This window comes from Terriglobus albidus, from assembly GCF_008000815.1.
Taxonomy (GTDB): domain Bacteria; phylum Acidobacteriota; class Terriglobia; order Terriglobales; family Acidobacteriaceae; genus Terriglobus; species Terriglobus albidus_A.
On record NZ_CP042806.1, the window covers coordinates 1,093,427 to 1,554,799 of the forward strand.

336 protein-coding genes and 4 tRNA genes (2 of these 340 only partly in view) are annotated in these 461,373 nt (G+C 58.5%); 182 read left to right on the forward strand and 158 right to left on the reverse strand.

Features of this window, described 5'->3' with window-relative positions; translation table 11 throughout:
* The 3 genes from rpoC to FTW19_RS04505 all read left to right on the forward strand — a co-directional run.
* A protein-coding gene (gene rpoC / locus FTW19_RS04495) for a DNA-directed RNA polymerase subunit beta' (RefSeq protein ID WP_147646529.1) crosses the window boundary here: on the forward strand, positions 1-3,820 show its 3' portion. Its footprint begins 371 nt before the window's first position; only the last 3,820 of its 4,191 coding nucleotides appear in the window; the start codon falls outside the window, past its left edge; its stop codon occupies positions 3,818-3,820.
* Between the two features lie 158 nt (positions 3,821-3,978).
* A complete protein-coding gene (locus FTW19_RS04500) occupies positions 3,979-4,473 on the forward strand; it encodes an REP-associated tyrosine transposase (RefSeq protein ID WP_246153562.1) in 495 nt (164 codons plus the stop codon).
* A gap of 169 nt (positions 4,474-4,642) precedes the next feature.
* The gene (locus tag FTW19_RS04505) at positions 4,643-6,865 is read left to right on the forward strand and encodes a DUF4139 domain-containing protein (RefSeq protein WP_147646530.1); all 2,223 of its coding nucleotides are present in this window, start codon (positions 4,643-4,645) and stop codon (positions 6,863-6,865) included.
* 328 nt (positions 6,866-7,193) lie between these two features.
* Here FTW19_RS04505 and FTW19_RS04510 read toward each other — a convergent pair whose 3' ends face one another.
* Positions 7,194-7,550, reverse strand: a complete 357-nt coding sequence (locus FTW19_RS04510; protein WP_147646531.1) for a four-helix bundle copper-binding protein — start codon at positions 7,548-7,550, stop codon at positions 7,194-7,196.
* Positions 7,551-7,875: 325 nt separating this feature from the next.
* Positions 7,876-8,244 (reverse strand): VOC family protein, encoded by a 369-nt coding sequence (locus tag FTW19_RS04515; RefSeq protein WP_147646532.1) that lies wholly within the window; start codon positions 8,242-8,244, stop codon positions 7,876-7,878.
* An 86-nt stretch (positions 8,245-8,330) separates the two neighbouring features.
* Here FTW19_RS04515 and FTW19_RS04520 point away from each other — a divergent pair, with 86 nt between their 5' ends.
* From FTW19_RS04520 to FTW19_RS04530, 3 genes are all read left to right on the forward strand, one after another.
* Positions 8,331-8,624 (forward strand): helix-turn-helix domain-containing protein, encoded by a 294-nt coding sequence (locus tag FTW19_RS04520; protein WP_147646533.1) that lies wholly within the window; start codon positions 8,331-8,333, stop codon positions 8,622-8,624.
* A gap of 341 nt (positions 8,625-8,965) precedes the next feature.
* Positions 8,966-11,635 (forward strand): DNA gyrase subunit A, encoded by a 2,670-nt coding sequence (gene gyrA, locus FTW19_RS04525; RefSeq protein ID WP_147646534.1) that lies wholly within the window; start codon positions 8,966-8,968, stop codon positions 11,633-11,635.
* 381 nt (positions 11,636-12,016) lie between these two features.
* Positions 12,017-12,577: a hypothetical protein gene (locus tag FTW19_RS04530; protein WP_147646535.1), complete on the forward strand. Its 561-nt coding sequence runs from the start codon at positions 12,017-12,019 to the stop codon at positions 12,575-12,577.
* A gap of 20 nt (positions 12,578-12,597) precedes the next feature.
* Here FTW19_RS04530 and FTW19_RS04535 read toward each other — a convergent pair whose 3' ends face one another.
* Complete coding sequence (locus FTW19_RS04535) at positions 12,598-14,184, reverse strand: orc1/cdc6 family replication initiation protein (RefSeq protein WP_147646536.1); 1,587 nt, start codon at positions 14,182-14,184, stop codon at positions 12,598-12,600.
* 168 nt (positions 14,185-14,352) lie between these two features.
* Between FTW19_RS04535 and FTW19_RS04540 the strand changes: the two genes are divergently transcribed.
* Complete coding sequence (locus tag FTW19_RS04540; protein ID WP_147646537.1) at positions 14,353-15,096, forward strand: TIGR03435 family protein; 744 nt, start codon at positions 14,353-14,355, stop codon at positions 15,094-15,096.
* 272 nt (positions 15,097-15,368) lie between these two features.
* Here the strand turns inward: FTW19_RS04540 and FTW19_RS04545 are convergent, their stop codons facing one another.
* The 4 genes from FTW19_RS04545 to FTW19_RS04560 all read right to left on the reverse strand — a co-directional run bounded on the left by FTW19_RS04545 (position 15,369) and on the right by FTW19_RS04560 (position 17,984).
* Positions 15,369-15,827: an REP-associated tyrosine transposase gene (locus FTW19_RS04545; RefSeq protein ID WP_147646538.1), complete on the reverse strand. Its 459-nt coding sequence runs from the start codon at positions 15,825-15,827 to the stop codon at positions 15,369-15,371.
* A 215-nt stretch (positions 15,828-16,042) separates the two neighbouring features.
* Positions 16,043-16,381 (reverse strand): hypothetical protein, encoded by a 339-nt coding sequence (locus tag FTW19_RS04550; RefSeq protein ID WP_147646539.1) that lies wholly within the window; start codon positions 16,379-16,381, stop codon positions 16,043-16,045.
* Between the two features lie 411 nt (positions 16,382-16,792).
* A complete protein-coding gene (locus FTW19_RS04555; protein WP_147646540.1) occupies positions 16,793-17,014 on the reverse strand; it encodes a hypothetical protein in 222 nt (73 codons plus the stop codon).
* 319 nt (positions 17,015-17,333) lie between these two features.
* Entirely contained in the window at positions 17,334-17,984 is a 651-nt protein-coding gene (locus FTW19_RS04560; protein WP_147646541.1) for an NAD(P)-dependent oxidoreductase, read from the reverse strand.
* 140 nt (positions 17,985-18,124) lie between these two features.
* Here FTW19_RS04560 and FTW19_RS04565 point away from each other — a divergent pair, with 140 nt between their 5' ends.
* Positions 18,125-19,009, forward strand: a complete 885-nt coding sequence (locus FTW19_RS04565; protein ID WP_147646542.1) for an ROK family protein — start codon at positions 18,125-18,127, stop codon at positions 19,007-19,009.
* Positions 19,010-19,462: 453 nt separating this feature from the next.
* The gene (locus tag FTW19_RS04570; RefSeq protein ID WP_246153538.1) at positions 19,463-20,551 is read left to right on the forward strand and encodes an IS110 family transposase; all 1,089 of its coding nucleotides are present in this window, start codon (positions 19,463-19,465) and stop codon (positions 20,549-20,551) included.
* Between the two features lie 467 nt (positions 20,552-21,018).
* Here FTW19_RS04570 and FTW19_RS04575 read toward each other — a convergent pair whose 3' ends face one another.
* On the reverse strand, positions 21,019-22,095 hold the full coding sequence (locus FTW19_RS04575; RefSeq protein WP_147645881.1) for an IS5 family transposase: 1,077 nt from the start codon (positions 22,093-22,095) through the stop codon (positions 21,019-21,021).
* Between the two features lie 182 nt (positions 22,096-22,277).
* On the reverse strand, positions 22,278-23,444 hold the full coding sequence (locus FTW19_RS04580; protein WP_187143277.1) for a D-alanine--D-alanine ligase family protein: 1,167 nt from the start codon (positions 23,442-23,444) through the stop codon (positions 22,278-22,280).
* Between the two features lie 411 nt (positions 23,445-23,855).
* Here FTW19_RS04580 and FTW19_RS04585 point away from each other — a divergent pair, with 411 nt between their 5' ends.
* A complete protein-coding gene (locus FTW19_RS04585) occupies positions 23,856-25,331 on the forward strand; it encodes a hypothetical protein (protein ID WP_147646544.1) in 1,476 nt (491 codons plus the stop codon).
* Positions 25,332-25,373: 42 nt separating this feature from the next.
* Here the strand turns inward: FTW19_RS04585 and FTW19_RS04590 are convergent, their stop codons facing one another.
* The 3 genes from FTW19_RS04590 to FTW19_RS04600 form a co-directional block, all read right to left on the reverse strand.
* A complete protein-coding gene (locus FTW19_RS04590) occupies positions 25,374-25,796 on the reverse strand; it encodes a cupin domain-containing protein (RefSeq protein ID WP_147646545.1) in 423 nt (140 codons plus the stop codon).
* Positions 25,797-25,813: 17 nt separating this feature from the next.
* Complete coding sequence (gene asnS, locus FTW19_RS04595; RefSeq protein WP_147646546.1) at positions 25,814-27,160, reverse strand: asparagine--tRNA ligase; 1,347 nt, start codon at positions 27,158-27,160, stop codon at positions 25,814-25,816.
* A 105-nt stretch (positions 27,161-27,265) separates the two neighbouring features.
* Positions 27,266-28,090 (reverse strand): sugar phosphate isomerase/epimerase family protein, encoded by an 825-nt coding sequence (locus tag FTW19_RS04600; protein WP_147646547.1) that lies wholly within the window; start codon positions 28,088-28,090, stop codon positions 27,266-27,268.
* 126 nt (positions 28,091-28,216) lie between these two features.
* Between FTW19_RS04600 and FTW19_RS04605 the strand changes: the two genes are divergently transcribed.
* Positions 28,217-29,059, forward strand: a complete 843-nt coding sequence (locus FTW19_RS04605; protein WP_246153563.1) for an SGNH/GDSL hydrolase family protein — start codon at positions 28,217-28,219, stop codon at positions 29,057-29,059.
* Positions 29,060-29,251: 192 nt separating this feature from the next.
* Here FTW19_RS04605 and FTW19_RS04610 read toward each other — a convergent pair whose 3' ends face one another.
* Positions 29,252-30,025: an alpha/beta fold hydrolase gene (locus FTW19_RS04610; protein WP_147646548.1), complete on the reverse strand. Its 774-nt coding sequence runs from the start codon at positions 30,023-30,025 to the stop codon at positions 29,252-29,254.
* 137 nt (positions 30,026-30,162) lie between these two features.
* Here FTW19_RS04610 and FTW19_RS04615 point away from each other — a divergent pair, with 137 nt between their 5' ends.
* From FTW19_RS04615 to FTW19_RS04625, 3 genes are all read left to right on the forward strand, one after another.
* Complete coding sequence (locus tag FTW19_RS04615; protein WP_187143279.1) at positions 30,163-31,032, forward strand: LysR family transcriptional regulator; 870 nt, start codon at positions 30,163-30,165, stop codon at positions 31,030-31,032.
* A gap of 170 nt (positions 31,033-31,202) precedes the next feature.
* Complete coding sequence (locus tag FTW19_RS04620; protein ID WP_147646550.1) at positions 31,203-31,790, forward strand: TetR/AcrR family transcriptional regulator; 588 nt, start codon at positions 31,203-31,205, stop codon at positions 31,788-31,790.
* Entirely contained in the window at positions 31,787-32,665 is an 879-nt protein-coding gene (locus FTW19_RS04625) for a haloalkane dehalogenase (protein ID WP_147646551.1), read from the forward strand. The genes FTW19_RS04620 and FTW19_RS04625 overlap by 4 nt, the downstream gene beginning before the upstream one ends.
* Before the next feature lie 190 nt (positions 32,666-32,855).
* Here the strand turns inward: FTW19_RS04625 and ggt are convergent, their stop codons facing one another.
* The gene (ggt, locus tag FTW19_RS04630) at positions 32,856-34,625 is read right to left on the reverse strand and encodes a gamma-glutamyltransferase (RefSeq protein ID WP_432445166.1); all 1,770 of its coding nucleotides are present in this window, start codon (positions 34,623-34,625) and stop codon (positions 32,856-32,858) included.
* A 171-nt stretch (positions 34,626-34,796) separates the two neighbouring features.
* Between ggt and FTW19_RS04635 the strand changes: the two genes are divergently transcribed.
* The gene (locus FTW19_RS04635; RefSeq protein ID WP_147646552.1) at positions 34,797-36,110 is read left to right on the forward strand and encodes an MFS transporter; all 1,314 of its coding nucleotides are present in this window, start codon (positions 34,797-34,799) and stop codon (positions 36,108-36,110) included.
* 23 nt (positions 36,111-36,133) lie between these two features.
* Positions 36,134-36,874: a hypothetical protein gene (locus tag FTW19_RS04640; protein WP_147646553.1), complete on the forward strand. Its 741-nt coding sequence runs from the start codon at positions 36,134-36,136 to the stop codon at positions 36,872-36,874.
* A gap of 295 nt (positions 36,875-37,169) precedes the next feature.
* Here the strand turns inward: FTW19_RS04640 and FTW19_RS04645 are convergent, their stop codons facing one another.
* Entirely contained in the window at positions 37,170-38,657 is a 1,488-nt protein-coding gene (locus FTW19_RS04645) for a TolC family protein (RefSeq protein ID WP_147646554.1), read from the reverse strand.
* A gap of 131 nt (positions 38,658-38,788) precedes the next feature.
* On the opposite strand from FTW19_RS04645, the gene FTW19_RS04650 reads away from it, so the two are divergent.
* Entirely contained in the window at positions 38,789-39,463 is a 675-nt protein-coding gene (locus tag FTW19_RS04650; RefSeq protein ID WP_246153564.1) for a DsbA family protein, read from the forward strand.
* Between the two features lie 233 nt (positions 39,464-39,696).
* Positions 39,697-41,775 carry a right-handed parallel beta-helix repeat-containing protein gene (locus tag FTW19_RS04655; protein WP_147646555.1) on the forward strand — a complete coding sequence of 693 codons (2,079 nt, stop codon included), beginning with the start codon at positions 39,697-39,699 and terminating at the stop codon, positions 41,773-41,775.
* Between the two features lie 112 nt (positions 41,776-41,887).
* On the opposite strand, the gene FTW19_RS04660 is transcribed toward FTW19_RS04655, so the two are convergent.
* From FTW19_RS04660 to FTW19_RS04675, 4 genes are all read right to left on the reverse strand, one after another.
* A complete protein-coding gene (locus FTW19_RS04660) occupies positions 41,888-43,837 on the reverse strand; it encodes an APC family permease (protein ID WP_147646556.1) in 1,950 nt (649 codons plus the stop codon).
* Between the two features lie 30 nt (positions 43,838-43,867).
* On the reverse strand, positions 43,868-44,056 hold the full coding sequence (locus FTW19_RS04665) for a hypothetical protein (protein WP_147646557.1): 189 nt from the start codon (positions 44,054-44,056) through the stop codon (positions 43,868-43,870).
* Positions 44,057-44,308: 252 nt separating this feature from the next.
* Positions 44,309-47,200 carry a ligand-binding sensor domain-containing diguanylate cyclase gene (locus FTW19_RS04670; RefSeq protein WP_147646558.1) on the reverse strand — a complete coding sequence of 964 codons (2,892 nt, stop codon included), beginning with the start codon at positions 47,198-47,200 and terminating at the stop codon, positions 44,309-44,311.
* A 215-nt stretch (positions 47,201-47,415) separates the two neighbouring features.
* Positions 47,416-48,318, reverse strand: coding sequence for an amidohydrolase family protein (locus tag FTW19_RS04675; protein ID WP_246153565.1), 903 nt, complete (start codon positions 48,316-48,318; stop codon positions 47,416-47,418).
* Between the two features lie 121 nt (positions 48,319-48,439).
* On the opposite strand from FTW19_RS04675, the gene FTW19_RS04680 reads away from it, so the two are divergent.
* A complete protein-coding gene (locus FTW19_RS04680) occupies positions 48,440-49,087 on the forward strand; it encodes a dihydrofolate reductase family protein (RefSeq protein WP_147646559.1) in 648 nt (215 codons plus the stop codon).
* Between the two features lie 225 nt (positions 49,088-49,312).
* Here the strand turns inward: FTW19_RS04680 and FTW19_RS25695 are convergent, their stop codons facing one another.
* Positions 49,313-49,462 (reverse strand): hypothetical protein, encoded by a 150-nt coding sequence (locus FTW19_RS25695; protein WP_187143281.1) that lies wholly within the window; start codon positions 49,460-49,462, stop codon positions 49,313-49,315.
* Positions 49,463-49,568: 106 nt separating this feature from the next.
* Positions 49,569-50,582: a radical SAM protein gene (locus FTW19_RS04685; RefSeq protein ID WP_432445171.1), complete on the reverse strand. Its 1,014-nt coding sequence runs from the start codon at positions 50,580-50,582 to the stop codon at positions 49,569-49,571.
* A gap of 183 nt (positions 50,583-50,765) precedes the next feature.
* Between FTW19_RS04685 and FTW19_RS04690 the strand changes: the two genes are divergently transcribed.
* The gene (locus tag FTW19_RS04690) at positions 50,766-52,322 is read left to right on the forward strand and encodes a hypothetical protein (protein WP_147646561.1); all 1,557 of its coding nucleotides are present in this window, start codon (positions 50,766-50,768) and stop codon (positions 52,320-52,322) included.
* Between the two features lie 337 nt (positions 52,323-52,659).
* On the opposite strand, the gene FTW19_RS04695 is transcribed toward FTW19_RS04690, so the two are convergent.
* The 3 genes from FTW19_RS04695 to FTW19_RS04705 form a co-directional block, all read right to left on the reverse strand.
* A complete protein-coding gene (locus FTW19_RS04695; RefSeq protein WP_147646562.1) occupies positions 52,660-53,592 on the reverse strand; it encodes a PDZ domain-containing protein in 933 nt (310 codons plus the stop codon).
* Positions 53,593-53,657: 65 nt separating this feature from the next.
* Complete coding sequence (locus FTW19_RS04700) at positions 53,658-54,638, reverse strand: HEAT repeat domain-containing protein (RefSeq protein WP_147646563.1); 981 nt, start codon at positions 54,636-54,638, stop codon at positions 53,658-53,660.
* 114 nt (positions 54,639-54,752) lie between these two features.
* Positions 54,753-55,469, reverse strand: a complete 717-nt coding sequence (locus tag FTW19_RS04705; RefSeq protein WP_246153729.1) for an RNA polymerase sigma factor — start codon at positions 55,467-55,469, stop codon at positions 54,753-54,755.
* A 516-nt stretch (positions 55,470-55,985) separates the two neighbouring features.
* On the opposite strand from FTW19_RS04705, the gene FTW19_RS04710 reads away from it, so the two are divergent.
* On the forward strand, positions 55,986-57,074 hold the full coding sequence (locus FTW19_RS04710; RefSeq protein ID WP_246153518.1) for an IS110 family transposase: 1,089 nt from the start codon (positions 55,986-55,988) through the stop codon (positions 57,072-57,074).
* Between the two features lie 368 nt (positions 57,075-57,442).
* On the opposite strand, the gene FTW19_RS04715 is transcribed toward FTW19_RS04710, so the two are convergent.
* Positions 57,443-59,677 (reverse strand): sensor domain-containing phosphodiesterase, encoded by a 2,235-nt coding sequence (locus FTW19_RS04715; RefSeq protein WP_187143282.1) that lies wholly within the window; start codon positions 59,675-59,677, stop codon positions 57,443-57,445.
* A 157-nt stretch (positions 59,678-59,834) separates the two neighbouring features.
* On the opposite strand from FTW19_RS04715, the gene FTW19_RS04720 reads away from it, so the two are divergent.
* Positions 59,835-61,124, forward strand: a complete 1,290-nt coding sequence (locus FTW19_RS04720) for an MFS transporter (protein WP_147646565.1) — start codon at positions 59,835-59,837, stop codon at positions 61,122-61,124.
* Positions 61,125-61,433: 309 nt separating this feature from the next.
* Here the strand turns inward: FTW19_RS04720 and FTW19_RS04725 are convergent, their stop codons facing one another.
* Positions 61,434-62,522, reverse strand: a complete 1,089-nt coding sequence (locus FTW19_RS04725; protein ID WP_246153538.1) for an IS110 family transposase — start codon at positions 62,520-62,522, stop codon at positions 61,434-61,436.
* A 300-nt stretch (positions 62,523-62,822) separates the two neighbouring features.
* Here FTW19_RS04725 and FTW19_RS04730 point away from each other — a divergent pair, with 300 nt between their 5' ends.
* Positions 62,823-63,149 carry a cupin domain-containing protein gene (locus FTW19_RS04730; protein ID WP_147646566.1) on the forward strand — a complete coding sequence of 109 codons (327 nt, stop codon included), beginning with the start codon at positions 62,823-62,825 and terminating at the stop codon, positions 63,147-63,149.
* Here FTW19_RS04730 and FTW19_RS04735 read toward each other — a convergent pair.
* The gene (locus FTW19_RS04735; RefSeq protein ID WP_147646567.1) at positions 63,140-63,751 is read right to left on the reverse strand and encodes a TetR/AcrR family transcriptional regulator; all 612 of its coding nucleotides are present in this window, start codon (positions 63,749-63,751) and stop codon (positions 63,140-63,142) included. The two genes, FTW19_RS04730 and FTW19_RS04735, sit on opposite strands and share 10 nt — an antisense overlap.
* 67 nt (positions 63,752-63,818) lie before the next feature.
* On the opposite strand from FTW19_RS04735, the gene FTW19_RS04740 reads away from it, so the two are divergent.
* Positions 63,819-65,492, forward strand: coding sequence for a DHA2 family efflux MFS transporter permease subunit (locus FTW19_RS04740; RefSeq protein ID WP_147646568.1), 1,674 nt, complete (start codon positions 63,819-63,821; stop codon positions 65,490-65,492).
* 346 nt (positions 65,493-65,838) lie between these two features.
* On the opposite strand, the gene ligA is transcribed toward FTW19_RS04740, so the two are convergent.
* On the reverse strand, positions 65,839-67,950 hold the full coding sequence (gene ligA / locus FTW19_RS04745) for an NAD-dependent DNA ligase LigA (protein ID WP_147646569.1): 2,112 nt from the start codon (positions 67,948-67,950) through the stop codon (positions 65,839-65,841).
* Positions 67,951-68,043: 93 nt separating this feature from the next.
* Here ligA and FTW19_RS04750 point away from each other — a divergent pair, with 93 nt between their 5' ends.
* Positions 68,044-68,790 (forward strand): YIP1 family protein, encoded by a 747-nt coding sequence (locus tag FTW19_RS04750; protein WP_187143284.1) that lies wholly within the window; start codon positions 68,044-68,046, stop codon positions 68,788-68,790.
* 207 nt (positions 68,791-68,997) lie between these two features.
* Here the strand turns inward: FTW19_RS04750 and fabF are convergent, their stop codons facing one another.
* The 3 genes from fabF to rmuC form a co-directional block, all read right to left on the reverse strand.
* Positions 68,998-70,248: a beta-ketoacyl-ACP synthase II gene (fabF, locus tag FTW19_RS04755; protein WP_147646571.1), complete on the reverse strand. Its 1,251-nt coding sequence runs from the start codon at positions 70,246-70,248 to the stop codon at positions 68,998-69,000.
* Between the two features lie 13 nt (positions 70,249-70,261).
* A complete protein-coding gene (locus tag FTW19_RS04760) occupies positions 70,262-70,501 on the reverse strand; it encodes an acyl carrier protein (protein ID WP_147646572.1) in 240 nt (79 codons plus the stop codon).
* 154 nt (positions 70,502-70,655) lie between these two features.
* On the reverse strand, positions 70,656-72,092 hold the full coding sequence (gene rmuC, locus FTW19_RS04765) for a DNA recombination protein RmuC (RefSeq protein ID WP_147646573.1): 1,437 nt from the start codon (positions 72,090-72,092) through the stop codon (positions 70,656-70,658).
* Positions 72,093-72,239: 147 nt separating this feature from the next.
* On the opposite strand from rmuC, the gene FTW19_RS04770 reads away from it, so the two are divergent.
* Positions 72,240-72,965 (forward strand): zinc ribbon domain-containing protein, encoded by a 726-nt coding sequence (locus FTW19_RS04770; protein WP_147646574.1) that lies wholly within the window; start codon positions 72,240-72,242, stop codon positions 72,963-72,965.
* On the forward strand, positions 72,965-73,513 hold the full coding sequence (locus FTW19_RS04775; protein WP_147646575.1) for a DNA-3-methyladenine glycosylase I: 549 nt from the start codon (positions 72,965-72,967) through the stop codon (positions 73,511-73,513). Before FTW19_RS04770 ends, FTW19_RS04775 begins: the two co-directional genes overlap by 1 nt.
* A gap of 223 nt (positions 73,514-73,736) precedes the next feature.
* Here the strand turns inward: FTW19_RS04775 and folP are convergent, their stop codons facing one another.
* The gene (folP, locus tag FTW19_RS04780) at positions 73,737-74,513 is read right to left on the reverse strand and encodes a dihydropteroate synthase (protein WP_246153567.1); all 777 of its coding nucleotides are present in this window, start codon (positions 74,511-74,513) and stop codon (positions 73,737-73,739) included.
* A 75-nt stretch (positions 74,514-74,588) separates the two neighbouring features.
* Here folP and dacB point away from each other — a divergent pair, with 75 nt between their 5' ends.
* On the forward strand, positions 74,589-76,190 hold the full coding sequence (dacB, locus tag FTW19_RS04785) for a D-alanyl-D-alanine carboxypeptidase/D-alanyl-D-alanine endopeptidase (RefSeq protein WP_147646577.1): 1,602 nt from the start codon (positions 74,589-74,591) through the stop codon (positions 76,188-76,190).
* A 108-nt stretch (positions 76,191-76,298) separates the two neighbouring features.
* Here the strand turns inward: dacB and FTW19_RS04790 are convergent, their stop codons facing one another.
* Both FTW19_RS04790 and FTW19_RS04795 read right to left on the reverse strand, forming a co-directional pair.
* Positions 76,299-77,042 carry an SDR family oxidoreductase gene (locus tag FTW19_RS04790; RefSeq protein ID WP_147646578.1) on the reverse strand — a complete coding sequence of 248 codons (744 nt, stop codon included), beginning with the start codon at positions 77,040-77,042 and terminating at the stop codon, positions 76,299-76,301.
* A 37-nt stretch (positions 77,043-77,079) separates the two neighbouring features.
* On the reverse strand, positions 77,080-77,964 hold the full coding sequence (locus FTW19_RS04795) for an RNA polymerase sigma-70 factor (RefSeq protein WP_147646579.1): 885 nt from the start codon (positions 77,962-77,964) through the stop codon (positions 77,080-77,082).
* A 48-nt stretch (positions 77,965-78,012) separates the two neighbouring features.
* On the opposite strand from FTW19_RS04795, the gene FTW19_RS04800 reads away from it, so the two are divergent.
* Positions 78,013-79,674: a M28 family peptidase gene (locus FTW19_RS04800; RefSeq protein ID WP_147646580.1), complete on the forward strand. Its 1,662-nt coding sequence runs from the start codon at positions 78,013-78,015 to the stop codon at positions 79,672-79,674.
* Positions 79,675-79,957: 283 nt separating this feature from the next.
* Here FTW19_RS04800 and pheS read toward each other — a convergent pair whose 3' ends face one another.
* Both pheS and FTW19_RS04810 read right to left on the reverse strand, forming a co-directional pair.
* The gene (gene pheS, locus FTW19_RS04805) at positions 79,958-81,037 is read right to left on the reverse strand and encodes a phenylalanine--tRNA ligase subunit alpha (protein WP_147646581.1); all 1,080 of its coding nucleotides are present in this window, start codon (positions 81,035-81,037) and stop codon (positions 79,958-79,960) included.
* Between the two features lie 117 nt (positions 81,038-81,154).
* Entirely contained in the window at positions 81,155-82,621 is a 1,467-nt protein-coding gene (locus FTW19_RS04810) for a UbiA family prenyltransferase (protein WP_246153568.1), read from the reverse strand.
* Positions 82,622-82,852: 231 nt separating this feature from the next.
* Between FTW19_RS04810 and FTW19_RS04815 the strand changes: the two genes are divergently transcribed.
* The 3 genes from FTW19_RS04815 to FTW19_RS04825 are packed head-to-tail and all read left to right on the forward strand — an operon-like array spanning position 82,853 to position 90,903.
* Positions 82,853-84,469, forward strand: a complete 1,617-nt coding sequence (locus FTW19_RS04815) for an efflux RND transporter periplasmic adaptor subunit (RefSeq protein WP_147646582.1) — start codon at positions 82,853-82,855, stop codon at positions 84,467-84,469.
* Complete coding sequence (locus FTW19_RS04820; RefSeq protein WP_147646583.1) at positions 84,466-87,588, forward strand: multidrug efflux RND transporter permease subunit; 3,123 nt, start codon at positions 84,466-84,468, stop codon at positions 87,586-87,588. Before FTW19_RS04815 ends, FTW19_RS04820 begins: the two co-directional genes overlap by 4 nt.
* 12 nt (positions 87,589-87,600) lie before the next feature.
* Positions 87,601-90,903: an efflux RND transporter permease subunit gene (locus FTW19_RS04825; protein WP_147646584.1), complete on the forward strand. Its 3,303-nt coding sequence runs from the start codon at positions 87,601-87,603 to the stop codon at positions 90,901-90,903.
* Positions 90,904-91,083: 180 nt separating this feature from the next.
* On the opposite strand, the gene FTW19_RS04830 is transcribed toward FTW19_RS04825, so the two are convergent.
* Complete coding sequence (locus tag FTW19_RS04830; RefSeq protein WP_147646585.1) at positions 91,084-93,051, reverse strand: CocE/NonD family hydrolase; 1,968 nt, start codon at positions 93,049-93,051, stop codon at positions 91,084-91,086.
* A 35-nt stretch (positions 93,052-93,086) separates the two neighbouring features.
* Complete coding sequence (locus FTW19_RS04835) at positions 93,087-93,665, reverse strand: thiamine phosphate synthase (protein WP_147646586.1); 579 nt, start codon at positions 93,663-93,665, stop codon at positions 93,087-93,089.
* Positions 93,666-93,773: 108 nt separating this feature from the next.
* On the opposite strand from FTW19_RS04835, the gene sthA reads away from it, so the two are divergent.
* The gene (gene sthA, locus FTW19_RS04840) at positions 93,774-95,171 is read left to right on the forward strand and encodes a Si-specific NAD(P)(+) transhydrogenase (protein ID WP_147646587.1); all 1,398 of its coding nucleotides are present in this window, start codon (positions 93,774-93,776) and stop codon (positions 95,169-95,171) included.
* A 206-nt stretch (positions 95,172-95,377) separates the two neighbouring features.
* Here the strand turns inward: sthA and FTW19_RS04845 are convergent, their stop codons facing one another.
* Together FTW19_RS04845 and FTW19_RS04850 are read right to left on the reverse strand one after the other, a co-directional pair.
* The gene (locus FTW19_RS04845; RefSeq protein ID WP_147646588.1) at positions 95,378-96,016 is read right to left on the reverse strand and encodes a ribonuclease HI family protein; all 639 of its coding nucleotides are present in this window, start codon (positions 96,014-96,016) and stop codon (positions 95,378-95,380) included.
* Complete coding sequence (locus FTW19_RS04850) at positions 96,017-96,484, reverse strand: GatB/YqeY domain-containing protein (RefSeq protein WP_147646589.1); 468 nt, start codon at positions 96,482-96,484, stop codon at positions 96,017-96,019.
* A gap of 203 nt (positions 96,485-96,687) precedes the next feature.
* Here FTW19_RS04850 and FTW19_RS04855 point away from each other — a divergent pair, with 203 nt between their 5' ends.
* The 4 genes from FTW19_RS04855 (at position 96,688) to bla (ending at position 100,618) form a co-directional block, all read left to right on the forward strand.
* Entirely contained in the window at positions 96,688-97,869 is a 1,182-nt protein-coding gene (locus FTW19_RS04855; protein WP_147646590.1) for a pyridoxal-phosphate-dependent aminotransferase family protein, read from the forward strand.
* 241 nt (positions 97,870-98,110) lie between these two features.
* A complete protein-coding gene (locus FTW19_RS04860; protein WP_147646591.1) occupies positions 98,111-98,440 on the forward strand; it encodes a hypothetical protein in 330 nt (109 codons plus the stop codon).
* Positions 98,437-99,579: a glutathionylspermidine synthase family protein gene (locus FTW19_RS04865; RefSeq protein ID WP_147646592.1), complete on the forward strand. Its 1,143-nt coding sequence runs from the start codon at positions 98,437-98,439 to the stop codon at positions 99,577-99,579. Before FTW19_RS04860 ends, FTW19_RS04865 begins: the two co-directional genes overlap by 4 nt.
* Before the next feature lie 187 nt (positions 99,580-99,766).
* Complete coding sequence (bla, locus tag FTW19_RS04870) at positions 99,767-100,618, forward strand: subclass B3 metallo-beta-lactamase (RefSeq protein ID WP_147646593.1); 852 nt, start codon at positions 99,767-99,769, stop codon at positions 100,616-100,618.
* A gap of 370 nt (positions 100,619-100,988) precedes the next feature.
* Here the strand turns inward: bla and galU are convergent, their stop codons facing one another.
* The 4 genes from galU to mfd all read right to left on the reverse strand — a co-directional run bounded on the left by galU (position 100,989) and on the right by mfd (position 108,477).
* A complete protein-coding gene (gene galU, locus FTW19_RS04875; protein ID WP_147646594.1) occupies positions 100,989-101,867 on the reverse strand; it encodes a UTP--glucose-1-phosphate uridylyltransferase GalU in 879 nt (292 codons plus the stop codon).
* Positions 101,868-102,002: 135 nt separating this feature from the next.
* Positions 102,003-102,533, reverse strand: coding sequence for an AAA family ATPase (locus FTW19_RS04880; protein ID WP_147646595.1), 531 nt, complete (start codon positions 102,531-102,533; stop codon positions 102,003-102,005).
* A gap of 261 nt (positions 102,534-102,794) precedes the next feature.
* The gene (locus tag FTW19_RS04885) at positions 102,795-104,552 is read right to left on the reverse strand and encodes a DUF885 domain-containing protein (RefSeq protein WP_147646596.1); all 1,758 of its coding nucleotides are present in this window, start codon (positions 104,550-104,552) and stop codon (positions 102,795-102,797) included.
* Positions 104,553-104,856: 304 nt separating this feature from the next.
* Positions 104,857-108,477 carry a transcription-repair coupling factor gene (gene mfd / locus FTW19_RS04890; protein WP_147650467.1) on the reverse strand — a complete coding sequence of 1,207 codons (3,621 nt, stop codon included), beginning with the start codon at positions 108,475-108,477 and terminating at the stop codon, positions 104,857-104,859.
* A 103-nt stretch (positions 108,478-108,580) separates the two neighbouring features.
* On the opposite strand from mfd, the gene gatB reads away from it, so the two are divergent.
* From gatB to FTW19_RS04905, 3 genes are read left to right on the forward strand one after another with little or no spacing between them, the layout of a single operon-like run.
* Complete coding sequence (gatB, locus tag FTW19_RS04895) at positions 108,581-110,059, forward strand: Asp-tRNA(Asn)/Glu-tRNA(Gln) amidotransferase subunit GatB (RefSeq protein ID WP_147646597.1); 1,479 nt, start codon at positions 108,581-108,583, stop codon at positions 110,057-110,059.
* 19 nt (positions 110,060-110,078) lie between these two features.
* Complete coding sequence (locus FTW19_RS04900; RefSeq protein WP_147646598.1) at positions 110,079-111,566, forward strand: hypothetical protein; 1,488 nt, start codon at positions 110,079-110,081, stop codon at positions 111,564-111,566.
* A 56-nt stretch (positions 111,567-111,622) separates the two neighbouring features.
* Positions 111,623-111,949 carry a DUF6496 domain-containing protein gene (locus FTW19_RS04905; RefSeq protein ID WP_147646599.1) on the forward strand — a complete coding sequence of 109 codons (327 nt, stop codon included), beginning with the start codon at positions 111,623-111,625 and terminating at the stop codon, positions 111,947-111,949.
* A gap of 44 nt (positions 111,950-111,993) precedes the next feature.
* Here the strand turns inward: FTW19_RS04905 and FTW19_RS04910 are convergent, their stop codons facing one another.
* Positions 111,994-112,281, reverse strand: a complete 288-nt coding sequence (locus FTW19_RS04910) for an FmdB family zinc ribbon protein (RefSeq protein ID WP_147646600.1) — start codon at positions 112,279-112,281, stop codon at positions 111,994-111,996.
* A 2-nt stretch (positions 112,282-112,283) separates the two neighbouring features.
* On the reverse strand, positions 112,284-113,891 hold the full coding sequence (gene serA, locus FTW19_RS04915) for a phosphoglycerate dehydrogenase (protein ID WP_147646601.1): 1,608 nt from the start codon (positions 113,889-113,891) through the stop codon (positions 112,284-112,286).
* A gap of 48 nt (positions 113,892-113,939) precedes the next feature.
* On the opposite strand from serA, the gene FTW19_RS04920 reads away from it, so the two are divergent.
* Positions 113,940-115,973 (forward strand): fused MFS/spermidine synthase, encoded by a 2,034-nt coding sequence (locus FTW19_RS04920; protein WP_246153569.1) that lies wholly within the window; start codon positions 113,940-113,942, stop codon positions 115,971-115,973.
* Between the two features lie 225 nt (positions 115,974-116,198).
* Here the strand turns inward: FTW19_RS04920 and purN are convergent, their stop codons facing one another.
* From purN to FTW19_RS04935, 3 genes are all read right to left on the reverse strand, one after another.
* Complete coding sequence (gene purN / locus FTW19_RS04925; protein ID WP_147646602.1) at positions 116,199-116,801, reverse strand: phosphoribosylglycinamide formyltransferase; 603 nt, start codon at positions 116,799-116,801, stop codon at positions 116,199-116,201.
* Between the two features lie 16 nt (positions 116,802-116,817).
* Positions 116,818-117,873: a phosphoribosylformylglycinamidine cyclo-ligase gene (purM, locus tag FTW19_RS04930; protein ID WP_246153570.1), complete on the reverse strand. Its 1,056-nt coding sequence runs from the start codon at positions 117,871-117,873 to the stop codon at positions 116,818-116,820.
* A 139-nt stretch (positions 117,874-118,012) separates the two neighbouring features.
* Complete coding sequence (locus FTW19_RS04935; protein WP_147646604.1) at positions 118,013-118,465, reverse strand: thiol-disulfide oxidoreductase DCC family protein; 453 nt, start codon at positions 118,463-118,465, stop codon at positions 118,013-118,015.
* 37 nt (positions 118,466-118,502) lie between these two features.
* Here FTW19_RS04935 and hemL point away from each other — a divergent pair, with 37 nt between their 5' ends.
* Positions 118,503-119,792, forward strand: coding sequence for a glutamate-1-semialdehyde 2,1-aminomutase (gene hemL, locus FTW19_RS04940; RefSeq protein ID WP_147646605.1), 1,290 nt, complete (start codon positions 118,503-118,505; stop codon positions 119,790-119,792).
* 358 nt (positions 119,793-120,150) lie between these two features.
* Positions 120,151-121,203, forward strand: coding sequence for an IS110 family transposase (locus FTW19_RS04945; RefSeq protein WP_147645765.1), 1,053 nt, complete (start codon positions 120,151-120,153; stop codon positions 121,201-121,203).
* A gap of 257 nt (positions 121,204-121,460) precedes the next feature.
* Here the strand turns inward: FTW19_RS04945 and FTW19_RS04950 are convergent, their stop codons facing one another.
* Together FTW19_RS04950 and FTW19_RS04955 are read right to left on the reverse strand one after the other, a co-directional pair.
* Positions 121,461-122,738 (reverse strand): MFS transporter, encoded by a 1,278-nt coding sequence (locus FTW19_RS04950; protein ID WP_147646606.1) that lies wholly within the window; start codon positions 122,736-122,738, stop codon positions 121,461-121,463.
* A gap of 77 nt (positions 122,739-122,815) precedes the next feature.
* Positions 122,816-123,529, reverse strand: coding sequence for a polysaccharide deacetylase family protein (locus FTW19_RS04955; protein WP_147646607.1), 714 nt, complete (start codon positions 123,527-123,529; stop codon positions 122,816-122,818).
* Positions 123,530-123,692: 163 nt separating this feature from the next.
* On the opposite strand from FTW19_RS04955, the gene FTW19_RS04960 reads away from it, so the two are divergent.
* On the forward strand, positions 123,693-124,340 hold the full coding sequence (locus tag FTW19_RS04960) for a deoxynucleoside kinase (RefSeq protein WP_147646608.1): 648 nt from the start codon (positions 123,693-123,695) through the stop codon (positions 124,338-124,340).
* 138 nt (positions 124,341-124,478) lie between these two features.
* A complete protein-coding gene (locus FTW19_RS04965) occupies positions 124,479-125,027 on the forward strand; it encodes a hypothetical protein (RefSeq protein ID WP_147646609.1) in 549 nt (182 codons plus the stop codon).
* A 158-nt stretch (positions 125,028-125,185) separates the two neighbouring features.
* Here the strand turns inward: FTW19_RS04965 and bcp are convergent, their stop codons facing one another.
* Positions 125,186-125,653 (reverse strand): thioredoxin-dependent thiol peroxidase, encoded by a 468-nt coding sequence (bcp, locus tag FTW19_RS04970; protein ID WP_147646610.1) that lies wholly within the window; start codon positions 125,651-125,653, stop codon positions 125,186-125,188.
* A gap of 88 nt (positions 125,654-125,741) precedes the next feature.
* Here bcp and FTW19_RS04975 point away from each other — a divergent pair, with 88 nt between their 5' ends.
* Complete coding sequence (locus FTW19_RS04975; protein WP_147646611.1) at positions 125,742-127,094, forward strand: hypothetical protein; 1,353 nt, start codon at positions 125,742-125,744, stop codon at positions 127,092-127,094.
* A gap of 185 nt (positions 127,095-127,279) precedes the next feature.
* Here the strand turns inward: FTW19_RS04975 and FTW19_RS04980 are convergent, their stop codons facing one another.
* Genes FTW19_RS04980 through FTW19_RS04990 form a run of 3 tightly spaced genes read right to left on the reverse strand, consistent with a single transcriptional unit; the run spans position 127,280 to position 130,058 of the window.
* Entirely contained in the window at positions 127,280-128,470 is a 1,191-nt protein-coding gene (locus tag FTW19_RS04980) for a S1C family serine protease (protein ID WP_147646612.1), read from the reverse strand.
* 34 nt (positions 128,471-128,504) lie between these two features.
* On the reverse strand, positions 128,505-129,140 hold the full coding sequence (coaE, locus tag FTW19_RS04985; protein ID WP_147646613.1) for a dephospho-CoA kinase: 636 nt from the start codon (positions 129,138-129,140) through the stop codon (positions 128,505-128,507).
* A gap of 3 nt (positions 129,141-129,143) precedes the next feature.
* Positions 129,144-130,058, reverse strand: a complete 915-nt coding sequence (locus tag FTW19_RS04990) for a bifunctional 5,10-methylenetetrahydrofolate dehydrogenase/5,10-methenyltetrahydrofolate cyclohydrolase (RefSeq protein ID WP_147646614.1) — start codon at positions 130,056-130,058, stop codon at positions 129,144-129,146.
* Between the two features lie 170 nt (positions 130,059-130,228).
* Here FTW19_RS04990 and FTW19_RS04995 point away from each other — a divergent pair, with 170 nt between their 5' ends.
* The gene (locus FTW19_RS04995) at positions 130,229-130,477 is read left to right on the forward strand and encodes a hypothetical protein (RefSeq protein WP_147646615.1); all 249 of its coding nucleotides are present in this window, start codon (positions 130,229-130,231) and stop codon (positions 130,475-130,477) included.
* 72 nt (positions 130,478-130,549) lie between these two features.
* Here FTW19_RS04995 and FTW19_RS05000 read toward each other — a convergent pair whose 3' ends face one another.
* Positions 130,550-131,842, reverse strand: a complete 1,293-nt coding sequence (locus FTW19_RS05000) for an ABC transporter permease (protein WP_147646616.1) — start codon at positions 131,840-131,842, stop codon at positions 130,550-130,552.
* A gap of 113 nt (positions 131,843-131,955) precedes the next feature.
* Between FTW19_RS05000 and FTW19_RS05005 the strand changes: the two genes are divergently transcribed.
* The 3 genes from FTW19_RS05005 (at position 131,956) to FTW19_RS05015 (ending at position 134,021) form a co-directional block, all read left to right on the forward strand.
* Positions 131,956-132,045, forward strand: a tRNA-Ser gene (locus FTW19_RS05005).
* 77 nt (positions 132,046-132,122) lie between these two features.
* The gene (locus tag FTW19_RS05010; RefSeq protein ID WP_147646617.1) at positions 132,123-133,214 is read left to right on the forward strand and encodes a 3-deoxy-7-phosphoheptulonate synthase; all 1,092 of its coding nucleotides are present in this window, start codon (positions 132,123-132,125) and stop codon (positions 133,212-133,214) included.
* A gap of 375 nt (positions 133,215-133,589) precedes the next feature.
* Positions 133,590-134,021, forward strand: coding sequence for a RidA family protein (locus tag FTW19_RS05015; protein ID WP_246153572.1), 432 nt, complete (start codon positions 133,590-133,592; stop codon positions 134,019-134,021).
* 66 nt (positions 134,022-134,087) lie between these two features.
* Here the strand turns inward: FTW19_RS05015 and FTW19_RS05020 are convergent, their stop codons facing one another.
* Genes FTW19_RS05020 through FTW19_RS05030 form a run of 3 tightly spaced genes read right to left on the reverse strand, consistent with a single transcriptional unit; the run spans position 134,088 to position 139,905 of the window.
* Positions 134,088-135,503 carry an efflux transporter outer membrane subunit gene (locus tag FTW19_RS05020; protein WP_147646618.1) on the reverse strand — a complete coding sequence of 472 codons (1,416 nt, stop codon included), beginning with the start codon at positions 135,501-135,503 and terminating at the stop codon, positions 134,088-134,090.
* Positions 135,500-138,715 (reverse strand): efflux RND transporter permease subunit, encoded by a 3,216-nt coding sequence (locus FTW19_RS05025; protein ID WP_147646619.1) that lies wholly within the window; start codon positions 138,713-138,715, stop codon positions 135,500-135,502. The genes FTW19_RS05020 and FTW19_RS05025 overlap by 4 nt, the downstream gene beginning before the upstream one ends.
* Before the next feature lie 2 nt (positions 138,716-138,717).
* The gene (locus tag FTW19_RS05030; RefSeq protein WP_147646620.1) at positions 138,718-139,905 is read right to left on the reverse strand and encodes an efflux RND transporter periplasmic adaptor subunit; all 1,188 of its coding nucleotides are present in this window, start codon (positions 139,903-139,905) and stop codon (positions 138,718-138,720) included.
* A 114-nt stretch (positions 139,906-140,019) separates the two neighbouring features.
* Between FTW19_RS05030 and FTW19_RS05035 the strand changes: the two genes are divergently transcribed.
* Positions 140,020-140,637 (forward strand): TetR/AcrR family transcriptional regulator, encoded by a 618-nt coding sequence (locus FTW19_RS05035; protein WP_147646621.1) that lies wholly within the window; start codon positions 140,020-140,022, stop codon positions 140,635-140,637.
* A 171-nt stretch (positions 140,638-140,808) separates the two neighbouring features.
* Here FTW19_RS05035 and FTW19_RS05040 read toward each other — a convergent pair whose 3' ends face one another.
* On the reverse strand, positions 140,809-142,323 hold the full coding sequence (locus FTW19_RS05040) for a protein adenylyltransferase SelO (RefSeq protein WP_147646622.1): 1,515 nt from the start codon (positions 142,321-142,323) through the stop codon (positions 140,809-140,811).
* A 45-nt stretch (positions 142,324-142,368) separates the two neighbouring features.
* On the opposite strand from FTW19_RS05040, the gene FTW19_RS05045 reads away from it, so the two are divergent.
* From FTW19_RS05045 to FTW19_RS05055, 3 genes are all read left to right on the forward strand, one after another.
* The gene (locus FTW19_RS05045) at positions 142,369-143,601 is read left to right on the forward strand and encodes a DNA-binding transcriptional regulator (protein ID WP_147646623.1); all 1,233 of its coding nucleotides are present in this window, start codon (positions 142,369-142,371) and stop codon (positions 143,599-143,601) included.
* A 308-nt stretch (positions 143,602-143,909) separates the two neighbouring features.
* Positions 143,910-147,395 carry a carboxypeptidase regulatory-like domain-containing protein gene (locus tag FTW19_RS05050; protein ID WP_147646624.1) on the forward strand — a complete coding sequence of 1,162 codons (3,486 nt, stop codon included), beginning with the start codon at positions 143,910-143,912 and terminating at the stop codon, positions 147,393-147,395.
* Between the two features lie 130 nt (positions 147,396-147,525).
* Positions 147,526-147,765: an alkaline phosphatase family protein gene (locus tag FTW19_RS05055; protein WP_147646625.1), complete on the forward strand. Its 240-nt coding sequence runs from the start codon at positions 147,526-147,528 to the stop codon at positions 147,763-147,765.
* 120 nt (positions 147,766-147,885) lie between these two features.
* Here FTW19_RS05055 and FTW19_RS05060 read toward each other — a convergent pair whose 3' ends face one another.
* From FTW19_RS05060 to FTW19_RS05070, 3 genes are read right to left on the reverse strand one after another with little or no spacing between them, the layout of a single operon-like run.
* Positions 147,886-148,509 carry a response regulator gene (locus tag FTW19_RS05060; protein ID WP_147646626.1) on the reverse strand — a complete coding sequence of 208 codons (624 nt, stop codon included), beginning with the start codon at positions 148,507-148,509 and terminating at the stop codon, positions 147,886-147,888.
* The gene (locus FTW19_RS05065) at positions 148,506-151,529 is read right to left on the reverse strand and encodes a sensor histidine kinase (protein ID WP_147646627.1); all 3,024 of its coding nucleotides are present in this window, start codon (positions 151,527-151,529) and stop codon (positions 148,506-148,508) included. The genes FTW19_RS05060 and FTW19_RS05065 overlap by 4 nt, the downstream gene beginning before the upstream one ends.
* A 55-nt stretch (positions 151,530-151,584) precedes the next feature.
* Entirely contained in the window at positions 151,585-152,943 is a 1,359-nt protein-coding gene (locus tag FTW19_RS05070) for an MFS transporter (protein WP_246153573.1), read from the reverse strand.
* Positions 152,944-153,037: 94 nt separating this feature from the next.
* Between FTW19_RS05070 and FTW19_RS05075 the strand changes: the two genes are divergently transcribed.
* The 6 genes from FTW19_RS05075 (at position 153,038) to FTW19_RS05100 (ending at position 162,290) form a co-directional block, all read left to right on the forward strand.
* Complete coding sequence (locus tag FTW19_RS05075; protein ID WP_246153574.1) at positions 153,038-154,378, forward strand: amidohydrolase/deacetylase family metallohydrolase; 1,341 nt, start codon at positions 153,038-153,040, stop codon at positions 154,376-154,378.
* A 213-nt stretch (positions 154,379-154,591) separates the two neighbouring features.
* Positions 154,592-157,873, forward strand: coding sequence for a TonB-dependent receptor (locus tag FTW19_RS05080; protein WP_147646628.1), 3,282 nt, complete (start codon positions 154,592-154,594; stop codon positions 157,871-157,873).
* A gap of 87 nt (positions 157,874-157,960) precedes the next feature.
* Positions 157,961-158,722: an RraA family protein gene (locus FTW19_RS05085; RefSeq protein ID WP_246153575.1), complete on the forward strand. Its 762-nt coding sequence runs from the start codon at positions 157,961-157,963 to the stop codon at positions 158,720-158,722.
* Positions 158,723-158,833: 111 nt separating this feature from the next.
* Entirely contained in the window at positions 158,834-160,102 is a 1,269-nt protein-coding gene (locus tag FTW19_RS05090; protein ID WP_147646629.1) for an aminotransferase class V-fold PLP-dependent enzyme, read from the forward strand.
* Positions 160,103-160,127: 25 nt separating this feature from the next.
* Entirely contained in the window at positions 160,128-160,604 is a 477-nt protein-coding gene (locus FTW19_RS05095; RefSeq protein WP_147646630.1) for a RidA family protein, read from the forward strand.
* 72 nt (positions 160,605-160,676) lie between these two features.
* Entirely contained in the window at positions 160,677-162,290 is a 1,614-nt protein-coding gene (locus tag FTW19_RS05100) for a PLP-dependent transferase (RefSeq protein ID WP_147646631.1), read from the forward strand.
* Positions 162,291-162,400: 110 nt separating this feature from the next.
* On the opposite strand, the gene FTW19_RS05105 is transcribed toward FTW19_RS05100, so the two are convergent.
* From FTW19_RS05105 to FTW19_RS05130, 6 genes are all read right to left on the reverse strand, one after another.
* Entirely contained in the window at positions 162,401-162,799 is a 399-nt protein-coding gene (locus tag FTW19_RS05105; RefSeq protein ID WP_147646632.1) for a DUF4259 domain-containing protein, read from the reverse strand.
* A gap of 281 nt (positions 162,800-163,080) precedes the next feature.
* Positions 163,081-164,433 (reverse strand): alpha-L-fucosidase, encoded by a 1,353-nt coding sequence (locus FTW19_RS05110; protein WP_246153576.1) that lies wholly within the window; start codon positions 164,431-164,433, stop codon positions 163,081-163,083.
* 3 nt (positions 164,434-164,436) lie between these two features.
* Positions 164,437-165,036 carry a beta-propeller fold lactonase family protein gene (locus FTW19_RS05115; RefSeq protein ID WP_147646633.1) on the reverse strand — a complete coding sequence of 200 codons (600 nt, stop codon included), beginning with the start codon at positions 165,034-165,036 and terminating at the stop codon, positions 164,437-164,439.
* Positions 165,033-166,589: an FAD-dependent oxidoreductase gene (locus FTW19_RS05120; protein ID WP_147646634.1), complete on the reverse strand. Its 1,557-nt coding sequence runs from the start codon at positions 166,587-166,589 to the stop codon at positions 165,033-165,035. Before FTW19_RS05120 ends, FTW19_RS05115 begins: the two co-directional genes overlap by 4 nt.
* A 7-nt stretch (positions 166,590-166,596) precedes the next feature.
* Positions 166,597-167,760 carry a lactonase family protein gene (locus FTW19_RS05125; RefSeq protein ID WP_147646635.1) on the reverse strand — a complete coding sequence of 388 codons (1,164 nt, stop codon included), beginning with the start codon at positions 167,758-167,760 and terminating at the stop codon, positions 166,597-166,599.
* 376 nt (positions 167,761-168,136) lie between these two features.
* On the reverse strand, positions 168,137-169,774 hold the full coding sequence (locus FTW19_RS05130) for a uroporphyrinogen-III synthase (RefSeq protein WP_246153577.1): 1,638 nt from the start codon (positions 169,772-169,774) through the stop codon (positions 168,137-168,139).
* A gap of 607 nt (positions 169,775-170,381) precedes the next feature.
* Here FTW19_RS05130 and FTW19_RS05135 point away from each other — a divergent pair.
* From FTW19_RS05135 to FTW19_RS05160, 6 genes are all read left to right on the forward strand, one after another.
* A complete protein-coding gene (locus tag FTW19_RS05135; protein WP_147646637.1) occupies positions 170,382-172,175 on the forward strand; it encodes a NirA family protein in 1,794 nt (597 codons plus the stop codon).
* Positions 172,172-173,950 (forward strand): diflavin oxidoreductase, encoded by a 1,779-nt coding sequence (locus FTW19_RS05140; RefSeq protein WP_147646638.1) that lies wholly within the window; start codon positions 172,172-172,174, stop codon positions 173,948-173,950. Before FTW19_RS05135 ends, FTW19_RS05140 begins: the two co-directional genes overlap by 4 nt.
* A gap of 24 nt (positions 173,951-173,974) precedes the next feature.
* On the forward strand, positions 173,975-175,573 hold the full coding sequence (locus FTW19_RS05145; RefSeq protein WP_147646639.1) for a DmsC/YnfH family molybdoenzyme membrane anchor subunit: 1,599 nt from the start codon (positions 173,975-173,977) through the stop codon (positions 175,571-175,573).
* Positions 175,570-177,807: a molybdopterin oxidoreductase family protein gene (locus FTW19_RS05150; RefSeq protein ID WP_246153578.1), complete on the forward strand. Its 2,238-nt coding sequence runs from the start codon at positions 175,570-175,572 to the stop codon at positions 177,805-177,807. The genes FTW19_RS05145 and FTW19_RS05150 overlap by 4 nt, the downstream gene beginning before the upstream one ends.
* A gap of 139 nt (positions 177,808-177,946) precedes the next feature.
* The gene (locus tag FTW19_RS05155; RefSeq protein WP_147646640.1) at positions 177,947-179,206 is read left to right on the forward strand and encodes a nitrate/nitrite transporter; all 1,260 of its coding nucleotides are present in this window, start codon (positions 177,947-177,949) and stop codon (positions 179,204-179,206) included.
* Positions 179,207-179,307: 101 nt separating this feature from the next.
* A complete protein-coding gene (locus FTW19_RS05160; protein WP_147646641.1) occupies positions 179,308-180,780 on the forward strand; it encodes an alginate export family protein in 1,473 nt (490 codons plus the stop codon).
* 94 nt (positions 180,781-180,874) lie between these two features.
* Here the strand turns inward: FTW19_RS05160 and FTW19_RS05165 are convergent, their stop codons facing one another.
* Genes FTW19_RS05165 through FTW19_RS05175 form a run of 3 tightly spaced genes read right to left on the reverse strand, consistent with a single transcriptional unit; the run spans position 180,875 to position 184,645 of the window.
* Complete coding sequence (locus FTW19_RS05165; RefSeq protein WP_147646642.1) at positions 180,875-181,540, reverse strand: response regulator; 666 nt, start codon at positions 181,538-181,540, stop codon at positions 180,875-180,877.
* A 7-nt stretch (positions 181,541-181,547) separates the two neighbouring features.
* Positions 181,548-183,680, reverse strand: a complete 2,133-nt coding sequence (locus tag FTW19_RS05170; RefSeq protein ID WP_147646643.1) for a sensor histidine kinase — start codon at positions 183,678-183,680, stop codon at positions 181,548-181,550.
* Complete coding sequence (locus FTW19_RS05175) at positions 183,677-184,645, reverse strand: substrate-binding domain-containing protein (RefSeq protein WP_147646644.1); 969 nt, start codon at positions 184,643-184,645, stop codon at positions 183,677-183,679. The genes FTW19_RS05170 and FTW19_RS05175 overlap by 4 nt, the downstream gene beginning before the upstream one ends.
* A gap of 259 nt (positions 184,646-184,904) precedes the next feature.
* On the opposite strand from FTW19_RS05175, the gene FTW19_RS05180 reads away from it, so the two are divergent.
* The 7 genes from FTW19_RS05180 to manD all read left to right on the forward strand — a co-directional run bounded on the left by FTW19_RS05180 (position 184,905) and on the right by manD (position 198,674).
* Positions 184,905-188,405: a TonB-dependent receptor gene (locus tag FTW19_RS05180; RefSeq protein WP_187143285.1), complete on the forward strand. Its 3,501-nt coding sequence runs from the start codon at positions 184,905-184,907 to the stop codon at positions 188,403-188,405.
* Between the two features lie 72 nt (positions 188,406-188,477).
* Complete coding sequence (locus FTW19_RS05185) at positions 188,478-190,106, forward strand: DUF5597 domain-containing protein (RefSeq protein WP_147646646.1); 1,629 nt, start codon at positions 188,478-188,480, stop codon at positions 190,104-190,106.
* Positions 190,096-191,319, forward strand: a complete 1,224-nt coding sequence (locus FTW19_RS05190) for an SGNH/GDSL hydrolase family protein (RefSeq protein WP_222705531.1) — start codon at positions 190,096-190,098, stop codon at positions 191,317-191,319. Before FTW19_RS05185 ends, FTW19_RS05190 begins: the two co-directional genes overlap by 11 nt.
* Positions 191,320-191,340: 21 nt before the next feature.
* The gene (locus FTW19_RS05195) at positions 191,341-194,013 is read left to right on the forward strand and encodes a glycoside hydrolase family 3 C-terminal domain-containing protein (RefSeq protein ID WP_147646648.1); all 2,673 of its coding nucleotides are present in this window, start codon (positions 191,341-191,343) and stop codon (positions 194,011-194,013) included.
* 24 nt (positions 194,014-194,037) lie between these two features.
* On the forward strand, positions 194,038-196,638 hold the full coding sequence (locus FTW19_RS05200; RefSeq protein WP_147646649.1) for an alpha-glucuronidase family glycosyl hydrolase: 2,601 nt from the start codon (positions 194,038-194,040) through the stop codon (positions 196,636-196,638).
* 38 nt (positions 196,639-196,676) lie between these two features.
* Positions 196,677-197,435: an SDR family NAD(P)-dependent oxidoreductase gene (locus tag FTW19_RS05205; RefSeq protein ID WP_147646650.1), complete on the forward strand. Its 759-nt coding sequence runs from the start codon at positions 196,677-196,679 to the stop codon at positions 197,433-197,435.
* Between the two features lie 30 nt (positions 197,436-197,465).
* The gene (gene manD / locus FTW19_RS05210) at positions 197,466-198,674 is read left to right on the forward strand and encodes a D-mannonate dehydratase ManD (protein WP_147646651.1); all 1,209 of its coding nucleotides are present in this window, start codon (positions 197,466-197,468) and stop codon (positions 198,672-198,674) included.
* Positions 198,675-199,148: 474 nt separating this feature from the next.
* On the opposite strand, the gene FTW19_RS05215 is transcribed toward manD, so the two are convergent.
* Positions 199,149-201,557 (reverse strand): TIM-barrel domain-containing protein, encoded by a 2,409-nt coding sequence (locus FTW19_RS05215; protein ID WP_147646652.1) that lies wholly within the window; start codon positions 201,555-201,557, stop codon positions 199,149-199,151.
* 121 nt (positions 201,558-201,678) lie between these two features.
* Positions 201,679-203,859 (reverse strand): winged helix-turn-helix domain-containing protein, encoded by a 2,181-nt coding sequence (locus tag FTW19_RS05220; RefSeq protein WP_147646653.1) that lies wholly within the window; start codon positions 203,857-203,859, stop codon positions 201,679-201,681.
* Between the two features lie 260 nt (positions 203,860-204,119).
* On the opposite strand from FTW19_RS05220, the gene FTW19_RS05225 reads away from it, so the two are divergent.
* The 4 genes from FTW19_RS05225 (at position 204,120) to FTW19_RS05240 (ending at position 211,894) form a co-directional block, all read left to right on the forward strand.
* Complete coding sequence (locus FTW19_RS05225) at positions 204,120-207,527, forward strand: TonB-dependent receptor (protein WP_147646654.1); 3,408 nt, start codon at positions 204,120-204,122, stop codon at positions 207,525-207,527.
* A gap of 77 nt (positions 207,528-207,604) precedes the next feature.
* Complete coding sequence (locus tag FTW19_RS05230; RefSeq protein WP_246153579.1) at positions 207,605-209,437, forward strand: alpha-amylase family glycosyl hydrolase; 1,833 nt, start codon at positions 207,605-207,607, stop codon at positions 209,435-209,437.
* Positions 209,438-209,526: 89 nt separating this feature from the next.
* On the forward strand, positions 209,527-210,393 hold the full coding sequence (locus tag FTW19_RS05235) for a glycoside hydrolase family 16 protein (protein ID WP_147646655.1): 867 nt from the start codon (positions 209,527-209,529) through the stop codon (positions 210,391-210,393).
* A gap of 40 nt (positions 210,394-210,433) precedes the next feature.
* Positions 210,434-211,894 (forward strand): GH1 family beta-glucosidase, encoded by a 1,461-nt coding sequence (locus FTW19_RS05240; RefSeq protein ID WP_147646656.1) that lies wholly within the window; start codon positions 210,434-210,436, stop codon positions 211,892-211,894.
* Between the two features lie 323 nt (positions 211,895-212,217).
* Here FTW19_RS05240 and FTW19_RS05245 read toward each other — a convergent pair whose 3' ends face one another.
* The gene (locus tag FTW19_RS05245) at positions 212,218-214,506 is read right to left on the reverse strand and encodes a GH92 family glycosyl hydrolase (RefSeq protein ID WP_147646657.1); all 2,289 of its coding nucleotides are present in this window, start codon (positions 214,504-214,506) and stop codon (positions 212,218-212,220) included.
* A gap of 93 nt (positions 214,507-214,599) precedes the next feature.
* Positions 214,600-215,919, reverse strand: coding sequence for an aminotransferase class V-fold PLP-dependent enzyme (locus FTW19_RS05250; RefSeq protein WP_246153580.1), 1,320 nt, complete (start codon positions 215,917-215,919; stop codon positions 214,600-214,602).
* Positions 215,920-216,239: 320 nt separating this feature from the next.
* Here FTW19_RS05250 and FTW19_RS05255 point away from each other — a divergent pair, with 320 nt between their 5' ends.
* Positions 216,240-217,631, forward strand: a complete 1,392-nt coding sequence (locus FTW19_RS05255) for a Gfo/Idh/MocA family oxidoreductase (protein ID WP_147646658.1) — start codon at positions 216,240-216,242, stop codon at positions 217,629-217,631.
* Between the two features lie 237 nt (positions 217,632-217,868).
* Here FTW19_RS05255 and FTW19_RS05260 read toward each other — a convergent pair whose 3' ends face one another.
* Entirely contained in the window at positions 217,869-219,053 is a 1,185-nt protein-coding gene (locus tag FTW19_RS05260) for an ROK family transcriptional regulator (protein WP_147646659.1), read from the reverse strand.
* Between the two features lie 242 nt (positions 219,054-219,295).
* On the opposite strand from FTW19_RS05260, the gene FTW19_RS05265 reads away from it, so the two are divergent.
* From FTW19_RS05265 to FTW19_RS05285, 5 genes are all read left to right on the forward strand, one after another.
* Positions 219,296-222,697: a TonB-dependent receptor gene (locus FTW19_RS05265; RefSeq protein ID WP_147646660.1), complete on the forward strand. Its 3,402-nt coding sequence runs from the start codon at positions 219,296-219,298 to the stop codon at positions 222,695-222,697.
* Positions 222,698-222,773: 76 nt separating this feature from the next.
* Positions 222,774-223,445 carry an SGNH/GDSL hydrolase family protein gene (locus FTW19_RS05270; RefSeq protein ID WP_147646661.1) on the forward strand — a complete coding sequence of 224 codons (672 nt, stop codon included), beginning with the start codon at positions 222,774-222,776 and terminating at the stop codon, positions 223,443-223,445.
* Between the two features lie 36 nt (positions 223,446-223,481).
* Positions 223,482-224,765 (forward strand): helix-turn-helix domain-containing protein, encoded by a 1,284-nt coding sequence (locus tag FTW19_RS05275; RefSeq protein ID WP_187143287.1) that lies wholly within the window; start codon positions 223,482-223,484, stop codon positions 224,763-224,765.
* 62 nt (positions 224,766-224,827) lie between these two features.
* Positions 224,828-226,444: an FAD-dependent oxidoreductase gene (locus tag FTW19_RS05280; RefSeq protein WP_147646663.1), complete on the forward strand. Its 1,617-nt coding sequence runs from the start codon at positions 224,828-224,830 to the stop codon at positions 226,442-226,444.
* A gap of 179 nt (positions 226,445-226,623) precedes the next feature.
* Complete coding sequence (locus FTW19_RS05285) at positions 226,624-230,187, forward strand: TonB-dependent receptor (protein WP_147646664.1); 3,564 nt, start codon at positions 226,624-226,626, stop codon at positions 230,185-230,187.
* A gap of 102 nt (positions 230,188-230,289) precedes the next feature.
* On the opposite strand, the gene FTW19_RS05290 is transcribed toward FTW19_RS05285, so the two are convergent.
* The 7 genes from FTW19_RS05290 to FTW19_RS05320 form a co-directional block, all read right to left on the reverse strand.
* Positions 230,290-232,410, reverse strand: a complete 2,121-nt coding sequence (locus tag FTW19_RS05290; RefSeq protein ID WP_147646665.1) for a VWA domain-containing protein — start codon at positions 232,408-232,410, stop codon at positions 230,290-230,292.
* A complete protein-coding gene (locus FTW19_RS05295; RefSeq protein ID WP_147646666.1) occupies positions 232,410-235,460 on the reverse strand; it encodes a carboxypeptidase regulatory-like domain-containing protein in 3,051 nt (1,016 codons plus the stop codon). Before FTW19_RS05295 ends, FTW19_RS05290 begins: the two co-directional genes overlap by 1 nt.
* Before the next feature lie 33 nt (positions 235,461-235,493).
* Entirely contained in the window at positions 235,494-236,318 is an 825-nt protein-coding gene (locus FTW19_RS05300) for a TIGR03435 family protein (protein ID WP_147646667.1), read from the reverse strand.
* A gap of 2 nt (positions 236,319-236,320) precedes the next feature.
* Positions 236,321-237,118 (reverse strand): TIGR03435 family protein, encoded by a 798-nt coding sequence (locus FTW19_RS05305; RefSeq protein ID WP_147646668.1) that lies wholly within the window; start codon positions 237,116-237,118, stop codon positions 236,321-236,323.
* A 5-nt stretch (positions 237,119-237,123) separates the two neighbouring features.
* The gene (locus tag FTW19_RS05310) at positions 237,124-237,990 is read right to left on the reverse strand and encodes a TIGR03435 family protein (protein WP_147646669.1); all 867 of its coding nucleotides are present in this window, start codon (positions 237,988-237,990) and stop codon (positions 237,124-237,126) included.
* Positions 237,991-238,017: 27 nt separating this feature from the next.
* Complete coding sequence (locus tag FTW19_RS05315; protein ID WP_147646670.1) at positions 238,018-238,920, reverse strand: TIGR03435 family protein; 903 nt, start codon at positions 238,918-238,920, stop codon at positions 238,018-238,020.
* 75 nt (positions 238,921-238,995) lie between these two features.
* On the reverse strand, positions 238,996-239,895 hold the full coding sequence (locus tag FTW19_RS05320) for an Fpg/Nei family DNA glycosylase (protein ID WP_147646671.1): 900 nt from the start codon (positions 239,893-239,895) through the stop codon (positions 238,996-238,998).
* 201 nt (positions 239,896-240,096) lie between these two features.
* On the opposite strand from FTW19_RS05320, the gene FTW19_RS05325 reads away from it, so the two are divergent.
* The 15 genes from FTW19_RS05325 to FTW19_RS05395 all read left to right on the forward strand — a co-directional run bounded on the left by FTW19_RS05325 (position 240,097) and on the right by FTW19_RS05395 (position 255,004).
* A complete protein-coding gene (locus tag FTW19_RS05325) occupies positions 240,097-240,855 on the forward strand; it encodes a TIGR00266 family protein (protein ID WP_147646672.1) in 759 nt (252 codons plus the stop codon).
* Between the two features lie 367 nt (positions 240,856-241,222).
* Positions 241,223-244,042, forward strand: coding sequence for a PIG-L family deacetylase (locus tag FTW19_RS05330; protein WP_147646673.1), 2,820 nt, complete (start codon positions 241,223-241,225; stop codon positions 244,040-244,042).
* Positions 244,043-244,077: 35 nt separating this feature from the next.
* Complete coding sequence (locus tag FTW19_RS05335; RefSeq protein WP_147646674.1) at positions 244,078-245,025, forward strand: hypothetical protein; 948 nt, start codon at positions 244,078-244,080, stop codon at positions 245,023-245,025.
* Between the two features lie 285 nt (positions 245,026-245,310).
* Positions 245,311-247,794: a right-handed parallel beta-helix repeat-containing protein gene (locus FTW19_RS05340; RefSeq protein WP_187143289.1), complete on the forward strand. Its 2,484-nt coding sequence runs from the start codon at positions 245,311-245,313 to the stop codon at positions 247,792-247,794.
* A gap of 81 nt (positions 247,795-247,875) precedes the next feature.
* A complete protein-coding gene (gene ispE, locus FTW19_RS05345) occupies positions 247,876-248,820 on the forward strand; it encodes a 4-(cytidine 5'-diphospho)-2-C-methyl-D-erythritol kinase (RefSeq protein WP_147646676.1) in 945 nt (314 codons plus the stop codon).
* 11 nt (positions 248,821-248,831) lie between these two features.
* Positions 248,832-248,905, forward strand: a tRNA-Gln gene (locus FTW19_RS05350).
* 162 nt (positions 248,906-249,067) lie between these two features.
* Entirely contained in the window at positions 249,068-250,066 is a 999-nt protein-coding gene (locus FTW19_RS05355; RefSeq protein WP_246153730.1) for a ribose-phosphate diphosphokinase, read from the forward strand.
* 92 nt (positions 250,067-250,158) lie between these two features.
* Entirely contained in the window at positions 250,159-250,812 is a 654-nt protein-coding gene (locus tag FTW19_RS05360; protein WP_147646678.1) for a 50S ribosomal protein L25, read from the forward strand.
* A gap of 68 nt (positions 250,813-250,880) precedes the next feature.
* On the forward strand, positions 250,881-251,471 hold the full coding sequence (gene pth / locus FTW19_RS05365) for an aminoacyl-tRNA hydrolase (RefSeq protein ID WP_147646679.1): 591 nt from the start codon (positions 250,881-250,883) through the stop codon (positions 251,469-251,471).
* 101 nt (positions 251,472-251,572) lie between these two features.
* Positions 251,573-252,004 carry a 30S ribosomal protein S6 gene (gene rpsF / locus FTW19_RS05370; protein WP_147646680.1) on the forward strand — a complete coding sequence of 144 codons (432 nt, stop codon included), beginning with the start codon at positions 251,573-251,575 and terminating at the stop codon, positions 252,002-252,004.
* A 125-nt stretch (positions 252,005-252,129) separates the two neighbouring features.
* Positions 252,130-252,480 carry a 30S ribosomal protein S18 gene (gene rpsR / locus FTW19_RS05375; RefSeq protein WP_147646681.1) on the forward strand — a complete coding sequence of 117 codons (351 nt, stop codon included), beginning with the start codon at positions 252,130-252,132 and terminating at the stop codon, positions 252,478-252,480.
* Between the two features lie 24 nt (positions 252,481-252,504).
* Positions 252,505-253,011: a 50S ribosomal protein L9 gene (gene rplI / locus FTW19_RS05380; RefSeq protein WP_147646682.1), complete on the forward strand. Its 507-nt coding sequence runs from the start codon at positions 252,505-252,507 to the stop codon at positions 253,009-253,011.
* A 348-nt stretch (positions 253,012-253,359) separates the two neighbouring features.
* A complete protein-coding gene (locus tag FTW19_RS05385) occupies positions 253,360-253,917 on the forward strand; it encodes an RNA polymerase sigma factor (protein WP_246153581.1) in 558 nt (185 codons plus the stop codon).
* The gene (locus FTW19_RS05390) at positions 253,917-254,441 is read left to right on the forward strand and encodes a hypothetical protein (protein WP_147646683.1); all 525 of its coding nucleotides are present in this window, start codon (positions 253,917-253,919) and stop codon (positions 254,439-254,441) included. Before FTW19_RS05385 ends, FTW19_RS05390 begins: the two co-directional genes overlap by 1 nt.
* Positions 254,438-255,004 carry a type II and III secretion system protein gene (locus FTW19_RS05395; protein ID WP_147646684.1) on the forward strand — a complete coding sequence of 189 codons (567 nt, stop codon included), beginning with the start codon at positions 254,438-254,440 and terminating at the stop codon, positions 255,002-255,004. The genes FTW19_RS05390 and FTW19_RS05395 overlap by 4 nt, the downstream gene beginning before the upstream one ends.
* Before the next feature lie 52 nt (positions 255,005-255,056).
* Here the strand turns inward: FTW19_RS05395 and FTW19_RS05400 are convergent, their stop codons facing one another.
* A complete protein-coding gene (locus FTW19_RS05400) occupies positions 255,057-258,485 on the reverse strand; it encodes a TonB-dependent receptor (protein ID WP_187143291.1) in 3,429 nt (1,142 codons plus the stop codon).
* A 202-nt stretch (positions 258,486-258,687) separates the two neighbouring features.
* On the opposite strand from FTW19_RS05400, the gene FTW19_RS05405 reads away from it, so the two are divergent.
* A complete protein-coding gene (locus FTW19_RS05405; RefSeq protein WP_147646686.1) occupies positions 258,688-261,102 on the forward strand; it encodes a hypothetical protein in 2,415 nt (804 codons plus the stop codon).
* Between the two features lie 50 nt (positions 261,103-261,152).
* Here FTW19_RS05405 and FTW19_RS05410 read toward each other — a convergent pair whose 3' ends face one another.
* The gene (locus FTW19_RS05410; RefSeq protein ID WP_147646687.1) at positions 261,153-261,359 is read right to left on the reverse strand and encodes a hypothetical protein; all 207 of its coding nucleotides are present in this window, start codon (positions 261,357-261,359) and stop codon (positions 261,153-261,155) included.
* Between the two features lie 48 nt (positions 261,360-261,407).
* Positions 261,408-264,149, reverse strand: a complete 2,742-nt coding sequence (locus FTW19_RS05415; RefSeq protein ID WP_147646688.1) for a valine--tRNA ligase — start codon at positions 264,147-264,149, stop codon at positions 261,408-261,410.
* A 121-nt stretch (positions 264,150-264,270) separates the two neighbouring features.
* Between FTW19_RS05415 and FTW19_RS05420 the strand changes: the two genes are divergently transcribed.
* Positions 264,271-264,771, forward strand: coding sequence for a polymer-forming cytoskeletal protein (locus tag FTW19_RS05420; protein WP_147646689.1), 501 nt, complete (start codon positions 264,271-264,273; stop codon positions 264,769-264,771).
* Here the strand turns inward: FTW19_RS05420 and hslU are convergent.
* From hslU to hslV, 3 genes are all read right to left on the reverse strand, one after another.
* The gene (gene hslU / locus FTW19_RS05425) at positions 264,759-266,249 is read right to left on the reverse strand and encodes an ATP-dependent protease ATPase subunit HslU (protein ID WP_147646690.1); all 1,491 of its coding nucleotides are present in this window, start codon (positions 266,247-266,249) and stop codon (positions 264,759-264,761) included. The genes FTW19_RS05420 and hslU overlap by 13 nt on opposite strands.
* Positions 266,250-266,254: 5 nt before the next feature.
* Positions 266,255-266,725, reverse strand: a complete 471-nt coding sequence (locus FTW19_RS05430) for a DUF6036 family nucleotidyltransferase (RefSeq protein ID WP_147646691.1) — start codon at positions 266,723-266,725, stop codon at positions 266,255-266,257.
* A gap of 157 nt (positions 266,726-266,882) precedes the next feature.
* A complete protein-coding gene (gene hslV / locus FTW19_RS05435; protein WP_432445167.1) occupies positions 266,883-267,497 on the reverse strand; it encodes an ATP-dependent protease subunit HslV in 615 nt (204 codons plus the stop codon).
* 173 nt (positions 267,498-267,670) lie between these two features.
* Between hslV and FTW19_RS05440 the strand changes: the two genes are divergently transcribed.
* Together FTW19_RS05440 and FTW19_RS05445 are read left to right on the forward strand one after the other, a co-directional pair.
* Entirely contained in the window at positions 267,671-268,072 is a 402-nt protein-coding gene (locus FTW19_RS05440) for a hypothetical protein (protein WP_187143293.1), read from the forward strand.
* A 3-nt stretch (positions 268,073-268,075) separates the two neighbouring features.
* A complete protein-coding gene (locus tag FTW19_RS05445; RefSeq protein ID WP_147646693.1) occupies positions 268,076-269,014 on the forward strand; it encodes a cation diffusion facilitator family transporter in 939 nt (312 codons plus the stop codon).
* 219 nt (positions 269,015-269,233) lie between these two features.
* Here FTW19_RS05445 and FTW19_RS05450 read toward each other — a convergent pair whose 3' ends face one another.
* Positions 269,234-269,845 carry an FmdE family protein gene (locus FTW19_RS05450; RefSeq protein ID WP_147646694.1) on the reverse strand — a complete coding sequence of 204 codons (612 nt, stop codon included), beginning with the start codon at positions 269,843-269,845 and terminating at the stop codon, positions 269,234-269,236.
* Between the two features lie 237 nt (positions 269,846-270,082).
* Between FTW19_RS05450 and FTW19_RS05455 the strand changes: the two genes are divergently transcribed.
* A complete protein-coding gene (locus FTW19_RS05455) occupies positions 270,083-270,610 on the forward strand; it encodes a bactofilin family protein (protein WP_147646695.1) in 528 nt (175 codons plus the stop codon).
* Positions 270,611-270,731: 121 nt separating this feature from the next.
* Here the strand turns inward: FTW19_RS05455 and FTW19_RS05460 are convergent, their stop codons facing one another.
* The 3 genes from FTW19_RS05460 to pheT form a co-directional block, all read right to left on the reverse strand.
* The gene (locus FTW19_RS05460) at positions 270,732-271,055 is read right to left on the reverse strand and encodes a cell division protein ZapA (protein WP_147646696.1); all 324 of its coding nucleotides are present in this window, start codon (positions 271,053-271,055) and stop codon (positions 270,732-270,734) included.
* An 8-nt stretch (positions 271,056-271,063) separates the two neighbouring features.
* The gene (locus FTW19_RS05465) at positions 271,064-271,345 is read right to left on the reverse strand and encodes a hypothetical protein (RefSeq protein ID WP_147646697.1); all 282 of its coding nucleotides are present in this window, start codon (positions 271,343-271,345) and stop codon (positions 271,064-271,066) included.
* A 141-nt stretch (positions 271,346-271,486) separates the two neighbouring features.
* Positions 271,487-273,559 (reverse strand): phenylalanine--tRNA ligase subunit beta, encoded by a 2,073-nt coding sequence (gene pheT / locus FTW19_RS05470; protein ID WP_147646698.1) that lies wholly within the window; start codon positions 273,557-273,559, stop codon positions 271,487-271,489.
* Between the two features lie 525 nt (positions 273,560-274,084).
* On the opposite strand from pheT, the gene FTW19_RS05475 reads away from it, so the two are divergent.
* Complete coding sequence (locus tag FTW19_RS05475) at positions 274,085-274,519, forward strand: OsmC family protein (protein ID WP_147646699.1); 435 nt, start codon at positions 274,085-274,087, stop codon at positions 274,517-274,519.
* Positions 274,520-274,575: 56 nt separating this feature from the next.
* On the opposite strand, the gene FTW19_RS05480 is transcribed toward FTW19_RS05475, so the two are convergent.
* From FTW19_RS05480 to FTW19_RS05490, 3 genes are all read right to left on the reverse strand, one after another.
* The gene (locus FTW19_RS05480) at positions 274,576-274,896 is read right to left on the reverse strand and encodes a hypothetical protein (protein ID WP_147646700.1); all 321 of its coding nucleotides are present in this window, start codon (positions 274,894-274,896) and stop codon (positions 274,576-274,578) included.
* 161 nt (positions 274,897-275,057) lie between these two features.
* Positions 275,058-275,414, reverse strand: a complete 357-nt coding sequence (locus FTW19_RS05485) for a hypothetical protein (RefSeq protein WP_147646701.1) — start codon at positions 275,412-275,414, stop codon at positions 275,058-275,060.
* A gap of 159 nt (positions 275,415-275,573) precedes the next feature.
* Positions 275,574-279,113, reverse strand: a complete 3,540-nt coding sequence (locus FTW19_RS05490) for a TonB-dependent receptor (protein ID WP_147646702.1) — start codon at positions 279,111-279,113, stop codon at positions 275,574-275,576.
* Between the two features lie 223 nt (positions 279,114-279,336).
* On the opposite strand from FTW19_RS05490, the gene FTW19_RS05495 reads away from it, so the two are divergent.
* Together FTW19_RS05495 and FTW19_RS05500 are read left to right on the forward strand one after the other, a co-directional pair.
* Positions 279,337-280,581 carry a hypothetical protein gene (locus FTW19_RS05495; protein ID WP_246153582.1) on the forward strand — a complete coding sequence of 415 codons (1,245 nt, stop codon included), beginning with the start codon at positions 279,337-279,339 and terminating at the stop codon, positions 280,579-280,581.
* Between the two features lie 41 nt (positions 280,582-280,622).
* On the forward strand, positions 280,623-282,773 hold the full coding sequence (locus FTW19_RS05500; RefSeq protein ID WP_246153583.1) for a S9 family peptidase: 2,151 nt from the start codon (positions 280,623-280,625) through the stop codon (positions 282,771-282,773).
* Positions 282,774-282,842: 69 nt separating this feature from the next.
* Here the strand turns inward: FTW19_RS05500 and FTW19_RS05505 are convergent, their stop codons facing one another.
* From FTW19_RS05505 to FTW19_RS05530, 6 genes are all read right to left on the reverse strand, one after another.
* Entirely contained in the window at positions 282,843-288,929 is a 6,087-nt protein-coding gene (locus tag FTW19_RS05505) for an FG-GAP-like repeat-containing protein (protein ID WP_147646703.1), read from the reverse strand.
* Between the two features lie 87 nt (positions 288,930-289,016).
* Positions 289,017-289,805 carry a signal peptidase I gene (lepB, locus tag FTW19_RS05510; protein WP_246153584.1) on the reverse strand — a complete coding sequence of 263 codons (789 nt, stop codon included), beginning with the start codon at positions 289,803-289,805 and terminating at the stop codon, positions 289,017-289,019.
* The gene (gene rnc, locus FTW19_RS05515; RefSeq protein WP_147646705.1) at positions 289,798-290,559 is read right to left on the reverse strand and encodes a ribonuclease III; all 762 of its coding nucleotides are present in this window, start codon (positions 290,557-290,559) and stop codon (positions 289,798-289,800) included. The genes lepB and rnc overlap by 8 nt, the downstream gene beginning before the upstream one ends.
* Before the next feature lie 27 nt (positions 290,560-290,586).
* Positions 290,587-292,347: a tetratricopeptide repeat protein gene (locus FTW19_RS05520; protein WP_246153585.1), complete on the reverse strand. Its 1,761-nt coding sequence runs from the start codon at positions 292,345-292,347 to the stop codon at positions 290,587-290,589.
* A 60-nt stretch (positions 292,348-292,407) separates the two neighbouring features.
* Positions 292,408-293,088, reverse strand: a complete 681-nt coding sequence (locus tag FTW19_RS05525) for an anti-sigma factor (RefSeq protein WP_147646706.1) — start codon at positions 293,086-293,088, stop codon at positions 292,408-292,410.
* Positions 293,085-293,786, reverse strand: a complete 702-nt coding sequence (locus tag FTW19_RS05530) for an RNA polymerase sigma factor (RefSeq protein ID WP_147646707.1) — start codon at positions 293,784-293,786, stop codon at positions 293,085-293,087. The genes FTW19_RS05525 and FTW19_RS05530 overlap by 4 nt, the downstream gene beginning before the upstream one ends.
* A 318-nt stretch (positions 293,787-294,104) precedes the next feature.
* Here FTW19_RS05530 and FTW19_RS05535 point away from each other — a divergent pair, with 318 nt between their 5' ends.
* Both FTW19_RS05535 and FTW19_RS05540 read left to right on the forward strand, forming a co-directional pair.
* On the forward strand, positions 294,105-294,407 hold the full coding sequence (locus FTW19_RS05535) for a YXWGXW repeat-containing protein (RefSeq protein WP_147646708.1): 303 nt from the start codon (positions 294,105-294,107) through the stop codon (positions 294,405-294,407).
* Between the two features lie 114 nt (positions 294,408-294,521).
* Positions 294,522-294,597: transfer RNA gene (locus tag FTW19_RS05540), tRNA-Ala, on the forward strand.
* Positions 294,598-294,828: 231 nt separating this feature from the next.
* On the opposite strand, the gene FTW19_RS25700 is transcribed toward FTW19_RS05540, so the two are convergent.
* Positions 294,829-295,002 (reverse strand): hypothetical protein, encoded by a 174-nt coding sequence (locus FTW19_RS25700; protein WP_187143294.1) that lies wholly within the window; start codon positions 295,000-295,002, stop codon positions 294,829-294,831.
* Between the two features lie 220 nt (positions 295,003-295,222).
* Positions 295,223-295,495 carry a metal/formaldehyde-sensitive transcriptional repressor gene (locus FTW19_RS05545; protein ID WP_147646709.1) on the reverse strand — a complete coding sequence of 91 codons (273 nt, stop codon included), beginning with the start codon at positions 295,493-295,495 and terminating at the stop codon, positions 295,223-295,225.
* A gap of 296 nt (positions 295,496-295,791) precedes the next feature.
* On the opposite strand from FTW19_RS05545, the gene FTW19_RS05550 reads away from it, so the two are divergent.
* Genes FTW19_RS05550 through FTW19_RS05565 form a run of 4 tightly spaced genes read left to right on the forward strand, consistent with a single transcriptional unit; the run spans position 295,792 to position 301,618 of the window.
* Positions 295,792-297,009 (forward strand): TolC family protein, encoded by a 1,218-nt coding sequence (locus tag FTW19_RS05550; RefSeq protein WP_187143296.1) that lies wholly within the window; start codon positions 295,792-295,794, stop codon positions 297,007-297,009.
* Complete coding sequence (locus tag FTW19_RS05555) at positions 297,006-298,157, forward strand: efflux RND transporter periplasmic adaptor subunit (RefSeq protein WP_147646711.1); 1,152 nt, start codon at positions 297,006-297,008, stop codon at positions 298,155-298,157. The genes FTW19_RS05550 and FTW19_RS05555 overlap by 4 nt, the downstream gene beginning before the upstream one ends.
* A 9-nt stretch (positions 298,158-298,166) precedes the next feature.
* Positions 298,167-301,244, forward strand: a complete 3,078-nt coding sequence (locus FTW19_RS05560; RefSeq protein ID WP_147646712.1) for an efflux RND transporter permease subunit — start codon at positions 298,167-298,169, stop codon at positions 301,242-301,244.
* Positions 301,241-301,618, forward strand: a complete 378-nt coding sequence (locus FTW19_RS05565; protein WP_147646713.1) for a DUF190 domain-containing protein — start codon at positions 301,241-301,243, stop codon at positions 301,616-301,618. Before FTW19_RS05560 ends, FTW19_RS05565 begins: the two co-directional genes overlap by 4 nt.
* A 16-nt stretch (positions 301,619-301,634) precedes the next feature.
* Here the strand turns inward: FTW19_RS05565 and FTW19_RS25705 are convergent, their stop codons facing one another.
* Positions 301,635-301,799, reverse strand: coding sequence for a hypothetical protein (locus FTW19_RS25705; RefSeq protein ID WP_187143298.1), 165 nt, complete (start codon positions 301,797-301,799; stop codon positions 301,635-301,637).
* A 142-nt stretch (positions 301,800-301,941) separates the two neighbouring features.
* On the reverse strand, positions 301,942-302,556 hold the full coding sequence (locus tag FTW19_RS05570; RefSeq protein WP_147646714.1) for a TetR/AcrR family transcriptional regulator: 615 nt from the start codon (positions 302,554-302,556) through the stop codon (positions 301,942-301,944).
* A 162-nt stretch (positions 302,557-302,718) separates the two neighbouring features.
* Here FTW19_RS05570 and FTW19_RS05575 point away from each other — a divergent pair, with 162 nt between their 5' ends.
* The 3 genes from FTW19_RS05575 to FTW19_RS05585 are packed head-to-tail and all read left to right on the forward strand — an operon-like array spanning position 302,719 to position 308,545.
* Positions 302,719-303,921, forward strand: a complete 1,203-nt coding sequence (locus tag FTW19_RS05575; protein ID WP_147646715.1) for an efflux RND transporter periplasmic adaptor subunit — start codon at positions 302,719-302,721, stop codon at positions 303,919-303,921.
* 12 nt (positions 303,922-303,933) lie between these two features.
* Entirely contained in the window at positions 303,934-307,113 is a 3,180-nt protein-coding gene (locus FTW19_RS05580; RefSeq protein ID WP_147646716.1) for an efflux RND transporter permease subunit, read from the forward strand.
* A complete protein-coding gene (locus FTW19_RS05585) occupies positions 307,106-308,545 on the forward strand; it encodes an efflux transporter outer membrane subunit (protein WP_147646717.1) in 1,440 nt (479 codons plus the stop codon). The genes FTW19_RS05580 and FTW19_RS05585 overlap by 8 nt, the downstream gene beginning before the upstream one ends.
* A gap of 149 nt (positions 308,546-308,694) precedes the next feature.
* Here FTW19_RS05585 and FTW19_RS05590 read toward each other — a convergent pair whose 3' ends face one another.
* The 4 genes from FTW19_RS05590 to FTW19_RS05605 form a co-directional block, all read right to left on the reverse strand.
* Positions 308,695-308,958, reverse strand: coding sequence for a hypothetical protein (locus FTW19_RS05590; RefSeq protein ID WP_147646718.1), 264 nt, complete (start codon positions 308,956-308,958; stop codon positions 308,695-308,697).
* A gap of 312 nt (positions 308,959-309,270) precedes the next feature.
* Entirely contained in the window at positions 309,271-310,449 is a 1,179-nt protein-coding gene (locus FTW19_RS05595; protein WP_147646719.1) for an acetyl-CoA C-acetyltransferase, read from the reverse strand.
* A gap of 47 nt (positions 310,450-310,496) precedes the next feature.
* On the reverse strand, positions 310,497-311,135 hold the full coding sequence (locus FTW19_RS05600; RefSeq protein WP_147646720.1) for a CoA transferase subunit B: 639 nt from the start codon (positions 311,133-311,135) through the stop codon (positions 310,497-310,499).
* 2 nt (positions 311,136-311,137) lie between these two features.
* Complete coding sequence (locus tag FTW19_RS05605; protein WP_147646721.1) at positions 311,138-311,836, reverse strand: CoA transferase subunit A; 699 nt, start codon at positions 311,834-311,836, stop codon at positions 311,138-311,140.
* A 465-nt stretch (positions 311,837-312,301) separates the two neighbouring features.
* On the opposite strand from FTW19_RS05605, the gene FTW19_RS05610 reads away from it, so the two are divergent.
* The 9 genes from FTW19_RS05610 (at position 312,302) to fahA (ending at position 322,518) form a co-directional block, all read left to right on the forward strand.
* Complete coding sequence (locus FTW19_RS05610) at positions 312,302-313,468, forward strand: acyl-CoA dehydrogenase (RefSeq protein ID WP_147646722.1); 1,167 nt, start codon at positions 312,302-312,304, stop codon at positions 313,466-313,468.
* A gap of 32 nt (positions 313,469-313,500) precedes the next feature.
* The gene (locus tag FTW19_RS05615; protein WP_147646723.1) at positions 313,501-315,210 is read left to right on the forward strand and encodes an acyl-CoA carboxylase subunit beta; all 1,710 of its coding nucleotides are present in this window, start codon (positions 313,501-313,503) and stop codon (positions 315,208-315,210) included.
* Between the two features lie 14 nt (positions 315,211-315,224).
* Positions 315,225-316,115, forward strand: a complete 891-nt coding sequence (locus FTW19_RS05620; protein ID WP_147646724.1) for a hydroxymethylglutaryl-CoA lyase — start codon at positions 315,225-315,227, stop codon at positions 316,113-316,115.
* Positions 316,112-316,885: an enoyl-CoA hydratase/isomerase family protein gene (locus FTW19_RS05625; protein ID WP_147646725.1), complete on the forward strand. Its 774-nt coding sequence runs from the start codon at positions 316,112-316,114 to the stop codon at positions 316,883-316,885. Before FTW19_RS05620 ends, FTW19_RS05625 begins: the two co-directional genes overlap by 4 nt.
* A 228-nt stretch (positions 316,886-317,113) precedes the next feature.
* Positions 317,114-318,259, forward strand: coding sequence for a 4-hydroxyphenylpyruvate dioxygenase (gene hppD, locus FTW19_RS05630; RefSeq protein WP_147646726.1), 1,146 nt, complete (start codon positions 317,114-317,116; stop codon positions 318,257-318,259).
* Positions 318,260-318,272: 13 nt separating this feature from the next.
* Positions 318,273-319,025: a phenylalanine 4-monooxygenase gene (locus tag FTW19_RS05635; RefSeq protein WP_147646727.1), complete on the forward strand. Its 753-nt coding sequence runs from the start codon at positions 318,273-318,275 to the stop codon at positions 319,023-319,025.
* A 12-nt stretch (positions 319,026-319,037) separates the two neighbouring features.
* Positions 319,038-320,390, forward strand: coding sequence for a homogentisate 1,2-dioxygenase (gene hmgA, locus FTW19_RS05640; RefSeq protein ID WP_147646728.1), 1,353 nt, complete (start codon positions 319,038-319,040; stop codon positions 320,388-320,390).
* Complete coding sequence (locus FTW19_RS05645; protein ID WP_147646729.1) at positions 320,387-321,241, forward strand: hypothetical protein; 855 nt, start codon at positions 320,387-320,389, stop codon at positions 321,239-321,241. The genes hmgA and FTW19_RS05645 overlap by 4 nt, the downstream gene beginning before the upstream one ends.
* A complete protein-coding gene (gene fahA / locus FTW19_RS05650) occupies positions 321,232-322,518 on the forward strand; it encodes a fumarylacetoacetase (protein WP_147646730.1) in 1,287 nt (428 codons plus the stop codon). Before FTW19_RS05645 ends, fahA begins: the two co-directional genes overlap by 10 nt.
* Positions 322,519-322,551: 33 nt before the next feature.
* Here fahA and FTW19_RS26395 read toward each other — a convergent pair whose 3' ends face one another.
* Positions 322,552-323,079, reverse strand: coding sequence for a DUF1697 domain-containing protein (locus FTW19_RS26395; RefSeq protein ID WP_187143300.1), 528 nt, complete (start codon positions 323,077-323,079; stop codon positions 322,552-322,554).
* 322 nt (positions 323,080-323,401) lie between these two features.
* Here FTW19_RS26395 and FTW19_RS05660 point away from each other — a divergent pair, with 322 nt between their 5' ends.
* The 12 genes from FTW19_RS05660 to FTW19_RS05715 all read left to right on the forward strand — a co-directional run bounded on the left by FTW19_RS05660 (position 323,402) and on the right by FTW19_RS05715 (position 344,802).
* A complete protein-coding gene (locus FTW19_RS05660) occupies positions 323,402-323,710 on the forward strand; it encodes an antibiotic biosynthesis monooxygenase family protein (RefSeq protein ID WP_147646731.1) in 309 nt (102 codons plus the stop codon).
* Positions 323,711-324,098: 388 nt separating this feature from the next.
* Positions 324,099-326,273, forward strand: a complete 2,175-nt coding sequence (locus FTW19_RS05665) for a PAS domain S-box protein (RefSeq protein ID WP_147646732.1) — start codon at positions 324,099-324,101, stop codon at positions 326,271-326,273.
* On the forward strand, positions 326,245-326,898 hold the full coding sequence (locus FTW19_RS05670; RefSeq protein ID WP_187143302.1) for a response regulator: 654 nt from the start codon (positions 326,245-326,247) through the stop codon (positions 326,896-326,898). Before FTW19_RS05665 ends, FTW19_RS05670 begins: the two co-directional genes overlap by 29 nt.
* 224 nt (positions 326,899-327,122) lie before the next feature.
* The gene (locus tag FTW19_RS05675; RefSeq protein WP_187143303.1) at positions 327,123-328,130 is read left to right on the forward strand and encodes a sugar phosphate nucleotidyltransferase; all 1,008 of its coding nucleotides are present in this window, start codon (positions 327,123-327,125) and stop codon (positions 328,128-328,130) included.
* A 232-nt stretch (positions 328,131-328,362) separates the two neighbouring features.
* Positions 328,363-328,764 (forward strand): winged helix-turn-helix domain-containing protein, encoded by a 402-nt coding sequence (locus tag FTW19_RS26400; RefSeq protein ID WP_147646735.1) that lies wholly within the window; start codon positions 328,363-328,365, stop codon positions 328,762-328,764.
* A gap of 487 nt (positions 328,765-329,251) precedes the next feature.
* Positions 329,252-331,138: an IPT/TIG domain-containing protein gene (locus FTW19_RS05685; protein WP_187143305.1), complete on the forward strand. Its 1,887-nt coding sequence runs from the start codon at positions 329,252-329,254 to the stop codon at positions 331,136-331,138.
* 155 nt (positions 331,139-331,293) lie between these two features.
* On the forward strand, positions 331,294-333,684 hold the full coding sequence (locus tag FTW19_RS05690) for a glycoside hydrolase family 127 protein (protein WP_222705532.1): 2,391 nt from the start codon (positions 331,294-331,296) through the stop codon (positions 333,682-333,684).
* 176 nt (positions 333,685-333,860) lie between these two features.
* Entirely contained in the window at positions 333,861-335,501 is a 1,641-nt protein-coding gene (locus FTW19_RS05695; RefSeq protein ID WP_147646736.1) for a DUF885 family protein, read from the forward strand.
* A gap of 33 nt (positions 335,502-335,534) precedes the next feature.
* The gene (locus FTW19_RS05700; protein ID WP_147646737.1) at positions 335,535-337,796 is read left to right on the forward strand and encodes a S9 family peptidase; all 2,262 of its coding nucleotides are present in this window, start codon (positions 335,535-335,537) and stop codon (positions 337,794-337,796) included.
* A 228-nt stretch (positions 337,797-338,024) separates the two neighbouring features.
* The gene (locus tag FTW19_RS05705; protein ID WP_147646738.1) at positions 338,025-341,861 is read left to right on the forward strand and encodes a TonB-dependent receptor; all 3,837 of its coding nucleotides are present in this window, start codon (positions 338,025-338,027) and stop codon (positions 341,859-341,861) included.
* Positions 341,862-342,013: 152 nt separating this feature from the next.
* Positions 342,014-343,522, forward strand: a complete 1,509-nt coding sequence (locus FTW19_RS05710) for an APC family permease (RefSeq protein ID WP_147646739.1) — start codon at positions 342,014-342,016, stop codon at positions 343,520-343,522.
* Positions 343,523-343,599: 77 nt separating this feature from the next.
* Positions 343,600-344,802 (forward strand): transposase, encoded by a 1,203-nt coding sequence (locus FTW19_RS05715; RefSeq protein ID WP_147646740.1) that lies wholly within the window; start codon positions 343,600-343,602, stop codon positions 344,800-344,802.
* 351 nt (positions 344,803-345,153) lie between these two features.
* Here FTW19_RS05715 and FTW19_RS05720 read toward each other — a convergent pair whose 3' ends face one another.
* The 6 genes from FTW19_RS05720 to FTW19_RS05745 all read right to left on the reverse strand — a co-directional run bounded on the left by FTW19_RS05720 (position 345,154) and on the right by FTW19_RS05745 (position 352,551).
* A complete protein-coding gene (locus tag FTW19_RS05720; RefSeq protein ID WP_147646741.1) occupies positions 345,154-347,886 on the reverse strand; it encodes a DUF5695 domain-containing protein in 2,733 nt (910 codons plus the stop codon).
* A gap of 88 nt (positions 347,887-347,974) precedes the next feature.
* Positions 347,975-348,904 (reverse strand): dihydrodipicolinate synthase family protein, encoded by a 930-nt coding sequence (locus tag FTW19_RS05725; protein ID WP_147646742.1) that lies wholly within the window; start codon positions 348,902-348,904, stop codon positions 347,975-347,977.
* 9 nt (positions 348,905-348,913) lie between these two features.
* Positions 348,914-350,194, reverse strand: a complete 1,281-nt coding sequence (locus FTW19_RS05730) for an NAD(P)/FAD-dependent oxidoreductase (protein WP_147646743.1) — start codon at positions 350,192-350,194, stop codon at positions 348,914-348,916.
* Positions 350,191-350,439, reverse strand: a complete 249-nt coding sequence (locus FTW19_RS05735) for a (2Fe-2S)-binding protein (protein WP_147646744.1) — start codon at positions 350,437-350,439, stop codon at positions 350,191-350,193. Before FTW19_RS05735 ends, FTW19_RS05730 begins: the two co-directional genes overlap by 4 nt.
* A complete protein-coding gene (locus tag FTW19_RS05740; protein WP_147646745.1) occupies positions 350,432-351,550 on the reverse strand; it encodes an NAD(P)/FAD-dependent oxidoreductase in 1,119 nt (372 codons plus the stop codon). The genes FTW19_RS05735 and FTW19_RS05740 overlap by 8 nt, the downstream gene beginning before the upstream one ends.
* A complete protein-coding gene (locus FTW19_RS05745; protein ID WP_246153586.1) occupies positions 351,550-352,551 on the reverse strand; it encodes a proline racemase family protein in 1,002 nt (333 codons plus the stop codon). The genes FTW19_RS05740 and FTW19_RS05745 overlap by 1 nt, the downstream gene beginning before the upstream one ends.
* A gap of 51 nt (positions 352,552-352,602) precedes the next feature.
* Here FTW19_RS05745 and FTW19_RS05750 point away from each other — a divergent pair, with 51 nt between their 5' ends.
* Positions 352,603-353,367 (forward strand): GntR family transcriptional regulator, encoded by a 765-nt coding sequence (locus tag FTW19_RS05750; RefSeq protein ID WP_246153587.1) that lies wholly within the window; start codon positions 352,603-352,605, stop codon positions 353,365-353,367.
* A 117-nt stretch (positions 353,368-353,484) separates the two neighbouring features.
* On the opposite strand, the gene FTW19_RS05755 is transcribed toward FTW19_RS05750, so the two are convergent.
* Positions 353,485-354,483 carry an Ldh family oxidoreductase gene (locus tag FTW19_RS05755; RefSeq protein WP_147650486.1) on the reverse strand — a complete coding sequence of 333 codons (999 nt, stop codon included), beginning with the start codon at positions 354,481-354,483 and terminating at the stop codon, positions 353,485-353,487.
* An 83-nt stretch (positions 354,484-354,566) separates the two neighbouring features.
* Between FTW19_RS05755 and FTW19_RS05760 the strand changes: the two genes are divergently transcribed.
* Positions 354,567-356,135: a family 43 glycosylhydrolase gene (locus FTW19_RS05760; protein WP_147646746.1), complete on the forward strand. Its 1,569-nt coding sequence runs from the start codon at positions 354,567-354,569 to the stop codon at positions 356,133-356,135.
* A gap of 9 nt (positions 356,136-356,144) precedes the next feature.
* On the opposite strand, the gene FTW19_RS05765 is transcribed toward FTW19_RS05760, so the two are convergent.
* From FTW19_RS05765 to FTW19_RS05775, 4 genes are read right to left on the reverse strand one after another with little or no spacing between them, the layout of a single operon-like run.
* Positions 356,145-357,650 (reverse strand): sulfatase-like hydrolase/transferase, encoded by a 1,506-nt coding sequence (locus FTW19_RS05765; RefSeq protein ID WP_147646747.1) that lies wholly within the window; start codon positions 357,648-357,650, stop codon positions 356,145-356,147.
* Positions 357,651-357,685: 35 nt separating this feature from the next.
* Entirely contained in the window at positions 357,686-357,811 is a 126-nt protein-coding gene (locus tag FTW19_RS26245) for a hypothetical protein (RefSeq protein ID WP_281292431.1), read from the reverse strand.
* A 48-nt stretch (positions 357,812-357,859) separates the two neighbouring features.
* Positions 357,860-358,858 (reverse strand): formylglycine-generating enzyme family protein, encoded by a 999-nt coding sequence (locus FTW19_RS05770; RefSeq protein ID WP_147646748.1) that lies wholly within the window; start codon positions 358,856-358,858, stop codon positions 357,860-357,862.
* Between the two features lie 55 nt (positions 358,859-358,913).
* The gene (locus FTW19_RS05775; protein WP_222705534.1) at positions 358,914-359,396 is read right to left on the reverse strand and encodes a MarR family winged helix-turn-helix transcriptional regulator; all 483 of its coding nucleotides are present in this window, start codon (positions 359,394-359,396) and stop codon (positions 358,914-358,916) included.
* A 161-nt stretch (positions 359,397-359,557) separates the two neighbouring features.
* Between FTW19_RS05775 and gtdA the strand changes: the two genes are divergently transcribed.
* From gtdA to FTW19_RS05800, 5 genes are all read left to right on the forward strand, one after another.
* On the forward strand, positions 359,558-360,646 hold the full coding sequence (gene gtdA / locus FTW19_RS05780) for a gentisate 1,2-dioxygenase (RefSeq protein WP_147646749.1): 1,089 nt from the start codon (positions 359,558-359,560) through the stop codon (positions 360,644-360,646).
* Positions 360,643-362,037, forward strand: coding sequence for an MFS transporter (locus tag FTW19_RS05785; protein WP_147646750.1), 1,395 nt, complete (start codon positions 360,643-360,645; stop codon positions 362,035-362,037). Before gtdA ends, FTW19_RS05785 begins: the two co-directional genes overlap by 4 nt.
* Before the next feature lie 6 nt (positions 362,038-362,043).
* Entirely contained in the window at positions 362,044-362,550 is a 507-nt protein-coding gene (locus FTW19_RS05790) for a DinB family protein (protein ID WP_147646751.1), read from the forward strand.
* Positions 362,547-363,395: a fumarylacetoacetate hydrolase family protein gene (locus FTW19_RS05795; RefSeq protein ID WP_147646752.1), complete on the forward strand. Its 849-nt coding sequence runs from the start codon at positions 362,547-362,549 to the stop codon at positions 363,393-363,395. The genes FTW19_RS05790 and FTW19_RS05795 overlap by 4 nt, the downstream gene beginning before the upstream one ends.
* 237 nt (positions 363,396-363,632) lie before the next feature.
* On the forward strand, positions 363,633-364,487 hold the full coding sequence (locus tag FTW19_RS05800) for a hypothetical protein (protein ID WP_147646753.1): 855 nt from the start codon (positions 363,633-363,635) through the stop codon (positions 364,485-364,487).
* Positions 364,488-364,764: 277 nt separating this feature from the next.
* On the opposite strand, the gene FTW19_RS05805 is transcribed toward FTW19_RS05800, so the two are convergent.
* From FTW19_RS05805 to FTW19_RS05835, 8 genes are all read right to left on the reverse strand, one after another.
* A complete protein-coding gene (locus FTW19_RS05805) occupies positions 364,765-366,435 on the reverse strand; it encodes a glycosyl hydrolase family 95 catalytic domain-containing protein (RefSeq protein ID WP_222705535.1) in 1,671 nt (556 codons plus the stop codon).
* Between the two features lie 23 nt (positions 366,436-366,458).
* Positions 366,459-367,262 (reverse strand): glycoside hydrolase family 95 protein, encoded by an 804-nt coding sequence (locus FTW19_RS26015; RefSeq protein ID WP_222705536.1) that lies wholly within the window; start codon positions 367,260-367,262, stop codon positions 366,459-366,461.
* Between the two features lie 143 nt (positions 367,263-367,405).
* Complete coding sequence (locus FTW19_RS05810) at positions 367,406-368,431, reverse strand: LacI family DNA-binding transcriptional regulator (protein ID WP_147646754.1); 1,026 nt, start codon at positions 368,429-368,431, stop codon at positions 367,406-367,408.
* A gap of 34 nt (positions 368,432-368,465) precedes the next feature.
* Complete coding sequence (locus FTW19_RS05815) at positions 368,466-370,838, reverse strand: sulfatase-like hydrolase/transferase (RefSeq protein ID WP_246153588.1); 2,373 nt, start codon at positions 370,836-370,838, stop codon at positions 368,466-368,468.
* Positions 370,839-370,907: 69 nt separating this feature from the next.
* Positions 370,908-372,512, reverse strand: coding sequence for a sulfatase-like hydrolase/transferase (locus FTW19_RS05820; RefSeq protein WP_222705537.1), 1,605 nt, complete (start codon positions 372,510-372,512; stop codon positions 370,908-370,910).
* 146 nt (positions 372,513-372,658) lie between these two features.
* Complete coding sequence (gene bglX, locus FTW19_RS05825; protein WP_147646755.1) at positions 372,659-374,935, reverse strand: beta-glucosidase BglX; 2,277 nt, start codon at positions 374,933-374,935, stop codon at positions 372,659-372,661.
* Between the two features lie 21 nt (positions 374,936-374,956).
* Positions 374,957-376,642 carry an arylsulfatase gene (locus FTW19_RS05830; protein ID WP_187143307.1) on the reverse strand — a complete coding sequence of 562 codons (1,686 nt, stop codon included), beginning with the start codon at positions 376,640-376,642 and terminating at the stop codon, positions 374,957-374,959.
* A gap of 125 nt (positions 376,643-376,767) precedes the next feature.
* Entirely contained in the window at positions 376,768-380,025 is a 3,258-nt protein-coding gene (locus tag FTW19_RS05835) for a TonB-dependent receptor (RefSeq protein ID WP_147646757.1), read from the reverse strand.
* 228 nt (positions 380,026-380,253) lie between these two features.
* Between FTW19_RS05835 and FTW19_RS05840 the strand changes: the two genes are divergently transcribed.
* Positions 380,254-381,627, forward strand: coding sequence for a hypothetical protein (locus tag FTW19_RS05840; RefSeq protein ID WP_147646758.1), 1,374 nt, complete (start codon positions 380,254-380,256; stop codon positions 381,625-381,627).
* 137 nt (positions 381,628-381,764) lie between these two features.
* Here FTW19_RS05840 and FTW19_RS05845 read toward each other — a convergent pair whose 3' ends face one another.
* A complete protein-coding gene (locus FTW19_RS05845; protein WP_147646759.1) occupies positions 381,765-382,391 on the reverse strand; it encodes an NAD(P)-dependent oxidoreductase in 627 nt (208 codons plus the stop codon).
* 91 nt (positions 382,392-382,482) lie between these two features.
* Positions 382,483-383,409 (reverse strand): RNA polymerase sigma-70 factor, encoded by a 927-nt coding sequence (locus tag FTW19_RS05850; RefSeq protein ID WP_187143309.1) that lies wholly within the window; start codon positions 383,407-383,409, stop codon positions 382,483-382,485.
* A 205-nt stretch (positions 383,410-383,614) separates the two neighbouring features.
* Here FTW19_RS05850 and FTW19_RS05855 point away from each other — a divergent pair, with 205 nt between their 5' ends.
* Positions 383,615-383,983, forward strand: a complete 369-nt coding sequence (locus tag FTW19_RS05855) for a hypothetical protein (RefSeq protein ID WP_147646760.1) — start codon at positions 383,615-383,617, stop codon at positions 383,981-383,983.
* Between the two features lie 303 nt (positions 383,984-384,286).
* On the forward strand, positions 384,287-386,860 hold the full coding sequence (locus FTW19_RS05860) for a hybrid sensor histidine kinase/response regulator (protein ID WP_147646761.1): 2,574 nt from the start codon (positions 384,287-384,289) through the stop codon (positions 386,858-386,860).
* A 231-nt stretch (positions 386,861-387,091) separates the two neighbouring features.
* Here the strand turns inward: FTW19_RS05860 and FTW19_RS05865 are convergent, their stop codons facing one another.
* A complete protein-coding gene (locus FTW19_RS05865) occupies positions 387,092-388,675 on the reverse strand; it encodes a putative bifunctional diguanylate cyclase/phosphodiesterase (protein ID WP_187143310.1) in 1,584 nt (527 codons plus the stop codon).
* Between the two features lie 277 nt (positions 388,676-388,952).
* On the opposite strand from FTW19_RS05865, the gene FTW19_RS05870 reads away from it, so the two are divergent.
* The 3 genes from FTW19_RS05870 to FTW19_RS05880 all read left to right on the forward strand — a co-directional run bounded on the left by FTW19_RS05870 (position 388,953) and on the right by FTW19_RS05880 (position 391,090).
* On the forward strand, positions 388,953-389,804 hold the full coding sequence (locus FTW19_RS05870) for a DoxX family protein (protein WP_187143312.1): 852 nt from the start codon (positions 388,953-388,955) through the stop codon (positions 389,802-389,804).
* Positions 389,779-390,582, forward strand: coding sequence for an alpha/beta fold hydrolase (locus tag FTW19_RS05875; RefSeq protein WP_147646763.1), 804 nt, complete (start codon positions 389,779-389,781; stop codon positions 390,580-390,582). Before FTW19_RS05870 ends, FTW19_RS05875 begins: the two co-directional genes overlap by 26 nt.
* A gap of 133 nt (positions 390,583-390,715) precedes the next feature.
* Positions 390,716-391,090, forward strand: a complete 375-nt coding sequence (locus tag FTW19_RS05880) for a VOC family protein (RefSeq protein WP_147646764.1) — start codon at positions 390,716-390,718, stop codon at positions 391,088-391,090.
* Between the two features lie 77 nt (positions 391,091-391,167).
* On the opposite strand, the gene FTW19_RS05885 is transcribed toward FTW19_RS05880, so the two are convergent.
* Together FTW19_RS05885 and FTW19_RS05890 are read right to left on the reverse strand one after the other, a co-directional pair.
* Complete coding sequence (locus FTW19_RS05885) at positions 391,168-391,935, reverse strand: LytR/AlgR family response regulator transcription factor (RefSeq protein ID WP_147646765.1); 768 nt, start codon at positions 391,933-391,935, stop codon at positions 391,168-391,170.
* Entirely contained in the window at positions 391,926-393,059 is a 1,134-nt protein-coding gene (locus tag FTW19_RS05890) for a sensor histidine kinase (protein WP_187143314.1), read from the reverse strand. The genes FTW19_RS05885 and FTW19_RS05890 overlap by 10 nt, the downstream gene beginning before the upstream one ends.
* Positions 393,060-393,303: 244 nt before the next feature.
* Between FTW19_RS05890 and FTW19_RS05895 the strand changes: the two genes are divergently transcribed.
* Positions 393,304-393,855, forward strand: coding sequence for a hypothetical protein (locus FTW19_RS05895; RefSeq protein WP_147646767.1), 552 nt, complete (start codon positions 393,304-393,306; stop codon positions 393,853-393,855).
* A gap of 374 nt (positions 393,856-394,229) precedes the next feature.
* On the forward strand, positions 394,230-397,721 hold the full coding sequence (locus tag FTW19_RS05900; protein WP_147646768.1) for a TonB-dependent receptor: 3,492 nt from the start codon (positions 394,230-394,232) through the stop codon (positions 397,719-397,721).
* Between the two features lie 429 nt (positions 397,722-398,150).
* Here the strand turns inward: FTW19_RS05900 and coaBC are convergent, their stop codons facing one another.
* Genes coaBC through panB form a run of 3 tightly spaced genes read right to left on the reverse strand, consistent with a single transcriptional unit; the run spans position 398,151 to position 401,179 of the window.
* A complete protein-coding gene (gene coaBC, locus FTW19_RS05905) occupies positions 398,151-399,395 on the reverse strand; it encodes a bifunctional phosphopantothenoylcysteine decarboxylase/phosphopantothenate--cysteine ligase CoaBC (protein ID WP_147646769.1) in 1,245 nt (414 codons plus the stop codon).
* Positions 399,396-399,397: 2 nt separating this feature from the next.
* Positions 399,398-400,246, reverse strand: a complete 849-nt coding sequence (gene panC, locus FTW19_RS05910; RefSeq protein ID WP_147650491.1) for a pantoate--beta-alanine ligase — start codon at positions 400,244-400,246, stop codon at positions 399,398-399,400.
* Positions 400,247-400,270: 24 nt separating this feature from the next.
* A complete protein-coding gene (panB, locus tag FTW19_RS05915; RefSeq protein ID WP_147646770.1) occupies positions 400,271-401,179 on the reverse strand; it encodes a 3-methyl-2-oxobutanoate hydroxymethyltransferase in 909 nt (302 codons plus the stop codon).
* 121 nt (positions 401,180-401,300) lie between these two features.
* Here panB and FTW19_RS05920 point away from each other — a divergent pair, with 121 nt between their 5' ends.
* Both FTW19_RS05920 and FTW19_RS05925 read left to right on the forward strand, forming a co-directional pair.
* A complete protein-coding gene (locus tag FTW19_RS05920; protein WP_147646771.1) occupies positions 401,301-402,953 on the forward strand; it encodes a rhamnogalacturonidase in 1,653 nt (550 codons plus the stop codon).
* 30 nt (positions 402,954-402,983) lie between these two features.
* Positions 402,984-404,075: an FUSC family protein gene (locus tag FTW19_RS05925; RefSeq protein WP_147646772.1), complete on the forward strand. Its 1,092-nt coding sequence runs from the start codon at positions 402,984-402,986 to the stop codon at positions 404,073-404,075.
* A 277-nt stretch (positions 404,076-404,352) separates the two neighbouring features.
* Here the strand turns inward: FTW19_RS05925 and FTW19_RS05930 are convergent, their stop codons facing one another.
* Positions 404,353-404,946 carry a KdsC family phosphatase gene (locus FTW19_RS05930; RefSeq protein ID WP_147646773.1) on the reverse strand — a complete coding sequence of 198 codons (594 nt, stop codon included), beginning with the start codon at positions 404,944-404,946 and terminating at the stop codon, positions 404,353-404,355.
* 113 nt (positions 404,947-405,059) lie between these two features.
* On the opposite strand from FTW19_RS05930, the gene FTW19_RS05935 reads away from it, so the two are divergent.
* Both FTW19_RS05935 and FTW19_RS25710 read left to right on the forward strand, forming a co-directional pair.
* Complete coding sequence (locus tag FTW19_RS05935) at positions 405,060-409,445, forward strand: DEAD/DEAH box helicase (RefSeq protein ID WP_147646774.1); 4,386 nt, start codon at positions 405,060-405,062, stop codon at positions 409,443-409,445.
* Positions 409,446-409,661: 216 nt separating this feature from the next.
* Positions 409,662-409,826, forward strand: a complete 165-nt coding sequence (locus FTW19_RS25710; RefSeq protein ID WP_187143316.1) for a DUF5522 domain-containing protein — start codon at positions 409,662-409,664, stop codon at positions 409,824-409,826.
* A 118-nt stretch (positions 409,827-409,944) separates the two neighbouring features.
* Here the strand turns inward: FTW19_RS25710 and FTW19_RS05940 are convergent, their stop codons facing one another.
* Positions 409,945-410,844: a tetratricopeptide repeat protein gene (locus FTW19_RS05940; RefSeq protein WP_147646775.1), complete on the reverse strand. Its 900-nt coding sequence runs from the start codon at positions 410,842-410,844 to the stop codon at positions 409,945-409,947.
* 280 nt (positions 410,845-411,124) lie between these two features.
* Entirely contained in the window at positions 411,125-411,583 is a 459-nt protein-coding gene (locus FTW19_RS05945; protein WP_147646776.1) for a MarR family winged helix-turn-helix transcriptional regulator, read from the reverse strand.
* Between the two features lie 47 nt (positions 411,584-411,630).
* On the opposite strand from FTW19_RS05945, the gene FTW19_RS05950 reads away from it, so the two are divergent.
* Both FTW19_RS05950 and FTW19_RS05955 read left to right on the forward strand, forming a co-directional pair.
* Positions 411,631-412,368 (forward strand): DUF899 domain-containing protein, encoded by a 738-nt coding sequence (locus tag FTW19_RS05950; RefSeq protein WP_147646777.1) that lies wholly within the window; start codon positions 411,631-411,633, stop codon positions 412,366-412,368.
* A 5-nt stretch (positions 412,369-412,373) separates the two neighbouring features.
* Entirely contained in the window at positions 412,374-412,781 is a 408-nt protein-coding gene (locus FTW19_RS05955) for a VOC family protein (protein WP_187143317.1), read from the forward strand.
* A gap of 167 nt (positions 412,782-412,948) precedes the next feature.
* Here FTW19_RS05955 and FTW19_RS05960 read toward each other — a convergent pair whose 3' ends face one another.
* The 3 genes from FTW19_RS05960 to FTW19_RS05970 all read right to left on the reverse strand — a co-directional run bounded on the left by FTW19_RS05960 (position 412,949) and on the right by FTW19_RS05970 (position 419,640).
* Complete coding sequence (locus tag FTW19_RS05960) at positions 412,949-415,165, reverse strand: VWA domain-containing protein (protein WP_246153589.1); 2,217 nt, start codon at positions 415,163-415,165, stop codon at positions 412,949-412,951.
* A gap of 12 nt (positions 415,166-415,177) precedes the next feature.
* Positions 415,178-418,705, reverse strand: coding sequence for a TonB-dependent receptor (locus FTW19_RS05965; RefSeq protein WP_246153590.1), 3,528 nt, complete (start codon positions 418,703-418,705; stop codon positions 415,178-415,180).
* Between the two features lie 98 nt (positions 418,706-418,803).
* Positions 418,804-419,640, reverse strand: coding sequence for a DUF5666 domain-containing protein (locus FTW19_RS05970; protein WP_147646779.1), 837 nt, complete (start codon positions 419,638-419,640; stop codon positions 418,804-418,806).
* Between the two features lie 96 nt (positions 419,641-419,736).
* Between FTW19_RS05970 and FTW19_RS05975 the strand changes: the two genes are divergently transcribed.
* The 4 genes from FTW19_RS05975 to FTW19_RS05990 all read left to right on the forward strand — a co-directional run bounded on the left by FTW19_RS05975 (position 419,737) and on the right by FTW19_RS05990 (position 424,144).
* On the forward strand, positions 419,737-420,438 hold the full coding sequence (locus FTW19_RS05975) for a VIT1/CCC1 transporter family protein (protein ID WP_147646780.1): 702 nt from the start codon (positions 419,737-419,739) through the stop codon (positions 420,436-420,438).
* Between the two features lie 87 nt (positions 420,439-420,525).
* Entirely contained in the window at positions 420,526-421,812 is a 1,287-nt protein-coding gene (egtB, locus tag FTW19_RS05980) for an ergothioneine biosynthesis protein EgtB (protein WP_147646781.1), read from the forward strand.
* The gene (gene egtD, locus FTW19_RS05985; RefSeq protein WP_246153591.1) at positions 421,809-422,801 is read left to right on the forward strand and encodes an L-histidine N(alpha)-methyltransferase; all 993 of its coding nucleotides are present in this window, start codon (positions 421,809-421,811) and stop codon (positions 422,799-422,801) included. Before egtB ends, egtD begins: the two co-directional genes overlap by 4 nt.
* Before the next feature lie 254 nt (positions 422,802-423,055).
* Positions 423,056-424,144, forward strand: coding sequence for an IS110 family transposase (locus tag FTW19_RS05990; RefSeq protein WP_246153518.1), 1,089 nt, complete (start codon positions 423,056-423,058; stop codon positions 424,142-424,144).
* 421 nt (positions 424,145-424,565) lie between these two features.
* On the opposite strand, the gene FTW19_RS05995 is transcribed toward FTW19_RS05990, so the two are convergent.
* On the reverse strand, positions 424,566-425,738 hold the full coding sequence (locus FTW19_RS05995) for a glycoside hydrolase family 27 protein (RefSeq protein ID WP_147646782.1): 1,173 nt from the start codon (positions 425,736-425,738) through the stop codon (positions 424,566-424,568).
* 304 nt (positions 425,739-426,042) lie between these two features.
* Here FTW19_RS05995 and FTW19_RS06000 point away from each other — a divergent pair, with 304 nt between their 5' ends.
* Positions 426,043-426,384: a VOC family protein gene (locus FTW19_RS06000; RefSeq protein ID WP_147646783.1), complete on the forward strand. Its 342-nt coding sequence runs from the start codon at positions 426,043-426,045 to the stop codon at positions 426,382-426,384.
* A gap of 213 nt (positions 426,385-426,597) precedes the next feature.
* A complete protein-coding gene (locus FTW19_RS06005; RefSeq protein ID WP_187143319.1) occupies positions 426,598-427,749 on the forward strand; it encodes a ComEC/Rec2 family competence protein in 1,152 nt (383 codons plus the stop codon).
* Between the two features lie 509 nt (positions 427,750-428,258).
* On the opposite strand, the gene FTW19_RS06010 is transcribed toward FTW19_RS06005, so the two are convergent.
* Positions 428,259-431,828: an SIR2 family NAD-dependent protein deacylase gene (locus FTW19_RS06010; protein ID WP_187143321.1), complete on the reverse strand. Its 3,570-nt coding sequence runs from the start codon at positions 431,826-431,828 to the stop codon at positions 428,259-428,261.
* A gap of 229 nt (positions 431,829-432,057) precedes the next feature.
* Positions 432,058-432,134: transfer RNA gene (locus FTW19_RS06015), tRNA-Pro, on the reverse strand.
* Between the two features lie 176 nt (positions 432,135-432,310).
* Between FTW19_RS06015 and FTW19_RS06020 the strand changes: the two genes are divergently transcribed.
* Together FTW19_RS06020 and FTW19_RS06025 are read left to right on the forward strand one after the other, a co-directional pair.
* The gene (locus FTW19_RS06020) at positions 432,311-432,895 is read left to right on the forward strand and encodes a TetR/AcrR family transcriptional regulator (RefSeq protein ID WP_147646786.1); all 585 of its coding nucleotides are present in this window, start codon (positions 432,311-432,313) and stop codon (positions 432,893-432,895) included.
* Between the two features lie 186 nt (positions 432,896-433,081).
* Entirely contained in the window at positions 433,082-433,873 is a 792-nt protein-coding gene (locus FTW19_RS06025) for an SDR family NAD(P)-dependent oxidoreductase (RefSeq protein ID WP_147646787.1), read from the forward strand.
* An 86-nt stretch (positions 433,874-433,959) separates the two neighbouring features.
* Here FTW19_RS06025 and FTW19_RS06030 read toward each other — a convergent pair whose 3' ends face one another.
* From FTW19_RS06030 to FTW19_RS06050, 5 genes are read right to left on the reverse strand one after another with little or no spacing between them, the layout of a single operon-like run.
* Complete coding sequence (locus FTW19_RS06030; protein WP_246153592.1) at positions 433,960-434,763, reverse strand: DUF3108 domain-containing protein; 804 nt, start codon at positions 434,761-434,763, stop codon at positions 433,960-433,962.
* Positions 434,764-434,794: 31 nt separating this feature from the next.
* Complete coding sequence (locus FTW19_RS06035) at positions 434,795-435,358, reverse strand: methyltransferase family protein (RefSeq protein WP_147646789.1); 564 nt, start codon at positions 435,356-435,358, stop codon at positions 434,795-434,797.
* The gene (locus FTW19_RS06040; protein ID WP_246153593.1) at positions 435,355-436,434 is read right to left on the reverse strand and encodes a glycosyltransferase family 9 protein; all 1,080 of its coding nucleotides are present in this window, start codon (positions 436,432-436,434) and stop codon (positions 435,355-435,357) included. Before FTW19_RS06040 ends, FTW19_RS06035 begins: the two co-directional genes overlap by 4 nt.
* Before the next feature lie 22 nt (positions 436,435-436,456).
* Positions 436,457-437,407 carry a tetraacyldisaccharide 4'-kinase gene (gene lpxK / locus FTW19_RS06045; protein ID WP_147646790.1) on the reverse strand — a complete coding sequence of 317 codons (951 nt, stop codon included), beginning with the start codon at positions 437,405-437,407 and terminating at the stop codon, positions 436,457-436,459.
* Positions 437,407-438,678 (reverse strand): 3-deoxy-D-manno-octulosonic acid transferase, encoded by a 1,272-nt coding sequence (locus FTW19_RS06050; protein ID WP_147646791.1) that lies wholly within the window; start codon positions 438,676-438,678, stop codon positions 437,407-437,409. The genes lpxK and FTW19_RS06050 overlap by 1 nt, the downstream gene beginning before the upstream one ends.
* A 50-nt stretch (positions 438,679-438,728) precedes the next feature.
* On the opposite strand from FTW19_RS06050, the gene FTW19_RS06055 reads away from it, so the two are divergent.
* The 6 genes from FTW19_RS06055 to FTW19_RS06080 are packed head-to-tail and all read left to right on the forward strand — an operon-like array spanning position 438,729 to position 444,116.
* Complete coding sequence (locus FTW19_RS06055; protein ID WP_147646792.1) at positions 438,729-439,394, forward strand: hypothetical protein; 666 nt, start codon at positions 438,729-438,731, stop codon at positions 439,392-439,394.
* A 34-nt stretch (positions 439,395-439,428) separates the two neighbouring features.
* Positions 439,429-440,037, forward strand: a complete 609-nt coding sequence (locus FTW19_RS06060) for a hypothetical protein (RefSeq protein WP_147646793.1) — start codon at positions 439,429-439,431, stop codon at positions 440,035-440,037.
* A gap of 17 nt (positions 440,038-440,054) precedes the next feature.
* The gene (locus tag FTW19_RS06065; protein WP_147646794.1) at positions 440,055-440,537 is read left to right on the forward strand and encodes a GNAT family N-acetyltransferase; all 483 of its coding nucleotides are present in this window, start codon (positions 440,055-440,057) and stop codon (positions 440,535-440,537) included.
* Positions 440,534-441,874: a methylenetetrahydrofolate--tRNA-(uracil(54)-C(5))-methyltransferase (FADH(2)-oxidizing) TrmFO gene (gene trmFO, locus FTW19_RS06070; protein WP_147646795.1), complete on the forward strand. Its 1,341-nt coding sequence runs from the start codon at positions 440,534-440,536 to the stop codon at positions 441,872-441,874. Before FTW19_RS06065 ends, trmFO begins: the two co-directional genes overlap by 4 nt.
* A 47-nt stretch (positions 441,875-441,921) precedes the next feature.
* On the forward strand, positions 441,922-442,995 hold the full coding sequence (locus FTW19_RS06075) for a DUF7544 domain-containing protein (protein ID WP_147646796.1): 1,074 nt from the start codon (positions 441,922-441,924) through the stop codon (positions 442,993-442,995).
* Positions 442,996-443,015: 20 nt separating this feature from the next.
* Positions 443,016-444,116 (forward strand): DUF7544 domain-containing protein, encoded by a 1,101-nt coding sequence (locus FTW19_RS06080; RefSeq protein ID WP_147646797.1) that lies wholly within the window; start codon positions 443,016-443,018, stop codon positions 444,114-444,116.
* Between the two features lie 261 nt (positions 444,117-444,377).
* Here FTW19_RS06080 and FTW19_RS06085 read toward each other — a convergent pair whose 3' ends face one another.
* Positions 444,378-444,983, reverse strand: a complete 606-nt coding sequence (locus tag FTW19_RS06085; RefSeq protein ID WP_147646798.1) for a hypothetical protein — start codon at positions 444,981-444,983, stop codon at positions 444,378-444,380.
* A 57-nt stretch (positions 444,984-445,040) separates the two neighbouring features.
* Positions 445,041-446,834: a ribosome biogenesis GTPase Der gene (der, locus tag FTW19_RS06090; protein ID WP_147646799.1), complete on the reverse strand. Its 1,794-nt coding sequence runs from the start codon at positions 446,832-446,834 to the stop codon at positions 445,041-445,043.
* Between the two features lie 38 nt (positions 446,835-446,872).
* Here der and FTW19_RS06095 point away from each other — a divergent pair, with 38 nt between their 5' ends.
* The 11 genes from FTW19_RS06095 (at position 446,873) to moaC (ending at position 456,054) form a co-directional block, all read left to right on the forward strand.
* Positions 446,873-447,298 (forward strand): hypothetical protein, encoded by a 426-nt coding sequence (locus tag FTW19_RS06095; RefSeq protein WP_147646800.1) that lies wholly within the window; start codon positions 446,873-446,875, stop codon positions 447,296-447,298.
* 15 nt (positions 447,299-447,313) lie between these two features.
* Positions 447,314-449,320, forward strand: a complete 2,007-nt coding sequence (locus FTW19_RS06100; RefSeq protein ID WP_246153595.1) for an ATP-dependent DNA helicase — start codon at positions 447,314-447,316, stop codon at positions 449,318-449,320.
* A gap of 134 nt (positions 449,321-449,454) precedes the next feature.
* Complete coding sequence (locus FTW19_RS06105) at positions 449,455-450,348, forward strand: GDSL-type esterase/lipase family protein (protein ID WP_147646801.1); 894 nt, start codon at positions 449,455-449,457, stop codon at positions 450,346-450,348.
* A 24-nt stretch (positions 450,349-450,372) separates the two neighbouring features.
* Complete coding sequence (locus FTW19_RS06110) at positions 450,373-450,618, forward strand: hypothetical protein (protein ID WP_147646802.1); 246 nt, start codon at positions 450,373-450,375, stop codon at positions 450,616-450,618.
* Between the two features lie 133 nt (positions 450,619-450,751).
* Positions 450,752-451,129 (forward strand): 6-carboxytetrahydropterin synthase QueD, encoded by a 378-nt coding sequence (gene queD, locus FTW19_RS06115; RefSeq protein ID WP_147646803.1) that lies wholly within the window; start codon positions 450,752-450,754, stop codon positions 451,127-451,129.
* A 4-nt stretch (positions 451,130-451,133) separates the two neighbouring features.
* On the forward strand, positions 451,134-451,817 hold the full coding sequence (locus FTW19_RS06120; protein WP_147646804.1) for a 7-carboxy-7-deazaguanine synthase QueE: 684 nt from the start codon (positions 451,134-451,136) through the stop codon (positions 451,815-451,817).
* Between the two features lie 113 nt (positions 451,818-451,930).
* Positions 451,931-452,200, forward strand: coding sequence for a DUF2007 domain-containing protein (locus tag FTW19_RS06125; RefSeq protein WP_147646805.1), 270 nt, complete (start codon positions 451,931-451,933; stop codon positions 452,198-452,200).
* Complete coding sequence (gene queC, locus FTW19_RS06130) at positions 452,184-452,879, forward strand: 7-cyano-7-deazaguanine synthase QueC (protein ID WP_147646806.1); 696 nt, start codon at positions 452,184-452,186, stop codon at positions 452,877-452,879. Before FTW19_RS06125 ends, queC begins: the two co-directional genes overlap by 17 nt.
* 107 nt (positions 452,880-452,986) lie before the next feature.
* Positions 452,987-454,165 carry a tetratricopeptide repeat protein gene (locus FTW19_RS06135; protein ID WP_246153596.1) on the forward strand — a complete coding sequence of 393 codons (1,179 nt, stop codon included), beginning with the start codon at positions 452,987-452,989 and terminating at the stop codon, positions 454,163-454,165.
* 211 nt (positions 454,166-454,376) lie between these two features.
* Positions 454,377-455,582 carry a molybdopterin molybdotransferase MoeA gene (locus FTW19_RS06140; RefSeq protein ID WP_246153597.1) on the forward strand — a complete coding sequence of 402 codons (1,206 nt, stop codon included), beginning with the start codon at positions 454,377-454,379 and terminating at the stop codon, positions 455,580-455,582.
* Between the two features lie 7 nt (positions 455,583-455,589).
* A complete protein-coding gene (moaC, locus tag FTW19_RS06145; RefSeq protein WP_147646807.1) occupies positions 455,590-456,054 on the forward strand; it encodes a cyclic pyranopterin monophosphate synthase MoaC in 465 nt (154 codons plus the stop codon).
* A gap of 169 nt (positions 456,055-456,223) precedes the next feature.
* Here the strand turns inward: moaC and FTW19_RS06150 are convergent, their stop codons facing one another.
* The 3 genes from FTW19_RS06150 to FTW19_RS06160 all read right to left on the reverse strand — a co-directional run.
* Positions 456,224-459,370, reverse strand: coding sequence for an efflux RND transporter permease subunit (locus tag FTW19_RS06150; protein WP_147646808.1), 3,147 nt, complete (start codon positions 459,368-459,370; stop codon positions 456,224-456,226).
* A 2-nt stretch (positions 459,371-459,372) separates the two neighbouring features.
* Positions 459,373-460,569 carry an efflux RND transporter periplasmic adaptor subunit gene (locus tag FTW19_RS06155; protein WP_246153598.1) on the reverse strand — a complete coding sequence of 399 codons (1,197 nt, stop codon included), beginning with the start codon at positions 460,567-460,569 and terminating at the stop codon, positions 459,373-459,375.
* 68 nt (positions 460,570-460,637) lie between these two features.
* A protein-coding gene (locus FTW19_RS06160; protein WP_246153599.1) for a TolC family protein crosses the window boundary here: on the reverse strand, positions 460,638-461,373 show its 3' portion. Its footprint extends 575 nt past the window's final position; only the last 736 of its 1,311 coding nucleotides appear in the window; the start codon falls outside the window, past its right edge; the stop codon is at positions 460,638-460,640.

The following is a 461,373-nucleotide window of genomic DNA, read 5'->3' on the forward strand; positions in this document are numbered from 1 at the left end:
CCACCTGCTCGACATCTCGCTGCGCGAGCTCGAAGCCGTGCTGTACTTCGAGTCGTATGTCGTCATAGATCCAGGCGACGCTCCGGTGAAGGAGCGCGAGATCATCAAGGACGAAGCCAAGTTCCGCGAGCTCGATCAGCAGTATCGTCCGAGCGGCTTCAAGGCCATGATGGGCGCCGAGGCGATCAAGGAGCTGCTCAAGCGCGTTGAAGTCAACGAGCTCGGCATCGAGCTGCGTGAGCGCATGAAGCAGGAGCAGTCGCTCCAGAAGAAGCTGAAGTACGCCAAGCGCCTGAAGGTGGTTGAGGCTTTCCGCAAGAGCGACAACAAGCCGCAGTGGATGATCCTGGACGTGATTCCGGTGATCCCGCCCGAGCTTCGTCCTCTGGTGCCGCTGGACGGCGGACGCTTTGCGACCTCAGATCTGAACGATCTGTATCGCCGCGTGATCAACCGTAACAACCGTCTGAAGAAGCTGATGGACCTGCACGCTCCTGAGGTCATCGTGCGCAACGAAAAGCGCATGCTGCAGGAAGCGGTAGACGCGCTGTTCGACAACGGCCGCCGCGGCCGCGTGCTGCGTGGCGCGAACAACCGTCCGCTGAAGTCGCTCTCTGACACCCTGAAGGGCAAGCAGGGCCGCTTCCGTCAGAACCTGCTCGGTAAGCGTGTGGACTACTCCGGCCGTTCCGTAATCGTGGTCGGCCCTGAGCTGAAGCTGCACCAGTGCGGTCTGCCGAAGAAGATGGCGCTTGAGCTCTTCAAGCCCTTCATCTATCACCGTCTGGAGCAGACCGGTCACTGCACCACCATCAAGCAGGCCAAGGAGATGGTTGAGCTGCAGGAGCCCATCGTTTGGGACATCCTGGAAGAGGTCATCAAGGACCATCCGGTGCTGCTGAACCGCGCTCCAACGCTGCACCGCCTCGGCATTCAGGCCTTCGAGCCCGTGCTGGTGGAAGGTAAGGCCATCAAGATCCACCCGCTGGTCTGCACCGCCTTCAACGCGGACTTCGACGGCGACCAGATGGCCGTGCACATTCCGCTCTCGCCTGAAGCTCAGGTCGAAGCCAGCGTGCTGATGCTCGCGTCGCACAACATCCTTTCGCCCGCCAGCGGCGCACCGATCACGGTGCCCACGCAGGACATGGTGCTTGGTCTGTACTACCTGACCAAGTCCAAGGTCGGCGCCAGGGGCGAAGGCCGCACCTTCGGCAACATCGAAGAGGTGCTGATGGCCCTGCACGCCGGCGAAGTGGAGACGCTCTCGCCGATCCGTCTGCGCTACTCCGGTACTGTGCTCGACATGACGACCGCGTACGACGATCAGGACCTGCTGCACACCGAGCCGGTGGAGTACAACAAGCAGTACATCTCCACCACCGTGGGCCGCGCCATCCTGAACGACGCTCTGCCTGACGGCATGCCGTACGTAAACGGCCTGCTGAAGAAGAAGGGCATCGGCCAGCTGGTGAACTACAGCTACCTGAACCTCGGTCTCGAGACCACGGTGAAGGCGCTGGACCGCATCAAGGAGCTGGGCTTCCAGTACGCCACGCGTTCTGGTCTGTCGGTTGGTCTGGACGACATGGTCATCCCGGACTCGAAGTACACCGTTGTGCACGACGCTGAAAAGCAGGTCATCGCGCTGCAGCAGCAGTATCTGGACGGCGCTATCACCAACGGCGAGCGTAACAACAAGGTCATCCAGCTGTGGTCGGGAATCACCGAAAAGGTGGCCGATGAGATGTTCGGCAACATGAAGCGCGCCGATAAGGAAGGCGCCATGAACCCGATCTACATCATGGCCGACTCGGGCGCTCGTGGTTCGAAGCAGCAGATCCGTCAGCTGTCGGGTATGCGCGGTCTGATGGCCAAGCCCTCGGGCGAAATCATCGAAACCCCCATCACGGCGAACTTCCGTGAAGGTCTGACCGTGTTGCAGTACTTCATCTCGACGCACGGCGCACGTAAGGGTTTGGCCGATACCGCTCTGAAGACCGCTGACTCGGGTTACCTGACCCGCCGTCTGGTCGACGTGGCGCAGGACGTGATCATCAGTGAGAACGACTGCGGCACTGTTGAGGGTATCTACGTCACCCCGATCATCGAAGCCGGTGAGACCATCGAGCCGCTGCGTGACCGTATCATCGGCCGCGTCTCGCTCGAGAAGCTCAAGGACTTCGAGGGCAACGTCATTGTCGAAGTGAACCAGGAGATCGACGAGGACAAGGCTTCCGCAATCCAGGCCGCCGGCGTGGAGCGCGTGAAGATCCGCTCGGTGCTCACCTGCGAGTCGCGCCGCGGCGCCTGCCAGCTCTGCTATGGCCGTAACCTCGGCTCCGGCAAGATGGTTGAGATGGGCGAGGCCGTCGGTGTTATCGCGGCACAGTCCATCGGTGAGCCTGGAACGCAGCTCACGATGCGTACCTTCCACGTCGGTGGAACGGCATCGCGCGTCAACGAGCAGTCGCACCTCGACGCCAAGAATCCCGGTTCCGTGCGCTTCATCAACCTGAACACGGTCCGCTCCAAGGACGGTGGCCTGGTTGCCATGAATCGCTCCGGTTCGATCGCCATCCTCGACGAGAAGGGCCGCGAGAAGGAGCGTTACGCGATCCTCTACGGTGCGAAGCTGCGCGTTGAGGACGGCCAGCAGGTCGAGCTCGGCGCCACCCTCGGCGAGTGGGATCCGTATACCTTCTCCATCGTCACCGAGGTTGGTGGTACGGTGCAGTTCAAGGACCTGCAGGAAGGCATCACGCTCAACGAAGAAGTGGACGAAGTCACCGGCCTCTCGCGCCTGGTGGTTACGGACGCTCCCGACGAAAAGCGTCAGCCCACGCTGCTCATCAAGTCCGACAAGGCCAACAAGCGCTACCTCATGCCTTCGCGCTCGCACCTTATGGTTGCCGATGGCGATGAGGTCTTCCCGGGCGATGTGCTCGCGAAGATTCCGCGTGAGTCGACCCGTACGAAGGACATCACCGGCGGTCTGCCGCGTGTTGTGGAACTCTTCGAGGCCCGTAAGCCGCGCGAAACGGCCACCATCAGCGAGATCGATGGCGTGGTCCGGTTCGGCGACGTCACCAAGGGTCAGCGTAAGATCTACGTCACCGGCGACAACGGCGAGGAGCGCGAGTACTCCATCCCGCGCGGTATCCACGTCAACGTGCAGGAAGGCGAGCGCCTTCGTGCCGGCGACCAGCTGATGGACGGTCCTCTCAATCCGCACGACATTCTTGCCGTGCTGGGCGAGCGCGAACTGCAGATCTACCTGGTGAACGAGATCCAGGAAGTCTACCGGTTGCAGGGTGTGGCTATCTCCGATAAGCACATCGAGACCATCGTTCGTCAGATGCTGCGCTGGGTGAAGATCGAGGATGTGGGCGATACCAACTTCCTGCTGGAACAGCAGGTGGACAAGTTCCGCTTCCGCGAGGAGAACGACAAGGCCATCGCCAACGGTGGACGTCCGGCAATCGGCCGCCCGCTGCTGCTCGGTATCACCAAGGCGTCGCTGTCGACGGAGAGCTTCATCTCCGCAGCCAGCTTCCAGGAGACCACGCGCGTACTTACCGAGGCTTCTATCAACGGAGCCATCGACAACCTGCGCGGTCTGAAGGAGAACGTCATCGTCGGCCGCCTGATCCCGGCCGGTACGGGCATGGAGTACTACCGCAACGTCCAGCTCTCTCCGGAGCTGGAAGAAGCAGCTGCCCGTATCCAGCAGGAAGTCCAGGAAGCGCACGACGCCGAAGAGCGCGAGCTCGAGGCAATGCGCATGGAAGGCGAACAGGAAGAACTCGCCGCCGAATAGGACTACGCGTCCAGCGAGACGCACCTGCGGTGCAAAACAGAAGGGCCGGCGAAAGCCGGCCCTTTCTTCGTGTGCACATAGATTCTCCTTAACCCATGCACCGGGTGCCCCAGGTCCCTCGGGGACCTGGGCCCGGCCTTTCACAGAAACATCCTTTCGTGAGATATCCTTGGCGCGTGACGCTCGGGATGTTGCGGATCCAAGACGAAGGGGACAAGCACTTCGTGACGGTCAGTTGTTACGAACGAAAGCCTTACTTCAATAAATCCGAACACTGTGAATTGTTTGAAGACGCGCTCGAACGGATGCGGGAGAGATATCAATTCGAGATCTTCGCGTATGTCATCATGCCAGAGCATGTACATCTTCTGGTGTCAGAACCAAAGGTGGGTCTGCTATCCGATGCTATGAAGGCGATCAAGCTTTCGGTAACGCAGCGGAGTATGTGGACCCGGTTCTGGATGCCGCGATATTACGACTTCAATGTGTACTCGGGACCGAAGTACAAGGAGAAAGTGAAGTATATCCACCGCAATCCTGTGACTCGGGGTCTCGTTTACGAGCCCGAAGAGTGGAAGTGGTCTAGTTATCGTCACTATCTGACCGGAGAGATCGGCCGTGTGGAAATAGCCTCGGAATGGGCAAGACGGTGAAAGGCCGGGCCCAGGTCCCCGAGGGACCTGGGGCACCCAGTGCATGGGGGCCATGATGTATCCGGGAACCTTTCTACATCCGGGGGTGTCTATCTCTGGCAGTTAGACTCACTAAACCCAACCTCCACGGTCTAAACTGCCGTAGTTGTTGTGCCCTCGGAGGCCTGCATTGAGATCGTCTGCTGCCGCGCTGGTTGCTTCACTCCTCTCATCTTCACTTCTCAACCCTGCCAACATTGCAGCCCAGCAGGCTGCCGCGCCTACGACGCCGCGTGTGCTGCGTGCTGCGAAGGAAGCCACGGCGCAGAGCCTACCCGTGCGAAGTGTTGCACTCTATAAGAACGGTGTCGGCTTCTTCGAACACGCAGGTGAGGTCACCGGCAATCAGCAGGTGACGATCGACTTCACCAGCGAGCAGCTCAACGATGTGCTGCAGACACTGACCGCGATCGACCTGAACGGCGGCAAGATTAACGGCGCAGGTTACAACTCCACGACACCGCTGGACCAGCAGTTGAAGAGCCTGCCGCTGGCGCTGAGTCAGAACCCTACCGAAGCCGATCTCTACCAGGCGATTCGTGGCGCACGCATTGAGGTCACGGGCAATGGTGCGGCTGTTACTGGGCGGTTGTTGAATGTGGAGTCGCGTGATCTTCCTGCAGGCAACACCGGCAGCGGAGACGATAAGCCGCGGCCAATGGCACAGTTCCTGACCGTGGTCTCCGATGGTGGAGGCGTGCGGACCATCCAACTCAACTCGCAGACACAGGTACGTCTGCTCGATGGTGCTCTGCATCAGGATCTCTCGCATTACCTGGAGCTGTTGGCTGCAAATCGCGGAGGCGGTCTGCGTCACCTGACTCTTAGTGCGACCGGTACCGGTGCACGGCAGATCCGCGTGAGTTACATCTCTGAGGTGCCGGTGTGGAAGTCGACCTATCGGTTGATCTTCTCGGATGGTGGACAGAAGCAGCAGGCGACGCTGCAGTCGTGGGCAGTGATTGATAACACTGTCGGCACGGATTGGAATAACGTCCAGCTCTCGTTGATTGCAGGTTCTCCGCAGAGCTTTGTCCAGCCGATCTCGCAACCGTATTACACGCGTCGGCCTGAGATTGGATTGCCTCAGGAGGCACAGCTGGCGCCGCAGACACACGATGCTGCGATCAATGGAAGGGAGCTCAAAAAGGAAGTGTTAGGCGGCTATGCTCCTGCCCCCCTCAGTGTTGGAAATGGCACTGGCATTGGCTCCGGAAATGCCTCCGGACTTGGACCAGGCTCTGGCGGCAACTATGGCGGGGGCGCCATGAGAGTTGGTCAGGGAGTTGCTATGAATTCGTTGGTGGCTGCGTCTCCGGCTCCTCCGACCGCTTATGAAGACTCCGCTGCGGCATCCATCACTCCGAATGCTGCAGCAAATGCCTACGACGATTATTTTGAGTACAAGCTGAATCAACCCATTACGATTCGCAAGAACGAATCGGCAATGGTGCCGGTGCTGCAGTCGAAGGTCGATGTCGAGCGAGTTACACTGTGGTCGTCGACGCAGCCGCGCCCGCTGCGTGCGTTGTGGCTTACCAACTCGACTGGAGCAACACTCGATCGTGGCAGCTTCTCCGTCATCGAGAACGGAAGCTTCGGTGGTGAAGGTCTGGTCGATCCCATCCATCCCAGCGAGCGACGTTTGCTTTCGTATGCGGCGGATGATGCGGTGCGGGTTTCAACCGAGTCGAGGCTGGACTCGCGTCATCTGCAGCAGGCAACGATGCATCAGGGTGTGCTGAAGATGAGCAGCCGCGAGATTGCAGAGATTACCTACGTCGTCCGCAACTCCGGTACCTCGGCGCGCATGGTGATCGTGGAACATGCCCGCCGTAACGGATGGGAGCTCGACTCCGATACCGCACCTGCAGAGACTACGCCGAATGCCTATCGTTATCGCGTTGCCGCAGCGCCCGGTGAGACAGTTCGCCTGCACGTCGGTGAGCGCCACACCATCGCGCAGAGCTGGCGTCTGGCGACGATGAATGAGCAAACGTTCGATGTGATTATCCTTACTAACGGTAACGATCCTAAGTTGCGGCAGGAGCTTCAGCCCATTCTGGAAGCACGTCGTCAGCTTACGGAGATCGACAACCAGATCAAGGACAAGCAGACTCAGATCGATAGCATCAGTAAAGATCAGGATCGTCTGCGTAACAATCTCTCGGCGTTGAAGAACTCAGCCGAGGAGCGGGACTTGATTCGTCGCTATACGCGTGAGTTGAACGAACAGGAAGATCAGTTTGCCGCGCTGCGCAAAGAACAGGATGCGCTGAAGCAGAAGCGTACACAGGCGCAGGCTGATCTGGATGCAAAGGTCGGATCATTGGAGACGGATCAGAGTTTTTGAAGGGTCGATATTTGCAGGTGGTATGGGTGCTACCAATACTCTTCAAACAAACCTATGCACTGGGTGCCCAACAAACTTTGTTCGTTGGGATGAAAAGCGATGGGTGGGACGTTCGAGCGAAGCTCGAATCTGGTGGGAGGCGAGGGCTTTAGCCTTCGCTTTATCGGGCTTGTATAAATTGGGCTTTAGCCCTGGGCTGTTTGTTCAGTTGAGAAGAAAGCCCAGGGCTAAAGCCCAATTTTTCAGAGACTCTAAATCAGCGGGCTGAAGCCCGCTGCTCCCACCCATAAAGCCCGCTGCTCTTACTCATTACCTTCGCAAAATATTCCTACGCAGCCCGTCTCCGCTTCCCGGAAATCGCTTCACAGCTCTCGGCGCAGTGCTCGCACACATCCGCGCAGCGTTGCATGAACTCTCCATCAGCGGCCAGTTCGCGGCAGCTTTCGCTGCAACGGCGGCAGATCTCGGCGCACAGACCGCACAGCTCTGATCCAAACTCTGAGCTGCGGCTCATGAAGCCTGCAGCCAGATCGCAGATCTCGGCACAGTCGTGCATCGTGGTCAGGTGTCCGGGGTCGGCGTGTTTGCCGCCCATCTCCAGACACATGGCAGAGGTCTCGGTACAGACCTGGTAGCACTGGAGACAGTCCTCGATACATTGGCGAACGTTCTGTGGGATGGTCATGGAATTCACCTCAAATAACTCCGCTGGGTGCGGTGCTGGCTGCGATGCCCCATGTCCATGAGGGCGTTGCCAGATGAATTCCGATTCATCGTTTTGTTATCCCGCACGAACGAAAGAAGCCCGAAACCTGGGGCGTTGCCCCAGGCTGATATAGAACGCGCCTTCAGCGCTTTGATCGATGGCTGCCCTTTGTTTGTCATTTCGCAGTGACCGGAGGGAACGGAGAAATCTGCTTTTCTACCGATAACTGCAACGATGAGTTCAATGCGAGAAGCAGATTCCTCCGCGTTGCTACGGAATGACAAAGGATAGGACCGTGTTCCACTCAGCGGCTGCTCAGCACGAACTTATTCCCATCCACATCCTCGAAGATGGCGGCGGTTCCCCAGTCCTCCTTCTTCGGATCTTTGAAGAAGCTCACGCCCTTTCGTTTCAGCTGGTCAGTGGTGGCGAAGACGTCGTCGCACCACATGCTGATGGGCTGGAAGGTGCCGATACGGTCTTCGTGGCCTTCGGGCGTGAAGAGGGCGAGGCCTGTGTCGGCGCCGGGAATGGCGAGTTCGATCCAGCGCTGTCCGCCGGGGACGAACTCCTGGTCGGTCTTGACCTTGAAGCCGAGCGTCTCGGTATAGAACTTCAGCGACGCGTCCTGGTCCTTGACCGGAACGCTGATGAACTTGATGCCGCGAATCATAGTGAGTATCTCCGAGGGAGAGGCTACCCCTGTGTTCTGCGGAACTCAATGTGCCATTCGTTGCTATACCATTCACAGGTATAGCTATGAAACCGGTCTCACTTGACGCTTACATTCCGCAGACGTTGCTCCGTGATCTGGTTGGGCATGACCGGAAGCCGGCGGCGTTTCTGATCTATCTGTGGCTGTATGCGGAGCAGCAGCGGAACGGTGAGTCGGTTGCCATCAGTTATGCAGCTTTAGCCGAGGAGACGGGGCTTTCGCGTTCGGCGGCGCAGACAGCAGTGGGCTGGCTGCGGAAGCGGAAGTTGCTGGCGGTGAAGCAGGAGAGCGTGACGGCGACTCCGGTGTATACGGTGCAGATGCCTTGGAGACGGTAGGAGAGCCGAGGGATTGTTTGTTTGTCATTTCGGAGTGATCGGAGGGAACGGAGAAATCTGCTTCTCTACCCAATCCCTCGGCCCAAAAAGAGAAAAAGCAGATCCCTTCGGGATGACAAAGAAAGGCGGTTCGCGCGTAGCGCGAATACCCAGGTCCCCAAGGGACCTGGGGCACCCGGTGTATGGGTTTTGCCCTCATTTCCGGGGGCGAAGAACAGGCGTATTTCCACCGCTCCTGACGACGGTTTGAAATGCGCAAAAATACCAATAAAATCAATCACTTTCGTGCGCTCGCCAGCCTGTCAAAACCACCCGTAAAACGGTATACTTAAACCATCCACATGGCAGACGATCAGAACAATCTCCCGCTCAACTCAGGCAACAGCGGCGACGGCAATTCCCCCGCCGGCACTTCTATCATTCCGATCAATATCGAAGATGAGATGCGCCGCAGCTATCTCGACTACTCCATGTCGGTGATCATCGGCCGCGCGTTGCCCGATGTTCGCGACGGGTTGAAGCCTGTGCATCGCCGCATCCTCTACACCATGTCGGAGATGGGGCTGACGGCCAATAAGAAGTACACCAAGTCGGCCAAGATCGTCGGCCAGGCCATGGGTCAGTACCATCCGCACGGCGACTCCGCCATCTATGACGCGTTGGTGCGTCTGGCGCAGCCTTTCAGCATGCGTTATCCCATGGTCGACGGTCAGGGTAACTTCGGTTCGGTCGACGGCGATCCGCCGGCCGCCATGCGTTACACCGAGTCGCGTATGACCAAGATCGCCGGCGAGATGCTGGCCGATATCGACATGGATACTGTCGACTTCACGCCGAACTACGACGAATCGGTGCTGGAGCCCACGGTGCTGCCCACGCGCGTGCCGAACCTCATCATCAACGGGGCGGAAGGTATTGCTGTGGGCATGGCCACCAAGATTCCGCCGCACAACCTCACCGAGGTGGTGAATGCGGCCATCGATATGGTCAACAACCCCAGCATCGGGGTGAAAGAAGTGCTTCGCCATGTGCAGGGACCGGACTTCCCCACCGGCGGCATCATCTACGGCAAGAGCGGCATCGAGAAAGCCTACTCCACCGGCCGTGGACGCTTCCTGGTCCGCGCCAAGGTTGCGACCGAGGCTATCTCCGGAGGACGCCAGTCCATCGTCGTCACCGAGCTTCCCTTCCAGGTCAACAAGTCCAACCTCATCAAGCGCATCGCCGAGCTGGTCAATGACAAGGTCATCGACGAGATCTCCGGCGTGGACGACTTCTCCGACCGCGAGGGTATGCGCATCGTCATCGAACTGAAGCGCGGAGCTCAGCCCGAGATTGTGCTCAACCAGCTCTTCAAGCACACGCAGATGCAGGAGAGCTTCTCCATGATCTTCCTGGCCGTGCACAACGGCCAGCCGCGCGAGCTTCCGCTGCCCGACGCGATCCGCGCCTTCATCGAGCACCGTATCGATGTGGTGCGCCGCCGCACCGCCTTCCTGCTGGGCAAGGCCCGCGACCGCGAACACATCCTGGTCGGCTACCAGATTGCGTTGGATCACCTGGACCAGGTCATCCGCACCATCCGCAACAGCTCCAGCCGCGCCGATGCCCGCGAGAATCTGTTCCGCTACTTCTCCGGCCGCGCTATCTCGCTCAACGGCACTGAGATTGCCGGCATCACGCTCGACCCGGTCAAGTACGGCATCACGGCGGAGACACTGCCCGCCAACGGCAGCCTGATCCTCAGCTACCGCCAGATCGACGCCATCCTGGAACTGCAGCTCTACAGACTGACTCAGCTCTCGATCGACGAGATCCTGAAGGAACTGGGCGAGGTTCGCGACAACATTGCCGAGTACGAGTCGATCCTGGCCTCAGACAAGAAGCTGCGCAGGGTTATCGTCAAGGAGCTCGAAGAGGTCCGTGACAAGTACGGCAACGAGCGCCGCACGCAGATCGTCGATGAAGGCGCCGAGCTTACGCTCGAAGACCTGATCGCCGACGAGCAGGTTGCCGTGACGGTCTCGAACACCGGCTACCTGAAGCGCACGCCGATCTCGACCTATCGTCAGCAGCGCCGCGGCGGCACCGGCCGCCTGGGCATGAAGACGCGTGAGGAGGACTTCGTCGCACAGTTGATCGTCGAGTCCACGCACTCGTACCTGTTGTGCTTCACCAACACCGGCCGTGTCTTCTGGGTGAAGATCTACGAGATTCCCGACGTCGGCGCCGCCGGCAAGGGCAAGCACATCGCCAACCTGCTGGCGCTGCAGCCGGGCGAGAAGGTCGTGACCTACCTCGGCATCCGCGACCTGACGGAAGAGGGCAAGTTCATCTTCTTCGCGACGCAGCAGGGCACGGTCAAGAAGACCCCGCTGACTGACTTCTCCAACGTCATGACCCGCGGCATCATTGCCATCGGGATCGGCAAGGACGACGAGCTGGTCGGCACCCGCGTCACCGACGGCAACCAGGTCATCTTCCTCGCTACTCGTGAGGGTATGGCCATTCGCTTCCCGGAGACGGACGTCCGCAGCATGGGCCGCCCGGCCGCTGGTGTGAAGGGCATCACGCTGAAAAAGGATGACTACGTCATCGCTCTGGCGACGACGCCGAGCGAAGAGTCCCGTCAGAAGCGTGCGGCAGAGGGCGCAACCATTACGCCGTGCCTCATCCTCTCGGTTTCGGAGAACGGCTTCGGTAAGCGTACCGATGCTGAGGAGTACCGCCTGCAGACCCGCGGCGGCTCGGGCGTCATCAACATGAAGGCGACAGCCAAGACCGGCAAGGTTTCGTCCATCAACTTGGTCGACGAGACCAGCGAACTGATGGCGATCAGCCAGTTCGGCAAGATGATCCGCATCGACACCAAGACAATTCGAGCCGCCGGCCGCAGCACCCAGGGGGTCAAACTCCTCAGCTTGGATGAAGCGGACAAGGTCGCAGCAGCCGTGGTGATTCCGCCGGATGAATCAAACCATAAGGAACCGGAACAGGGATTGTTGCAGTAGGTAAGGCAGTTTCGTGCACAGGGACACGACTGAGACATGATGAAACATTAGGAGACAGGGGAGACAGGTCAAACCTCTCCCCTCTCCTATCCCCTTGAAAACTTGAAAATTGGAGCCTTAAATGGGCTGTTTCACGAAAGGTGCGCGAAAACTCGCACCTTTTTCTATTTATCAGCGAATTCTCGCGGGAAAATCACTTGCGGGGTATGAACCCAAGCTCCGTGTATCTCGGAGGGTTCGAATCTAAGTTCTTTACTGTTAGGTATTTACGGGGATACTCTCTAACCATCGATTGGGAGTGGATCCTTTGTGACGATCGACACCAGGACGAAGGCTAGCAATCCGCGGTAGCTAGCCGATTGAATTTGGAGCGATAGATAGATGGCGAGCAAGCGGCAACGGCTTCGTAAGGAATTGTGGTCAGAAGATGAGGACGTTTGGACTGGGGAAGAGGTCGGGTGGTTTAAAATCCCGCGTACCTTCCCGCTTTGCTTGGCGCTCTTGAAGAAGGACATCCGCGGACCTGAAGATCCTACGGCGGTTTATCTTGAACTACTTTCCCATCATTACGGGGAAGGTTTCATAGAGCTAAAGCAAGAATCAGACCACGCGTTCGCATGTGGATTCTCTGTCGGTCGTCTAAGGTCATGGCATGAGCGGATGGCCAAATTAGAGGAGTTAGGTTTTATCAAAACAAAGAGCGCAGGGGCCTCGAAATATAAGTATGTTTTACTGATGCATCCGACGACGGTGATCCAAAACCTGCGGGATCAAGGGAAAATAGAAGACAGATGGTGGAATATGTACATCGCCCGAAAGGCGGAAACTCGAGAACTGACATACGAGCAGAGGGATCAACAAAAGAAGCAAGCCGCAAACACGCGAAAGAGATCTGGCAAAACTATTCGTATAGGGAAATCATTAAGTAAAAAGTCGCCATAGTGCCTGCAAGAGAGATCGGACTAATCAACGATCCCTGCATCATCAAGAATTTCTTTTCCTAGGATGATTCGCCTGATGCTTCTCTTGTCATCGAATGGGACAACATAATCCTTGTTATCCGCTTCTGCAGGATATTCGATGAACCCTAGTTCGGGACGTCGGCTTGTATTCATAAGATCTACATATGTTCCGTAATCTAGTGAATAGATGTTATATCGTACTCCGGGTTTGTCCTTGTCGGCATAGCCTCTTTGAACTAGGTGAAGTACTCGTAGGTCGAACAGCTCGTGAATCACTGGGTGATTCGCTAGTTCACGCGGCAGAAGAAAAGAACGAGCGCGTTTATTGCCGATCACATTATCTGTGATGGTGCGCAACACGATCCTTAGTCGCTCGCTCAGATTTCTTTCTTTATCTTGCTCGAACCATTGGCGAGCTGCTTCAAGAACGGCATCCCGTTCAATCTTATCCTTGCCCTTTCTATGCGCGAAGAAATAGGCCTTCGAGAAGATATTGATGAGGTCGCGAATAACCCCTTCCGAGGCCCGCACAAGCTCTTGAAAGACCTTTCGTTCGGTAAAGAGCTTGCTTGCAAGCTTCGCGCCTGTTTCTATGCCAATGCCCTCCAAATAGTTTTCGGGAAGTTCATTTCTAAGATGTCTCACGAGCATGTCCGCGAAGGCATCCGTAATGCGCTCGGGATTGCGATCATAAACATAGTAATCATCGATGTCCAGAAACGCAGATATGTCTGCCCCCATTTCAAGGCCAATAAATCCTCTCTCTGTATTGATCGCAAAGTCGGAGCGGTATTCCAGAGAACCAATTTTGACTGCGACGTTTGTGAGAGGAATCACCGAGCGTTTTAGGAATTCCGCGAAGTACGGCTGGATATCGATGGGAATAGAGGACCACTCATCCAGCAAAATGTAGAAGGTGGCATTGCAGAGCAACGTGAGGTTCTTGATAGGGGTACTTATCGCAGGGAAGATGACTTTATCGATGTATTCGAATCGGTAAGTGGAAGAAGTGCTTTGTTCGGTTGATGTAGTTCTCCCAGCCTTGCCTTCGAGGCTAAACAGCTTAGATGGTTCCGATTTGATTATTCCCCCGGTTTCGGAGGTCCCTTTTTTAGAATCATTTGCTGTAGCGGAGTCTTGCTTTGTGAGCTGTATCGGCTGGGTCGCGGACTCTGCGAGATTATTGATTTCGTCGAGTGCAAGATCAACGTTTTTGCCGCCTTCTGCAACCACAAATTCCAAGAAGCCGTTATAAAGCTCTGCAAGAAAATCTCTGAACAAGGCTGTGCATCGTGCGGACAACCCAATAGATACGTCAGAGAATTGGCTAGTGCTACCAAATGTTCGGGCGTCAATATATATGACGCAGCATCTCGGCGCGGCTGTCAGTTGGCTCTGCAGAACTTTAAGCACATGAGTCTTACCAGTCCCTCGTCGTCCGTAAATTATCTGGCTGTTAATATTGTTGATCTGGGGAAGGATCCCAAGGTCAACAAAAGCTCCCATTAGCTTTTGGCTGTCGCTTTGTTTCTCCGAGCGCTGTGGGATGGAAGCGACTGCTTTAGCTAACTCTGGCGTCTGGACCACAATATTCCTCTTCTGCTCTGTAGTTGTTAGGCAGCAGAACAGTTTATTTGGCCGTTGTCAATGATGGATACCCTATTCAATATTCGGTAGGAGTCGACGAGTCAATTTTTCCCCATAGACGCCTATGGTGGCAGCGGAACTTTCGATAGCTAGTTGCGTAGCATCATTATGCTTCGTGTATCAACTCTCCTCCTTTTCTGCTCGCTCGCCGCGTATGCGCAGGATGGCTTCGAGGCGGCCAGCATTCATCCCACCAAAGAGTCTGTTCCTAACGAGCGTGATGGCGCCATCTCGGCTGCTCATGGGACGCTTCGGCTGCATGATGTCACGCTGAAGTCCTGCATTCACTATGCCTACGGCATCTCCACCGCGCAGATTGTGGGTGGTACGAATCTCTCCGGAGAGCGGTATGACATTCTGGCCACTGCCGGGCGGGATCTTGGAGATGCGGAGCTGCGGCGTATGCTGCAGGGGCTGCTGGCGGAGCGGTTTCATCTCACTCTGCACCACGAGCAGCGCGAGATGCGGGGCTATGTGCTCTCCGCCGCTCCAGGGGGCGTGAAGGACTCCGCCGCGATGCATACCGCAGCCGCCGAGGGCGAGCCGACCCACCAGAACTCCGAGATCGGATTTACCGCCCGCAGCTTCACCATGAAGGATCTGGCGGCGTATCTCGCCAGTCCTCTCGATGGCCCGGTGGCGGATGAGACCGGTCTTAGCGGACGGTATGACATCGCAGTCGACTTCCGCCGCTATGTGAATACCGGTCCTACGACACAGGAAGAACGTCCGAGTGTCATGTCTGTGCTGAGTGCTGCGCTCAAAGGTGAGCTCGGCTTGCAGCTCGCGGCGAAGAAGGGGATGTATGACGTTGTGGTCGTCGACCACGTTGAGGCTCCGTCGGGGAATTGAGGGGTTCGAGCACCCATGCACCGGGTGCCCCACATACGCGAAGCGGGGTCCCCGGCCAGCTTCGCTGGCTGGGGTGCAAGCTTATGTGGGTATCGGGGTCCCCTCTGGGGTGATCTATCGAGCGTTAGCTCGACCGGCTTTTAGGCGCTCTACCTGAGGACGAAGGAAAAACGGTTCGCGCGAAGCGCGAATCTCCCACATAAGCTTGCACCCCAACGAACAAGTTCGTTGAGGCCCCGCGGCGCGTATGTGGGGCACCCGGTATCCAGCCTCTAGCTGATCTTCACGGGAAGTTCTGTCCGGATGGTGTAGAAGTCGTAACTCGACCACTTCCACAACTCCGCAAGTGGAACCAGGCCACGTTCGACAGGGTTCTGATGCATGTAGTGGAGCTTTTCCTTGACCTTCACAGTTGTGAGGACATTGAAGTCGTAGTAACGATGCTGCCAGAACGGCCTCTCCTGGGATTGTTTTGAGACCGATAACTTGAGGGCTTTAATGGCAATCGATAGGGGATGTTCCGGCGGTTCTCCGAGGAGAAGATGAACATGCTCGGGCATGACGACATAACCATGCACTGGGAGCAGATACCGTTGACGGGTCTGTTCCAGAGTCCTAACGAAAAGGTCACGTGATTGGGATGTACTGAGATAGGGCCGGCGTTGATAACAACTGAACGTAACGAAATGAATATGCCCGAAGTTTTGGAATCGCTTGAGACCTTTGGGCATGGTGGGATTTTAGACGGATCGAGCTTTGCTCGATAGATCACCCCAGAGAACAAGTTCTCCGGGGACCCCGATAGATCACCCCAGAGAACAGGTTCTCCGGGGACCCCGATGGACCCACATAAGCTTGCACCCCAACGAACAAGTTCGTTGAGGCCCCGCGGCGCGTATGTGGCACCCTTCCTCGGCTCCCGCCGGAAAGCTTCACCATCTGACTTCTACCGAAGCCGCACTGTAAGCCGTTCAATTCGCTCTCCTCTGCGAATCCGTTTGGCCTGCTTCCGCAGATGTGCCGTCGGGTCGTCGGGGCCGGCTTCGTCATCGTCTTCAGCGGGCTCGTCTAACTTCTCCTCCAGCACATACTGCACCTGTGGCTGCGCCATGGTCTGCAGCTCCTGCAGCGCATTCCCGACTGCAGCGGTGGAGGGATAGAAGCCCCAGCGGGATTTGCCTCGGCGCTTGTTCCACCGGTAGCGGAAACGTCGATAGAAGAAGAGACACAGAAACACAACCGCGAGCTCGTCCAGGCCTCGCATCAGCAATAAATCAAGATCCATGAAATCGCCTCGCATGAGCTGGCAAACAACCACGCAGCCGCAGGCCGTCAGGACTGCGGAGGGAGATGTGCTCTAAACGGAAGGCGAGGGAGGCGGGCGCTGGAAGCGTGTGGGGCGTACTGGAGTAAGTCGCCGTCTATGGGGTGAAACCGCGGCCAGCCGAACCTGTTTCTCTTTGGGGATGCCGAAGACAAAGACGGTTAGCAGGATGAGGCAGCACGCGAACCCTGCATCATGAGGGACTGCCAGCAGGAGCAGAAGCGCGATTGCCAGAACGGCAAGAACGACACTTCTGAATCCGGATTGGCGCAGGCGCGCGTTCACATGCCGAGTGTATCAAGAAGATCGAAAATGCAAATGGGGCGCCGCTCTCGCAGAGCGGCGCCCCATTCGCGTTCGCGATGACGATCGCTAGAAGGTGATGATATCCAGCGCCGGGGTCGGCTTGATCGCGACCGGTTCGAAGACGTTGCCGTGTTTGCCCTTGCTGATGTCTCCCAGAACGTTGTTTACGGTATCTTCGGTGCGGGTCTGCGGCATGTGCGTTACACGGGTGACGCGAGCAGTGGCCTGGCAGAGACGGAAACGGTTCGGGATGCGGGTCAATGCCCGGTATACGTGTTCAGATCGCATAAAGAAAACTCCAGTCGGAAAAGCCTTGAACGTTCGCGAAATGCGGGCTCGTCTCGTGACAAGAGCTTCAATCAGAAGGAAGCGAGCAGGAAGGGCTACTCCAAGTCTATGCCCAAACGGGCGTAGAAAGCGGCGGGGAGAAAAAGAAAGCAGAGAAGTTCATTTAGAAACGGTTCGCGCACAGCGCGAATACCCACGTCCCAGAATCGGGACATGGGTCACCCGGTGTATGAGTTGTTATAGATATTCGCGGCGGGTAATACAAAGGCCGCGCTTACGCGCGGCCCTTATTCAATCCTTCACTCATTCCATCCTTCAATTAGTAAGCAGCCGTAAACCGCTGACCACGGAACTGCGGTTTCTCCAGCTCATCGGCGACTGCGATTGCGTAGTCGGCATACGAGATCTCGCTCTTGCCGTTTTCGCCGACGATCAGGTCGTCCTTGCCCAGGCGGAAGCTGCCCTTGCGGGGGCCGACTTCGAAGAAGCCTGCGGGGGAGAAATAAGTCCAGTCGACGGTCTGGTTCTTCTTGAGGTTGTCGAGGACCTTGATATGCGAGTCGACGATCGGCAGCCACTCCGCCGGAAGATAGCCGCTGTCGCGCAGCGTGACACGTTTGCCGTCCTGCCCGGTGACGTAGAGGCTGCCGGCTCCGCCTACCACCAGCAGGCGAGGTCCGCTGTTCTTACCGCCCGCTAGCGAGACGCCTTCGACCACGCGATCGGTCAGGCCGACGATCTGGTCGGTATCCGTCATCGGCGGCGCCAGGGCGCTTACTACGGCGTCAGCGCCGCGTACGACGGCTGCAATCTTGTCCGGGTGGCCGGCGTCATCCACCGTGCTGGTGGCTCCCGGTGCGCTGTAGTCTGCGTGACGGGTCACCGCCACCACCTGATGTCCGCGCGACACCAATTCCTTCACAATTTCAACGCCCGACTTACCCTTAGCTCCATACACAACAACCTTCATGACGACCCTCCATTTATTTCGATATCGAAATATCGACTCGTATCACTAGATGACCCTCGTACCTTCTCGGATGCAGGAAAAGTGACACCGAGGCCGGGCACAGGTTAGAGTGGCGGTGAAAACGGAGCAAGGAAAGGGCCATGGCGAAGACGATAGGCATCATGCTCACTGAAGGAATTGAAGCCGGCGTGGTGGAAGACAACGCGCTGGTGGGTGCGACCACTCATTTTCCGGAGAACCGGTCGGAGACGAATGCACTGGTCGAGAAGCCTCATGAAGACCTGGTAGAGCTGTTGTGCGACCGTATCCTCGACATTGCACAGGGCCACAGCGACATTACTGCCGTGGGGCTTGGCCTGCCCGGCCTGGTCCGACAAGGCGTCGTGGAAGAGGCTCCGAACCTGCCCCAACTGAAGGGCGCGAAGATTCAGCAGGCGGTAAGCTTTGCCCTGCACGAGCGCGGATTCGATACGAACGTAAAGACCATCAACGATGCCGATGCCATGGCTGCCGGTCTGGCGGCGCAGTTTGGCAAGCTCGACCGCATGATTCGCGTCTGGACGCTCGGACGAGGTATCGGCTACGGGCGGTATCCGTTCATCGACGGAGTGTGGGAGGGTGGCCATATGGTGGTCACGCTCGATGACAAGGAACGCTACTGCGGCTGCGGCGGGCGTGGACACCTGGAAGGCATCATGGGCCATCGTGCCATGCGCATGCGCTTTTTGGACCTGGAGCCGGAAGAGGTCTTCGAAATGGCGAAGAAGGGCGACGAGCGCTGCCTGCAGTTCAAGAAGCTGTGGCACAAGGCGCTGGCGGCGGCCACGGCGAGCAGTATTCACATGACCGGGCCCGGCAAGTTCTATCTGACGGGCACGAACACGCGTTATATCGATCTGCCGATGCTGGAAAACTATGTGCACCAGATGGTGACGATGAGTCCGCTGCAGAGCTTCTCGATTGAGGTGGTGAAGGACTCGACCGGTACCGCGGTCCGCGGCGCCGGGATTGTTGCTGGGATGTAGCGCGCCTCTGGCGAGGCGGGTTGAATGGTTGGATTGTTGAATGGTCAAAGGCCGCGCGTGAAGCGCGGCCTTTGTGTTTGTTCCATTGTTTTGGTGGGTATTCGTTTACCCATGGAATTGCCCTCAGTGGCTGAAGCCGCTTCCTTTTGCAGCCGGTACGGGACGGCTGAAGCCGTCCCCTTAAGCAAGACCAAAGCGCCTTTGGCGCTTTATTTGTCCAGCGTTGCTGGCCAGATAGAAACCGATTTTTCCGGTTCATTTGGAGGAGGCCAGGTGAATCACTAACTGCGTAGCTGGTTCGCACCTCAGGTGCGAATGCCTTTCTTAAGGACACGGCTTCAGCCGTGTCGTACAGGCGCCGAAAGGAAGCGGCTTCAGATGGGATGAGACGGCTGGCCTCGCGAAGCAGCTAAGCTGTTCGCACGCACTCGGGGTGCTCAAGGAGACCAGCCGATGAAGAAGGTTAGCAAAGCGCAGTGGTTAAAGGAAATGGGGAGTGACAGGCCAGCGCTGACGGTAGGGCTTGATTTAGGGGACCGTTACAGCCACTACTGTCTGTTGAACGCAGCGAAGGAAGTGATGGAGGAAGGTCGTATCCAGAGTACGGAGGCGGCGTTCCGACGTCATTTCGAGGGCGAGGAGCGGCAGCGAATAGCACTGGAGTGCGGCACGCACTCTCCGTGGGTAAGCCGTTTGCTCAAGTCTTTAGGTCATCAGGTGATCGTGGCCAATGCGCGCAAGATCGCGGCGATCAGCTCGAGTGAATCGAAGAACGATCGCAACGATGCCGAGCAGCTGGCTCGCTTCGCGGCGTCTGATCCTAAGTTGCTGGCGCCGCTGCTTCACCGCAGCATGGAGCGGCAGCAGGACCTGAACCTGATCCAGGCGCGGGCTACGCTAGTACGTGCGCGGACGATGCTGGTCAACGCGTTGCGTGGCCTGGTCAAAAGCGCCGGTGGCCGTCTGCCGGCCTGTTCCACCGAGTCGTTTCCTGTGCGGGTGCGGGCATCGATTCCGTCTGTGCTGACGACGGTAGCGGTTCCGTTGTTGGAGCAGATCGCGACGTTGAACCGTCAGATCGACAGTATGGAAGAACAGATCGAAAAGCTGGGTACCAGGTATCCGGAGATCGGTGTGCTGCGTACGGTTCCAGGCGTGGGTCCTGTGGTGGCGGCCACGTATGTACTCACGCTGGACCGGCCCAATATAGCAAGCAACCGTTCCGCAGGTGCGTGGCTCGGTCTGCGACCCGGACAAAGTCAGTCGGGGGACTCGGATCCGGAGTTAGGCATCTCCAAGACCGGCAACCGATATTTACGAAGTCTGCTGGTGCAGTCGGCGCAATACATCCTGGGTCGCTTCGGTCCTGACTCAGCCTTGCGTCGCTGGGGCCTCAAGCTGGCATCCAGTGGAGGCAAGAGAGCAAAAAAGCGAGCTATCGTGGCGGTGGCCCGTAAACTGGCGGTCCTGTTGCACAGCATGTGGCGCAGCGGACAGAGCTTCCAACACTTCCCTCAACCTGCAATGGCCACCGTAGCCTGAACCGCGGATCGGCCAAAGCAGAACAATCTCGTGTCCGGGTGACTGCGCTCAGCGGCTGGGCCATACAGGTCGTGCTTCAGATAGCAGCCCCAATTCATCACCATCGGGTCCCAACAGGCACCGAGTCCCTTAGCGGCTCACTGCGAGTGCGGATAGAAGCCCCGAGATGAATCCAAAACACAACCGCAACTGCAAATACAAAAACTCTATGAAGGAAAAAACTTGACCCATACAGCCGTCTCATAGAAGCCGCTGAGGTACGGTTGTATGCTGATTGCCCTCAGGGGCTGAAGCCCCATTGTCGAGTGTGTCTTTGACGGGACGGCTGAACAGTTTGCGGAAAAACGCGTCTTTTCGCCTGCGGGTCAGTCTGTTGTGAGGGATCGGTGAGTTGTTTTGGTTCTCTATGGCACGTTGTTATGCGGTTTGGGTGGGTTTAGAGGGTGTTTAGACACACTACGGCCGTGTCATGACTGTGCTGGGATGGGAGGTATCAGCTTCACCAGCCGCAGCAGATTATGGGCTGCGGCCATGAGCTGTACCATCCAGTCCACCTTGCGTAGCCCACGCAGCTTGGTCTGTCGCATCGAACGGTCCAGCTTCATCCAACCGAAGACCTTCTCAACCAGTTTGCGTTTCCTCTGACTGATCGCATATCCCGGCTCGCTGCGTTCCTTGCTGTTGAGCCAGTTGGGCCATTTGGGGTTCGGCTCATACTCGGCCACGTGCGGCCTGACCTTGCGACGGCGCAGGGCCTTGATGAACTTCTCGTACTGATAGCCCTTGTCGGCTCCCAGCGTGATCCGCTTTTTACGCTTGATCCGCTTCAACATCTTCAGAGCCGCTGCACGTTCCTCTGTCGTCCCGGCCTGTGTGGCCATGGCCGCCACCACCAGACCGTTGCGGTTCTCGGTGATCACATGGCCCAGATAGCTGGGAACCGATGCTCCGCTGGAGCTCTTGCGATACAGCCGCGCTTCCGGATCGGTAGAGGACTCATGAGTATCACGCAGTAGCTTTTTACCACCCGCTCCCGTCCCACGGTCCGGAGGATCGGCCTTCTCATGGAAGCTGCGCCGGTTGGCCCATGCCTGGATCAGCGTGCCGTCCACCGTGAAGTGTTCTTCGCTGAGCAGCTTGTGCTGGCTAGCTTCCTCCAGCACCGCCAGCAGAAGCTTCTGGCTGGCTTCGCCGGCGATCAGACGCTCCCGGTTCTTGGTAAATACCGTCACGTCCCACACCGGATCGTCAATCTCCATGCCCACGAACCAGCGGAACAACAGGTTATAGTTCAGCTGCTCCATCAACTGCCGTTCCGAGCGAATCGAGTACAGCACCATCAGCAACTGCGCACGCAGCAGACGTTCCGGCGCGATCGATGGTCGCCCTGTCGCCGCGTAAAGCTGCGACAACTCACCATCCATCCGCTTCAGTGCCGCATCCACCATAGTCCGGATCCTCCGCACCGGATGATCCGATGCGATCCGCTGCTCCATCGTTACGTAACTGAACATCCCGCTCTGCTTCGCTTCTTCTCCCCGCATACCTCTCTCTTACGACAATCCCCGAAAAACGAAAAGAGTTTTTCCGCAAACTGTGAAGCCGTCCCCTTAAGCAAGGCAATCGCGCTTTGCGCGATACCCCACCCTTTCTCCTGCGACGAAAGAGCGGGGCAACAAATGTATTCATCGCCAACTCGAGCCACAACCACTCCAAGTATGCTCGCTTACCGGCTGAAGTTCGTCTGCTTCTTCTCTTGCTCGCGTTCCAGTGCGAGTTGGATCAGGCGATCGATCAGCTGAGGATACGTAAGTCCAGTCGCCTCCCACAGCTTGGGATACATACTGATCGAGGTGAAGCCCGGCATGGTGTTGATCTCGTTCAACACGATCTTCGGGTTCTTGATCTTCTTTCCTTTGGTGTTGACCGCAGGCTCCATCAGGAAGTCCACGCGCGCCAGGCCCGCGCAGTCGCAAGCACGGAAAGCAGCAATCGCCATCTCACGGATCGTCTTCGCTTCGCTCTTCGTGAGCTTCGCCGGGATCACCGGCTCGGAGGTGCTGGTGGAATCGTACTTCGACTCATAGTCATAGAATTCACGGTCAGGAACGATCTCGCCGATGACCGAAGCCTCCGGAAAATCATTGCCCAGGACTGCAACCTCAAGCTCGCGCGGCTTCACACCCGCTCCGCCAACACCTTCCTCGATGACGATCTTGCGGTCATACGAAGCTGCAAGGTCCATGGCTGCTGCAAGCTCATTACGATCATGCACCTTGCTGATGCCGACCGAAGAACCCAGATTCGCCGGCTTCACAAAGACGGGGTACTGCAGCTTCTTCTCAATCCTGCGAGTGACACGCTTCGCATCGGAGCTCCACTCACCGCGCAGCACCGTGACGTGCGGCGTGATGGGAAGGCCCTCGGCGAGGAACATGCGCTTCATCGCGTCTTTGTCCATGCCGGTCGACGATCCCAGGACACCGGAGCCAACGTAAGCAATATCCGCGAGCTCAAAGAGACCCTGGATGGTTCCGTCCTCGCCGAAGGTGCCGTGCAGGACCGGGAAGATTACATCAAGTCCGTGCGCGTCAGCTGCAGCAGCAGCCGCCGGAGCAAGCCCTTTGGCAGACTTCTTTGCCGGCTTCACCTTTGGTGCGGGCGGAATGATGGTGACACCAGCATCGGACTCCTGCACCGCCGTCTCACCTTCCAGCAGCGCCTGAGCTCCTCCACCATTGAGCCACTGGCCTTGCTTGGTGATGCCAATGGGCACGACCTCGTACTTCTTGGGGTCCATAGCCTTCAGGATGGAAGCGGCAGAACGCAGGGAGACCTCATGCTCACCACTGCGGCCACCGAACAAAACGCCGACGCGAAGCTTCTTTTTCATCACTTACGAGGGTACGGCCTGACGGCGGGCGAAGGAAGTGTCGCGAGAGGTTAACCGTTGGGATACCACCGCCAGGTGCTGCAACTGCAGTGCACAACCATCAGCGAAGGACGTTTTCAATCTGCATTCACGATCCGTCGGCAACCCGACGAAACCTTACACCCCTCCAATTCAAGACATGGTCCGACTTGCTGCTCTCCCCCTGCTCGCTGCCGCGTCCGCCATCGCTCTTGCGCAAAACCCTGATGCGCTTGTCGACCAGATCATCAAAGCGGCGGATTCGCTGAGACGATCACCACCTTCTGCACACAGAAGAATGCGCGCAGCGCACAGCAGTATCAGGCGGCGCTCAGCGAGTGGAAGCAGCGCAATCACTGGGAGGCCATCTCCACCAGGGCGGAGCCAGGAAAGATGGACGAGGCGTCAGCCAGCGCGACACAGGCTCTCCGCAAACAGGGGAACAAAGCGATTGTGCTGTGCCTGGACCTGCGGAAGACCCTCTCCACCCCGACCTTCGATCCATCGCAGCAGCACGCGCAGGAGCTGGCTCAACTGGCTGGAGGAGGTACAACATCGCCTGCTCCTGCAGCCCCGCAGACGGCCCAGCCAGAGCAGACGCCGCCCGCCACAACGGCAGATGCGGCTCCGTCGCCACTACCGCCCACCGCTGGAAACACTCCGCCAGCCGCGCCGCCCACGATGGCCACAGCACCGGGCGGCCCCGGCCAGGTCGGTGATGCCAGTTTTACCGTGCCTGCCACCTGGCGTGCCGGCAAAGCAACGGCCACGGAGGCTCTCTATCAGAGACCCACGAAAGACCGCGGCGAGGTGCAGATCATCGTCTTCGAACAGAAGCCGATGCAGGGCGACTTCAAGACCAGCTTCGCAGCCACCGTACGCGGCCTGTTTCCCGGCAAACCACCCGAACTGAAATACATCTACCCGGCTATGACACGCACCGGTCTGCCTGCCTTTCACGTCAGAGATGGCAGCCAACTCCGCTCCGGGAAATCTGCCGCGTTGCGTGCAGTTGGCATGCAACTGCCGGGGAACCAGATCTTCGTCATCATGCTGCTCTCGACAGACCACTACGGCGGCCTGTACGACGCCGAGAAGGAGCTGACCTCGGTAGTTTCATCGCTCACCTTCCGCACGCAGAACGGTGTCCGCCCATGGGATCCGCTGGTGAACCACGGCAGTGGCAGTGCCACCGGTGTCTACTGGTACTCGACCATCACGAATATGCCTAACGCCTTCGGAGGCATGGATACCCGCGCAGAACGCAAGTACGTTGTGCTGCTGCCAGGAGGCCGCGCCTATCGTGATCTTCCCTCTGGCGGCCATGTGCTGGACATGGACTTCGCCGGGCTCTGCCATGACCCCAAGAAGGCGAATGACTGCGGTAGCTACGATCTGCAGGGCGGCGCGGTGACGTTCCGCTGGCCCGACGATTTCGGCCTGATGGCGGAGAGCACAGGAAGTTACATCGCCGGCCGCTCTCTGGAGAGCGAAGGCAGCAAATACAACTACGTCGGGCCGGTGAACGGCGACCTCAAGTTGAACGGACGATACCGCAGCTTCTTTGCCTCAGTAGGGCAAACGGCCTTCAGTTCCAATGCTGTCTCATCAGAAAAATTCATCACCTTCACCCCGGACGGTCGCTATCAGAAGCAGGGCTTCACCGGAGCCAGCTTCTCCAATACGGGCGCACAGGGCACCGTCGGCGGAAAACATGCTCCGTCACAAGGTACGTACCGGATCAGCGGATACACGATGGTGCTGCAGCCGATGAACGGTCCACCGGAAAGCTATACCGTTGTCTTCGAAGAGCAGGGCCAGCACCCGGGAGCGGTGTTTATTGATGATGAGGCTTATCTGTCGAAGTAAGAACGGTTGAATAGTTGAATCGTTGAATGGTTGAATCGGGCCTTAGTAGCCGTCTTTGTTCTGAATGAAGCTCTGCGGAGTACCGTCTTCGGGATTCACGAAGTGAATATCGGTGGGCTCGCGGCGGGGTGTGTCGATGGCCAGAAAGACGACCGGGCCTTCGAAGATCTCGGGCATGGCATGCACCGTTTCCTTCTTGAAGACAAGAAAGGTTCCGGGACCGAACTCACTGATGTGTTCCGGACTTTCCATCCAGAAGGTGCCGCGGCCTGAGATCACGTAGAGATGCTCGTTGCTCAGCTTATGAAAGTGAGGTGGGGTTGGACGGTAGACGCGGAAGATGCGTGTACTCGCCTCTGGTTCATCGGTCATGTAGTGATCGAGGAGAAGAGACGTTGCCTGATCTGGAAAGGAATGGGCAATCGCAGTCGTGTCAAACCGACCAGACTTACTCTTCTCTGACATCTCTTCTCCTCGACCGATTACGGATAGATCCGGTTCAGCGTGCGCGCGAACGGAATGGTCTCGCGGACGTGGTCGAGGCCGCAGACCCAGGCCACCACGCGCTCAATGCCCATACCGTAGCCGGAGTGCGGCACGGAGCCGTACTTACGGAGATCCAGATACCACTGGAAGGCCTCGAGCGGCAGGTTGTGCGCTTCGATGCGGCTCTTCAGAAGCTCGTAGCTCGAAACACGCTGGCTGCCGCCGATGATCTCGCCGTAGCCTTCAGGCGCCAGCACATCGAGGCACAAGGCCTTGGTCGGATCCTTCGGGTCGGGCTCCATGTAGAAGGCCTTCACCGCCGCCGGATAACGATGCACCATTACCGGGCGATCGAACTGGCTGGAGATGTAGGTCTCATCCGGAGAGCCGAAATCATCACCGTAGGTATGTGGATGCTCGATGGCGCCCTGCTTGTAGGCCTCTTCCAGCATGGCGTGGGCTTCGTCGTAGCTGATCTTCGGAAAGGGAGCCTGGATGGCCTCGAGCTTCGCGACGTCGCGCTGCAACACCTTCAGATCTGCCTGGTGGCCTTCGAGCACGCGCTTCACGATGTGCGAGACGAAGTTCTCGGCGAGCTCCATCAGACCGTCGAGATCGAGATACGCCACCTCCGGCTCGATCATCCAGAACTCGGTCAGGTGGCGGCGGGTCTTCGACTTCTCCGCGCGGAAGGTCGGGCCGAAGCTGTAAACCTTGCCCAGCGCCAGCGCCGTGGCCTCGATGTAGAGCTGGCCGCTCTGCGTCAGGTAGGCCTTCTCCTGGTCGAAGTAGTCCATCTCGAAGAGCTCCGAGGTTCCTTCGCAGGCGTTCGGCGTCAGGATAGGCGGATCGGTGCGGATGAAGCCGTTGGTGTCGAAGTACTCCTGCGCCGCGCGCATGATGGTGGCGCGGATACGCAGAATCGCCGACTGCCGTGGTGTGCGAATCCAGAGATGACGATGCTCCATCAGGAAGTCGACGCCATGCTCCTTCAGCGAGATGGGGAAGGGCGTCTCCTCGGGGATACGATGGATAACCTCGATATTTTCGACATCGAGCTCGAAGCCCGAAGGAGCGCGCTTGTCCGCCCGCACCTTGCCGGTGACAACAACCGACGACTCCTGCGTCAGGTTCTTGATGGTCGTGAAGACCTCTTCCGGCACGGCCGCCTTGGGCACAATGCCCTGGATGGTGCCGGTACCGTCGCGGAAGATGGGAAAGAGGAGCTTGCCGCTCTCGCGAAGGTTATAGAGCCACCCACGCAAGGTGACGGTCTGGCCTTCGTGCTGGGCAAGCGAGGCGATGGTGGCAAGGGGGGCTGCGGAGACTGCGGAATCACTCATTGCGGATTCCATTCTAGCCCCGGGGTCGCGGGTTACCGCTCAACCTGACCTCAGAACTCGGACTGGCCTCGAAACTGGGTGCGCCATCCATGGGCTCCGCGCGCCCTAAACTCCCAGAAGCTTCCAGGCCTCTACGGCCTTCTGCGACGCAGTCTCAGCGGTCTCGTGCAGCTCGTGGGTGATCTCCAGGACACCGAGGGGTGTCTGCGGAAGGGCGGTAATCAGCTCGGCTGTCTTCTTCCAGTCGATGCCACCGCTGCCGGGCCACAGGTGTTCATCCTTCACGCCCTGGTTGTCGTGCAGATGCAGTTCGCGGATACGCGTCGCCAACAGGGTCAGAGCCTCTTCCACGCCGTTGGGACGCAGATGACAGTGCCCCAGGTCTACACAGATGTTCACCGTGTCGAAATGGCCGACGTGCAGAATCTCCAGCAGATGCTCAGGCGAGGTGACATCGTTGTCCAGCGTCTCGACCAGCGTCTTGATGCCGAGGGGACCGGCGAAGGCCTTGATGTGTTCGATAGCCGACAGAGAGTTCTCCAGCGCGCGCGGCGACCAGGTGTCACCCTTCTGCCCCAGGTGCAGCACAATCGACTCAAACGGAATGAAATCGGCCGACTCCAGCGAGCGCTTGATCTCGTCCATCGCGTGAATGCGCTTTGATTTGTCCGGATCGATCAGGTTGACCGTCTGGGACAGGTCGCGGGACCAGTGGGCGCGGTCGTGCAACGGCTGGTGCAAAGTAGCCAGCACATTGTTCGAGCGGAACCAGTTCGCCAGCTCGCGGGTGGCGGAACGGTCTGTGTAATCAAAGTGATGGCGCGCGGCGAAGATCTCAATAGCCTCTGCTCCCCCGGACGCAAGGGCGTCGAGGAGGCCAGGATGGAGCCGCTGCTCCAGAAAAACGTGTGTGGAAATGGCCCGTATCATCCGAACATTTGACGATATAGCCTACCCAAGGTTGCGCAAAAGTGGTTTGTTTGGTTCATGATTCACCCGGGCAGAACCATAGCGCCTGCGCAACATGATTGAATGGTGAATCGTGGAGGGAATGGGATGCGCCGCTTTGCTGTAATCGCCCTTGGACTGAGTGTAGGTGTGGCCTGGTGCCAGGCTCCGGCAAGTGAACAGAACCCCGTACCGGAGCAGCAGGTGGTGAAACCTGCCGAAGCCGCCGCCCCGGCGACCCCGGTCTCGGTACCAGTACAGAAGCCGCCGGTGCCGGACCAGATCTCCATGCCGACCGACAAGACCATCGCCGGCCTGCAGGGCCGCGTTCTGGACTTCGCCCAGCTCAGCCGTTACCGCGAGGATAACGCCAAGCTCGCGCCTCCGGCTCCGGGCGAAAAGCGGGTGGTCTTCTATGGCGACTCCATTACCGATGCCTGGGGACGCCGCAGCGGAAAGTTCTTCCCCGGCAAACCCTGGATCAACCGCGGCATCAGCGGACAGACGACCCAGCAGATGCTCATTCGCTTTGAGCAGGACGTCGTCCACCTGAAGCCCGTCGCCGTGGTCATTCTTGCAGGAACCAACGACGTCGCCGGCAACACCGGCCCGGAAAACCTGCAGATGATCCAGGACAACATCACCAGCATGGTGGCCATCGCCAAAGCGAACAACATCCGTGTGGTGCTGGCCAGCGTGCTACCGGCAAAGAAGTTCGGCTGGAACCCTGACGTCCAGCCGGCCGAAACCATCCGCACGCTGAACCAGTGGATCGAACAGTACTGCACGAAAGAAAAGCTCACCTTCCTGAACTACTATCCCGCGCTGGTCGACAACGAGGGTGGCATGAAGGAAGACCTCGCCGCGGACAAGACCGTACATCCGAATGACGCCGGATATGCGGTGATGGAACCGCTGGCACAAGCCGCGGTGGAGAAAGCCTTGAAATAAGAGTTGAAAGTTAAAAACGTACGGCATGGGCTTGTTACGTACTCTCGGCCCATCGTGAAAGAGGAAGCAGCAAAAAGCGTGGGGAAGAAATGTTCTTCCGAACTACGCTTTTGCTGTTTTATCTGTAAGGACGAAAATGATCGCCCGCCCTGTATGTTGCGAATCATGTTGATGGAGCCCGTGTTTGCCCGATCAGTCCAAACGAGCGATGAATTGCTCAAGTAACGAATTGAATCGTAGAGGCTGTTCGAGATTGGGCAAGTGCCCAACGCGAGACAAGACTTCAAGCCTGCACCTGGGAATCAGAGCCTTCATGGTTTGCCCCTGCGCTTCCGACGAATAAGAGTCTTCATCTCCAACCACAATCAGACAAGGAAAGGTGAAGCCGCGTAGGGCATCGCGGTAGTCACGTCGCATCGCGCGGCCTCTCACCGCCGCAGCCGCGGACTGTGGGCGAGTGGCGCAGATCATCCGGTACACCGAGGCAGCAAGGTGAGGCATTGCGGTGATGGAGCTCTTGCCGATCAGTCTTGGCAATACCTCACAGCCCACGAGTGCCATCCCGTCTCGTTCCATTCTTTCCGCTGTTCGAAACCGGTCGGCGACGCCTTCTTGTGTCTCTGCTTCTGCAAAGGTGGCCGCCAACACCATCCCCTCCACACGATCGGGAAATCGCCGTCCGAACTCCATGGCAATCTGTCCCCCCATCGACAACCCGACAACAATCGTCTTGCGAATTTTCCGTTCGTCGAGGATCTCTGCCAGATCGGAGGCGAATTGTTCCTGAGTGACCGGCCCGTCCGGTAAGACCGGAGAATCGCCGTAGCCCCTTAGATCGGGGACCACCAGCCGGTGGCGACCGCGCAACGCATCAACCTGGGGTTGCCACATCGAGCGGTTGAATGGATGCCCATGAATGAAGAGTATGCTGCGCGCGCCCGCGCCGATATCGTCGACCCAGGTCATGCCCAGCTCCCATCAAAAGCGCGAATGAAGCCGATAGATTCGTTCATGAGGCAAAGGTAGCGTTACCCATTCCGCAGTGCCTAATCCTGGGGATCATGCTTCACTCCCATTCCATGAGTGATACTCATGGAATGGGAGTGATTCACAAGAAGATCAGCACGGCCGAGATCGAATTGCTCGCGGCGCTCGGCGGTAGAACGAGTTTCACCAGCGTGGCAGCCGATCTTGGTATTACTCAGTCGGCCATCTCCAAGGCAATCGTTGCGTTGGAGGAGCGATATGGCGTCGAGTTGGTCGTTCGTGGCCGGAGCGGTTGTGTTCCGACCACAGAGCTGCAGCGCCTGCGTCCTTTGCTCCGACAGGCCCACCAGGCCCTTGGTGCAGTCGAGGCGGAGCTGGCAGGCCGAGGTGCGTCAATCTCCGGCAGCATTCGCATCGCAGGTTTCCGGAGCGCAATCAGCCAATTGCTGCCGCCGGCCCTCAACGGATTGTTGTCACGGAATCCTGATCTCGATGTCTCCATTCAGCTTGTGCGTGAAGTTGGCGGCGGCGTTGGGGAGCAGGTAGTCCAGGGGAACGCGGACCTTGGTATCACAACCAGCAGACCACCCGCCTCTCTACGGTCATGCAGACTGGGCTTCGACTACTACCTTTTGATACGTCCGGAGAAGGGCAGACAGGCAGCGATGGACCGGATCATCTTGTGGAATGAGAACTGTTCGTCGTGTGTTCCCGAAATTCTTTCTGCCCTGGGATACCGGCCTAAGCACAAAGTATCTGTACAGGATGATTCGACGGTCGTTGGGATGGTTGGGCAAGGCGGAGGCTTCACCGTCATGCCCCGGCTAGCTGCCCACCCGCTACCAGCGGGGTTGAAGGCAGATGTGCTGACGACCTACAAAAGGACGATGTGGCTTTGCGGAAATTCGATCGCGTGGTCCTCGATGGCTGGGCGAGCCATTCGGCGTGCCATTAACAAGGCAGCGAAAGACATACTCGATAGCTGATTGAGCTTAAGCACGTCGGTTTCGTCCGATAGGTCACAAGCACGATCTACTTTCGGGCTTCCCGGATTGACAGGTGAACCATTCCACATGCCAGAGGGGCGGGAAAACGTAAATGGCAATTGCGACTTTCAACATTGACAATTCAATACGCACAAGCGTATTGAATTGTCATGCGACCTTCTCTACGCGAAGACATTCTCAAGGCCGGCCTGAAGGTGATGTTCGAGTCCGGCTATCAGGGCGCTTCGGTCCGCGATATCTGTGAAGCGGCCGGGGCTCCGCATGGATCGTTCACGAATCACTTCCGTTCGAAGGAAGCCTTCGCCCAGGAGGTCCTCGACCGCTACTTCGAGAACCTGCAGGGACATATCCAGCGATCGCTCGGAGACCAGACACTTTCACCGCGCCAGCGGCTGGAGCGTTATCTGGAGATCATCAGCGACGTGCTGGCCGCGGATAAGTGGGGCCGCGGGTGCCTGATTGGCGATTTCAGCCTGGAGACGGTGTCGCACAGCAAGCGCCTGCGCCAGCGGCTGGAGGAGATCTTCGAGGAGTGGCGAGCCCCCTTCGCCGCCTGCATCGCCGAAGCACAGGCGACCGGAGAGATCGACAACACCTTTGATCCGGTGGACCTGGCTGAGTTTCTTCTCTCCTCGTGGGAGGGAGCCATTCTCCGCATGAAGGTAGAACGTGGACCGGCGGCGCTGGACCGCTTTCGCAAGATCATCTTTCAAACCGTATTCAAGGAGCAACGATGAGCGTACTGAGTGATGTAATGCTGTCTCAGGTCGAGGTTCTGGACTCGACCATGGCCTACCGCGAAGCAGGAACCCCTGGAGCTCCAGTGGCTCTGTTCCTACATGGCAACCCGACATCGTCGTATATCTGGCGCAATATTCTTCCGCTCGTGGCTCCAGTCGCGCATTGCATTGCGCCGGACCTGATTGGCTTCGGGCAATCTGGCAAGCCAGCCATCGAGTATCGGTTTGCAGATCATGTCCGCTACCTCGATGCCTTTCTCGAACGGATGAAGATCACATCGGCATATCTCGTTGCGCAGGACTGGGGCACCGCGTTCGCCTTTCATCTGGCGGCACGCAGGCCAGAGCTCGTGCGTGGACTTGCATTCATGGAGTTCATCCGCCCCATGCCCACCTGGAACGACTTCCACCCGGATCAGATCGAGACCTTCCAGCGTTTCAGAACACCCGGTATCGGCGAAGAGATGATCCTCGAGAACAATGTCTTCATTGAAGGCGTGTTGCCTGCCGCGACCGTGCGGAAGTTCACCGAGGAAGAGATGGAGGTCTACCGCGCTCCATTCCCGACGCCGGAGTCGCGCCGTCCCACCTGGCGCTTTCCCAATGAGCTGCCCATCGCAGGAGCTCCCAGCGATGTCTACGCCACGTTGGAAGAGGCTCACCGCGCACTAACCGCATCCACTTATCCGAAGCTGTTGTTTGTGGGCAATCCAGGAGCGTTGGTCTCACCCTCATTTGCAGATAGCTTCACGAAGAACCTGAAGAACTGCGAAGTCGTCCAGCTTCGTTCAGGCCTCCACTATCTGCAGGAAGATCATCCGGATGTGATTGGAGCCAACATCAAGGAATGGATAAAAGCAGTTGCCAGTTAACAGTTTCCGGTTGACGAGGTACGGCACGGGTTGACGAAGCACCTTCAACACACCTAGATAAAGGCGCTTCAGGCAACCCGCCTCAGTGCCTTCATCCAACTGCCAACTGCCAACTGCCAACTGCCAACTGCCAACTGCCAACTGCCAACTGCCAACTGCCAACTGCCAACTGCCAACTGCCAACTGCTTTTCAATATCCCGCAGCCTTCCCAAACTTCCTTCGTCCATCATGTCCGCCCAAAAGCTCTCCCGTCTTTGGATCAACAGCAATCAACTCGCTGTCGCCCCAGACGCCTGGATTCTTCTCATCGAATTCGCCGGAGCGCTTGATGGTATAGCCCATCGCCTTCAACTGCTCCACCACATCGAGCGGAAACTTCTTCTCCACACTTAGCTCATCAGGAAGGTACTGGTGGTGGAAGCGCGGCGCGTCTGCTGCCTGCTGCACGTTCAGATGATTGTCGAGGATGGAGATGATGTTGTTGGCCACCGTCGAGATGATGGTGGGCCCGCCGGGCGAGCCAAGCACGAAACGCACCTTGCCCTTGCGGTACCAGTGATTCTTCGTCGTGACGATGGTAGGTGTCATCGCCGAGAGCGGCCGCTTGCCGGGAGCAATCGCGTTTGCCGGTCCTTGAATCAGCCCGAAGCCATTGGGCACGCCCATCTTGGAGGCGAAGTCGTCCATCTCGTCGTTGAGCAGGAAACCGAGACCATCGACAGTGACGGACGAACCGAAGAGAAAGTTCAGCGTGTAGGTGTTGGCTACGGCCATGCCGTCGGCATCCATCACAGAAAAATGCGTTGTCTCGGTTGACTCCTTTGCCGGAGGAACCGTGGGCGCCGGAGGCATGAAGCCTGCAGGACGGACCAGATCCTTCGATGGTGTGGGCTTACCGACCGTAATGGTCTTGCGCCAGGCCTCGTGATACTTCGGATTGGCCATCTCTTTCAGAGGCATCTTCATGAAGTCGGGATCGCCGAGATAGTCACCGCGGTCCATAAAGGCGCGACGATATGCCTCTGTAATCAAGTTGACCTGTGCGGCGCTGCGGTCCGCCCCTAACTTCAGCAGGTCATAGCCGGTAAGAATGCCCAGCGACTCCAGCAGCACAATGCCGCCCGAGCTCGGCGGAGGCGAGGTGATGATGTGATAGCCGTGATAGTTACCCTCGATCGGCTTGCGATCTTTCACCTCATACGCGGCCAGATCGGCAGCGGTGATCAGGCCACCGTTCTTCGCTTCGAAGTCGGCGATCTGCTGCGCCATCTTGCCCTTGTAGAACTCAGTGGGGTCAGCAACGATGCGGCGCAGCGTTGCCGCCAGCTCCGGCTGTTTGAATACTTCGCCGGGTGTATAGAAGTTGCCGTCGCGCTGGTAGATGCGGTGCGACGTGGGGAACTTCGCCAGGTTGGCGCTATGCAGCGTGCCAACCTCCTCTTCACTGAAGGTGAAGCCCTCCTCCGCCAGACGGATAGCCGGTGCCATAACCTTCGCCAGGCCGAGCTTGCCGAAGTGCTGTTCCGCATAGGTAAGCCCAGCGACTGTTCCCGGCACGCCGCTGGCCTTGTAGCCGGTGATCGACATGCGCGGAATGACATTGCCCTTCTCGTCGAGATACATGTTGTCCCAGGCGGCCGCCGGAGCCTTCTCGCGATAGTCCAGAAAGTGCGTCTTGCCATGCTTGTCCCGGATGAGCATGAAGCCGCCGCCACCGATGTTTCCTGCCTGCGGGAAAACAACCGCCAGAGCGAAGCCGACAGCGACAGCCGCATCGACGGCATTTCCGCCCTGTTTCAACATCTCCAAACCGGCATCGGAGGCATCGTGGTGAATACTGACGACCATGCCATGGCGGGCACGCACCGGCTCCGGCGACTGCGCCTGCATTGCGACAACTTCAAAGGGAAGAGCGAGCGAAAACAGAGATACGGCGGCAGCGATCGACCTGCAAGTCAACGGGCATTGCTCCTTATTAGCGGTACGGATGCCTCCAGCATAAATCTTCTATTCATAAAGCGGGCGGCGGACACGGTGCGTACTATTTCCTCGGTTCGTCCGTCCTATGACATATCGCAAAACATCACAGCATGACGGCCATAGGGCCGATGTGAAAGCATTAGGACTGTAATGTCAGACTCTTCCCAACGGCTGGGATCGGCAGCCAGCGCCTTTCGTTCGCGCAATTTCCGCTTTTATCAGTCAGCCCGCCTGCTGGGCATTCTGGGCGCCGAAGCGCAGACCATCGCCGTAGCCTGGCAGGTCTACCAGATCACGCACCGAGCCATCGATCTCGGCTATACCGGCCTGGCGCTCTTCCTCCCCGGCATCTTCTTCGCTCTCTTTGCAGGCCACGTCGCCGACCGCTACGACCGCCGCAATATCATCCGCATCTGCTACATCCTGCAGGCGGTCTGCACCGCGGCACTGCTATGGATCGCGCTCTCCGGCACAAGGAATGTCCTGTTTATCTACACCATTCTCTTTTTGATCGGTACCGGCCGCGCCTTCAGCGGCCCCGCAAGCTCCGCCCTGGTGCCGCAACTGGTACCCAGGGATGACTTCTTCAATGCCGTGACCTGGGGTGCGACCTTCTTCCAGATCGCCAATGTCGCCGGCCCGGCGCTCGGCGGCATTCTGTTCACTCTGCCCCTCAGCGGCCCACTCGCCTTTTTGCATGGGGCGCCAATTGTCTACTGTTTCACCATCGCGGGACTTACCTCCTTCGTCATCCTGATCAGCATGGTGAAGCCGCAGGGTGCGCCTGCCAGACGGGAGAATGTGAGCCTCAAGACGGTGCTGGCTGGGCTGCACTATCTTTGGTACAAGAAGCTGCTGCTCGGCTCCATCTCTCTGGATCTCTTTGCCGTGTTGCTCGGCGGTGCTGTCTCGCTGATGCCGATCTTCGCGGAAGAGATTCTGCACGCGGGTCCAGCAGGTCTGGGCATGCTGCGCGCCGCACCGTCAGTAGGCGCTCTCACGGTCTCGCTTCTGCTGACCATAAAGCCGATCCGCCACAACGCCGGGAAGAAGATGCTCACCTGCGTCGGCATCTATGGCTTGGCCACGATTCTCTTCGGCCTGTCGAAGTCGCTGTGGCTCTCGCTGGCAGCCCTTGCGATTGTAGGAGCGAGCGATATGGTCAGCGTCGTCGTTCGCTCGTCACTGCTGCAGATGGCCACACCCCCGGAGATGCGCGGCCGCGTCAGTGCCGTGAACTGGCTCTTTCTGGGAGCGTCGAATGAGTTCGGCGAGTTCGAATCGGGTCTGACGGCGCAGTGGCTGGGAGCCGTGCGTGCTGTAGTCGTCGGCGGCGTTCTGTCGGTTACGGTCACAGCGCTGTGGAGCATCCTTTTCAAGCCGCTCCGCAATGTCGACCAGTTGACGACCGAGTCGCTGCTTTCCGCCAACGAGATGCAGGCGGTGGCCGAGCCGGTGGAGTAGAGCCTTCTAGTAAGCTTCTCTGCATGGAGACCGGGAAGAAGATTGCTATCGGCTGTACCGCTGCCGTTGTCCTCGCCGTCGGAGGACGTCTGGGCATGATCGCCTATCAGCGCCATCAGGCCGCAACCGCAGTGGTGGAGAAGCCCACCTTTGAGTGGAAGCTGACCGACGATGACATGGTGCATCTGAAGCACCTCTACCCCAGCACCATGAAAGACGCGAAGGACCTGGTCGGCAAGCGCGCCTGGATCTCTGCCGGTGGCCAGATGGAGTACTTCCCCTACGCCGGCAAACAGGTGCAATGGGGCAAGAAGGCCGGCACGCTGCTGGGCGCGCAGCCGATGGACATCAAGGACATGATCACGCAGCGTCCGCCGAAGAGCGTGATCGCGACGCAGCGCATCCCTGCCGACAGCACAGCCATCATGGCAGTCTTCACCAACCCGGATGAGAAGGCCACCTACGCCGCCACCGTCGGCTATATCGAAAATGGCCAGTACACGTTCTACCTGGATGAGATGTTCTTCTACGACGATCCGCATACGCTCTACAAACACTGGGGAGCGGAGAACTGGGCGGCGATCGACAAACACGAGGCCAGGCTCGGCATGAGCGAGAACATGATGATGATGGCTTTAGGCCAGGTGAGCCAGAGCGGAAGCCAGAAGAAGGGCGACCGCACCGTCCACTACTACAACCTGGGCAAGCCCTATGACGTAACCTTCGTCAGCGACAAAGCGACGAAGATCGAGCCTTCGAAATAGCCTTTTTGTTTGTCATTTCGTAGCGCCGGGGTCCCCGACCAGCTTGCTGGTTGGGGTGGTCGACCGAAGGGAGTGGAGAAATCTGCTTCTCTACCGATGCACCTCGAAGAAGCAGATTTCTCCGCTTCGCTACGAAATGACAAAAAGAGGCGAATCGACAAATTCCGGATGGCCTATGCACTGGGTGCCCCATCCATTGCATCGCAATGGGTGGGATATTCGGGGTCCCCGGCGAACTCCATTCGCTGGGGTGAACTATTCGAGCTATGCTCGAACGCACCAATCAACAATTCAACTAGTTCCTACCCAGATAGCTCTTGTACTGCGTCTCCACCACACCCGTATTGCGGGCGAGCTGGAGCTTGGCCTGGTTGTACTGGAAGTTCGCCGACACATACTGGGACTGGGCAGCCGCAAGCTGCGCCTCAGCCTGCACCACCGGCAGATTGTCGTCCACACCGGCCTGGTAGCGGTCAATCGTGTCTCTCAGCGCCTGGCCGGCCAACTCAACGTTCGATCCCGCGACCTTCACCCGCTCCGAGGTGGAGGTCACATCCAGCATCGCGGACCGAAGCTGCTGGTCAATGCCGACGCGAAGATCGGCGATCTGGTTGCGCAATGACTCCAACTGGGCATCGGCCACCTGACGGTCGCCCCGGAAGCGGGACTCGGCAAAGATCGGCACATCCAGCTTTGCCATGGCGCTGAAGGTGCCGTGGTACAGACCGCTGGTGGCCGCATTGGGAATATAGCCGCCGGTGACGCCGTAGTTGCCCTCGAAGCTCAGGGCGGGAAGGCGCTCATAGGCGATGGCGCGACGCTGGCGCTCGTAGACGCGAATCTGGGCCTGCAGGCGAAGGAAATCCTTCCGCCGCTGATAGGCAAGGTTTTTGGCGTCTGGAAGGGCCATCTGCGCCAGCTCGGAGTAGGGAACGATATCGGTCAGCTCAATCGGCTGATTTGCCGGCAGGCCGATCAGGCGGTTCAGCGAGATTTTGTCCTTGGCCAGCGCATTCTCGGCGCTGATCAGCGCCTGTTGCTGCTGTTGATACTGTGACCGCGCCCGCAGAACGTCGAGGTTCGTCCCTACACCGGCATCATGCTGTGCCTGCGACTGCCGCAAAACCTCTTCTTCCTGCTTTAACAGGGCCTGGTTGTTGGCGACGTTTGCCGCATCCGCCAGGATGCTGAGATAGGTGGTACCTACCTGGAGCACCACATCGCCGCGGACCGTGGCCGTATTGAGGTCGGCGACCTGCTGCTGAGACTTAGCCGCACGGTAGACCTCGATGGCAGGCATATTGAACAGGTACTGCTGCAGATTGACCTGCGCCGTCACCGTATCGACCTTCACGATGCTGGGGATCGCCGATGCCGGAATTCCGAAGGCGTTGAGCAGGTTCCCAGCCTTGCTGGGGCTGAAGCCCAGGGCAGCCAGGCTGATCTCAGCCCGGTTGGCCGTGCCCTGAACTGACATATTTGGCGTAATCGCCTGCAGGGCCGTGCCCACCTGCCCATGGAGCGAGCGCTGCTGCTGCCGCGCCACGATGAGCTGCACATTGTGCTCCATACCGAGCTGGATCGCTTCGTCCAGCGTCAGCCGCCGGACCTCAGAGGTGGCTACACCGATCGGGACACCGTCAAATTTCGTCTGAGAAGCGGAGGGAGCGTCCGGAAGGTTCGAGATCGGCGGAATGGTGGTCGTGTCCTGCGCCAGAACGAGCGAAGCGGCGAGGGGCAGAACAGCAGAAACCGATCGAATGGCGCGTGTAAGTCGTGTCATCTTCAGGCGTTCGTCTGTTGTTAGATTGTCTCCACCCGGGGACGGTTGCGCAAAATTCTCCGGGACGGAAAAACGAGTAAAATCAGCTTGCTCGCCCTGGCTGCCCGGCGACGTCCTTTAATCAACCCATTATGATGCGTACACCCAAGCTCCTGCTCGCCCTTGCCCTCACCGCCACCGCCGCCTCGGTACCGGCAGTTGCCCAGTTTGTCAGCGGCCAGGCGCCCTCGACGACCTTCAAAGACACCTCCATGCTGAAGCCCCCGGCCGGCGCCAAAGTGGCGATCTGGGAGTTTGTCGACCTGGAGTGCCCGGCCTGCTCCCGCGCCTACCCCCTCGTGCACGAGCTGAGCATGAAGTACGGCGTCCCTGTCGTCATGAAGGACTTTCCCCTGGGCGGAGCCCATATCTGGAGCTTTGACGCCGCCGTCTACGCCCGCTACATGCAGGACAAGCTGCCCAACGGCAAGAACATCGCCGACCAGTACCGCCTGGCCATCTTCCAGAACCAGAACATGATCGCCAGCAAAGACGACCTGTTGCGGGCCACCCAGAAGTTCCTGGCCGATCGCAAACAGCAACTTCCGTTTGTCGTCGACCCGCAGGGTGAGCTGGCAAACGAGGTCAAGACCGACCGCGCTCTCGGTGACCGCATCGGCATCAACCAGACCCCGACCATCTGGGTAGTGACCGACAAGGCCTTCCAGCAGATCTCCGACTTCGAACAGATCGAGCCCGCCATCCAGAACGCCAAGGCGCAGGCCGGCAGCAGCGCGGCCGAGACCAAGAAGGTCGCGAAGAAGTAATCTTCACACCGTATCGAGAGAAAGGCCGCCTGATGGGCGGCCTTTTCTTATGCATGCCACAAACACTCATACATCCCACTCTGGTACCCGCCCCCCATATCTAACGCGATCCACACGCCGGTGCCGAACAAGCCAAGCTCAGTATTCATATTCGCTGATGGCGATACCGTATGCTTTGGCAAGCTGCAACTAGCTTTCAACTGTCGAGCAAATTCCAATTGTTGAGGGTTTATATGCGAAATACATTTTCTTTCTTGTTTTCCGTCCTACTTCTTTTTGCTGCGGTATTCCTCGATGTTCCGATGACTCGGGGGCAGTCTCTTGCTGCCGCGGTCGCAAGTACCCCCTCAGGTGGAACACTCGTTCTGTCGCCTGGGACATATACAGTAACGTCAAACATCTCACGCACAACCCCTATCACTATTACCTGTCAGGGAGGAGCGATCATTCAATCGGATATAAATTTCCTTTCCCTTACTGGAGGCGCAGGGGGATCCGCAATTTCCGGGTGCGACTTCGAGCCGGTATCAACCTTCCATGTATGTACGGTCTCTCAAATAACATCCGGGGCATGCAGCTCCTACCCTGTCATCGCTCTTACTCGATTCCCAGGGGACGTCATTGGATATGAGCCCACGTCGAATGATGGCGACATTTGGCCGTATCTCACGGCAACACAAAAAAGCAACAACGGTCTTGGCCCACATATCAATGCGTTCGTCCCAAACTTCACCTTTTCAGGTAACACCGGCAAACGATTATATGTACAGGTTGCTGGAGCGAGCTTCCAGGCATACAACAATAACTTTGTCGGGGGCCCTTCAACTTTCGGTTGCTTGGAAGACTCAGATAATAGTGGGCAGCAAGACATTACCGGGGTAAAGATTCACGACAATACAATTATTGATTGCCAGTATGCGGGCATCGCCGTTGGAAATACTTACGCGGCTGACATCTACAACAACCACATTGATTACAACGGCGGACCGGCAATTTTAACAATCCAGAGCTTTGCACAATTCGGAAATGTCTACTTCAACATTCACGACAATGAAGGAAGCTACAACTATCAGGGCGGCTTGGATGCGCAGGCCGACTTTCCCGCCACAGGAACCGAACCCACACATGGAATCATCCATCACAATAACTTCTCTAACAATGGGACAACTGCAACAAACGCACAGGGGATTGCGACCCTCGGCGACTACATACAGGTAACAGATAATGTTCTCGAACATAATGCTTGCGGAGGATTTTCGCACTATGGCGGCAATTACCTTGTGTTTACGGGCAACATCATCTTCTCGAATTATCCCAGTGGCCCATCCGGGTGCGGCATCAATAACGATGTCAATATCAACGCGATAGCCAACTCCTCTGGCAATAGCTATGGCCAGTCGCCTATCATTGCCCATAACCAGATATCGGCTGCTGGGAACTATGCAATTGATATAGAGCCAAGCATTACGAACCCTGTTCTAGTTGGAAATATAGCAACAGGGAAAACCATCCGCGTTCTGACACCCACACTCACTGAGTCCGGAGATTTTGATTCGAACGGCCCCATGGGAACTTTCCAGAAAAATTACCTCATGCCTGGCGAGTTCAGTAACCAAGGCTGGTACCACCTCGGCACCATAGATCTGAATAGCGATCTCAATGTAACCATTTTCTTTGCCTCGGGCCACGGAGCAAATGTCGGATCGAACCAACATGGATTCGGTATCTTTGAAGCACGCTCCGCAGGTGGCGCTGGAACTCCTAATATTTCGGGAGCCACATTGTGGAACTTCGGATCAAACGCCAACACCGCAATGCAACTGGTAGCGACCGGCGCTAGCACATCCGCCTCCAACACGAAATGGGAAGTCTGGATCCAGGCACAGAGCGGATCAAGCTGCTGCTCCTTTGCCAGCGGTGACTTCCGTGTCATGACGGGAGGAAATTCGACGTGGACGCCTGACCCGAGTCTCACCTATTCCTCATCAACTCCCGGAGTAACCCCAAATACTTATGTCAATGTCGGTATTCAAAACTTTATCGATGCTTCCGGGACCATCTATCCTGCAAAGCTAAACCAAAGCCAGGGGAACGCGTTTGCTGGCACATGCAGCATGAGTGGCAGTAGCTCGTGTTCATTCAGTATCAACTTCCCATATGCCAACAACCCTATCGGCATCGCCTCGCCCCAAGGAGCAATTTATACGGGCGGCGCAGCCTCCTGCTCAGTATCTGGGACAACCGCAACCATCAACGTTCCAACCGCAAATTCACTCGTGTGGGGATGCGTGCTTGTTGGAAATCCCAACTAGCGCCTGGAAGGCCTGCCTGAATAAGTGTTCCGCACTCTTCTATAAACAAAGTTGGTTCGTGTTTCATCAAGAAAAGGTCGCCCGATGGCGGCCTTTTCGTTATCTACTCGTTTTAGTCCGTGGAAGCGGCCAACACTCCTGGTCGCCGTGGCCCCCTCGTCGCCTGACTCCGTTCCGCAGCCGCCAGCGCTTCCTGATCGCCCCTCTCGACATACCAGGGCACGTTGATCACCATCATGCGTTTGGTGCCTCTCAGGAAAAGCGTGGCTTTGATTATCGCCGACCGCTGGTTATGCAGCAGATGGTGATACCAGCGGCGCTCGACCAACTCTGGAATCACGACGGCAATCAGGCTGTCGGGATTCTGCCGTTCGACCTCGAAGACGAACTTTAACACCGGATGCACCACGAAGCGATACGGCGAATGCAGCGTCGTGAGCGTCGGTGCGGGCACTCCGGCCACCCGCGCCGGCTCTTCCACCACCTCAGGCCATTGCGACTCCAGCATGGTGTGGCTGCCGCATCCATCCACATGTACTGCACGCACATCGGAAGAGATACGCATCGCGAATGAAAGCGCCTTGCGCGAGACCCGGCTCCAGCGATCGATCGGCAGAATGACGATGGGTTCTTCCTTCGATCGCACCGTCAGCGGAGCACACGTGGTGATGTTCTTCGCCACACGATGATAGTGAAGGCGGATAGAAACCATCAGGGCATATAGAACAGGAATGAGGATGAGCGTGATCCAGGCGCCGTCTCTGAACTTGGCCACCATCACGATCAGAACAGTCATGCCAGTAGCAGCAGCGCCAATGGCATTGACGCTCGCCATCGCAAACTTCTTACGCCGCCACCAGTGCACCACCATACCCGCTTGCGAGAGAGTAAAAGCCAGGAACGCGCCGACGGCAAAGAGCGGAATCAATCGATCGGTAATGCCGCCAAAGCCAATCAGCAGAGCTCCGGCGAAGACGGTAAGGGCCACGATGCCGTGGGTATAGACCAGCCGGCGGCCACGCACGCGAAAGACCGAGGGAAGAAAACTATCGAGCGCCATTACCCGGCACAGACGCGGAAAGTCAGCGTACGAGGTATTGGCCGAAAGGCACAGCACCAGCGTGATTCCAATCATCGCGAAGTAGTAGAAGGTGCCGCGCCCCGCAACCGCGCCCAACAGGATGGAGAGCACGCTCTGGTATCCCGGGGCCGTTGGATCAGTGGCCGTCACACCATAGGCGTGAACCAGCCATGCCAGCCCTGCAAGCAGTGCGATGAGCACACCGATGATGATGGTGAGTGAGCGTTTCGCAAGGTTCGATGCCGGCTGCTGAAAGGCCGTGACGCCGTTGCTTACCGCTTCGACTCCTGTCATTGCGGTACATCCACTGGCGAATGCCTTAAGCACCAACCAGAGACCAGGCACTGCAAGTGTGGCGGCGCTCGGAAGCGGAAGAGCGACAACAGGAACCACGTGACCATGCGACGAAAGGATCTTCCATCCGCCAGCCACAATCAACGCAACCAGGGCGAAGACAAACCAGTATGTGGGAAGAACGAAGGCGACACCGGTATCTTTCACGCCGCGGAGGTTGAGAAACGCCAGCAGCAACAGGATGCCGACACAAAGCGCCACCATGTGAGACTGCAGCGCGGGTACAGCCGAGACGATCGCACCGACACCGGCGGCAATGCCTACGGCGACGTTGAGGATGTAATCAATCATCAGCGCTGCGCCGGCCAGCAGGCCGAAGGTTGTACCCAGATTGGCTCCGGCCACGGAATACGATCCACCGCCATTGGGATAAGCATCGATGGTCTGCCGGTAGGAGAAGAAGACGATGGTCAACAGTAGGATGACAACGGCAGTAATGGGAAGCAGATAGGAACTGCCCAGAAACCCTAGTGGGATAAGAAGGGTCAACGCAGCTTCAGGACCATACGCCGCGGAGCTAAGGGCATCGAGCCCGAAGACCGCTACGCCTGTCTTTGCTGAGATTCGTTGTCCGTGTTCTTCTTCCGTTGCAAGGGCTGAACCTACCACCTTATCGAGAATCGACATTATGAACCATGCTCTCTGGCAGTCGCTCTTCTATCGGAGGGTGTGTCGGAAAAAACTCAGAAGGGTGAAGAAGATAACGCCGGCGCCGAAGACAAACAGAGCTGCGATAACAATAGGCCACACGGCCCCTTCTTTCGCCGGAAATGCCTCTTCGTCGAACTTATGCCGCCTGCCAGCAAACATAAGAAAGATGCGATTGCCGTAACCCGTCTTCAACATCGGCGACTTCATAGGCGCCCCCGACCGAATGCGTCGATTCTCATTCTCGGACGGAAAGTATAAGAAGTGCGTAAAGATGAGTGCAAATCGCGCCCGGAAACCAGAGCGATTCTCCTAAAGGTGTAGAGCGGAGTATCGGGGTCCCCAGCGAACTTGTTCGCTGGGGTGAAGTCTTGGCTGTTTGGGCCGTTTTCCCGCGAAGAAAACGGCATTCGCAGATTTATCCAGAGCTACAGTATTAGGAGAATTGCTCTAAACGCCGACTTCGGCGAACCGGATGCAGTCGCGGCCGTCGGCCTTGGCCTGATACAGCGCTTCGTCGGCTGCGTGAATCGCCTGCTCCCGCGTCATATCGGGATAGACCTCTGCTACGCCAAAGCTGCAGGTAACCCAGATACTTCCACCGGTGATGGCATATGGATCCTGGTTGATGATCTTGCGCAGCACTTCCAGGCGCTCGCCGGCCTGCTCCAGGCTGAGACCGGGAAAGACCATCAACAACTCTTCGCCGCCGAAGCGGCCGATGAAGTCATAGGACCGCACCCAGCTCTCGATCCTTGCGGTAACCGTACGCAATACCTCATCGCCGGCAAGATGACCGTAGTTGTCATTGATGCGCTTGAAGTAATCGAGATCCGCAAGAACGATGATCAGCGGCTCGCCACTCCGATCCGCACGCTCCCGCTCGCGATCCAGAATATCCAGGATGGTGTGACGGTTCCACAGCCGCGTCAGTCCATCACGCTCAGCCCTCTCTCGCAGCTCTTCGCGAGCCGCGAGAAGCTCGTTCTTTTCGTTGCGCAGCTCTTCTGTACGAAGAGCAACAACGTGCTCGAGTTCATGCTGCCTACGCCGCAGATGCGTTGTACGCCACAGCCAGAGCGCAATGGCGATCAGCACAGCAAGCATCAGCGCGGCTGCATACGCCCAAGCGCTACGCCACCATGGTGGGCGGATAACCAGATCGAAGCTGACCGGAGCTGAGCGCACACCGTGCCCCAGGTTTTCGGCATAGAACTCGAAGTGATACTGCCCCGGAGGCAGCGCGGCAAACCTCACCGTGCGCTCATGCGTTGTCTGCCAGTCGTCTTCGTGCCCGGCGAGGCGATAAGTGAATCGCAGGTTATAAGGCGCTGGATCTTCTGCAACCTGAAAGCTGACGTCGAGCGCTCCACGCTCCCACGCGAGACTCGCAGCGTGCGATGGATCGATGGCTTTGCCGGCAAAGTTGGCAGACCGTATCTGCGCGTGCAGCGACTCTTCCTGGAAGAGCTTTTCCGGGTGCAGAAAATGCGTGATGCCGCGGCTGGTGCCAATCCATACACCACCATCGGGATCAGCCAGGAACGCATATGCGTCCGTATCGTCCGCAATCAGGCCATCATCTTCGGTAATGTGCAGCCAGGTGCGGCCATTGAAGATATCGAGCCCCTGGTCCGTGCCGAACCACACCCATCCTCGGCTATCTGTCGCCAGGATGTAGTGCGTTCGCAGATGGCTCGACGGCGTAATCACAGGCTCCTCGGAAACAATCTCTCCATCTTTGATCTGAAAACGCCGTAGATAGCCGTTGGTGGAATTTGCCCATAGCCGCTGCTGCCTGTCGATGGTGGAGACGAAGGAGCTCTCCAGCACTGACTTGCCATCCCGTTGTGGCAGGCTCCATGTGCCGTCGACTGCGCGCCGGATAAGCTGCCCAGGAGAGATAAACCAGAGATTGCCGTTAGCGTCTTCGTTTCCTCCGGGAGTACTGTCTGAGTCCCGCACCAGAAGAGCATCCGGCTGCACCTTGCCCGTTGCAACATCGACACGGTAGATCCCCTCCCAGGTGCAGAGCCACAGATGGCCTTTGCTGTCAGGCAGCATGCTGGTGATGTGTGGAAGGTCATGAGCCTGCAGCACCGGCTCGCCTCCATTGCGGAATCGCAACAGGCCGCCAACAGAGGTCCCCGCCCAGACGGTGCCATCAGCGGTTGTTACGAGGGACCGCGTCTGCTGTGCATCGCTGTTGCGGTAGCTCTTTACCACCAGGCCGTCCTGCAATACGTCAATGCCGGCAACGCCGCCGATCCAGACGCGACCCTGATGGTCGCGGGTCACCGCATAGATCAGGTTGCTGGCCAGCCCTGTGGTGCGCGTCCAGTGCTCCGTCTGTCCGTAGCCCACCCAGCGCATGACGCCGATCGCCGCACGTCCGATCCAGACAGAACCGTTACGATCAGTACGAACAAACGAGATGGGATAACCGGTGTATTGCCCTGGCCGATAGTTGGTCCATCGGTTGCCATCCCAGCTGGCGACCTCGTCTCCCAGAAAGGTGAGGATTCGGCCGTCTTTATCTTCGGCCAGCGAGGCGAGATCGGCATCCTGCCTCAGACGGAGAGAGTCCGGGTTGTCGCGAAGGATAAACCGTTCCCCATGCATCACGGAGGTGTGTTGCCGGCCACGAGCCCATACCGCGCCCTGCCGATCTTTCAGAAAAGCCGTCCAATCATCGGGCGGCAGATCGTCCCATACGGTGACCTTGCCGTTCTCGATGCGGCAGATCTTCTGTTCGCAACCCGTCCAGATCGCACCATCGCGATCCATGCTGAGATGTTCAAGCTTCCTCAGCTCCGGATGCGCCCGTATCTCCGCCTCTGGCAGGTACGGCGTTCTTTCCCATCCTTCTGCTTTCTGCCGGATTCTCTCGATTCGCCCCTCAACAATAAGGAGGGCTTCCCCCTTGCGGATGGGCACGACCTCATCGACCGCCACCTTTGCAACTTCAGCAAGGGCGCCGGGGCGGCCGTAGCGCAAAGAGGAGTTCGTAGCGACCCACATCCCGTCTGCCGCGTCGATCTTCAGATGCCCCAGTGCTTCCTTCTCGGGCACCAGCTCGGTATGTTCCTCAAGACTGTGGCCGTTAAAGCGGTACAGTGCATGCCGTGTGCAGAACCATAGGGAGCCGTCCGCATCCTGCTCCATGCAGAAGATGGCGCGGTCTTTGAAGCCTGACGACTGGTCGTAGACCTGAAACGAATACTCCTGCGCGCAGGCCGCCGCACACAGCACGGCCATCGGCGCCAGCCTGCTCGACCAACGCAGAACAGATTGCAGCAACTTGATCACGGCGTTGAGGAAAGGTGAATCAACCTGCATCATCGCATGCAGAGCCGCGATTTTGACCCACTGTCATTGGTAACCCCTACCCATTGGTAACCTTCATGACATACACGAATGGCTTAGATGCATTGCCTTTGTTTGTCATTTCGTAGCGACCACAGGGAACGGAGAAATCTGCTTTCTCCCCCGCATCTTTCAGGGGACGAAATAAAAGCAGATCCCTGCGGGATGACAAAAAAAGCGATACGCCCTGGCTAACGGCTCGACGGCCACACTCGCTGCGCGGTGCGATAGAGGACATCCTTCCTCTCTTCCGCATTGAAAAACGGGATCTCTTCGCGATAGAGCGCCAGCCGTTGTTCGTAACTTGCGAGCTCTGTCTTAATAGGCCAGTCGGTGCCGCCCATAATGCGCTGGGATCCGAAAGCATCGCGAATCCGCGCCACCATCTCATAGCTGTCGCGGAACGGATAACCCTGCTTCGAGAGCGACCAAAGATGTGTGATCTTGACGAAAACCCGCGGATAACGAGCCAGATCCAACAACCTAGCAAGCGAAGCTGTATCTCCGATGGAACAGTCGGCCATGTGGTCGATCACGACCGTAAGTCCCTGATTTTTGTCGATTAGGGGACGCACGTCCGGCAACCGCGAAGCCGGCAGCAGCAGCGTCATAGGTACGTGCAACCGCTCACACTGAGCCCACAACGAATACATGCGCGGTCTGCGAATCCAATCACCGGAGGCATCGGCAGCGGGGCTCAAGCGCACGCCGTCGCATCCCTGTGACACCCAGTAGATCAACTGGTCCGCAGCATCCGGGGTCTCTGGATTGACGCGACACACCCCGGCGAACTTTCCGGGAAACCGCTTGAGGCAATCCACCAGATAGCGGTTGTCCCACTTGTAATGGATCACCTGAATCAGGACGGTGCGCGCAACCTGGTTGGCCTCCATGCGCCGCAGCAGCGTCTCGACTGAAGCGTCCACGCCCTCCGGCACGTTGGCTCCTTCTGCAAACGGGAAGCGTGGATCTTTGATCCAGACATGTACATGGGAATCGATAGTCTGCGGCGCGGCCTCTGCCATCGCAGGCAGAGCAGCACCTGCCATGAGCACCCCTGTGCTTGCGAGAAAGGCCCGGCGGCTGTGAATCATGCTTCCTCCCGGCACAGCCACGATACCGTGTGCCGATTACACCCGCAACGGCTGCATCTCACCTTCCGGCAGCCGCATCGGATAGCATGGTGCCGCACCATACGCCGTATCAGGAGGGCTGATGTCGAAGGTTCGTGTCGCAGGGTTTGGAGTATCCATCGATGGTTTCAGTGCAGGGTTGGAGCAGAGTCTTAACGATCCAATAGGTAAAGGCGGTTTTGAGATCTTTCAGTGGTTCTTTCACACCAGGACCTTCAAGGCCATGCATAGTGATGATGGCGGCGGCTCCACGGATGTGGACGACAGCTTCGCCCATCGCGGCATGGACAACTTCGGCGCCTTTATCCTGGGCCGCAATATGTTTGGCCCGGTCCGTGGACCGTGGCCGGATGACTCCTGGAAAGGCTGGTGGGGATCGAACCCGCCGTATCATGCTCCTACTTTTGTTCTGACACACTATGAGCGTCCACCGCTTGTGATGGAAGGCGGCACAACCTTCTTCTTCGTTACCGGCGGCATTGAAGAAGCGCTGCAACGCGCCAAGGCTGCCGCAAAAGATAAGGACGTAAAGATCGGCGGAGGCGTTTCGACAGTGCGCGAATACGTGCGCGCCGGACACGTCGACTCGATTCATCTGGCAGTATCGCCCGTCTTCCTCGGGAAAGGCGAACCACTCTTCCACGGCATCGACCTGCCGGCACTGGGCTTCTCTGTAACGGAGAAGGTTGTCACCGAGAAGGCAACGCACATCGTCCTGGACAAACAGTAGAGATTATTGGAGCGAATGCACCGGGTGCCCAGGTCCGGGGTCCCCAGCGAATTCATTCGCTGGGGTAGTGTCCCTCGGGGACCAGGGCGTTCGAGCGAAGCTCGAATCGCTTTTTTGTCGAAGACAAAGAAGAGAAAAGCAGGTCCTTCGCTACCTCACCCCAGCCAGCAGAGCCGGCAGGGGACCCCATACGCTCAGGATGACAACCTAGGAACTTCGCTTCCTCTAATGATGCTTAAAAAACTGGATCGCGCGTTCATGCTTCTCCGCCGCTTCACGGCTTGAGAAGGTACCCAGATTTTTACGCTTGCCCGTCTTCTTATCGGCGTGGCGGCTGTAGATACGAAATTCGCCGGACTTGAGTTTACGGATCATGGCGATTTTGGATGCAGCTTGCCCTCGTAAAAGAAGCTTCCCCCGAAGAGCGCAAAAATAAAGAACGCTCCCCGAAAGGAGCGTTCTCGCAATACTGCTTGAGCTGCTACTGAATCTGCACCAGCTCGCCATGACCTGCCGGAGCTCCGGGGCTGGTCTGGCTGGTCTGCGGAGCGCGCCAGTGGTCGATGTAGCTGACCTGATGCACGCAGCTGATGGTGCAGCTCGGGCTGCAGGTCTTCTCCGTCAGGAACTCGCGCTTTACATCCGCCGTGGTGTACTGCGACAACGGCGTTGCAGGGAAGCCGCGCTGCTGGCTGCAATAGTGCACCAGGCCGTTCTCGCAGACGTAGAGATAGCGTCCGCCGGCGCGGCAGCGCCAGTCGTTGGTCTTGCCGTTCGCAATCGCTTCCTGGAAATGGTTGAAGCGCGAGTAGCTGCGGCGCGTCAGCTTACGGACCGCATCCCACACCGTGCGCTCTTCGCCGCCCAGCGGCTTCAACTGTCCGTCACCATCGTGGATGATGCCGATGGTCGAGCTGAAACCAAGTCCCAGGGCACGCTGCGAGATGGTGTAAGCATCCTGCGGATTCTGGATGCCGCCGCCGACCACGGAGTTGATGTTCACGTGGAAGTCGGCATGCTCCGCCAGCCACACCAGGCGCTGGTCCAGCACCTTGAGCGACTTCTTCGAGACCTCGTCCGGCATGACGTTGTCGATCGAGATCTGCATGTGATCCAGCCCGGCCTTGTTCAGGCGCTGGATACGTTCGGCGTTCAGCAGATAACCGTTGGTGATCATGCCGGCGATGGCGCCGGTCTTGCGGATACGCGCAATGATCTGGTCCAGCTCCGGATGCAACAGCGGCTCACCGCCGGAGATCGTAATCACCGAGGTGCCCAGGCGGCCCAGGTCGTCGATACGGCGCAGCATCTCGTCCAGCGGCACCGGCTTCGAGTGGTCGTCATACTCGTTGCAGTAGGCACAGGCCAGGTTGCAGCGGCGCATGGGCACAATCTGCGCCATGTAGGGATGGCCGGTGGAGAGCAACGCATGGGCAATTGAGCCCAGCTCGCGCATACGGCGCATAGCGCCCCTTACGCGGCGGCGGAGCGGCATCGGCCGCGGATTCTTCTGGGTAGCGGATTGCGTCATGGTGACCTCCTCTATTTTACCCTTTGGTCTCCCAAGGAGGCTCTTTCGTGCTTCCCGGAGGCAAATCCGGTGTCATACTGAAACCACCCATTCACAATCTGTACCGGGTCATCTGTGCTGATCTCTCCTTAGCCGAGGAATCGCTTTATGAAGAAGACCTTCAAGCATTTTCTCTGTAGGTGTGGAGTAGGGCTTCCGCATCTATGGGCGTTTTCCGCAAAGAAAACGCCACTGCACTCCTCTTCCGGGATACCCAGCAACAGGGGAAATGCTATCGTCCGCCGGATCCGCAACCGGGCCATTCTGGTCGCGGCAGCCGTCGCCGTTCCCGTCGTTGCTCTGCTGGCCCAGGGCTATGGCGGCTCGCCTATCTGGTGGGAGGCCAATACCGGAGAAAAGATGCCGCTGGCGGCCCTGTTTCGCGACTCCTCCGGCGACATCCTGGTCTACAACACCGGCGGCACGATGGGTACCCGCGACCACGCTTTCTTCTCCAAACTCGGGAGCAACGACCGCGCCTGCATCACCTGCCACCAGCCCTCGGCCGCGATGAGCGTCAACCTGGAGCGGCTGAACGAACGCTGGCAGCAGACCCACGGTACAGACGCCGTCTTTGCCGCGGTCGACGGCTCCAACTGCCCCAGCCTGCCGCAGAAGGAGAAGAGCTCGCACTCGCTGCTGCTCGAGCATGGTCTCTTCCGCATCTATGAGTCCTGGCCCGCGGCAGGCGTGAAGCCGGAGTTCTCCATCGAAGTCCTGCGCGACCCCACCGGATGCAACACCGACGCGGTCTATGGCCTGAAGTCGGCGCGGCCGACCATCTCCGTCTATCGCCGCCCCCGCATTGTGGGCAACTTCCGCTTCCTGACCGGCGGAGCCTTCACCGCCGACAGCCGTGCAGCCACTCTGGAACAGCAGGCCATCGACGCCGTCCGCATGCACGAGCAGGGCAGCGGCAATCTCTCTCCGGACGACCTGCGCCAGATCGTCGAGTTTGAAGAACAGCTCTTTGTCGCCCAGAGCCGGGACGAGACCGGCGGTGACCTCACCGAGGTCGGCTCCGCCGATGTCCTGGGCCCGTGGACGATGAGCCGCACCCGCCCAGACGACCTGCACGCGATCGCCGACCGCAACCTCACCCGTTTTCTCGCCGTCGACGATTGGCCTTACCGGCGCCCCGAGAGCGCAGCTCCGCGGGATGTCTTCCGCGAGTCAGTCCTGCGCGGCAGCCGCATCTTCTCCACACGCACCTTCCACATCGGTGAGACCGCCAACCTGGAACGCGTAGGCGGACACAAGGCGATGGACGGCACCTGCGCCACCTGCCACAGCGAGCGCTTTACCGGAGTCAGCAATCAGGCAGCATGGGCCGACATCGGCACCAGCATCAAGGGATGGATCGGTGACCGCCCGGAGCTGCCGCTCTTCAAGATCACCTGCAACACCGATGCTATGCCGCATCCGTACCTGGGCCGCGTGATCTACACCAACGATCCCGGCCGCGCGCTGGTCACCGGTAAGTGTGCCGACGTGGGCTCCTTCGTCATGCAGCAGCTTCGCGGCCTGCCCGCGCGGGCTCCGTACTTCACCGCGGGCACAGCAAAGAATCTGCACGAGGTCGTCGACTTCTACGACAAGCGATTCAGCGCCCACTTCACCGAGCAGGAGAAGCAGGACCTGGTGAACTTTATGTCCGTGCTTTAAAACCAGTTGCTGGTTGCTGGTTCCTGGTTTCTAGTTGGATCGAGAGGTAACCCACGCACTGGGTGCCCCACCATCCGGGAAACAATGGATGGGATATTCGGGGTCCCCGGCGAACTTACATTCGCTGCGGAGAACTATTCGAGCGAAGCTCGAACCGGTGGGAGCCGTGGCCTTCAGGCCACGGTCAATCAGCATCCAGAAAAGTGGGCTTTAGCCCTGGGCCTTTTCTTGTGGATTGAAAACAGCCCAGGGCTAAAGCCCTTTTCCTTTTATCCCTTTATCAGCGGGCTGAAGCCCGCTGCTCCCACCAGGAAGATCTGATGCTGTAGCGAGCCGTCTACAGAACAAACTGAAAGAGCATGGCGTGCCGGCGGTCCTGATCGTCGTCCATCTCGCCCTTCTTCTTATCCTCGAGATTGACCGTCAGGGTCTGCTCCCGCTTCTCGCGCAGGATAGTCACCGCGACCGGCTTGGACTTGCCATCGTGCAGCGCGCGCAGCCAGTCATTGCGGGTGGCTACGGCAACGCCGTTGACCTTCAGCACCACGTCTCCCGCCCTCATACCGGCGCGTTCGGCGGCGCTGTTGGGCTCGACATTACGTACCAGCAAGCCCTTGCCATTGGGCGATCCGAAGAACTCGGCAAGCTGCGGCTCCATGGGATCAAGGGTGACACCGATCCGCGGCAGGCCAAAGATCACCGAGGGGCTGGGAAGCAGCTTGTCGCCGAGGCGGGCGATGGAGCTCTCCTCCCGGCGTGACGAGCCGGTGGCATCAATCGCAGGGTCCGGAACCACGAAGTGCTGGCTCCAGGCCTTGCGCTCGATTTCGCTGCGATTCGCCAGCGTTACCTGGTAGGTCTGCTGCTGGCCGTCGCGGCTGACCACGAGAGCAATCCTGCGGCCCGGTGACGACTCGTGCAGGATACGGCGCAACTGATCTTCGTTCTCGATCGGCTGACCGTCCATCTGCAGAATCACATCGTGCTCCCGCAGGCCGGCCTTACAAGCTGGGCCGTCATGGTCAATCATGACCACCTCGACGCCACGCCCATCTTTCAGCTTCAAAGATGAGATCTGGTCCTGCGAAAGATCACGGAAGTCCACGCCGAGATAGCCCTGCGCGGAGCGGTTTCCCGCAACCAGCACCAGGCGCCATGGGGCCTGGTCGCTCCACTCCTGCGCGTGGGCTGCGGCTGTGCAGAGGCCGGTTGCCAGGGCAACGGCAACGATCGTCAGGCGAGAGATGCTATGCGCCGGAAAGTACTTCATGGCAGTACAAACTTCTTCCTCACACCAGTTCGACGAGACGACCAGCCTGCTCGTCACCGCGGTGATTACTGGATCTGACTGACGCTCTCAAGAGCGTTCATGGATGCGTTCCGTATATACGGATTGTCGTCCGTAGTAGATACCGTATGCAAGACCTGTCGTACGGAGGAATCTGCCTGCACCGGCTCCAGCATATTGATGGCCTGCATGCGGACGTCGGGGTCGTGGTCGTTCATGATCGACTCCAGCACGGCATCGCGGACCCGCTGGTCGGTGGCCAGGTAACGCTGCAGCCCGTGCAGGGCGTTCATGCGGACCTTGCTGTCCTGGTCATACCGCAGGCTGACCAGCAGGGTGTCGCGGACAGTCGATCCCTGCTTACCGGATTTCTGATCACTATCTTCGTCGCAGATGTGCCCGGCCTTGCATCCCTCGGCCAGCAGCGCTACGGAGGAGTCACGAACGTCGTTGCTGATGCCGTTCTTCGCCCCCAGCAGAAGCAGCTGCTTGATCTGCGGATCATCCAGCGTTCCCTGCGCCGTCTCCGGCACAACGCGGTTGTAGTTAACCTGCACCTGCTTGGAGTCGGGCGTCTGCACGATCGAACTGATATTGGCGATGGTGGAGTCGGCCGAATGCTGCATCAATACCGGCGGTGCCGCCTTGGGAGCGTGCGCGGCCTGGTAGCTGCTGATGGCTGAGCCACCGACAAACCCTACACCGACCAGCAAGACAGCCAACGCCGGAGCGGCCTGCACGTGATGCAGGCTGCCCATCACCAGAATGCGCAGACGTGCCAGAAGGCCCGGGGCGGGTTCTGCGTCCAGGGCCTCATCCAGCTTTACGCGTGCCTGTGCCAGCAGGTTAGGCGAGGGCTCGGCAAGCTCGAAGGCGGCCAGCGTATCCTGCATCGCCGTCAACGACTCAAGCTCCTGCCTACAGACCTCACAGCCTGCGAGATGCTCATCCAGTTCCGGGATTCTGTCGTCTGCCAACTCGCCGTATGCGAGCAGGACGACCTCGAGTTGTACCGATTCGCACTTCATTGCGTTCTACCTCTACCAGCCTCAAAAAATCTTTACTGCTCAACTGCTTTTCTGCGGATCGTCTCTATGGCTCAACCGTGCGTCCGCTTGTGTACCGCAAACTTCCCGTTCTATCTAAGTCCGAAGCTCGGCCAGATTCGACCGCAGCTTTCGGGTAGCACGGAAGAGCGTATTCTTTGCTGTCTCTTCCGTGGTATTCAACATCTCTCCGATCGTCCGGAGCTTCAAACCCTGGTAATGCTTCAACTCAAAAACCATGCGCTCGCGGGGCGTCAGCTTGGTCAGCGCGGCCATAATCCGCTCGCCCATATCCTTGCGCTCCAACTCACGTGCCGGGTTCGCCATCGCGCGTTCGTCGGAGACATTCGCCATCAGGTCCATCTCCTCCCCGGCGGCATCCAGCACCGTTGCCGGATCTTCCCGGCGGCTCTTCCGCCGGCGCAAAGCGTCCAGGCAGAGATTCGTCGCGATGCGGTACAGCCAGGTGTAGAACGAGCTGTCGAAGCGGAAATTGTGGATATGCCGGTAGGCCTTCAAAAACGCCTCCTGATGCACATCCTGCGCATCCTGCTCGTTCCCAAGCATATGCAACGCCAGCCGCAACACCGCCTGGTCGTACCGGCGAACCAGCTGATCGAAGCTGGCGCGGTCACCCCTCTGCGCTGCCCGAATCAGGTCGTCGTCTTCAGCGCGTTGCTGCGCGCGGGCATCCATCTGGGCCTGCGTCAGCCGACCGCTATTCCGTGCCGCCCGGGTTGCAGCCGCTTTTGCCATGGCTGCGGATGATTCTACCCGGCGGAGCCCAATACTGGCTCCCATACCGCTTCCCATCGGAGAAACGACGTTTGCACCCAACACTTCAGTTCGCATCTATCTCTGACTCCGGAGTCAGGAAATCAATCTCATTCAGATAGACCGTGGTGTGCGGGAAACGTAAGCAGAGGAGCGAACGGATGGGCGATCACAGGACGAGATGAGGCTTAGATCGTTGATAACGATTATCAAATTCATCTGGGCTTCAAGGGGAAAACCGTACCTCAGCGGCTGAAGCCGCTTATCTTCCGGCTTTGATTCGGCACGGCTGAAAGCCGTGCCCTTAAGCAAAACGTAGCGCCTTCGGCGCTTTATCCAAGTCCTCTTTGCCTGTCTGCCTGCAAGTGCGCCACTGAGCCACGACCGCGTAAGCCGGTCCGCACCGGCAGGTGCGGATGTCTTGCTTAAGGACACGGCTTCAGCCGTGTCGTAGGGGAGGCGAAAGGTAGGCGGCTTCAGATGGGATGAGACGGCTGGCCTCGCGAAGCAGCTAAGCTGTTCGCACGCACTCGGGGTGCTCAAGGAGACCAGCCGATGAAGAAGGTTAGCAAAGCGCAGTGGTTAGAGGAAATGGGGAGTGACAGGCCAGCGCTGACGGTAGGGCTTGATTTAGGGGACCGTTACAGCCACTACTGTCTGTTGAACGCAGGGAAGGAAGTGATGGAGGAAGGTCGTATCCAGAGTACGGAGGCGGCGTTCCGACGTCATTTCGAGGGCGAGGAGCGGCAGCGAATAGCACTGGAGTGCGGCACGCACTCTCCGTGGGTAAGCCGTTTGCTCAAGTCTTTAGGTCATCAGGTGATCGTGGCCAATGCGCGCAAGATCGCGGCGATCAGCTCGAGTGAATCGAAGAACGATCGCAACGATGCCGAGCAGCTGGCTCGCTTCGCGGCGTCTGATCCTAAGTTGCTGGCGCCGCTGCTTCACCGCAGCATGGAGCGGCAGCAGGACCTGAACCTGATCCAGGCGCGGGCTACGCTAGTACGTGCGCGGACGATGCTGGTCAACGCGTTGCGTGGCCTGGTCAAAAGCGCCGGTGGCCGTCTGCCGGCCTGTTCCACCGAGTCGTTTCCTGTGCGGGTGCGGGCATCGATTCCGTCTGTGCTGACGACGGTAGCGGTTCCGTTGTTGGAGCAGATCGCGACGTTGAACCGTCAGATCGACAGTATGGAAGAACAGATCGAAAAGCTGGGTACCAGGTATCCGGAGATCGGTGTGCTGCGTACGGTTCCAGGCGTGGGTCCTGTGGTGGCGGCCACGTATGTACTCACGCTGGACCGGCCCAATATAGCAAGCAACCGTTCCGCAGGTGCGTGGCTCGGTCTGCGACCCGGACAAAGTCAGTCGGGGGACTCGGATCCGGAGTTAGGCATCTCCAAGACCGGCAACCGATATTTACGAAGTCTGCTGGTGCAGTCGGCGCAATACATCCTGGGTCGCTTCGGTCCTGACTCAGCCTTGCGTCGCTGGGGCCTCAAGCTGGCATCCAGTGGAGGCAAGAGAGCAAAAAAGCGAGCTATCGTGGCGGTGGCCCGTAAACTGGCGGTCCTGTTGCACAGCATGTGGCGCAGCGGACAGAGCTTCCAACACTTCCCTCAACCTGCAATGGCCACCGTAGCCTGAACCGCGGATCGGCCAAAGCAGAACAATCTCGTGTCCGGGTGACTGCGCTCAGCGGCTGGGCCATACAGGTCGTGCTTCAGATAGCAGCCCCAATTCATCACCATCGGGTCCCAACAGGCACCGAGTCCCTTAGCGGCTCACTGCGAGTGCGGATAGAAGCCCCGAGATGAATCCAAAACACAACCGCAACTGCAAATACAAAAACTCTATGAAGGAAAAAACTTGACCCATACAGCCGTCTCATAGAAGCCGCTGAGGTACGGTACGATACACACGTTGCCGACCCATCTTAGGTGCCAGAACGAGAAGGCCGCGCTTGTGCGCGGCCCTTATTCAATCCTTCACTTATTCCATTATTCAATTCGCCCCTACGAAGCCATCAGCTCCGTACGCATCTTGCTATCGAGATGCCGCATCATCTCCGGCACTTCTTCCGCTGGAACCGGCTTCGAGAAGAGATAGCCCTGCCCGTATCCGCACTCAATACGGATGAGCTGCGTCAGCTGCTCCATGTTCTCGATACCCTCGGCGAGCACACGCATCCCCAGCGCCTTTCCCAGAGCCACAATCGATCGTGGAAGGCTCAAACTCTCTTCCGTCTGGTCGATGCGCTGCACGAATGAGCGATCCACCTTCAGGGCATCGAAGGGGAAGCGGTGGAGATAGCTCAGCGAGGAGTAGCCGGTGCCGAAATCGTCCATATCGATACCAATACCCAGCGCCTTGATCTCGCGGAAGAACTCGCCGGTGGTGGTATCGCTATTGATCAGAAGGCTCTCCGTCACTTCCAGCCGCAGGCTATGCGGCGGAAGTCCGCTCTCCTGCAACTGATCGCGAATGAAGCCCACCAGGCCCTTATCACCAATCTGCCGTCCGGAGATATTGACGGCGACGTTCATCTCATCGGTCAGGATTCCATCCCTGCGCCACTGCTCCGCCTGCCGGATCGCCTGCCGCAGCGTGAGCATGCCAAGATCGCGGATCAGGCCCGTCTCCTCGGCCACGGGAATAAACTCCGCCGGCGAGATCATCTCTCCATCGGGATGCTTCCAGCGCACCAGCGCCTCAAAGCCAATCACTTGCCCGCTACGCAATGCCACCTTCGGCTGGTAGTAGAGGACAATCTCGTCACGCTCCAGCGCCCTCCGCAGATCCAGCTCCAGCTGCACCCGTTTTGCCGCATCCTCGCGCATGTGCGGAGCAAAGGCCACGTGGGCCGAGCGGCCGGAGTTCTTGGCGTGATACATGGCAAGATCGGCGTTCTCCAGCATGCTCTGCGCATCGCGCACCAAGGCATCCGCGGTAGCAATTCCGATACTGGCCGAGAGGAAGAGTGTCTGTTCCCGGCTCATCACCGGAGCCTGCAGCATCTCCTGCAATCGCTGCACGTAGGCAGCAATGTCCTCCTCGCCGGGAGCATGCGCCAGCAGAATGGCGAACTCATCACTGCTGAGACGCGCCGCACAGCTATGCGGCCGGTCCGCAAGACTCTTACGGATACGCGCTGCAATCTCAAGCAGCACGATATCGCCCTCTGCATGCCCCAGGCTGTCATTGATGCGCTTGAAGTGATCGATGTCGACATAGATCACGGCATACATCTCGTCCTCGCTGGAAGACTTGTCGATGCGGCTCTGGATTCGGTCAATGAACGATGCCCGGTTATGAAGATGGGTCAGCGGATCCATGGCACGGATGCGGTTACGGTCGCTCAACGCACCCACCATGCGTTGCGGCTCACCGGCCGCGCCACTCAACAGCAGCCCGCTACACTCGACCCAGCGCCACTCACCATCGCCGTGCAGATAACGGAACTCGCAGCTAAAGTTCTGCTGGCCGTGCAACGCGTGTGCGATCTCTTCATGAATCCGCTTACGGTCGCCCCGATGGATATGCCGGTAGCATCCGCGCAGGCTGGTAATACGTTCCTGCCCGCCATAACCAAGCAGCGCGCTGCAGCGGGCTGAGAGATAGATCTGACCGGAGCGGAGATCCCAGTCCCAGATACCGTCGGAGGTCGCGCTGGTAGCCAGCCGGTAACGTTCGCTGGCGAGATCGATCTGTTGCTTCGCCTGTTCAAGCTGCAATGCAGTGGTGCGCTGGTCGATCAGATAGGAAGCTGCACTGGCCAGGTGGCGCAATAGCTCCGTCTCCCGCTCATTCAGCGTGCGCGGCTCGCGGTCGATGATGCAGAAGCTGCCGAGCCGTATGCCGTTGGGCGTGATGATGGGAGAGCTGGCATAGAAGCGGACATACGGCTCTTCCACCACAAAGGGATTGGTCGCGAAGCGAGGATCAAGACGCGCATCGGGAATGATAGTCTCGCCTTCCGTCAGCAGCGAGTGCGCACAGAAGGAGAGATCGCGCGGCGTCTCGCGGATAGGAGTTCCCTGGACCGACTTGAAGAACTGGCGATCCTTATCGACCAGTGAGATCAATGCGATAGGGACAGCAAAGATCTTGACCGCCATCGCTGTCAGCTGGTCAAAAGCCGGCTCGGAGGGCGTGTCCATGATGCAGAGGCTACGCAAGACTGCAAGACGTTCATCCTCGTTCGGGGGAAGCGCAGCCGGTACTGCTCCGGTAGGGGGATGCGTTACCATACAGCTCCACATTCGTCAGAGTCCGACACGAAAAGCGGGCCCGCTCGGTAACCTGCAAGGTACATCGTTCCCCCTGGATTGTCCATGTAGTTTCGTACAAGTGCCCTCGAGGAAACAGTCGGCTTCTGTTTTTTTGCACCCACGGTAACATGACTGCGTGACCTCCAAAATAGACGCAGTGGTTCACAAGGTTGCGTGGCGCATCCTTCCGCTCACGCTCGTACTGTATTTCATCGCCTATCTGGATCGCGTCAATATCGGCTTTGCCGCCGCGGCCATGCGGCGTGATCTCGGCTACTCCGGCACCCTCTTCGGGACGGCCAGCGGCGTCTTCTTCGCCGGCTATCTGTGTGCTCAGCTACCGTCAAACCTGGCGCTGCGCCGCTTCGGCGCACGCAAGTGGATCGCCATCATCATGGCGGTGTGGGGCGTGCTCTCGGGCCTTGTCGCCTTCACCCACACACCCACTGAGTTTCTGGTGCTGCGCTTTCTGCTGGGTGTCGCAGAGGCGGGTTTCTATCCCGGCATCATCTACTACCTCAGCATCTGGCTTCCGCGAAGCCAGCGTACACAGTTGATCGCGTGGTTCATCTTCGCTATTCCGCTGGCAAATATCTTCGGCGGCCCGCTCTCCAGCGCCATCCTGCATCACGGAGCAGTCGCAGGCCTGCGCGACTGGCAGATACTGCTGATCGCGGAGTGCCTGCCCGCCCTCTTCTTCTCCGTCATTGTTCCCTTCTGCATGACCGATCGTCCGCAGCAGGCGCAGTGGCTGAGCGAAGACGAACGCATAGCGCTGCGTACGGCAATCGCTGCCGGAGAACAGAAGGCCAGTGAGATCGGATACACCGGCACCGAAGCTTCGCTCTATGCCAGCCCGGCGATCTATCTCTTTGCACTGGTGTACTTCACCACCCAGATCGGCCTCTATGGCCTGGTCTTCTGGCTTCCGCAGATGCTCAGCGGCCTCGGCCTCCCGCAGCTTCAGGTGGGCTGGACAGTCGCGGCTGTCTTTCTTCTGGCTGCCATCATCATGTTCGCGTGGTCACGGCTTTCAGACAGCAAGGGCCAGCCCTCATGGGGACTCTCAGCTCCCATCGCGATCTCGGCAATTGGCTTTCTGCTCTCGATTCCCGCAACGCATGTCTCCGGAACCATCGGCATCGCCATGCTGGTGGCGAGCTTCGCTCTGGCCGAAGGCGGTGGACTCGCGGCAACACCGGCACTGTGGTCAGCTGTAACACTGCAGTTCCCAGGCGAACTCGGAGCACCGGCAATCGCACTGGTAAACGCCCTGGGCAACCTCGGCGGCTTCGTCGGCCCCTTCCTGCTGGGCTGGCTCTCAGACAGAGGACATGGGTATGGCAGCGGCCTGGTAACAGTAGCACTGCTGCTCTTAATCGGAGCCGGCCTGGCGGTGATTGTGCAGCGCCGGGCTTCTTCCTAAGCCACAATGCTGAACGATTGAGGTTCGACCATACTGGACACGGAACATTGCCCTCAGCGGCTTCTATGAGACGGCTGTATGGGTCAAGTTTTTTCCTTCATAGAGTTTTTGTATTTGCAGTTGCGGTTGTGTTTTGGATTCATCTCGGGGCTTCTATCCGCACTCGCAGTGAGCCGCTAAGGGACTCGGTGCCTGTTGGGACCCGATGGTGATGAATTGGGGCTGCTATCTGAAGCACGACCTGTATGGCCCAGCCGCTGAGCGCAGTCACCCGGACACGAGATTGTTCTGCTTTGGCCGATCCGCGGTTCAGGCTACGGTGGCCATTGCAGGTTGAGGGAAGTGTTGGAAGCTCTGTCCGCTGCGCCACATGCTGTGCAACAGGACCGCCAGTTTACGGGCCACCGCCACGATAGCTCGCTTTTTTGCTCTCTTGCCTCCACTGGATGCCAGCTTGAGGCCCCAGCGACGCAAGGCTGAGTCAGGACCGAAGCGACCCAGGATGTATTGCGCCGACTGCACCAGCAGACTTCGTAAATATCGGTTGCCGGTCTTGGAGATGCCTAACTCCGGATCCGAGTCCCCCGACTGACTTTGTCCGGGTCGCAGACCGAGCCACGCACCTGCGGAACGGTTGCTTGCTATATTGGGCCGGTCCAGCGTGAGTACATACGTGGCCGCCACCACAGGACCCACGCCTGGAACCGTACGCAGCACACCGATCTCCGGATACCTGGTACCCAGCTTTTCGATCTGTTCTTCCATACTGTCGATCTGACGGTTCAACGTCGCGATCTGCTCCAACAACGGAACCGCTACCGTCGTCAGCACAGACGGAATCGATGCCCGCACCCGCACAGGAAACGACTCGGTGGAACAGGCCGGCAGACGGCCACCGGCGCTTTTGACCAGGCCACGCAACGCGTTGACCAGCATCGTCCGCGCACGTACTAGCGTAGCCCGCGCCTGGATCAGGTTCAGGTCCTGCTGCCGCTCCATGCTGCGGTGAAGCAGCGGCGCCAGCAACTTAGGATCAGACGCCGCGAAGCGAGCCAGCTGCTCGGCATCGTTGCGATCGTTCTTCGATTCACTCGAGCTGATCGCCGCGATCTTGCGCGCATTGGCCACGATCACCTGATGACCTAAAGACTTGAGCAAACGGCTTACCCACGGAGAGTGCGTGCCGCACTCCAGTGCTATTCGCTGCCGCTCCTCGCCCTCGAAATGACGTCGGAACGCCGCCTCCGTACTCTGGATACGACCTTCCTCCATCACTTCCTTCGCTGCGTTCAACAGACAGTAGTGGCTGTAACGGTCCCCTAAATCAAGCCCTACCGTCAGCGCTGGCCTGTCACTCCCCATTTCCTTTAACCACTGCGCTTTGCTAACCTTCTTCATCGGCTGGTCTCCTTGAGCACCCCGAGTGCGTGCGAACAGCTTAGCTGCTTCGCGAGGCCAGCCGTCTCATCCCATCTGAAGCCGCGTATCTTCTCACGTCGGTACGGCATGGCTAAAGCCATGCCCTTAAGCAAGACGGAACACCATTGGCGTTTCCAGGTCTGGGGAGAGATAGTAGCGGGCCGAAGGTCCGCTCTATCGCGGAAGCAGATTTCTCCGCTTTCGCTGCGAAATGACAAACAAAGATGCATCGTTCAAATCGGTGCCGCTGCTCCTACCGGCATCACGTATGCTGAAGCCATGAGCGATGTGGTGCACCGCAATAACGAACAGATGACCAATCCAGAGCCCGGCCTGAAGCGCCAGGTGATGAGCTATACGCCGGAGATGATGCTCGTCCGGCACACCATGGAGCCCGGATGGGTCGGTGCGGCGCACTCGCATCCGCATCAGCAACTGGTCTTTGTCGTCAGCGGACACATCGTGCTCACCACACCCGACGGCGATCACACGCTGCGTGCCGGTGACAGCATCATCGTGCCTGGGGACGCCGTGCATCAGGCGCGTGCGTTTGAGGCCAGTGAGGTATTGGACGTCTTCACGCCCTATCGCGAAGACTACGCCTGAGTGCGAAGGCCGATAGCAGGCAGCACCAGCGAAAGTAGAATTGCTGTGTCCTGTTCCGGAGTGCTGTCGGCCTCGCCGTAGAGACGGCGTTCATTCATGCCGCGCAGCATGTCCATCACAGCCCATCCGATCGGCTCGAAGTCGCGTGCTGGAATCTCACCGGCGTTGACGCCGTCTTCGAAGATCCCCACCAGCTCCCGCACGGTGGCCTGCAGCAGAGTGTGGGTCTGTTTCCGGTGGCTGCGTTCGCGGCCGAGTGTCACCAGCATGCGGTAGACATTGGGCTGCGTCTCCCAGAAACTCATACGGATCTGCAGCAGGACACGCAGGCGGTTCGCAGTTCCGGTCACGCCTTCAAGTGCCTCGCGAATGCGCTCGCGCTGCTCCTCGATGGCCTGCAGGACGGCGGCCTCGTAGATCTCTTCCTTGGAGGAGAAGTAGAGATAGAGCGTCCCTTTGGCGACCTTGGCTTTTTCGGCAACGTCGTCCATGCGGGTCTCCGCAAACCCCTTCTTGCCAAAGAGTTTCAGGGCAGCATCCAGGATCTCGGAACGGCGAAAATCCGTTAGAACCTGGCGACGGGATTTCGGTCGGACGGACACTCAAGCCAAGCTAACATAATGAATCCCGGCCGGGTTTTACCTCTCTAATGACTAGCCAGTCATTTTTATGACCAACCAGTCTGCGATTCTCGAAGCCGAAGAAGAGCTCAGCCAATCGGCGCAGGGGTCCGAGCCGGGCGTTCCGCTGGAGACTCAAGCAGAGAAGCCGGCTGCGGCTATTCCGCATTTCAATCCATGGATTATTGCGCTGGTTGTAACCATGGGCACCTTCATGGAGGTGCTCGATACCTCCATCGCCAACGTTGCCCTGCCGCACATCGCTGGCTCGCTCTCGGCTTCACAGGACGAGAGCACCTGGGTGCTGACGACCTATCTCGTTGCCAACGCCATCATCCTGCCCATCAGCGGCTGGATCTCGTCTGTGCTTGGCCGGCGGAATTTTTATCTCGGCTCTGTGATTCTGTTTACTGCGTTCTCTGCAGCCTGCGGATTAGCGCCTACGCTGGGGATGCTGGTGATCTTCCGCGTTCTGCAGGGACTGGCCGGTGGTGGCCTGCAGCCCTCCGTGCAGGCCATCCTGGCCGATACCTTTCCGGGTAACAAACGTGGCATGGCGATGGCCGTCTATACCGTCGCCATCCTGTGCGCTCCCGTGCTCGGTCCGACACTCGGTGGATGGATTACCGACAACTACTCCTGGCGCTGGATCTTCTACATCAACATTCCTGTCGGCATCGCCTGCGCCTTCTTTACCCGCATCGTGCTGCACGATCCACCGCATCTCACGGCGGCACGCAAGGCGCAGAAGGGCAAGCCGCTGCAGGTCGACTTCGGCGGCCTGGCACTGATCTCTATCGGCCTGGGTGCGCTTGAGATCGTCCTCGATAAGGGACAGGAACTCGACTGGTTCGGTTCCACCTTCATCACCTGGAGCAGCATCATCGCCGTTGGCTGCCTGTTGGGCGCCATCGTATGGGAGCTGCGTGTCGATAAGCCGGTGGTGAACCTGCGCCTGCTGCGCGAGCGCAACTTCGCCATCTGCTGCACCATCGTGCTGGCGCTTTATACCGCTCTGTATGCAACGACATTTCTTCTGCCGCAGTTCATGCAGCAACTGCTTGGCTATGACGCGACGACGGCCGGTATCGCCGTGTCGCCCGCAGGTCTGGTGACGATGGCGGAGGTCCCGCTCGTTGGCTGGCTGCTTAGCCGTGGCGCCGATGCGAGACGGATGATCGCGATGGGCATTGCGATGATCACGCTGGGCACATGGTGGCTCTCACACGGAAACCTGGATGTGGCCATGAGCGACATGATCTGGCCGCGCATCGTGCAGGTGATGGGTGTGGGCCTTACGACTGTGCCGCTCAGTACCATCATGTTCCGCTTCCTGCCTGGAGACCAGACCAGCAACGCCGCAGGTATCTATGCCTTGGTGCGCAACGAAGGCGGAAGCATCGGCATCGCGATCTCAAGTACATTCCTGCAACGTATGGCGCAGACACACCAGGCGTATTTGTCCTCGAACATCACCGCCAGCAACGTGGCTGCGATGCAGGCGGCGCATGCGTTGGGTGGAGCGGTGGGCGGTGCTACGCCGGATGCGAGTTACGCAGGACTGGCGCTGGTCTATCACCAGTTACAACGGCAGGCGGAGCTGCTGGCGTATATGGATCAGTACAAGCTGTTTGCGTATGTGCTGCTTGGTGTGTTGCCGCTGGTGCTGTTGTTGAAACGTCCGCCGAAGCATATTGGCAAGGTGGAGTTGGACGCTCACTAGGGTGTGGGGATAGAGAAATCTGCTTTTGCTATCGAGCCTTCGCGGGCTTTCCGCCCAAGCGCCATTGTTTTGCTTAAGGGCACGGCTTCAGCTGTGCCAAAACAGTGCTTGAAGGATTTGCGGCTTTAGCCGCTGAGGTACTTGAGCGGAATGATTGACCTCAGCGGCTAAAGCCTCGGTCCTTACCGATGCCACTATGGGACGGCTGAAGCCGTCCCCTTAAGCAAGGCATTCGCGCGTTGCGCGAACCGGAAACGCGCTGGTTCATGCCTTATATCTTCTCGAAGCAGGTCCTTCGCTAAGGCTCAGGGTGACAACCTAAAACAAGACGGGTCGAGCTGGACGCTCATTGACCAAACATGGCGAGAAGGGCGGCTTCATCAATCACCTTCACACCGAGCTCGTTGGCCTTGTCCAGTTTCGACCCCGCCTCATCTCCTGCGACGACATAAGTTGTTTTCTTGCTGACCGAGCCTGAGACTTTTCCTCCGGCTGCTTCAATCATCGTCTTCGCATCCTCGCGCTTGAGTGTAGGCAGCGTTCCAGTGAGTACGAAGGTCATGCCTTCAAGCTGGGAGGTCTTCTGACGCTTTTCCGCGGTAAAGCTGAAGCCAAGCTTGTGCAGACGCTCTACGAGCTGCCGGTTCTTGTGGCCCGCGAAGAACTCATGAATGGCCTCCGCGACTTTAGGACCGATCTCAGGCACGCGCTGCAGCTCTTCTTCGGTGGCATCCATCAATGCCTGCATGGCCTCGTAGTCTTGCCCGCGTGAGGCAAACTCTTCGGCCAGCAGTTGTGCGGTGCGTTCGCCGACATGACGAATACCCAGACCCAGAAGGACACGCCACAGCGGATTCTTCTTCGAGCGCTCGATCTCATCCAGCAGTGTCTGCGCCGACTTCTGACCGATTCGCTCCAGCGTGAGCAACTGATCCATCGTCAGGGTGTACAGATCGGCGACGGAATGGATCAGCGCCTTGCGAGCGACCGGTTCCGCGGCCTCTTCCTCCCCTTCGGCGGGGGCCATCTCTGCCTGCCCGAGTAGCTGCGCGACAAGCGCATCTCCCAGACCTTCGATATTCATTACACCGCGCGATGCGAAGTGCAGCAGCTCTTCGCGCAGGCGTGCCGGGCAACTGGCATTGACGCAGCGCCAGTCCACCTCGCCTTCCTCACGAACGACGGGCTCGTCGCAGACCGGGCAGTGTGTCGGGAACTCAATCTCTTCGGTTCCGCGTGGATGGCTCTCGTCCACCTTCACGATCTTCGGAATCACATCGCCGCCGCGTTCGACCTGCACCCAGTCGCCGATGCGCACACCCAGACGCTGGATCTCGTCGGCATTGTGCAGTGTTGCATTGCTGACGGTGGTGCCGCCAATGAAGACAGGTGTCAGACGCGCTACAGGAGTCAGCTTGCCGGTGCGTCCTACCTGGAAGCCAACGCCCTTCAATTGCGTCACGCCTGCACGGGCTGCAAATTTATAGGCGATCGCCCATCGTGGAGCTTTGCCGGTAAATCCCAGCCGCGCCTGCTGTGCCGTTGAATTGACTTTTACGACGACACCATCGATCTCGTAACCGAGATCGTCACGCTGGGCCTCGGCCTTTTCAATGAACTTCAAGACTGTATCGATGGTCTTCGCGGAGGAGCCATGCATGTTCACGCGGAAGCCCGCCGTCTTCAAGGCATCGAGCGTTTCCTGCTGGCCCGGCAGAAGTGTCTCGCCTTCGCGCAACAGGAAGTAGGCGTAGAAGTCGAGCCGACGCTGGGCGACGATGTTTGGTTCCAGTGTCCGGATTGTGCCGGCGGCGGCATTGCGTGGGTTCGCCTTTACCGGCAGACCCGCCGCGACTGCCTCTTCGTTCATCCTCTGGAAGGCGGCCTGCGGCATCACCACTTCACCGCGGACCTCGAACTGCTGCGGCATGCCGGCCTTCTTCAGCTTCGCGGCAGAGACCGCAAGGGGCACGCTACGGATGGTACGGACATTGGTCGTAACGTCTTCGCCTGTCGTACCGTCGCCACGTGTGAGGCCGCGTTGCAGTACGGAGGCTCCATTCGCTGAAGCTCCGTAATGCAGCGCCAGCGAGAGGCCATCCAGCTTCAACTCGCAGACGAACTCGACTGTCTCACCTGCAGGCAGTGCGGCATGTACACGGTCGGCCCAGGCGCGCAGCTCCGCCTCGTTGTAGGCGTTATCGAGTGAGAGCATGGGGCGCGAGTGCGCCACCTTGGCAAAACCTTCTTTCGGGCGCCCGCCGACGCGCTGCGTTGGCGAGTCGGGTGTGATCAGCTCTGGATGCTCCGCCTCCAGAGCTTTCAACTGGTTCATCAGAGTGTCGTACTCAGCGTCCAAGATCTCGGGAGAGTCCTCGACGTAGTACAGGTACTCGTGGTGACGCAGGGCTTCGCGCAGCGATTCGATTCGGGCTTCGATCTTGGATTCAACACTCATGCCATTCGCATGATAGAACGGCCGCTTGTCCATTTTCATGATGGCCGGACGGGCGTTTCGGCCTACAATCGCTTCGCACAGAGAAAGGCGCCTATGACTGAAGCCACAGTTCCCACCGCAGAGCCAGGACTCTCGCAGATTCAGCGGGTCATTTACACCTTTACCGCTCCGTCAAAGACCTTTACCGACATTCTTTATCGCAGCCGTAACGTGCTGTTGCCCATTCTGCTCATCATCGTGGGCTCCTACATCTTTACCTTCAGTGCGGCTACGCGTGTCGGATATGACGCTCTGGCCGACAGCGCCATCAAAGCCAATCCGAAGATGGAAGAACGGGTGCAGGGTATGACGGCCGAACAGGTGGCAACGGTCCAGAAGCAGCAGGTGATCGGTATGAAATTCACCGTCTATGCCTTCCCGGCGGTATTTGTCATCTTCGGTGCGCTGTTTACGCTTTTCTTCTGGGGGACGGTGAACTTCGGTTTCGGCGGCGAAGCAACCTATGGCCGGCTCTTCGCCGTGATGATGTATGGTTCCCTGATCGCTGTTACGAAACTTCTGCTGGCCACACTCATGTTGTGGGTGACGGACCCGCCGGAGATTTTCACCTTTCAGGATCCGGTGGGTACAAATCTCGGGTATTACCTCGATCATCACAGCGGGCCGCTGTATGCATTGCTGACCTCAATCGACATCTTCGAGATCTGGGAGTACATCGTGCTCGGAATCGGCTGCGCGATCGTTGCAAAGCTGCCGATCCGCAAAGGGATCATCGCCGTCTTTATCTGGTGGACGCTGGTCGTGCTTATGAAAGTCGGCTTCGCGGCTGCGTTTAGTTGAGGCAGTATCTTTAGAGCTGTCATCCTGAGCGTAGCGAAGGACCTGCTTTTATGAGTTACGCAAGAAAGCAGATCCTTCGCTTCGTCACCCCAGCGAACAAAGTTCGCCGGGGACCCCGTACGCTCAGGATGACAAGTTGAAGTTGTATGCGACACCAAAAAGCCGCGAGATTACTCTCGCGGCTTTTGCTTTTGTATCGTATGAAAATTACTCAGACCACTTTTTGAAGACCAGCGAACCGTTGGTTCCGCCGAATCCGAAAGAGTTCGACAGAGCGTAGTCGATCTCCACGGACTGCGACTTTCCGGGAACGTAGTTCAGCTTGCACTCCGGATCTACGTTCTCAAGATTCATCGTCGGCGGAGCGATACTCTTCTGCATCGCCATGATCGTGATGCCCGCCTCCAGGCCGCCGGCGCCGCCCAGGAGGTGGCCCGTCATCGACTTGGTGGAGCTAACCAGCAGCTTGTGGCTCAGCGCGTGTTCGCCGAAGAGGTTCTCAATACCCTTGGACTCCAGGGCATCGCCCAGCGGCGTGCTGGTAGCGTGTGCGTTCAGGTAGGCAACCTGCTCCGGCTTGATGCCTGCCCACTTCAGCGCATTGGCCATGGCGCGGTAGCAGCCTTCGCCCTCGGGAGCCATACCGGTCATATGGTAGGCATCCGAGCTCATGCCGTAGCCGACGACCTCGGCCAGGATGGTGGCGCCGCGTTTCTTGGCGAACTCCAGCTCTTCGAGGATCAGGATGCCCGCGCCTTCGCCCACCACGAAGCCGTCGCGGTCCTTGTCCCAGGGCCGGCAGGCGTGTGTCGGGTCGTCGTTGCGGGTGGAGAGCGCCTTCATCGCGGCAAAGCCACCCACGCCCATGGGCGTAATAGCTGCCTCGGCGCCGCCGGCGATCATCGCGTCGGCATCGCCGCGCTCGATGATGCGGTATGCGTCGCCGATGGAGTGCGCGCTGGTAGTGCAGGCCGTGGCTGTGGCCTCATTCGGTCCCTTGGCTCCAAAACGAATGGAGACATGGCCCGCAGCCAGGTTCACGATGGAAGCCGGAATGAAGAAGGGTGAGATCTTGCGTGGACCGCCCTGCATCAGGTTGGTGTGCTCACGTTCGATGACATCGAAACCGCCGATGCCCGAGCCGATGTGCACGCCCACCATCTCGGCGTTTTCGGGGGTGACCTTCAATCCACTCTGTTGCATCGCTTCCTCGGCTGCGGCGATGGCGAAGTGGATGAAGCGGCCCATCTTGCGGGCCTCTTTTTTATCGATGAACTTGTATGGATCGAAGTCCTTGACCTCGGCGGCAAAGCGGACGGGGTGGCCTTCCAGAGGGAAGGCCGTAATCTCCGCCATACCGCTCTTGCCGGCCATCAGTCCATCCCAAACCTCCACGGCCGTGTTACCGACACCGCAGATCAGGCCCAGGCCTGTTACAACGACGCGACGCTTTTCCACGTGATTCCTTTGGTTACTTCTTCGAGTGCGACTCGATGTACTCGATCGCGTCCTTTACGGTCTTGATCTTCTCGGCGTCTTCATCCGGAATCTGGATGTCGAAGGCTTCCTCAAACTGCATGACCAGCTCGACGACGTCCAGGGAGTCGGCGCCCAGGTCTTCCTGGAAGCTGGCACCGGGGGTCACCTCGGCCTCGTCCACCTGAAGCTGCTCCACAATGATTGATTTCACCTTTTCTGAAACATCTGCCATGAGTTGAGTCTCCTGTCTCTTTCCCTCTATGAATCTCGGTACTGCAAAAACCTGATGCGTCTGCGACCGTACGCGGCCAATTTCCGCGAAATCTTAGGATACGAAACGCCCTGTTGAGTGTAAAACAACCGGGTGCAAAGGAAAACGAACCGGGTTAAAACGGTTCCTCTTCCGATGCGGCCAGCAGGGGGGCCATGTTCCCCAATTCCGGGAACGGAATCTCGTCTCCATCGCCCGGATTGCCTGCATCCATCTCGACTTCCCGCAGGGTCCGGTTGATGGCCCGGGTGCGGACATTCAGGCTCTCGATGGTGTTCTGCACCGTGCTGACCTGCTTTTCCATCTTCGACATCAGGTCGCCGAACTTGCTGAATTCACTGCGTGTCTTCGAGAGCACCTTCCAGACGTCGTCGCCCTTTTCCTGGATGGCGAGCATGCGGAAGCCCATCTGGAAGCTGGTCAGAATGGCTGATAATGTGCTCGGACCGGCGATGGTGACGTTGCACCTGGACTGAATCTCCGCCTGCAGGCCGTCGCGGCGCATCACCTCAGCGTACAGGCCCTCCGTCGGCAGGAACATGATGGCGTGCGGCGTGGTCACCGGCGGCTGGATGTACTTGTCGCAGATGCGCTTCCCTTCGGTCCGGATGGCGGCCTCGAAGGCCCTGCCTGCGGTGTGAACCTCTTCCGGATTGCCGCGCTCGTAGGCCGCTTCCAGACGTTCCCAGTCTTCGCGCGGGAACTTGGCGTCGATGGGCAGCAGGGTTTCGCCCTGGGGGCTGGGGAAGCGGACAGCGTACTCCACGACCTCCAGGCTGTTTGCCTTGACCCGGGCATTTTGCAGGTACTGGCTGGGCGCCAGCATCTGCTCCAGCAGCATGCCGAGCTGGACTTCGGCGAAACCGCCGCGCGACTTCACGTTGGTGAAGATGCGGCTCAGGTCGTCGACACCTTCGGAGAGCTTGGACATCTCGCCCAGTCCGGCGTGCACCTTGGTCAACTGGTCCGTTACCTGCCCGAAGCTCTCGGTCAGACGGGTCTGCAGTGTGGCATGCAGCTTCTCATCGACGGTCTGCCGCATCTCTTCCAGCTTGGCGGCGTTGTCGCGGTTCAGCTTGTCCAGGTGCTGGGTGTTGCTCGTGCTCAGATCGTTCAGCTTGGAGTTCAGGCTCTCGCGCAGGGTGGTCGCCTGCTGGTGCTGCGCCTCAGCGAACTGGCCAAGACGGTTCTGCAGGAAGTCCATCTGCAGGTTCATAGCCTTCTGCAGGTCCACGGCGGAGCTCTTGTTGTCAGCGCGGAAGCTGTCCAGGCCGCCGGTAAGGACGGTGCTGAGCTTGGAGATGCTGTCGGTCACCTCGGTCCGCAGCTCGCTGGCGGCTTTGGCATTGGCCTCCAGGGTGCGTAAGGTCGTTTCCTGGGCCTCTCGCCGGGCATCGCTGAAGCCATTGCGCAGGGCGGTCTCCAGGGCGTCAGTCTTCGTCTCCAGCCGGAGCATCTGCCCGGGGTCGACAGCGGGAGCCTGCTTGCGCAGCAACAGCGCCAGTACCAGTAACAACGTCAAGCCTTCCAGCGCCGCCAGAGCAATCAGCATTTCGTTTTTCCTTCGCCTTCAGGCTACCATTATTCTGCGGTAAATCCTGATGAGGAAATCAGGTACGAAACCCGGAAAATACCTCCCTCTCGCGGTACATTAAGTGGGCGAAGCAACAATCACTTACAGCGCAACGGAGCCCCGCCGATGGCGATGATCGAGTTCGTCCGCAACTATTCCGACCACTCAACCGACCGTGGTTATCAGTTCGAGTTCCGCTGCGATCACTGTAGCTCCGGCTATATGTCGAGCTACAAGCCCTCCGCCCTGGGGGCGGCGGGCTCGATTCTGGAGGCAGCCAGCAGTATCTTCGGAGGCTTTCTGGGTGGAGCCCGCGACTCGGCGTACGACATTCAGCGGGCCATCGGTGGTAAGGCGCACGACTCGGCGCTGCAGGAGGCGGTCGCCGAGGTAAAGCAGAAGTTCTCCCGCTGCCAGCGTTGCGGCAAGTGGGTCTGCAACGAGATCTGCTGGAATGCCCGGGCACAGCAGTGCACCGGCTGCACTCCGAAGTACGAGCAGGAGATCATCTCGCAGCGCACCCATGCCCAGTTGCGCGCCTCGCAGCAGCAATTGGAGGACAAGGCTGCGACGACCGACTATGTCTCCGGCATCGACGTACGCCCGGATGTGCAGGTGGAGTTCAATCACGGCAACGCCGAGATCGAAGGCCATGACGTCCGGCAGCTGCCTGCGTCTGCCAATCCGGCAACGGCTGCGGCAGCGGCGGTCTGCGATGCCTGTAAGGCTCCGCTGACCGGTGGAAAGTTCTGCGGTGAGTGTGGAGCGCCGGTCGCGCGCGCTTGTCCTTCGTGCGGTACAAGTGCGTCGCCGACAGCTAAGTTTTGTAACGACTGCGGGACGAAGCTCTGATGGCTGAAAAAGTACGTTGTACCTGGGCAGGTTCCGACCCGTTGATGCGGGAGTATCACGACAAGGAGTGGGGCCGTCCGGAGCGCGACAGCCGCGCCATGTGGGAGTGCCTGATGCTGGAAGGCTTTCAGGCCGGCCTCTCCTGGCAGACGATTCTTCGCCGCCGCGAAGGCTTCCGCCGTGCTTTCAAGGACTTCGATCCGGCGAAGGTGGCGAAGTTTACGGAAAAGGACATCGAGCGCCTGATGCAGGATGAAGGCATCATCCGCGCCCGCGCCAAGATTGTGGCCACCATTGAGGGCGCGAAGATCTTCCTCGCGATGGAAAAGAACGGAGAGGATTTCGGAAAGTACTACTGGAAGCTCGCCGGCGGAAAACCGACAGTCAACCGCACCGGTCATGTTCCCGCGCAGACACCGGCATCGGAGTTGATCTCAAAGGACCTGCGCAAGCGGGGATTCAAATTTGTGGGGCCTGTGATTGTGTATGCGTGGATGCAAGCGATCGGTATGGTCGACGACCACGCGGCCCATTGTTTTAGAGCCTAGAAATTTTGAATCAGAAGAATTGGGTGCCCCACGGGCCGGGGTCCCCGACGAACTTGTTCGTTGGGGTGGTGTCCCTCGGGGACCTGGGTATTCGAGCGGAGCTCGAACCGGTTCTTTCGATCAGAGCTTTGCCACGGTTTTTGAGATCTTCGGTATGGAAAGTAAAGGCCGGGCCCATGTCCCCGAGGGACATGGGACACCCGGTGTATGGGTGACTTGGTATTTAGAGGCCCAGCAGAATTGCGTCAGCGATGAGGGCTCCTTGTACTGCTGCCTTGACGTTATGAACACGAATGACGTGTGCTCCAGAAAGTATCGCTGCCGTGTGCATTGCCACCGTGGCAAACTCCCGGTCTCGCACTTCGCCGCCGAGAAAGCCCTTCCGTGACGCGCCGGCCATGATCGGTAGGCCAATCTCCTTCAGGCCTTCCAGGCCCGCCATCAGCGTGAAGTTCTCTTCCCCGCGCTTGCCGAAGCCGAAGCCGGGATCCACGATCAAGCGGTCGCGTGCAATGCCACTCTCTGCGATGCGCTGTTGCAGCTCACGAACAACGGTTGGCACGATCGCTGTCATCGGTGGGAGCGTAGCCCACTCTGACGGCTTGCCGCGTGTGTGCATCACGACGACGCCGCAGCCCAATGCGCGGCAGGTCGACGCCATCTCGGGATCCCACAGCAGACCGGAGACGTCGTTCACAATCTCCGCTCCGGCTTCGATGGCCAACCGTGCGGTGGAAGCACGATAGGTATCCACGCTGACAACCGCCCCGGCTTTTGCGAGGGCTTTAATCACCGGGAGAACACGGCTTTGCTCTTCTTCTCCGCTGACCTCGCCCGCGCCACCCGGACGCGTCGATTCACCGCCAAGATCGAGGATGTCCGCGCCCTCTTCGAGCAGCCGCAGGCCATGAGCTACGGGATCGTAGTGGCCTCCGTCGCTGAAGGAGTCGGGTGTGGCGTTCACGATACCCATCACCAGCGTGCGCTCACCGAGCGACAATCTCCGTGATCGCAATTGCCAGGGAAAACGCTCTCTTCGTGCAAAGCCCATCGATGCCGATGCTACACTCCGCCCATGCCATTGAGTGGAAAGAAGGCCCTGCGGCAGCTTTGTGCCGTCGTGACATTGACTGCTATCAGCCTGCCTGGAATTGCTGCTGACAAGAAAGCATCGCGCAAGCCAACGCTGGCGCAGCAGGTCACTGCCATCCTTGCAGATCCGGCAGTCAGTCGCGCGCATTGGGGCGTCTATGTCTCCACCCTCGATGGCAAGCCTGTCTATGCGCTGAATGATGGCCAATACTTCGTTCCCGCTTCGAACAACAAGGTCTTCACGACTGCCGCCGCGATGGCATTGCTGGGGCCGCAGAAGAGCTTCACGACACGCATTACCGCCGAAGGAATCTATGCGACGCCCGCGGCACTGGCCGGCAACCTGGTGCTGGTCGGCGGCGGCGACCCAAACCTTTCCGGCCGCAGCTTCCCATATCTTTCCCCTTCACAGCGTCCCAAGCCCGCTCCGCCCGCAGCCGATCCATTGCAATATCTGGCGCAGATGGCTGATCAGGTCGCCGCGAGCGGGTTGAAGGTGATCAATGGCGATATCGTCGGCGACGACACGCTCTTCCCCTGGGATCCTTACCCGGAGGACTGGGCGATCGATGACACCGTCGGCGACGACGGCTCGCCGGTCAGCGCGCTCACTATCAACGACAACCGCATCGATGTCACCATCACGCCCGCGGCTGATCCCGGCAAGCCGGCGACGGCAAGCTTTCTTCCTGCGGTGCCGTACTACTCTCTGGAACTGCACATCGCTACCGGTGCTCCCGGCTCTGCGACGCGGATCGCCTCCGAGCGCGATCTTGGCTCAAAGACGGTGCGGCTGAGTGGAACAATTCCCTCTGACGCAAAACCCTATATTGAGTCACTGGCGATTCATGATCCTGCGGAGTTCGCCGCTCAGGCTCTGAAGCAGCTTCTCGAAGCTCGCGGCATTGAGGTGACGGGCAAGGCTGTAGCGCGTCATCGGTTGCCCGTCTCACCTGCGCCGAAGAACTTCCTCGCTGCCTCGCATGAGCCGTTAGCCCTCGGTGCGTCAAAGCCAGATGTAGAGCCGGCGGGAAAGGTACTGGCGACCCACACTTCGGTGCCATTGATCGACGCTTTGCTGTGGACGAACAAGATCTCGCAGAACCTCCACGCCGAGCTCTTCCTGCATCATCTCGGTGTGGCGTATGGCGAGGAAGGCTCCACGGTTGAGGGCGCACGCGTTATCCGGAGCTTCGTGACGACGCGTGCCGGCGTCGATCCGGATGATTTCGTTCTCTTCGACGGCAGCGGACTCTCCGGCCACGATCTCATTACGCCGCGGGCGCTCGGCAAATTGCTGAGCTATGCGGCTACGCAGCCGTGGTTTGCTGATTGGAAGAGGACACTGCCGATTGGTGGAGAAGACGGTACGCTGGCTGCACGTTTCCCGAATGCGCCGATGAAGGATCATCTCTACGCCAAGACAGGGACTTTGTCTGAGGCACGTGCGCTGTCGGGATATGTCGATACAGCCAGCGGCAAGACACTGATCTTCTCGGTCATGGTCAGCACGCATTACCCGCGAACGAATGCCGACCGGGACGCGATGGATAAGATCGTTACGGCGATTGCTGCTGCGAATTGAGGATCGAAACCCTGGGCTGCTCCCTTCTTCGCTGAAAAGCGAAGAAGGGAACAGCAAAGCAGGTCCTTCGCGTTGTTCAGGATGACAGCCAAAGGGGTCCTACTCGTTTTATGCGCTCTTCAGCCAGTCCCCATACTTCGTCATACCCAAAATGGCATCGCCGATCGGCACCAGGCTCTGGTTGTCGACCTTTGCTCCGAAGTAAAGTGATTCCTCGCGTGTGACCACTTTACGGTCAACTTTCTTGGCGTTGAACAGGCGGCGAGCCAGCTCGTCCATCGCAATCTTCTCGGGGCCTGCAAGATCGATCGTCGTATTCCGTGGCGCTGCGGTCACGATCTTTGCGAGAGCCGCTGCAACATCGTCGGCGGCGATGGGTTGCATGGTCGTAGATGAGAGATTCACTACACCGTCCTCAGTCGACGCTCCTGCGATCATCTCCACGAACTCGAAGAACTGTGTTGCCCGCACGATGGTGTACGGTATCCCGCTCGTTTTGATGGCGTCTTCCTGAGCAACCTTGCCGGGCATATAGCCGCTTCCGGGCATCCTGTCGGCGCCCACTACGGATAATGCGACGTGATGCTTCACCCCGGCTGCCTTCTCGGCCTTGGTGATGTTTGCCGCCGTGGTCGTGAAGAACTCCATGACCTGCTTCGGATCGAAGGTTGGGGGATTCGTAAGTTCCACCACGACATCGGCGCCTTGGAGTGCCTGCGCCAGGCCTTCTCCGGTCAGAGCATTCACGCCGGTGCTGGGTGAGGCCGGAACGGCCTGGTGACCTTCCTGGTTGAGAATTGCAATCAGCTTTTTGCCGATCAGTCCGCTGCCGCCAATGACTACGATCTTCATCTCTGTCTCTCCTCTGCCAGCCATGACTGGCGAGGGGTCAGTTTTGTGACAGGGTGGATGAAATTCTTTCCAGCTTGGCCGGGTTCATGACCCACATCACCTGGTGAACGCCCTCCGCCGAGGCTTCGAGGCGGATAACAGCGTACGGATCTTGCCCGCGAAGCAGGAGCGCGGCGGGTTCTCCGTTGACTTCCAGGCGTTTGACGGTAATTCCCGGCCAGAGCTTCTGACCGAAGAAGGCGATGACCTGTGCGACACGTTCGCGGCCGAGGACTGGCACCCTGGCTGCCGTCACTACGCCGCCGCCGTCGGCGAAAGAGATGATGTCCGCGGTGAAGAGCCTTTCCAGCGCGGCGGTGTCTCCGTTCTCGGCGGCGACGAGGAAGGATTCCAGCAACTGTTCCTGCTGTTCGCGGGAGACGAGCTGATGCCGCTCGGTGGCGAGGTGTTTCCGGGCGCGGGTGACCAGTTGGCGGCAGTTGGCCTCGCTGGTTTCGAGCACCTGGGCGATCTGCTCATAGCCGTAGTCGAAGGCCTCGCGCAGGACATAGGCGGCGCGTTCAGCGGGCTTCAGCTTTTCCAGCAGAAGCAGCACAGCCATCTCCAGGGCCTCGCCGCGCTCTGCCCCCAGGTAGGGATCCTGCGAGGTGTCCACGGGCTCCGGGAGCCACGGCCCGATGTAGGTTTCGCGTTGCATGCGTGCCGAGTTCAGGGCGTCGATGGCAAGGCGGGTGACGGTAGTTGCGAGAAAAGCTGCGGGCTCGCGAACCTGGGAGTGGTCGACCGACTGCCAGCGCAGCCAGGCGTCCTGGACTACGTCTTCGGCTTCAGCCGCTGAGCCCAGCATGCGATAGGCAATGCCGAACAGGCGCGGCCGTGAGGCCTCAAAGGCTGCGAGATCTCCGGTCGGCGCAAACTGCATGCAAGGGCATTGTATAAACTCAAATTCTCACGGAGAAACCTCTGCCCCATGAAGCAAGCGCTCGCTCTCTCTCTTCTTGCCGGAACGCTGGCTGCCCAAACCGCAACCACCAAGCCATTGCCGCCTGCGGTCGAAGCAGCGGAGAACACTGTCTCGGCTGACTCGATTCGTGCCTTCGATCAGTTCCTTGCCGATGATCTGTTAGAGGGCCGCTATCCCGGCCAACGCGGCGGCGAGCTTGCGGCGAAGTTTATTGCGACACAGTTCGCCAGCTATGGTCTGCGTCCCGGCGGCGACAACGGCACCTACTTCCAGCAGGTGGACTTCACCAGTGTTAAGTCCGATCCGGCGAAGACGACCTTTACGCTTGTTCCAAAATCCGGTGCTCCGATGCCGCTGCGTTTTGCGGAGGACTTCGTCGTCTTCAACTCGAAGCTCGAGCCGCAGGCAGCCATCGATGCACCTATCGTCTGGGTGGGCTATGGTGTCACCGCGCCTGAGTACAAGTGGGACGACTATAAGGGCGTGGACGTAAAGGGGAAGGTGATTCTCTGCATCGTCAACGATCCCCCGTCGGACGATCCGAAGTTCTTCGGCGGCAAGGGCATGACCTACTACGGCCGCTGGACCTATAAGTTTGAGCACGCCGCGGAGATGGGCGCTGTTGGAGCGTTGATCATTCATCGGACCGATCTGGCAAGCTACGGCTGGGATGTTGTCCGCAACTCCAATACCTCCGAAAAGACTTTCCTGACGCAGGACAAAGATCCGAAGCTTTCGGCGGCGTCGTGGATCCAGCTCGATATCGCGAAGAAGCTTTTTGAGTCAGCCGGCACAACGCTGGATGCAGAGTTTGCCGCCGCAGCCAAGCCGGGTTTCCAGGCGCGCGAGCTGCCGGTTTCGCTGAAGGCGACGGTTGTAAGCTCCGTGCGCCACTTCCAGTCGCCAAATGTGATCGGCGTCTATCCCGGAGTGCTACGCACCGCCCAGGACCAGGCAGTGGTCTACTCCGCGCATTATGACCATCTTGGTGTTAAAGCTGACGCAAAACCCGGTGAGGACGCGATCTTTAATGGCGCTGCGGATAACGGCACGGGGACGGCCATGCTACTGGAGATCGCGCGTGCGGTTACGTCCTCGAAGGTGCTGCCGCCGCACTCCATGGTCTTCGCGGCAGTTACGGCGGAGGAGCAGGGCCTGCTGGGATCGCTCTACCTGGCACAGCATCCCCCTATGCCGCTGGGGCAGATCAACCTGAATCTGAACTTCGATGAGATTCTGCCGCTGGGGATGGGCTCAGAGCTTCATGCAGGGGGTGTGCAGCGCACCAGCTTCTATCCCACGATGGAGGCGGCCGGAAAGAAGTTCGGATATGCGATCCCGGCGCCGCGGCCTGATGTAAGCGGCGGCTACTACCGCTCCGATCACTTCTCTTTCGCGCATGCGGGCGTACCGGCCTTTTCGCTCGGCCAGGGCGGGACCTACAAGGGGCATGACAAGGATTGGGGACGCAAGCAGGCTGAGGTTTTCAATCAGAACGACTATCACAACGTGACTGACAACTTTCGTCCCGAGTGGGACTTCAGTGGCTTGGCGAACTTGTGCCGGCTGGGGATTGAGTTGGGGTATGTGTCACTGACGCAGCCACCGATTACGTGGAATCCGGGAGATGAGTTTGAGGCGGCGCGGAAGCAAAGCTTCGGGAAGTGAATGGTTGAAGAAGGTTCCTCGATTGTTCTAACTGCATTTCGGGATTCAGGTGTAGGTGGTGGAGAAGCAGAGTTCTCCGCTTCCTTCGTCGCTACGAAATGACAAAAAGGAAAACAGTTCGAGCTGACGCTCAAACGTCCCAGAGTGATGGAGGATTGAAAGCGGGTCCTTCGCGATGCTCAGGATGACACATCAAAGCGTTTGACAAAGGAAGAAAGGCCCCGGGTTTCCGGGGCCTTTCCACTATTCAACCATTCAGCAAATCAATCATTCAACCAGTTCGCTATGCGAACTGCTCCAAAAAGCGCATGTCGCCGGAGTAGAACTGGCCGATGTCGCCTACGCCGTAGAGCATCATGGCGATGCGCTCTACGCCCATGCCGAAGGCGAAGCCGGAGAGCTTCTTTGCGTCGTAGTTGACGAAGCCGAAGACGGCGGGGTCGACCATGCCGCAGCCCAGCAGCTCGATCCAGCCGGAGTACTTGCACTTGCGGCAGCCCTTCTGGCCGCAGAACGGGCAGCTGATCTGCACGTCGGCGCTGGGCTCCGTGAACGGGAAGAACGAGGGGAAGAAGCGTGTCTTCACATCCGAACCGAAGAGCGCCTTCATCGCGTGGTCCAGCGTTCCCTTCAGGTCGCTGAAGGTGATGTTGGTATCGACACAAAGTCCTTCGACCTGATGGAAGACCGGCGAGTGGGTGGCATCGGCGGCGTCGTTCCGGTGCACCTTGCCTGGGATCACGATGCGGAGTGGCGGCGGCTGCTTTTCCATGGTGCGAATCTGCACCGGCGAGGTGTGTGTCCGCATGAGCAGGCGCTCGCGCAGCGGCTTGCCTTCCTGGTCGGCGATCACCAGGGTGTCCTGGGTATCGCGCGCCGGGTGGTCCGGAGGGAAGTTGAGGCTTTCGAAGTTGTAGAAGTCGGTCTCGACCTCCGGGCCGGTGCCGACGGAGTAGCCCATTGCCTTGAAGACGCCGACGACCTGCTGCATGGTCTTGACCAGGGGATGCTCCACACCGACGCGAGGGGCGATGCCGGGCAAAGAAATATCGAGGGAAGCCGCTTTCTTGTCACTGCCGGCGGCCGCGCCGCCTTCAAGAGCGGCCCCGATCTCCTGCTTCAACTGGTTGAAGCGCATTCCCAGGGCCTTCTTGGCCTCGACGGGAGCGGTCTTCAGCCATGCATCGCTGACCAGCTTCAGCCGGCCCTGTTTACGGCCCAGCCACTCGAGGCGGAAGTTCTCCACGGCTTCGGGGGAGGCAAGGGTGGCCGCTCCGCGGCGCACCTCGTCCAGCAGGCCGGTGAAGGCCTGGTCCAGCGCAGCTTCGCTGTAGTCGTTCAGTTGCGGAATCAAATCACTCATACGCCGTGTATCAGGATAAATGGCTCCGTTGGGGCGAATGGAAGAATCGAATGATTCAGGTTCCTTCGCTCTCCAGTCAGCCAGGCTGAGTGGAGATTCTGTTCATTCAGCCGCGCCCTAAAGCGGGATGATTGCCGAGAGGATAACGATCAGCATCATGCCGCCAAGGATCAGGCTGCGCCTGTCTTCCAGGGCGTAGACCACGGGATCTTCGTCCAGATCGCCGCGTGAGGCGACCATCCAAAGTCTGCTGACCCACAGGATGATGATCGGGATCAGCAGCCACAGGCGGGTGATGTGCGGATACAGGTTCTGCGCGGTCAGTGAGTTGAGATAGAGCGCCAATACGACGACGGCCGCGTATCCGCTGGCCGCGCCGAAGGTACGCAACTGCTCCAGATCGCTGACTCGGTAACCGCGTCCGGCGGCGTTGTCCTTTTCGCGGGCGCGCAGATTTTCCAGCTCTGCAAACCGTTTGGCAAAAGCCAGCGAGAGGAAGAAGAAGATGCTGAAAGCGCCCAGCCAGGTGGTGACCGTAATCCCCGTAGACACTGAGCCAACGACGATGCGTACGGTGTAAAGCATAGAAAGAACGATGACATCCACCAGCATCATGCGCTTCAGCCGGAAGCTGTAGCTGAGTGTCATGGCGGCGTAAATGGCAAGCCATAAAAGGAACTTATGGGGCTGCGGCAACGAGGTAAAGTTCGGAACCGCATGGCAGAGATAGGGGAGTGCAATGGCAAAAAGGACCGAGATCGCCAGGAAACTGGCAATGATGGCGAAACCGGCGCCAACGCTCAGGTCGGCGGCTGCAAAGGGGCGCAGGCGCTTGCGCGGATGCCTACGGTCGACCTCTAAGTCCAATAGATCGTTGATGATGTAGGTCGCCGACGCGCAGAAGCTGAAGCTCAGAAAGGCGACGGTGGCGCCGACAACGGTATTCCAGCGGATCTGGTGCGCCAGCAGCAGGGGCAGGAAGATCAGGACGTTCTTGGCCCACTGGTGGATACGGATGGCCTTGAGGAAGGCCTTCAGCGCCGGTTTCTTGTCCTCGAAGACCCGCACTGGGACGGTGCCGGAGCGCTTCATGGCCACCTTCAAGCGCCCGTGGGGATTGGCGACCATTGGCGTTTCGCATGCGGCCAGCAATTTGGCGTCGGGCAGCGCGTTGCCGATGTAACAGAAACCATCGGGGAACATTTGCTGGAAGGCTGCGAGTTTATTTTTTCCGGCCAGATTTACCTTGCCGTCGCTGGCCAGAACGCCATCAAAGATACCCAAGTGGGCGGCCACGCGGTCGGCTAAAGCCTTTTCGGCGGCGGTCGCCAGATAGATCTGCCGTCCGCGGGCTTTTTCTTCTCGCAGGTACTGGAGAAGGGCATGGTTGTATGGCAGGTGCGCGGCATCGAGCATCACGACGGAGGTGACATTCCGTTTGAATGCGGCTTTGCCCTGGCGCAGCCAGCCGAAGGCCTTCAGAATGCTGCCTGGCGAATGCCGCAGCATGACCATCAGAGCATCATGCAGCGTATCGCTTTTTACGAGAGTTCCATCCAAATCGACACAAAGTGGTACGTCCACTCGCTGGGCTGGAGCGTCTATCGTTTGAAGTTCTACTGGCAAGATCACCGCCTTAGGCTATGGCTCGATTATAAATTCGGGTCAGTTTTGAGAAACCTTCTGCGGGGGTTGTCCGTATTTTGAAGTACGCTTGCACTAGCCCCCAGGACAAATTTCGTATCTCTGTCCGGGGAGATTACCACCCCAACGTTTCAAAGACATCTACATCATCCGGAATAGATTTTAAAGGTCATGACGACTGTACAGAAGCCCGAGCACGAATCGACGCCGGCGCGGCCCGCGCCCGGACACCATGATGCACCGCCTGCGCACGAGGGCCCCAAAAAGGGCAGCGTTCTCCGCAAGATCATCATCGTCCTGGTGATTGCCGCCTTCGTAGGTTTCTGTGTCTGGAAGATCGTGGATAACCGCAAGAATGCGGCGGCCCAGGGGGCTGGCCAAGGTGGACCGGGGGGCGGTCGAGGGGGCTTTGGCGGCCCTGTTGCTGTGGCGGCTGCACGAGTACAGCAGCGCACCATGCCGATCTATTACACGGCGCTGGGAACGGTTACCGCCTATAACACGGTGACCATCCGCTCGCGTGTCGATGGGCAGTTGCTTCGGGTAAATGTGACTGAAGGTCAGCAGGTCAAGCAGGGCCAGCCGCTGATGCTGATCGATCCCGCCCCGTATGAGGCTGCACTGGCTGTGGCCGAGGGCAACCTGGCGCGTGACCAGGCGACGGCAACAAATGCCCGCCAGCAGGCAACACGGTATGACCAGTTGTATGCCGCCGGCGTTGTCAGCCGTGAGCAGGCCCAGGCGCAGGAGGCTGCCGCCGGTCAGGCCGATGGAGCTGTCAAGGCTGACCAGGCCCAGATTCAGACCGCTAAGGTCAACCTGAGCTACACCCGGATCAACTCGCCGATCAATGGCGTGGTTGGTCTGCGACAGGTGGATCCCGGCAATATCGTCTCGGCTGCTTCGACGACCGGGCTGATTGTCATCACTCAGATGCATCCCATCAGCGTGATTTTCACGCTGCCTGAAGATCAGTTGCCTGAGGTATTGAAGCGCACGCGCTCCGGGCAGAAGCTGCAGGTAGAAGCCTACGACCGTTCCAACACGACGTTGCTGTCAAAGGGCTCCCTGCTGACCACTGACAATCAGATCGACACCACTACGGGAACGGCCAAGCTGAAGGCTGTCTTCGATAACAACGACAACGCCCTTTTCCCGAACCAGTTCGTGAATATCCGTCTGGTGCTTGAGAACCGCCCGAACGCGATCGTCATTCCTACCGCAGCGGTACAGAGCGGAACGCAAGGCACCTTTGTGTATGTCGTCAAGGATGGCAATCCTCCGGCTAATGCAGATGGACCGGCTACTCCCGGCGGCGCAGGCCAGGCTGGAGGCCAGCGTCAGGGATCCGGCGGCGGCCGTCGCAGCCAGGGCGGCGGACAGGGTCAGGGAGCACAAGGTCAAGCCACTCAAGGCCAGGGTGGGCAAGGCCAGGGAGCGCAGCAGGGGCCACCTCACTACGTCGAGATGCGGCCGATCAAAATTGAGGCAACCGAAGGAACGCTGGATATCATCTCCAGCGGCTTACAGCCGGACGAGTTGGTTGTCACTGACGGTGCTGAGCGTTTGCGCACCAACGCGCGCGTCACAGTGCGTCCGGCGAATCCGATGACCGGCAGCGCCATCATGGGCGATGGCCAGGGTGGCGGCGGCCGCCGCAGCCAGGGCGGAGCTACTGGTGCGGGAGCTCCCGGCTCGACGGCGCCGGCGGGCAATAACTCGGGACAGGGCCGGGGCGACAGTAGCCGTCCGCGTGGGCAGCGTCCCCAGGGAGGCGAACAACCATGAGTCCGTCAAGGCCGTTTATCCTCCGGCCAGTGGCCACCTCGCTGTTGATGGTGGCCATTCTTCTTGCCGGAGCGGTTGCCTACCTGCAGTTGCCGGTCTCGGCCCTGCCGCAGGTGGACTACCCCACCATCCAGACGCTGACCTTCTATCCGGGAGCGAGTCCCGAGGTGATGACGCAGTCCGTCACCGGGCCTCTGGAGCGCCAGTTCGGCCAGATTCCCGGCCTGACGCAGATGACCTCTATCTCCTCAGGCGGTGGGTCGGTCATCACGCTGCAGTTCAACCTGAATGAGTCGATCGATATCGCGCAGCAGGATGTTCAGGCGGCGATTAATGCAGCCACCTCCTACCTGCCGAAAGACCTCCCCAATCCTCCGATCTACTCCAAGGTCAATCCGGCGGATGCGCCGATTCTGACTCTCGCGCTCAGCTCCAGCTCCCTTCCTTTGTCAAAGGTGGAAGATCTGGCAGACACGATCATGGCGCAAAAGATCTCGCAGCTTTCGGGTGTGGGTCTTGTCAGCATCGCCGGCGGCCAGAAGCCGGCGGTTCGGGTCCAGGCCAATCCAACGGCGCTGGCCAGCTACGGCCTCTCACTGGAAGATATCCGTACGGCGCTGGCATCGGCGAATGTCGACCAGCCCAAGGGCGGCATCTCGGGAGCACGCCAGGCCTTTACCATCGGCGCGAACGATCAACTTACGGCCGCGGCTGACTACAACAACGTGATCGTTGCCTATCGCAACGGATCTCCGGTCCGGTTGTCGGATGTCGCAAATGCAGTGGACTCGTCAGAGAACCTGTACCAGGCGGCGTGGTGGAATGAAGACCCGGCGGTTATCGTCAACATTCAGCGCCAGCCGGGCGCGAATATTATCTCGGTCGTGGACTCCGTAAAGGCGCTGTTACCGCGTCTGCGCGAGACACTGCCGAACACGATTCGCATCGACGTACTTACAGACCGGACGAATACCATCCGCGCTTCGGTCAAGGATGTGCAGTTCGAGCTGATGCTGACCATTGCGCTGGTCGTTCTGGTCATCTTCCTCTTCCTGCGGTCGTGGCGCGCCACCATCATTCCGTCGGTGGCGGTGCCGCTTTCGATTGTGGGCACCTTCGGCGTGATGTACCTGTTGGGCTACTCGCTCAACAACCTTTCGCTGATGGCGCTGACCATTTCCACGGGCTTCGTGGTTGACGACGCCATCGTGATGGTGGAGAACATCGATCGCTATCTGGAGATGGGCGACTCGCCGCTGGATGCGGCGCTGAAGGGCTCAGAACAGATCGGCTTCACCATTGTGTCGCTGACCATCTCGCTGATTGCGGTACTGATCCCGCTGCTCTTCATGGGCGACATCGTCGGCCGGCTCTTCCGCGAGTTCGCGGTCACGTTGGCTGTGACGATTCTGGTTTCAGCGGTCATCTCTCTGACGCTGACGCCGATGATGGCAGCGAAGCTGTTGAAACATATTCCGGAGTCGGAGAAGGGCTGGTTCTACCGCAAGAGCGAAGAGTTCTTCAACTACGTCATCGAAAAGTATGCCGTGGGCGTGCGCTGGGTGCTGCGTCACCAGACCCTGACGCTGCTGGTGACGGTTGCTACCTTTGTCACCACCGTCCTGCTGTATATGTACATTCCAAAGGGCTTCTTCCCGGTGCAGGACACCGGTGTGATTCTGGGCATTACACAGGGTCAGGAAGACACCAGCTTTACCGCCATGGCCGCGAAGCAGAAGGCGCTGGCGTCGGTGGTGCTGAAGAACCCGAACGTGGAGAACGTCTCCTCTTTTATCGGAATCGATGGCACCAATATGACCATCAATTCCGGCCGTATCCAGATCACGCTGAAGGATCGCGACGAGCGCAGGAGGACTGCCAGCGAGATCATTCAGGATCTGGAGCCGGAGCTGGCCAAGGTAGAAGGCATCAAGACCTATCTGCAACCTTCGCAGGACCTTACGGTGGAGGATCGAGTCAGCGCGCTGCAGTATCAGTTGTCGGTCGAAGATGCGGACCCGGTCGAGCTGCTGAGCTGGGTGAATCAGATCATGGACAAGATGGGCAGCCTGCCTGAGGTCACGGCGGTGACCAGCGATCAGCATCCCAATGGACTTGGCGCGCACCTGGTGATCGATCGTGACACGGCATCGCGTCTTGGCATTACGCCGCAGAACATCGATGACACGCTGGACGATGCTTTTGGCCAGCGGCAGGTCTCAACCATCTATACGCAGATCAATCAGTACCACGTGGTGCTGGAGGCAGGACCCAGGTTCCAGCGGACTCCGGATTCGCTTGACCATATCTACGTGAAGAGCTCGAACGGAACCCAGGTGCCTCTGTCGACGTTCACGCACTTCGAGCAGACGAAAACCGCGCTCTCCATCAATCATCAGAGCCAGTTCCCATCGGCAACGATCTCGTTCAATATCCGGCCTGATAAGAGCATCGGCGATGCAGTGGACTCGATCTCGAAGTCGCTGAAGGATATGAACATTCCTCTCAGCGTGAACACAGAGTTTCAGGGAACGGCGCGCAGCTTCCAGGCCTCGCTCGCGAATGAGCCGATTTTGATTCTGGCCGCGCTGATCGTGGTGTACATCGTTCTGGGGGTGCTGTACGAGAGCTACATCCACCCCATCACGATTCTCTCGACGCTGCCCTCAGCGGGTGTGGGCGCTATTCTGGCGTTGATTATTGTCCGGGATTCTCTGAACGTGATTGCCTTGATCGGCATCATCCTGCTGATTGGCATCGTGAAGAAGAACGCCATCATGATGATCGACTTCGCCCTGGAGGCCGAACGTGAGCACGGCAAAACTCCGGAAGAGGCGATCTACCAGGCATGCCTGCTGCGCTTCCGTCCCATCATGATGACAACGATGGCGGCACTGCTCGGCGGCGTTCCGCTGGCCATGGGTACGGGGACGGGCTCCGAACTGCGCCGTCCGCTGGGTATCACGATCATCGGCGGCCTGATCGTCTCGCAGGTGCTCACGCTCTACACCACGCCGGTGGTCTATCTGTTCTTTGACCGTATCGGACGCAGGTACTTCAAGACGGAGGATGCCGACCGCAGGCTGCGCGAGCATGAGCATGCGGTTTCGGCGGACTGAGGTACTTCGCCTATGCATATCTCCGCACCATTCATCAAACGGCCGGTAGCCACTTTCCTGCTCTCGATCGCTGTTCTTATGGCGGGAGCGGTGGCGTATACCTTCCTGCCGGTGGCTGCCCTGCCTCAGGTGGAGTTTCCGACGATCTCGGTCAATGCCGGCATTCCCGGATCTGATCCTGAAACGACTGCTTCGGCGATCACGACTCCACTTGAGCGTCAGTTCTCGCGCATTGCGGGTATTACGCAGATGACCTCCGTCTCCGGTACAGGAACGGCGAGCATCATTCTGCAGTTCGATCTCTCTCGCGACATCAACGGAGCCGCGCGCGACGTGCAGGCAGCCATCAATGCAGCGCGCGCCCAGCTTCCGGCAAATCTTCCGCAGAACCCCAGCTATCGCAAGATCAATCCGGCAGATGCGCCGATCGTGATGCTGGCGCTGACATCGGAGTCGATGACGCCGGCGCAGCTCTATGACGTTGCCGATTCGATCCTGTCGCAGAAGATTGCGCAGGTAGAAGGTGTCGGCCAGGTCTTCGCCGGGGGCTCGGCGAAGCCTGCTGTCCGTATCGAGGCAAACCCCCGTCAGCTTTCGGCCTATGGTATCGGCCTGGAAGCGTTACGTACAGCCATCAGCCAGATCAATGTATTGCAGCCAACGGGCTATCTGCAGGATGACAAGCATCGCTGGGCGGTCTCGACCTCAGACCAGCTCTTTGGAGCCGCGGCGTATGCCCCGCTGATTATTGCGACCGATCGTGGCAATGTATCGAGCGCGACGGCATCGACCGGTCTGCCATCGTCCGTGGCCGCCGTCAGTTCGACGACGAGCACAACCACCAACACGGCAAACGGTCCGGCGAACAACGCCAACCGCACGCCGATGGCGGCATCGAACCAGTCCACCAGTGCCGCTGCAAATGCGCATGGCATCGTGCGTATTCAGGATGTCGCGACTGTTTACGACGGCATTGAGAACATCCAGACCGGCGGATTTATCGATGGCAAGCCTGCCATTCTGATGCAGGTCTTCAAGTCGCCGGGGGCGAACGTCATTGAGACGGTGGATCGTGTTCTGGCGCTGCTGCCAACGCTGCGCGCCACCATTCCGCCGGCGGTGACATTGGACGTGGCGCTCGACCGCACCACAACGATCCGCGCCTCGGTCAACGATATTACCCGCACGCTGATGCTGACGATCGGTCTGGTAGTGCTGGTCGTCTTCTTCTTCCTGCGCGAGGTGCGATCGACGCTGATTCCGTCAGTGTCTGTGCCGTTGTCGCTGATGGGCACCTTCGGCGTGATGTATCTGTTGGGATATTCACTCGATAATCTCTCCCTGATGGCGTTGACGATCTCGACCGGGTTCGTCGTCGACGATGCCATCGTGGTGATCGAGAACATCTCGCGTCATCTGGAGGAGGGCATGCAGCCCTTCGAGGCTGCGATGCTGGGGTCGGAGGAGATCGGCTTTACCGTGCTCTCCATGAGCATCTCGCTGATTGCCGTGTTTATCCCCATCCTGCTGATGGGCGGTATTGTCGGACGCCTGTTCCGCGAGTTTGCGGTGACGCTCTCGGTGGCGATCATGGTCTCCCTGGTGGTTTCGCTGACGACGACGCCGATGCTTTCGGCAAAGTTCCTGAAGGCTCATGACCAGCAGAAGCACGGGCGCTTCTATCTGTGGGGCGAGAAGTTCTTCAACTGGATGCTGAAGGAGTACGACCGCGGCCTGCGCTGGGTGATCCGGCACTGGATTCTTACTTTCATGATTACGGTTGGCACCTTCATCCTGAACATCTATCTGTTCACGCTGGTGCCGAAGGGCTTCTTCCCGCAACAGGACACAGGCCGTATCGGCGGCCAGATTCGCGGTCAGCAGGATACCTCGTTCGAATCGATGCGGCAGAAGATGATCTCGCTTTCGGCCATCGTGCAGCGCGATCCTGCGGTGGAGCATGTGATGTCCTTCGTCGGTGGCGGCGGTCCCGGCGGTGGTGCCACCAATACGGCCAATCTCTTCATGGCGTTGAAGCCCTACGAAGAACGCATCAAGAATGGTGACACGGCGGATGCCGTCATCAACCGTCTGCGTCCGCGGCTGCAGGGCACGCCGGGAGCGCAGCTCTTTCTGCAGTCGCAGCAGGAGCTGAACATCGGTGGCCGGCAGTCGGCGGCTCAGTTCCAGTACACGGTCACGGCCGATACGGTAGCCGAGCTGAAAGAGTGGGGTCCCAAGCTGCAGCTGGCGATGTCGCGTATTCCGGAGCTTCGTGACATCAATACCGATCAGCAGGACAACGGTCTGCGGTACCAGTTGGTGATCGATCGCGATAGCGCATCGCGCCTTGGAATTACGCCGTTGATGATCGACTCGACTCTATCCGACGCTTTTGGCCAGCGCCAGGTTTCTACGACCTATCGCACGCTGAATCAGTATCACGTGGTGATGGAGGTCGCGCCGGAGTTCCAGACCGATGTCGATTCGCTGCGCCACATCTTTGTGAAGAGCACGAACGGAACGCAGGTCCCGCTCTCAGCTTTTTCTCACTTCGAGATGACTCGTGTTCCGCTGCAGGTCAATCACCAGTCGCAGCGTCCGGCGTCGACCATCTCGTTCAACCTGGGACCGGGCGTCTCGCTCTCCGATGCTACGAATGCCATCGAGCGGGTGAAGAACCAGATCGGCCTGCCATCAACGGTGGTGGGCGGCTTCCAGGGCTCGGCGCAGGCCTTCCAGTCGTCGCTCTCTTCGGAGCCGATCCTTATCCTGCTTGCCATGATCACGGTGTACATCGTGCTGGGCATGCTGTACGAGAGTTTCATCCATCCGCTGACGATTCTCTCCACGCTGCCTTCGGCGGGCGTGGGTGCACTGCTGGCGCTGCTGATCACGAACCTGGAGCTCTCAGTAATCGCCATGATCGGTATGGTGCTGCTGATCGGCATCGTGAAGAAGAACGCCATCATGATGATCGACTTTGCGATTGCGGCGGAGCGCGAACACGGCAAGGATTCGGAAGGTGCTATCTACGAGGCGTGTCTGTTGCGCTTCCGGCCGATCATGATGACGACCTTCGCGGCATTGCTTGGCGGTCTGCCTCTGGCGCTTGGGACCGGGACGGGCTCCGAGCTGCGCAAGCCATTGGGTGTCACTATCGTGGGTGGCCTGCTGGTCTCGCAGTGCCTGACGCTGTTTACGACTCCGGCGGTGTATCTCTTCTTCGACAAGCTGCGGAAGCGCCTTGCAAAGTTCTTCCCGAAGAAAGCCGCAGCTCCGGCGCATGTGCCGCATCCGGCCCCGGGTGATTGAATCATTGAAGGATTGAATTATTGAATAAGGAAGGCCGGTCATATGACCGGCCTTCGTCGTGCCCTGAGCAAGGCATATCGGACTTCACTTGATTTCCTCATCTTCAAGATCACACAGAGCAAGGGGTCAGGCATGCACCTGACCCTTTGTTGCTGTTTCAATTGGAAACTGGCATCCGCCCTACTTCACCACTGGCAATTCGATAAAGCTGGCCTTGCCAGGCTGGTGCCAGATGCGTTGTTCGGCTTTCTTATAGTCTTCGGGTTTGGCGTCGAAGATGTTGGGGACGAAGGTCTGGGGGTTGCGGTCGTAGAGTGGGAAGAGTGTCGACTGGACCTGCACCATGATGCGGTGACCGGGCTCGAAGGTGTGATTGACCTGCGGCAGGTCGAACTTCACCAGCTCGGGCTCGTTGGGCTTGAAGGCTTCCGGCTTCTCGAAGCTCTTGCGGTAGCGGGCACGGAAGATGTCCAGCGAGATCGGTAGCTCATAGCCTTTCCAGTCGTCAGCCACGTTCTCGGGATAGACATCGATGAGCTTCACAACGAAGTCGGAATCGCTTCCAGACGTTGAAGCCATCAGGTTCACAACTGGTGTTCCACTGAGGCGCAGAGGCTCCTTGAGCGGCTCGGTGATGAAGGTCAGGACGTCGGGGCGGCCATCGACGAAGCGCTGGTCGGTGACCAGCCAGGTGCGCCAGTGTTCGCCGGTAACCGGACGCGGGAGGTAGGGCACAGGCTTTGCCGGATCAGAGGTATAAGCGCTGTACTGCTCGCCGGCTTTAGGAGCACTCCAGCTTAGGCTTCCATTGGCTGTGAGGTATAGCGGTTTGGCGCTATTCTCGCAGCCGGTATCGCAGCTCAGCGGCCACTTATCGAAGCGATCCCAATGGTTGGCGCTGGTGTTGTAGATCAGCACGGGAGGCGTTGCGGCCTTGGGCGCACCGTCGACGAGGTACTGCGAGAAGAACGGCATCATGACCTCGCGGCGGAAGTATTGGGTGGTATCGCCGTCCCAGACCAGTGGGCCGAGGGCGCGCCCTTCGCGATTGACCTGGGAATGGAACCACGGTCCCATCACCAAATAATTCAACGTATTGCTCTTGTCCTTCGGTTCGGCGGCTCGATAGCTGTGGATGGCGCCCCACATGTCTTCCTGATCCCACAGACCCTGCAGCCACATGGTCGGAACCGAGAGAGGCTTGTCGCCGGCAAGCTTGTCCAGCGCCTGCGCCTGCCAGAAGCCGTCATAGGCCGGATGCGATTCAACGGTCTTCCAGTAAGGAAGCTGCTCTTCGCCGAGGTAGCGGGCCATATCGCCTGCGGAGCCGCGCTGCAGGTAGGCGGTGTAGTCGTCCTCAGCTCCATGATTGCCGCGCTTGCCTGCGCCGCGAGCCGTGGTCTGCGAGAGGAAGTAGTCGAGATTAGTCTGGCGGAAGGCGCCGTAGTGGAACCAGTCGTCACCCATCCAGCCGTCGGTCATCGGGCTTTCGGGAAGGGCGACCTTGAGGGCCGGATGCGGGTTCAGCAGGGCCATCTGCACGGTGTAGCCCTCATAGGAGGAGCCGAGCATACCGACGCGACCATTGGACTCGGGCACGTGCTTCACCAGCCAGTCGATGGTGTCATAGGCGTCCATGGTGTCGTCGGCGCCGGTGGCGTTGTAGGGACCGACCTGCGGAGGAGTCATCAGGTATGGACCTTCAGAGCCGTACTTGCCACGGACGTCCTGATAGATGCGAATCCAGCCGGCGTGGACAAAGACCTCGTCCGCGAGACCAAGCTCGTCGATCATGTGGGATGAATCCTGCTTCCCTGCACCGCGCTCGGGCGAGGCGGCGTTGCCGGTTGCGATGGGGGTGCGGGCTGCAGCTGCGCGCGAGGCAGCGTTGTAGGGTGTGCGCGTCAGGATCATGGGCACGTTCATCGCGCCTTTGGGGATCACGATGACGGTGTAGAGCCTGGTGCCGTCGCGCATCGGCACCATCTCGACGCGTTTGGTGTAATCCCACTCGGGCTTGGTCACGGTCTCGGCCTGCTGTTTGGGCGGCGTGAACGAGGCAGGAATATCGTTGTGGATCTCAGTTGTCTGCGCAAACGCGCAGCCTGCGGCAAAGATGGCGGCTACGGCCAGGCCGTGAAGCTTCATCGGCAAGTTTCTCCTGTGTGAAATATCAGAATATGTCAGAGGAAGAGCCGGATGCCTGCAATTCCTGCGGCCCCGGCTTCCAGGCAGGCGCTGGTGTTCTCAGCGGTGATGCCGCCAAGGGCAAGGACGGGCACATGGCCGGCGGTAAGGCATGCCTCACGGAGCAGCTCGAGGCCTGAACCTTTGCTGATCCGTTCGCCGGCGACGGACTTCTCAAAGACCGGACCGAAGAGGAGAAAGTCTGCGTCAAGGGAGCGCCAGATGTCGTCGAGGGTGTGGCAGGAGACGCTGACGATGGCTTCGGGGAAGATGGACCGCACCTGCGCCGGGGTCAGTTCCCCCTCCCGGGAGGTCAAGTGAACGCCATGCGCTCCAGCGGCCAAGGCGACGTCCAGGCGGCCGTTGATCAGCAGCCTGGTCTGGCTGCCGGAGAGTTCGGTGAGTATCCGGCGGGCGAGGGAAACCATCTCCGCGGCCCCTAAGTCCTTTTCTCTCAATTGCAAATAGTCGATGCCGGTTTGGGCACAACGGCGCGCAAGATCGAGGAGGGCCAGCCGGGCGGCTTGTTCCTCTGATGAAACTATCTTTCGATTGGTGATCGCACACCGGGTCATCAAGGTGACAGTCTAACCCCTGTGTTAGCTTAGGGTTTGACAACGTAGAGAAGCGAAACCCGTCAACGTCAACCAAACGAGCAACCGGGGAATCATCCTTAAGAGCGCATGAGCAGTGTTTACGATCTGATCGTTATCGGTTCCGGCCCGGCGGGTCAGCGTGCCGCCATCCACGGCGCGAAACTTGGCAAAAGGGTCGCCCTGGTGGAGAACCGCGAGGTCGTGGGTGGCGCCTGTATCAATACCGGCACCATTCCGTCGAAGACGATGCGCGAAGCCGTACTGCATCTCTCCGGCTATAACTACCGTTCCATCTACGGCATGAACTACCGGGTGAAAGAGCGCATCACGATGGCCGACCTGGCCTTCCGTGTGCAACACGTCATCAAGACTGAGATCGACGTTACTCAGGCACAGCTCTCTCGTAACAACATCGAAGTTCTGACCGGTTCCGCCAGCTTTGAAGACCCGACACATGTCCGCGTAAGCAACTCCCGTGGAACGACGGTCTATGAGGCGGCGGCAACGCTGATCGCCACCGGAACCAAGCCGGCGACCTCGCCGAAGGTGCCGATCAACGGCACAACCATCATCAATTCAGACCTGGTGCTCGATCTGAAGACTCTGCCCAAGACGATGATCATCGTCGGCGGCGGTGTGATCGGTGTGGAGTACACCTGCATGTTCGCCGCTCTGGGTGTGCGCTGCACGCTGATTGAGCGCCGTCCACGGCTGCTGGAGTTTGCCGATCAGGAGATCGTCGAATCGCTCAGCTATCACCTCCGCGACTCGCGCGTGACCATGCGCCTGAACGAAGAGGTGGAGTCGGTGGAATCGATGGATGACGGCACGGTGGTCGCCAACCTCGAGTCGAAAAAGAAGGTGACGGGCGATACGTTGCTGTATGCCGTCGGACGCCAGGGCAATGTCGATGAGCTGAATCTTCCGGCGATCGGCGTTGAGGCCGATAACCGCGGACGTATTCCGGTCGACAAGGACTTCCGCACCAAGTGTCCGAACATCTTTGCCGCAGGTGATGTCATCGGTTTTCCCTCGCTGGCTTCGGTCAGCATGGAGCAGGGCCGTGTGGCTTCGGCTCGTGCGTTTGGGGACGAGACGATTTTGTCGAACCCGAGCTACTACCCATACGGCATCTACACCATTCCAGAGATCAGCTTCATCGGCAAGACCGAGGAGCAGCTTACGGAAGAGGATGTGCCGTATGAAGTCGGTGTGGCCTACTATCGTGAGATTGCGCGTGGACAGATTCGCGGCGATACGACGGGACGTTTGAAGCTGATCTTCCATCGCGAGAACCACTCTCTGCTGGGTGTGCACATCATCGGTGAAGGCGCTTCGGAGCTGCTGCACATTGGCCAGGCGGTGATGGCGCTGGGTGGAACGATTGAGTACTTTGTGGACACGGTCTTCAACTATCCCACGCTGGCTGAGTGCTACAAGGTGGCGGCGTTCAATGGATTGAACCGTGTGAGTAAGCTGGATTAGGGTGTTGGAGTTGTGAAAATGCCTGCCTCGTAGAGGCAGGCATTTTTGTTGTACGAAACGAAAAACGGATCGAGCTTGCGCTCGATACACCCACATAAGCTTCGCGTATGTGGGGCACCCGGCTCTTCTTTCGCTTTGCGAAAGAAGAGGATAAAAGCAGGTCCTTCGCTTTGCTCAGGATGACAAATAGAGAGCATGGGCGACGTTTATTCCTTGATCACTTTCACGAAGGCGCCTTCGGGCAGGGTTGCGCCGCCGAGAAGGTGGACTACGCCGTCGCGGACGAAGCCGCGGAGCATAGGGTTGCCGTTGGGATTGGGCGGGGCTGTGGATTTAGTTGGATAGGGTGTGGCCTTCAGCGGAGCTGGTGGAGGGCCGCCGGGCTTATTCTCGCGTTTCATGCCGCGGTCCATGGCCTCGTTGGCCAGGCGGTCCGCGACTTTGTTCTTATTGCGCAGGGCGTGGCCGATCTCGAAGCGATCGAGTTGGCGGATGCGGCGTTTGGCTTCCTCCCACATAGGCTTCAGATCAGGCGAGCTGACCTTGTACTTGCCCTGGATCTGCTTGACCATCAGCTCGGAGTCTGACGTGACTTTGAGCCGCGGGATCTTGTGCTCGATGGCATAGGCAAGCACGGCCAGCAGGCCAGAGTACTCCGCGTAGTTGTTGGTGCGGAAGCCGAGGAACTCGCTCAGCTCCGCGAGGACGGTGCCGTCGGGAGCGTAGAGCACCGCTCCGAAGCCGGCGGGGCCGGGGTTGCCGCGAGCTCCGCCGTCGCAGAAGGCTGAGACCCAGCCTGCGTCCTTCGTGGCTTCTTCTGTAAATAAACCCTGTGTCTCGCGCATCTATTTCGCCAGTTCCGCCTTCACCATCTCGGAGACACGCTTGTTGTCGGCGTGCAGGCCGCTGGCAGCGATACGCTGCTGAATGATCTTCATGGCTGCGCCCATGTCCTTCGGTCCGGGCTTGGTGCCGGACTCCGCCAGGGTGACGATGGCGCCCTGCACAACAGCCAGAATCTCTTCGTCGCTCGACTGCTTGGGCAGATAGGCCTCGATGATGACGATCTCGGCCTGTTCCTTTTCGGCGAGCTCCGGGCGGCCTCCCTTGGCGAACTGCTCGGCGGCGTCTTTGCGCTGCTTGATCAGCGTGGTGAGAATCTGCTGCTCTTCGGCGTCGGTGAGTGGCTGGCGCTTGTCGATCTCCTTGTTTTTGAGCGCGGCTTTTGCCATGCGCAACGTGGTGAGCCGCAGCTCCTCTTTGGCCTTCATCGCGGTGATGATGTCTTTGCCGATCTGTTCTGTGATGGCCATATGCCTATCCTTCCGGTTTCTTATCGTTACTGATTGTAAGACGCGGCCTAGAGCATTTTCCCTGTTGCTAGGTATCCCGGAAGGGGCGTGCAGCGGCGTTTTCATTACAGAAAACGCCCATAGATGCAGAGACCCTAGACTACACCTACAGGGAAATGCTCCACCTGTTCGCTAATCGACACGGAGACTACAATCAAGGCATCATGATCCGTAAAACACGCCTTTTTACGCCCGGTCCGACACCCCTGCTTCCGGCAGCACAGTTCGCCATGGCAGCGGCGGACATTCACCATCGCACCCCCGAGTTCCGCGCTCTGTTTACCAAGGTGCTCTCGCAGTTGAAGGACTTCGTTGGTACCTCCAACGACGTGATCCTGCTCTCTTCGTCCGGTTCGGGCGCGATGGAGGCCGCGGTCTCCAATCTGACTTCGCCTGGCGACCGCGTGCTGGTGGTAACCGCCGGTAAGTTTGGCGAGCGCTGGGTAGGCCTGGGCAAGGCCTTCGGATGTCATGTGGATGTTGTCAGCGCCCCCTACGGCCAGACCGTCTCGCTGGACGAGGTGAAGGCCGCGCTGAAGCCGGATACAACCGCTGTCTTCGTGCAGGCGACCGAGAGCTCCACCGGCGTGCGTCACGATGTGAAGGGAATCGCCGAGCTACTGAAGGCGGAGAAGTCTGGGGCCCTGCTGATCGTCGATGCGATCACCGGTCTTGGCACCACGCACCTCGACATGGATGCATGGGGAGTCGACGTTCTGATCGGCGGTTCGCAGAAGGCCGTGATGATGCCTCCGGGGCTGAGCTACCTGGCGGTGAGCCAGCGTGCGTGGGACCGCATGGAGACCTCTAAGAATCCGCGTTACTACTTCGACCTGCGTAAGGAGCGCAAGAACGCGGCCAAGGGCGAGTCTGCCTACACGCCGCCGGTATCGCTGATTGCTGCTCTGGGTGCTTCGCTGGACTACATCGCGGGCCAGGCTGATGGCGACCTGAAGGCCGGCCGTACCAAGCTGGTGGACAATGCCGAGACCTGCGCCGCGATGACGCGTGCCGCGGCTGAGGCTCTGGGTCTGAAGCTTTTCGCTCCCAAAGGTTACGAGGCTGCCGCCGCCACCGCGATTCTGCCTCCCGAGGGTGTTGATTCGGGTGTGATCGTGAAGGGCCTGAAGTCGAAGTTCGCGGCCATTGTGACCGACGGTCAGGGCGAGATGAAGGGGTCCCTCTTCCGCATTGCGCACATCGGCTTCTTCGACTATCTGGACACCATCGCCATCATCGGCGCTCTGGAGCAGGTTGCCGTTGCGGCGAAGCTGCCGCTGCCAGCGCTTGAGTTCGGAAAGGGACTCATCGCTGCGCAGAAGGTCTTTGCTGAGCGGGTGAAGTAGTATGGTGACCTGCGAGCCTGATTCGGGCTCGCAGGTCGCTTGATATGTACTTCGTGATGGCTCCCTGGACTTCTATAGAGCGGGCCTTCAGCCCTTGGTTTTGTTTGTCGCTTGAACCTGGGGCGTTGCCCCAGGCTGGTGTAGAGCGCGCCTTCAGCGCTTCACCCAGTACGGCGCGACTTGCGTAAGCTGATTGCAGTTGTTCCGATGGCCGCTTTGGGGAAGCGGACGTAAACAAACCATGAAACGCTCTGCGCACGTTACTGCTCCACTTCTCGCTGCTACCGCGCTTGCTCTGCTCACTGCCTGCAAACAGAAAGAGATGCAGCGCTGCGTCGATGAGAATGGCGTGGTTGTGGACAACAGCCTCTGTGGTCTGCCGCAGCAGCCGGTCTCCAATCAGCCCGGATATATCCCTCACATCTATCGCTACTACTACGGCGGCTGGGGCAACTACGCTCTCGGCACGCGCGTCGGCGGTGGAAGCTATGTTCCGCTTGCGGGGCACAGCTATGGCACCGTCAGCCGCGGTGGTTTCGGCAGCTCCTTTGGCCACGGAGGTGGCGAATGAAGCGTTCCAGCATCTCTCTCCGCAGTGACTGGCAGCGGATCGTTGAAGAGCAGGGCCTCACCTTTCACACGCTCGAAGATGGCTCTCCGTACTGGGATGAGTCGGCGTGCTACGAGTTCTCGTCTGCCGAGGTGGACATGCTGGAGGCCGCGGCCAATGAGATGCAGCAGATGTGTCTTGCCGCTGCGCAGCATGTCATCGACAACGAGCGGTATGACGAGCTGGAGATCGATCCCGAAGCTGTGCCGATGATCGAGTGGGCGTGGGAGCAGGAGCCGCCCGCGATCTATGGCCGTTTCGATTTCAGCTATGACGGCGTGACGCCGCCGAAGCTGCTGGAGTACAACGCCGATACCCCCACGGCACTGTTGGAGGCGGCTGTCATTCAGTGGACATGGATGGAGCAGGTGCATCCGGGGACGGATCAGTTCAATTCGATCCATGATCGTCTGATTGCAAAGTGGAAGGACGTTGCTCCCTATCTTTCGAAGCCGGTGTACTTCGCAAGTGTCAATGCTCCTGAAGACCTGCTGACGGTGACGTATCTGCGCGACACGGCGGAGCAGGCAGGTATTCCCACAGGACAGTTGTTGATGGAAGAGATTGGATGGGACAGCGAGCGGCGCACCTTTGTCGATCTGGAGAACCGGCGCATCGACTCCATCTTCAAGCTCTATCCGTGGGAGACGATGGTGGAGGAAGAGTTCGGTGCTTCGGCGCTGGAGACCTACCAGGATGTGAAGTGGATCGAGCCCATCTGGAAGATGCTGCTCTCGAACAAAGGCATTCTGCCGATTCTATGGGAGCTGTATCCGGATCATCCCAATCTATTGCCGGCATACTTTGCGGACCTGAGTGTGCCTCCTGCACCAGGAACGGTGCGTAAGCCGATGCACTCGCGTGAGGGTGCGAATATCACCCTGGTGCGTGCGGATGGAACGGTCTACGCCACCGAGGGCGACTATACGGACCGGCTCTGTATCGATCAGGTGCTGGCGCCGCCTGCGGTTTTTGATGGGCAGTATCCGGTGTTGGGGCTGTGGATGATTGATCAGGAGTGCGGCGGCATGGGGATTCGCGAGTCTTCTGAGCCGGTTACGGGGAATTTCAGCCGCTTCGTTCCACATTTTTTCCGCTGAAGCATTTCCCTGTGGGCGTAGTGTAGGGATTCCGCATCTATGGGCGTTTTCCGCAATGAAAACGCCGCTGCACACCCCTTTCGGGATACCCCGTAGCAGGGAAATGCTTTAAATCCACAGATGTTATCCACCGGAGCATCCGCCGGGTTAATACAACCTTTGCTTGAAGCGGGCGTACGCTAGGCGCATGATCCGTCGCCTCGTCCTTTTTGCAGCCCTGTTTGTGTGCTCGTTGTACGCACACGCCGCTGTGTATCCGAACTTTCCTCCGCACAAGATTGCGGGAAATCTCTATTACGTCGGCGACAGCTTTGAGGCGGCGTTTCTTATCGTGACGCCGCAGGGCAACATTCTGTTGAATGTGGGCGATCAGGACGAAATCAAGCTCGTGAAAGAGAACGTCGCCGCGCTGGGCTTCAAGTGGGCGGACACGAAGCTGCTGCTCTCAAGCCAGGCGCACTTTGATCATGTTGGAGCGGCGGCGCAGGTAGTGAAGGAGACGGGAGCGAAGTTCCTGGTGATGGATGGCGATGTGGATTTGGCGGAGTCGGGCGGCAAGAAGGACTTTGCCTACTCCGCGCCGAAGTACCAGTTTCCGCCGGCGCATGTGGACAAGGTGCTGCATGACGGTGAGGTGGTGCAGTTGGGCGGAGTGAAGCTGGTCGCCCACAAGACTCCGGGACATACGCGCGGTTGCACTACCTTCACGATGCAGGTGAGCGAGGGCGGCAAGACCTACAACGTGGTGATTGTGGGCGCGGGTGGCGCCAACTTCGGCGATGCCGGGTATGAGCTGGTGGGTAACAAAGTGTATCCGCAGATCGTGAGCGATCTGCGTAAAAGCTATGCTGTGCTGCATTCGCTGCCCTGCGACATCTTTCTCGGAGCCCATGGCGTGTACTACGGGTTGAAAGAAAAGTATCCGCGTTCGAAGACCGAAGGTGTGAACGCGTGGGTCGATCCGGCTGGGTATAAGGCGTATGTGGATGGGAAAGAGAAAGAGTTTGAAGCGGAGTTGAAGAAGGAAGAGAAGAAATAATTCTTTTGTTGAATGGTTGAAAAGTTGAATAGTTGAATGGTCTTCAGCAACGCAGTGAATTGCTGTATTTGAAGACAAGGTAAATCGGGTGGGAGCAGCGGGCTTCAGCCCGCTGATAACGCGTTAAAAAATCGATGGGCTTTAGCCCTGGGCCTTTCTATCCGCTAGGAGGAAGGCCCAGGGCTAAAGCCCAATTCCTTTATAGAGTCGATAAACCTCGGGCTGAAGCCCGAGGCTCCCACCCGGTTCGAGCTTTCGCTCGAATGAAAGAAATATCGACGTACTCTTGGAAGAAGGCGATTGTCGTTGGATGGTGCTGACGCTTCGCTACATCAGCACCATTCCACTATTCAACCATTCCACTATTCAACTAAATCGGGAACGTCTTCAGCCACTCGCGGAACTTGGGTCCGAGGTCGTCGTGCTTGAGGGCGAACTCGACCGTAGCCTTTAGGAAGCCGAGCTTGTCGCCGGCATCGTGACGCTTGCCTTCGTAGGTGAAGCCATAGACCTTCTCGTACTGCAGCAGGGCCTTGATGCCGTCGGTGAGCTGCAGCTCACCGCCCGCGCCGGGAGTGATGGTCTCGAGCATCTCGAAGATGCGTGGTGTCAGGATGTAGCGGCCGATGATGGCGTTCTGGCTCGGCTGGGTGCCGGGCTTGGGCTTTTCGACCATGTCCTTTACAGCGAGCAGCTTCGGGTTGTTTGCGTCGGGGGTGCAGTCCAGGCAGCCATAGGCGGAGATAGCATCCCCCTCTACGATTTCGGAGCCCAGGATGGAGGACTGCGTTTCGTTGAAGGCATCCACCATTTGCTTCATGCAGGCGACGTTGGCATCGACGATATCGTCGGGCAGGATGACCGCGAAGGGCTCATCGCCGACCAGCGCCTTGGCCTGAAGGACAGCATGACCGAGGCCCAGGGCTTCAGCCTGACGAGTGTAGGTGATCTTTGCCAGCTTCGAAACGGAGCGGGCGACTTCGAGCAGAGCAGTCTTGCCGCGAGCTTCGAGCGAGGCTTCCAACTCGGCGGATTTATCGAAGTGGTCTTCCATGGTGGTTTTGCCACGGCCGGTGACGATGATGATCTCTTCACAACCGGCGGCGACGGCTTCTTCAACGCCGTACTGAATCAGTGGCTTGTCGACGAGCGGCAGCATCTCTTTGGGAGTGGCTTTGGTTGCAGGAAGGAAACGGGTGCCCATACCTGCGGCTGGAAAAACTGCTTTACGGACTTTCATGAATGCCATGAGCGAAAAAGTGTCCTTATCGTTACTTGAGTACCGTCATCGTACCAAATCAATTAGGCGGAGACGTTTATTGCAGGTACGATGCCTCCCAGTAGCCCTTCTGTTTGTCCACAGATCAAGGATTTTCCTGGTTTTTTAGCTGCCTTGGAGCGTCTCAAGTATGAAATCGGCACGTTCGCGGATGCCGATCTTCGGCAGCAGAATGACCTCATAACCCAGGATTGGGTAAGTCTTAAGTAATCTGTCATATTCGGCCATCGCTTCGTCGAAGCTGTGGCGGCGCTCCGCGTCGGTTCCGTAGATCTCCGGCCAGGGAGGTGTAAGAAACACCTGTGGATAGTAACGGTGCTTTCGCCCGAGTTCTTCCAGTACGGATTCGCCGGTGACATGCTGCAGGGCTGAGGCAGCGTCGATCAGTCCGCGATCGAAGAAGACCCAGCCCTGCGATGGGGCGACGTCGAGGTCAGCGAGAGAGACAGTGATCGCGCGTCGGAGGAACGCTGCCACATCGATCCATGGCAGCGCCGATCCTCCCTGTTCTGGCTCTTCCCGTACGATCCGGCGGCCAGGCTCTTCGACAACGCGATAGCCTCTGCGAGCAAGCTCTTCGAGGAGCGACGACTTTCCTCCTCCTGAGCAGCCGGAGAGGATTACGAACGGTCGCATAGGATGTATCGGCATATCCGGAAACAGCACAGTCTCGTTGCCCTATTTTTCGCGGTTCTATCGCGAAAGGTCGGATCTCCGGCGAACTCGTTAGCTGGGAATTAGCGTGGGGTATCGCGCTTCGCGCGACCGTCTTTTCTTTTACTTCAACGGATCGTTCAGAAAGATCTATAAGTGCTTGGGAGAGTGAAGGCCGGGCCCATGTCCCTAAGGGGACATGGGCACCCGGTGCATGGGTTATCTCGAGTGTGTCGATGCAGCCTATAGCACCGGAGAGTTGTCGTGCAGCATGCTCTTGCGGATGATCTTGATGGGAACCGGTCCCTGGCGCATCAGGTCGTCATGGAACTTCTCCAGGCTGAAGGCAGCTCCCTGCTTCTTCTTCACATCGTCGCGCAGCTTCAGAATCTCCAGTTTGCCCAGGGTGTAGTACATGTAGAGCGCATCGGCGGTGCCGCGCTTGGTCTCGACGGTGGCTGAGGCGCGGGACTGGTAGCCCTCCTTCACGAAGAAGTCGACGCCTTCATCGAAGGTCATCTGGCCGGTGTGCATCTTCAGGCCAACGATAAAGCGGGCGTTGCGCAGCAGGGCATCCTGCAACTGGCCGAGGCGGATGAGCTTGGCTTCGCGGTCATCTTTCGCGCCGGAACCGGGCTGACCGTAGCCTTCGTCCAGCATCATCTGTTCGGTGTAGTGGGCCCAGCCTTCGACGTTGCTGGCGGACATGGTGAGCTTGCGGACCTTGGACGGGAACTGTGACTGCCACAGGAACTGCACATAGTGGCCTGGGTAAGCTTCATGCACAGCGGTGGAGATGATGGTGCCGATGTTGAAGCTCGCCATGTGTTCGGCGACGTGCGCGGCTGTCCAGTCTTTTTCAGGCAGGGTGACGTTGAAGTAGGCCTTAGTTGAGTTCTTCTCGTAGGCGCCCGGCGGGTCCATGCTGGCGAAGGTAGTAGCGCGCATGAAAGGCGGCGTCTCTTCCAGGGTGGGCTGTACGTCGCTGGGAATGGTGATGATCTTCTTGGCGCGGACGAAGCTGATCAGTGAGTTGAAGGTGTCCTGGAAGGCGTTCAGCAGCTTGTCCGGAGCCGGATGAATATTACCCAGCTCGGCCAAAACCTGCTCGGGTGTCTTAGCGGGGTCGAGCTCTTTGGCGATGCGTGCGAATTCGGCCTGGTTGGCGCGCATGTTAGCCATATCTATCTCGACCAGCTTGTCCAGCGGGAGATCGACCATTTCATCCAGGGCCAGCTTCTTGCGGAATGTCGCTTCACCGAAGCGGAAGTCGCCGTTGGAGCGAGGCAGAAGGTCGCTCTTCAGCCAGTCGCCGTAGCTCTTCAGGGCGTCGATGACAGCCTTGTTGGATTTGGCGAAGTCTGCCTTGGTCTCCGCACTGGTGGCTTTGCTGAATGCCAGTGGAACGTCGTTCTCGAAGAATGAAACGATACCGGGAATCTGCTCGATAGCGATCTGGGTGTAGATCTTCGGAGGGTTCTTCAGGTTCTTGCGCGCTTCCAGAAAGACCTGGGGCATCAGCTTCTCGCGCTCTACGGCAGCGCGGAGGCGTGTGTCCACAGGTGCGAAGTCACGGCTCATCAGCACGAAGATGCTGTTGGTGATGCCGGAGGAGTAGTTGTCCGGGTTCTTCTCCCACATGCGGATGGTCTCGAGCGAGAGCAGGTTGGACTCGATGTTATTCAGCAGCACCTGGCGATCATCAGCAACAGAGCCATCGAGGCCTTCGGCGGGAACTGCCTCAAACTTTTTCTGCCACTCGCGCATGGACTTGATCTGCGTCTGTACAGCGGCGGCGGAGTAGTCTTCGAGGCGGCCGTCGTACTGGTGGAAGCCGGCCTGGGTGCCGTAGGTCGGCGAGAAGTTGAAGACATCATCGAAGTACTGGTCGACGTAGAAACGGAAGGTCTGCTGCGCTCCGTCGGCGGAGATCTTCTGCGCGGGTGCGGTGGCGGCGGTCATAGCGGCTCCGAGGGCGAGGATAGCGGCGAGTTTCTTCATCGGTGGAGATCGTCCTGAGGGGATGGTTCCTTGCTGCTTTGCAGTGTACTGCGAGAGAAGCAGTTGCTGGTTGCTGGTTGCTAGTTCCTGGTTGCTGGTTGGGATCGCGCTGTGCGCGATCGGTTTTTATCCTTGCTGCACAAGGAAAAGTAAGGGTAGAGAAGCAGATTTCTCCGCTCCCGTTGGTCGCTACGAAATGACAAACAGAAAGACGGATCGAGCTAACGCTCGATACTCCCACATAAGCTTCGCGTATGTGGGGCACCCAGTGCATGGGTTAGACAGAGATGAGGTGCCGCGAACGCTATGCGGGGCGGAGTACGAGTTGCTCCAGCAGGGAGCGGGTTTCGGCTAGTACATCTTCTGCCTTGGCTGAGCCCAGCGGCCAGCGCAGGACGCCTTGTGGGGAGAACTGGGCTCCGCGTTTGGCGTAGCGAGCAACCAGCTTCATCAGCTCGTTTGGGTCGATCATGCTCTTCGGATCGAAGCGGACGTGCAGCATCTCCACGTTCTCTTTCTTTTTGTGGAGCTCGATCTGGGTGCGTTTGCGGTCGATCTGGGAGACGCAGAGGCGTTCCGCTGTCAGGCGCAGCTCTGCGGCAGAGAGCAGGTTGAGCACGGAGTCGGGCAGAGTGCCGTAGCGGTCGATCAGTTCGGCGCGGACGTCGGCGAGTTCGGCATCGTTGGCGGCTCCGGCGATGCGTTTGTACATCCGCAGGCGCTGGTTCTCCTCTTCGATGTAGTCGTTGTCGATGCGCAGCGAGATGCCGAGGTTAAGCTGGACGGGCGGGCGTTCCTGCTTCTCCTCGCCCTTCATCTTGGCGACGGCTTCTTCGAGCATGGAGGTATACATCTCGAAGCCGATGGCTTCGATGTGTCCGCTCTGCTCGCCGCCGAGCATGTTGCCGGCGCCGCGCAGCTCCAGGTCGAGTGCTGCGATCTTGAAACCGGCGCCGAGGTCGGAGAACTCTTTTAGTGCGGCCAAGCGGCGGCGCGCCACTTCGGTCAGCTCGGTCTCCGGCGGAATCAGGAGATAGGAATACGCGCGGCGATTTGACCGGCCTACGCGGCCGCGGAGCTGGTAGAGCTCGCTGAGGCCATGGCGGTCGGCGCGATTGATCAGGATGGTGTTCGCCAGCGGGATATCGAGACCGTTCTCGATGATGCTGGTGGCTACCAGCACGTCGTACTCGTGATGCATGAAGGCCAGCATCACACGTTCGAGCTCGGCCTCGCCCATCTGTCCGTGACCGACGACCACGCGTGCCTGTGGCGCCAGCTCGCGGATTCGCGAAGCGATGTCGTAGATGGTCTCGACGCGGTTATGGACGAAGTAGATCTGGCCGCCGCGCTCGAGCTCCATCTCGATCGCCGTGCGGACGATCTTCTCGTCGAACTTGGCGACGATGGTCTGGATGGCCATGCGGTCTTTGGGAGGGGTTTCGATGACGCTCATATCGCGCAGGCCGACGAGCGACATGTGCAGCGTGCGAGGAATGGGCGTGGCCGACATGGAGAGCACGTCGAGGTGCGCGCGGAACTGCTTCATGCGCTCCTTGTGGCGTACGCCGAAGCGTTGTTCCTCGTCGACGATCAGCAGGCCGAGATCCTGGAAGGTCAGGTCTTTGGAGAGCAGGCGATGGGTTCCGATGAGGATGTCGATCTTGCCGGCAGCGGCGTCCTCCGCGATCTTCTTCTGTTCCTTTGCGGTGCGGAAGCGCGAGATCATCTCGACGGTGACGGGGAACTTGGCGAAGCGCTTCTTGAAGCTCTCGTAGTGCTGGAAGCTGAGCACGGTAGTGGGCGTCAGCACGGCCACCTGTTTGGAGTCCTGCACAGCCTTGAAGGCGGCGCGCATGGCGACTTCGGTCTTGCCGTAGCCGACGTCGCCGCAGAGCAGGCGGTCCATGGGCTGGGTTGTCTCCATGTCGCGCTTGATGTCGGCGATGGCGGTGAGCTGGTCTTCGGTCTCGTTGTAGTCGAAGGCGTCTTCGAACTCGCGCATCAGGTTGCTGTCCTGCGAGAAGGCGAAGCCCTGCGCGGCTTTGCGCTGCGCGTAGAGCTTCAGCAGCTCGTCGGTCATGTCCTGCATGGCCTTCTTAACGCGCGCTTTGGTCTTGGCCCACTGCTGGCTGCCCAGGCGGTTCAGCTCCGGAGCCGGACCGGTGTCGGTGGAGCGGTACTTCTGGATCAGGTCGAGACGTGTGAGGGGGACGTAGAGCTTCGCGCCTTCGGCGAACTCCAGGATCATCAGCTCGAGCGGAATGCCTTCCTGGTCGATGGTGCGCAGGCCCTGGTACTGGGCGATGCCGTGTTCGACGTGCACGACATAGTCGCCCATGGCGAGGTCGCGGAAATCAGAGACGAAGGCGGAGGTCTTGGACTTCTTGAAGGTGCGCCGCGGAGCGATGTCGGCTTCGTCCTGCAGGTCCTGCGCTCCGTAGACGACGAGCTGGCGGGCAGTGGCCTGATCGAGGTCGAGGACATGAACGCCGTTCAGGATCGCCGCGCGAACGATGACCGGCGTGTTTGCGCTGCCAGACAGGTAGGTGGTCTCGTCGTAGACGGTCGCCGAGCCGCTGCTGGTTTGAAGTCGTGAGCCGATGCGGTACGGGACTTTGTACTCCTGCAGCAGGCCGGCGAGGCGCTCGACCTCGCCCTGGTTGGGCGCGGTGAGGACAATGCGCGAGTCCTGGTTCATCAGGGAGCGAAGCTGCTCCACCAGTGCGGGAATAGAACCGTGGAAGCGTGTTGTGGGCCGGGTGGGAATCTCGATGCCGCTGAGAGCGTCGACCTGCGTGTCCAGTACATCGACGGCGCCGAGCTGATCGAGCTCGATGCCGGGCATGCGGCGGACGCGGTCTTCCAGGTCCCAGGGCGAGAGATAGATATCTTCCGCACGGACCAGGGAGCCGATAGCGGCACGGTCATGCGCCTGTTCCAGCTTGTTCCACCAACGCTCGCCCTGGTTTTTGACCATGGCGGGCTCTTCGACGAACACGCGTGTGCTGGGGCCGAGCAGTGCCAGGAGATCGCTGTTGGCTCCGGCGGCCGGGGCGTAGAACTCCCATCCGGGGAAGACAGTGGCTTCGCCGTAGGTGGTGCGGATCTCGCGGGGCTGCTCGCTGCCTTCGAGGGCCGCCCCGGCTTCGCCCGTGCGCGTGAGGCGGTTGTTGATGGCGGTGAGGAGCTTCTCGGTGACCGGGGTCTCGGTGAGAGGCAGCAGGAGGGCTTCTTCCAGGGGCGTGGAGCTGCGCTGCGTCTCCGGATCGAACTTGCGGATGGTTTCGATCTCGTCGCCGAAGAAGTCGATGCGGACGGGGCGGTCCTGCTCGGGCGAGTAGACGTCGATGATGCCGCCGCGATGCGTGACCTGGCCGGGCATCTCGACGACGTCGACGCGGGTATAGCCGACGGAGAGCAGGTGTTCGAGCAGCATCTCCGGGATGTGCTCTTCGCCGCGGCGCAGATGCAGGGCGAGGCCGGCATAGTGCTCGCGGGAGAAGAGGCGCATGCAGGCCGACTCCATGGGCGCGATGACCAGCTTTGCAGTGCCGGTAGCGATCTTCCAGAGGGTGGCGGCGCGCTGCTCCTGGATTTCGGCGTGCGGCGAGAGGTTTTCGAAGGGCAGCACGTCGTGCGAGGGCAGGCGGAGAACGGTCTTGGGGTCGAGTGTGCCGGTGAGTTCGCAGGTCTCGATCAGGGCGCCGTGCAGGGCTTCGGCGGCCTTGTTGTCGGGAACGATGACGAGGCAAGCGGTGTGGCTGGCCCGGACAAAGTAGGGCAGATAGAGAGCGCGAGCGGTAAAGGTGAGCCCGGAGACACGACGACGCCCCACACCGGCACTCAGGTGGCGGCGCACACGTTCGTACGGCTCAGTATGTTCCAGTTCCGCAAACAGCTCGCGGACAAATGGAAGAATCATCTCTTCCTCCAGTGTAATTGGCCCGGAGGGAGTGTGCAGGCCGGCCATGTCCTATCTCTTTCCAGACCGTTGGGAGGCTCAAGATTGATAAAATTTGGTTCTGATGTCCACAGCTAGCGCGCTTTCGCCCGAGGTTCTCGCCAAGTACCAGCCCGTGATCGGGCTTGAGGTCCACGTCCAGCTTCTTACCAAGACGAAGGCATTCTGCGGCTGCGTCAATCTCTACGGCGGTGAGCCTAATACTCACGTCTGTCCGGTCTGCCTCGGTCTGCCCGGAGCTTTGCCTGTACTGAATGAGCAGGCGGTGGAGTTTGCTGTCCTGACCGGCGCGGCGCTGAACTGCACGATCAACCCGGTGAGCATCTTCGCGCGGAAGAACTACTTCTATCCGGACTCGCCCAAGGGCTACCAGATCTCGCAGTACGATAAGCCAACCTGCGAGCATGGCTATCTCGATATTCCCGATGGCAACGGTGGCTTGAAGCGCATCGGCATCACCCGCGCGCACATGGAAGAGGACGCGGGCAAGAGCATCCACGATGGCTTCCCGGATTCGGTGACGCGAAGCTACATCGACCTGAACCGCTGCGGCACGCCGCTGATCGAGATCGTCTCGGAGCCGGATCTCCGTTCGCCGCAGGAAGCTTTCGATTACCTCACCAAGCTGAAGGAGATTCTGCTGTACGCCGGCGTCTCCGACTGCAACATGGAAGAGGGTTCGCTGCGCTGCGATGCCAATGTCTCGATCATGCTGAAGGGGGCGGATAAGTTCGGCACCAAGGCTGAGGTGAAAAACGTCAATTCGTTCCGCTTTATCCGTTCGGCACTGGAGTATGAGATCGAGCGCCAGGTGGAGATTCTGGAGTCGGGCGGCAAGGTGGCGCAGGAGACGCGCCTCTATAACTCTGCCGAAGGCGTGACCTACTCGATGAGGTCGAAGGAGCAGGCGCATGATTACCGCTACTTCCCGGAGCCGGATCTGCCGCCCTTACTCATCAGCGAAGAATGGAAGAACGAGATTCTGAAGGGCCTGCCGGAGCTGCCTGAGGCGAAGCGTACGCGTTTGATCGCGGAGTATGGCATCACCGAGAAGGATGCGGAGACGCTGACTGCTTCGGCTTCGTTTGCCGATCAGTTCGAGGCTGCAGCGAAGGCGTCGAAGAGTCCCAAGCGTGTTGCCGCGTTGATTACCAGCGAGCTGACCGGCCGTCTGAATGCCTCCGGTCTGGAGCTGGAGCAGTCGCCGGTGAGCATGAAGGGCCTGGCGATGGCTGCTGACCTGGCGGAGAGTGGCGAGCTTTCGAGCAAGATGCTCAAGCAGTTGCTCGACATCAGCTTTGAAAAGGGTGAGGACTTCCCGGTCGTCTACGAGCGTGAGAAGCCGCAGCAGATCTCCGATACGTCGGTCATCGAGAAGATGATCGATGAGGTAATTGCTGCTAACCCGAAGCAGGTGGAGCAGTTCAAAGGCGGAAAGACGACTGTGTCGGCGTTCTTCGTCGGGCAGGTGATGCGTCTGTCGAAGGGGCAGGCGAATCCTGCGTTGCTGAATGAGCTGGTGATTAAGAAGCTCAACCAGTAGACGTGCATCCAAAGCAGGTATGCGGCGTATCTTTCGTGATGTGGCTGTCGCAGGCAGAGTGTCTTTCGCGCGCAGTGCAGCTTTTGCGGTTGTCTGGTGTACGCTGATGGCGGCTCAGACCATGGCTGCTCCTACGTTGCCGAATACGGTGCCGCTCTCGCAGATGTTGCGGGAGCTCTCCGCGCAGCCGGGCTTCACGGAGAAGCTGCTGGCTGCGATCAACGGCGGAGAGAAAGCCGGCGCTGTCCTGACGCCGAAGCTCTTCGATCTGCTACGCAGCCTGATCCTTGGAAAAGACTGGAGCGGTCTCGATCGCTTTCCCGGATGGACGATTGGCCGTGTCAACGGCACCGTCGATCTGGGAACACGGATCTTCGGCGAGAAGCTGAAGCCTGCCACGCGAGCCCTTGCGCAATGGGTGACGCTGGGACCGTACACCCTTGAGGCGGCGGAGACGGAAGACCTCGACAAGCCTTCCAATCGCGGTGAGCTGAAGGCGGAGATCACCGATCTGGGAGCTGAGGTATCGCGGGGAGACGGTCCTGATCCAAAGCTCGCCCCCTTGCATGCTGAGAGCCAGCGTCTCGCCGAGGTACTGAATCGCCTCTCATTGAACCGATTGGACGACGCGCAGAGCTTCCGCGCTACCTTCGGTGGACGTACGGCGCATACGCCGGAAGAATTGATCGATGCGTTGTCAGCGAACGGGTACCGGATCACCGTCTCTGACGTCCGTTACTTCGCCAACTTCGGACACTTCCATTACAAGGGCCAGGATGTCATGATGCCCTTTTTCCTGGACTCGCAGCTCATGGTGCCTGCCGATCACTGGTGGCAGCGAAGGCGACATCTCCTGGTTCCGGTCGCGCATGCTGAGTATGAGTTGATGGTGGAAGGGCCGCGTCTGCATGCGGATGTGACTTTCTACTTCGGTATCGATGGCCGCGCGGAGTTTCGTACCAACGATCTGTTGAACCAGCCATGGGTGATGGGCCGGCATGCGCATGAGTATGAGGGTGCACAGGCGCGCGAGGTAATCCGTCTGCTGGGCGGTTTCACGGCGGCGTATGCGCGGCTGCATCTGGCGAATCCGCAGATTCCCTTCGGCGGGTATTACACGCTGGGTGTCTGCCAGGATGCTGTTTCGGCGATTGAGTTGAAGATGACAGGAAAGACGACACTCTTTCCTAATACAGCGCAGACGGAGTTCTTCAGCGATGCGAAGGATGCAGAGGTGAATGCGTTGATGGCAGCGATCCCGAAGGATCGCGATGGCGTGGCGCCTGCACCGGAACGTGTCTTTGGATCGTTGCCAACCGCAGACTTCAGCACCATCACTGTTCCGGGTTTGCGGGAAGATGTGCAGCGCAGTTATGCAGCGCATCAGCGTGGTGAGCTCGCGCGATCACCCGGTGTATGGCAGTGGGTTCTTGAAGGCCTTGCCTTCATCGCGTCGATCATCCTGTCGCTGTGGGGATACCGAAGGTATCAGAAGATGCAAGACTGAGAGACAACTCTCTTTCAGGTTGCCTGACTCTTATAGCGCGGGAGGATAGTTTCCTTATGGCAACCAAAAAGGCAAGCAAGAAGGCAACAAAGAAAGCAGCCAGGAAAGCAACGAAGAAGAGCGTGAAGAAGGCCGCGAAGAAAAGCACGACACGGAAGAGCGCGGCGAAGAAGGCAACGAAGAAGGCTGCAAAGAAGTCTTCTACGCGGAAGTACTCTCCTTCGGCAGGTAAGAATGTCGAGACTGAGATGCGCGCTATGAAGGCGGGTAAGCTGAAGAGCGGCCGCAGCGGCAAGAAGGTCACGAGCCGGAAGCAAGCCATTGCGATCGGGCTTTCAAAGGCCCGCAAAGCAGGCAAGAAGGTACCGAAGAAGCGTTCCTGAGTTCTGTCTTGCAAGAGAAAGCCCGCCGGTAAGGCGGGCTTTTCTTATTTCTTATCGGAGGTTGCTGTGGCAGCAGGCGCCGGCGTGGAAGAGGTTGAGTCGCTGCTGCTGGTGCTGCTCGACTCAGACTTCGCTGTGCCGCCACTCTTCTTGGAGGAAGAGTAGAGATCCGCATACCATCCGCCGCCCTTGAACTGCACCGCGGGGGCTGTGATGGTCTTCTCCAGACGGCCACCGCAGTGCGAGCACTCGGTCAACGGCGGGTCAGAGAACTTCTGGATCTTTTCAACGTACCGGCGGCATTGCTGGCACTCGTATTCGTAAAGCGGCATAGTTAGATTTTACCCAGCTCCACCAGGCGAACGCTGACGATGGCCTCAACCTTGCGCAGAGCGGCCAGTGCGTCATTGGCCGCTGCGGCGGAGGGTACATCGATCTGTACGACGGCCAGAGCCTGACCCTGCGGTACGCTCTGCGAGCGGACGTTGCGGCCCAGGGCGAAGTTCGCGATGTTGATGCGGTGTTCGCCGAGAATGGTGCCGATACGGCCGATCACGCCGGGGACGTCGTGATTGCGGATGACGACCAGCGTGCCGGTGAGCGGAGCCTCGATATCGATGCCATCAAAGCTCAGCAGGCGCGGCGAGCTGCCATGCAGCACAGTTGCGGAACCGGAGGAGACTCCACTGGCTGAGTGCAGCGTTAGTTTCAGCACTGAGCCGGCGCCGCCGGAGGCGAACTCCTTCTTCTCTTCCTGCAGGCGGATGCCCCGTTCCTGCGCGACCGCGGCCGCGTTGATGCGGTTCACATTATCGCTATCGGCGAGAATGCCGCTGATCGAGGCGTTGCGAACCAACTCAGTCTTGCCCTGTGCCAGACGGCCGGCGTAGTTGATTTGAATGTTTTCGAGGTTCCCCGGGGTGGCGTGCGAGAGGAAAGCTCCCAGGCGCTCGGCCATCTCCACATAGGGAGCGACCTGCTGGTACTCCTCGTGCGTGAGCGAGGGGAAGTTGACTGCGTTCTGCACGACGCCAAGCTTCAGATAATCGCGTACCTGCTGCGCAAGCTGGATGCCGATGGCTTCCTGGGCTTCGTCGGTCGATCCGCCGATGTGAGGCGAGAGGATGACGTTTTCCAGGCCGTGATACGGAGATTCCTTCAACGGCTCCTGCGAGAAGACGTCGAGGGCGGCGCCGCCGATCTTGCCGGACTGAATGGCCTCAGCAAGAGCGGCATCGTTGATCAGCTCGCCGCGGGCGCAGTTCACGATGCGAACGCCCTTCTTCATGGTGGCCAGTGAGGTGGCGTTGATCAGGCCCTCGGTCTGCGGTGTGAGACCTACGTGCAGCGTCAGGTAGTCGGCCTTGCGGAAGACTTCGTCCAGAGGAGCGAGGCCGACGCCGTTCTCGCGTGCGATGACGGGAGCGACGAAGGGATCATAGCCGATCAGCTCCATGCCGAAGGAGCGAGCGCGGCGCGCTACTTCCTGGCCGATGCGGCCCAGGCCGATGATGCCGAGGGTCTTGCCACGCAGTTCCTGCCCCTGCAGACTCTTTTTGTCCCACTTGCCGGCGTGCATGGTGGCGTTCGCGCGGGGGATGAAGCGCGCCATCGTAATCATCAAGCCGATCGTAAGCTCTGCCACGGCGATAGCGTTGGCGCCGGGCGTGTTCATTACCACGATGCCGCGATGGGTGGCGGCATCGGCGTCGATGTTGTCGACGCCCACACCGGCACGGCCGATGATGCGCAGCTTCGGAGCGGACTCCAGCAGCTTGGCGTCTGCCTGTACAGCGCTGCGGACGATGAGAGCATCAGCATCGGCGAGCTCGGCGGCGAGGCCATTCTTGATCTGGTCCGGCGTTACGATCTGCCAGTTGGGCTCTTCTTGAAAAACAGCGAGGGTAGCAGGCGAGACTTTTTCGGCGAGGACTATCTTCATGACGTCTCTATTTTACTTGGCAGTCCGCCCGGACCCCGGATGATAGCCTTGGACACGCCATTTGCGCGTCCCATGACCAAGCGTCCGCTCTTTGCCCTGACCATCTTTCTCGGCGCCTTTCTGCTGTTTCTGGTAGAACCTCTGGCTGCCCGACAACTGCTTCCTGCCCTCGGCGGAAGCTCGGCCGTCTGGATCACTTGCCTGGTCGTCTTTCAGCTTCTCCTTCTGTTCGGCTACACGTATGCGCACTGGCTGACGCGGCTGCGGATGCAGCGTGGCGTGCATCTTGGCCTGTTGGCAGCGGCGGTGTTGCTCGCCTTTGTCTCGACGACTCCAGGTTCGCCGGCAGCCTTCGAGCGCCCCATCACGACTATCTTCCTCGCGCTCGGCAGCAGTATCGGTCTGCCGTTTCTGCTGCTTTCGGCAACCAGCCCGCTGCTGCAGGTATGGTTGGCCAGAAGCGAAGGGGAAGGGGTGCGGTACCGGCTATTTGCGCTTTCAAATGTCGGCAGCCTGCTGGCGTTGCTGGCGTATCCGGTCCTGATTGAGCCGCATATGTCGCTGCACACGCAGCGTATTGCCTGGGCTGCCGGATTCGTGGTCTATGCCGCGCTCTGCGCGATGCTGGTTCCGGCGAGTAGCAGTGGCGTGGTTACGGAGGAGGCGGCCCAGCCGGTAACCCGTCCGGCTACCGGGAAGCTTGTGCTCTGGTTCCTGCTGCCATTTGCAGCTTCCATGCAGCTTGCGGCGGTAACGGCGCACCTCTCACAGAACATTGCACCGATTCCGTTGCTTTGGATTCTGCCGCTCTCGGCGTATCTGCTTAGCTTTATTACTGCGTTTGAGTTCGGGCGTTTCTATCAACGCGGTCTGGTGATCCGTTTCCTGGTCGTCTTTCTTGCAGCACTGGCTTATACGCTCACGAAAGAGGGAGCTACGTTTCCCATCTGGCTCAGTATCAGCTTCTACCTGATCGAGCTGTTTCTGGCCTGCTACTTCTGCCATGCGGAGCTTTATCTGCATCGTCCGGAAGACCCGCAGCAGTCAACGCTGTTTTACCTGACGCTCTCAGCCGGCGGCGCCGCGGGAACCTTCTTCATCGGCATTGTGAGTCCGCTGGTCTTTTCGGCAAACTACGATCTGGCAATCTCCTTCTTTGTCACCGCGGTGGTCGCCTGCGTTGCGCTGTGGCAGGAGGGCTGGGCGCAGCGTCTTCTGTGGGCAACGGCCTCAGTGCTGCTGCTTTTTCTCATCGGCAAGGAGTACCAGGCGTTTCAGGCAGGCAGCATGGCGCAGGTCCGCAACTTCTACGGTCCGCTGCGCGTGACGCAGGGAGGGTTTCCGCCGTCCAGTGTGCTCCGCACGCTCTACAACGGAACGATTAAGCATGGGACACAGATTTTTACTCCCGATCATGCCCGCGTTCCGGTTAGCTACTACTCGCCCGATTCCGGCATCGGCCTGGCGATGCGCTACTGCTGCAAAGGGCGGCCGAAGTCGGTCGGAGTGATTGGACTGGGTTCAGGATCTCTGGCAGTGTATGCGCAACCGGGCGATCGCTTTCGCTTCTATGAGATCAATCCGGCGGTCGAGCCGATTACGCGTAATCTCTTTACCTATCTCCGCGATGCGCCGATTCAGATCCCGATCATTGCCGGCGATGCGCGGATCTCATTGCAGCATGAAGCGCCGAACAACTTCGACATCCTGGTGATCGATGCGTTTTCCGGCGATGCGATCCCGTTGCATCTGATCACGACCCAGGCGCTTGAGCTTTACCGGAAGCATATGGCTCCGGGTGGCATTATCGCGTTTCATGTTTCGAACCAGTATCTGCATCTCGCACCGGAAGTTGCCGCGCTGGCGAAGACTGCTGGTCTGGATGCGGTGTTGATCAGTAGTCCGAACGATGAGAAGAAGGGGTACTACAGTGCGACGTGGGTACTGCTGACGAATCGTAAAGACTTTCAGCAGGAGACGGATGTGGTGATTGCGCGGTCGAGTTTTCCGGAGATTAAGGCGCCTGCGTGGACGGATGATTATTCGAGCATTTTGCCGTTGATGAATTGGGGGAAGCGGTAAGAGTGCCCATGCCCTGGGTGCCCCGTATCTGCGAAGCAGATGTGGGCAATCGCGCCATGCGCGAACCGTTTTCCGATAACGGTTGAGCGATCCACTAAAACAAAATGGATCGAGCTTCGCTCGATAAATCACCCCCCAGCGAACTTGTTCGCTGGGAACTTCGAAACTCCCACATCTGCTTCGCAGATATGGGGCACCCAGAGTTTGGGCGCGTTTGAAGCCTGCTTACTTGCGGATGTAGCGGCGGCCTTCGATGCGGTATTCGCCGGAGAGGACTCGCTGCAAGCCTTCCGCGTAGGCCTGGTGTTCCTGTTCCAGGATCCGAGCTGCCAGTGTGTCGTGCGTGTCGTTGTCGAGCACCGGGACGGTGCGCTGCACGATGATGGTGCCGTGGTCGACCTGCTCATCCACGAAGTGGACGGTGCAGCCTGCGATTTTGGCTCCGTACTCCAGCGCCTGTCCCTGTGCGTCCAGGCCGGGGAAGGAGGGTAGCAGCGAGGGATGGATGTTCAGAATGCGGTTAGGGAAGGCTGCGATGAACTCGGGCGAGATGATGCGCATGTAGCCTGCCAGGCAGATCAAGTCGACCCTGGCGTCCTGCAGAGCCGCGATCATCTGGCGGTCATGCTCCTGGCGCGGAATGCCTTTCGAGGGAATGGCACGCGCTTCCAGGCCCAGTTGCCGGGCCGCATCGATTCCGGGCGCGTCTGCTTTGTTCGAGAGCACAAGCACGATCTCGCAACCGCGTAGAGAGCCATTGTTGATGGCTTCGGCGATTGCGAGGAAGTTCGATCCCCGTCCGGAGAGAAGAACACCGAGTCTGGTCATCGAGGACGTACGGCTCTTACGCGTAGCTAACCTTGCGGTCACCGCGAACGACGCGGCCGATCACATGGAAGCGCTCATTGGCGCGGTTCAGAATGGCCTTGGCCTTCTTGACCTTGTCGGCGGGAACCACGCAGATCAGGCCGATACCCATGTTGAAAGTGCGGAACATCTCATCCTGTTCGACCTGACCCAGTTCCTGCAGATGCGTAAACAGCGGGGGTACCTGCCATGAGGTGAGGTCGATGTGCGCTCCCATTCCCTTGGGCAATACACGCGGAAGGTTTTCGCTAATGCCACCGCCGGTGATGTGTGCCATGCCGGCAACGCAGTCGCCGGCGTGCAGCTTTCTGATAATGCCGAGGTAGCTGCGGTGTGTCTTCATCAGGGCAGCTCCGGTCTTTTCCTTGATGGCGCCGACGTACTGGTCAGCGGTGTATCCCGCGACTTCGAACAGCAGCTTGCGGGCCAGTGAGTAGCCGTTGGTGTGCAGACCGGTCGAGGGCAGGCCGAAGAGTACGTCGCCTACCTGCGTCTTCTCCCCGGTGATGATGCGGTCTTTGCTGACGGCGCCGACGATAAAACCGGCAAGATCGTAATCGCCCGGCTGATAGAAGCCCGGCATCTGCGCGGTCTCGCCGCCGATCAGGGCACATCCGTTGGCCTTGCAGGCGTCGGAGAGACCGGTGACGATCTTCTCAACGACATTGCCTTCCAGCTTGCCCATCGCCAGGTAGTCCAGGAAGAACAGCGGTGTCGCGCCCTGTACAGCGATATCGTTTACGCAGTGGTTGACGAGGTCGCCACCTACGGTGTGGTGAATTCCGAGCTCGAAGGCGACCTTCAGCTTGGTGCCAACGCCGTCGGCGGAGGAGACCAGCACCGGATCCGGAAACTTGCTCAGGTCCAGGCCAAACAGGCCACCAAACGAACCAATCTCTGACAGGACGTTCTTGTTGAAGGTCCGGCGCGCTAACAGTTTGATTTTGTCTTTGGAGCGGTCTGCTGCGGAGATATCCACACCGGCATCGGCGTATGAGATGGGGCCTGAGGACTTCACGGGAATTGGAGCCAAAGATGCGCCTTCCAAAGGGAAAATAAAACAGCAGGAAGTCTAGAGTTTATCAGGATTGATGGGGGAACGGCGGCTGCTCGGCCATTCCTGTTCCGGCCGGTGCTGTCCTGTTTTGCAACAGTCTCGTGATTGTGCGGTCTCAACTGTCCAGCCCGATGAAACGTTCGCGGAGCCGCGGCTCCGGAAGCGGGCAGATTTCGTATCGCCCTGCGAGATGGTAACGAATTCGGGCGACCAGCCGGTAGACAGGATCGCCCAGCCAGGACGGAATCGCCATCAGAATCCGACCCAGTACCCTCCAGGGTCGCGTCAGCCGCACCATGACTTGTGCAACCGCCCTGGTGCGCAGGGAGATCCGCTCTTGCGGGGTGAGGGCATGTTCCAGCACGACGACGGAGTTGAGGGTCGCGGCAGTGAGGCCATACCGCTGGAGCAATTCTCCTCCCAGGCGGGAGCCGAGCGGTAGAAACAGGAGACGGCCTGTGGGGTCGCGTTGCGCGGCAAAACGCACGACGCCGTTACAGAGGGCGCAGACGCCGTCGTAGAGCAGGATGTCCCTGCCTGCGAGCCGTTGCTGTTCTTGTGCAGTCATCGTCCGGGCCTCCTTCCGTCTTTCTATACTGAATTGGATGACACGAGTGCTGGAAATGTCCCGTTCGCTGCAGCGTCGCGCCGAAGGTCTCTTTCCCGGGGGTGTGAACTCCCCGGTGCGCGCCTTCCGTTCCGTGGGTGGCGATGCTCCCTTCCTGGAACGCGCCCAGGGCGCCTATCTGTATGACGCCGATGGCAATCGCTACATCGACTATTTCGGCTCCTGGGGACCGATGGTTCTGGGACATGCCGTGCCCGAGGTTGTGGATGCCATTCGTTACGCCGCCGGCCGCAGCGCCAGCTTTGGCGCCTCGCATGCCGGTGAGGCCGAACTGGGTGAACTTATTCGCACGGCGGTTCCGTCGATGGAGCGGATGCGCTTTGTCAGCTCCGGGACAGAAGCGACGATGTCCGCCATTCGCGTCGCCCGGGGCTTCACACGGCGCCGCTACGTCATCAAGTTCGAGGGCTGCTACCACGGTCACGCCGATGGTCTGCTGGTGAAGGCGGGTTCCGGCGTTGCGACTTTCGGCATTCCTGGAAGCGCCGGCGTTCCGGATGAGGTCGCACACTTCACGCTGGCTTTGCCGTACAACGACATCGCTGCTGTTGAGGCGGCATTTGCCAAACATAAGGGAGATATCGCGGCCATCATCCTGGAGCCGGTTGTGGGTAATGCAGGCACGCTGATTCCAAAGGCCGGATATCTGGAAGCACTGCGGTCGCTCACCGAGGCAGAGGGCGCGCTGCTGATCTTTGATGAGGTGATGACTGGCTTCCGCCTGGCGCTCGGCGGAGCGCAGCAGCGCTTCGGTATCAAGCCGGATCTCACCACGATGGGCAAGATCGTCGGTGGCGGTCTGCCGGTCGGTGTCTTCGGCGGACGGGAGGATGTGATGAACATGCTTGCCCCGCTTGGCCCTGTCTATCAGGCGGGAACGCTGAGCGGCAATCCGCTGGCGATGGCGGCGGGATCTGCTACGGTGGGCCGTCTGATCCGTGAGGCGGGAACGATCTATCCGCAGATCGACGAGACGACACGACAGGTGGCCGAAGGTGTGGCGCAGGTGGCTGCGGATACCGGTGTCCGGTTGACGACGAATCGTTTAGGAAGCATGTGGACCTGGTTCTTCACTCCGGATGCGGTGGAGAACTTTGAGGATGCGGCGAAGAGCGATACGGCCGCGTTTGGCAGGTTCCATCGCGCCATGATGGAGGAAGGTGTGTGGCTGCCGCCTTCGCAGTTTGAGGCTGCGTTTATTGGGCTGGCGCATGGTAAGGATGAGGTGGAGAAGACGATTGCGGCGGCGCGGAAGGCGTTTGTTTAAGGGTAGGTAAGAACTCGTTGCCCCATTCTTCGCGGTTTCATCGCGAAGGGTGGGGTATCGAGCGAAGCGAGACCGCTTTTATCTATCTTTGCGGACAACCGATACTCAAGCGAAGTTTTGAAAAACAATCGCGCGGAGCGCGACACCCCACCCTTTGTCTTCGACAAAGAATGGGGCAACGAGCGTATCCCTACCGTTTGCTACGGAATGATCAAGAGAGAAAGACGGGTTCGCGCGTAGCGCGAATACCCAGGTCCCCGAGGGACCTTGATGGGATAAGGAAGAAGGCTTCAGCGAAGATCGAGATAGGTAAGGGTTAGAGGACTGACCTATCGGGAAGATCAGGAGAAGCCTTCTTATGCAGATTGTAGGTTGTGATTTCCATCCGCAGTGGCAGCAGGTTTCATTTTTAGATCAGGAGACTGGCGAGTACCGGGAAGCGAAGCTGGTCAACGGGGACGGGGAGGCGGAGCGGTTCTACCGGTCGTTGTCTCCAGGAGCGCTTGTAGGGATCGAGTCGTGCGGCAACGCGCAGTGGTTTATTGATCTGCTAGGCAGTCTGGGTCACACGGTGTGGGTCGGAGATGCGGCGAAGATCCGAGCCAGCTATGTACGGAAGCAGAAGACGGACCGCCGGGATGCGGACCATATCCTGAAGCTGCTGGTGGAGGACCGGTTTCCGCGGTTGTGGACGCCTTCAGCCAAGCAGCGGGATCTTCGTCAGCTGCTGATCCACCGACACAAGCTGGTGGAGATCCGGACCCGGGTGAAGAACGGGCTGCAGCACCTGGCGATGAACCGTGGCGTACAGAAGCAGTCGCGGCTGTGGAGCGTTCGGGGGAGGGCTGAGTTGGAAAAGCTTCCTCTGGAGGGCTGGAGTGCCCGGCGACGGGAGGATCTGCTGGAGCTGATGAAGGGTCTGGATCAGCAGATCAAGGAGCTGGATGAGGCAGTCGTGCAGGCGGCCAGGGAGGATGCGAAGGCGGAGCTGTTGATGAGCCAGCCGGGAGTCGGTCCGATCACGGCGATGGCCTTCGTACTGACGATCGGCGATGTGAGCCGGTTCGAGTACAGCGGGAAGGTCGCCAGCTATCTGGGCCTGATCCCCAGCGAATACACCTCGGGCGGCAAGCGCAAACTGGGAGCCATCAGCAAGCAGGGCAACCGGTTCATGCGCCAGTTGCTGGTCGAAGCAGCTCAGACGGCCTGCCGGCTGGATGAAGGATTTCGAAAGCAGTATCAGGCTCGCTGCCACCACAAGCCGAAAGCAGTGGCCAAGGTGGCGGCAGCAAGGAGGTTAGCAGTGCGGCTCTACTGGATGCTCAGGCTGAACAAACGCTATCCAGAGATCGCCCATATCGAGAGCAGCTCGGGGGTGCCCCTGGCCATCCATGGTCGTGACGTTGAGTGAGCGCTTTCGCATCCAGCACAGGCTGGATGTCCGCATAGAAGCATCATGGCCTGTTGTATATGGTCGAATCGATGGTTGGTGGGGCTAGGCCCCACAGAGATGTGATGCAGCGTTGAGTTACCCCAGAAGACACCGGTCCTCTAACCCCTTGCCTCTGGACTCTCAAACGGTGCTCCCGCATCGAATAATGACGTACGCTCTTTTTACCCCTTGACACAGTCTTCTTCCTTATCGAGGGGCACCCAGGTGTAGGCTCTCTAGGCGGTTGCGGGTGTCTTTGGCTCCATGAAGAGTTTGCCGACTGCCATCAGGATCAGCAGAAGTACGGCGCAGAGAGTGAAGACCTGGCGGGTGCCGGTGTGTTGTGCCAGTACGCCTGACAGGATCAAGCCCAGGATCTGTGCGGTGAAGATCATCGACATCAGCGTGGAGCCGACGCGGCCCATCAGGTGATGCGGCGTCTCCTGCTGAATCATTGTTTGTGCCGGGATGATGATGCCCGCGACTGAGAGGCCGATCACCAGGTTGCCGAGGATGCATGTGGCCAGATAGGGAATACCGGCAAGGATCACCAGGCCGATAGCAATTCCACTCAGGCCGGCGTAGACCAGCACCGTATTCTTCATCTTCTTGCCGAAGGTATTCAGCAGGTTCATGCCCAGCAGAATGCCGGCTCCGATGGAGGCTGAGGCTGCGCCGAAAGAGCGTGGTGTGGTGGCATGCAGCACATCGCGCACGTAGACAGCGATGAGCGGACCGAAGCATCCCAGCACGAACATGCCAGAGGCCAACGCGAGGATCACGAACAGCAGCGCCGCATGATGCAGTATGAACTGGATGCCCTGCTGCATGTCATGCAGCACGCGCGCTACACCGGTCTTGGTGGTCTGGTGTTCCGCGGCTACCGGCGGACGCGTGATGGTGATGCTGGCGATAAAACTGGCGGAGGCCACGAAGCTGATCGCGTCCACGATGTAGCAGGCCTTCGCTCCCAAAGCTGTTACCAATACGCCTGCAGCCGCCGGACCGACGATGCGCATGACGAACATGACCTGCTGCATCAGAGCATTGGCGGAGCGCAGGCCGTGCATCGGCACCGCCGAGCGGAGGGTGACTCCCTGTGCCGGATTGAAGAAGCTGGAGACGATAGAGATGGCCGCGAGAATCAGGTAAAACTGCATCGTCGCCCCAGCCCAGATCAGCAACAGACATAGAACCGCGCGTGAAAGGTCGCTGGCGATCAGCGTTCCCTTCAACGACCAGCGGTCGACGAAGACACCGGCCACGATACCCAGAAGGGCAATCGGCAACTGATAGGCGATCTGCACACCCGTCACTTGTTGTGCCGTGGCATGCAGGTTGAAGGTCAGCACGCTGATGACGGCGAACAGCGCCAGGAAGTCGCCGAAGTTCGAGACCACCTGTGCGTACCAGAGCCGGCGCATGGTGGTGATCTTCAACACCTCACGCATCGACATCGGTTCCTGGTGAACGTGCGGAGGCGCCTGGGTTTGCGTTTGGGTTTGCGTGCTCATACGGGTCTTTCCTCCGAAACGCTAAAACGCGCCTCTAAAACGCTAGGACGTGGGTGCGGTGAGGAAATTGTAGGAGCTTAAGCCCAGATTTCGGGAGTGACAAATGTAAGGTTCCTGATATTTCTTTCCAGAAGCAGAGCTGTAGCTTCTACGGTCGGCATCCGCTTTGCTCCCAGCCCCAGATGACTGCCGTCATGCAGCAGAAGATTGGAGGCCTGGCCCTTCTGGCGATTTTTCGCGATACCGCGCTCCAGCCGCTCCAGAAGCTGCTGCGGCGATGCTGGGTTCCAATCCTGCGCGGCGACATTCCACTGCACGGGGATCAAGCCGAGCTCGCGTGCAATGCGTAGGGTGGCGGGGCGGCGGGCTCCGAAGGGAGGACGGAAGAAGCGGATCTTCTGTCCGAGGGTCTGTTCCAGGATGTCGTTGGTCTGGGTAAGCTGACGCCGTGTCTCTCGCGATGAGGTGATAGCGAGGTTGGGATGGGTCAGAGTGTGATTGCCGATCAGGTGGCCTGCAGCGGCGACCCGCCGCGCCAGCACCGCTTCCGCTTTCACAAAGTTGCCCACCATGAAGAAAGTCGCATGGACCTGGTGCTGCGCCAGGATGTCGAGCAGCCGCGGTGTTGCATCAGGATTGGGGCCATCATCATAGGTGAGTGCGACCTGTCCTGGGTCAGACCCGGCAATGAGAGTGGCGCCGTAGATCTGGGATTCCGGTCGATAAGCTGCGTAAACGGAAACACCGACGCCGGCGGCCACGGCCGCTCCGGCAAGTACAGAGGAAAGCATGCCTCTTAATAATGCCTTCTGCACGGTGCTTGTTAGAAAGTCATTGCGCGAGATATCGGTATATCGGAATGGCAAGTCTTTGCCACGTGCTCTGTTCGCTACTTGGCGAGTCATGAAGTGGGTGATATTTTGCTTTTTATTCGCCTTTTCGGAGGATTTCGTCATGCTGTTCGATCTACCCAGTTACATCGCCATTGAAGGTCCTATCCGCGTGGGGAAATCGACCCTGGCAGGCATGCTGGCCGAGAAGATGGAGGCGTATCGCGTTACGGAGCCCGAAGATAATCCCTTTCTCGACCGCTTTTACCGGCAGGAACCGGGCATGGCCTTCGCCACCCAGATGTGGTTTCTTGAGGCTCGATACGCCCAGTTACAGGTTGCGGAACGGATGGCCGGCGGTGATGTTGTGCGCCAGAGCGTTGTTTCCGACTACATGTTTGAGAAGGACAAGCTCTTCGCCTGCCTGAACCTGGGGGACGATGAACTGAAGCTTTATAACCGCCTCTATGAGCCCATGCGCAATGATCTGTCGACACCTGACCTGGTGATCTACCTGAAAGCGACTCCCGACGTGCTGCGTACGCGCCTGAAACGAAAGGGCGTGCCCGGGGAACGTGCTGTCAGCGAAGAGTATTTGGAGACGGTGATCGAGGCGTATGAACATTTCTTCTCCCGCTACACGGCCAGCGACCTGCTGGTGATCGATACCTCGCAGATCGATTTCGTGCACAATAATCGGGATCTGCAGGCTCTTTTTCGGCGACTGGATGCTCCGGTAAAAGGGACGCAGCATTTCCTGATGGTGGGGTAGGGGTGCTTCTGTTGGGCAACTTCCACCCGGGCACGGTGGTTCCAAGAGAGTAGGACTCAGCACTCCTTCAGGAGTTTGTTCCCATCAGGAGCTTGTTCCCGTCAGGAGTTTGTTCCCGCCAGGAGTTTGTTCAAAGACATGTTCGATCGGGTTTTGATCTTTCTGATGGGGATGCTTCTGCTCCTCGGCTCGGGTGCGGCACAGCAATCATCGACAGCCGACACCCCAGGCGCGAATGAAAGTTCTGGAACGCTGCTGAAGGTTCAGATGCAGGAGCGTGTCAGTTCCGCGGATGCCCGGAACGGCCAGACCTTGCGCGGTCAGCTTACCGAGGCCGTTACCCTCGAGGGTCGTGCTTTCGCTGTGGGAGCTCCGGTGACGGTTACTGTGGTTGCCGTCGCCAAGGCGGGCGAGATCAACAGTGCCGGAGAGCTTTCGCTGCAGGTAGAGGCGGTTGGGCAAGAGGAAGTGCTGAGCGACGTCATCGTGATCCTGGGCAAGGAAGGCACGCGAGAGCTGGGGGATAGTGCGCCGGCCAAGGGGACTGAGGCTGTGGTGGAGGCGAAGTCCGTGCTGACGTTCCATGTTGTTCCGCTGGGGTTGGCGAATCGGGAGCGTCGGCTGGGGCAGGAGAAAAGGTTGGAGGCGGCCGGTGCGGTGGGTGCAGGTCTGTTGTCCGTGGAATAGATTTGGATCTCGCTACGCGAGATATCCCACCCATCGCCTTATCACCCAACGAAGTTCGTCCGGGACCCGAATATCCCATATCTCGGCAGAGCCGAGATATGGGATATTCGGATTTGTGGAGCTCTAAAAGCAGGTCCTTCGCCGACGCTCAGTCATTCCTACTTATCGGCTTTTACGTAGGCCAGGACCTCTTCGGCGTGGCCTTCCGGCTTTACTTTGGGGAAGATGTGCAGCAGCTTGCGGCCGGGGCCGATCAGGTAGGTGGTGCGCTCGATTCCAGTGACCGGTTTGCCGTACATCGTCTTCTGCTTGATGACGTCGAAGTAGTTGCAGATCTTCTGGTCGTGGTCGGCCAGGAGGGGGTAGTTCAGGTCGTATTTTTCCGCGAATTTCTTCTGCGCCTTTACGGTGTCGCGGGAGATGCCGAGAACGACAACGCCCGCCTTTTTCAGCTTGTCGATGGCGTCCCGGAAGCCGCAGGCCTCGATGGTGCAGCCAGGGGTATCTGCTTTGGGGTAAAAGAACAAAACGACAGGTTTGGGGTCAAAGCTGGAGAGGGTGACCGGGTTGCCGTCCTGATCGTTGAGAGTAAAGTCTTCGATAATGTCGCCTGCTTGTGGTGGCATGGATGCAAAGGTACAGCGCCTGCGGGTTGAGCCGCAAGGCAGGGCTGCAAGGTAGCGGAACCGCGAGATTGGCCGTCTTATGAGTGTGATGAGAGTTTCCAGAGGAATCGGATTCGCCGCCGTTGCGGCGATGGTGGCCGCAGCGCCGGCCCAGATGCATCGTGTTGCCAAGAAAGACAATGTCACCCGTGCGATCGGCGTATACGAGTGGACCGGCGACGATATCAAGAAACCGCTGGCGAGCCGGCTGGTCCCTGTCTCGCTCTTCGTCGACGGAGATTACCAGGATGCCGGTCTCTACCTGGCGCGGCCTGTCCCCCTGGCGCTGAGCACGGACGTTGTGTATGAGCTGCAGGACTCCGGTGAGCCCAAGGGATTGCTCGACCTGGACTTTGCCCGCAACCTGAAGCCGGACGCTGCCGTCAGCAGCGTGTACGACCAGGGATGGATGGGGTATGGCAAGTGGCAACCTTTGCCGGTGGATAAGCCCAAGCCTCCGCAAAAGGTCGTCCTGGAGTCCACCGACAAGGATGACAGCCGTCCCAAGCTTGGCCGCAAAGATAAAGATAAGAAGGACAAGTCGAACTCGAAGGATTCAAAGGACAGCAAGAACGGCAAAGACAAAGATCAGAGCGGCGTCACCGGCGTCGGGGACGATCCATCGGATGACGCCGATCGCCCCACGCTGAAGAAGCGCACGGAGAAGGAGAAGCGCGACGCCATCAAGAACGATACCGCCAACGTGCAGACGCTGGGGGATCTGAATGACGACCCTGATCGCCCGAAGATCATGCGCGGTAAGCCGGCGAAGCTGGCGGAGGCTCCGCAACTGAGCGGCATGCCGGCCAACCTGCATCAGATCGTTGCCGTCAGCGATGCCGCTTCGCGCGAGATCCACGACTTCACCTATCGTTTCCGCGATCCTTCGGAGAAGACGGAGATTCAGGCCAAGCTGGAGAAGGTGGCGATGTCGCTGGTCGCTCCATCGCCGACTGCTACACCCGCGCCGATCAAGACTGGTGGTGTGAGCCGTTCCACGGGAGCACGCAGCAAGCTGAAGGCTGCTCCGGTGACGGAGACTCCGGCGGTGAAGCTGGCTGATGAGAAGTTTTCCGCTTTCGAGCTCAGCTACAACAGCGCCCCGGTTTTTGTGCTGGAGGCCCATACAAGTGGTGAGGGAGGGGCGCCGGTGAAATATGTCACGGTGGTTGCGCAGAATGACAGCTTCGGCGAGCCGCAGGTGGCGGTGAAGACAGTGACCGATGCCATCCACATGGATACAACGCCGCGGATGCATCTGGTGGGTGTTGTGGACGCGGAGGCATCCAATCGTGCCAGTCTGGTGATGGAACTGCGCGGAGAACAGGCGCGATCATTTGCGATGTATCGCGTGATCGGCGGGCAGGCGACGAAGTTCTTTGAGACTGGGGCTACACAGTAGGGTTGCGGGTTAATGTGAAACGCTCCGCAGAGATGCGGAGCGTTTTTTGTTTGGGGGCTGAAGATGTCTCGGGTGATCGCCGCCAACGTGGTCCTATAGAGCGGGCTTTCAGCCCTTCTCTCCCCCTGTTGCGCCGATACCGGGCGTTGCCCCAGGCTGGTATCGAGCGCGCCTTCAGCGCTTCTTTATGTCTGGCGTTCGCTGGCTTCGCTCAGAGTAACGCGCAACTCGATTTTCTTGCGAGCGCGGAAGATTGTGACAGTCACCGTGTCGCCTGCCTTGTGGGAGTTCATCACGTCAGAGACGTCCTGCTGGGTGGTGATGTCCTGTCCGTCGATGGAGACGATAAGGTCTCCGCCGATCATCACCGGTGTGTTGCCCATGTAGGCGCGTTGTGAGCCGCCCTTCAGACCGGCCCGTTCTGCCGCACCGCCGGGGAGTACTCGTTCTACAAGGACGCCATAGTCAGCCGCGAGGCCAAGCTGATCGGCGATGTCCGGGCCGATCGGCAGCGTGACGACATCGAGAGCAGGCCTACGAACGTGGCCATAGCGAGCCAGGTCATCAACGAAGGCGCGAGCGGTGTTGATGGGAATAGCGAAGCCGATGCCGGCGCTCTGGTCGCTGCCGTTGGAGGCGATCATCGTGTTGATGCCGATGACCTCGCCACGCGAGTTCAGCAGCGGTCCGCCGGAGTTACCGGGGTTGATCGCGGCATCGGTCTGGATGGCATTGTCGATGGCCGCTCCCGTCGGTCCGCGGACGGAACGAAGGGCGGAGATGATGCCGCGGGTCATGGTTCCGTTCAGACCGAAAGGATTGCCGATAGCGTAGACCTTCTGTCCAACGACAATGTTCTTGGAGTCGGCCAGGGTGACTGGCGTAAGGTTTGGCGCATTGATCTGCAGCAGGGCCAGGTCATGGCTTTTGTCTACCTGCACAACCTTGGCGGTGTACTTGTGCTTATCGTTCAGCGTGACTTCGATGCGCTGGCCATCCTGAATGACGTGGTTATTCGTCAGGATGTGTCCCTCTTTGTCGATAATGAAGCCGGTACCCATGCCCTGCTGGGGAACGGGGCCGTAGAAGAAGTCGAAGGCCACGGTGGTGGAAGTAACGTTCACCACGCTGGGCAGAGTCCGCTTATAGACGTTGATATTGTTCTGCTCTTCGCTATCGAACTCCGGCGCGGCATTGGCGACGGTCATATGGAAGTTGCCCAGAGGGCCGTTGACCGCAGTTGTTCCATTTACCGGTAGCGACGGGAAGGCGCTCTTGACCCAGTTACCGATGGCTCCCGACGGCACCATGTAGTTGGTCAGCAGGTAGAAGCCGCCCACCAAAAGGAGCACGAGCAGTACGCGACGCATCTTCATATAACTTCCTTTACGTTTCCTTCGCCTGTGAAGTTCAGGCTCTAGACGATTCTAGGCTCCCTGAGGCTGCTTTGAGCGCTTCCCACACCTGGACGACCTGGCGGCGCAGATCCTCCAGAGTTCCGTCGTTGCGGATCAGGAAGTGAGAGCGCTGCATCTTTTCAAAGTCTGACATCTGCGCTTCCATGCGGCGGCGCGCATCGTCCACCGTCGCTCCCGGCTGCCGTGCCAGAAAGCGTTCGATGCGGAGCTGTTCCGGCGCATAGACCAGCACAATCCTGTCGAAGCGATCGCGCAGGTTGCCGTGTTTCGTCTCGAAGAGCAATGCGGTTTCGACGACGCAGACGGCTTCAGGTTCTCGCTCGCCGATCTCTGCCATCCATGCGGCCTGGGCTTCGATGGTTGCGGGATGGACGATGGCGTTCAGCTCCTCGACGCGGCCGTCGGCAAAGGCGATCTTTGCCAGCCGAGTGCGGTCCAGCGTGCCGTCGGCCGCGAGCACCTCTGCGCCGAAGTGCGCCACAATGCGATCGAAGACGTTCTGACCAGGCTGCATCAGCCGGCGGCCGACCTCATCGGCCTGGGTGACGTGTGCCCCGAGTTCGACAAGCATGGCGGCCACGGTGGATTTGCCACTACCGAGGCCGCCTGTAAGTCCGACACGCAGCATCGGCTACACGCCCCGGCGCTGCCGGGCTGCGCGGACGGTGTTCTTCATCAGCATGGCGATGGTCAGCGCTCCTACGCCTCCGGGAACCGGAGTGTAGGCTCCGCTCACGGCAAAGGCGCGAGGATCGACGTCCCCGACGACGGTATATCCGCGCCTGGCAAAGCCTTCAGCACGAGCTGTGTCATTGGGGAAGAACTTTTCCATCTCGCTGAGATCGTTCACGCGATTGATGCCTACATCGATGACGGTGGCGCCGGGCTTGACCATCTCTTCCGTGATGAAACCGGGGCGACCGATAGCGGCAACCAGAATGTCAGCGTGGCGGGTGTAATTCACCAGGTTGGCAGTCTTCGAGTGGCAGACGCTGACTGTTGCGCTTGCGTTCAGCAGCATCATGGCCGCGGGCTTGCCGACGATATCGCTGCGTCCCACGACGACTGCATTGGCTCCAGCGATTGCGATCTTGCTGCGTTGAAGAATCTCGATGATGCCTGCGGGGGTGCAGGGAGCAAGCGCGGGTTGGCCCGTCTGCAGACGGCCTGCGTTGACTGGATGAAATCCGTCGACGTCTTTCTGTGGATCGATCGCTTCAAGCAACCGCTTGGTGTCGACCTGCTTCGGTAGTGGAAGCTGAATCAGGATGCCGTCGACATCCGGACGTCCGTTGAGTTCCGCGACCAGAGTGAGCATCTCTTCGGTGGTGATGGTCTCAGGCGGCGTAATCATCTCGCTGCCGATACCAAGTTCGCCGCAGGTCTTTACCTTGCTGCGGACGTAGATCTCAGAGGCGGCAACATGGCCGACCAGCACGACGACCAGTTTGGGGGTAATGCCGCGTGCAGCCAGTTCTTTGGCTTCAGCGGCAACTTCGTTCTTGATTTCGCCGGCAATGGCGACTCCATCTAACAGCTTGGCCACGTCTTTTTTGTCTCCATAACAATCGTACCGGGAACCGGGGTTGCCTGTTGTGCGTAAGAAAATGTCACAAAAGGGTTACAACTGGTTACTTCAAATGCTGCAACTCGATGGCCACAAAAGCGTCTAATCAAACAGGTGGTAGGAAGATCACGAAAGGAGCGGAGAGGCAGATGGCACAGGAGATAGAAAAGGGCATCGAGAAGTTCACTGAACAGGACCTCGCAGGCCTGCGGAACGACCTGTTGCAATCAGGGCTGGATAGCTGGCAGGCAGGGGAGCTGATTTCCAACTTCCTAATGGGTCGCGGCTATGGCGTATCGAATCAGGCGGCAAGGAATGCTGCCACACGCATTGAGTCCGCTTCCTGTTCGTTGGAGACCATGCAGCGCGAGTTGGAGCGCGTTGCTCTGGTGATGTAGTTCAAGATTGATGTTATGAAGTAAAAGCCCGCGACTTCGCGGGCTTTTCTTCGTTTTGAGAACAGATCTTTTTTATTCGTACTTCAGCGTGGTAACCGGGTCGAGTTCCGCGGCGCGACGCGCAGGTAACGTGCCGAAGATTACGCCAACGATGACCGATGTCAGCAGCGCAACCACGGCCGACATCCAGGAATGAGGGACCTTGACGGGTGTCAGGAAGGTGACAGTGAATGGAATTGCCAGGCCGATGACGGTGCCGACGACGCCGCCAGAGAGTGAGAGAAAGATACTCTCGGTGAGGAACTGCATCAGTATCTCGCGCCTGGTGGCGCCCAGGGCTTTTCGAATACCGATCTCCCGGATACGCGCCTGCACATTGGCCAGCATGGAGTTCATGATGCCCACACCACTCACGATGAGTGTGATGGCAGCAGCTAATGTGAGTACAATCGTCAGCATCGTGGCGATCTGAGCCATTACGTGTAGCACCTGCGTCAGGGTAAAGGCGGTATAGACGCTGGTGGGACGATGGCGCGACTTGATGATCTCAAGAATGCGCTTGGCGGCCGGCTCAACCTGGGAGCTGTTGGCTACGGTGAAGAAGATCTGCTTTACGCTGTCTGTGCCCTGGAAGTAGCGGGCGACTTGATAGGGGATCAGGATGGTCTGATCGCTGATCTCTGACTGACCGAATGTTTCGACACTTTCTTCAAAGACGCCGACGATCAGGAAGGGAATTCCGCTGACGGTCAGTGTGTTGCCGATGGCGCCTTCCGAGCCGCCGAAGAGAGAGCGCGCCAGAGACTTGACGATGACGGCCACCTTGGCGTGCGAGATGGCATCCTGATCGTCAAAGAAGCGGCCGCTCAGCACCTTCAGGTTGCGGACCTGTTTATATTGCGGCGAGACACCCAGAAGCATGGCGTCTTTGGTGAGGCCGCTTCCCATGCTGATGCGGTCATGGAACTCCAGCATCGGCGAGGAGGCGATGATGCCGGGCACGGCGGACTTAACCGCCTCCATATCGGCATTGGTCATAAAATCAGGGGTCGAGGTATTGTCAGGCCCGGCGACGCTGCCACCGTTGAACTGCATCTCGATCATGTTGGGGCCGATCGAGGAGATCAGGTTCAGGGCGTAGTCCTTGCCGGTAAGGCCCAGGGTGACGACCAGGATGATGGAGGCGGACCCGATCACCATGCCCAGCATAGTGAGCAGAAAGCGGGCTTTGCTGGCCTTAAAGCTATCAATGGCGAGGTTTATGGTCTCCGAGAACATCAAGGAGGTCTTGGCAGACTTCAGGGTGCTCTCAAAGGTCCTCGCCCGTTGCGCCGGGCGCGCCGGAGATGAAGCTACGGTGGCCATATCCTCTTCTCATTAGAGCACTTCTACCTGAAAAAGGAGCACGAAAAACGGGCGAAAATCGCACCCGGAGGGGTGGGCTTGGTATGCTAACCCTCAGCGCACCTGCCTCAAGCGGAGGGATGTGTGAGTGGTTGAAACAGGCGGTCTTGAAAACCGCTTTGGGCGAAAGTCCAACGGGGGTTCGAATCCCTCTCCCTCCGCCATAAGAAGCTTAAGTGCGTCCTGAGTTGCCCCGGGATTTTCGGGATTCTGCTCAGAAACCACCTTTCCGGCGCCCGCTTTGCTTTACACGACCAACAATCTAAGGATCAAGTCGACCCGAGTTGTTCTGCCTCCGGTCTTTCTGGAAGAAGAGATGCCCGTCACCGAGCGGGCCTCAGCTACCGTTTTTGACGCGCGTCGCCAGGTCGTCGAGGTTCTCGACGGCATCGACGATCGTCTTGTCGTGGTGGTCGGCCCCTGCTCGATTCACGACCCCGATGCCGCCCGTGAGTATGCCGGGCTGCTGCGCGAGGCGATTACGGAGCTCTCGGACGAGCTGATGATCGTGATGCGGCTCTACTTCGAGAAGCCGCGGACCACGGTCGGCTGGAAGGGTCTGATCAATGACCCGTATCTCGATGAGTCATTCCGCATCAATGACGGGCTTCGCATCGCTCGCCGCCTGCTGCTCGATCTGGCGGAGATGGGCGTGCCGGCAGGCACGGAGTTCCTGGATATGATCTCGCCGCAGTACGTGGCGGATCTTGTCAGCTGGGGCGCGATCGGAGCGCGTACGACGGAGAGCCAGGTGCATCGCCAGCTTGCCTCCGGACTCTCCTGCCCGGTTGGCTTCAAGAACGGCACCTCGGGCAATGTGCAGATCGCGATCGATGCGATTCTTTCGGCGAACCATCCACATACGTTCCTGGGAACCTCGGACACGGGCCAATCGGCGATTCTGCTGACATCGGGCAATCCGGACTGCCACATCATCCTGCGCGGCGGCCGGCAGACGACGAACTTCGATGCGGCCTCGGTTGCTTCTACGGCGGAGCAGATGGAAAAGGCCTGGGTCAAGCCGCGCATCATGATCGACTGCAGCCATGCGAACAGCGGTAAGGATCATCGCAAGCAGGGCGCTGTCTGCCGCGATGTTGCCGGGCAGATTGCAGCGGGCGACAGCCGCATCATGGGTGTGATGATCGAGAGCAATCTCGTCGCCGGGACGCAGCCGCTGGTGAATGGCAAGGCGCAGGTCTACGGGCAGAGCATCACGGACGCGTGTATCGACTGGGCCGAGACGCAGGTTCTGCTGCGTGATCTAGCGGTCGCTGTGCGTGAGCGCAGAGTGAAGAAGGGCGCGGCTCAGGCGGTAGCGGCTGCTGAGTAGGTTGCGAGCCCACTGGCTTGGGCTTCAGATCGTATCGTCAATTGACCGTGAAACTGGGTGACTCATCCATTGCATATCGGGGTCCCCGGCGAACTTGTTCGCTGGGGTGACTAGCAATGGGTGAGATATTTGAGCGTAGCCGAACCCGCTTGATCATTGCTCTATAGAGCGGGCCTTCAGCCCTGGTTATTCATATTTCGGCCAAGACCTGGGGCGTTGCCCCAGGCTGATATAGGACGCGCCTTCAGCGCTATAAACGGGGACTTCGTTGGTTGAAAGAGCAGGCTTCCCGTCCGCATAGGTCTCTTTGCCTAGCTTGGTCCTGTGAATGAAGTGAAAGAATACCTCCATCTCATTTCGGAGGCATTCGAACCCGTGACCAAGAACCTTATGCGCGTCGCACTGGCACTCCTGCTGGCTGCACCCTTCACCGCTCACGCCCAGAACAAGGCGGTCGACTTCAATCCGAAGATGCCATTCTCTGATGGCTACATCGCAGGGAACACGCTGTATGTCGCCGGGCAGCAGGGACCGGATGATCATGGCAAGGTAACCGGCACCACCATTGAGTTCCAGACGGAACGCACGATCGCTGCCATCCAGCGCGTTGTCGAGAAGGCCGGTTTCAAGATGACCGACCTGGTCAGTGTGACGGTATATGTGACCGACCTCAACGATGTGCCCAAGATGAACGAGGTCTATAAGCGCCTGATGCCCAACCCCAAGCCCGCTCGCGCGACGGTAAAGGTTGCCGGGCTGATCGGCGATGCCAAGATTGAGATCTCGGCGATTGCTGTGAAGCAGTAGACGAAATCGAGTTAAAAACGAACGGCAGCCCATCACGTGACGTGTGGGCTGCCGAAGTTATTGGGGTTACTTCCAGCCGCCGCCGAGTGCGGCGTAGAGCTGTACCAGCGTGAGTGCTTCGTTCTGCTGTGCGGTTACAAGATTGAGTTGAGCGTTGTAGAGATTGGTGTCGTTGGTTAGTACTTCCAGGTAGGCTGTGGAGCCGCCCTGGTAGCGCATGCGCGCGAGGCGGACGGCGTCTTCGGCCGAGGCTACCAGCTTCTGCTGCTGTTCGCGTGTAGCCTTCGTCTTGTTCATCGCGATGAGGGCGTTGGAGACGTCGCGCAGGGCTCCGGCGATGGTCTGCTGGTAGCTGATGACGAGCTCTTTCTGCTGCTCTTGCGAGAGCTGCAGTTGGCCGCGCAGTTTGCCACCCATGAAGAGCGGTTGTGAGAGTTGGCCGATGCCGTAGATGGTGCGGCTGTCGGTGCTGAAGATGTTGCTCAGGCTGTCGCCGCCCACACCGGCGGAGCCGGTGATGGTGAGCGTTGGGAAGAACTGCGCGCGAGCGATGCCGATCTGTGCGTTGGCTGCGATCAACTGTGTCTCAGCCTCCTGGATGTCCGGACGGCGCTCGAGGAGTTGCGAGGGCATGCCCACGGGAACGTCCTGCGGCGGCGGAGCCAGTATGTTGTCCGCGTGGCGGGCGACGGGACCGGGGTTGCGGCCCAGGAGAATGCTCAACGAGTTCTCCTGTTGCGCAATCTGTTGTTCGAGCTGCGGGATCTGTGCCGTTGCAGTGTAAAGAAGCTGTTCGGCCTGGCGCTGGTCAGAGAGCGGAGCAGAACCGGCATTGGTCAGCGTCGAGGTGAGCTTTAACGACTCTTCGCGCGCCTTGACGGTCTGCCTCGTGATCTCGAGCTCGTGGTCAAGAGCTCGCAACTGCAGATACGAGGTGGTGATCTGTTGCACGAGGGTGACGCGCACAGCACGCTCTGCCCAGACCTGATTCAGCAACTTCGCACGCTGCACGTCGGTTTGTTTGCGGTAGAGTCCCCAGAAGTCCGGAACCCAGCTAATGCCGAGGTTCAGACCGCCAAAAGCCAGTGGGCTGGAGATGTTGCCGATCGACGATGGGATATCGGCGCCGATGCCGTTGCCGCCCGCGGTGATCTGCGGGAACTGTCCGGCGCGGGTGATCTTTACCTGTGCCTGCTGCTCCAGGATGCGTTGCGCGGCGATGCGGACGTCGAAGCTGTTGCCCATGGCTTCTTTGATCAGGGTCTGCAGCTCCGGCTCCTGGAAGACCTCGGGCCATGTCTTATCGCCCAGCGATGCCTGCGTGTTGGTGGCGACCTGCGACTCATCAGCTCCGCGGAATGCTTCCGGAGCCTGATAGGCAGGGCGCTTGTACTTTGGCCCGACGTTGCAGCCAGTCAGCAGTGTAAGTGCGATGGCGCCTGCGAGCAGGGGTGCGATTACCTTCTGACGAGTGGATCTCATGCGTGCTCTCCCTCGGCCGGAAGGCCAGGTGCAGCGGAGCCCTCGGTATCGTGCGGCTCTACCGGATGTGTGCTGTCCATGGTGGTGTCTTTTCGGCCCTTGATGAAGCGGAGCGAGAGATACTCCACGACACTGAAGGTGGTTGGAATCATCAGCACGCCGATAACGGTCGAGAGCAGCGTTCCGCCGATGACGACGGTGCCCAGAATGCGGCGCGATGCCGCGCCCGAGCCGGTCGCGATCCAGAGCGGAGCGCAACCGAAGACGAAGGCGAGTGCTGTCATCACGATGGGGCGGAAGCGCAGCCGGGCTGCATTCAATGCGGCTTCGGCGATGCTCTGTCCCTTCTCGTAGTTCGCCTTGGCGAACTCGACGATAAGGATGGCGTTCTTCGCAGAGAGACCGATCAACATGATCAGACCGATAGTCGCGAAGATGTCGTTCTCGAATGAACGCATATTCAGGGCAAGATAGGCGCCTAGAATTGCGACCGGTGTGCTGAGCAGCACGCTGAAGGGAAGCGTCCAGCTCTCATACAGCGCTGCAAGAATAAGGAAGACGAAGAGGATCGAGAGCGAGAAGACGGCCCACGACGGAACGCCCTGTTCGGCCTGACGCTCCTGGAAGGTCATGCCCTGGTAGTCGTAACCCATGCCTTCGGGCATCGATTCTTTGAAGGCTTCTTCCAATGCATGCCGTACCTGCGCGGAGCTGTAGCCAGGTTTGCCGGCTACGTTCAACTGTGCTGCTCCGTATTCGTTGAAGCGCAGAATGAACTCCGGTCCGGTAATCTGCTTGGTCTTCACCAGGGCAGATAGCGGTACCTGGCTGCCATTCACACTGCGGACGTAGAACTGGCTGATGTTCTGGATCCGCGTGCGCGATTCGCCTTCGGCTTCCACGTAGGTCTGCCATTGGCGGCCGAAGCGATTGAAGTAGTTCACCAGGTAGCCGCCCATGAAGGTCTGCATGGTGGAGTAGACATCGCCCAGATTGACCTGCTGCTGCAACACACGCTCGCGGTCGACGTCGACATAGAGCTGAGGCACCGCGGGCAGATACGACGGAATCACCGCGGCGATCTCAGGCCGCTTCTGCGCGGCTCCGAGGAAGGCGACGAGGTTTTTCGTCAGGAACATAGGATCGTCTTTGCCGGAGCGATCCTGCAGGATCATGGTGACGCCGCCCGATGTACCGATACCAGGAATGGCCGGCGGTGGGAAGGAGAAGGCGATGCCATCGCTCAGGCCGCCGATGGCCTTCTGGATGTTGGCCTGAATGCCGGCAACCTGCTCCTCCTTGCTCTTGCGCTCTTCCCACGGCTTCAGGGAGACGAAGAAGAAGGCGGTGTTGGTGCTTTGTGTCTGCGTCAGCAGGCTGAAGCCGTTGACGCCGATCACGCCCTTGATGCCGGGGATCTTCATCAGCGAGTCGGTGATCTGCTGCGCTGCGGCGTCCGTGCGTTGCAGCGAAGAAGCATCGGGCAACTGCAGGGCCATGTAGAGGTAGCCCTGGTCTTCTTCCGGAATGAAGCCGCCAGGCAGGCGAGCCCCGATCAGCATGGCTGCGCCCGCAACCACAACCAGCAGGACCATGGTGAAGGCTGACTTGTGCAGCATCAGGCTTGACGTGGAGACGTACTTCTCCGTGGTGCGTCCGAATAGGCGATTGAAGCCATCGAAGAAGCGGCGCAGCGGTCCACGTGCACCTTCCTTCTTCGGCTTGAGCAGCAGAGACGCAAGGGCGGGGCTGAGCGTCAGTGCGTTGAAGGCCGAGATCAGTACTGAGATCGCAATGGTGATAGCGAATTGTTGATACAGCCGGCCGGTGATACCGGGGATGGCTGCGGTGGGGATGAAGACGGCGGCAAGAATCAGAGCGATGGCGACGACCGGGCCGGAGACCTCTTCCATGGCGCGATAGGTCGCTTCCTTGGGAGAGAGGCCCTGGTCCATCAGGTGCTCGACGGCTTCCACAACGATGATGGCGTCGTCGACGACCAGACCGATCGCAAGCACCAGACCGAAGAGGGAGAGTGTGTTGATAGAAAAGCCGAGCAGCGGAAAGATGATGAAGGTACCGATCAGCGAGACAGGTACGGCCATCAGCGGGATGAGGGTTGCTCGCCATCCCTGCAGGAAGATGAAGGTCACGATGATGACCAGCACCAGGGCTTCTACCAGGGTTTCGGTGATCTCGTGGATGCCGGCGGTGACCGCCAGCGTGGTATCCAGCGGGACATCGTAGGTGAGTCCCTGCGGGAAGTTCTTCGACAGCTCATCCATGCGCTTGCGGACACCGGCGGCGACTTCGACCGCGTTCGATCCGGGAAGCTGATAGATGGCCATAACGCCTGAGGGCGCGTTGTTGTAGCGGGCAGTCAGGTTGTAGATCTGAGTGCCGAGCTCGATGCGGGCGACATCCTTCAGATGAAGGATCGACCCATCGGCATTGGCGCGGACAACGATGTTCCCGAACTCGTCTGCCGTGGTGAGACGGCCCTGCGAGCGTACGGTGTAGGTGAACTGCTGTCCGTTCGGAACAGGTTCTCCGCCGATCTGGCCGGCAGGATGCACGCTGTTCTGTGTCTGCAGTGCGTTGATGACCTCAGGGACGGTGACACCGAGTTTGGCCAACTGGTCCGGCTTCACCCATACGCGCATGGCGTATTGTCCGCCGAAGATCTGCACACGCGAGACACCTTTGACGCGCGCGATCTCATCCTGCAGGTTGATGATGCCGTAGTTGGTGAGGAACTGCGCGTCGTACTTATTCGTAGGAGAGTTGAGGCTGACCAGCATCAGCGGTGAGGTCAGCGCCTTCTGCACGGTGACGCCCGAGGTATTCACCTCACTGGGCAATTGCGACTGTGCCTGAGAGACGCGGAGCTGAGAGAGAATCTGGTCGGTGTCGGCGTTTGTCTTGACGTCGAAGTCAACGTATAGCGAGGTCTGCCCGTTGTTCGCGTTGACTGAGGACATGTAGATCATGTTGTCGACGCCGTTCATCTGCTGTTCGAGCGGCGTGGCAACGGCTTGTTGCAGTGTTTTGGCGTCGGCGCCGGGATAGGTGGCCTGCACCAGGATCTCGGGCGGAACAATGTTGGGATATTGCGATGTCGGCAGGGTGAACATTGACACCAGTCCGATCACCACGGTGATGATGGCGATTACGATAGCCACGATGGGCCGGCGGATGAAGAACTTTGACACGGTTACCTCCCGGCCGGCTGAATCGAAGCGGATGTTTGCAGTTCAGTGACGTGAGGAGCAACGGGTGCGCCCTCGCGGAGCTTCTGCAGGTTGTCGGTAATCACCTTCGCTCCTGCAGGAATGCCACTCTCGACCACCCAGTTGTTGCCGTACTGCGGTCCGAGTTTCACCGCCGCAGCGTGGACCTTGCCGTCGTCTCCAGCGAGATAGACCTGCTGGATGCCCTGAATCTCAGCGACTGCCGTTTGAGGAATCAGGATGGCGTTGTGCTGAATCTGCGTTTCGGCGTGCACGCGGCCAAACTGACCAGGGCGAAGCACATTGCCGGGGTTGGCGAAGGAAGCGGCGACGCGAATCGCGCCAGTCTGTGCGTTCATTTGGCGATCGACGAAGACGATGTGTCCCTTCTCGGTATAGGTCTCACCGTTGGAGAGCACTAGTGTCAGGGGAATCTTCGAGGTGCCATTCAGAAGGTCGCTGCTACCGTTGGCGCTGTGATGCGTAAGTGCCAGGTACTCGGCGTCGCTGATGGCGAAGTAGACCTTGATGGGATTGAGCTGTGAGACCGAGGTCAGCACTGAGGTGGGGCCTACCAGGTTGCCTACCTGCGTGGTGGCCTGTCCGGCAACACCGGAGATCAGCGAGCGCACCTGCGTCCATCCCAGGTTCAATTTGGCGGTTTCGACCGAGGCCTCCGCAGACTTTACGGAGGCTTGTGCCTGTGCCATCTGCTGCAGCTCGTTGTCGAGCTGGCTCTGCGCGATTGCCTTGGCCTCGGCTAGCGGCGTGTCACGTTTTACATTGATCTGGGAAAGTTGTAACTGCGCCTTGGCCTGTCCCAGGTTTCCTTCTGCCTGATCGAGTGAGGCCTGGAAGGGACGAGGGTCTATCTCGAAGAGGACCTGTCCCTGTGCCACCGGGGCGCCTTCGCGATAGTTCTGCTTGATTAGATATCCACTCACCTGGGGCTGGATCTGGGTATTCACATAGCCGTCCAGAGTGCCGACCCACTCGCCGGTAAGAGGAACGTCTGCGCCGCGGGCGATGATAGCCGAAACCGGCAGCGGGCCTATTGAGGTCTGGGGTGTTGCTTCGCTCTTTTTCGCACAGCCGGAGAGCAGTACCGCACCCAATAGAGCAGCCGCGGGAAGTGCCCCATGCTGCATTCGTTTTCTAGTAGTCTCGTTCATCCACTTTCACCTTTTGAGGGATCGCCGTTCCAAATCCGGGCTCGGTTCTTTGAATTTCCGATGTACGAAAAATTCATACATGGATGTATCATTTGAGTAGATTGGCCGGAAGCGATGAAAGATGCAGGAAAAAAGCAGGCAGCCTCACGGGTGGTGCAACGGCAGGCACGGGCGCTGAAAACCAGGGCCGATCTGATGCAGGCGGCGCGCAAGGTATTTGCGAAATCAGGTTTTGAGCAGGCCCGGCTCGAAGACATTGCACGTCTCGCAGGGAAGACGCGTGGGGCTTTTTACGCGAATTTCAAAGACAAGGAAGAGGTCTTTTTCGCCCTCTTCGAAGGAAGTCTTGAAGAAGACCGTGGTGTGCTGCATGAGGCCCTGAAGCGCTGCACCTCTATGAAGCAGCGGTTGCAAGTGTTCAGTAAGCATCTTGTGGAGGTGATCCACGACAGGGAACTCATCCTGCTGCATATTGAGTTCAAGACGTATGCGATCCGCAATCCGAAGCGGAAGCGTTTGGCGGAGCTGCTTACGAAGATGGTTGATCAATATGTGGCGCGCGAGGTGGGATCATTGATTCCCGCCCTTCAGAATGCGGATGCGCGCAGTGTTGTTTCTGGTGTGATCGATGGGCTGGCGTTGAATGTACTGTTCGATCCCGAACCGCCGTCTGATGCGGTGTTGGAGCAGGTTATCTTTGCGGTGCTGCAGCAGGTTGTGGGGAAAGCGTGATCGCACCTAGGGTGGGAGCAGCGGGCTTCAGCCCGCTGATAAGTATCCTCTAAACAAATGGGCTTTAGCCCTGGGCCTTCCTTCAAATCAGAAAAAGGCCCAGGGCTAAAGCCCATTTCTTACAAAGCGGATAAACCGTGGGCTGAAAGCCCACGGCTCCCACCTACTACCCTACGTGCCGCAGAAGGTTTTGCTGACGTACTCTTCGGGGCGGGCGGGAGTTGCGTAGGGTTCGAGACCTGGCCGTTCGTCGTAGGGTTGCGCTAGAACTTGCAGCAGATCTTCGAAGGGTTGGAAGTCCTGCTTCTCGGTTGCTGCTTCCAGCGCTGCCTCCACCAGGTGATTGCGCGGGATGTAGATGGGGTTGGTGCGGCGCATCAGCGCAGCGCGCTCTTCAGGTGAGAGATTCTCCTGCGCCAGGCGTTGGCGCCAGCGTGGCTCCCACTCGTCGAATGCGGCCGGGCTGGTGAACATGGAACGGACGCCGGCATTGCCTTCCGCGCCGGCGGCTGCATCGCAGAGACGCCGGAAGGTCAGCGTGTAGTCCGCCCGTTGTTCCATCATGCGATTGAGCAAATCCTCGATCAGGCTTGTGTCGCTCTCCTGCTCTGTTGTCAGGCCCAACTTCCGCCGCATGCCTGTGTTCAGCGCGGCTTCATAGTGTTTGCCGAACTGCTCCAGCGATTCGTAGGCGGAGGCGAGGCCGGCTTCATCGCCGCCTTCTTCTTCCACCAGGAGGGGAAGGATCGTCTCTGCGAGACGCGCCAGGTTCCAGTGCATCGCGTTTGGCTGGTTGCTGTAGGAATAGCGGCCCTGATGGTCGATCGAACTGAAGACCGTGCGCGGATGGTAGGCCTCCATGAAGGCGCATGGACCGTAGTCGATAGTCTCTCCGGAGATCGACGTATTGTCCGTATTCATCACGCCGTGAATGAAGCCGAGCAGCATCCACTGGGCTACAAGTTTTGCCTGGCGGGTGACGACTCCGTCCAGGAAGGCCCGGTAGCGGCGGGTTGCGGTAGCCGCCTCCGAATAATGCCGTTCGATGGCATAGTCGGCGAGTCGGCGGAGGGCGGCAACATCTCCCTGTGCGAAGAAGTACTGAAAGGTTCCAACACGGAGATGGCTTGCCGCGACGCGCGTCAGTACGGCTCCGGGGAGCACAGTCTCACGAAAGACAGCCTGGCCAGTGGTGACTGCGGCGAGCGATCGCGTTGTCGGCACACCTAATGTGGCCATAGCTTCGCTGACGATGTATTCCCGCAGGACCGGTCCGATTGCCGCGCGTCCATCGCCATTGCGCGAGAAGGGCGTGCGGCCCGAGCCTTTGAGCTGAATGTCATAGCGAATACCGTCCCGTCCCACAACCTCGCCGAGTAGGTTTGTCCTGCCATCGCCGAGCTGCCGCACAAAGTATCCGAACTGGTGGCCGGCATAGGCCATCGCGAGAGGCTCTGAGCCCTCAGCGACACGACTGCCTGCAAGTACAGCGACGCCCTCCGGGCTGGCCAGGGCTTCGGCATCCAATCCCAGCAGGTCGGCGAGTTGGAGGTTCAGCTTCACCAGCCGCGGAGTGGTGACTGGCGTGGGTGCAACCCGTGCGTAGAAGTTCTCCGGCAGCCGGGCATAGCTGTTCGCAAAGGGAATGCGAAGTGGCTTCAGGTCGCGATCCTCGGTCAGGCTCATCGTTCTATTTTCCCCGATCTGTGGCGAACGTGTTTTCATCGGAGTATGGTGCAACGCCGGGCAGGCAAGTTAAGCAGGCAGGGAGGTCCGGATGCGCCGCTCTATCGGGTTGCTCTTGTCATTGAAACCTCTACGCAGTTTGGCCGCACGCTGCTTGGCGGGATTGCGCAGTATATCCGCGAGACCGGGCCGTGGTCAGTGCTGTTTACGGACAGAGCCGTGAATGATGCTCCGCCAGCGTGGCTGTGCGATGCCAGGGTGGACGGCATTATCACCCGCGTTCCATCGCCGGCTATTCGCGAGATTGTGACCCGTAAGGGCGTTCCGGTGGTCGATCTGAACGAACAGACCGCCGATCTGGGTATTCCGCAGATCTCCAACGACCACTCCGCCGTCTCCCGCATGGCCGCGGATCATCTGTTGAAACGCGGCTACCAGAACTTCGCTTTCATTGGCCACTCCGGACATTCCTGGTCTGATGAGCGTGAACGTACCTTCGCCCGCATCCTGCGTACGAAAGGCTACCGCTGTTCCACATACGCGGACAGCAGACTGCAGGTCTCGGAGCTGCGGGAAGGTGTATGGAACACGGAACTGGATGCCCTGGTGCAGTGGGTGGCAAATCTGCCCAAACCGATTGGCATCATGGCCAGTACTGACTTTCGCGGATTGCAGGTGCTTACGGCCTGCCGCGTGGCAGGCATTGCTGTCCCAGAGACAGCCGCGGTTGTCGGTGTTGGAGCGGATGATATTGCCTGTGCCTTGTCGGACCCTCCGCTTTCGAGTGTCGTGCTGGATGCGTGGCGCATGGGGTATGAGGCCGCACATCTGCTTGACAGAATGATGCGTGGGGCGAAGATCCATCCGGGGTTTCAGAAGAGAATTCCACCGGTCGAGGTCTCGGTGCGGCGCTCGACCGACGGTATCGCCATCTCCGATCCGCTGGTGGCAAAGGCTGCCCGCTTTATTCAGGATCGCGTCACCTATGCAACACAGGTGAATGATGTGGTGCGATACGTCGGTGTTTCCGGGACGACGCTGCAGACGCGCTTTCGCAAAGAGCTGGGTAAATCCATTCACGATGTGATTCTGGAAACGCGGCTTCGCAGAGTGAGAGAGTTGCTGACGGAAACCGACCTGCCCTTAGCTGAAGTGGCATCGCGCTGTGGGTTCCGGCACATGGAATACCTTACCCAGATGATGAAGCTGCGCACCGGCTGGACTCCGGGACAGTACCGTAAACAGCACACCGTAGTGGGGCGCAAAGGGCATTCCTGAGCGTTGAAAATCTTATCTCGATAAGAAAACGAGTAGTTTTCGACAGGCGGATATCGCGCATAAAACCAAAGAATGAATGGGATTAGAGGCGTGTTACCGGTTGTTTTGGGATTCCTTTGTAAACCTTAAAAATAATCTCGCATTCACAAACGCTGGAAGCCGGTTGGATAGTCTGCGCTCATCGCCGCTACAGGAAGCGCTTTTGAGCATCGTTCGCATGCTCCGGCAGTGTGCCTTGTCTGGGATCGCAAGGCGCGCGCACGTATCAGAGAAAAGCTCCGGATGGCAGGCAGACAAGGAAAAGACCTATGCCACGGAAATGGAATGTACTGGTTGTTTTGTTGCTCCTGGGATTTGCTGTGTATGGCCATCGCGCGATGGCGCAGTTGAGCGGAGGCATTGTTACCGGAAGTGCGCACGATCCAAGCGGCGCTGCGATTACCGGAGCAAAGGTCACGATCCGCAACAACGAGAGCGGGGAATCGATCGAGCTGAGTACGAACGGCTCCGGCGACTTCACCAGCGCCACCTTGCGGCCCGGGCAGTATGCCGTCAGCATTACGGCTGCTGGTTTTGAGAGCGTTCGCCAGGACAATCTGATTGTGCAGGTGGGCAGCAAGAGCTCGGCCAACCTGGTATTGCCGGTGGGCGCTGCAACTGCCACAGTCGACGTAATGGCGCAGGCGCCCGCGATGGAGACCAGTGTCGGCAGCGTTGGTACTGTGGTTGAGTCGCGGCCGGTGCAGGAGCTTCCTCTCAACGGGCGTAATGCTCTGGCGCTGACGCTGGAGACGCCTGCTGTCCGTTCCAACTCCGCGAACAATCCTCAGGGCTTCGCAGATCGCGGTACGTCGCTCTCGGCGATCGTCATCAACAACGGTCCGACGGCGATGAATGCCAACCTGCTCGATGGTGCGAATAACCTGAACAACTTTTCGGGCGAGATCGCGATTAATCCGCAGGTCGACGCCGTACAGGAGTTCCGTGTGCAGACAGGCTACATGTCGGCTGAGTTCGGACTCACGGGTGGCGGTGTGATCACGCTGGCTTCCAAGGCGGGCGGCAACAAGTATCACGGCGATGTCTATGAGTTCCTGCGCAATGACTATCTCGATGCGCGGCCGTACTTCCTCGAGACGACGGCTCAGAAGCCGCCTCTTCGCTACAACCAGTTCGGCGGAGCTGTTGGCGGTCCGATTCTGCGCGAGAAGCTCTTCTTCTTCGCGAACTATGAGCAGTTCAAGTACGTGACCAGCGCGGTGTATATCGCCAGTGTCCCCACGCTGAATCAGCGTAAGGGTGACTTCAGCGACCTGCAGACGTGCTCGTACAACGCGAGCGGTGCACCGGTAGTGACGCTGACGCGCATCTACGATCCCAATACGACGGTTGCCGCCGGCAACAGCTTTATCCGCACGCAATTCCCTGGTAACAAGATCAACCGCGCGCTCGATCCGGTTGCACTGAATATTCAGAATGCGATTTACCCGGAGCCGAACCGTACCGCCAGCGATACCTGCCAGCGCCTCTCCAACACGAACAACTTCCAGAGCGTGAAGCAGAACATCCGTTCGATGTACCAGTCGCTCGGGCGCTTTGACTATCGTCTGACCAATCGCCAAAGCATCTTTGGCCGGTATGCCTATTACGTCAACAACACGGATAACGGAAGCACGAACGGTTCTTATCTGCCCTCTCCGATTGTCGCTAAGCGCAACGACGCCTTCGGCAGCCAGAGCTTCGTTCTCTCGCACACCTTTACGATCTCTTCATCGACGATCAATGAAGCCAGGGTAGCGCTGACACGGACAACGTTCCCGTTTACGGTCGCGAACTATAACCAGAACTGGCCGTCAAAGCTTGGCTTGCCATCGAATGTGCCGTCGTTTGTCTTCCCAACGATCACCGGCACCGGTCAGCCGGCGGTGAATGGGCAGGTGGGGCAGCGCAATACGGCGAATCCGCAGATCAGCGACACGGTCACGATGATTCGCGGCAAGCACTCGCTTCGCTTCGGTGTGGTGCTTGCGCACAGCCAGGCGAACAACTCGCAGATGACAACTCCTTCGGGCAACTTCAGCTTCTCCAGCGCGCTGACCAATCAGCCGAACGCGACGGCGGGAACCGGCAATGCCTATGCCAGCTTCCTTCTGGGAGCGGTGCAGAGTGCGACGCTCACGGTCTATCGCGAGCCTGGATACTGGAACTTCCTGACCTCCGGCTTTGTGCAGGACGACATCAAGGTGACGCCGCGCTTCACGCTCAATGTCGGTCTGCGGTACGACTTCCAGCAGACTCCGCGCGAGCATCATGACGGTCTGAGCAACTTCGATCCGAACGCTGTTAGTCCGTCGGTCGGAAAGCCCGGGACCACGGCGTATGCAACCAAGGGCGGTTATGGCCGCACGTTTACCGGCGATGATTACAAGAACTTCGGTCCACGTCTCGGCTTTGCGTGGGATCTCTTTGGTGATGGCCACACATCGGTTCGCGGCGGTGTCGGTATCTACTACATCAGCCTGAACAATCAGCTTTTCAATCAGCCGACGGCGGGCTTCTCTTCTACGACAACAAACTACACTTCGACTAACGCCGGTATTGTGCCAGCGTTCCTGCTCTCAGCAGGTTTCCCGTATGCACCGTTGCAGCCGCAAGGTGCGGCAGGCGGTTCTGACTTCCTGCTGGGACAGTCCATCGCCTATATCCGTCCCAAGGCCAGTACGCCGTCATCACAGCAGTGGAATCTGAATCTGCAGCATGAGTTCCGCGGAGGCTTTGTTGCCGAGATCGGCTATCTCGGCAACCATGGTGTGCACATGATCTCCGGTGACTACAACATGAACGTTCTGCCGAACCAGTATCTTTCACTGGGAGATTCACTGCGCCAGAACGTTGCCAATCCGTACGCCGGCAAGGTGCCGGGATCGCTTGGCGCCTCGACGATCACGCGGCGGCAGAGCCTGTTGCCGTATCCGTACTACAACGCAGTCACGGTCACCAGTCCGCGTGACGGTAACTTCCATGGCGACGCCATGATGCTTGCCGTGCAGCGCCGCGCTGCCCGTGGCCTGACGCTGCTGACGAGCTATACCTTCAGCAAGCTGTTGGATAACGGCATCGCCAATCCGCTGGATGGATACATCGGCATCTCCAGTTCCGGTGGCGTGATTACGCCGCAGGATTCAAACAACCGTCAGCTCGAGTACAGTCTCGATCCGACGGATATCAAGCACCGGTTTGTTTCCAGTGCGCTCTATGAACTTCCGTTTGGACATGGTCGCCGCTGGCTGGCCAATACAGGCGGTTTGATGGATCGCCTGGTGAGCGGATGGCAGATGAATGGTGTCGTTACCGCACAGAGCGGCCTGCCGCTTACGATCTCCGGAGCCAACAACAACCTGGCGACGCGGCCGAGTTTCGTTCCCGGCAAGTCGGCGAAGGATGTGAACAAGTCGAGCCGCAGCGTTACTTCGTGGTTCGATGGCACCGTCTTCCAGAATCCTGACAACTGGACCTACGGCAATGTGCCTCGCGTGCTGCCCAATGCCCGTGGACCGAAGTATGTGAATCTGGACGCCTCGATCTTCAAGACGACCAGCATTACGGAGTCAGTGAAGCTGCAGCTTCGTCTGGAATCGTTCAACGCGTTGAACCATCCGAACTTCCGTCTGCCGAATACGAGTTTTGTTCCGGCGTCCGGGAGTAACGGTCTGAACACAAGCGCGAGCTTTGGTCAGATTACGAGTGATATTCAGCCTCGTAATGTGCAGATCGCGGCGAAGATTTTGTTCTAGGAACGTTTGCTCTCACGCACATGGGATTGATGCATCGGACAGTAAAGGCCGGGCCCATGTCCCTCAGGGACATGGGACACCAGGTGCATGGATTATCTGGAATGTCCTGGCACAGTTCATAACAGAGGAAATGATGAAAAAGAGTTGGATCGTCACGGCGCTTGTCTGTGCTTGCCTTTGTTCGCATGTTGTTGCGCAGCAGCAGAAAAAGCGGCACGTCCTTGTGATCTCTCTTGATGGCATGGGGGCTGACTATGTGGTGCATGCAGATCGGTACGGTCTGAAGATTCCGACGCTGCGGCGGTTTATGAAGGAAGGTGTGTATGCGGAGGGAGTGACCGGCGTCAATCCCGTTGCACTTGCACCTTGAATCCAAGCTGCTTTTCTACCGATCCTTCTTGCCCCGGCAAAAGGCTGAAAAGCAGATCCCTACGGGATGACAAACAAAAAGAGTGTTCGCTTGTTGGCTTCATCGACCCTGCTAAGGAGGCTATTGCAGGTCGACCAAACCGCGCTGCAGGGCGTAGATGGTGGCCTGGGTGCGGTCGCGGGCGCCCATCTTTTCCAGGATCGAGCTGACGTGGATACGGACGGTCTTTTCGGCGATTCCCAGTTCTTCGGCGATCTCGCGGTTGGAGAAGCCTTGTGTGATGCAGGTCAGCACTTCGCCTTCGCGGGGCGTGAGATCGACCGAGGGCATGCGCTCGGCCAGGCGGTGAAGGATCTCTTTGGGGATGTACCGAAGGCCGCGGCTTACGGTCAGCACGGCGTTGGTGACCTCTTCTCCGGAGGCGTCTTTGGTGAGGTAGCCCATGGCTCCGCCACGTACGGCGCGGTAGATATCCTCGCTGCCGCGATAGGCGGAGAGCACGATACATCGGGCGGTGGGGAAGTCCTTACGGATATGCTGCAGCACCTCGAAACCGCTCATGCGTGGCATTCGCAGATCGAGCAGAACGACATCCGGCGTGAGCTGGTGGTAGAGGTCGATCCCCTGCTGGCCATCGCTAGCCTCGCCCACCACCTTGATCTGGGGATGGGTTGAGAGCACAGAGTGCAGCGCCATCCGGGCGAGGAAGTGATCTTCAATCAGGATGACGCGAATGGGATTCATAGGCCTATCCACCGGATTACATCTGTGTCCGACAAGCGCCGCGATGGGTCGGGCGAGTCATATGGCAACACGACAGAGACTTCGGTGCCTCGATTGAGCGCGCTCTCTACATTGAAGCGCCCGCCGATCTTGCGCGCGCGCTCCTCCATTACCAGCAGGCCGAAATGCCCGCGCCGGGTCCCGGTGCGATCCTGGGAGAAACCAACGCCATCGTCGTGAATCACCATTTTTAGTGCGGATTCATCATACCGTAAATGCACAAGGATAGACTTCGGCTGCCCGTGCCTCAGCGCATTGGAGACGGCTTCCTGCCCGATGCAGACAAGGTGATGGACCGACGCAGGCGGAAGCAGAATCTCGCGTCCTTCGACGGCCATGCGGGTCTCCACATCCTCCTGCTTATAGTGCGAGCTGATGGCCTTCGACAGCGCCTGGGAGAGAACTCCAGTGACTTCATCGGTATCCCGCAGGTCCCAGATGATGCGCCGTGCCTCTGCCTGGCAGTGCGAGACCATGCTGCGCGCCATGTCGCAGGCGTTCTTCGCGTCAGTGAGTTCATGGGCATCCTTATCGAGGGTGCGCGATGCGGTTTCGAGTTGCCATGAGATGGCGGCGAAGCCCGCCATCAGAGTGTCGTGACACTCGCGGGCGATGCGGTTGCGTTCCTGCAGCACGATGCCCATGTTTCCTTTCACGCGGCGGATCCGGCGCGTGTACAGGTGCGCTCCGAGGAAGAAGACGAGCATGCCTACCAGCAGATAGAAGGTGTAGGTGGCGTAGAAGTGTGGCCGCTGCCGCACACTGATGGAGGCGACCGGGGTCATCCATGGATCGCCGCCGACGCGCGCCTGCACCTCAAAAGTGTAGGTGCCCGCCGGAATGCGGCGATAACGTGCATAGCGGGAGTGAGTGGTCACCCAGCCCGAGTCATAGCCTGTCAGGCGATAGCGGAACTCTGTCTGCGATGGGTTTGAGAGCCGGCTGGCGTCGAAGCGGAAGTTGATCTCGCCCTCTGAGGGGTCGATAACAACACGGTCGCCCGTCAACAGCGATTCAGCGCGTGTGTCGTTGCCGAAGGTCCAGCCGGTGATGCGGGCGGTCGGCGGGGCCATGGTGGCGGTCTCGGCAAACGGCGTTGTGCGTGCGAAGCCCTTGCTGGTGGCGAAGTACATCACGCCGTTGGGGAGGCGGGTTGCAGAGGGACGCGAGGGGCCACTGCAGTCGGAGGAGGGCATGCCGTCCTGCTTGATGAACAGTGTCGAGGAGATGCGCTGCAGTTTTCCGGTCGACAGATCGTTCAGGTCAGAGGCAAGAATTCTGACGATGCCCTGCGATGTGCCCAGCCAGAGATGTCCGTGCGCATCTTCCAGCATGTTGTAGATGGGCATGGATGGCAGCCCGGCGTCGTTGGGCAACGGGAATGCCCGGTCGCCGGTGATGCGGGAGAGACCGCCGGTGCGTGAGCCCGCCCAGACGTTTCCGTACGAGTCCAATGACAGGGAGAGCACATAAGGGTGGGGCATCTCGCGAATCGTCATTACCTGGCCGTTGAGGATGCGGAACAGGCCAGTGCTGGTCGCCGCCAGGATGGAGCCATCGGTATCTTCCAGAAGATCGGTGACGAGCTTCGAGGGAAGGTAGGTCTCGCCACCGGTTGTCGCCGGAATACCGCTGCGGAAGTAGTGAAGGCCGGTGTAGGTTCCGACCCATAAGCCTCCCTGCCGGTCAGAGTGCAGGACACTTACGGCATTGACGGGAGACTCGATCCCCAGCTGGTGGTGGCTCCACGTCTCTCCGTTGAAGGAGTAGATGCCATCGAACCATGTTCCCACCCAGATGCGGCCGTGTTTGTCTTCCGTAATGGTCCGGATCGGGGTCCTGGCTGGCATTCCTGGAATATGAACGGGGGTAATGACGCCGTTGTGCTGACGGAATACGCCTTGTCCCCAGGTGCCGAGCCACAGGTCTCCCTTGCTGTCGCCGAAGGCTACGGCGGAGTAGGAGGGCTTGAAGTCCGGCGCCTGCAGCATGGCAAAGGGGGCGCGACGCCAGCGGCTAAGGCCTCCGGTCAGGCCGCCAATCCAGAGGTTGTCTTCGTCATCAATAAAGAGTGTGCGTACAGTGTCGTCCGGCAGACCATCGGTTGTGGACCATCCGGAGGAACCCTCGCTATTCAAGCGAAAGAGGCCGCTGTTTTTGGTGCCGATCCAGAGGTTGTGCTGGCGGTCGCTCACCAGGATGGTGACCTGGGTGGCAACCTGCATGCGCTGCATGAACGCCGGTTCCTGCCCGGAGCGTTCATTCGCCTCAAGAACCGCGTGCATGGTGCCGAGCCACAGATGAGAGGAACGATCGCGATAAACGGACGTCGGCTCGCCGAACTGCGCGGGAACAGAAACATGCGTTACACCATGGCTGGTCCAGTGAAAGAGTCCCGACGAGGTGACAAAGTACATGCCGCCGTGCAGGTCTTCGGCGAAGACCGTTGTGATGTCGCCGCCGATGATGCCGACGTTGGGAACGGTCTCGAGCTGGTTATTGCGGTAGCGCAGAATGCCATGCTGGGTCGCGATCCAGAGAGTGCCATCGTGATCAAAGACCATTGTCCGGATGCGCTCGTTCTCGTGGCCGGCTGCGCTGCTGATGTTTACGGCGCCTGTCGCCGTCTGATGAATCACGCCGGCGCCATCGGTGCCGATCCAGAGATCGTCTGCCAGACCGGGAAGTACAGCGTTGACGGCGTCGATATTCATCGTTGCCGCGTTTGGCATCGCGAGGCGCTGGAAGGTCTGGCCGTCGAAGGTAGAGACGCCGGAGAAGGTCGCTAGCAGCAGGGTGCCATCGGCTCGCTGCGCGATCATGCGCACGTTGCTTTCAGGCAGGCCGTCCTCTACCTGCCATTCCTGTTTCTGGTACTCAGCAAGGTCAATCGGCGCAGGTGTGGGCGTCGCCTGTGGAAAGGCGCGGGCAGACAGGAGAGCGAGGGTCAGAAGCAACCCAGAGGTACATCGACGAAACATGAATGATGCCTGTTACTACGGCAACATATCTTCGATCAGATCGCAAAACAAATCTTTACGCGACGTTGACCCGAACTTCCTCCTGCGGCAGCAGCAGGGGAACCTCGGGGTGGACAAAGAGCCAGCAGACGCCGCCAATCACGGCGAAGCAGGCGGCGACGGCAAAGGAGACGGTCCAGCCGAAGTTCTGGGCGATCCACGGTGTCAGGGAGGCGGTGACGGCTCCGCCTAACTGGCCGCCCATGTTCACGATCGAAGAGAAGACAGCCGACCGGCGGCCGGCGATGTCATTGGAGGCCGACCAGAACGAGCTCTGCGAGATATAGAGAGCGCCGGCGCCGAAGGCAAGGATGATGCCAGCAACCAGGGGGCTCTTTGCCCGCGAGCCCAGCAGAAGGAAGACGCCGGTCAGGAACAGAGCTCCGGTAGCCAGGTAGCAGCGGCCGATGCGGAGTCCTTTGGTTCCCGAGAGCCAGTCGCTCGCTGCTCCGCCTGCGAGGCAGCAGAGCGTCATCGACAGGAACGGAAGCATGGAGATCTGAGCGCTCGCCTTCAGGTCGACTCCGCGGACCTTCGCCATATAGAGGAAAAACCAGCTGAAGTAGATCCAGGAGACGTAGCCGAAGCAGAAGTATCCCATCATCAGCGCCGGAAGGTCGCGGCGGCCGAAGAGCTGACGCCAGGAGAAGGAGATCGGCTGGCTATTGCTGCCGTTTCCATTGCCGTTGCGAAGATCGCGGTCGAGGCGTGCCGAGAGGCCGACTTCGATCTCCTGCAACTCGGTCATGGAGAGCGAGGGATGTTCATTCGGTGTGTCGCGCGAGACAAACCACCAGACCAGGCCGATGCCTGTGCCGAGGAGGGCGCTGAAGTAGAAGGCCGCGCGCCAGCCGTCATGGGCGATGATCCAGTTAAGGAGCGGGGGAGTGAGGCCGCTGCCCGCGCCTACTCCGGCGAAGATCAGGCCGTTGATGATGCCGCGCTCGCTGACCGGGATCCACTGGGCGACGAACTGGTTAGCTGCCGGATAGACCACGGCTTCTCCGGCGCCGAGGATCAGGCGGATGGCGATCAGGAAGAAGACGGCACCGGGAAGTCCGGTAGGCAGTACGGCCACCATTAGCGTAGCGACGCCCCACCATAAGGTGCCCAGAGTCAGAACGCGGCGCGGCCCAAAGCGGGCGGCCAGCCATCCCGCGGGGATTTGAAATCCTGCATAGCCGATCAGAAAAGCGCTGAAAATGAGTCCTAGCCGCTGGTAACCGAGTCCGAACTCCTCGCTGATCTGAAGTCCGGCGATCGAGATATTGGTGCGGTCAAGGAAGGCAATCGCGCTCAGAGCGAACAGCAGAACTGCAAGAAAAAAGCGAAGCTTATAGACCTTCCCAAAACTGACCATGTGGAGTAACAGCATACGAGCCTCGTGCAATGAACGAAATAGGTCCAATGTCTTACGTTAATGCGGGGCAAACCACCCATGACAATCACATGAAACGGAGAGAACAATCGTGGAATTCCATATACAGGCGGTAAAGGCTTTGCGGAACAAGTTTCTGGTTCAATCGGTGCTTCTGCTGGCGTCCTGCGTTGCGGTGGCAAACGCTCAGCACTACGACCTCATTGTGCAGCACGGTCATGTCATCGATCCGAAGAACGGCATCGACGGAGTGATGGACGTTGCGGTGCTGGATGGAAAGATTGCCAAGGTAGCCAAATCCATCGCTGCCTCTGAAGCGGTGAAGGCCGTGGATGCGACGGGCCTTTACGTTACGCCCGGTCTGATCGATATCCACGCGCACGTGTATGCGGGGACCGGTGAGCGCAACTCGTATGCAGGCGACAACAGTCTTTATCCTGACGGCTATACCTTCCGCGTCGGCGTTACGACCGTGGTGGATGCGGGCAGTTCCGGATGGCGATCTTTTGAGGACTTCAAAGATCGCGTTATTGACCGCTCCCACACCCGCATCCTGGCCATGCTGAATATCGTCGGCGCCGGCATGCGTGGCGCCAAGTACGAGCAGAATCTTGACGACATGGACGGCGAGGCTACCGGAAAGATGGCGCTGAAGTATCCGGGTCTGATCGTCGGTATCAAGAGCGCTCACTTTGAAGGACCTGAGTGGAAGCCATATGAACAGGCAGTCATTGCCGGCAATATTGCGAAGGTTCCCGTGATGATCGATTACGGTTCCAACCGCAAGGAGCGGCCGCTGTACGACCTGCTCTCGAAGGTGCTACGTCCGGGCGATATCTATACCCATATGTACTCCGGCCTGCGCGGTGAGCAGGATGCCACGACCGGCAAGACGAGCGAAGCCCTCAAGATCGGCCGTAAGCGTGGCATCTACTTCGATGTGGGTCACGGTGGCGGAAGCTTCAACTGGACGGTTGCAGCGCCGCTCGTGAAGGAAGGGTTCATTCCGGACTCCATCTCGACGGACATTCACATCACCAGCATGAATGCCGGCATGAAAGACCAGTTGAACGTTGCCAGCAAGATGATGACGCTGGGCCTCTCGCTGCAGGAGGTCGTCAAAGAGATGACCTCAAATCCGGCCAAGGAGATTCAGCATCCTGAGCTTGGCAATCTCACAGAAGGCTCGCCTGCTGATATTGCAGTGCTGCGCCTGGAGACTGGGAAGTTCGGCTTTGTCGATATGAACAATACGGTCTATCCGGGCACGAAAAAACTTGCCTGCGAGCTTACCGTTCATGACGGCAAGGTCGTGTATGACCTGAACGGCCTGTCGGCCGATCCATGGGATGGAAAAGTTGTTACTCCGGCGCAGGCGAAGCGCTTTACCACGATGCACGTTCGTCCGGAGAAGCCTTCCGTAGCCCATTGAGTATGTACGGGCAGTAGGTCAAACGTCCTAGTTATAGCCCTGTCATCAGGCTGATGACAGGGCTATAGCAAAAGGCACATTGTTGTTGTCACAAATCTCTAAAAAGTAAGTAAAACCTGTCGGCAAGAGACGGGGACAAGAGAAATACCAGAAGGACCGATTTTTCGGGATTTGGTTTTTTGGATATGAAATTTAGCTTTCAGGAGGCACTGCGTGAGGAAGTCACTGTTGTTGCTTGTTGTTTTGCTGTTCGTGGGAAGTTTTGCGTCTGCACAGGTATCTAACAACACTCAACTTGTTGGTACCATTACCGATCCGAGCGGCGGAGTTGTTTCCGGCGCGAAGATCACTGCGACCAATACTGGCACCCAGGTTCAGTATGAGGGAACCACCAACGCGGAGGGTTACTACACCATTCCGTTCGTCGCTCCTGGAACCTACGACATCACCGTAGAGCAATCGGGCTTTGCGAAGACGGTCAGCAAGGGTGCGATTGTCATCCTGAACCAGTCGGCTCGTACGGACATTACGCTGAAGGTCGGCGATGTCGCGAGCGTGGTCCAGGTCACCGCCGATACTCCGGCGCTTTCCACCGACGATGCGCTGATCGGTGACACCGTGGAGCGGGCGAAGGTAGAGAACCTGCCGATGAACACCCGCCGCGTCATGGACCTGGCGACGACAGCTTCGAACGTAATCATCGGACCCAAGACATCGTTCACCGGCGTGCCTCCGGGCGCGAACTACATCGGCGCCGGTACCCGTGAGGTGGCCAACTCGCTGACGCTCGACGGTATCACGATCATGAACTCGCTGATCTCGTCGTCTCCTGTGACACCAAATCCTGACGCTATCTCGGCGGTTCAGGTACAGAGCGGTAACTATACCGCCCAGTACGGCGCCTACATGGGTATCCACATCAACTCGGATACGAAGTCCGGTACAAATTCGATTCACGGCACGGTGTACGACTACATCCAGAACGACTACTTCAACGCCAAGCCCTGGCTTGCTGCCAAGGGATTGCGTACGCCTTTCATGCGTTTCAATCAGTTCGGTGGCGTGGTCAGCGGACCTGTGGTGATTCCGTTCCTCTATAACGGCCGCGATAAGACCTTCTTCATGGGGTCATACGAAGGCCTGCGTCAGTATCAGCAGATCTCCAGCGTTACAACGGTTCCCACGCTGAAGATGCGCACGGGAGATTTTTCTGAGCTGCTGCCCAGCCTGCAGCTCTATAACCCGACGAACCGTACGACGCCCTATGCGAACAATCAGCTTCCTGTGTCTGCCGTTGCGGCAAAGCTGATGCAGTATTATCCGAATCCTACGAATTCGGCGCTCACCAACAACTTCAATAGCTATGTGCCTCTCACCATTGAGCAGAACCAGACACTCAACCGTGTGGATCACAATATCGGCCAGAACGTGCGTCTGTTTGGCCGCTTCCTCTGGCAGAAGTTGACCTATGTCAATGGCAACGCCGTCGCCACTTCGTCAGCCTACTCGCCGACGTCGGACCGCAATGGCGTGATCGGTTACACGCACATCATTACGCCGACATTTATCAACGATCTGCGTGTCGGTTTCAACACGCTGACCAGCGATGTAAACAACCAGTTCGCACAGAACGGACAGACGAGCGCCGGCTCAGCGCTTGGAATCCCCGGTTTCACGGCCGACGTCGATAACAATAACCCCGGTATTCCTACGATGACGGTGACCGGCTACGCCGGTCTCGGTTCTTCCGGTTCCAACTGGAAGCAGGACGACCGCACCGTTCATGCCTACGACCAGATCAGCTGGACCAAGGGGCGGCACACCATTATGGCGGGCGCCGATATCCGTCGCATGACGATCGGCCGCGCGGCGCAGAATGATCCTCGCGGAAACTTCACGTTCAGCGGTCGTTACAGCACGCAGTGTGTGGCGACAACAGATCCGACGAAGCCGTGCGCGAACGCAGTTTCGGGCAATGGTCTGGCTGACATGGTGTTAGGCTACGCGGCGAGCATCGTTACACCCACGTTCCAGCTGAAGGGTTCGGTCGGTAGCTGGCGCAACGGCTACTTCGTTCAGGACAACTGGCAGGTCACCCCGAAGCTGACATTGCTCTACGGTATGCGTTATGAGCAGCCAACCATCCCGTACTCGCTGAATGGTTATGCCCGTATCCTGAACTCCACCTATACCGCGTTGATTCCGTCTAGCACCGCAACCACCGGTACGGCCTTTACGCCGACGCCAGGCTTCCAGTTCACCGGCGCCAACAACAACCTGTGGGCACCGCGCCTCGGGTTTGCCTATCGCGCGACCGACAAGATTGTGGTGCGTGGTGGCGGCGGTATCTACTACAACCCGAATCACTTGAATGCGTTTACGCTGGCCAGCGGTAACTATCCTTTGGCGAATAGCACTACCTATACGGCGGATACGTACTTCTCAAATAAGACCTTCTCAAATCCGAGCGGCGGAGCTGCCGGTGCGGGTGGCTGTAATCCCAACGTCGCGGCAACCTACTGCAACGCGTTTACCGACGCCGCCAGCCTGCCGACACCTCGTATGTATCAGTGGAACCTCGACTCCGGCGTCGAGCTCTGGAAGGATGCAGCTTTCGAGCTGCAGTATCTCGGCTCTCGTTCGATTCACCTGGACTTCTCGTGGCAGCCGAATACGCCGACACCTGGACCAGGCACGATCAACTCATCACGCCGTCCGTACCAGGGCTTCGGTACTATTCGCCAGATCACCAACGGCGGATGGTCGACTTACAACGGTCTTACGTCGATCTTCCGTCAGCGTCTGAATCACGGGCTAACGGCGAATCTGTCGTATACCTGGGCTCACAATCTGGATACCTCCAACGACGCGAACGGTGGCGGCTACCTGATGAACCCGTACAACATCAAGGCTGACTACGGCAATTCGAACTGGGATATCCGCCACCGCTTCGTCGGTACGCTGCTGTACCAGTTCCCGAACTTCGCCGGCCACAACTACGCGGTTCGTACGGCTCTTGGCGGATGGCAGGCAAACGCTATTGTTACCCTGCAGACCGGCATGCCGTTCAACGTCGGTCTGTCGTCTGACGTTGCGAATACCGGGACGAGCGGTATTCAGCGTCCGAACTTTGTGAAGCGTGTCGCGAACAGCTGCTCCGGTGACTTCGTGGTCAAGAACGGTACCAGCGCCAGCTGCCTCGATGCCACTGCTTACGCGACTCCGGCATCCTTCACCTACGGCAATCTGCACCGCAATGACGCGAAGGGAGCGGGACGCGAGCTTGTGAACTTCTCGATGTTCAAGAACTTCCAGGTCTATGAGCGTCTGCAGTTCCAGTTCCGTGCGGAAGCCTTCAACGTATTGAACCACGCAAATCCCAGCAATCCGAACAGCTCGGGCAATCCGCAGCTTGGCACTGCGAGCTTCGGAACCATCACCAGCACACAGACCGATCCGCGCGTGCTGCAACTGGTGGGCAAGATCAACTTCTAAATGTTGGAACTCCCTCTTCGAGGCCGCTGGTGCAAGCCCAGCGGCCTCATTTTTTCGTTTAGTGTTGTCGAACAGGAGTAAATCGGCATGCGTATGCGTAGAACGTTGTTGTGGGCAGGAAATGCATTTGTAGTGGTGGCGGCGGTTGCGCTGCTGGCCATGAAGCAGGAGACGGTCGCTTCTCCAGAAGAGCTGCAGAAGAACCCTGAGGCAGTTCTGGAGGGCTACCGGCATGTGGAGGCAGCTTCCGTCTCTGACGCGGCAGAGCAGGTGCTGCATGAGAAGCGCTACATGTCGCACAAGATGCAGGCGATCTTTCCGACCAAGTTTGTGGGTACGGCGTTGACGGTGCAGCTCCTCAAGCAGGAGAACAACGATCCGAATGCTTTGCAGGGCATGCTGCAGGCGATCGACAGCGGCGGCAAGGACAGCGTCTATGTCATGCAGGTGCAGGATGGTGCAGATATCGCCGGCATGGGCGGCCTGATGGGTACGGCCATGTGGTCGCGCGGATTCTCCGGAGCCGTGATCGACGGCGGTGTACGCGATCTGCCGCAGTTGAAGCGCATCGGCTTTCCCGTCTACGCAACCGGCGTGGTGCCTTCGACCTCGGTCAGCCATTATCGCTTCGGAGGGATGAACGTCCCGGTCGTCTGCGATGGCGTGAAGGTCAATCCAGGGGACATTATTTCCGCTGACCAGGATGGCGTGGTGGTGATTCCCAAGGACAAGGCGGTCGAGGTGCTGATCCGCGCGCAGAAGCTCGATCAGACCGAGCATGCCATGTATCCCTATATTGAAAAGTTGCACTCAATCGTGGCCGCGGTGAAGGAGTTCGGACGCATCTAAACAAGCGTCCGTATCCCTAGGTCATCTGCCCGATGACATGATTTCCACTTGCCGTTTCAAATAGTTCCACCGAAGGTTACATGCCTGTTCGTGCTGGAAAGGGGACTTCCTTTGCCTCGCCGTGCTGATGATCGTTCGATAAGCCGCCGCCGCCTGTTGGGCGCTGCCGGCGCCACTGTGGCTGCCTCACTGCTTCCACCCTCTGCTGTGGCTGCTGCTGCCGCGGAACCTGCGGTGGACTACTACGACAAGCTGGGCGTTGCGAAGATCATCAACGCTGCCGGCACCTATACCTATCTGACGGCCGCGGTGATGGCGCCGCCGGTGCAGCGGGCTGTGGCCATGGCGGCGCATCATCCTGTCCGTCTGAAGGATCTTCAGCGCGCCTCCGGCGAGTACATCGCCAAGCGCCTGAAGTGCGAGGGCGCAGTAGTGAGCTCCGGAGCGTCAGCGGCGCTTACGCTGGGCACGGCTGCGTGTGTAGCGGCTAAAGGAAATCTGAAATCGAATGAGATTCCTCTGCAGGCACGCGAGCGTGGGTATGAGGTCATTGTGCAGAAGAAGCATCGCTACGAATATGATCACGCGATGCTGATCTGCGGTGTGACCATCCGCGAGGTTGGAAGCCTGGAAGAGTACAAGAGTGCGTTCAACGAGCGCACGGTGATGACCAACTACTTCAACTCCGCCGGGCCGGAGTCGGAACCGGGAATCATCGACCGTGAGACCTGGCTGAAGGTTGCGCATGAGCATGGTGTGCCCTGCCACCTGGATGCCGCCGCTGATGTCCCGCCGATCTCGAATCTGTGGAAGTACACGGAGATGGGTTTTGACCTGGTGTGCTTCTCCGGCGGCAAGGGATTGCGCGGTCCTCAGAACGCAGGCTTGCTGCTCGGTAAGAAACGCTTGACCGATCTTGCTCTTGAGAATGACAGTCCTAACAGCGACGCTGTCGGCCGCGGTATGAAGGTTGCCAAGGAACAGATGGTTGGCATGGTTGCGGCTGTGGATTGGATTCTGGAGCAGAATGATGAGGCCATCCAGGCGGAGAGCATGAGACGCATCCGCACGATTGAAGCCGCCCTCAAAGGAATTCCCACGGTGACTACCACCGTGAACGTCCCGCCGGTCGCCAATCATGTGCCGCATTTGCTCATCAAGTACGATCCTGCGACGGTCGGTATCAAGCCGCTTGAGGTGGCAGCAAAGCTGCGTTCCCAGAAACAGTCGATCGAGCTTAGCCCGGCTACTGGCGTGCGTGGACGCATCGAGGGAGCGGATGAGAATACGATTGTCGTTGGTGTATGGATGCTGCAGCCAGGCGAAGCCGAGATCGTAGCCAGCAGCCTTAGACAGGTCCTGAAGCCCGCGAAAGCCTGAGTTATCCCCAAGGAGAAAAACTGTTATGTCGACGAAGACCAGCCGCAGAAACCTATTGAAGAATGCAGCCGCTGCCGCCGGAGCGATTGGCGGGGCCGCAGTTCTGACTGAGAGCGCGAGTGCTGCGACCCCTGAGGCTCCGCAGAAGAAGTCGTATGGCCAGCCGCCGAAGAATGGGGAGGCTCCGCTGTTCAGCAGTGTTGTCTCCTACGGCAACCTGGTCTTTCTCGCCGGTGTAGGCGCTCACTTCCAGGGAACGATTGAAGAGCACACAAAGCATGTTCTCGATGAGCTGGAGAAGAACCTCGCCAGCGCAGGCTCTTCCATGGAGAAGGTGTTGAAGGTGAACGTCTATCTGAACGACATCAAGGACTGGGAGCGCATGAATACGGTGTACAAGGGCCGTTGGGGCAAGATTCCTCCGGTGCGCACTACCATTGCTCCGGCCGGCGGCATCCCTGGCAACTCGCTGGTCGAGATTGACCTCATCGCTTATATCTAGAGCGTTTCCCGGTTGCTGTGTATCCCGCTCTAACCGACACCAAACGATAACCATCAGGAGAGGAAAAACCTTATGTGTGCGCTGCCGAAACTGCGTCCTACGCGACGCGATCTACTCAAGCAGACCGGAGCTCTTTCAGCCCTTGCCGCGGTATCGCCGCTGGCTGCCGCTGGAAGCGCCGAGGCTCAGGTAGCGCACTCCGCTCCTTCTCACGCTGTCACTTTCCAGCCCGGAACCCTGCAGGACAATGTCTTTACGAAATTGGGTGTGCGCCCCATCATCAACGCGCATGGCACCTTCACCATCATCACCGGCTCACGCTCGTTGCCCGAAGTGAAGCAGGCCATGTTTGAGGCCTCGCACTACTACGTGCATCTGGATGAGCTGATGCCGAAGGTCGGCGCTGAGATCGCGAAGCTGGTCGGCGCGGAGCATGCGGTGGTGACCACGGGCTGTGAAGCGGCGATTGCGCTGGCTACTGTGGCATGCTCCTGCGGGACCGATCCGGAGCTCTCGCAGGCCTTCCCGTACAAGCGCAAGAAGAGCCAGGTCATCATTCCCAAGCACTCCCGCAATCCATACGACTTCGGCGTCCGCATGACCGGCGCGGAGATTGTGGAAGTGGACTCGGCAGAGGAACTGCAGGCAAAGCTCACCGATCAGGTTGCGATGATCTACATTCTCTCGGGCCCGGCAGCGGAGAAGGGACCTCTTTCGATTCCTTCCATCTGCGCGATGGCGAAGGCGAAGAACGTTCCCGTCTTTGTCGATGCCGCGGCGGAAGAGCCGCTGGTTCCCAATATCCACCTGCAGCATGGCGCGACGCTGGTTGGCTACTCCGGCGGCAAGTGCATGCGCGGGCCGCAGGCTGCCGGCATGATGATTGGCCAGGCTGACTTGATTAAGGCTGCGTGGTTCCAGGCTTCGCCGCACCACAACTATGGCCGCGCCTACAAGGTTGGCAAGGAAGAGATCATGGGCCTGCTGGCCGCGGTGCGCCAGTGGTACAAGCGTGACCACGATGCCGAGCAGAAGGCGTGGAAGAGCTGGCTCGATCAGATCGCGGACAAGATCAAGGGGCTTCCGTCGGTCCGCGTTGAGTATCTTGATCCGGAAGATCTTTCCAACCGTTCGCCTCGCCTGCGGGTTCACTGGGACGCGAACCAGGTGAAGATTACCGGTACCGAACTGTTCAAGCGTCTTGACGAAGGGACGCCGCGCATCATGCTGGACGGCGGCACTGGCGTCCGTCCGGACAAGATGGAGAGCTCGTTCACCATCATGCCGTACATGCTGGAAGCCTGGGAGATTCCGATCATCGCTGATGCCATCCATGAAGCGATGACCAAGCCTGGTCACTATGAGAACCCGGTGGTCCCCACCGGAGCAGCGAAGGTTGACGGGAAGTGGGCTGTTTCGCTGAAGTACACCCGCGGAACCGCGGAGCAGACGTTTGAGCTGCAGCAGAGTGGGAGCGATCTCAAGGGCAAGCAGGTTGGCGCGATCTATCAGGCTGATCTGAAGGGCAGCATTCACGGCAACGATCTGAAGCTCTTTGCCCGCATGCCTGTGAGTGGCCATGAGGTGACCTGGGATTTCGTCGGAACGGTGCAGGGAAATACCGCTTCAGGAACGGTGGCCCTCGGTGAGTACGGTATGGCGGAGTGGAAGGCTGTGCGCGCTTAGGAAGGTATGGTCGGTGGGAGCCGTGGGCTTTTAGCCCACGGTTTAGACCCTTCGTCTGGCTCGCCGATCCCGATAAAGTCATCGCTGCGGTTAGACGCGGGCGCTAAGCCTTAGAGGCGAGCTAAAAGCTCTTCGACGCTCTGCTTCCAGCCATCGAAATCATCAGATTCCGTCCAAAGTTCTACGATCTCAGAGGGCTCAGAGAGAACTCGAGCGATCGCCCGCTTAGCCTTATCAGTAAAATCTCCAGAGACTGAAATGTGAGCGCCTCTGATCTCGACCGACGTAGTGGAGGTCGTCTCGTGCCAGGAGCTTCCCGTCATTCTCGCGATGATCTCGGCAGCTGCGAGGCACTCCTCTGCTTCCGGTGCTTCAAGATAATTATCCCCGCAAGCCAATACTCGATCCAAGGCCTGTTCCAAGAGCGGCATGCCCCCGCCATCCGATACAGCCGCTGCAAAGTCGCAAGCGGTATCATTCTCGAAAATTCCGAATCCCCAAGCGCCCATCGTCACCTCTCTATCGCTATCTGCTGAAGGTACCAAATGTCAGATGGGCGTATCGACACGCCATCATTGCGGAGTTATAGAGCGGGCCTTCAGCCCTTCGTTTTTCTATGGGGCAGCAAACCTGGGGCGTTGCCCCAGGCTGGTATAGAACGCGCCTTCAGCGCTTTTTCTGCCGGGTGGCAATCCTCGGGATTCCCCACGAACTTTGTTCGTTGGGGGAACGCTCGCCACGCTAGGGTGGGCAAAGAACACCCATAAGTTCCTAACAAACAGAGAATGCTCTAATTCTCTGTGGCGAAGAGTTGGAACTCGCGGATGCGGGCGGTGCCGGCGGTGGAGAGCAGGTTCAGGCGGAAGCGGCTTGCGGTGATGGCTGGGAAGCGATCGATCTTCTTATGACCGATTGCGTGTCCTGTCATTACCGGTTTCCAGGCGCCGTTAATCCAGGCTTCGATGCGGTAGGTCTGCACCATCTGGCCGTCGGTCAGCCACTCCATTGTTAAAGCGCGGTCAACGCTTGTGGGCTTTGCCAGCCGGACTTCGAGGGTTGCGCTGTGTGAGCCCGCGGGAGCGCTCCAGAAGGTATCGGTGTCGTTGTCGAGAGCCTTGTGCGTCTCGGTATCAGGGATAACGGCGTTTGCCGCCAGATTCTTCTCCGCACCGTAGTGCTTCTGGATGGCTTCGCCGAGTTCTTTCAAGCGGGCAACGTCGCTGTCTGGTAGAAGGCCACGATTGTCTGGGGCTACACCCAGCATCCACTGGCCTCCTTTGCCGATGGAGTACTCGTAGCTGTCCATCAGATCGTCGACGGACTTCAGCGAAGCTTCGTCGTTCGGATGCCAGAACCAGTGCAGCTTGCGGAGAGGCGTGTCGACTTCAATCGGACGCCAGCGCAGATATCCATGGCGGTCGACGACATTCCAGTTTTCGTACTCGACCTTTCCGCTCTCGTCGCCCGCCCAACGCGCATCGCCATACTCGAAGAGGCCGGTGTCAGCAAAGACGATGGTGTTCGGCTGGTAGGTGCGCAGCGTTTCAATGATCTTCTTGAAGTCGTAGACGTGTCCGCCGCTGCCGGCTCCGTCGAGCCAGAATTCCACCAGGTCGCCGTAGTGCGAGGCTAGTTCTTCCAACTCCGCGCGGTAGTAGGCGTCGTACGCTGCGTTGTCTTTGTACTTCGGCTCGTGGCGATCCCAGGGAGAGAGATAGACGCCGAAGCGGAGACCCTCGGCGCGTGCGGCCTGTGCGGCTTCACGGACGAGATCTCCCTTGCCGTCTTTCCATGGGCTTGCCTTGATGCTGTAGTCCGTCTGTCCCGTCGGCCACAGGCAGAAGCCATCGTGATGCTTGGCTACGAGAACGACGTACTTCGCGCCGGAGGCTTTGATCGCCTTCATCCATTGGTGTGTATCGAGCGATGTCGGGTTGAAGGTGGAAGGCGATGCGGTGCCGTCACCCCATTCGCGATCGAGAAACGTGTTGGTGCTGAAGTGAAGAATGACGCCGAACTCGAGGTCTTGCCATGCTGTTTGTTGCGGCGTGGGTTTGATCTCGGTGAAGTTCTGGGGCCAGGTGGTCGCGGGCAGAAGGAGCGTCAGGCCAAGGGCCATCTGGCGAAGCGAGAATCGGTACAAGCGTCAGCCTCCAATGCGTGCAAGTCTTCCTTCGAGCATCGCATATCGATGGCTATCGACGCACAGCGCGCCATCCCGATCGAAGAAAAACTCCTGTGGGATGCTTCCGCGTAGCTTGCGATGTACGGCGATCACCTCACCGGCGGCGTTCTCTTCAGTGACGGAGAGCATGTTCAGCACCCGTCCTCCGGCGGCGGCAACGGCAAGTGAGCGGCCGTCGGGAGAGACGGCGATGTGATGCGGAGACATTGCGGTAAGCGAGAGACCCTGCGTCGTCAGGCGCTGCAGACGGCCACTCGGTTCTACACGATAACTGGAGATAGCTCCCGCGGGCAGACCGAGATAGCTCGTGTATCCGTGCGTGACGTGCAGTATCTGATGGTCACTGGAGTAGACCATGGCGGAGGGCAGGTCAGCCTTTTCGCTGTGTCTCCGTTGTCCGCGGACGACGCTATGAATCCAGCCGCCTTCGCGATCGAGTTCGAAGGTGATGCCGTCACCGATCGCGGCGAAAGCTCGTGTCATGGGAGCGGCACAGATGGCAGCCCCCGCGATTCCCTGCAGTACAGCGCGACGTGTTGGTTTGTACTCTCGCATCATCATGCCTTCGGTCGGATTGACATCGAGTGATGGAACAGATTGTGGGGATCGTATTCCTTCTTCACTTGTTGAAGCAGGGAATAGAGATCGCCGGTGCCGTAGTAGAGCGTGGTCCACTCCGGGCTCTCCAGCATATCGGCATCCGCATAGTTGATGTAGCAGCCCTCGAAGTTCTCGTTCGGGTAAGGGTAGCCGGGATACTTTGGGTCCGCCGAAGGAGTGGAGTACATGGCTTTGTAGCACTGACGAATTCCGTTCAGACGGAATGCATCATCTGCTTCGTTCAGCCAGTAGCTCTGGTACTGCAGCTTCAGGATGGAGCTACGCTGGGGTATCGCGGTATCGGCGATGCGAGCAGGGTTGTTCACCATTCCGCCGTAGGAGTCGATAGCCAGGATGAGGCCGCGGGTTGCATCGTTTGTCATCTGGTCGTAGAGCACATTGGCTTCCGCCACGGTAAAGCCCTTCTTCATGTAGCAGGACTTGTACTTGGAGCGGCGACGGTTTGAGCCGTAAAGGCCGCTGCCTCCCTGTCCGCTGACTGTCGCTTCTACCCAGTTCAACGCGCGTACGGGATGCGTTCCGTAGCAAACGGTGTCACCGACCTGTGGTCTCTGCTGTTGCTGCTGGCTAAACTCCTGTTGTTGCAGATAATCGGGTGGAGCCTCTGCAGCAGGCCGGCAGGTCTGGAAGAGATTCAGATACTCCTGCACCCACTCTCTGCCTTCGTTGTCATCGCCTGTCTGGGCGTAATGGAGACCGAGGCCGACGCGGCCGGATTTGCTGTTGCCCACAACGAGGTTCGTGAAGACGGGATAGGTTGCTGGGTTCTTGTCGTTCTTGGCCCAGTAATCGCCGTAGGTGGTGACGATACGAACGAACTTCTCGCGCGTCATCTCCTTCCAGTCCCAGGAGATATTGGCGGTCAGCACCTGCTTGGGCATTGGAGGAAGCTTGGCGAAGTGGAAGGCGGTGATGACACCGAAGTTCGAGCCTTGTCCGCCGCGTAGCGCGCGAAAGAGCGTGGGATGATGTTGCGCGTCGGCGTAGATGAGTTCTGCTTTGCCGGCCTGATTGACGATGACGATCTCAACACCGGTCAGCCAGTCCACGGTGATGCCATACATGCGCGCCAGGGTCCCATAGCCGCCGCCGGAGACGTGACCGCCCGCCGTGACGGTATAGCAGGTGCCCCCGGGGATAACAACGCCGCCCAGCTTATAGAGCCGTTCGTAGACCACACCGAGCTTGGCTCCTGGCTGAATGATGTAACTGCCCTGAGTTTCGCCGGCTGAGACACGGTCCATCATGCTGACATCCAGCAATACACCGCCTGGATTGTTGACGACCCAGTCTTCGTAACAATGGCCTGAAGAACGCACGGTTGGCCGCTGTCCGCGATCGATTGCCTGTTGCAGCGTGCGGACTACATCTTCTGCGCTGGTACAGTACTCGACCTGAGCAACACGTTGGCTGTCAGAGGCAGGGAAACGTGCATTATTGCCGCGGCTGCAAACGTCAAAACGAACATCATTGCGATCAACAACGGAAGCCATGCTCCTCCTAGATCCAGGTGGCAAACATCGGTGTATCCAGCGGATACCGGTGGACAGGGGCGGAAAGTTCGCCGGTAGCGAGATTGCGTTGCAAGACGACCACTTCACCGCTGTCCTGGTTGCTGGCGATCATCCATTTACCGGTGCGGTCCAGGGCGATGTGACGGGTGGTTTTGCCGCCGTTGGGTGCAAGCTGTTTGAGCTTCAGTTTGCCCGAGGTACGGTCGATATCGAAGACCGCGATGGTCTGGTCGGCGATGCGGTTGCCGACATACACATTTCGTCCATCGGCGGATGCGAGAATCTCGCCGGCAAAGGCGGTATGCGGAGGAAAGTCCGGCTTTAGGGTCGAGACGCGGTCGATGGCCGTGATGCGGCCGCGCGCTGCATCCCACGCAAGAATATCGATGGTCGAGTCGAGCTCGTTTACGCTATACAGCCACTTGCCGTTCGGATGAAACGAGATGTGGCGGGGGCCGCTCGCGGGCTTTGCCTGCCAGACTGGAGGATCGTTGGGCTTGAGAGCGGCGGTTGCCGCATCGATGCGATAGATGCAGATCCGGTCGAGACCGAGATCGTTTACCAGGAGGAAGCGGCCGTCAGGGGAGACCTGCGCCGAGTGGGCATGCGACTTCGTCTGCCGTGAAGGATCAGGTCCGCTGCCTTCGTACTGAAAGTGTGAGACAGCTTCGCTCAGGCTGCCGTCCGGCTTGATGTGGTAAGAGGCGATGCTGCCTCCGCCATAGTTGGCGATAAAGATCGAACGGCCGTCCGGCGAGAGGGAGAGATGCGTGGGGCCGTTGCCGAAGGAAGAGACTTTATTCAGCAGGCGAAGCTCGCGAGAGCCGGGGATAGTCTCCAGCGCGTTGACGCCGGAGTCGTCTTTGCCATCTTCACTGACGGCATAGATCCGTGTGAGAGAGCCGACGCGCCGGGTGACGAGGAAACTCGGTGATACCAGAGGCGCGGCTAAGGTGATGGAGCCGAGCTCGCCAGTGGTTGCGTTCCAGTCAGCGGTGTAGATCCCTTTGCTGACCTTACCGGTGGTTCCCAGCAGTACGCGGGTTGGAGTAACCGTGCCGGCGGCAAATGCGGAACGGATAGTGAACGCGGTCGCAAGACCGCCCCAGGCAAACTCTCTACGGGACAGTCGGGGGGCATTGACGGGCATCACGTCGTCCTTAAATTCGGTTTTTCGATGCGCCAAGGGTAATTTGTGAGAACAGGAGATGAAATCGGGCAAAAGTCCTATTTGCTGAGCCGTTCTCTTCGCTGCCCCAGCGCAACTGTTGTTGAGTATGCCGGAAGCCCTGTATCCCTGTCAGTTGCAAGGATGGTTTTGCTTGAGGGCACGGTTTCAGCCAATGAGGCCGATGTGGTGGAGAAGCAGATTTCTCCGCTCAGCTTCACCCCAACGAACGAAGTTCGTTGGGGACCCCGAACGCTACGAAATGACGAGTAAATCGGACGGGCTGTCGTCCTCGGCTTGAAGGACGTGACCTCAGCGGCTATTAGATATTGATCCGAGTGGCTTCAGGCGCGCCAGACTAACGGTTTTCTGCGGTCTTCGATCCTAACCGCATACTTTCAGAGAGCAGAATCGCGTCGGCGACTTCACGCATCGACTTCCGCCGTTGCCGGCTCTCTTTCTGCATCATGCGGTATGCCTCGTCTTCGGAGATCTTCAGGTCGCGTTGCAGAATGCCCTTGGCGCGATCGATCACCTTGCGCGATTCAAGCCGGTCCGCAAGCTGAAGGTTCTCGGTCTCCAGGCGTGCCCGCTCAATTTCAGCGCCTACCAGAACGCCGATGGTTGCCAGCAGGCGGCGTTCAAGATCGGTATGGAAGTAGGGCTGCTTGTGCTGCAGGTTCAGCACGCCCACCACGCGCCCTGCACACAGCACCGGAATGCAGAGCATGGCCTCGAAGGTATCTTCCGGAAGATTCCGGAAGGCGCTGAAGCGTGGGTCTTCGCTGGCACGCTCCGGGATAGAGACGGGCTCGCGATGTTCGGCGACCCATCCCGTGACTCCTTGTCCGACGGAGACCTTCAGTTGATCGATTTCGGCAGCGTGTGGGTTCCGTGAGGCGCGAAGGACGAGCTTGTCCTCTTCCAGCGTGTAAATGAAGCAGGAGTCGCACGGCACCATCGCGCAGACGCAGGCAACGATGCGCGAAAGTACAACATGCAGCGGGTCGGTTGAGGTGAGGCTGCTGCTGACCTGCTGCAGAATGTCCAGCGGCGCCAGGCCATCACGAAAGCCGGCCATCGTTGAGGTAGAGGGAGCGACCTGTTGCACCGGCCATGCGGGTGGCTTCGAGGCGACCGTCGCCGCCTCATCTTCCGGCTTGGCGCCGGAAAAGGAATCGGACGAACGCTTCTCTGCAAGCACTTTGCGGGCGTACTGCGCCGCTTCATTCACCATGAAGCCCATGCGCGGCCGCGATGGCTCGAAGTCGGGCTTCAGACCGTAGTGCAGAATCTCTTCGGTTGTCGTCGGTCCCACCGAGATGATGGCGATGGACTCGAGAGCTCTCCGCATCTCATCGGCAACCCCCATATCGCTGGCCACGTGGAAGAGATGAATCACCTGCACTGCGGTCATGAACAGGACTACATCGATGGAGCCATCGATGATCTCGCGTATCGCTCCCTGCAGCGGTGCAATGTCGAGCGGTAGTCCCCACTGATAGACCGGGACTTTGGTGACAGAGGCGCAGCGATGAACCAGCTCGGCAATCAGCTCGGGATTCGTGGCGCCATATTCCTGGACGGCGATGTCATAGCGCGCGAGTGTATCGCCGTACTTCTTGTCCATCTGCGCCAGTACTTCACGCCATGTGCTGGGTTCGGCGGTGGTGACTGCGACTGGAATCTGTAACTCACGCAATGCGGCGACTGGCTTTACACCCCTGGCTACGATCTGTCGCTTGCACAGTTGCTGCAGTATTTTTTCGCGATCGAAGGAGGCGCTTAGTACTTCCATCATCTTCGCTACGCCGACACCGGTCATGAAGACGATGAGATCGATCTCCCCTGCGAGCAGGCGGTGGCCGAACTCCACGCAGTCGGTATTCGAGCTGAGCGGAATCTCGCGCATGGATGGAACCACGAGCGGGTCACCGTTATAAGTGCGAATGAGCTTCTCCACCTCGCGCTCGCGGCGGGTCTCTAGAGATAACACTCGCAATCCTTCAAAGCTGGCGTGGGGCATGACTCTCCGAAGCGGGTTGAGCTGCGTTGATGCCGGGGGAAATTGATTAAAAGATAATCAATCTCATTCTAGAACTGTACGGTCATCAGGTGCGAAAACGCCAATTGATCGTTCTTAGAGCATTTTCCCTGTTGCTGGGTATCCCGGAAGAGGAGTGCAGCGGCGCTTTCATTGCGGAAAACGCCCATAGATGAGGAAGCCCTACTCTACACCTACAGGGAATGCTCTATGGTGAATGCGCAGAATTCCTTTTCTGTCAGAGGAATGGGAGGAAATCGCGAATCCTCGATGAAAAACAGCTTGCGTCCATACAGACATCGCCCTATACTCCAAGCATTGCACCCTTCGGCTATGGCAGCCTGAAGGTGTTGTCTGAAGGTGCGGCCCCTTGATGCGTCCGCCTTCGCCAGTTCTGAGCATTTCAAGATTAGTAAGCTGCTCCGCGACGAGCCTGAATTCACCGCCGATGTGTGCGTGTGGGATTGCTGCGTTCGTTCCGGAGTTTTTCGCATCGCCGCACAGGTGATTCAGGCCGTCGTACATCATCCACCGATTGTTTTGCCGCGTGAGGATGTTTATGTCGACGATGCCACACAATCTCGTCTCACCGCAGTCGGGCTTCTCCGACGAGCAGGCACAGTATCTCCGTGGTTTTTTTGCGGGTGTGTTGCAACGCCCGTTTGTTGGGCACTCCGCATCCGGGCAGATCACTTCTCAGCCTTCTGCCGGCAGCGCGAATCTTGCCGAGCCCGCCAAGGAAGAGACTTTCTTCGGTACGCCAGTCTCCGATCTCTGCGCTGAAGAGCTCTGGAAGTACGAGCGCAATCCGCTGGATCTGTGGGATGAGCTGCTGCAGACTGCCGCCTCAAACGAGGCCCCTGACGCGGAGCGCCGCTATCGTTTCAAATTCCACGGTCTGTTTCATGTAGCCCCCGCGCAGGATTCCTTCATGCTTCGGATGCGCGTCCCCGGCGGCGTCATGAGCTCCGCGCAGATGCGTGGCATCGCCACGATTGCTGAAAAGTTCGGCAACAGCCGCATCGATCTCACCACCCGCGCCAATATTCAGCTCCGCGAGTTTGCACCGAAGGATGTCGTCAACGTGCTGAACAGCGTTCGCACGCTCGGCATGAGTTCGATGGGTTCCGGCGCAGACAACATCCGCAATATCACCGCATCGCCGATTTCCGGCTACGATCCGCAGGAACTGATCGACGTGCAGCCCTACGCCGATGCGCTGCAGAACTACATCACCAACTCGCGCGATATGTTCGGGCTGCCGCGCAAGTTCAATATCGCCTTCGACAATGGCGGCGCCATCAGCACCCTGGCCGACACCAACGACATCGGCTTTGTAGCCTTCTCTGTTGGTGAAGGAAAGAGCGTGCCTGCGGGCGTCTACTTCCGCGTTCTGCTCTGCGGTATCACCGGGCATAAGCAGTTCGCTTCGGACTGCGGTTTGCTGTTGCGCCCTGACCAGCTTGTTGCTGTGGCTGCGGCGATGGTCCGCGTCTTTGCTGAAAACGGCGATCGTACCGATCGCAAGAAGGCCCGCCTGAAGTATCTCGTTGATCGCTGGGGCGTCGAGAAATTCCTGGAAGAGACAGAGAAGAAGCTTGCGTTCCCGATCCTGCGCGTCGATGCCTCGGAGTGCGAAGCACGTGGTCCGATCAATCGCGCTGGACACCTTGGTGTGCATGCTCAGTCGCAGCCCGGCTTCTCCTACATTGGTGTGTGTGTTCCCGTGGGTTGGCTGCCTATCGCGCAGGCCCGCGTCATTGCGGATGTTGCCGAGCGATTCGGAAGCGGCGAGCTCCGTCTGACGGTCTGGCAGAACCTGCTTATTCCGAACGTGCCGGAAGATCGTGTTGCTGAGGCATGCCGTGTCCTGCATCAGGCTGGGCTTGAGACCGCCGCAGGCCGCGTGCAGAGCGGTACCGTTGCCTGTACCGGCAATCGTGGGTGCAAGTTCGCTGCCGCGGACACCAAGGGCCACGCTCTGGAGATTGCGCGCTCGCTGGACAGCATGTTCGTCATTCACCAGCCAGTTAACCTGCATGTGACCGGCTGCCCACACTCCTGCGCGCAGCACTACATCGGCGATATCGGCCTGATGGGCGTGAAGGTCGGTGGCGAAGAAGGCTACCAGGTGAACCTCGGCGGCGGAGCCGACAACGACCAAGCCATGGCGCGGCAGCTTTTTCCGGCGATGAAGTACAGCCAGGTACTGCCTGCGCTGCAGGCGATCTTTACGGTTTACACCACACAGTGCATGGAAGGTGAGAGCTTCCTCGCCTTTACCAACAGACACAGCATTGAGGATCTGCGCAGTATGTGTACCAGCAACGCCCCGGCGGAGGTGATGGCGTGAGCTCGCAGCCTGTTCCTTTTATTCCGCACGACGCTCCGTTCAACGCCGACCAGCGCGCGTGGCTCAATGGGTTTCTTGCGGGCCTCTACTCCAGTGCTCCCGCGCCGGAGATTTCCCCCGCGTCTGCGACGGCTTCGGAGAATGTGGCTGTTTACTTCGCCACGCAGAGCGGAACGGCTGAGCGGCTGGCGAAGAAGTTCGCCAAGGAGCTGAAGACCGCCGGCCACAACGCGACGGTTACCTCGCTCACGGATGTGACGCCATCCCATCTCGCAGAGCAGAGCAATGCCGTCTTCTTCGTCAGCACCTACGGCGATGGTGAGGCTCCGGATCATGCCAAGGCATTTCGCGATGCTCTGATGGGCGCGGACTCTCTCCGCCTGGCTTCGCTGCGGTACTCCGTATTCGGTCTCGGGGATAAGACGTACGAGCAGTTCTGCCGCTTTGGCGTAGAGCTGGATGACCGCCTGGCTGAACTCGGGGCGCTGCGGATCACGCCGCGCGTCGAGAGCGACGTTGATGTCGATGAACCCTTCGCTGCCTGGAAGGGAACGTGCGTTACACAGATCGGCACGAAGTCGAACGGTGCGAATGGGACGAAGCACGCCGAGGTGGCTACGGCCGCTGCCGCGGCTCAGCCGGTAAAGCAGTCGCTGTATTCGCGTGAGAATCCACTTCATGCAGCCGTGGTGGATCGCCGCGCGCTGACCTCGAATATTTCGAGCAAGCTGACCATTCACCTGGGAATCCAACTGAACGAAGACCTTCCCTACCAGGCAGGGGATGCCTGCGGTGTTTTGGCGCAGAATGATCCCACCTTGGTGGATGAGACGCTGTCGCTGCTGCCGTTCGGTGCAGAGACTATGGTGGAGGTTCCCAAGGCAGGCGCCTGCAGCCTGCGTGAGGCTCTGCTGTATCACTATCAGCACACCCGTTTGAGCCGCAAGATGGTACAAGCCTTTGCGGAGAAGACGAAGTGCAAAACTCTCTCCGCCCTCCTACCGGCCGAACAGGCCGCTCACCTGGACACGTTTCTGTATGACCGCGGCCTGATCGATCTGCTGCACGAGTATCCCGGCGCCATCGAGACACCGGAAGAGCTGCTTGCGATGCTGCCGCGCCTGGCGCCCCGGCTCTACTCCATCTCTTCGAGTCCGGCAAAGCACGGTTTGGAGCTTCATTGCACCATCGGCGTCGTGCGCTATCGCTCGCACAACCGTGAGCGCGGCGGTGTCGCTTCCACCATGCTCGCCGAGCGGGTTGGTGTGGGAGAAACAGTTCCGGTCTACATTCAGCCGAACAAGAAGTTCCGCCTTCCGGTCGACAGCAATACTCCGATCATCATGATCGGGCCAGGTACGGGCATCGCGCCCTTCCGCGCGTTCCTGCATGAGCGCGAAGCGCTTGGACAGAAGGGCCGCAACTGGCTCTTCTTCGGTGAGCGTAGCGCGCAGACCGACTTTCTCTACAGCGAAGAGCTGCGCTCCATGTCGGAGAGCGGTCATCTTACGCGGCTCGATACGGCCTTCTCGCGCGATCAGGCGCACAAGATCTACGTGCAGGACCGCATGATCGAGTACGGCGCGACCTTCTGGCAGTGGCTGCAGGAAGACGCTCGCGTCTATGTCTGCGGCGACGCCTCGCGTATGGCCAAAGATGTGGACTCGGCGCTGCACACACTGATTGAGAAGCACGGCGGTATGAGCACCGAAGCCGCCCGCGAGTACGTTTCGCAGATGCATGACGACGGCCGGTATCACCGGGACGTGTACTAAGCAAGGGATCAGGAGCAAACGAACGTGGCATTGCCGCTTCAAGAACGAGCGATGGAGACCGACAGCGCTGAGCTGGTACGGCTCACCCTGGTTGAGGGTGGAGCCGCACCCTCGCTGGTAAATGCGCTGATTCCATCGCGGCCGCTCGAGGCTGGAGAGCAGTACCGCTTCCACTTCGATATGACGAAGTGCATCGGCTGCCGCTCGTGTGAGATTGCCTGCAATGAGCAGAATGGCAATCCGGCCGACATCAAGTGGCGCCGCGTTGGCGAGCTGGAAGGCGGTATCTATCCCAATGTGATGCGCACCTATCTCTCGATGGGTTGCAACCACTGTCTCACCGCCGATTGCCTGCGCGGATGTCCTGTCGATGCCTACAGTAAAGATCCGATTACGGGGATCGTGCTGCACTCTGCCGAAGCCTGCATCGGCTGCCAGTACTGTGTGTGGAACTGCCCTTACAGCGTGCCGCAGTTCAATCCGGAGCGCGGCGTCGTTGGTAAATGCGACATGTGCCGCGAGCGCCTGCTCGATAATCGCGAGCCTGCATGCGTCAATGCATGTCCGGAGAACGCGATCCAGATCGAGATCGTGAACAAGAACGAGTGGACGGCGGACCACTCCCTCGCCGATTCGCCGGGTATGCCTCCTTCCGGCCAGACAGTCTCCACCACGCGCATCACCCTGCCTGAGAAGAGCTCCGTTACCTGGCTGGATCGTGTCGATACCGGTTCTATCGCGCTCGAACATGCGCATCCTTCTCTTGTTGTGATGACCTCTGCCATGCAGGCAGCGTTTGGTCTGCTCTGCGGTCTATTGCTGGACCGCAACCTCGGAGCGGTAAGTCTGTCGCTGCTGTTACTGGTTACCGTCATCGCGATCAATATCTCCATCTTCCATCTCGGACGGCCTGCCTATGCCTGGCGCGCTCTGAAGATGTGGAGGCGTTCGTGGCTGAGCCGTGAGGTTCTCTGCTTCACGCTCTTCCTGGTGGCGCTGACGGTATCCACCGGTGTTGCATGGGCATCGCTGCTGCGACCTGCGCTGGAACGCGCGGTAACTCCGCTGGCGCTTGTAGCAGCCGTGATCGGACTTGCAGGCACGCTCGCCAGTGCCCGTATCTACCTGGTGAAGGCGCGCCCGGCCTGGAACATGCTGCACACGCCACTCGACTTCGTACTTTCGGCCTTCCTGATGGCTGGGCCGGTGATGGCGGTGATGCAGGCGCCTGCGGTTTGGCTGGCAACGCGGCTGCACGCAGTTGGTATGGCGGTAGCTCTTCCTCATGTTGCGCCGCATCCCCGGGCTGTGGCGTTGGCTGCCATCCTCTGGATTGCGAACCAGATTGTTCGCATTGCCAGGCTGCGTGGTTCCACAAACTTTGAACGCCACGCCAGCTACAACCATCTGCGCGGCGAACAGCTCTGGTGGAAGGTAGCGCTCTCCTGGATCTGCGCTATCCAGGCCGTGCTCTTCCTTCTGGCGCCGATGCCCTGGCTCTCGCTCGCCGCGGCTTCTGCGGCCGTGCTTCTCAACCGCTATCTCTTCTTCGTCTCGGTGGTTCCGCTCAGCATGGGATTGACCTTCCTCAACAATGGGTCTCATGGAAGGGCGACGACATGAAGAAGCGGGTGACACAATACGCCAATGCAGTCGCAGAAGACCGTGTCAGGATGCAGCCGCTCACGTTTTTCCAGCGGATGCAGCGCTGGCTGGGTTTCGATATCGCGCGCACGCAGTATCGCTATGGCAAAGATGCACGCTTCGGCTACATCTCTGAGTCGCGCATTGCGGATACCTGGACGAAGACGACCTGCGGCTACTGCTCCGTTGGTTGCGGCATGCTGGTCGGCACGCGCAACGGACGTCCCGTTGCCGCGCGCGGAAACCCTGACCATCCCGTCAATCTGGGTAAGCTCTGCCCCAAGGGGCTCAGTGAGCACCTGATGATCGAGGCTGCCGGCCGCGCCACTACGCCGATGCTGCGCCGCGGTGGGCGCGGCACTCCGCTGGAGCCGATCTCCTGGGACAAAGCCCTTGAGGTGATGGTGACGCGTATCGGGTCGATCCAGGAGCGTTTCGGCAATGACTCGCTGGGTGTGATCAGCACCGGCCAGCTGGTGACAGAGGAGTTTTATACCCTAGGCAAGCTGGTGCAGCTCGGCTTCCGCAGCCGCAACTACGACGGCAACACCACGCTGTGCATGGCCAGTGCGGTTTCAGGCTACAAGCTGAGCTTCGGTTCGGATGGACCTCCAGGGTCCTATGCCGATATGGAGACGGCGGATGTCGTGCTGCTGATTGGCGCGAACATTGCGGACAATCATCCTATCCTGTGCAACCGCCTGCGCAAGAAGCCCGGCCAGATGTTGATTGTTGTGGATCCGCGTGTCACCAAGACTGCGATGATGGCCGATCTTCATCTGCCGGTGAAGCCGCGTTCCGACATCGCGCTGGTCAACGGTATTGCGCATATCCTGCTGCGCGATGGCCTGGTCGACCGCGAGTACATCCGCGAGCACGTGGAAGGTCTGGATGAGTTCGTCAGCTTCGTCGCCGACTACACGCCGGAGGCGGTCAGCGCGACCACAGGGCTCACGATCGAGACCATCGAGAAGGTGGCTCGTCTGTACGGCGAGGCGAAGTCGGCTTTCATCGGCTGGACGATGGGTGTGAACCACTCCACTCAGGGCGCGCATACCGTCGCGGCGATCAACAACCTCGCGATGATTACCGGCAACATCGGCCGCACGGGCAGCGCTCCGTTTTCCATCACCGGCCAGTGCAATGCGATGGGGTCGCGCGAGAGCAGTTTCACCTCGGCTCTGCCCGGCTACCGGAAGTTCGATAACCCTGAAGATCGTAAGGCGCTCGCTGCTCTCTGGAAGATCGAGGAAGAGGAGCTGCCCACGGCGCGCGGGCTCGCGTATCCGGACATCATCGAGGCGGCCGTCAAAGAGCAGGTCAAAGCGATCTGGATCATTGCTACGAATCCCGTGGTCTCGTTCCCGAATCTGAATCTGCTCAAGCACGCCTTTGAGACCACGGAGTTCGTCGTGGTGCAGGATGGTTTCTATCCAACACCGACGATGGATTATGCCGACCTTGTTCTTCCCGCGGCCATCTGGGGTGAGAAGGAAGGGACGTATACCAACTCCGAGCGCCGGATAAGCAAAGTGAATGCCTTTGCCGTGCCGCCGGGCGAGGCGCGGTCTGACTTCGATATCTTCCTCGGGCTCGCCGAGCGGCTGGGTGTGAAGGACAGGCTCTTCCCGGGATGGAGCAGCACGCACGACGCATGGCTCGAGTGGCAGAAGGTCTCCGCCGGGCGCATGTGCGACTACAGCCAGTTCACCTGGCAGCAGATCGAAGACGAAGGCGGCAAGCAGTGGGGCGGCGAGCGGCTCTACGGTGATGGCCAGTTCCCTCGCGAGAACGGCCGCGCTCTACTGCACTGTGTTCCGTGCCTACCCTTCGTGGAGCAGCCGAACACCGAATTCGATTTGATTCTGAACACCGGACGCACCGTTGAGCACTGGCACACGCGCACCAAAACCGGCGCTGTTGCCATGCTCGACGCCATGTCTCCCAATGCATGGCTTGAGATGAATCCGGCCGATGCTGAGCGGCTTTCGCTGCGCCAGCATGATCGTGTCACGGTGCGCTCCAGGCGTGCCTATGTTCGCGACGTTGAGTTGCGCATTACCGGGATTGTCGCTCCCGGACAGGTCTTCATGCCGTTCCACTTTGCTGAGCAGAATTCCAACCTCGTGACTCTGGGAGCTTTTGACCCTATCAGCCGCGAGCCCAACTTCAAGCAGTGCGCCGTCTGTGTTGAGCGTTCCGCTCTGAAATAACACTGTTCTGTAAGACTTTCTCGCGCCCATGGCCGCCGCGAGTGTTGTACCGAGCCGAACCTGGATGTTCGCTCCTGCCGTAGCAGTACTCCGTGCCGCAGTTACATTTCGACATTTCAGATCTCAGGAGCCTTTCAAAATGGCCAACGTAAAGCACTTTCTCAAATCCGGTCATCCAGCGACGCTTTTCGCATCGTTCCTCTACTTCGACTTCACCTTTGCTGTCTGGGTGTTGAACGGAGCAATGGGACCTTTCATCACCGAGCAGTTCCACCTCTCGCCGGCGCAGGTCGGCCTGATGGTCTCGCTTCCTACCATGGCAGGCGCTCTCATGCGCTTTCCACTCGGCGTACTGAGCCAGTACATCGGCCGTAAGAGCGCGGCGATCGTCGAGATGAGCTGCATTATCCTGGCGCTGCTCTACGGCTACTTCTTCGTGCACACGTTCTCCAACGTGCTGGCCATGGGCGTTCTGCTGGGCACGGCTGGCGCAAGCTTCGGCGTGGCGCTCTCACTCGGCGCGGGCTGGTTCCCCAAACAGTACAAGGGGCTGGCGATGGGAATCGCGGGCGCCGGTAACAGTGGCACGGCCGTCGCAGCCTTCTTCGCTCCGCGCCTGGCGAAGGCCTTCGGCTGGTCGCACGTCTACGGCTTCGCGGCGCTGTTCATGCTGCTTCCGCTGATCGTGATGATCATCTTCGCCAAGGAACCGCCTGACAGCGAACATCAGACACTGCGCCAGCACCTCAAGTGCCTGGTGGAGCGTGATGGCTGGTACTTCAATCTCATCTACATCATTACCTTCGGCGGCTTCCTCGGTCTCGCAACCTTCCTGCCCTCGCTCTTCGTCGCGCAGTTCCACATTCCTAAGACGCAGGCCGGAACGCTGACCATGTGTGCCACGCTACTGGGCAGCATGACCCGTGTTGTGGGTGGATGGTTTGCTGACCGTGTCGGCGGCGTTACAACGCTGAGCGTCGTCTTCCTGGTCGCTATTGCCGGTATCTTCGGTCTGGTGACCTCGCCATCCCTGGTCGTGACGACGGTGCTCTTCATGCTCTGCTTCGCCGCGCTTGGCGCCGGTAACGGAGCGACCTTCCAGCTTGTTCCACTGCGCTGGCCTCTGGCGACTGCTGTCGCCGGCAGCATGGTGGGAGAGATCGGCGCACTGGGCGGCTCCATTCTGCCCAACGTGCTTGGACAGTCCAAACAGCACACCGGCTCGTTCGCAGCAGGCTTCGCGGCTTACGCCGTCTTTGCACTCTTCGTGCTGGTGATGCTGCGCATCGTTTCACGGAAGTGGACGCGTACCTGGGTCGGAGAAGGCGGCAGGGCCCTTGCGCCTGCCGCAGCTACTTCCCTCGACGCGGAAAGCCAGGAGGAAGCGCTCGCCGTATAGTGCGGCACCCTCTTCGCTCGATCGTCCATTGCTGTTTTCCATCGCGTCGCATGCTTTGCCGCGATAACACCCGTGCTTTGTCGTAATAAGGAGATTCTTCCGTGAAATCCGCTCTCTTCGCCTTCATTTCGGTGGCATCTGTTGCGGCTTCGTTTGCGCAGTCCCCAGCCGCTCCTCCATCGTCTGCCGTGAATGTCACCGCTATCCTGCGTGAGCGTAGCAACGTCACGCAGTGGTTTGCCGCGACACCAACCTCGGAACGCTACGCCCACCAGGACTCATTGCTGCGGCTTGGCATCACGCAGCGCATTCGCCAGTGGGACTATCAACTCGAGATCGGTCAAAGCGCTGAGCTGGCGCTGCCAACCGATGCGGTTTCTCCAGTCGCCGCGCAGGGCCAGCTTGGCCTGGGCGGCACCTACTATGCCGCGAACAACAACAATAGCAATCCGGCCGCCGCTTCGCTCCGGCAGGGCTTCCTGCGTTATCACTTCCAGAAAGAGCCGGACACCTTGCGCGTAGGCCGCTTCGAGTTCTTTGACGGACAGGAGATCGTTCCCAAGAACAACACGCTGCTCTGGATACAGACCAACCGTGTCGGCCATCGCCTGATAGGCAACTTCGGCTTCTCGAATGGACAGCGCTCCTTCGATGGTATTGAAGGGAAGCTCGGCGGCAAGAGCTGGAACCTGACCGCAATGGGCGGCCGCGCGACGCAGGGTGTCTTCAACATGAATGCCAACCCCGAGTTGAACGTTGATGTGCAGTACCTGGCTTATACGCATGTGCTGGCGAAGCAGCGCGTGATCGTTCGCGCTTTCGGTCTCGGCTATCATGACGGCCGTACCGGGCTGACCAAGACGGATAATCGCAGCGCTGCAGCACGCGCGCTCGATCACAAGAACATCCGCATTGGAACCTTCGGCGGCAATCTGCTGGCAGCGGTGCCTGCGGGCCATACCACAGTCGACTTCCTGCTGTGGGGCGCCGGCCAGGTCGGTTCCTGGGGAGTGCAGGATCACTCCGCAGGAGCGATCGCAGTAGAGGGCGGCGTGCGCTTCGATAAGGTCAAGACGACACCGTGGGTTCGTGGCGGCTATCTGCGCTCCACCGGTGACAACAATGCGACGGATAACAAGCACAACACCTTCTTCCAGGTCTTGCCCACGCCGCGTATCTATGCGCGCTTCCCGTTCTACAACTCGATGAACTCCACCGATTCCTTCGTGCAGCTTGTCGATAAGCCCAGCAAGAGAGTGGATCTACGTTCCGATCTTCACTTCCTCAAGCTCACCTCGGCCTCGGATTTCTGGTACCAGGGGGGCGGGGCCTTCGATAACAAGGTCTTCGGTTATACGGGACGGCCGGCGAATAACCACAATAGCTTCAGCTCGCTGTATGACATCAGTGCCGACATTACGCTGACTAAGCAGTTGTCGCTGGGAACGTATTACGCGCATGCCTTCGGGAAGTCGGTTGTCAGTGCGATCTATCCGACGGAAGGCGGCGCGAACTACGGATACTTTGAGCTGAACTATCGCTTGCAGAAGGTCCTGGGCGGTCATAGCCACTAGGGCGTATCGAGCGAAGCGAGAGAAGGCGGTTCGAGCTTCGCTCGAATACCCAGGTCCCTATGGGGACCTGGGGCACCCGGTGTCCGGGAAGGTTCTACGGGACCTTGATCAGGCCGGTTTGAATGGCGACGAAGATCGCTTCGGTACGATCGCTGACTTCGAGCTTGGCAGCGATGTGATTCAGATGGTTTCTTACTGTGAACTGGCTGATGCGGAGCGCGTTGGCAACTTCTTTGTTTGTAAGGCCTTTTGCGACGAGTTCCAGAATCTCCCGTTCCCGGGAGCTGAGTCCTGCGGTCATCTGCCGGTTCGACAAGCGCTCCGCAATCCGCCGGGGAAAGGCCTGGTGGCCTGTATGGACCTGGCGAATCGCACGCAGAATCTCTTCGGCCGGCGCGTCCTTGTGCAGGTATCCAAAGGCGCCGGCATTGACTGCTTCATAGATCTCTTCGTCGTACTCAAAGCTGGAAAGAATGATTGGCCGGGCTTGTGGCGAGGTCTGGTGTATCTTGCGAATGGTCTCAATGCCTGAGAGGCCAGGCATACGCAGATCTACCAGGACGATATCGACGGGTATCGCCTGCAGCACCGCAAGTGCGGCGTCTCCATCAGGGCAGCAATCTATAACCTCCAGGTCCGGTTGCAGTCCAAGCAGCGCGGCAAGGCCGAAGCGAACGACTGGATGATCGTCCACCATCAGCAGACGGATCTTGTCTGCGGCTTCTTCTGTCGACTTGATACGTGTAGCAAACTCACTCATGTAACTCTTAAGACTCCGGATAGGGGCGGAGCGTAGCGCGCAGCCGGTACAAAAGACTTCCGGCAAGTCGGAGCTGCGCTTTCACCAGGATGGTTGTGCCCTTACCGGGTAGGGAATGAATCTCGAGCGTTGCCTTGATGCGGTCTGCGCGGGCGCGCATGCCAGACAGGCCGAGCGTCCCGGTGCTCTCTTTCGGTGTAAAGCCACGCCCGTTGTCGCGGACAGAAAATTCAACATCGCGGTTTGTAAGACTCAGCCCGATCTCCAGACATTTCGCTTCGGCATGTTGCATTGCGTTGCTGATAGCTTCCTGTCCGATGCGGTACAGTGCGTCGGCGATCTGGATCGGAAGGTGGCGGTTCTTGCCGCGGAGCTGTGTCGTTACCTCGAGCGTTCCACCATCACTCATCCGGAGGGCGGAGGCGCGCAGCGCCGCGAGAATCGCCGCCGCATCGCGGAACTGGGGGCGCAGGGCAGCGATCGTCCGGCTGGCTTCACGATGGCTCAGGTGCACCATGCGCAGCGCGTTCTGAATGTGCTGGCGGATATGGGATTCACCGCGCCGCTCCAGGTTCGCGGCTTCAAGCTGATAGGCAATGCCGGTAAAGCTTTGCGAGAGCGTATCGTGCATCTCGTAGGCGAGCTGCTCCCGTTCTTTCAGGATGGCGCGCAGATGCCATTGCTGCATGCGATGCAGCAGGAACTGCGCTGCCAGAAAGAGAGCGACGACCGCGGCGATGGCGAGAGCGATATGTTCGGGCGACCACCACGGCGGAGGCGCAATCACATCGATACGGTTTACGACTACGATGAAGGGATAGAGGTCGTGGGTGAACTCAGAGAGCGAGGTCGCCGTTCCCTGCAGCCGCAACCTGCTGCCCGGTCGCAGGCTGTTTGCCTCCAGATGAAAATTATTGCTGCCCACCGCGCTGAAGGTGGTCTCGCGATCGCGTAGCAACAGTTGATAGCCTTCGCTGGTCGTATTGGCTGAGATGAGGGTCCCTTCCAGCTCGATGAATCGTCCACGGTAAGTGCCGCCGGTTAACTCGTCCGCGTTTACTGCCAGAGGCGGGATGGGAACATCCGACCACAGAACGCGGACCTTGGCATCGTTCAGATGAATGCGGAATCGCTCCGAGACCAGGGTGCCCTCGGCCCGGATGACATCGCCTAGTTTCACATTCACCGGAGAGTCGGGATTCACGACGAGGGTTCCAGTGTCGTCCTGCACATCAAGCAGGGGCAGCGTCGCGATGACCGTTCCCTGAATGGTTGTGTTCGGGTAGACACCAGGAGACATCAGGGTGCTCTGAATCGGGCTGGCGCCGGGAGGGAAGGCGTGCCGGTTGGCCTCTGCCGCAAATGCCGCGGTTGTACTGGCGACATCGCGCGTAAGAGGCGGCGCCGGAATAGAAAGCGCTTCATCGTCCGGCTGGCCGTTGAGGGGAGTTGTCGCAATCAGGTCCTTGGTTGATGCATGCCTAACACGGATGTTCTTCCATTGTGCGCTGGTGTGTTGCGATCGCAGGCCGAAGTGTCCTTTGGTCAGACAGCCCGGTTGATCAATGATCGCTGAGGATGTGACAGGAACAGGTGTTGAGGTCGGCCCGGAAAAAGGGGCTTGCGGAAAGGTTACCGAGATCGCATAGCGGCAGCCCACGGCAACGATCTGTAGATGAAACCATCCGGCAGCGGTTTGCGCCCGCGGAACTGCTTTACGGATAAGCGGCCGCCAGCCGAAGTCGGCGCGGCCAAACTCCCACGTCGCATCCACCGGGCGCACACTGAGGTAATAGCCATGATAGGCATCCACTCCCTCTTCTTCATCGCTGGTGCGGAGCAGCAGGCCGGCATCTCCGAAGGGCTCGGCGATTTGCACGTCGGCTTCCAGCTTGATATCGGCAAAGGGTCCGGCGCGGCTGATCAGTTTGGCGCCGCGCTCTTCCGAGGTATTTACGACGGGGTTCCCACCGGACCATGTTCCACCGCGGGGCCTCCACGCATCCGCGCGCGAAAGCTCGTTCTCACCGGGAAGATATTTCGACTGTGGATCGGTCTGCACGAAGAAAGCAGCGCTTATAAGAAGCACAGCTGCCGTTGCCAACAGCAGCCACACCGCGTGCCTGCGACGGAGCTTCATTGCGAGCTCCAGTCGTAGGCCTCATACGCGAGCAGGCTGGTGATGGTTGGGCTGGTGAGGGTTTCACGGGTGAGTAGAAACGGAGCAACCAGCGTGTGTCCCTCTGGAGTTTTTCCGGCCAGTTCCTGCTGCATGCGCTCAAAGGCGATGCGGCCGATCTCGCGTGTGTTCTGTACGACGACGGAATCGATATCGCCAGTCTGCACGGGGAAGAGGATGTCCTGATCGAATCCGACGACCGGCACCTGCGACCTGGGTGTGCTTGCCAGCTTCGCGTAGTAGGCGCCGCGCGTTGCAAACGGGGTGAGCGCGACGATCAGGTCAACCGCAGGAGTGCGCTTCAGAACCTCAGCGGCGATCTGCTGCTGATGTGGAATGTTGGCGTCACCGAAGACGCGCACGGCGACTTTGATCTCAGGTGCAATCTGCGCCAGGTCTTCTTCCAGGTACTGCTGACGTCGCAGGCCGTTCTCAGAACGTGGGCTGACGCCGATCAGTGCGATGGAGCCGCGACCGTGCAGCAATTGCGCGATGCGCTTTGCTGCAAGCGATGCACCTGCGCGTTCATCGGTGGAGACATAGGAGAGAAGCGGACCAGCAGGAGGGCCGACCTCATCGTCCACGATGACCAGAGGCATGTTTGTCTTGATCGCGTCGAGGACCACACTGCGGCTGGCAAGTGTCTCTTCCGGTGCGAAGATGATGCCGCGGAGCTGATCCCTTTGCATGCGGGAGAAGAGATTGAGCTGGGTTTCTACGTTACTTAGGTCTGCCGGTCCGTTCCACTCGATATGCAGGCCGCTGTTGTGTGCCGTCTCCGCGATGCCGAGATGCAGCGGCTCCCAGAGTAATGTTCCCGTTGTTCGCGGCACCACACCGATTACGGGCTGCGGACGATTGCAGCCTGCGAGCAGCGCGGTCAGGGTGACCAGCGCCAGGAGGCAGGAGATGCGGCGAACGTTCATTCGGAACGGGGCCCAGCCTCTGTAAAAGAGCGTGTTCGGGCCAACAAATAAGTATAACGATTCCGTATGAATGTTTGTCGAGAGCTTCCAGGAAAATCCGCGTAGTACATCTGTACCATGCCAATCGTCCTCTCTAACCGATATTTTTCGGGTCGCGCAATAAATCGGAATTCGGATGTCGTTTACAGCCGCCCCCGGCCTCGCAACATCGATTCCAGCTTGTCACGGAAGCAACCGAAGCAATCTACGGAGAAGACGTATGACGCAATGCAAATACAACGAGGGGAGCCATCCGGCATGCCCCGGTAACCCGGTTTCGACTGGCCAACTGGAGATTCTGAAAAAGGGCCAGACCAGATTTCGCAGCGTGCTGATGCTGGCACTGCTGGTGCTCGCGGGGGCGGGCTTCACACAAGCACAGGTTCTGTACGGAACGCTGACGGGCAGTGTAACTGACGCAAGCGGCGCAGTTGTTCCAGGAGCGTCGGTCACCGCGACCAATGTAGCAACCTCGGTCGCGCGTTCCGCGACCAGCACTGAGGATGGAAGCTACCTGTTGAGTGACCTCCTGCCCGGCACCTATCGTGTGACTGTGAAGGCGAACGGCTTTACCACCTTCCATCAGGAAAACGTTGCTGTGCTGCCGAATACAACACAGCGTGTGGGTGTGCAGCTTCAGGTCGGCTCCTCGACCGAGGAAGTGACCGTGAGCTCCGCGCCACCGGCGATGCAGACCGAGTCTGCCGAGACCAGCTACAACATCTCGCAGCAGCAGATCGCAGAGCTCCCTACAACCTCCAGCACGGGCCGCAACTTCCAGAGTCTGTATAAGTTTGTCCCCGGCTCGACGCCGCCCGCGGAGCAGAACTCTGCCGGCGCCAATCCGCAGCGTGCCCAGGCGGTGAACGTCAACGGCGTCTCTAACGCCACGAACACAACGCGTATCGACGGCGCGGTGAATGCCTATCCATGGCTGCCGTACCTGGTGGCGTATCTGCCTCCGACGGACGGCATCGAGAACATCAACGTTGTGACCGGAAGCTTCAACGCCGAGCAGGGCGCCGCCGGCGGATCGGCTATCAACGTCACCATCAAGAGCGGTACGAACAACTTCCACGGCAGCGCATGGGGATTCAATTCCGTCGCGCAGTTCAACGCGCAGAGCTGGCAGAACCGCACCGGCATCCGCCAGAAGAACATCTACAACGAGGTCGGGGGATCAATTGGCGGCCCTGTCATTCGCGACCGTCTCTTCTTCTTCTTCGACTACAACCGCGTCTCGGTGAACAAGGCCGTGAACGGAACGCTTTCGGTCCCGACGCTCGCGATGCGTTCCGGTGATTTCTCGGCGTTCCAGACGGCGATCTCGGGTGTTCGAGCCGCTACGCGTCTCTATGATCCGGCGACCGGCACCGCGACCGGCGCGAACAAGAGCGCCTTCTCCGGCAACATCATTCCGTCTTCACGTATCGCACCTGCCGCCGCAACGCTGCTGCAGAATCTTCCGGCGCCGAACATGGCCGGCACTGATCCGGCAACCAACAACTTCTTCGGATCGGCAACCAACGCCTTTCTGCGTGAAAACTACGACACGAAGATCACCTACGTTCCTTCGCAGAACACCAGCTACTTCGGCCACTACAGCATTTCGCCGAACTCCATTCGTGACCCGCAGACCTTCGGCGCCAACCCTGGCGGCGGCACCTACGACGGCGGTCAGCCGGGCAATGCAACGGGACGTACGCAGAACGTCGGTCTCGGACTGACGCACGCCTTCACCCCGAACTTCGCGATGGATGCGAATGCGGGCTATACACGCCAGCGCCTTGGCGCGCAGTCTGACGATGTCGCTCTCGGTGACTACGGCACCAGCACGCTGAATATTCCCGGTAGCAACTACAACGGCCAGACGCTCTATGGCGGCCTGCCGGCCTTCTACTTCACCACCTACGCCTCGCTTGGCAATGCGAATACCGGCAGCCCCTTCCTCTTCCGCGACAACCAGTACACTGGCAACGCGAATGCAACCTGGGTAAAGGGTAAGCATGCCATCCGTTTCGGCGGAGAGTATCTGCATGCCGCCATCAATCACTTCCAGCCGGGAACGGGATCGTTCTCCACGCCGCGCGGCTCGTTCATCTTCTCGGGAGGTGCGGTGACTGGCACGGATGCATTGGCCACCAGCACGACCAACGTCAGCTCCTTTGCCAGCTTCCTGCTTGGCCAGGCAGAGCAGGTCCAGAAGACGATTCAGACCTTCAACCCAGAACCGTTGCGCTACTCCACCTTCTCGTTCTACGTGCAGGACACCTTCAAGGCCACGCCGAAGCTGACGCTGACCTACGGCCTGCGCTACGAGTATTATCCGCTGCCGGTCGGCGACCACTTCGGAACTGTGCGGTATGATCCCAGCCTCCGCAGCACCGTCACGGACAGCAACGGTACGCATACGGTCGGCACAGTGATCGTCGGCGGTAAGGGCGGCAACGATCAGCATGCCGGAACCTCCAATGGCTGGGGCATGATCGTTCCACGCTTCGGCTTCTCCTACAGCATCAACAACAAGACTGTCCTTCGTTCGGGCTTCGGTATCACGACCGATCCGGATACGCTGCGAGGCCTGCTGCAGTCATACCCGGCTGCTGTCGGCCTGGCACTGAATGGAGCCAATTCGCTGGTAGCGGCCAGCAGCATCAACCCTGGATTGCAGACCACCGCGACGCAGGTTGGTATCCCGACGCTTTCAACACCGGATATAAGCTCCGGTTTCCTTCCGTTGGCATCCAATCTGTCCACCGTCACCGTTCCCAAGAACTTCCGCCGCGGTTATATCGAGAGCTATAACCTCTCGGTGCAGCGGGAACTCGCCTGGGGCATGACCACGAATCTGGCATATGTCGGTACGCAAGCCATCCGTCAGCAGAACAGCGTGAACATCAATGCTGCTCCGATCAACGGAGGCACCGCCGGACGGCTGTTGAACGCCACCTATGGCGCCAACACCAACAACACCGACATCAACTCGCTGCAGCCGTTCCGCGGATCCTCCTACAACGGTCTGCAGGCGCAGCTTACCAAGGCTAGCGCCAAGCATCTTTCCACGGGACTCATCTACACCTTCTCCAAGGCGATGAACGCCTCTGACAATGCAGCGGCCTCCGGCCTTACCTTTGCATATCCCACCTATTGGGATCGCAACTGGGCTGTGGCCGGCTATGACCGCAAGCACAACTTCCAGTGGTGGACGGTTTACTGGCTGCCCTTCGGCAAAGGTCAGTACTTCCTCAATCAGGGTCTTGTCGGCAACGTAATCGGCGGCTGGCGTTTGAGCACAGCTCTCAGCCGCGTGAGCGGAACTCCGTTCAACGTCACGGCGTCCAGCACTTCGCTGAATGCGCCCGGCAACACGCAGCTCGCCGATCGCAATTACTCAGTCAATCCGATCCTCAGCAGCAACACCAATGGCGCGCGGCAGTATCTGAGCTCCGCGGCTTTCAGCGATGTCACTGCTGTCCGGTTCGGTACCTCGGGCCGCAACAGCGTCCGCGGTCCGGGCCTGTTCAACCTCGATGCCAGCCTGAAGCGCACCTTCCCGATCTATGAGTCTATCGCCCTCGATCTGATGGGTGAGAGCTTCAACATCACCAATACACCCCAGTTCGCTAACCCATCGGCTAATATTGCCTCCGGCGGCTTCGGTGTCCTTACGACTTCGAACTCGAACCGTACGCTCCGCGTAAGCGCACGGCTCAGCTTCTAGGTTGCCCTTGGCGGGCGGGACGTCAATCGAGTGTCCCGCCCGTCTTTCTTGTCCCTGGAGGAGAGTTTGAAGATGGTTACGCCCCTGGCATTGTCTGCTGTTCTGCTCGCGTCTTCGGCCGCGCACTCCTTTGCGGAGCCGCCCAGGATCGTCCACACAGAAGCAGGCAATCAGATTGTGCTTCACGGGAAGCCGTACCTGCTGCTCGGCGGAGAGCTCGGCAACTCCTCTGCCGGAACCGCGGAACAGGCCGACAGCATTCTGCCCAGGCTAGCCTCCATCCATGTCAACACCGTCCTGATGCCTGTGGCCTGGGAGCAGATCGAGCCGCAGGAGGGCAAGTTTGATTTTTCGATCCTCGATCACTGGATCGAGGTAGCTCGCAGCCGGCAGATGCACCTGGTGCCGCTATGGTTCGGAAGCTGGAAGAATGCTTTTTCCAACTACGCTCCGCTATGGGTGAAGCAGGATAAAAAGCGTTTCCCGCGTGCGATGTCGGCGGATGGGACAGAGCTCGAGATTCTTTCTACGTTTGGCGAAGAGACGCTTCGGAGCGATCAGCGTGCCTTTCGCGCTCTGATGCAGCACATTCGCCAGGTCGACGAGAGTGAGCAGACTGTTCTCATGGTGCAGGTAGAGAACGAGGTTGGCTATCTGGGCCGGGGTGGGCGCGACCGTTCGACGCAGGCCGATGCCAGCTTCCAGTCTGCTGTACCGCGCGCCTTGGTCGAGAAGCTGCGTTCGCGTCGCGAGATGCTCTCGCCGGAACTGGCAAGCCAGTTCCATCCCGACGGCAAGACCTGGGCGGAGGTCTTTGGCGATGGCGCCGATGAGGTCTTCATGGCATGGCGGTATGCCACGTTCATGGAAACGGTCGCCGGCGGCGGAAAACAGGCATACGCTCTGCCGATGTACGTGAATGCGCAGCTTCCGGCTGCGGCGGAGCGTGCAGGGGAGTACCCCAGTGGCGCACCGCATCCGTACTATCTGGAGGTGTATCGGGCGCTGGCACCGTCACTTGATTTCTTTTCTCCCGATATCTACTGGCCCAACTTCGAGTATTGGGTGCAGCGCTATAACGTTCCGGGAAATGCGTTGTTTGTTCCGGAGGCGCGTCTTGAGGCCGGGCCCTTTAACGCTCTGTACGCCTATGGCGAAGCGCGGGCGTTCGGCTTCTGCCCGTTCGGAATCGACGGTGTGATGCCGTCCAAGGATCCAGCTGCTCCGGTGCCTGATATCGCGCAGACCTATGGCGCGCTGGAGGATCTCGGCGACCTGGTGCTGGATGCGCAACGCACCGGCCGGTCCCGTGGCCTGGTATTGCATGCCAGCAGCCCGCGGGCGACACAGACGGTCGCGCTCGGAGGATATCTCTTTGAGGCGACACTCTCGCGTTCGTGGCCGGCGAAGACACTTCTGACCGACGATGGCGCCATGATCATTCTTGAAAAGAATGAGGGGGAGTTCTACATCGCGGGCCGCGGCCTGACGGTGAACTTCTATCGCGATCCGGATGTCGACAAGAAGATCGGCGGCATTGGAAGCATCGAAGAGGTGAAGCGTGAGGAAGGGAAGTGGATCACGCAGCGCCGTCTGAATGGAGACCAGAGCAATCAGGGGCGGCAGCTCAGCATGGCGGCCAACCAGATGCATATCTACAAGGTTGTTCTCTATGCTTCGGAGCGGCATCGTGCAGAATAGGCTGCAATGTTTTGTCGCTATCGTTGCGGTGTCGTTTTGCGGGATTTGTTCCGCTGCGCAGGCTGCCACGCCGCACTGGGTGGCAAGCTGGGGATCGTCACAGATGCGGGCCACGGGCGACGCACTTCCGTCGCAGGAGCTGACAGGCACTACCCTGCGGCAGATTGTTCATCTCTCCGTCGGTGGAGACAAGATAAGGCTGCATCTTTCCAATGCCTTCGGTGAAAGCCCACTCGTCCTGGACCGCGTTTCCGTAGCCAGGCGCGATACAGGCGGGAGAGACGTGATCCAGCCGGCGACAAAGATTGCCGTGCGCTTCGGTGGGCGGATATCCGTCTCAATCCCTATGGGAGCGGAGTATCTCTCCGATGAGATTGCCCTCCCAGCCGTTCCTCTCAGCGACCTTGTGATCACAGTGCTGGTGCGTCAGGCTCCGGCAACAGTGACCTTTCATGCCGGCGCACGTGCTACTTCGTATGTGCTGCACGGGGATCATGTTGCAGATGCGCGCCTCGATAGTGCGAAGACTGTCACCCAGTGGTACTTTCTCGCGGGTGTTGAAGTGGCCAATCCACAGGCGGCAGGAGCCGTGGTTGCGCTTGGCGACTCCATCACTGACGGCCGCGGTGTTACCACCGATGCGAATGAACGCTGGACGGACGTATTGGCACAGCGCAGCGCGCGCAACAGCATTGGCGTCGTTAATCAGGGGATAGGCGGTAACCGTATCCTCGAAGACGGCCTCGGGCCGAATGCGTTGTCACGGTTCGTTCGCGATGTGCTCGCGATTCCTGGCGCCCACTGCCTGATTGTGCTGGAAGGCGTCAACGATCTAGGCGTGCTTGACCGCCTGGCCGCGCATCCGACAGCGGCACATGAAGATCTGGTGAATGGGCTTGAAAACGCGCTGCGGCAGATGGTGGAGCTTGCTCATGCTCATGGACTGCGCGTTTTGGGAGGAACGGTGATGCCGTTTCAAGGGTCCGAGTACTATCACCCCAGCGAACAGACTGAGGCGGATCGCCAGCAACTGAACCAGTGGATCCGTACCTCAGGTATCTTTGATGGCATCGTGGATTTCGATCAGATCATGCGCGATCCGTCGCGGCCCGGCTATCTTGCCGCCGAGGTTGACTCTGGTGATCATCTGCATCCAAACCCCGCGGGCTACAAGCGGATGGGTGAGGCCATCCCCTTGAATCTGCTGCAATAGATTTTTGAAAGGCCTTCTGCCATGCGACTAATACACGTTTTCACCCTGTTCGCCGGCCTGCTGCCGGCCGCCGCTCTTGCGCAGGCAAAGCTTCCATATCAGGACACCTCGCTCACCCCGGAACAGCGTGCGCACGACCTGGTTTCGCGGTTGACGCTGGAGGAGAAGGCCGCACAGAGTGTCAACACTGCGCCTGCCATTCCTCGCCTGGGAGTACCGGCATATGACTACTGGAACGAAGGTCTGCACGGCATTGCGCGGTCCGGCCATTCGACGCTGTTTCCGCAAGCCATCGGCATGGCTGCGACCTGGGACGCGCCGCTACTGCAGCAGATCGGGGACGTTGTCTCGACCGAGGCCCGCGCCAAGTACAACGATGCCGTTCGTAAAGACATTCACAGCATCTACTTCGGCCTGACCATCTGGTCGCCAAATATCAACATCTTCCGCGATCCGCGTTGGGGACGCGGGCAGGAGACCTACGGGGAAGACCCGTATCTGACTGGAAGCCTCGGCCTGTCGTTTGTGCGCGGCCTGCAAGGGCCTGATCCGCAGCATCCCCGCGCCATTGCTACGCCAAAGCACTTTGCCGTGCACAGCGGTCCGGAGAATACGCGCCACAGCGCCAACATCGATCCTTCCGCGCATGATCTGTGGGAGACCTATCTTCCGCAGTTCCGGCGCACCATCGTCGAAGGTCAGGCCGGATCGATCATGTGCGCCTATAACGCCATCTATGGCAAGCCCGCATGCGCCAGTGATCTGCTGCTGAAGGAGATCCTGCGCGATGACTGGAAGTTCAAGGGGTTTGTCACTTCTGACTGCGGCGCCATCGATGACTTCTACCAGAAGACGGCACATCGCTACTCGCCGGATAAGGAGCATGCTTCGGCAGCGGGTGTCCTTGCCGGGACTGATACGAACTGCGGCCGTACCTACCAGGTGCTGCCGGCCTCGGTCCAGGCGGGACTGCTGAAGGAGAGCGATCTCGACACAACGCTGGAACGTCTGTTCACCGCGCGCATGCGGCTGGGTTTGTTCGATCCTCCATCGAGCTCACCCTATGCGCAGATTCCGTACAGTCAGGATCGCGCTCCGGCACATCTGGCTCTCTCCGAGCGGGCTGCGAAAGAGTCGATGGTGCTGTTGAAGAACGATGGCATTCTGCCGTTGCAGCCGGCGAAGTATAAGAGGGTTGCCGTTATCGGTCCCAATGCGGCGTCTCTTGCCGCGTTGGAGGGCAACTACAACGCCGTTCCGAAGGATCCGGAGATGCCGGTTGATACGTTGCGCAAGGCGCTTCGCGGTGCGCAGGTCGTCTACGCCGAGGGTGCTCCCTATGCAGACGGAGCTCCGCTGCCGGTTCCGTCGACGATGTTTCGCACAGCGGCTACCGGCGGGCGTAATGGGCTGAAGGCTGAGTACTTCAATGGATCGGATGGGGATATCTTCGCAGGCAAGCCGGCCATGGTGCGGCAGGACGCGCAGATCGATTTTGATTGGAACTCAGCCGCTCCTGTCGATGCGGTAAAGCAGGAGTTCTTCGGTGTTCGCTGGACTGGATATATTGCAGCTCCGCAGGCCGGTGACTTCGAGTTCAATATGCGGCTGGCGCACTGCTATCCATGCGGTGACGAAGAACGTTACCGCGTGACTGTCGATGGTCACGAGGTGGCAAACTTCTCAACCCCCGCGAAGGACTTCCGCGAGAGCACGACGCCGCGCTTCCATATTCGTTTTGAAGATACCAAGCCGCATGCCATCGAAGTGACCTATGTGCACAAGGCTCCGCTCTTTGGCGGAGGTTTGACGATGGAGTGGGTGCCTCCCGCTGGTTTGCTACAGCAGCAGGCGGCAGAGGCAGCGCGTGATGCGGACCTGGTAATCGCCATGATTGGTCTTTCGCCAGAGCTTGAAGGCGAGGAGATGAAGATCAAGGTGGAGGGCTTCGATGGCGGCGACCGCACCGACATCAAGCTGCCTGCGAGCCAGCAGCAGATGCTGGAGGCGGTTGCGCAGTCGGGCAAGCCAATGGCGGTCGTGCTGATGAACGGTTCCGCACTCGCCGCACCGTGGGCGCAGGAGCATGCGAATGCGGTTCTCGAGGCGTGGTATCCCGGTGAATTCGGCGGCAAAGCTATTGCCGATACGTTGCTCGGCGCTTATAACCCCGCGGGTCGTCTGCCGGTGACCTTTTATCGGTCGGTCAGCGACCTGCCTGCCTTCGACGATTATGGAATGAAGAACCGTACCTATCGCTACTTCCAGGGCACGCCGCTCTATGGCTTTGGATACGGTCTCAGCTATACGACCTTTACATACTCCGGAGCGAAGGCTGCGATCAATGAGTTGCACGCCGGCGATCCGCTGAAGGTCGAGGTGACGGTCACGAACAGCGGCAAACGAGCCGGAGAAGAGGTAGCGCAGCTCTATTTGCTTCCGCCGGCTTCCGGCAACGGCGGTCTGTCGCCGAAGTTGCAGCTTGAGGGCTTCCAGCGGATTACGCTCAAGCCGGGCGAAGCACGCAAGCTTGCGTTCGAGCTCTCGGCGCGTGATCTCTCGCAGGTCGACGGGGACGGCAATCGTGCTGTTCTTCCGGGTGAGTACTCTATTGCCGTCGGTGGATCGCAGCCGGGCACGCAATCGCAGACCGTGAGCTTCCGTATCAGTGGAAGCTACGCTGTTACTCGGTAAGCCCAGGACAGGAAAAGAGAATCGATGATTCCGAAAAGACACTATCTCCGGCCTGTTTCACTCTTCGCAACTATCATTGCGCTCTCGTCACTGCAGTTGGCGCATGCCGAAGATGGCTCTGCCGCGTGGCTGCGCTATGCGCCGGTGGCAACGGCGCAGTACCGTGCTGTCCCGACGCGTATCGTTCCTTCGTCTGATGCGCCAATGGAACGGGCAGCTGCTGAAGAGCTGCAACGTGGTCTCAACAGCATGCTCGGCGCTCACACTGAGATCGCTGCACAAAGTGCATCGGCGCGCGGCGCCGCAGTCCGTCTGGTGCTGACACCGGGAACGAGCCCGGAGGCGCTCGACAGCTACACCATCGATACCTCGGCCAGCGGTATCCGGATTGCGGCGAACACGCCACAGGCGGAGCTCTACGGTGTCTTTCACCTGTTGGAGCTGATCGGCGCGGAACAGCCGTTGCCGAAGCATGAGCAGCAGACTGCGGCAGCCGGCATTCGCTGGACCGACGAGTGGGACAACATGAACGGCACCATCGAACGCGGCTATGCCGGACCCTCGATCTTTTTTGAGAATGGCCACGTCCGCCAGGACCTGGCCCGAGCCGGGCAATATGCCCGGTTGCTGGCCTCCATCGGCATCAACGGCTGCAACGTCAACAACGTGAATGCAGATCTCGATCTGCTGACGCCGGCTCACATCCGCGAGTTTGCTCGCCTCGCTGAGGTCTTTCGTCCCTGGGGTGTCAGGCTTGCGATGAGTATCGATCTCACCTCGCCGCAGACCGTGGGAGGTATGTCGACCTTCGATCCGCTCGATCCTGCGGTTGCCGCGTGGTGGAAAGACAAGGTGGATGAGATCTACCGCGCCATCCCTGATTTTGGTGGCTTCACCGTCAAAGCTGATTCAGAAGGACGCAAGGGGCCATCGCAGTACGGCCGTTCCCCTGCCGATGCGGCCAATGTACTGGCGCGTGCCCTGGCGCCGCATCATGGCGTGGTGCTCTATCGCGGTTTCGTCTACAACAATCATCTCGACTGGAACGATCACAAGGCTGACCGCGCACGTGCCGGCGTGGATAACTTCGCGCGCTACGATGGCACGTTTGAAGACAACGTCATCATCCAGATCAAGGAAGGCCCCATCGACTTCCAGGCGCGCGAGCCCGTCAGTCCGCTCTTCGCCGCGCTGCGACGGACGAACGTCGCTATCGAGCTGCAGACCGCGCAGGAGTACACCGGCCAGCAGCGGCACATGGTCTGGCTGCCAAGTATGTGGCACTGGGTGCTCGATACCGATCTGCATGCGGACGATCGCAGCACGCCAGTTGAGCAGATTGTGACCGGTCACAGCTTTCCTCTTGCGAATGGGAAGCCGCGCCGGGGCGGTTTCGTCTCCGTCACCAATGTCGGCATGGAGGCCAACTGGCTGCATCATCCGATGGCGATGGCTAACCTGTACGGCTTCGGCAAACTGGCATGGAACCCGGATCAGCCGCTCGCACAGATCATCGATCGCTGGACGCGTTTGACGTGGGGAAATCGTCCTGAGGTGGTGAAGCTTATTACGACGCTGCAGCTTGAAAGCTGGCAGGTCTATGAAGGCTACACCGGCCCGAATGGCATAGGGACGCTCACCAATATCCTTGGCTATCACTTCGGCCCGGGCATCGAGTCGGCAGAGCGCAATGGATGGGGTCAGTGGTTCCGTGGTGAGAAGGACGGCATCGGCATGGATCGTACCGCCAACGGCACCGGCTATATCCAGCAGTACCCGTCACAGCTCGCGGCGAAGTATGAGTCGCTTGCTACCTGTCCGGAAGACCTGCTGCTCTTCTTCCACCACGTCCCTTACGACTACAAGCTGCGTAATGGAAAGACGTTGGTGCAGTCCATCTATGACACGCACTACAGCGCCGCAGCGCAGGCTGGAAGCTATGTCACTCGCTGGCAACAGCTTCATGGCGTAGTGGATGACGAGCGTTATGAGCAGGTACTGCGCCTCTTCCGCTTCCAGGCCGGACACGCCATTGTTTGGAGTGATGCCATCAATAACTGGTTCCAGCGCATCTCGCAGATTCCTGATGCACAGGGCAGGGTCGGCCATGAAGCCGGACGCGTTGAGGCTGAGGCGATCATCGGGTCCGGATATGAACCGGTGGACGTCACTCCATGGGAGACGGCATCGGGTGGCAAGGCCGTGGTTTGCCACAAGGCCGAGGGCTGCACGCTTGCGTATACCTTCTCGCAGAGTTCAGGGACATATGACATCGCAGTGCAGTACTTCGATATCTGGCGCGGTGTCTCACGGTACGAGCTGCGCCGCAATGGGGAAGTCGTTGCCTCATGGCAGGCGGACGACACGCTGCCTCCGGCACAGTTCGACGCCAATCCTGACGGGCAGACCTCGACCCGGTTCACTGCGAACGGCATCACCCTGCATCAGGGCGACAAGCTGGAGCTGCATGCGATTCCCGATCTGCGTTCAGAGCTGCAACCTGGGGTACCCCATAAGGCGGCACCGGGCGAGTTGGAATCGCAGTCCCGCACTCCGCGCGATTATCGCGAATATGCACCAGTGGATTACATCGAAGTTACCCCCTCGGTGCACAACGTGAAGTAGTTGACTATGATCGAAGTCCTGGAATCGAAAGAGTAATCATGAATCTCTCTGGAATGACCGCCGTTGTCGTCGGCGGGACCTCGGGTATCGGTAAGGCGCTTGCGCTCGGGCTCGCACGTCATGGAGCCAACATTGTGGCTACCTCGCGCTCGCAGCAGTCCGTCAACGAAATTGCACACGAGCTGCAGGCTCTTGGAGCCAGGCATCTCGCCATTGCCAGCGACGTTGCCAGCCGCGACTCCCTGGGGGCGCTTCGTGATGCCGTGCTTGCGGAGTTCGGTTCTGTGGAGATCCTGGTGAACTCTGCTGGTATGACCAAACGACTCCCAACGCTAGAGGTTGATGACGAGCTCTGGAATCAGATCCTCGACGTGAACCTCACCGGTACGCTTCGAGCCTGCCAGGTCTTTGGGAAGGTCATGCTGGAACAGCGCTTCGGCCGCATCATCAATATCGCATCTCTGGCCAGCTTCGCTGCTTTTCTCGAGGTTGCACCGTATGGAGCCAGCAAAGCGGCTGTGGCGGCACTCACGCAGTCTCTGGCGGTAGAGTGGTCGCGTTCCGGCGTGACGGTCAACGCCATTGCTCCCGGCATCTTTCCCACGGCGCTCAATCGCAAGATTATCGACAGCCCGCGCGGACAGGAGCTGCTGATGCGTACGCCCATGGCGCGCTTTGGTGAAGCGGAGGAGCTTGTCTCAACCGCTGTCTATCTGGCAGCGCGCGAGACTACGTTCACCACCGGACAGATCATCGCAGTGGACGGCGGTTTTCTGGCAAGCGGCGTTAACCAGTAGCCACGGCGCGGAGAAATTTAGAGAAGGTTTATGAAGATTGAATCGGCAAAGCTTATCGTCTGCTCCCCGGACCGCAACTTCGTCACGCTGAAGATCGTGACGGACGAAGGCATCTATGGTCTTGGCGATGCCACGCTCAACGGCCGCGAACTCGCGGTCGCGTCATATCTCACCGAGCATGTTCTTCCGTGCCTTATAGGCCGCGATCCTTTCCAGATTGAGGACATCTGGCAGTATCTCTATCGCGGAGCCTACTGGCGCCGCGGCCCGGTAACGATGAGCGCGATCGCTGCCGTTGATATGGCGCTATGGGATATCAAGGGCAAGGCGCTGAATACGCCCGTCTATAACCTGCTGGGCGGAAAGAGCAGGGAGGGCGTGCTGGTGTACACCCATGCCAATGGCGCCGATATCGCCGAGGCTGTTGACTCCGTGCAGCGTCATGCTGCCGAAGGCTATCTTGCCGTGCGCGCTCAGTCCGGCGTTCCAGGTGTTGCTTCCAGCTACGGCGTTCCCAAGTCGGGCAAGCCCTATGAGCCGGCGGAGCGCGGTCTTCCCAGTGAAAGCCTGTGGTCGACGGAGAAGTATCTCAACTTCGTTCCGAAGCTGTTCGATGCGGTGCGCAAGGCATGCGGAGAAGATCTGCATCTACTGCATGATGTCCATCACCGCCTTACGCCTATCGAAGCAGCGCGTTTGGGCAAAGCGCTTGAGCCTTATCATCTGTATTGGATGGAAGATCCGACTCCAGCTGAAAACCAGGATGCCTTCCGTCTGATCCGCGAACATACGGTAACGCCCATAGCCACCGGCGAGGTCTTCAACTCCTTCTGGGATGCGCATGACCTGATTCGCAACCAGTGGATCGATTATCTGCGTATGACCATCGTGCATGGCGGTGGCATCACGGCGCTGAAGAAGGCTGCTGATTTTGCCGCGGTGTATCAGGTGCGTACGGGCTTCCATGGAGCGACGGATCTGTCTCCGGTGACGATGGCGGCGGCTTTGCACTTCGGCCTGGCGATTCACAACTTTGGTATCCAGGAGCACATGCCGCATACGAAGCTTACGGATGAGGTCTTCCCTCATGCCTATACCTTCAATGCCGGTTATATGTATCCCGGCGATGCTCCGGGGCTTGGTGTGGAGATTGATGAAGCGTTGGCGGCGAAGTATCCGTACCAGCGCGCGTATCTTCCGATTGCGCGGAAGCTGGATGGGACGTTGACGGATTGGTAGTAATTTCACCTCCGGGAAATGGGTGGGAACCGTGGGCTTCAGCCTAATGTCACTTACTTTCCCAACCAAGAGTGGAACAACGGGCTTCTTGAAGCAAATGGAGAGAAATTAGGTTGCCAAACCCTACAGCAGGAACCAAGGCCGGTACCGCTTTCTCAGTGAAAACTAAACTCACATTCATTTCCAGCTCACCCCCTAAGAGTTCCGTAGTGCAATCGGAACGCATTGGAGGCCTCTACTCCTATGGAAACTGAAAAGTAAGTGACATTAGGCTTCAGCCCACGGTTTACGAGCTCAAAAAGAATTGGGCTTTAGCCCTTGGCCTCTATGACTGGAAGAAAGGCCCAGGGCTAAAGCCCGTGTATTTAATCACCAGAATCAGCGGGCTGAAGCCCGCTGCTCCCACCCGGTTCGAGCTTCGCTCGAATACCCAGGTCCCTAGGGGACCCGGGGCACCCAGTATGGTGGCTACCGCTACTGCAGCGCCACATCCATGCCGCGGCCGGCGTCTTCGATGGTGCGTGTCTTGGCTGGGGTTGTGCCGTCGTTCACTTCAACGCGGATCTCATGCCACCAGGGGCGGTAGTCTCCTTCGTGAGCGCCGATGTGAACGCGTACCTGGCCGTTACTCTGTTGCTCGCAGGTGAAGCTCATGCGCAGGGAGTGCCCGTTGCGATAGGCGAAGCTGGTGCCGTCGTCCTGGTAGATGGACCCGTTACAGTGCTCGCCGGGATAAACGCGGAGTGTCAATGGTCCCTGTGGTTTCTCTTCCGTGCTTTGGGTAAGGGGAGCCAGTGGAAGGATCGAGCCTTCGCGGACGTACACCGGCAGCTCTTCCAGCTTGGGCGTGATCATGATTGGCTTCGTCGCTGCGGCGGCATCGCGAATCTCCAGATCGCGCGCTGCGGTCTTGGTGCGGCGGTCGAGCTTCTCGCCGGTCCAGTAGTCGTACCAGATGCCGGAAGGCAGATGCAGCTCATAGGGGGCGACTTCTTCCGGAGAAGGCGATGGAGCGATGAGAAGGTTTGCTCCGAACATGTACTCTCCGCCGCCTGCGTCCAGGTCCATCGGATGTCCATCGGTGGTTGCGTGAGGAAACTCGAGGAAGAGCGGACGCATAATCGGCATGCCATCGTGCGAAGTCTCCTCTGCTGCGGTGTAGAGATAGGGCAGCAGGCGGTACCGCTCTTCGATGTAGCGGCGGCGAATGGTCTCGTGCTGCGGGCCGTCGACCCATGGCTCGTGATCGCGTGTGCCCTTGGCGGCATGGTCACGGTCGATGGGCTGGAAGGCCGCAAGTTGCAGCCAGCGTGTGAGCAGGTCGGGTGACGGCGAACCGGCGAAGCCGCCTACATCGGCTCCACTCAGGGAGAATCCGCTGAGTCCCAGGTTCAGCAGTTGCGGCACAGTCTGGCGAAGATGATTCCAGGTAGAGCTGTTGTCTCCGGTCCAGGTAGCGGCGTAGCGTTGTCCGCCGGCATAGCTTGCGCGGGTAAGCACGAATGGACGCTGATTCGGCTGCAGCTTCAGCAGACCCTCATAGGTTGCTCGCGAGTTCTCCAGGCCGTAGATGTTATGGATCTCGAGATGCGTCGCGGTCCGCTTCTGGAAGCCGGGCTCATCGATGCGATGTTGCACATCGTCGGGCATCGTCTTGGTCGGATAGGTGAAGACCGCGGGCTCATTCATGTCGTTCCAGAAGCCGGCGACCTTCTGCGATGCAAACTCCTTGTACAGTCCACCCCACCACTCGCGTGTGGCCTTTTGTGTGAACTCCGGAAAGACTGAAGGTCCCGGCCATACCGGTCCAACATAGGTCGAGCCATCCGGATTCTTCACAAAATGATCGCCTGCAGTGCCGCTGTCGTAGGGCGCATATCCTTCGTTCGGAACCTTGGCGATGTGCAGGTCGGTGATAACCACCAAGTGAAACTGCTTGCGTGCCAGTTCGCTGACCATGGAGCTGAAGTTCGGGAACTTGATCTGGTCTACGGTGAAGGGCCGATTCTTCTGTTGGAAGTCGATATCCAGGTAAAGAGCGTCAGCGGGGATGTGGTCGGCGCGAAGGCGGTCGGCAACTTCCGTCAGCCGCGATTCCGGCTCGTAGGTGTAGCGCGACTGCTGGAAGCCGAGGCTCCATAGCGGTGGCAGCGGTGTCGGGCCGGTGAGCCAGGCATAGGTTTCAATGACCTTCTTCGGATCGGGACCGTAGATCAGGTAGTAGTCGATCGGACCGTTCGGCGCTCCGAAGGAGTATGCATCCGGCATCTCGCGCCCGAAGTCGAAGAAGCTTCGCCAGGTGTTGTCGAACAACACTCCGAGGGCTGTGCCAGACGTGAAGCTGATGAAGAAGGGGATGCTCTTGTAGATGGGGTCGGTCGATTCCTGCCAGCCGAAGTTGTCGGTGTTCCACATGGTGAACGCCTGGCCGGCGCGGTCCAGGGGGCCGGGTTTGTCTCCCAGGCCGAAGAAGTGCTCATTGGGCCACTTCCGTTTGTAGATGCGGAACCGGTCTCCCTGCCATTGCACTGGCTCGATGTCCTGCTGCAGGAGATGTCCCGCACGATCAGTCACGGCCAAACGCAGCTTGTCGTCGACGGTGACTTCGAGAGTGGCGGTCTCGAAACCACCTGTCGTCGGAGTGACATTGACCTGTGCCGTTCGTGCTTCGGGAAGTACCGCCCATGAGGCATCCTCGGGGGCATGTCCACGTCGCCACATCCGCACCCGCAAGACATCGTCGCGCAGGGCGGTGACGCGCAGCATGCTGTCCCCAGCCGAGAACTCTCCTCCGTTCGGCAGAGGTCGACTCTGCGCGGGTTGGGAGAGCACCGGCAGACAGGAGAGAAGCAGGGCAGCCAGGGACAGAAGACGCGTGCGCATAGTGGCAAGAAGACGGAAATCTCACACTTCGTCGCAATGCTTCGCGAGCCAACTATCCTTCATTTCTGCTTCACTCGCTAAGCCTTCTGGAATCAATAGAAAGCGCGAGCAGGTGAACAGGTTATTTGCCGTCGAGATCGAGCATGTAAAGGTTTCCGGTAGCTGTGCGGGCACGCACCAGAGGTACGCTATCCGGGGTTATGCCGGAGAAGAAGTAGTCTGCGATGTCGCCGGTGCGGAAGCTGGTCAGGCTGGCTACCTCTTCCAGCTTTCCATCGGGGATGGAGACGCGATAGATCGGCTGAGTGTTTGCCATGAAGGCGTGAAGGTAGATTGTCCGGCTGTCTGCCGACCAGACGGGGTCTGCCACGGAGGTCGTGGCCAGCGCCTTCCAGGTCTTCGCTGCTACGTCATAGAGCACCAGCCTGCGCTGGTCCAGGCTGATGGCGGCGATGTAGCGGCCGTCCGGTGACCAGCGTGGGCTGAAGTAGCCCTCCGAGTTCGGAATCGCTTCGGTCTTATGGGTCTCCAGATTCAGCAACTGCAGGTTGCGGGTGGTGCTTTCCATGCCCATCAGGTCGGTGACGCGCCCGAAGACCAGAGTCTTTCCATCGGCAGACCAGGAAGGGTCGCCGGCATTGCGATTTTCCTGAAGGAGGGCAGTCGGGCTTCCACCGTCTGCCTGGATCGCATAAAGTTGCCACGCCTTCCCGGGTTGGCGTGCCATCAGGGCGAGCTGTTGGCCATCGGGGGACCACTGGGCCAGAAAGACCTGCATCGACTCCGGGGTGAGCTGGATCTTCTCCGTTCCGTCTACACGTGCCCGCCATAGCCGTCCCTGCGGATCGGTCCATGCTACCCACTGGGCATCTCGCGAGTAGGTGACCCGGCTGGCGTTGGCCAGGAAGGCTCGTTCAGGTAGAAACTCTCTGCGTGTGGCGTCGAACCGCTGCAGCTCAGACCGCGAATCAAGGCCAAGGAAGAAGATGCGATGTCCATTGCGGGCAGCGACCGGAGCCTGGAAATCCAGCGGGCCATTCGTAATCTTCGTAGGCGCAGAGCTTCCGTTGTACTGCCAAAGGTCGGTGTTGCCGTCATGCGAGGACTGGAAGATGTAGTACTTGCCGTCTGAGGTCCAGGTGCCGCAGCACTCAGTCGCCGGCTTTGACCAGTTAACGAGGAGAGGCTTAGCTTTGCGTGACTTGGCGTCCATCTCCCATAAGGACTGAGTATGGGCGATGGGGTCCAGGATGGTGAAACGAAGCACCTTGCCATCGGGGGACCAGCGCAGCCAGAACGCCCGTCCGAACGGAAGCGTGGCGAACGGGACGGAGGCGCCGTCCTGCAGATGGGTGACGGAGAGCTGTGATCCGGCGGCGTACAGAATGCCGGAGCCATCCGACATCCAGGTCGCGTCGTGGGCGTTAATATTGGCTACCCGCAGCGCCGATCCTCCACCGGTCGGAACAACCCAGAGCGGCTGTTCGGATTCCGGGGACAAATGGCTGCGCAGCAATAACTTGGATCCATCTGGCGAGAGGTCGCCGAGCGATGGAGCTGCGATTTCGCTGGGTACCGGCAGAGGCATGGTCTCTCCGGTGTTCACGAAGACCTGCGACAGAATGGTGCGTCCGTTTTCGATCTGCCCGGTGAAGATGCGTACTCCATCAGTGGCTGCGGAGGGAAAGCTCTCCATCGCCGGGGCTCCGGGTGAGATACGTCCGTGATGGGTCAATTGGGTGATGCGGTCGGGCTCTCCTCGTCCCTGGGACTGCCCCAGATAGAAGCCCACGCCCGCAGCTGCAAGAACAGCCATCAACCCCACGCCGGAGAGCACGAAGCGGATGGTCGATGGAGAAAAGGATGCCCGGCTCTTGGGAATGCTCTCCGCACGTGCGGTAGTAGTCTGTGGTTCGGTGGGAACGGTAACCGGCGCCGCGGAGGCCTGCGCTACCGCCTGGACAGGATAGGTAACCGGAGCGATAAACCGGTAGCCGCGGCGGGCCAGGGTCTCTACAAATCTTGGGTTGTCGGCGGAGTCGCTCAGGGCCTCACGGATCTTATTAATAGCTGTGCCCAGCGAGTGGTCGAAGTCGACGATCGTGTCCTTGCCCCACAGGCGCTGCTGCAACTCTTCCCGGGACACAACCTCACCCGGGCGCTCGAGCAAAATGCTCAGCACTTTGAAGGGCTGACTCTGGATTTTGATTCGGTGGCCAGCCTTCCAGAGCTCGCCCGATTGGAGATCGGCCTCATAGAGCCCGAAGGATACCCGGGATGGGCTCTGGACCGTGGATGACATCGTACTTAACCTCGCGCCAATGACTGTATCACCGATGTGAAACCGGTGCGGTTCGAACCCCGACAGTCGTTGATTGCATCCATATAAACAGCTCAGAAATAAAGAGTTATCTGGTGAAGAAGAATTGAACGAAAAAAGGCGGGGCGTGGATTGCGATGAGTAGGGCAAAGGCGACATGGTTCGCATCGCAGCCTGAATTCCCCCTATTTTTGCGGACTCCGATCCGTAGAGGAACAGGCGGCCTTTTGGAGGCACGTTTTATGAAGACTACAAACAGCCCTGAGACAAGAAGAGGGTTTGCCGGAGTTTGGTTTGCTATGGCTCTCTGCCTGGCAATGCTGTTCCCCGGTTTGCTTCTGGCACAGTCCGACACAGGACGTGTGACCGGAACGGTAACCGACGCAACCGGAGCTGTGATTCCTGGTGCGACCGTAACCCTGGTCAACACCGACACCGGCGCCACCCAGACGGCGACCACGAATGGAGAGGGCTTCTATAACTTCTCGGCTGTGGTTCGTGGCAACTATCGAGTCGATGCCACCATGGCCGGTTTCGCCAAGAACACACAGACCCTCGTACTGCAGGTCTCTCAGGTTGTGGCCGCCGACTTCCATCTCCCTCCCGGAGCGCAGAGCACCACGATCGATGTCACCTCGGCTGCTCCTGTCGTGAATCTTTCTACTTCCTCCACTGGAGCCGTAGTCGAAGGCCGCCAGGTGACAGAGCTTCCCATCAACGGACGCAACTTTACCCAGCTGGCCACTCTGGTCCCGGGTGTGACACGCGGTGCATTCTCGAGTGATGCCTCCGGACGTAATGGCAACTCTGAGACCTTCCGTTACAGTGACAGCGGCGGCGCTGCGATCTCCGCCAACGGCATGCGCCAGCAGGCGAACAACTTCCTGCTCGACGGTACAGACAACAATGAGTCACTTGTTAATGGCATAGTATTCTTCACTCCGCCTGAGGCGATTCAGGAGTTCCGCGTTGATACTTCGGTGGCTCCCGCGGAGTTCGGCCGTGCCGGTGGCGCGATCATCAACACTTCGGTGAAGTCGGGCACCAATGCGATTCATGGATCGCTCTTCGGCTACTACCGCAGCGCTGCCTTCGACGCCAACCCGAATTACTTCAATCCGACCGCGGTGAAGCCTTCCTTCCAGCGGAAGCAGCTCGGCTTTGCTGCGGGTGGGCCGATCTGGAAGGACAAGATCTTCCTGTTCGGCGATTATCAGGCACTGCGTTTGAGACAGCCGCAGGACACCGGCTATCACACGGTGCCGACGGCGCGTATACGCACCGGCGATTTCGGCGAACTACTGGGGCAGGATGTCACGACGGTTCCGGATGCAACGTTGACCGGTTGTACCGCGGTAAAGGTTATCGGCGCGATCTATGACCCCACTACCTGCCTCCCGTTCACGAATAATGTCATTCCGACGTCGCGTCAGACGAAGGCTGCCATCAACTATTTCAATGCGTATCCGCTACCCTCGCGTGGTGGCCTGATCAACAACTACTATGTCGTGCGCAACCAGATTCGTAATTTCAACGACTTTGATGGCCGCATCGACTTCCGCATCTCGCAGAAGGACTCGGTCTTTGCCCGCTATAGCTATGGGCAGGACAACTTCGACGTAAACAGCGAGTTCACGAATCTGCCCGCCGGTTTTGCATCAGGCGCAAACGTCAGCCATCCGCGCGGCGTCGCTGCGGGTTATACGCGCATCTTCACGGCGAACCTGGTAAATGAGTTCCGCTTCGGTTATGTTCGTCCGCAGTTCGGTTACATTCCTCCGATGTTCGGAACGCCGGTATCGCAGAACCTCGGTATTGTGAATGCGAACCGCAACGCTCTACTGGGTGGCGGAGCTCTGATCGGCGGCAGCAATACGCAGATTGAGTACACCGGTGACGGTGGACCGTATAACGTCCCTGAGAAGACCTACCAGTACGCCGATTCGCTGAGCTGGACCCACGGCAACCACGCCTTCAAGTTTGGTGCGAACGTCATTCGCCGTCGGGTGGACTTCTTCCAGGGCAACAACGCCAAGGGTTACTTCATCATCGGTGGTGTGAACTATCCGGGAACGGGTCGTTTCACCGGTTATGAGACCAGCGAACTGGTCGCCGGCTTTACCGACTACCGCATCGGTTCTGCCAGCACCTACTTCAAGAACTTCAGTTGGGAGACTGGCTACTTTGCCCAGGACGACTGGAAGGTAACTCGCCGCCTCACGCTGAATCTTGGTCTTCGCTACGATCTGTATACCTATCCGTACGAGCAGGACAACAACCAGTCCAACTACGACGTTGCGGCAGGAATTCTGCGTGTGGCCGGAACCAACGGCAATTCGCGCAGCCTGATCGATACGGACAAGAACAACTTTGCTCCGCGCTTCGGCTTTGCCTATGATCTCTTCGGCAATGGCCGCGCTTCGCTGCGTGGCGGTTACGGTATCTTCTACTTCGTCGATCGTGGCGGAGTCGGCAACCAGCTGAGCAACAATCCCGGTTACAACGGCTTCAGCGAATATCGTGCCACGGATGGATATCGCATCACGCTGATGGGACAGGGAGCATTGCGGGATAACAACAGCACGCACGCGACCAGCGTTCTGCCTCTGCCGCAGTTCGGTCCGGGGTCGGTGAATCTGAATAACCCAACCAACGTCGGTCTGATTGCACAGCCCAAGAACAGCCAGAACAGCATGGCGCAGAGCTGGAACCTGCAGATCCAGCAGCAGCTCGACCATGCCACCAGCATCAACCTGGCATATGTCGGAACCAAGAGCGATCATCTGATGACGTGGTTCAACCTGAACGCACCTGTGATTGGCGGTACTGGAAGTGGGCTATATCCGAACCGCGGCACCATTACCTACGGTCTGGCGGGAGGTTCAGGGAACTACCACGGTATGCAGATCTTCGTGAATCGGCAGATGTCGGCCGGGCTGCTGGCGACGGTCGCTTATACCTGGTCGCATACGATGGATAACTCGAACGGCGCCTTCAACACCGGTACCTCGGGTGCTGGATCTCGTGTCTTCATAACGTCGGGTGGTCCGAACCTGCGGGCTAACTACGGCAGCAGCGACCAGGACCAGCGCCATGTCTTCACTGCAAGCGCCTTGTATCAGCTTCCGTTTGGGCGTGGCCGCACCTTCGGCCACAATATGAACCGTGCCCTCGATGAGGTGATTGGCGGATGGCAGACGAACACCATCATGTCCTTTGCCAGCGGCACTCCGATCGACCTCAACTTAAATGGCGGAACAATTGATATCCGTCCTGACCTGATTTCATTCCAGAAGGTGGGCCGTTCGCGGATTACCAGCGCCACCAACAACGGTAACCAGACGTTCTTCAATGCCGTTGTGAAGGCTCCTCCGATCAATTCCTTCAGCATGTACACCCGTATCGGCACTCTGAGCCGTAATAAGTTCACCGGCCCTGGCTACAACAAGGTGGACTTTTCGGTCTTCAAGAACTTCTCTATTACCGAGCGTGTAAAGGCGGAGTTTCGCGCACAGGCTTACAACGTCTTCAACCATCCACAGTTCAGCAATCCGCAGACAAATGCTGCGCAGGCGGACTTCGGAACCATCAACAGTATTCGTCAGTACTCCGAGCGCCAGATCGAGCTCGCGGGACACATCAACTTCTAATCAACCCTGATGCAACTGGAATGGCACCGCGAGAGGGCGGTGCCATTCGTTTCTCATACGAGATGTTGGAGGCGGAAGTGAACTGGAAGATACATGCATGGGTTGCGGGCATCGTGTGGTGTGCGGCTGCGACATGGGCGCAGGACGCACCTAAGATCGAAAAGATCGATCCACCAAACTGGTGGGTGAATATGCCCAAAGCCATGCTGCTGGTGAAGGGGGAGAATCTCAGCCACGCGACATTCACGCTGAGCGATGCACACCTACGCATTGCGCAAGTTAAGAGTTCGCCCAATGGTCACTGGGCGGAGTTGTGGCTGAATGCTTCACCACAGAAAGCAGAAGAGGTCACTATTTCGGCTCGCAATACGGCTGGAAAGGGAAGTGCTACATACAAGTTTCTTACGCGGCGCAGTACGACGGACGGCTTCGCCGGATTCTCGTCGAAAGACGTGATGTACCTGATCATGACTGACCGCTTCGCCGATGGGGATGTGTCGAACGACACGGTGGGAAATCGCGAGAAGATCCGCGGATGGCATGGCGGCGATCTGCGCGGCGTGATGCAGCATCTTGACTACCTGCAGGAGCTCGGCATCACGACGCTGTGGCTAACCCCCGTCTATCAGAACCACGAGGCCGACAGCTATCACGGCTACGGCGGGACCGATATGTATGCGGTCGATGAGCACTATGGCTCGATGGACGATCTCAAGGAGCTCAGCGCGGCGCTGCATCAGCGTGGTATGAAGCTGGTGCTCGATACGGTACCCAATCATGTGGGGCCGAAGCATCCATGGGTTGAGGATGAACCCGAGCCGGACTGGTTCCATGGCAACCGTGCAAAGCACAGTGTGGCGCAGGGAGACTTCAAGCCGCTGACTGATCCGCATGCCTCCTGGCGCGACCAGAAGAATGTCACCGAGGGATGGTTTGCAGATATTCTTCCTGACATGAACCAGGAGAATTCTGCGGTCGCGCAGTACCTGACGCAGAATGCTGTCTGGTGGACGGAAATGACCGGAGCGGATGGTCTTCGCATCGATACCTTCCCGTATGTCGGCCGCAGTTTCTGGCAGGGCTTTCACGCACAGCTGCACGGCTTGTATCCGAAGCTGACGACCGTGGGTGAGGTCTTCAATCCCGATGCAACGATCGTCTCGTCGTTTGCCGGAGGAGTGACGCGGAACAGCCTCGACACCGGCCTTGATACGCCCTTCGACTTTCCCAGCTACTTCGCGCTGCGGGATGTCTTTGTGAAGGGTGAACCCATGACGAAGCTGGCGGAGACGCTGCGTATGGATGCTCTCTATCCACATCCTGAGCGTCTGACTCCCTTCCTTGGCAATCACGATACGACCCGGTTCCTCTGGGAGAAGGGCGCCACGCTGCCGCGGCTCAAGCTTGCCTTTGCTGTGTTGTTGACCATGCGTGGCATGCCGCAGATCTACTCCGGCGATGAGATTGCGATGACCGGCGGCGAAGATCCTGATAACCGCAGAGATTTTCCCGGTGGCTGGGCCGGCGATCCCCAGAATGCCTTTACCTCTGGCGGCCGGAGTACGCAGCAGGCAGAGATGTATGACTGGGTTCGTGAGTTGGCAATACTTCGCAGCAGATGCGACGAGCTGCAACGCGGGGAAGAGCAGGTCCTGCTCGCCGACAAAGACACGATGGTCTACGTCCGTGGCGACGCTCTCAATCTTGCAGCGAATGGGAAGCGCAGAGTCATCGTCGCGATCAACCGGTCACAGGAGAGCCGTTCGATACAGCTCGCCACGTCTGACACCAGCCTTGCCGGTGGTAAGACGATCGAGATGTTGCTTGGGAGCGGCACAATTGATTCGTCTGCCGAGTACCTTGAGCTCAAGCTCCTAGGAGAGTCGGTTACGGTCTTCAGTATCCACTAATCACTGTTGTATCCCTCCCTTGTATCCATCCCCTTTGGGAACGCTACCGCGTTCCCCATCTTTTTGAAACCAGCTATAGTCAGGTACGAATGTCTGGTATCGGATCAGCCTTTGTTGCCGGCCTGCTGTTGCTGTGCTCTGTCCGGCAGGCAGTGCCCGCCTCTGTTCACGCCCACTGGAAGCTCACCTGGAGCGACGAGTTCAATGGTGCTGACCGTGCGGCGCCGGATCCGGCAAAGTGGTCAATCGTTACCGGTGGCCGCGGCTTTGGCAACCATGAACTGGAGCAGTACACCGATCGCAGTGAGAATGTTCGCCAGGAGCATGGCCACTTGGTGATCACAGCCCTCAAGGAGGCATTCACCGGAACGGACGGCATTGCGCGTGAGTACACCTCGGCTCGTCTGCAGACGAAAGGGAAGTTTGCACAGAAGTACGGCCGCTTTGAAGCTCGTATCCGTATTTCGAAGGGACAGGGGATGTGGCCGGCGTTCTGGCTTCTGGGTTCTGATATTGACGCCGTGGGTTGGCCGGCGTGCGGCGAGATCGATGTCATGGAGAATGTCGGCTTCGAACCCGCCAAGGTGCATGGCACGTTGCACGGTCCGCGCTACTCCGGCGATAGCCCGCTGACCGGGGCTTATACGCTGCCGCACGGAGCGTCCACCACCCCAGCCAGCAAAGCCGGCCGGGGACCCCGGGCGTTCAGCGACGACTTCCATGTGTATGCGGTCGAATGGAATGAACACGAGATCCGCTTCTTTGTCGACAACCATCTCTACGAGACCCAGACGACGGACAGCATCCCGGGCAATAAACGTTGGGTCTTCGATCATCCCTTCTATTTGTTGTTGAATCTCGCGGTCGGTGGAGACTGGCCGAAGAATCCGGATGAGACGACACAGTTTCCGCAACAGATGCTTGTGGACTACGTTCGCGTCTATCAACGGCGGTAAGTCATACTGTTGTTCGTAGCCACTAAAGGAGTTTGCTGAGATGTTGCTTTCTTTTTCCAGACGCAGATTTGCGCAACTCTTCGGCGCCGCCGCTGCGGCGCTTCCGTTCCGTGGGTTCGATGCACTTGCAGCAGCTCCTGGTGACGCTGCTGCCACTCGGCCACTGGCCTTTCCAAAGGGATTCCTCTGGGGCTCTGCAACCGCCTCTTACCAGGTAGAAGGGGCAGCTAAGGAAGACGGGAGGGGACACTCGATCTGGGACACTTTCTCGCATACGCAGGGAAAGACGCATAACGGCGATACCGGCGACGTGGCCGACGACTACTACCATCGTTATCGCGATGACATCCGCCTGATGAAGGATCTCGGGCTTACCGTCTGCAGGTTTTCGGTGTCGTGGTCACGCATCTTCCCCAATGGCACGGGTTCGATAAACCAGCAGGGCGTTGATTTCTATAAGAAGATGGTCGATGCCATGCTGGAGGCTGGGATTCAGCCCTATTGCACGTTGTATCACTGGGATCTGCCGCAGGCGTTGCAGGATAAGGGGGGATGGGAGAACCGTGATACGGCGCAGGCATTTGCAGATTACGCTGGGTATGTCGCTTCCAAGCTGTCTGACCGCGTAAAGCATTTCATGACGACCAACGAGATCCGTAGCTTTGTGGAGCTCGGTTATCGCGAGGGGATTCACGCTCCGGGATTGCGCCTGGACCGCGCAAAGGTCGCGCAGATCGCGCACCATGCGGTGCTGGGACATGGGCTGGCCGTACAGGCCATCCGCGCGAAGGCCGCGAGCGGTACACGTGTGGGTCTGGCGGAAAATCCTACCGTTACGAATCCCGCGATCGAGACCCCAGAGCATATCGCGGCGGCGCATAAGGCCTTCCGCGAGGAGAATGCGATGTATCTCTCAGTGATCATGGAAGGCCGCTACACAGACTTGTACTTGAAGCAGCTCGGCGCTGATGCCCCGAAGTTTACGCCGGAGGAACTGCGTACGATTGCGAGTCCGTTGGACTTTGTCGGGATCAACGTCTACGCGCCCACGTATGTCCGAGCCGATGCCGGTGAGCGGGGATATGTGATGATCACGCCGCCAACCTCGTTTCCTAAGATGGCGAGCCCATGGCTGACCGTAGGGCCAGAGAGTCTGTACTGGGCGCCGAAGCTGATTCACGATCTCTGGAAAGTGAAGGAGATGTACATCACGGAGAACGGTGCGTCTTCGGATGATGTGGTCGCTGCGGATGGTCACGTTTACGATACTGACCGCGTGATGTATCTACGCAACTATCTGACTCATCTGCAGCGCGCTATCAGCCAGGGTGTTCCGGTGAAGGGTTATTTTCTCTGGAGTCTGCTGGATAACTTTGAGTGGGCTGATGGATACAGCAAGCGCTTCGGCATTGTGTACGTGGACTTTGCTACGCAGAAGAGGATTCCGAAGCTGAGTTCGCAGTTTTATGCGGATGTGATTCGGCGGAATGGGCTTGGATAGGGTCGACGGGTGACTATTCTTTTTGATCTGTCATCCTGAGCGTGAGCGAAGGACCCGTTTTGTTTCCTCGTCACTGAAGACGGCGGGTGGGAAGCAGATTTCTCCGCCTCGCTACGAAATGACAAAACAAAAAACGGTAGATGGGTGGGAGCAGCGGGCTTCAGCCCGCTGGTACATCTCGCAAAAGAGATCGGGCTTTAGCCCTGGGCTCCTATCACAAATGCCCAGGGCTAAAGCCCAACTCTTGATGACTGCTTGACCGAGGGCTTCAGCCGGCTTCAGCCCTCGGCTCCCACCGGAAATACTACAACGACGAGCCGCGCTTACTGCGCAAGCTCGAAGCGTAATGTTCCGCCCTGCTTCAGCGCGTCGTGTGTGAGTTGAGAGTCAGTGATCTTCTTCCCATTCCAGGTAACCTCGCGGACGGTGAACTTTCCGGCTTCGGCGCCTTTCGCGATGACGTGCAGCTTCTGCCCATTGGGTAAGGAGATAGTCGCGTCGTCAAAGCGTGGAACACCCAAGGTGTAGACCGGTACGCCGGGGCATACCTGGTAGAGGCCGAGTGCGCTGAGCACATACCATGCGCTCATCTGCCCGGCATCGTCGTTGCCTGCAAGACCGTCGGGACCATCTTTGTATTGGCTGTCCAGAATGGAGCGCACGTGTTGTTGTGTCTTCTCCGGAGCGCCTGCCACTGCGTATAGATAGGCGATGTGATGGCTGGGCTCATTGCCGTGCTCGTAGTAGCTCTTCGCGAAGAGCTCGTCGAGTTTCGCGACGAACTTTTCCCGGCCGCCGAGATACTCCATCAGTCCGGGAACATTCTGCGGAACGAAGAAGGTGTACTGCCATGGCAGGCCTTCCGTGATCCACGAGGCGTGCGCTGTTGGATCGAAGGGGGCGGCCCATGAGCCATCGCTGTTACGTCCACGCGCGAAACCTGTCTTCGGGTCGATTACGTTCCGCCAGTTCTCTCCGTGCTTTGCGAAGAGGGCGGCATCTTCGGTGTGTCCCAGAGCCTTGGCAAAGCGGGCCAGCATGGCGTCGTCGTAGGCGTACTCCAGCGTGCGCGAGACCTGCTCGTTCCGATGGAAGGCGTCGTCGATGTGGTCTTCCAGTGGGATGTAGCCGTACTTCAGATACGAGTCCAGGCCGCGACGGCCCTTACCGTCGAGATATTCGGCGCGATTCTGCGGAATGGTCAGCGCATTTTTGCGCATCAGTGTGTAGGCGCTCTCGGTGTCAAAGCCGCGAATGCCCTTCTCCCATGCATCGATGATCATGGAGACCGAATGATCGCCGACCATCTCGGAGGTGTAGCTGTTCCATGCCGGGAAGATGGGAAGATAGCCGCCCTGCTCTCCCTTGGTGATGATCGACTGCAGCATTGAAGCTTCAAGCTTCGGATCGAGGATCATCATCAATGGCGCCTGGGCGCGGAAGATATCCCATACCGAGAAGTCATCGAATTGCGTCTGTCCAGCAGCCACGTGTTCCGGTGTGCCGTGATCGTGGAAGCGTGGATAGGTGCCGCTCACGTCGCTGTAGGTGCGGGGCTGCAGCATGGCGTGATACAGCGAGGTATAGAAGACGGTCTTAGCCGGATCGTTGCCGGCGATCTGGATGCGGCCCAGTGCATCGTGCCATGCTTTGTGAGCGGAGGCCTCGATACGCTTCGCATCCCAGTCAGCAATCTCTGCGTGAAGGTTGCGCCGCGCCTCCGCTTCGGAGACGAATGAGCTGCCCACGCGCACCGTGATGGTCTCTCCCTTGTGAACAGCGCCGAAATGGAGATATGCACCGAAGCCGGGCCGGGGAGCCGAGACCGGATTCGTGGCGGCAGCCGCCGACGCTCCACCGGTGGAGGTCATCATCTTCGGGACAACAACGACGCCCGCGGGCTTGCCGTCACCGACCTGCTTCGTGACCCCGTCATGTGCCGCCGCGCCAATGTAGGTTCCGACCGAGGTGACAGGATGGTCGAACTCGGCAACATACCAGGCGCTGTATCCCGCGGGTTTGCCGGAGCCGGCGTACTCGCGGCGGATCGGCACCTCCGCGGTTACTTCTTTGACCGCAGCGCTGACATTCACCCAGCCCTCTCCGGCACGGGCGTTGTTCTCGAAGACGATCCATCCGTCCGCGGAATCTTCCGTGAAGGTAAAGCGAAGAATGCCTGCGCGTGAGGTGGCGGTGACGTAGGCGGTTGCATGGGCATCGGGAAGATCGACCGTATAGGAGTACGGTGTTGCGTGCTCGCTGGTGCGGTCAAAACTGGAAGAGCGCTCGACGGCGTCTGTTTTCAGGGTGTCGGTACCGGGCATTAGAGTTACGCTGCCGTAGTCAGGGACACAGCTCCCACTCAGAAAGTGAGTCGCGCGAAGTCCCTGGATCCGTGTGTCGGGGAAGTAGTACGGCGCGACGCATTTGATCTCTCCCGCGCGTGTCTGCGGTGTCCAGTGCGTCATCGCGAAAGGGACGCCGACGGCAGGATAAGTCTGGCCCTCGTTCTGCGTTCCGGTGAGCGGATGCACCAGGTCTTCCGGTGTGGTCTGGCTGAGAGAGGGAAGGCTAAGCAGAGAGGCAACAACGATTGGGATCAGTCGGGACATAGGTATCACAATGGCTTCAGGATCGTGGAGCGGTGAGAGATGGTGCATGACAAGGCGGGCAGGTTACGAACCTGCCCACCCGGACGGGAAAATCTAAGCTTTCTTGCCTGCGGCGAGCTCGCCGATGGCATTGACGAAGCGGTCCAGGTCCGCGAGCGTCGTGTAAACGTGAGGCGTGACGCGGATGCAGCGCACTCCCTCATAGTCGATGCCGACCGTATGGATCTTGTAGCGGTCGAACAATGTGTTCATTAACTCTGTGGGCGTATATCCCTCGACACTGACTCCGCAGATGGCGCAGGAGAAGCGAGGATCGAGCGAGGTATGGAGCGTTACGCCCTTAATCTCACGTACTCGAGTTGCCCAGTAGCTCTTCAGGTAATGGATACGCTCCTGCTTGCGGCGGGATCCGATAGCCTCATGAAAGTTGATGGCCTCGCCGATACCCTGCTCGATGGGGAAGCTGCGTGTTCCAAGGGCTTCGAACTTGCGGATGTTGGGGCTGTGCGGATCACCGTAGCAGGTCAGCGGCCATAGCTTCGCGATCTTTTCCTGCTTCACCCACATCATGCCTGACCCGATGGGGGCGGACAGGAACTTGTGCAGGCTGGTGCCGAAGTAGTCGCAGTGCAGGTCGGGAATCCTGAAGTCCAGCAGCCCGAAGGAATGTGCGCCGTCGACAATGACTTCGGCCCCGTGGGCATGCGCCATATCGGCGATCTGCTGCACCGGCATGATCTGGCCTACCCAGTTGACGACGTGGGTGATGTGCACCAGCTTCGTGCGCGGCGTCATCGCCTGCTCGTAGGTCTTTACGATGGCGTCTACGTCTTCTACCGGGAACTTGAAGGTGACCTGTTTGTAAACGATGCCGTCGCGCTCTGCCCGCTGGCGGTAGGCATTCATCATGTTGGGGTAGTCGAACTTGCAGCCGACTACCTCGTCGCCTGTCTTGAGGGGCAGGCCGTAGATGATGGTGTTCAGCGCCTCGGTCGCATTCCGGTTGATAGCGATCTCTTCAGCGGAGGCGCCTGCCAGCCGCGCAAGTTTTTGACGGAGCGGCTCGCGGCCCTGATCCAGGATCTGCCACATGAAGTACGAAGGCCCCTCGTTCGTCATCTGGTTATAGCGGGCGACTGCCTCCTGCACGACAATCGGGGCGGGGGAGACGCCGCCATTATTAAGGTTCAAGATAAGCGGGCTCACCGAATAGCCACGCTGGATCACGCTCCAGAAGTCCTCGTTCTGCGCCACCGTCGCCGCATCGTGATGATGGACAGCGCTGGCCGCCGCCTGCCACTCCTCCGCATGCGCCTGCTGGAAAAAGCTGTTCGATGAAAATGCGCCGGCTAGGGCGGTCAGCTTCAGGAAGGAGCGACGATCGTGCTGGGCCATACCAGCAATGTAGGGCATGCTGTTCTGTTACGTAAACAACGCTTCACCGTGAAGACTTTGGCGTTCACGGTGAAAACCCTGTTGGCATCAGTGGTTTGCGGTGGGAAGTAGTGCTTGCAGCGGATTTAGTTCAAATCGCCATCATAATTTCGTCAAACCATTGTTCCGTGACGGAAATGGGATGCGAGATGCCGAATTTCACCGGAAGTGTGTAAGATTGTCGCGCTTCTCAAGTCGTTCAGAATTCGTCGGCTTGAGATCGGCTGATCGGCGATTGTTTCTTCCGCAAACGAATCAGGCGCCGCTGGCACAGCCGCAACTAACAAGAGGGATGAGTCATGGAAGCAGAGAAGAGCACGAAGAACACGACCTACTCGCGCCGGCGGTTTCTGAAGACCTCGGCCACTGCCGCGGTCGCTGCCGGATTTCCGGCGATTGTTCCAAGTTCGGTTTTCGGACAGAACGCCCCCTCGAACCGCATCAACATCGGAGCCATTGGCGTCGGCCGTATCTCCCGCACGCACGATCTGCCTAATCTCTGGAAGTACGACCAGGCGCGCATCCTCGCCGTCTGCGATCTGGATGCCGGCCGCGTTCAGGCGGGCAGGGAATTGATTGACGGTGTCTATGCCAAAAAGACCGGCAAGCCCTATCAGGGGACGTTGGGCTACAGCAATTATCACGAGCTGCTGGCTAACAAGGATATCGATGCGGTTGTGATCTCCACGCCGGATCACCAGCACGCCATTCTTGCTGTCTATGCGGTTCGTGCCGGCAAGGATGTGTATCTACAAAAACCGGCTTCGCTCACCATCGAGGAGGGCAGGCGCATGGCGGACGAGGTCAAGAAGTCAGGCCGCATCCTGCAGATCGGTTCGCAGCAGCGGTCGTGGAAGCAATTCCGTCGCGCCTGTGAGCTGGTACGGAATGGACGCATCGGAGACATCAAGCACGTCGAGATCGGCCTGCCAGGCGATCCTTCGGGCGGTAACCCGGCGCCGATGCCGGTGCCGGCGGGCTTCAACTACGACGCCTGGCTTGGCTCTACGCCCGAGGTGCCGTATACGCTGGATCGCGTTATGCCCACCCATGGTTTCGATCGTCCCGGCTGGTTGCGCTGTGAACAATTCGGCGCCGGCATGATTACGGGATGGGGTGCCCACCACGTCGATACCGCGCACTGGGGCATGAATACGGAGCTTACAGGTCCGGTCGAGATCTGGGGGACGGCGGAGTTCCCGACCTCCGGATTGTGGGATGTCCATGGACCCTTCAAGACCAACGCCGTCTATGCGAATGGCGTGACGATGACGATCAGCGGAGAGTTCCAGAACGGCATCAAGTTCTATGGCACCAAGGGATGGATCTTCGTTTGCCGTGATGAACAGGCATCGCCTACGGCTGCCGCGGGCGAGAAGGCAAAGATCGAGCCGCTGGTGGCAAGTGATCCGAAGATCCTCGACAGTGTTATCGGACCGAACGAGACCCATCTCTACTACAGCGAAGATCAGCATGGAAACTGGCTCGACTGTATCCGCTCGCGCAAGGAGCCTATTGCTCCGGCAGAGATTGGACACCGGGCTTGCTCCACCTGTCTGCTGCATCACATTGCGATGAAGACCAAGCGTCGCTTGCATTGGGATCCGATGAAAGAGCGCTTTGTGAAGGATGACGATGCGAACCGGTATCTCAGCCGTACGCAGCGTGCGCCGTATACGTTGCCGGTTTAGCAGGTTGAAGAGTAGTCCAGAACTGGGTGCCCCACATACGCGCCGCGGGTCCCAGCTAGCTTTGCTAGCTGGGTGCAAGCTTATGTGGGTGTATCGAGCGAAGCTCGATCCGCTTTTGTTTGTCATTTCGTAGCGATCTGTTTTCTATTGCTTTACAGAAGGCTAAGACGGTCGAGCTCCGCTCGAATGTCCCACATAAGCTTCGCGTATGTGGGGCACCCGGTGCATGGAGTTTCGCTAACGAAGGGCCGTCAACCGTTTGAAACCCGTATGGCGTTGCAGTACGACTGCTGCGGCGCCACGAAGCCGCGCTGCTTCGCCGTCCGCTAATGCGATCAGCTTTGGCGGAGCCCCGGTCAACATGCGCGTAGAGAGTTCTGAGGCGACGATGGGGCCTACCGTATCCCAGCGCAGGGTGATGTCGCCGGCAAACAGAATCACCTCAGGATCGAAGGTTGCCGTCACGATTCGCAGGCCTCGGCCGATTCCCCTGGCCTGCTTCTCCAGTGCGATTCGGGCTTTCTCATTGCCGCTCGCTTCCATATTGAGAAGCTGTTGAATCGTCGGCGTCTCGCTGGAACCGGTGCCTTCGTGGAAGTAGCGTAGTGCTGCCCGTGAGGAGGCAAACATCTCCCAGCAGCCCACCTGGCCGCATGCGCACTGCGGGCCGGAGTCGGCGATGGGGATATGCCCCAGTTCTCCTGCCATGCCGGTTGCACCTTCGACGAGATTGCCGTTCACCAGTAACGCGGCGCCGACACCTTCCGAGATCGTGACCAGCACGGCATTGCGGATTCCCTGGAGTCGTCCGAACCACTGTTCTGACAACATGCAGGCATTGGCTGCGTTCTCCAACTCTACCTGGAGTCCAAGGCGTTTCTGCAGGGCGCCGCGGATATCGAAGCCAACCCAGGGAAGGTTCGGCGCCAGCGCCAGTCGGTGCGATCGTTTGTCGACACGGCCGGGAAGGCTGATGCCGACTCCCTCGCAGGTCTTGTCGGCAAACTGTGTCTGTAGACGCTTCATCCCTTCGGCAATGGCATCGACGCCTTGTTTGGCATTGGCGATCACCGGTACCAGGGTGCGGTCGAGAAATCTTCCATTCAGATCGACAACGGCGAGAATCGTCTGCGTCGGGCGCACATCCGCGACCAGAATGACGAGATCGTCATTCATGGTCAGCATGGTCGGCCTGCGGCCGCGTGCTGTCTTCAGTATCTGTCCTTCACGGATCCAGCGCTCTTCGATCAGGCCGTCCACGATGGCGGAGACGGTGGAGCGCTGCAGGCCCGACCGTCGCGCGATATCGACACGGGAGATGGGTTGGTTGCAGCGCAAGACTTCCAGTACGAGATCACGGTTGTGATCTCGTATCGGCGCGGCAGTACGGGGAGTGGGAGCGGGAGACGGAGGTCGTTTCATTCGAGCTGGAAAAGGTACCTCAAAAGAGCGCGTGTATTTATTTCACAAATCTCCCATAAATCACAAATTATGGCTGATTTAGCACGCAGCTCGGACCAAAGTTATTTCTACGAACCAAATCGGGATTGCTTCAATTTTCTTTGGTTGCCGTACAAAACACCCTCGATCAAATGCCTTGACACTCATTCGAAAGCAACCATATAGTTCGGTCCGCTTCCAAAAGATGCACTGGAGATGCACTGATGTCAAAAAAACGTAGCTTTCTTCTCTTGCAGTTCTTGTTGTTGGTCGGGTGTTTTTTGGGGTACAACGCTTTCGGGCAGACACTCTACGGAACATTGACCGGTGTTGTCAGCGATGCGACCGGTTCCGTTCTTTCCAACGCACAGATCACCGCAACCAACCCATCCACCGGTCTTAGCCGCACCACAACGACGGACGCCTCCGGCAACTATCAGTTCACCGATCTTCCGCCAGGCACGTACGACGTAACCTTCTCGGCGCCGAACTTCACGCAGAGCATCAGCAAGGGTGTTGCCGTCAGCGCCAACCAGACCCGCCGTATCGACACGACGATGTCGCTTGGCGCGGTCTCCGACAAGATTGAAGTCACCACGGCTCCGCCGGCACTGCAGACCGATCGTGCCGACGTGAACTACGAGATCACCAGCACCCAGGTGCAGGAGCTGCCGACGACGTCTACGGCTGGCCGTAACTTCCAGGGACTCTACCGTCTGATCCCCGGTGTGCCTCCGCCGACAGAGAACAACTCTCAGGCAGGTAACCCGGGCCGTACTCAGGCCGTGACGGCAAACGGAATTGCGAACACGATCAACTCCACCAAGATTGACGGCGCAGCCGTGGGATACCCGTGGCTTCAGTCGATCGTTGCGTATATTCCGCCGACCGACTCGATCGAGTCAGCCAACATTGTGACCAACAGCTTCAACGCCGAGCAGGGCGCTGCCGGTGGTATCGCAGCGAACCTGATCGTCAAGAGCGGTACGAACAACTTCCACGGCGGCGCCTGGGAGTACAACTCGATCACGCAGTTCAATGCACGTCAGTACTTCACGCGTGTTTCGACGACTCCGGTAACGCCGAAGAACATTCTGAATGAGTACGGCGCGAACATCGGCGGCCCGATCATCAAAGACAAGCTCTTCTTCTTCTTTGGCTATAACAAAGTTTCCTTGCGCCAGTTCAAGACAGGCAATGCAATGAACGTGCCGCTTGCTGCCGTGCGTGGAGGCAACTTCGCCGGTACCGGGGTTACGATTTACGATCCCACGACAGGCAATGCCGACGGTTCCGGCCGTACGGCGTTCGCGGGGAATGTGATTCCGAGTTCGCGTCTCAGCTCGGCTTCGCAGAAGATTCTTGCCCTGCTGCCCACGGAGAAGCTCAACGCCACCTCGAATAACTATCCAGGCGGTGCGATTCTGTCATTTGACCGCGCAGCCTATGACACCAAGGTGACTTACAACCCAACGACGAAGATGACGGTCTTCGGCCGTTACTCCGTGCAGCGCTCACAGATCACTGATCCTCCGGCGCTTGGTAATGCCATCGGCAATACCTGGGATGGTGGCCAGCCTGGTTCCGCACCTGGAACGATCCAGAACATCGGTATCGGTGCTTCGTATGTCGTTACACCGAACTTCGTGATCGACGGCAACGTCGGTTTTGTCCGCATCAATCTCGCCGCACGCGCTCCGGACTATGGAACGAATGTAGGTCTCGATACGCTGGGGATCTCTGGAACCAACGGGTCTACGCCGTTCCAGTCTGGTACGCCTGGCTTCATCGTCGCCAATAACTCAAGCTTCGGAAATTACATCCAGTCCAATCCGTTCCAGTTCCGCGATATGCAGTATGTCAGCAACCTCAATGCTTCCTGGATTCGCGGACGCCACACGATGCGTTTCGGCGGTGAGTATGTACACTCCGCCATCAATCACCTTCAGGCCAACAACGCCGGTCCCCGCGGACAGTTCACGTTCTCCGGCGGTGTGACCGGCAATAACAGCGGCGCAACTGCGGACGCTCCGACCTACTATCGTGCGGTTGCCGATCTTCTTCTCGGTATGCCGCAGGCCATCGGCAAGACGGTGCAGTCTTTCCAGCCAAACGGTCCGCGCTTTTCGAGCTTCAGCTTCTTCGCGCAGGATACCTGGAAGGCTACCGCAAACCTTACCATCAACTATGGCGTTCGCTATGAGTACTATCCCTTCGCGAACCGCGACCACACTGGCGTCTTCCGCTTCGACCCCTCAACCAGCAATGTGTTGATCGGCGGTCGCGGCAATGTACCGACTAACACTGGCGAAGACGTCGGTCACGGCATGCTGGTCCCGCGTCTCGGACTCAACTATCGCATCAATGACAAGACCGTAATCCGCACCGGCTCGGGGCTCACAGTCGATCCGGAAAACTTCCGTTTCTTCCGTGACTCCTATCCGGCACTGATTACGCTGAACAATACCGGCACGAATAACTACGTTCCCGCGGGTGCGCTCACGGCTCCGAACTCGTCAGCACCAAACATGAACACACTGCCGAGCGGTACTTTGACAGCAGGTGTTCCGACTGTAGGCGTGCCGGATATCTCGTCCGGTATTGTGCCGCTCCCGTACAACTACACGACACAGACCGCTCCGCAGAAGTGGCGTCGCGGTTATATCGAAACATGGAACCTGTTCGTCGATCGCGACCTGTTCAAGGGCATGGTCCTGAACATCGGCTACGTTGGCACCCATCACGTGCGCCAGGTCGTCGGTATCGACATCAATGCAGGTGGCGTCAGTACATTGGGCGCCAACAGCCGTCCACTCTTTGCCAATGCAAATGCCCCAGGTGGCGCGAGGCGCTATACCGGAACCATCCTGAACGTCCTTCCGTGGGCAGATGAAAAATATTCCGGCATGCAACTGCAGTTGAGCAATCGTAGTTCTGCGCAGTTGCAGTATGGCTATTCCTATACCTGGTCGCACTACATGAATAACTACGACGCGGACAGTACTCTCGGAGCGGTCGCCTTCAATACTCCGGCGCTGCAGAAGCGTAACTTTGCCAACTCGCAGTTCGATCGCAAGCACCTCAACGTACTGTGGACTGTGTGGCAGATGCCGGTCGGTCGTGGACGTCGCTTCCTGAACCAGGGGATTGTCGGCAACCTCGTCGGTGGATGGGATATGAACACCATCATGACCTACTACAGCGGACGTCCGTTCCAGATTACGGATAACTCGCAGGCTGGTAACGGCGACACGGTTGTTCCCAACCAGGTGAGCCCCCTGCAACTGAGTGGAACGAAGTACACGAGCGGTTCCACCACGTATCCGTATTACTTCGTCAATAACGGCAATATCACCAAACTGCCGAATGCAAGCTCCAACGGCAACATGGGCCGTAACTCTGTCCGTGGCCCTGGCTACTTCAATCTGGATGTGGGACTCACGCGTAATATCCCCATCTGGAGGGAGATTGCCGTGGTGCTGAAGGCGGAGTCGTTCGACGTCACCAACACGCCGCAGTGGAGCAACCCCACCGCTAATGTGAATGACGCCGGCTTCGGCCAGATCACCAGCGTTCTTTCAACCAGCAACCGGACGCTGCGGTTCAGCGGACGTATCAAGTTCTAACGAACACCTACCGAAGCGGGCCTCGTTCCTTTAGGGATGAGGCCCGCTTCGCATTTGTGTAAGAATCGGCTTCGCGATGCGAGGCCTTTCTTTTTTACTCACTCTCTTGATGGCGGTTGCAATGCATGGGCAGATACATGTGGTGAACGCCGGCTTTGGCGGCAGAAATACTGCCGAGCTCGAAAAACGTTTCGCGCATGAGTTGGCGGAGGCCAAGCCTGCCTATGTCGTGCTCTTTGCCGGTACCAACGATGCATTGAACGATACCAAGTTTCTTACTCCATCGCAGACGAGAGAGAATCTCACCGCGATGGTCCAGCAGGCCCAGGCTGCAGGAGCGTCTGTGGTTCTGGTGACCGTGCACGATCCGGATCTCACGCGCCTGCTGAAACGCCACCGGCCCGAGGCATACGGTAGTGTGCCGCCTGTGGAGCGGGTTGCCCAGGTGAATGCCGTGATCGAGGAAGTGGCTCGGACCCACCATGCCGTCGTTGTCCCGTTTCATGAGATCCTCCAGCAGGCCGGCGGGGCGAACGCCGAACTAAGCACCGACGGAGTTCATCTGACTGCGAAGGGCTATGGCATGCTGGCCGCAGCAGTGCGCTCAAGGCTGCCGCTGCAGATTCCTCCAAACGTTTCGGTTTTGTGCATGGGAGACAGCTTGACCTACGGCATCGGCGTCCGTCCTGATGGGGCGCCGGAGACCGCCGAAACCTACCCCGCACAGTTAAGCGCTCTTCTTCGGTGACGACAAAGCAGCCCGGGCGTCGGTAGAATGCCCTGCATGGCAACGACTCTCCCGCCGCCGGTTCAGGAATCTTCGGAGACCTCCGGCGTCATCGAAGCGCATGTGCAGCGGGTGCTGCACAGTCCGCACTTCGCCCGGGCTGAAACGCAACGCAAGTTGCTGCAATACCTATGGGAACATCGCTTTGGGAATGTGAGCGAGTATGCCATCGCCACGGATGCGCTTGGCCGTCACAGCAACTTCGATTCCACGACGGATGCCTCGGTTCGCGTTCACATCTCCCGCCTGCGCCGCAAGCTGAAGGACTACTACCAGCAGGAGACCGACGAGCTTGAGCTCCTGGTTATCCCCACCGGTACCCATCAACTGATGGTGCTCGACCATCCCGCGCCTTCCGTGGCTGAGCCGCTGCCGGCTCCGGATCTCGATCCCGTCGCCGTGCCAGAGGTGACCCGGTCGGCAGTTCCGTTCCTGTGTGGAGCTATTGTTCTTCTGGTCATGGCCGTCGTATGGCTGGCCTGGAGCAACCATGTCTTGCGCGCGACGAATGATCGACGGGCGCCAAATGCCTTCTGGGCCTCGTTCCTGGAGGGTTCAGCCCCGATCCGCATCATTCTGCCGACGCCGATCCTGTTTTCGTTTTCGAATGCCCCGACCTTCCGTTTCCGTTCCACTCAAGTTAACGATTACAACGACATCCCCAAGGACCCCCAGTTCGAGGCATTGACGAAGGATCTGGGGAAGCCGTCGTTGGAGCAACCCTACACTGTATCCTGGGACACGCTTGCCGCCATCGATATGGCGCGCTACCTGGACTCGGTCGGGGCCAAACAGCGCGTCTCGTTCGATGTGACTCGGGATCTGTCTCCGATGGTCCTGGAACAGGCGAATGTGATTGCCCTCGGGACTCATCAGACGCTGCAGCCGCTCCATGACTATCTGCAGGCGATGAACTTTTCGCTGTCGCAGTCGGAGCTCCGGGTTACCAACGCCCATCCCTCCAAGGGAGAGCAGGGGACCTACGAGATCATCCATAAGTCGAGGGATCATGAGGTGCGCCCCTCCATTATTTCCATCCTTCCAGGCCGTGCACCGGGACTTAAAGTCCTGCTGATGCAATCTCGGGATACAGGAGCCTTGGTTGCGTTGATCTCGTCTTCGGCCGGCTCCAACTCGATTGAAGAGATGTGGAGGAAAAACGGTTCACCGAAATACTTCGAAATGGTGACCTATACCGAGGTGGAGAGCAATCGGGCACTGGGCACCTGGCCGGTGGCAATGCACGTCTTCACCTCGCAAGCCCCTGCAAATTCAATGTAACAGCGCGTAACATACGGCTCGAAACGTGTCAGCCATGTCGTCGGGATGGCAGTATCCTTTCCATGACTGGATTGCTGCATCGCATATTCCCTCTTACTGCTGCTCTTCTTCTTTTCGCCCCGTCAGCCATTTCGCAAAGTGCTCCGCCCGATGACCTGGTGGTCTACGGCGGCACGGCCTCGGGAGTCATGACCGCTTATGCCGCGGCAAAGGAAGGGCTGCATGTCGTGCTGCTCGAGCCTGGTACGCACCTCGGTGGCATGGTGACCGGTGGGCTGTCGGCGACAGATGTCGCGCACTATCAGATCATCGGTGGCTATGCCCGCGAGTTCTACCGGCAGGCTGCAGCTCACTACGGCGTGCACACCCTGAACAAGCATGACGACTGGCTGTCGGAGCCGAAGGTGGGAGAGGCGATCTTCCAGCAGTGGCTCAAGCAAGCAGGCGTCGAGGTTAAGTTTCATGAGCGCCTGAAGGAACACGGCGGTGTCTCGAAATCGGGAACGACCGTTCTTTCTATCACGACAGAAGACGGCAAGGTGTGGAAGGCGAAGACCTTTGCCGACTGCTCCTATGAAGGCGACCTGATGGCGCAGGCGGGCGTGCACTATACCGTCGGCCGTGAGGGCATGGAGGTCTATCACGAAGATCTCGCGGGGGTTCGCGTCGACACGCCCAAACACCAGTTCCTGTGGAAGATCTCGCCCCTCGACGAGAAGGGAAAGCTGATGCCCGAGGTTGATCCCGGGCCGATGGGGGCAAACGGTGCGGGGGATAAGAAGGTACAGGCCTATAACTTCCGCATGATTCTGACCGACTCTCCGGGCAACAAGCTTCCGTGGACGAAGCCTGAGGGATATGACGCCTCCAACTTCGCGCTGCTGGCGAAGTACCTGGGCGAATGGAAGGAGCACATGCATCGTGAACCAACCTTCCGCGACGTCATGAACCCGGTCATGATCCCCAACCATGAAGCGGACTTCAACAACAACGGCGCCTTCTCCAGCGACTACATCGGCAAGAGCTGGACCTACCCCGACGCCGGCTATGCCGAGCGGCAGAAGATCTGGGACGACCATCTGCTCTATACCAAGTCGTTCCTGTGGTTCCTTGCCTCTGACTCGCGGGTACCAAAGCAACTGCAGGCGGAGGTCAACAGCTGGGGCCGGGCGAAGGACGAATTTCTCGATACGGAGGGTTGGCCCAACCAGCTCTACATCCGCGAAGGGCGCCGCATGATTGGCGTGTACGTCATGAAGCAGGCTGACCTGCAGACCGATCGCACCAAGCCTGACTCCATTGCCATGGGTTCCTACAACAGCGACTCCCACAACATTCAGCGCGTCGCTACGCCCGACGGCGGCGTCCGGAATGAAGGTGATGTGCAGGTTTCGGTTAAGCCCTATGAGATCGCCTTCGGCACCATCCTTCCCAAAAAGGAGGAGACGGTGAACCTGCTCGTCCCGGTCTGTCTTTCGGCATCGCATGTCGCCTACTCCTCCGTTCGTATGGAGCCGCAGTACATGATGCTCGGTCAGGCTGCGGGGGTGACGGCTGCGATGGCGGTCCGGGGTAAGACGGCTGTTCAGGAGATCGATGTGAAGTCTCTCCAAAAGCGTCTGCGCGAGCAGAAGGCCATCCTCCATATTGACCAGGAAGAGTCCGGGGATAGCCTCTAATTCTCCGTAATCCTATGAAAACAAAGATGCTGTTACGTAACGTAACAGCTTGGAACTTCACCGGCATCGATCCGGGAACGAATAGTTAGCTGCCATAAGGGACAACTGGCGATTCCTTTTCTTTGGGAATCGCCTCCCTTGGACCCAGGACAAACTGCAGTGCTTATGAGGCCCAACCTATGAAGCAAATTCTCAAGACGCAAGGCCGTTGCTTTGGCCTTCTCCTCGTTCTTCTCCTCGTTTCGTCTATGTTGCCGGCGCAGGTTGCGAACGGGGTCATCACCGGACGTCTGACCGACAGCACCGGCGCAGTGATTCCCAACGCCCAACTCACCCTTACCAAGACTGACACCGGACTGAAGCTGGCGACCCAGAGCAACAGCGACGGTATCTACAACTTCTTCTCACTTCAGACCGGACCCTACAAAATTCAGGTCTCGCAGAGCGGTTTCAAGTCGGCAGAGACGACGCTGACGCTCACCGTAGGGCAGACGGCGACGATCGATCTCTCGCTTGAGATCGGCTCCAGTACCGAGACCATCAATGTCGAGTCGGCCGGTATGGCCGATCTCGAGACCAGCGATTCCACCATCAGTTACACGGTCGGGACCCGCCAGGTGAGCGACCTTCCGTTGAATGGACGCAACCCCTACGGCCTGGCAGCACTGTCGCCCGGCATCGCGCCTGGTGGCGGCTTCGGACAGGGGGTAAGCCAGACACGCGGCGCTGTTGTGGCTGCGGGTACCAACAATTTCGAATCCAATGGCGGAGCGGCGGGTTCGAACGAGATCTTCTTCGACGGCGTGCCGGTAACAGTTTGCTGCCAGGGCCAACCGGCGCTAACACCTTCGGTTGAGGTTGTCGATCAGTTCAAGGTCATCACCGCGGTTCCTTCGGCGCAGTTCGGACGTTCTTCCGGCGGCATTCTGAACATTGTGTCGAAGACCGGTACGAACCAGATCCACGGTTCCGCCTACGACTACCTGCGCAACGAAAAGCTCGACGGCGCGAACTACTTCCTGAAGTACAACAACACGCCGCCGATCCGCGGACGCAACGACTTTCGCGCACCGCACAAGTTCAATCAGTATGGCTTCTTCCTGAACGGTCCTGTGTGGTTGCCGAAGATCTACAACGGCCGTGAGAAGACCTTCTTCACCTTCGGGTGGGAGGCCTCGCGCAACGTACTGTATAACGCGGTGACGGCGACTGTGCCGACGGCTTTACAGCGTCAGGGTGTGTTTACTGAAGCTCCCGGAATGATTTATGACCCCTACAGCACCAGCGGCAATACCCGTCAGCCATTGGCTGCCGGCTGCAACTCAACGGGATGCTATGGCGCCGGCAAGCTGGTGCAGAATATCAATCCCGTCTCGCAGAAGCTGTTACAGTTCCTGCCGCTTCCCAACATCTCCGGCACGTCGAATAACTACGTCTACGCCAATCGCACCAGCGATCAGGTAGACCAGTTCAACTTCCGCGTCGATCACAACTTCTCGCCATCGCAGCGTGTCTTCGTACGCGGCACCCGCGACACCAATACGCATCACGAGAACGATCTCTTCAATCAGGCCAACGGTCCCAGCGGCATCAACCAGACCCTGCGCGCCTATCTGTTTGCGGTTGGCGATACCTGGACGATTACGCCGAACTTTCTGCTGCAGACCAACTACGGCTTCGCTTACCAGAAGAACTTTCAGATTCCCCAGAACTACACCGGCTACAAAGCATCCGACTACGGATTTACCAACCTTGACTCACAACAGCAGCTTCCTGGCCTGCCATATATCGGCATTAGTGGCTACGCCAATATGTCAAACGCCACTAATACCAACCGCTGGGAGCACTACAGCCACTTCCTCGAATCGACGGCGGTGTGGCAGCACGGCAAGCATACTCTGACTTTTGGTTATGACGGCCGTCTCATCCAGGAGCACCAGCAAAGCGCCGGCAACGGCCCGGGCTCCCTCACCTTCGACACCACACTGACCAACGGTCCGATTGTCACCAGCGCGGCGCCATCCAGCCAGGCGCAGTTCGACTCCTTCGCGGCATTTCTGATGGGGACCTTCACCAATGCTGCGATCGTTCGCCAGGTGAAGCCGGCGTATGACTCCTGGTATCACGCCCTGTATGTGCAGGAGGACTGGCGGGCGAATTCGAAGCTGACCATGAACTTCGGTCTGCGTTATGACATCGAGACCGGATATCGTGAGCGGCATAACCAGTGGGCCGATCTGGACCTGTCAGCATCGAATCCGCTTTCGAGCTCAGCGTTGCCCTTTACCGGCGGAGCGCGTTATCTCGGCAGCAACTTTCCCAATCGCACGTGGAAGACCTATTACAACAAGTTCGCTCCACGTATTGGCCTGGCCTTCCAGGTAACGGATAAAACCGTACTTCGTGCCGGATATGGCCTGCTGTATCTGCCGACGTCGCAGCGGTTCTACAGTACAGGAACGCTCGGTTATTCGCAGCAGACGCAGACAACCTTTACCAGCACCAGTGTTCCGACGACCACGATTGCGAATCCATTTCCATCGGGTGTGTTATTGCCGGCAGGCCCGAGTGCCGGTGTGACTGCTGGTACAGGTACCTCTGTCAGCGGCGCGATTTATAACAATCCAGTGCCTTACTTTCAGCAGTACAACGCCGGCGTTGAGCGGCAGATCGCTAATGGCGTCGTTGTCCACTTCAACTACGTCGGCACCCACGGTGTCCACCTGCCCATCAACTATCGTCCGAATGACCTTCGCGATCAGTACTGGGGTGCGCCGGGAAGCCAGTCTCAAATCGACTACCTCAACACGCAGGTTGCGAATCCGTTCTACGGAAATTCACAGGCTGGTCCGCTGGCCACACCGACTACCGTGCAGCGGGTGCAATTGCTCTCGCTTTATCCGCAATACACGCCGAACACCGGTATGGCAAACAATTCCATTACCGTCGCCCAGATGGGGATCGGCGCCTCCATCTTCAACGCAGCGCAGGCCTTCATTACCATCCAGCGCTCGAAGAATCTTTCGGCAACCGTCAGTTATACCTTTTCCAAGTTGATGGGCAATGGCACGCCTTCGCTGACCGCCTTCCTCAACGCTAACTACTCCAACGGAAGCCCCGGCATCCAGAACAGCTATCACATTCAGGATAAGGAGTGGTCTGTGCTCTCGACGGATATTCCTCATCGCATCGTTGCAAACGCCAATTACACGCTGCCTTTCGGCCGCGGCCAATCATTCGGAAGCAACGTGAGTGGATGGATGAACCAGGTCATCGGCGGATGGAAGCTCAACAGCATTGTCTCCGTTCAGTCTGGCTACACGCTGGGCATTACACAGACCGGCGGTCAGGCTTACTCCGGTGGGCGTCCCTTCTTTGTCTCCGGTGTCGATCCTCTTACCTCGGGTGATGTTCATCAACGCCTCGGCGGTAACGGCCAGACACAGGGCTATCTCAACCCCAACGCCTTCCGCAAAGCGACCGCCTTCGAACTTGGGGATACGCCTCGCTTCTCTGGCCGGATGCGCAGCCCGGTTGGCTTCCAGGATGACGTGTCTCTGCTGAAGGACTTCGCCATTCACGAGCGTCTCGGATTGCAGTTCCGTCTTGAAGCCTTCAACTTCCTCAACAAGGTGCAGTTCGGTGTGCCAAACACTCAGTTTGGGTCCGCGACGTTCGGCGCCATCACAACGCAGGCAAACCTTCCACGCAACATTCAGACTGCGCTCAAGCTGACGTTCTAGGTCGCCCGCGTATTCGTTGCCCCACCCTTTTGCTCCGCAAAGGAATGGGGCAACGAGACCGTCGGTTTCCAAATGGGAGTATCGATTTTCGATGATTTTCAGTTACTGCACTTCAACCTTGGCTGACCAGAAGAAGCTCTTCTGGTCGGTCGCGCCCAGGACGGTTACCTGGCACTGGTATTCGCCGGGCTCAAGCTGGTCCAGCGGAATCGTCATGGCGATTGGGGTAATGTGCAGTTGTGTGCTGCCGGCGTTCGATGCAATGACCGTCGGTGTCTGCATGGCGACCTCCTGCTTCCCATCGTGAGTACGGAAGAAGGTGGCATATGCCAGCAGGGGCTCTGGTGGAGTGGTGCCCTGCTGGTAAGCCTGCAGAAAGATGGTCGCCGGCCGCGCGTGATGGAAGACGCGTGTCACCGAGGGGATCAGCTTCTCTCCGCCCAGCATCAGCGGATTGACGGCATCGTTCTTCGCCTGCTGCTTCTGCTTCTCTACATTGAACAGAGCCTGTGAGGCTGCAACACGCTGGCTGCTCAGAACCACGGAGCTTATGGCAAGGCGCTCGATTTGCTTGTTGAGGTTCGGGACGATGAAGTTGGCCTGGTAGGTCCCGATGCGTCCGGTCTCATTATCGCGTGCGAGGAACTTGATCAGGTACTTGCCGGGCAGCAGCGTGAAACCTGCGTCGTATTGGATCGGGCGGCGAGCCAGTTCCTGAGCGGTGGAGTCGGAGAGCTTGATGTCGACCGAATCGCGCAGGTTCTGCACAGTAGAGCCGTAGCTGTCCTTCACTTCGCCGATGAAGTCGATCAGCGTATGCTGCGAGCCGCGTTTCTTGGCCAGCGCCAGCTCGCGTCCCGGAATCTTTACGGCGATGGGGACGAAGTACTCCGCACGGTTGAGCTGGAAGTAATTCACCTCCATCGCGATGGTGAGATCGGTGACCGGATCGGGCTGCATCAGCGCATCTTCAAGCTGACGCTCTTTGTCTGCGGTGTTGAACTTGGAGTAGTCTTTGCCGGCGTAGTAACCCTGACGGTACTCGAGCGTTGCTTCCTGCCCATTGTTCAGCGTGATCTTGATGCGGCGGAACTTGCCGTCCTTGTCTCCGTTGGTTGTGTAGTAGCCGAGGAGGTAGTAGCTGGACATCGACTCCTGCGCATTGCGAATGCCGCGGGTGAGGTCGTTGTTATCCAGCAGTGCCTTTCCACCGGTATCTGAGGCCAACGCATAGAGAGTGTCCTGCGACTGGGCGCGCGCATTTGTGACTGAGGTAGCAGATGCACCGGTGTACATAGCCAGTCCGCCGGGCGAGCTCTGCGTGGCATCACCCATCGGCGGTGTAGCCACCAGACCACGTGCATCGATCGGCCAGAACGAGACGCCGGCCCGGATAGCCGCGTTGGTGGTGGCATGCATCTGCGCCTGGTTGTTCAGGCCATTCAGGTTTAAGCCAGAGCCGAAGTAGAGCAGCGACTTCTTCTCACTCAACCGGCCCAGCATGTCGGCGGCAGTTTGCAGCGCCGCGAGCTGACGGTCGGTGTTGAAGATGTTGAACTCCGCATCGTCCTGTCCGAAGGCCGCTCCGGGATCAGAGGTGTCGTCGCCGGAGTTATCGCCTGCCATGCCCTGACCTTCACCGACGATCATGGTGCTCAGGATAGACAGCAAACGGTTGCGGTCAGCAGAGAAGTCCTGCAGCACATCCACGGAGCCGCCGCCATAGCGCAGAAGCGCGACGAGATCTTCCGGAAGCATCTGTGTGCGAATGAATTTTTCGGCAGCCTGCAAGGCACGCAACTGATCCGGTGGAGGCATCGATGTCATATCGAAGTACATCGCCAGCAGGCGATGATCGCGATACTTCGGCGTTGCGGCGGACTCGCCGGCGATCTGCGTGCGGCTGAGCTTGTCGTAGATCTTTATCTTCTCGTCGTTCTTCGCCGGTTCTACCGGTACGGCCGCGGACGGGGCAGAGAGCTTCTGGAACTCGAAGAGCTTGATGTTCTGCTCTGCGCCATTCTCCGTAATGGTGAAGTCCTTCGCCGTCAGGCCAGGGATCGTATTGCCCTTCTTGTCTTTCACGGTCAGGGTCTCGACGACAAGATTCGACGTTACCTTCATGGTGAAGACTTGGTCTTGTCCATCGCCCTGTGGCTTGTTGGTGCCGGTCTGTTGGGCGGTGAGCGTCGTTGCGAGCAGCAGTGGCAGAAGTTTGCGCATTAGAAACGAAGCCTCGAGACGAATTGCACGGTACGCATGCCGTTCCAGGTTGCGGGAAGGCCGAACTGGGTAGAAGTGAGCGTTGTGTTCCAGCGGGTAAAGGCGACGTGATTCAGTGCATTGGTTACATCAGCACGGATATCCAGGTTCATGTCGCTCTTCAGGCGGAAGGTGCGTGCGAGCGATGCATTCAGGCGGAACTGACCGGGGCCGGTAATGGAGTTGCGGCCTGCGTTGCCGAAGGTGCCGGCGGCGGGCGTGGTAAATGCTGCGGGATTCAGATGCAGCCCTGCAGGCGCGGCGTAGACATCTGCACCTGTCAGTTGCGCGCGCAGGTTGTTACTAACCCCGGTGCCGGGTGTCGCTACGGGATAGATCGGTGTCTGCGGCTCTCCGCTATTGAGCATAATCTGACCGAGTACCGTCCATTCTTTGAACGCCGTGCCTGCTTTGCCGTTCATGAGGGTGCCGCCACCAACGCCCATCCCAGTGGTGTACTGGGCCGTCAGCGAGAGCGTGTGACGCTGATTGAAGGCTGAGCGTCCGCGTTCTGCCTGCAGGTCGCGCCAGTTCTGCGCAACAGTCGTGTCGTTCTTGGTGGTGGGTGCAGGTACGGCAAAGGGATTCTGCGAGGTGGCGCCTGTGCCGGACGATGCATTCTGTCCGCCGAGGAAGGATGCATTGTCGATAGCGTTGGCGTAGGTGTAGTCCAGCGATGCGGTAAATCCGTTATGCAGGCGGCGGCGAAGTTGTACCTGTCCCGCGTGACGCGTGGAGTTCCCGCCCGAGGTCAGATAGGTGAAGCCGTTCGGGCATGAAGGGCACAGGTCCGCGCCGCCATAGGCATAAGTGTTTGGCAGGATCTGCTGGGCCGCGTGTGTGCCTTTCAGGCCGTTGTAGGTGGCGGTCAACTGCAGCGAGAACGGGAGATCACGTTGAATGGCGAGTTGCCAATCCTGTACATAGCCCGCACGGAATCTCGGATCGACGGCGAAGGTGTTTGATGTGATACCGGCGCAGTTCTGAAAGCCGTTGGCCAGGGTGATGGGGCAAGTGCTCGAACGCTGTACGGACAAGGAACGCGAGAGTGGCGCCTGCTGCGCCAGCTTCAGGGCCGTGGTCTGGTAGACAGAACTATCGAAGTAAATGCCATAGCCCGCCCGCACGACAACAGAGGATGCAGGGATAGGCCGCCATGCGACGCCGATACGCGGCTGGAAGGCCTTGCGGAAGGGACGGATGAGCGAGTCGGGATAGTGTTGTCCGGTCAGGCTGCCGGTCGGGGAAGAGGCCAGCACTTGCGAGACAGCCGAGAAGTCCGGCAGGATATCGAGATTCACCATGCGATCTTTCAGTTCGGTGATGGGCGCACCGTACTCCCAGCTGACGCCGGCCTTGACAGTGAAGGTCGGTGTCATGCGGAAGTCGTCGTCGATATAGGCCCTGAAGACGTTCTGGCGGAAGTACTTGTCGGGGTTGCCGGTAGCAAGGGTGCTGGTATCGGGCACGCCGAGCAGAAAGCCCGCGAGATCGTTACCGGTAGCCGTACCGGTAAAGCCGAACGAGCCGCGCGGATTCTCCTGGGTGAAGTAGTTGAACTGCTGGCGCCGGTACTCACCGCCGAAGGTAAGGTTGTGGCGCCCGCGGTTCCACTGCACGGCTCCAGTGGCTGTCTGCGTCTGGTTCCGGTTGTACGCTGGAATTCCATCAGTCAGGGGCGTAATGCCGCTGGCGAAGGAAAGCGTCGGCGGACCGTAGTTGAACGGGTCCTGGTTATTGCCGGAGATGCCGGCATTGCCGGAGACGTTGGTGCGGCCCTGAAAGTAGGCAGTGGTGCGCTGCGTCTGCCGCGCAAATTTATAGCCGACGTTGAACGACCAGCGCCCATTGATGCGGTGCGACCAGTTCACGCCACCGGCGAGGCCGAAGTTTTTCTGGCGGTCAGTGAACTGGAAGACCGTGTTCGACGAACTGCGGATGGACTGGAAGTTGAGGTTTCCGTAGACCTGGTTCTTTCGATTGACGGTCTTATCAACACGCGTTTGCAGCGCATCCTTGTGCGAGCTGTTTAGCAGTGTTGTCTGATAGTTGTAGCGCGTGCTTCCGGATAGATTCGGCAGTGGATAGAACTGCAGCAGCGATGCCGCCTGCGATGACACCGGGACCTGGTTGTTGGCGTACGGAAGTCCGGTTGCCGGATTGATGATGGATGTAGCGACCGAAGAGAGATCGCCGTTGCGCTGCGCCTGCGTTGGCACCAGTGCTGAGGAAGAGTTGGCATTGCTGTCCCGTGTCCATTGATACGCGAGAAAGAACGTAGGTGCGTTGTTGCGGTTCGTCAGATGCGGAATACGCAATGGTCCGCCGAGTGTGGCCAGGCCGGTGAAGTTGTAGTACGAGGGTTTGGGAACATCAAGGCCTGTGAGCGAGTACGGCTTTGCATCGAAGATCGCATTGCCGAAGCTCATGATGCCGATACCGCCGTTGTAGAGCGAGCGGCGGTTATTACGACGATTGCCGATGGCGGCAAACTGCGCAAAGGGTGAAGACGCTCCATTGTTCACGCTGCCATTGATCAGCAGGCCATCGTTGTTACGCGCTTCCTGTGTCGCCGGAGGTGGAGGTGCGGCCGCGGCCTCGTCTTTGCTGTCAGAGCCTTTCTTTGCGGGTGCAGGCAGAGCGGCAGTAATCACCGGGGCAATCGGCTGATCTGCGGGCTGCGCATGAATCTCCGCCAGGGGCATCAGCTTCATTTCGAACTTAGTTGCATCAGTAGCCGTGGAAGTGACGTTTACCTCCTGCGTCATGGTGGTAAAGGCCGGCTTGCTGATACGGATCGCCCACGCGCCGTCGGCGATGTTTGAGAGCGTGTAGAAACCCTGTTCGTCCGTTACGGCTGTAACGGTAGTGCCCGCGTGAGTCGCGGTGATAACAGCGCCCGGAACGGGGAAGCCGCCATAGAGAACCTGTCCCCGTTGTTCAGCGGCGAAGGCGGCGCAGGGGAAGAGAACGTATGCGCAGAGCGAGCGGAGTGTACGTATCAGAGTCATCCAATGGCTTTCTTGTGCTGCGGAACGTCAGGTTTAGTTTTCTGTAGGACGTTCGATATGGTTGATGGCAACCGCCGGGACAGTATCTTTTTGTGATTCCAGTTTCAGGCCAAGTTGCTCCTGCAATGCCGTGAACAGCGTCGGACCTGCTTCGGCGGCAGGAGCGCTGCTTGCATCTGTCGCAGCGTTGGACTGTGGTGTCCAGTGGAGCTTCCAGTCATACTCTCCGGACATATTGGTTTTGTTTATGACGACGCGTCCGTCCGCCTCCGGCATGTTGGAGATGACCCTGGCAACCAGGTCCATGGTGATCGCGCTACCCTCGGCGTTGCCAGGACCTCGCCCCTGCCATCCATGGTTCCGTTGTTCTCCGGGGGTGGGTGGAGGTGTGGGTGTTACCTTCGCTCCGCCCTTCGCGACCACCAGCGCATAGATCGGTACCTCGGCACTCTGTGGCGTGGTTTCGAGATGGAAGCGCTCGACCAGCATCTGCCGCACGATCTCCCGTACTGCTGTAAAACGGCCTTCGAACCCCATCTTCATCAGCTCTGCACTCAGAGCCTCATCTTCCTTGGCATCGATCTCATACCGGTCCGTGTTTACCCAGACCGGAGCGTTCAAGAGTTGCGAGTCAGACTTCAGGTCGTAGGCAAACTTGATCACGTCTTTGAGTGGCATGTTATGTACGGTCATCTTGCCCTGGCCAAACAGGAGTGAGTTGCCTGTAGAGCCGGGCGGGGTGGGCTTAATGACGACGACCTCAAACTTCGCATCGGCTATCGGTTGCGATGTCTGTCCAATGCAAAGAGGAGCCGCGAGAGCGAGCATGCTTACTAGAAGAGACGGGACGCGTGTCATATTCAGTTCTCCGTCGGCCGTTCCAGATGGTCAATGACAACGATGTCGATGGGAGCCTTGTCCTGTTCCAGCTTCAGGCCCAGCTGCTCCTGTACGGCGGTAAAGAGAGAAGGTTTTGATGTGTCTTGTGCCGCGTCGGGTGACCAGCTCAGCTCCCAGTCATAATGTTTTGTCAGGCCAGTCTTGTCGACGACGACTCGTTCATCGACATCTTCAAGGTGTGACAGCATGGCGGCGAATATCGCCATCGTGACATTTGTGGCCGTGATGTGCGTAGAAGTGAATGAGAGGCTACCCTCGGTTTCACTCGATGAATCGGAAGAATCCTCGATCTGCGGTTTCGGAGCCGATTCCTTCAGTTTTGGTCCGCCTTTTGCAACGGTGAGGGCGTAGACCGGACGTTCGCGGTGGATGTGCGTGACCTTGAGATGGAAGCGATCTTCCAGAAGGTGTTGCATCTCAGCTCTACAGAGTTCCTCTGATTTCTGATCGGATAAGGTTTTCGACATCGCGATGGTCGCGTCGTCGGCCTTTGCCTCGATGGTGTAGTGGGTTGACCGAGCCCATTCAGGGAGATTCTCGAGTTGCGATTCGGAACGGATATCGAATGCGATCTTGATGATGTCGCGGAGGCTCGCATTTACTAGCCGAAGTCCCTCCGCTCCAATCTTCCAGTTTGCATTGGAATCTTCAATCGTCGGGGGCCGTATCGACGCTACCTCGTAGGCATAGCGCGCCTGCCCATAACCGGCTATAGAGGCAAACAGCAGGCAACCCATCAGAATGTGGCGTCGACTCATGGTGCTCAGTTCTCCGTCGGACGTTCCAGATCATCAATCACCAGCAGGTCTACCGGAGCTTTGTCCTGCTCCACTTTCAGACCTAGCTGTTCCTGCAGTGCGGTAAAGAGGTTTGGTTTTGAGGTATCGGCTGTTGGAACCAGCGCTGGATTGCCATCGGCTCCACGAAAGCTATTTTGCTGTCTCTCAGGCGACCAGTCCAGTGTCCAGTCGAATCTTCCGGGAAGATTTGTCCGGTCCAGCACGACACGGCCATCCGTCTCGGTCATGTGCGAGAGCTGGTTGGCAAACATCTCCATGCTGCCGTTGGTGACAACCATGTGCCCGTTGCTTGTGCTGGCGCTGGTTCCGCGGTCCCGGGGTTTGGCGTTGGGGTCGGTGTCCGGGGGGGGCGGGGGAGGGATGGTTGCCTTCAGCTTGCTGCCGCTTTTGGCAACCGTAAGGCTATAGACCGGCAGCTCTTTCTTTGCCCAATGGAACTTCAGGTGGAAGCGGTCTTCGAGCAGCGACTGCATCATCTCCTGCTGCCACTTCTGGCGCTCGTCGCGGGAGAGGCCTTTCATCGTGACGGCGGTTTCTTCATCCACCTTGGCATCGATATTGAACCGCTCCGATTTTGCCCAGTCGGGCATACTCTCGATCTGTGATTCAGACCGGATGGTGAAGCCCATCATGAGAAGTTGCCGCAACAGGACGTTTTCGCAGCGAATGCGATACGGTGTAGTGCTAACGCTCGTACTATCGTTGGCCGCAGCCGACGGCTTTACCGAGACGACTTCAAAGCTGTGTTTCTGTTGGCCGGTCTGAGACGGGCTCTGGGCACAGGCGGCTAATGCGCCGCCCAGCACGGCAGTTGCAAGAAGTCGACGCATGGCGATGGATACGCAGGCGGCCACGGTTTAGTTCGCTGTCGGGTGGTCCAGACTCTCAACATGGTAGCTCGTCACCAGATCTTTGGCCGTCTCCAGCTTGAGACCGAGTTGCTCCTCCAGGGCGGTGAAAAGGGTCGGCCCGTTATTGTCCGACGCTGGGGGTGGAGGCGCTCCGCTGTCGGCTCCTCGGAAGGCGGGCGCAGGCATCTCCGGAGTCCACTTCAGGGTGAAGTCATAGTGTCCGGTCAGGCCGGTCTTATCGACGACGACGCGTTCGCTTGCTTCAGGCATGTGAGAGATCACATTCGCAATCATGCCTGTGGTCGAGTCAGTACCGGTTAGCTGACCGCGGCCATCCATCATCATGCCCCGCCGCATACGTTGAGGCCCCCCGGCTCCCGGCCCTGCATCCGGTCTGGCGCCAGGGCCGGCCTTCTCGTCTGCGGGTGGAGCCGCTGACGGCTTCATCTTCACGCCACTCTTTGCCACGACCAGCGCGTAGACGGGCTGCTCTTTCTGTTCCTTGGTGAGCTTCAGGTGAAGTCTCTCTTCCAGCATCTTCTGCACCATGCGCCGCGTGGCATAACCGCGTTCTTCCTCGGGCAGTTTTCGCAGAGCCCGGGCCTCTTCCTCATCCTGTTTGGCCTCGACATCATAGTGCTCCTGCTTTGCCCACTCCGGCAGGCCGCTCAATAAGGAGGAGGACTTGATCTCGTAGGCGAAGTTGATCAGCTCCACCAGTGGCATGTTCTTCGCATGCAGGACTCCCTCGGACATCTGCATCATCATGCGCCGTTCTGCCGGATCGCTGGGTTTGATGGTGGCGACTTCAAAGGCCGGCTCGGGCCTGGCGGTCTGTTGTGCCGCACCGATGCGCGTAACCGCGATGCACGTAACCGTGCAGAGGAAGAGAGCAGGAAGACGGTTCATGAGATTTCCTCGATGTGTTTCCTTGGACAGCGCCACCGACGCATGGTTAGGTGCAAGGCCAAAATTTTCTCCAACTTACCGGCGTTTTAGTGCATCCAGCTCGTCCAGGGTCCGCGGCCAGTCCTTGCCGAGAAGGCGGGAAAGACTACGGTCGGCCAGTACCCGGCCTTCGGTCTGACAGGTCGCGCAGTAGTTGGTTTCGTTATCTGCATAGCGGATGCGCTGCACCGGCGACCCGCACCGCGGGCACGGCTTGCCGAAGCGTCCATGCACAGCCATCTCCGGGCGGAAGGCGGTGACCTTCTCCGGGAACTTCTCCTCGGCCTCTGCTTGCAGCCGGTCGATCCATTGCTGCAAGGCTGTGCCGGTTCCGTCATAGAGCCGGTGCCACTCGTCTTCGCTCAGCTTGCCGGTCTGGAGGATGGGTGAAAGCCGGGCCGTCCATAGAATCTCGTCTGAGTAGGCATTGCCGATTCCGCTGACGATGCGCGGGTCGGTCAAGGCACGCTTGAGCGTCCGGTTCTCAGCACGCAGGGCGGCGCGGAACTGCTCCGGTGTCGCGGTCATGACGTCGATGCCGCCGGGGTCCATCTCCAGCAGCGCGGCCTCGCCCCGCACCAGGTGCAGCGAGGCTCGCCGTTTGGTTCCGGCCTCCGTTAACAGGAGTGATCCATCCTCGAAGTCGAAGGCGGCAAGGTTGATCCTGCCGCTGAGTTTGGCTCCCGCGGGCTTCCAGTGCAGTCGGCCGGCGATCATCAGGTGCAGCACCAGGAAGAGATCGTCCTCCAGAACGAAGACGATGCGTTTGCCCACGCGCCGCAGCGCGAGGACGGCCTTGCCTTCGGCTTTATAGATGGGTGGGTCGGCTGTCCGCAGAAGGGATGGTCCCTGAATCCGTACCTGCAGCAGGCGCTTGCCAACGACCCGGGGAGCGAGGGCGTGGAGATAGGCGGCGATATCAGGCAGCTCCGGCATGGCACCAATATCTTATGGAAACCGGAATTAGGGCGTTTTCCCTGTTGCTGGGTGTCCCGGAGGAGCCGTGCGGCGGCGTTTTCATCGCGGAAAACGCCCATAGACGCGGAAGCCCTGCATTACACCCACAGGGAAAGCGCTCTAGGGAACCGGCTTGAAGGCTCCAGCGTAGAATCCATTCGAAGGAGGCGCCCCATCGCCATGCAAAGCCGTATTACCGGAACCACCATGCCCGTTCTCGAGTTCCTGCTCGAGCCCGGCGAAACCATCATCTCTGAAGCTGGAGAACTCTCCTGGATGTCGCAGAGCATTCAGATGCAGACTCACACGCAGTTCGGGGGCGGAGGTGGTTTCTTCGGCGCGATCAAGCGTATGGCCGGCGGCGGATCGCTCTTCATGACCGAGTACCGGGCCTTCAATTATCCGGGCGAGGTCGCCTTCGCGACCAAGGTCCCAGGACACATTGTTCCGGTGGAGGTCTCTCCCGGTCACGAGTACCTTATTCATCGCCACGGTTTCCTCTGTGCGACCTCGCAGATACAGCTCGGCGTCGGCTTCCAGCAGTCGCTTGGAGCCGGTATCTTTGGCGGCAGCGGCTTCATCCTCCAACGTGTGAGCGGTCAGGGCACGGCCTGGCTGGAGCTTTCGGGCGAGCTAGTCATCAAAGACCTTCAGCCTGGAGAGGTCCTGCGCGTTCACCCCGGTCATGTCGGCGCCTTCCACACGAATGTGAACTTCCAGATCACGACAGTCCCGGGCATCAAGAATATGCTCTTCGGCGGCGACGGCATCTTCCTGGCGCAACTTACCGGCCCGGGGCGCGTATGGCTGCAGACGCTGCCGCTTCCGCGTCTGGCGCATGCGCTGCAGGAATACATCACGGTCGAACGAGTGCGAGAAAGCGGTGAAGCCGGCGCGATTGGAGCGATTGTCGGATCGGTATTGAGAGATCGTTTTTAAGGGCGATGAAAGGAAAGCAGGGGGAGTTCCCATGCTTTTTGTTTGTCATTTCGTAGCGTAGCGGAGAAATCTGCTTTTCTGCCCGAGAGTTAGGGGGAATCGGGCGAAAAGCAGATCCCTGCAGGATGACAAGCAAAAGAAATCGTGCGACACGCCCGGGGGTGGAATCGGGAATCGAGGGTTGCGCTTGGTGGCTCCGCTCAGTAAGACTCAGGTATAAAGCATTTCTCCTAAAACGGTAGCTTTGGAAAAATCTGCGAATGCCGTTTTCTTCGCGGAAAACGGCGCAGACAGCCAAAACTCCGCTCTACACCCTTAGGAGAAATGCTTTAGCTCAAGCGCTCTACCTGAAAGGCCTTCATCACTGATGCAACCGAACGCCATGCTGCACCCTGCTTTGTCTTTGCTTCTCACCGCCACCCTGGTGGCGCAGAGTGCGCCGCCACCGCTGGCAGGCACATCGTTGCCTCCGGCTTCGGCGATGCCGTTGCCCTATGACCGCGGCTCGGCAGCCGTCTGGCAGGGGCTGCAGAAGCTCAGGACTCGCGCCAGCCTGCTGACCGTCAACGCCCATCCCGATGACGAGGACGGCGCCATGATGGCTTATGAGGCGCGCGGCAAGGGAGTCGATGCCTCGCTGTTTGTCCTGACGCGTGGTGAGGGCGGCCAGAACGTGATGTCCGGCGACTATTGGGATCAGCTCGGTCTTGTCCGCACGCAGGAGTTGCTTGCCAGCACCGGCTACGAGGGCATTCATCTTTACTTTGGACGCTTTGCTGATTATGGCTTCTCCAAGACACTGGAAGAGGCGCATAAGCAGTGGGGGCATGAAACCGTGCTGCGCGACGCCGTGCGTATCGTGCGTATTCTGCGGCCGATGGTGGTGACGTCGAGCTTCAACGGCAACTTCGCCGACGGCCATGGACAGCACCAGGTCTCCGGAGAGATGGCGCAGGAGGTTTTCAACGCGGCTGCCGATCCCAACATGTTCCCGGAGCAGATCAAGGAAGGCCTTCTGCCCTGGAAGGTGCAGAAGGTCTATGCGCGTGTGCCGTTTGCGCGCGTAACCGAAAAGGGCATCTTCGACTACGCCACCACCCGCTGGGAGCCGGTGGTCTTCCATAACTACGTCAACATTACGGATATCAAGACGCTGCCTTCGGTCACGGTGCAGATCCCTGTTGGCGACTACAGCTATGTGCTGGCCAACAACTACTCGGCGATCGCCCGTGAGGGATTGGCGCAGCAGCGCTCACAAAACGGCGGTATCGGTCCTGCCCTGCCGGCTCCACAGAACTCGGCTTACCATCTGTGGGCTACGCGCGCTACGGCTGCCGTGCCGGAGAAAGAGAGCGACTTCTTCGAAGGCATCGATACCACGTTGCCGGCCATTGCCGATTATCTTCCGGCGGCGGAGCGCAACCCCTGGCAGCAGCAACTGATCCGGCTTGCCACGACGATCGCGGACGCAGGTACGCACTTCGATCCGGCTGATCCCGGCAAGGTAGTGCCGATGCTTGCCAAGGGACTGGAGCAGACCAACAAGCTGCTCGCCGATCTCGATGCGGCGAAGCTTCCCGAAGAAGCCGCATACAACATGAAGCACGAGCTGCGGGTGAAGCAGCAGCAGTTCCAGACCACGCTGGCAGCAGCACTCGGTATCTCGCTTACGGCCTTCACCGGCCGTCCGCCGGCGACTGGCCCCGGAGGTCCGAGTGGCCCTGTTGGTCCGGCAGACTTCTCGCAGACAGCGCTGCCGGGGCAGACGGTGCAGGTGAATTTGCATGTCGCCAACATGGGTTCGCAGGAGGTTTCGGTGCATGTTGCTGCGCTCAACCTCTATGACGGCAAGACGGTGAACGAGATTGGCGAAGGCGCTGCCGATCTCGAGAAGCTCGCTGGTGGTAAGGTGATCGACCGTCCCATCAGTATTCAAGTGCCGGAGACGCAGCCGTACACCAAGCCATACTTCTCACGGAGCAGCCTGGAGCAGACTGTCTACGATGTACAGAATCCAGCCGCACTCGGTATGCCGATTGAGCCGTATCCACTCAGCGCCGTGATTCATGTGCAGTACGACGGCGTCACCTTCCCCGTCACCGCGACGGTGCAGACACAGCATCGCTATCTCGGCTTTGGCATTGTCTATGAGCCGCTGTTGATTGCTCCTGCGATCTCGGTTACGGTCTCGCCGCATGCGGGTATTGTTCCTATGACAGCGACGAGCTTTACGTTGAACGTGAACGTGCGTTCGAACGTGAAGGGAGCAGCGAAGGGAGAGCTTATGCTCAACCTGCCTGCGGGATGGACTTCCTCACCGGCGAAGGCCACCTTCAGCGCTATGCGCGACGGCGATGAGCAGAGCATCAGCTTCCAGGTGACACCGAAGTCGGTTGAAGCAAAGGCGTACACGCTTACGGCGGTCGCAACCTATAACGGCAAGCAATATACGGATGGCTACGTCACAACCGGCTATACGGGGCTTCGCCCGTATCCGTCGTATCGTGATGCGGCGTATCGCACGACGGGCACGGATGTGAAGATCGCGCCGGGTCTCAAGGTGGCCTATGTGACCGGCACCGGCGATGAGGTGCCGCAGACCTTGGCGGACTTCGGTATCCATCCCACATTTCTTTCCCCGCAGGACATCGCCAAGGCCGATCTCTCGGCCTATGACGTCATTCTGCTGGGCATCCGCTCCTATGCGGCTCGGCCGGAGCTGCGGACCTTCAACAATCGCCTGCTCGAATACGTGCAGCAGGGCGGCGTGGTGATCTCGCAGTACCAGAGCAACGAGTACGACCACAACTTCGGCCCATACCCCATCACGCTGGGTGGGGAAGGGGAGCGCGTCGTGGAAGAGGACTGCAAGGTTACGATCCTCGATGACAAAGACCCTGTTCTTAGCTGGCCCAACAAGATCACGACGGCAGACTTTGATGGGTGGGTAGAAGAGCGTGGCCACGGCTTCCTGCAGAGCTGGGATGCGAAGTACACGGCTCCGACCGAGATGCACGACACCCAGATGGATCCGCAGAAAGGCGGCCTGATCTATGCCCGCTACGGCAAAGGTGTTTATGTCTACATGGCGTATGCGTTCTTCCGCCAGATGCCGGATGGTGTGCCGGGAAGTTTCCGCATCATGGCGAACCTGTTGAGTGTGGGGAAGAATAAGAGTTTGAAGTAACGCATATTGCGTGTTTCTTTTGGTGGTGGAAATCTATGAGCCTTGTGACAAGAAGTATTTCAAAAGACGGCACGCTTGCTCCTTCGGCTCTAAATATTTTGGACCACATTCCCGAGGAGGCATTGTTTCATACCGCGCATCGGCTTCGGCATCCTGCTTCGATATACGAGTTATCACTCAAGAAGCTTGCTGAAGCATTTTGCCAGGTAGGTAATGAATATTTGCTTGAAACAGAGCGTTGCCTCCATGATCCTGATGCTTCACTCAAGATGTCTCAACTTCTAAAGTTTCAAGTGAACTTTCTTCGTGCGTTGCAGGAGCACGTGGACGAGTTGTGGCTGATCTTAAAAACGCTCGTCGATCCGGTTTCAGCCGTAAAACATGGAGATTACAGCGAGAGTTACGTGGTCGACAACAAGCTCCCAGGCGCAAAATCTTTTCGTGAGGCCATTGCGGACTATAAGAGAGCACTACGCATTGCGAATAAATTGAAGCACCAGCAATGCCATCTGCGAGGAGTTGGGGTCCGCCTAGAGAATAGTATTCATCTCGGTTATTGCCTCGAAGAGCCGCATCCTGACGGAGCAATGGGGCCGTCATTGGATATCCATCCCGATCAAGGGGCATTTTCGTTTGCCCGCGACCTCACGTGGCATCTTGCGAATGTGTATCTTTGTTCTGAAAAGCTGGTAAAGGCAATTACGAAGGCATTGGGAGCTCGTGGGATTTCCATTCAGTACCGGAAGGCATCAGTCAGTGAAGAGTGGAAAGCCGTCGTGTCTTTAGTGGACAAAATCCCCATGGCGTACTTCCCTAAAGAACTTCGGCTGCCCCTCGCTCGATTTAGCCTTAATAGCAATTTCGACGTGTTGAGCCTAAAGATTCCAAGTCGGATAGATTTGGAGTTTCCTAGTTCTTTGAAAGTCACATATTCGTTTGCGGTAGATCGCCATAGTCCAAGATGTCGGGTGCCAGTTCCATAGGAGTTGGACTTATTTGCGGTGTCTGCACTTCTCGGAAATGTGAGGCTAGATGCGATATTGTCGTTGGTTTATCGCCAATAAATATAAATTTCAGCCAATGAAAAATTAACTTGCACGGTCTCTGCGTGCATGTATAGAGTGGCTGGCGGCCGATCTCACGCCGATAGAGACACACATCAGAGAGCGGCTCGGACATCGCGCACATTCGCGCGAATGTATACGTGTACATTTTGCATCCGCAATGTTCCTCTCCCCTCCCCGGTCGCACCCCAAACGGAGACATGCATGCAAACCTCATCGCTGTATCGTTCTACACACAGAGCTAAACCTGGACTGAAAGCTCTGGCCGTTCTTTTGTTTTCTCCAACCGTTCTTTTGTTTTCCCCAACCCTGATGCTTGCGCAGGGACCGCGTCATCCTGGTCTTTATCTTCCGCCGGTCTCCAGTTACGTCGTAGCCCCAACGGAGACCGCCGTGCAGCTTCAGTTCGGTACCGTGCCACTGGCGACCGTGCAGACACAGCTTAATGCTGCGCGCGTGGCCAATCCTGATTCACCCATCGTGCTTACGCTTACCGGAACGTATTGGGTGCGCTCGGCTCCGCTGGTTCTGCCATCGAAGACCTCCGTTGTTCTTTACGGCACGATTGCCGCGTTTCCCGGCGCGACGGCGAGCAGCCTGATCTCCATCTCCGGTCAGAGTAAGGTTGCGATCGCGGGTGGTGTGCTCGAAGGGAACTTCGCGAATCTCTCCGGCATCGATGCTGAGGCTTCCACCAAGATCAATATCGACTCCGTCACCATCCGCAACACTGGGCGCGACGCCATCGTGCTCTCCGGCAATGGCAATACGGTATTTGACAGCGGGTCGGCCATCACCCGCTGCGATATCGCCGGATCAGCGGCCAACGGCATTACGGTTGAGAACATCACCCAGGCGCTCCTGCTGGACAACTTCGTTCATGCCAACAGAGGAACCGGTGTGCAGTTGAGTGCGGCTCACTCGTCCGTGACCAACAATGAGATCAGCGGAAACAGGATTGGTGTCTTTGCCGATGCCAATAACAATCTCATCTCGGATAACGATCTGAGTGATAACTCTCAGTCGGGTGTGCAACTGGCATCCATCAGCTCCGTGACCTCGATCATGCGCAATGTGATTCGCCACAACGGGGTTAGCGGGATTGATTTCGACGGTACTGGAAACTTCATCTTTGATAACGTGCTAGCCAATCAGAACGATCTCGCCGACCGCTCCTCGGCGAACTATGTTGTTGCTCATGGAACTCCGCTGAACGCGCCGGCGAGCACCTACTTCTATCCGCCCACCATCGACAACCAGCACAACGACCCCATTCTCAATGGCGTCAGTCGTGCTGACGTTACGGTCAACGGGGGCAACCTCAACGATGTGCAGACAGCCTACAACGCGGCGCTTGCGGCGAATCCAGGAAGCTATATCGTCCTGCACATGAATGGGACATTCACCATGGACGGGACCTCGCCTCTCACGCTCAGCTCTAATACGGCGGTTCTGCTTAACGGCACGATCAGTGTGACCTCGAAACCCGCTCAGGTCATCACGGCCACCAACCCTGCGTCGTTCGTCTCAATCTCCGGAGGCACGATCGATATGAACGGCCAGGGGAAGATTACGGGAATCTTGTTTCCTTCAAGCACGAATGCAAACATCGATCACGTTACGGTGATCAACGGCGGCATCCCGACGGTTCGCACCAGTGGCGGCATGATCCAGTTGCAGCGCGGAGGAGGCTACAGCATCCTGTATCGCAATACGGTCAACATGAGCGGTGGACGCTGCATCTGGACCGAACATTCGAATGCTCACTACGTGGTGATGGAAAACAAGGTGAGCAACTGCAATATGGATGGAGTCGATCTGGATGCTGCCACCTCCAACAGCTTCGCGATCGACAACAGCAACATCGACAACGTCCGCTATGGCGTCTTTATCGAGCAGTCTGATTCCTTTAACAAGATCTACGGCAACTACACGACGACCCGCGACTATGCTTCGCCGACCGGTCACGGAATCGGGGTCTACAACAATGCCACCGCCAGCTCGACACGCGCAGTGACGGATGGCAATGTTGCCTTCAGCAATGTGAACGATGTTGTCAGCAACGGTCTGCGCATCGGCTCCATTGCGACGGCGAGTGGAGGCGTTGCAGAGTCGGCGCACACCTTCTTCTTCAACAACGTCGCCACCAACAATGGCGGAAACGCCATTCTGTTCGACACGCAGTTCCCGGGAAGTGTCGAGAACTATCTCTCGCAGACGGTTCTGGCGGGGAACAAGAACAACATTAGCCAGCAGAACACCAATGGAGCGGCGCCGCCGGACTTCTTCAATCCGATGTCCGCGATCGATCTGGCGCTCAGCCGGCCGGTAACGGTCTCTTCGACGGCGACGGGCTCTGACCCGGCAAATGCCGTCGATAGCCTGGCCTTTACCGGCTGGAAGGCAGGCGGCAGTTCAGAGGAATGGCTGACGGTGGACCTGGGCAGCTCAACCAGTTTCCAACGGGTTGTCGTAAATCCATCAACGCTGTTGGGGCTCCTTCAGCCTATCCAGCTCCAGTCTTCGGATGACGGGGTGAACTTCTCCGATATCCGGAGCGTCGGGCTCCCCGGTTCTGTACGCACCTTCCTCTTCAAGGCTGTCTCCGCACGTTATCTGCGGGTGAACGTACGGAGTATTCCTGGCGTCGAGATCAATCTGCGTGAGGTCGGGGTCTATCCGCAGTAATTAATTAGGAGTGAGCGCCGGCGAGGGAAGGCGCAACCCTTCCCCCGCGGCGTTTGCGGCCACGTACAATCGAACCCGGGCATGACCACCGTTCGCTCTTACTCCAAGATCAATCTCGGCCTGCATATCGGTCCGCCTCGCCCGGACGGCTACCACCACCTGGCAACCATCTACCAGACCATCGAGCTCCACGATCTGGTGACGGTCACGGCGACTGTATCCGGAGAGACCAGCATCACCCTTCGTTGCCAACATCCTGGCGTTCCTTGTGATGAACGGAACACGGCCTATAAAGCAGTGGCCATGGCGTTGGACGCGCTGGAGACAAAGGCCGCGGTCGAGATCGCGATCGACAAGCGGCTGCCGGTACAGGGAGGCATCGGCGCCGGGTCGGCAAATGCCGCTGCCGCGATTCTGGCTCTTGAGGCCGAACTCGGCCGCCAGCTGACTGCCAACGCCCGGCTGGCTCTGGCGGGCGGGGTGGGTTCGGACGTCCCGATGTTCCTTATCGGCGGGACGATGCTCGGCATCGAACGCGGCGAGGAGACTTTTCCCTTACCGGATCTTCCTTCGTTTCATATAGTTACGGCATTTCCCGAAGTGGGCGTCTCAACGCCGCAGGCCTTCCGTGACTGGGACGCCACATTGACCCAAAATGCTGAAAACGATAGACTAATTGAGTTTCGTCGGCGTGTTGCCATGGCATTCGCCGGCCAACCTGGTGTCTCCGGCAAGGCTGGAGACCTGGCCGAGGAACCTCTTCTCGCGCTTGTCCGCACCGGGCTTGAGAACGACTTTGAAACGGTCGTCTTTCCCCAGCAGCCATCGCTGCGTGCGCTCAAATCTGCGTTAGAAGAAGGTTCTCTGTACTCGGCCCTGTCCGGCTCCGGTTCTTCTCTGTTTGGTTTGTACTGCACAGAAGAGGCCGCACAAGCCGCACAGCAGAGAGTTCGTTCGCTTGGATGTGAGGCGCGACAAACACGCACCTTGCCTCGGAGCGAGTACTGGGCCACGATGTTTATATAGGCCGCAGTAGATGGGCGATCGACTAATGGTAGGTCAAGTGCCTTTGGAGCACTTTGTCTAGGTTCGAATCCTAGTCGCCCAGCCAAAATATGCCGTATGCCAACGGGCATGCGGGAAGCGCAGTGTGCCGAACATGGCTCGCTGCATGACCAGATCGGACGGACGCAGCACCTCAAAGGGCAAACCTGCCCGGAAGGAAGCACGAAGCATGACCGACGCCACCCTCTCGCAGAGCGAACTGAACAGCATGCCATCCCCCGCGGTAAAACCCGCGGAGCGCAAGCGGGCCTCCCGCATCGCCGACGACAAGCGTTTCAAGATTTTCTGTGGTTCCGCCAACAAACCGTTGTGTGAAGAGGTATGCAAATTCCTGGGAGTCGCCATGGGCGAGACGCGCTTACAGCGCTTCTCTGATGGTGAGATTCACTTCCAGCTTCTTGAGAATGTGCGCGGCGCCGATGTCTTCCTGGTACAGCCCACCAGCTTCCCCGTCGATCAGCACCTGGTCGAGCTGCTTATCATGATCGATGCTCTGAAGCGCGCCTCTGCCGGCCGGATCACTGTGGTGATTCCGTACTACGGTTATGCCCGGCAGGACCGCAAGGATCGTCCGCGTGTGGCCATCAGCTCCAAGCTGGTTGCCGACCTGCTGCAGACCGCGGGAGCGAACCGCGCTCTGCTGGTCGACTTGCATGCGGCGCAGATTCAGGGCTTCTTCAATATCCCGGTCGATCATCTGTTCGCTTCGCCGGTTCTGGTCTCGCACTTCCGCGAGATGAACCTGCCGAACCTGACGGTGGTTTCGCCCGATGCAGGCGGCGTGGAGCGCGCCCGTTTCTTCGCGCAGAAGATCAATGCTCCGCTGGCCATCGTCGACAAGCGCCGTACCGATATCAACGTCACCGAGGTGATGAACGTGATCGGCGACGTGAAGGGCCGTACCTGCCTGGTCCTCGATGACATCATCGACACCGCCGGAACGCTGGTAAAGACGGCTGAAGCTCTTCTGGAGCAGGGGGCGGCCGAGGTCTATGCCTGCGCTTCGCATGCTGTCCTCTCGGGTCCTGCCTCTGAGCGTATCGCGGCCAGTCGTTTGAAGCAGGTGGTCGTCACCAACACCATCCCGCTGAATGAGGACGCGCAAAAGCTGGGAGACAAAATTAAGGTTCTTTCGATCGCCGGTCTGCTGGGACGCGCCATCGAGAGTATTCACATGGAGACCAGCGTCAGCTCGCTGTTCTCTTAGCAGTTTGCAGTTGCAGTTCAACTCAACCGCGGCGATGAGCCGCAAAGGGAGCGATCGGTCAGTAAGCCGACCGTGCCCGAAAGGAAAACATAATGTCAGAAGCAGTTCTCGCATCTGTTCGCGAAGGCAAGTTCAACAAGAATGCGGCTCGCCGTGTACGCGTCGCCGGTCAGATTCCGGCTGTCGTGTACGGTGCCGGACAGGAGTCGCAGGCGATTGCCGTCGATCCGAAGGTCATCACCCGCATTCTGCACTCTGAGTCCGGTCACAACACGATCTTCGATCTCACCGTCGGATCGGCTGCTCCTATCAAGGCCATGATTGTTGACTGGCAGTATGAGCCCATCAAGGGCAAGCTGCTGCACATCGACCTGAAGCGTATTGCCATGGACAAGGCTATCCGCGTCAGCGTTCCGGTCATGCTGATTGGTACGGCTACCGGCGTGAAGAACCAGGGCGGCATTCTGGACCATATCCTGCGTGAGGTCGAGGTCGAGTGCCTTCCGGGCGACATCCCCTCGCACATCGATGTGGACGTCAGCAACCTCTCACTGCACCAGGTGATCCACGTCTCCGATCTGCCGCACGCCGGCAAGGTCAAGTTCCTGGAGGACGAGGGCGCTGTTGTGGCTCACGTCACCATCGTGAAGGAAGAGGCTCCAGTGGAAGCTGTTGCCGCAGCCGAACCGGAAGTAGCCAAGAAGGGCAAGGAAGCTGCTCCTGCAGCTGACTCTGCCAAGAAGTAACTGCCTGACGGCGGCTGCCGGAGTGCATAGCCTGGCAGCCGCTGCAGGATCTGTAAGGGATTTGGAACGTGAAGCTGATTGTCGGACTTGGAAATCCAGGAATCGAATATCAGTTCACGCCGCATAATGCGGGGTTTCTGGCCATTGACCGCATCGCGGACGACGCGGGAGCGGTGGTGGCCAACCGGAGAGGAAAGGCGCTCACCGGCAGGGCGATTCTGGCAGGGCAGGAAGTTCTGCTGGCAAAGCCTGAGACCTTTATGAATCTGAGCGGGCTTTCCGTAGCTGCTCTGGTTCAGGAGCTCGGCATCGATCCGTCGAAGGACGTGATTGTGTTGTATGACGAGCTGGCGCTTCCGCTGGGCACCATCCGCATTCGCGAACGGGGCAGCGCCAACGGGCACAACGGTGTGAAGTCCATCACCGGAGTGCTTGGAACAGAAGATTGGATCCGCATCCGGATCGGGGTAGGTAAACCGCCTGCCGCCGACGGCCGCGAGATCAGGGCCGGTGGTTCGAACTACCTGCTCGCGCCCATGAAAAAGGCCGAGCTCACCGCGCTGGATGAAGTACTCGATCGCGTGAAGCTGGCGGTTGAGGCGGTGCTGACAGAAGGTGTCGGTCCCGCGATGAGCAAGTTCAATGCACCACCTAAGTAAGACAGGCAGCGGCGACGCGGTCTGGCAGTAAACGAAGCACCTAACTTCCATACCGCCTTAAACGGCGGTGCCCGGCAAAACCGGGCAGAAAGAAGAACCGAATGAATCGCACTTACGAAGTCATGTTTATCGTCCGTCCTGACGTGCAGGAAGAGGACCTGGACAAGCTGATCGAAGGCTTCTCCGGCACCGTCACCAGCAACGCTGGCGAAGTGAAGTCCGTGGAGAAGATGGGCCGCCGCCGTCTGGCGTATGTCGTCCGCAAGTTCCAGGATGGCCAGTACATTCTGATGAACGTCGCCGCCGACGGAAAGCTGATCGCCGAGCTGGAGCGCCGTCTCCGCGTTACTGAGCAGGTTATCAAGTTCATCACCGTCCGTACGGACGAGGAAGACAAGCGCCTCGCCAAGATCAAGGCGATCCGCGACACCAAGGTCAAGCGCTCGGCGCAGAGCTCTGAGGCTCCGGCGGTCGTTGCCGCTGCTGCTACTACTGCCGCCCCTGCTGCTGAGCCTGAGGCTGCTACCGCCTAAGCCAGTTTTTTGAGTACTACCGACGAAGAATGCGGTCCTGATCGCTTCCCGGCATAGCCGGTCCGGAGGTCTCCTCGCAGACCTGGGGCGACAAGCCGCCATAACCATCGAAAGGATAATCAGCAATGGCTGACGAGATTACGACAACACAAGCAGCAGCTCCCTCCGAACGTTCTTCCGAACGTCCCTCCGGCCCTCGTGGCCCACGTCCTGGCGGCCCCGGCGGCCCTGGTGGACCGGGTGGCCCTGGCGGCCGCAAGTTTTTCCGCCGCAAGAAGGTCTGCAAGTTCTGCACCGAGAAGATCGATGCCATCAGCTACCGCGATGTGCGTCTGCTGCAGGGCTTCGTTGCCGAGCGCGGAAAGATTGTTCCCCGCCGCCTGACGGGCGTGTGCACCACTCACCAGCGCAAGCTCAGCGCGGCCATCAAGCAGGCTCGTAACATCGCCCTGCTGCCGTTCGCGGCTCGCTACTAAGCAAAGAGATCAGGAGAGATTCAAATGGAAGTCATTCTGAAGGAAGATATCCTCAAGCTCGGCCACCGTGGCGACGTCGTGAAGGTTGCCGACGGCTATGGCCGTAACTATCTGCTGCCGCAGAAGCTCGCGATCGAAGCAACCGCGGCGAACAAGGCCGTCATCGAGCAGATGAAGGGCTCCGCTCTGCGCAAGTCCGCGCGTGAGAAGGGCGATGCCGAGACGCAGGCCGCCAGCCTCAACAACGCCGAGCTCGTCTTCGAGCGCAAAGTTGGCGAGGGCGACCACCTCTTCGGTTCGGTTACCTCCTCTGACATTGCACACGCTCTCGAAGCGCAGGGCTTTACCGTTGACCGCCGCAAGATCGCTCTGGACGAGCCGCTGAAGACCATCGGCGAGTTCCACGTGCCGATCAAGCTGCACCGTGAGGTTTCGGCCCACGTCAAGGTAGTCATCAAGAGCGACAAGCCGGAAGAAGTTATCTCCAGCGCCGCTCCCGCGGAAGAGCCGGAGGCGGTTGAGGCTGAGTAAGCCCTTCCCGCACAGGCAAGACACGAAGGCCGCCCGACAGGGCGGCCTTTCTGCTTGTGTTGGTGAAATAGAGCATTTTCCCTGTAGGTGTAATGTAGGGTTTCCGCATCTAGAGCATTTCTCCTAATACGGTAGCCTTGGAAAAAATCTGCGAATGCCGTTTTCTTCGCGGAAAACGGCGCAAACAGCGAAAACTCCTCTACACCATTAGGAGAAATGCTCTATGGGCGTTTTCCGCAATGAAAACGCCGCTGCACTCCTCTACCGGGATACCCAGCAACAGGGAAAATGCTTTAATCCGAACACTTCTTCCGCTTTCACGGTCTATTAGTGCAGAAGGGACAACGAATGGGTTCGCCTGCCCTGCAACTCGGAATGCACCGCGAACTTATTGCCGACTTGGTTCTGGTGCGCAAGAACGAATGGGATGCGGTCTTCTCCGGGCTTGTCCAGGAACATGCGCGGCTGCTATATCGCATCGCCTATGCGGTGGTGAGAAATCAGCAGGATGCGGAAGACGCCGTGCAGGATGTCTTTCTCAAGGCCTATCGAGCCCAGCCCAATCCGCAGGATGCACGTGCATATCTGGCGCGGGCGGCGTATCGGTCGGCTCTTGATAGGCTGCCGCGCAAGGACACCCGGGCCTTTGCTGAGCATGAGGACTTTCCCGCAGGAATGGCATCCCAGGAGGATCTCGCCGCCGGATGGAGTGAGCAGCGACGGCTACATCGCCTGATCGATGCGTTGCCTGGAGAGCTGCGTCAGCCCCTGCTGCTGACAGCGATTGAAGGCCTCACCTCGCGTGAGGTTGCTGCCATATTAGGTATTCCCGAGGGCACGGTGAGAACGCGTGCACAGCGGGCAAGGGAAGAGCTTCGGAAACGATTGGAAAGGAGGAAGGTGTGATGGAAGAACTGGACGATCTGCTTCGCCGTGAAGCGAACGCAGAGCCGCTGCATGGATTCGAAGAACGCATCCTGCATCGTGTTGCCTCGCAACGGGACCGCCGATCCTTGTGGGTGTGGGCAGTTGGAGCGGCTGCGATCTGTGCCGCGGGCATTGTGATCTGGACGGCGCGGTCTCCCAAACCGCTCGAGCAAAAGCCTGCTATCACAATCGTTCAATCGCCGGCGGAAGGCACTCTTGTGTCTTTGCCGATGAAGCCGTTGCCATCGCCATCAGCGCCTTCCCGTCATGTTCGGAAAGACCGTCCCGCGCTTGGCCCAGTTATCACCACTGCCACCGAAGAGAAGCTTCCCAAGCTCGATGTCTTTCCTTCACCTGTAGAAGACACGCCGGAACGTCGCATGCTTGCCGCCTTGTCCGATCCCCGTGTGGCCGAGGCGGCCGCCGATCTTAAACAACGGCAGGAAGAGCCGATCGAGATTGCTGAAATTCACATTGCACCATTACCCGAGGAGCCCCGATGATTCGCCGACTCAAATCTTGCACTCTTCTTCTAGTTGTTGTTCTTATGCTCTCCAGCGCCGCTTCCGCACAGGAGACAGCGGCCAAAGACGCTGCTCCATCCGGACCATCGGTGCGCCATCTGCTGAAGTTTGTCGTGAAAGAACTTGAGGGTGGGAAGGTGATCAACAGCCGTGAGTATTCGACTTATCTGGCGGGCGGTTCGAAGGAAACGGCAGGAACGTCCTCGATTCGCACCGGCAGTAAGGTGCCGATTCCTGTCAGCTACGAGCCGAAGCAGCCAAACTTTGCGCAGATAACGTACATCGATATCGGTGTGAATATCGATATCCGCGGAGACCGCGTCGAAGACGGCAAGCTTTACTGTTTCATCAAGGCTGAGATCACCAGTATCGACACCAGCGCTAGCGCTGAAAGCAGCACCTTTCCCAAGGTCGTCCGGCAGAACGTCTGGAACTCTCCTGTCTTTGCGCCGCTCGGCAAGCCAATCACACTCTTCTCGTCCGACGATGTCGCCTCGAAGCGCACCATGCAACTGGAGCTGACTGCAACCGAGGTCAAATAGCAAAAAAATGGCGGCTGCTTAATCGCAGCCGCCGTCAGGAGACCACCTCAGTTTAGAAGCGGTATTTCAATGCGAATTGAAGCTGCCGTTGCTGCGACCGGGTGCTCTGGATGAAACCGAACGATGCCGGTGAAGAAGCGCTGCGGCCCGGGTTGTTGTAGCTGGAGATATTGCCGACGTTATACGCGTCGACACGGAACTGCAGCTCGTGCGACTCGTAGATTGGGAAGGTCTTGAAGCCCGCCGCATCGATTCCGCGGAAGCCGGGCGAACGCTCCGATCCGATGCCGGCGTTACCGTAGGTTCCCAGTGCAGGTACGCCGTAGGCGCAGACGCCGTTATCAACACCCGGCGTGGTGCAGGGCGTTGCCGATGGATCATTACCCCACCAGCCGTAGAAGCCGGCGCCGGTGTTCGGAGGAAGGAAGCGTGCATTCGTCCGCTTCAGTGCGCGGTAGTGGTTGGCGCGTCCGGTCGACTGGTTCGTGCCTGCCATGTTGTTTGCCTGAATCGTGATCGGGAAGCCGGAGTACAGCGTGGCGTTGCCCGCGACCTTCCATCCGCCCACGGCCAGATCCAGCAGGCGGTTCATGTTGCGGCCGAAGTGCTGTCCGCGGCCGAAGGGCATTTCGACGACCCAGGTAGAGGTCAGGTTGTTCCGGATGTCGAATCCCGCCGGACCGTACTCCGCACGCAGGTCATAGGCATTCTGCGGATAGTTTGCTCCGCCCGAGATATTGGACGGTGCGGCATACCCCTGTGCATTGGTCAGGTTCTTCGAGTAGGTGTAGTTCAGGGTGAAGGTAACCCCGCGGCTGGCACGCTTACGGTAGATCGCTTCAGCGGCGTTGTAGTTCTGCATGCCCTCGTGATCGAACAGCGTGACCGTGCCGGTCTGTCCTGCCAGCGAGAAGTAAGGCGCTACTTCTGTCGTCGTGCCCGTGTTGGTCTGCTTCAACTGGTTGATGTTGCGCAGATTCAACAAGCGGTTTCCGATGTTGCCGACGTAGGCGAACATGACGGTCTGCGTGTTGCTGATCTGGTACTCCACGGCGAGGTCGAACGACGGCACGAATGAGGGCCGCAGGTCGTCACGCCAGATGTTGTAGTTGGTGGCAGTGTTGACTGCCGATGCATTCGCAAAGCCACTTGCGGGGTTGACGATGGTGCCTCCCGAGGTTGTTGTCGGGACGGTTGCTGTTGCTGCAGCAGTATTCACATAAGGGCGATTGGTGAGGTGGTTCACGAACTGGTTGAAGTCCATGAACGTGGTGCTGGCGAACCCTCCACGTATGACGGTGCGGTTGTTGACCTGCCAGGCAAAGCCGAAGCGCGGATCGAACTGTCCATAGAACGGGTTGTAGAGAGCACGGTTATTTCCGTTCTGACCTGCAAGACGCAATTGGCCGGTGGCGACGTCAACCTTCGCCATGCGGTTCTGCACCTCATAGAACGGAGTGTCGTACTCGTACCGCAGACCCAGGTTGAGGGTCAGCTTGTCGGTGATGCGCCAGTCGTCCTGGAAAAAGTAGGCAGAGCGCCACTGGCGTCCGCCGCGGCGTCCAAGGCTACCAACGCTGATCGAAGATCCAGAGCTGTAGCCGAGTACGAAGTCGGCATAGTCATATCCGTTCGGTTTGCCGATGCGTGGATTTCCCGTGTAGAGACCGTTGTAGTTGAAGTTGCCCAGAGCTCCGGCGGGATTTGCCTGGAAGTTGTTCTGGTACCACACCCACTGCAAGCCCGCTTTGAACAGATGCCGTCCGTGCTGGATGGACAGCGTGTCGTCGTACTCGTAGTTGTTATTCAGTGCCAGGCGTCCGCTGCCGGTCGTTCCCAGCGAGGTTGTCGGGCTGGATGCTGACTGCGTTCCGGTAAACGACTGCTGTGTGAAACCGGGGATGGTCTGCACGAATGAGGTCGCAATGCCGACCAGGCTGTCGCCTTTCGTACCGAACACGCCGGTGTAGTCGATGTTGTAGCTGTTATAGGCCATCCGCGTGAAGCCGCCGCGGAACTCATTCACGATCGCCGGGGAAAAGGTATGAGTATAGCTTGCGGCGTAGCTGGCAAACGGAAACTCTGAGATCAGCGGAAGCACTACACCCATGCCCTGGTTGTTGCTTCCAGAGCGTGCGCGGCCATAGGAGATGCGAGCAAAGACTGCGTCGTTCTCGCCGATCTTGTAATCGACCTTCAGATCGCCCTGGTCGTTACGATCGAGCGCCTTGATCGCGGTTCCGGAGTAGTTCTGATACACGCCATCAGGAGCGGTGGAGGCGCGGTTCGGCAGCGGATACAGCTCAGGATGAGCAAAGAGGTAGGCTGCTACAGGATTGTTGATCGGCAGCTTGTTGTTGGTAAACGCAGCGTAGTTGTTCTGCGAGTCGTAGAGCTGGCCGTAGGAGGTTCCGAGCAGTGAAGAGAAATCACCGCTCCTGAAGGCGGCTGGAGCCACGCTGTAGATTGGAATCGAAGAACTGGGTTTGCGGTATCCGGCATAGTCGCCGAAGAAGAACAGCCGGTCGCGTACGATGCGTCCGCCAAGAGAGGCGCCGAAGGTCTGCTGCGTGTACTTCGTTCGAGCCGTGGGTGCGCTGCCCGGCGTGACACGCTTGTTGCTCCAGGTGTTGGCGTCCTGGTTCCAGTTCTGCAGGTAGTCATAGACGCTGCCGTGGAAGCGATTGCTGCCGCTCTTCAACACCGTCAGAATCTGGCCGCCGGTGCCGAAGCCGAACTCGGCAGCGGGGCTGGTGCTCACTACAGTGACCTGTTGAATTGCGTCAGGGCTCGGGTTGTAGCCGGGCAGGCCGAAAGCGTTGGAGAAGTTGGCGCCGCTGTCGAAGAACTGAATTCCGTCCAGCGTGTAGTTGTTGGTGATCATGCGATTGCCGTTGATACTCGGCGCTGTAGCGACACTCTGCTGGCGGACACCGGAGTTGTTCGGGCTACCTGTCGCGCCATTCCACTGGTTCTGGTTGGTCAGCGCGATGCCGGGCATGAACTGCGTCAACTGGGTAAAGTTACGCCCGTTTACCGGAATGTTGTCGACTGTGGTGGCGTCCACCACGGCGTTGATGGTTCCGTTCTCCGCGTTCAGTAGCGGCACCTCGGTCGTCACCTGCACCTGCAGGGTGTCTCCAACGGTCAGACGGCCATCTACTTTGAGCTGCTGATTGGTTTCCAGAGTGAATGGACCAACCTGGTAGCGATTAAAACCCTGTGCTTCAACAACGACCTGGTACGAACCGATCTGCAGGAAGCGGATCGAGTAAACGCCTTCCTGGTTCGTGGTCGATTTGGTGGCGACATTGGTGTCGCGGTTGATGGCAGTCACTGAGGCGTTCGGAATCACGGCGCCTGACGCATCAGTCACTGTGCCTCCAATTGCACCCGAAGAAGACTGCGCAAGAGCAGTAGCGCCGGCCAGGCTGCAGCACAGCGCCAGGAAGATCAGCTTCATGCGATTCAGTAGTTGCATTCGACCCCCATAGATAAAGCCGCGCATTCCGGTGATCGATATCATCCGGCTCAGCGAAATAAACACTAAAAGTGATCGATTTCCGTTGAAGTGTGCAGCATAGACGCACGGTAACCCGTCGTTTAGTCACAAAGCAATAATTATTTGTCGACAATTTGCATTTTTTATATCGACAATTGTTTATGGGATACTCCAAAGGCCTATGAGACGAATCACTTTCCTTGCCGCATGTCTTTCGGTGTGCACCGGCTGCGCATTGGCGTACGCGACGGCCGCCGTTCCTGTCCGTTCTACGGTTGTCGCCCGCCCGCAGACACCAGTCGAGGCAAAGGCGATTGAGATGCTGCGTGAGGAGTCGGGCAGGCATAGCCGGACGTCTCTGGAGTTCGCAGAGAAACTACCTTCACGTTCCAGCAATCCCGTACTGCTCATCGCCACGCGGCAACAGGTCTCCACACTTCTTCCCGCCGATTTGCAGACCTCATGGCAACAAACTCTCTCCCGGCTTGACCCCTCATCGGCCTCGGAAGGTTATCTGGTGGCGCCGCTTCGTTGGAAGAGCATGCCATTTCTGGTGATTGCCGGGAACGATGCACGCGGCGAGCTGTTCGGTATTGGCTGGCTACTGCGTCAGCTGGCAGGCAGCGATGTGGCTGCGATCTTCACGACGAAAGCCTTCTTCACCGCACCGGAGAAGCCTGTTCGCGGCTATCAGATCGGCTATCGGATGAAGAACAACACCTACGATGCCTGGACGCTGCCGCAGTTTGAACAGCAACTGCGCGATCTGGCTGTCTTCGGCATGAACACCATGCAAGTGGTGGCTCCGGTTTCGGACGATGCCCTCACCAGTCCTCTCTATCCTGCTCCGGCACTGGAGACTGTAATCGGCCTTTCGCGTATGAGCGCGGCATACGGCCTGCGTTTCGACCTCTACTATCCTGAGCTCAGAAGAGACTACGGCCGTGCGCAGGATCAGGACGATGAGCTGAAAGACTTTGAAGCACTGGTGCGTCAACTTCCCCAGGTCGATTCGCTCCACATTCCCGGTGGTGACCCGGGCCGTACGCCTCCCGAGCTTCTCTTTCCTCTCGTAGAGCGGGAGGCCGGGATCCTTCATCGCTATCATCCTGGCGCAACCATCTGGATCTCCGGGCAAGGTTTCGATGCTCAACGTTATGAGACCTTCTATCGCCTGCTGCAGCAGAAGCCTTCATGGCTGACCGGCGTCTTCTTCGGGCCGCAGTCGCGTGACGGTCTGCCGATACAGCGCCAACGGATTCCTCGTGAGATCGCACTCGAGTTCTATCCCGATATTGCACATACGATGCACGCACAGTTTCCCGTGCCGCAGTGGGACCCGATCTTTGCACTCACCGAAGGCCGTGAGCCTATCTGTCCGCGCCCTGCGGGCTTCACAGCTATCTACCGCCACTTCGCTCCATTGCACTCCGGTTTCATGCTGTATTCCGAGGGAGTCAATGACGATGTGAACAAGTTTCTGTGGGCGCAGTGGGGCTGGTCTTCTGCGTCTTCCGCTCATCAGACACTGACGCAGTACGCTCACTACTTCCTGCATGCATCGAGTGCTCAGATGGCAGAACAGACCGCTTCTGCCATCGAAGATCTGGAACGGAACTGGAGCGGTCCACTCCTCGCCAACACGCATATTCCCGATACACTTGCGGAGCTTCGCCGCATACAGCAGCCTATGGAGAGCGGGTGGCGCTGGAAGTCGCTACTCTATCGTGCTGTCTACGATGCGTACGTCCAGCAGAAGCGCAAGCGAGAGGTGAGCGCGGAGCAAGAAGCCTATGCGGCGCTTGCGGGTTCGGGCAGCAGTGAAGAGATTGCCAACCGCGCGCGCACAGCGCTTGCGTCCAGCACACCTTCGGCGACGGAAGTTGAGCTGCACCGGGAGCTCTTCCAGCTTGCAGACGAGCTCTTTCATGAAGCAGGGTTGCAGCTCAGCGTCTCCCGTTATCAGGCATCCAACTGGGAGCGCGGCGCGAACCTCGATCGTGCTGATACACCGCTCAACGATCGTGTCTGGATCGAGTCCGAGATCGGCAAAGCGATGCAGCAGGCATCTGAACAAGAACGTATCCAGCGCCTGCATCAACTCGCGCACGCCACAAGCGTGCAGGCCGGAACACTGTATGACGACCTCGGCAATCCCTCCGCGGAACCCCATTTAGTGCGCGGTAGGGGATGGCGACAGGACCCGGAGCTCTATGAAACCGCGATCGACGGCATCGCCGACCAGACCCTGGAGCATGGATGGAAGTTCTCCTGGCTGAGCTATGCAGAGACTCTCTATGAGACGCCACTGCGGATGCACTACGATCACCTGCAAACCGGTTGCCCTTATCGTCTCCGCGTCGTCTACGCCGGCGAGGAGTATCACCTGCCCATGCGACTCATCGCAAACGGAAGTACTGAGCTGCAGCCATACCGTCTGCGCGCTACGAACCCCGAAGTTGTCGAGTACGAGCTCAACCCCGCGATTACGGCTCGCGGAAACCTGGACCTCGCATGGAATCGTCCTGGTGGAGCCGGAGGAGGCGGTCGAGGAGGCCAGATCGCTGAGGTGTGGTTGATTCCATGTGCGCAATAAATGAAAGGGCCGCCTGAGTGCGGCCCTTCGTTGCTCGTGCTGCGCCATGATCAGGCGGTCTTGCGGAGCCGATTCACCGATGCTTTGGAATCCTCACGGCGGTCTTCGCTAATCTCTTCTGCATGATGGGTAACGAAGCGCCGTTCTTCCTCGGCGCTCAGGCCAAGGTCTTCGATTGCCTGCTCTTCATCCAGATCGCTCTCCGCAACATCGACATTCGGCTGTGTCGGGATGTGGAGCGTTCTATGAATTGCCATTGCGTCCTCCTTGGGCGATATAGGACGCCCAAGGAGGACAATACGTTGTCAGATATTTGAGAGAGCTTCCAGAGCCGTTTTGGCCTTGTCGTAAAGCAACTGAGTCTCCGCCTGCTGCTTCTTTAAGCCTTCCACCACATGTGCCGGCGCTTTGCCTACAAAAGCTTCGTTGCCGAGCTGCCGGGCTGCAGCTTCCAACCCCTTGCTCAACTTTGCGATCTCTTTGGTCAGGCGTTCGGTTTCGGCGGCGACGTCGATCTGACGCTCGTAGACTACCGCTACGTCGAACTTCGGTGTGTTACGGACGTTGGCGCCGCTTAGCGCGCCTTCCATGAAATCGACCGCGTCAACACGCGCGAGGCGCGACAGCATCTCGCGGTTGGCGTCGACGAGGGCAACGACATGGTTATTGGCGAAGATGCGAATCGGTGCGAACTCCTTCTCCGGTACAGCAGCATCTTTGCGCAGGCCGCGGATGGAGACGATGAGATCCTGCAGCAGCGCCATGTTCTCTTCCGCGTCCTTATAGGAAGGGAAGTCACTCGCCTGCGGATAACGCGTCAACGCAATCGATTTGGCGTACGGCTCGTTGTCATACAACGCATGCCATACCTCTTCCGTGAGAAAGGGCATGAAAGGCGACAGTAGCCGTAGTGCCGCTTCGAAGACACCGACCAGCGAGGCCAGCGTAATCGCCGTCTCGGCATTGCCCGGGCGGTCGAAGTTCAGACGCAGCTTTACCAACTCCAGATACCAGTCGCAGAACTCGCCCCAGAAGAACTGATAGACGGCCGCTGAAGCCTCATCGAAGCGGTAGCTGTTCAGCGCTGCCTCCACTTCGGCGCTTACGACGGAGAGGCGGGCAAAGATCCAGCGTGTCTCCAGCGGAGTCTCCGCCGGAAGCACGGTCACGGGCAGGTTCTCGCCCAGACGGATCTTGTAGCCGGACTCCTTTGCTTTCTCAATCTGCATGAAGAGGAAGCGGGCCGCATTCCAGATCTTGTTGGCGAAGGCGCGATATCCCTCGGTGCGCTGCTCGTTGAAGGCGATGTCGGTTCCGGGCGAGGCCTGGCTGGCGAGCGTGTAACGCACTGCATCGGTGCCGAAGCGCTCGATGATCTCGATCGGGTTGATCACGTTGCCCTTGGTCTTCGACATCTTCTGGCGGTCGGCATCGCGCACCAGGCCGTGGATGTAGACCTCTTTGAACGGCACCGCATCTTTCAGCGTGCGCTTGCTGCCGTCGGCCATGGGGACGTCAAGCATGAAGTGGCATCCCAGCATGATCATGCGGGCGACCCAGAAGAACAGGATGTCGAAGCCGGTGACCAGCAGCTCAGTGGGATAGAAGGCTTCCAGCGCCGCACCCGCTTCAGGCCAGCCGAAGACGGTGAAGGGCAGCAGGCCTGCGGAGAACCATGTGTCCAGCACATCGGTCTCCTGCTCCAGCTCGTCGTTGCCGCAGGCCGTGCAGGCAACCGGAGTCTCTCGCGCCACCGTAATGCCGGAGCACTTCGGGCAGTGCCATGCGGGAATGCGATGTCCCCACCAGAGCTGACGCGAGATGCACCAGTCATGGATGTTGCGCATCCACTCGAAGTAGGTCTTCGCATACATTTCCGGCGTAAACCGGATGTGGCCTTCTTCCACGGCGGCAATCGCCTTGTCCGCGAGCGGCTGAATCTTGACGAACCACTGCTTCGAGAGGCGCGGTTCCACGATCGCCTTGCAGCGGTCGCAGCGGCCGATGGAGTTGGTGTGGTCCTTGATGGCGACCAGGTTCCCCTGGACTTCCAGATCGGCAACGACCTTCTCGCGCGCGGCGTAGCGGTCGAGGCCGTTGTAGGGCGAATCCGGCAGCAGGATGTGTGCGGTCTCGTCCATGATGTTCAGGTTCGGCAGATTGTGACGTTTGCCGATCTCGAAGTCATTGGGATCGTGCGCCGGCGTCACCTTTACCGCGCCGGTGCCAAACTCCGGATTCGCCCAGTCATCGGCGACCACCGGAATCTCACGGCCCACCAGCGGCAGCACCAGCATCTTGCCGATCATTGCCTTGTAGCGTTCGTCGTTCGGATTCACGGCAACGGCAACGTCGCCGAGCATCGTCTCCGGACGAGTCGTAGCAACGGTGATTGAGCCAGAGCCGTCAGCCAGGTCATAGCGGATGTGATAGATCTTGCCGGCCTGCTCCTCGTGCACCACTTCCAGGTCAGAGACGGCGGTCTGCTGCTGCGGGCACCAGTTCACGATGTACGATCCGCGATAGATCAGGCCCTGCTCGTAGAGCCGAACGAAGGCCTCTCGCACCGCGGTGGAGAGGTGTTCGTCCATGGTGAAATACTCACGCGACCAGTCGACGGAAGCGCCGAGGCGACGCATCTGTCCGGTAATGGCGCCGCCGTACTCCTGCTTCCACTGCCAGACCCGCTTCTCGAAGGCTTCGCGGCCGAGCTGTTGGCGAGTGGTGTTCTCTGACGCAAGCTGGCGTTCCACCATCATCTGGGTGGCGATGCCGGCGTGATCGGTGCCTGGAACCCAGAGAGAGCGCTCGCCCTTCATGCGGTGCCAGCGGGCCAGGATGTCCATCTCCGTCTGGTTCAGCATGTGGCCCATATGCAGGCGGCCGGTGACGTTGGGCGGCGGCAGAAGCTGGACGAACTTTTTCTCGCCCGCAGACGTACCGGAAGGAGGGGTTGGTACGTCGAACAGACGTTCTTCAATCCAGTACCGGGCCCAGCGTTCTTCAATGGATGTCGGATCGTAAGCTTTTGCGAGTTCCTGCGGCATGTCTATTTCCGGCGTGGCGCATGTTTGTGTGCACCATGAAGCGCACAGGGCCAAAGTTCAATTTTAGTACGAGCCGCCGGTGCTCACGGTAGAATCGGGTGCACCGCCAGGAGTGGATCTCATGCGTCGTCTACCGATTCTTGCTGCCGTTTCGCTACTATCCATCTCCGCTGCCGTGGCACATGCCCGCAGCTCTGAAGATCGTGCGGGAGTTGGAAACCAGATTGTTGTGGAAGAAGACCAGACCGTTGGCGATATTGCCTGTGCTTTCTGCGACGTTGTTGTGCACGGACGCGTCACCGGGGATGTCGCGATTGCCTTCGGCAAGCTGCAGGTCGATGGCGGCAAATCCATCTCAGGCGATGTGGCCGCGTTTGCTACCCCCATTACGCTGGAGGAGGGGTCCAGCATCGGGGGCGATCTTGCGACGATTGGCGGGAACTACACGGAAAAAGGCGCAACGGTCCACGGAGACCGCCTTATCTCGTCCAGCCCGCTCTGGATCCTGATTCCGCTGGCGCCGATCCTCTTCTTCGCTGGCCTGATCTGGCTGTTGATCAGCACCATTCGTAATCGGACTCCGATGCCGCCGCCTTATCCAGGGCGTTATCAGAGGATGTAGCGGCTCAGGTCTTCGTTCTTCACGATGCTGGCGACCTGCGTCTTCACGTACTCCGGTCCAATGACAATCACCTTCTCCACCGGACCGGCCTTGGTCTGACGATCCTCAACGGGAATCGCCGGCTGACCGTCTTCGATCTTCGGGCTCTTGAAGAGATCGGGAGCCTGGAAGCTGACCTCGTCCAGTACTCGCTCCATGATGGTATGCAGACGACGAGCGCCGATGTTCTCCGTCGTCTCATTGACGCGGAAGGCAAACTCCGCCATCTCGCGGAGCGACTCCGTAGTGAACTCCAGCTTTACGCCTTCGGTTTCCAGCAGTGCGGTGTATTGCTTGGTCAGTGAGGACTTGGGCTCGGTCAGGATCTTGATGAAGTCTTCCACGGTGAGCGATTGCAGCTCCACCCGGATGGGGAAGCGGCCCTGCAGCTCTGGAATCAGGTCGGAAGGCTTCGAAACATGGAAGGCGCCGGCGGCGATGAACAGGATATGGTCGGTTGAGACCATGCCGTACTTGGTGCTTACGGTGGTGCCTTCGACGATCGGCAGAATGTCGCGCTGTACGCCCTCGCGTGAGACATCAGGGCCGTGACCGCCCTCGCGTCCGGCGATCTTGTCGATCTCATCCAGAAAGACGATGCCGGAGTCTTCCACACGTTCCACTGCCTGACGGGTCACCTGGTCCAGGTCAATCAGCCGCTGCTCTTCTTCCTGCACGAGGTAATCGAAAGCTTCGGGCACCTTCATCTTGCGCTTCTTGGTGCGCGGAGCGAAGAGGCCGGGAAGCATGTCCTTCAGGTTGACGTCCATCTCTTCCTGGCCCTGGCTGGTGATGATCTCGAACGAGGGGCCATTCTTGTCGCGGACATCCAGTTCTACGGTGCGGTCATCCAGCTTGCCCTCGCGGAACTGCTGGCGGAGCTTCTCGCGCGTCTTGTGCTCGCTGGCCTGCGCCGTCTCAGCGTTGCCTTCGAGCAGCGGCTTGCCATCCTGGGTTGCCACTGGCGGTACGACGGGTGTGGGAGGAAGCAGGAGATCGAGCAGACGCTCCTCGGCATTCAGCTCGGCCTTGTCTTCGATCTCATCCAGCTTCTCCTCGCGCACCATGTCGATGGAGATCTCGACGAGATCGCGAACGATCGATTCGACGTCGCGGCCCACATAGCCGACCTCGGTGAATTTGCTGGCCTCAACCTTCAGGAAGGGCGAGTTGGTCAGCTTGGCCAGCCGGCGGGCGATCTCGGTTTTGCCTACGCCGGTGGGCCCGATCATGATGATGTTCTTAGGCATGATCTCGTCGGCAAGCTCGGGGGAGAGCTTCTGACGGCGCATGCGGTTGCGCAGGGCAATGGCGACGGCGCGCTTGGCTGCCTTCTGGCCGACGACATATTTGTCGAGTTCGGCGACGATCTCGCGGGGCGTCAGCTCGTCGAGCGCGAGAGCCTGGTCTTCGGCGGTGCCGGGGAGGTAGATGGCCATGGGAATTAGTCCTTCTTCTGGGCTTGCTTGGCGGCTTGTAGATCTTCAACGTCTGCCAGATCGCGGAGTCTGCCGCTCGCTGTCTTATTTCGTATCAAATCGTCGATCGACATATAGTTGACCATCATCGGGTCGTCTGGATCCGTCTGTCCTGGGATGCGGCTCTTCCACGCGTCGTCAAACGCCACCCCGTCGATTTGCTGGATAATGTCCACTCTGTACGGTGCTACCCCGATCTGAAATGTCGTGGTCCCGTCCTCAAATACTTCTTTCGGAATCTCTGCCATTGGAGCGCCAAACGCGCAGAGCGCTTGATAGATCGCAGTCGCATTCTGAGGTGTGGACTCTATAAAGATATCCAAATCCTTCGTGGCTCGAGGCTCCGCATGAAAGGAAATGGCATATCCTCCGACAACGAGATAACGAACGCTATGGGCGTTGAGTACGGACAAGAGTTCTCTGAAGTCTTTGTCCATCGTTGGCCAGCCCTTTCAGCCTGTAGAAACGCAAACTCAGTTCCCATGTGGCGCGCATCCGTTCCCCGCTGGAGACACTCTGCCAATAGCGATAGGTATCAGCCTTTTGTTCTTCTGGATTCGCGGCTCGAACGAGCGTCTTATCCATAGACATATTTTAAGCCTTCAGCTCTTCAATCGTGAATGTCTGGTTGGTATAGATGCAGATGTCGCCGGCGATCTTCATCGCCTTCTCGGCGATCTCGCGTGGGCCCATTTCCGTGTTCTGGTACAGCGCGCGGGCTGCGGCGAGGGCAAAGCTGCCGCCGGAGCCGATGGCACAGATGCCTTCGTCCGGATCGATCACATCGCCGGTTCCGGAGAGCAGGAAGGTCTGGTTCAGGTCCGCTACGACGAGCAGGGCTTCCAACTGGCGCAGCATCTTGTCCGTGCGCCAGTCCTTCGCCAGCTCCACCGCCGCGCGGCCGAGGTTTCCGGCGTACTGTTCCAGCTTCGACTCGAACCGGCCAAAGAGCGAAAAGGCGTCGGCGGTCGAGCCTGCAAACCCTGCCAGCACCTTGTCCTGGTACAGCCGGCGGATCTTCTTGGCCGAGTGCTTCAGCACGCTGGACCCCAGGGTGACCTGCCCGTCGGCGGCCATGACCACCTGGTTATTGCGCCGTACGCAGATGACCGTCGTCGACCGAATGCGGCCGGCGGAGAGGTCGATCGGATGCCCGATCTGGTGTCCGGTTTGGACGGAATTTCCTTTGCTTGCAGCGGTTTTGCTCACACCTTATTGTACGCCGCCGGGCAGCGCTTCCCGTCCGCCCGCCCGGGCATCAAATAAGTGTCGGGTAGTGGGAAATCCGCCAGGGCTGCACCGCCGCGATGGCATACTAGCGGCAGCAAGTCTGAGGTACTTTCGCAATGCGTTTTGCTGGGCTTCCTTTGGTTCAAACCGTGATGCACCATCCGCGGGTGGTCATCGCTATCGGCGCCGGATTCGTCGTCGCCGTGGCGGTCGCCGGATGGCTGGCGCTTCGGCGCAAGCCTTCCCCGGAGGAGTTGGAACGCCGTCGCCGACAGCTGCTGGCCGAGTCCGGGAGGCTGATCGACGGTACCATCGTGGAAGCTACCGGCCCCGAGGAGATTCCGGATGTGTTGGTTTACAAATACGAGCTTGCCGGCGTCGAATACGAAGCCGCACAGGACGTTACACCACTCCGGGACCGTATTGTCAAAGTCCGCTGGGACTTGCCCGTGAGCATTAAGTACGATCCCCGCAACCCGGGAAATAGCATCGTGCTCGCCGAAAGCTGGAGCGGCCTGCGCGGCAGCGAACGTAACTCCGCAGGAGCTCTCTGATCGATGCATGTCCACGGCAGTCCGACTGGTAAAACGCAGCGTGTGCTGCAGCTTTCTCTGCTGCTGACGGCGCTCTACGTGATCGCGACTCTGTGGTTCGGCATCCGCGCTCGATCTCTGGCGCTGGTCGGTGAGGCCGGTCACAATGCCAGCGACTTCTTCGCCATCCTGCTCAGCTTTGTGGCCGTCTACTTTCAGGCGAAGCCGGCCACGGACGAAAAGACCTTCGGTTACCAGCGCGCCGGAGTTCTGGCTGCCTTCGTCAATGGCCTCACCCTGATCGTGATTGCCATCTGGATCGGCCTTGCCGCCGTCGGACGGCTCTACCGGCCAGTCGATGTACAGCCGGGAATCATGATGACGGTCGCCGCCTTCGGCGTGGTGATGAATGGCGTCATCGCGCTGCTGTTGTGGCGCGTGGGCCGTGATCTGAATCTGCGCTCGGTCTTCCTGCATATGATGGGCGACGCTCTGTCGACGGCCGCTGTGATCGTCGGAGGTGCGGCCATTGCCTGGACCGGTCTGCGCTGGATCGATCCTGTCCTGTCGATTGGTATTGCCGCCATGATCCTGTGGTCGAGTATCGGCATTGTGCGCGAGACCCTGAACATCCTGTTGGAAGGCACGCCGCGCAATCTCTGCCTGGCCGATGTCCGCGAGGCGATGCGTGATATCCCGGGAGTACGCGATGTGCATGATCTGCACGTCTGGAGCCTGGGCTCGCAGAGTTATGCCCTGGCCAGCCACGTTACGGTTGGCGATGTACCGATGCAGGACCAGGCCGGCATCCTCGATGGCATTCGGGGCGCCTTACGCCGCAACTTCCACATCACCCATACGACGATTCAGTTCGAGATGGAGTGCTGCCCGCGCGCGGAAGAGAATTGCTGCGCACCTCCGGAAGAAGCGCACCACGAGTGCGATCATACCCACGCGCACTAGGTCGATCCGGAATCAGTAGTTTTTACGTTGTGATCCTGAACGCAGTGAAGGACCTGCTTTGTCATTTCGTAGTAGCGGAGAAATCTGCTTCTCCACGCAGACTTTTTGGTGCCGAAAGTAGTATCGCGCGTAGCGCGATGTCCATTCCTCGCTTTCAGCGAGGAATGGAAGAACAAGCAGATCCTTCGCTACGCTCAGGATGACAAAAAAAGAGGGTACCTAAATCGGCTGATAATACCGCTCTTTCGGTGCGGCGCAGGCTCGGCATAAGATCTCGCCTTCGCCTTCTCCAACTACGAAGCGGTCATAGTTGATACCTTCTCCGCATTGCGCACAAGCGACGCGCTCTCCCTTGTACCCGGGAAACTCCTTCGGCGGCAGGTACACCGAGACCCACTCCTCGCTGAACAGCTCTGCTTCCGGCATCTCGCGATAGGCCAGCATCTGCTGCGCGTTCTTCGGCTCGACGTCGGGATAGAGTTCCTTTGCCCGCTGCTTGCTGCTCTCCAGCGCGCAGACGCGAATCGCTTTGTAGCGGTCTTCACCCAAAGGCAGGGAGAGATCGGCAAAGGTTGCGGCCATCTTGCCGTAGTCCACTGGTTTGAGGGCTCGCTTGCCCAACCGGCAACCGGTGACGACACCGATCGCGTCAGTGGCGCAGCGATCGATCTCGACCCAGGTCACCAGCCGCTTGCGATCTTTGCCGCGTGGCTCGTCGATACCCAGACGGGCACAGGCCAGCATTGCCATACGCACACCGAGAATCTGCCCGGCACAAAGATGCCCGTGCGCGACCTCAGCCTCCTTGAGCAACTCATCTAGGGTCAACATGGCTTAATGGTGCCGGGTTCCACTGGCAAAATACAAGGTGGTCCTTCTGGGAGCGAGAAGTCCTTTTTTCTCCGTATCTTCGCTGGTAACAAGATAGGTCCCCTGTGGAAACCGTCCCCAGTTTTCCGCAAACTTTGCGACTAGGGGATTAACCACGGAGTAATATCAACCCTATAAGGGCAGCGGACGCGAGCCGCAGTCAAACACGCGTACGAACGAAAGGAAACAGGATTCACCATGTGGAAACCGAACCAGCCCGGCAACGTGCCCACCTCAACCCCCGAACCAATTCGTCCGACCACGCCAGCGACCGGCTATGAACCGGCAGCGGCGCGGACACCCGCTGCTTCTTCTTCTTCTCCTGCTGCCGCCAATACCGGCGAGCAGGCTACGATCGGCAAATCCCTCGTCGTCAAGGGCGAAGTCTCCGGCTCGGAGAGCTTGTTCATCGACGGCAAGGTGGAAGGTGCCATCAATCTGCCGGGGAACCGTGTAACGATTGGCCGTAACGGTCAGGTAGCCGCAAACATCAGCGCGCGCGAAATCGTCGTGCTGGGTAAGGTGCGGGGCAATTGCCAGGCCAGTGATCGCGTGGAAATCCGCAGCGAAGGTTCGCTGACCGGCGATGTGATCGCCGCCCGCATCAGCATCGAGGACGGCGCCTTCTTCAAAGGCGGCATCGACATCCGCAAGCCCGGTGGCCAGGATGCCAAGGGCAGCCCGGCGATCGTCGAGAAGGCCGAACCGGTTGCGGCAGAAGCCTAACCCGGATCGTTTCCCAGATCACTCCTCAGATCTGCACGGTTGCAATACACAAGAAAGCCCCGCTCTCAGCGGGGCTTTTTCGTGTCTGTTCGCTCTATTGATTCGGGGGTCGGAAACCTCGTCAGCCGACGCGGCGTTCTTCCAGAATCGAATCGAGCAGACCGGCCAGCGAATCGGCGCGGTTGCGTACTGTTGTCGAGGTCTCTTCCACGCTGCCCTCAAGCTCTGAGTAACGGCCGCGTGCCTGTTCCAATTCATCGGCGATATTCAGTGCGGCCAGAACAGCGACACGCAGAGAATCTACGGTTGCGCCATGCGAGGCAACGGCGCGCATCTTCGCATCGACCAATGCAGCCAGGCGCTCGATGTACTGCGGATCGGTACCGCGCAGATTGTAGATCTGCCCATAGATATCAACACTGACGGCCTGGGGGACTTCTGCCATCGTTCCTCCTACAGTGTCTCGAGCTGCTCGAGCAGCTTCTCCATGCGTCCGCGCACGTTCTCGCGCTCACCCTTCAGGCTCTCGACCTGCGTCTGAACGTCCTGGGTCTCCATCTGCTGCAGCTCGAGCTGTTCGCGCAACGACTGCAGTTGCTGCGTGAGTTGCGCGACCTTCGCCTCGGCGGCGGCGCGCTCTTCGCGCTCCTTGCGGACAATCTCAACGGCACGGAGCACCTTCTGTTCGAGTGCCTGCAGTTCATCAACGGTTACGGTGGTTGCGGTGGTGCTCATAGCTGAAAATCTACCTCTTCTGGGCGAAGTATAGCCTTCGCGCGGGTGAATATGCGGCTGGAAATCCACAACCTGGGGAATCTGGCTTGGCACCCCAGGCTGTCACTCAACTCCGGACTGACAGGAATTGGATGACACGCGCTATGCACGCAGTTTTCCGCCAAGCCCTTCCAGCGTTTTGATGATCTCGGCTGACCAGCCCGTCAGCTCTTCGTCGCGCAACGTGCGCTCCTGCGACTGGAAGACAACACGGGTCAGCAGGGAATAGTGCCCGGCAGCGACAGCCTTGCCCTTCGCATCGCGGAAGATCTCCTCCGGGGCCACTCGCAACAGTTCGGTGTTGTCGAGCCCGTAGATCGCCGATTCTACTGTTGCCCATGTCACGGCATCCGGGAAGACAAACGAGAAGTCGCGTTCGACCGCCTGATAACGCGAGATTTCATGCGCTACCGGCGTGCGCAATGGGAAAGCGAAGAGCTTCGCCAGATTCACCTCGGCCAGCCACACCGGCTGCCGCAGCTTGCGCTTGCCGGCTTCTGCAGAAGAGAGTTCTCCCAACACGGCCACAATCTGGCCTTCGATGGAGATGGTGGCCCCGCGGCCTGGCTCGACCCACGATGGCAGGTTCGCCTGCGCATACACATGCGCCGGAATGCGGAAGCGAGCAAACAGCTTCTCGATCGCGCCCTTCAGCTCGTAGAAGAGAGCATCGGCCTCGCTTACAACTGCGGTGGCACGGGCTCCGCCGGTTGCTCCCAGAGAGAGTGACGGCTCTTCGACGACCGTTGTCGTGGATCCGGTGAAGCGTGTGCCCATCTCATAAAGCCGCACGTCGTTCACATCGCGATTCAGGTTCGTCGCCAGCATGGTCACCATGCCTGGCAGCAGCGAGGGACGCAGGTTACCGGCCTCTTCATTCAGCGGATTGCCCATCGGCACGCCGCCACCGGCGAAGGTTTGCGAATCGGCATCAGAGGCAAAGGTACTGGAGATCGCTTCTGTGAAACCCGCTGCAAGCAATGTTGACCGGACTGCGCGCTCCGGAGCCTCGTAGGGCAGCTCTACCACTCCACCGGAGAACGACGGCAGCGTGTTTTCGAAACGGTTGTAGCCATACACGCGAGCGACCTCTTCGATCAGGTCGATCTCGCGCTCAAGATCAAGCCGCCACGAGGGAAGCGTTACCGCATAAGCGCTATCGCCGGCAGGAGCCAGGACGCAGCCGAGGGCACGCAGATACTGCTCCACGACACAGGCGGTAATGCCTTGGCCATCGGTTGTTGAGCCAAGCAGGCGCTGTACTTCGCTTGCCGCCAACGCAATGGGAGGGCGTTTCGCCGTCTTTGCCTCGATCTCCGGAATCAAAACGTCGGTCATGGCTCCGGTCAGGGTGCCGCCGCAGAACTGTACAAGGAGCTTCGAGACCAGGGCATTGGCCGCCGGAGCAGCTGCGATATCCGCACCGCGCTCGAAACGATGCGAGGCATCCGTATGCAGACCGTGACGGCGAGAGCTGCGGCGGATGCTCGACGGATCGAACCACGCAGCCTCTACCAGAATGTTCTTCGTCTCTTCCGTGACGCGCGAGTCCCAGCCGCCCATTACGCCGGCCAGACCAAGGGCCTTCTTCTCGTCGGCGACGACCAGGTCATCGGCTTCCAGCACCTTATCGGTTCCGTCCAGCAGCTTGATGGTCTCGCCTTTGCGGGCAGTACGCACCACAATGGCGCCCTCGATCTTGTCGAGGTCGAAGACGTGGGTCGGGTGGCCCATCGCCAGCCAGGTGTAGTTGGTAATGTCGACCGCGTTCGAGATCGGCTTCTGCCCCAGCGCCGCAAAACGCGAGGCGATGTCGCCATCGGTCGCCTTGACGGTGACGCCGCGAATTACCTGGGCTGTAAAGCGTCCGCACAGGTCTTTGGCCTCAATGCGGACCGGGTGAGACTCACCGGCAGCTGGTGCAGGCAGCGCCAGATCCAGAGGCAACAGCGGAACGTCATAGATAGCTGCTGCTTCACGGGCTACGCCGTAATGGTTCATCGCATCCACACGGTTGGTGGTGATGTCCATCTCGAACAGAGAGCCATTGTCGTCGTTCAGTTCGAAGACACCCTCGACGGCGATGCCGCGCAGGGTCAGGTCATCGGCCAGTTGACGGTCAGAGACAGTGAGCGCAGGAAGGTAGGAGCGGAGCCAGTTGGAGAGGATCTTCATTGCCAGGGTACTGGCAATAGTCTATCGAACCTAAGGCCTGTGACCGTCTGAGAACGGGGCGTATCGGCAAATTCGGTTAAGCCACTACCTTCGTTGCCCTATTCGTCGCAGTTTTATCGCGAAGGGCGGGTATCGCCCTGGGAGCGACCGCTTTTTGTGATCCCAAAGGGATCTGCTTTTCGGAGTCTGCCCGGGTGAGAGGCCTCGGTAGAAAAGCAGATTTCTCCGCTAACGCTCCGAAATGACAAACAAAAAAATGTCTAGCTCTAGACTCGTCTCAGTAATAGTCCGCGCACGACATGTAATACCCGCACTGGTCGCAGATCAGCTTGCACCGCCGGCTGGTAAGGCGCGCCGAGCACGTTGGACAGTACACTTGGTGGTGTTCGCCGGGCAGCGGGCAGCTCTCCGTATCCTCGGCGGCCGTCTCAACCGTTTGTTCAGGTTGCGTCTGCATGGCAGGAGCATACACCTGCAACGCGAAAAAAATCGCAGCATCTAACCCGGTACAAGGAGAAAGAATCGATGGCTATCGCAGATCGCACCGCAACCGCGGTATGGAAGGGTGGATTGAAGGACGGCAGCGGCGTTATCTCGACGCAGAGCGGCGTTCTCAAGGATCAGGAGTACTCGTTCGTTACGCGCTTTGAGAACAAGCCCGGCACCAACCCTGAGGAGCTGATCGCCGCCTCCCATGCCGGCTGTTACTCCATGGCTCTCTCGGCTGAGTTGACCAAGAACAACACCCCGCCGGCCTCAATCGACACCACCGCGAAGGTTACCCTCGACATGGTGAATGGCGCACCTACGGTCAACAAGATCCTGCTCACCGTCAAGGCCAGTGTCCCCGGTCTTGATGCCGCGAAGTTTCACGAGATCGCAGACGGCGCTAAGAAGAACTGCCCCATCTCGCGGCTTCTTGCCGCTGCCGAAATCACCCTCGACGCCACTCTTCTGTAAACCAGGTTTAAACAAAAATCCCCGCTCCGTGGGGCGGGGATTTTTAATGCTTTCCGTTACCGGACGCGGACTCCGAAACTGACGCCCGGGCGGTAGTAGTAGGGCGGAGGTACCGGCCGCACATACACCGGACGCGGAGCGTAGTAGACAGGTCTCGGACCGTAGTAGCCATAAGGCCGGTAGCCATAGGGGCGGTAATAACCGCCATAGTAAGGCCGGTAATAAGGCGGCGGAACCGGACGAGCCACAACTACGGGCCCGCCAATTTGAACACCAACCGCAACCTGGGCTTCACTCTTCTGCGGGGCCGCCACGAATATCGCACCGGCCACCGCCGCACCGGCAATCCACCTGGAAACTGTCTTCAGAGCACTCATCGCATTTACCTCCTGCGTACATCGGGTTGAACGGCGAACTTCGCTTTGTGTTGCGCGCAACCTTTCAAAAAATCCCGGGTCGCTACTGTAAGTTGCTGATTTAAAAGAAGAAAAATACGGGGCGGGAAACGTACGCCCGCCCCGGGTGGAAGATCTTTCAACTAGCGGCGTCCGTAGCCGTATCCGTAGCCGTGGTCACGGTCGAAGCCGCGTCCACGATCATGGTCATAGTCCCGACGGTAGTCACGGTCGTAGTGGCGTTCGCGCTCCCAACGCTCATGCTCCCAATGCTGGCGACGGCGCCAGTCGTCGCGGTAGTAGCCGTTATAGCCGTTGTAGTAGCCACCGTTGTAGGCATACGCATACGGATACGCAGGCTCCGCGACTACGACGGGACCTCCGACCTGCACACCGAACGAGACATGCTGCGCCTCAGCCTTGTGTGAGAGACCGAAGAACATCACGGCAGCCATTGCCGCTCCGCCAATCCACTTCGTTGCCGACTTGATCGTATTCATATGCGGTAACCTCCGCCTTACGTTCTGCTCAAACGCGCTTTGTCGCGCCTTGTTTCGCGCAACAAACATGGTGGCCACGGGTTGCGGGCAAGCTGCGTCGGATAGGCAACAGAAAAGGGAGCCCGAAGGCTCCCTTTTCCGTTGCTGGCTTGTGTTCCGTTAGAAGAGGACACGTCCGCCGATCTGGATGACGCGGACGCCGCCACCGCTGCCGGTGATCTGGCCGAAGTTCGATGCCGACATTGACGCCGAAGGTCCACCCAGATTGACCAGGTTGAAGACATTCTGGAACTCGCCGCGAAGCTGGAACTTCACTTCTTCGTAGACATTGAAGCTGCGGAAGAGCGAAGCATCGACATTGCGATAGCCAGGGACGTCGAGCGTTGCAGGACGCGTATTGCCCAGCAGACCTCCCGGACCGACGCCCGGGCAGCCGGCATCCGTACCCGGACGGCAGTAGACCGAGGTATCGAACCACTGCTTCATCTCAGCCACACGCGAGCCCTGCGGCAGCGTGTGGGCAACGGCGCCAGGCTTCAGGCTCGGGCGGTTGTTGCCCAGGCCGGAGAAGTAGTTGTCATTACCGGTGGTGACGGTGAACGGTTGACCGCTGTTCGCAGTCCAGATACCCGTGACGGTCCAGCCATTCAGCGCTGTGCGCACAAGACGGTTGTACTGCGTGAAGTAGTCAGGCTTCCAGACGAAGGACATCGTCATCATGTGACGGCGGTCCTGGTCAGAACGCTGACGGTATTCCAGTTGTGGATAGTTGGCGTCGACGAACGTGCCATTCAGGCCGCCGGTTGAGTCGAGTGTGTTGCTCTGCAGCGTCTTGCTCCAGGTGTAGTAACCGCTGGCGCTGAAGTGGTGTGACAGGCGCTTCTCGAGCTTGATCTGCAGGGCGTTGTAGTTCGAGTTCTGGTTCGAGCGGATGATCCACACGTTGCTGTAGATCGGGTTTGCCGCCGAGGAACCGAACTGCGAGTTCAGAGGACGCCGATTGTTGATCGTGGCGCTCGTATTCGCGTAGCCGCAGGCCTTGGTGGTATCCGGTATCTTGTGAGCCGTATCCGTAAAGCAGGAAGGGCCGGAGAGTCCGGTGTCCGGATTGATGTTAAAGATCGGTCCGTTGATGTCGTTGTACAGCGGCGTCTTGCGATTGAGCGAGCCCACATAGTTCGCGCTCAGCGCCAGGCCGTTACCGAATTGCTGCTGGAAGCCGAAGTTGATCTGGACAGAGTACGGCCAGCGGTAGTTCGGATCCATTGCAACGAGCTGGTTGAACGGTAGGAAGGCTGCTGTACCCGACTTGTAGTCGAACTGGAGAGAGGGATAAGGGTTCGTGCCCGTTGGAAACTCGGTCGGGTCGCCCTGGTACGGATGCGTCATGGAAACTACTTTGGTGTAGCCGCTATTACGTACGGCATACGGAGCGTAGTTCGACGGGAACTCCCACTGGTTGCCGGAGATGCCGCCGAAGAACAGCCCGGCCGCTCCGTGGAACACCGTCTTACCCTTGCCATTCGGGTCCCAGTTGAAGCCGAAGCGAGGCGAAACGTGGTTAAGCGGAGTGAAAGCGCCACCGTTCGGAACTCCCGGGTCACCCGGAAACTGCATACCGAGCGGAGCCAGTTTTTGTGTCGTTCCCACAATCGATACGTTCTGGAATGCGTGCGACTGCGCACCCGGGACGAAGTTCGAGTTCATGTGGCGGTTGTCGGTCGGCGCCAATTGGATGTCGTAGCGCAGACCCGCATTCAGCGTCAGATTCGGAAGAATGCGCCAGTCGTCCTGGGCAAACATGCCATAGGTGAACCAGTTCGCGTTCGCATACAAGCCGGTGTCCTGGCCCATGCCCGAAGGCCGTCCAGACATAAAGTCAGCCAGGGCGTTCGTGGTGCGCGCAAAGGTGCTGCCGGTCGTGCTCGAGAAGTTGAACGTTCCGTAGTTGTTGAGTGACGTTAGCTGGAAATCCTTCTCCAACCCAGCCTCACCGCCGAAGTACAGCGAGTGATTGCCGCGCATTGTTGAAAGAACGTCGCGGACACCATACACGTTCGCTCCGGCCTTCGGTCCGGTGATGGCCTGCGTCAGTGTGAAGCCTTCCACACCGCCAATCGAGATCTGCGCCAGCGAGGGAGTGCCTACAACACCCAGGTCGGAACCGAAGTCCGCCAGAGTCTTCTTGGACGGATCTCCAGAAATCGCATTACGTCCGCCGTTCTGCCGCGTGTAGCTTAGCCAGAACTGGTTGACGGTGCGGCCGCTGATCGTCCAGATATCGCTGACGTTCGCATTCTGCTGCTTGTTCTTATAGTCAGAGGACGACCACTGCTGCGTGAAGCCGCCCAGGTTGACGTGCAGCTTATAGTTCAGCAGGAAGTAGTTCAGGGTCACCCGGTGTGCCGGCGTGATCTGGTGATCGGTCTTGATCAGATACTCTTCGTTCTGCTCCGGTGCGGGTTCGCGTACACGGTAGGTGTACTGCGTATCTCCTGTCTGAAACGGCAGCTTCGGCATCTTCGAGACCGCGCTGCGAATGTAGGTCAGCACGTTAACGGCTGTCGGGTCGAGATACTTCAGCTTATTACCCGGCAGCGGCAGCTTATAGGTTGGGCTATTAGGGTCAGGATCGCAGACCAGGAACTTCTGGTTCGCGTTGTCGAACGATGTGGGGGTGTCGCTGCACTTGGTGATGTCCGAGGGCAGGTTTTCGGAGAAGTCGCCGTTGAGCTGCGCAGCGCTCGGCAGGCTGCCGCTGTTTGTCGCTGTTGTACGAAAACGGTACACGCCGAAGCTGCCGAAGAAGAAGTCCTTGTTCTTCCGGATCGGCCCGCCAAACGTCGCGCCAAAGCGATGCTGGTTGTAGTCGCCCTTTGTGGTCGAGTTATGCGCGACCGAGTTGAAGTTCTTGTCGCGGAAGAATTCGAAGACCGAACCGTGAAAGCTGTTTGTACCGCTCTTGGTCACAATACTGACCACGGCAGACGAGTAACGGCCCAGTTGTGCGGCGTAGTTGTTGGTTACGACGTTGAACTGGTTGATCGCATCGGGGTTCGGTACCTGGTTGCCCGAGTTGCGGAGACCGGTCATGTTCAGCCCGCCGTCCAGATAATAAGAGACCTGGCCGACGAAGCCGTCCGTCGATCCGTTCACCAGGACCTTGATCTCCTGGTAACCGAGGTTGTTGATGGTACTCACCGACTGCACGCCGGGTACAAGCTGCAGCAAGCGGTCGACGTTGCGGTTAACCAGCGGTAGATTATCGATCTGCTGGTTGTCCACCGTAGCACCCAGTGTCGCGGAGCCCAGGTTGACCAGCGGGACATCGGCTGTGACGTTGATGGTTTCGGTCGTGGTTCCTACCTCCATCGTCAGGGGCAGGCTCGCATTCTGCATGACGGTCAGCTCGATACCGGAGCGCTCCAGCGTCTTGAAGCCATCAGCTGTCACCGTAATCTTGTACGAGCCAATCGGAAGGAATTCCTCGCGGAAGGAACCATCCTCCTTGGTTTTGCCAACGCGGACGAAGTTGGTTTGCGTTTGCGTGAAGGTAATGGTGGCATTTGGGACCACCAATCCGGTTTGATCAGTCACCGTTCCGAACATCGTCGCCGTGCTTAACTGGGCGAAGGCGGTCGGCAATCCGGTGCAAAGTAATAGCGCGAGGATAATCGCGCAACTACGAACTATTCGCATCTCTAGCTCCCCCTATGAAAGGTGATCCAGGTCGTTCCTGGAAACACCCGCAACGCCTCAGGAGCTCTTTTGGGGCTTCCTTAAGGCCAAAAGCCACGCTCGTCTCTCTGATCACGCGTTGGCAAGTGACTCACTGTTTGAAACGGAGTATTTGCTCCAGCTTTGAAGAAAAACGTTTGTCTCAAACATGGGACAAACAATTGGTGGATGACCGGAAGCATTGATGTGCGCTATGATTTCGGCTTATCAGCACATGTCAACGGTTGGTCTAGAGCGGATCTTATGGACGCCTGTCACAGAGGCGGACCGGGAAGAGGTGCGCGCCTCGCTGCAAAAGGTGCTAAGCAGCCCGCAGTTCTCCAGCAGCAAGCGCTACCCGGCCTTGCTGAAGTATCTGGTGGAGAAGACGCTCGAAGGTCAGGCTGATCAGCTCAAGGAACGGACCATCGGTGTCGAAGTTTTTGGGCGCCCGGCGGACTACGATACCAATACCGACACTGCTGTCCGTTATTCCGCGGGCGAGGTGCGAAAAAGGCTTGCTCTTTACTATCACGCCCGCGAAGCTGACCCGATTCATATCGGGTTATCCACGCGATCGTACGTGCCCGAGTTTCAGCGGCTTGAGGCGACAGAGAGTGGAGTTGCGCAGGCAAGCCCGGCTCCTGTGGACGATCGGGCCTTTGCTGGACTGATAGCGGAGTTGCGATCTGCCGAAAAGTGGAAGCGGACCGCGCTGGCATCGATCTCTTTGCTGTGCCTCCTTATATTAGGAGCGGGCTTTTTATGGGTACGGGGCGTTCTACACAGGGATGCGTTGGCGGGTTTCTGGCGTCCCGTGCTCGAAACAAAGCAGCCGGCTTTGATCTGTCCTGGCGGTGTCGTGTTCTCCGCAGTTTCGCCGTCGGGGACAAAGGTAGCCGATCAGTCCATCCCTGATCCGTTTCTCTCCTTCGGAAGCACGCTGGCCGTGGGGCGGGTGGCGGTAGTGCTGAACGGTCATGCAGGCCAGTATCGAATCGAATCGGCCGCAACGACGACGCTAGCCCAGATCTCAGAGGGCCCCGTCATCTTCATTGGCGCCTACAACAACCAGTGGGCACAACGCTTTCTTATGCCACTTCGTTTCCACTTCCAGGCGAAACCCGACCAAGCGATTCTTGATAACGCAAATCCTGGAAGAATCTGGAGACGGGATCCGTCAAAACCTTTCGACCAGAAGCCGGACTATGCCATCGTCGCGCGCTTTCGGGAGGCGTCAACCGCGAACACGATCGTGGTGATTGCGGGACTGCAGCGATTTGGGACGGATGCCGCATCGCAGTTCGCTGTGAATCCGGGCCTGCTGGCCCAGTTGGATCGTCGCTTAGGTCCGGACTGGATCCATAAGAACATCGAGGTCGTTCTGAAGGTGGACGTCGTTGATGGACGAATCGGCGCGCCACAGATCGAGGATGCCGCCATCATCTAAGCGGATGATGGGTCGTGAGGAGGGCGTAGACTGGTCTCCTCATGCGATCCCTCGTTCTCTTCAGTGCAATTACCTTCAGTGCTGTCGTAGCAGCTTCGGGGCAGGCAAAACGCCCGATGACCTTTGAAGACCTGCAACAGATCAGGCGCGTTACCGACCCGCAGGTCTCGCCCTCAGGCAAGTGGGTAATGTTCTCGGCCACTTCTGTGGATCTGGCGACCAACAAAAAGACCATGCACCTCTATACCGTTCCCGTCGACGGCAGCGCGAAGGAAAAGGCCGTCACCGCCGGCAAAGACGGCGAGACTGCAGGCCGCTTCTCGCCTGATGGCAAACAGGTGCTCTTCCTATCAAGCAACGAAGGGAACCAGCAGATCTATCTCGCTCCCTGGGATGAGCAGCAGGGAATCGTTGGCCCATCGCACAAGCTCACAAGTATCTCGACTGAAGCTGATGGAGCCACCTGGTCTCCGAAGGGTGACTGGATCGCGTTCGTCAGCGAGGTCTATCCGGAGTGCGCGACTGAAGGTGCTGTAGACGATGCCTGCAACAAGGCAAAGGACGATGCCGCAACAAAGAGTCCAGTAAAGGCTCAGATCTGGGATGGTCTTCTCTATCGCCATTGGGATCATTACCAGGGCTCGAAGCGGAGCCACATTCTGCTGGTCAGTGTTGATGGCAAGCAGATGCGCGATGTGACCCCCACACGCGATATCAAAGACCACATCGCTCCTACCTTTTCGCTCGGCGGTCCTGTGGGCTATGCGTTCTCGCCCGATGAGAAGGAACTGGCCTATGTGGTGAACATGGACGAGGTTCCGGCGGCCAGCACCAACAATGACATCTATACCGTAGATCTCGCTACGCCGGGTGCAAAACCGGTCAAGATTACGACCTCACCCGGTAGCGACGACGGCCCGGCTTATTCTCCGGACGGGAAGTATCTTGCCTTCCGTTCGCAGGCGCGAGCGGGATATGAGTCGGACCGCTTCCGGTTGATGTTGTACGACCGGGAAAAGAAGACAACCAAAGAGGCAGTCAGGAAATTTGACAACTGGGTTGACGAATTTACCTGGTCGCCGGATTCGAAGCGAATCTATTTCGCGTCTGCCTCCGAGGGGCAGGAGCCTGTACTTGCCGTTGATATTGATGGTCAGGCAGCCGGAGAAGCAAAAGACATCGTTCATGGAGCGGAGTTCAGTTCTCTAGCTCTGACGTCGGATGGCAAGACATTGATCGCGACTGCGATGAAAGTAGATGGTCCCGCCGGCATTGTCTCGGTAGCGACAGCAGGCTCGTCGGATCATTACACGGAGTTGTCAAAGGGGAACGATGACCTGATCCATTCGCTTGAACTTCCGGCGATGGAGTCCTTCAAGTTCCCAGGCGCCGGTGGCACTTCGGTCCAGGGTTTCATCATTCGTCCGCCGAACCTCGATCCACAGAAGAAGTACCCGCTGAAGTTTCTTATCCACGGCGGCCCGCAGGGCGCCTGGGGAGACGCATGGAGCTACCGCTGGAACCCTGAACTCTTTGCTGCCAACGGCTATGTCGTTGTCATGATCAACCCACGCGGATCTACTGGTTATGGTCAGGCCTTCATCGATGGTGTGAATGGAGACTGGGGCGGTAAACCGTACCTCGATCTGATGAAGGGGCTTGATTACGCTGAAGCGCATTATCCCTTCATCGACAAAGAACGTGAGTGCGCTCTCGGAGCGAGTTATGGCGGTTTCATGGCCAACTGGATTCTGACGCATAGCAACCGCTTCAAGTGCATTGTGACGCACGACGGCATGTACAACCCCCAGTCGGCTTACGGCTCTACGGAAGAGATGTGGTTCAACGAGTGGGAGTTTCGCCGCGCGGGCGACAAGGAGCCGGGGCAGCCCTGGCGTTACGCGTCGCTACCCGTCGCGCAGGATCCCTTCCGCAAATGGTCGCCGATGCTGAACATCAAAAATGCAAAAACACCCACGCTGGTTGTTCATAGCCAGAGAGATTACCGTCTCGATGTGAGCGAGGGCTTCCAGATCTTTACCGCACTGCAGCGGCTTAAGGTGCCAAGCAAGATGCTGTACTTCCCGGATGAAGGCCACTGGGTATTGAAGCCGCAGAACTCGCGGCTGTGGTATCAGACGGTCAATGACTGGTGTGACCGCTGGACCCACAGCAACGCCTACGCAAAGTAAGGCAGTAAAAGCAAAGCGGGATTCAGCAAGAGCTGAATCCCGCTTTTGCGTGGATGTTGTCGGCCAAGCCTACGGCTCGATGACGATGGAGAAGTTGAAGGACTGTGTTGACCCTCCATTGGCGGTTGTCTGAGCGTTGATGGTGACGGTCTGCTGTCCTGTCGCCGCAGAGTTGGAGGTGGTGGGGCTACCGCCGCATCCGCTTGTTGGCAGCAGAAGCATTGCGGCGAACAGCACCAGCAATCCACGCAGTAGCATGCGGCGTCGACGTAAGCCGAAGGCGAGCAGGGGCAGCGCGAGGATCGAAGCCAGGCGCAGGTTCGAAGTGCTCATAAGGGTGGCTGAGGTCGTGCGTGTGCTCACCGTAATGGTGGTGGTCTGCGGCTGGTTGTCTCCGTTGAAGGTCAGCGTTGCAGGGGCGAAGCTGCAGGAGACACTGGAGGGCAGGTTGCCGCAGGAGAAGGTTAATGCGCCGGTGTAGTTGCCGGTCGGTGTGGCCGTGATTGTTGCTGTGCCGCTCTGCCCCTGCTTGATCGTCAGCGTGGTCGGATTGGCCGCAAGGCCAACGCCGAAGAGTACGACAGCCTCATTGAAGGCAGCGGATGTAACGGTATTGAAATTCGCATCGCCGGTGTACAGCGCCGTGATCGTATGGATTCCAGTGGTGGAGAAAGTGGTGGTAACGCTGGCCGCACCGCTGACCAGGGGGGCACTCCCCAGCAGAGTTGTGCCTTCATAGAAGCCCACGCTGCCCGTCGGTGTTCCGTAGGACGCGGCGAGCGCTGCACGGAAGGTCGTTGCCACGCCGGTGCCAACACCGATCGTAATTGGTGAGGATTGGGTTACGGTGATCGAAGGCGTCGCCTTATTGACCACTAGTGTTGTCGAGCCGGTGGCACTGCTGTAGTTTGCCGTATCGGTCGGAGTGAAGGTGGTGGAAAGCGCTTGTGATCCGGTGCCCGGAATCGTGCCTGCGGCCGGAGAGTAGGTGAAGGCTCCGGCGACCGGGCTGGTTGCATTCAACTGGGCTGCTGACAATGCTGTTCCATAGGTGATTGCTGTCGGCGTCGACCATGTGATCGAAGGCGTCGTTTTGTTCACGACCAAAGTCGTTGTAGCCGTGGTGCTGTTATAAGACGTAGCGTCGGTAGGGGTAAATGTTACTGAGAGCGTTTGGGTGCCAACCCCAAGGACTGCACCTGCCGCGGGTGAATAAACAAAGGTCCCTGCCACAGAGCCGGTTGCATTCAACTGCGTTGCAGAGAGCGCCGTTCCGTAGGTAATGGCGGCCGGTGTCGCCCATGTAATCGAAGGCGTTGACTTGTTCACCACCAAAGTCGTTGTAGCCATGACGCTGTTATACGAGGTTGCGTCGGTAGGGGTAAATGTTACTGAGAGCGTTTGGGTGCCAACGCCCGGCACTGCGCCTGCCGCAGGTGAATAAACGAAGGTCCCAGCCACGGTGCTGGTCGCGTTCAATTGTGTTGCCGACAATGTCGCGCCGTAGGTGATGGCGGCTGGCGTTGCCCATGCGATCGACGGCGTTGCTTTGTTTACTACCAAAGTTGTCGTTGCCGTCGCGCCGTCATACGAGGTCGCGTCGGTTGGAGTAAATGTCACTGAGAGTGTTTGTGGGCCGACGCCCAGGACTGTACCTGCCGCGGGTGAATAAACAAAGGTTCCAGCCACGTTGCTGCTTGCATTCAACTGCGTTGCAGACAGTGCTGTCCCATAGGTGATAGCGGTCGGAGCTGCCCACGTGATTGCAGGAGTTGACTTGTTCACGACCAAAATCGTTGTGGCACTGGCGCTGTTATACGAAGTCGTATCGGTAGGGGTAAATGTCACTGAGAGCGTTTGTGAGCCAACGCCCAGGACAGTACCTGCCGCAGGCGAGTAAACGAAGGTTCCGGCGGTGGAGCTGGTCGCATTCAACTGTGCTGCCGAGAGTGCGGTTCCATAGCTGATCGCGGCGGGTGTTGCCCACGTAATCGAGGGGGTTGCTTTGTTGACTGTCAGGGTCACGGTTGCCGTTGCGTTGCTGTAGGTCGTCGTGTCCGTAGGAATAAATGTTACCGAAAGCGTCTGCGCCCCCCCTGCCAGGACCACTCCTGCGGCAGGGGAATAAACGAAGGCTCCTGCCACGGAGCTGGTTGCATTCAGCTGAGTTGCAGAGAGCGCCGCTCCGTATGTAATAGCTGCGGGTGTGGCCCAGGTAATGGCGGGCGTGAGCTTCGAGACAACTTCGCTGAAGCCTGCCGACGTAACGGTATTGAAGTTGGTATTGCCCGAGTACACCGCGGTGATTGTGTGGGAACCCGCCGTGGTAAATGTTGTTGTGATGCTGACCGTGTTGCCACTCAGTGTTCCTGCACCGATCGAGGTGGCGCCGTCATAAAACGTAACGGTGCCGGTAGGTGTCCCGTAGGCTGCGGCGAGTGTGGCCAGTAACGTTGTGGCTGTGCCCACGTTGGTACCCGTCGTCGCGGGTGAGGTCTGCGTCACCGCGATTGTGGGTGTGGCTTTATTTACAACCAGTGTTACCGTTGCGGTGGTAGTGCTGTACGTTACCGTATCGGTTGGCGTGAAGGTTGCCGACAATGTTTGAGTTCCGGGCGCAAGCACCGTTCCTGCCACGGGCGAATAGGCAAAGCTGCCTGCAATCGCTGTACTCGCATTGAGCTGCGTTGAAGAAAGAGCCGTGCCGTAGGTGATCGCGGCTGGCGGAGGCCAGATGATGTTCACGGCCGTGGGGCCGACTTGCATCGAGAGGGGCGTGCTGGAGGCTTGCCCGAAGAAACCACTGCCAGGAAATTGCGCGACGATGCTATGCGATCCTGCGGAGAGCGATGACGTCGTAAACTGCGCTACACCATTGTTTAAAGTGCCGGTGCCAAGGATCGTCGATCCCTCCGAAAAGTTGATCGTTCCACCTGCCGTTTGATTCCCTTCGTTGAACGGAGACAGTGTTGCGGTAAATGTCACCTGCTGGCCGGTATTAATGGGATTGCGGTTCACCGCCAGCGTTACTGTGACCGGAATCGGCGCGATAATCGTGGCGGTGTTGGAAGTCTCATCCAGATAGTTGGTATCTCCTGGATACGTGGCCTGAATGGAATGGTAGCCATACGGAGGGCCGTTCACTGTAATCCCTGTCGCGGTGGCAGTGTAGACCGTAGGCGCGGTGTACAGGGTTATCGCGATACTTAGGGGGGGCCCAATATATGCCTGGGTATATACGGGGATGTCGGAGGTGGTATCTCCATTGAAATCCGGCAGATAGGTCGGTATAGCAGGTAATTCAAAATCCTGGTTCGAGAATCCGCGAGTTGATGTTTTGTTCCCGAAAGCGCCTGTGCCATCGCCAAAGGTTACGGACACGAAGTAATAGCCCGGCACGTGGTAACCCCCGGCGTAAGCCGTGGCCATCCCGAGATCGGCTTTGCCGTCTCCATTGAAGTCACCTGTGAAATAGATTCCGTTCGAATACCCATACGGGTCAGAAAGATCGACAGCAATGGGAGCCTGGAAGGTGCCGTCTCCGTTGCCCAGGACCACGGCGTCACCCGTAAAAAGATCCGGATTGCCATCGTGGTTGAAGTCGGCGATGAGTGCTGTGTAATAAGTCGGAGCAGGTATGGCTGTAAATGTTCCATCCGACTGTCCCAGATAAAGGGTCCCGTGAGCAAACAGATCCGTCCGCCCATCATGGTTGAAATCGGCAGCTAATTGTCCGGAAACTCCAGTGGCAATTACCCTCTGGAAGGTCCCGTCGCCATTGCCGAGGAAGAGGGTTTCGCGGTTGTAAATATCTTGTTTGCCATCACCATTGAAATCACCTACGAAAACACTGGAATATGATGTGTCGCCACTGCCGATGGTAGTAGCGGTCGCGAAGGTCCCATCCCCGTTTCCCCGCAGCAGAGATAGACCGGAGGTTCCTGTCAAAACGACATCCAGCTTGCCGTCATGATCGAAGTCGGCGACTGCGAAAGATGGGCTCAATCCATCGGCAGTTGGCGTTCCTGAAAATGTCCCGTCGCCGTTTCCGTGCAGAAAAGCTATGGAATTCCCTCCCACCGGATACACCGGATAAATGAGGTCAGCCTTGCCGTCGTTGTCAAAGTCTGCGGCATAGAGAGCGCCAGGCAAGTGGGTCATGCTGGTGTACTTCGTCGGTTGCAATACTGGTGTTGGAGGACCAAACGTAGCAGTCGCGAGCGAGCTGTTGTTTGCTGTGAGGTCGACGAACGAGACGCTGCCCGTCGGAGCGATCTCGAGGGCCGGTGTGGTGAGCTGTGCGCTAAGTGTGTAGGTACTACCGACCTGCTGGGGATCAGCCAGGGTGAGGGTGCTCACAATGCCGAGCGGCGGTCCAACAGTCAATGTCACCGCATTACTGGTGGCGGAGGACAGATTGGTGTTGCCGCGAATTCGGGCCGTGATCAGATGTGTTCCCTGACTGAAGTTCCTCCAGATCACATGAGCCACACCGCCGGACGGATAACCGCTGGTCACCGCGGTCGATCCGTCATAGATATCGACCCAGTTGCTGTCGCAGGAGTAGCTGCCGACCGTGCAGGGAGTCACCGTGACGGTCATGTCGGCCCTGGCCCCATACGTCGATGGATTGGGACTAATGGCCAACGAGAGCGTCGCCTGCGAAGTGCTTCCGGTAATCGCCTGGGTTGTAGAGATAGCGGCACCGTAATTTGCATCGCCGGCGTAATGTGCCCGCACCTGATGGGTGCCACCCGGCGACACGATCACGTTGGTGGCGGTTGCAGTGAAGGTATTGGTCGCTGTGTATCTGCGTACACCTGCAAACTGCGTCGAGTCATCAGCGCCCGGATAGAATTCGAGCAATGTATCGATGCCGCTTCCGGCTAGATCAACCGATAGGAAAGGGTGAGGATAATAAGCTATAAAACTTATATCTGTAAAAGTCTGTGAAGAAGAAAAGCTGCCGTCCGAGCGTCCAAAGAGAACGGTTAATATACTGAACGGCGAATATGGATTCTGTATCGGGTAGTTTCCGAGAAACGCCAGGTCAGGCACTCCGTCCCCATTGAAATCTCCGCTCGCGATCGACGAGTAGGTAAATTGGTAGGAATTCCCGTACCAGTTGATGGGGCCGGGGCCAGGATCGATACTGTAAGTGGATACAGCCTGGAACGTGCCATCGCCATTTCCGAGAGAGACCATAGCATTCCCACCACTGAATCCCGCTACATCAAGCTTGCCGTCATGATTGAAGTCTGCGACGGTTACTCGGGTGCCGGTGGGTCCGGAGGTGTGATTGACGGTCTGGAAGGTTCCGTTGCTCAACCCCAGCAGGGTGAAATTGTCTCCGTAGATGTCAGCGCGGCCGTCATTGTTAAAATCCGCGACGGGACCGATGGCTGCTGCATTGGTGTTTACGGCCGCCGCAAACGTGCCGTCACCATTTCCAAGATAGAGATGGCTCGGGTAGTAACCTGTACTGAATAGATCCAGTTTTCCATCGCCATTGAAATCGCCGCTTTGCAGTGAGACATGGCCAGATTGGGGTATAGTCTCGGTGAATTGCGTGGGGGCCTGGAAGGTTCCGTCGCCGTTTCCCCGGCGTATCAGGGTCGTTGCGTTAGCAGGACCTGAACTCGTATCGACGAGTGCTCCAGATGAGGCGGCAATATCAAGTTTACCGTCTCCATCCCAGTCGCCCACTGCCAGCGAGGTGGTCTGCATCGTGACCGAACTGTCGGCGATGCCGGCCTGAAAGGTGCCGTCTCCATTCCCTTTGAAAAAGGTCAGGTAGTAGTTGCTGTCGACAAACAGAAGGTCGGCTTTACCGTCTCCATCGAAGTCACGAGCAAGAACGTTGGACGTGTATCCGGATAACGAGGTGAACGACTGGGATCCATTTTGCACGATCGAAGAAGTCAGGGAAGAAGAAAACGGCGCTGAGCCAAGAACCGCATTCGAATACGTTGTATCTTCGAAGGCCACATTTCCTGTGGGTGGATGGACCTGCGCCAGTGCCGTGTATTGACCGGCGAGCGTGTATACGCCGGCGGTTCCAGTTGGAGTAACCGTAATAGTAGGCGTCTGGGCTGACAAGCCTATAGAAAACGCAAGGCAAACTGCGATGCGACCAACGGCAGCGAGGCGGTTCATAATTTGTCCTGGGAAAAGGGAAATCGTGCAGTTCCAAGTAAAGCGCGACTTTACCGGCTGGTCAACCGTTTGATTGTTACCGCTCCGTTAACGGGGGATGGTAAACATCCGGCTCCAGCGCGCGAGTCCATGGATACCTCGCTGCTGTTCCTCTGGCGCGGGCACGGAGAAATACACCAGCATCGGCATGCCCTCGGCGAACTCGCGCGGCATGAATCCCCAGTAGCGGCTGTCGCGGCTGTTGTTGCGATTGTCGCCCATCATGAAGTAATTGCCTGTTGGAAGAATAAGATCGCCGTTATCGATCAGCGTGCGCATCTGCATCCACCACTGTGCATCGATCTCAGGATCTGCATCGTGCAGCGTCGGAAAGTTATCGCGGAAATGGTCCGGCCGTGACGGTATGTAGATAGCATACGGCTCGTCGACCGGCTGGCTATTGATCAGCACACGTCCGCCTCTCAGGCGAATGCGCTCTCCCGGTTGCGCGATCATACGTTTCACCAGGTGATCATTCGCATCCAGCGGATTATGGAAGACAATGATGTCTCCGCGACGTGGATTGCGATAAGGCATCAGCCAGTGCCACGCTCCACCGGGAGCGTATATCTGCTTATTTACCAACAGAAAGTCACCGACCAGAAGTGTGTTTTCCATCGAGCCGGAAGGAATCCGGTAAGGCTGCGCCAGGAAGGTGATGATGAAGATCGCTACCGTAATAATCGGCAGCAGGCTGGTGAATGCCTCCAGTGGGCCGTTTGCCGGCAGCTCTCGCCGGGTGACGATGACCGTCTTTCGCACAAACGTCTCTTCCGGCGTCTGTACGACGACCACTTCGGCGGCGGCTTCGACGATCTCGTCCTTCTGGTCAGACATCAGCGGCCAGCAGTCTTTCATAGGCTACGCGTGCGGCAGCCTGCTGTGCTTCCTTTTTCGTGCGCCCTTCGGCTTCGGCAGGAGCTTCGGTCTGTTCCCGCAGCTGCACCTGTACGCGAAAACGCTTCTTATGATCTGGGCCGCTCTCTTCTACGACTGTGTACTTTGGCTGGCCCTTGCCTCGCGCCTGCAGAAACTCCTGCAATGCGCTCTTGTAGTCCCCAATCGCTCCACCGAAACGCGCGCCCTCGGTGACCGCGATACTCAGCTCTTCGATCTTCGGAGCAATGACGTGCTGCTCGACGAACGCTCGTGCCGGCGGCAATCCGCCATCCAGATACATCGCGGCAATCACGGCCTCAAGAGCGTTTGAGAGCAGCGCACGTTTCTGGCGGCCGCCGCTCTGCTCCTCACCTCGCCCCAGGCGAAGGTAGTTGCCAAGAGTTAAGGTTTCGGCCACTTCACCCAGATGCGAACGGCTTACCAGCAGAGCCCGCATGCGTGTCAGCTCACCCTCCGTTAATGCGGGGAAACGCATATACAGAGCTTCAGCGACAAGCAGACCCAGCACGGCGTCGCCTACAAACTCAAGCTGCTCATTGTCCTTGCCGGCGGTTGCGACACTGGAGCTTTCGGCAGCAAGTGAGCTGTGTGTGAGTGCCGTTTCCAGCAGAGCCGGACGTTGGAACTTATGGCCCAGGGCCGACAGCAGGGAATCGAGCTCCGCCGGGCCGTTTTGTTTTTTCGCTCGCATTCAGGGACCTGGTCTCGCTCGCCGCTCTTACTTTGGCCGGTAAGCCTCTTTTTCCTTCTTGCCGGTGGGATCGATCGGCTCGTTATCTTCTTCGTCGCTGGTGGAGTGCTCCCTCTTCGGCGCCGCAAAGGGCTTCTTCAGTCCAGCTTCAGCCGCAAGCTTCGTGTCCGGACGAGCATCACGCACCGCGAGTGCTGCCTTGTACTCGCTGATGGCGCGAGGACGGTCCGGTTCGCGCTGCGTGTCATACATGCGCCCCAGGTAAATATGCGTCCAGGCCAGAGTGCGTGGGTCCTTGGAAAGCTTTAGCACCTGGTTGAACTCGTCAAGGGCAGAATCCGGATCGGCGTCCAGCACTGCGATGCGTGCTTTCAGATAGTGGGCTTGAGGGTTGTTCGGATTCACCGCCAGCGCTTTCTGCGCCATCTCGTCGGCGCCTGCGCGATCACCCTTCATCAGCTTGATCTCAGCGAGGTCTAGCCCCTTTGGCTGACGTACCGGTGTACGGCCCACAAACTCGCGCGTGCCTTCAGGATAGAACTGAATGTTCTTCGCCACGCTGACCTGGTGTTGCACGTCCATGCCGTAGACGATCTCACCAATGCTGTCCTTCAGTGCCTCGTTGGTGTGCTCCAGTTGAGCCAGCTTGCCATAGAGATAATCGGTCAATACATAGCCGAGACGCATATCGCGATCGACCAGGCGCTGACGCACGACCTCTGCCCGGCGTTCATAGTCGGCAAGGTCTGCTTCATACTTTTCCATGTCGCTACGCTGTTTGACCTGCGATGGCTTCTTCGGCTTCGGGAAGCCGACATCCATCACGCGAGCTTCGATCGCCTTGATCATGCACTCGGTAGTCAGTGCCACCATGTCGTTCTTGTAGATGAACTCCAGCGGAGCGTCCTGCACCGTCTTCAGCAGCGGTGTCAGCCGGTCAATCGACTGCGGCCGGGCATAGATCATCGGTTCTACCAGGTAGTGCAGATACATGTGCCGTACATCATCCAGACGTACCTCCGCGCCCTGCGTGGGAGAGAACACCACCACGTAGTCCAGGCCGTAGACGCGCGCATTCACTGCCGCCGGAGCGAACATCGGCTCCATGAAGACCAGGAAGCGCCGGCCATCGTAACTCGAAACCGGCTGGTGCAGATAGATGTTCGAATCCAGAATGGCCTTGGTCAGCGGATCGTGGATGCGGGCGATGAATTCTTCATACTCCGGACGATTGCGCACCCAGATCAGGTGGAGCTGCGTCGTTTCGGCAAAGGTGCGTAGCAGCGGCAGGATTTCGACGACCTGCGCGGCATCGGGTGGCAGCTCGGTCAGATCGGTGATCGGCGTCAGATCCGGCGGAGGGTTGAGATAGATGCCAAGTGAGACAAACTGCGAAAGATTCCGTGTCGAATCGCCCAGGTTGTGGGCGGAAATGTAAGCGCAGACTTTATCGCGGGCATCGCGAGCTTCGGCGCTGTCCTGCAGAGCGGCATTGAGGTCGTCGCGGACCTTCTGGCGCACTGGAGAAGAGTTGGTAAGGTCTGCGTCGTAGCCGCAGGCGTTCAACGCCGCTCCAATATCGAAGAGCGATTCGCTCGGTTCCAGTTGGATTCCGGAGCCGGCTCGCTCGACGCCACCCAGCCGCAAAGGGCCGGTTTGGGCCGGTTGTTGCGAGGTGGAATCCGACGGCGCCTGGGACGAAGACGAGCTGGAAGACGATTGTTGTGCGGCTGCCGCCAGGGGCAGGGCGAAGAGTAATCCGAGCGAAATGATGCGATTAAAAGACACGGCTGATCAGTCTGACGTACCGGAATAGTCTACGTCAGCGGACCCTGCCTTGAAGAGGGGCTACCCCCGGACCGAGATGCCGGAGAAGGTAAGGATAATGCGGCTCCGCACCGGGGTTCCGAAGACCTTGGCCGGTTCGTAGACGCTCACCAGCAGCCGTTGCTCCAGGTTATGGCGGGCATCAGCCGAAAGCGTTCCGGAGACGATGCTGTAGTCGTAAATCTGCCCACGGGCGTTCAACAGGGCCTCGACGACGACAGGATTGTCTGCGTCGACCACGACGCCATCCATATTGGCGGCTGAATATTTGTAATGCGGCTGGCTGTAAGCACCCAGGTCGTCATCGGCCATGACCGACTGCGCCGTCGGCGTCACCGCCGTCAGCATGCCCAGCATGCCGCCCACGATGATGGTGGCGGAGGCCAGGCCGGCAGCGGTACGAAGCACGACTGGACGCAGAGTGTTGGCCCAGGCCAGCTCCAGGCGATCCTTCCAGGTCGTATTGCTCTTCACTTTTTCGTGTGAGATGGCCAACCGCAGCTTCAAGCCCAGGTTCTCCGGAGCCTTTGCCGTGCCGATCATTGCCAGGCCGTGCTGCATCGTGCGCCAGCCAGCGAACTCCGCCTTGCAGGCTTTGCAGCTTTCGAGATGCGAACTGACATCCATCATCTCGTGACCGGTGAGAGCCCCGTCGAGATAGTCCGAAAAGAGGGAGCGCACATGTTCACAGTTCGTATTCATCGTGCAGCCTCCAACCACTTTTCCGTTGCTCGTTTGGATGCGGCGGCTCTCTGTTCGGATTCGAGAGCTTCGCGCGTTTCCAATGCCTGCCGCATCGCTGCCCGTCCGCGCATCAAACGGCTTTTTACCGTGCCCATGTTGATATCGAGAATCTCGGCGATCTCGTCATAGGCAAATCCTTCAATCTCGCGCAGGATCAGCACCGTCCGGAACGACTCCGGCACTTCATGCAGTGCTGCCTCCACCCGGGCGCGCATCTCGCTCTGGATGGCCTTATCGAACGGCGATCCATCCCGCGAAGCTAATGTGTCCCGCAGCAGGAAGGTCTCTCCGGGGTCGTCCGATTCGAACTCTCCGTCGATGGTGATTTCCTGCTTCTTATGTCGCTTCCACCAGCGGCGCTGATTGCTTGCTTCATGCAGTGCAATCCGGTAGACCCAGGTTCTCAGCGAAGAGTCTCCATGAAAGCTTCCAATATTGCGGAAGACTTTAATAAAGACGTCCTGGGTGATGTCGGCGGCGTCAGCCGGATCCTGCAGGCTGCGGGCAATCAGAGAATAGATGGGCTGCGAATACTGCCCGATCAGTTGCGCGAAGGCTTCTTCCGAGCCAGCCTTCAGCTCGGCCACCAAAGCGGCATCCTCCGCACGAATTCCGATCGCACTTACCAGGTTTCCCATCGCCGTTCCAGCCTGCATCGGGGGTGTCCTTTAAGGTACGACGTCCGGGATTTCCAAAGCAAATCGCCCTATCCCGGAGAGTGAGCAAAAAACTGCGCCGCCGGCGGCCGAGTGCTCGCTCACTCTAAAGAGATAGACACCAAAGGTTGCCTGAAATGTTCCCGTAACTGCAACTATTTTTGAGCCTTGCTCAAACAGGCAGCGCCAGGAAGGGGCCCTTCGGGTGGGTTTGCAACATCATTTAAGGCCCGAGCGGCATGTTTCGAGCCACGACTTTTCCGTCAGAACGCCATTTAAATCGATATCGGGCCACACGAGAGCCCGGAGGAGATATCGATGAACAGAAAACCCATGCTCGCACTTCTAGGCGCCGCTCTCACCCTGTCTGCAGCTGCGGCAGAGGCGCAGGTTTATGTACGCATTGGGCCTCCCCCACCTGTACGCGAGGTCGTTCCCGTCCGCCCTGTCGGCCATCCAAACTGGGTCTGGCAACCTGGCTATCATCGCTGGGACGGCGGCCGTTACGTCTGGGTCCCCGGAGCCTATGCCGCTCCGCCACGCCCGTATGCACGCTGGGTGCCCGGCCACTGGGCCCGCCGTCCAGGCGGCTGGTACTGGATGGACGGCCACTGGAGATAAAGTCAACGCGGGCTGAAGGCGCTTCCTCGTCCTTCAGCCCGTTCGCTTTGCCCGCGCCCCGGGTTTGACTTGCCCCGCAAAGCAGGAGAAAATAAAAAAGTCCTTCCCGAGAGTGGGCCTGTGGCGCAGCTGGGAGCGCGCTTCCATGGCATGGAAGAGGTCATCGGTTCGATCCCGATCAGGTCCACCAAATAACCCCTTACAAATCAAATAGATGCCGGAATCAGGCCAACCCCTCTCTGACCAGTTTGGTGTCATTTGGTGTCAAATTTCCAAATACCGCTGGGTGCACCGCTGCGTTCTGGTGCTGTTTCGCAGGTTGCCGCCCGTCGTCTTTTCGCTTCTGGGAGTTCACGCCGATTCGTGAAAATCGGGGCTTCGGGAGAAGGATCAGGGACACCGTTCGTGCCAACACTGAAGATCATCCGCAAGGTTCGGGGGGAACGTGGATGAAGCCGAGGCTCTTCTTTGTCTTGCCCCAGGGACGGACCTTGCTCTTGTCGATCGTTTCCGCGATCTTCAAGGTGCAATCCTCGTACGAGAAGCACTTCCAGCGGAAGGCGAGCAATTGGCTCGGACGCAGAGCGTTCGCCATATCCAGTTCCAACAGAATGCGATCCTGGAGCGCCAGTTGCGTGAGAGCAAGGCGAAGTTGATCCCAAGTGAGTGTGTGGTTGTATCGGTCTCGCGCAGCTCCGCTGGGGACCTTGCGCGCGGGATCCTTAATTGAGGAAGTCCTGATCGACTGCCTCGGCAAAGATGTCCCGAAATACCTCGCTATTCCCGGACGGTGGTACTGGCTGTTGACCAGCAATCTACTTGAGATAGGAACGAACCAAGTCGATCAGATCCTCGGCTAGTTCTGGAGCAATACGCTCTTTGGATGATGCGGCCAGATGAAAGCGGATGTGATCTTCGAGGACCTCGGCCATCAACCCGTTGATGGCTCCACGAACTGCGGCCAGCAGCATGAGGAGGTCACCGCAATCCTTACCCGCGGTCAGGTCGCGCTCGAATGCGTCGAGTTGACCTCTAAGTTTCTTGCTCCGCATGAGGAGCTTTGCCTGTTCTCTATCTGAATGTGACATCTTTCTCCCTTGACTACCCACGGGGGGTATAGTACATACCTAGGAGGGGTATGTACGCATTATCCTACTCCTTCCATCCTTTGAGATGGGAAAACACTTTGAACTCGCGGACGAGTGCCGTTTATGAGCCAATAAAACTCATCGGGTATCGTCGTATGGCTCGAAGTGGGATCTCTCCGGTCTTTGAACGAATCGTGGTGTCCGCTTTTATGAAGAAAAAATATACAAAAATCCTTTTTGCCTCCGTTCTGGCATTTGGGGCGATCACGCTAGCGCATGGGCAACAGTCTAGAGACGTGCTCACCGTTGACCAGGCGGTGGATGAGGCAATCAAGCACAATCTTGACTTCCTCGCGCAGAAGTACGATCTCAGTGTTGCTGAGGCACAGATCGTTACCGCGAAATTGCGCCCCAACCCGCTGCTTACCCTGGATGCGGACCACCTCGACCTACTGGGGACCGGCTTCACTACCGCCGGGACGAACCCGAACAACGGTGGTCCGGTGGAGTACAGCGTTCGTGGTGACTATCTCTACGAGCGTGGTGGGAAGCGCCAGGCCAGGACGGCGCTCGCCGTCGGCAACCGGGATGTGACTCGACTCTCGTTGGCAGATTCCGTGAGAGGGCTGATCCTGACGGTGCAGGGCGCGTTCGTGGACGTCCTGAATGCCAAGCAATCGCTGCAGCTCGCCCAGGAAAACCTGAAGACCTTTCAGGACATCGTCACCATCAATCAGACCCGGTTCAAGGATGGCGATATCGCGCAGGTTGAGTTGATGCGCTCCGAAGTTGCGGAGCTTCAGTATGCCAACGCCGTTCGCCAGGCGCAGTTGCAGGAGGTCTCAGCCTTGTCGCGGCTGCAGCTCCTGCTGGGACGCACACCGTTGCAGCCGATCGATGTGCAGGGCGATCTCCGGGAGGATTTTCCCGACGGAACCAGGGAGGCCCTTTTCAATCTCGCGCTGCAGGACCGGCCTGATCTACAGGCTCTGGTTCGCGATGAGGGACGGGCCGATGCCGACCTACGCCTGCAGAAGGCAAATGGAAAAGTAGATTGGCAGATCGGCGCGGAATACCGCCGGCAGACTGTCACCGCCCAGGCCAACACGCTGGGATTCTTTGTCCAGAGTCCGGTTGCTCTGTTCAACCGCAACCAGGGCGAGATTGCGCGGGCACAGCAGGCGCTGCTGCAAGCTCAGGCGCGTAGCCGCGCGATGAAGGCTACCGTACAGAATGACGTCGATCAGGCGTTTTTGCAGTATCAGGCCTCACGCGATACTTTGCAGAACGTGGAGCGCTCGATGCTTGGCAAGGCGAAGGACGTCCGCAGTATCTCGGACTATGCCTACAAGCGAGGCGAGATCAGCCTAGTCGAATTTATCGACGCCGTCCGCGCCTATAACGACACGATGCAAACCTACAATGACGCCCGCGCCGGTTACGCGCGGAGCCTCTACGGTCTCGACGCTGCGACCGGCTCCACTACAGCGGCTGGAAAGGTGCCACTGCCATGAAGCTCTCCCTGATCTCTCTTTTCGCTCTCTGCCTGTTGGCGAGCGGTTGCTCGAAGAAGCAAGACCCGGCAAACGCCGCGGAGAAGGCTGTCGTCAGCGGCAGTCACATCAAGCTGCCGGTGGACTCGCCACAGCTTGCCCGCATTCAGACACAAGCGGCCAGTGTGGAACAGGTACCGCAGCAAGAGTTGGTATTGCCCGCAAAGATCGAAGCCGATCCAACGAAGGTTTCTCATATTGCGCTTCCCGTAAGCGGCCGCATCCGCCAGGTGCTGGTAGCCCTAGGGGATAACGTGCGTCAGGGACAGCCTGTACTCACCGTCGACAGCCCGGATGCCGCTACGGCCATGAGCGCCTACCGGCAGGCACAGTCGAATATCGCAGTATCGAAAGCTCTTCTGGCAAAGGCAGACGCAGACCTGACGCGCGCGAAGGACCTCTTCGCACATGGCGCCGCCGCGGAGAAGGATGTTTTTGCAGCGGACGCGGTGAGAGTGCAGTCGGAACAGGCGTTGGTACAGGCGGAGGCCTCCTTTGAGGAAGCAGGCAAGCGTCTTTCCGTCCTCGGAATTCAGCCCGGCAGTGTGATCAATCAGTACATCACTATTCGATCCAGTGTGACCGGCAAGGTAACTGAGATCAATGCGGTGGGCGGAGAACTGCGCAATGACACCAGCACTCCCTTCCTGACGGTCGCCGATCTGAGCACCGTATGGGTCTCCGCGGATGTTCCGGAAGATCAGGTGCGCTTCGTCCGCGTAGGATCGCCGGTATCGATCACCATCAATTCATTTCCCGGAGAGGTCTTTGCAGCGAAGGTCATGCGCATTGGGGATACGGAGGATCCACAGACCAGAACCATCAAGGTACGAGCCTTCCTCCCGAATCCCCAGGGCCGGTTCCGTCCCGACATGTTCGCATCGATCCGTGCACAGCAGGGAGCAGTAGAACTACCGACAATTCCTCGGAGCGCCGTCCTCGAAAGTGAAGGCAGGATCACCGTCTTCGTTGAGCGGGCCAAGGGAGACTACGAACAAGTTCCCGTGCAGTTTGGTTGGCAGGGACAGGACCGTGTCGCGGTTGTCAGCGGCATTCACGCCGGAGATCGTGTCGTCGTAAGCGGCGGCATGCTTCTCCGGGGATATTGAGGTAAATCGATGATCTCTCAGATCCTTCGCTTTGCCCTGCGTCAGCGCTTCATCACGCTCCTGCTCTGCCTGCTCCTGATCGGATTCGGCCTCTGGTCTTTCGAGCAGTTGAAGATCGAAGCTTATCCCGACATCTCCGACACTCAGGTTGAGGTCATTACGACCTATCCGGGTCTTGCCGCCCAGGAGATGGAACAGCAGATCACCATCCCACTGGAACGCGCGCTGAATAACGCTCCCAAGCTGGAGGCGCGCCGTTCGCGCACCATCTACGGTTTGTCGATCATCGATCTGACCTTTGCCTATGGAACGGACGACTACTTTGCCCGCCAGGTGGTGAATGAAAAGCTCGGTCAGGTCACCTTGCCTCCGGGCGTCGTGCCCTCACTCGCGCCATTGTCCACGCCCATTGGCGAGATGTATCGCTTCACGCTCGAAGGCCCGCAGGGCATGGGCGAAATGCAGCTCCGGGAACTGGAAGACTGGGTTATCGCTCCGCGGCTTCTTCAGGTTCCCGGAGTAGCGGACGTAACGCCGTTCGGTGGCCTGATCAAGCAGTACCAGATCGCGATCGATCCTGCGTTGCTGGAGAAGTACGGTCTGACCGTAAATACCGTGGTCAACGCCGTGAAATCCAACAACCGCAATGCCGGCGGAGCCGTTATCGACAATACCCAGCAGTCGATGGTGGTGCGCGGCACCGGTCTGCTGCGCTCGACAGACGATATCGCCAATATCGTACTGACCGCGATCAAAGGCACCCCAGTGCTTGTGAAGGATGTTGGCACCGTACAGATCGGCGCTGCTCTGCAAACAGGCATCTTCGGACTGAATCAAAAATCGGGTGGTATCGAAGGTATCGTCCTGATGCGCCGTGGAGAGAACCCATCGGAGGTACTGGCAGCGCTCAAGGACGCGATTACAGAACTCAACGAGACCCGGCTGCCGCCCGGCGTACGCATTGTCCCCATCTACGACCGCACAGAGCTGGTGGACAACACGTTGCACACCGTCTCGCATACTCTGCTCGAAGGATTCATCATCGTCATTTTAGTGCTGATGTTTTTTCTCGGAAGCCCAAAAGCAGCGTTGTTGACAGCCATTACCGTCCCTCTCTCTTTGCTGTTTGCATTCATCTGCATGTACCTCAATGGCGTGCCGGCAAACCTGCTCAGCCTTGGCGCCCTGGACTTCGGCATCATCGTCGATGGAACGCTCGTCATGGTGGAGCACATCGTGCGTAACCTTGCCCACCGCAAGCCCATGCCCGGTGAAGGTGTCATGGATGTCATTCGCGATTCAGCTCTCGAAGTCGAGCGGCCGATCTTCTTCTCGTTGCTGATCCTGATTGCCGCCTACATCCCGCTTTTTACACTGCAGCGGGTCGAACGCCGTCTCTTCACGCCGATGGCCTTCACTGTCTGCTCGGCTCTCGTCGGGTCGCTCTTGCTCGCACTCACAGTAATTCCGGTGTTGGCGACCTATCTCTTCCGAGACAAGTTCCCAACCTGGGAGAATCCGGTGCTCGGATGGTTGAGTGAACGCTATGAGCGCGTATTACATGTTCTGATGGAGCGCCCCCGCACCGTTGTGCTGGCAGCTTCGGGCATCGTTCTAGCCGCCCTGTTGATCGGTGGCACGCTCGGCAGTGAGTTCTTGCCAACACTCGATGAGGGCGTGATCTGGATTCGCGCCAACCTTCCTCCGGGAATCTCGCTCCAGGAGTCTTCTCATATCGCGTCCGACATGCGGGCAATCATCCAGTCCTATCCGGAAGTAAAGCTCGTAACCTCGCAGACGGGACGCAACGACTCGGGTACGGACCCATTTGGTCCGAATCGCAACGAGATGCTGATTGCGTTGAAGCCCTACAACACATGGCCCTCTGGTGTTTCCAAGGCCGATCTGATTCAGGAACTCCGGGCACGGCTAAATCGAGAGATTCCCGGAGCGACGCTTAACTTTACGCAGCCCATCATCGATACGGTAACCGAAACGATTACGGGATCGTCCGCGGATCTCGCCGTAATCATCAGTGGGCCTGACCTGGCAGAACTTCGCGGCCTGGCGAACGCTTCATTGAAGACGATCCGCGACGTCAAAGGCTCGACCGATGTCTCCATCGAGCAGGAAGCGGATCAGCCTGGCTTGCGCATCGACGTCGATCGCGGAAAGATTGCACGGTACGGTCTGAATATCGAAGACGTGAACAGCATCATCGAATCAGCCGTCGGTGGCATCCCTGTCGGCACGCTTTACGACCGGGAGCGTCAGTTCGATGTCATCACCCGGTATGTCCCGAGCGCTCGCAGCACTCCGAGTGATATTGGGAACCTTCTGCTCCACACTGCCGATGGCGGGCGCGTACCGTTGCGTGATGTTGCCTCGATCCAGGTCGTCAACGGAGCCAGCATCGTAGCTCGACGTGAGAATGAACGCCAGATTACCGTGCGCACAAACATCATTGGTCGCGATCAGGGAGGATTTGTAGCCGAGGCACAAGAGCACTTTGCATCCCAGATCAAGTTGCCGCCTGGATATCGCGTGACGTGGGGAGGGCAGTTCGAGAATCTCGACCGTGCCCGGCGGAGACTTTATGTCATAATGCCGGTCACCATCGGCATTATCTTTGCGCTGCTGTTCTTTGCTTTCGGATCTACATCGAACGCTCTCCTTGTCTTGATCAACGTTCCGTTCTCTGCTGTCGGAGGCATTCTTCTCCTGTGGTTGCGGGGAATGCACTTCAGCGTCTCCGCCGCAGTTGGATTCATCAGTTTGTTCGGCGTCGCCGTGATGAGCGGAGTACTTTACATCTCCGAGATCAATCGCCGCCGCCATGAGGACGGAGCGAGCCTTGAAGAAGCTGTCATCCAGGGCGCGAAGTCACAGCTCCGCCCACGCCTGATTCTTATTCTTGTCGCGCTGCTGGGCATGGTACCCGCGGCAACGGCAGTCGGTATCGGATCGGACGTGCAGCGTCCTCTTGCCAGCGTAGTCGTGGGCGGTCTACTATCCACGCTGTTTTTGACGCTGTTGGCGCTGCCCAGTCTCTACTATCTGGTCGAACACCGGAAGGAGCAACGATGAGCACCCGAATTTTGATGATCTTCTGTGATGAGACTGACCTTTGGATGGGTGGCGAACAGCTCTATGCCGCAATTGTGCGTAAACTCCATCGCCACGGCATTGCCGGTGCGACGGTCTTGCGCGGTCTGATGGGCTACGGAGTCCACCGCCGTATCCACAAGAAGGGACTCTTCGGCGTCTCCGATGAGACTCCGATTGTGATCCTCGCCATCGACGAAGAACAGAAACTGCGAGAGATGTTGCCGATCCTTGTCCCGATGGTCAAAGAAGGCCTCATCAATCTGGTGGATACAGAAGTGATCTCCTTCGGTGCAGATCGTGCATTATCCGGCGAAGAAGACGCAGGAACTCGGGATGATGAAGATGGCGACTAGAGCCGAAAAGCTTACCTTATTGGCTGTGCTGTTGCCCGGCATGGTGCAGGCGCAGCGGCACTGATCGGGCCAAAGGAGGGGCATCCACTTCGAGTGCGTATATCCCAGGCTGAAGTTGCTGAAACTGGTAGGCTCCGCTGGCGTCGGTCACGCCCGCGCGAATGGCTCCAGTGAGATTCATATTGGGTCGGTTTATTCGAATCCCTGGGTAGAGTTGTTTGAAGACAAACTGAACTTCCAGTTCGATTACAAGAGTTATTCGCGCGTGTCACTGCCAGCCGCTGTTACTGAAGAAATTGCCGTTCTCTCTACACAGAGAAACACTATCTGTCTCGTGAGGACTGTTTGCCTGGCCAGATCTGAAGCGCAAGTTTCCCGATCTTCAAAAGCGTTTCCTTGCTCGCACCCGCACGGGCTTGCAGCGACATCCCTAAGAGCGTCGTTCTGAAGAACGAGACCAGCAGACGAAGGTCCGTCGATTTTGGAATCTCCTTATCCCGCACCGCCTTCTCCAACCGTTTCAATAAAACCATGTCGGAGAGTGCCCGAAGCCGATCCAGCTCTTGTTGCAAGTGGTCGTACTTTGGGGAACATGTAGGAAGGGCGAGGCAAAGCATGCAGCCACTAGGCTGATCTTTGCGGGTCAATTCGGCAGCAGTGACGCGAAACAGGTTCTCAAAACCCTCTTTGGCCGTTTTGCCTTCCATAACAGCAGCGTCAAAGACACTGCCTCTTCCTGTTCGGTAGTGGTTTACTGCATCGAGAAATAGCGTCTCTTTATCACCGAACGATGAATAGAGGCTCGAGGTTTGGATGCCCATAGCGCCGGCGAGATCGTCAACGGAGGTCTGCTCGAATCCCCGGTTCCAAAACAACAGCATGGCCGCGTCTAATGCGGTCTCTCTGTCGAACGTCTTTGGCCGTCCACGTTGACTCATGCCTGTGTACCCCTTTTATTGGAGCACACGTTTCAAAAAAAGTTGCAGCCTGCTGAATCCTACGCAAGCTGTACACATCTATTTCTGAAACGATCGTTCTATAAAAATGCCGCCAAGTCAGGCGAGACGCGAGAACGATGCGACACGATTTTAGGAGATACCATGCAAGGCATTCTCAAAAAGGGATCATCGCTGGTGCGTACAGGGATGTGGTTGATCGCTTTGTCCGCTATCACAGTTGCTGCCGCCGGCTGCAAGCAAGCAGCACCTGAAACGAAGCCAAAACTAGCGGCGGCTCCGGTCGATGCGGCGCAGGTCATCACCAGAGATGTTCGCGTCTCCGATGAATTTAATGGCCGCGTGTGGGCGACGAACTCCGTAGAGATTCGGCCCCGCGTGACAGGCTACATCGACCGCATTGCCTTCCGGGAAGGGCAAATGGTCCATAAGGGTGATCTGCTTTATGTCATCGATCCCCGGCCCTACAAGGATGTGGCAGATAGCGCCAAGGCTGGATTGGACCGGGAGCACGCGGCGGCAGACTTCGCGAAGATCCAGACGGAACGGGCGCAACGGCTCAAGCAGCAGGACGCCGTCTCCCAGGAGGAATTACAGAACCGCAGTTCTGACCTGCTGCAGAGTGGAGCACGGGTCAAAGCAGCAGAGGCAGCCGTGGCTTCCGCTGAGCTGAACCTCTCCTATACCGAAGTGCGCTCGCCGATCGATGGCCGCATCAGCCGAACCCTGCTGACGTTGGGAAATCTTGCCCAGGCGGATCAAACCGTGCTGACATCGGTCGTTTCGGTGGACCCGGTTTATGTCTACTTCGACTGTGATGAACAAAGCTATCTTCGCTTCCAGCAGAGCTCGCATCGCGGAAGCGGCGTTGGCGCTGAGAATCCAGTCCGGGTTGCCCTGGCGAATGAGGCAGGTTTTCCGCATGCCGGCCACATCGATTTCGTTGATAACCAGCTCAATCCGACTACTGGCACTATTCGAGCCCGTGTGGTGCTCGCAAATCCTGACCAGACACTGACACCCGGCTTGTTTGCCCGCGTTCAGTTACAGAGCGCTGCGCCGGCACAGGCGATTCTGATCGACGATAAGGCCGTTTTGACGGATCAGGACCGCAAATATGTCTATGTCGTCGGAGAGGGTAACGTCGCGCAACGTAAGGATATCGTTCTGGGCGGCACGAATGATGGACTGCGCATTGTGAAATCTGGCTTGACGCCTCAGGACCGGGTGGTTGTGGGAGGGCTGCAACTGATTTATTTCCCCGGCGCACCGATCACGCCAAAGGAAACCAGCATGGAAGTCTCAACCGCGGGTCTGAACAATATCGCCGTCGCGGCAAAGAAATAAGAGGTCACGGCAATGAACATCTCGAAATTCTTCATCGATCGTCCCATCTTCGCGATTGTTCTTTCCATCATCATCTTTTGCCTTGGGCTCATCGCGATCCCAATTCTTCCGTCGGGACAATATCCCGAAGTCGTGCCGCCGAGCGTGGTCGTGCGCACGAACTATCCCGGAGCGAATCCTAAGGCGATCGCTGAGACAGTTGCCGAACCGCTGGAAGAAGCCATCAACGGTGTTGAAGGCATCATGTACATGAAGTCTGTTGCCGGCTCGGACGGCAGCCTTCAGGTCATCGTTACGTTCCGTCCGGGTGTCGATCCGGATACCGCGGCTGTTCGTGTACAGAACCGTGTCAGCCAGGCTTTATCCCGTCTGCCAGACGAAGTTCGCCAGTTCGGTGTGACTACTCAGAAGCAGTCGCCGACACCGCTGATGTATGTCGGCCTGCTGTCTAAGAAAGGCCACCACGATGCGCTATACCTTCGGAACTATGGTGTCCTTCATGTGAAGGACGAGTTGTCGCGGTTGAATGGCATTGGCGATGTTCAACTGCTGGGTTCCGGCGACTATTCCATGCGGGTATGGCTGGATCCGAACCGCCTGGCATCGCGCGGTATCACCTCGGACGACGTTGTCAGTGCTATCCGGGAACAGAACGTGCAGGTGTCCGCGGGTCAGCTTGGCGCGGAACCTTCGCCGAAGAAGCCGGACTTTCTCACCTCCATCAACGTTCGCGGGCGGCTTACAACGCCGGAAGAGTTCAGCAACATCGTGCTGAAGTCCGGAGCAAACGGTCAGGTGGTTCACCTGTCAGACGTCGCGCGTGTAGAGCTCGGATCGAGTGACTACACACTTCACACGTACCTTGATACTCAGGACACCGCCATTGTTGGCATCTTTCTGACGCCCGGCGCCAATGCACTCGGCGTCGCGAAAGAGGTCTATGCCAAGCTGAAGGAGCTGTCGAAGGCGTTCCCGGACGATCTGGACTATAAGGTCATCTGGGATCCGACGGAATTTATTCGGGATTCGATTGACGCGGTGCAGCACACGCTGATCGAAGCTGTATTCCTGGTAGTTCTTGTTGTCATCGTGTTTCTGCAGACATGGAGAGCTTCGATCATCCCGTTGATCGCAGTCCCCGTTTCCATCGTTGGCACCTTCGCGTGGCTCTACATCCTGGGCTATTCGATCAACACCTTGACCCTCTTCGGCATGGTCCTGGCGATCGGTATCGTAGTGGACGATGCAATTGTTGTGGTCGAGAATGTTGAGCGGTTTATCGAACATGGGCTTACCCCACGTGAGGCCGCTCACCAGGCAATGAAGGAAGTTTCGGGGCCAATCATCGCTATCGCGCTCGTCCTCTGCGCGGTGTTCGTTCCGATGGCTTTCCTTACGGGAATCACGGGCCAGTTCTACAAGCAGTTCGCGGTGACCATTGCGATCTCGACGGTCATCTCCGCGATCAACTCACTCACTCTTTCGCCGGCGCTTGCAGCGAAGCTTCTGCATACGCCAGGCGCGCAAAAAGACTGGTTCGCACGTGCTATCGATGTTGCTCTCGGCTGGTTCTTCCGCCCCTTCAACCGGCTCTTCAAAAGAAGTTCTGAAGCGTATCAAGGCGTTGTTGGACGGAGCTTCCGCTTCCGTGGCGGTGTGTTTCTGGTCTACTTTGTGTTGATCGGGTCGATCTACCTGTTGTTCAACAACGTGCCCGGTGGCTTCATTCCCACCCAGGATGAGCTGTATCTCTTCGGAGGGGCGAAACTGCCTGAGGGCGCATCCCTGGCACGTACGGATGATGTCCTTAGACAGATGGTGAAGGCGGCGCATGAAGTCGACGGCGTCGAGATGCTCCCGGCCATGTCGGGCTTCAACGCATTACAAGCCGCGAACACACCGAACCTCGCAACTTCTTACATTCGCCTCAAAGACTTCAAAGACCGACACGAGACTGCCGAGCAGATCCTCGTTGAGCTCAACAAGAAATATTCCCGCATCCCCGGCGCCATCGCCTTCGCTTTGATGCCGCCGCCGATTCAGGGACTCGGGAATGGATCCGGTTACTCGCTCTATATCGAGGATCGTGCTGGACTTGGTTATGGCGCTCTGCAGAGTGGATTGGCAGCATTTCAGGCTGCCGTCTCGCAGACACCCGGCATGACCTATCCGGTCTCTTCGTATCAATCGAATATTCCTCAACTGGAAGTTCAAGTGGATCGAGAGAAGGCGAAGGCGCAAGGCATCTCGCTCACCGATGTCTTCAACACGCTCCAGAGCTATCTTGGCTCGATCTACGTGAACGATTTCAATACCTTCGGCCGCGTATATCGCGTGATGGTGCAGGCGGATGCTCAATTCCGCCAGCGCCCTGAAGACATTACAAATCTTCGAGTGCGGAATGGGAACGGAGAGATGGTTCCGATTGGCTCGATCGCGACAATTACGCAGGCATTTGGTCCAGATCCGGTGATGCGCTACAACGGTTATCCCGCTGCAGACCTCATCGGTGATGCCGATCCGCGTGTGCTCTCATCAGGTCAGGTCATCGACAAGCTCAACGAGATTGCAAAGAAGACGCTGCCTCCGGGTATGGTGCTGGAATACACCGACCTGAGCTATCAGCAAACGACGCAAAGCCATTCCGCGGCGATCGTGTTCCCGTTGGCAATTCTGCTCGTCTTTCTCGTTCTGGCTTCACTCTACGAGAGTTGGACTCTACCGCTCGCCGTTATCCTCATTGTCCCGGTATGTATCTTTGCCGCACTCTTTGGCGTGTGGCTTACAGGAGGCGACAACAACATCTTTGTCCAGGTTGGCCTGGTAGTACTGATGGGCCTCGCCTGCAAGAACGCCATTCTGATTGTCGAATTCGCCCGCGAACTCGAGATGCAGGGTATGACGACGGTAGAGGCTGCTCTCGAAGCCTGCCATCTGCGTCTTCGTCCCATCATCATGACCTCGATTGCCTTCATAGCAGGTTCGGTTCCATTGCTTCTTAGCCATGGCGCGGGCAGCGAGGTCAGAAAGGTGACCGGTATCACCGTATTCTCGGGAATGCTCGGAGTCACGTTGTTTGGGTTGTTTCTAACGCCAGTTTTCTACGTAGTGTTGCGGAAGTTGAGCGGGCAAAGACTCCATAGCCATGATGAAGAGAGCTTCGAGGAAGAGGTAGAGGTAAGCCATGTCTAAAGTCCTGTTTGCAACACTGGTGCTTTTCGGGACTCTCGGGTGCTCCGTCGGGCCGCGCTATAAGCAACCAAATGTTTCTCTTCCGAGTCAATTTACTGCACCTGTTTCGGCCGGCTCAACCGATACAAGTGCCAAGGCAGAGCCATCTGATCCGGAGTTCTGGCACAGCTTTCACGACCAGGAACTGACAAACCTTGTCGAACGATCTCTGTCGGCCAATAACGACCTCCGATCGGCTCTTGCCCACTACGACGCCGCGGCTGCTCTTTTACGCCTCAGCAAGTTCGACAAGTACCCGACAGTGACCGCCAGTGAGGATGTCGGACGCCAGAGGCTCGCAGCCAATCAGGCGTTTGGCTATCCGCGCAATTATCGCTATTCGACCTCGTCGATTAACGCCAGTTGGGAACTCGATTTCTATGGACGTATCCGCCATAACGTCGAGGCGCAGCGTCAGCAACTCCTTGCGAGCGGAAATGATCTCGCTGCGATGCAAGTCGCCATCGTGGGAGAGCTGGCAACAACCTATATCGATCTTCGGGGCCAGCAGGAGCGTCTCCGTGTGGCTCGAGAGAACGCGGCCAACCAGGAGCGCACCGTAAAGTTGGTGGAGGCGACCTTCAACGCCGGTCGCGGAACGCAATTCGATACCGCTAGAGCCCGTGCGCTGTATGAAAGTACGACCTCGCGCATTCCTGCGCTTCAATCCGCGATCGCTATCGATGAGCATCGCCTTGCCGTGCTGTGCGGTCAGTCGCCTGATGCTCTCGTCGGTGAGCTTGAAGTCGAAAAAGCTCTGCCCGATCTGCCCGAGAGCATCGATCCGGGAACTCCGGCAGATCTCGTCCGCCGTCGTCCGGACGTCAATGCATCCGAGCAAAGGCTCCATGCGGCAACTGAGCAGATTGGCGTCAACACCGCCGACCTGTTTCCTCGCGTGAACTTCGGCGGTCTGCTGGGTCTGATGCAATATCACTCCGACACAGCCTTCGATGGCGTCAGTCCAACGAATCTTGCGGGACTCAGCATCGACTGGTCCTTTCTGGATCGAGGCAGGGTGAAGGCGCGCATTGCAGCCAGCCGTTCAGATGGAGATGCCCAACTGGCCCAGTATCAACAAGCGGTCTTGTTGGCGCTTGAAGATGTTGAGAACGCACTTGTGAGATACGCGCGCTCGCGTGAGCAGGATGCCGCACTCCGGCAGGCTGCTCTCGACAGTAAACGGGCAGCGGATCTGGCGAACGTCCGATACAAGGAGGGCGCGACCGGTCTTCTCGATCTACTGGACGCACAACGTGTGCAGCTCCAGGATGAGGACGCGTATGCAGAGAGTCATTTGGAGAGTGCCGCCGACGCTGTCAGCCTATACAAGTCATTAGCCGGCGGCTGGCCTCAACGGCAACCGCAGCCCGTAAGGTCCGGAAAGCCATAGAGTCCGGTTTCCCTTTGACGTGGCCGGATACAGCCACGGAAGGTGAGACGATGTCCTCGCATTCGCGAGGACATCGTTTCTGCGTCAGCAAGAAGCGCCCCGTGGTTGCAAGACGTTTATACTCATCGGTTTGACAGCCCGCAAAAAATTTATGGAATACGACCACACCCCGTCGAAGGTGAGGGCGACGCATACACGCTCAGCCTGACAACGCTATGGATCTTCCATAAAAGTGATTCCATGCGTGCGCGACGCTGGCTGTCGACCTGAGCGATAAGACAGCAATGCAATCGCCCCGCGCGCCGATCCAACGTCAGATGTTCGACGATTGCCTGGGCATGCTCCAACGCCTGCAGCACGCGTGACAACATCCGGTGATGATCTTCCAGTTCCAACTGTACTTCGTAACGCATCCTGTCTCCTTAAAAGCAAAAAGCCACCCTCCGCCAGAGGCGAAGGGTGGCTTTGCGAATCCGTATCGAGTTGCTCTAAGCCGTCCCGTTCGCCTCCATAGCGATGCAAATCACCCGAATTCCAACCAGAATGCGCACGGCCACAGCATCAACAAAGAGTTGAGTAGATGCGAGCGGTGTTGGACGATGGGCTGTCATGAAGAGATCGGGTCGAACGGTTGAAGCTCCTGGATCAGTTTTTAGAATACTCCACTTGAGTCGAACGAAACTCGGTTCATACGTCGCTTTTCTCGAGACTGTAGGAGCAATGCTCTAGCGTTCAACCGCGAGGGCCACGGAGTTTCCTCCGCCGAGACATAACGCTGCAACGCCTTTCGTCACATCTCTGCGAATCATCTCGTGCAGCAGTGTGACAAGAATTCGAGCGCCGCTTGCGCCAATCGGATGGCCGATCGCAACGGCTCCTCCATTCACATTCACATTGGAGAGATCCAGGTCGAGCTCTTTGGTCACGCCGAGAGCCTGCACGCTGAACGCCTCATTGAGTTCGTAGAGGTCGACCTCGTCTTTCTTCCAGGCTGCCTTCTCCAGCACCCTGGTCACACCTATGACCGGAGCAAGCATGACCCATCGCGGCGCAACCCCGCTCTGCGCCTGGGCTCGGATGCGCGCCATGGGCGTGAGTCCTAACTTTGCAGCGCGATCCGCGGTCATCAGGAGCACTGCCGCCGCAGCGTCATTAAGTCCCGGTGCGTTGCCGGCAGTCACCGTCCCGTCTTTTTTAAAGGCGGGACGCAATGCAGACAGTGCCTGAAGGGAAGCATCCTCGCGAATGCTTTCATCTGACTCGAAGCTCGTGATCGTCCCTTTCCTGTCCGGAATCTGCACGGGAACGATCTCGTCCTTGAATCTTCCCTCACGTCGAGCCGAAGCCGCTCTTCTGTGTGATTCGAGGGCATAGGCATCCTGTTGTTCCCGGGTTAGATGGTGCTTGTCAGCAACCAGTTCCGCGGTGAGACCCATGTGCTGGTTGTCACAGGCGCACCACAGGCCGTCCTTGATTACAGAGTCGACGATGCTGCCGTCGCCCATGCGCAGTCCTTTACGTGCTTGTGGCACCAGATAGGGCGCGTTTGACATCGATTCCATCCCGCCGGCGACGACAATCTCCGCATCACCGAGCATGATTGCCTGTGCTCCCAGCCCGACTGCTTTCAATCCACTACCGCAAACCATGTTGACGGTGAGCGCGGCGACGGTGTCGGCAAGTCCACCGCCCAACGCTGCCTGGCGCGCAGGATTCTGGCCGAGGCCGGCCGGCAACACGCAGCCCATGATGCACTCATCCACGGAGTCTGGCGCAATTCCTGCACGGCTTACCGCCTCGCGCACAACGACCGAGCCGAGCTGGGTTGCGGCTACCTCGCTCAGTCCACCGAGAAACTTGCCAACCGCTGTCCGAACCGCCGATACGATGACTACATCTCGCATTGTTACCACTCTCATCAGGTTGTTCTCACAAAGGGATCGATGCGGGCTCAGTGAAGTTCAAAGTGCACAGAGACACCGGAGCGCCTGGCAACCTCTTCAGAGGTTACTCCTTCGGCTAATTCAATGACCACAACCCCATTCTCCGTAATATCCATGACGCATAAATCGGTGATGACACGGTTTACTACTCCTGCGCCGGTCAATGGAAGCGTGCATTGGGGAAGCAGCTTTGGCGAACCATCCTGGGCGTTGTGTTCCATCATGATCACCACCTGCCGCACGCCGGAGACGATGTCCATGGCCCCTCCCATGCCTTTGACGCGTTTACCGGGAATCATCCAGTTCGCCAGATCACCCTTTTCAGAGACCTGCATGGCTCCAAGGATGGCGAGATCGACGTGGCCTCCGCGGATCATGGCAAATGAGTCAGCGCTGGAAAAGATCGATGCTCCAGGCAGCAGAGTGACGGTTTCTTTGCCGGCGTTGATCAGGTCCGGATCGACATCGCTTTCCAGGGGAAAAGGTCCCATGCCGAGAAGGCCATTTTCCGACTGCAGAATTACGGTCATACCTGCAGGAATGAAGTTGGCAACCAGAGTCGGCATGCCGATGCCGAGGTTAACGTAATATCCATCCTTCAATTCAGCCGCTGCACGCTGAGCCATCTGGTGACGTGTCCATGGCATGGTCAGATCGTCCTCGTTGTCTTGCGTTCGATTCGTTTTTCGGGAGAAGGATTGTGGACGACTCGCTGTACGAAGATGCCGGGAGTATGTATCTCGTCGGGGTCGAGCTCTCCCGGAGCGACGATGATCTCGGCCTCGGCGACGGTGATCTTTCCGCAGGTTGCGGCCAAAGGATTGAAGTTGCGTGCTGTGCGTCGAAAGACCAGGTTTCCGTGCAGGTCGGCTTTCCATGCCTTTACCAGGGCTAGGTCGGCCCGGAGACCGCGTTCGAGGATGTAGGTCGCCCCATCGAACTCTTTGTGTTCCTTGCCTTCGGCGACGATGGTTCCGACTCCGGTGCGCGTATAGAAGCCGGGGATTCCCGCACCTCCGGCGCGCATGCGTTCTGCCAGCGTGCCTTGAGGCACGAACTCGACCTCGAGTTCTCCCTGGAGAAACTGCCGTTCGAATTCGGCATTCTCACCGACATAGCTGGAGATCATCTTTCGGATCTGACGACTTTCGAGCAGCAGGCCCAGTCCCCAACCGTCCACTCCCGCGTTATTGCTGGCTACGGTAAGATCCCGGGCTCCAGAATCGCGCAGAGCCAGAATCAATGCTTCCGGGATGCCGCATAATCCGAATCCACCGATGGCCAGGAGCATGCCATCTTTTACGATTCCCTCGAGTACCGCCGCTGCACTTGGCCAGAGTTTGTCCATTATCCCGTGCCTGTTGCGAGCCGTCCGCTATCGAACGGCCGTTACGGCGATTCGATAGCGGCGAACGCTCGTTCTCCACAACATCGAAGGACGATAGCACCTTTGCGCGGGAAAGAAAAATCAAATGCTCCCTTCTCTAATAGGATTGTCTTTCTCTTCTGGCGGTGCCATACTCCGTGTCGAAGATGGATACGCTGATTGGCGATTCGCGATGGAAGTCGCCCGCACGTGGAGCAACGGTGAAGGCGCAAAGACTGAGCAGCAAAAACGTTGCGATCCGGTTAGCTCCACTGCGATATCACGGGCTGAAGAAGGATTCGGGGTCATCCATCGGCCTTTGCAGCGATCGTTCCCCTCTCACAACCCCTTTGGAAGCCCTTACAGACTTCCCCAACTTTATTTCAGCCTGCGGTTTCGCAGGCCCAAACCGCAACATGGGCAGATGGCTGCTCATGGGAGCGATCTATGACGGGAAAAACTGGAACAGGAAGAACTGGCTTTGAACTGACGGAAGAACAAGAAGAATTGCAGCGAGTGATTCGCCGCTTTGCGCAGACTGAGATTGCTCCACACGTCCGCGAGTGGGATGAAAAGTGTACCTTTCCCAGCGAGGTTGTACGGCAGTTAGGCCAGATGGGTCTGCTGGGTGTTCTCTTTCCTCCGGAACTGGGCGGGAGCGGGATGGGCTATGTGGAGTACGTGCTGGCCATCGAGGAGCTGTCCAGAGTGGATGGTTCGGTCGGAATCATCGTGGCGGCGCACAATTCGCTGTCCACGAACCACATCTATCTTGCAGGCAACCCGGAACAACATCGCCGATGGGTAACGCCGCTGGCGTCTGGCGAATGGCTTGGATGCTGGGGGCTCACTGAGCCTGGCTCCGGCTCCGATGCCCTTGGCGCTCGCACCACGGCGGTACGTTCTGATCGCGGTTGGGTACTGAACGGCAGCAAGACCTTTATTACGAATGGAAGCCATGCGGATTGTGCTGTTGTGATTGCTGTGACCGACCGGACAAAGGGAAGCCACGGTATGACAGCCTTCGTCGTGGAGAAAGGCACACCCGGTTTTCGTCCCGGCAAGAAAGAAGACAAGCTGGGACTGCGCGCTTCCGATACTTCGGAGTTGATCTTCGAAGACTGTCTGATTCCCGATGAAAATCGGCTGGGCCAGGAGGGCGAAGGTTTCATTGATGCTATGAGGGTTCTTGATGGTGGGCGTATTTCCATTGCCGCCCTGGCACTCGGAATTGGCCGGGGTGCGTATGATGCCGCGCTGAAATATGCCAAGGAGCGGCACCAGTTTGGCAAGTCAATAAGCCAGTTTCAGGCGATCCAGTTCAAGCTGGCTGATATGGCGACGAATCTAGAGGCCGCAAAGCTGTTAACGCTTAATGCGGCGCGCCTGAAAAATGCCGGGCACAAGACGACTTTGGAGTCCTCGATGGCGAAACTCTTTGCAGGTGAGGCTGCTGTACGTATCTGCGATGAATGCGTGCAGATTCATGGCGGCTATGGTTTCATCAAGGACTATCCGGCAGAGAAGTTCTATCGGGACGTAAAATTGTGCACAATCGGCGAGGGTACCAGCGAGATTCAGCGCATGGTGATTGCACGCGAGATCTTGAAGTAGAAGTTCGTATTCCGACGAATACCGGGGAGTCGATGTCAGAGGCCGCCAGCAAGAACACGTTGCCGACAAAACTGGATGGCACTGCTCCGCGCGTCCGCAACAACCACCAGGCGCTGCTCACGTTGCTTGCGGCAATGCGCGAAGAACAGGCAACGATTCGCCTGGGCGGCGGAGCCAAAGCCACTGAAGCGCAGCACGCTAAGAAGAGGCTGACAGCTCGCGAGCGCCTGGAGCTGCTGCTCGATCCCGGCACTCCATTTCTGGAGCTTGGTCTTTATGCAGCCCATGGCATGTACGAGGAGTGGGGCGGGGCTCCGGCAGCGGGAGTTGTCACCGGCTTAGGACGGGTTTGCGGAAGGCTGGTCATGCTGGTTGCCAATGATGCAACCGTGAAGGCCGGCGCCTTCTTTCCGCTGACCGCGAAGAAAGTGATTCGTGCGCAGACGATTGCTCTCGATAACCGCATTCCTACGCTCTATCTCGTCGATTCCTCCGGAGTCTTCCTGCCGTTGCAGGAGGATGTCTTTCCCGATCAGGATGACTTCGGCCGCGTCTTCCGCAACAACGCTGTGATGTCAGCACGAAACATTCCCCAGATCACCGCAATTATGGGCATGTGCGTGGCGGGCGGAGCCTATCTTCCCGTCATGACCGATACCGTACTGATGACCGAAGGCAGCGGACTTTTTCTTGCTGGTCCCGCTCTTGTCCAAGCGGCCATCGGGCAAAAGGTTGGCGCCGAGGAGTTAGGTGGGGCGACCATGCACGCGGAGATCTCCGGGAGCGTCGACTTCAAGGAGCCCGATGATGCCGCTTGCCTTACACGGCTGCGTTCTCTCGTTGACAAGCTGGGACATCGAAATCGTGCGCCGTTCGATGCCATTCCCTTCGATCCTGAGAAGGATGCTCCCCTCTATCCTTCGGACGAACTCTATGGATTGATTGATCCTGATCCAGTACGCGCGGCCACGAATACCTATGACGTGCATGAGGTAATTGCGCGCATTGTCGATCGCTCTGCGTTCGATGAATATCGCGCTAACTACGGACGAACTCTGGTTTGCGGCTATGCGCGGATTGGCGGCTATGCCGTAGGGATCGTTGCGAATCAAAAGCAGCACCAGAGTATGGTGATGCCGGGCGGGGAACGTCGCACGGAGTTTGGCGGCGTCATCTATACCGAGAGTGCAGAGAAGGCCGCCAGATTTATTCTCGACTGCAACCAGAGCCTGATCCCTCTGGTCTTCCTCCATGATGTCAACGGGTTCATGGTCGGCCGCGACGCCGAACAGAACGGCATCATCCGCGCGGGAGCAAAGATGGTCACCGCGGTTTCGAATTCAGTCGTGCCCAAGATCTCTGTGATCCTTGGCGGCAGCTTCGGAGCAGGGCACTATGCGATGTGCGGCAAAGCCTATGATCCGCGTTTTATCTTTGCCTGGCCAACGGCGCGTTATGCCGTGATGAGTGGGGCGTCTGCCGCGAATACGCTGGTAGAAGTGCGCGTCAAGCAGCTCGAGCGCAAGGGCCATGCGATCTCAGATGAGGAGCGAAAGCAGATCTTTGATGAGATCAAGAGCACCTACGATGCGCAAGCCGATCCGCGCTATGGCGCCGCTCGCTTATGGATTGATGCGATCATTGATCCCGCGGAGACGCGTACAGTATTGATCAGCACGCTTGAGGCCGTCAGCCTCAACCCTGACGTTGAGAAGTTCAATCCAGGCGTGATTCAAACGTAGCGTTTGCAAAAGAGATGATGAATACGGTCAAGTTGATTGAGTGTCCACGCGACGCCTGGCAAGGGCTCTCCAGGATTATTCCTGCCGAGGTCAAAGCCGATTACCTTCGCATGCTGATCGCTGCCGGATTTCGCCATATCGATGCAGCCAGCTTTGTCTCTCCGAAAGCCGTTCCACAGATGGCTGACTCTGAGAAGGTGCTTGCCTTCGTTGATCCGCCAGGGGATGTTGAGATCATCGGGATAGTGGTCAACGCAAAAGGAGCGGAGCGGGCAGTTAAGACGGAAGTGGTAACGACGCTCGGTTTCCCCTACTCCATTTCGCCGGAGTTTTTACATAGAAACCAAAATCAGACTGCGGAGCAGGCGTTGGATGAACTTGAGGCTGTAGGCGAGATGGCTTATAAAGCAGGCTTGAATGTAGCGGCGTATGTATCGATGGGTTTTGGCAATCCATACGGCGACCCGTGGAGCATCAACGAAGTTACCGCCGCTTGTGAACTGCTCGTTGAGAGCGGTGTCAGGCAGATCTCCATCGCCGATACGGTCGGCCTGGCTACCGCGGAACAGATCGGCGAAGTCTTTTCGGCAGCACGTGAGTCAGTGGACAGCGAAATTGAAGTCGGACTCCACCTGCATTCGAAGCCAGGAGATGCGGCACCAAAGGTTCGCGCGGCTTATCTCGCGGGCTGCCGCCGCTTCGACACCGCCATTGCCGGGCTCGGCGGATGTCCCTTTGCACAGGATGACCTGGTCGGAAATATGCCAACCGAGGCGGTTATGGCTGAGCTTGCCGGCATGGGAGTCCCCCCGCCGGAGATTTCTCCGCTAGAGACATTGATCGCGCTGAATCGAGAGTTTTCCAGGCGCTATGGGCAAGTGGAAACACAGAGGACGGCTCCGTGAATACGCTGCTGACAGATCTGGAAGAAGGCATTCTGACGATCACACTGAACCGTCCGGAGCGGCGCAATGCATTGACTCCTGAGATGCAGGAGGAGCTGATCGCAGCATTTGAAGCTGCGAAAACAGGTGCCGTGAAGGTGGTTATCTTGACCGGTGCCGGTGCGGCTTTCTGTTCCGGGCTGGATCTGGCTGTGCTGGAGTCAATGTTCGAGCAAACAGTCGAAGAGCAGAAGGCGGATGCGCAGCGTACCGCGCAGCTCTTTCGTACGCTGTATGCCCTTCCGATACCAGCTATTGCGGCGGTGAATGGTCACGCCATCGCCGGCGGGACAGGGTTGGCGACTCTCTGCGACTTCACCTTTGCCGTCCCAGGGGCAAAGTTCGGATACACGGAAGTGAAGATCGGTTTCATCCCGGCGCTGGTCTCCGTCTTTCTCGGTCTGCAACTCGGCGATAAACAGGCAAGAAACCTTTTGCTGACGGGGCAGCTTTTTGACGCTCAGCAAGCGCACGAACTGGGGCTGGTAAACGAGATTGTCGCGAGCGAGATGTTGTTGGAGCGGGTGCACCTCTTCGCGCAGGAGCTCCTCCAGAACAGCCCATCTGCAATGCGGAAGACAAAAGAGCTGCTGATCGCTCAGACCGCTTCGGAACTGGACGCGAGAATTGAACGGGCCGTGGCTGCCAGTCTCCACACCAGGCAACACCCTGACTTCCAGGAGGGCGTAACCGCATTCCTGAGCAAACGAAAGCCCCGCTGGCAAGACTAGGCAAATAGGGGTTCCGCCGAACTTAGTTCGGTGGGGTGGTAAGGCGATGGGTGGGACGCGGTAGTGGGACTTTGGCATCATCGCAAATGCTTGAAAATAAAGCAGAAGAGACCCGTTGCATTAAATTCTGACGGTTTCTCTCGAATCGGTATTCCAAAAGCACAAGAGGAAGCCTATGCTGTTCCGTTGCCGGAAGGCGACGCTGCCTTGCGGCAGAGACGGAGCTCTATGTCAGCTACGAAGAGCATTCTTTCCCAACCGGCCGAGGCGGCTCCCCCAACGAACGTTGATTTTCTTCCACTCAAGGGAATCGATCACCTGGAGTTCTATGTCGGCAATGCCCGGCAGGCTTCGTATTTTTACCGGACAGCTTTTGGCATGTCTCTGGTGGCCTATGCTGGCCCTGAGACCGGGCAACGAGATCGAGCCTCGTATGTTGTTCAGCAGGGCAAGATTCGCTTTGTGCTGACGACGGTCCTTCGTCCAGTTCATGCGATTGCGGAACATGTGCAGCACCACGGAGATGGAGTCCGTTGCGTGGCGCTATGGGTGGATGATGCTCGCCAGTCGTGGCATGAGACAGTCAACCGCGGCGCTGTCAGCGTTGCCGAACCCTATGTCGTATCGGACGATCACGGTCAGGCCGTACTGGCAAGCATTCGCGCCTACGGCGATACCATCCATACCTTTGTTCAGCGTGGAGACTATCAGGGGCCGTTTCTTCCTGGTTTTCGTGCCATAGAGGAAGACCCCGTCGCTCGCCCTGTGGGCCTGTTGCACATTGATCACGTTGTGGGCAACGTCGGCTGGCATGAAATGAATACCTGGGTTGATTTTTACGCCAAGGTGATGGGATTCAGTCTCTATCAAAGCTTTGATGACAAAGATATTTCGACCGAATACTCCGCGCTCATGTCCAAGGTGATGTCCAACGGCAACGGGTATGTGAAGTTTCCTATCAACGAGCCGGCGGAGGGCAAACGCAAGTCCCAGATCGAAGAGTACCTGGACTTCTACGGCGGCCCTGGGGTACAGCATATTGCTTTGGCGACCAAGGACATCCTGCATACGGTCAACAAACTCCATGAGCAGGGCGTGGAGTTTCTGCGCGTTCCGCATACGTATTATTCCGAGCTACAGCAGCGCGTCGGCCGGATTGATGAGCCTGTTGATGAACTCGAACGGCTCGGCATCCTGGTGGATCGCGACGATGAAGGTTACATGCTGCAGATCTTTACCCGTCCTGTGGAAGATCGCCCCACTCTGTTCTTTGAGATCATTCAGCGCAAAGGAAGCCGTAGCTTCGGAAAAGGTAATTTCAAAGCCCTCTTTGAGGCCATCGAAAGGGAACAGCAGGCTCGCGGCAATCTGTAAGAGGAGAACGACCATGACAACTGCAACACTTTCCGCGGCGGCGCCTTACCTCATCAACCAGGACTACTCGTCCTATACCGAGGAGCAGCACAGCATCTGGGCCGAGCTTGTCGGACGTGTTCTTCCCGAACTTGAGAAACACGCGGCACAGGAGTATCTCGACGGCTTCCAGATCATCGGTCTAAAACGCGACCGGCTACCCAATCTTGCAGAGGTGAACGCACGATTGGGACCAAGAACCGGATGGAACTCCACCGCGGTAAGTGGTTTTCTGCCTTCGCAGGCATTCTTTGAGATGCTGGCTGCGCGCAAATTCCCAACGACGGTTTGGCTGCGCAGCCGGGAATCGATGGAATATACGCCTGAGCCGGATATCTTTCACGATGTCGTCGGTCATGTGCCGATGCATGCGCATCCGGTTTTTGCAGACTTCCTGGAGCACTATGGCCGTGTCTGTGTTGCTACTCCGGAGGAGCCAATTCGTGAAAAGCTTTCTCGCCTCTTCTGGTATACGGTCGAGTTCGGATTGATTCGCCAGCAAGGGGAGATCAAAGTGTATGGCAGCGGCCTCATCAGCTCGCATGGAGAATGTCTGAATGTCATGGGCGGCCACTGCGCCATCAAGGAATTCTCGCTGGCTGAAGTGGTAAATACGCCGGTCAAGATCGACGAGCTTCATAAGTTGCTCTTCGTCGTAAACAGCTTCGATCAGCTCTACGAAATTATGCACGAGGCAGAGCGGCTCGCCACGAGCGGTCGCCTGTAGAGAGGGTTATCCATGACGGTTGGCGTCCTGTATCAGTCCGGCTTCGGCAATGAATTTGTGTCGGAGGCTGTCCCCGGAGCGTTGCCTCTTGGCCAGAATGCTCCGCAGAAACATCCTTTAGGTCTCTATACTGAGCAGCTCAGCGGAACGCCTTTTACCGCGCCGCGATCTCAGAATCGCCGTACTTGGACCTATCGCATACGTCCATCGGTGACTCACCAGCCATACGAAGAGATTCCCTCACGCCTTATCCGGAGTGGCCCGTTTACTGAGATCCCGACCCCACCCAATCAGTTGCGGTGGGACCCGTTGCCAATCCCCGAGGAGCCCACAGATTTTGTGGACGGCATCGTTACGTTAGGCGGGAATGGCGATCCTGCCATGCAGACCGGAGTCGCGATTCATCTCTATGCCGCGAACCGATCCATGAACGATAGATTCTTCTACAGTGCCGATGGAGAGTCCCTCGTCGTTCCCCAGCTAGGCACACTGCGTCTCCACACCGAATTGGGCATTTTAGAAACGGCGCCTGGTGAGATCTGCGTGATCCCTCGCGGAATCAAATTCCGTGTTGAATTGATCGATGGGCAGGCACGAGGGTATCTCTGTGAGAACTACGGCCAGACCTTTCGTCTGCCGGACCTGGGGCCCATCGGAGCGAATGGATTAGCAAACGCGCGAGATTTCCAGGCGCCGACAGCGGCCTTTGAAAACCTCGATGGAGAATTTCATATCACAGCGAAATTCCTCGGCCGGCTCTGGACCGCACAGATCGACCACTCGCCCTTAGATGTCGTTGCCTGGCACGGTAACTATGCGCCGTACAAATATGATCTTGCGCGCTTCAATTGCATCAACACGGTTTCGTTTGACCATCCCGATCCTTCGATCTATACCGTCTTGAGTTCTCCGTCAGCGATACCTGGTACCGCAAACTGTGACTTCGCGATCTTCCCCCCGCGCTGGCTTGTGGCTGAACACAGCTTCCGGCCTCCCTGGTTCCATCGAAACTTTATGAATGAATTTATGGGGTTGATCGTGGGGGCCTATGACGCGAAGGCCGAGGGCTTTCTTCCGGGAGGAGCCAGCTTACACAACTGCATGGCCGGTCATGGACCTGATGCCGAAACCTTCGAACGGGCTAGTTCCGCTGAACTGAAACCACAGTATCTCGACAACACTCTGGCCTTTATGTTCGAGACGCAACTGGTCGTGCGGCCTACTGAGTTCGCAATGCATACTCGCATCCTTCAGCATGAATATTTCGAATGCTGGCAGGGGCTCAGAAAGCATTTTCAGGCTGAAGTCTCGCCGAATGGAAGGCCTAAGCCCTCCGGCGAGAAGCTGAAATTCACGACCCGATGACCGCGACCGATAGCCTCCTCTCGGGCCTGATCGATTACGCAGGCCTGTATCCACCTGCCGGTCTCGACATGAAGTCGGCTGTCAGCAGCTACCTTGCCTACAAACGCAATCGACATTCGGAGTTATTGGGCCGTTTTATTGTTGATAGGAAGCGCCTCTCCGAGCTTCGCGAAGTTGCGGGTGATGCCATTGCCGATATGCCTTTGAGTGTCATTGCATCTTCTGTCGCGGAGGTGAGCAACATCGCACAACTCCACAAGGGTGGGTTTCGCGTCGAATCTATTGAAGTGAAGCCTGACGGGCTGGATGAAATAGGCCTCAAGACCGCATGGAGGCCGCCAGAGAGTACCGTTTACTTCGAGGTACCGATGATGCCTCTCGACGTAGAGGTGCTGACGTCCATACGTATGGTGGGTGCCCGCGTCAAAATACGGACGGGTGGCATAACTGCCGCGGCATTTCCTTCCTCGGAGGCAATCGCCGCAATGTTGACTGCAATGGCCGGCAGGGACCTGGAATTCAAGGCTACAGCGGGCCTTCATCACCCAATCCGTGGATGCCACCCATTTACCTATGAACCCGATAGCGAAACGGGAATCATGCATGGTTTTCTTAACCTGTTTCTCGCGGCTACAGATATTTACTTCGGAGGAACGGAAGACAGAGCACAACAAATACTTGATGAGCAAGACCCGGAAGCTTTCCGCGTGACTGCGGATACGATTGGATGGCGGTCGTTTCAGTGGAGCGCGGAGAAACTCCGCACCGTTCGAGGAGAGTTTGCCATAAGCTTTGGTTCCTGCTCCTTCGTGGAACCAATTCAGGACCTGGAGAGATTGGGATGGCTATAGCAAGCAGGAGCTGGATATCGTCGGCCAATGATCCTGAGTCGGATTTCCCCATCCAGAACTTGCCCTACGGTGTGTTTCTTTATCGCGAGACGGCTCACATCGGTGTTGCTATTGGAGATCAGATCCTTGATCTTTATGCCTGCGCCGATCAAGGTTTCCTTTCCATTCTCTCAAAGGAAGTAGCCGCTGCTTGTAAGGCTCGTACCTTGAATCCATTGATGTCTCTCGGGCCGGAGGCTTGGTCTGCTTTGAGGCGACAACTCATGACACTGCTCGATGAGGGTTATGAGAAGAAGAGCGATGTCGAACCGCTACTCCTTTCGAGGAAGGATGCGGTCATGAGACCGCCGGCGGATATCGGAGACTATACGGATTTCTATGCATCGATTTATCACGCAACCCGCGTCGGACGTCTCTTCCGTCCGGACAATCCATTACTGCCGAACTACAAGTATGTTCCCATCGGCTATCACGGCCGCGTATCTTCCATCGTGATCAGCGGTGCGGATATTCGCCGTCCGTGTGGGCAGATAAAGCCTCCTGCGGCCGAAGCCCCGGTCTTTGGACCGTCGAAGTCCCTCGATTACGAACTGGAAGTCGGCATCCTGGTGGGTACCGGGAATCCACTGGGGCACAGTATCCCGATCGATAAGGCCGAAGAGCACATCTTTGGTTTATGCCTTGTCAACGATTGGTCGGCGCGCGATATACAGTCCTGGGAGTATCAGCCCCTAGGCCCATTTCTCGCCAAGAACTTTGCGACGACGATCTCTCCCTGGATTGTGCCTCTCGAAGCTCTCTCCCCATATCGCGTTCCTTCCTTCGAGCGTCCGGCAAATGATCCAGCTCCGCTACCCTATCTCGCTTCATCCTCTCGCGACAGAGACGGCATCGATCTGACGCTGGAGGTCTATCTCCAATCCGAAGCAATGCGGCAGCAACAGATGCAGGCCATGATGCTCAGTCGCGGTAACCTGCGTGACCTTTACTGGACCATCGGTCAACTCGTGACGCATCACACCTGCAACGGCTGCAACCTACGTCCGGGTGATCTGCTTGCCACAGGAACGATCTCCGGGCCGGAGGCAGGTTCCGAAGGATGTCTCCTGGAAAAGCGACATAATCCCGAACCCCTGCGCTTGCCTACCGGAGAAATTCGAACCTTCCTTGAGGATGGCGATGAGATTACCTTCCGTGCCTATACCCAGAAATCAGGGCTGCCAAGAATTGGCTTTGGTGATTGCACAGGCAGGGTAGTCGCTCTTGAAGCTTGTTAGTACGCCACTGCAATCACCAATCATCAATCGCGGTCAGGCTTTCGCCTTTAAGATTCGTATGACTGCCATGATCGTATTCCAACTACGAGTTGCTGCGGTCGCCCCGAACAGTTCGTCAATCTGGCTGAGGTAACCGATTGTCTTCATGCTACGTCGATACTCTCCGAAAACAAATCGTCCCTCGGAGGCCATGATGCGTACGAACCACTCTCCGCTTGCAGGAAGAGCGCATGGAAGAGAGGTCGTGCGGCGGCCCGACTTCGAGAGGACACTCATGAAGCGGACGATATCGCGGGGCGGTGGAGTGATCTCAAAAGGATTTTCGTCCTCCATGCGTATAAGATCAGCGCCGTCGCAGAACATTACCTGCGTGTCGAAAGGAAGCATTCGGAGCAACTCAGCGCGAAGTTTGGTCCGAGATCCCGGTTTTCGAACGACGAATGTGCCTGCAGTACCTACATTCACGACATCATATTGGCGGAGGTTCTCCGCCAATATGCTTGGGCGAAATGTTCTATGGCCGCCGACATTAACGCCCCGAAGAAAGATAACGAGAGCCACGGCGGAATTATAGAAAAAGATGGATAGCGACTCGCTGCGATAACGTGGCTGACATGAGCCATGACGACATATCGAACTCTCCGTTTCTGTGTTTGGCTCTTTTGCTGATTCCTTTGTCTCTTGCCATGTACGGAACTTTTACTGGGACAGCGGTTCTCAAGTGGGGTAAGGTCCATCGCTCGGAGAGTCCATTCCGATACTGGTTATGGCTCGCATTTGAATATGCACTTTTTGCGGTTCTCTTCGGCTTATTCATTGTGGGTTAGCCAGGTACATTGATGCCGATGCAAACTATGAATGAAACACAAAATGGAGGCTGATCATGATCGCGCGTCATTGGCGGGGATGGACAACAGCTAAAAAGGCAGACGCTTATGAGAGCCATCTAAAAGGAAAGATTCTTCCTGCGCTCAGCGAAATTCCTGGTTACAAAGGCGGGTATGTCCTTCGTAGAGAGACGACTGACGAAGTCGAATTTGTTGTCATCAACCTGTTTGACTCTCTCGAAGCTGTCCAGATTTTTGCCGGGCCCGACTATACTGCCGCCAAATTTGAGCCAGAGGCAAGGCAGCTGTTGTCCAGAGTGGAGTCGGTCGCTCTTCACTATGAGATATGCGCGAGCACGGTCTGAGGACGCTCGTTTTCCCAAAGCTGTTCAACCTTAGAATGATCGAGCAATTCAAGAACTCGATGGGCAGCAGGCGTGACCGTTCCGCAGCATAGGCCGGAGGTGGGGATCTCGAGTTCGGGCGGGTGCTGAGTCTGTGTCAGGACAGCAACGGCGCATAGCCCAAATGTGAGAGCGATTGTCCTGGGTATTTCTAAGGTACCTACCTAAAGTAACCCGGTCATGAGCCGCTGTCTTCGCGAATCCAGAGACGGAAGGGACGGGTTAGCTGCGGCGGGAGGTGGGTATTCCACGTGCATGTTGACCAAAGACCTGCCTTCCGCGCAGAATTGTCATCTTCGCGGGCCCGGTAAGATCTGGAAAAGGTCTACGTGTCTGCAATCGAGACCGTATGCCGATCCAGAACCAACGAGCCGTTCACGCTCAGGCGTTTAGCCGTTTGGCGCTCTTGTTGGCGATTCCGATTGCCATCGGACTCGTGATGTGGCTCGTTGCCCGATTTGCGGATCGTCGGGCCCAGTTGGTCGAACACACACTCCAGGTAGAGGTCTCGCTTGAGAGACTGACTTCTGCAATTGATACGGCGGAAGAAAGCGGGCGTGGATACCTGCTCACAGGCGAAGACAAATTCCTCGAAGACTACAACGTGGATCTGGATGACCTGCGGAAAGAGATCTCTACCATTGCTGATCTCACCGCCGATAACCCCGCGCAACAGAAGAACGTTTTGAAGCTTCGGGAGGAACTCGAAGCGCGGATTTCGATCTACCAATCCTCAATTGACGAATATTTGAAGCGCAGAAGCGATCCCGCATCCATGAAATCTCAGATCGATCAGCAGCGTGAACTGTTGGCGACGAGCAAAGGCGTGATCCGGGAGATGGAGCGTGAGGAACAGCGCCTGCTTAGCTCTCGGGAAAGTGCGCTCACAAAGGCGCGCTCCGACTTTCTCGGCATCCTGGTGATCGGGTATGCGGTCATTGTGTTGATCGTCACTTCGTTGTACTTCAGCGTCAGGCGGCATAGTCTGCAATCGGCTGTAGCCGCGGCGCGGCTCTCCCGGCTCAATGCTGAACTTGACGACCGGGTGCGTGAGCGGACCGCTCTTCTGAAAACGCGTGAGGATCTGCTCAATACCTTCGTGCGCTATGTTCCCGCAGCGGTTGCAATGCTCGATCGAGATATGCGGTATGTGCAAGTCAGCGATCGATGGGCCTTGGAGTACCGGATGGACCGCTCACAATTCGAGGGAAACTCACACTACGACTTATTTCCGGATATTCCCGATCGCTGGAAAGAGGTCCATCGCCGCTGCCTCGCTGGAGAGACCATGCGTTCGGAAGAAGATCGATGGGTTCACCAGGATGGCCAGGTCAGTTGGTTGCGTTGGGAGATCAGGCCCTGGGGAGGTCAGGATCATAAGCCTGCTGGAATCCTGATCTTTACAGAAGACATCACCGCGCGCAAAGAGCTCGAGGAGTCCCTGCGCGAGAGCGAAGAAACCGTCCGAACGCTGCTGGATACCGCGGCACAGGCAATCATTGCCATTGATAGCGACGGTACGATCGTGCTTGCCAATCGGCAGGCCGGCAAGATGTTTGGCTATGGTCAAGGCGAGCTGATCGGCAGGCAGCTTGAAACCCTGGTCCCCGTGAGGCTCCGCCATCTGCATCAATCACGTCGGCAGGACTTTAATATGTATCCCGCGAGCCGTGTTATGGGATCAGATCTGGACCTCCTGGGATTACGCAAAGATGGCGCGGAGTTTCCAATCGAGGTGAGTCTCAGCGGTGTCCACACCAAGCGAGGGTTGCTCGCAGTAAGCTTCGTCTCCGATATCACTGCACGCAAGACCGCTGAATCTGCGTTGCGTGAGAGCGAGCAGAGACTTCGTGCACTGGCGGCACGCCTCCTCTCTGCGCAGGAAGAAGACCGTCGAAACCTGGCACGAGAACTCCACGATGACATTACCCAGCAGCTGGCACTTCTCTCCATCGAACTAGGGCGGCTGGGAACTGAGTTTCCTGAGGAAGCGCTACATCGCAAACGGATCGAAGCGCTGCAGCAGCAGGCTTCGCGCGTTTCGTCCGAAGTGCGCCGGATCTCACACGGGCTTCATCCTTCCGTCATTACCGATTTCGGCCTCAGCATTGCGCTCGAGGAGTTTTGCGGTGAGTTCGAGAGAGGACACGGAATTACGGTCGTTTTCGATGGTCTGGTGGAAGACTCCTGCCTGACCGATACGGAGGCAGCGTGTCTTTATCGCATCGCGCAGGAGAGTCTCCGTAATGCGCTCATACATGGACAGGCAAAGAAGATCTGGGTTACGTTGCAGGCCGCCGGCGATATGTTTGAGCTCAAGGTGCAGGACAACGGCGTTGGCTTCTCCGTGGAGTCCCGGCGAAGCAGGGCCGGCCTGGGAATCCTGGGCATGACCGAGCGCATTCGCCTGGTCAACGGAACACTCGATATTACTTCCAGGCCGGGGCATGGAACCTCTGTCACGGCCACTGTACCTTTGCACGGAGATTGGCGCCATGAAAGCCAGAATTCTTCTCGCCGATGATCATTCGTTGGTTCTCGATGGCATTCGACGGCTGCTGGAGAACCAGCACCACGTTATCGGTTCCGCAGCTGATGGGCAGAGTCTCGTTCGAGAGGCTCTGCGGCTTCGGCCGGAGATCGTGATTCTGGATGTGACCATGCCGGTCCTGAACGGTATCGATGCCGCACGGGAGATACGAAAGGTCCTTCCAAAAACCAAGCTGGTTTTTATCAGCATGCACTCCAATCCGGTCTATGTGCGCAAGGCAATCGAAGCAGGCGGAGTGGCGTATGTCTTGAAATCCGGCGCCTCAGAGGAACTTCTCAACGCGATCCAGATTGCTCGAAGCGGAGGTAAGTACTTTTCTCCGGCTTTGGATCAGAGCATTGTTACGGAGGTGACGGAACGCTCGGATCAAGCGTCACAAACTGTTTTAGAGCTTACGGGCAGGCAACGCCAGATCCTTCAGCTCATCGTAGAAGGCAAACAAAATAAAGAGATTGCAGACGCTCTCTATATCTCTGTAAGAACGGTCGAATTCCATCGTGCGCGCCTGATGTCTCGCCTTGGGGCGCGGAGTGTCGCCGATCTGACGCGGTTTGCCGTGCAGGAGGGCATCATTGCTCCGACCGATGGTTTGTCTTAGGGGGAAACAAAATCCCAATTGAAAAACTAGTAGTTGTACGAGATGCCTGCCGATTCGATTTGATGCCATTATTGGTTCACTCTCGTCGGTCTGGTTTGTGCTCCTCTCCTCCATCACAGAACCCTCTGTGTCTTTCTGGGCAAAACGGGAAAATCCAAAAGCATGGAGAGAGAGAAAGAGTGACAAATCATGGATTGCACCTCGTAGAACGTAAGGATCGCAACTTGCCCGCCTCGGCCCAAAACCGCTGGGGACTCGTTCTGGCCGGCGGAGACGGCACGCGCCTGCAGTGCTTGACGCGCGTCATCTATGGCGACGATCGGCCAAAGCAGTTCTGCGGCCTCCTGAGTCAGGAGACCCTGCTTCGCCAGACTCGCAACCGCGCGGCAAGAAGCATCCCCGAAAATCAGACAATCTACGCGGTGACGGAAGGCCACCGCCTGTACTTTCAGGAAGACCTCGCCGGAACTTCGTCGTACAAGCTGGTGCAGCCATTCAATCGAGGTACGGCGCCTGCAATTCTTCTCAGTCTCTTCCATATCGCGGAGGAGCAGCCGAATGCGCTGGTAGCGATCCTGCCTTGCGATCACTACTACTCCAACGAACTATCATTTACTGCCGCGATTGAATCTGCATTCGAGACGGCGGCTCAACATCGCGATTGCGTCGTGCTGCTTGGAGCGCACCCTTCAGGACCTGAGGTTGAGTTTGGCTGGATTGTGCCTGGCCCCGCAGTTAGCGAGAACCTGTTTCAGGTGCAGCGCTTCGAAGAAAAGCCGAGCTTGTGTGTGGCCGAGCAGCTTCTGACGCACGGAGGGCTATGGAATACATTCGTCATGGTCGGCTCTGTTCAAACTTTGCTGAACATATGCTTCGACGCACTTCCCCAACTGGCAGTTCTCGAGCGCGTCCGTGCGGTAGCGAATGAGAGACGGGAGCTTCGCATTGCAACGTTTGTGTATGACAACATTCCCACCATCGATTTCTCTCGTCACATTCTCTCTCCAAATGCGAGCCGGCTCCTGGTTTCAGAACTCAATGGGCTGGATTGGCATGATCTTGGTCAGGCCGAACGCGTGCTATCCGTGCTGCGATCTCGTGACGCCGAGATGCCGTACTGGTTGCGGCAGTGGGAGACAGCGCGGCGGCCAGTACAGCGCTTGCATCATCGCGATCCCGGATCTATCCCGCTGCGGAGTTCGTTACGGTTCGAGCAGCCGCCGGGCGCTTAATGACTAAGGCCCGATGCACTGGGTTTCTCCAGTGCATCGAGTCGAAGTGAACGTAGAGATTCTTGAAATCGTTTTGCCTGGAAATTGTGTGGCGTGTTGTTCCCCCTCCAAAAAATGAGTGTTGCGATGGAAGAATCTCTCCGAATCAACGCCTAATTTGAGACGTACAAATCAGCTTTGGATGAAGGAACGGCAGAACAAAAAACAAACAGAGCAATGGATGGAGTGAGTAGTGGGCTGTGTCTATTTCTTCGATGAGTTTACGTTCGAAACGGGTCCTAATAGCTTGAGCCGGGGAATACAAAAAATCCCAATCCCTGCGAAACAACTTGATCTGCTTTGCGCCCTGGTACGGGCACAGGGTGAGCCAGTCCGAAAAGATACGTTATTGCGAGAGGTATGGCCGAATACTAACGTTGAACACCACACCCTCATTCAAACCGTGTATCTCCTGAGGCTGTCACTCGGCAAGATGGCTGACGGACAGGAATACATCCAGACCGTAAGCGGTTACGGATATCGACTGGCGGCTCATATCACGACATCAGAGTTGAGTCCATCCAGAGTCTCGCAACGGCACGGCATTCGGAACTCACTTACAGATCTCTGGCATCGATTGGGTCTCTTCTCCTGATGTTGTTCGCCTCTCAAGCCTCGGTAAACGAGCACCGCTATATAGCATGAGATAAGTTGAGAACGGCATTCTATATGAGAGCCTTGAGGAAGTTACTCCGAATTTGTGTAAAAGATATTTCATGCGAGAGATATTGGAACTGGAATCGACGAAGCTGAAGTGACATTGCTTCAAAGTAGTGATTCCACAAGAAGAGCAAGCTCAAAAACTGGACTGTGGAAAACCGCGAGCTGGTTCATGCGGAAACCCGCTCCCCACACTGCTCTCTGAGCCGATAGGGAAGTTTTGTCCCTTCATGGGGAGAATATTTACCCCTCCGACATCGGTAAATCTCCATTTTTTACCCACAACAACCTGTTTTCAGAATCATCGAATTCCCGGCATAGTTGGCCACCAACTTGCATGAAGCCCCGCACAGCTTCAATCCCCAAGGGAGTTTTTTGATTTGAATCAGTCAATAATTCGTCTCCTCATCGTAGGGAGCAGTGTGTCTATACTCGCCGCAGGCTCATCCGCACACGGTCAGTACTGGCACAAACATAAATCAGGGTCTACTACGACTACGTTGTCGGCTTCCATCAACGCTTCGCCAACTTCTATTACGGCGGGGAATCAATCAACCATCTCGTGGAGTACTTCCGGCGCAACTTCAGTGACGATCAACGGCAGCGCAGTTGCTGCTTCAGGAAGTACAGTCGTCACTCCAACACAGTCGACCAGTTACAACCTGGTAGCAAGTAACAGTACAAGTAGCCAGACGGCATCGACCGCCATCACGGTTACGGCAGCTTCTACAACCCCAACCACTCCTACATCGCCCACCACGGATCCGTCTTCGGGCAGCACAACGTCTGGCGCTCCGCATATCAACTTCACTGATCTGAATGTTGGTGCAGGCACAGGCGGTGATACCGGCAATGGTGTGTATGTACGCATCTTCGGTAGTAACTTTGGCTCATCGCAGGGCTCAAGCACACTGACGCTTGGTGGATCGCTTGTGACCAACTGCAGCCTGTGCTCGTGGACCAATACGCAGATCGTTGCTCAACTTGGCCCGGCTGCAACCACGGGAAATATCGTGGTGAATGTGAACGGTCTGGCATCGAACGGCGTACCGTTCACAGTAACCCCAACCAACATCATCTTCGTCTCTCCCAACGGCGTAGACACCAACCCGGGAACCTATGCGCAGCCCTTCAAGACCTGGCGCGCGGCGTTCAACTCCGTAACGTCAAACGACAACAGCTCGCCATCGAAGAACACGGTCATCTACATCATGCCCGGCACCGATGTCAGCTTCAATGACGGTCGTGGCTACAACGCTGCGATGTCAACCGATATCGGCGGCTCGTCGCCGACCAGCCAGTTGTCGATCGTTGGGTTCCCAGGTGGAACGGTCAATGTAGGCAGCACCAGCGTTACCAATGGCATAAAGGGATGGGGTAAGAACATCACCATCGCCAACTTCAATATCGTCGGCCAGGTTTCGGCCATCGATGCTGAGGCCGGCAACATGCGCATCATCAACAACAGCATCTCCTGCCCGGCTCCGCCCAGCGGTGTTGGCGGAACGGCTTGCGTACTTGGAGAGACAAACAGCCCTTCAGATACATGGGCCTTCCAGGGCAACAACGTACACGATACCGGCGGCAACGTGGATAAGACCTATCACGCTGTCTACTTCTCCACCGGTGTCAACCATGCGGACGCAGGTTGGAACAGCATTGGCCAGAACTTCAAGGGCTACTGCCGCAGCATCATGTTCCATGCGACCACCGGCGGAAACCTGTTTGACATTCACGTGCACGACAATGTCATCACCGGCGGATACTGCGACGGTATCGGTCTGGCCTCTGTCGATCCATCGCAGGGCACGGTCGAGGTGTACAACAATGTGATCTCTCACGTTGCAATTGCATCGAACCCCTACGGTGTTGCGAACGAAGCTGGTATCGCCATTAACTCCGATCCGCCGGCCGCTACCAGCGGTACTGTGCAGATCTACAACAACACCGTCGTGGATGCCGGCGGTTACGTAACCGGCAACCAGAACGGCTGCTTCGGCATCGTCTTTGCCGGAGCCGGAATGAACCTGACAAACAACATCTGCGTTCAACCCAGCGCAGCTCAGCCGTACATCGAGCCAGGCACTACAAACGTGACTGGCTCCAACAACCTCTGGTCCGGCGCCGGAGCTGCTCCTTCATGGGATTCGGCTCCTCTGACGACGGCTCCGAGCTTTGTCTCAAGCACCAACTTCGCGTTGCAGTCGAGCTCGGCCGGTAAGGAAGCCGGAACAACGTCGAAGTTCTCCCCGGTCGATATCGTCGGAGCACAGCGTGGTAGCACTCCGTCGATGGGTGCCTATCAGTAAATTCCACAACACTCAATAACCTTTAACCTGCGAACGTAGCAAGGGACGGCAAACCAGCCGTCCCTTGCTGTATTTGGGGAAGCAATGAGTGCTGCCCCTTGTTGGCGTTGGCAGCTCGTCTACCCGGAATGAATACATTATGGTATACATTCTGCATGCTTTTACCTGCACCTCAGATCACCCGCCGCGGCTTTTTGTATGGCCTGGCAGCCTCCGTTGCCACAAGGAACGCAGACGCCATGGCGGTTTCGTCATCGCTGCTTCCGGCTCACGCCAGGCCTCTGCCGCTGTCGTCGGTCCGTCTGTTGCCTTCGGTGTATGCAAATGCGGTGGAGGTGAATCGCGGATATCTGCTGGGTCTGAGCGCTGACCGGTTCCTGCACAATTTTCTGCAGTATGCCGGGCTACCACCCAAGGCTCCTATTTATGGGGGATGGGAGAGCGACACGATCGCGGGGCACTCACTCGGTCACTACCTCACTGCATTGGTTAGAACGTACGAACAGACTGGCGATGCCACATGCCGCGAGCGCGCTAACTACATCGTGGAGGAGCTTGCCAGGGCGCAGGCGGCGCGTGGGACAGGCTACGTCGGTGCGCTGGGGAGGAAGCGTAAAGACGGAACCATCGTTGATGGAGAAGAGATCTTTCGTGAGGTAAAGCAAGGCGAGATCCGCTCCGGTGGATTCGATCTGAATGGTTCCTGGTCTCCGCTCTACACCGTCCACAAGGTCTTTGCCGGTTTGCTGGATGTTTATGAGAGCTGGGGCAATCCCACTGCCCTGAAAGTGGCGACCGGGCTGGCCGGGTATTTTGCGGACATCTTCGATGCCTTGAACGATGAGCAGATGCAGAAGTTGCTTGCATGTGAGTATGGCGGCCTGAATGAGAGCTATGCGGAGCTCTATGCCATCACTCACAACAAACGTTGGCTCGCCGTTTCGGAGCGGCTGTATGACCGCCGTGTACTGGATCCGCTGGAAGCCGGCGAAGATAAGCTGACAAACTTCCACGCGAATACACAGGTACCGAAGCTGATCGGCCTTGCCCGGATTCACGAGCTCACGAATAGGCCGGAACCGGGACATGTGGCGGAGTTCTTCTGGGAGGCGGTGACGAAGCATCACAGCTATGTCATTGGGGGCAACGCAGACCGCGAATATTTTTCGGCTCCCGACACGATCGCCGCGCACATTACGGAACAGACCTGCGAGCACTGCAACACCTACAACATGTTGAAGTTGACGCGGCATTTGTATGCCTGGCATCCAGATGGAACCTACTTCGACTACTACGAGCGAGCTCACCTGAATCACGTAATGGCGGCGCAGAATCCGAAAGACGGCGGGTTTACCTATATGACGCCGCTGATGTCAGGAGCGGAGCGCGGCTATTCCACTCCAAAGGAAGACGCCTTCTGGTGTTGTGTGGGCACTGGAATGGAGAGCCATGCCAAACACGGTGAGTCGATCTTCTGGGAAGGCGATGGAACGCTGCTGGTCAATCTGTACATTCCCGCCGAAGCAGATTGGGCAAGCAGAAAGGCGAAACTCAGGCTCGAGACCAACTATCCCTTCACGCCGGAATCGAGGCTGACTCTGACGGCTCTGCCGGACCGGCAACACTTTGCGATAGGTCTTCGTTCTCCAGGATGGGCTGAAGGCAAAGCGAAGGTCACGGTGAATGGAAAGGCGGTTGCTGCCGAACGAGCACGCGGATATCTGCTGGTGAAGCGAATGTGGAAGCAGGGCGACGTGCTGGCAATCACTCTGCCGCTCGATCTACGGCTGGAGCCTGCGCCCGGAGACAACGACACGGTGGCGTTGCTTCGCGGCCCCATGGTTCTGAGTGCCGATCTTGGTCCGGCATCGGAGAAGTGGGATAGACCCGACCCATCTCTGGTAGGCGAGAACCTGCTGGCGAGTCTTTCGGCTGTCTCCTCCGAAAAAGCGATTTACGCATCGAAGGGCATCGTGCGACCGGCGGACCTGAAGTTTGTTCCGTTCTATAGTCAGTATGATCGGCGCAGCGCCGTCTACTTCAAGCGCTTCACGGAAGCTGCATGGAAGGTGGAAGAGAGCAACTTCCTGGCGGAGCAGGCGAAGGCCCGCGATATCGCCGCACGGTCCGTCGATGTGATGCATCTGGGCGAGATGCAGCCCGAGCGAGACCATAATCTGGTCTCGGAGATCTCGTATCCGGTGTCGTATCGCGGGCGAAATGGCCGCGATGCGCGTTCCGGTGGATACTTCGAGTTCACGCTGAAGTGCAAGCCCGTGGAGATGGTGCTGCAGGCTACCTACTGGGGTGACGAGCGTGAACGGAGCTTCGACATCCTGGTGGACAATGTGAAGGTTGCCACTCAGACGCTGAAGCAGGATCGTCCGGGAAAGTTTTTCGATGTGGAGTACCCGTTGAGCACTGATCTGACAAAGGGCAAAGAGAGCATCCGCGTACGCTTTCTCCCACATGACCGGTCGACAGTAGGACCGGTCTTCGGAGTTCGCTTGTTCACCGCAAAGAAAGACGCAAACGTTTCGCTATAAGCAAGAGCCACGTTGAGCGGCTTTTGTTCTGCCTTGAGGAGAAGAACGACGTCGTGGATAGAACGAACAAATTTTCAACATACCTTGTGCGGACCATCGTTCCCGTCGCATTCTCCTGTTTCTGTTTTCAGACTTGGGCCGCAACTCCACGGCTTGCTGAGCCGAAGCTGCCATCGATGATCCAGCAGTTCAGCGCCGATCGCAGAGCGCTGGAGGCGGCATATGTCATTTCCTTTTCAGGGAGCCGTCTGGACAGGATGGAGGCGTTTTATCAGCAGGAACAGCAGCAGCTTGCCGCGGTTGACTTCAAGACGCTGGCGGAAGACGAAAAGCTGGATTACCTACTGCTGCAGAACCAGCTCCGAGGCGAGTTGTACGAACTCGGTTTGCAGCGCGAGAAGGCCACGGCCATGAGACCGTTGTTGCCTTTTGCCGGAACGATTGAAGATCTGGAAGACGAGCATCGGCACATGGTGCGGCCGGATTCTGAGAAGACAGCAGCGACTCTGACAGCCATGGTGCGGACTATTGAAAATGCGAAACACACGCTCGACCCGGCGAAGAGTGAAGGCAAGCCGAAGTCCGATGCAGTTGTGGCTAACCGCGCTGTTGTCGCGACAGAGCAACTAAAGAAGGTCCTTCATGATTGGTATGGACAGTACAGTGGCTATGATCCAGGTTTCACCTGGTGGGTGGAGCAGCCGTATCGCGATGCAGATAAGGCGCTGGAAGGATATGAGGCATTCCTTCGGGAGAAGCTGGTTGGGATTGCCGCTGACGATAAGAAGACCATCATCGGAGATCCCGTGGGTCACGAAGCATTGATGCGCGAGCTATCAGCCGACCTTATTCCATACACCCCCGAAGAGCTGACGGCCATTGCCCAGACAGAGTACGACTGGTGCATGAAGGAGATGCTGCGGGCATCCCACGAGATGGGATATGGCGATGACTGGCACGCTGCTGTAGAGAAGGTCAAGACGATGCACGTGCCTCCGGGCGATCAGCCGGAGCTGATTCGCAAACTGGTGGTGGAAGGCATTGAGTTCGTCAAGAAAAACGATCTGGTGACTGTGCCGCCGACTGCAGAAGAGACCTGGCGCATGATCATGATGACGCCTGAACGACAGTTGGTGAACCCGTTCTTTACCGGAGGGGACGAGATCAGCGTCTCGTATCCGACAAACACAATGACCTTCGAGCAACGTGAGATGAGCATGCGCGGCAACAATATTCCGTTCGCCCGTGCGACCGCATTTCACGAGATGATTCCTGGACACTTCCTGCAGTTTTATATGGGAGCGCGTTACCGGCCGTACCGTGAACCCTTTCAGACGCCCTTCTGGTACGAGGGAAACTCATTGTGGTGGGAGATGTTGTTCTGGGACCGTGGCTTCGACCGGACCCCGGAGGAACGTGTCGGTGCGTTGGTATGGCGCATGCATCGTTCAGCTCGAGTCATCTTCACGATGAACTTTCATCTCGGTAAGTGGACACCGCAACAGTGTGTGCAGTTCCTGATTGATAACGTCGGCTTCGAGCCGGAGAATGCCACCGCCGAAGTGAGGCGGTCCTTCGATGGATCGGTCGGTCCGCTGTATCAGAGCGCCTATCTGATGGGGGCCTTGCAGTTCCGTGCGCTGCACAAGGAGCTTGTTGGAAGCGGCAAGATGACCGAGCGCGAGTTTCACGATGCGGTTCTGCATGAGAATGCGATGCCGATCGCGCTGCTGCGAGCCTACCTGGAACACGAGACGCTGACTCGGGATTTTGTTCCGCAGTGGAAGTTTTATGGTGAGCATCCCACTCATCCATAAGCCTGAGAAGCCGCCGTACCCGAGGAGTGATGCATGAGATACGCTGCCTTTGCAGTGCTTGCCTTTATTTGCGTGCAAACGAGCTTTTCCGCCGTCACGCCAAATGACTACGAGCGTGCCGCGAAGTTGAATGAGAAGTACGGAGACCTGACAGAGAACGTGGTCCGCGGCGCCAATTGGGTGCAGGGCGAGCATGTTCTGCTGTACGACAAGACGGTAGCGGGTGGCGGCCACCAGTTCTTTCTCGCGGATGTGGAAACCGGGAAGAAGGAATTGGCCTTCGATCATCATCGGCTGACGGTAGCGCTGAGCGCGGCCACGCATGAAGAGGTCAAGCCGCGGCAGCTTCCGCTACGCGATGCCAGGCTGGAAGATCATCGAAGCATCCTGGCGTTCCGCATCGGCTATACACCGTGGCGCTGCGATCTGAAGAGCTACGCATGCAAGCGGGATGAAGATGGTGCTGATGGCGGGCGAGAGTCTTCCCGCAACAATGAGCATCGCACTGTCGCGTCTCCCGACTGGAAGTGGGAGGCATTGGTCGCTAACTTCAATCTCGTGGTGCGCAGTGCGGATGGCAAACAGCGCCTGGTCCTGAGCACAGACGGCTCAGAAGGAAATTACTACGATCTGGATACGGTCTCGTGGTCTCCCGACTCATCGAAGCTGGTGGTTTACCGCATTCGTCCCGGCTATCACCGCACCATCCGGTTTGTGCAGTCGTCGCCTGCGATGCAACTGCAGCCGCTCTATCCCGAGATTCCGTATGCCAAGCCGGGCGATGTGCTGGATCTTCCGCAGCCGGTCCTGTTCGACCTAGGCACTAAGAAAGAGATCGCTATTGCGAACGAGCTGTTCCCGAATCCTTACGAACTTTCGCAGGCACGGTGGTGGCAGGACTGCCGTGGATTCACCTTTGAGTACAACCAGCGGGGACATCAGGTCTATCGTGTGATTGAGGTGGATGGCGCCACGGGAGCAGCCAGAACGCTTGTGAATGAGACAAGCGATACGTTCGTGGACTATCGCTCTCTGATTCCGGAGCCACAGGACACCGGCAAGGAATATCGCCGCGATCTCGCCGATGGCAAAGAGATCCTCTGGGCATCGGAGCGGGATGGATGGGAGCATCTGTATCTGCTGGACGGCCGGACGGGCAATGTGAAGAACCAGATCACGCGAGGCGAGTGGGTAGTGCGCTCGGTCGACCGGGTGGATGAAGACAGGCGGATGATCTGGTTCTCGGCAAGCGGAATGAATGCCGGCGAAGACCCTTATTTTGTGCATGCCTATCGCATTCGTTTTGACGGAACGGGCCTGACGTCGCTTACACCTTCTGCTGGAAATCACAAGGTCGCATACTCCGAGGACGGAACACTGTATTTCGACCTCGTAAGTACGGTGGAAGATCCTCCGGTGCTCACCGTTCATCGCACGAGTGATTGCTCTCTGGTGTCAGAGCTGGAACGGGGAAGCGTCGACAAGCTCAGGGCTGCCGGATGGCATGCGCCGGAACCCTTTCATGCGCTGGGACGGGATGGCAAGACAGAGATCTGGGGTGTGGTGTGGAAGCCCGCGAACTTCGACCCGAAGAAGCGATATCCGGTGGTGGAGAACATCTACGCGGGGCCGCAGGGATCATTTGTGCCGAAGACGTTTTCCACCCGTGCGGAGCCGTTGACTGAACTGGGGTTTGTTGTGGTGCAGATCGATGGGATGGGCACCAACAATCGATCGAAGGCCTTCCATAACGTCGCCTGGAAAAACCTGAAGGATGCGGGCTTTGAGGATCGCATCCTGTGGCACAGGGCATATGCGAGCGGGCATCCCTGGTACGACATCACCCGCATGGGAATCTTCGGGACCTCGGCCGGCGGCCAGAGCGCGATGGGAGCGTTGTTGTTTCATCCGGAGTTCTACAAGGCCGCGGTCGCCAACAGCGGATGCCATGACAACCGCATGGACAAGATCTGGTGGAACGAGCAGTGGATGGGGTGGCCCATCGGGCCCGAGTATTCGGCTTCGTCGAATGTAGACAACGCCTGGCGCCTGAAAGGGAAGCTGATGCTGGTGGTTGGCGAGATGGATGATAACGTCGATCCCGCCTCAACATTCCAGGTGGCCGATCGACTGGAGAAGGCCAACAAGATGTTTGACCTGCTGTACGTACCCGGGGGGAAGCATGGCGCCGGTGGCGCGTATGGGCAGCGTAAGCTTGAGGACTTCTTTGTGCAGGCTCTCCATGGTGACCGTACTCCGGACTGGAATGCGCTCGAAAAGCCGGCGAAGCCATGAGTGTGCCGAGGGCGCGGGGTAGGGCTATCTTGATATTTCAGTATGGGACTCAAAATCGTCTCAATTTTTGTATTGAGTTTTGTACACAATTAACGACATAATCGGGTCACGTTGTTAACAAAGCTGTCATACAGCCGCTAAAAGTGGCGCGATCTGTTTCTGGTCTCTCCCCCATCCCTGTCTCGGGTTCGCAGAATACCCAGTCTCGCTGTTTCTGAAGGAGGTCGTATGTTGATACGAATTTCAGGAAAACGTTTTCCCGCAGCCGCTCTGGCGCTTCTTCTCTTCCTGTGTTGCAGACTGTACGGACAGTCTGGGACGCAGGGCACGGTCTCGGTAACAGTTGCAGACGCCACCGGCGGCGTTGTTTCCGCGGCCAGCCTGGAGCTGACGGCGCTGGACACCAATATCACTCGTAAAGCGGCAACGGAAGGCACAGGAGCCTTCAGCTTCGTCAACCTGCCGATCGGAACCTATCGCCTGAACGTTTCCTCACCTGGGTTCTCTACGACTCGGGTCGACACCGTCATCGTGCATGCATCGCAGGTCACACCGGTTGCGGTGGTGTTGCAGATCGGTAGCACGAACGACACAGTGAGTGTCAGCGCGGTGGCGACACCGCTGCTCGATGTGAGCTCCAACTCGCTCGGAGCAGTGATTGATCTGAAGGCAATCGAAGTCCTCCCGATCGTCGGTCGCGACCTGACCTCGCTGGCGCGGCTTACGGCAGGCTATGCCGGCTCGCAGGACACCAACGGCAGCCAGATCGGCGTGTGGAACGGCCAGCCTTTGACGAACCAGGGCGTGAACATCGATGGTGTGGTCGGTGCGGCCTCGCGCGGTAAGTACAACGGCAACGTGCAGGCGGCTGCGTCACCACGCGTGGAGAATATCGCGGAGATGTCCGTCCAAACCGACCAGATCGATCTGGACCAGGGATTCGGCCGTTCAACGATGCAGTTGAGCTATGTCACGCGCTCCGGAACGAATGCGTTTCACGGAAGAGCGTACGTAGATACGCGCAACTCCGGTTTATTTGCGAACACCTATGCCAACAATGCCGCCGGTGTCCGCAGAGCCAAGGTGATCTATAACGACTTCGGTGGCAGCCTCGGTGGCCCGATCCTCAAGGACAAGCTCTTCTTCTTCGGAAGCTTCTCTACCCGCAGGCAGCCGTACAACCAGACGAACAGCAACTCGTTCCTTACCTCAACCGCACAGAACGGCAATTTCACCTATACCGGTACGGACGGCAACATCTATACACGCAACCTGTTCACACTTGCGAAGAACTACAGCACATCGCTGCCAACGTCGGTGAATTCGGTGATTGCGGGCCAACTCTCGGCGATCAACAGTTCACTCTCCTCCGGCAACACCATTGGAACCAGCGACGCGAACATCAGTTCGATTCTCTGGAACACGCCCGCGCCGTATATCTACTACTACCCGACGGTGCGTCTGGACTATGCGAAGTCCGAGAAGACGCATATGTATCTCACCTGGAACATGTCGCAGGTGAAGCAGGCGGGATCGTATGCGCCTCCATTCCCCGGCAGTTCATTTCAAAACCAGAACTCCGGATATCAGAATCGTTCCTTCACCATCGGATATGGTCTGGACTACCAGATCAGTCCCCGGATGATGAATCAGTTGAAGTTGGGCTACCTCTATACGGTCAACCGTTACGCACAGGATGCGCCGGCGTTATATGCCACCAATCCGACGATCTACTGGGGGTTGGACAACTGGGGTAGCGGTAGCATGTCGGGGCAGACCTACACGCTGCCGACCTCGAACTTCTATCCGGTGCTGAACGCCTCCGACTCGATCAGTTGGCAGAAGGGATCACATTCCATCAAATTTGGCGGTATGTGGAACCGCGAACAGGATCACTACTGGAATCCGCCAGCCGGTTTTGACAACATCACCCTGGGCCTCGCATCCGGTGACCCTGCGAACAACGCCTTTTCCAGCTCGAGCCTGCCGAACGCCAGTCCGGACAATCTGAACGAAGCGCAGCAGCTTTATGCCGTCCTGACGGGCCGCATCAACTACGTGAACGGCAGCTACTCGTATTCGCAGAAGACGGGCGACTATCTCAAGGCTGTCGGTGCCTACAACCTGAACGAGTTGCAGACCGCCTGGGGATTGTTCGCGCAGGACTCCTGGCGCATCTTCCCGACCCTGACGCTGAACTACGGTATGCGCTGGGACTTTACCGGCGACAACCACGACCTCACTGGCGCCTATCACTCCTTGACCGAGGCGTCAGTCTACGGTCCCTCAGGCGTTGGCAACCTCTTCCGTCCAGGATCGCTGCAGGGAACCAACAATCCACAGTTTGAGACACGGCCGCACTCCTATGCTCCCTGGAATGTTTCGCCTCAGCCGCAGGTTGGCTTTGCCTGGAATCCGCGCAATCAGGATGGCTTCCTTGGAAAGCTATTTGGTCAGGGAGATACAGTTATCCGCGGCGGCTACGGTCTTCGACGCTTCACTATGCCGCAGCAGTACTACTGGAACAACTCCTCGTCCTACGGCGCGTTCTTCTATCAGAACTTCTATCTGAATCCGAACACTTCAGGACAAACAGGCACCTTTACGCCGGGTTCTCTTTCGCTGGGAAGTGCTCTTCCGGCACGTGGTCTTGCACCCGCAAGCTATCTGCGTACGGAGCCACTGGCCGATTTCACCTTCCTGAACTCGGTCTCGGCTGCGGGCATGGATTACAACATCAAGCAGCCCTACACACAGAGCTGGAACTTTGGCTTTGAACGCAAGTTTGGAAACCGCGCTGTCGAGGTGCGATACGACGGCAACCGGACGCTACACCAGTGGCTGGCGATCAATCCCAACGAAGTGAATATCTTCGAGAACGGCTTCCTGGCGGAGTTCCAGCGGGCGCAGGCGAACTACGCAGCCAGCGGCGGAACAACCTTTCATGGCAGCAACAAGACGCCGATCTTCGATGCCGCCTTTGCTGGTGAGCCCTCAGGAACCTATGGAGGCGCGGTCGACTACGAAAACGCCGACTATCTGAACTACATCAAGACGGGCCAGGTCGGCGCGATAGCTAATATCCTGAGCGGCATCTCGGGGACGACGACCTACTTCTGCAACCTGGTCGGATCGTCGTTCTCTCCGTGCGCGAATAATGCTGGATACACCGGCGCCGGTGCAGGCTATCCGATCAACTTCTTCCAGGCGAACCCATACGCCGCGGGCGCCACGACCAGCTTGATGAAGGCCGTAGGTTATTCGAACTATCACTCGCTGCAGTTGGATTTCCGGCAGCAGAACTGGCACGGGTGGGTCTTTGATGCGAACTATACCTTCGGCAAGGCGCTTGGGATCGGTTCGACGCAGAACTATACGGGCGGGGCAGACAGTCTGCTGACCTTACGCGATCTCAGCAAGGGATATGGGCCCACGCCATATGACATCCGTCACGTCGTCCACTTCACCTCTTCCTATGATCTGCCTTTTGGAAAGGGGAAGGCCTTTCTCGGTTCAAACAACCTGGTCAGCCGACTCGCGGGCAACTGGACCATCGGATCGATCATGATTATCCAGACCGGCGCCGCACAACAGATAACCGGCGGCAACATGACCTACAACGACTATGCAGACGGCGGCATACGATTGATCGGCGTTACAGCGAAGGAACTTCAGAGCGCTGTCGGCGTCCATCGTGTGCCTGGCAAGACCTATGCACGGCAACTGGATCCAAAGTATCTGTCTGCGGGCGGCGTCAACCAAAACTATATCCAACCGAACACTACACCAGGCACCATCGGCGAAAGGCTCTATCTGTACGGACCGCATGCCTTCTACCACGATATGTCGGTTTCGAAGAGCTTCCCGGTCCACGAGCGTGTCCAGGTCAAGCTGCAGAGTGAGTTCCTGAATGTCTGGAACCACCCTGTATTCGGTAGCACTCCCAGCTCCTTCGGTGGGATCGCCGGAACCTTCGCCAACAGTGTGCAGAGCACGAACTTTGCCAACAGTGGCGTCACCAACCATCCTCGCTGGATTGAGTTGCGCGGCAATATCGAGTTCTAGTCGATCGATATAAATTGCCCGGTACGGCAGGCGCGGAGCCTCCCGTGCCGGGCATTCTTCTTCTTCCCAACACAATCGACGAATCACGAACAGCTCGCCGTGGTATCAAGGAGTACATCGTCATACCACGTGGGTTGCGCAGAGGGTAGTGAATGGAGCAGCAGCATCTGGAGCGGGAGAGCGAAGGCGAGTTCCGTAAGGCATTGGGTCTGTTTGACTCTGTGATGATCGTGGCCGGAGTCATGGTGGGTTCCGGCATCTTCATCGTCAGCGCGGAGATCACACGGCAGGTGGGCTCTGCCGGCTGGCTGATGGTGGCCTGGTTGATCACAGGAGTGCTGACCATCGCCGGAGCTCTCAGCTATGGAGAGCTGGCGGCCATGATGCCCTCAGCCGGCGGCATGTACGTCTACCTTCGCGAGGCGTTCTCGCCGATCTTCGGGTTCCTCTATGGCTGGACGCTGGTAACGGTAATTCAGACCGGGACCATCGCGGCGGTAGCCATCGCGTTCGCCCGCTTTAGTGGAGCGATCTTTCCTGCCATCTCTGAAAAGCAATACCTGATTGCACCGATTCATCTTGGATCGTCCTATGCGCTTTCACTCTCGACAGCGCAGGCTCTGGCGCTCGTGATCATTCTTCTCATCGCGTTGATCAACAGCTATGGGGTCGAGTGGGGCAAGCTGATCCAGAACGTCTTTACCGTGGCGAAGCTCACCGGTATCGTGGCACTGCTGGGCCTGGCAGCATACGCATTCCTGCGCAATCCGCAAATCTTCCATGCGAACTTTGCGCGGGCCTGGACCCCTATCCACGTCACGGCAATCGGTAGTACAGAGATCGCTACAGCATGGGGCATGCTGGTGGCGCTGTGTGTCTCGCAGACCGGCTCACTCTTCTCAGCGGACTCCTGGCACGACATTACCTTTGTGGCGGGAGAGGTACGTAACCCGAAGAAGAATCTTCCACTGTCGCTGGCGATCGGAACCTCGCTCGTCATCGGGCTTTATCTGCTGTGCAATCTCTGCTACCTGGCTGTGCTTCCTGTCGAGGGGATTCAGGCCGCACCACAGGACCGTGTAGCGACACTGGTGGTCGATACCGTGTTGCCTGGAATCGGCAAGCTGGCCATGAGCCTTCTGATCATGGTCTCGACCTTCGGAACGGTCAATGCACTCACCCTCGCCGGAGGACGCGCTTATTACGCCATGGCGCAGGATGGATTGTTTTTCCGGCGTGCAGGCGTACTGAACCGAGCGCGAGTGCCGGGATGGGCTCTCGGCTTGCAGTGCCTATGGTCGCTCCTCCTGGTACTACCGCGTACCTACAACGCAGCGACAGGAGAATACGGCAATCTCTATAGCAACCTTCTGGACTACGTAATCTCGGCCGCGTTGCTGTTCTACATCCTCACCGTCGTCGGGCTTTTTCGTTTGCGAGTGACGAAGCCGGACGCGGTGCGTCCTTATCGCTGCTGGGGGTACCCATGGCTGCCGGCGATGTATCTGGTAGGAGCGGCAATCGTGCTGGTAGTGCTCTTCTGCTATCGCACATCAACCACATGGCCTGGCCTGATCATCATTCTGAGCGGTATACCCGTGTATGCCCTGCTGCGGCGCAATGCTGCGCGGCGCAGCATTGATGAGGTTGCCGCGGGGTAGTTTGTTGGGTGGGAGCAGCGGGCTTCAGAGTCTGTGTGAGTACTTGCTTTTCGGGATTATTTATATGAGAAGAGAGTATGTCCCGCTATTTGCCCTATTCTCCGGAGCAAGGCTATCTGGTGCCGCCTCGTGTAGATGAAGTTCTGAGCGCGGATCATCTGTGTTTTTTCGTTCACAAGAGTGTCGAGAAGTTGGATCTGAGCTGCTTCGATGAGTCGTACGGGCCGATGGGTGGGCGCCTGTACGATCCATCGCTGATGCTGAAGGTATGGCTGTATGCGTATCTTCTGGGTGTAACTTCGTCTCGCCGTCTAGAGCAGCGTATCCGGGAAGACCTCGCGTTCCGTTTCCTTGCAGGAGCGGCGACGCCTGACTTTTGGGCGCTGAACGCGTTTCGCCGCCGTCATGGACGAGCGATCAACGACTGCTTCACGCAGGTGGTGGAGATGGCCCGATCGTTGAAGCTGGCGCAGCTAGGCACGGTAGCGATCGACGCGACCCGGATCAAGGCGTCGGCCTCTCCGGATAAGGTCATCGCGCTGGAGCGGCAGCAGAGGGCGAAGACTCGCCGGAACATACGCCGCTGGCAGCAGAGCTGCGACAAGGATGACCCCAACGAAGGCGCGGGCACTCGCGTAGGAGCTGCGATCGAGGCCATCGAGGATGCTCCGGCGAGGCTCAAGCCGCTGCCCCGGCGGGCGAAGAGGCCCTCTGAGAAGCGCTCGATCACTGATCCGGATGCGCGCTTTTTGCGCAGCCGCGGTAACCGCTTCCTGCTGGGCTACTCCGGTGAGATCGCCGTATCGGAAGACCACTTCATCGTAGCCCAGAGGGTGACCCAGTCGGGCAACGAGAACGACAACCTGGAACCGATGGTGAAGCTGGTCGAACAGACCTGCGGAGAGCGTCCCCGGCGGGTGCTGGCAGACTCCGGCTATTACTCCAACGAAAACGTAGAACGGATGGAAACGCTCCACATCGATGCCTATGTCCCGGACTCCAACCTGGCACGGGAACTCAATACTAAGACCCCAGCAGCCGATCTTGATGGACATGATCCGCGCCTGAAACGCATGCGACACAAACTACGAGATCCAGAGGCAAGAGCGATGTACAGCAAACGCAGGGGAATCGTCGAACCGGTCTTCGGCATCATGAAAGAACAACGCAACCTCCGCTCCTTCCGGCTACGCTCCATCTCCAAGGTTCAAACCGAGTTCGCCCTCGCCGCCACCGCCTACAACCTCAAACGCATCTACATCCTGCAGAAATCCCGATAAAACTGCTCACAGACACCGGCGACAGAGACCTTGCAACAGCAATCGCTCACTCAAACAAAGAGAGGATGCCTCTCTCACACAGACTCTTCAGCCCGCTGATTGAGCGTAAAAAATGAATGGGCTTTAGCCCTGGGCCTTTCTGGCGATCAAAGATAAAGCCCAGGGCTAAAGCCCGATCTCTTCTGTGGTCGATAAACCGTGGGCTCAAGCCCACGGCTCCCACCGGTTCGAGCACGGAGCGCTGAAGGCGCGCTCTATACCAGCCTGAGGCAACGCCCCAGGTCCTCGGGCACATTAGAAGACCAAGGGCTGAAGGCCCGCTCCATAGAGCTTCAGCCCAATCTAATACAACTACTTCTGCGTCATCAAAGACACGCTAGTCTCTTCCGACGCGAGAGAAACCGTGCGTACCTCTTCAGGTTTCTCCGTTGCCGGAGTAGCAATATGCAGCTTCACTTCTTTGACGTAAGCCGTAGCAGGCGCCAAATGAATCGTGACCTGATGCGTGGAGGTGTCATAGTCGACTGCGGTAAACGCGCCTCCGTCCAGCGTGAGCCACTGACCGGTTGGCGCAAGAAAGACACGCTGCCGCGATGAGTCGAGCACATCCAACCGGACGGTATTCCCATGGACTGTCACATTCCCACCAAAAGCGAGCCAGCCGAGCGAGGGATCCTGTACGAGATATACGCCGCTGTTGAGCGCATGACCGAGAAAGTTCGGACCGTAGTCACCGGTGTACGGGTCGTATTGCATACGATCGGGATAGGAGTGAAACGCCGCAGAACCGAAGCCCTTCTCGTCGATATTCGCGAGCGGCCCCATGACGCCGCCGTAGCCTGCGCGCAGCAGGTAAAGGTCACTGGAATGGGCACGATACTCGCTGAGTAGCGGAATCGCATTCAGGCCTGAGCCGTAGTGATGTAACTGACGTTCGATGCGTGGGTATTTGCCACCATAGAGAAAGTCCCAGTAGCGGCGAGCACTGCCGTTGTATCCCCAGGAGGGCACGACCGGCGTATAAGCCAGGATGGCGTTGAGCGTGAGATCAGCCTTTTCTTTGAAGCCGAAGTAGCGCGTCCAGGCGTAGACCTCTTCCTGCCCTGTTGAGTCCCATGGCATCTCGCTGCCAAAGGGATAGGGTTCGGAATTCCATTGCTGCGCCCGTTGACGCATCCAGCCTTCGAGCGTAGATGCCTGTTCGTTCCAGCCCTCCATCTTCAGATCATGCAGCAGCAGGGTGAAGATGGTGCCTTCCATCTGACCGAACTGGGTGTAATACGGCGCATGGGAGCGCATCGCCATAGTGGTCTCATACGCGTGATCGAGATACCACTTCCAGTCCTGCATTGCGGCAAGGCCCGAGTTGTTGCGCGCGATGCGGTAGAGCGACCAGTATGCAGCAACGACGTGTGGGTAGTTGAAGGAGCGCCCGACATCGGCGGCATCCTTGCGGTTCCAACTGGTCCACGAGCCCCAGTTAATCGACGTGTCGTAGTACCCGGCAGGCATCGCGTCCGGCTGGTAGTAGAAGAGGCTCTTGTGAACGCCGAACTTCTGCGGGCCCTCACTCTCCTGCAGGTGACCCCAGACGGTTTGATTGACGAATGCTTCGAGTTTACGAACCTCACCCGGATCAGGAGCGATGGCTTCCTTCATCGCGGCTGCAAGCCACGACCCTGCTCCGCCCTCATCGCTTAGACCTGCGATCCATGCACGTGATTCCTGAAGCAGCTGTTGACCGGCATCGTTGTCGTAGCTGATGACGGAAGGTGAACGATGGAAGGGATCGTTGGGCTGTTCAAACCATTGCTCATGAAAGAGAAAGCGGCCAAGGTCTGCGACGGTCTGCGTCTCCGGCTTGATGGTGCGATAGGCGATGGTCTGTATATTGCCATCGCCATATGTGATGCGCAGGCGAGCTCGTCCCCAACGAAGACCATGAATGGTGTAGGCCTGCGTCTTACCGTCAGGCGCCAGGCCATCGTGATGGATAGAGAGTGAGCCTTCGGGTTCGCTGGCGATGCTTGTGACTGGAGTTGCAGAGCGGAGGAAGAGCCGGCCATCTGTATCCTGCGGCAGGATGTATCCGGGAATGCCGATGGCAACCGGACGTCCGTGAGCTGTGAGCGTTGCTTCAATCTCGCGGAGAGAGGGAGCGACAAACAGATGCAGTGTATAGGTGATGCTCTTGCCGGGTTGAAGAACAGCTTCAGTTGGCTGGTTCCACTGCTCGGCGCTCTTCCAATCGTCCTCAGCGAAGCCTGCGGAGTGGATCATCCACTCATACGACCCTTCAAAGGTCATGCCGCGCCGCGTCGGATCATTCAGCAATACGGCTTCACCATCGCGGCTGACACGCTTATCGAGGATCGGTTTCCATGCTTCCAGCGGAGCATGGCCTTCGGGCGCGATCAGAAGCGCAGGCCCTGTGCCGGAGAGGCGTGCAACCTGAACATAGCCTGCATCCTGACCGATATAGGGGTCGTAGAAGGAGCAGGTCGTATAGCTCTGCTCGAGGGTACGGCCGTTCATGATGTTGTTGAAGACCATCGGAACACCGATGCCTCCAAGATGCACAGCCTTGTGGGTGCGATTGGTGAGCGTGTAGCTGAGATAGATATCGCCGTTACGAACGGACCACTCCCGCACCACGCGCAGCGGAATCTCGGCCGGTAAGGTCGCAGCAAGATCAGCGCGGAAGACGGTTGAGGTATTGGCAAGAACCTGGATCGGCTTGCGGCGGTAAGCCGTTGAATAGTCTTTCCAGTCGGTAGAGGCATCATCGCGAAGACGCAGGTCGAGATCGCCCAGGTGGTAAAAGGTATCGGCCGAACGAGACTTGAGAAGGTCGCCGGGAGTGTAGTCCAGCATCGGATCCGCAGCAGGACGAAGTTGCGCCACTGTGCCGGAGTAGGCAAGCAGTTCCAACGTGAGCTCTTTGCCTTTCAGTACTACGCGCCCGCCATCGAGCATGGGGCCAGGAGGAAGCGGCTTGGGAGGCTGAGACCAACTCAGTGTGCTGCTGATGAGCGAGAACAACAGGACAGCACGAGACAGACGGAACAACGGAGAGAAGCTCACGGCGACTCCTGAAGCTGTATTCAAAGGGGAGGGCTGATCTTGCGGAGGCGGCTGCATGGGGAGGAATGCAGCCGCCTGCTGGGGGAAGTTATGCCTGCTGCAGGACAGGGAAAGGTGTGGACTTGACGGCAGGACGGTTCGCCATTGCTGTTGCCAGTACTGCCTTCACCTCTTCGAGCTCGGCGCCGACAAGCTCCAGCCGCGGCGGACGGACCCTGGCTGTCCCAGTGCCGGTCTGCTCCTGCACCCACTTGATGAGTTGAACGAACTTCGGCACGGTGTCGAGACGAAGCAAAGGCAGGAACCAGCGATAGAGCTCGAAAGCCTCCTGGTGCTTGCCGGCCATCGCAAGCTCATAGAGTGCGACGGACTCGGCCGGGAAGGCATTCACCAGACCCGCGATCCAGGCGCTGGAGCCGGCAGCAACCGCTTCGACAATCGCGTCATCAACGCCGGTGCAGATGGTAAGGCGGTCATCAATAATGGCGCGGATTGCGGTCACGCGGCGCACATCGGCGCTCGATTCCTTGATGGCGTGCAGGTTGGGGAACTCCTGTGCCAGCTCCTTTACTTGCTCCGGGATGTAGTCGGTCTTATACGCAACCGGGTTGTTGTAGAGCATGCAGGAAAGCTTCGTTGCCCGGATGATCGCGGCGATGTGAGCCTTCATCTCGCGCCAGTCGGTGCTATAGACATACGGCGGAAGCACCATCAGGCCGGCGCAGCCGAGATCTTCCGCTTCCTTAGCCAGACGAACGGCGGCTGCGGTCGAGAGAGAGGAGATGCCGGCGACGACAGGGGTTCCGGTCTTCTCCGATGCGCGAAGCGCGGTCTTAAGGATGGCGACCTTTTCGTCATGCTCCAGCGTTGCGCCTTCTCCGAGAGAGCCAAGCATCACCAGGCCAGTGCATCCGTTTTCCAGCATCCACGATGTGTGCTGGAAGAGCAGGTTGTGATCGACGGCGAGGGATGGTTCAAACGGCGTGGTGACTGCGGGAATCACTCCGGTCCACTTCATAGAGATCTCCTAACGGGCTGATGGTGCGTTGAGCGAAGAGATTTCGTCGCAGAAGGCAGCGACAGGAATCGGAAAAAGAGGTGCGCGGACAGAGGTCGGCTGCCAGCCGAAGAGAGCCTCTGTTGCGGAGCCGCAGATGCGACCCTGGCATGGACCCATGCCGCAGCGGGTATGGAGCTTGGCGTCTGTCCAGTTGGAACGAGTCTTTAGTTGGCTGAAGGTGACATCCTCACAACGGCAGACGATCGTCTCCTGCGAAGCGAGCTTGAGTACTTCAGGACGAAGCCGGAAGGCGTGTGTCAGACGGCGGCCAAAGGCAGCTTCCCTCGCGCGGCGTGCGAGCAGGCGCGCCGGAAGGGGATTGCAATCCGCGGCGGCAAGCCCCGCAATCTCGCCCTGAACTTGTGCAGCATCGACACCTGCGATGCCGGTAGGTTCGCCGGCACAGTAGATGTTGGCAACCGAGGTATGCTGTTGCGAGTTGACCTGAACAAAGCTGCTCTGAAGTGTGCATCCCAGTAATTGAGCGAGCTCAGTATTCGGGACCAGATGAAAGCCGCAGGCAAGCAGGTCGCATTCCACCGTCCATGTTCGTCTGCCGTTGGTCAGTGTGACGGAGCGCAACGTCTCATCGCCCTGCGCCGAGATTGGCCAGCAGCCCGTCTGGTATGGCGTCATGCCTAGAGTCTTGCGGTAGCCTGCACCCTGCAGCAGCTTGCCAGGGCTGCGTAAGAGCGATGCTGCAAAGGGCAACATCTGGAGAGTCGACGCCTGTTCGACGATGGTAACGATTGAGGCTCCGTATTGACGCAGATGAGCAGCCACGGCGAGTAGCAGCGGACCTGTTCCCGCGACAACGATCCGCTTGCCCGCAACCGGATATCCGCCTTTGACGAGGGCCTGCAGACCACCTGCGCCGAAGACTCCCGGCAGCGTCCATCCGGGAAAGGGTAGAAAGCGTTCACGCGCGCCGGTCGCCAGAATCAGGCGATCCCACCGATAGGTCTCGAAGTGGCCTCCGGCCTCGGCCAGCAATGTGGACGGCGAAGGGGCATCGACGATACGACGTCCGGGAAGCAGAGCGGCTCCTGAGGTGTGAAAGGCCGCTATCGCGGCGCCACGCGTCGGGTCCTCGTGGTGGGGCCGCGTGATATCCGCACGCCAGATCTGTCCGCCGGCCGCTGGGTTGTCATCGAGAACGGCAACACGGCACCCATTGCGCGAAGCCGCGGTTGCCGCGGCAAGACCTGCGGGCCCGGCACCGATGACCAGAACATCTGTCGGCTTCATGGCTGAGTCTCCACGCGCATGCCTTCCTGACATACGGTCTGGCAGGTGCGGGTATGCGGAACCCCGTTGACGATAGCGCGGCACTCCAGGCAGATTCCCATGCCGCAGAGCGCGGTACGGGGCTCGCCTGTACTTGAAATACGGCAGGGCGCCGATGCCATCAACAATGCCGTGCTCAGCATAGAACCGGCAGGCACAGAGATAGGCGATCCATTCACATGAATCACGACCTGCGGATCAGGCATGAACGGCCTCCTGCTGGATACGCGACGGTAGATACGGCGCAGCGTCAATGACCGATGCCCGGTTGAGAAGCGCATCGATGGCGAGTACGGCCGCTCCAGGAGCATTCGTAATGCCGAGGCCCTCAAAGCCCATGGCAAGAAACAGCGTATGATCCGCTGTTGGCCCAATGAGAGGAAGCTTGTCCGCCGTCGCGGCGCGATGGCCGGTCCACACGCGAATCCCGGATAGTCCTTTCAGGTAGGGCATGTACTCGATGGCGCGTTCAAGCATGCTGCGCAGGATGGCATGGTTGATCTCGCGGCTCTCGTCGCCATACTGGCGCGAAGAGCCGATGAGCAACTGACCGGTAAGCCGGGGTTGTATATTGAACGCCACCGAATCGGCTGTCAGCTTGTGCGCACTCTTCAGATAGCCAAGCTCGACCAACTGGTGACTCACCACGCCGGGATACCGATCGGTGATGAGCAGATGTCCCTTCCGTTTTTGAATAGGCAGCGACGGCAGCAGATCGATATGAGCGCCGCTGGCAAGCAGAATCCGCTCTGCTTCGATCGAGGTGCCATTCGCAAACTGGACACGGCCCTTGCCGCAGCGCACAACCTCATGATCGGAAAGGAGCACCACGCCCAGACGCCGCGCTTCGGAGAGGAAGTACTCCGCGGCAACGGGGGGATAGAGCACTCCGTCGTCAGGAACTAATAGTGCACCGGCGAGCCCGGAGCGAAGATAGGGCTCCGCTTCGGCCAGTTCACGGGGATCGAGAACCTGTGAGGCGATGCCCGCGCGGGCGTACGTCGTCTGTTTTGAGAAGACCTCGGCCATCTCTTCGTCATCGGCCGCAATCCACAGCGTGCCTCGCGACTCATACTCCACGCCTGCGGGAAGTTCCGGAGCCATGGTTCGCCACAAGGATCGTGAGTAAGCTGTGAGTGCAAGCTGGGCCGGGGAATCGTCCATCACGACGACGTGGCCCATGCCTGCCGCGGTTGTTCCTCCACCGACGACGCCACGTTCCGCGATGACCACCCGCAGGCCCGCGCGTGCAGCTTCCAGTGCGCACGCGCAGCCGACGATACCGGCGCCGACGATGGCGAGATCAAAACCAGGCATTAGAACGCGATTCCTTTACGGAAGGGATCGCTGGAATCGAAATAAAGCTTCGACTCGGCTGTAATCCACGCGCGTCCGCTGATGGTCGGAATAACCTGATCGCCGTGTGAAACAACGGAGCCGGTAAATACCGTCCCAAGAATACCCTCTTGCTTCCACGTCTGCTCTTCGGAAAGTTTGCCTTCGGCGTACAGGCAGGCTAACTTCGCACTCGTGCCCGTGCCGCAAGGGGAGCGGTCAAACGAAGCGCCCGGGCAGAGGACGAAGTTGCGGCCGGAGTTCGCTGGATCTTCCGGTGCGGAGACCAACTCGATGTGATCGATGAGTGCGCCGTCGGCTCCGGTGATGCCGTTAGCGATCAAAGCTTCGCGTATTGCCGTGGTCAGCGCGACCAGGGGATTGCGGTTAGCAGCGATGAGCTTCTGACCGTGACCGTCAACAAGGAAGAACCAATTCCCACCCCAGGCGATATCGCCGGTGAAGGCGCCGTAACCGGGAACCTCGACACGGACTGCTTCGCGATACCGGAACGCGGGCACATTGCGTACAGAGACACTGCCATCTGCATGTAGTTCGGTGTGAACATCCCCGACGGGAGTCTCAATCAGGTGCTTGCCTGGGCCAATGCGGTTGAGATGAGCCAGCGTGGTGACAAGGCCGATCGTACCGTGGCCGCACATGCCCAGATAGCCGACATCGTTAAAGAAGATGACCCCGGCAGCAGCCTGGGGATTGACCGGCTTGCAGAGCAATGCTCCGACCATGACTTCGGAGCCGCGGGGCTCACAGACGACGCCGCTGCGGAAGTGATCATACTCAGCTTGAAAGCGGGCCCGGCGTTCTGCCAGGGGTCCGGATCCCAGATCCGGCCCACCTTCAATGACAACACGGGTCGGTTCTCCCGCCGTGTGAGAGTCCACGACCGAAATGAAGGCAGGCAGTTGCGATGGCATGCCTGAATTGTAGACGAAGTTGGATACAAATACGCCTTTTTCATTCATGGGTGCCTGTCCGGCCATCGTGCGCTACAGTAAGAATTGAGAGAAAGATACGTGAAGAAAACCGCTACAGGCCCAACAAAAACCAAGACCGCGGTGCGGACGGTATCTCCAACGGGTGAGCGAGAGAAAGCCGAGCACGGCACCAGTCTGCTGACCGCGTTCCAGGAGATTCGTGAGCTGATCGTTCACGGCAAGATGTCGCCAGGGACGTGGATTGTGGAAGCGGACCTGGCGGAGCGTCTGGGCATGAGCCGTACGCCGGTGCGCGCGGCGATCCACTGGCTGCAGCGCGAAGGCTATGTGCTGGAGCAGCGGAACGTAAGCAAGTCCAGGATGATTGTCTCTCCGCTGACCAAGGAAGATGCCAACGAGCTCTACCTGATTATCGGCAGGCTGGAAGGACTAGCGGGCCGCGGCGCGGCACAGGCTTCGGCGGAAGACCGGGAGAAGCTGGCGGACACGCTGGAGAATCTCAATCACAAATTGGCCGCAATCTCCAAGGGCAAGGGACGTACGGCAGATATCTTCGACGTGGACCGCGACTTCCATCGGGCCATTGTCCACGCCGGCGCGGGTCCGCGGCTTGCCACGCTGCATGGCGCGGTGGAGCCGCAGGCGGAGCGCTACTGGCGGTTGTATGCCAGCTCCATCATTACCGATTTGCATATGTCCGTTCGCGAACATGCCGCCATCATTGCGGCAGTGCGTCGCGGGGATGCAGATGGTGTAGAGGCCGCATTGCAGAACAACTGGATCAAGGGCGCCGACCGGCTGGGGCACGTCATCGACATCTTTGGAGAACGCGGTAGCTGGTAACTCTAGAGCATTTTCCCTGTTGGTGGGTAGCCCGACGAGGGTGTGCAGCGGCGTTTTCATTTGCGGAAAACGCCCATAGATGCGGAAACCCTACTCTACACCTACAGGGAAAATGCTCTATCGACCCAGGCCGGCAAGTTCCTCATAGAGCGCAGTCGGAATGTGCACGCCTTCAGCAAGGCTCTTTTTGCGGGCGATATAGCGTCTCTGCGAGGGCAGCCGCGCGCCCTGCCCGACAATCTGCTGAAACAGCGCCTCCGCTTGATCGGCTGACGCAGGGGTGTCGCTGAACCTGGAACCATCAATTGCCAGAATCAGTTCGCCTCCAATAGGAGCTGCGCCCGCACCGTTATCCATCAGGAGTGACTCTTTGCTGGTGAGGTCGCCGATGAGGGGACCAGCAAGCAGCTCCACCATCAGCGCCAGAGCGGAGCCCTTGTGACCTCCGAAGGGGAGCATGGCTCCGGCGGCAATGGCTGCGGGATCGGTAGTAGGGTTTCCATCGCTATCAATGCCGCAGCCGGGAGGGAGCTGCCTTCCCCCACGACGATGAAGTTCCAGCTCACCGCGTGCGATGGCGCTGGTGGCGAAGTCGAAGACGAACGGTTCCTGTCCCGGACGGGGCCATCCAAAGGCAATCGGGTTTGTGCCAAACAGAGGCTGTGTACCACCGGCGGGCGCTACCCAGGCATGGTTTGAGGTCATTGCAATCGCGACCAGATTTTCGCTGGCAATGGCTTCCACCTCCGGCCAGAGCGCGGCGAAGTGGATACAGCGGTTGAGAGCCAGCGCCGCGATGCCATAGCGGCGAGCCTTCTCGATCAGGAGCGGCCGGCCGGCTTCGAAGGCAAGCTGTGCAAAGCCACGATCGCCATCCACGCGGACAAGCGACGGCCCCGGTTCCGTGACGGTCGGAACCGCATGCCGGTTGATCTTCTCAAGCCGCATACTGCGGACCGCCGAGAGGAGTCGATAGATGCCATGCGCGCCGCAACCATCGCGTTCTCCTGCAACCAGCGTCTCCGTAACTCCAGGAACCTGCGCAGAGGAAAGACCGTTTTCAAGAAGGATTCCGCTCGCGAAATCTCTCAGCTCGTCGAGGGACATGTGAATCATAGCTTTATCAGTCGTCTGGTTCATCCACGGAGCCCTTTAGAAAAACAAAATCGTATACAAAACGATAGAATCATTGTATCGCTATGAAGCACGTTGCCTGCTGCCTCACCTTTGTCCTTCTCGGTGGTTGCATGTCGTTGCGGTCGCAAACACCCCGCGTGATTCACAGCAAAGGCAATCCTATCCTCGCAGATGGCGAGTATTACTCGGCCGATCCGGCGCCGTTGGTCGTGGGCGACACGCTCTACATCCTTGCAGGCCGCGATGAGGCGCCTGCCGATGTGAATGACTTCGCGATGCGGGAGTGGCAACTGCTGTCGACGAAGAGCGTCTCATCCGGTACTTGGATGCACTATCCGGCCATCCTGCGGCCGGAGACGGTGTTCTCATGGGCAGAGCCCGGGCATGCCTATGCCGGCCAGATCGTTGCTGGAAGAGATGGCCGTTTCTATCTCTACGCGCCAGTACAGCAGGCGCACAGCAGCAACCAGGATCCCTTTGCGATCGGTGTAGCAGTTGCTAACGGCCCTCTTGGACCGTGGAAGGACGCGCATCCATCGGGGCCTATTGTCTCGCAGTCGATACCGGAACGGAACACGATCCAGAACATTGATCCAACGGTAATGGTGGATGAGGACGGACGCGTCTTTCTGTACTGGGGTACTTTCGGCAAGTTACGCAGTATGGAACTCGAGCAGGATATGGTGACGCCGAAGGCGCCGGAGATCTCAGTTACAACACTCAAGGGTTTCTTTGAAGCTCCGTGGCTTTTTCGCCGCGGTAATACGTATTACATGATCTATGCGGCGAATAACGCCGGCCCCGATTCCAATTGCACCCGCGCGATCTATCATGCGTGCATTGCCTATGGGACAGCAAGCAATCCTCTGGGGCCTTGGACCTATCGCGGCGTGATCCTCGATCCGGTCTCGAGTACAACCTCGCATCCTGGAGCGATTGCTTTCCAGGGAAAGTGGTACCTCGTATATCACACGGCAGATGCGAAGGGAGGCGGGCATTTCCGTCGCAGTGTCGCCATCGACGAGATGTCGTGGGATGACAGCTCTAACCCAGCGGGCATCATAAAGGTAAAACCGACACGTGCTGCAGCGCCGCCGCCCGCGCCGACCAGAAATATGGCTTCTGCCGCAGAAGCACATGCCTCCAATGAGCCGATCCCGGTGCAGTATGCACTCGCGGCTTTGAACGATGGCATCGTGCGCAGGAACCCTTTGCCACCTGACATGTGGGCATCGTGGTCTCAGCACAATCCGCCAGTGCAGTGGATCGAATACGACTGGCCTCACCCAGTGGAACTCAACGGAGCGAGAATCCAGTTCTGGAATGACCAACCCGCAGGATCAAACGTTGGTGTAGCAGCACCGGCATCCTGGCATCTTGAATATTGGGCAGGGAATCAGTGGAAGCCAGTTGAGAATGCCACAGCCTACGGAACGAAAGCGGATGGCATAAATGAAGTGACCTTCCGGACCGTCACGACACGATGCCTGCGCAGTGTCTTTCAGGCGTCGGGCGAAGGCGACGCCTATGCCGCCGTAGCCGTACAGGAGTGGGAGGCACTGACACCGCGTGCGGTGGTACCGCAAACGCAGACCTCAGCACCTCCCTCTCAGATCAGCCGTTGTTATTAGGACTAGACGCTATCGCCGCTCCGGTGGTTCCCACGCCCAATCCGGCAACGGACCATGCTGGATTCTCGGCGCGGCTCCCGGAGGCGTGATCTTGCTAGCCTGCCGATTGCGAAGCTCGGCATACTGTGCGCGAGTCGTATCCGGGAACGATTCAAGCTGCCGGTCGATCTCAGTGAGAAGACGCTGCACAACATCTTTGTGCCGGTCAGCGATATCGAAACTTTCCATCGGATCTGACGCAAGGTTGTACAGTTCGGGTTGCGGAAGAAGATAGTGTTCGCGGCCCATTCCCTGATCGTTGATGTAGATCTCGCCGATCCCTTGCGCAATGCGGAGCTTCCATGGACCGGACCGGATCCCGTGCACCATCTCTCGGCCGCCTGCAGGCGAGAAATACAGCACAGTCCTGTCCTCCATCGTCTTCTGGTGCAGGAAAGCGGCAGAAACATCGAGGCCATCGATAGGAAGTCGAGGCGCGTCCAGGCTGCACCATTTGGCGAGCGTTGGCAAGACATCGAGGTGTCCGGTCCATGCTTCACATGTCACACCTGCAGGGACATGCTTTGGCCACCGAACAAGAAAGGGGACGCGCACGCCACCTTCGAAGGTCGAACCCTTGCGCCCGCGAGTATTGCCCGGCGAACCCTGAAACCACGGCCCGTGGTCGCTGGTGAAGATCACGATCGTGTTGTCGTGTTGTCCGCTTTGCTTCAGAGCGTCCATCAGGCGGCCAACGCTCCAGTCAATCTCTTCGACAGCATCGCCGTAGGCTCCGAATGCTGAACGTCCTCGAAAGGCCTTCGATCCTCGAGCGGGATCGTGCGGATAGGAATAGGCGAGATAAAGAAAGAATGGTTCGGACGCCGGCTGCGCAAGCAGCTTGAGCGCTTCTTCTGTATAGCGTGGCGTGAGCTCGTCACGATCCGTATCGTTCTCCAGAGTGTCGCCGTTTCGCATCAGTGGAAGCGGCTGCATATCGTCGCTATAGGGAACGCCATAGAAGGAATCAAAGCCTCGATCTGTCGGGAGATACCCGGCTTCGTCCCCCAGATGCCACTTGCCGATGGCATGGGTGCGATACCCTTTCGCCTGGAACAGATTTGCAAGTGTCTGCTCCTCTTGCGCCATGGCAACTTTGGCATGGGGAAACAGGGCTCCTGGAGTGTGGCTGCGAGCTGCATATCGGCCGGTAAGCAGCGCAGCTCGCGATGCCGAACAGATTGGATGCGCTGCATTATGCCGGGCGCATCGAACTCCTTCCTCCGCCAGATGATCCAGGTTCGGAGTCGGAAGTTTCGATCCGTATGACCCAAGATCGCCATACCCAAGGTCATCGCAGATCATGAGAAGGACGTTCGGCTGCCTTCTCTGCGGAGCTGCAGTGTTATGGAGCCGTTGTGATGCATTTGCCTCAGCCGTTACCGCGGGCGCGAGGATTGAAGCCGCTAACGATTTCAGAAAATCTCTTCTGTTATTGCTCATGTCTTCCACGGGAATCTTAGAAGAGGAGCCCATGGCATTCTGCCCGGACTCCCCTCGGTGTGAATCGCTCAGAACGTAACTTTGGCGGCGAACTGGAACTGCCGTGCTGCTGAACCCGCCGCCGTAGAGGTACTGACGCCGAAGTTACCCGCCCCGGTGGCAACATAACGTCCATTCGCATCGGGAGGGCTCAATGCTGTTCCCGGAAGCTGGCGGGTGATCGCAGAACGCCTTGTACATCACTAGATATACCGGGCACAGCGGAAGCTCATATGTGAGGTGGAGCTGTCTGGCGTATTCGAGCTGCGTGCGGCTACACGGTAGCGGTTGCAATAGGACTTGTGGCAGAGGAAGGATCCGCCCTTCATCACCTTGTTCTCGCCGCTTTCGGGTCCGGTCGGATTGATGCGGCTGCCGGTGAGGTGAAAGTCAGTGCTGAACCAGTCGGCGCACCACTCCCAGGTATTGCCTGTTGCTGAGTAGAGACCGTATCCATTGGGCGGGAATGCGTCTACCGGGCATGTTCCCGTATATCCATCGTCTCCCGTGTCATGACGAGGGAACTCTCCCTGCCAGATATTGCAGCGGTGCTCTCCATCGGGCCGGAGCTTATCGCCCCAGGGATAGAGCTTCTGTATCAGGCCGCCACGGGCGGCGTACTCCCATTCGGCTTCCGTCGGCAGCCGTTGTCCTGACCATTCGCAAAAGCTCAAAGCGTCATTCCAGGAGACATGGACAACAGGGTGATTGCCTCTGCTCTTGATTGCGGAGCCCGGTCCTTCCGGGTTTCGCCAATTCGCGCCGGGAACCTTGCACCACCACGGAGCCGCGGCAACGGTATCGACCACAAGCTCGTAAAACCGTTCTTTGGGGATGTGAGCCCAGAAGACGAAAGACCATCCGAAGCGTTCCGCCTCGGTTCGATATGCCGTCGCTTCGACGAACTGAGAGAACAGCTCGTTGGTCACCGGATACCGGTCAATCCAGAATGGATCGAGGGTCACTTCACGGATCGGGCCTTCGCCGTCGTCCGGAAAGGCTTCGGCATAATCGGTTCCCATCAGGAAGGTTCCCCCCTGCATCTCGATCATGCGGTCTCGGGGATCGGCGCCAGAGAGGAGACCAGAGTGCTCTTCCACCACCCCCGGTCGGGCATCGGCCGAAGGCGCGCAGCAACCCTTCTTGGAGACGGGCGCCTCACCGTCCGTTGCTTTGGATGGCTGGGGAATGATGCAGCTCATAGAAACCCTCTGTTGGGCAAGCTTACACGCTTTGAGCGAAGAAGATCATGCTGGGTTAATCGTCTAATTTGGGACCGGTTTCGCGTCCCCGATGAACCTCTGCAAGACGCGATAACAGCTGTTGCATCTGCTCCCGTTCGCTGGCTGTCAAAGGCTCCATCAGGCGTTCCTGCACCCTGAGCACCGCTGGAGAGGCCCGTTTTACCAGCTGTTTTCCCTTGGCCGTCAGCGTCAGCACTTTCACCCGACGATCGGTCGCGCTCGCGCTGCGAACCACAAGGGCTTTCTTTTCCAAACGATCCAATACGGCGCCAAGTGTCGAGCGATCGAAGAACACCTGCTCCGACAGGCGGGTAGCGTCGATCTTTGGTGACTCGCCAATGGCAAACAGGGTGGCATACTGCACCGGTGTCAGATCGAGAGAGGCGCACTCCTCAGCGAAAAGAGCGACAGAGGCCTGGTGCAACCTCCGGATGAGATGACCTGGCAGAGAGCGAAAATCCTGCATCTGTCCTGAATCGGACTTTTGGTTCGACATACTCAAGATTCTAATAAGACGAACCCGCCTTCTTTAAAGTTGCGAGCGCTTCTTGACAATTAGTCAGTGTACTGAATATATGTGTACTGTCGAATTGCTGGCCGCACAACTTTCCGTATGCGTGTACGTGGGCTCGATTCGAACAGAAGGTTGCGACCACCATGACAGTAGAAGCGGCGTTTCACGAACGGCCTGGGATCTCGGAAGCACGGAGTCAGTATTACGGCAGGCTGGCTGAGAAGTCCGCCAGGCCGTTATGGGAGGTGCTTTCAAGTCTGGTGACGCCGGTTCCGCGCGACCGGACGAGCGCAGCCATCTGGCGCTACCGCGAGATGCGGCCGCTCATCTCCGAAGGTGCCCGCCTCATCACGCCGGAGGAAGCGGAGCGGCGTGTCCTGATTCTTGAAAATCCAGGCTTGCCCGGCTCAGCGCAGATCACACAGACGCTCTATGCGGGGCTACAGATGATTGCTCCCGGAGAGGTCGCTCCCAGCCACCGGCACGTCGCCTCAGCACTTCGTTATGTCATGGAAGGTGAAGGTGCATATACGGCCGTCAATGGCGAACGCACGACCATGCGTCCCGGTGACTTCATTCTGACGCCGTCATGGCAGTGGCATGATCACGGCAACCCTGGCGGGTCAGAGGTGGTCTGGCTCGATGGTCTGGATATACCTATCGCAAATTTCTTCTGCACCAGCTTCGCGCAGCATCATCCGCAAACAACACAACCTGTCGCCCACAGGCCAGGAGATGCGCTCCATCAGTTTGGAATGGGGCTGCTGCCGCTGGAGTACAAGCTCGACGGCATGTCTGCTCCGGTCTTTGTCTATCCTTTTGAGCGTAGCCAGTGCGCCTTGCAACATCTGCAGGCAAGCGGACACCATAACCCCTGGCACGGCATAAAACTGCAGTACTCCAATCCGGCTACCGGCGGATCCCCCATGCCGACTATCTCCGCATTTCTCCAGCTGTTGCCGGCGGGCTTTAAAGGGAAGAGCTACCGTTCCACCGACGCGACTGTCTTCTGCGCCAGCTCCGGTCGTGGACGGACATGGGTCGGCGATACAGAGCTTGCATGGGAGACCAACGATGTTTTTGTGGTTCCGTCATGGCAGCCGGTTCGCCATGAAGCGGAAGAGGAGTCCATTCTGTTCAGCTTCTCCGATCGAGTGGCGCAAAAAGCACTGGGAATCTGGCGCGAGGAGTATCTTGAGGCAGACCAGGAACCTGTCCAGGCGAATGTATGAGCGCCCAACACCTCTCGCAAACCTTCGATGTGCATGAGGAGCTTGCCTCTGCTCCGCTATCCGGATTTCACCTCCGGCTGGCTCTCCTGCTGGCCGCCCTGATCGTCTTTGACGGATACGACACGGTAAATCCGTCCTATGCGGTTCACTATCTGATCCCAGCCTGGAAGCTCTCTCCCAGTCAGGGAGGCTTACTGGTCTCGAGCGGCCTGTTCGGTTTCCTCTTCGGCGCAGCAGGCCATGGAATACTTGCCGATCGATATGGAAGGCGCAGCGTGCTTCTCTATGCGCTAAGCCTTGCGGCCATCGCCACCGTGCTTACCCCGGTTGTGGGTGTATCCCTTGTGACCTTTTGTTCTATCCGGTTCGTCACCGGTGTTGGCCTGGGGGTGTTGATGCCGCTTGCGACCACGTACATCAATGAATTTGCGCCGCGCCGATTCTCAAATCTGATGCCGGTATGGGGAGTAGCCTTTGGCTGGGCTCTCGGAGCTACGTTGGCCAGTATCGCTGGAATCTATCTGACGCCGCGCTTCGGATGGCAGTTCTTGTACTTTCTGGGAGCGCTGGCATTTCCTCTGCTCGCCATCACCTATACCAGCCTTCCCGAATCGATTCGCTATCTCGCCCTGCAGCAGCGTACCGCCGAGGTGCGAGAGCTCTTATCGAAGCTGCATCCTGGCCGTCGTGCTCAATACCAGAGCTCTGAGATGCGTGTTTTCCCTGCCAGGGCGGGAAAAGGCAGCTACGCAGCTCTATTGTCACCACCCTACCGGCGAACCAGTATCACGATCTGGATCGCTTCGTCTCTCAGCCTGTTCGGTGTGTACGCCTTAACCGGCTGGATTCCGAGCGTCATGATTCAGCGCGGAGAGAACTTTGCCACGGGTTTCTCCTTTGGGGCGATCATGCAGATCGCTTCGTTTCTCGGAGCTTTGCTTGGAGCGTATCTGATCGATCGCATAGGGGCAGCGAAACAATGGATGGCCTGCCTCTGGTTCTGCGGTGCAATCTCCATGGCACTTCTGGCAGCCGTAAATCAACACATCTTCAATCTCATTGCGGTAGGCCTTGCCGGATTCGGTATTCCCGGAGCGCAGTTTCTGCTCAACAACTTTACGGCGCGCTCCTATGAGACAAGCATCAGAGCCTCCGGTGTTGGAGCAGAGCTCGCAACCGGTCGTCTCGGCGCGATTCTTGGGCCCTACATCGCCGGTCTTCTTCAGCAGCAGTATCACTCCAGCCGCGCAATGTTTGTGGCGGTTGCCGGTACGTCGCTGCTGGCATCCATGGCGGTTCTGACACTCAAGACAGGAGAGCCAGGCATCACACCTTCCGATCCTAATCTTCTACCCACTGCGTCGCTCGATCGAATCGACGAAGTGGCCTAGGTGAGCATGATGACCCGCGTACAAGATGCCTGCCGGCAAATTGACACAATCCTGAGTGAGATAGAGACGAAGGTCCAGCCGTTGCCCAGAGCCTGGCTCTCATGGCGTCCTGTTGCGGATGTGTGGTCCATTCTGGACATCCTCTCTCACATAGAAGAGTTTGTGCCGTATTGGAGCGGACAGATTCTATCTATCATTCATCATCCCAATCAGGAGTGGGGGCGAACCCATGCCGATCCGGATCGCCTGGAGGCGGTTACTGATACGGACAGTCGAGCACTCTCCGACGTGCTGGCATCGATTCGCAACCGTGTCGAGTCCATGCGCAACCGGCTGTTGCCTTTGAGTGACCAGATGCTGGAGACCACAGCAAGAAGCCGGAACCCACGCTGGGAGACCAAGCCTGCGTCATTCATTCTTGACCACCTGCTCGTACAGCATGTCGCTAATCACTCCGCCCAAATCCAAAGAAACATCGATCAGTTAATAAGTCAGACCAGGGAGAACCGATGAAGCTTATCTCTTTTATGAAGGAAGGCATTCCAGGCTATGGAGCTGTACAGGACGGCCGTGTCTTAGACGTCAGCTCCGTGCTCCATACAGAATTCCCGGACCTTAAGAGCATCATCCTCGGGAATGCATGGGATAAATTACAGGATGCCTGCCGTTCATGCCGTTCCTTCAATCTGGATTCGGTCGAGCATCTGCCGCCGGTTCCCAATCCATCGAAGATCTTTTGCATCGGTCACAACTACGAAGAGCATCGGCTGGAGACGGGAAGACCAAAGACAACCTTTCCTTCGACATTCTTCCGTTTTGCTGACAGCCAGGTCGCGCATGGGCAAAGCGCGCTCATCCCCCGTGTCTCCTCCGAGATCGATTTTGAAGGAGAGCTTGCCGTCGTGATTGGAAAGCCTGGACGTTATATTTCGGCAGCCGACGCGCTCTCACACGTGGCTGGATACTCCTGCTATAACGATATCTCTGTTCGCGATTGGCAACGTCATACCACCCAGTTTGGCCCTGGCAAAAACTTCCCATGCACGGGCGGATTTGGCCCATGGATGGTGACCGCCGATGAGATCGCAAATCCGCAAGCGCTTGAGCTGACGACCAAACTTAATGGCCACGTAGTTCAGCGTGCAAGCACATCACAGATGATCTTCACGGTTGCGGAGTTGATCGAGTACTGCTCTTCATTTACACCGCTCACGCCGGGCGACGTGATTGTTTCAGGAACTCCGGGCGGAGTGGGGATGAAGAGAACACCTCCTTTATATATGGCTAAAGGAGATGCAGTAGAGGTCGAGATCAGCCGCATCGGAACATTATGTTTGACGATGGAAAAAGAAAGCTGATGGAACTTTCGACCGGAAAGAATTACGCCTTTCCGGCAGAGAATTCGGGGTGCATCGATTTAGATCGATAGCTCATAAAACAGTGTTGGATTAAATCCCTTCTATCCACTGCTTTTTGATGGAGGTTGTGCGGGAATGCTGTGTTTGGCACCCCGGTTGCAACAGCACACGGACTTCGTGTCCCGCTGAGATCGTGAAGGTGCGGAAACGTGAGTAGCAACCGACGGAGGATTTTTCATGAATACACGCACGACGCTCGTCACGACCCTACTCGCCATGGCTAGCTTTACGCTCGTGGCGCAGCAATCACCCTCAACCAGCCAGCCCGACCAGCAATCGGATAGCCCACCCACCCGGCAAAATCCTGCCAGTACAGCACCGGCAGCCCCTGATAGTCAGGACGCCAATACCGCTGCAGCATCGAGTGCACCGCTGAGCCCAGTGAATGGCGAGCTCGTCAGCAAGCTGGACTCAAAGACTGCTAAGAATGGGGACAGCGTCGTAATCCAGACCAGGACACCAGCCAAGACCGCTGATGGAGCCGATATACCCAAAGGGTCGAAGCTCGTAGGTCATGTACTGGGCGTAAAGGCGAGTGAAGGAGGACAGAACTCCCAGGTCGTACTTCAGTTTGATCATCTCGAACTGAAAGGTGGCCAGAGTGTACCCGTCCATTCGCAAATTCAATCCATTACTCCGGCGGGCGGTGCAGCATCGTCCGGCAGGTCCGGCGCGATGAGCGCTCCGCCGGCGAGCGGCACATCCAGCCCTGGTGCAGCATCAAGTGGTGACAGCAGCGCAGGCGCCGCGCAAAGCCCAAGCTCCAATGCGGCAGCTTCCGCAGGAGGGGGAGATAGTCCTGCGGCAGGTAGCCCCGCGCCCGGAACAGTTGTAGCTAAAACGGGCAACATCGCCATCAGCACCACCTCGGTTCCCGGCGTGTTGCTGGCGAACAACGCGCCCGGCCAGCAAGATCCTCGCATGGCTCAGGCCTCCAGCATCCTGCTCGGCGCAAAGCAGGATATCCAGTTGGATAGCGGTACACAGTTGGTGGTGGGCATCTCTTCCGCTGCCGGTGGAGGAACGCAGTAACGGCCGCACTGTCGAGGGAAAGGTAGATCGTTGCGTGCAATGGAAACTCCTGTGCAGTTGAATGGAGCCGGGGTTCGGCTCTACTCAACTGCACAGAACCAACTTCTGTTTGTCATTTCGCAGCGTAGCGGAGAAATCTGCTTCTCTCGTGAGGCAGAGTCTCTAAGGTCTCATCAAAAAATGTTGTCATCCTGAACGAAGTGAAGGACCTGCTTTTTCACTGCACGAGAGACATTTGTCACCCGAAGCTTACGGCGCGAACTTGAGAAATAAGACACTAGCTAGCCTGAAAGACAAAACGATAACGCCCCGAAGCCGGAAACTTAACTTCCATCCCGGCATCGCGAGCAGTGATCGTCGCCGAACCCTTCGCTCCCTGAATACTACGAACCTTGTTCGACGTCGCAGGAAGCACAATTCGATGAGTTCCCGGATGTTGCACCACCATCGCTAGTTTCGCGATGGCTCCATTGTTCCAGGCAATATCGACAGTCACTCCTCCGCGGGCTCTCAGCCCCGCCACGCTGCCACTCGGCCATGCCTGTGGCAATGCGGGCAGGATGCGGATCAAACCGTTATGGCTTTGAAGCAGCATCTCCGCAATCGCAGAGGTCGTGCCGAAGTTTCCATCAATCTGAAAGATGGCGCCATTTCCGGAAGGATGCGTATCGAAGAAATTGCCGGCGGTACTCACCTTCATGTGCATCTGAAGCGAGGCCCAGGCCTGCGCTCCATCTCCAAGGCGAGCCCACAGATTAGACGCCCATGCGCGGCTCCATCCCGTATACGCTCCGCCATTGGCCAGCCGACGTTCCAAGGAGACACGGCCTGCAGCCATCCACTTCGGAGCGCTCTCCATGTCGAACTCATTGCCCGGGTAGAGCGGATAGAGGTGAGACATATGTCGCTGCCCAGGCGTGGACTCAACAAAATCGACAGACCACTCCTGAAGCTGGCCATACTTGCCGATGGCGTAGGGAATCATGCTGTCACGCTGATGGCCAAGATGTGCGGCCCACTTCGCATCGATGCCGAGAACTCTGGATGCTTCGATGCAGTTCTTGAAGAGCTCACGGATAAGTGCGATATCCATCGTGCAACCGGCGCTGACATTTGCCTTCTTCCCATCCGGCGCCAGGAAGTCGTTCTCTGTGGAAACGGACGGACAGGTTGTGAGTCTTCCTTTTCCATCTGAAACCAGCCAGGCGGAGCAGAACTCCGCCGCACCCTTCATGAGGGGATACGCCTGTGATTGGAGAAATCCCTTGTCGCCGGTAAACAGGTAGTGCTCCCACAGATGAGCACACAGCCATGGAGCGCTCATCGCGAAGTTTGCCCATGTCGGATCACCTTTGCCTTCACCTACCGGGCTGGAGAGGCACCATCCATCGATGTTGTGATGAGAGACCCAGCCGGGCATGCCATAGTTCACTTCAGCAGTCTTCGCGCCGTTCTTCGCGAGCGTCTGCAGCATCTCGAATAACGGCTGGTGGAACTCGGTGAGATTGCAGGTCTCCGCCAGCCAGTAATTCATCTGCACATTGATGTTTGAGGTCCAGTTGGAACTCCACGGCGGACGAAGCTCATTGTTCCAGATGCCCTGCAGGTTCGCCGGAAGTGTGCCGGGGCGGGAGCTGCCGATAAGAAGGTAGCGGCCAAACTGGAAGTAAAGCGCCAGCAGAGACGGATCCGGCTTCTTCTCAAACTCCGCCACACGTTCTGCCGTGGAGCGCATCTTGTCCTGTTCTCCAAGATCGAGGGAAACGCGGCGAAAGTACCTCTGATGTGCGGCGATGTGACGGTTCTGTAGAAGCTGGAGTGGTTTTGCCGCTGCTTTGTTCAGTGTGGCCTGCACACCCGCATGAATTTCGCTTGTTGGACGATCCGGAATCTTGTCGTAACCACGAAAGCCGGTACCGGCAGCGAAGAGAATGTAGGCCGATCGCACCTTCTCGATCTGCAGCTCGTTGTTTACTGCGCGGCCCTTTTCCCATCCTTTGAAAGGACGCGGGCTTCGCTAACAAAGTACATGCCTTTGCCGGCCTCGTCTGAATACTGAATCGGATTGTCAGTCTTCAGGTAATTCGGTCTGCTGACTACCGGCGCCTTTCCCCGAATCACAAAGGCAGCATCGTTGACGTCGGCCACGTGCTGAAGCTGGCTGTCCAGACGCACCGTGACGGTGACCGGCTCCGATGCATCGATCGACATCACCAGCACATTATCGGGATGGGAGACAAAGCACTGCTTGGTAACATGCACGTTCCCTAACCGAAACGTTGTCCGTGCAATCGCCGTATCAAGATTCAGTTCGCGGCGGTACTCCCTTACCTCTTCATGGCTCTCTGCATCGCCAGTCAGAGTGACATACATATCACCAAGAGGCTGGTAAGCCTCGCCATAAGGCCCCTGCATCTCTTTACAGATCTGGTCGGCAAGATGATTGTTCTCATCTTCCAGGACTGCCTTCCTGACAGCAGCCAGCTTGTTCTTTGCCCCCGGGTTGTTGCCGTCACTGGGATATCCCGAGTACAGCGTGTCTTCGTTCAGGGAGATGCGGTCCTCTGTAGCGCCGCCGAAGACCATGCCTCCGAGTCTTCCGTTTCCAATCGAGAGCGCATCGATCCAGTTCGATGCCGGGGAACGAAACCACATCGTGTAATTGGCATCATGATCGCTTTCGCTATGGTGAGATGCGGATTGCGCAACCTGCGAGATAGCGCGGGGCGCAACGGCTGCGAAGGGAAGAAATGCCCGGCGAGTAAGATGGCGCACTACGAGGTCCTCTTTGTGAAGTTAAGGCAGGATGGAAGCGGAACGAGACGCAACAATCGGAAAATGTGCATGAAAAGGCCTGATGTCAAGGATAACGTTAGCGTTAAAGCGAATGGAGCGTTTTCCTCCATGGTTTTTACGATTCAGCGCCGTGTCGATTCGCGGATGACGATCTCTGCCGGTTCAATGGTTCGGCGAATCGTCGGTTTTCCTGATGGCGCAGCCTTGGAATCCAGAATGGAGAGCAGCATTTTCGCCGCACGTACTCCAATGCGCGTGCTTCCCTGGTCCACGCTCGTCAGCGGAACACGAAGATGCTCGTCATAGTGGAGGTTGCCACATCCCACAACCGCGATGTCCTCAGGAATGCGAAGTCCGGCATCCACAATCGCATCCATGGCGCCGATCGCAATGGGGTCGCTATAGCAAAAGACGGCGTCGGGCCGCGGTTTCAGGGAGAGCAGACGCTTCATCGCGTCGCGGCCCTGCACCGTGCTGTCGACGTCCACGGTTGAGGTTCCTACAACGTATTTGGGGTTAGGCTCCAACCCCTCTTCTTCGAAGGCTTTGAGGTAGCCTTCGAAGCGTCCGCGGCCGATGGAGTTCTCCGGCCCCCGGATATGCGCAATCCGCTTGCGTTTGAGGGAGAAGAGGTGCCGTGTCGCGAGATGTCCCATCTGTGCATTGTCCGAACCAATGAAATTGCAGCGAAATCCCTCAAAGGAACGGTCCAGAAGGACGAGGGGGGTTCCCTGATCCTGAATATCACCGAAGAGTTTGGGAACGGTCGGGGCGCAGGATGCAACCACCAGGGCATCAAGCCGCAGCGCCAGAAGATGCTCCACCTCCTGCTCTTCCATCCGCGGATCCTCTTCTGAGGAAGAGAGCATCAGGTAATAGCCGTTCTTCCGCAATGTCGCCGCCAGCGATTTCGCAATCTCGACGAAGTAGGGGTGCAGCAGATCCGGCACGACCAGGCCGACGATGGAGCTCTTGCCGGTGACCAGGGAGCGCGCCGCCAGATTGGGACGGAAGTTGAGCTCCTTCGCCTTATCGAGAACCTTTTTCCTGGTCTCCTGACCGATATCTCCGTGGCCGCGCATCACCTTCGAGACGGTAACAATAGAAACCCCAACTGCCTCGGCGATGTCTTTCAGCGTAGCGCGCATGAGGGAAGCTTATCGTATTCGCGGGTTAATTCTCCTATGGAGCAGCGCTTGCATTGGATGGCTGCGGCTCGATATCCAGGTCAATATGCTGAATCGCCCCGGTGAAGGGGAACGGGCTTTCATAATCGCCTGCCGGCGATGCGCTGTCTTCGCCGATATCGAAGGTGTCCTCAAATGCGAAGGCCATGCGTACCGTCTCCGGCAGCCGCTGCTTCGCGACAGGCTTGTCGTTCACCAGCAGCGTGATGTTTGCTCCTTTTCCAATGCCTCCGCCGTCATAGCTGAACTCCAGCGTGATCTTGGCGGGGCCAGCAGGAAGCGGAGCAGGGGAGGCGATCGTCGTGATGCGCCGCTTGAAGTAGTTGTAGGTATACGTAGGCCGCCCGTTTTTCAGATAGAGGCTGAAGCCCCCACCCTCACCGCCGTCCGCCATTAGAACCCCGTTAGCCTGGCCATTGGGAACCGTCACGTACGCCGTAATCTTGTGCGATTTGTTTTCGTACGCGGGCGTCAGCGAGAGATACAGATGTCCCGTCCCGGTGTAGTACCTGAAGTGGTTGCCTTCCGGCCGCGCCTGCCGTCCTCCGAAGCGCGGGTCCAGCGGATAAACACGATTCTGTTTCGCCTCCGCATCGAAGAGGACAGCCAGTTCCGCGACTTTGTCTGGATTCTTGGCAGCGACGTCGTTCGCTTCGGAGTAGTCCTCGCTCAGGTGATACAGCTCCCATGGCTGGCGATTCGGGTCCGGAGGCGGCTGAGTGGTGTATACCCAGGGAAGCAGGCCGCTACGCGAGGCCGCCATCCATCCGTCGTGATAGATGGCCCTATTGCCCAGCATCTCAAAGTACTGCGTCGTTCGCTGGCTTGGCACATTGGACGAGGCGAACGTCGCCAGCATGCTCATGCCGTCCATGCGCTGCTGCTTCACCCCATTCACTTCAACGGGTATTGGGATATGCGCTGCCTCCAGAACGGTGGGAGCAATGTCGGTCACGTCCTCAAACTGTTCCCGCAAGGCTCCGCCATCATGAATTCCTTTTGGCCAGAAGACCACCAGAGGATCGCGGGTTCCACCCAGATGTGAGGCGATGCGCTTGCCCCACTGGAACGGAGTGTCTCCGGCCCACGCCCAGCCCACCGGATAGTGAGGTGTCGTCTCCGGCCCACCAAGCTTATCAAGGATTTTGAGCATCTCTGCCGTGGACTCCCGCTCGCCGTTGATCGCCCCCATGATGTTGCCCGTGCCCTGCAAGCCGCCTTCGAGGCTGGCGCCATTGTCTCCGGCGATAAAGAGAACCAGGGTGTTATCCAACTGGCCAGTATCGCGAATCGCATCGATCACGCGTCCGATCTCGTGATCGGTCTGTGCCATAAAGCCGGCAAACACCTCCATCAGGCGCGAGGCGACCTTCTTCTCATCGGGCGAAAGCGAATCCCATGCAGGAATCTCCTTGGGACGAGGCGTCAGCTTCGCATCCTTCGGAATCACACCGAGCTTCTTCTGGCGCTCAAAGACAATTTCACGATATTTGTCCCAGCCCATATCGAACTGGCCGCGGAACTTGTCGACCCAGGCTTTGGGAGCCTGTAGTGGAGTATGGGTTGCTCCTGGAGCGAAGTAGACAAAGAACGGCTTCTCGGGAGAGAGCGATTTCTCCGATTTGATCCAGCGAATCGCGTGATCGGCCAGGTCTTCGTTCAACGTGAAGTCAGCCTTGCGTCCCGCGGGCGCCGCCATCTCGACCGGCTGTGTTCCAGAGGTAAGCTCCGGATACCACTGATCCGTCTCGCCGTTCAGGAAGCCATAGAACTCATCGAACCCCTGATGCGTCGGCCAATGATCGAATGGCCCGGAGATCTTGTCTTCGCTTTCCGGAATCAGATGCCACTTGCCATAAGCAGCCGTTGCGTAACCGTTCATCTGTAGTACCTGCGGTAACAGTGCCGCGCTCTTCGGGATCGACGCGTTATAGCCGGGAAAATCGGTCGCCAGATTGGTGATGGTTCCCATCCCGACAGCATGATTGTTCCTGCCCGTGAGCAATGCCGCGCGTGTCGGGGAGCACAGCGCTGTGACATGGAAGCGGTTGTACCGCAATCCATGTGCGGCGAGGGAATCGAGCGTCGGTGTTGGGACCAGTCCTCCGAATGTGCCGGACTGGCCATACCCGGCATCGTCGATCAGCACCAGCAGCACGTTCGGCGCACCGGTCGGAGCCCGCAGCGGCGGCGTCGGAGCCGCCGTTGAGTTCGCAAAGCTGGAGCCAACGGTCCCTGTAAACGGGGGAGGCGCGATTGGAAGCACCGTCCGGTCCTGCGCCTGCGCATACATCGCAGTCGCCACGCAGGCAGCCGTAAGGGTGCAGAGCAGGGGAGAAAAAGGGCGCCTCAGATTCCGTTTGGCCATAGGGCAACTACTCCGTTTCGCGCGAGTATTGAACTACAGTCCTAACACACGGTCTTCCGTGCGGTCACCTCAGTCAAGAATCTTCGCCTGCCAACTGGCGGCGGGAAGATCGGTACGGGTCGGATAGAACGGCGGAGCGTCGCGCGGGTCCTTATCCATGGGAGCAATACCCGTGGTGTTGATGAACTGCTTGAGCAGCTTCATTGTGAGCTCAGCTTCAACCGCCGAAGTTCCTCGATCGCCATACAGGTTGTGTTCTTCGCGCGGGTCGTCGCGATAGCTATAGAGCTCCGATTGTCCCTGTGGCCGGAGGATGAGCTTATGCGTCTGCGTTCGGACCATGGCGGAACGCGAGACCATCACCGGTTGCTCATTCTGCAGGCCGATCTTTCCGGCGTATGGTCCGCCGCCGGCTCCTCCAGGCTCGAAGCACTGCGGCTCATACACGTTGTAGCCTCCCTCGGCGAAGGCCGCTCGTTCTTTGTCGGCGCTGCCGCCTTCCATCACCGGCAGCATGCTGCGAGAGAAGTGGGTGTGGTTCGTTTGCGTGCCTGCCAGGTCGATACAGGTCTGCATGATGTCGTACAACTCGACCATGCCGTCTGACACCACGCCTGGCTTCGCCCCGGGAACCCTGGCGATGAGTGGGATATGGGTCAGGCAATCCTCAAGCCCGCTCGGCCATTTTTCGACCAGCCCATAATCGCCGGCATAGTCGCCATGGTCCGACATCACAAAGAGAGCCGTATCCTTGCTTCGACCGCTGCGCTCCAGTTTCTCCAGAAGCTCTCCGAGCAGCCAGTCGCTGTAGCTCACCTGCCCGTAATACACGGCGCGGATCTTCCGGAACTCCGTATCAGAGAGCTTCTTCAATCCATAACGTTCGCGAATGCCCTCGTGAAAATCCGGTTTCTTCTGAAGTCCTGGGGGTACCAGGGCGGGCAGGGAAGACGGGTTGTACATGTTGTAGAAGTCTTCCGGAATGGTGTACGGCGGGTGAGGCTGGATCAGCGGCAGAAAGATGCAGAAGGGCTTCGTCGATTCTTTCCGTTCAAGTATGCGCATCGCTTCTGAAAGCAGGCGATAGTCGCTGGTCTGCCGCCTGTCGCCTGCCGGTCCGTAGAGCATCGAAAGCGATCCCGGAGTCAGATCGGTTGGCCGTGTTGCCCCCGGGGAGCGTCCGTCTGTCCCTTGCTCCCAGTACGTCACGCTTGAAGCAAAGCTCTGGGCCGCAAGTGCATCGTTCTTTCCAAACCAGAAGACGTCATAACCCGCCTCACGAAGATAGCGGAACAGGTTCGGTTCTTCGGGCCGTAGAAAGTAGTAGAGGCTGCGGTGTCCTCGTACGCTTGTCGGCCACCCGGTAAGCATGCTGCAACGCGAGGCGCCGCAGACGGGGAACTGCACATGGCAATTTTTGAAGAGTGATCCGCCCGCTGCCAGCTTGTCGAGGTTCGGTGTCTTGGTAACGGAGTTCCCATAGCAGGCAAGGCTGTCGGCACGCATCTCATCCGGCATAAAGAGGATGAGGTTCGGACGTTTCATCGACATGCCTGAAGCCGTCTGGGCAGCCTCATCCAATGCCTCGGCAGACGCATTCGTGCTAGCTCCCGCATGCAAGATGCTCCCCATCACTGTTCCACCGGAAAGACCCACAAACTGTCTGCGATTCAAGATGCGCTCCGTTCTGCTTGCATGGATAAGGGATTAGAGCATTTCTCCTAATACTGTCGCTTTGGGCAAATCTGTGAATGCCGTTTTCTTCACGGAAAACGGCGCAAACAGCCAAAACTCCGCTCTACACCATTAGGAGAAATGCTCTACTGCACGACGGAAAACGTGTCATGCAGCGAGGCGGTCGAGCTGTCACCGGCCCATACATCGAATTCCGACGCGTCAAGCGTCCAGCCATGGGTAGCGGAAGACCAGTAGGTCCGCTCCGCCGCCCCTACAACAAAGCTGACATCGCGCGATTCACCCGGTGCCAGCGTGATGCGCTGGAATCCCTTCAGCTCCCGCACCGGACGAGATGCGCTTCCAGACTTCTGATGGAGATAGAGCTGGACGACCTCATCCGCTTTCACCTTGCCGGCATTCTTTACGGTCACTACTGCTGTTACCGGATCTTTCGTGTGGATCTCTTTCTTGCTCAGCCGCAGATTGGAGATCTCAAAGCTTGCATAGCTCAAACCAAACCCGAAGGGATAGAGCGGCTCGGTCGGAAGGTCCCAGTAGCGCGAGGTGAAATCAGGAGCGCCATATGGTTTGTGTGAGAGGTTGTGGGCGTAATAGATCGGAATCTGGCCGGCATTTCGCGGCCACGTTACAGGCAGCTTCCCCGCAGGCGAGACATCACCGAAGAGAAGATCGGCGACGGCGTTTCCTGTCTCCGTGCCGCCGAAGTAGCAGTCCATGATTGCGGAGACATGCTGTGAGGCCCACGTCACATCGAGCGGCCGCGTGCTGAAGAGCAGCAGGACAACCGGCTTGCCCGTTGCCACTATCTTCTCCAGCAGCTCCTGCTGGCGTCCAGGCAATGCCAAGGAAGAACGAGAGGCATACTCGAAGTCCATGAGCGCCGACTCTCCCAGCGCGAGCACAACAACATCCGAATCGTTGGCCAGGGAGAGGGCTTCCTTCATCGTTGCCTCTGCCTTATCTGCGTCCCACTCCGCCTCCGGCTTCGGTCCGATCAGGCCATCGAACATCGAAGGGAACTGCTTGCGCAGCTGAACCCCCTGGGCAAAGCGCACGTCAGCACCGGGCAGCTTGTTCCGGATTCCCGCCACAATCGTGACGGTGTCGGCGGGTTTGGCGGTCAGGCTCCACGGACCGTTCATGTCATACTGCGAGTCCCCAAGCGGGCCAATGACTGCGATACGGCGAGTAGTCTTCGCGAGAGGAAGAACTCCACCTTCATTCCGTAGCAGCACTGCGCTCCTCGCCGCTGCTACGCGCGCAAGGTCACGATGCTTTGCCAGCATGACCGCGTGCGTGGACTCATCGCCATCCGCGTAAGGGCTATCAAACAATCCCAAAGCGAACTTCGTTGCAAGGATCGGGCGCACCAGATCGTCCAGCGCCGTCGCCGAGACCTTCCCTTCGGTAACAAGCTGCTTCAGGTTCTTCAGATACGTGCCGCTTCCCATATCCATATTCACGCCGGCGACCGCGGCGCGAAATGCGGCGTCCTTGGCATCGCTGCTGAAGCCATGGGTATACAGGTCGCCGACAGCATTCGCATCGCTGACGACAAATCCGTTGAACTTCATCTGGTCGCGGAGGATCTCTCGCAGTAGATGCGTATTTCCAGTTGCCGGAACATCGTTGAGATCCATGTAGGCGCTCATCACGCTCTTCGCGCCCGCTTCAACTCCCGCCTGGAAGGGACGCAGATAGACGTTTTGCAGCAGCTCTTCCGGAATGTAGGAGGCATCGTAATCTCGTCCGCCCTCCGCGGCTCCATATCCGGCAAAGTGTTTCAGCGTGGCTGCAAAGCGGAGCGGCTGACCGGGCTCTCCCTGGAACCCTTTCACCTGTGCCCGCGCCATCGCGGCTCCGAGATATGGATCTTCGCCTGCTCCCTCGGAGATCCGTCCCCAGCGGGGATCACGCGCAATATCGAGCATCGGAGCAAAGGTCCACCGCACACCCGCGTGTACGGCTTCCTCTGCCGCCACCGACTGAGCTTTGCGAGCCATCTCCGGATCCCAAGAGGCAGCCATGCCCACTGGAACCGGAAACTCGGTGTCGAAGCCATGAATCACGTCGAAGCCGAAGAGGATAGGAATATGCGCGCCCTCCGACACGGCGATCTTCTGGAGGGCATTGATGCGTTTCGGATCAGTGACAAAAAGGATGGAGCCAATCTGCCCCTGGCGAACCTGATCTTCCAGCTTCTGCGCAGGCGCAGGCATTCCCGGCAGTCCCGAGAAATCGAAGACCTGGTTCAACTGGCCGACCTTCTCGTCAACCGACATCTTGGAGAGAAGAAGATTGGCCCGCTGTTCCGGTGTAGCGGATGTCTGGCCGCAAAGTGGCAGCCACGACGCCAATAAAGCTGCTGCAAGCAAAGATCGAATCGTCTGATATTTCACCGTTGAATAGCCCCCTGATGCTCAATCTAAAAACGCGTCGGCAAAGCCTCTGCTGAACTGTGTCTCTTTCATGGGAAGGTCACCATACTTTTCGGCTTCCTTCTGCCACAGATCCTTCATCTCCTGCAGCTTCTTCGGATACTCCTGCGCAAGATCCGTCGATTCGGTTGGGTCGTCTTTGACGTTGAACAACTGCCAGCGATCCTGATCGAAGGGCGTATTCATCTTATGCATCGCCACCGCGCGCCAGTCGCCTGAAAGAATGGCACGGTTGCCACGCATCTCGAAGAACTGCACGCTTCGTGGCGCCGCAGCGCCCGCGCTCGTGATCGTTGCCAGAAAGGACTTTCCGGCCACAGGAATCTGCTCGACTCCATTTACGGTCTTGTGGAACTGTGTCCCCGCAATCTGCAACAGCGTCGGCGCGACATCAATCGCATCGACCATCTGCCCTCGAAAGGAGCCCGCATCCCTGATATGTCCTGGATAATCGATCATCATCGGAGTCCGGGTTCCGCCGAAGTATGGCCACAGCTTGTAGCGCCGGAACGGCGTCCCGCCGGCATACGCCCATGGTCTCTGATAGAGAGGTTGCGTCGTCGGTCCGCCCAGCTCATCCAGATGAGCATCCATATCCGCCAGTGACGTCTGATCGAGATACGCGTGATGGAACGATCCGGTCTTCGACTCGCTCGCGGCGCCATTGTCGGAGAACAGGACAACCACCGTGTTTTTGTCGATGCCTGCCACTTTCAGATAGGCCAGCACTTTGCCGATCTGGGCGTCGCCATGTTCGATGTAGCCCGCGTAGGTCGCCATGAACCGCGCGTACACACGCTTTTGTTGATCGGTGAGCGAATTCCATGATGGATCACCGGCCTCTCTTGGCGGCAACTTCACATCCGCTGGAATAATACCCATCTTCTTCTGCCGTGCGAAACGCTCTTCGCGAATCACATCCCACCCCTTCTGATATATCTCCTTGTAGTGATCGATGTACTCCTTTGGCGCCTGCAGCGGAGTGTGCGCAAAGGTGAAGGCCAGGTAGAGAAACATCGGCTTCTCCGGATGCTCGGCCTGGCTCTTCTTCATGGCAGAGACGGCGTGCTCGGCCAGATCCTCGGCGAGGTAGTAGCCCGGATGGTAAGGATCAGGAACCGGAGAATTTCCGTCGAACAACTCCGGATGATACTGGTCCGTCCATCCCATCTTGTATCCGTAGAACAAATCGAACCCCCGCTGCAGGGGCATCGTCGAGTTATTACCCGGCTTACCGTCCTGATAGCGAGGCGTAAGGTGCCACTTTCCTACCGCAAAGGTCGCGTAACCGGCACTGCGAAGAGCTTCGGAGAGCATCTCGGCGTTTGCCGGAATAATTCCGGTCGAGCGCGGCGGAGCCCCGGGCCTGGCCTGATCCGGAAGATCCTCCATTCCAACTGTTTGGTTATTGCGGCCGGTAAGTAATGCCGCCCGCGTCGGTGAGCAGATCGCCTTGGTCTGGAAGTTGGTATAGCGGACCCCATGCTTCGCGATGCTGTCGATCGATGGAGTCGCGATCTCCGATCCGTAGCAGCCCAGATCGGCAAAGCCCACATCGTCCAGGGCGATGACGACAATGTTGGGCTTCTTGGCGGCGGTCTGTGGTGTCCGTTGTGGCTGAGCATGGATAAGTGTCGCGGAAGCACCCAGTCCGACACACGTCGTCATCCAAAACAATGTCTTTGCTTTGCTGAAATACATGAATTCACCTTTCCGTGAATAGCCCCACAGTGAATGGCCCAGAGAAGGCGCCAGGCAGGTTACGCCTGGCGCGCCTCTGGGATGAGCCGGGATTAGAAGATCAGCTTGGCTGCGAACTGAACCAGCCGCGGATTGTAAGAAGGCACCGTCGACGTAAGCTTTCCGAAGTTCACGTTCGTCTGCACCGTTGGCGCAGCGGCCGTGGTCACAAACGAAGAGTTCGGTGTCGAGAAGTTCGTCGTGTTTGAGACGTTGAACATCTCCGCCCGCAACTGCAGCGTGACGTTCTCGTGCATCTTCACGTTCTTGAATAACGATGCATCGAGATGGCGCTGATGCGGCCCATAGAGCAGGTTACGGCGTTCGTACAGGGGACCGACGGTTGCGTTCACAAGCTGTGTCGCATATCCCAACGGCTGGCCAAGCGTACCGGTGGCCTGCCGCTGAAATGCCGCGGTATTGAAGAACTGCTGAATTCCCGGAGTTGCCACTTGCGGGTTGGCAATCACATTCGGACGATCGCCTCCGGTCAGGCCCGGACGTGTATTCGAGACGTTCGTTCCACCATTGCTGATGTCATACGTCATGCCCGTCCCCCAGACGTTCAGGATGTTGAGAGCCCATCCGCCGAACAGCATGCCTTCCATCCCCTTAGCATTGCGAGCAAAGGGAAGGTCATAGTTCATGGTGAAGACAACACGGTGACGCAGATCCAGGTCTGAGTTGCCGTAGTCGATCACGTTCGCCTGGCCCGGATACGGTCCGAAGGCGCTGCCGTTGCCGCTGTTGCCGGGAGCATTGTCCAGGCCATGAGCCCAGACATAGTTGCCTCCCATCGTCAGACCTTTCTTCGTGCGGCGCTCGAACGATAACTGGAGTGCGTTGTAACTGGATGAGCCATCCGTCCGCACCATGCCGACCCCGGTGAGGTTCGGAAGCTGGGAGTAGAAGGGGCGTAGCGTATTCGGCGTGGATGAGGTGTTCGGTGGAGGCGCATCGATGTCGGGGAAGTTACGGCGCACATGGCGTCCGAACATACCTACATACGATGCTGTCACTACGTTTCCGGCAAAGTCATGCTGCAGCGTCAGATTGCTCTGTTCAATATAGGTCGAGCGGAAGTTTGGATCGACCGCGTTGCCAATCGATCCCGTTGGATTGGTAATCGACTGAGCCACGGGCAGAGGCAGACCGTTTGCGAGACGCGTATAGGGCGAAGCGCAGGTCGTGGATGAGCACGGCCCGAAGGTTGCCACGAAGGGAATGTTCTGCAGGCTGGCGGTTGAGTTGTAGTTGTTGACGAAGAAGCTCAGGCCGAAGCCTCCGCGCAGCACTGTCCCCTTGCCGATGGTGTACGCGAAGCCAAAACGCGGCGCAAAGTCGAACCAATCGTTCTTGACGCCGGCGCTGTTCGACACTCCATTGACGCCAGCGACCTGAATCGCAACCTGATACGGATCAAAGTTTGCGATCAGACCTTTTGCTTCTGTGAAGGGACTGTACCGATCCCAGCGAAGGCCCATGTTCAGTGTCAGCTTTTCCGTGGCGTGCCAGTCATCCTGCGCAAATGCAGACCACTCCCACATACGATAGTGCGGCGAGACGAGTACGTTGCTGCGCGAGACCGAGGTGAAGATGCCCTGTGCCAGCGCCTGGTAACTGGCAAAGGTCCACGTTCCTTGTCCCGAAGCGCTCTGGAAGTTGGAAGCGCGGCGATAGACCAGTGCAACGCCAGTCTTGATCGAGTGTTTCCCCTTGATATACGACAGGCTCTCGCTGACGGCGTAGTTGTGGTCCTTGTCCAGGACGGGAACGAAGACACCGCCACCGCCCAGACCCGCGCCGCCTGTCACTGTTACCGGCGCCAGACCGGAGGTATTGTCGTCAATATTGATGTTGGGTTGCCCCGCTGCTTGATTCGGATTGGTCCCGTTGTTCAGGGGATTCGATAACAGCAGGACGTGCGAGTATGCCATCTTCAGCTCATTCGTTACCGCCGGGCTGAAGACATGCACATAGTTGAACTGTGCTCCGAAGGCGTTGTCCTGCGCTGGGCCGGGGAAAGTGCCGGCATTACCGCCGGGATCGACCGTAATGCCTGCAAACTTGGCCAGCGGGAAGATGCCAGGCGTGAGTGTGTAGGCGTTGTTGTAGCTCAGACGGCCAAAGAAGAAGTTGCTCTGGTTCATCTGGTGATCGATCCGCAGATCGGTCGTATAGGTGTTCTGGATGCGGTTGCGGCTACCGACATACTGGTTGGCGCCGACGTTCGGCAACGGATATAGGCCGAGGTAGGCGATGCCGAGCGGATCAGGGCTCGTGATGAGCGGGCCACCCACATCCGTAAAGTCTCCAGGGTGATTGTGCTGATAGGCGGTGGGTACGGTCAGGGTGGTTGGAGCATTGCCCTGCACCAGCCTGAACCCTTCGTAATCGCCAAAGAAGAAGGTCTTATTCCTCAGGATGGGGCCGCCAAAACTGCCGCCATATTGGTTCTGACGAAGCTCCGGCTTCGCGTTCCTTGCCCCGAACTGAAAGGGATAGGCGTTCAACTTATCGTTGCGGAAGAACTCGAAGAGCGTTCCGTGGAAGGCATTCGTCCCGCTCTTGGTGATGATGTTGATCACGCTGCCTGCGGTTCTGCCAACCTCAGCCGTAAAGGCATTTGTCTGCAGGCGTACTTCGGCGATGGCCTCGACGGAAGGACGCACAGCAATGGTGCCTACCATCCGTTCATTGTTGTCGATACCGTCAATCAGTTGGTTGTTGATCACGTCCGACTGCCCGTTGACCGAGATCGACACGGAGGCACGGCGATCTCCCGGACGTGTTCCGCTGGTCAGGCCGTTTGGAGGTCCTTCGGTGGCTCCCGGTGAAAGCTGTGCCAGGTTGATAAAGTTGCGTCCGTTCAGCGGCAGATCCTGCACAGCTTTTTCCGTAAGGCCGCTTACGATCGCTGAGCTATCGGTCTGCAGCGCAGGTGTGCCGGCCTCCACGGTAACTGTGTCTGAGGCCGCACCGATGTCTAACTTGCCGTTAACGCGGGCGCGGTCGCCGGCAGCTAGTTGAACCGCTCCCACATGATAGGTCTTGAATCCGGTCGCCTCGATGGTGACCGAATACTCGCCCGGGTTAAGCAGGGTAAAGGTGTAGTCCCCGGTCTCCGAGGTCACGACCGAGCGGGTGTCCTTGGTCTGAAGATTAGTGACCGTAACCTTGGCCCCGACGACACCAGCCCCGGTTACGTCCTGAACGGTCCCCAGAAGGTCCGCTGTGGTGACCTGGGCCATCAGGGAGAGCGTGAAGGACAGGAGCCATGCAACCAGACCTGTCCTGAGAAGTCGCGTCATATTGTGCCTCCAAGCTATTCACCGCACCGCGCGGCTTATCTTGGCGTCGCGTCGGCGTACTCCCGGTGAAACAGCGGAAGGTTATGGAGAGAACGAGAGGAGCGTAAGTGCCGGACGGTACGGCACATGTGCCACACCTGCCACCATTCCTCTGAAATCAATGAGTTGCGAGAGCCTCCCAACCCCTACCCGGTGAAGATACCTGGTGGTGCATCTTGATGGAGGCGTATGTCCGGTTCCTCTTCTGCCGGTATCGCGAAACCGGTTGCCTGCACTCTGATCACGTGGTTACACTTCTTTGGCGCCGACTTCTTTAAAGGCCCTGATATGTCTGCATCGACCGAAAGCGTTCTCGATGTCCCTTTCCCATCGAGGAGCGTTGCGTCTGACGCGATCTACCATCAGGTCGATCTTCTGCTGGCCAGCTCCCATTTCCGTAATAGCAAGCGCCATCAACGCCTTCTTACCTTTCTGACGCAGAAGCATATCGATGGCGATATGCAGAGCCTGAAAGAGAGGGTGATCGGCATCGAGGTCTTCGATCGAAAGCCGACCTATGACCTTACGCTTGACCCGATCGTCCGCGGGGCAATGGCCGATCTCCGCAAACGGTTGGCGCTCTACTACTCCGAATCCCCACACAGCAGCGAGTTGCGGATCGAAATTCCGGTGGGATCGTATGTCCCCCACATTCACTGGCCCGAGCTGGAGGATGGAAACACTTCGTCAGAGATAGCGGTAGCTAAGGCGAAACTGGTTCTCGAAGCTACGCCCCTTCCCGTCGAGACGTCCGGCGGCACCACGATTCCCGCAGTAGATCGAAGGCTCACGGTTCGCCGATACCTGCTTGCCGCCGTTGTCGCCTGCATATGTGCGGCAGCCATCTTCTTCATGTATCGCATGTCGGAGACGCAGAGGCAGAATCGCGACCTGGCTTCCTTCTGGAAGCCGCTCTGGAACTCAGAGAACGAGATCCTCATCTGCGCCGGAACGCTGAACGGCATCATGCACGAGCCGGTGGTTGAGAACGATACGTGGAACCACGTCACTCGCACCCGCAATCATCTTGACCCGAACGTTGGCGCTGCTCTTGTCAGCGTTTCCAGCCTTCTGGGGGCGCAGGGAAAACATCCCTACATGAGGATTGCCGATACCACGACCCTTCCCGACCTGCGCAGGCAGCCGTCCATCCTGATCGGCGGCTTCAACAATCAGTGGACCGTGCGGGTTCAGTCGAACATGCGCTATCGGATCTCCAGGTTAATCCCGGATGTATCGGGAGTGGTGGACACCAAGAACGGAGACGCGTCCCTGGGTACATTCGATTTTTCGGCGCCGGTAAATTCCATCACCAAAAGCTACGCGATTATCACCCGCCTGAACGATCCGCTGACGGGGCAATACGTTCTCTCCCTTGCCGGGCTTGGTTCCTATGGCAATTCCTCGGCTGCAGAGTTTGTGACGACGCCTGCTTACTTTGCCCTCTTTGCAAAACAGGCGCCGAAAGGTTGGGAATCTCACAACATACAGGTCGTGATCGAAACCAGCCTGGTGGAAGGGAAGACCAGCCCGCCAAAGGTAATTGCCTTCGAGCTCGACTAAAGAGCATTTGGCATTAAGTAATGGTGTCATCCTGAGCGCAGCGAAGGACCTGCTTTACGCGCATTTTCTTGACCAGGGTACCCCGCCCTCGCAACGCCAGGGGTGGGTGAGGAATACCCCAAAACCCTAACAAAAACCTAGTTACTGATACCCACAATCGTTTGCACAAGCGACTCCTTCGGCAGGGCTTTCACAAAATAGTCAGCGACATCAGCTCGCGATATCTTGAAGCCGAATCGTGGCAGATGGCCAATCCGCTCGCGATATCTTCCGGTTCGGGGACGGTCGGTAAGTTGGGGTGGCCGTACGATCGTCCAGTCGAGTCCACTGCTCTGAACAATCGACTCCAGTTCTGCGGAATCTTTCACAACCGATGGAAAGAGCATCCTGCCGAGCAGATAGGTAGGTGGAAAGACCGAGTCTTTGAACAGGAATGCGGTCGAGATAAGTACGGCCCGCCGTACGCCGCTTTGCTGCATCGCTCCAGTCAATACGGTCGCGAAGTCTCTGAGCAGATGTTCGTCCGACTTCGCAATCGGCACCCGCGGCCCAAAGCCGGAGAGAACGGCATCGTGTCCTTCGAGTACCCGGGCCATGGTCTCCTGGTGCAACAGGTCTCCGGTACGAAGATCGATCCGTCCATAAAACGTTCTGAGAGGTTCGGGCTTGCGGACAAACGCTGTTACGGCATGGCCGGCTGCAAGCGACTGCCTGATCAACTCCATGCCGGTGCCGCCTGTGGCGCCTAGAATGACAACTCTCACTGTCTCAAATCTCCTGTCTGTACCGCTGCTATGAGCAGACACGTTCTGCACCATAAGACCGGCGAGCACAGCGGCGCGTGACAGTCCGCCTCTACTTCAGCGGCGGCAGATGTTTGAGCTTGTCAGGATTGGTGATGACGTAGATCGACGAAATGCGGTTGTCCCGCACTTCGATGGTCACCACGGAATATGGTTCTCCATTGAAATACGTCACCAGGCCGGGCTCTCCATTGATGCGCGCAAGCCGCTGGACCAGTGTCTTTGGGACAAAGCGCTGCATGCCGCCCAGAATGCCTCTTCCAACCTTGTCGGCGCCCTGAACTGCATTGGGGACAGCCGCTGCCTTGCCTCCGCCGTCCGATCTCAGGACCACATCCTCGGTCAGCAGGCTGAGCAGGTCTGTCATCTCACCGGTGCCAACTGCTTTTAGAAAGCTTTCCAGCAGGGCGCCATGATCTGGCCGGGCAGCCGCAAAGCGGGGCCGCAATGTCGCAACATGCTGTTTGGCCCGTTTCAGAATCTGCCGGCAGTTGACCTCACTCTGACCGACGATCGCTGCGATCTCGCCGTGCTCGTATTCGAAGACCTCTTTCAGCAGAAAGACGGCCCGCTCAATCGGTGTGAGGCGTTCCAGTAAGACCAGGAAGGCCATCGAGAGCGACTCATCCACGCGGATGAGGTGGAAGGGATCGCTGCCCGGATCGGTGACGATCGGCTCCGGGAGCCACATGCCCGTGTACTCCTCCCGCTGTACTTGTGCCGATTGCAGATGATTGATGCAAAGCCGGCTCAGAATAGTGACAAGGTAAGCCCTCGGCGAGCGGATATCCTCTTCGCCGGCGGCATGCCATCGCAGGAACGTCTCCTGCAGCATGTCTTCCGCATCGGCAACGCTTCCCAGCATGCGATAGGCGATGGAGAAGAGAAGGCTGCGGTACTGATCGAACATTCCGAGCCGTATGGAGTCCTCAGCATCACTCCGTGATTCTTCTGGTCCCGGTATCTGATGGCCGCTCATTGCTCCGCTCCTTCTGCCGAATCTCTGGCCAAAGGCCGGTCTTCTTCGGCGTTGATCGTCTCTCCATACAAGACAAACGAGCGGGTTGCGGCGTGACATGGACTAGCCTTCGCAACGAATCGGTCTCTGTCACATTCTATGTTTCTCGGCGGTCTTCCTTACAGCACGTGCCGCGAGGGCATTTGTTCTGGAGGAGCAACAAGAGATGATAGCGACAAGATTCCTGCGTTTCATTCTGGCGGTAAGTGCGATCACCATGCTGGTTCAGGCCGCGTTCGCAGGCAGAATGCTGGCGGGGGACGTTAAATCCGCGGTGCTTCATGCTTTTACCGCGAAGGTCCTGGTACTGTTAGGCGGTAGCCAGGTGCTGGCTGCCCTGGCCCTGTTCCTGCAGAAGCGGTGTCCCCTCTGGGTTCCTGTGGCCGCTCTCGGTCTGGTGAGTGCCGAGGTCGTGGAGTTCGCCGCGGGGCATCTCCATCATGTGGCCATCCATGTACCTTTGGGACTTGCGATCTTCGGAGGAGCGATCCGGCAGTTGCTCTGGGCGATTGGAGGCATAGTCCCGGCGAAGTAGCGCCTGTCTTTGGCGTTCGTATCAAAAGATGATGTCATCCTGGGCCGGAGGCGAAGGACCGCTTTTAGGCGTTTCAACGCGTCCAGTCAAGCCGGCAGCGTCTTCTATTTTGAGGCTATCTTCTTCACGCGACAGCGATTTATGGAAGGGAAGTTTCGTTCTGTTAACGAATAGAGTTATAGTTTCACTTTCGATCTGTGGCCGGTCATGAGTGCGCTAGGAATTTGGGATATTCTTACGGGCAATAACCCCATTTTTTAGCGAGGTTCACCCTGCAGTTGTCCAGCTCCGGAAGGGCAGTCGATGAGCAAAGCTGAGGTCCCTCGCTGGCCGCAACGCATTCATCAAGCCGCCGCCGGTCTTCTTGTGCTTGTTGCGTTGGCGGTGCTTTGGGGATGGGGAGCGGACAGTGCCCGGCTTAAAAGCGTGGTCGTTGGCTGGCCACGTATGGTGGTCCCAACCGCGGTCTGCTTCCTGCTCGCCGGCATTGCTCTCGGCCTGCTCGCATTTGTAAGAGATCCCAGTTCGGCCCGAGGACGTGTAGTTTCCTTCCGGATATCGCAGGCTCTCTCTCTCCTGATCGTCCTGATCGGGCTGAGTCGGCTCTTGTCCGCTGTTTTAGGACGGGATTCGAAGATTGACCACCTCTTCTACATGGGTTCCGGAGCGATGGCGCCGGCCACGGCGATCAACTTCACCCTGCTTGGCAGCGCATTGTTTCTTGCGGGCAGACGTCGTGCCTTTTCATCCTTTCAGACGATGGCACTGTTTGCCAGCCTGATCGCATGGCTGGCCTTCAGCCGTTTTCTCTATGGAGGCGCACCTCTCATTCCTCAGGACACGTTGGCCGTGCATACCTCGCTGCTGTTTTTTGCGTGGAGTATCGGCCTGTTGTGTTCATGGCCCGAAGAGGGGTTGATGAGCCTACTGGTCAGTGACAGCGCCGGCGGCGTTATCGCCAGAAAGCTTCTGGTGCCGGCCATGGTTCTCCCCATTGCAGTGGGATGGGTGCGGCTACAGGGACAGCGCGCTGGATGGTATGGCACAGAGGCAGGGCTCTCGCTCTTTGCCTTAGCCAATGTTGTGATCTTCGGCGCCCTCGTGTGGATGACGGCAGCTGCTCTGCATCGCTCTGACCTTAGCCGCAGGAACGGCGAGTGGAAACTCCTGGAGCAACTGGCAAGGTTGGATTTGCTCCGGCAGATTACGCAGGCCATCGGGGAACGCCAGGATATGCAGAGCATCTTTCAGGTCGTGCTTCGCAGCCTGGAAGATAACCTGCCGATCGACTTCGGATGTATTGCTCTCTACGACCGCGCCGGAATGGTGCTTACGGTCTCCAATGTGGGCGTTCGTCAGGCAGTGCTGGCAGACCTGAAACATACCACTATCGGGATTGATGAAAACGGATTCGCGCGCAGCCTCGGCGGCCAACTGATCTATGAACCGAATCTGGATCAACTGTCCACGCCGTTTCCCCGGCAACTGGTTCAGGGCGGGCTTCACTCCGGCGTAATCGTACCGTTGATGGTTGAAAGTGCGCTCTTCGGCATCCTTATTGCCGCCAGACGAGAGTCGGAAGGATTCAGCAGCAGTGACTGCGAGTTCCTCAAGCACCTTGGAGATCTGATGGCGCTGGCTGCACACCAGGCACAGATGTACGGCTCGCTGCAGCATGCCTATGACGATCTGCAGGCGACGCGGCAGACGGTCATGCAGCAGGAGCGCCTGCGTGCCTTTGGACAAATGGCCAGCGGCATCGCACACGACATCAACAACACCATCTCGCCCGCGGCGCTCTATACAGAGTCGCTGTTGGAGACTGAGACTGGCATGAGCCGTCAGGCCCGCCGCACCCTCCAGACCATTCAGCGGGCGTTGAATGATGTCTCAAACACGCTTACCCGCCTCACAGATCTGTATCGGCAGAGGGAGCCGCAGGTTGTCTCTGCGCCGATTGATCTGAACCAACTTGTGCGCCAAACCATTGAGTTGACCAATGCCCGCTGGTCTGCCATGCCGCAGCAGAACGGGATTGTGATCCGCATGGTTACAGAACTGGCGCATGGGATTCCGTCGATTCGAGGCCTTGAAAATGAGCTCCGGGAAGTGCTTGTCAACCTCATCTTCAACGCCGTCGATGCCATGCCGAGCGGCGGTACGTTAACGCTGCGGACTGGCATCGCGAAGACCGGCTCCGGAGAAGGAGAGCCGGCCGGGATTCGGGGAGTCTATCTGGAAGTGGTCGACACCGGTGTTGGCATGGATGAAGAGGCCAGGCGGCGGTGCATGGAACCCTTCTTTACCACCAAGGGTGATCGCGGCACCGGACTTGGCCTTGTCATGGTGCAGGGTGTCATGGAGCGCCACAGCGGTGAGCTGGAGATTGACAGCGCTGTCGGTAAAGGGACGACGGTGCGTCTGACCTTTACCGCAACAGAAGCCGCAGTAAGTCGACCGGCTCCCACGGCGTATGCGGGTACCGCATCGAAGCCGGTGAGGATTCTGCTGGTTGACGACGATCCTCTCCTGCTGAAGCCGTTGCGCGAGGTGTTGGAACTGGACGGCCACGATGTTGTTACGGCGAATGGCGGCCAGTCGGGAATCGATGCGTTTCACGCCGCGCTCTCACAGAACAAGCCGTTTTCCATCGTCTTCACAGACCTGGGCATGCCCTATGTCGACGGCAAAAAAGTAGCGCTCTCCGTCAAAGAGGCCGCGGCCGCCACGCCCGTGATCCTGTTGACCGGCTGGGGATACCGCTCAGGCAACGAAGATGAGACCCCTGCCAATGTCGACCTGGTTTTGAGCAAGCCGACAAAGCGCGGCGATCTTCGTTCTGCAGTCGAGCGCTTCTCCGGAAGCGAACCCAACTAAATCGCCTCTAAATTTGTAAACCCATGCACTGGGTGCCCCATCCATCGCAAAGTGAGGTGATAAGGCGATGGGTGGGATGTTCGAGCGAAGCTCGAATCTGGTGGGAGCCGTGGGCTTTCAGCTCAATTATTTGTATTCTTTACCAGCGGTCCGAAGCCCGGTTTCCACCAGTATTAGTCTAGTAATGCTTTGGGGTGAGCTGAGAACCAACGGATTTACCTAACAGCTACCTCATGCCGTTCTCCCTACCAGCGCATCGACCGTCTGCTCCGCCGATAACGGCTGGCTATAAAGATTTCCTTGTCCCTGCTCGCAACCGGTCAGCAGCAATGAACTCTGCTGGTTCGGATCCTCAATGCCTTCGGCGGCGATGGTTAATCCAAGGCCGTGAGCCAGGCCCACCAGTGCGCGGACGATCGTGGCGCTCTCCTCCTGCTCGGCCTTCAGGTCTCTCTCCAGCGCTCCGTCATGAGCGTGTGCGACCGACTGGTTACTCTCTTTCCCCTGCATGGCACGGATAAAGCTGGAGTCAATCTTGATCTTATCGAGCTTGAAGTTGCGCAGATGATAGAGGCTGGAATAGCCGGTGCCGAAGTTGTCCAGTGCGATGCGGACGCCCTCATCCCGCAGTGTTCCGAGCAGTAGCTTTGCTGATTCAAGGTCCCGCACCAGGGCGGCTTCCGTAATCTCAATCTCGAGACGGTTGGGGCTGAGGCCGGTCTCGCGAAGAATCTCCAGAATCCGCGCCGCAAGTGACCGGTCTTTCAACTGCACTGGCAGGACATCGATGGAGAGCCGTACGTGCGATGGCCACCGGGCAGCAGTCTCGCTTGCCTGGCGAAGGATGTGGTCCATGATCTCGTGAATCAGACCACACTCCTCCGCAATTGCAATGAAACGCTGCGGGCTGATCGGCCCAGCAGTCGGATGCAGCCAGTGCGGCAGGGCCTCGAAGCCGGTGATCTGGCGTGTACGCAGGTCGACGGTGGGCTCAAAGAGAGCCCGGATCTGGCCCGATACGACCGCAGACCGGAGCTCCCGCTCAACCCACTCGCGTTCACGCATGCGGCGGTCGAGTACCTCTTCAAAGAAGTGCACAGCGGAGCGGCGCTCCTCTTTGGCGCGGTACAGGGCCAGGTCGGCTTTTCGAAAGACCTCCTCGGCCGTCACAGCGTCGAACGGAATCAGCGCCACGCCGATTCCGGATGCGATCAGATGCCGGATCTGACCGGTCAGCAAGGGAGGAGAGAGCTCATCGATGATGCGTCGACCGATGTTGGCGGCTGCATCAGGACCCATCACGTGGGTCGCCAGAACGGCAAACTCATCCCCTCCCAGGCGTGCTACAAGATCGCCTTCGCGCACCCCCGAAAGAAGCCTCTGAGCAGTAAGAGTAAGCACCTCGTCCCCGACGGCATGGCCGTGGATATCGTTAATTTGTTTAAAGCTATTGAGGTCGAGAATCAAGACGGCATGGCAGGCGCCTTCGCGGGGTGGCGCGGCGATTGCTGCACGTAATGCCTCGTCAAACTGGCGGCGATTGGCCAGGCCGGTAAGTGTGTCCTGAAAGGCAAGTACCCTGATCTGTTTTTCGGCGGCGGTGCGGCGAGCGATCTCCCGCTTTTGTTCCCGGTGCCGGCGGATGGCGAAAAACAGCAGCAGGAGCGCGAGAACGCCGCCGATGAGCAGAGCCTCATCGAGTTCGACGGTCTCCTGCTGCAGCGTTTCGTGACCTTCATTGCGAAAAAAGTCATACTCCAGCGCCAGGTACAGACCGACGCTAACGGTTGCGATCACGATTGAAAGGTCGGACAAGGATCTGCGATGTCGCATAACGAATGCCTTTACGGAGGAAAAACTCAACGGTAACCTCGCCATCGGTAGATCCCGGCGTAGAGAATAATCGCTCAAGTAGGGGATAGCTTTCTACTGTGAAGACACGATCGCTGGGAAAATTGTGCGAACAAATTTTCAGCGTACTGTCGATTCCAGCACCTCATACACGACTATCTGATGAATAGCTCCCCACCGGAAGACGCTGAAACGGAACAATCGGGCCCTTTAGAAGCGCATTTGGAAAGGACTGTAAGGCATGATTCGTGAGCAGCAACCCGCACTCTCTCTCTTTTCTATCGGCATGATCGCACTCGGAACGCTTTCGGTGATCTACCGCGACTTTGCCTACAACTGGCAGCCCGTTCCTGCATTTCATCCCGGCCGCGAAGCACTCGCTGTAGCATGCGGTCTCTTCATGGTCGTAACCGGTGTGGCGTTGCTCATTCGTTCGACGGTTGCGCTTGCTTCGCGGGTCGTCCTTCCGTTTCTTCTGGCCTGGCTTTGTCTCAAGATTCCAGCATTGATCGTCGCTCCTCAGATTGAGGCCGTCTGGCTCGGGATTGGCGAAATTGCCATGCTGTTTGCCGGCGGACTGGTGATCTTTGCCCGTTTCTCCGGCCTGGAGCAGTCATCCTTCTTTCGGCGCTTCACCGGCGCGAGCGGGTTGCGCATCGCAAGCATCATCTTCGGGCTTGCTGTGATTCCCGTCGGCCTCAGTCATCTTTTCTATGTGAAGATCACGGCCAGCCTTGTACCCTCCTGGTTGCCCTTTCGCGTCGGTTTCGCATATCTGACCGGTGCCGGGCAGATGGCCTGTGGCCTGGGGATATTGTTCCTGGTGCTGCCACGTCTGGCTGCATATATCGAAACCGCGATGCTGGCGCTCTTTGCTTTCCTGGTCTGGGGGCCTAACACCTGGTTTGCCGCTGCTCCAAAGATGGCGGGCTCACCGGTGGGGCCGCGCTTCCCGCTGACCGCATTCTTCATCACCTGGATCATTGCCGCGGCCTCGCTGCTTGTGGCGGGCAGTTTCACAAACGAACGACCTGATACCAACAGAACATCGAAACAGAGGACTACGAATGACAGTGCAGGACGATACGCTTGAGGTCTTTCAGGCTCACGGAGCCCCAGCTTTGCCGCCGGGAGAGAGCGGCCTTGTGGCTCATGAAGGCGCCCGCATCTGGTACTGCAGGCTTGGCTCAGGTTCTCCCGTCATTCTGTTGCACGGCGGGCTGGGCCACAGCGGCAACTGGGGCTATCAGGTTCCATTCCTCCTCGAGCATGGATTCCAGGTTGTTCTGATCGATAGCCGTGGACAGGGAAGAAGTACCCGCGATCAGCGTCCTTACTCGTACGATCTGATGGCTTCCGATGTTGTCGCGGTCATGGATGCACTGCAGATCGAGAAGGCTGCCCTTGTTGGCTGGAGTGATGGCGCATGTACTGCGATGCTTCTTGCCGCGGCGAATCCAGCACGTGTCTCTGGAGTCTTCTTCTTCGCCTGCAACATGGATCCCAGCGGGGTAAAGCCCTTCGAAGCTACTCCCGTCCTCGATCGCTGCTTCTCCCGCCACACGAAGGATTATGCCGAGCTGTCACCGACACCGGATCGTTTCCAGCAGCTCGTCGCCGATCTCTCACTCATGCAGCGGACGCAACCCAACTACACAGCGGAGGATCTCGCAAAGATCCATGTGCCCGTCACCATCGTGCAGAGTCGTTCCGACGAGTTTATTCGTACAGAACATGCAGAATACCTCGCCAGGTCGATTCCCAACGCCAGATTGGCCCTGCTCGAAGGTGTCACCCACTTCGCCCCGCTCCAGCGCCCCGAGCCGTTCAACGTGGAAGTCCTCGGCTTCTTGCGTGGTTTGCCTGGATGATGAGCGATAGAGCATTTTCCCCGTTGCTGGGTATCCCGGGGGGGTATGCAGCGGCAGGTTCGGGCTATGTTCGAATATCCACCCTATCGCTACCGCGCTTGCCCTATGCTGATAGGCAGAAAGGCATCCTGCCATGCTCGGTTCACAGCCCATCATCGCCTTTATTCCCACCAAAGACTTCAGGAAAGCCCGCAGCTTCTACGAGCAGACACTCGGTCTGCGTTTTGTGTCGGATGACGGATTCGCTCTTGTCTTCGATGCGAATGGCGTCATGCTTCGTATTGCCAAAGCGTCGGAGTTCAAGCCGCAGCCCTTTACCATCCTGGGCTGGAAGGTCGATGACATCGGTGACTTCGCAGGTCAACTTTCCGCGAAAGGCATTACCTTCGAGCGGTACAGCTTTCTTCAGCAGGATGGCATTGGGATATGGAGTTCTCCTGATGGAGCGAAGGTCGCTTGGTTTAAAGATCCCGACGGCAATCTTCTCTCTATATCTCAGCATCCGTAACCGTGACTGGGTACCTTGGCGACTGCCTGTGTTGAAGCTTCGTGATGAAACCTGCCCATTGAGACGATCTAGTCTAGTCAAAATGGATTTGTGAGTGTGCGGCGGATGCGCTCGCTATAAGTGCGCCCCGATTGCAGACGTTGCCCCGACTTGAGTTCGACCGCATACTGACCGTGCGCGATTGGCCACAGCCGCGCGATACGCCGGATATTGACGATGTGCGATCGATGGATGCGCAGGAAGCGGTTTGAATCGAGCACGCCCTCAATGACATTCATAGGAACGTGCAGCAGGTGAGTTGACGGACCGACGTGAAGCCGGACGTAGTTCTGGAAGGCTTCGATCCAGTCCACCTCGTGGACTGGTACAAAAATGGTGTTCTCGCCGGATCGAACGGCGAAGCGCTCCAGCTGCCGCGGCGGATTCGCGATGGCACCGAGCATCGCCAGCACCTGTTTTGTGGCATCTTCGTGGGGAGCGGTTTGTAGCCTGTTGACGGCTCGCTTGAACGCGAGCTCAAAACGCTCCTCGCTCACCGGTTTGAGAAGATAATCGATCGCCGCGATTTCGAACGCCCGGATAGCATATTGGTCGTGCGCGGTTACGAAGATCACCGGCGGCATAAGCTCTGCTCCAATCGCGTGAACTACTGCGAAACCGTCTGTCCGGGGCATCTGCACATCCAGGAGCACAAGGTCCAGCCTTTTCTCACGAATAAGAGCAATGGCCTCTCGTCCGTTTCTCGCTTCCGAGACAGACTCGACCTGGGGATGACGGCCAAGCAACAGCTTTAGCCCTTCGCGAGCAAGGGGCTCATCGTCCACTACCAGAACACTCAATCGCACGGCGAGGCCTCCTGCGGAACCGTCCGCATAGGCAGTGTGATCGTGACCCGTACACCACGGTTTGGTGCTTGCTCGACGACAAGCTGCGCCCCATCTCCGTAAAGCCGCGCCAGCCGGTTTCGAGTATTCATCAACCCGATTCCTGGGCGGCCCGGCCTGGGCGAGAGTAGCCCAGGTCCATCATCGGAGACGACGAGGGTAAGGGCCCCATTGGAGCTGGTCGCCACTACCTCGATCGTCACCGCCTCCTCGCTCTGACCAAGACCATGGCGAACTGCATTTTCGACAATCGGCTGTAGCACCATGTGCGGCACCAGAACTTCAGACAGTGCGGCGGGTGGAGCAATGCGCACACGCAACCGGTCCTCGAATCGGACCTGTTCGATCGAGAGATACAGCTGCAGGAACTCAAGCTCGCGCCACAGCGGGACTTCCTGAGCCTCCACATCATCGAGCGTACGCCGGAGGAGATTGCCGAGTTTCTCCACCATGGCCTCGGCCTGAGCTGTCTTCTGTTGCTGAATCAAGACAATGATTGCGCCAAGCGTATTGAAGAGAAAATGCGGCTGCAACTGCATCTTGAGGGAACTCAGCTGTGCGGTTGCAAGCTGTTGCGCCAGTTCGGATGCCTTCACCTTTAACTCGAATGCCTCTCGTTCGCGAATCTTGGCGTTTTTCTGCGACCGGTACACCGCATGAAGCGCGAGGACGGCCCAATAGCGGATGACGCCTCCCTGGATACCGAATGACAACATGATTCTGACGCCCGCGGCGATCGACGGAGGAGGAGGCGGCGCCGGGAAGACGCCAAGCAGTAGCAATAGCGGGACTTCGAGCGTAGTGGCTAAGATCGAGAAAATCACGCTGAAACCAAGGTGCAATGCGATGTAGGTGCGCCGGCGTTCGATCGGCCATCGGTTGCTGAGCCAGAGCAGCGCCGGTGTGAGGGCGGCGCAAACATACATGCCCGTCATCCAACCGACGAACACGTACTTCCAAGGCACGGCGCCGCCTCGATAGAGCCGCGGAACCGTGTCCTGGATGATGTAGAAAAGCCCGGCGATCGTCCAACCGAGCCAGACTCCTACGATCAGCCGTATCCGTTGACGCATTCGGGGCGACATGACTGCTTCATTCTTCCACGGTTGAGTCTCCGCCTTGGCCGGCTTTTGACGGAATGGCCTATCGCGATGTCGAACCGCAGTCACAAGCACCTCAATCCAGTTCGACATCCTATTACAACCGTTTGTCAAAAACACGTGTCCGGCTCCTCTGCCGCGTCTCTAGGATCGCTGGGTAACAAGAGGCAGGAGCCAAATCCAAAGGAAGAATGGAGCAGGAACAATGAGGACTGGATGGAGTACGTGCATGTTCGGAGGGATGGTGGTGGTATTGGCGCTGGTAAGCGGAGCCGCGGGGCAAACCACCACAAAGAATATGGGCGAGGCGCCGGGCATTCTCCCAAGCAGCTTTGGCGAGACAGTCGATCGCGGCGTCATGACCCTGCGCGGTGCGACCACTAAGTTCAAGACGACCGAGGCTGCCGAAGCGGCCGGCTACAAACAAGTCACCGGCTGCGTCGAACATCAGCCCGCGGGCGCCATGGGCTATCACTTTCAGAACAACGCGCTTCTGGACACGACCCTCGACCTGGAGCATCCGGAGGTGCTGGTCTACGAGAAGATGCCCGACGGCGCTTTTCACCTGAATGGCGTCGAATTTCTTGTGCCGATCTCCGCTTGGAAATCAGCCGATCCGCCGCGCGTCATGGGGCAGGCCCTCATCAAAGCGGATTCGATCGGCTTCTGGTTCCTTCACGTCTGGGCCTGGAAGCCGAGTCCGAGCGGCCTATTTGCTCCCTGGAACCCCGACGTCAAGTGCCCGGAGGCTTCGTCGATGAGTCAGTCGATGAGTCATTAGATTCAGCATTGCCGTCGACGCGAAAGCCCCAATATCAGTAGCGGGCCACCGGTCCGCTACTGACATCTCTTCCTGCTGGAAACTCGACAAACTGCAGACGTTGATCCATGCTCTCTCGCATACAACGTCGTCGTGCGTGCCCAGATATCCCGGGCGGTTCAGGTCCGCTGCACCTTTCAAAACCATCCATCATGCATGGATTCGCATGAAAATCTCCACACATCTCACCTTGTTTTAACCATCTTTTATCTCTCCCTTCTCAGAACATGCAGGAATGCCGAATAGCGTAACCCTACCGCATCCGTAACTTCCCCCAGGAAGCAGCAATCCTGCTGCATAACGGATGACAATGCATGTTCACAACTCGGAGAGCTATGACGATAAAACGGTTCGGCTTCGTTTTTCTTCTTCTTGCATGCGTTTGCATGATGTGCCCGTTGAGCTGGGCGCAATCCACACAAGGCACCATTCTCGGCACGGTGAAAGACAGCAGTGGCGCCTTCATTACGAACGCTACCGTCAAGCTGACTGGCGTCGATACTGGAGTCGTGAAGACCGCGCAGGTGGACTCCACCGGAACCTATCAGTTCCTGAACCTGAATGCTGGTATCTATCAGGTCGAGATCACTGCTGATGGTTTCAATGCGCAGGTGCTGCGCAATCTCAACCTTTCCGCACGACAGGAACTTCGCGCCGACGCGACGCTCTCCGTTGGCTCTATCACGCAGGATGCGTCCGTGGATGCAGCCGCTGCCGGCGTGATTGAAACGGACAATCCGTCGATTGACGCTACGCTCTCTTCGAATGCCGTTCGCGACCTTCCCGCGAACTACCGCGCGAGCTCCAACGGCACCAGCCCGCTGAACGTGATCCAAACGCTGCCGGGTGTACAGACAGACTCCAGCGGAAACTTCTCTGTGCAGGGCGGCTTGCCCTTCCAGACCGATGTCACGGTCGATGGCATCACCACGCGCAGCGCTACCGGCGGCAATTCGCCTATCCAGAACGCTTTTCCTTCCGGCGATTCCATCTCCGAGATGCGTGTTGATGGTGTGCTCAACGCCGCTGAGTTCGGACAGCCCGGCGAAGTCACCACCACGACGAAGAGCGGCACAAACAACCTGCACGGCGCTATCTTCTGGTATCACCAGGACTCCGGTCTGAACGCTAAACCTTGGGGGTCAACTCAGAAGCCCAAGCTTGTGACCAACGACTACGGTGCAACCATTGGCGGTCCGGTTGTTTTGCCGCATCTCTACAACGGTCACGACCGGACCTTCTTCTTCGGAACGTATGAGGGCTATCGCAGTCCGCGCACCAGTCCCTATACCGCCGTCGTCCCCACGGCCGCGATGAAGCGTGGTGATTTCAGCAAAGTCAAGGGACTCACGACACTGAAGAATCCTTATGGCGGCACCTACCCGCTGAATGCAGTTCCCATCAACGCCGTGGCGCAGAAGTTCCTCTCCTTCTTCCCCGATCCCAACATCGGTGACACCAGTACCTATGTGCCTGGAGCGGTCAACTACAGCACCAACAAGGGCACGTCGCTCTTCTCCAATCAGTTCGATATCCGCGGAGATCAGTACGTCGGTCAGAAAGCGCTTGTCTTCGCTCGCTTCACCTGGAAGAACTACAACCAGGACGCTCAGCAACCCCTTGCCGTTCCCTCCAGCACCAAGTCATTTCAGGACCGCATCTTCCTCATTGCCGGCAACTATAACTTCACGCCAAGCCTGATCAACGAGTTTCGTTATGGCTTTACCTTCGACACGAACGGCAACGTGAATCCCTTCGATGGCAAGGGCTTCACCACCAACTCCGGGCTGCAGGGCCTGCAAAACCTCTTCTACAACGGCATTCCTGAGCTGGACTTCGGCGACCTCACCACTCTTGATGCCGCCCGCCTTACCTCCATCACCAAGTCGCGCACACATGTTTTTACCGACAATGTCACCTGGGTCAAGGGCCGGCATAGCATGAAGTTCGGTTTCGATATCCGCAGGCTACAGGCGATCACGCCGCTCGGTTTCAACGGCGCTGACAACTATGGCACCTTCGACTATTCCTCTGCCAGCTTCACTGGTCAGGAGTTCGCTGACTTCCTCATCGGTGCTCCGAACACCACATTCTATGACGTCGTGCAGTCCGACAACGACGGCCGCTCGATGCACTATCACTTCTTCGCGCAGGACCAGTGGCGGGTCTCTAACGGCCTGACGCTGAGCTATGGTCTACGCTACGAGTATCATCCTGCCTATCACGATCCCAGCGGCAACATCGGTAACTTCGATCCCTCGCTCGCCAAGTCGGGTCAGGTGATCTTCCCGGCAGGTAAGGGAAGCCTGGTCTCGCAGCCGTACCTGGCCAGCTTCAACTCCTGCGGTCTTGGCCAGACCTCCGGCAAGCCCGCGGTTAACGGAGCTGCCTGCACACCGACCATCGACAACAACCAGGCTGGTCTGCCTGACGGTCTGCGAACCGCCGTCAAGCTTCGCTTTGCTCCACGCTTCGGTTTTGCATGGCGTCCGTTCGGAGATAACCGTACCGTCCTCCGCGGCGGATATGGCCTCTACAACATCACGCTGCTTGGCTCTAACTTCTACTCCCTCACCGGTACGCTGCAGGCCAATACCGTGCAGTACACCAACTCACAGACCACCAGCGGCCCCTCGTATGTCTGGCCACAGATCTATACCGCTTCAGGAGCCAGCTCTGGTTCTGCAGGTTATGGACAGGCATACTTCGGAACGGCGAACGATATCCACTGGAACGATCCGTACTCACATCAGTTCTCGCTCTCGGTCGATCGCGACCTTGGCCGCGGCTATGGTCTTCGCGTTTCCTACATTGGCATGACGACGAAGCATCTCGTCTGGGCGCCGAACCTGAATGACCTGCCGTACTCCCGTACGACGTCGGCGTACAACCAGCCTCTCTCCGCTCGTCCCTTCCCCAACTGGGGAACCATCAACAGTCGTTCCACCGGCGGTTCCGCAGCCTATCACTCCGGTCAGGTTGATTTCCGTCACTCCCTCACCTCCGGTCTGACCTTCGACACGACCTATACGTTTGCCAAGAACCTCACCAATAACCAAGGGCCGAACAGCACCTCCTTTGCGGGTGAGAGCGGCGGGTCCCGTGCCTCGTTCGGTCGCGATCCTGATGTCGATCGTGGCCAGGCGTCCGGTACGAGCCGTCACCGCTGGAACACCACGCTGCTCTATGCCTTACCCTTCGGTCGTGGCAAGCAGTTCGGTGGCAACATGAGCCGTTGGACTGACCTCGCTGTTGGCGGATGGCAGTTGAGCAGCATCTTCGTTGTACAGAGCGGCCCTTTCCTTGCGCCATACTTCCCCGGCGGTCAGGGTGATCCCTCGGGAACTGGCGCTGGTCTAAACGGTGATATTAACGGCGGTGCCCTGCCTGGACGCAGCCAAAAGGTGGATCGCCTTGTGGGTGTCAGTGAGGTTCCCACCAATCGCACTGCCGCCCGCTGGTTCAACCCTGCCGCATTTACCTGCCCGGGCACGCCGACCTGGACCCCGGGCTCGCAGTGCCACACCGGCCGTGGTCTGGCCGGAGATCCTCTGCCTATCGGCCGCTTTGGCAATATGCAGAACAACTCCATCGTCGGTCCCGGAACAGTGAATCTCTCCGCTGGTCTCAGCAAGAGCTTCGCCATCACCGAGCGTGTCTCGCTGCGCGCGGAAGGCACCTTCACCAACATCCTCAACAAGGCGAACCTGGGAATTCCGAATATGAATCTCTCCAGCGGCGCCTTCGGCACCATCACCTCTGCCAACGACAAGGCGGACTTCAGTGGTGCACGCACCGGACAGATCTCGGCCCGCCTGCAGTTCTAGCGGTAAGAACGTCCATCAACCGGGTAGCCAGCGAAGCCTCGCTGGCTACTCTGTTTTAAGCCCGAATCAGTCATCTGTCAGGAATATGCCCAGGGCTAAAGCCCATCTACTTCGTCCTTTATCAGCGGGCTGAAGCCTAATGTCACTTACTTTTCAGTTTCCATAGGAGTTGAGGCCTCCAATGCGTTCCGATTGCACTACGGAACTCTTAGGGGGTGAGCTGGAAATGAATGTGAGTTTAGTTTTCACTGAGAAAACGGTACCGGCCTTGGTTCCTGCTGTAGGATTTGGCAACCTAATTTCTCTCCATTTGCTTCAAGAAGCCCGTTGTTCCACTCTTGGTTGCGAAAGTAAGTGACATTAGGCTGAAGCCCGCTGCTCCCACCGGTTCTCGCCATTCTTTTGGCCTGCGCGACTTAGGATAAGTCTCTAATACCCCGGCGTAAGCTCAACTTCCGATCGATCACGCAGAACACGCAACCGATGCACCTCATCGAGAATGCGTTCTGCCATCGTCCACTTCGACGACAACTCTAATCGCACCTCGCGATCCGCAAACAACATCACGCCGGCATTGTGATCGGACCCGATACCTGTATCAGGTCTGGATACATCGTTCGCAACAATCGCATCGACGCCCTTCTCGCGCAGCTTGCGCCGGCCTTCCTCTACAACGCGTTCTGTCTCTGCAGCAAAGCCGAGGATGAGCGTTCCGGAAGGGCGCAGGCGCGCAGCTTCCGCCAGGATATCCGGCGTCCGCTCCAGTTCCAGCGTCAATTTCTCGCCGCTCTTCTTGATCTTCTGCGCGGCAGGATTGGTCACGCGATAATCCGCCACAGCTGCAGCCATGATCAATGCCGTCGCCCCTGGAAGGCGGTCAAGCACAGCCGTACGCATCTCTTCTGCGGACTCGACCAGCACGCGTTCGCAACCCAGAGACACGGCACGACTCGCGGTCGTAATCAAGGTCACTTTTGCTCCGCGCTTCAACGCTGCTTCCGCAAGAGCAATTCCCATCTTGCCGCTTGAGCGATTGCCGAGGAAGCGCACCGGATCGATTGCCTCCCGCGTGCCGCCGGCGGTGATGAGCAGGTGCTCTCCTGCGAGGTCGCGAATGGGATTGGCTGCATGCAGTGTCGCGGAGACGATCTCAGGAATCTCAGCGAGACGGCCCTCGCCCACCATGCCGCAGGCAAGCTCTCCGCTCGCCGGCTCGACGATAGTGATGCCGCGTCCGCGCAACGTCTCCAGGTTTTCCCGCGTTGCAGGATGCCGCCACATGTTCACATTCATCGCCGGAGCCACAACTACCGGCGCTGTCGCCGCCAATGCAATTGTGCTCAGCAGATCGTCGGCCATGCCGTGCGCCAGCTTTGCCAACGCATGCGCCGTTGCCGGAGCGATGACCAGCACGTCGGCCCACTGTGCGATATCGATGTGCTCAATTCCAAACCCTTGTGGCTGTTCGCCTGCAATTTCACTTACCGCTGGAGTCCACAAAGAGGTCAACACCTGGCGTCCGCTCAGTGCGGCAAAGGTGAGCGGCGTCACGAACTTCTCCGCGCCCTGTGTCAGTACGACCTGTACTTCGGCGCCCTGTCGCTGCAACTCGCGCAGCAGCTCTGCCGCTTTGTAAGCAGCAATGCCTCCGCAGACACCCAGCAGTACCTTCATGGCTACACCTCGCGTGCGGGAACCAACAGGTTGTCGATCAGCCGTGTGCTGCCCACCCAAGCCGCTACCGCCAGCAACGCACCTCGCGACAGATCACTGACATCCAGCAATGTATCCGGATCGACGACGGCAGCGTAGTCCACACGTACTCCGTCGGTGCCTTCGAACTCACTCAACATCGCATCGCGCAACGTTGCGGGTGTTCCCGTCGCTGCCAGTGCCTCTGCTTTGCGAAGAGCTCGCGACAGCACCAGCGCACGGCTGCGTTCTTCCTCGCTCAGATATCGATTGCGCGAGCTCAACGCCAGGCCATCCACCTCGCGTACCGTTGGACAAACCACTATCTCCAGCGGAAAGTTCAGATCCCGCACCATGCGCCGTAAGACGGCCACCTGCGCGGCATCTTTCTGTCCGAAAAAGGCCAGGTCCGGCTGCGTGATGTGAAACAGTTTGCTCACCACAGTGGCGACGCCACGAAAGTGACCGGGCCGCGATGCTCCATCGAGCCGCGCCCCCAACTCCGGCACGTCGACTGTCGTCTGCGCGCCCTGGGGATACATCTCCTCCGCGCTCGGCGCAAACAGCCAGTCCACACCTTCGCTGGTCAACAGTTCCGCATCGCGTTCGAAGGTGCGTGGATAGCGGGAGAAGTCCTCATTCGGACCGAACTGCAGCGGGTTTACGAAGATGGTCGCAATCACATGCGTACATCGTGCTCGTGCCGCCCGCACCAGCGACAGATGTCCCTCATGCAGCGCGCCCATCGTCGGCACCAGGCCAATTGTGCCCGAGCCTCTTTTGGCCGCGCGCACAATCTGCTGCATCTCACGGATCGTTGTTACTGTCTGCATTGCCGTAACTGTCTGCATCGCTGCTTACTCGCTCCAGACAGAGAGTTCCGGCTCCTCCGTCTCAGGTAGGTGCACATTGGTCGGTAGATGATAGCTCTCTTCATCACGCGGGAAGGTTCGTTCACTCACTGCGGTTCGATACTCCTCCAGCCCTTTGCGCATCAGCGCTGCGACATCTTCAAACTGTCGCACGAACTTGGGGGCATTGCGGAAGCTCAAGCCAAAGACATCGTGCCACACCAGGATCTGGCCGTCGCACTTCGGGCCCGCTCCAATACCGATCGTGGGTATATGAAGCCGTGCCGTAATCAGCGCGGCCAGCTCTCGCGGAATGCCTTCCAGAACAATCGCAATCGCTCCTGCATCTTCCAGTGCGAGGGCGTCATCCAGCAGGGTCATCGCTTCGATCTCACTGCGGCCCTGCACCCGATAGCCGCCCATGCGATTGACCGACTGCGGAGTCAGGCCAATGTGTGCGACGACAGGAATCTCCGCTGCAGTCAGCGCACGAACACGTGAGGCCATCGCCGCGCCGCCCTCCAGCTTTACTGCGTTCGCGCCTGCCTCCTTGACCATGCGAAGGCTATTGCGCAGGGTATCTTCCACGGAGATCTGATAGCTTCCATACGGCAGATCCACAACTAACAAGGCGCGCTGTGTTGCCCTGCGCACGGCACGAGCGTGATGCAACATCTCGTCCATGGTGACGGCCAGCGTATCTTCATGGCCCAGAACGGCCATTGCCAGCGAATCGCCGACCAGCAGCATGTCAATGCCGGCCTCATCTGCCAGTCGCGCTGTGGGATAGTCGTATGCGGTGAGAGCGGTGATAGGTGCCCCTGAGCGCTTCAGCGCCAGCAGGCTCGCGGGTGTGACTGCGGTAGCCACGCCCAAAGGACGCGCGGCCGCGTCCCGGAATCCGGTCAGACTCATAGTTCACTCCAGTGCCGCTCCTCCATGATGACAGAGGATGCAACCCGAATGCATCCAGTATAGTCCTTTCTTCTTCCTTTAATTGAAACGTTTCGCTTGCGGGCTGTATGCTGGTCGCGCCATGCAACGTCGCGATCTTATTAAGCTCTCTCCGCTAGCGCTCGCCGGAGCTGTCGGCCATGTCTCCATGGCCGAAGCCCAGACCGAAACGCAGAACGTCCAGGCTCTGTACAACGTGCGCAGCTTCGGCGCTACCGGCGACGGCAAGACTGTGGACACGCCGTCCATTAACAAGGCCATTGAAGAGGTAGCCAAAGCCGGCGGCGGAACGCTTTATTTTCCGGCCGGCACCTACATGTGCTTCACCATCCGGCTCAAGTCGACCGTTGACCTTTATTTTGCACAGGGATGTACCATCCAGGCGGCCGACTCACCGAAGGCCGGTGAGACGACCGGCTACCGCGGCGGAACCTACGATGCCGCCGAGCCCAACGATCCCTGGACGCCCTATCAGGACTATGGCCATAACCACTGGAAGAACTCGCTCTTCTACGCCGAGAACGAGCATGACTTCTCTGTCTCCGGCCCGGGACTGATCTTCGGCAAAGGTCTCTCCCACGGCATCGCGACCGCAGTTCGCGGTGGCTACCAACCCTTTAAGGCGGAGCAGCCTGGTGTCGGCAATAAGACCTTCGCTCTCAAGAATTGCCGCAACGTCATCCTGCGCGACTTCCGCCTGCTGAAGGGCGGCCACTTCGCACTGCTCGCTACAGGCGTGGACAATCTCACGCTCGACAACCTGCTGGTCGACACTGACCGTGATGGCTTCGACATCGACTGCTGCCGTAACGTGCGGGTCACCAATTGCACTGTCAATTCGCCCTGGGATGACGCCATCTGCCCCAAGTCGAGCTACGCTCTCGGCTATGCGCGTTCGACCGATAACGTCACCATCGCCAACAACTTTGTCTCGGGATACTACGAGCTGGGCAGCGTGCTCGCCGGCACCTGGAAGAAGTTTGCCGAGGATGCCAAAGTCTCACGCAACGGCCGCATCAAGTGCGGCACGGAGTCTAACGGCGGCTTCCGCAACATCACCATCTCCGGCAATGTGATCGAGGGCAGCAAGGGCATCTCGCTCGAAACCTCCGACGGCGCTTATCTGGAAGACATCTCCATCACCGGCAATACGATGCGTGACACCATCGACGCTCCGCTCTTTCTTCGTTTGAATCGCCGCAATCGCAATCCGAAGGAAACCCTGCGCAAGGGAACTCTACGCCGCATCCTTATCTCGAATCTCGTTAGCTATAACTCGGCGGCATCGACCGCATGTCTCTTCTCCGGTATTCCCGAAAACCTGATCGAAGACGTCAAGCTCTCCAACTGCTACTTCGGACATGAGGGCCTTCCCAAGCAGATGCGTGTCGGTTGGGGAGACGACCGCCAGCCCATGACCGACTGGCGCACGCTGAAAGTTCCGGAGAAGGAAGAGGATTACCCCGAGCTGCTGCGCTTCGGCCCAACACCCTCGCACGGCTTCTTCCTGCGCCACTTGCGTAACCTCGAGATGTCGCATATCGAGATCGCTCCGGCTACGGCTGACCCGCGTCCTGCCATGTGGCTCGAAGATGTGCATCGCGCCGACCTCTTCGCCATCACCGCTCCTGCGCAGGAGAACTTCTCGCTGCACAACGTGACGGACTTCCGGCTGATGTGGTCGCGTGCGGCAAAGGATACGACGCTCGCAAATGCGGAAAACCAGGTGGTATAGCTCCATGTATCTCCGCATAGAATCCTAGGCGTGGCTAACGAAGAGGTTATTAAGATCACACGCTTCGCATGGAACGAAGCCGAGCCGCTCCATGCGCTGATCTGTCTGCCGGCCGTCCTGCTTGTCATGGCGGTTGGCATCCTGATCGACCAACAGAGCTGGGCCGCCATGGCGGTCGGCGGAGCGATGTGTGTCGGCTTCGGATCGTTCCAGCAGCCGATCTTCTATCGCTACGGCCCGATGCTGGCCGCGGCCTTCGGCATCACCATCTCCACGTTTCTAGGGGCGCTCTTCGCCGTCGATAGCTTCGCTCTCGGCTGCGTCTGCGTCCTGTGGGCTTTTATCTATGGCCTGATGCAGGCGCAGGGAACCGCTGCCTCCTGGGTCGGCGTACAGTGCTGCGTCTACCTCATCATCTCTTCCGCAGCGCCTGATACGCACGGGCGCGTACTCGGTACCTTTCATCAGGCGGCACTGCGTGGAGTCGCCACCTTAGTCGGCGCTGCACTGGAATTTTTCGCCATCCTTTACTTCTGGCGGTTTGTTCCGCGCATTACTGCCAACCTCACCGACCCGCACTTCGATCCGCGGAAGTTTCGCGTGAACTATCTGTTCTCGCACATCACACCACGCAGCATCTATTTCCACTTTGCAGTGCGTCTTGCGGTCACCATTGCGATTGCGGTGATGCTCTATCGGGTCTGGTGGCCTCTGCCTAACGGTTACTGGATCGCCATGACCGCCATCCTTGTGGTGAAGCCGGAGTTCTATCTCACGACGGAGCGCACGATCCTTCGCCTGCTCGGCACCTACCTCGGCGCAGGCGTGGCCACCGTAGTCGCCACACTGCTGAGGCCAAACCTATGGGTGCTGGTTGTCCTGGTGCTGGTCTATCTATGGGTATCCTACGTCTTTATGAACGTGAACTACGGCGTCTTCTCGGTAGCGATTACCGGTTACATTGCCTTCCTGTTGGCCTTCAATCATCTGCCGGAAGAGTATGTGCTCCACAATCGCATTCTGGCCACGACGATAGGCGGTCTACTGGCGCTTGCGATCCACGCCATCTTCCACCTCTTCCGCCGAGCCTGGCCGGCTCCCGAGGACGAACCTGCAGTGTGAGCGATATACCTTTACGGCGCCATTCGATTTCAGGTTTGTCATTTCGCAGCGACCGAAGGGAGCGGAGAAATCTGCTTTCAGGAAATGACTTCCGGTAAACCGATGCGTGGAGAAGATGCTCTCGTCGTTATCACGGTATCGGTAGAACAGCAGATTTCTCCGCTACGCTACGAAATGACAAACCCAAAAGCGTTCCTGACAAGAGCGGCGTACAACGATAAAGGCGGGCAAAGATCTTTGCCCGCCCATGCAGTACCTCTTCAACTTTCAACTTCTTTCACATTCCACCCTGACCAATATCCGCGACTTTGCCTTCGTTGGCCTCATCGAGATAGGTCGCCATTGCCGAAGCAAGCTTGCCCTGTGCCTCAAGAATGAACTCAATCGCATCGCGCCCTGCGCCATAGCCGGGAAGATTCGCTGTCGTCCAGTGCGCCATCTGCTTCACCTGCGGACGCGCATTGGCCACCGCAATCGCAAAGCCGACGTGGTTCATCACCGGAAGATCGATTACGTCGTCCCCAACGTAAGCAACCTCATCCAGCGTGATGCCTTCCTTCGCACAGATCTCCTGTACCGCGCGCATCTTGAAGTGCTGGCCCTGGTAGACATAGTCGATCTTCAGGTCGCGCATACGCACGGCGACAGTATCCGACTGGCGCTTGGTCACAATCGCTACCTTCAGTCCGGCAGTGCGGCCGATGGCGATACCCAGGCCGTCATGGGCGGAGAAGCCCTTGGTCTCCACCGCCACCGGCTGGCCGTTGGCGTCTTTACCGGTAGGGATAAACCAGAGGGTTCCATCCGTCAGGACACCGTCGACGTCGAAGACAAGAATCTTGATACGGGAGGCGCGTTCCGTGGCTGTCATCAGAACTGAGGGTATCAGCCCTGTCCTGAAAACCCGGAAAGCCGGCGCCAAAAGAGGGAAGCTGGTGGAAATCCGCAGGCGAAGGAATTACGAAGAAAGCGCTAGAATGATGCATGGCCACCGCGACCCTGCTGCCCGAGGAGACCTTTGCCGATCCGGCCATGGAATGGGCGCATCCGGTCGTACGCGAGTGGTTTCTGCGCAGGTTCGGCTCGCCCACGGAACCGCAGATCGCCGGCTGGCCCGCGATCGTTCGCGGCGAGCCCGTTCTCATCTCCGCACCCACCGGCTCCGGTAAGACACTGGCAGCCTTCCTCGTCTGCATCGATGCTTTGCTGCGGCAGGCTATCGAGGGCCGCCTCGATGCCTCGACCCATGTCGTTTATGTCTCGCCTTTGAAGGCTCTGTCTAACGACGTGCAGAAGAACCTCGACGGTCCGTTGCGCGAGATTCAGGCGCTCGCTCTTGAGCGCGGCTACCTCTGCCCTGAGATCCGTACCGGCGTTCGCACCGGTGACACACCGGCAAAGGATCGCGCCGCCATGCTCAAGCGGCCGCCGCACATCCTGGTTACCACGCCGGAGAGCCTGTACATGATGCTCACGGCGCTCAAGGCGCGTGAGAACCTGCGCCGGATACGCACCGTTATCGTCGACGAAATCCACGCTGTTGCTGACGACAAGCGCGGATCGCATCTCGCTCTTACGCTCGAACGCCTCGACGCTCTGGTGCGCGGAGAGAACCGCCTCACTGCCGGCGGCATGTTGACCGGTCTGAGTGAGGCTCCGCAGCGTATCGGCCTCAGCGCTACGCAAAATCCCATTGAGCTGGTTGGCAACTTCCTGGTCGGGGCGGGCGAGCGGCCGGTCACCATCGTGCAGGTTGGGCAGCGGCGTCACCTCAATCTTGCCATTGAGGTTCCCAGTGAAGAGCTCGGCTCCGTCACCTCAAACCGCATGTGGGATGAGATGTACGACAAGCTCGCGGCTCTGACCGAGACCCATCGTTCCACGCTGGTCTTCGTCAACACGCGTCGCCTGGTCGAGCGTCTTGCCTTCAATCTTGCCGAACGTCTTGGGGCAGAGAATGTTGCCGCCCATCACGGCTCTCTCTCGCGGGCCCTGCGGCTTGATGCCGAACAGAAGCTTAAGAACGGGGAGATCAAGATTCTGATCGCCACGGCATCGCTTGAGCTCGGCATCGACATCGGCGACGTCGACCTCGTCTGCCAGATCGCGACCACGCGGGCAGTTGCTGTAGCCATGCAGCGTGTCGGACGTGCCGGTCACTGGCGCGGAGCTATTCCCAAGGGACGCTTCTTCGCTACCACCCGCGATGACATGATGGAGCAGGCTGCGCTCATCCGTGCGATGCGCTCCGGCGATCTCGACAAGCTGGAGATTCCGCCTGCTCCCAAAGATGTGTTGATGCAGCAGATCGTTGCCGCCGTCGGGGCCGAGCCCTGGCGCGAAGACGATCTCTTCGCTGTCTTCAAACGCGCCTGGCCATACCGTGATCTCGATCGCGCCACCTTCGACGAACTGATCGCATTGCTGCATCAGGGCATCGAGTCCTCACGCGGCCGCTACGGCGCTTACCTTATGCGCGACGGTGTCCGCGGAGAGCTCCACGCCCGCCGCGGCGCCCGCATGACCGCTATCGGCAACGGCGGAGCTATCCCCGACGTCGCGCAGTACGCCGTCATGCTGCAGCCGGAGAACGTGCAGATAGCCACACTCGATGAGCACTTCGCTGTCGACTCCAGCCCCGGCGATGTCGTGCTGCTTGGCAATACAAGCTGGCGTATCCAACGAGTCGAAGCCGAAGGCCGCGTTCTTGTCGAAGACGCGCAAGGCGCTCCGCCAACGCTGCCTTTCTGGGAGGGCGAAGCGCCGCAACGCACCGATGTCCTCAGTGAAGGCGTCGGTAAACTTCGCCAGGAGATCGCCGAGCTTGTGCCCGATGTTCTTCCCGGCCTCGCCGCAGGCTCACATCCGCAGGCCATGGCTGCCGCTGAGTGGCTGCAGCAGGAGTGCGGCCTCTGTCCCGGCGGAGCAACACAGCTCGTCCGCTACGTCGTCGAAGGCAAAGCTGTCCTCGGCGCTGTGCCTACACGGCAGAGCATCATTGCGGAGCGCTTCTTCGATGAAGGCGGAGGCATGCAGCTCATCCTCCACGCTCCCTTCGGCGGACGCATCAATAAGGCATGGGGTCTGGCTCTGCGCAAACGCTTCTGTCGCGGCTTCAACTTTGAGCTGCAGGCAGCCGCCACCGACAACGGCATCAACATCTGCCTCGCCGAACAGCACAGCTTTCCGCTCGCCGATGTCTTCCACTTCCTTACTGTCGAGACCGCAAAGGAGCTCCTCGAGCAGGCATCGCTGGCTTCTCCTATCTTCAAAGCGCGCTGGCGCTGGGCCGCAAGCCGTTCGCTGCAACTGCTGCGGTTTGTAAAAGGAAAGCGGGTCGCTCCGCAGATTCAGCGCACGCGCTCGGAAGATCTGCTCGCCAGTGTCTTTCCGCAGGCTGCCGCATGCTTTGAGAACATCGAAGGCGATATTCAGATTCCCGATCATCCTCTTGTTGGCGAGGTGATGCAGGACGTACTGCATGAGGCAATGGACCTCGACGGGTTGGTGCAGCTGTTGCAGGGCATCGCCAACGGCAGTATTCAGTGTCTCGCCGTCGATACGCCCGTACCCTCACAGTTCGCGCACGAGCTCATCAATGCCATGCCTTATGCCTTCCTCGATGAGGCCGGCCTGGAAGAGCGCCGTGCTCGCGCTGTCTCACTGCGCCGCGGCATTCCCGATGCAGTGCTTGCCGAAGAAGGCAAGCTCGATCCCGCCGCCATCGCCGAGGTCCGCAAAGAGTGCTGGCCTGATATCCGCGACTCGCACGAATTGCACGACCTGCTCTTCGCGCTCATGGCTCTTCCCGTCGATGCCATGGCCGCATGGGATGCGCGTCACTGGCCCGGCTTCTTCGACACGCTTGCCATGCAGGGCCGTGTCAAACAGCTTCGTCTCGCAGACCGCGAATGCTGGATCGCCGTTGAACGGTTGCCCATGGTCGAAGCTCTCTGGTCCTGTACACCGCCTGCAGAAGCCGCCGAGGCCTTGAAGCTTCTGCTGCAGGGCTGGATGCAGATCCTCGGCCCAGCCACCGCACGCTGCATTGCCGACACCTTCGGCCTCGACGCCAATGCCGTCTTTGCGCAGATGGTGTTGATGGAGTCGCAAGGCGTCATCCTGCGTGGCGTCTTTGAGAACGGGCGCTCTGTACAGAGCGATCTCGATATTGAATGGTGCGAGCGCCGCCTGCTGCAGCGCATTCACCGCAACACTGTCGGTTCGCTGCGCCGCGCCGTCGAGCCGGTCAGCCAGGCCGTCTACATGCGCTGGCTCCTCGAATGGCAGCACCTCACCGGAACCAAACTCGCTGGGGAAGAAGGACTGCTCTCGGCACTCGAACAGCTCGAAGGGTTTGAAGCTCCAGCTATCGAGTGGGAGCGCACCTTGCTTCCTGCGCGTGTCGCCAACTACGACCCTCGCTGGCTCGATCATCTTTGCCTCTCCGGAGTCGTCGGCTGGGGCCGCGTCTCTCCGCATCCCGCTTGGGCCGATGGCACAGCGCCCCGCCGTGTCATCCCCACCAATATGGCGCCCATCACGTTCTATCTGCGAGAGACCGCCGACTGGCTGGGATGGGCGCTGGAACAGAAGCAGGTGGATGAGCCCAAGCTTGCCGTAGCTCTCAGCGAAGAGGCCAATCGCGTGCGCAATCTTCTGCGCGAGCGTGGCGCCTGCTTCGCCGCTGATATTCAGCGCATTCTTCTGCTGAGCAAGCAGCAGACGCAGATGGCTCTGTGGGAGCTGGCTACCGCCGGCCTCGCCTCGGCCGATGGATGGGACCAGCTCCGCGTGATGATGGATCCAAAGAAGAAGCCCGCCGTCATGGAGGCGGGACGCCGCGGCGTTCGCTCGCATGCGGGCCGCTGGAGCCTATTGATCGAAGACTCCTCCGCAATTCCCGAGACAGCCATCGAGCGCGCCCGCCGCGTCGATGCGGCTCACGAGTCCGCCGCACGCATGCTGCTGGCACGTTATGGCGTCATCTTCCGCGAGCTCCTCGCCCGCGAATCTAACGCTCCGAAGTGGCGCGATCTCGTCGGCATGCTGCGCCGCATGGAAGCCCGTGGGGAGATCCGCGGTGGCCGCTTTGTTATCGGCGTCGGTGGCGAACAGTTCGCGCTTCCAGAAGCCGTTGACTCGCTGCGGCAGATGAAGAACCGTCCCGCCGACGATCGTGAGGTGGTTGTGGCCGGTGCCGATCCCATGAATCTTATCGGCGTGGTCCTTCCGGGAGATCGAGTTGCCGCCATGCCGCGCAACGTCGTCCGCTACCGCAACGGCCTCTGTGAGAATGCAGAGGAGATCAACTCACCAATCACGGAACCTCCTATGCAAACCACAGCTCCTCCCGCCAGTCTCTTTTAGATTGCATCGGCAAATCCGAGATAGAGCATGTATGGGTACCCCGTCCATTGCTAATCACCCCAGCGAACAATCTCGCCGGGGACCCCGATACGCAATGGGTGCGATCTTCAGGATCCGGTTTCAGGCTCGATTCTCGACCATATCTTGATCGTTAACTATGGAAGGCGATGGAGTGTCCATCGCCTTCCTCAACTCGTTATAATCCCCGCGAAAGCAATGGATACGCCACAACCATCTCCGCCAGACGAACTGAAACCCGGCGACTTCTATTACGAGGGTGAATATCTCGTCTTCACGGCACAGTACCTGCTACGCCGTGGCTACTGTTGTAACAACGGCTGCAGGCACTGTCCGTATCGCGAGATTGACTACGAAGACTAGAGCATTTTTCCTCTAGGTGTAGCGCAGGGCATGTGCACCTATGGGCGTTTTCCTTAATGAAAACGCCGCTGCACGCCATTTCCGGGATACCCAGCAACAGGAAAAATACTCTAGTGTCCTAATGTGCCGGCTGTGGCGGAATCGCGGACGCCGGAGTCGGAACCGAAGCCGGGCTCTCAATTGCCATCAGGAAGGCGCGCGTGTCGCGAATCAATAGCGCCAGTTGCGGATCCTTCAGGTACTTGCGGAAGACCGCATCGTCTTTGACGGCGTTGCTCACATCCATGCCGCCTTCGGCTGCCTTCGCCAGGTAACGGTACATCGTCTGGGTCTCGCCGCTACGGGCATAGACACGCGCCAGCTCAAAGCAGAAGCGGGCACGATCGTTGGCCGAGATCACATGAGTCGCAATACCGCCGGAAGCGCGATGTTCGTACATCTGCGGGTCAAGCGTGAGTGCGATCTGGAACTCCTTCTGGGCCGACTCCATGTCCTTCTGGCTGAAGTAAGACGCTGCCAGGTTGGCGTGGAAGACCGCGGACTTCTTATCGAGCTTGATCGCCTTCTTGTACTCGCCGATCGAGTTGCCGAAGTGCTGCTCCAGATAGTCCACCGTACCCAGGTTGTTCCAGGCCTCGGCGTACTTCTTGTTGATCTTCGTTGAAAGTACAAAGCTTTGGCGTGCGGAGCGGTTGTCGTTCATCTCCAACTGGATCAGTCCGATCTTGTTGGTCAATCTTGCCTTGTCGCCGCCGCGCTCCAGCGCATAGCGGTAATAGTCCATGGCATCCAGCGGATACCGGCGCGCACGCAGAATATCGCCGGCAACCTCCAGCTTTTCATGGGGCGCGAGCTTCGGGTCGGGCAGGTGCAGGGAAATCTGGTGCCACTCTTCGGTCTCATGCATCCGTACATCGGTGGCCACCCGGCCGTCTGGGTTAGAAGCACGCTGAGCCGTGACCGCGCATGGGGCGGTGAGGCACAGCATCATCAGAAATGAAACAGAGTGTACGCGCATAGGCGCACCTCCCAATCGTGTGCCTGCGATTATTGCGCGCAGGTACAGGCGCGTCAATCAAGCAATGAAAAAGTTACAAACCGATAAATGTTCCAGTACCGCTTTGGAAAACGCAAGATTCCTCAATGGGTTACGGCCCTCCCGCGGACCTCTCCCGGTGGCCGCGAACGCGTCCATGAGGTGTCTTTCGGTTTGTCTTCCGCCTTATAAGCGGAGGAGTCTGCTTTCCCTTGTGTTGCCTCTCAGCGCTCCTTCGAATTGCTTCTACTGGCCGTAATCCTTACCGCGAAATCGCCATCAATCCACTCCGCAGATCTGCCGCCGATTCCACCATCTTCTCCAGCTCCTCATGTGCCTGTGTCCATAGGGGAAGCGCGGCCTGCAGCGCGGCATGTCCCTCTGCCGTCAGGCTCAGCAAGCGTGACCTTCGGTCGTTCGGGTTAGCTTCATTGCGCAACAAACCCCGGCGTTCCAGCGGTTTCAATGCCGCCGTCAGCGTGGTCCGGTCCATTGCCAGCAGATTTGCGACCGAGGCCATCGGCGCCGGCTGAGGACGGTTCAACGACATCAGCAGCGAAAACTGTCCATTGGTCAGCCCGGCAGGCTTCAGGATCGCGTCGAACCGCCGCGCCAGAGCTCGCGCGGCCCGCTGAACATGCAGGCACAGGCAGGTATCGCGGACGTGAATCGTCGTCTCAAAGGGAACCGGGGATGGATCGGCGTTTGACACTGCAATCATTATGTTGATATCAACATATCGAAGTCAAGAAGGAGGTTATTCCCGTCATGCCCGATCACGCCGTCGTCTCGCCCGAAGTCTGGCTCGAAGCCCGAAAAGCCTTCCTCCAGCGTGAGAAGGAGCTCACCCATCTCCGCGACGCCATCAACCGCGAGCGTATGGAGCTGCCCTGGGTCAGGGTTGAGAAAGAGTACGTCTTCGATACGGAACAGGGGCCGCAAACCCTCGCCAGCCTCTTCGATGGCCGCAGCCAGCTCATCGTCTACCATTTCATGCTCGGCCCCGGATGGGAGGCAGGCTGCCCGGGCTGTTCGTTCCTGATCGACCACGCCGATGGAGCCCTGCCGCACCTCAACCACCACGATGTCACCTTTACGGCCGTCTCCCGCGCCCCGCTGCCGGAAATCCAGGCCTACAAGCGGCGCATGGAGTGGAAGTTCCCCTGGGTCTCGTCCTTCGGCAGCGATTTCAACTTCGACTTCCACGTCTCGTTTACAAAGCAGCAAATTGCCGAGGGTATTACCTACAACTACGAGCAGCATCCGGGCCGCGATGGAGGCGAGACCGAACTACCGGGCATGAGTGCTTTTTTCCGTGATGCCGATGGAACGGTCTTCCACACCTTCTCCAGTTATGCGCGCGGCATCGAAGACTGGATCGGCACGCTGATGATCTTTGACCGAGCCCCGCTTGGCCGCAATGAGAGCAGCACGATGAGCTTTCTCAAGCGGCACGACGAATACGAAACCAAACCGAAGGCAGCCGCATGCTGCCATGGAGAGTAACTCTGATGAAACTGAACGCGTACCTCAACTTCGGTGGCAACTGTCGCCAGGCCTTCGAGTACTACGAGCAGCACCTTGGCGCGAAGATCGTGATGTCGATGACTTTCAATCAGTCGCCTGACCAGAGCAATGTTCCTCCCGGCGCCGGCGACCAGATACTGTACGCGAATCTCTCCATCGCCGACACGCAGATCATGGGTAGCGACACTCCGAACTACGAGCCCATCCGCAGCTCGTACCTCACACTCTCCATGCCCGAGGCCGAGGTTTTCGACAAATCATGGAAGGCACTGACGGAAGGCGGCGAGATTCTGATGCCGCGTAACGAGACCTTCTTCGCCTATGAGTTCGGCATCCTGCGCGACAAGTTCAACGTGCTCTGGATGCTCATCCGCGAAAAGCCCATGCAGTAAAGGTAGCCACTGAACCGGGTGCCCCAGGTCCCTCGGGGACCTGGGCATTCGCGCTTCGCGCGAACCGTTTTGTTATCTTGCAAACTCCGCCTCTGAGCCCGCTAACAGTGCCCTTAAGCAAAACGCTCGCGCAATCGGATGCATGGCTTGAATCATTGCCTTCCGAACTACTCTCCAGGCTTAGCCGCAGCTGTCGGCGTCACAGCCGGAACAGCCGGTGCCGCTACCGGAGCCGTAATCATCATCGCCATCCGCGGGAACGTAAACGTCCCACCCGCATCATCAATCACATTCACCTGGCAGATGTAGCTTCCTGGCGCGAGCTGGGCTAAAGGCACGTCGAACTGGAAGCCCACGGCATTGCGGTCCGGAATATTCACCGCATTCGCTTCGATCAGCGGCGTCTCGAAGACCTTGCTTCCCGCCGCATTCAGGAACTCAATCGACGTCAGCACATGCGCTGCCGGGTCGGGTCTGCGCTGTAACCCCGCAGGAGTCGGCGGAGGTGTCGCTGCCCCAGCATTGCTCGCAGGCTTGGCGGGATCGTAGACCTCGTACAGGAAATAGAGGTGCTGATCCTGGCGGAAGACATGCGGGATATTCGGTACATACTGCTGCCCATCCCGCACCAGCAGGCTCTGATTCCGCGGATTGTTATTGGGTGTCCGCTGATTCGCCACCAATACCGACGAAAGCTTCAGTGGAACCTTCTTCATATCCGGAACGTTGATGTCGGTCTCAAACGATCCCATGTTGCCACTCTGGTTTTCGCGCACGACAAACTTCAGGTGATACCGTCCGGGCGCTAGCGAGAAGCCGGTCGAGTACTGGATGTTCTTCCGCTGCACCTGCTGGTTGGCATCAAGTTGCAGCTTCACCGTCTCACGTGCCGAGCCGACGACGATCTGCTGCGCATTCTTCACATTGCCGATGATGTCAATCGTTGCCTTCGACTGATCCTTCACCTGCGTGAAAGGAATCTGCGAGCCAGGCACAATCAGCGATACAGGAACGAAGAAATGGTTATCGTTCTGGCGGAAGTACAGCGCCTGCAGGTAGACGGCGACATCCACCGCCGGCGCATCCGAACGGAGCTGCTCATTCAGCGCCAGTTCGCGGTCTTCGTTCTTCTGGTGCTGGAAGTCTGCAGGAGCATAGTATCCCGGACGATATTCCAGCTTGATGTCCGGACGATTGATCTTCACCTGCAGCTTGCGGAAGCTGCCGTCACGCCGCTGATCCGTCGAGCGGAAGCCGATGATGTAATACGCCTCAGTATCGTGCTGGATAGCCTGGAAGGCCGGACCGAAGTCATTTGAGTCGAAGAAGGCCTTGCCGCCCGTATCCGAGGAAAGGGAAGCCAGGGTCTCCTGCGAGCTAAAGTTGGAATCCAGGCGCGACTGCATCGTCGCTCCGTTATAAGCTGACGTCCCGCGTGTTGATCCCGTGGACGCATCGCCCACCGGCGGCAGCGCCTGCAAGCCGCGCGTGTCCACCGAATAGATGCTCATATTGGCCTTGGTCGCGGCATTCGTAGCCGCCCGCAGCGAGGCTTGGTTCTCGATACCGTTGCGCGTCAGACCGCCGGAGAAGTACAGCAATGACTTGCGCTGATCCACGCGTTCCAGCGACTTCGCAACCTGCAGAATGGCATACATCGACCGGTCGGTATTCAGTGCGTTGTATTCGGAGTCATCCACGACAAAGGAAGAGGCATCGTCCGCCGTGCCTTCTGAATCGCCATTACCGCCATTGGCGAAGCCCTGTCCTTCGGTGCCGTTAAAGCTGCCCACGGCGCGCAGCAGCGCGTTCTGGTCGGCGGTGAAATCCTGCACAAGCTTCAGGGAAGTATCCATTGAGACCACGGCGACCAGATCCGCCGGAGCCATCTTCTTGTTGATGTACTCCTTCGCCGAGTCGACGCCGCGGTCGATATCAGACTGCTGCATCGACGAAAGGTCGAAGAAGATCACGATCAGCCGGTGATCGCGCAGCGCCTGTTTGTCTTCGCCGATCGAGCGTTCCAGCATCTTGGCGATGCTCGTCGTTCCGGCAACCGTTGTCTTCTCCTTCAGCGCGGCGGCCAAGTCGACATTCTGAAAATCGAAGGACGAGATCTTCTGCGGCTTGCCGTTCTCGAAGACGGTGAAGTCGCTGGCTTTCAGGTCCTTTACGACGTTGCCTTGCTTGTCGCGTGCCACTACATTCGTCAGCACGATCTCTGACCGCACTGAAATGGTAAAGACCGGCGCCTGGCCAGGCTGCTGATTCGGAACCTGGCTTGCGGTCTGTGCAACCGTGGTCACGCCCAGCAGCACGGGCAGGGTGAGAGCTGCTGTAAGCTTCATCGATCCGGAGTATCTCTTCATCGTCTCTGTCTTCATCCGCGACTCTTGTCAGAACCGGTACCGCGCCAGGAAGGTGATGCGCCGCATTGCGGCCACGCTGGTTACCTGGCCGAAGGTGGGTGAATTCACCGTGCTGTTGATGCCGGAGTACTGCACAGTGTTAAAGATGTTTGTCGCCGAGAACCGCGTCTCCAGCCCGCGCGTATCGCCGAAGCTGAAGTTACGTGCCAGCGCCATGTCGTTAGAAACCGTTCCGGGACCGCGGATTGAGTTGCGCGAAGAGTTCCCGAAGTGCGTCGGGTTTGATTCAGCGACAAACGCGGCAGTATTGAACCAGCGTCCTACGGTCCCCTGACCGGCGATCGACTGCGAGAAGTCTCGATCGGGGCGCAGCGTGTAGTTGCCACCTGTCGCCGTCTGGGCCGTAGTGCCCACGTACTGCGGTGTGAAGTAACCGCCCGTAGCAAAGGTGAAGTTGCCCGAGATGTTCCAGTTATTCAGAATGTGTGACCACGCTCCGCCGCTTGCCAGGAAGGCGCGGTTCGGTCCGAAGGGAAGCTCGAAAACATAGTTGCCCGTTACCTTATGCCGCACGTCGAAGCTGGAGTTACCCTCTTCGAGATCAAGTCTCTGATCGTTCTGCGCGATCGTCGCCGAGCTGCCGCCGATCGAGCTGGCATTGTCGATCGAATGGCCGTACTGATACGTCGCTCCCAGGCTGATGCCCTTCTGCATGCGCTTGCGCAGATTCACGCTCAGCGCGTTGAATCGTGAGTAGCCCGAGGAGTCTTCATAGGTAAACGCCTGCGCTCCGGTAGTGGTCAGGCCGGTTGCTGTGCGGTTCGGAGCGCGGCGCATATCCAGGTCGCCCGCCGATGTCCCGTTGTAGCCGACATTCATTACGATGCCTAGACCGAAGGTGTGCTGAATATCCAGATTCCAGATGTTCACCCGCGCCAGACGATAGTCGCGGTTGACGGCGAAGTTGTTCTGCACTGTCGCCGTTGAGCAGTTGAAGGCGCTCGCCAGTTGCAGCACGCCGCATCCCTGCTGGTTGGCGATGTTGGTCTGGGTTACCGCAAACGGCTGCTGGTTAGACAGCGAGCCGGCAAAGCTGCCGTACTGCGTCGTGTTGTAGTTCATGCCGTATCCGGTACGAACCACCGTCTGCTTGATGAACTTCGGACGCCACGCAAGGCCGACGCGCGGAGCAAACATGCCGCGATATGGATTCACCAGCGACCGAGGGAAGCTGCCGGTATATGGCCCGCTGGCGCCGGCCTGGACAACCGACACTGCGGTGAAGTCGGCATTGTGGTCAAGGTTTACCAGGTGGTTGTACTTCTCCACGTATGGAGAGAAGTACTCATAGCGGAGGCCATAGTTCAACGTCAGGCCCGAGGCAACACGGTAGTCATCCTGGACATACCAGTCATAGACCCATTCACGCAGATAGTTCTTGTACAGGCCCGCCTGGACGCGTGACTGTTGCGGCAGACCGAGCAGGAAGTCCGCAAAGCCCGCGCCCGAGCCGCTGGCGCTGCCGGGCGCCTGTGTCGCATATCCCGAGAAGGTAAATGCACCGACCGTGTTGTTGCCGCCGATCGAGTCACTATGCACGCGCCGCAGATCGAAGCCGAAGCGGAAGTTGTGCTTGCCGTGATTCCATCCCACGAAGTCCGAGAATGACAGGGTCTGGCCAACGCGGTTCGATGGCGAGCTGCTCGAAAGGCCGGTGAAATTCGTGATCGTGAGTGATGGCAGGCCGTAGTAGAAGGGATTCGCCTGCGTCGCTGCTGTCCCCACCAGGATGCCGGCGGCTAGTGCAGGGTTCGATTGGTTGGTGTACAGGTTGGTCGTGATCGAGTTGCTGCGGTTCCAGTTCAGCGTAGCGTTATTGTTCAGCCGCCCTTTACCGATGGTGTATCCGAGGTTGAAGCCGTATCCGGTAGAAGTTCCCGAAGTGTTCAGGGGAGCGAAGATATTCGGCGTCGCGGAGTCAGAGTTCGAATAGTTGAAGCCGATATTGATGTTCTGCCGCAGGGCCTGCTGCTGTTGCCGGCGGCTGGCTGCATTGCCGCTCTGACGTGCTCCACCACCGCCGCCACCACCGAAGCGCCCACCGAAGGGGCCGCTTGCCTGTCCGAAGTTACGAATGAAGCGTGTATTGATATTCCACTGATTGCTCTGCGAGGTCGCGATCGTCTGGTAGTTGTATCCCTGCGAGTTCGTCGTCGACATGTTCGGCGCGGGATAGTAGTTCAGCAGCGCAGCAGCCTGCGAGGTGATGCGGTTTGCGCAGATCACATTCGTCTGGCCGTTGCAGGCGAACTGCGTTCCCGTCCGAGGGTCGTAGATCGGTACGATCGCCGTCGATCTGGCGGGACGGTACTGCGAGAAGTCACCCGCACGTTGCGCCGGCGTCGGTACCGTGCCGTAGAGGTTCGTCGGTGTCGTGCTCAGCGTGCCCTGTGCATTCAGGAAGAAGAACTGTTTGGTATTCGGCTTGAACAGACCGGGGATGTACGGTGAGCCGGTCAGCGAAAGCCCGAAGGTGCTGTTGGAGTAGTCCGGCTTATTAGGATTGCCGGTCAGCGAATAGCTGGTGGCGTCCAATGCTCCGTTGCCTCCGCGGAAGTACAGCGATCCATGGAACTGCGTTGGGTTGAAGTTGCGGAAACCGCCGCGCCCCGCGCCACCGCCGCCGATCATAAAGCCGCCGCCACCGCCTCCGCCGAAGCCTCCCCCGCCGCCTGGGCCTCCACCACCTGGGCCACCACCCGGCCCTCCGCCCATCAACATGCCGCCGATCATGTTCACCACGGCATTGATCTGGTCTCCCTGTCCGCCACCCTGCAGGCGTGCCTGCGCCATCGCATCTTCAATACGGTTGCGAATCTCTTCTTCGTTGAAGTTCGCCAGACCGTTCGTCTGTCCCATCTGTCCGGTCACGGCTACGGATTCGGTGGCGGCGTTATCTCCTATGCCGCTCATCGTCGGCATGCTTACGCCCGTATTGGCTGTTCCGGTGGTGGCGTCGGAGGTATTCGCATCGCCCAGCCCGGCCATCGCAAGCGACTGCATGCCGTTCTGGATGCGGGAGGCTGCGGTCGTCTGCTGCTGTTCCGCGGCGGCTACGCGGCTGGCGAGCTGCAGACCGAAGGCTGCGGTCGCTTCTCGTGGAGAGGTTGCGTTGAACAGCACCTCCTTGGTATCCAGTGCAAAGGCGGCCAGTTCAGCCTTGACCACGTAACGGCCATTCTTCGGAATCGCCATCTGGAAGGCGCCGGTAATATCCGAGCTGGTCGTGTACTTCTTACCGGTCAGCGTATTGGTTGCGGTAATCGCAACCCCTGGAAGAGGCGTATTGCCGGTCTTCACCGTGCCGCGAATCGTCCCGCCCTGTGCTGCGTCCACGGTTGCGGTGGTCGCTGCGGGGGCTCCCGGAGTCTCCTGCGTTGCGCTCTGCGCGGGCTGAGTCGCCGGGGGCGGCGCGGGCGTTGCGGGCGCAGTTTCCTGGGCCACCGCTGGGGAAAGCAGTGCCAAAGACACCAAGGCAATGTATGCCGTTTGCACGATATCGATCTCCAGAACGTCAAATGTGGCTCTTAGAAACACTCCGTCGGCCTGCGGTTAGCAGCCGGCAGCCACGAAAGCATAAAGCCCAATGATGGTTACTGCTGCGGCGGCTGACTCTGTTCTCCGCCCGGTCGTGGTCCACGCTGGCCACGTTGCGGCAGTACATTCAGCGTCTTGGGAACGAAGGTGTTGCCCTTCAGCGCTCCCTCCGCCCTGATGTTGTCGCCTACCTTAATGTCGGCCAGGGTAATGGCCTCTCCCTCTGGCGGCGGTCCCTGCTGGCTCTGTCCATCCTGGTTGCGGCGCGTGCGGGGGCCATCTCCCGAGCCATTGCCCATACCGCGGCCAGATCCCGTGCCAATCCCGCTGGGTCCCATTCCCATACCGCCCATCATGGCTCCGCGGCCTCCGCGATGCATTGAAGTGTTCTCATCCACCTCAATCACCTGCGACATCTTGTCCGGCCGCTCGATGGTCAGTTTGGTCTCATCCATCGCCGTGATCTTTCCCATGATCCAGGTCTTGCCCAGGCTTGCCTGCAGCTCGGCGGCCCGTGCCTTCATCTGCTCCGCCTGCTCAGCCGACATCACCATCACTATGCCAGCGTGGACTTCTTTGGTGGCCTCGTCTGCCTGCCCCATCGCGACAACGTATTCGCCGGGCTTGATGTCCGCGGCCTTCACCGGTTCGCGCTGTTGCATGATGCGGGTATTCACCGTGACTATGACCTTATAGCTGGCGCCATCATCGCCCTTGATGGCAATGTTGTCCGCGCTGGCAGAGGTAACCGTACCTCGAACCGCCTGTCCGCCTCCGGAGCCCATCGGGCCGCCACCGCTACCCATCATCTGAGCCGTTACCGGAGCGGCAGGGACGGCGAGAACTCCAAGCAGGGATACGAATCGGATTGCCAGACGTGTCATGGTGGTCATACCTCTTACGGGGATGTCTATTGCAAGAGACGGCTTCTCTAACGGAAAGACGCGTTTTGCAGGAGGAAATTTTGTCATGGAGGTACACTCCAGAAGATGAATCCCGCTGTGCACGACGAGCGGCACTTTCTGTCCGGGGACACCGTCCGCGACGTCGTCATTGGACTTTCCGACGGACTCACCGTCCCCTTCGCCCTGGCCGCCGGTCTCAGCGGAGCCGTCTCCAACACTCATATAGTAGTTCTCGCCGGACTGGCCGAGATCGCTGCCGGCTCCCTGGCCATGGGGCTGGGCGGCTACCTCGCCGCCCGCGGCGACGCCGAACACTATACCTCCGAGCTCAAGCGTGAGCAAAGCGAGATCGTCACCCACACCCGCGACGAGGAGGACGAGATCTACGAGATCTTCCAGCAGTACGGCGTCACCCGGCAGGAGAGCGAGCCCGTACTGTTGGCGCTGAAGCGCAACCCCGAAGCCTGGGTCGATTTCATGATGCGTTTCGAACTCGGCCTCGACAAACCCGACCCTCGCCGGGCGGTCTTCAGCGCCGCTACCATCGCCTTTTCATATGTCGCCGGCGGTCTGGTTCCCTTGATGCCCTATATCGTGCTCTCACAGGCCACCAAAGCACTGCAGCTTTCGGTGGTCATTACATTGCTGGCCCTCGCTGTCTTCGGTGCGGTTAAGGGCAGACTGCTGGGGACGCCCTGGCTGCGCAGCGCTGCACAGACGGCTCTTGTCGGCGGTCTGGCGGCAGCCGCGGCCTACGGCCTGGCAAAACTCTTCAGCACTGTGTAACAGAGATCGTGGCAAACTTGGGTCCGACTAAAAAGAGCAACAACCCCGCACTCTGTGGCATCTGATCCCATACGCGAGGAACAACGAATGCCGATTGAAGATGCCGCAGGACAGCAGACCAATGCGGGCCTCATGCGTGTGCGCTTTCGTGAAACACGGAGCGCAACGGAGGAACTCTGTCGTAGCCTGACTGCCGAAGACATGATGGTGCAGTCCTGCCCGGAGGCGAGCCCCACCAAATGGCACCTGGCTCATACCAGTTGGTTCTTCGAGACCTTTATCCTCCGCGAGTTCGTTCCGGGATACCGTCCCTTCGACGACCGCTTCCTCTGGCTCTTCAACAGCTATTACAAGTCGCTCGGCGAGATGCCGGAGAAGAAGCTCCGTGCCTCCTTCTCCCGTCCCGGCCTTGACGAGATCCTCGCCTTTCGCCGTCATGTCAACGAGGCGATGGATCGCCTCTTTGAGACGGGCGCTCCCGAAGCTGCGCTTAGCCGTGTCCTTCTCGGTCTGCATCATGAGCAGCAGCATCTGGAACTGATCGCGACCGACATCAAGCACGCCTTCTTCACCAATCCACTGCACCCGGCCTTTATCGCGGATACTCTGCCGGTTGCCGAGATTCCTGCGCCTCCTATCGCGTGGATCGGGTATGAAGGCGGCCTTGCAGAGATCGGAGACCCGGGCAGCGAGTTCAGCTTCGACAACGAGACACCGCGCCACCGCGTCTTCCTCGAGCCCTATCAGCTTGCCTCCCGTCTGACGACCTGTGCCGAGTACCTCGCCTTCATGGAAGATGCAGGCTATCAGCGTCCCGAGCTCTGGCTCAGCGAAGGCTGGGATACCGTCGAGCGTGAAGGCTGGCGAGCGCCGCTCTACTGGCGCCGCGATGAGACCGGCCGATGGCAGATCTTTACGATGCGTGGCTGGCAGTCCCTGAAGGATCTCTCAGAGACGCCCGTCTGTCATGTCAGCTTCTTCGAAGCCGATGCCTTCGCCCGTTGGTCCGGCAAACGCCTCGCCACAGAGTTTGAGTGGGAGCACGCTGCCGCCCAGCTTCCCATCGCCGGCAATCTCTTCGAGAGCGGTCTGCTTCATCCTTCCGCCGCGCCTATCACTTCGGGTCTCACCCAGATCTTCGGGGATGTATGGGAGTGGACCGCGAGCGCCTATACCGGCTATCCCGGCTACAAGCCGCTGCCTGGAGCTCTGGGGGAGTACAACGGCAAGTTCATGTCCTCGCAGATGGTACTGCGCGGCGGCTCCTGCGTCACGCCGGTCAGCCATCTTCGCGCCAGTTATCGCAACTTCTTCCAGCCAGCTACGCGCTGGCAGTTCTCCGGTATCCGCCTCGCCGATGGAGTCAATGCATGAGCGCTGCAGTCCCGATGCTTCCAGCTTGTATCTCGCCTGAACTGCAGTACGCCATCTCCTGCGAGGTCCGCAACGGGCTCTTCTGCGAGGGGCAGAAAACACTTTCGCCCTGGCTCTTCTACGACGAGGAAGGCTCTGCTCTTTTTGAGCGCATCACCGAGCTGCCCGAGTACTATCCCACGCGCACTGAACGCGCTCTCTTTGAGCGGCATGGTGCGGCGATCATCGCCACGGCCGCAGGGAAGCAGCGTCTGTCAGTCCTTGAGCTTGGAGCGGGTACTGCGACCAAGACCGGCATCCTTCTCGAAGATGTTGTCCGCCGGCAGGGAAGTGTTCGCTACATCCCGGTCGATGTCTCGGCCAGCGCGCTCGATGAGGCCCGCATCTCGCTCGAACGCCGCCTGCCCGGCGTGCACGTCCATCCGATGGTTCGCAATTACGTGCTCGATCCTCTGGATCGCCCGATGGTGGATGGCCGTCTGCTGGCGCTCTATATCGGCTCGTCGGTCGGCAATTTCTCACCAGAAGAAGCGCGCGCTATTCTGCGCAACCTCGCCTCCATCCTTCGTCCCGGTGATGCGCTTCTATTGGGCACCGACATGATCAAGGATGAGGAGACGCTGCTGGCTGCCTACAACGACGCCGCCGGCGTCACTGCCGAGTTCAACCGCAATGTACTTCGCCGCCTGAACCGGGAGATGGGCGCAGACTTCGATCTCGCGGCCTTCCGCCACATCGCCACCTGGAATCCGCATGAGAGCCGCATCGAAATGCACCTGCAGGCTCTCCGTCGGCAGGCGATCCACTTTCCCTCATTGGGGACCATCGAATGCGAAGCCGGTGAGACTCTCCACACGGAGAACAGCTACAAGTTCACCACTCAAAGCCTGCGAGACCTCTTCGCCGACACCGGCTTCCGCGCAGAAAAACAATGGCGCGACGACCGCAACTGGTTCTCCGTCACCCTCGCCCGCCTGCTTCCGGATTAAGACAAAAGAGGGATCGAGCTTCGCTCGATCCCTCTTCGTTTGTCATTCTGAGTGTAAGCGAAGGACCCGCTTTCCCGCCACACATCGCGCAGCCAGTTCGCACCGAACGTGCGAATGCCTTGCTTAAGGGGACGGCTTCAGCCGTCCCGAGATAGCAGCAGGAAAACACGCGGCTTCAGATGGGATGAGACGGCTGGCCTCGCGAAGCAGCTAAGCTGTTCGCACGCACTCGGGGTGCTCAAGGAGACCAGCCGATGAAGAAGGTTAGCAAAGCGCAGTGGTTAGAGGAAATGGGGAGTGACAGGCCAGCGCTGACGGTAGGGCTTGATTTAGGGGACCGTTACAGCCACTACTGTCTGTTGAACGCAGGGAAGGAAGTGATGGAGGAAGGTCGTATCCAGAGTACGGAGGCGGCGTTCCGACGTCATTTCGAGGGCGAGGAGCGGCAGCGAATAGCACTGGAGTGCGGCACGCACTCTCCGTGGGTAAGCCGTTTGCTCAAGTCTTTAGGTCATCAGGTGATCGTGGCCAATGCGCGCAAGATCGCGGCGATCAGCTCGAGTGAATCGAAGAACGATCGCAACGATGCCGAGCAGCTGGCTCGCTTCGCGGCGTCTGATCCTAAGTTGCTGGCGCCGCTGCTTCACCGCAGCATGGAGCGGCAGCAGGACCTGAACCTGATCCAGGCGCGGGCTACGCTAGTACGTGCGCGGACGATGCTGGTCAACGCGTTGCGTGGCCTGGTCAAAAGCGCCGGTGGCCGTCTGCCGGCCTGTTCCACCGAGTCGTTTCCTGTGCGGGTGCGGGCATCGATTCCGTCTGTGCTGACGACGGTAGCGGTTCCGTTGTTGGAGCAGATCGCGACGTTGAACCGTCAGATCGACAGTATGGAAGAACAGATCGAAAAGCTGGGTACCAGGTATCCGGAGATCGGTGTGCTGCGTACGGTTCCAGGCGTGGGTCCTGTGGTGGCGGCCACGTATGTACTCACGCTGGACCGGCCCAATATAGCAAGCAACCGTTCCGCAGGTGCGTGGCTCGGTCTGCGACCCGGACAAAGTCAGTCGGGGGACTCGGATCCGGAGTTAGGCATCTCCAAGACCGGCAACCGATATTTACGAAGTCTGCTGGTGCAGTCGGCGCAATACATCCTGGGTCGCTTCGGTCCTGACTCAGCCTTGCGTCGCTGGGGCCTCAAGCTGGCATCCAGTGGAGGCAAGAGAGCAAAAAAGCGAGCTATCGTGGCGGTGGCCCGTAAACTGGCGGTCCTGTTGCACAGCATGTGGCGCAGCGGACAGAGCTTCCAACACTTCCCTCAACCTGCAATGGCCACCGTAGCCTGAACCGCGGATCGGCCAAAGCAGAACAATCTCGTGTCCGGGTGACTGCGCTCAGCGGCTGGGCCATACAGGTCGTGCTTCAGATAGCAGCCCCAATTCATCACCATCGGGTCCCAACAGGCACCGAGTCCCTTAGCGGCTCACTGCGAGTGCGGATAGAAGCCCCGAGATGAATCCAAAACACAACCGCAACTGCAACTGCAAATACAAAAACTCTATGAAGGAAAAAACTTGACCCATACAGCCGTCTCATAGAAGCCGCTGAGGGTATGGTTCTATTTGACTCCAGCGGCCGGGTGCTCCACCCTCGCAACGCCAGGGTGGGCATGGAAGCCACAAATTTTGTCATCCCGAAGGGATCTGCTTTTTCGTCTTAAAACCAAACGGGTCCCGCAACGCGGGACCCGTTTCTCCTTACATCCCTCTATTCCAGAATCAACAACACCACACCATGTGCCGCCACATTGGCCGTATAAGAACCCTGCTTCGTCCCCAGATCCTTACCCGCCCACACATCACGCACCTTTGCCGAGCTCTTCGCCCCCGCATCCGCAAACCGGACACTCACCGGAGCCGCCTCCAGGCTGCGATTGAACAATCCCACCGCAACCTTGCCATTGCTCAACGGCTTCGCCCATACCTCCAGCGCACCCTTACCCCAGACACGATCACCCTGTTTGCCCAGAGAATCTTGATCGATCGCGATTACCTCTTTGTTCAGCAGAATCGACTTGGTCTCATCGCTCATCTTGCTCAGGTCATTCCCTGCGAGTAGCGGAGCGGCCAGCAGAGACCACAGACTCATGTGAGTGCGATATTCCTCCGCGGTCATGCGTCCATTGCCGACCTCCAGCATGTCAGGATCGTTCCAGTGTCCCGGTCCGGCATATTTAGAAAGGCCCGCTTGCGAGAAGCCAATCTGCGACATGGAGAGATAGCTGTCGCTGATATCGCCGGTCGACCGCCACAGATTGCCGCCCAGAGACGGCGCCCACGTCCACACCTCATCCCAGCCGTACTGGCACAGTGAGAGCACCATCGGGCGGCCGGTCTTGCGGATAGCGTCCGAGATCTTCTGATACGCCTGCCGCATCAGGTCCGACTGGATCTTCTCGCCGTTGGCGGGATCTTTGGCGGCTGCTTCACGCATGATGGTGCGATAGCTGCAGAGGTCGTACTTGATGTAATCGACACCCCACTCAGCCCAGGTCTTCGCATCCTGCTCTTCATGCTGATAGCTGCCCTCGAACCGAGCGCAGGTCTGCGGCCCGGGCGAGGAGTAGATACCGAACTTCAAACCCTTGGAGTGGATGTAGTCTCCCAGCGCTTTCATGTCCGGGAATTTTTCATTGGTGTGAAGGACACCGCTGGCATCGCGCTTGCCTTCCCAGGTGTCATCGATATTCACATAGATATAGCCGGCATCTTTCATGCCGCTGGAGACGATGGCATCGGCCGCGGCGCGGACATCGGCATCCGTTACGCGTCCCGCAAAGTGATTCCAACTGTTCCAGCCCATGGGCGGTGTGAGGGCAACGCGCTGCTGCGCAGCAAGCGGCAACGCGACTACGAAGGGGAGCAAACGTAGAAATTTCATGCGACGCCATCCTAGCCGGTTTCCGCCAAATCGCGCCAGTCAAGCGCTTCAGTCTCGATTCAGCCCATGCACTGGGTGCCCCGGGTCCCCTTAGGGACCTGGGCCCGGCCTTTACTATCCCTAGCATGGGCATCAATCTTTTCTAAACCACCGCTACGGAGGCATAACGGGTCAACTACACTGACAACGTTCCTCGCGAGGCCGCAATCCAGCGGCCTCTACCCGGCCCGTGCTCTTCTCGCCGCAGGTTGGACGGAGGCTCACCTGCGAGAGCGGCGCGGACTCTGCGCTACTCAGGAGAGCTATGTCCACAAAGAAGCTTGCATATCTGGAACTGCCCGCCACCAGCACATCGGCAATGAAGACCTTCTACGGTGACCTTTTCGGCTGGACCTTCCAGGACTGGGGACCGACCTACACATCCTTCTCCGAAGCCGGACTCGACGGCGGCTTCAACGCCGACGACAGCCAACGCACCAAGGCTCCACTGCCCATCATCCAGACCGACGACATCGCCTCGATGGAAACACGTGTGCGAGAGGCAGGCGGCACCATCACCATGCCAACCTTCCAGTTCCCCGGCGGCCGCCGCTTCCACTTCACCGACCCAAGCGGCAACGAACTAGCAGTCATGCAACTCGACTAGACCGTATCGATAAATTCGAAACAGCCCATGCACCGGGTGCCCCATATCTGCGCAGCAGATGTGGGATCTGTTCGTTGAGTCCATGTCTCGACGGGGACATGGACTCAAACCGTTGTACACCGCGCGCCCAAAGACTATATGCTTCCTGCAAAGTTCCCGGCCCAACGAAATAGCTTTCCCAAGGTAGTTGAGAAGTCAGTCTCGGGAGGTCGAATGTCTCGTCTGCGTGTCTGCATTCTGTTTCTGGCTGTAACCATTCACTGCTTTGGACAAGCCGCCAACGGTAAGCTCCAGATCCATCACATCGATATGGGCCAGGGTGACGCCGCCCTCCTGATCTCTCCCGGCGGAGAGACGGTCCTGTTCGACGCCGGGGAGGATATCGCCCAGCGAAAGCAGTGCAATGTCATCGTCGATTACCTCGATCAGGCGGGCGTCCGCGAAATCGACTACATCTTCGTCAGCCACTATCACTCTGACCACATCGGCTGCATCCCCGCCGTACTCTCCCGGTTCCCCCTGAAGAACACCGCCTATGACCGCGGTAAGACCTACACCACCCCCACGTTCAAGAAATACGTCGCGGCGGTAAACAGTCACCGAAAGGCCGCAAGCGTAGGTGACGTTATCCGGCTGGATGAGGGCACTGGTCACGAGGTAGCCATCACGGTCGAGGCATTGAATGGGCAATATCCAGGCGGCAAGGTCAATGCCCGCGATGAGAATGACGTCAGCCTCATCGCCCTTGTCGTCTTCGGAAACTTCCACGAAGAGATCGGTGGAGACCTGAGCGGAGCCAAGACAGGGAACTACGTCGACGTGGAGACCGGCGCGTCAACATCCATCGGCCCACTGGACGTCTACAAGGTCCACCACCACTGCAGCTCCCACAGCTCCAACGCAACCTGGATGTCGACCACGCAGCCAACGGTCGCCATCATCTCAACCGGAGACGGCAATAAGTACAAGCATCCGGCGGCGGACTGTATTCAACGGCTCTCACAGGCCAATGTGACGAGAAACTACTGGACTGAAACCGGCAACGGCAAAAAGCCCGGAGCAAAAGACGTCATCGGCGGAGACATCCTGATTGAAGTACCGGCTAACAGCCGAACCTTCACCGTCTCCCACAACGACGGCATCAAAGACACCTACCGCATCAAAGCCGAGCCCGCTGCAACGCAGCCGACAGAAGATCTCACGTCGCCCACCGAAGAAAATCTCATCAGATACGCATGGAGTGTGAGATCGCACTATTACTACGACCTCGATTGCTCCGCGGTGAAGCGAATCAGCAAGGCCAACCTGCAGACAGGTGCCAACCCGCCACTCGATAAAGAGCACTTCGATTGTTCAGGGAAATAAGACCGAGGTTTCAAAGGCGAGATAGAAGTGAAGATGAAGTCCTTCTTTAAGAGCTTCCTGACCTACGCATATCTGGTGCTGTACATGCTCTCAATTGCGTGGATGACAGCCTCAATGGCTGCGGCATCCGATTTATCTGGAAACTTAACTAGAACTGTATTTGCTTTGGGTGCTTTTGGAGGATTGTTGCTCTTATGTCCGCAGGAGGTTTCCTGTTGAACATGCGCAGGTCCGTCCTTTTGACTTGGGCCGGAATCGCATCTGGTCAGCTTTTCTGATCTGGTTTAGTTGGTTTTCCGCATGGTCGCCCTTCATTCAGCACGAAGGGCACACCAACCAGATGCAAAAGCCCCGAGATAAGTGAATCCGCGTATTGCTGGGCAGACGGCACATCGTACGTCTTCGGGAAATGGAATAGCGCTTACGCTTTATGGAGGGACCAACAATGCCCACGCGAGCGTTTCATTGAAGATCGATGTATTCCATGCGGCGAACTAGCCTCCGCGTGATTATTCAATGTTGATTGATAATGCATATCGAACCTCTGGCAATGGGTCTTTGCCGTCCAAAGCGATCCATGCTCGAAGCTCCTCGGAATCAAAGTTTGCATCCCTGATCGCCGCTGCCAGCCTGACACATGACGCGCGAAAAAGAGTCAGGCGTGAGGTGTATCGGGTATGCCGATAGTCTGTTTCTTTTAGCGCTAAGCCGAGTGCATGGGACAAGCGCTCGAAATCCTTCAGACTTAGAATATTGGATTTTGTTAAGTGGATGGCGATCAACATCGCGTGATGCCTTCCCGGCTCGCTCCTCGCCTCTATGATCCAAAGAAGGCCGTCTACGAGAGACCTGGGAACCTCCGGAAGCGCTCCATCTTTCCAGCCGCGAATCCATCGATAGGCGGCATTACAGCCGCTCCACGATGCTTCTTGGCGGTTTGACAATATTGCATCCAAAATCAGTCGGATCGCGGGCTCGTGGCTCGTCGGGGACACGCGGACGAGTTCAGGTAGAAGCGGGCTGAACTCCAGGTGTATAGCGAAATGCGTTAGGCACTGGTCTATCAACTCCGTAGATAATTCGCCCGGGGAATACAGGGGCAAAATTTGGTCGGCAATCACAACCGCCATGCCTTGAAGTGTCCTTTGATTCTTCTCTGCGACACGGTTGATGTCGGGCTTTGCGATCTGTGAGGGACGCCATTCCAGGTATTTCTCAAGGAGAGCCAAGCCTTCCTCTTTCGAGAACAGAAGCTTGGGGGCTTGTCCTTGCATGATCGAATACTTCGCGACATTCGCTAGCGTAGTGACGTACTCCGAGTAGTCCGTTATAGCGGAGCTTTTCTTGATCGATTCGAAGGGAGTTGCGTCAGGCGGGAAGGGAAGATTCAGGAATACATGTGGATAGAGACTGGTTTCTGAGGGGAAGCCCGTCACGTCCGAGCGTCGCGACCACAACGTCTCAGAGAACGATTTTGTTTGGCCAGGATTGAGGAAGTTATCGATATGGAGCCGAATCAAACGATTCGCGGCCTGAGCGCGACTCGTGGACGTCCCCACTTTTACTCTTGCAATCAATGTATCGATGCGTTCAGTAAGTTTGTTTGTATCCGATGGCATGATGAGCACTTCCTTCCCGAGCCAAGCAGATGCATCAGGCCATTCTTGCTGGAGATGTTCCGGCAGTCCAATCTCATCTGGGATCGGAAAATAGAGCAATGGGGTCAGAAGTGCTCCTCGATTTGCCGGTGGAATCGCTGAGATGCTCCGTTCAATCAAATGCCCCAGAGCATCACAAAGCTCACGCCAATGCCAACGAGGATCGTGTGCATATTCAATTGCTGCTTTGAAAATGTCTCGGGCGCGGCTCTCATCGAGCCGCACAACGATGCGTGAAATCATCTCTGCGTATTGTGCGCATCGTCTGCTCCAGAACTGATCGGCCCACCCCTTCCGATGTTTCAGCCGTTCCAAACCGAAACGGAGCGCGGCAGTAAGTACCTCCAAAATCCAGGTGATTCTTTGTTCAGATAGCCGTGCAACAGCAAGGCGTCCGAAATGGTGTTCTAGGGGTGCTTCATTGTCGGCTTGGATGGTGCGAATGATTCGAAGAAAGTCAGAATCATCTGCCACCTCTCCTAACCGATCCGCTCGGCCAATCCTGTCTGCAAAAAAGTCCTCTCCGTCTATTCGGATTGGTATTCCGATGGTTTCGCTCAGGCTGAAACAATCGAACAGCGGTTGTGCAGGCCACGCTCCGAAGAACAGCACATTGCCGCGTTGCCGATAAGTTCCTACATCAAATCGGGGCTCCACGATGGGCAGCTGTTGATCCAGTTCAGATAGAGATTTTCGCAGCCCTGCGTCCAGATCGCTGAACCAATCCCATGGTCGACACATCGTCTCGTGGAGTAGGGGGTCGATCGAAGATGAGTCTTTGTCTTCAGCGGTATCTTCGCCCGTGTCGTCCCAGCCTCTATATCGAGGGGCGATATTCTTAGCCCAAGCGAACCGTGAAAGTGCCCAAATTGAATCCCGATCTCGAAGATACTGTTCGCGAGCTTTGGCATAGCCAGCGATGGCAAAGGCTCGGGCTGCTGTCTGATCTCCGAGTTCTGCATACAGTGCCGCCTTCTTCAGGTTCCAAAGCGGATCTGGTCCATCTACCTGAGTTGCTAGAGCTTCGAGGTCCGCAAAATCAAGCCCTTCGAGAGCCCAAAGAGCCTTTTGATAAACCAGTTGAGAAGACAGATCAGGATTAAATTGTTGCCGGGCTTCGAGAAAGTTGGACCACTTTTGAAATGCGATTTCATTCCGCTGGCTGCGTGCAGAACGCAATAGCGCTACTGCCACGAAATCGCGTTGAACCATTTCAGTCCAGCATTCTGAAGACTCCACAATCGTTCCCAAGAGTTCAGAAAAATGACCTATTGGGAAGAGTCCGGTCTCACATCTCCAGACCGCTTCATAAGCAAATCGACCTCGGACTTTCGGCTCGGAACTCTCGATAACTGATCTCTGATGAAGCCACTCGAAGGTATGTTGTCGAAGTCCGTCGCGTAGCGCCTGCGGACATACAGCCCATCCCGGATAGCTCTGCCGTTCCGCAAGCCACTCTTCCGGTACCGTTTTCAGTCTTTCTACGAGCGTTTCGTGTGGGGGAAGGGGATAGGTCTGTGGTAGCGCCCCAGCTTTCCCGGCTTTCCAATGCCAAGAAGCTGGCGGCTTATTGTTATGAAAGTAGTCGAGTAGCAGCTCCAGAGCGGTTTCGTGACGCCGTGACGGATCGATTCCGTCTACCAATGGCCCAAGGTCGATGGGTGAGATGTTTCGCTGTTCCAACAGCGTTCTTTGTGCCGGACGTAGGTTTAGAACCCCAACGAGGTAAATGCGCCTTGCAGATACCCCCAGATGATCGCGTATCCAACCGCTCCACTCTAAGAAGTTAGGGTCTTCTCCGGAGAATCCGACGAGACACAGTTCATTTTCGAGGAGGACTTGCTGAACCAGGTTTACAAATGGCGCGAAGCGGCGCGGATAGGTCCTGTAATCTTCTTCAGAGAGGATGAATGGTCGATTCGCCGGTAAGCTCCCATGCAGTTTGACAATTCGGGGAGCCCGCGTGGTGGCCAAGTCTTCAAGACAGCGAACTACATCATAGCTTTGTCCAAGATTTGCCGAGGCTGCGCGCTCAAGAAGGGTGTCCCAGTTAGTCGTTAAGATATCGACCCACTTCAACGAGACGAGTTTACGGTGAAGTTTGCTAGGTAGCCATTGCTGGTCTGGGACAAGTTCTTTGAGGAGACTATCAAGTGCGCTTCTCCCTAGGTTTGCAATGAACTCCTCGGCAATGCGTAGTGGGTCTTTATAGTCCTCAGCCGGATATCCTAGTCGCGTTTGAAGTGCCTTGGTGAGGGTCCACCAATCCGGCGGCAGTGGCGCGCCGTCATGAAGGCGTTCGGCATTTCGACTGAAGCCCGCACCAACGAGGACAGCCGCCCCTCGAGTTCTGCCGGCCCGCCAAAGAGCGCTGTTTACCTGTTCAATTGCAGCAAAGTCCGGCAGTTCGTTAATTGTCACAGACGTCACCTGTCGACACAGTAGTTTTCGCAGTAGCTGCCCGCGAAGCTTGTTATACCGCTAATCAATCGTCATCAGAATGGCTTCTACGGTGCGAACGGTGTCCTCAAACTGAACCGAACGGTGTCCTCAAACTGAACATAGCGTAGCCTTCCTATGGCCTTGGCAGAGTACCTGCCTTAGAATAGGCGACAACGAGAAAAACCGCGTAAGTTGTTCAGTTTATGAATGGTCGGGGAGAGAGGATTCGAACCTCCGACCCCCTGCTCCCGAAGCAGGTGCTCTACCAGGCTGAGCCACTCCCCGATTCTTGATTGTGAGGATGCCGGCTGCAACACCGCGGGCCTGGAACACGCGCACGAGCCAACTTGTTAAGCATACCAGAGGATCGTCCGTCGCGCCCGTAACCCCTCTTCCGAATCGAAGTTTCCTGGAAATTCATCGAAAGATTAGACTGGTTGGTCTAGAGGGAGAGTGAGTTCATGGCGGAAGGAACCCGGGAACGTCTGTTGGAGGTCGGCCTTATGCAGATGCGGTCCGTTGGCTATGGCGCCGCCGGCATGAAAGAGCTGCTGGACGAGGCCGGCATCCCCAAGGGCTCGTTCTATCACTACTTTCCCAGCAAGGAAGCCTTCGGCAAGGCAGTGCTCGAAAGCTACGGCGCCGGGGAGATGGCACGCTGGCAGCGCATCGTCCTCGAAGGGAAGGGTGCTCCACTGAAACGCCTGCGCCGTTACTTCGAAGACCTGATCGCCACCTACGGTCCGCAAAATAAGATCAGCGGTTGCCTCATGGGCGGCATGAGCCTTGAGATCGCCGACCACAGCGACACCATCCAGGCCGCGCTGAAGCATGCCTTTGCCGGGTGGCGGCAGGGTCTCGCGTCTCTGCTGGAAGAGGCGATGGAACGCGGTGACCTCGCCCGTTCGGCAAAACCTGATGAACTCGCCGGGCTGCTACTCGATGCCTACGAAGGCGCTCTGCTGCGAGCCAAAGCCGAACGCTCCAACGCGCCGCTGGAGAATTTCCTCAAACTCGCCTTCGGCACGCTTCTAGTCAAACCCTGACGCGGCCGGATGGAAAAGACGGTCGAGCTTCGCTCGATGCCCAGGTCCCCGAGGGACCCGGGGCACCCGGTGTAGTGGCGCTGCGAAATGACAAACAAAAATACCTTTGCCAAAATTTCTGAATCATTAGACCGACCGGTCTACTCTATTGCTCTAGATCGAAACGATCGCGATAGGAGAAACACCATGAGCAAGGGAACCGCACTCATCACCGGAGCATCCACAGGCATCGGAGCCGTCTACGCCGACCGCCTCGCCAAACAAGGCTACGACCTCATCCTCGTCGCCCGCGACGCAGCCAAACTGCAGCAGCACGCCGAGCGCATCAGCGGTGAAACCGGCCGCAACGTAGAAACCGTCACCGCCGATCTGGCCAACAAGGGCGACCTCGCCCGCGTCGAAGAGATCCTTCGCAGCAATCAACAGATCACTATTCTCGTGAACAACGCCGGTCTCGGGGCCGCCAGTAAGCTGATCGATTCACCGGTCGATGAGATGGAGCACATGATCACCCTTAACGTGACTGCGCTCACACGCCTGACGCAGGCCGCCCTTCCCGGTTTCACAGAACGTAAGCAAGGCACATTGATCAACATCGCCTCCATCGTCGCCGTCGCTCCGGATCTGCTCAACGGCGTCTACGGCGGCACCAAGGCTTTCGTCCTCGCGCTCACGCAATCCCTCTCCAATGAGCTCAAGGACAAAGGCATCCGCGTCCAGGCAGTGCTTCCCGGAGCCATCGACACGCCCTTCTGGGATAAGGCAAAGGTCCCCGTCAACAACCTTCCCGCCGAGATCGTCATGACTCCGGAGAACCTCGTCGACGCCGCCCTCAAGGGACTCGAGATCGGGGAGCTTGTCACGATTCCGTCGCTGCCCGATGTCGCTGACTGGGAGAAGGCTGATAACGCCCGTAAGGCGCTCGCTCCAAACCTCTCGAAGCAGTATCCCGCTGCGCGTTATGGCATCTCTGCCTGATTGACGTCAGGGGAGTTTTATCGAAAAGAGGCTTCGGCACACTCAACCCTCCGGAGTGCCGAAGCCTCTCGCGATGAAAATCGAAGTTACTTCGATTCGACCGACTGCAAGTGGAAGGTAATGGTTCCGAAGACCAACGGGAGGTGCGCGCGGATCTGTACCGGCAGATGGCGCGCATCATCCGTGTACCAGATCCAGATATTGCCGCGGTTCTTCACAATGCCCGCATCCGCTGTCGGCTGCACGCGAATGGTCTGAAAAGTTCCCGCCGGCGTCTTGATCTCTTCCTTCGCCTCGGCCTTCATCGTCACTGGCACCACACGCATGGAGTCAGCCAGCAGCAACGTTATGTTCTGTCCCACAGCAATCGGCTGTGATGCCGCATAGAAGATCGCCGAGAGGGAATCGGTGACGCACGCCGGAATCGCGGCTTCCTGCTGCTTGGTGTTGCCCTTGATCAGGTTGCGCTCAGAGAGCATCTGCTTCCCGGCGGCGTAGTTGAAGGTCAGGTCGGTGTTGACCTTGCGCCGGCCTTCCTGGATCTGTTTGGAGAAGCTCGTAGAGCATCCCGTACGCGCATCGAAGCTTGACTGGTACTTATCCGACACCGGGTAGAGCATGTTCACTGCGCCCAGTGTGTCCGCCGTTGCCGTTACCTTCATCTGCCCGTTGACGTTCTCCAGCCGAAACACCGCCTGGCCGGCGGTGAAGACACGCCAGTCGACCGTAAATGTAAGAGTCTGCGGGCTTGCGAAAGTATAACCAGACTGGGGAGCGGCCATCGCGGGAGCGGCAGGCGCTGCCTGTTGCGGTTGTTGTGTGCTGCCGGCGACGGAGAGCGCAAGGATAGCGGCGACGGCGAAAAATCGTCTGGTCAATCGTCTGGTCAAATGCAAACTGCTGCCCATTCTCTCAGGAAGATCAGCGAGGCCAAAACAGCAGCCGCGCTACCAGGGCCGCATAAATCGCCGACGCACCCATAAGGGCATTGTACTCGCGGTGACGCAGGTAAAGCTCCCGCGAGAAGCTCCCCTTTGTCGCTGTTGTGCGCGCAGGTGTCAGCCGTGGCAATAACCGCGGAACGCGCTTTGCATACGCGTCAAAGTCAGAAAAGTGCGCGCGCAGATACTCCTCTTCCGACCGGATCGTCGGCAGATAGATCGCCAGAAACATCGCCACCAGCACCACCGCCATCGGCCAGCTTCGCGCCGCCACTGCAAATCCGACCGCGATCAGAATCGATCCCAGGTACAGCGGATTCCTCGTATGCGCATAGGGTCCTGTCTGCGTCAGCTCCGCATTCTTCTTCACGTACCCCGCGGCATATCCACGCAGCCAGAGGCCGCAGCCTACGACCGGGATACTTGCCAGCAGCGTGATCACGCTGGGTCTTGCCACATATAGAAAGATCGCTGCGCAGACAAATCCCAGCGGCACGCGGATGCGGCGGGCAATCTTCTGCCATCGTGTGCGTTGAGCACTCATGCATTGTTCTCCAGAAGTTCAAGTGCGGCCGTCTCCACCTGGTCGACCGAAATACGTAACAGCCCGGCCTCCGGCGCGGCATGCCGCCGATGATCGCGCACGCTGATGGCATCGCGAAGCACGCGGCTGCGCGTTCCATACGGCCCATTGCGCGCGGGATCCGTTGGACCAAAGATCGCCACCACCGGGACGTGTAGCGCCGCAGCCAGATGGAGCGGCCCCGTATCGCCGGCAACCACCAAACGCATGCGTCGCGTCAGCGCAATCAACTGCGCAATGCTAGCAATGACGGGCTTTGCTGTACCTTCGCTGGCGCGCACCACAATGGCTGCCAGCGGGTCTTGTTCATGAACGGCGTTCACCAGGACAGAGTATCCGTTCCGGCCAAGCCGCAGCGCCAGCTCTCCATATCGTTCTGCCGGCCACTGCTTCGCTCCCCATCCCGCCGATGGAGCCAGCAGCACGGTCCGCCCCTTCGCCTGTATGACGATCTGCGTCTCAGCCCATCGCTCCGCATCAGGATCAAGTGGAAGCGAAACCTCTGCCGGGAGCATTGGCACATCAACGAGGGCGCTCGCAATCTCAGAGCCCTGCTCAATCACGTGTTCCGCTCGCGTTGCTACTTTCGTTCCATACATCCAGCTTGCCTGCTTCTCGCGCGGCTCAGCCGGACCCACAATCTGTTTCGCTCCGCTCAGCTTCGCGATGATTGCCGAGCGAATCGAGCCTTGCAGATCGATCGCAATCTCATATCGCCGGGCTCGTAGCTCCCGACGCAACTGCAGGATGCTCTGCAGCGTCGTTAGCGAAGCCGGGTGCTTACTCCAGGCACGTGTTTCGGCGAAATGCACCTGATCGACCAGAGGCCGTTCCGCCGAACGCGGCTTTGCTGTCACCGATGTCTCGAGTAGCGGCGCCCAGTGCGGTTCCACAACCCATCCGATCTCGGCCTGAGGAAACGCCTGACGAAGTGCCGTAATCGCCGGCATGCCATGCAGGATGTCTCCCATGGCGCCGGTGCGCACCACCAGAATGCGGGGCGCCGAGCCAGGCTTGCGATGAAGATCAGAGGTCAAACTTCGATTGTCGCAGAAGCGGTCACTGCAGGGGCAGCGTCTGTTGCAGATCGGCCCACACGGTGGCCGGATCGGTAAACACAGCATCCAGATACGCAACCCGCATTCCTGGCATCAATGCGGGCAACTTTACGGCATCTTTCTCGGTCGTAATCACGGCATCGCAAAGCATCTGCTGCGCACGTCCGCTGATGGATGCAATCTCTGCATCGGTATAGGCATGGTGATCGGGAAACGCCCGCTGCGATACCAAGGGGATACCGGCATGCTTCAGTGTTGTGAAAAAGTCGCCAGGCCGGGCAATGCCGCAGAAGGCCAGGGCGCGTTCAGGCTTTGGTCCCTCCAGCCGCAGTGAACGCCGGAGAATCCATCGCCGTGCCATCGGAGCATAGTGGTGCACCGCCAGCGAAAGCTGCGAGGCTTCCTCTTCGCGTAGCACCACGACTTGCGCACGTCGCAGATTCTCCAGCGGCTCACGAAGATTGCCGGCCGGCAACAGCAGATCGTTGACGTCCTCTCGCGTCAGCAGGGCAATCTCCAGGTCGCGATGCAACTGGCGATGCTGCATGCCATCGTCCAGAAGGTGTAGTGCTGCGCCGCTCTTTACCTCGGCCAGCAGCCCGGCATCGTAGCGCTGCGGAGCAACAAAGACCTCCCAGCCTCTGCGGGCCATCATCAGGGTCTCGTCGCCAAACTCCGCCGCGGCTCCTTTTGCGTCGACCGGTATCGCCTGCGCCAGCTTTCTTCCATATCCGCGCGAAAGCACATCCGCCATCACGCCGTGTTGTTGCAGTAGTTCCAGTAGCGCCAGCACGACCGGCGTCTTGCCTGCTCCACCAGTGGACAGGCTTCCGACAGAGATCACCGGCCGGCTCAGCTTCCGTACCTGGCTCAGCTTGCGGTCAAAGCGCGAGTTTTTCCAGGCCAGCCCAGCGGCATACAGAGGTACGAATGGTTTAAACAGCTGTCTCATTACAGGCGTTCCATCATACGGACAATTGCTGACACCGTGCGCGCGGTTGCCCCTGCTTGTGCATCAAAGACGTCTCTCGCCCGTGCTCCCATAGCTCCGGCATGTGTTGCATCGAACAATAGTTCGTTGATCCCGGCACACAGGCGATCTACTGTTACCAGCTCGATCGCGTCTGCCGCTCGCAGCGCATCCACCGGCCCGCGAAAGTTCTCATACGACATCCCCTGCACCACAGGCACACTCCACTGCGCCGGCTCCAGCGGATTATGTCCCCCGGCGCCAAATAGACTTCCTCCCACAAAGGCCACCCGCGCCAGCGAGTAGACCGAGGCCAACTCCCCAATCGAATCGAGCAACAGCACCATACCCGGAGCAATCGGTTGCGGCGTCTGCCTCCACACGCTCAGCCGCATCCATTTGAGGCCGCTCTGATCCAGCAGCGCCGCCACCCCATCAAACCGCTCGGGATGCCGCACCGCCAGAATGATCACCGCACTCTGCACCTGCTTCCAGCACGCGATGAGCTTTTCCTCTTCACCCGCGAGCGTGCTGCCGGCCACCAGCAACGGCAAACCTTCCGTGAGATGGGTGCGTAACAGAGTCGTGATGGGCATCTCTGTTCCCACTCGGATGTCGTACTTCAGGTTGCCAGTTGTCTGTACCTGGTCCGGACGTGCTCCCAGAGCGCGCAGGCGCCGCGCATCCTCATCACTCTGCGCCAGCAGCAGGCCAACGCTGCCGGTCATCCACTGCCACAGCCTGCGGACCGGTTGTGTCCGCCGGAACGATCTGTCTGACACTCGCGTATTGGCCACGACCACCGGCACGCCCGCGCGGCGGCATTCTTCCAGATGGCACGGCCACAGCTCGCTCTCCATCAGCACCATTAGCCTGGGTTGAAGAGCTTCGAGATAACGCCGTACCGCAAAGCGAAGATCGAGCGGAAAGTAAAAGACGCGATCCTCGCCGAACCGCTGCTTCGCGAGCGCCTGCCCGGCAGCGGTCGTGGTGGAGATCACTGCGGTGTACCCCGGTAAGGCACGTTCCAGTTCTTCGACCAGGCGGGTCGCCGCCAGCGTCTCGCCCACGCTCACCGCATGCAGCCAGATGAGGTTGCCACGTTTTGCGGTCTGCCGCACACGGTCTGGCACCGCTCCCAGCCTTTGCCGTAGGCTTAGGGCATACTTTCGTTGCATCGCCATGCGCGCCAGCCAGTAGGGGGCGCTTAGCAGCAGCGCCGCCACATAAGCCAGTCTGTAGATGGTCATCATTCGCCGGTCTTGTTCGTCTAACAGCGAAGATGATAAAGGTTTGGGAACCGATGATGCGCCACCGCCGACTCTTAGCCGTTGCTCTTCTATATGCCCTGCCTGCCGTTGCCGCGGACAAAAAACCGCCTGCAGCCGATCCTGCCACCAGCTATCCGGCCAAAGATGTGCACGATTCGGAGAAGGTAGCCATCGCCGCCGACGTCTGCGATACCGAGCAGAAGTGCCCCTTTTTCCGCATTAAGTACCTCGAGAATGACCTCCTGCCTATCCGCGTTATCGTGACTAATAACTCTGACAACCTGGTCTCGCTCGACGACGCTCGCATGCAAATGATGACCAGCAACAACGACAAGATCCCCGCCGCCATCGAAGAAGAGGTCAATCGCCGTCTCTTCACCTACAAGAACGCCAAGGGCACCAAGATCCCGTTGCCGGGGCCTCTCCCTCCCATGACCATTCATCATCCGGTCGATAAAAAGATCACGCAGGATTTCAACGACTTTGGCTTTCCCACCACGGTCGTCAAACCGCACGCCACCGTCTCTGGCTACCTCTTTTATGACATCCGTGGTGTGAAAGACCCTATCGAGGGTAGCGAGCTCTACATTCGCCAGGTAAAGACCCGTGGCCCGCAGGAGACGGAAAATCAGGAGCTCTTCGCCTTCCAGATCGCACTCAAGAAGAGCTACCGCTCTCTCAAGTCAGAAAAACCGTAGTCTTATGGCTCTAAAAGACATAGCCTAAAGGGCAATGTTCCGGTTTTTTCTGCTGAGTTTTTTTGGAATCACTTCTACTGCCTTTGCCGCTGACCGTATCGCACCACCGCCCCAGGAAGCCAGGGTGTATGCCGCGGTCGACATCCATGCCGAAGAGAAGGTCGCTATCGCGGCTGAGCCTTGCGACACGGTGCAGCGCTGCCCGTTCTTTCGCGAGCACTACCAGGTGTGGGATTTCTTTCCCATCCGGATCATCATCACGAACGATTCCGACCGTACGCTGACGCTGGATGAGGTGCGGATGCACTTTATATCGAGCCACAACGACCGTATTCCGGCCGCGACCGAGATGGAGGTCTATCGCCGCATTACGGCCTACCGCCGGAACACACGAGCGATCGAGTCGAATATTGCGCTGGACTTTGACCAGTTCGGGTTTCGCTCGACGCTGGTGGCGCCGCACAGCACCGCTTCCGGTTATCTGCTTTACGACCTGGAGGGAATCAAGCAGCCTTTCAGCACCGGACAGATTTATGTGAAGGAGGTCATGGTCTTCGATAAAAAAGGCAACCGCGAGCTGTATGCCTTTGAAATTCCGCTGGCGAAGTATGTGCCGCCTGTGTCCGGCACGAAGAAGCCGTAAACTGGTTTCTGCGCTGTATGTTAACGATCCGTGAAGCAACGCCCGCCGATGTCCCGGAGATGCTCGCCTTCATTTGTGAGCTCGCCGAGTACGAACGCGAACCACACGCCGCCATTGCTACCGCCGAAGACCTGCTTCGTGACGGCTTTGGCCACCGTCCGCTCTTTCAGTGCCTGATCGCTGAGTGGGAACGAAAACCCGTCGGTATGGCCCTGTATTTCCCCTTCTATTCCACATGGCGCGGCAATGCGGGTATCCATCTGGAAGACCTCTTCGTGCGCCCCGAATTCCGCCGTCTCGGGATAGGCAAAGCGCTCATCTCTCAGGTTGCTGCGATCGCGATGCAACGAGGCGATCGCTTCCAGTGGCATGTGCTCGACTGGAACGAGCCCGCCATCAAGTTCTATGAGTCCATTGGAGCGAAGATGCTCCATCCCTGGCGCATCATGCGTGTCGATGGCGACGAGCTACCGGCGCTGGCAAAGAAGTTCTCCATATGAAGAAGGTCCACGTTATCGGCGGCGGTCTGGCCGGGCCGGAAGCGGCATTGCAGGCCGCATCCCTCGGCTGCGAGGTCACGCTCTTTGAGATGCGTCCCCACCGCTCGACAGAGGCGCATCAGACCAGCGACTTCGCCGAGCTCGTCTGCTCCAACTCGCTGAAGAGTGAGAGCGAAAATAGCGCTCCCTGGCTCCTCAAGCAGGAGATGCGCCGTGCCGGCTCCTTCCTGTTGAAGGAGGCCGACGCCTCTGCCGTTCCCGCCGGTCACGCCCTTGCTGTCGACCGCATTGAGTTCTCGCGCCGTGTCGCCGATGCTATCGCCGCACATCCGCGCATTACTGTCGTCCGTGAAGAGGTCACTGCTCTTTCTGAGGATGCGGACCATATCACCGTACTCGCGAGCGGTCCTCTGACCTCGCCCGCTCTCGCCGGCGAGCTGCAGCGGCTTACCGGCAGCGACCAGCTCGCCTTTTACGACTCCATCGCACCGATCGTTGATGCTTCAACCATCGATATGGAGAAGGTCTACTTCGCAGCGCGCTGGGATAAGGGGACTGCCGACTACATCAACTGCCCCTTTACGAAGGAAGAGTACGAGGCCTTCCTCGAGGCCCTGCTCGCTGCCGAGAAGGTGGCCAGCAAAGACTGGGAGAAGCCGCAGTACTTCGAAGCCTGCCTTCCCATCGATGAGCTTGCACGCCGCGGACGTGACACGCTTCGTTTTGGTCCGATGAAGCCGGCGGGGCTTACGAATCCCAAAACCGGCCGCTGGCCTTATGCCTGCGTGCAGTTACGGCAGGAGAATCTCCGGGCCGACAGCTACAACCTCGTCGGCTTCCAGAACCACATGAAGTATGGCGATCAGGCCAAGGTATTGCGCATGATCCCTGGCCTCGAAAACGCAAAGTTTCTGCGGTACGGCCAGATCCACCGCAATACGTACATCAACTCGCCCGCTGTGTTGAACGACACGCTGCAATTGAAGGCGCACCCGTCCATCCTCATCGCCGGGCAGCTCTCTGGCGTTGAAGGCTACACGGAGTCCATTGCGGGCGGTCTTCTCGCCGGCCGCTTCGCCGCAATGCTTGCCAGGGGAGAGCAGCTCGCAACGCCGCCTCGCCAAACGGCGCATGGATCGCTGCTGCACTACATCACGCACTCCGAGGCGAAAGGCTTCCAACCGGCCAACATTACCTTTGACCTTTTGCCGCCGCTCGAAGACGAGCTCCGAAAAAAGATTCGCGACAAGAAAGAGCGGCACCGCATTCAGTGCGAGCGAGCCCTGGGTGCATGGGGGGAGTGGCTGGCCGCGGAAAAGTCATTGCTCCCGGCGTAGGGCTGCGATACTCTCAGCCCCAACAGGCAAAAGGGGCCGCAGTAGCCATGAATACCCTCTCCGCGTCCGAGTGCATCGGTCCCGCATGGGAACGCACCAAGCAGATCCTCTTCGAACGGCGCAAGTTGGGTCTCTACTTCAAGCTGACTCTCTGCGCTGTTCTGGCAGAGGCGGGCAGCCTGCTCTCTCTGCCAAACTTCGCCGGCCTCCGTTCCGGAGCAGCGCATCCAATCGCGGCGAAATCTGCCCTGGCCATGGCTGCGGTCTCCGGGATCTTAATCTTCGTTGTCTTTATCTTCACGACCATCCTCTTTCTTGTCGGCTCCCGCATGCAGTTGGTGATGGTGGATGTGGTCGCTACCAGGCAGATTGAGATTCTGCCTCTGTGGCGCAAACATGGCGCGCCCGTCTGGCGCTGGATGGCGCTGAAGCTTCTGCCCAGCCTCCTGTTTTACGTGCTTGTTGTCATCGCAACACTGCGCTACACCCGCGGTATCACCGCACGCCTGCGGTCTACGGTTCCAGGTCAGCTTCCGCCCGGCTTCTTCCCCGCATTTCTCCAGTTCTTTTTGGTAATCAGTTTTGTCAGCCTGTGTGTCTTCGCCATCTACTGGCTGCTGCGCGATTTTGTCATGCCGTTCATTGCGCTTGAGAACGCGTCGCTCGCTACGGCGCTGGAACGTGGCATGGCGGTGGTGAGGGACGAACCCGGCCAAGTCGTGCTCTACATGCTGCTCCGGGTGGCCCTGTTTATCGTCTTCGCCATCGGCGGTTACATCGTTTATGTTGTCGCCGCCCTACTCGGGCTTGTTCCCATAGGGCTGCTCGGCGCCGTCTTCTATCTGCTCGCGCATAAGTCACCGCTGGCGGGGGTGTTGATGGGAATCGGATCGTTGATCGGTTTGTGCGTGCTGCTGGTTTGGATACTTTTTGTCATGGTGCTGGTCGCCGGTTTCATCTGCACCTTCTTCCAGGCGTATGCCCTGTACTTCCTTGGCGGCCGTTATCCGCTCCTGGGTGAGATCCTGGAACCGGTCGGGCAAAGCTGGTGGAATCTGCAACCCTCCGCGCCGTTTGATCCTCCACCCGCCGCTCCCGGAAACGCAGAGGAGCAACTGTAGAGCAAGAACTGTCAGGACGCATGAAACGACTTACTCCGTCTGAAGCCATCGGACCCGCCTTCAATCGAACCCGCGAGATCCTCTTCCAGCCCTTCCACTTCGGCCGAAGCTGGAAGCTCGCTGCTTCCACGTACGTCGCGATCATGGGAACCGCGTACATGCCGTTCTGCACCCTCGGCCTCATTTGTTTCATGTTCTGGAGGCCGAATCTGTATGGTCCCATCAGGCTTGGGCACGCCTTTCTGGGGATCCTCGGCGCTCTTGTGTTTGATGTTCTTTTGTTCTGGATTTTTACCCTGGCGTCGCGGATGCAGTTGGTCTCCTTCGACATCGCGGTGGAGCGCGCTCAGTTTGTCGCTCCCGCCTGGCGGAAATATCATCCATTGCGTTGGCGCTGGGCGAAGCTGAAGCTCGCTATCACAACACCTCTTGCTTTAATAGCGTGGCTACCCGCTATCGTCATTATTCGTTGGATTCTTAGGTCAGGATTTGTTTTCAACGCAGCCCAACAGAACCCGTTTCAGATCGTCGCATCTCTCATGCTGGGATACGCCTGTTTCTTCGCGGGTCTGTCTCTTGTCGTTGTTGTAGGAGGTCTGCTGACAGACTTTGTCCTGCCCTCGCTCGCGCTCGAAGAGATTACCCCGGGTGATGCTCTGCGCCGCTTCCAGGCACACTTCCAGCAGGAGCCCGGCAGCATCTGCGGCTATGCTGCGCTGAAAATTGTTCTGGCGATCGCCGGATTCATCGCGCACTACACCGTAAGTTCGATCGTGATGCTGTTCTTTTACTTCCTGGTCATGATCCCGGCAATCATCGGTGGCATCGCTCTTCCTCACATGGCCACGACAGGTCGTGTTCTTGGTGGCGCGGGCATCGCTGTCTTCCTGTTGTGCTTCTTTGCGATTGCCCTCTACGTGCAGCTTCTCACTATCGGCACGGTGACACTCTTCCTGCGCTGCTATGCGGCCTACTATCTCGGCGGACGCTACGCACGGCTCGGCGACCTTCTCGAACCACCAGGGCAAAGCTGGTGGAACCTGCAGCCGGCGCCTCCACCGCCATCACCTGCGCCGGAAAATCCAGAGCCGCCTGCAATCGCAGACGAGCCCGCAAGCTAGTGTGGTATCTCAGAAGGTCTTGTCATAAATGTTGTCGTCCTGAACGTAGTGAAGGACCTGTTTTTCAACGTTTCGGATAGCGGGTACGGTGCGAACTTTAGACGCAGGACACTAAGGCACATCAGCAATAAGCGCTGAAGGCGCGTTCTATACCAGCCTGGGGTAACGCCCCAGGTACTCGGCCTAATAGAGACAGAGGGCTGAAGGCCCGCTCCATAGTTCTCACGCTCAACATGTGGCACGAACTCTAAATCGACGATACTATCGCGATTCCATCCATTTGCGAACCTGAGCGATGGTAAGGCTGTCTGAGACAGGGACTCCTGCTGGCGGTGTCAGCGCCTCGACGACGTAGTGCTTGTCGTTCTCACTCCAGGAAACAAGATACGGAGCAGACCGCGAGCGCCTCACTGTGTGCGCGTTGAATATGAGAATAACCTGCGCATGCGGCCCCTGCCCGCGAGCCAGGCCCACACCTTCTATGCCGCTGCACTGGATTGGTCCAGCTTCATCGCCTTCTACCATTTTTTCAAAACGGGTCGTACTAGAAGGCTCAATGAGATAAAGTCCGCATTGATCATGTTCACGATCGATCCCTTCCACGAGGCCAGGCTCGGAGATTGTGTAACGGATCGGAACGAGCGTCAATTCGGTATAACCGGCAGACTGTACGTGAAATGTCTGCGAGGTGACGAGGTGCACGTCGGTCGCCCCTTTAGGCAGCAAGGATCTATCTAGTGCGCGTTCAACAGACCGAATCTCCGCCGCATTCAGTGGCGTCAATGCGCCATTCTGAGCCACGCCATAACCCGGTATGCCGGTAGCCAGGCCAAGAAAGACGATTCGCAGTGCTGTGCACATAGACAACTAGGATGCTATCTCCATGCGCAACGAGCCAAACCATTCAACGATTCAACCATTCAACTATTCTTCTACCTTCTTATTCCGCCCCTTGGTCTTGAACCAGATTGGCGTTCCCACAAATCCGAAGCTCTCGCGGATCTGATTCTCCAGGAACCGCTCAAAGCTGAAGTGCAGCTTCACATCCTTGTCGGTGAACAGCACGAACGTCGGCGGAGCCACCGCGGCCTGTGTCATGAAGTAGATCTTCACCCGTCTGGACATCGGCACCGAGGCGCGCTGGAAGTCCACGCGCTTCAGGAAGCGGTTCATCTCACCTGTGGTCACGCGCTTACGGCGCTCTTTGGCGACACGCGCCACTTCGCGGAAGACCGCCGGTACGTTCATTGACTTCTGCGCCGAGATAAAGACCAGCGGCGCGTAGTCCAGATATTTCAAGTGCTCACGCACCTGCTCCGCATACACCTTCTGGTTGGCTCCCGGTGTGGTCTTATCCTCGCGGTTCGAGGTGACGGCGTCCCATTTGTTCACTACGATGACGACGCTGCGTCCGCTCTCATGGGCATATCCACCGATGTTTGCATCCAGGGCTGTTACACCTTCGGTTGCATCGATGACAAGCAGCGCCACATCGCTCGCTTCCAGATGTTTGCGCGCCATGATGACGGAGAGCTTCTCAGCCATCGCCGTGGTCTTGCCCTTACGGCGAATTCCGGCGGTATCGACAAAACGGAAGTCATGTCCTCCGCGGGAGACGACCTCGTCAACAGCATCGCGCGTTGTTCCCGCTATCGGAGAGACAATGGCGCGCTTGGTTCCGGTTAGCGCATTCAACAGCGTGGATTTGCCGACGTTCGGTCGCCCGATGATGGCGATCTTCGTCTCATGAAGATCGAACTCGCCGTGCGTGCGGTGCAGCTTGGGCTCGTCCTCATTTGTGACTTCGTCGTCCGTCGCCTCTTCTTCCGCGTCCGTTGGCGTTTCAGAGGCAGGCAGAACGCCATAAACAGCATCCAGCAGATCGCCCACGCCTGTGCCGTGCTCGGCGCTGACGGGAAAGACCTCCTTGAAGCCCAAGGTCCGGAAGTTGTCCGCTTCCATCGCGACGGCGGCGCTCTCCATCTTGTTTACGGCCAGGAAGATCGGTTTGCCGCTGCGCACCAGCAGGCGTGCCATCTCCACATCTGGAGCGGTGATCTCGCTGCGCCCATCCACCACCATCACGATGGCATCGGCTTCGTCGAGTGCGACCTGTGCCTGGCGGAAGATCTCGCTCGGAATCAGAGCTTCGTCATCGGGAATCACACCGCCGGTATCCACCAGGCGAGCCTTGTGTCCCTGCCACTCCACCTCACCGTAGATACGGTCGCGAGTGATGCCGGGCTCGTCGCCAACAATGGAGCGCCGCGTTCGGGTAAGCCGGTTGAAGAGGGTTGATTTACCGACGTTGGGGCGGCCACAGATGGCGATTAGGGGCTCGGAGGCCGGGTGCTGCGTCTCTTCGATCAGCGAGCCGCCCAGTTCAACCTGGGTCGCCGGGCGGTCGCCGATGCGGACCTTCTCCGGCGGAGCTACGTAACGCTCGCGCTTCGGCAGCGGAGCGTCGGGGACGACGGTCTCCTTGCGCTCGAACTCCGGGGAGCGGCGCGGTGTCCGCGCTTTCTCAATAGCGGCGCGCTTTTTAGCGGCAATTTTCTTGCGCCCCTTCGGCGACGCGTCAGAAACCCGTCCAGCTCCGGTGTTCGCTGCACGTGGGCTCTTGCCCTGTTTGGGCCGCGTCGATGCCTGCCGGTGCTTCTTTCCTAATCTCTTCTGAATCTTCCCGGCCACTCTCGCCTGCTTTCTCTCAGATTTCATTATAGAAAGCGGTTGGCCGGTACCGTACGATCTCGGAAATGATGAAACCGGGAATTATGGTTGTTGCTGGCGCTCTCTACGGTCTTCTGCTCGCCTATCTAGCCTTGGGACTTGCAGGGGCCGGTCACGGCATCATGGCCTATCTCATGCTGGTATCAGCGCCTGTCTGCAATTTCGTTGGTTTTATCGGCCTATTGCTGACTCCGGTACTCTGGGCGCTTCTTGCCTGGTTCGCGACCGCTCAACGTCGCCAATGGTTCCTTGGGCTGATCTTCAGTCACTACGTCGTGGGAGCGGCTGCGGCCGGTTTTGTCCTCCGCGACGACTTATTCGATCCTTACCGGAAACTGCCTCGTGGAATGTATTCCCTCTTTGCCATTGGGTTAGCTCTTTACCTGTTTGGGCACACCCTGCTCTGGCTACTCTACACTCGCCCCCGTCCCCACTCCGCCGCGATATCATGAGGTGAGACTTTCACCTTGTCTTCACCTCCCGCCATCTCGGAGAACCTCCCCACGCTGCACGAGTTCTTCGCGCCCGGCGGAGTGCTGGCCCAGTCTTCGCTCACCTACGAGCACCGGCGCGGCCAGTTCGAGATGGCAAAAGCCGTCGAGAGCGCCCTCGACAACGGCCGTCACCTGGTGGTCGAGGCCGGCACCGGCACCGGCAAGACCCTCGCTTATCTTCTTCCCGCTCTGCGTTTCGCCCGCGAGCGGGGACAGCGGGTCATCGTTTCCACCGGTACTAAGAACCTCCAGGAACAGCTCTTCTTCAAAGACATCCCGTTCCTGGAGTCACTGCTCGGCCCTTTGCGCGTTACCTACATGAAGGGTCGCGCCAACTACATCTGCCGGCAGAAGCTTTACGCCCTGCGCGACCAGCCGATCCTCAACGGCCTGGAAGAGATCAACCAGTACCGCGAGATCGCCGAGTGGGAGCAGACCACCGAGACCGGCGATCGTGCTGAGCTGACCGTTCTGCCGGAGTCATCCGCGCTCTGGTCCAAGCTCGATGCCCGGACTGAGGCTTGTCTGGGCCAGACCTGCCCTAACTTCGAGCGCTGCTTCATCACCCAGATGCGCCGCCGGGCCGTCGAGAGCGACCTCATCATCGTCAATCACCATCTCTTCTTCGCCGATCTCTCCATCAAACAGGAGGCGGCAGGCGCTCCTGACGCAGGTGTTCTGCCGGAAGCGGCAGCGGTGATCTTCGACGAGGCGCACGAGCTGGAAGATGTCGCCAGCGCCTACTTCGGCATCTCGCTCTCCACTGGCCGTTTCGATGAACTGGCTCGCGACACCGAGCTGCTGCTGCGCGCCCGTCAGGTCGTAGTGTCCGGTGTCGACTCGGCCATCGCCACACTCAAAGATCGCGCGCGTCTGTTCTTCTCAACGCTGCCTCATGCCAACTCCCCGGGCCGCATGCCATTTACCGGACGTGCGGACTTCCTCGAGCTCAACGGTGAGGCCTATCTTTCGTTACTCGCAGCCCTCGAGCGTTTCTTCGGCGAGCTCGATCGGGTGAAAGACGTCGATGAAGTGCAGGGCTTGAAGAAGCGTTGCAACGATATCCGCGCCCATCTCCGCTTTCTGATGGAGACGGAAGATCCCAACACTGTCTTCTGGATCGAGCGCCGCCCCATCGGCGGTGTTCGCAACGCCGCCCGGCGCGACGCTTCGCCTGCACTGCATACGCAGTTGCAGGCCACGCCAATCGATGTCTCCGAGCTTCTGGTCGCGACGCTCTGGGAGAAGTTCAGCTCCGTCATCCTTACCTCGGCCACGCTCACCGTGCAGGCCGGCTTTGAACACATTCGCAAGCGCCTCGGCATGACCAGCGCACGCGAGCTGATCGTCCCCTCTCACTTCCAGTACGGCAAGCAGGCGTTGCTCTATCTGCCGCAGGGCATGCCTGACCCGCGTGATCCCGCTTTTATGAAGCATGCGACCGAACGTACTCGCCGCGTGCTTGAGATCACCGCCGGCCGCGCCTTCTGCCTCTTCACCAGCTACCAGCAGATGCGCGAGCTCTATGAACGCATGTTGGTCGAGGTTCCGTTTCCGCTCTTCCTGCAAGGACAGGCGCCACGCAAAGCTCTACTTGATGAGTTCCGCGCTACACCCAATGCCGTGCTCTTTGGCACCAGCAGCTTCTGGCAAGGCGTTGACGTACAGGGAGAGCAGCTAAGCTGCGTCATTGTCGACCGCCTGCCCTTCGCGGTGCCCTCTGACCCGGTCATTCAGGCGCGTATGGAAGCCATCACCGCGACCGGCGGTCAGCCGTTCTTCGATCTCCAGGTACCGCAGGCAGTCATCGCGCTGAAGCAGGGCTTCGGCCGTCTGATCCGCAGCATCAACGACCGCGGCGTCCTTATGCTTCTCGATCCGCGCATCCAGCGCCAACGCTACGGCCGCATCTTCCTGGAGAGCCTGCCTTCGTATCGCCTCACCGACGACATCACGGAGGTCGAAAACTTCTTTGCATAACTCGACCCGAGTGTGATGTTTCTGAAGTCCATATCAAAAATGTTGTCATCCTGAGCAGCGCGAAGGACCTGCTTTTCAACGCTTCGGATGGCAAAGGTTCTTCATGAGTGTCGATACGCCCTAAGATAGTCACCATGCGGAACCTTCTTCGCCTTGGCCTATGCTGCGCTCTGCTCGCCTTTTCACTGCGTGCACAAACTCCCGACAGCAATCCCAATGGCAATCAGTGGACTGATCCTGCGCTCGACAACGCCAAGGCCGAAGCCGCGTTCAAGCCGATTGCGCATCCCGGCCTTCCGACCCTCTGGCTCATCGGTGACTCCACCGTACGCAACGGCGACGGGCAGGGCAAAGGCGGCCAGTGGGGATGGGGCGATGAGCTCGATCCGTTCTTCCAGATCGACAAGATGAACGTCGTCAACCGTGCTCTCGGTGGACGCAGCTCACGTACCTACTATAGCGATCACTGGAGCCGTATCCTCGCCCAGGTGCAGAAGGACGACGTTGTCCTCATGCAATTCGGTCACAACGACAGCGGCCCGCTCGATGACAAGGCTCGAGCCCGCGGCACGCTGAAGGGAACCGGCGACGAAACGCAGGAGATCGACAATCCCATCACCCGCAAACGTGAGGTTGTGCACAGCTACGGCTGGTATCTGCGGCAGTTTGTACGCGAGACCAAGGCCAAAGGAGCGATTCCGGTCATCTGTTCTCCGATCCCGCGCAAGACCTGGGACGAGATAACCGGAAAAATCCACCGCGATCAGTACGGCACATGGGCTCATGAAGTCGCCGACCAGGAGCATGTCGGCTTCCTCGATCTGAATGAGGCCATCGCCCGGGCCTACGACGCCATGCCGCATGAGGCTGTCGAAAAGCTCTTCGCCGACCCTCACACCCACACTTCGCTGGAAGGCGCACAGCTTAACGCCCGCCTCGTCATCTCCACCCTGCGCGCTCTCAATCCCAATCCAGTGCGTACATGGCTCTCCAAAGAGGGCGATAGCATTCCTGCATATCATCCATAGCTCCAATTCGCGTTTAATAGAGACGTGGGACGAAATCTCTTCATTCTTGCCGGCACGCTTCTGTTGTTCTCCCTGATCTCCTGCGGTCTGGCCTACACCAACATCGCCCGCGAGCCGGGGTCTCCTGGCGACGTCTCCCTTTGGCGCACCATGGGCCTCATCCTGCTTGTGATCTCGCTCATCGTTGCCCTCAGCGGCGTGCTCTCCACCCTCTTCGAGCAGGCTGAGCGCCGCGCTGAGGACCAGCGCCGCAATCGCCGTAACTCTTGATTTATCAACCGATAAGGGAAATCGCTGGCAGTTCGGTCGCCACAGGTTTCAGGCAACTAGCATCTAGGAACTAGCAACCAGCAACTAGCTAGTAAACTGATTACTGAAGCATTTTCAGAAAGCAGACCGCGTCATGTTTGAAATCACCGTAGAGGCGACCTTCTCCTCGGGCCACTACCTCCGCAACTATCACGGCAAGTGCGAGAACCCGCACGGGCATAACTATCGTGTGTTGGTTACCTTGCAGGGCAAGGAACTGGACGAGAGCGGTCTGCTGCTGGATTTCAAGCTGTTGAAGCAGGTTATGCGTCCCGTGGTGAACTACCTCGACCACCAGATGATCAACGACCTCAAGCCCTTCGACGAGGTCAACCCGTCGGCTGAAAATCTTGCCCGCTACTTTTACCAGGAGACCAGCAAGCAAATGCTGGAGATGACCAACGGCCGCGTCTCGGTGAAGGATTGCGTCATGTACGAGACCGACACATCCATGGCCCGCTACTTCGAGTAACTCCGTGCACCTGATCGAACTCTACAAATCGGTACAGGGCGAGTCTTCTTTCGCCGGCATGCCGTGCATCTTCGTACGGCTGGCGGGCTGCAACCTGCGCTGCTCCTGGTGCGACTCCGAGTACACCTTCACCGGCGGCAAGCCCTACACGCTCGAACAGATCGAAGACGAGCTTGCCGCTCTCTTCCCATGCACCCTGGTTGAGTTTACCGGCGGCGAGCCCATGCTGCAGGCGCGTGAGCTGCTTCCGCTGATGGATCGGCTCCTGGCGAAAGGCTTCACGCTCATGATGGAGACCAGCGGCGAGCGCCCCCTGGCCGCTGTTCCCCGGGCCGTGCATAAGATCGTGGACGTGAAGTGTCCCGGCGCCGGTTCGGCTGCCAACAGCTTCCACCTGGCCAATCTCGACGCACTCACCGGCAACGATGAAGTAAAGTTCGTCATCAGCGACCGGGCTGACTATGAGTTTGCCCGTGATTTCATCCGGGAACATGGGCTTGCGGCAAGGTGCGGCCATATCCTGCTGTCCCCGGCATTCCAGAAGACGCCCTCTCCACTGCGTACCGCGGACAACGCAACCCTGGATCCCCGTCTCCTCGTGGAGTGGATGTTGGCCGACGGCCTGCCCGCCCGCCTCAGCCTCCAGATCCACAAATTCATCTGGGAACCCCAGAGAAAAGGCGTCTAATCTTCAGCGATGCATCCGGCTGCCGGATAGCGGTGCAAGTCATTCTCACCAACTGACAACCAGGAACTAGCATCTAGCAACTAGTAACTGTTTTTCACGAAGGGATCCACGCAATGAGCTCGACCAGCAAGAACCCTGACGATCTGGTGACTGTCGCCCGTTTTTCCAATCCTGCCGAGGCTGATCTGGCCAGCAGTATCCTCGAGTCCGCCGGCATCGAATTCTTTCTCTCCGGAGAAGAGGCCAGCCATATCATGCCGTCCGGCTTCGGATCGCGCCTTGAGGTACGCCGCGCTGATGAAGAAACCGCTCTGGAACTCCTGAACAATCCACCCGCACCCGCAGAAGGAGCACCGCTCGCAGACGATGGCAACGACCTCTAACCGGCCCCGCGCCGTAGTCTCGCTCTCCGGTGGCATGGACTCTGTCGTCTGTGCTGCACTTGCCACACGGGATTTCGACGCCTACGCCGTCCACTTCTCCTATGGGCAGCGGACGGAGGCGCGTGAGCTTCTCTCCGCCCGCCAGGCGGCTGAGCTCCTTGGCTTTAAAGACTTTCTACACCTGAAGATCGATCTCTTCCGGAAGATTGGCGGCTCTGCTCTGACCGACGATTCCATCGCCGTTCCCGACGCGCCGGAGGAGGAGGCTTCTATCGGGCAACAGGTGCCCGTCACCTACGTTCCGTTCCGTAACGCACACTTTCTCTCGGCTGCCGTCTCCTGGGCCGAAGTGCTGGGTGCGAAGACGGTTTTTATCGGCGCCGTCGAGCAGGACTCCTCCGGCTACCCCGACTGCCGCCCTGTCTATTACGAAGCCTTCAATCAGCTCATTCAGACTGGAACCAAAGAGGGCGATATTCGCATCGTGACCCCGCTGATTCATCTGAAAAAGTCCGAGATCGTCCGGCTGGGAGTTGAACTCGGTGCTCCGTTCCATGTAAGTTGGTCATGCTATTCCGGGCAGGACGCCGCCTGTGGAACCTGCGAAAGCTGCGTCCTACGGTTACGGGCGTTCCGCGAGGCAGGAGCGGCCGATCCTATACCCTACGCGGCGCGCTGAAGCCAGGCCCGCCGGAGACAACGAACGCCAGATTTCAGGGTTTAAAATTTCAAGCAGACACGGCCGCCTGCTCAGCTAGCGCGCCGCAGGAGAAGAAGAAAATCACCATGATCACCTTCCGTAACTCGATGGGCGTGGCCTTCGTCGCGCTCGCGCTCTCCGCTCCGGTCGCCATTGTGGCGCAGCAGGCCCCAGCCAGCATCCACGGCCACGTTCAGAATCCCGCCGGTCAGGCCATGACCTCCGGCTCCATCAAGCTGACAAAGGACCGCAGCTCTGACGAGAAGAGCCGCAAGTACGCCTACACCTTCCCGGTTGACGGCACCGGTAACTACAAGGGAAGCGATGTCGCTCCCGATACCTACGTCGCCATCTACTTTTCCGCCGACGGTCGCAGCATCGACTTCATCGACAATGTCACCCTCACCTCTGGTCAGGACAAAGTCGTCGACATCGATATGACCCGTAAGGAATTTACGGACAAGATGACGCCGGAAGAGAAGAAGCAGCTCGAGGAGTTCAAGAAGCAGAACGCTGCTGCGACTGCCGCAAACGCCAAGGTCGCCAATCTGAACCAGTCCCTGAGCGCCGCCCGCGCCTCCATGTCCAGCAAAAACTACGACGAAGCCGCCAACACCATGAAGGCTGCTGTCGACGCCAAGCCCGACGAGCCGATTCTCTGGTTCGAGTACGGCAATGCTCTGCTTGGCCAGGCTGATACCGCCGCCGCGAACGACAAAAAGGCCGGTAAGCCGGCTGCCACTGATCCCGACGTCCAGGCGAAGTACGCCTCCGCTGCCGATGCCTACAAGAAGGTCAAGGAGCTGAACGCCACCGCCAAGAAGCCGAACCCCGAGATCGCGGGTGAGGCCCTGGGCAACATGGGCGCGGCTTTCGCCAAGTCCGGCAAGGTTGACGAAGCCAATGCGGCTTACGAAGACGCCGCCAAGACCAACCCGGCCAAGGCCAAGACCTACTACTTCAACGCCGCAGCCACCTTCTACAACGGCCAGCAGCTCGAAGCTGCCGCTGCCGCCGCAGACAAGTCGATCGCCGCCGATCCCAACCAGGCAATGGCCTACTACATCAAGGGCCAGGCTCTGATTCCCAAGGCGACGGTCGATCCTAAGACCAACAAGATCACCGCTCCTCCGGGAACGGTCGAAGCCTACCAGCAGTACCTGGAGCTTGACCCCAACGGCGCTCACGCCGAAGAGGTCAAGGGTATCCTCACCGGCATCGGTGCTGAGATCAAGTCCAGCTACAAGGCCGGCAAGAAGAAGTAAGCCGCTTGTGATCTACCTGAAGGCCCCACGCTCTGTGGGGCTTTCGCATTTTCCGCGGGCTATGCACTGGGTGCCTTATATCCCTTGGGGACATAGGCATTCGAGCTACGCTCGAACCGCTTTTAGGAACCAATCTTTACCTACCAGGGTGCCCCACCCTCGCAAAGCTAGGGTGGGTCGGAAATACCCACAAACTTTCGGGAGCCTATCTTTGCTCACCTTCACCCAAGCACTCGACCTCGTCCTCGAACATTCCCGAAGCTTCCCCGCACCCGCTGTCGAATCTATCCCTTTGGAACAAGCCCTGGGCCGCACGCTTGCAGCTCAACTGCTTGCCGACCGCGACCAGCCGCCCTTCCACCGCTCCACCCGCGACGGCTATGCCGTTGACGCAGCAAGTTTCAGCCGCGACCGGCAGGCGAAGGTGACCGGTTTCCTTCCTGCCGGAAAAGTCTGGCAGGGAAGTGCGATTGCCCCCGGAGAGACGGTTGAGATCATGACCGGCGCCCCTGTCCCGCCAGGCGCCGACGCCGTGGTGATGCTTGAACACGTCGAGCGTTCCGGGGATCGCATCTCGCTCTCTTCAGACCGCACCCTTCGTCCTGGAGAGAATGTCGTTCCCGCAGGTTCTGAGGCCGTCGCAGGCCAGAGTATCCTGCCTGCAGGCGCCCGTCTTGGCTCAGCTGAGATAGGTCTGGCGGCCAGTGTCGGCGGCAGTCGGCTCTGGGTGTACGCACAACCCTCCGTCGCGATCCTCGCTACCGGCGACGAGCTGGTGACCGTCGAGGAGACTCCGCTTCCACACCAGATCCGCAATTCCAACACGCACACGCTCGCGGCACTGGTTCGCGAGGCAGGCGGCATTCCATCGGCTTTGCCCATCGCTGCCGATACCCGCGATTCTCTTCGTGATCTCTTGCTCCAGGCCCGTTCCCACGATCTGGTCCTGCTCTCCGGAGGGGTCTCGGCCGGCAAACACGACCTCGTCGAGGAAGTACTCGCCGAGCTTGGCGCCGAGTTCTACTTCACCGGTGTTTCCATCCAACCCGGTAAACCCGCTGTCTTTGGCCGCCTGCACAATGGCCCATACTTCTTCGGGCATCCAGGCAATCCCGTCTCCACACAGGTCACCTTCCTGCTCTTTGCCGCGCCCATGCTTCGAGCCCTAGGCGGACAGTCAAACCTGTCGCCACTCTTTGCGCAGGCGGCTGCGGCTGAGCCGATGACGCACAAACCCGGCCTCACCCGCTTCTTGCCGGCTCACCTCGAATCATCACTGACTCCCACGGTTCGCCTGGTGCCCTGGCAGGGTTCGGGAGACCTCGCAGCAAACGCCCGCGCCAACTGCTACGCCGTTCTTCCCGCGGACCAGGAGAGGATCCCGCAAGGCGATCCAGTCACGCTCCTGCTACGCTAGGCCTGTCATGAGCAAACTCTCTCACTACGACGATGCCGGCCAGGCACATATGGTGGACGTCTCCGCCAAGTCTCAGACCCGCCGTGAAGCAATCGCAGAGGCATTCGTGGAGCTCTCTGCCCAGACGCTCGAAGCTCTGCCGCAGAACCCCAAAGGCAATCCTCTCGAAGTAGCCCGCTTCGCCGGCATCCAGGCCGCCAAGCAGACTTCGACATTGATTCCTATGTGCCATCCGCTGCCGCTCAGCTACGTCGACATCGCAACAGAGATTGAGCCGGAAGGCATCCGCGTCCGCGCAACAGCAGCCACCGTCGCCGGCACCGGCGTCGAGATGGAAGCCATGACCGCAGCCTCCATCGCCGCACTCACCATCTACGACATGACCAAAGCCCTGGACAAAGGCATCCGCATCCGCCACGTCCAACTGATCGCCAAATCCGGCGGCAAAAGCGGCGAGTGGCACCGCGAGTAACAGCAGTCTTCCGCTTGTCATCCTGAGCAAAGCGAAGGACCCGCTTCACAGGTGTGGCTCGATCCTTCACGTCGCCACGACACCGGGTGCCCCACATACGCGAAGCTTATGTGGGATATTCGAGCGACGCTCGAACCGCTTTTCCCTATTCAACCATTCAACCAACTTGCTACACCTCGGGCGTCTCCTCCAACGCCACCTGCGCATTCTTTCCCTCAAACGTGGCATACACCACAGGTAAGAGAATCAACGTCAACGCTGTAGAGCTCACCAACCCCCCAATCACCACAATCGCCAGCGGCCTCTGAATCTCCGATCCTGGTCCCGAGGCAAACAGGAAGGGAACCAGGCCTAACGCCGCCACAGTCGCTGTCATCATCACCGGACGGAAGCGCAGACGCGTCCCTTGTCGTATGGCATCCTCCTGTGACAGACCTTCCTGGCGTAATTTGCGGATATAGCTCACCAGCACTACGCCGTTCAATACAGCGATACCCCACAGCGCGATAAAGCCGACCGATGCTGGTACTGAGAGATACTCGCCGGAGAGAAACAGTCCCAGAATGCCGCCAATCGAAGCCAGTGGAAGCACCGTGATGATCAGTGCGGCAAAGCGAACCGATTTGAACAAGATGAACAGCAGGAAGAAGATCGCCGCAATCGTGATCGGCACAATAATCATCAGGTGGTGCAGCGCCCGCTCCATGTTGTGAAACTGCCCGCCCCACTCGATGTAATAGCCTGCCGGCAACTGCACCTGCTGATTCACCTTCTGCTGCAACTCGGCGACATATCCACCAAGATCACGATCCTGCACATTCACACCCACCACAATGCGGCGCTTGCCCATATTGCGGTTGATCAGCGCAGGGCCCTCGACGACCTTCACGGCAGCAAGATCTTTGAGCGGCACACGCGGTCCATCCGGCGAGCTAACCTGCAACTGCCGTATATCTTCGAGCGAATCGCGCAGGTTGGCGGGAAGGCGCACTACACTCGCGAAGCGCCGCTCTCCCTCGTAGACCTCCGTGGCTGACTTGCCTGCAATTGCTGTCTCGATGACATCATTCACATCCGAGGCATTCAAGCCATACCGTGCAATCGCTCCACGGTCGATGTCGATCGTCAGGTACTGCTGGCCGCCCACGCGGTCTACGCGCGTATCCTGCGTCCCTTGGATGCCTGTGGCCACTTTCGCAATCTGGTTTGCTTTTTCTACCAGCAGTCCAAGGTCATCGCCGTACAACATCACCGCGACATCCGCTCGCACACCTGAGACCATCTCATCCACACGATCGCTGATCGGCTGAGACATCACCAGGTTGATGCCCGGCAGCTTTGCCAGATTCTCGCGGATCTCCTCCGCGATCTTGTCCTGTGTCATGCCGCGTGGGCGCTCATCAAACGGCGTCAGCGACGTGAGCACATCGGCCTCGTTCGGCCCGGCTGGGTCGGCAGGCGATTCGCCGCGTCCTACGCGCGAGACCACGTTCTCCACACCCTTCACGCTCATGATGAATTTCTGCATCTGGCCTTCCATGCGCAGTGACTCTTCCAGAGAGATGTTCGGCACGCGGTCTGCATTCGGCGACAGCGTGCCCTCCTGCATCTCCGGAATGAACGAGGTTCCCAGGAAGGGAACGAGCGACAGCGATCCGAAGAAGGCAAGCACAACACCGGCGACCAGTACTTTGCGATGCCCCAGTGCCCAGTTCAGAATGCTCGTATACGGCTTGCGCAGCCATCGCACCAGCCAGGTATCGTTTTCTGAGCCGCCTTTCAGCAGATACGACGATAGGATCGGTGACAGCGTCAAACTCAACACCAGCGAGATGCCTAACGCGATGGCAATGGTGTATGCCAGCGGAGCGAACATCTTGCCTTCCATCCCCTCCAGCGTCATCAGTGGAAGAAAGACAAGGATGATGATGGTCACACCGAAGAGCGTCGGTGTCGCGACTTCCTGCGTCGCATCCAGAACGAGGCGCAGCTTCGAAGGTTTTTCCTCGCTATGTACATGATCGTGGTTGTGGCTCAGGCGTGCGAAGACGTTCTCCACCACCACCACCGATCCATCCACCATCAGGCCGATGGCAATCGCCAGACCACCCAGCGACATCAGGTTCGCCGAGAGGTGGATATTGTTCATCACCAGGAAGGTCAGCAACGGCGTCAGGATCAGGTTGGCACTGACGATCAGGCTCGACCGCAGATCACCAAGAAACAGGAACAGGATCACGACGACGAAGACGATGCCTTCGCCCAGCACCTCGGTTACGGTATGAATCGCCGCATCCACCAGTTGCGAACGGTCATAGTAAGGCGCCAGTTGCAGACCGCCGGGAATCATGTGCTTGCCGTTGATCTCCGCCACGCGCTCTTTCACGCGGCTTACGATCTCTTTGGCGTTGCCTCCGCTCGTCATCAACACCACTCCGCCTACAGCTTCGGTGTATCCGTTTTTCACCATGGCGCCATAGCGGACCTCGGTCCCGATGCGCACCGTCGCTACATCGCGCACATAGACCGGTGTATTTTTGTTCTCTTTCAGAACGATGTTTTCGATGTCGGCTACATCGCGTACCAGGCCCACACTGCGGATCAGGTACTGCTCTGCATGCTGCGGCAGCACGCCTCCACCGGCATTGGCGTTATTGCGCGCCAGTGCTGCCCGGACGTCGTTGATCGTCAGGTTGTAGTAGTGCAGCTTCTGCGGATCGACCAGTGTCTCGTACTGCTTGACGTAGCCACCCGTAGAGTTAATCTCGGCAACACCCGAAACACCGCGCAGCAGGGGACGAACCACCCAGTCCTGCAGCGTGCGCCGCTCGATCAACTCATCCCGGGTCAACACATGATGCTGTTCAGCCTCGCCCGGAAGTTCCAGCGTGTATTGGTACACCTCGCCCAATGCATTAGTGATCGGTCCCAGGACGGGCGTGACACCTTCAGGCATGCGGTCACGCAGTTCCGCCAGTCTTTCAGAGACCATCTGCCGTTCGCGGTAGAGGTCGCTCTCATCCGTGAAGACAAGCGTGATCAGAGACAGTCCGGGCTTATTCAGCGATCGCATATCCGTCATGCCCGGCAGGCCGGTCATCGCGATCTCAATCGGAATAGTGACGAATCTCTCTACCTCTTCCGGGCTCTTGCCGGCGGCTTCGGTCGCAATCTGCACCTGTACATTCGCCACATCCGGAAAGGCGTCGACCGAGAGCTTCTGCGTCGCGTTCAGGCCGAAGCCTGCAAGCACGCACGCAATCACCACGAGGATCAGGCGCTGCCGCAGAGCAGCCGCAATGATGGACTGCAGCATGCTTACTTCTCTCCTTTGATCGCAGCCTGCTTGCGCTGATTGTTCAGATGGAAGGCCCCCTCGGTCACAATCCGCTCCGCCAGCGTTACACCGCCAAGCACGACGCGCCGGTCGTTCTCTTCCTCGCCCAGTGTTACCTCACGCAGGATGTATCGCTGCGGCCCAATCTGTACGAAGATGTGATCCTTGTTGTCTTCACGGACCACTGCAGCATTCGGCACCGTCAGCTTACGGTCGCTACGGCCGGTAAAGGTCATGCTGGCAAGCTCATCAGGCTTCAGGCGGCCGTCAGGATTCGGGACATCCATACGCACCTCTACGGTGCGAGTGGCTGGATCGACAATGGGAGAAACAAACGAGAGCCGGCCATTGAGCTGCAGATCCTTCAGCGCAGGTACGCGCACTTCGACATCCATCTCCTGCTTCAGGATTCCGGCCTCCTGCTCTGGCACATCTGCTGTGATCCATACATTCGACAGGTCGGCGATGGTGAACGCCGGGTCCGACGGCTGTACCACCTGCCCGATGGTGATCTCGCGTTTCAAAACCGTTCCGCTCTTTGGAGCAACGATCGGATAGTCGGCGCTCAGTTTTCGCGATGTCTCCAGTTGCCGTATCTGTGTCTCTGTCATGCCGAGGCCAAGCAGTTGAGTGCGATAGCTCGCCTCCTCGGTGCTTGCCTGCAGCCGCTCGGCGCGTCTCCGTTCCAGCTCCGCCCGGCCAATCACATCTGCAGCTACCAGTTGTTCTGCGCGCCTTTCAGCCGCCGCGGCAAGCTGCTGCTGCGACGACGCCTTGATCAAGGCAAACTGCGTGTCCGAAAGATTGGTGCTGTGCAGCGTGGCCAGGACGGCTCCCGCGTGCACGTACTGCCCTTCAAAAACCAGCAGATTCAGAATGCGTCCGGCAACCGGAGATCCGACGCGCGCAATGCGTTGCGCATCTGTCTCGACACGCGCGGCTACCTGCAAGGTTCCGTTGACATCGGCCATCTGCGGTGTTCCAAACTTCAGGCTCTCGGCCAGCACCGGCGTCACGGTTACTATGTTTGGATCGCTGGTGTTCGCTGCTGCCTTCTCTTCCTTGGGTTTCGATTTGCAACCTGTTCCCAGCAACACCGCGACCATCGCCGCGGCCGCTAGAGCATTTTTTCTGTAGGTGTAGTGCAGGGCTTTTGCATCTATGGGCGTTTTCCTCAATGAAAACGCCGCTGCACGTTCCTCCCGGGATACCCAGCAATAGGAAAAATGCTTCAACCATCGTGTCATCACGGCCTCGCTCCCGGCGTCAGTGCGCCCAGTTCTTCCAGATCGATCAATGCAGACTGGCGCGCGTACTGCGCATCCAGCAAATCGCCGCGCACGCTTTGCAGCACGCGCTGTGCGTCCAGAACCTCAACAATGCCGCGCTCGCCGAACCGGTAGGCGGACTTCGCCGCCTCTACCGCACTCTCTGCAGCTCGCAGCGATCCGGCTTCCAGCGACGTCACCTGCTGGTCAGCCAGTTGGTACTGTTCATACGCCCGCTCCAGCGCGCTCACCAGTTCCAGTCGCCGCTGGTCCAGCGTCGCGTTTGCCTGTGAGATGGCTGCCTTTGCATCCGCAATCTGTCCACGCCGCCTGTCCCACAGCGGAATCGGAACGGTAATGCCGGCGCGCCAGTAGCGCAAGTCGGGCTGATTTTCAAACTCGGCAAAAGCCGTCGGCTGCGGAATGCGGAGCGCCTTCTCGCGGTCCAGTGTCGATCGGCTCGCATTCAGTTCCGCTTCAGACTGTGCTACCGCTGGGTGCGCGGTCAGCACCTGGTCACGCAGCATATCCAAAGCCGGCAGGGTCATGTGCGCTGTGGTTGAGCCTGTGGGAATCAGGTTTGCATCGGCCGGCGCAGCGATGAGAGCGCGCAGGATTGCAATCGCCGAAGCGTATTCGATCTGTGCACTGTTCACCGCAAATCGCGCGCGCGCCAGTTCAGCTTCGGCTCGCGTCAGCTCCAGTTTGCCTTTC

What these genes read in the sequence shown, in the direction of transcription:
- FTW19_RS05240 (WP_147646656.1), top strand. Translation starts at nt 210,434, where the DNA reads ATGTTGCTTTCTTTTTCCAGACGCAGATTTGCGCAACTCTTCGGCGCC.
- FTW19_RS04800 (WP_147646580.1), top strand. Translation starts at nt 78,013, where the DNA reads ATGAAGCAAGCGCTCGCTCTCTCTCTTCTTGCCGGAACGCTGGCTGCC.
- FTW19_RS05405 (WP_147646686.1), top strand. Translation starts at nt 258,688, where the DNA reads ATGAGACGAATCACTTTCCTTGCCGCATGTCTTTCGGTGTGCACCGGC.
- FTW19_RS05995 (WP_147646782.1), bottom strand. Translation starts at nt 425,738, where the DNA reads ATGAAATTTCTACGTTTGCTCCCCTTCGTAGTCGCGTTGCCGCTTGCT.
- pheT (WP_147646698.1), bottom strand. Translation starts at nt 273,559, where the DNA reads ATGAAGATCCTCTCCAACTGGCTCCGCTCCTACCTTCCTGCGCTCACT.
- FTW19_RS05485 (WP_147646701.1), bottom strand. Translation starts at nt 275,414, where the DNA reads ATGAATACGATCAAGTCGGCAACGAAGTGGATTGGCGGAGCGGCAATG.
- FTW19_RS05055 (WP_147646625.1), top strand. Translation starts at nt 147,526, where the DNA reads ATGATGAAAAAGAGTTGGATCGTCACGGCGCTTGTCTGTGCTTGCCTT.
- gyrA (WP_147646534.1), top strand. Translation starts at nt 8,966, where the DNA reads ATGGCAGACGATCAGAACAATCTCCCGCTCAACTCAGGCAACAGCGGC.
- egtD (WP_246153591.1), top strand. Translation starts at nt 421,809, where the DNA reads ATGAGCGCTGCAGTCCCGATGCTTCCAGCTTGTATCTCGCCTGAACTG.
- FTW19_RS06065 (WP_147646794.1), top strand. Translation starts at nt 440,055, where the DNA reads ATGTTAACGATCCGTGAAGCAACGCCCGCCGATGTCCCGGAGATGCTC.
- FTW19_RS05415 (WP_147646688.1), bottom strand. Translation starts at nt 264,149, where the DNA reads ATGCCGCAGGAACTCGCAAAAGCTTACGATCCGACATCCATTGAAGAA.
- FTW19_RS05390 (WP_147646683.1), top strand. Translation starts at nt 253,917, where the DNA reads ATGGAAGAACTGGACGATCTGCTTCGCCGTGAAGCGAACGCAGAGCCG.
- FTW19_RS05740 (WP_147646745.1), bottom strand. Translation starts at nt 351,550, where the DNA reads ATGCCTGGTTTTGATCTCGCCATCGTCGGCGCCGGTATCGTCGGCTGC.
- FTW19_RS05285 (WP_147646664.1), top strand. Translation starts at nt 226,624, where the DNA reads ATGAAGCAAATTCTCAAGACGCAAGGCCGTTGCTTTGGCCTTCTCCTC.
- FTW19_RS05665 (WP_147646732.1), top strand. Translation starts at nt 324,099, where the DNA reads ATGCCGATCCAGAACCAACGAGCCGTTCACGCTCAGGCGTTTAGCCGT.
- FTW19_RS06055 (WP_147646792.1), top strand. Translation starts at nt 438,729, where the DNA reads ATGATGCGCCACCGCCGACTCTTAGCCGTTGCTCTTCTATATGCCCTG.
- FTW19_RS05850 (WP_187143309.1), bottom strand. Translation starts at nt 383,409, where the DNA reads ATGAGCGGCCATCAGATACCGGGACCAGAAGAATCACGGAGTGATGCT.
- asnS (WP_147646546.1), bottom strand. Translation starts at nt 27,160, where the DNA reads ATGAGTGATTCCGCAGTCTCCGCAGCCCCCCTTGCCACCATCGCCTCG.
- trmFO (WP_147646795.1), top strand. Translation starts at nt 440,534, where the DNA reads ATGAAGAAGGTCCACGTTATCGGCGGCGGTCTGGCCGGGCCGGAAGCG.
- FTW19_RS05755 (WP_147650486.1), bottom strand. Translation starts at nt 354,483, where the DNA reads ATGATTCACATGTCCCTCGACGAGCTGAGAGATTTCGCGAGCGGAATC.
- FTW19_RS05250 (WP_246153580.1), bottom strand. Translation starts at nt 215,919, where the DNA reads ATGCCCTACATTGCTGGTATGGCCCAGCACGATCGTCGCTCCTTCCTG.
- FTW19_RS05615 (WP_147646723.1), top strand. Translation starts at nt 313,501, where the DNA reads ATGTCAGAGGCCGCCAGCAAGAACACGTTGCCGACAAAACTGGATGGC.
- FTW19_RS04610 (WP_147646548.1), bottom strand. Translation starts at nt 30,025, where the DNA reads ATGACCTGGGTCGACGATATCGGCGCGGGCGCGCGCAGCATACTCTTC.
- FTW19_RS05775 (WP_222705534.1), bottom strand. Translation starts at nt 359,396, where the DNA reads ATGTCGAACCAAAAGTCCGATTCAGGACAGATGCAGGATTTTCGCTCT.
- egtB (WP_147646781.1), top strand. Translation starts at nt 420,526, where the DNA reads ATGCCGATTGAAGATGCCGCAGGACAGCAGACCAATGCGGGCCTCATG.
- FTW19_RS05950 (WP_147646777.1), top strand. Translation starts at nt 411,631, where the DNA reads ATGCCCGATCACGCCGTCGTCTCGCCCGAAGTCTGGCTCGAAGCCCGA.
- panB (WP_147646770.1), bottom strand. Translation starts at nt 401,179, where the DNA reads ATGAGTCTGACCGGATTCCGGGACGCGGCCGCGCGTCCTTTGGGCGTG.
- FTW19_RS04560 (WP_147646541.1), bottom strand. Translation starts at nt 17,984, where the DNA reads ATGAAGGTTGTTGTGTATGGAGCTAAGGGTAAGTCGGGCGTTGAAATT.
- FTW19_RS04645 (WP_147646554.1), bottom strand. Translation starts at nt 38,657, where the DNA reads ATGACACGACTTACACGCGCCATTCGATCGGTTTCTGCTGTTCTGCCC.
- FTW19_RS05095 (WP_147646630.1), top strand. Translation starts at nt 160,128, where the DNA reads ATGTCGACGAAGACCAGCCGCAGAAACCTATTGAAGAATGCAGCCGCT.
- FTW19_RS05500 (WP_246153583.1), top strand. Translation starts at nt 280,623, where the DNA reads ATGCGATCCCTCGTTCTCTTCAGTGCAATTACCTTCAGTGCTGTCGTA.
- FTW19_RS05890 (WP_187143314.1), bottom strand. Translation starts at nt 393,059, where the DNA reads ATGTCGCCCCGAATGCGTCAACGGATACGGCTGATCGTAGGAGTCTGG.
- serA (WP_147646601.1), bottom strand. Translation starts at nt 113,891, where the DNA reads ATGAAGATAGTCCTCGCCGAAAAAGTCTCGCCTGCTACCCTCGCTGTT.
- FTW19_RS05245 (WP_147646657.1), bottom strand. Translation starts at nt 214,506, where the DNA reads ATGTCCCGACTGATCCCAATCGTTGTTGCCTCTCTGCTTAGCCTTCCC.
- FTW19_RS05085 (WP_246153575.1), top strand. Translation starts at nt 157,961, where the DNA reads ATGCGTATGCGTAGAACGTTGTTGTGGGCAGGAAATGCATTTGTAGTG.
- FTW19_RS04510 (WP_147646531.1), bottom strand. Translation starts at nt 7,550, where the DNA reads ATGACCATCCCACAGAACGTTCGCCAATGTATCGAGGACTGTCTCCAG.
- FTW19_RS04575 (WP_147645881.1), bottom strand. Translation starts at nt 22,095, where the DNA reads ATGCGGGGAGAAGAAGCGAAGCAGAGCGGGATGTTCAGTTACGTAACG.
- FTW19_RS05735 (WP_147646744.1), bottom strand. Translation starts at nt 350,439, where the DNA reads ATGCCTGATCCGCAGGTCGTGATTCATGTGAATGGATCGCCTATCTCT.
- FTW19_RS04845 (WP_147646588.1), bottom strand. Translation starts at nt 96,016, where the DNA reads ATGCGCGAGACACAGGGTTTATTTACAGAAGAAGCCACGAAGGACGCA.
- FTW19_RS04900 (WP_147646598.1), top strand. Translation starts at nt 110,079, where the DNA reads ATGCGGCGTATCTTTCGTGATGTGGCTGTCGCAGGCAGAGTGTCTTTC.
- FTW19_RS04855 (WP_147646590.1), top strand. Translation starts at nt 96,688, where the DNA reads ATGATCCGTAAAACACGCCTTTTTACGCCCGGTCCGACACCCCTGCTT.
- FTW19_RS05700 (WP_147646737.1), top strand. Translation starts at nt 335,535, where the DNA reads ATGAGATACGCTGCCTTTGCAGTGCTTGCCTTTATTTGCGTGCAAACG.
- FTW19_RS06075 (WP_147646796.1), top strand. Translation starts at nt 441,922, where the DNA reads ATGAATACCCTCTCCGCGTCCGAGTGCATCGGTCCCGCATGGGAACGC.
- FTW19_RS05795 (WP_147646752.1), top strand. Translation starts at nt 362,547, where the DNA reads ATGAAGCTTATCTCTTTTATGAAGGAAGGCATTCCAGGCTATGGAGCT.
- FTW19_RS05460 (WP_147646696.1), bottom strand. Translation starts at nt 271,055, where the DNA reads ATGGCAGAAGTCCCCCAGGCCGTCAGTGTTGATATCTATGGGCAGATC.
- FTW19_RS05195 (WP_147646648.1), top strand. Translation starts at nt 191,341, where the DNA reads ATGCGACTAATACACGTTTTCACCCTGTTCGCCGGCCTGCTGCCGGCC.
- FTW19_RS05570 (WP_147646714.1), bottom strand. Translation starts at nt 302,556, where the DNA reads ATGAGTCAACGTGGACGGCCAAAGACGTTCGACAGAGAGACCGCATTA.
- FTW19_RS04820 (WP_147646583.1), top strand. Translation starts at nt 84,466, where the DNA reads ATGAGTCCGTCAAGGCCGTTTATCCTCCGGCCAGTGGCCACCTCGCTG.
- hppD (WP_147646726.1), top strand. Translation starts at nt 317,114, where the DNA reads ATGTCAGCTACGAAGAGCATTCTTTCCCAACCGGCCGAGGCGGCTCCC.
- FTW19_RS04705 (WP_246153729.1), bottom strand. Translation starts at nt 55,469, where the DNA reads ATGGGAAGCGGTATGGGAGCCAGTATTGGGCTCCGCCGGGTAGAATCA.
- panC (WP_147650491.1), bottom strand. Translation starts at nt 400,246, where the DNA reads ATGCAGACAGTAACAACGATCCGTGAGATGCAGCAGATTGTGCGCGCG.
- bcp (WP_147646610.1), bottom strand. Translation starts at nt 125,653, where the DNA reads ATGCCACCACAAGCAGGCGACATTATCGAAGACTTTACTCTCAACGAT.
- FTW19_RS04635 (WP_147646552.1), top strand. Translation starts at nt 34,797, where the DNA reads ATGTCAGACTCTTCCCAACGGCTGGGATCGGCAGCCAGCGCCTTTCGT.
- FTW19_RS06080 (WP_147646797.1), top strand. Translation starts at nt 443,016, where the DNA reads ATGAAACGACTTACTCCGTCTGAAGCCATCGGACCCGCCTTCAATCGA.
- FTW19_RS04545 (WP_147646538.1), bottom strand. Translation starts at nt 15,827, where the DNA reads ATGCCCAAAGGTCTCAAGCGATTCCAAAACTTCGGGCATATTCATTTC.
- FTW19_RS05275 (WP_187143287.1), top strand. Translation starts at nt 223,482, where the DNA reads ATGGCAACGACTCTCCCGCCGCCGGTTCAGGAATCTTCGGAGACCTCC.
- FTW19_RS04790 (WP_147646578.1), bottom strand. Translation starts at nt 77,042, where the DNA reads ATGAAGATCGTAGTCATTGGCGGCAGCGGACTGATCGGCAAAAAGCTG.
- FTW19_RS04885 (WP_147646596.1), bottom strand. Translation starts at nt 104,552, where the DNA reads ATGAAGAAACTCGCCGCTATCCTCGCCCTCGGAGCCGCTATGACCGCC.
- galU (WP_147646594.1), bottom strand. Translation starts at nt 101,867, where the DNA reads ATGGCATTCATGAAAGTCCGTAAAGCAGTTTTTCCAGCCGCAGGTATG.
- FTW19_RS05495 (WP_246153582.1), top strand. Translation starts at nt 279,337, where the DNA reads ATGTGCGCTATGATTTCGGCTTATCAGCACATGTCAACGGTTGGTCTA.
- FTW19_RS04655 (WP_147646555.1), top strand. Translation starts at nt 39,697, where the DNA reads ATGCGAAATACATTTTCTTTCTTGTTTTCCGTCCTACTTCTTTTTGCT.
- FTW19_RS04565 (WP_147646542.1), top strand. Translation starts at nt 18,125, where the DNA reads ATGGCGAAGACGATAGGCATCATGCTCACTGAAGGAATTGAAGCCGGC.
- FTW19_RS05595 (WP_147646719.1), bottom strand. Translation starts at nt 310,449, where the DNA reads ATGCGAGATGTAGTCATCGTATCGGCGGTTCGGACAGCGGTTGGCAAG.
- FTW19_RS05360 (WP_147646678.1), top strand. Translation starts at nt 250,159, where the DNA reads ATGTCAGAAGCAGTTCTCGCATCTGTTCGCGAAGGCAAGTTCAACAAG.
- FTW19_RS04830 (WP_147646585.1), bottom strand. Translation starts at nt 93,051, where the DNA reads ATGAAGCTTCACGGCCTGGCCGTAGCCGCCATCTTTGCCGCAGGCTGC.
- FTW19_RS05035 (WP_147646621.1), top strand. Translation starts at nt 140,020, where the DNA reads ATGAAAGATGCAGGAAAAAAGCAGGCAGCCTCACGGGTGGTGCAACGG.
- FTW19_RS05335 (WP_147646674.1), top strand. Translation starts at nt 244,078, where the DNA reads ATGAGCCTTGTGACAAGAAGTATTTCAAAAGACGGCACGCTTGCTCCT.
- FTW19_RS04700 (WP_147646563.1), bottom strand. Translation starts at nt 54,638, where the DNA reads ATGAAGTGCGAATCGGTACAACTCGAGGTCGTCCTGCTCGCATACGGC.
- FTW19_RS04570 (WP_246153538.1), top strand. Translation starts at nt 19,463, where the DNA reads ATGAAGAAGGTTAGCAAAGCGCAGTGGTTAAAGGAAATGGGGAGTGAC.
- FTW19_RS05150 (WP_246153578.1), top strand. Translation starts at nt 175,570, where the DNA reads ATGAAGAAGCGGGTGACACAATACGCCAATGCAGTCGCAGAAGACCGT.
- FTW19_RS04965 (WP_147646609.1), top strand. Translation starts at nt 124,479, where the DNA reads ATGTTCGATCGGGTTTTGATCTTTCTGATGGGGATGCTTCTGCTCCTC.
- FTW19_RS05535 (WP_147646708.1), top strand. Translation starts at nt 294,105, where the DNA reads ATGAACAGAAAACCCATGCTCGCACTTCTAGGCGCCGCTCTCACCCTG.
- FTW19_RS05490 (WP_147646702.1), bottom strand. Translation starts at nt 279,113, where the DNA reads ATGCGAATAGTTCGTAGTTGCGCGATTATCCTCGCGCTATTACTTTGC.
- FTW19_RS04775 (WP_147646575.1), top strand. Translation starts at nt 72,965, where the DNA reads ATGGCTGAAAAAGTACGTTGTACCTGGGCAGGTTCCGACCCGTTGATG.
- FTW19_RS05465 (WP_147646697.1), bottom strand. Translation starts at nt 271,345, where the DNA reads ATGAGCACCACCGCAACCACCGTAACCGTTGATGAACTGCAGGCACTC.
- FTW19_RS04555 (WP_147646540.1), bottom strand. Translation starts at nt 17,014, where the DNA reads ATGCGATCTGAACACGTATACCGGGCATTGACCCGCATCCCGAACCGT.
- FTW19_RS05060 (WP_147646626.1), bottom strand. Translation starts at nt 148,509, where the DNA reads ATGAATCCCATTCGCGTCATCCTGATTGAAGATCACTTCCTCGCCCGG.
- der (WP_147646799.1), bottom strand. Translation starts at nt 446,834, where the DNA reads ATGAAATCTGAGAGAAAGCAGGCGAGAGTGGCCGGGAAGATTCAGAAG.
- mfd (WP_147650467.1), bottom strand. Translation starts at nt 108,477, where the DNA reads ATGATTCTTCCATTTGTCCGCGAGCTGTTTGCGGAACTGGAACATACT.
- FTW19_RS05835 (WP_147646757.1), bottom strand. Translation starts at nt 380,025, where the DNA reads ATGACGCGACTTCTCAGGACAGGTCTGGTTGCATGGCTCCTGTCCTTC.
- FTW19_RS04740 (WP_147646568.1), top strand. Translation starts at nt 63,819, where the DNA reads ATGACCAACCAGTCTGCGATTCTCGAAGCCGAAGAAGAGCTCAGCCAA.
- pheS (WP_147646581.1), bottom strand. Translation starts at nt 81,037, where the DNA reads ATGAGTGATTTGATTCCGCAACTGAACGACTACAGCGAAGCTGCGCTG.
- FTW19_RS05605 (WP_147646721.1), bottom strand. Translation starts at nt 311,836, where the DNA reads ATGGACAAACTCTGGCCAAGTGCAGCGGCGGTACTCGAGGGAATCGTA.
- FTW19_RS05020 (WP_147646618.1), bottom strand. Translation starts at nt 135,503, where the DNA reads ATGAGATCCACTCGTCAGAAGGTAATCGCACCCCTGCTCGCAGGCGCC.
- FTW19_RS05065 (WP_147646627.1), bottom strand. Translation starts at nt 151,529, where the DNA reads ATGTTTCGTCGATGTACCTCTGGGTTGCTTCTGACCCTCGCTCTCCTG.
- FTW19_RS04670 (WP_147646558.1), bottom strand. Translation starts at nt 47,200, where the DNA reads ATGATGCAGGTTGATTCACCTTTCCTCAACGCCGTGATCAAGTTGCTG.
- FTW19_RS05575 (WP_147646715.1), top strand. Translation starts at nt 302,719, where the DNA reads ATGCAAGGCATTCTCAAAAAGGGATCATCGCTGGTGCGTACAGGGATG.
- FTW19_RS05530 (WP_147646707.1), bottom strand. Translation starts at nt 293,786, where the DNA reads ATGCAGGCTGGAACGGCGATGGGAAACCTGGTAAGTGCGATCGGAATT.
- FTW19_RS05945 (WP_147646776.1), bottom strand. Translation starts at nt 411,583, where the DNA reads ATGATTGCAGTGTCAAACGCCGATCCATCCCCGGTTCCCTTTGAGACG.
- FTW19_RS06035 (WP_147646789.1), bottom strand. Translation starts at nt 435,358, where the DNA reads ATGAGTGCTCAACGCACACGATGGCAGAAGATTGCCCGCCGCATCCGC.
- FTW19_RS04750 (WP_187143284.1), top strand. Translation starts at nt 68,044, where the DNA reads ATGACTGAAGCCACAGTTCCCACCGCAGAGCCAGGACTCTCGCAGATT.
- FTW19_RS05260 (WP_147646659.1), bottom strand. Translation starts at nt 219,053, where the DNA reads ATGAAACGACCTCCGTCTCCCGCTCCCACTCCCCGTACTGCCGCGCCG.
- FTW19_RS25705 (WP_187143298.1), bottom strand. Translation starts at nt 301,799, where the DNA reads ATGAATCTCACTGGAGCCATTCGCGCGGGCGTGACCGACGCCAGCGGA.
- FTW19_RS05990 (WP_246153518.1), top strand. Translation starts at nt 423,056, where the DNA reads ATGAAGAAGGTTAGCAAAGCGCAGTGGTTAGAGGAAATGGGGAGTGAC.
- FTW19_RS04695 (WP_147646562.1), bottom strand. Translation starts at nt 53,592, where the DNA reads ATGAAGTACTTTCCGGCGCATAGCATCTCTCGCCTGACGATCGTTGCC.
- FTW19_RS05710 (WP_147646739.1), top strand. Translation starts at nt 342,014, where the DNA reads ATGGAGCAGCAGCATCTGGAGCGGGAGAGCGAAGGCGAGTTCCGTAAG.
- FTW19_RS05635 (WP_147646727.1), top strand. Translation starts at nt 318,273, where the DNA reads ATGACAACTGCAACACTTTCCGCGGCGGCGCCTTACCTCATCAACCAG.
- FTW19_RS05045 (WP_147646623.1), top strand. Translation starts at nt 142,369, where the DNA reads ATGGTGCAACGCCGGGCAGGCAAGTTAAGCAGGCAGGGAGGTCCGGAT.
- FTW19_RS05815 (WP_246153588.1), bottom strand. Translation starts at nt 370,838, where the DNA reads ATGGCCAAACGGAATCTGAGGCGCCCTTTTTCTCCCCTGCTCTGCACC.
- ispE (WP_147646676.1), top strand. Translation starts at nt 247,876, where the DNA reads ATGACCACCGTTCGCTCTTACTCCAAGATCAATCTCGGCCTGCATATC.
- FTW19_RS04980 (WP_147646612.1), bottom strand. Translation starts at nt 128,470, where the DNA reads ATGAAGATGCGTCGCGTACTGCTCGTGCTCCTTTTGGTGGGCGGCTTC.
- FTW19_RS05385 (WP_246153581.1), top strand. Translation starts at nt 253,360, where the DNA reads ATGGGTTCGCCTGCCCTGCAACTCGGAATGCACCGCGAACTTATTGCC.
- FTW19_RS05185 (WP_147646646.1), top strand. Translation starts at nt 188,478, where the DNA reads ATGGTTACGCCCCTGGCATTGTCTGCTGTTCTGCTCGCGTCTTCGGCC.
- FTW19_RS04650 (WP_246153564.1), top strand. Translation starts at nt 38,789, where the DNA reads ATGATGCGTACACCCAAGCTCCTGCTCGCCCTTGCCCTCACCGCCACC.
- FTW19_RS05970 (WP_147646779.1), bottom strand. Translation starts at nt 419,640, where the DNA reads ATGACCACCATGACACGTCTGGCAATCCGATTCGTATCCCTGCTTGGA.
- FTW19_RS05790 (WP_147646751.1), top strand. Translation starts at nt 362,044, where the DNA reads ATGATGACCCGCGTACAAGATGCCTGCCGGCAAATTGACACAATCCTG.
- FTW19_RS05770 (WP_147646748.1), bottom strand. Translation starts at nt 358,858, where the DNA reads ATGAGCTGCATCATTCCCCAGCCATCCAAAGCAACGGACGGTGAGGCG.
- FTW19_RS05235 (WP_147646655.1), top strand. Translation starts at nt 209,527, where the DNA reads ATGTCTGGTATCGGATCAGCCTTTGTTGCCGGCCTGCTGTTGCTGTGC.
- purN (WP_147646602.1), bottom strand. Translation starts at nt 116,801, where the DNA reads ATGACCAGACTCGGTGTTCTTCTCTCCGGACGGGGATCGAACTTCCTC.
- FTW19_RS05315 (WP_147646670.1), bottom strand. Translation starts at nt 238,920, where the DNA reads ATGAACCGTCTTCCTGCTCTCTTCCTCTGCACGGTTACGTGCATCGCG.
- FTW19_RS04795 (WP_147646579.1), bottom strand. Translation starts at nt 77,964, where the DNA reads ATGCAGTTTGCGCCGACCGGAGATCTCGCAGCCTTTGAGGCCTCACGG.
- FTW19_RS06000 (WP_147646783.1), top strand. Translation starts at nt 426,043, where the DNA reads ATGTCCACAAAGAAGCTTGCATATCTGGAACTGCCCGCCACCAGCACA.
- FTW19_RS06135 (WP_246153596.1), top strand. Translation starts at nt 452,987, where the DNA reads ATGATCACCTTCCGTAACTCGATGGGCGTGGCCTTCGTCGCGCTCGCG.
- FTW19_RS05165 (WP_147646642.1), bottom strand. Translation starts at nt 181,540, where the DNA reads ATGAGTGAGTTTGCTACACGTATCAAGTCGACAGAAGAAGCCGCAGAC.
- FTW19_RS05975 (WP_147646780.1), top strand. Translation starts at nt 419,737, where the DNA reads ATGAATCCCGCTGTGCACGACGAGCGGCACTTTCTGTCCGGGGACACC.
- FTW19_RS05725 (WP_147646742.1), bottom strand. Translation starts at nt 348,904, where the DNA reads ATGAAGTGGACCGGAGTGATTCCCGCAGTCACCACGCCGTTTGAACCA.
- FTW19_RS04825 (WP_147646584.1), top strand. Translation starts at nt 87,601, where the DNA reads ATGCATATCTCCGCACCATTCATCAAACGGCCGGTAGCCACTTTCCTG.
- hslU (WP_147646690.1), bottom strand. Translation starts at nt 266,249, where the DNA reads ATGGCCATCTACCTCCCCGGCACCGCCGAAGACCAGGCTCTCGCGCTC.
- FTW19_RS05115 (WP_147646633.1), bottom strand. Translation starts at nt 165,036, where the DNA reads ATGATGATGCGAGAGTACAAACCAACACGTCGCGCTGTACTGCAGGGA.
- FTW19_RS25695 (WP_187143281.1), bottom strand. Translation starts at nt 49,462, where the DNA reads ATGATCCGTAAACTCAAGTCCGGCGAATTTCGTATCTACAGCCGCCAC.
- FTW19_RS05545 (WP_147646709.1), bottom strand. Translation starts at nt 295,495, where the DNA reads ATGTCACATTCAGATAGAGAACAGGCAAAGCTCCTCATGCGGAGCAAG.
- coaBC (WP_147646769.1), bottom strand. Translation starts at nt 399,395, where the DNA reads ATGAAGGTACTGCTGGGTGTCTGCGGAGGCATTGCTGCTTACAAAGCG.
- FTW19_RS04585 (WP_147646544.1), top strand. Translation starts at nt 23,856, where the DNA reads ATGGACGAGGCGTCAGCCAGCGCGACACAGGCTCTCCGCAAACAGGGG.
- FTW19_RS05800 (WP_147646753.1), top strand. Translation starts at nt 363,633, where the DNA reads ATGAATACACGCACGACGCTCGTCACGACCCTACTCGCCATGGCTAGC.
- FTW19_RS05325 (WP_147646672.1), top strand. Translation starts at nt 240,097, where the DNA reads ATGCAAAGCCGTATTACCGGAACCACCATGCCCGTTCTCGAGTTCCTG.
- FTW19_RS06025 (WP_147646787.1), top strand. Translation starts at nt 433,082, where the DNA reads ATGAGCAAGGGAACCGCACTCATCACCGGAGCATCCACAGGCATCGGA.
- FTW19_RS05745 (WP_246153586.1), bottom strand. Translation starts at nt 352,551, where the DNA reads ATGAATGAAAAAGGCGTATTTGTATCCAACTTCGTCTACAATTCAGGC.
- FTW19_RS05330 (WP_147646673.1), top strand. Translation starts at nt 241,223, where the DNA reads ATGCAACCGAACGCCATGCTGCACCCTGCTTTGTCTTTGCTTCTCACC.
- FTW19_RS05305 (WP_147646668.1), bottom strand. Translation starts at nt 237,118, where the DNA reads ATGAGTCGACGCCACATTCTGATGGGTTGCCTGCTGTTTGCCTCTATA.
- FTW19_RS05135 (WP_147646637.1), top strand. Translation starts at nt 170,382, where the DNA reads ATGTCGACGATGCCACACAATCTCGTCTCACCGCAGTCGGGCTTCTCC.
- coaE (WP_147646613.1), bottom strand. Translation starts at nt 129,140, where the DNA reads ATGCTGCGTGTCGGACTTACAGGCGGCCTCGGTAGTGGCAAATCCACC.
- FTW19_RS04685 (WP_432445171.1), bottom strand. Translation starts at nt 50,582, where the DNA reads ATGCCGCTCCGCCGCCGCGTAAGGGGCGCTATGCGCCGTATGCGCGAG.
- FTW19_RS05560 (WP_147646712.1), top strand. Translation starts at nt 298,167, where the DNA reads ATGATCTCTCAGATCCTTCGCTTTGCCCTGCGTCAGCGCTTCATCACG.
- FTW19_RS04550 (WP_147646539.1), bottom strand. Translation starts at nt 16,381, where the DNA reads ATGGATCTTGATTTATTGCTGATGCGAGGCCTGGACGAGCTCGCGGTT.
- FTW19_RS05895 (WP_147646767.1), top strand. Translation starts at nt 393,304, where the DNA reads ATGTTCGGAGGGATGGTGGTGGTATTGGCGCTGGTAAGCGGAGCCGCG.
- FTW19_RS05430 (WP_147646691.1), bottom strand. Translation starts at nt 266,725, where the DNA reads ATGGACAAAGACTTCAGAGAACTCTTGTCCGTACTCAACGCCCATAGC.
- FTW19_RS05265 (WP_147646660.1), top strand. Translation starts at nt 219,296, where the DNA reads ATGTCAAAAAAACGTAGCTTTCTTCTCTTGCAGTTCTTGTTGTTGGTC.
- FTW19_RS05600 (WP_147646720.1), bottom strand. Translation starts at nt 311,135, where the DNA reads ATGCCATGGACACGTCACCAGATGGCTCAGCGTGCAGCGGCTGAATTG.
- FTW19_RS04520 (WP_147646533.1), top strand. Translation starts at nt 8,331, where the DNA reads ATGAAACCGGTCTCACTTGACGCTTACATTCCGCAGACGTTGCTCCGT.
- rplI (WP_147646682.1), top strand. Translation starts at nt 252,505, where the DNA reads ATGGAAGTCATTCTGAAGGAAGATATCCTCAAGCTCGGCCACCGTGGC.
- FTW19_RS05525 (WP_147646706.1), bottom strand. Translation starts at nt 293,088, where the DNA reads ATGAATACGAACTGTGAACATGTGCGCTCCCTCTTTTCGGACTATCTC.
- FTW19_RS05170 (WP_147646643.1), bottom strand. Translation starts at nt 183,680, where the DNA reads ATGAAGCTCCGTCGCAGGCACGCGGTGTGGCTGCTGTTGGCAACGGCA.
- dacB (WP_147646577.1), top strand. Translation starts at nt 74,589, where the DNA reads ATGCCATTGAGTGGAAAGAAGGCCCTGCGGCAGCTTTGTGCCGTCGTG.
- FTW19_RS05475 (WP_147646699.1), top strand. Translation starts at nt 274,085, where the DNA reads ATGGCTATCGCAGATCGCACCGCAACCGCGGTATGGAAGGGTGGATTG.
- FTW19_RS05050 (WP_147646624.1), top strand. Translation starts at nt 143,910, where the DNA reads ATGCCACGGAAATGGAATGTACTGGTTGTTTTGTTGCTCCTGGGATTT.
- FTW19_RS05670 (WP_187143302.1), top strand. Translation starts at nt 326,245, where the DNA reads ATGAAAGCCAGAATTCTTCTCGCCGATGATCATTCGTTGGTTCTCGAT.
- FTW19_RS05645 (WP_147646729.1), top strand. Translation starts at nt 320,387, where the DNA reads ATGACCGCGACCGATAGCCTCCTCTCGGGCCTGATCGATTACGCAGGC.
- hmgA (WP_147646728.1), top strand. Translation starts at nt 319,038, where the DNA reads ATGACGGTTGGCGTCCTGTATCAGTCCGGCTTCGGCAATGAATTTGTG.
- FTW19_RS05760 (WP_147646746.1), top strand. Translation starts at nt 354,567, where the DNA reads ATGAAGCACGTTGCCTGCTGCCTCACCTTTGTCCTTCTCGGTGGTTGC.
- FTW19_RS05000 (WP_147646616.1), bottom strand. Translation starts at nt 131,842, where the DNA reads ATGGCCACCGTAGCTTCATCTCCGGCGCGCCCGGCGCAACGGGCGAGG.
- FTW19_RS06020 (WP_147646786.1), top strand. Translation starts at nt 432,311, where the DNA reads ATGGCGGAAGGAACCCGGGAACGTCTGTTGGAGGTCGGCCTTATGCAG.
- lpxK (WP_147646790.1), bottom strand. Translation starts at nt 437,407, where the DNA reads ATGAGACAGCTGTTTAAACCATTCGTACCTCTGTATGCCGCTGGGCTG.
- FTW19_RS05100 (WP_147646631.1), top strand. Translation starts at nt 160,677, where the DNA reads ATGTGTGCGCTGCCGAAACTGCGTCCTACGCGACGCGATCTACTCAAG.
- FTW19_RS05860 (WP_147646761.1), top strand. Translation starts at nt 384,287, where the DNA reads ATGAGCAAAGCTGAGGTCCCTCGCTGGCCGCAACGCATTCATCAAGCC.
- FTW19_RS05840 (WP_147646758.1), top strand. Translation starts at nt 380,254, where the DNA reads ATGTCCGGTTCCTCTTCTGCCGGTATCGCGAAACCGGTTGCCTGCACT.
- FTW19_RS04950 (WP_147646606.1), bottom strand. Translation starts at nt 122,738, where the DNA reads ATGAGCACGCAAACCCAAACGCAAACCCAGGCGCCTCCGCACGTTCAC.
- FTW19_RS05705 (WP_147646738.1), top strand. Translation starts at nt 338,025, where the DNA reads ATGTTGATACGAATTTCAGGAAAACGTTTTCCCGCAGCCGCTCTGGCG.
- FTW19_RS05400 (WP_187143291.1), bottom strand. Translation starts at nt 258,485, where the DNA reads ATGCAACTACTGAATCGCATGAAGCTGATCTTCCTGGCGCTGTGCTGC.
- FTW19_RS04725 (WP_246153538.1), bottom strand. Translation starts at nt 62,522, where the DNA reads ATGAAGAAGGTTAGCAAAGCGCAGTGGTTAAAGGAAATGGGGAGTGAC.
- FTW19_RS04955 (WP_147646607.1), bottom strand. Translation starts at nt 123,529, where the DNA reads ATGCTTTCCTCTGTACTTGCCGGAGCGGCCGTGGCCGCCGGCGTCGGT.
- FTW19_RS06095 (WP_147646800.1), top strand. Translation starts at nt 446,873, where the DNA reads ATGATGAAACCGGGAATTATGGTTGTTGCTGGCGCTCTCTACGGTCTT.
- FTW19_RS05585 (WP_147646717.1), top strand. Translation starts at nt 307,106, where the DNA reads ATGTCTAAAGTCCTGTTTGCAACACTGGTGCTTTTCGGGACTCTCGGG.
- FTW19_RS05505 (WP_147646703.1), bottom strand. Translation starts at nt 288,929, where the DNA reads ATGAACCGCCTCGCTGCCGTTGGTCGCATCGCAGTTTGCCTTGCGTTT.
- FTW19_RS05225 (WP_147646654.1), top strand. Translation starts at nt 204,120, where the DNA reads ATGAAGACTACAAACAGCCCTGAGACAAGAAGAGGGTTTGCCGGAGTT.
- FTW19_RS04760 (WP_147646572.1), bottom strand. Translation starts at nt 70,501, where the DNA reads ATGGCAGATGTTTCAGAAAAGGTGAAATCAATCATTGTGGAGCAGCTT.
- FTW19_RS04590 (WP_147646545.1), bottom strand. Translation starts at nt 25,796, where the DNA reads ATGTCAGAGAAGAGTAAGTCTGGTCGGTTTGACACGACTGCGATTGCC.
- FTW19_RS04605 (WP_246153563.1), top strand. Translation starts at nt 28,217, where the DNA reads ATGCGCCGCTTTGCTGTAATCGCCCTTGGACTGAGTGTAGGTGTGGCC.
- FTW19_RS05300 (WP_147646667.1), bottom strand. Translation starts at nt 236,318, where the DNA reads ATGACACGCGTCCCGTCTCTTCTAGTAAGCATGCTCGCTCTCGCGGCT.
- FTW19_RS05730 (WP_147646743.1), bottom strand. Translation starts at nt 350,194, where the DNA reads ATGAAGCCGACAGATGTTCTGGTCATCGGTGCCGGGCCCGCAGGTCTT.
- FTW19_RS04880 (WP_147646595.1), bottom strand. Translation starts at nt 102,533, where the DNA reads ATGCGACCGTTCGTAATCCTCTCCGGCTGCTCAGGAGGAGGAAAGTCG.
- lepB (WP_246153584.1), bottom strand. Translation starts at nt 289,805, where the DNA reads ATGTCTGACCAGAAGGACGAGATCGTCGAAGCCGCCGCCGAAGTGGTC.
- FTW19_RS05255 (WP_147646658.1), top strand. Translation starts at nt 216,240, where the DNA reads ATGGAAGCAGAGAAGAGCACGAAGAACACGACCTACTCGCGCCGGCGG.
- FTW19_RS04935 (WP_147646604.1), bottom strand. Translation starts at nt 118,465, where the DNA reads ATGACTGCACAAGAACAGCAACGGCTCGCAGGCAGGGACATCCTGCTC.
- FTW19_RS05900 (WP_147646768.1), top strand. Translation starts at nt 394,230, where the DNA reads ATGACGATAAAACGGTTCGGCTTCGTTTTTCTTCTTCTTGCATGCGTT.
- FTW19_RS05715 (WP_147646740.1), top strand. Translation starts at nt 343,600, where the DNA reads ATGTCCCGCTATTTGCCCTATTCTCCGGAGCAAGGCTATCTGGTGCCG.
- FTW19_RS05030 (WP_147646620.1), bottom strand. Translation starts at nt 139,905, where the DNA reads ATGAACGAGACTACTAGAAAACGAATGCAGCATGGGGCACTTCCCGCG.
- FTW19_RS05765 (WP_147646747.1), bottom strand. Translation starts at nt 357,650, where the DNA reads ATGGGCTCCTCTTCTAAGATTCCCGTGGAAGACATGAGCAATAACAGA.
- FTW19_RS05960 (WP_246153589.1), bottom strand. Translation starts at nt 415,165, where the DNA reads ATGAAGACAGAGACGATGAAGAGATACTCCGGATCGATGAAGCTTACA.
- FTW19_RS05220 (WP_147646653.1), bottom strand. Translation starts at nt 203,859, where the DNA reads ATGTCATCCACGGTCCAGAGCCCATCCCGGGTATCCTTCGGGCTCTAT.
- FTW19_RS05125 (WP_147646635.1), bottom strand. Translation starts at nt 167,760, where the DNA reads ATGCCCGTCAATGCCCCCCGACTGTCCCGTAGAGAGTTTGCCTGGGGC.
- FTW19_RS06005 (WP_187143319.1), top strand. Translation starts at nt 426,598, where the DNA reads ATGTCTCGTCTGCGTGTCTGCATTCTGTTTCTGGCTGTAACCATTCAC.
- FTW19_RS05105 (WP_147646632.1), bottom strand. Translation starts at nt 162,799, where the DNA reads ATGGGCGCTTGGGGATTCGGAATTTTCGAGAATGATACCGCTTGCGAC.
- FTW19_RS05280 (WP_147646663.1), top strand. Translation starts at nt 224,828, where the DNA reads ATGACTGGATTGCTGCATCGCATATTCCCTCTTACTGCTGCTCTTCTT.
- FTW19_RS04665 (WP_147646557.1), bottom strand. Translation starts at nt 44,056, where the DNA reads ATGTTGAAGACGGGTTACGGCAATCGCATCTTTCTTATGTTTGCTGGC.
- manD (WP_147646651.1), top strand. Translation starts at nt 197,466, where the DNA reads ATGAAGATTGAATCGGCAAAGCTTATCGTCTGCTCCCCGGACCGCAAC.
- FTW19_RS05935 (WP_147646774.1), top strand. Translation starts at nt 405,060, where the DNA reads ATGGCCACCGCGACCCTGCTGCCCGAGGAGACCTTTGCCGATCCGGCC.
- FTW19_RS05690 (WP_222705532.1), top strand. Translation starts at nt 331,294, where the DNA reads ATGCTTTTACCTGCACCTCAGATCACCCGCCGCGGCTTTTTGTATGGC.
- FTW19_RS05580 (WP_147646716.1), top strand. Translation starts at nt 303,934, where the DNA reads ATGAACATCTCGAAATTCTTCATCGATCGTCCCATCTTCGCGATTGTT.
- FTW19_RS04660 (WP_147646556.1), bottom strand. Translation starts at nt 43,837, where the DNA reads ATGTCGATTCTCGATAAGGTGGTAGGTTCAGCCCTTGCAACGGAAGAA.
- FTW19_RS06060 (WP_147646793.1), top strand. Translation starts at nt 439,429, where the DNA reads ATGTTCCGGTTTTTTCTGCTGAGTTTTTTTGGAATCACTTCTACTGCC.
- FTW19_RS05310 (WP_147646669.1), bottom strand. Translation starts at nt 237,990, where the DNA reads ATGCGTCGACTTCTTGCAACTGCCGTGCTGGGCGGCGCATTAGCCGCC.
- FTW19_RS06105 (WP_147646801.1), top strand. Translation starts at nt 449,455, where the DNA reads ATGCGGAACCTTCTTCGCCTTGGCCTATGCTGCGCTCTGCTCGCCTTT.
- FTW19_RS06050 (WP_147646791.1), bottom strand. Translation starts at nt 438,678, where the DNA reads ATGATGACCATCTACAGACTGGCTTATGTGGCGGCGCTGCTGCTAAGC.
- FTW19_RS05590 (WP_147646718.1), bottom strand. Translation starts at nt 308,958, where the DNA reads ATGCGTTACGAAGTACAGTTGGAACTGGAAGATCATCACCGGATGTTG.
- FTW19_RS04850 (WP_147646589.1), bottom strand. Translation starts at nt 96,484, where the DNA reads ATGGCCATCACAGAACAGATCGGCAAAGACATCATCACCGCGATGAAG.
- FTW19_RS05610 (WP_147646722.1), top strand. Translation starts at nt 312,302, where the DNA reads ATGACGGGAAAAACTGGAACAGGAAGAACTGGCTTTGAACTGACGGAA.
- FTW19_RS04975 (WP_147646611.1), top strand. Translation starts at nt 125,742, where the DNA reads ATGAGAGTTTCCAGAGGAATCGGATTCGCCGCCGTTGCGGCGATGGTG.
- FTW19_RS25710 (WP_187143316.1), top strand. Translation starts at nt 409,662, where the DNA reads ATGGATACGCCACAACCATCTCCGCCAGACGAACTGAAACCCGGCGAC.
- FTW19_RS05340 (WP_187143289.1), top strand. Translation starts at nt 245,311, where the DNA reads ATGCAAACCTCATCGCTGTATCGTTCTACACACAGAGCTAAACCTGGA.
- FTW19_RS05445 (WP_147646693.1), top strand. Translation starts at nt 268,076, where the DNA reads ATGCATGTCCACGGCAGTCCGACTGGTAAAACGCAGCGTGTGCTGCAG.
- FTW19_RS05295 (WP_147646666.1), bottom strand. Translation starts at nt 235,460, where the DNA reads ATGACTCTGATACGTACACTCCGCTCGCTCTGCGCATACGTTCTCTTC.
- FTW19_RS05785 (WP_147646750.1), top strand. Translation starts at nt 360,643, where the DNA reads ATGAGCGCCCAACACCTCTCGCAAACCTTCGATGTGCATGAGGAGCTT.
- moaC (WP_147646807.1), top strand. Translation starts at nt 455,590, where the DNA reads ATGAGCAAACTCTCTCACTACGACGATGCCGGCCAGGCACATATGGTG.
- FTW19_RS04690 (WP_147646561.1), top strand. Translation starts at nt 50,766, where the DNA reads ATGAAGAAGACCTTCAAGCATTTTCTCTGTAGGTGTGGAGTAGGGCTT.
- rpsF (WP_147646680.1), top strand. Translation starts at nt 251,573, where the DNA reads ATGAATCGCACTTACGAAGTCATGTTTATCGTCCGTCCTGACGTGCAG.
- FTW19_RS04905 (WP_147646599.1), top strand. Translation starts at nt 111,623, where the DNA reads ATGGCAACCAAAAAGGCAAGCAAGAAGGCAACAAAGAAAGCAGCCAGG.
- FTW19_RS05855 (WP_147646760.1), top strand. Translation starts at nt 383,615, where the DNA reads ATGATAGCGACAAGATTCCTGCGTTTCATTCTGGCGGTAAGTGCGATC.
- FTW19_RS05410 (WP_147646687.1), bottom strand. Translation starts at nt 261,359, where the DNA reads ATGGCAATTCATAGAACGCTCCACATCCCGACACAGCCGAATGTCGAT.
- FTW19_RS04620 (WP_147646550.1), top strand. Translation starts at nt 31,203, where the DNA reads ATGCGACCTTCTCTACGCGAAGACATTCTCAAGGCCGGCCTGAAGGTG.
- FTW19_RS05320 (WP_147646671.1), bottom strand. Translation starts at nt 239,895, where the DNA reads ATGCCGGAGCTGCCTGATATCGCCGCCTATCTCCACGCCCTCGCTCCC.
- FTW19_RS05930 (WP_147646773.1), bottom strand. Translation starts at nt 404,946, where the DNA reads ATGACAGCCACGGAACGCGCCTCCCGTATCAAGATTCTTGTCTTCGAC.
- FTW19_RS05290 (WP_147646665.1), bottom strand. Translation starts at nt 232,410, where the DNA reads ATGCGCAAACTTCTGCCACTGCTGCTCGCAACGACGCTCACCGCCCAA.
- FTW19_RS05660 (WP_147646731.1), top strand. Translation starts at nt 323,402, where the DNA reads ATGATCGCGCGTCATTGGCGGGGATGGACAACAGCTAAAAAGGCAGAC.
- fahA (WP_147646730.1), top strand. Translation starts at nt 321,232, where the DNA reads ATGGCTATAGCAAGCAGGAGCTGGATATCGTCGGCCAATGATCCTGAG.
- FTW19_RS04835 (WP_147646586.1), bottom strand. Translation starts at nt 93,665, where the DNA reads ATGACCCGGTGTGCGATCACCAATCGAAAGATAGTTTCATCAGAGGAA.
- FTW19_RS04710 (WP_246153518.1), top strand. Translation starts at nt 55,986, where the DNA reads ATGAAGAAGGTTAGCAAAGCGCAGTGGTTAGAGGAAATGGGGAGTGAC.
- FTW19_RS05180 (WP_187143285.1), top strand. Translation starts at nt 184,905, where the DNA reads ATGACGCAATGCAAATACAACGAGGGGAGCCATCCGGCATGCCCCGGT.
- FTW19_RS05880 (WP_147646764.1), top strand. Translation starts at nt 390,716, where the DNA reads ATGCTCGGTTCACAGCCCATCATCGCCTTTATTCCCACCAAAGACTTC.
- FTW19_RS06125 (WP_147646805.1), top strand. Translation starts at nt 451,931, where the DNA reads ATGAGCTCGACCAGCAAGAACCCTGACGATCTGGTGACTGTCGCCCGT.
- rnc (WP_147646705.1), bottom strand. Translation starts at nt 290,559, where the DNA reads ATGCGAGCGAAAAAACAAAACGGCCCGGCGGAGCTCGATTCCCTGCTG.
- FTW19_RS04540 (WP_147646537.1), top strand. Translation starts at nt 14,353, where the DNA reads ATGCTTCGTGTATCAACTCTCCTCCTTTTCTGCTCGCTCGCCGCGTAT.
- FTW19_RS05870 (WP_187143312.1), top strand. Translation starts at nt 388,953, where the DNA reads ATGATTCGTGAGCAGCAACCCGCACTCTCTCTCTTTTCTATCGGCATG.
- FTW19_RS05040 (WP_147646622.1), bottom strand. Translation starts at nt 142,323, where the DNA reads ATGAGCCTGACCGAGGATCGCGACCTGAAGCCACTTCGCATTCCCTTT.
- FTW19_RS05955 (WP_187143317.1), top strand. Translation starts at nt 412,374, where the DNA reads ATGAAACTGAACGCGTACCTCAACTTCGGTGGCAACTGTCGCCAGGCC.
- bla (WP_147646593.1), top strand. Translation starts at nt 99,767, where the DNA reads ATGATCCGTCGCCTCGTCCTTTTTGCAGCCCTGTTTGTGTGCTCGTTG.
- FTW19_RS05270 (WP_147646661.1), top strand. Translation starts at nt 222,774, where the DNA reads ATGCGAGGCCTTTCTTTTTTACTCACTCTCTTGATGGCGGTTGCAATG.
- FTW19_RS05215 (WP_147646652.1), bottom strand. Translation starts at nt 201,557, where the DNA reads ATGCGCACGCGTCTTCTGTCCCTGGCTGCCCTGCTTCTCTCCTGTCTG.
- FTW19_RS05155 (WP_147646640.1), top strand. Translation starts at nt 177,947, where the DNA reads ATGGCCAACGTAAAGCACTTTCTCAAATCCGGTCATCCAGCGACGCTT.
- FTW19_RS05565 (WP_147646713.1), top strand. Translation starts at nt 301,241, where the DNA reads ATGAGCACCCGAATTTTGATGATCTTCTGTGATGAGACTGACCTTTGG.
- gtdA (WP_147646749.1), top strand. Translation starts at nt 359,558, where the DNA reads ATGACAGTAGAAGCGGCGTTTCACGAACGGCCTGGGATCTCGGAAGCA.
- FTW19_RS05120 (WP_147646634.1), bottom strand. Translation starts at nt 166,589, where the DNA reads ATGGCTTCCGTTGTTGATCGCAATGATGTTCGTTTTGACGTTTGCAGC.
- FTW19_RS04580 (WP_187143277.1), bottom strand. Translation starts at nt 23,444, where the DNA reads ATGAAAAAGAAGCTTCGCGTCGGCGTTTTGTTCGGTGGCCGCAGTGGT.
- FTW19_RS25700 (WP_187143294.1), bottom strand. Translation starts at nt 295,002, where the DNA reads ATGGCGAACGCTCTGCGTCCGAGCCAATTGCTCGCCTTCCGCTGGAAG.
- FTW19_RS05205 (WP_147646650.1), top strand. Translation starts at nt 196,677, where the DNA reads ATGAATCTCTCTGGAATGACCGCCGTTGTCGTCGGCGGGACCTCGGGT.
- FTW19_RS05175 (WP_147646644.1), bottom strand. Translation starts at nt 184,645, where the DNA reads ATGAACGTTCGCCGCATCTCCTGCCTCCTGGCGCTGGTCACCCTGACC.
- FTW19_RS04675 (WP_246153565.1), bottom strand. Translation starts at nt 48,318, where the DNA reads ATGATTCACAGCCGCCGGGCCTTTCTCGCAAGCACAGGGGTGCTCATG.
- queD (WP_147646803.1), top strand. Translation starts at nt 450,752, where the DNA reads ATGTTTGAAATCACCGTAGAGGCGACCTTCTCCTCGGGCCACTACCTC.
- FTW19_RS05875 (WP_147646763.1), top strand. Translation starts at nt 389,779, where the DNA reads ATGACAGTGCAGGACGATACGCTTGAGGTCTTTCAGGCTCACGGAGCC.
- FTW19_RS04910 (WP_147646600.1), bottom strand. Translation starts at nt 112,281, where the DNA reads ATGCCGCTTTACGAATACGAGTGCCAGCAATGCCGCCGGTACGTTGAA.
- FTW19_RS05440 (WP_187143293.1), top strand. Translation starts at nt 267,671, where the DNA reads ATGCACCATCCGCGGGTGGTCATCGCTATCGGCGCCGGATTCGTCGTC.
- FTW19_RS04865 (WP_147646592.1), top strand. Translation starts at nt 98,437, where the DNA reads ATGAAGCGTTCCAGCATCTCTCTCCGCAGTGACTGGCAGCGGATCGTT.
- FTW19_RS05940 (WP_147646775.1), bottom strand. Translation starts at nt 410,844, where the DNA reads ATGCGCGTACACTCTGTTTCATTTCTGATGATGCTGTGCCTCACCGCC.
- rpsR (WP_147646681.1), top strand. Translation starts at nt 252,130, where the DNA reads ATGGCTGACGAGATTACGACAACACAAGCAGCAGCTCCCTCCGAACGT.
- FTW19_RS05620 (WP_147646724.1), top strand. Translation starts at nt 315,225, where the DNA reads ATGATGAATACGGTCAAGTTGATTGAGTGTCCACGCGACGCCTGGCAA.
- FTW19_RS05480 (WP_147646700.1), bottom strand. Translation starts at nt 274,896, where the DNA reads ATGAGTGCTCTGAAGACAGTTTCCAGGTGGATTGCCGGTGCGGCGGTG.
- FTW19_RS05810 (WP_147646754.1), bottom strand. Translation starts at nt 368,431, where the DNA reads ATGCGCGCTACGCTGAAAGACATCGCCGAGGCAGTTGGGGTTTCTATT.
- FTW19_RS05395 (WP_147646684.1), top strand. Translation starts at nt 254,438, where the DNA reads ATGATTCGCCGACTCAAATCTTGCACTCTTCTTCTAGTTGTTGTTCTT.
- FTW19_RS04995 (WP_147646615.1), top strand. Translation starts at nt 130,229, where the DNA reads ATGGCACAGGAGATAGAAAAGGGCATCGAGAAGTTCACTGAACAGGAC.
- FTW19_RS05420 (WP_147646689.1), top strand. Translation starts at nt 264,271, where the DNA reads ATGCGTCGTCTACCGATTCTTGCTGCCGTTTCGCTACTATCCATCTCC.
- FTW19_RS06150 (WP_147646808.1), bottom strand. Translation starts at nt 459,370, where the DNA reads ATGCTGCAGTCCATCATTGCGGCTGCTCTGCGGCAGCGCCTGATCCTC.
- sthA (WP_147646587.1), top strand. Translation starts at nt 93,774, where the DNA reads ATGAGCAGTGTTTACGATCTGATCGTTATCGGTTCCGGCCCGGCGGGT.
- rmuC (WP_147646573.1), bottom strand. Translation starts at nt 72,092, where the DNA reads ATGCTGATTGCTCTGGCGGCGCTGGAAGGCTTGACGTTGTTACTGGTA.
- FTW19_RS05355 (WP_246153730.1), top strand. Translation starts at nt 249,068, where the DNA reads ATGCCATCCCCCGCGGTAAAACCCGCGGAGCGCAAGCGGGCCTCCCGC.
- FTW19_RS04815 (WP_147646582.1), top strand. Translation starts at nt 82,853, where the DNA reads ATGACGACTGTACAGAAGCCCGAGCACGAATCGACGCCGGCGCGGCCC.
- hemL (WP_147646605.1), top strand. Translation starts at nt 118,503, where the DNA reads ATGACACGAGTGCTGGAAATGTCCCGTTCGCTGCAGCGTCGCGCCGAA.
- FTW19_RS04945 (WP_147645765.1), top strand. Translation starts at nt 120,151, where the DNA reads ATGCAGATTGTAGGTTGTGATTTCCATCCGCAGTGGCAGCAGGTTTCA.
- ligA (WP_147646569.1), bottom strand. Translation starts at nt 67,950, where the DNA reads ATGAGTGTTGAATCCAAGATCGAAGCCCGAATCGAATCGCTGCGCGAA.
- FTW19_RS05920 (WP_147646771.1), top strand. Translation starts at nt 401,301, where the DNA reads ATGCAACGTCGCGATCTTATTAAGCTCTCTCCGCTAGCGCTCGCCGGA.
- FTW19_RS04515 (WP_147646532.1), bottom strand. Translation starts at nt 8,244, where the DNA reads ATGATTCGCGGCATCAAGTTCATCAGCGTTCCGGTCAAGGACCAGGAC.
- FTW19_RS05695 (WP_147646736.1), top strand. Translation starts at nt 333,861, where the DNA reads ATGATCCAGCAGTTCAGCGCCGATCGCAGAGCGCTGGAGGCGGCATAT.
- FTW19_RS04530 (WP_147646535.1), top strand. Translation starts at nt 12,017, where the DNA reads ATGGCGAGCAAGCGGCAACGGCTTCGTAAGGAATTGTGGTCAGAAGAT.
- FTW19_RS04715 (WP_187143282.1), bottom strand. Translation starts at nt 59,677, where the DNA reads ATGGTAACGCATCCCCCTACCGGAGCAGTACCGGCTGCGCTTCCCCCG.
- FTW19_RS05555 (WP_147646711.1), top strand. Translation starts at nt 297,006, where the DNA reads ATGAAGCTCTCCCTGATCTCTCTTTTCGCTCTCTGCCTGTTGGCGAGC.
- FTW19_RS05830 (WP_187143307.1), bottom strand. Translation starts at nt 376,642, where the DNA reads ATGACGACGTGTGTCGGACTGGGTGCTTCCGCGACACTTATCCATGCT.
- FTW19_RS04730 (WP_147646566.1), top strand. Translation starts at nt 62,823, where the DNA reads ATGAGCGATGTGGTGCACCGCAATAACGAACAGATGACCAATCCAGAG.
- gatB (WP_147646597.1), top strand. Translation starts at nt 108,581, where the DNA reads ATGTCCACAGCTAGCGCGCTTTCGCCCGAGGTTCTCGCCAAGTACCAG.
- FTW19_RS05200 (WP_147646649.1), top strand. Translation starts at nt 194,038, where the DNA reads ATGATTCCGAAAAGACACTATCTCCGGCCTGTTTCACTCTTCGCAACT.
- FTW19_RS05070 (WP_246153573.1), bottom strand. Translation starts at nt 152,943, where the DNA reads ATGCTGTTACTCCACATGGTCAGTTTTGGGAAGGTCTATAAGCTTCGC.
- FTW19_RS04960 (WP_147646608.1), top strand. Translation starts at nt 123,693, where the DNA reads ATGCTGTTCGATCTACCCAGTTACATCGCCATTGAAGGTCCTATCCGC.
- FTW19_RS04640 (WP_147646553.1), top strand. Translation starts at nt 36,134, where the DNA reads ATGGAGACCGGGAAGAAGATTGCTATCGGCTGTACCGCTGCCGTTGTC.
- FTW19_RS04600 (WP_147646547.1), bottom strand. Translation starts at nt 28,090, where the DNA reads ATGATACGGGCCATTTCCACACACGTTTTTCTGGAGCAGCGGCTCCAT.
- FTW19_RS05450 (WP_147646694.1), bottom strand. Translation starts at nt 269,845, where the DNA reads ATGTTGACCCTAGATGAGTTGCTCAAGGAGGCTGAGGTCGCGCACGGG.
- FTW19_RS04625 (WP_147646551.1), top strand. Translation starts at nt 31,787, where the DNA reads ATGAGCGTACTGAGTGATGTAATGCTGTCTCAGGTCGAGGTTCTGGAC.
- FTW19_RS04680 (WP_147646559.1), top strand. Translation starts at nt 48,440, where the DNA reads ATGTCGAAGGTTCGTGTCGCAGGGTTTGGAGTATCCATCGATGGTTTC.
- FTW19_RS05455 (WP_147646695.1), top strand. Translation starts at nt 270,083, where the DNA reads ATGTGGAAACCGAACCAGCCCGGCAACGTGCCCACCTCAACCCCCGAA.
- FTW19_RS04860 (WP_147646591.1), top strand. Translation starts at nt 98,111, where the DNA reads ATGAAACGCTCTGCGCACGTTACTGCTCCACTTCTCGCTGCTACCGCG.
- queC (WP_147646806.1), top strand. Translation starts at nt 452,184, where the DNA reads ATGGCAACGACCTCTAACCGGCCCCGCGCCGTAGTCTCGCTCTCCGGT.
- FTW19_RS04770 (WP_147646574.1), top strand. Translation starts at nt 72,240, where the DNA reads ATGGCGATGATCGAGTTCGTCCGCAACTATTCCGACCACTCAACCGAC.